The organism is Stenotrophomonas acidaminiphila, assembly GCF_001431595.1.
Taxonomy (GTDB): domain Bacteria; phylum Pseudomonadota; class Gammaproteobacteria; order Xanthomonadales; family Xanthomonadaceae; genus Stenotrophomonas; species Stenotrophomonas acidaminiphila.
On the sequence record NZ_LDJO01000026.1, the window covers coordinates 57672 to 411365 of the forward strand.

Genomic DNA, 353694 nt, shown 5'->3' on the forward strand with positions numbered 1-353694 from the left:
CTCGGCGATCTCCTCGTCGGTCACCCGGTCCTGCACCAGCTTGAAATCCTTGCGCTCGACTTCCTGCGCCGCCGCCAGCTGCTTTTCCAGGTTGGGCAGCAGGCCGTACTGGATCTCGCTCATGCGCGCGAAATCCTGGCGGCGCTGCGCCGCCTCCAGCTCCAGCCGGGCCTGCTCGATCTGTTCCTTGATCCGGGTCGTGCCCTGCAGCGCGGCCTTCTCCGATTTCCAGATCTCGTTGAGGTCGGAGAACTCGCGCTCCAGCCCGTCGATGTCCGCCTCCAGGTCGGCCAGGCGCTTCTGCGATGCCTCGTCCTTCTCCTTCTTCAGCATTTCGCGCTGGATCTTGAGCTGGATCAGGCGGCGCTCGAGGCGGTCCAGTTCCTCGGGCTTGGAGTCGATCTCCATGCGGATGCGCGAGGCGGCCTCGTCCATCAGGTCGATGGCCTTGTCCGGCAGCTGGCGGTCGGCGATGTAACGGTTGGACAGCGTGGCCGCGGCGACGATGGCCGGGTCGGTGATCTCCACGCCGTGGTGCACGGCGTACTTTTCCTTGAGCCCGCGCAGGATGGCGATGGTGTCCTCCACCGAGGGCTCGCCGACGAACACCTTCTGGAAGCGGCGCTCCAGCGCGGCGTCCTTCTCGATGTACTGGCGGTATTCGTCCAGCGTGGTCGCGCCGATGCAGTGCAGCTCGCCGCGCGCCAGCGCCGGCTTGAGCATGTTGCCCGCGTCCATCGCGCCGTCGGCCTTGCCGGCTCCGACCATGGTGTGCAGTTCGTCGATGAACAGGATGATCTGGCCCTCGTTCTTGGCCAGGTCGTTGAGCACGCCCTTGAGCCGCTCCTCGAACTCGCCGCGGAACTTGGCGCCGGCGATCAGCGCGCCCATGTCCAGCGACAGCACGCGCTTGCCGCGCAGGCCCTCGGGCACCTCGTCGTTGACGATGCGCTGGGCCAGGCCCTCGACGATGGCGGTCTTGCCCACGCCGGGTTCGCCGATCAGCACCGGGTTGTTCTTGGTCCGGCGCTGCAGCACCTGGATGGTGCGGCGGATCTCCTCGTCGCGGCCGATCACCGGGTCGAGCTTGCCGCTTTCCGCGCGCGCGGTCAGGTCGATGGTGTACTTCTCCAGCGCCTGGCGCTGCTCCTCGGCGTTCTCGCTCTGCACGGTCTCGCCGCCGCGCAGCTTGTCGATCGCCGCTTCCAGCTTCTTCCTGTCGGCACCGGCCGCGCGCAGCGCCATGCCGGCCGCACCGCCGTCGTCGGTGGCGGCCAGCAGGAACCACTCGCTGGCGATGAACTGGTCGTTGTGCTGCTGGGCCAGCTTGTCGGTGGCGTTGAGCAGGCGGCTGAGGTCGTTGCCCATCGACAGGTTGCCGGCCTGGCCGGAGACCTTGGGCAGCGCGTCCAGCGCCTCGCCCAGGCGCTCCCGCAGCAGCGGCACGTTGACCCCGGCCTGGGCCAGCAGCGGCCGGCTGCTGCCACCGGCCTGGTCGAGCAGCGCGGCCAGCACATGCACCGGCTCGATGATGTTGTGGTCGCGGCCCACGGCCAGCGACTGCGCATCGGCCAGGGCTTTCTGGAAGTTGGAGGTGAGCTTGTCCATCCGCATGGTGGTCATCCCGAATCAGGGGCCGGCGTCGCCGGCGATACTCGTTCAGATGCGGTTGCGGCGGTGTGATTCAAGCCCGCCACCGGCTGCCATTCAGCCGCAATCATCCCGTGTTTCCAGTATCGGACACGGCAGGTGCGACGCCTTTGATCCCGCGCAATCACCTAGCCCCTCCGCAAGCTTCACCCATGCCGCCAAGGCCCCGTCCCCGCACACCCTGCCGCAGCGGAAATCCCTCCGGCGGGCACACCCGTCAGCGGCCCAAGCTGGTCAAGCAGCGGCAGCACCGTCATAATTGATAACGATTCTCAATTGTTATTGACCAACGGATCAGGCCACGCCGCCGGAAGGTGAACAGGCGCCCCAGTCCCACTTCCCGTGAACCTCATGGCGGCCCAATCCGAAACCCTCGTCACGCTCTACCGTGACCACCACGCATGGCTCCGCGGCTGGCTCGCCGGCCGGCTCGGCTGTCGCGAAGTCGCGGCCGACCTCGCGCAGGATACGTTCGCGCGGCTGATGGCCGGGCGCGACCTGCAGGGCGTACTGGAGCCGCGCGCCTACCTGACCACCGTCGCCAAGGGCCTGATGGCCAACTGGTGCCGCCGCCAATCGCTGGAGCGCGCCTATCTGGAAAGCCTGGCGGCACTGCCCGAACCAAGCACGCCCTCGGCCGAGCATCAGGCGCTGGTCCGCGAGGCCCTGCACCTGATCGACGCCATGCTCGACAGCCTGCCCGGCGATGCCCGCCAGGTGTTCCTGCTGGCGCAGTTCGAAGGCATCGGCTACGACGAAATCGCCCGCCGGCTCGGCATCTCCCTGAGTACGGTCAAGCGCCACATGAAGCGCGCCCTCGTCGGCTGCCTGTCCCATGTGCCCTGACACGCCTCACCGGGAAGACCCGCTGGTACAGGCCGCGATGGAGCAGGCCGCGCTGGAGCAGGCCGCCGAGTGGATGCTGCGCCTGCATGACGGGGCCGGCAGCGAGGCCGACCGTCTGGCCTGCGAACACTGGCGCTGCGTATCGCCCGCCAACGCCCGCGCCTGGGCGCGGGTGGAGCGCCTGCAGGACCTTTTCGGCCAGGTACCGCCTGCCATTGCCCTGCCGGTGCTGGGCCGCCCGGCCAACGCGGGGCGCCGCAATGCGATCAAGCACCTGGCGCTGCTGTCGAGCGCCGCCCCCGGCGGCTGGCTGGGCTGGCAACTGTGGCAGCGCGGCGACTGGAGCGCCGACCAGCGCACCGCCACCGGCGAGCGCCGCCAGCTGCGCCTGCCCGATGGCAGCCGGGTCGAACTGGACACCGCCACCGCGCTGGACCTGCGCTTTGACGCCAGCGCGCGCGGCGTGCGCCTGCGCGAAGGCAGGATCCTGGTGGAAGCCGCCGCCGATCCGCTCTCGCCGCCGCGCCCGTTCCGGGTACGCACCGCCTTCGGCAGCCTGCAGGCGCAGGCAACCCGTTTCGAAGTCCGCGCCCTCGGCGACCGCCACCGGGTCATGGTGCTGGAAGGGGCCGTCCGCCTGGGCTTCGGCCTGCCCACCGTGGCAACCCGGATGATCAATGCCGGGCAACTGGCCTGGTTCGACGCCCATGGCTGCAGCGCTTCGCTCGACGCCGACCCTGCGCAGGCGGCCTGGGTAGGCGGCATGCTCGCGGCCGACCGCATGCCGCTGGGCGAGCTGCTCGGGGAACTGGCGCGCTACCGCAGCGGCCGCCTGCGCTGCGACCCCGAGGTGGCCGCACTGGCCGTTTCCGGCGCATTTCCGCTCGACGACATCGAGCGCAGCCTGGCGATGCTCGAAGCCATCTACCCGCTCGCCGTGCGCCGGGGCGCAGGCGGCTGGTGGATCACGGTAGGCCCGCGCGGGGCTTGAACCCTGCCCCTTCCACGCCGCATCCGGCGATGGCCAACGCGTCGGATGCGAAACGCCTGACACTTTCTGCGGTCTCGCGTGGCAGGCATCAGGTACCCCCTTCATCTCGAACATTCCCCATGCGCCGACTGCCCTCCCCGCTCCGCGTCAGCCTGCTCGCGGCCGCCCTCGCAGCAACCCCGCTGTCGCCCTTCGTCCCCGCAGCCGCCGCCCGGTCCGGGACGAACGCCGAGCTGCCGGCCGGTCCGCTCGGCCGCTCGCTGGCCGCCTTCGCCAGCCAGCGCGGCATCGCCCTGGCCTACCAACCGGCGCTGACCACGGGCCTGCAGGCGCCCGCGCTGCGTGGCCCGGTCGGCGACCGTGAAGGGCTGGAACGCCTGCTGGCGGGCTCCGGCCTGCGCCTGATCGCCCTGTCCGACGGCAGCTACACGCTGGAGAGGGCACCGGCCGGCAACGGCACGATCGCGCTGGCACCGCTGCGCATCGGCGCGCAGCGCGCCTTCCCCTATTCGGAAGGTGCCGTGCTGGACCAGGCCTACATCCAGGACACCAACAAGGGCAACGGCGACCTCGCCACCCTGCTGCGCATCAACCCGGCGGTGCAGTCCGGCGAAACCGCGCGCAGCTCGCGCAACGGCGGCGAAATCCGCCCGGCCGACATCAGCATCAACGGCGCGCCGTTCTACCAGAACGCGTTCCTGCTCGACGGCGTCAGCGTCAACAATGACATCGACCCGGCCAACGCCTTCACCTCCGTCGCCGACGTCAACAACATCAACGACGTACCCAGCCAGTCGCAGGGCATCGCCATCGACACCGACATGCTGGAAAGCGTGACCGTCTATGACAGCAACGTGCCCGCCAGTTTCGGCAACTTCACCGGCGGCGTGGTCGATGCACAGACGCGCAAGGCCGGCGACGCACTCCACGGCAAGGTCTGGTTGCGCATGGCGCGCTCGGCCTGGGACGAGGTCATCATTCCACGCGGCCAGGAAACCACCTGGGACCAGTCGGCCACCTTCGCCTACCAGCCCAGCTACGACAAGTACAAGTTCGGGGTGCGCCTGGAAGGCCGCACCGCCGCCGGCATCGGCATGATCGGCACGCTCACCCGCACGCGTTCGGACATCCCGCTGCGCGGTTACAGCGCAGGCAACGCCAGCACGACCGATGCCAACAGCAAGACCCAGACCCGCGAGAACACCGCCGCCACCCTCAATCTGGACTGGAGTAACGGCGAAGGGCTGACACTGGGCGCGAACCTGGTCCATGCGCCCACCGACGACCGCTACTTCATCATGAACGCCAGGGACGCCTGGTTCGACATAAAGCAGGGCGGCCCCGTGCTCAGCCTGCGTGCCAACCTGGAACGCACCGCATGGTCGTTCAACAACACGCTCAGCTACAGCGACCTGGAAAGCTCGCGCCGCAGCCAGGTGGACTACTGGAAGGCCTGGGCCAGATCCGACGCCCACGACTGGGGCGTGAACAACAGCAGCTTCGAGGGCAGCTGGGGCAACATCGACCAGCACGACCGCAAAACCGGCTACCGGTTCGAGGCCGACCGCGCGGCCTTCGACTGGGGAGCCAGCCGTCACACGCTGCAGTTCGGCGCGTCCTACCAGCAGCGCAAGGCCGACTACGAGCGCCTGAACGACCACTTCAGCTACCTGCAGCCCTACGCCACCACCCGTTGCGCCCTCAGCAACGGCAGCGTGGACAGCGATGGCTGCTCGCTGTCTCCGGTGCAGGCCTCCACCGGCACGGTCGCCGCCCCCATCCTGGTGGCCGGCCAGGGCCAGTACTTCCGCCGCCTGACCACCTACCACGCCGGCAGGTTCAGCGTCAGCGGCAACGAATGGGCCGGCTGGGTGCAGGACGACATCAGCATGGGCAACTGGAGCGTGCGTCCCGGCCTGCGCGTGGAGGACGACAACATCTGGAACCGGACCACGCTGTCGCCGCGCCTGGCCACGTCCTGGGACATCCTCGGCAATCGCGAATCGGTGCTGACCGCCGGCGTCAACCGCTACTACGGGCGCAATTTCTTCAGTTACCTGCTGCGCGAAGGCCGCGAACGCCTGACCGAGATCAAGCTGCGCACCAGCAGCAGCACCTCGTGGGACAGCGTGACCGGAACCCTGGCGACCTCGACCAACCGCATCTCCGAGGTGGACATCCCCCACACCGACGAATGGACCCTCGGCTTCGACCAGCACTGGAAGGGCTGGGACGTCAGCCTGAAATACGTCAACCGCGACAACAAGGACGAAGTGCTGCGCCAATCGGTGCGCAGCGGCGACGCCAGCGGCTACTACTCCACCAGCGTCTACCAGTACGTCAACAAGGGCCGCAGCCGGAGCAGCATCCACACCTTGAGCGCCGCCCCGGCGCAGACGCTGGACTGGCGCCGCAGCCATACCAGGCTGCAATTTGCCTTCGACTACACCGACACCAAACGCAACTACACCGACTACCAGACCAGCTGGAGCGATGCCAGCGACGAGCGGGTCCTGTACAAGGGCGAGGCGGTGTGGCTGTACGACCTACCCGCCAGGGACTTTGCGCGCAAGTGGACGGCACGCCTGTCCACCCAGACCCGCCTGCCGCTGGGGCAGGGCGAATTGCTGTGGAGCAATTTCCTGCGCTACCGCGCCGGCTTCCGCGACATCGTCAGGGACGGCAGCGGCAACTACAACGGCGAGAGCCTGGACGCCTACGTCGACCGCGACTACCCGCGCGCCTTCACCTTCGACAGCACCTTCGAATACACCCTGGAGCTGCCACGCGAGCAGCAGGCCTATGCCCGCGTCGAGGTCGCCAACATCCTGAACCGCGCCAACAAGATCAGCGGCACCACCTCCAGCTCGATGTACTACGAGGCCGGCCGCAGCTTCTGGCTGGAACTGGGTTACAGGTTCTGACCGGGAGATGCAGACGATGAGCACGCCCGCCGCGTTGCATGTCCGACCGGCCCGCATCACCGATGCGCGGATGTGGGCAGCGTTGGCGATGGTGGCATTGCAGATCGTGCTGCTGCCCCCGCCGGGCGTGTCCATTGGCACTACGCATGCCCGCAACGTGTTGGCCGGCGGCAGCCTGTTGTTGGCTGTCGCCGGCCTTCTCCCCGGGCGGGTGCCGCTTCCCTTCGCAGACAGTATCCGCTGGCCACTGCGCCAGCCGCTGATTCCAGTCTGGCCGGTGGCGGCACGCCCCTCCATGATCGCCACCGGGTTCTGACTCGAATGCCACGCATCTTTTCTCCATCACGCCTGCTGCCCGCAGTCCTGCTGTTGTGCTCGGTGGGCGGCCTGTACGTCGCCCACGCGCAAACCGGCGCCAATGCGCCGGACGCCGCACCCACGCTGGAGCAATGCCGCCAGCGCATCGCACCGAGCGCGCCGGGCATCGATTTCGATTGCCTGCGCCGCGTCTATGCCCTGCCGGTCGCGCAATGGCCCGCGCCCCACATCGACGAGGGCGTGCAATGGCAGGAGCTGGCGCCGCTGCCGAAACACCCTCCCGAACCGGCCGACAATCCGGGTACCCCGGAAAAAATCGCACTGGGCAGGAGGCTGTTCGAGGATCCACGCCTGTCGCGCTCCGGGCAGATCGCCTGCGCCAGCTGCCACGACCGCCAGTTGGGCTGGGGCGATGGCCGCAAGGTGTCCTTCGGCCACGACCGCCAGGCCGGCAAGCGCAACGCGATGAGCGTGGCGATGGCCGCGTATGCGCATCCCCTGTTCTGGGACGGACGCGCCGCCACGCTGGAAGAACAGGCCGCGTTTCCGATCCAGGATTCCCGGGAAATGGCCTTCACCACCCGGGAACTGGAGCACCGCCTGAACCGCAGCAAGGATTACCCGGCCGAATTCGCCCGCGTGTTCGGCAGCCGCAGGATCAGCGTGCGCGAAGTAGGCCAGGCCATCGCCGCCTATGAGCGCACGCTGGTGCCACGCAACAACCGCTTCGACCGTTTCCTGGAAGGCAACCGCAACCTGCTCGGCGACCAGCAGCTGTGGGGCCTGCACCTGTTCCGCACCCATGCGCGCTGCATGAACTGCCACAGCGGCCCGGCCCTGACCAACAACGGCTTCCACAACCTCGGCCTGCACTTCTACGGCCGTCCGCAACAGGACCTGGGCCGCTACGAAATCACCGGCGACCCCACCGACAGCGGCAAATTCCGCACCCCTTCGCTGCGCAACGTAAGCAGTACCGGACCGTGGATGCATACGGGCGGATTCACCCAGATGCGCGGTATCGTCAACATGTACAACGTCGGCATGCCGCGCCCGCAACCGAAGCCGGGCCAGGCCGACGACCCGTTGTTTCCGCAGCCGGACCCGCTGCTGAAAGTGCTGGACCTGCACAAGACCGAGCTGGAAGCCATCACCGAATTCCTGCAAAGCCTGTAGCCTGCCTTCGCAATTCCCTCATTCTTGCGGCCCGGCCGCACCCGGAGACTCCCATGCCTGACGACACCTCGACCTCCCGCATCCTCCGCTCGGCGCTGACCGGCAGCCTCGCACTGGCCGGCTCCACCTTCGCCGCGCAGGCGCTGGCCGGCGGCTACGCACAGGATGCAGCCGCCAGCCCGCAGGCCGCCCCGGCCGTGGCGAAGAAGGCCCAGGAAGGCAAGTGCGGCGAAGGCAAGTGCGGGGCCCATGCACCCGCTACCGCTGCCACTCCTGCGGCCGCCCCGGCCCCGGCCCCGGCTCCTGCCCCTGCTGCCAACGCCAAGCCCAAGCCCAAGCCGCAGCAGGCACAGCCCGCCACGGATGCGGATGCCTCGCCACGCGCCGGGCGCTGACGTTACGGCCTTCGGCATGCCGGCCCCCGCCTCCTCCCTGCCTGCCGCATCGGCCGGACTCGGCCTGCGGCGGGACCTGCTGGCGGAGCTGGCCGCAGCGCCCGATGGCGCCTTCGATTTCCTCGAATGCGCGCCCGACAACTGGGTCGGCATCGGTGGGCCAGCGGGCGAGGCACTGGCCGCGCTGGCCGCCCGTCATCCGCTGACCTGCCACGGCCTGTCGCTGTCGCTGGGCGGGCCGGAACCGCTGGACCGGGAGTTCCTCGCCCGCACCCGTGCTTTCCTCGACCGCCACCGCGTACGCCACTACAGCGAGCACCTGAGCTACTGCACCGACGAAGGCCACCTGTACGACCTGCTGCCGCTGCCCTTCACCGAAGCGGCGGTGCGCCACGTGGCCGCACGCATCGGCCAGGCCCAGGACCTGCTGGGGCGGCGCATCGCCGTGGAGAACATCGCCTACTACGCCGCCCCTTGGCGCGACATGGACGAGGCCGATTTCATCAATGCGGTGCTCGATGCAGCCGACTGCGACCTGCTTCTGGACGTCAACAACGTGCAGGTCAACGCCGTCAATCACGGCTATGACGCCGCCGGTTTCATCGCGCGCATGCCCTCCCGGCGGGTCGCGGGCTACCACGTCGCCGGGCATCTGGATGTCGCGCCGGATCTGAAGGTAGACACCCACGGCAGCGCGGTGAGCGAGCCGGTCTGGGGGTTGCTGGCGCTGGCCTTCGATCTCCACGGCGTACGCCCCACCCTGCTGGAGCGCGACTTTGGTTTTCCGCCGCTGCCCGAGCTGCTGGACGAAGTGGCGCACATCCGCCGCATCCAGGCCGCCGCCACACCCGGACGGCCGCGATGAACCAGGACACGTTGCGCCGGCAGCAGTTGCAGTTCGCCCACCATCTCCGCGACCCGGACCATGCGCCGCCACCGCCCGGCATCGAGGCGCGCCGGCTGGCGCTGTACCGCGAGCTGGTCCTCGGCAACCTGCAACGCATGCTGGACGCCGCCTTCCCCGTCTGCCGGACCCTGCTCGGGGAAAACGCATGGCAGGGCCGGGTACGCCACTTCCATGCCCGGCACCGCTGCCAGAGCCCGCTGTTCGCCCGCATCCCGTCCGAATTCGTCACCTACCTGCAGACCCCGCAAGCCGAAGCACCTGCCTGGCTGGTCGAACTGGCGCACTACGAAACAGTCGAACTGACCCTGCAGACCGCCGACGACCCGGCGCCGGCGCACCTCGCGGAGGGGGACCTGCAGACCGGCACCCCCGTGCTGTCGCCCTGGCTGCGCGCGCTGGCCTACCGCTGGCCGGTGCATCGCCTCGGCGGAGACCGGCTGCCCGAGGACACGCCCCCGGCCATGCCGACACTGCTGCTGGTGTGGCGTGCGCCAACCGGCGAGGTGTGTTTCGCCGAGCTCAGCCCGGCCAGCTTCCGCCTGCTGGAATGGCTGGCACAGCCACGACCGCCGAGCGCGGCCGAAGCACTTGCCCGGTTGGCCGGTGAAACCGCCGCGCCCGATCCCGCCGCATTCATGGCAACCGGGTACGACCTGCTGCGGCACTGGCGGCAGCAAGGCGTCGTTCTCGGCATCCGGCCCGACCAGGCAGATTGACCGGCGCGGGTTTCGGCGCCGCGGGCGCCTTCGTCATCCGCACGGCAGGGTGAAGCGCAGGAGGTGCCCGCACAGATCCGCCCGGAACGGTCACGACCTGGTGGACAGGCATGCTTGTCGCCGCGGCAACGCTGCGTGCCGCGCTTCAGCGCAGGAAGAACTCCACCGGCACTTCCAGTTCCACCGGGTCGGGCAGCGAAGCCGGCGGCGCTGGCAGCGGCTGCGCGCGATGGAAGGTCTGCAATGCCTCCTCGTCGAGGGACGCATGACCGCTGCTGCGTTGCAATGCCACCGACAACACCCGCCCCTGCCGGTCGATGCGCACGTGCACGTAGGCCACCCCTTGCTGCCGCGCGACCTGTGCCGCGCGCGGATAGTGGCGGAACCGCTCCAGCCGGGCCAGCACATCGCCGGTCCAGTTCGCCTGCGTTCTGCCGGCATGGCGCGGCGCCGGCGGCAGCGAGGGTGCGGGCGGCGCGGCCTGCTGGCTGCGTTCGGCGGTTTCGTCCGGCGACGCGGGCGATGAGGACGGCTCCGGTATCGCCTCGGCAGCCATGTCGGGAAACTGCGCGGCCGCAGGTATGGCTTCGGCCAGCACCCGTTCGGAGGTCGGCGGCGCCAGCGTGGCGGAAGAGCGCGGCGGCGACGCCGTGCTGTCGGGGGTCGGCACCGGTGCCTGCAACTGCGCCACCGGTATCGCCGGGGCCGCGGGCGGCAGCAGGCTCAACTGCACCCGCACGGTCTCCTCCGCAACCTTCGCCGGCACCGGCATCCGTGCCCAGCCCCCCAACACGCCCATCGCTGCGGCCAGGTGCAGCAGCACGGTGCTTGCCGCCGCCAGCCAATGCATGCGCCGCTCATGATCGGCCAGCGTGCGTTTCGTGCGCCTCATGCCGGCCCGGCCGGGCGGCGCGTTCAAGGCAGCCCCTCCCGGGCGCCTCCGGATCGGGAGGATCTCCGCTGTCGCCGGCGCCCCGTAGATCACGCCGGCCATTGTGAACATGATAATCATTCTCAAATTATACCCGGGACACGGGCTCTCCATGCACATGCCCCAGCGCAGGCACCGCACCCTGCCGGCTGTCCGCTGCAACGGATTCCCAGGCTACCCCGCGCGCAGCGATGCCTTGCGAATCAACAGGAAAATCGCGCGCCCCCTGTCGGCAACGCCCACTCCTCATCCGAAGCGAGGCGACAGCCCCGCAACGCCAATGGATGAGTGCCTGCAGTCCCGACTCACGCGTCCGGCCACCTTGCCGGAAACGGGAGCGCCCCTGCCCGCTCCGTACTTCGTTCAATCGCCGCCCCGGATCACCCGGAGCGCGGGGCCTGGCTTATCCCTCTGCCCGGGCGTCCTTGCCCCCTGCTGGCCGGAACGAGCCGAGCAGGGCCAGTACTGCCGCCAGCGCCACGTAGGCACCGGCGAACTGCCAGCTGATGCTCCGCTGCAGCCCCTGCAGTGTCCACGGCAGGTACACGCCGCCGCGCGGATCGACCGAGTGGATCAGGCCGAACAGGGTCAGCAGCGCAGCCACCAGCAACAGCGCCGAGGCGCGCCGGGGCTGCTGCTCGATCATCGCCACCAGCATGGCGATCCACAGCATCGCGGTGATGATGAAGCCGTTGCCCAGGGCGAAGATCACCGCCAGTTCCGGCAGGCCGTGGCCGTCCAGCGTTGTGGTCAGTTCCAGCAGCCGCTCCGGCGCGATCCAGCCCGGGGCCTTGATCGCCAGCAGGTAGGCCACCGAGGGCAGGAAGCCGAGCACCATCGCCGCGGCATGCCGCTTCGGCGTGGCCTCGAACGCCTGGGTGGTGATGTCGATGGCCACGTACACGATGATCGGCGCCAGTACCGCCAGCGGCAGCCACTGCACCAGCCCCGAGATCACCCCGAGCATGCCGCCGATGCCGACGAACAGGCCGGTCAGCAGCGTGTAACCGCTGCGTGCGCCCATGTGCTTGTAGGCCGGCTGGCCGATATACGGAGTGGTCTGGGCGACGCCGCCGCAGAGCCCGGCCACCAGCGTGGCCACGGCCTCCACCAGCAGGATGTCGCGGGTGCGGTAGTCGTCGCCGGCCGCGCGTGCGCTCTCGGACACATTGATGCCGCCGACCACCATCAGCAGGCCGAACGGCAGCAGCAGCGGCAGGTAGTCCAGCGCCGCCGGCAGGCCGTCGATGAAGCCCAGCGTCGGCAGCGGCAGCACCACCTGCGGCGGCGTCCACTGCGGCAGGGCGAAACCCGGTGCCCCCAGCCCCGCCAGTCCCAGCCCGTAGTACAGCGCGGTACCGACGACGAAGGCCACCAGCACCCCCGGCGCGCGTACCGGCAGGCGCCCCTTGGCGACCAGCACGTACAGCAGCAGGCCCAGGGTGACGAAGCCGGCCACCGGCGAGCGCAGGGCCTCCAGCAGCGGCAGCAGTCCCATCAACACCAGCGCGATGCCGGCGATGGAGCCCAGCAGCGCGGCCCGCGGCAGCGCGCGGGTCACCGCCTCGCCGAAGAACGACAGCACCAGCTTGAGCACGCCCATGATCACCAGCGCCGCCATGCCCAGCTGCCAGGTGGCCATCGCCGCGGCGTGCGGTTCCATGCCCTGCTGGCGGAAGCCGGCGAAGGCCGGGCCCAGCACCAGCAGCGCCATGCCGATGCTGGTCGGGGCGTCCAGCCCCAGCGGCATCGCGGTGACATCGTCGCGGCCGCTGCGCGCGGCCAGCCGCCGCGCCATCAGCGTGTACAGCAGGTTGCCCACCAGCACGCCGAAGGCGGTGCCCGGAAACATGCGCCCGAACACCACCTCGGCCGGGAACTGGAAGATGCCCACCAGCGCCATTGCGATGAAGCCGAGGATGGACAGGTTGTCGACCACCAGGCCGAAAAAGCCGTTGAGGTCGCCGGCGACGAACCAGCGCGGGCGCGGGGCTGCGGAGTGGGGAGCCATGGATGGACCAGCGAAAAGAAGGAGGAAAACCACTGCCGGGACGCGGGTGCCACGCCCCGGCCCGGCTCACGCGATGCTCAGAACGAGACGTCCACCGCCTGTCTCGCCCACAGCACCGACTGGTGGCCGGTGGCCTGCTTCCATGCCAGGCGGATCGCCTCGATGTCGTTGCGGCGCTGCGGCGTGTCCTCGTGCAGCACCACCAGCACCTTGGTGCGTAGCCGCTCGGGCCCGGCCGCGCCGCGGAACAGCCACTGGCCGTACGCATCGAACACGGTCAGGCCGTCGGGGAAGCGCGGCGTCACTTCGCCGTCGAGGAACGCGCGCCACTGCGCCTGGCTGATCGAGTCGGTCTGCACGCGGCTGGATTCGCCGTCCTCCCGGCCCACGCCGAAGTACAGCTCGCTGCGTACCCAGTGCGCGCCCTCCGCGGGGCGCGCGGCGTCGCCATGCAGCGCGGCGGTCGCCGCCGGCGGGTCAGCGGGAGGGGCGGCGGCGGCAACCCCGCCCAGGCACAACAGCAGCGGAAACAGGAAAACGGATGACTTCATGGATGACCTCTGGAGGGCCCTGCAAGGATGGCGTACCGGTCGCTGCAGCGGCATATCACGTTTACGGATGAGCTGATGCCACGCGGGGCTTGCACCGGGCAGCGGCATCACGCGAAGATAACATATCGCTCCATCCGGATGAATGTAACAAAGCATCCGGACTCCCTTCCCACGTCACCCCCGGAGTTCCCCCCAATGGCCCGTATTTCCCCGGCACCGCTCGGCCTGGCCGTCGTGCTGGCATTGTCCTCACCCGCCTATGCCCAGGAGGCATCCGGCCCGGCGACCACGCTCGACACCGTGATCGTCACCGGCACCCGCGCCAGCGACCGCACCGTACTGGAATCCACCTCGCCGGTGGACGTGCTCACCGCCGAGGACATCCGCAAGGCCGGCGTGGTCAACGGCGAGCTCGGCAGCGCGTTGCAGGCGCTGCTGCCCTCGTTCAACTTCCCGCGGCAGTCCAACTCCGGCGGTGCCGACCACGTGCGCGCGGCGCAGCTGCGCGGGCTGTCGCCGGACCAGGTGCTGGTGCTGGTCAACGGCAAGCGCCGCCACAACTCGGCGCTGGTCAACACCGACAGCAAGATCGGCAAGGGCACCACGCCGGTGGACTTCAACGCCATCCCGGTCAGCGCCATCAAGCGCATCGAGGTGCTTCGCGACGGCGCCGGCGCGCTGTACGGCTCCGACGCCGTGGCGGGGGTGATCAACGTGATCCTCGACGATGCCCCCGGGGGCGGCGCCATCGAAGCCAGCTTCGGCGCCCACCATACCGACCTCAAGCCGATCGGCCGCACCCTGACCGACGGCCAGACAGGCTTTCTCAGCGCCAAGGTCGGCACCGCGCTGGGCGATGACGGCGGCTTCCTGCGCGTCGGCCTGGAACTGAAGAACCGCGAAGCCACCAACCGCGCCGGGTTCGACCAGATCCCGCCGTGGGAGGCACAGACCCCCGACAACCTGGCCCTGGCCGGCAAGCGCAACTACGCCCTGGGCGACGGCGCCAGCAAGGATCTCAACGCCTGGTTCAACACCGAAATCCCGTTCGGCGCGACCTCCAAGGCCTATGCGTTCGGCACCTACAACCAGCGCGATACCGAAGGCGCCAACTACTTCCGCTATCCCGACGGCGAAGCCAACTGGAAGCAGCTCTACCCGCACGGCTACCGCCCCGTCTCCGAAGGCGAGAACCTCGACGTGCAGCTGGTGGCCGGTGCGCGCGGCCAGTGGGGCGAGTGGAACTACGACGCCAGCCTCGACCACGGCCGCAACGAATTCACCTACCGCCTGCGCGATTCGCTCAACGCCTCGCTCGGCCCGGCCAGCCCCACCCGCTTCAAGACCGGCGATTACGCGTTCGCGCAGACCGTGGCCAACCTCGATGTAGGCCGCATCTTCGTGCGCGCCGACGACAGCCACAGCCTCGGCTTCGGCGTGGAAGCGCGTCACGAACGCTACGAGACCGGCGCCGGCGACCCGGCCAGCTACGCCGCCGGCCCGTACACCGACCGCCCGACCGGCTCGCAGGCCGGTGGCGGCCTGACCCCGCAGGACGAAGCGCACCTCAGCCGCGACGTGGCCAGCGCCTACACCAGCCTGTCCTCGACCTTCGGCGAGAAACTCTCCACCGACATCGCCGCACGCTACGAGCACTACCAGGACTTCGGTGGCGAGCTCACCGGCAAGCTCGGCGCACGCTATGCGTTCGCGCCGGCGTTCGCGCTGCGCGGCGCCATCTCCAACAACTTCCACGCGCCGTCGCTGAGCCAGACCGGTTTCGAATCCACCTCCACCGGCTACACCGCCGGCGGCCAGCTGGTGCAGGGCCGGCTGCTGTCGGTGAACAACCCGATCGCGCGCGCGCTCGGCGCCCGCGACCTGAAGCCGGAGAAGTCGATCAACTACAGCCTCGGCTTCACCAGCCAGATCGGCAGCCACCTGGACCTGTCGCTGGACCTGTTCCAGATCGACATCGACGACCGCATCGCGCTGTCGGAGAGCATCACCGGCGACGCACTGACCGACTTCGTGCAGCAGCGCTTCGGCGTGGGCGGGCTGGAAAGCGCGCACTACTTCGTCAATGCCGCCGACACCCGCACCCGTGGCGCCGAGTTCGTCGCCAACTGGCGGCAGACGCTGGGCGGCGGCGACCTGCTGCTCACCGGCACCTGGAGCTACGCCAGGACCGAGCTGAAGAACGTGCTGGCCACGCCGCCGCAGCTGCTCGCGCTGGATCCGGGCTACGTGCTGTTCGGCGTGGAGGAAAGCAATACCCTCACCGACGCCGCGCCGCGCACCCGCGCACAGCTGGCGGCGAGCTGGACCGACGACCGCTGGTCGCTCAGCAGCCGCCTGAGCCGCCATGGCAGCGCCCGCCGCGTGTTCGATTTCGGCGGCGGCTTCACTCCGACCCAGACCTATGGCGCGGAATGGCAGCTGGATGCGGAAGTGGAATACCGCATCACCCCGGCGTGGAGCGTGGCCGTCGGCGGGCAGAACCTGACCGACAACTACCCGGACCGCTCCAACCAGGACATCCACTATTTCGGCAACCTGCCCTATGACGTGCTGTCGCCGATCGGCAGCAATGGTGCGTACTGGTACGGCCGCGTGCGCTACGCGTTCTGACCCTGTGCTGGAAACCGGGACCCGCGCCCGGTTTCCAGCCGTCCCGCGGCGCTGCGATAACTTTCCGCTCACGCCGTGCATGGCATGGTGGGCGCATGCTCAAAGCGTCCATCAGCCTGCCCCCCGCGCTGGATCCCGCGTGTGCACTGTTCCTCGATGTCGACGGCACACTGGTCGGGTTCGCCGCACAACCTGAAGACGTACGCCTGCCGCCAGGCGTCCGCGACTGGATAGCCCGCATCGGCGAGCGCCTTGATGGCGCCGTGGCACTGGTCAGTGGCCGTCCGCTGGCGCAACTGGACCAGTTGTTCGCCCCCTTGCGGCTGCCCGCCGCCGGCCTGCACGGCACACAACTGCGGCGCGGCGCCGGGGAACCGGCGCAAGCCGGCGAAACCGCGTCCTGGCTGCACGAGCTGCACGTACAGGCGATGCGCTTCGCGCATGCGCACCCCGGCGTGCGCGTGGAAGCCAAGGGCCAGGCCCTGGCCCTGCACTGGCGCAACGCACCGGATGCCGCGCAGGCGGTGGACGCATTCGCGCGCGCACAGCTGCCGCGGCTGCCGGGCGTGCGCCTGCAACCGGGCAACCACGTCGTCGAGCTGGTGTCCGCCAACCACGACAAGGGCGCCGCGGTGACCGCGCTGATGAGCGCGGCGCCATTCGCCGGACGCTACCCGGTATTCGTCGGCGACGACCTCACCGACGAATACGGCTTCGCCGCGGCGACGCGGCTGGGCGGCTACGGAATCCTGGTCGGCGACCGTTCCCCGACCCAGGCCCGCCATGCCCTGCCGGACGTGGCCGCGATGCATGACTGGCTGCGCGCGGGCGCGGCCTGATGCCATGTCGCGCCGCCGGGTCACCGGCGGCGTGCGCGTTTGCACACCCGGGGAGGCCTGGCCTCCCCACCAGCAAGGAGGAAGCGATGCTTCAAGCCAACCTCGAGATGGGCGTCATCGGCAATGGCAGTTTCGGCGCCCTGATCGACCGACATGCACGCGTGGTGTGGAGTTGCCTGCCCGCGTTCGACGGCGACCCGGCGTTCTGCGCGCTGTTGTCGCCGCGCGGGCATGACGGCGGCGACTTCGCCATCGAGCTGGAGGACTACGCCGGCAGCGAGCAGCACTACATCACCAACACCGCGATCCTGCGCACGGTGCTGCGCGACGCCCATGGCGGGCAGGTGGAAGTGATCGACTTCGCCCCGCGCTGGCGCCGCAACGACCGCTTCTACCGTCCGCCGAGCCTGATCCGGCGCATCCGCCCGCTGGCCGGCAACCCGCGCATCCGCGTGCTGGCGCGACCGCTGGCCGACTGGGGCGCACGCGTTCCCGAATGCACCTGGGGCAGCAACCACCTGCGCTGGCTGCTGCCGGGCTTCACCCTGCGCCTGACCACCGACGTGCCGGTGCGCTTCATCCGCGAGGCGCTGCCGTTCGTGCTCGCCCACCCCATGGAACTGGTACTGGGCGTGGACGAGCCGCTGGACCGCTCGCTCGCCAGCTACGCGCAGGAAGCGCAGCAGCGCACCGAGGACTACTGGCGCGAATGGACCCGCTACCTGTCCATCCCGCTGGAATGGCAGGACGCGGTGATCCGCAGCGCCATCACCCTCAAGCTGTGCCAGTACGAGGACAGCGGCGCGATCATCGCCGCGATGACCACCTCCATTCCCGAGGCCCCGGGCAGCGCCCGCAACTGGGATTACCGCTACTGCTGGCTGCGCGATGCCGCTTTCGTGGTGCGTACGCTCAACCGGCTCGGCGCGACCCGGACGATGGAGGACTTCCTGCGCTACATTTTCAACCTGGCCACCACCGACGGCAGCCTGCAGCCGCTGTACGGCATCGGCCTGGAGGAACGGCTCGACGAGCACGAAGTGCCATCGCTGGCCGGCTACCGCGGCATGGGCCCGGTGCGGCGCGGCAACCTGGCCTGGCTGCAGCGGCAGCACGATGTCTACGGTTCGGTGGTACTGGCCTCGACCCAGCTGTTCTTCGACCAGCGCCTGAACGACCCGGGCGACGTGCATACCTTCGCCCGGCTCGAACCGCTTGGCGAACGCGCCTATGCCCTGCACGACGTCCCCGATGCCGGGCTGTGGGAGTTCCGTGGCCGCACCGCGGTGCATACCTATACCGCCGCGATGTGCTGGGCAGCCTGCGACCGCCTGGCCAAGATCGCCGTGCGCCTGGAACTGGGCGAGCGCGCCACGCTGTGGCGCGAACGCGCCGACCACATCCGCGAGCGGGTGCTGGCGCGCGGATGGAACGCGCAGCGGGGCCATTTCACCGACACCCTCGACGGCACCCACCTGGATGCTTCGCTGCTGCTGCTGGCCGACATCGGCTTCATCGACGCGGACGACCCGCGCTATGTCGCCACGGTGGAGGCCATCGGCCACGGCCTGCGCCGCGGCGACGCGCTGTTCCGCTATGTCGCCCCCGATGACTTCGGCGCGCCGGAGACCAGCTTCACCATCTGCACGTTCTGGTACATCGACGCACTGGCCGCGATCGGCCGCATGGACGAGGCCCGCGCCCTGTTCGAAAGCGTGCTGGCACGGCGCAACCACCTCGGGCTGCTGTCCGAGGACCTGGCCTTCAGCAACGGCGAGCAATGGGGCAACTTCCCGCAGACCTACTCGCACGTGGGCCTGATCACGGCCGCGATGCGGCTGTCGCGCAGCTGGCAGGAGGCCTCGTGAGCCGCCTGGTGGTGGTTTCCAACCGGGTCGCGCTGCCCGGCGAGAACCGCGCAGGCGGCCTTGCCGTGGCGCTGCAGGCCGCACTGAAGGAACGCGGCGGCCTGTGGTTCGGCTGGAGCGGGCGCAGCGTGGCCGGGCCCAGCGGGCAACTGCACGAACACAGCGATGGCGCCATCCGCTACGCCACCCTGGACCTGTCCAAGGCCGATCTGGACAACTACTACAACGGCTTCTCCAACCGCGCGCTGTGGCCGCTGCTGCACTTCCGCCTGGACCTGGTGGACTACGACCGCAGCAAGCGCGAGGGCTACTGGCGGGTCAACACGCTGTTCGCCGACCGGCTCGCGCCGATGCTGCGCGACGACGACATCGTGTGGATCCACGACTACCACCTGATCCCGCTGGCGGCGCTGCTGCGCGAGCGCGGCATCGGCTGCCGCATCGGTTTCTTCCTGCACGTGCCGGTGCCTTCGGCGGACCTGGTGCAGGCCTTGCCCGAGCACCACTCGCTGTTCTCGGCGCTGTATGCCTGCGACCTGCTCGGCTTCCAGACCCGGCGCGACATGGACCGCTTCCAGTCGTGGGTGCGCCTGTTCGGCGGCGGCCGCGTCATCGACGAGGCGCACATCCAGGCCCCCGACGGGCGCCGCGTGCGCATCGCCGCGTTCCCGATCAGCATCGACACCGCGCACATCGCGCGGCAGGCGCGCGCGGCCACCGGCAACAGCCCGGTACGCGCGCTGCGGCACAGCCTGCAGGAGCGCAAGCTGGCCATCGGCGTGGACCGCCTGGACTATTCCAAGGGCCTGCCCGAGCGCTTCCATGGCTTCGAGCGCTATCTGGCGCGCTACCCGCAGCAGAAGGGCAGCATGACCTTCCTGCAGATCGCACCGGTCTCGCGCGGCAGCGTGGCCGAGTACCGCACGCTGCGCAGCGAACTGGAGCAGCTGGCCGGGCATATCAACGGCAGCCACGCCGAGGCCGACTGGACGCCGCTGCGCTACGTCAACCAGAACTACGCGCACAGCACCCTGACCGGCTTCTACCGCGAAGCCGCGGTGGGGCTGGTGACGCCGCTGCGCGACGGCATGAACCTGGTGGCCAAGGAGTACGTTGCCTCGCAGGACCCGGACGATCCCGGCGTGCTGGTGCTGTCGCTGCTGGCCGGTGCCGCCGACGAACTCAGGCAGGCATTGCTGGTCAACCCGCACGACCTGGACGGCGTCGCCGACGCCATCGCCACCGCGGCGAACATGCCGCGCGGCGAACGCATCGAGCGCTGGCAGGCGATGATGGAGCACCTGCGCGAGTACGACATCAACCGCTGGCGGCGCGACTACCTGCAGGCCCTGGAGGGCAGCTGAGCGGCGCGGCCGCCGGCAGCGCGGGCATGCACCGGAAACGGCGCCTTTCGCGCACCGCCGCGGTAACGCCCTGCCCGGCCTAATCCAGGAAACGGTGAACCTGCTCCGGCGATGGCAGGTAGCAGCTGCCATGGCGGCCGAACCAGCGGTAGCGGTTGCGCGCCAGCCAGCGGTAACCGCGGTCGCGCAGGGAGCGCGGCAGCAACCGCGCCAGTGCCACCAGCCGCCAGGGGCCACCGAGGCCGGCCAGCACGCGCACGATGGCGTCGGTATCGGTATGCGCGTGCCCGTGCTCGACCAGCAGGAACGACAGCGGATCATCCGGATCGAGGCCATGGGCACGCATCAGCCGGCGCCCGTGCGTGCCCTGCATCGCCGCGAAGCGGTAGCGGCCATGGCGATCGAAACGCAGCAGGAAGCGCACCCAGCGGCTGCACAGCGCGCAGACGCCATCGAACACGATCACCGGCGCAGAACCGGAGGCGGAGTCGGGCGTGCCTTTACCCATGGCCGCGGCCTCCGCCGATGCGGCCGCTGACGGGGACGTCCGGTTCTGCCTCCCGGTTCTCGATCGGCAGCAGCCAGCCTTCGTAGCGGATCAGCGGCCCGATCAGCGGCATCGCCACGTCCACCAGGAACGCATAGCGGTCGCCGTCCGCGCGCTCGCGGCAGCGCATCCGCGCGAACCAGCGGGCGGGCAGCGGCACGATGCCGAAGGCCCAGGCACGCTCGGCGCGCCAGTGGATCTCACCGTCCACGGCTTCCAGCGCGAAGCGGAAGCGCACCGCGCCCAGGCGTTCGCACAGGCGTCCCTGCCGCACCCACAGCCGCGAGGCCATGCGCGCGTCGCCGAACCGGCGGTCCCAGCGCTCGCCGGCGCCATCGACCACGAACTCGACCGTCACCGGCACCGCTTCCGCATCCGGCGGTAGCCGCGCCAGCCAGGCACAGGGCGCCACCAGCCAATGGCGGCCGCGGCGCACGCGTGCCTGGCCGCCCCAGCGCTGCCGGCGCGGCACCGAATGCAGCGCGCGCAGTACCGGCGGCAGCTGCGCGAACGCGGTGCCAAGCACCCGCTCGAACAGCGGCCGGTTCACCGCGCCATCCACACCAGCGTGGCCATGCGTCCACTGCGACGATCGCGGCGGTGCGAGAACCAGCGCGCGGGATCGGCGATGGTGCACTGGTCGCCGCCGTGGATCGCCGCCGCGTCCATGCCCGCGGCCTGCAGCCGTTGCCGCGCCAACGCGTACAGGTCCACCCGCCAGTGGCCGGGCCGGGTGCCGGTGAATGCCGCTTCGGCAGCGGCCGAATGCGCCAGGAAGGCATCGCGCACGTCGGCACCGATCTCGTAGTGGGCCGGCCCGGCGGCGGGGCCGAGCCAGGCGATGACATCGGACGCCGGGGACCGCATCGCTGCGAGCGTGGCCTCCAGCATGCCGTCGGCCAGCCCGCGCCACCCGGCGTGGGCGGCGGCCACTTCGTCGCCCGCGCGGCTGGCGAACACCACCGGCAGGCAGTCGGCGGTGAGGATCGCCAGGACCACGCCGGGCACCGCGGTCACCGCGGCATCGGCCACCGGCTCGCCATCGGCGGCCTGCGCCACGGCAGGCGCGTCAAAGCGCAGTACGCCGGTGCCATGCACCTGGCGCAGCCAGTGCGGCGCCGAGGGCAGGCCTGCCAGCCGCTGCAGGTCATCGCGGTTGCGCTGTACCTGCGGCGGGTCGTCGCCTTCGGCCGAGCTGCGGTTGCCCAGGTTGAAACTGTCGAACGGCGGCTGCGAGCCACCCGCGCCGTGGCGCAGCGTGGTGAACGCGCGTACGCCCGGGGGGGCCGGCCAGGCCGCCGGCAGCAGCGGCAACGCGGCGGCCATGGTTCAGCGCCGCTCGCGTTCGGCGAACAGGATGCTGTCCTCGCGCAGCGCCTTCATCAGCGCCAGCATGTCGACCGGCACCGGCGCGCTGTTGCGGATCGCCTCGCCGGTGATCGGGTGCGTGAATTCCAGCGTCTCGGCGTGCAGCGCCTGGCGCCTGAAGCCGCGCAGCTGCGAAACCAGTTCGTCGGTGGCGCCCTTGGGCAGCTTCAGCGCGCCGCCGTAGAGCGGGTCGCCGATGATCGGGTGCTTCAGGTGCGCCATGTGCACGCGGATCTGGTGGGTACGGCCGGTTTCCAGCCGGCATTCCAGCGCGGTATGGGCGCGGAAGCGCTCGCGCAGGCGGTAATGGGTGACCGCATCGCGGCCGTCCTCGCGCACGGCCATGCGCAGGCGGTCGCGCGGGTGGCGGTCGATCGGCGCATCAGCGGTGCCGCCGGACACCAGCGCCCCGCTCACCACGGCCAGGTACTGGCGGTGCACCTCGCGCGCGGACAACTGCTCCACCAGCGCGGTCTGCGCCTGCAGGGTGCGGGCCACGACCATCACCCCGCTGGTGTCCTTGTCCAGCCGGTGGACCACGCCGGCGCGCGGCACCGACGCCAGCGACGGGTCGCGGAACAGCAGCGCGTTGACCAGGGTACCGGTGGGGTTGCCGGCCCCGGGGTGGACCACCAGCCCGGCCGGCTTGTCGATCACGAAGACATGCTCGTCCTCGTACAGGACCGACAGCGGGATGTCTTCGGGGATGGCGTCGGTCTCGGTGTCCAGCGTCGCGTTCAGGATGGCCAGCTCGCCACCGCGCACCGGGTCGCGCGGACGGGCCGGGACGCCGTCGAGCAGCGCCGCCCCGGACTTGATCCATTCGCTCAGGCGGGAACGGGAGAATTCGGGGAACAGCTCGGCCAGCACCGCGTCGAAACGGCGGCCGGCGGCGGCGTCGGGCACCCGCGCCTGGCGGGAAGGAAGGGAAGCGTTGTCGGACATGGCAGGGGTATCGGCGGAATTCGGGGGGTCCCGGCGACAGGAATCAGTCGCAGGACAGGCCACTAGGCTATCATCGCCCCTTCGTATTCCTGCCGCGTCCCGCCCCGACCCATGATCCGACGCTCCCCGCTGCTGTCCGCTCCCGTCCGCATCACCGCCCTGCTGCTGGTGCTGGTCTTCGCCGCCACCGGCTGCCATCGCGGCGCCAAGGGCAAGAACGCCGACGAGGGCATGCCGGTCGAGACGCTCTACGAAAAGAGCCACAGGTTGATGGAGGGCGGCAACTGGTCCGGCGCCGAAGCCAGCTTCAGGCGGCTGATCGCCCAGTACCCGTACGGCCCGTACACCGAGCAGGCGATGATCGAAAGCGCCTATGCCCAGTACAAGGCCGGCAAGAACGACGACGCGGTATCCAGCATCGACCGCTTCATCCGCACCTACCCGACCCACCGCAACATCGCCTACCTGTACTACCTGCGCGGGCTGGCCAATGGCAACAGCGACACCGTGTTCCTGCGCCGGGTGTGGTCGCTGGACTCCAGCCGCCGCGACCTGTCCACGCCGCGCCAGGCCTACGCCGATTTCAACATCGTCACCGAGCGCTACCCGAACAGCCGCTACGCCGCCGACGCGCGCCAGCGCATGATCGAGCTGCGCGACGTGTTCGCCCAGCACGAGATGGACAACGCCCTGTACTACGCCCGCCGCGGCGCCTGGGTCTCGGCCGCCGGCCGCGCCACCTACCTGCTGGAAACCTACCCGCAGAGCGCCTTCCAGAACGATGCGGTGGCCCTGCTCGGCGAGTCCTACGTCCACCTGGGCAACAAGACCCTGGCCGACGACGCCCGCCGCGTGCTCGAACTCAACGAGCCCAACCATCCGTGGCTGCAGGGCGAATGGCCGAAGTACCCGTGGATCGCGCGCAAGCTCAACCCGTTCGCCGGCGAGAAGTCCGCCGCCACCGGCCAGCGCAACGCGCGGATGAACCGCAAGTAATCCGCGCCGGCCACGGCCGGGTCGCACGCACGACGCCCCGCAAGGGGCGTTTTGCGTTCCTGGGCAAGGCGAATGCCCGCGCCGGCGCCCTCGACGGCACCGGGTGCGCAGGCCGCCAGGGGCGCGCCGGGCAACGCCCGGTGCGCGGTTGCGGAGTCGGGAAAGCGATTGTGAAAGCCCCCGGCACGCTGCGCCACGGGTTGCCGGGCGCGGCCGGCATGGGCTGCGGCGGGCGCCCGGCACCGGGTTCGCGGGGCGGCGCCAGGCCCTGCCTGGCACGCCGCGTCGCGGCGCAGTGCGCCGCAACAGGGTCGGTTACGGCTTGGCGGCAGCCGCGTCGTCGGCCTTGAACACGGTCCTGCAGTCGCGGCGGAACTCCTCGCCGGTGCTGCGCCAGGCGAAGCTGCGGCAGTGGCGGTTGCCTTCCTGGGTATCGGCCACCTTCACCGCGTAGAACGCCTGGAAGAACTCGTCGCGGCTGACCTGGCCGTCGCCGTTCCAGTCCATCTGCTCCTTCTCCACGCCGCGGGTGATGGCGATGCCGGCGTACCAGGCCCAGCCGAGCCAGCCCAGCGCCAGCAGCACCAGCACCAGCAGCGCGCGGCGGCGCGGGGTGAATCTGCCGCGCAGGATCATGACACCCGCCGGATGCGGGCTCCGAGCGCACCGAGCTTTTCCTCGATGTTCTCGTAGCCGCGGTCCAGGTGGTAAATGCGGTCGATGGTGGTATCGCCATCGGCCACCAGCCCGGCGAGGATCAGGCTGGCCGACGCGCGCAGGTCGGTGGCCATCACCGGCGCCCCGCTCAGCCGCTCGACACCGCGGGAGATGGCGGTATGGCCCTCGACCTGGATGTCCGCGCCCAGGCGCAGCAGCTCGTTGACGTGCATGAACCGGTTTTCGAAGATCGTCTCGTTGATCACGCCCACCCCGTCGGCGACGCAGTTGAGTGCCATGAACTGCGCCTGCATGTCGGTCGGGAACGCGGGGTACGGTGCGGTGGTCAGGTTGACCGCCCTGGGCCGCCTGCCCTGCATGTCCAGGGTGATGGTGTCCTCGGTGGTCTCGATCTTCGCGCCGGCCTCGACAAGCTTGGCCAGCACCGCGTCGAGCGTATCCGGGCGGGCGTTGCGCATCACCACGCGGCCGCCGGTCATCGCCGCGGCGACCAGGAAGGTGCCGGTCTCGATGCGGTCCGGCAGCACCGCGTGGCGGCCGCCGTCCAGGCGCTCGACGCCCTCGATCACCAGCCGCGCGGTACCCAGCCCCTCGATCTTCGCGCCCAGCGCGATCAGGCAGTGCGCCAGGTCGGTGACTTCCGGCTCCATCGCCGCGTTTTCCAGCACCGTGGTGCCTTCGGCCAGCACCGCGGCCATCAGCACGTTCTCGGTACCGGTGACACTGACCATGTCGAAGGTGAAGCGACCGCCCTTCAGGCGCTCCGCGCGTGCCTTGATGAAGCCGTTCTCGACGGTGATTTCAGCGCCCAGCGCCTGCAGCCCCTTGATGTGCTGGTCCACCGGGCGCGAACCGATCGCGCAGCCGCCGGGCAGCGACACCTCCGCCGCGCCGTACTTGGCCAGCAGCGGGCCGAGCACCAGGATCGAGGCGCGCATCGTCTTGACCAGTTCATACGGCGCCACGTGCTGGTTGACGCTGCGCGGGTCGACGACGATCGCGCTGCCGCGCGACAGGGTGCCCTGGTCGATGGTGACCTTGGCGCCCAGCTCGCCGAGCAGCTTCACCGTGGTGATCACGTCGTGCAGGTGCGGCACGTTGGTGATCTCCACCGGCGCATCGGCCAGCAGGGTCGCGCAGAGGATCGGCAGGACGGCGTTCTTGGCGCCGGAGACATTGACTTCACCGTTCAGCACGTTGCCGCCGGTGACCACGATTTTCGCCATGTGTATGAGGCCAGTAGGTGGGAGGGGGCCGGCTCAGCCGGCTTCGCCGGGAGTGACGGTTTTCAGGGCCAGCGCATGGATCGCACCGCCCATCAGGTCGCCCAGCGTCGCATAGACCATGCGGTGGCGGGCCAGCGGCAGCTTGCCGGCAAAGGCCTCGCAGACCACGGTGGCCTCGAAGTGCACGCCGTCATCGCCGCTCACCTGGGCGCGGGCGCCCGGCAGGCCGGCTTCGATCAGGTTCTGGATGGTCTCGGCGTCCAAGTCGCTTTCCTAATAAAATGAACGCCCATTCTACTCCCCAAGTGGCGCCCGCATGGCTGCTTCCCCCCTTTCGCCGGACTCGCTGCACGACGCCGACCTGATCGCCAGCGGCCGCCGCGTCTTCGAGATCGAGCGCGCCGAACTGGACCGGGTCGGCGGCCGCATCGGCACCGAGTTCGCCGCCGCCTGCCGGCTGATCCTGGGCTCGAGCGGCCGCGTGGTCGCCACCGGCATGGGCAAATCCGGGCACATCGCGCGCAAGATCGCCGCCACCCTGGCCTCCACCGGCACCCCGGCGTTCTACGTGCACCCGGGCGAGGCCGGCCATGGCGACCTGGGCATGATCACCGCCGACGACGTGGTGCTGGCGCTGTCCTACTCCGGCGAGTCGGACGAAGTGCTGATGCTGCTGCCGGTGCTCAAGCGCCAGGGCAACCCGCTGATCGCCATGACCGGCCGGCCGCAGTCCAGCCTGGCCAGCGCCGCCGACATCCACCTGGACGTGAACGTGGACCACGAGGCCTGCCCGCTGGCGCTGGCGCCGACCTCCAGCACCACCACCTCGCTGGCCATGGGCGACGCCCTGGCCGTGGCCCTGCTCGACGCGCGCGGCTTCACCGCCGACGACTTCGCCCGCTCGCACCCGGCCGGCAGCCTCGGCCGGCGCCTGCTGCTGCACATCACCGACGTGATGCACAGCGGCGCCGACCTGCCCAGCGTGCGCGAGGACGCCAGCCTCAGCGAGGCGCTGATGGAGATGAGCCGCAAGCGGCTGGGCATGACCGCCGTGGTCGACGCCGGTGGCCGCCTGGTCGGCCTGTTCACCGACGGCGACCTGCGCCGCGCCCTGGACACCGACCTGGACGTGCGCACCGCCGGCATCGCCCAGGTGATGACCCGCGCACCGCGTACCATCGGCGCCGACCAGCTGGCGGTGGAAGCGGCGCGCATGCTGGAGCAGTACAAGATCAACGGGCTGATCGTGGTCGACGGCGAAGGCCGCGCCGTCGGCGCCCTGAACATTCATGACCTGTTGCGGGCAAAAGTGGTTTAAAAGCCCGCACAATCACGCTTCCGGGCCCGATGGCCCGCCCCGCCGCAACGGATCGCCCGCACCATGTCCTGGTCTCCCCTCGCCCACTTTCCCGCCGAACTGCATGCCGTCGCCGCCACCATCCGGCTGGCGTGCTTCGACGTGGATGGGACCCTGACCGACGGGCGCCTGTACTACGACCACGCCGGCAACGAGAGCAAGGCGTTCTTCGTGCAGGACGGCCTGGGCCTGAAGCTGCTGCAGAAGCACGGCATCCACCCGGTGCTGATCACCGCGCGCAACAGCCTGTCGGCGCAGCGGCGCGGTGCCGACCTGGGCATCGACACCCAGATCGCGGTCGGCGACAAGCTGGCCAGCGTGCGCGCGCTGTGCGGGCGCTTCGGCATCGGCCTGGAGCAGGTGGCGTTCATGGGCGACGACCTGCCCGACCTGGCCCCGCTGTGCGCGGTCGGGCTGGCGGTCGCGCCAGCCAACGCGCACCCGCTGATCGCCGGGCGCGTGCACTGGCAGACCCGCGCCGAGGGCGGCCGCGGCGCCGCACGCGAACTGTGCGACGTGCTGCTGGCGCTGCAGGGCCGGCTCGACGCGGTCGTGGCGGAGTACGCGCGATGAACTGGCGCATGGTCATCGGCATCGGCCTGCTGCTGGCGGCGCTGGCCAGCGGCTGGTCGGCATGGCGGCAGCGTGGGACCCACGCGCCGTCGGGCGCTTCGCAGGTACGCACCGATTACGTGCTGGGCGATTTCGAGATCGTCACCCTCGACAAGGACGGCAAGGAGGCGGCCACGCTGCGCGCGCCGTCCATGGAGCGCAACGCCGCCGACCAGACCTCGACCATCGTCCGGCCGCTGTTCCTGCTGCCCGACGCCGAGGGCCGGCACTGGCAGCTGCGCGCGGACACCGGCTGGGTCAGCCCCAAGGGCGAGGAGCTGCGCCTGCGCGGCAATGTCGCCGGCGACAGCCCGCAGGACGGCAGCACCCCGCCGACGACGTTCCGTACCACCGCGCTGGACGTGTTCCCCGAACGCAGCCTGGCCCGTACCGCCGAACCCGTCACCATGGCCCGCCCGGGCCTGCGGCAGAGCGGCGTCGGCTTCGAGGCCGACCTGAAATCCCGGCAGTATTCCCTCCTTTCCCAGGTCAAGACCCGTTATGAACCCAATGCTGCCCGCCAGGCTCGCTGAGCTCGCCAAGTTCGCGCCGACCGTCCTGCTCGCCGCCGCGCTCGTTCCCGGCGTGGCCGCGGCCAGGGAATCGGACCGCAACCAGCCCATGGACATCGTCGCCGACAACAGTGGCGGCAACCTGGCCGGCGGCAACGGCAAGTACCGTTTCAGCGGCAACGTGGTCATCGTCCAGGGCACGCTGGAGATCCATGCCGACACCGCCGACGTGATCCAGAAGAACGGCGAGACCGAACGCGTCGTGCTTGCCGGCAAGCAGGCCACGCTCAAGCAGCAGATGGACGATGGCACCTGGATGAACGCCCGCGCCGACAACATGGACTACAACGTCAACAGCGAGGTGATCATCCTGACCGGCAACTACAAGGTCGACTCCGAGCGTGGCTCCAACGCCGGCCAGCGCATGGTCTACAACACCCGCAGCGGCGACATGCAGAGCGGCGGCGATGGTACCCGCGTGCGTACCGTGATCCAGCCCAAGAACAAGGCGCCGGCCGCGGCGGGAGAGAAGAAGTAATGCTCGTCGCCGAAGGCCTGCGCAAGCGCTACAAGAACCGCGAGGTCGTGCGTGAGTTCGGCCTGTCGCTGGATGCCGGCGAGGTGGTCGGCCTGCTCGGCCCCAACGGTGCCGGCAAGACCACCTGCTTCTACATGATCGTGGGGCTGGTCGAGAGCGACGCCGGCCGCATCGTGCTCGACGGCCGCGACATCACCGGCGAGCCGATGTACGCGCGCGCCAAGCTGGGGGTCGGCTACCTGCCGCAGGAACCGTCGGTGTTCCGCAAGCTCAGCGTGGCCGACAACATCCGCCTGGTGCTGGAACTGCGCGAGGACCTGGACGCCGGTGGCCGCGAGCGCGAACTGTCGGCCTTGCTCGACGAACTGCAGATCAGCCACGTCGCCGACCAGGCCGGCGCCAGCCTGTCCGGCGGCGAGCGCCGCCGCTGCGAGATCGCCCGCGCGCTGGCCGCCAAGCCGCGCCTGATCCTGCTTGACGAACCCTTCGCCGGCGTCGACCCGATCTCGGTCGGCGAGATCCAGCGCATCGTCACCCACCTCAAGCAGCGCGGCATCGGCGTGCTGATCACCGACCACAACGTCCGCGAGACCTTGGGAATCTGCGACCGCGCGTATATCCTCAACGAGGGCAGCGTGCTGGCGCAGGGAGCGCCGGACGAACTGCTGTCAAACACCGACGTCCGCCGCGTCTACCTTGGAGACAGCTTCACGCTCTGATCCAGCCGCGGCAGGCCGGTCCTCCTTCTGCCTGGAACCGGGATGAAAGCACGGCTGCAGACATCGCTTGGACAGCAGCTGGTCATGACGCCGCAGCTGCGCCAGGCCATCCGCCTGCTGCAGATGTCCAGCACCGAGCTGGAACTGGAACTTGCCGAGGCGGTGGAGAGCAACCCGCTGCTGGAATGGGCCGACGAGGCCGCCCCGGGCGAGCCGGCCGGCGAAGCGGACGCATCCCCTGCGGCGGCCGATGCCGCCGACGGCCGCGCCGACGAGGGCATGGAATGGCCCGGCGAAGGCGAGCAGTGGAGCGGCGGCCAGGGCGGCTCGTTCGACGACAACGACGGTGACGCCAGCGAGCGCGTCGCCGAAGCCGACACCCTCGCCGACCACCTGCTGTGGCAGCTGCACCTGTCCCACCTGGGCGCACGCGACCGCGCCATCGGCGTCGCCCTGATCGACGCGCTGGACGAGGACGGCTACCTGCGCGAACCGCTGGCATCCATCGCCGAAACGCTGCGCCCGGACATCGCTGCCGGCGAGGACGAGATCCTCACCGTGCTGCACCGGATCCAGCGCTTCGATCCGGCCGGCGTCGGCGCCCGTGGCCTGGGCGAATGCCTGGCGCTGCAGCTCGACACCCTGCCCGCCGCCACGCCGGGCCTGTGCCTGGCCCGGCAGATCGCCGCGGGACCACTGGAACGCCTGCCGCGGGCCGGCATCCCCGGCATCGCCGCCGAACTGCGGCAACCGGCCGAGGCCGTCGAACAGGCGGTGCAGCTGCTGCGCACGCTGGACCCGCGCCCGGGCCGGCAGCTGGGCGAAGTGTCCTCGGACACCTATGTCGTTCCCGACTGCGTGGTCTGGCGCCAGCGCGGCGTCTGGAAGGCCGCCCTTGCCAGCCATGCCGGCCCGCGGGTGGTGATCCACCGCGGCTACGAGCAGCTGATCCGCCGCTGCGGCGATGCCGACGCCAGCTACCTGCGCGGCCAGCTGCAGGAGGCGCGCTGGCTGCTCAAGGGCCTGGAAGCGCGCGGCGAGACCCTGCTGCGCGTAGTCAACAGCCTGCTGCACCACCAGGCCGGGTTCCTCGAGTTCGGCGCCCAGGCGCTGCGACCGCTGACCCTGCGCGAGATCGCCGCCGAGCTGGACCTGCACGAATCCACCATCTCCCGCACCATCGCCCGCAAGCACGTGCGCACGCCGCGCGGCACCCTGCCGCTGCGCGCGTTCTTCGCCTCGGGCATCGATACCGATGGCGGCGGCGAGGCCTCCAGCACCGCGATCCAGTCGATGATCCGGCGCCTGATCGAGTCCGAGAACCCGCGCAAGCCGCTTTCTGACGCCAAGCTGGCCGACATGCTCAAGAGCAGCGGAATACCGGTGGCGCGCCGCACCGTGGCGAAGTATCGTGAAGCCATGAACATCTCCGCCTCCCACGAACGCGTACGCCTTGTCTGAAACGTTCGCGGCGGGCGGCAGGGTTCATTGGCAACCAAAGAACCACAGGAGGCATCCGATGCGTATCGAAACGTTTGGTAAAGACGTGGAAGTCACCCCCGCCCTGAAGGAGTACGTGGAGACCAAGCTGCAACGGCTGGGCAAGCACTTCGACCAGCACTGTGAAGTCAGGGTGACCCTGTCGCTGCAGAAGAACGAGCACCATGTCGATGCCAGCGCCAATCTCCCCGGCCAGACCCTGCACGCCGAGGCCGGTGGCCAGACCATGTACGCGGCGATCGACGTGCTGGCCGACAAGCTGGACAGGCTGGTGATCAAGCACAAGGAAAAGCATCTGCCACACGCCTCCCATGCACTGCGCGACAATGGCTGACATCCGCCACCGTCCGTTGCAGTCATGCCCCTGAATGACCTGATGGCGGCCGTGAGTACCCGGGTACTCGCGGCCGCCGACCGCGACAGCGCCCTGCGCGCCGCCGCCAGCCTGCTTGCCTGCCGCGAAGCCGGCGCCGACAGCATCTTCCGCAGCCTGTGCGACCGCGAGAACGTCGGCAGTACCGCCATCGGCCATGGCATCGCCATCCCGCATGGCCGCTCCCCCACCCTGCAACACCCGCGCGGCGCCTTCCTGCGGCTGCTGCAACCCATCGATTTCGGCGGCGCCGAACCGGTCGACCTGGTGTTCGCCATGGCGGTGCCCGAGCACTACACCCACCAGCACCTGATGCTGCTGTCCGAGCTGGCGGAGATCTTCTCCGACGCCCACGTCCGCGATGCCCTGCGCGCGGCCAACGACGGCAGCGCGCTGAAGCAGATCCTCGACCATCCGCAGCGGATCCGTCCCTCATGAATACCCGCATCACCGCCCGCGAACTGTTCGACCAGCAGCGCGAGAAGCTGGACCTGCGCTGGGCCGCGGGCCAGGCCGGCGGCAACCGCGAACTGGACGCCGGCGACACCGTCGCGCGGCGCCCGTCGCTGGCCGGCTACCTCAACACCATCTACCCGAACAAGGTGCAGATCCTCGGCACCGAGGAACTGGCCTGGCTGGACTCGCTGGACTCGCGCCAGCGCTGGGAAGTGATCGAGCGCATCATCCAGGCGCGGCCACTGGCGCTGGTCATCACCAAGAGCCACGGCTGCCCGGAGGACCTGCGCGCGGCCGCCGACGAATCGCAGACCCCGCTGTGGGTGTCGCCGCGGCGCGGCCACGAGCTGCTCAACCACCTGTCCTACCACCTGGCGCGCACGCTGGCGCCGCGGATCATCCTGCACGGCGTGTTCATGGAGATATATTCCATCGGCGTGCTGATCACCGGCGAGGCCGGCTCGGGCAAGAGCGAACTGGCGCTGGAGCTGCTCAGCCGCGGCCACCGGCTGGTGGCCGACGACGCGCCCGAGTTCACCCAGATCGCGCCGGACGTGCTCGACGGCACCTGCCCGGAACTGCTGCAGGACCTGCTGGAAGTGCGCGGACTGGGCGTGCTCAACGTGCGCCAGATGTTCGGTGACACGTCTGTAAAGAAGAACAAGTACCTTCGGCTCATCGTCCACCTGACCAAACCGATGACCGAACCCGGCAGCTACGGCTACGAACGCCTCACCGGCGACTCCGGCAAGCGCCACGTGCTCGACCTGGACGTGCCGCTGATCACCCTGCCGGTGATGCCCGGCCGCAACCTGGCGGTGCTGACCGAGGCGGCCACGCGCCTGCACATCCTGCGCACCAAGGGCATCGACCCGGCGGCGATGTTCATCGCCCGCCACAGCAACCTGCTGGAGCAACGCACCCCATGAACGCCACGCCGGCCCCGTTGCTGGTCATCGTCAGCGGCCTGTCCGGTTCGGGCAAGTCGGTGGCGCTCAAGACCTTCGAGGACCTGGACTACTACTGTTCGGACAACATCCCGGTGGACCTGCTGCCGGAGTTCGTGCGCGGCGTGCTCGGCGAACGCACCGACGACCGGCCGCGGCGCCTGGCGCTGGGCATCGACGTGCGCGGCCGCAGCGACCTGAGCCAGCTCGCCAACTGGCGGCAGCGGGCGCGCGACCACGACATCGATGCGACCCTGCTGTTCTTCGAGGCCGACGACGACACCCTGCTGGCGCGGTTCGCCGACACCCGGCGGCGGCATCCGCTCAGCCAGCTCGGCCTGTCCCTGCCCGAGGCCATCGTCCGCGAGCGCGAACTGACCGCGCCGCTGCGCCGCGAGGCCAACGCCGTCATCGACACCAGCCGGCTCAACGTGCACCAGCTGCGGCGCAAGCTGATCACAGAATACGCGCTCGGCCACGGCAGTGGCCTGTCGCTGCTGTTCGAGTCCTTCGCCTACAAGCGCGGGGTCCCGGCCGAGGCCGATTTCGTGTTCGACGCCCGGGTGCTGCCCAACCCGCACTGGGACCCGGAACTGCGCTCGCTGACCGGCCGCGACCGCGAGGTCCGCGAATACCTGGACGCGCAGCCGGAGGTGATGCGCTACGCGGCCCAGCTCGAGGACCTGCTCGATACCTGGCTGCCCAAGCTGGGCAACGATACCCGCAGCTACGTGACCGTCGCCTTCGGCTGCACCGGCGGCAAGCACCGCTCGGTGTACCTGGCCGAGCGCCTGGCCCGGCATGCGCGCGCGCAGGGCTGGCCGGACGTGGCCACCTTCCACCGCGAACAGGACTGAATGGTGCGCGCAGGGCGCGATCCAGGCGCTATCGCGGACTGCACCCGACCTGTTAACGTTCAGTAATGACCTGCGGCATTCTTCTCGTGACCCATCCCGGCGTCGGCTCTTCCCTGCTGGAAGTCGCCACCCGCCTGCTGCGCCAGCTTCCACTCGACGCCGAGGCCTTCGAGGTCCCGTTCGACGCGGACCTGGACGCGCAGCTGCCACTGGCGTCGGCGGCCATGCGCCGGGTCGAGGGCCCGGACGGCGTGCTGGTGCTGACCGACCTGTACGGGGCCAGCCCGAGCAACCTGGCAGCGCGGCTGGCGCGGCTGGGGACGCCGGTGCGGCGGGTGTCGGCGCTGAGCCTGCCGATGCTGCTGCGGGTGATGAATTATCCGGAACAGGGACTGGACCAACTGCCCGCCACCGCCGCGGCGGGCGCCCGAAATGGAGCCATCATCGACGATGCTTGAACGCGAACTCACCGTATCCAACCGCCTGGGGCTGCATGCCCGCGCGACCGCCAAGCTGGTGCAGCTGCTGTCCGGCTTCCGCGCCAATGCCACGCTGGTGGCCAAGGGCCGCGAGGTCAACGCCAAGAGCATCATGGGCGTGATGCTGCTGGCCGCCGGCCAGGGCACGCCGGTCACGGTGCGGGTACAGGGCGAGGACGAGGCCGACGCGATGGCGGCGGTCGTGGATCTGTTCGAGCGCCGTTTCGACGAGGACAGCTGATGGCGGCGGACGCGGCGTCGGTTCCCGTCCGCACCACGCCGGGAGGCGTGGCGGCATGACCGCGCTGCGCCTGCATGGCCATGGCGCATCGCGCGGCAGCGCGCTCGGGCGCGCCCGCGTGCGCCTGCCGCATGCGCAGGAAGTCACCGAGAAGCGCATTGCCGCCAGCGCCGTGGAGGCCGAACTGCAGCGCCTGCACCAGGCCATCGAATCGGCCCGCGCGGAAATGCGCGAGCTGCGCCAGCGCCTGCAGGGCGCGCTGCCGGCCGAGGTCGGCGAGTTCCTCGACCTGCACGCCATGCTGCTGGACGACCCCGAACTGCTGCTGGCGCTGGACGAACTCATCCGCAGCCAGCGCTACAGCGCGGCCTATGCCCTGCGCCTGCAGCGCGACACCCTGGCGCAGGTGTTCGAGGGCATGGAGGACGACTACCTGCGCAGCCGGCTGGACGACCTGGACCACGTCATCGGCCGCATCAACGCATTCCTGCACAAGCGCCCGACCGGCATGAAGGGCCTAGCGGGCGAAATCCTGGTGTGCGAGAACGTCGCCCCCTCGGAGCTGGCGCAGCTGCAGTCGCAGGGCGTGGTCGGCATCGTCACCAGCGCCGGCAGCCCGCTGTCGCACAGCGCCATCCTCGCGCGCAGCCTGCACCTGCCGCTGGTGGTCGGGGCCAGCGGCGTGCTGCACCGGATCAACGACGGCGACGTGCTGATCCTGGACGGCGGCAGCGGCGAAGTGGTGCTGGAACCGGCTGCCGACGACCTGCGCCAGTACCGCCAGCGCCTGCGCGAGCTGGCGCGCGAACAGCGCGAGCTCGGCCACCTGCGCTCCAAGCCGAGCCGCACCCTGGACGGGGTGGACATCACCCTGCTGGCCAACGCCGAATCGCGCGAGGACGTGGCCCACGCACACACCCTGGGCGCGCACGGGCTGGGCCTGTACCGCACCGAGTTCCTGTTCCTGCAGCGCAACGGCCTGCCCGACGAGGAGGAACAGTTCCATCACTACCGCGACGCCGTGCTCGGCATGAGCGGCCGGCCGGTGACCATCCGCATCCTCGACCTGGGCGCGGACAAGGCCGATCGCAGCGGGCTGGTGCTGGGCCGCGAGGAAAACCCGGCGCTGGGCCTGCGCGGCATCCGCCTGCTGCTGGCGCATCCGAAGGTCGCCGACACCCAGCTGCGCGCGCTGCTGCGCGCGTCCGGCTACGGGCCGGTGCGCATCCTGGTGCCGATGGTCAGCACCCGCGAGGAGATCCTCGCGCTCAAGCGGCGCATGACCCGGCAGGTGGCGGCGCTGCGCGAGGAAGGCCACGTGCTGGCCGAGCACGTGCCGGTCGGCGCGATGATCGAGGTGCCGGCCGCGGCCATCGCCCTGCCGACCTTCATCGACCAGGTCGATTTCCTCTCGGTCGGCACCAATGACCTGGTGCAGTACCTGCTGGCGGCCGACCGCAACAACGAGGCGGTGGGCGAGCTGTATTCGCCGCTGCACCCGGCAGTGCTGCAGTTGCTGGCGCAGGTGATCGGCACCGCGCGCGCGCATGCCACGCCGCTGTCGGTGTGCGGCGAGATCGCCGGCGACCCGCGCATGACGCCGCTGCTGCTGGCCCTGGGCCTGACCGAGTTCAGCCTGCACCCGGCGACCCTGCTGGAAGTGCGCCGGGCGATCCGCGACTGCAACCATGGCGAACTGCGCGCGCGCGCCGGCAAGCTGCTGCAGGCACGCGACCGCCGCGGCATCGAGCGCTGGCTCGCGGGCGCCTGCCCCCCCTGAACGCTGGCGCCCGGACGCCGCGCATCCACGCAGAGGGTGTGCACTGAAACACCGGCGCGTGATAATGACGCGCCCGACACCTTCCTTGCCGCATCCTGCATCGCGGCCCTCCCGTTCCCGGAGTCCCGATGGCCGAAGCCGTACGCCACGACAAGACCGCGCGCCAGCTGCGCATGCTTTCCGACGCGCTGGACAGTGGCCGGCTGGGGCCGGTGCGGCGGCTGGTCAACACGCTGGCGCCGGCGGAGATCGGCAACCTGCTCGAATCGCTGCCGCCGGGCAAGCGCGAGGTGGTGTGGGGCCTGGTCGACCAGGAAGACGACGGCGAGGTGCTGGTCCACGTCGGCGAGGAAGTGCGTGAAAGCCTGCTGGCCGACATGGACCCGGACGAGATCATCGCCGCGGTCGAAGACCTGGACATCGATGACCTGGCCGACCTGGTCGAGGACCTGCCCGACACGGTCATCGACGAAGTGCTCAAGTCGATGGACCGCGAGAACCGCGAGCGGCTGGAGCAGGTGCTGTCCTACCCGGAGGACACCGCCGGGCGCCTGATGAACCCCGACGTGGTCACCGTGCGCGCGGACGTCAACATCGACGTGGTGCTGCGCTACCTGCGACTGCGCGGCGAACTGCCCGACCACACCGACTACCTGTACGTGGTCAGCCGCCGCCACCAGTACCTGGGCCGGGTGTCGCTGGCCTCGCTGGTCACCCACGAGGACAGCACACCGATCAACCGCCTGGTCGACGACGAACAACCGGCCATCGACGTGGGCGAGAGCGCCGACGAGGTCGCGCGGCAGTTCTCCGACCATGACTGGGTGTCGGCACCGGTGGTGGACGACAACAACATCCTGATCGGGCGCATCACCATCGACGACGTGGTGGACATCATCCGTGCCCAGGCCGAGCACCAGGCGCTGGGCGCGGCCGGCCTGGACGAGGACGAAGACCTGTTCAGCCCGGTCTGGCGCGCCATGCGGCGGCGCCTGGTGTGGCTGTTCGTCAACCTGTGCACGGCGTTCGTCGCCGCCAACGTGGTCGGCCAGTTCGAAGGCACCATCGACAAGCTGGTGGCGCTGGCGGTGCTGATGCCGATGGTCGCCGGCCTCGGCGGCAACGCCGGCACCCAGGTGCTGGCGCTGATGGTGCGCGGCCTGGCGCTGGGCCAGGTGGGCGCCTCCAACGTGAAGGCGCTGCTGTGGAAGGAACTGCGCGTGGCCCTGCTCAACGGCCTGCTGATGGGCGCGGTGCTGGGGCTGATCGTGCTGGTCTGGTTCCACAACCCCGGCTTGTCGCTGGTGATCTTCATCGCCCTGACCTGCAACCTGCTGCTGGCGGCGTCGGCCGGGGTACTGATCCCGATGACGCTCAAGCGGCTGGGGTTCGACCCGGCCCTGGCCAGCGGCATCTTCCTGACCGCCATCACCGACTCGATGGGTTTCTTCACCTTCCTCGGCCTGGCCACCCTGGTGCTGCTGCGCTGAGCCGCGCACCCGCGATCACGGCCGGCACTGCGGCCGGCCCTCACGTGCCCCCTACGCCGGACACCCCCGATGACCACCACCCTCAGCGACTACTACCAGCCCGGATGGCGCGACCATCGCCACACCTGCCCCGCCTGCGAATGGCAGGGCAGCTCCCGGCAGATGGAGCTGGAACTGCACGACGAGCAGAGCGAGTACGCCTGCCCGCAATGCGAGTTCCCGTTGCTGGTGGTGCTGCACCCGGACCTGCCGCAGGTCCAGGCCGCCGCCGCGGCCGGCAATGCCGAGGCCGCCGGACAGCTGGCCATCCTGGCCAGCGCGCCACGCCGCGGATGATGCGGCGCACCGGGCACCGGCCTGCCATCACCGCTACGATGCCGGCATCCCCGGCGCGGAACGTCCCATGGCCTTGCCCCGTCTGCATCACCTTGCCCTGCTCGTGCTGATGGCCGTCGCTGGCGGCTGCGCCTCGCTTGCCGGCAGCGGCGACGGCCGGTTCGTCGCCCGCAGCGTCGAGCTCGATGGCGTGCGCATGCCCTACCAGGTATTCGTCCCGGCGGCGTCGGCGCGCGGGACCGGTGCGCTGCCGGTGGTGCTGTTCCTGCACGGCTCGGGCGAACGCGGCGACGACGGCAGGCGCCAGACCGAAGTCGGGCTGGGCCCCTACCTGCGCGCCCATGCGGCGGATTTCCCCGCGCTGGCGGTGCTGCCGCAGGTGGCCAGGGACGAGGAGTGGAGCGGACGCAACGCGCGCCTGGCGGTCGCTGCGCTCGATGCGGCGATCCGCGAGTTCGGAGCCGACCGCGGGCGCCAGTACCTGACCGGCATGTCGATGGGCGGCTACGGCAGCTGGAACATCGCCCTGGCCGACCCGGGGCGCTTCGCCGCGCTGGTACCGGTATGCGGCGCGGTGCGCCCTCCGCGCGCCGAACGGCCGGGCCTGCGGGTCGAGGCCGTCGCCGCGGAGGCCGACCCCTACCAGGCCATGGCCCTGCGCCTGAAGGACACCCCGGTCTGGATCTTCCATGGCGCGCGCGACGACGTGGTGCGGCCGGACGACGACCGCCGGCTGCATGCAGCCTTCCAGCAGGCCGACGCGCGCGATGTGCGTTACACCGAGTACCCGCAGGGCAACCACAACGCCTGGGACGCCACCTACGCCGACCCGGCGATGTGGCAGTGGCTGTTCGCGCAGCGCCGGTAACGCCAGCCGCGGGCCGGCGCCGCGACGCGCCGCTCAGCCCAGCAGGGTTTCCAGCACCGCCATGCGCACGGCCACGCCGTTGGCGACCTGGCGCAGCACCCACGACTGCGGACCGTCGGCCACTTCGTCGGTGACTTCCACGCCGCGGTTGATCGGGCCCGGATGCAGGACCGCCGCGTCGCTGGCGGCACGCCGCAGGCGCGTGGCGGTGAGGCCGTACTCGGCGTGGTACTGCTCCAGCGACGGCACCAGGCCTTCTTCCATGCGCTCGCGCTGCAGGCGCAGCATCATCAGCGCGTCGGCACCTTCGAGCATGGCATCGAAGTCCTGGCCGACCACGCAGCCGCGCAGCGTGTCTTCGTCCGGCAACAGCGACTGCGGGCCGCAGACGCGGATTTCGCCGACGCCCAGCGTGTGCAGCGCATGCAGGTCGGTGCGCGCCACGCGCGAGTGCTTCACGTCGCCGACGATCAGCACCTTCAGTTTCGAGAAGTCCGGGCCCTTGGCCTGGCGCAGGGTCAGCATGTCCAGCAGGCCCTGGGTCGGATGCGCGCTGCGGCCGTCGCCGGCGTTGACCAGCGCGGTGCCCTCGCCCGCGGCGGCGGCCAGCTCGGCCACCGCGCCGTCGTCGGGATGGCGCACCACGAAGCCGCGCACGCCCATCGCCTCCAGGTTGCGCAGCGTGTCGCAGGCGGTCTCGCCCTTGCGCGTGGACGAGGTGGAGGCGTCGAAGTTCAGCACGTCCGCGCCCAGCCGCTGCGCGGCCAGCTGGAACGAACTGCGGGTGCGGGTGGACGGTTCGAAGAACAGCGTGCACACCGCGGTGCCGGCCAGCACCCCGCGCTTGTTGCCGACACGGCCCACCGCCGCGTCGCGGATCTGCCCGGCGCGGTCCAGCAGCTGCAGCAGGTGTTCGCGCGGCAGCCCCTCCAGGGTCAGCAGGTGGCGCAGGCGTCCGTCGGCATCGAGTTGGGAGGCGGTCATGGCAGGTCTTGGGGGTCAGGAAACGGGAGTGGCGTCGCCGGGGGCGGACAGCCAGCGTTCGATGATGACCGCGGCGGCGACCGCGTCCAGGTTGGCGGCGTCGCGACGGCGCTTGCGGCCCTCGGCGCGCTCGGTGGCGAAGCGTCGCGCGGCCTCCACCGAACTGGAGCGCTCGTCCACCAGCAGCACCGGCAGCCGGTAGCGCTGCAGCAGCTGCCGGGCGAAGGCCTGCGCGCGCTTGCGGTTGGGCTGGTCGTCGCCGTCCAGGGTCAGCGGGTCGCCGACGATCAGGCCATGCGGGCGCCATTCGCGCTGCAGCCGGTCGAGCGCGGGCCAGTCGGGGCCGTCGCCGCGCACCTCGACCACCGCCAGGGCACGTGCGCCCACGCTGTAGGCGCTGCCGATGGCCACGCCGATGCGGCGCGATCCGACGTCGAAGCCCAGCACGGTGCTGTCGGCCGAAAGCGGCGCCGGATCAGGCATGGCCGCTGTACCCGGCCAGGCGGAACAGGTCCACGCCGATGCGCGAGGCGGCCAGTTGCCAGCGCTCGTCCAGCGGCGCGTCGAACAGCACCACCGGGTCGGCCGGCACGGTCAGCCAGCTGTCCTCGGCCAGTTCCTGCTCCAGCTGCCCGGCACCCCAGCCGGCGCAGCCCAGGGTGACCAGCGCATTGCGCGGGCCATCGCCACGGGCCATGGCCTCGAGGATGTCGCGCGAGGTCGTCAGGTACAGGCCCTGGCCCACCGCCAGGCTGGAATCCCAGTCGCGGGCATCGTCGTGGATGACGAAACCGCGCCCGGTGTGCACCGGGCCGCCATTGAGCACCGGCACGGCGCGCAGGCGCTCGTCGCCGGTGTCGATCTCCATCTGCGAGAGCACTTCGCCGAGGGTGTATTCCGAGGGCTGGTTGACCACTACGCCCATGGCGCCGTTGTCGTCGTGCTGGCAGATCAGCGCGACGCTGCGCGCGAATGCCGAATCGGTCAGCGAGGGCAAGGCGACCAGCAGGTGATTGGCCAGATTGTCGAAGTGCGTGGACATGGCCGCATTCTACCGTCAGCCACGCGGCCGCGCCCGGAGCGCGCCGCCGGCGCAGGCATGCACGCCTATACTGGCCCGCCCAGGGTCCATCGCCGCCCATGAGCGCCTATTGCGACATCGCGCCCGGTCATCCGGTCCACGCCCACTACCACGCCCGCGAGTACGGATTCCCGCAGCGTGCGGAGCAGGAACTGTTCGAGCGCCTGCTGCTGGAGATCAACCAGGCCGGGCTGAGCTGGGAAACCATCCTGCGCAAGCGCGAGGGTTTCCGCCGCGCCTACCACGGCTTCGACGTGGATGTCGTGGCGGCCTACGGCGAGGCAGACATCGCCCGCCTGCTGGGTGATGCCGGCATCATCCGCAACCGGCTCAAGGTGCTGGCCGCCATCCACAATGCCGGGGTGATCCGCGCCCTGCGCGACTCGCACGGCGGCTTCGCGCAGTGGCTGGACGCGCACCACCCGCGGCCCAAAGCCGACTGGGTGAAGCTGTTCAAGAGGACGTTCCGCTTCACCGGCGGCGAGATCACCGGCGAATTCCTGATGAGCCTGGGCTACCTGCCCGGCGCGCACCGCGATGACTGCCCGGTGATGGCCGACATCCGCGCGGCGTCGCCGCCGTGGCTGGGCGGCGCCGGCGGCTGATTGCGCCAGGCGCCGGCCGGCGCCGTTCCGCCGTGGCGCCAGGCCCCGGCCCGGGCGCCTGGCGCACACCTGCCGCGCCTGCGCGGCGGCAGGCTCAGTAGCGACCGCTCAGGTTCACGAACCAGCCCTCGTGGTCGTAGTCGAAGTCGGTCAGGTCGTCGCTGAACTCGGTGAAGTTGTAACCGGCGCCGATGCGGAAGTTCCCGCTCAGGTCGCGGTCCACGCCCACCAGGAAGCCCTGCCGGGTGCCCCCGTCCTTGACCTGCAGCTGGCGGTATTCGCCCAGCGCATGCCACTGCGCGCGCAGTTCGTAGCGCGCCTGGATGGCACCGAAGGTGGTGGCCGAATCCAGCCACACGCCGGCCCCGCGACCCATGCGCACCTCGCCTTCGCGGCGGGCCAGCTTGCCGGCGAATTCCCAGTGCTGGTCGTGGCGGTAGACGCCCTCGAACGAGACGATCTGCGAACGCTGGTCGTACTGCGCGCCGCCCAGCTGGCCCATCGACGCCAGGTCGTAGAGGTAGGTGTAGCGGCCGAACAGGCCCCAGCGGGTGCTGTTCCAGGGACGATAGGCGAAGCCGAAATTGCCTTCGACGAAACGGGCGCCCGCGGCGGGATCCAGGCGGTCGTCGGTATCGGCGTAGTTGAAGCGCGCGGCGATGCGCCAACTGTCGTTGATGCGGTGGGTCATGCGTGTGGTGCTGACCCACTGCTCGCGACGCTCGGCACCGCTGTCGCGGCGCCATTCCAGCTTGCTCTGCCAATCGGTATCGGGCGAGGTGCGCCCGCCGGAAATGCTGGCTGCGCGCCGCTCGACCACGCCGCCGCCCGTGCTCTCCAGTTCGCCGTTGGACAGGGTGAAACCGGTGTTCCAGCCCTGCGCCGGGTAGAAATCCATGCCGAAGGTATGCGCCAGCCCGGCCTCGCCGCGCTCCTTCAGGAACTGGCTTTCGTTGAACACGTTGACCTGGCTGGAAACCCGCCAGCGCTGCCCCAGCGTCCAGCCGTTCTGCCCACCCGGATTGAACAGCGGGTCGCGTTCGGTGGTATCGGCCGAATAGGTGTAGCCACCGTAGAAGGCGTGCTCCGGGCTGATGCGGTACTCGGCATTGAGCGTGGCGGCGTTGCCACGGTCGCCGTCGGTCACTTCCGCGCCCACCGACGAGTTGTTGCCGAACAGGTGCTTGGCACCGAGGGTAAAGGCATCGTTGTCGGCGTACTTGCCGCCGTCGTCGTCCACGGTCAGCTGGGCCACGCCGTACAGCTCCATCGTGGCGCCGAAGCGGTGCAGGTACTTGACCGCCGCCAGCGTGCCGACCGCATCGAGGTAGCTGCCCTGCTGATCGACCCTGCGCAGTTCGCCACTGAGGGTCCCCGCGTCGCTGGCCTGCCATTGCAGCGAGGCCTGGGCCTGGGCCAGCGTGTCGGCACCGCGCTCGGCGCGGGTGTAGCGGGTGTACAGGCCCAGGTTCGGGGTGAACTGGCCCAGCATCTCGGCGCCGTATTCGGTCACCGGCAGGCCCGTGTCGTAGCGGGACACGGAATAGCCGGCGTCGGTCTGGCGCCACCATGCACCGGCGGCCCAGTCCTGTTCGGTCCAGCCCAGCTCCCTGAAATTGGCGCGGGCTTCGAGCGAGCGGGCATCGCCCTTGCGGTTCAACGCGGTGTCGTTCTGCTGGATGAAGCTCAGGCCGCCGTTGTCGGAGAAGAACGCCGGCACGCCGAAGGATTCGGTATGCGCGTACTCGGCCTTCAGGTAGGTGCCCTTGCCGGCCTGCAGGGTGAGGTCGGCGCCCTTGAGCGTGTAGTCCTCGCCGGCCCGGTTCTCGTCGACCCAGGTCGCGCCAAGGCCGACGTGGTCGCCGATCCAGTGCTTGCCACGGAAGCCCACGGTCACGTCATCGGCATCGAAGCCGGTCGGCACCCACTCGTAGTCGACCAGCAGGCGCTGTTCGAAGCCGTCCAGCGGCGCATCGCGGGTCAGGGTCGGGCTGTTGTCGCGGGTGATCTGCGCCAAGGGGCGGGTCAGCAGGATGCGGCCCTGCAGTTCGTCGATCTCGTAATCGGCCCCGCGCTGCAGCACCACCCGGTTCTCGGTACGGCCGCTGCTGCGGTCGCGGATCTCCAGGGTCACCACGTCCGAACCGGGCAGCAGGTCGGTATGCCGCAGGTAGTACAGGCTGCCACCGGTGCCGATGAATTCGTTGTGGCCCGGCGCGGTTTCGGCCTGCGAACCGAATACGCGCAGTTCGCTGCCGGCATCACCCCACCGGTTGCTGGCGTTCGAGCGCCAGTTGAGCGCCGCGCCGTACAGCGCGCGCTGGTACTGGCCGAACTCGGTCCCGGTCAGGCCGGTGGCGTAGTTGCCCCACAGCGCCTGGTTCTTGTCCCAGTCCATGCGCAGGTAGAACCGGCCCATCGTGTCCACGTCGCGACGGGTGTTGGAATCGTCGCCGTAGACCGGGTAGTACAGGTCCGGGTCGAGGCGGCGGAAGATGTCCTGCGGATCGGCCTTGCCGAAACCGTTGAACAGCCGGTCCAGGTCGCGCTCGGTGGTATCGGCCTGCGCCGTCACCAGGTACCGGCCGCGCAGCTTGGCCTTGCCGTAGAACGCCAGCCGGCCATCGCTGATGACGTCGTCCCGATAGTTGGCGTCGCCACGGAACGGCTCGTTGGAACCGCTGACCTTGTTCTGCGCGATGGTCACGTCGGCCAGCGCGACGCCGAAGAAGTAGCGCCCGGTGACGTCCACGTCCAGGCGGTGCGCCGGACCACCCTCGCCGCCCACGCCGATGTCGAAACGGTGCGCGCCGACCGGCATCAGGTACTCGGCGACGAACTTGCGCTCCAGGTCCACCGGATAGCTTTCGCCGTTGATGCTCAGCGCCATGCCCGCGGGGATGTTGCGGCCCTGGATGCGGATGCGCGAACCGTACAGCGGGATGTTCTGCTGGCGCAGGCCGCTGCCGGCGAAGACGTCGTCGATCAGGCTCTGGGTCTGCGCCTGCTCGGCGCTCAGGGCATTGCCCAGCCGCTTCTCGGTGCTGTTGCGCAGCGCACTGGCGCCACGTTCGGCATCTTCGGGCGACACCAGCTGCAGCACCCGCGGCGAGGTTTCGTCGAACTGGCCGTTGGCGCCGGTGGCGCGCAGCACGTAGACCAGCTCATCGCCCTTGCGGAAGCGGTACTTGCCCGGCAACACGCCATCCCAGTCGCCATGGCTGACCGCCGCCACGTCCAGCGGCACGGTGGCCACGGGCTCGATCAGGTCGGCGTCGCTGGCGCGGTACAGGCGCACCTCCATCCGTTCGATGAAGGCCGGATAGTTGCCGCGCGCATAGAACTGCACCGGCTTGAGCACGCGCTCGCCATCGAAGGCCACCATCGACGGCGCCGATACCGACAGCTCCGGAGCGCCCAGGGTCGGGTCCTCGGTCGCCCACACCACCCCGCCACCGGGCAGGTCGATGGAGTACTTGCCCATCGCCACGGCCCGGCCCTGTGGTTCGACCGATACCTCGACACGGCGGTCTGGCTGCAGGGCGTCGGAGGACGAACCCGCATGGGTGCCCCGGGTCACCGGGGCGGCATGGCTGCGCGTGCGCAGCTGGAACAGCAGGCCGTCGTCGCCGGTGCAGGCGTCCGCGCCGCAGTCCAGCGCCGCAGGCGCCTGTTCCGGCGCGCCGCCCTGGATGGGTTCGGCAGGCTCGGTGGACCCGCCGGGCGCGCCGCCGTCCAGCTTCGCCGCGGCCGTGGCCAACGGGGTGGTCGCGCCGGCCAGCAGGCACAGCAGGGTGTAGTCCAGTAGCTTCATCTTCATACGCTTGTCCATGACCGGCCCCTTACTTGCGCACGCCAACCGGCACCGCCGGAACGTCCGCGCTGTCCACCCGCAGCCTGCTTCGCGCTTCGGCGCCCAGGCGTTTGCCCAATGCATCGGACACCGCCTTGGCACGCGCCAGGCCCAGGGCCGTGTTGTAGGCGTCGGAGCCGCGCACGTCGGCGTGGCCGACGATGGAGACGCGGCCGCTGCCCAGCCGTTCCAGCGCGGCAGCCACCGTGTCCAGCAACGCTTCGAAGCCAGGCCGGATGGCCGATTTGCCGGTATCGAACAGCACCGTGCCCAGCAGCACGCCCTGGCCGTCGATGCCGGCCACCAGCGGCGCGGTGTCGCCCACCTTGGCCCGGGCGACCACGCTCAAGGTCCTGGCCGTGGCCTCGTCGAGCTGCGCCAGCAGGGCGGCCTTGACCGCCGCCGCGCGTTCGAATGCCAGCGCTTCGTTGTTGGCCGCGGCCTGGATCACCACTTCCATGCCCGGGTGCTCGCGCACCTTCGCGGCCATGGCTTCCACCGCCTGCCGGTAGCGCGGCTGTACCTGGGCGCTGCCGGGCGCAAAGAACACTTCGCCCATTTCCATCTCCACCTGGCGCGCGCCGCCCTCGACCGCCCGTTCCGGCAGCTTCACGCCCCAGTCGAAGCGGACCGGCATGCCCGGGGTGACCCGGCGCAGCAGCGGATTGTCGGTGGTGAACGCCGCACCGGTCGGCAGGGTGGACGGATCGACCTTCAGGATGAAGTTGCGACCGCGCTCCCACGCGCCACCGGGAATGCCGGCCAGGTGATAGCGGCCGTACTGGTCGGTTTCGACCAGCAGCCCTTCCACCGACGCGATGCGCACGCCCGGAATGCCGCGCTCGTCGATGCCGGCATTGCCGATCACGTAATCGACCACGTAATCGTCCGCACCGCGGGCGATGCGCCGCTCGACGGTCGGTGCCGCCGCGTTCATGCCCTTGGCCGCCTCACCGTCCCGATGGACCGTGGTGACGCCCGCGCGGTCCATGCGCACGCTCACGCCCTGGTCGCTGGTCAGCACGAAGTCATCGCTGAAATCCAGTGCCCGCAGGCGCTGGCGGACCACCACCTGGCGCGCATCGGCGGGATCGGCTTCGGACTGGCGTCCGCCGATCGCGCCCACGACGATGCCATGCAGCAGCGGCGCGCTGGCGTCGGCCTGCGGCTGCATGCCGTCGCCACGATCCACCGTGGTGGAATGGGCCACGTAGGCGCCCGGCGCGAATCCGCCCTGCACGGTGACCCCGGTCAGCGCGGCACTGTCCTGCCAGCCATCGCCATCGCGATCGTTGAACACCGTGCCGAACACCAGGCTGTCGTCCAGCAGCGGATCGCCCGCCAGGGTCACCTCGGCGGTGGCCACGTTGGACAACGGTTCGCCCTCCAGCGAGCGCGCCTGCGCCTGGTTGACCAGGGTCCCGGCGCGCACGCCCGCCCCCACCCGCATCAGGTACACCAGCCGCGCCTTGCCGCCGGCGCGCACGTCCAGCCCGTCGAAGCGCAGCGGGCGCTGGCCGGCCACGGTGGCGGCATTGTCGCCATCCTCGACCAGCAGCGAGCCTTCCACGTAGCTGAAGCCCGCCGGCGGGGTATCGATGACGCTGCCCCCCACCAGGCCGACAGTGCCGCTGTTCTCGACGGTCAGCGTGTAGCGCACCAGGTCGCCCAGGCGCACCTCGCGCATGCCGGCGACCTTGGTCACCCGCAGCTGCACCTGGCCGGCGACGATCACGGTCACCGTGGCGGTGACGCAGTTGCCCGGATTCAGCACCTCGCAGATCGTGTACGGGAAGGTGTACGTGCCGGTCGGGATCGCGGTACCGATGCGGATGGTGCCGTCCGGATTCATCTTCAGGCCCGGGTGCGACGGCACGCCGGGCACCAGGGTGACCTCGCCGGGGCGGATCGGACGCCCGCCGAGCGTGTGCTTTTCCAGCACGCTCGGGGTCGTACCGCCGCCGTCGCCGGAAAGCGGCTCGTCACTGTCACCCACCGGCTCGATCGCGGGCGCAGTGACCGTTACCGTCACGCTTGCGTCGGCGCAGTTGCCCGGATGCAGCGCCTCGCAGATGCGGTAACCGATGGTGTAGGTGCCGGCCGGCGTTGCCGATGGCACGCTCACCTCGCCCGTGGCCGGATCCAGCACCGGCACCGGGCCGCCCTTGAGCGGGGTGGCCGGCGTGGTCACGGTGCCGGTGATCTTCGTCGGGTCGACCGGCGCCCCGTCGAGGGTGTCGTTGTCGTAGGCATTGCCCAGCGAGGGCGCGCCGGTGCTGCCATCGGTTGCCGGCGGCACGTCATCCACCGCGACGATCAACCGCAGTGCCACCACCACCGTCACCGTGGCGGTGTCGCACACCGTCGCGTTGGGCGCGGCCAGGCAAACCCGGTAGGAATAGGTGGTGGTACCGGCGAAACCGGGCGCGGGAACGAAGGTGATCGCACCCGTCGCCGGATCGACACTGAGGGTGCCATCCGCCGAGGTCGCCGTCAGCGTCACGCTGGCCGGATCGATCGCGCCGCCGACGTGGGTGTCGTTGCCCAGCACCGGGGTGGTCACCGGCATGCCGGCCTTGGTCGTGGCGCCATCGTCATTGGCGCGGATGGACACCACCGGCGTGCTCAGGATCGTGGTGCAGCGCGGATCGCCGGTGCCGGCCGGGCACAGCGGGCCGCTGGCACGCGCGGTGTTGCGGACCACGCCGGCGTCGGCGTCGGCCTGGGTCACCGTGTAGGTACCCACCAGCTGGCAGACCGCGCCCGGGGCCACGCTGGCGCAGACGATGCTGCGCGGCGTGATCAGGGCATCGCTGAGCTCCACGTTGGCCAGCGTCGCATTGCTCCTGTTGGTGAGTGTCACCGTATAGGTCAGCACGTCGCCCACGGCCGCGTCGCCGCCGGTGCTGTCCGCGGTCACGGCCTTGCTCAGCTCCTGGTCCAGCGCATGAGTGATGGGCGTGCTGGTGCTGCTGCTGCCGGTGACCGCCTTCGGCGCCACGTCGGGGGTGGGTGCAGGCGGCAGGCCACGGGCAGTGGCGCTGTTGACCAGCACGCCGGCATCCACGTCCGCCTGGGTCAGCGTGTACAGGCGCGGGCCACAGGTCATCGACGCACCCACGGCCAGCGTGCTGCCCGGACAGGCCACCGCGCCGCCCAGCAGCGGATCGTTCAACGCCACGCCGGTCAGCGCCACGTTGCCGGCATTGGTCAACACGAAACTGTAGGTCAGGGTTTCGCCGGCACCGTAGCCGGTCGGCACGGTCGCGCTCTTGACCAGGTCAAGCACCGGGTTCTGCGCGACCAGCGCGGTGGTGACCGCGGCACTTGCGCAGGGCGCGCCCACCGGGCACGCCGGGTCGCCCCCGCCTGCCACCCGGGCGGTGTTCACCGCATTGCTGCCATGGATGATCGGCGACACGTTGATGGTGATCATCGCCGTCGCGTTGATCGCGAGGCTGGCCCGGGGCACGGTACAGGTCACCGTCTGGCCGCTGATGGCGCAGCCGGCGGCGGTGTTGATCAGCAGGTCCGCGGGCACCTCGTCGACGACCGTCGCATCGGCGATCGCGTCCGCCGTCCCGGTATTGCTGACGGTGATGACGTAGTCGAACGGGACGCCCACGATCGCGCTTGCCGGACCGCTCTTGGCGATCGCCAGTGCCGGTGCGGTGATCGTGGTCGTCACCGCGTTGCTGGCGCAGCCGGCGGTGCAATCCGGATCGCCACCGCCACTGACGCGCGCGGTGTTCTGCACGCTGCTGGCCGCGGCCGCGGTCGGGGTGACGTTGATGGTGAAGTCCGCCGGGGTCGCGGTCGTCAGACCCGCCGCGACCGTGCAGGTCACGGTCTGCCCGGCGATACCGCAGCCCGGGGCGGTGTTGATGGTCAGGCCGGCCGGCACGTCATCGACGACCGTGGCGACGGCCGTCGTATCCGCCGTGCCGGTGTTGCTCACGGTGAGGGTGTAGTCGAATGCCACGCCGACCACCGCCGTCGCCACCGAGGCGCTCTTGGCGATGGCCAGTGCCGGCGCGGTGATCGTGGTCGTCACCGCGTTGCTGGCGCACCCGGTGGTGCAATCCGGATCGCCGCCACCGCTCACGCTGGCCGTGTTGCTCACGCTGCCCGCGGCCGCAGCCGCGGCCGTCGGCGTCACCGGAATCACGTAGGTCGCGGTGTTGCCGGGCGCCACGTTGGACAGGCCGGCGGCGATCGTGCAGGCCACGGTCTGGCTGCCGGCCGGGTCGAGCGCGCAGCCGGACGGCAGGCTGCCGATGGCCAGGCCCGTCGGTATCACGTCGGTCACCGTCGCGGCGGCGGTCGTCGGCCCGGTGCCGGAGTTGGTCACGACGAGGGTGTAGTTGAATGCCGCGCCAACCACCACGGTCGCCGCCGAGGCGCTCTTGGTGATGGCCAGGTCCGGCCGGCTACCGACCGTCACGATCACCGTATTGCTGCGGCAGGGGCTCGCCACCGGGCAGGCGGTGTCACCGCCGCCGCTCACGGTCGCGGTGTTGCTGGTGCTGCCGGTCGCTGCCGCCGTGGCGGTGACCCGGATGGTACGGGTCACCGTATCGGCGGACGCCAGCGAGGCGATCGTGCAGGACACGACCTGCTGGTTCTGCGTGCAACCGCCGGGCAGCGATGCCGCCACGATCGTCAGTCCCGTCGGAATCGAATCGCTCACCTGCACCGGCGCGGTGGTGGCCAGCGCACCGGTGTTGCTCACCTGGATGACATAGTCGAACGAGGTACCCACCGGCGCGCTCGCCACGGAGGCGCTCTTGCTGACCGCCAGCACCGGGCTGGGGAACTCGATGCGGAACGCGCAGTCGGCCGATACCGGCCCCGTCGTGTAGGTGTACTTGCCGCCGACCGGGCCACTCTGCGTCACCGCGCAGGTATCGGAAACGACGGTCGGCACGCTGCCGGCCACGTTGGGCGTGACCGTGAAGGTGCCGGTCGAGCCCTCCTCCACCGAGGGCTCACCGGTCCAGGTGCCGCCGATGACGGTGGGCGACACCACCCAGGCACGCGCGAAGACCGCGGTGACGTTCCTGTTGGCCGACCCCATGTTCACGTGGCACTCGCTGCCATTGACCGCCGTGCAGTCCCCGGCGGGATCCCATCGCTTGAAGATGCTCCCGGCACCGGCGACCGCCGTCAGGTAAGCGTCTTCGTTCTGGCCCAGCTGCTGCTGGCTGCAGGCCGCCGCCGGAACAGGAGCCGCGGGACAGGCCGCCGCGGCAGGCACGGCATCCACCCGCCCGGAGCCCGCGCCCAGGGTGTTGACGGTCAGGGTGTACTGGGCGGTACTGACCGGGGTGCTCATGCCGGCCGAATCGTTCGCCGCCGCGCTGTCCGTCATGCCCGCCGGAGGCGCCACCGTGACCACGGTGACGACCGGCGTGCCGGCAGCCGCTGCGTTCAACGTGGTGATCGTATAGACCAGGGTCTGGCCCACCGGCAGGTTGCCGGTGGTATCCAGCGCCCCGGTTCCGCTGGCCGCGCCGCAGCTGGCCGTGCCCGGCGCGCTGCAGGTCCAGCTGGCCGCGGCGGCATTGGTCACGCCGCTCAACGTGGTCTGACGGATGAGCGCGCCGGTGACGTCGACCGGGCCGTGGTTGGTCACCGTCACTTCGTACGTGACGGCTCCGCCGGCGAGGTAGGACGGCACGTTGCCGTTGCCGATCGCGATGCCCAGGTCCACCAGGACCGCCGCGCCGGCGGCGATGCGGGTCTTCACCAGCGGCCCGATGAACGGGCTCACGGTGTTGGCGCGGACGTCGTAATCGCCGTTGTTGATGACCGCACCGCTGCCCGAGGTCGCGGCGTCGGCCGGTACGGTGAAGGTGACCGGGAAACTGCCGCCGGCGCCGTTCACCAGGTCGCCCACCGGACAATCGATGTAGTCCGCCCGCGGCGGGATGCCATCGTGGACGCCGGTGCAGGTGTTCGGGTAGCTGCCGGGGACGAACGCCAGGTACTTGCCGTCCGCGGTGACCGGCGCGGCCAGGCGCACCATCGATCCCAGCGCGTAGACGCCACTGTTGTTGACGTAGTTGTAGGTGTAGGTGACCTGTTCGCCGAGCTTGGTGGTGGACGGCCCCGACGCGGCCACGCTCAGGCCCGGCATCTTCGAGCCGAACACGTCCATGTAGACCTGTGCCGTGTGATCGGCGGCGCCTGGCTGGCAGTTGGAGACGAACACCTTCAGCACCACCACGTCACCGGGGTCCAGCCGGCCATTGCCGGGAGCGATGTCGAAGCCCTGCCAGTTGGTGGAGCGGTAGTTGCCGACCCGGGTCCACGGGATGCCGGCCTGTCCGGCGAAGTTGAACGTCTGGAAGAGCTGGGTGTTGCCCTTGGTCTTGTTGACCACTTCCACGAAGAAGAACGGCTGTTCCACCGCGCTGTGCCCGGCGTCGTAGAGCACGGGTGCCATCGCGAAGCGGATATGCACCTTGCCGTCCACGGGATCGACGTCGGCCAGCGTCATCGTGGCCTCCTGCTCGATCGAGGTCGCCTTCCTCGCCTGCCCGTCGTTGCCACCGACCAGGGCCGATGCGGTTCCCGAGAACGGGAACTGCAGGATGCCGTTGGTATTGGCCGCGGTGCCGGGCGAGGTGAGGATCTGCGCGCGGTAGCCGCTGCCGTTGCCGCCGGTCGTCGTCGTCCCGGTGGCCACCAGCCCCAGCTGCGCGGTGGTGGTCGGCGCATCCGTGGCCAGTACGTTCGGGCGGTTGTAGTCGCGCAGCGTCCAGTCGGAAAAGCTCTGGGTCTCGAAACCGCCGTTCCTGATCTGCGCCTGCGCCGCGGGCGCCACCGCCAGCAGGGAGAACAGGCCCAGCGCCGCCAGTGCCGCGCCGATGCGCGGCCGCCAGCCCATGAAGCCGGCGCGCCGGCATTGCAGCCCCTCGCGCATGGAAGGTGCGGTGTTGACGGGGGGATGAGCTGAAGCCTTCATGGGCGGTACCCGTGATTCGAATGCGGCATGTGGATTGGAAGAGCGGCCACCCGGTGGCCGCGGCTCGCGGTGCCCGCGGGACGCGGGGCCGGGGCAGGTGATGTCATTCAATGGGCATGGCCCTGGACGCGCGCCGCATCGTCGGCAACGTTCACCGTGATGCCGTTGGGCAGGAGCATGTCGCCGGCGCGCTGCCCGGCACCGCAGCGCCCCAGCCAACGCCCCTGGAACCGCACCGGGCCGACGTTGTTCTGCGGCGCCTGCGAAAACCTGACGCTGAAGGTGCCGCCATAGACCGACTGCAGGTCGCCCCACAGTTCCATGCGTCCCTGGACGGGGCTTTGGTGGGTGCTGCAGGTCGTGGCGATCTCATGGCCGCCCCCCTGCCCGGTGCGCCGGGTGACGTGCGTGCGGCTGCAGTTTTCCTGCGCCGGCAGCAGCGCCAGCAGCATGACCGGCTCCACGGCGGTGCTGGTGCATTGGCGCACCGTCACCTCGGGCTGCATCGCGCTCCCCGGGCCCTGCGCCGCATGCGCGGCCAGGGTCACCTCCCACAGTCCCGGCTTGCGTGCCGGCAGGCTCGACCCGGGGGCAGGCGAAGTGCCCTTGGCGGCCGGTGCGGCCGCTGCGACACACGGCAGCACGAGCAGCAGCACTGCGCCCAAGGGGCGCCACAGGCGCGCAAGGCGCGGCAAAGGCATACCCGACGGGCACGCGGATGCGGCCCGGGCAGCTTCTTCAAGCACTGGAACCATCAAGCCCCCATTTTCAAAGCACTACCCGCCTGTGCCGCCATCCGTCGCCGGGAAGGACGAAAACCCACCCGCGCACGCACCCGCCGTCGCTGCCGTTCGGCAGCAACGCGTTACATGCAAGACAGAAGCCCCCTTCTCGGAATTGAGCGGTCGCCCGCACTTCAATTCCTACACGGGTCACATTTTCACGTGGATTTCACGAAATTACAACGGCCACGTATCGCCTGCCGTTTGTCTTTCTTCCAAGGGGGCAGACTGCGCGGCATCCCCATCGGCGCAATGCGGGCCAGGCAGGGGATGACCCGCTCAATGCGGCCGGCCCGGCGCTGCCTGCCGACGCACGCACACGCGACACCACGGCAGCGCGCACGCCCCGCCGCTCGCCGGCATCCACCGATGATCATCCCCACGCGCGCGCGCCGGGCGGGCCTCGCATGGCCGCCGCCACGACAATCGGGCAGAGTGGGAAAGGCCAGCCCAGGCCCGCGCTCCTCGGCGGCAGCGGGGCAGCGACAGCCGCTACTGCCCTGCCCGTCCACCGGCAGGGCCATCGGCCGGGCGCAGGTTCAGCGCGTGCCGGCGATCTCCACGCCATCGAGCCCCTGCGAAAGGGTCTTGGCATCGCCGCCCTGCGAGAGCTTGATGCGCAGGCGCACCTCGTTCTGGGAATCGGCATGGCGCAGCGCGTCGTCGTAGCTGATCTCGCCGGCCTGGTACAGCTCGAACAGGCTCTGGTCGAAGGTCTTCATGCCCAGCTGCACCGATTCCTTCATCACTTCCTTGAGCTTGTGGATCTCGCCGTCGCGGATGTAGTCCTGCACCAGCGGCGTGCCCAGCAGGATCTCCATCGCCACCCGGCGCCCCTTGCCATCGGGCGTCGGCACCAGCTGCTGCGCGACCACGCCCTTGAGGTTGAGCGAAAGGTCCATCAGCAGCTGGCTGCGGCGGTCTTCCGGGAAGAAGTTGATGATGCGGTCCATCGCCTGGTTGGCGTTGTTGGCATGCAGCGTCGCCAGCACCAGGTGGCCGGTCTCGGCGAAGGCGATGGCGTGGTCCATGCCTTCGCGGGTGCGGACCTCGCCGATCATGATCACGTCCGGCGCCTGGCGCAGGGTGTTCTTCAGCGCGGCTTCCCAGCTGTCGGTGTCGATGCCCACTTCGCGCTGGGTGATGATGCAGCCTTCGTGCTTGTGCACGAACTCGATCGGGTCCTCGATGGTGATGATGTGCCCGGTCGAATTCTGGTTGCGGTAGCCGATCATCGCCGCCAGCGAGGTCGACTTGCCGGTGCCGGTGGCGCCGACGAACAGGATGATGCCGCGCTTGGTCATCGCCAGCGTCTTGATCACCGGCGGCAGGTTCAGCTCCTCCACCGTCGGGATCCGCGTCTCGATCCGGCGCAGCACCATGCCCACCTGGTTGCGCTGGTAGAAACAGCTGACGCGGAAGCGGCCCACGCCGGACAGGCCGATGGCGAAGTTGCACTCGTGGGTCTTCTCGAACTCCTCGCGCTGCGCCGGCGTCATCACGTTGAGCACCATGTCGCGGCTCTGCTGCGGGGTCAGCGGCGTCTGCGTGATCGGGCTGATCCTGCCATGCACCTTCATCGACGGCGGCATGCCGGCGGTGATGAACAGGTCCGACGCCTTCTGGTGCGCCATCAGCTTGAGGAACGAAGTGAAATCGATGGTGCTCATAACGGGCTCCTGTGGAACCTTGATCTGCAGGCCGGCGCCGCCGCCCTCCCCCGGGGCCGACGGCGTTGCCGGTACCGACTGTACGCCTTCCCCGGCGCAACGGCGACGCGGCTTGCCGCGCCGTCCCGCGCCTTATTCGAACAGGCGCCGGTCCTTGGCGTACTCGCGGGCCTGGTTGCGGGTGATCAGGCTGCGCTTGACCAGGTCCTGCAGGTTCTGGTCGAGGGTCTGCATGCCCGCCTGCTGGCCGGTCTGGATGGCCGAATACATCTGCGCGACCTTGTCCTCGCGGATCAGGTTCCGGATCGCCGGCGTGGCCACCATGATCTCGTGCGAGGCGATGCGGCCACCGCCGACCTTCTTCAGCAGCGCCTGCGAGATCACCGCGCGCAGCGATTCGGACAGCATCGAGCGCACCATCGGCTTCTCGCCGGCCGGGAACACGTCGATGATGCGGTCGATGGTCTTGGCCGCCGAACTGGTATGCAGGGTGCCGAACACCAGGTGGCCGGTCTCCGCGGCGGTCAGCGCCAGGCGGATGGTTTCCAGGTCACGCAGTTCGCCCACCAGGATGTAGTCCGGGTCCTCGCGCAGCGCCTCGTTGAAGCCGTGGGTGTCGCGGTGCACTTCGCGCTGGTTGATCAGGCACTTCTGCGGGGTGTGCACGAATTCGATCGGATCCTCGACGGTGAGGATGTGGCCGTATTCGTTCTTGTTGATGTGGTCCACCATCGCCGCCAGCGTGGTCGACTTGCCCGAACCGGTCGGGCCGGTGACCAGGATCAGTCCCTGCGGCTGCTCGATCAGCTGGCGGAACACCGGCGGGCACGCCAGGTCCTCCAGGGTCAGGACTTCGGAGGGAATGGTGCGGAACACCGCACCGGCACCGCGGTTCTGGTTGAACGCGTTGACACGGAAGCGCGCCAGCGAGGGAATCTCGAAGGAGAAGTCGACCTCGAGGAATTCCTCGTAATCGCGGCGCTGCTTGTCCGACATGATGTCGTACACCAGGGCATGGACCTGCTTGTGGTCCAGTGCCGGGATGTTGATGCGGCGCACGTCGCCGTCGACGCGGATCATCGGCGGCAGGCCGGCGGACAGGTGCAGGTCCGAGGCCTTGTTCTTGACCGAGAACGCCAGAAGTTCAGCGATGTCCATACGCTGTGTTTCCCCGAGGTTGCGGATGGCTGGAAGGTGTTTCCCCTGCCGCGCAGTATAGCCCTCCGGCGTAAGAGGTCGATCCACCGCGGCCGATTGCAGGCAACGCGTCACAGCGGCTGCCGCGCCGGCCGCGCGACGACCGCCGTTGCCGGCGCGGCCGGTGCCCTGGCACCCCCGGGCCGCGGGTCTGGCTACACTGTCCGGCCGGGCGGCGCCTTGTGGCCGACGCCCGGGACACGCCACCCGATCGCTACGAGGCCTGCATGAGCGGCAATCACCCGACGTCTTCCCTTCCCGCCGGCATCGCCTTCGTCGGCGGCGGCAACATGGCCCGCAGCCTGATCGCGGGGGTGACCCGGGCCGGCATGCCGGCCGCCGCGATCGAGGTCGTGGAACCCCAGGACGCCCTGCGCCAGGCCCTGCAGCACGAGCACGGGGTGCGCACCGCCGCCGCCATCGCCTCGGCGGCACTGGACGCACAGGTGCTGGTGCTGGCGGTCAAGCCGCAGGTGATGGCCGCGGTCTGCACCGAACTGGCGCCGCGGCTGCGCGCCGGCACCCTGGTCGTGTCGATCGCCGCCGGCGTCACCCTTGCCGCCCTGCGCGGCTGGCTGGGGGACGCCGCGGTGCTGGTCCGCGCCATGCCCAATACCCCGGCGCTGCTGGGCGCCGGCATGACCGGGCTGTACGCCGGTACCGAGGTCGGCAACGCCGAGCGTCAGCTCGCCCAGTCCATCCTCGCCGGTGCCGGGCAGATCCGCTGGATCGAACGCGAAGCCCTGATGGACGCGGTCACCGCGGTTTCCGGCAGCGGCCCGGCCTATGTCTTCGCCCTCGCCGAGGCAATGGAGGACGCCGCCCGCGCGCAGGGGCTGGCCGATGACGCCGCGCGGCAGATGGTGGTGCAGACCATCCTCGGCGCGGCACGCATGCTCGCCGAGGGCGGGCAGAGTCCCGGCGCCCTGCGCCAGGCCGTCACCTCGCCCAACGGCACCACCCAGGCCGCGCTGGAAACCCTGGCCGGCGGCGGTTTCCACGCCCTGGTGGGCGACGCGGTGGCCGCGGCGGCACGGCGCGGGCAGGAGCTGGCCGGCGCCGGCTGACACCAGCCGTCCACTGGCGGCACGGCCGCCGCGCATCACCGTGGACCGCTCGACCCACCAACACCGAAGCCCACCGGCGCGGATCCGCTCAGCGGTGGTCGGCGCCGTCGTGCATGCGCAGGTCCTGGCGCAGGATGCGGCGTACCTCGAGCACCGCTTCCGGGGTTTCCTGCACGCTGTGCCCGGACAGGATCACCTTCTCCGACAACGCCCCGTCCAGGTGCGCGCTCCAGTACGGCACCAGGCCGTCGTCGGACGCCTCCAGCGGCATGTCCGCCTTGCGCCGGGCAATGACCGAGTGGTACTTGAGCCCGGGCGCCATCGGCAGCGCGGACGAGGCGCTGATGAACGGATCGGTCGCCTTGAGGTTGTCGATGCTGTTGCCGATGCGCGGCGGCTTGGACGTGTCCGCGGACGGCTCGACGTCCTGCATGGCCAGGAACACGTCCTCGAACTTGCCCAGGATGGTCAGCGGCAGCCGCACCAGCTTGCCGATCAGGCGCCCCAGCCGGTTGCCGGCGATATCGGTGCCGCGATGCGGCGAGGCGATGAAGATCGCGCGCCCGACATCGGGCTGCGGCGAGAAGCGCGCCAGCGGGCCGAGCCGGGCCTCGACCCGGCGCAGGCGCTCGCCGCGCAGGTTGAAGCGCTCCACCGCGCCGTTCCACAGGGTGTCGCCCGATTCGCTGAGCATCAGCCGCGCGATCACCCCGCCCATGCTGTGGCCGATGAACACCATGTCGTGCGTCGCCGCCGCGGTGCGCCCCGGGTCGAAGTGGTCCAGGGTCCGGTTGAACGCGTTGCTGACGGTGTAGCGGTTCAGCGCGATCGGCGCGTTGGTCGGGTAGTACACCGACCAGATCTGGTAGTGCCGGCGCATTTCCGGATCGCCCATGATCTCGTTGGCGAGGTTGACCCAGGCCTCCGGGCTGCTGGCCAGGCCGTGCAGCATGAAGATGATGCGCCGGTCCGGGTCGTACGGCTGCATCAGGTAGATATGCGGCTCGCGGATGCCCTCGCCGCGGCCGAACAGGGTGCGCAGCGACTCGGTGGCGAACCCCGACTGCGCCATCCACAGGCCGTAGGCGGCGGTGAAGTTGGCCGCCAGCGGCACCTCCTGGCCTTCCAGCCGGAGACTGGTGGTGGTGTCCGGCGACCATGCCTCCAGGCGGATCTCGCGCGTGGCCAGCACCTCGTCCAGGGTGCCGCCGCCAAAGCGCAGCAGCGCGGTGGCGTTGATCGCCGGCATCTCGCTGAACACCGGCGCCGCGACCGGGCCGGCGCCGTCCACCGGAACCGCCAGCGGCGGCGCTTCCATCACCACCACCAGCTCGGCGCCGAACCCATCGCGGCGATAGGTGCTGCGCAGGCCGGCAAAGCTCACCGAGGCGGCCGACACCAGCTGCCGCGGAACGCCATCGAGCTGCAGCCGGTCGAAATCGGAGCGGATCGTCCAGCGGTCCACCTGTACCGGGCTGCGGTAGTCGGCGCCCTCCAGCACGCGGGCGCGGGTGTGCTGGAACACCACGGCCGCGGTCTGCTCGGCGGCGTAGTTGTAGTAGTCGCGCACCTGCGTGAGCCGGTCCTCCAGGGCGCGCTCGGCCGGCGTACGCCCGCTGAAGAACAGGTAGGCATAGGCGTAACGCGCGGTCTCCAGCCAGGCATCGAGCGCGGCATCGGACAACGGATTCGCCTCACCCACCCGGGCCCGCGGCGTCAGCGCGAGCGCCTGCTGCATCCACAGCTCGGCCAGCGTGGACAGGCGCTGCTCGGCCTGCAGCCCGTCGGTGGTGGCCACGGTCTGCCGGCATGCGGGCAGGTCCCTGGCGCACTGCGCGGCGGTCAGCCCGATCACGCTCAGCGACTCCTGCGACAGCGCGCTCAGGCGCCCGCTGCTGAGGATGTCCTCGCGCTTGAGCATCGCGTAATCGGCCGGCGTGACCTGCTTGACCTTCACCATCGCGCAGCCGCTGGACAGCAGCAGCGCCGCGGCGAACAACGGAGCCAGCCAGTGGCGCATGCGCGCCTGCAGCCCATGCGTCATGGAACATGTTCCTCGGCAATGCCGGGGACGCCTTGGCGGATCCGGCGGGAAAAATCGGCCACGTCGCCCGCCTCGCGGGCGCGCTGGGTGATGCGGCCGCGCTCGCGCAGCGTGGCAAAGGGCACCCCCGGAACCAGCCCACCGACATCGTCGGCGTACTCGGCCAGGTAGCCGGAAAGCAGCAGCCGGTAGTCCAGCGGCAGCGTCGGCACGATCCGGCGCATCAGTTCGTACACGACGGTGGTGCAGTTGCTGGTCAGCGTGTTGTAGAACGCAGGCGCCCGCTCCAGCGCCTGCGCCTGCGCGACGTAGTCGCGCAGCAGCGCGCGCATCCCGTCCTGGTCCAGGCCGTGCAACCGGTAGAGATACACGTCCTCGCCGCGCACGCTGGTGCGCACCTGCACGATGTCGCGTTCGTCGGCGGCCACCAGCACCGCCTCGAACCTGCGGAAGAAGCCGCCCAGCGCCGAGAACGATTCGCCGCGCTCCTTGCGGATCTCCAGCGAGAACACCACCTGCCGGCCGTCGGCGAAACCGAAGGAGACCAGCGTGTGCGCGATCGCCGGTCCCATCCAGTAGGACAGGATCAGGTCGACCGAACGCACCTGCGCCAGGTCGTACTCGCGCCGCTCCCAGTGGACGTCGTAGTCGTCCTCGCCGCGCCAGTGGAAATCGCGCACGTTGTCCAGCAGCAGGCGCCCGCCCTCGATGCGGGCATGCAGCGGCTGGGCGACGTCATCGGCCCATTGCCGGTCCTGGCGCGGCTGGATCGTCGCCCACCAGCCCAGCAGCAGCGCCAGTGCCGCGGCGAACACCGCGAGCGAACGCCAGCGCCGCCGGCACGCAAAGCACGCGCGCAGCGCCCACACCCCGGCAATGCACCAGGGCAGGATGACCACCCCGCGGGCCACGGTACCGCCGGGGAACTGGAACCACAGCGCCAGTGCGCCCCACGCGCCCACCGCCAGGCAGGCGAGCACCAGCCCGGACCGGCCCAATCCACGCAGAACCCGGCCCCGGGTCACCGCCCTAGCTGTCGCCAAGCACGCCCCCACGACCGTCCACCAGGCCTGTACGGCCGTCCCGCCTTCCACACCACCTGGCCGTACCTTCGCCCGCCGCCACGATCGCTCCATCCTGTTCCGTCCTCCGGCGGCGCAACGATAGCGTGCAGTCGGCGGAAAGCCGAGTGAAACCTGTACCTGCCAGGCGGGCCGCAAGCCGGTGCGCAGTGTGCCCGGGCCTGCGCAACATGGGCGGCCAGCGGTGGGCGGCACCGCGCCGGCACCGGCCCGGCGGCACACCGCCTGCGAGCATGGCAGGCCCCTGCCCAAGCACACCCGGGCAGTACGGCCATGGCCGGCTGTAACCGGACTGCAACCGTGGCCGCGGCATGATCCCGCCCTTGCGTGCCGGGGGACGGTGCCGGGGAAGGTCGCGTGTCGCTTTCAATTGAAGAGACGGGGGCAACGGATGCCCTGCTCGACGACAGCGGAAGGACGCGCTGGTTCGTACGCCACATCCTGCCGCACGAACCGGCGCTGCGTGCCTGGCTCGGGCGCCGGCACGGCGCCGGCTTCGACGTGGACGACATCATCCAGGAAAGCTACGCCCTGCTGGCCGAGCGCACGCGGCTGGACGACATCCTCAATCCACGCGCCTATCTGTTCCAGGTCGCGCAGTCGCTGGTGATACGCAACCTGCGCCGCGCGCGGATCGTGCCGATCCAGGCGATGGAGGATTTCGGCCACATCGAGTTCGCCGACGCCGCCGCGACCCCGGAAGAAAGCGCCATCGACCGCGATGAGCTGCGGCAGCTGGCGCAGGCCATCGCCGCCATGCCCGAGCAGACCCGCGAGGCGTTCGTGCTGCGCCGCGTGCACGACCTGCCGCAGCGGGAAATCGCCAGGCGCATGCGGCTGTCCGAAAGTACGGTTGAAAAGCACATCTCGCGTGGCATCCGCTGGCTGGGCGAATGGATCACCGCCAGCCTGGCCCGCACGCCCTCCCCCTCCCCCTCCACGCTGCACACGGAAACGAGATCGACCCATGGACGGACGCGAAAGCAGCGGTGAGATCGCACGGGCCGCCGCGGCCTGGGTGGCACGGATGGATCGGGCACCGCTGTGCGCCGCCGACCAGGCACGGCTGCGCCACTGGCTGGCCGCCGACATCCGCCGCCGCGGTGCGTTGGTGCGGGCGCAGGCACTGTGGCTGAAGGCCGCCGCGGCCGGCAATGCGCTGCCACCGACACGGCTGCCGGAGCGAGCCAACGCCACCGTGCAGACCGCGCCACGCGCCCGCCAGGGCAGCGCCCGCCGGCGCACGCTGCTGCGCTGGTCCGGTGCGGCAGCGGCCTCGTTGATGCTGGCGGCGCTGCTGTTCGTCAGCGTTCCCGTGCCCACCGCCTACGCCACCGCCAAGGGCGAAATGCGCCGGGTGCCGCTGGTCGACGGCTCGACGCTCACGCTCAACACCCAGAGCCGGGTGCGCATCCACCAGGACGATGGTCACCTGCGGGTACAGGTGGTGCGCGGCGAAGTGTTCTTCGAGGCCGCGACCAATGCCACGCCATTACGGGTGGAAGTCGATGGCCGCCGCTTCGACGCGAACGCCGCCGCGTTCGCAGTGCGCCGGCTCGACGGCCAGCCCGCGCAGATCGTGGTGCAGAACGGCAGGCTCGATGCCGTGGACGGCAACGCGGGCGGCGCCGGCATCGGCGCCAACATGCGCCTGTCGATACCGTCCGGGCGCGGCAGGGTCGCGCCCACCCCACTGTCCGCCACCGACCTGCAACAGGAACTGGCATGGCGCGACGGCAAGATCGCCTTTCGCGGCGAGTCGCTCGCGCACGCGGCGCGCAGCTTCTCCCGCTACAGCGACATCCGGATCGTCATCGCCGACCCGGAGCTGGCCAGCGAACCCATCACCGGCCTGTTCGCCGCCAGCAACCCGGTCGGATTCGCGCGCGCCGCGGCCGCGGCGTTCGGCGCCCATGCAAGCCAGGGCGACGGCGTGGTCGTCGTCAGCCGGCAGCACTGAACCACGTCGGCGCGGCACGCCGTCCACGCACATGAATTTTTCGTGACAGATGGAGGAAGCACCCGGTGCCGCAGCTCTATGGAGGGACCCCGTCGGGCACCCCCACACCAAGAGCAGCGAGATGATCCAACCGAAGAAGCTCCTACTGGCCAGCGCCGTGGTATTCGCACTGGCCTCCGCATCGCAGGCGATGGCGCAGCAACGCAACTTCAACGTACCGGCGCAGCCGGCAGCGCACGCGATTCCCGAGTTCGCCAGCCAGGCCGGCGTGCAGATCGTGGCGCCCGCCGGTTCGCTGCAGGATGTCAGCACGCCGGCCATCCGTGGCGAGATGGATGCCCGCGACGCGCTGCGCAAACTGCTGCAGGGCACCGGGCTCGAGATCGGCTCGGACGACGGCAGCATCATCACCCTGCGCAGGAAGCAGGCCGCCGGTGGCATGCCGGCGCAGGGCACCGGCTACATCACCGGCAGCGTGTTCGACCCGGCCACCGGTGGCTTCCTGCGCAATGCTGCGGTGCGCATCGCCACCGCCGCCGGCAGCCGCACCGTGTACTCCGGCGAGCGCGGCGAATTCGCCCTGGCCGAGGTACCGGCCGGCGAGGTCACGATCAGCGTCAGCTATGCCGGCTTCGGCGACGCCGAGAAGACCGTGCGGCTGGACGGCGATGGCCGCCAACGGGTGGACATCGAGCTCTACAGCACGCTTGCCGGGCGTGGCGCGGACACCACCCTGGACACGCTGCAGGTGGTGGGCGCACGCGAAGGCGATGCACGCGCGATCATGGAACAGCGCGCGTCGATGAACATCACCAACACGCTGTCGGCCGACAGCTACGGCGAGATCATCGACGGCAACCCGGGTGAATTCCTGAAGAACATGCCGGGCGTGGATTTCGACGTCACCGCCGACGACGTGCCGCGCAACATCTCGCTGCACGGCCTGCCGCAGCAGTACACCGGAGTGACCATCAACGGCGTCAAGCTGGCCGGCGTCGATGCCAACGACGGCGCCGCGGCCTCGCGCACCTTCAGCTTCGAGCAGTCGGCCCTGACCGGCGTCGATTCGATCACCGTCTACACCACCAGCGGCGCCGACATGGACGCCAACGCCCCGGCCGGCACCATCGACATCCGCACCCGCAAGGCCTTCGACGGCAAGGGCCGGCGCATCACCGTCGACGTCAACGGCGCCACCCACTCGGCGCTGTGGGACGGATACCGCAGCGGCCCGCGCGAAGGCGGCTACGACCAGAAGTTCCTGCCCGGTTTCAAGGCCAGCTACGCCGATGTATTCCTCGATGGACGCCTCGGCGTGGCCGCGGGCATCAGCAACAGCACCAGCCTGGTCGAGCACGTGCAGACCACCGCCAACCGCAATTACATTCCCACCGCGGCCAGCCCCGAACCTTACGCGGTCACTTCGATCGTCGGCACCAACTACGAACGCGAGTACAACCGCCGGGCCGCGTCGCTGGGCGTGGACTTCAAGGCCACCGACCAGTTGATCCTGTCGCTGATGGCGTCGGCCAGCCGCGGCGACATCGAGGCCGCGCAGCCCGCACCCACGTTCACCACCAACGCCCGCTCGCGCGGCGTGCAGGGCGACCCGGTGCTGGATTTCGTCACCCGCTCGGCCGCCACTGCCACCACCCTGAGCACGGCCAGCACCTACAACTACAAGTTCGGCCACAGCCGCAACGTGATCCCCAGCTTCGAGTGGAGCACCGAGAAGTTCCGGCTGGCCGGCAACCTGTTCTACTCCAACTCCGACAGCCAGTACGATTCGACCCGCAAGGGCCAGGTGCAGACCTTCAACCCGGTCACCTCGACCGGCAACTTCAGCGCATCGCGCAGCAGCCAGTACGAGCAGGACTGGAACATCGTCCAGACCAGCGGCCCGGACTGGAGTCTGCCGTCGAGCTATACCTTCAGCGGCCCGGCGACGGTCACCACCCGCAGCGGCAAGACCGCCGAGGCGCGCAACACCGGCGGCAGCCTGGACCTGAGCATCTACCAGGACATCGGCCGCGTGCCGGTGACCTGGAAGACCGGCCTGAAGCTGTCCACCACCCGCTACGCCTACGAGAACACCTCGGCCGCGCACAAGTGGGTCTACACCGGGCCGATGGGCAAGGCCGAACTGCTCGAGTACATCCGCAGCGACAACGCGTTCACCTTCGGCCGCGGCGGCATGACCGTCACCACCTTGAATGGCGGCAGCCTGTACATGCCCAGCCTGACCCGGCTGTACCAGATGATGCAGGCCAACCCCGAGCAGTGGACCAACACGCTGACCGCAGCGAACTGGTACGACGCCTATGTCGCCAACTCACGCCGCCTGGACGAGCAGATCGGTTCGGCCTACCTCATGGCGACGGCCGACTTCAGCCAGCGTCTGAAGGGCCAGTTCGGCGTGCGCTGGGAACAGACCCGCAACACCGGCTACGAGTTCGATCCGCTCAGCGCGCAGGAGCTGGCGGCCGCAGGCCATGCGGTCGATCCCGCCAGCGGCCGCGCCACCACCATCGACGGGCTGAAGTACCAGTACCTCACCCGCGACCGGATCGAACGCCGCAGCCGCTACGACGACTTTTTCCCCAGCGTCTCGCTGAAGTACTCCTTCGACAATGGCCTGGACCTGATCGCCGGCTACAACCGCGCCATCCAGCGGCCCGACGTGGGCATGATCGCCGGCGTGTGGTCGGTGGCCGAGACCGAGGACGGGACCGTGGTGACGGCGCCGAATACCAGCCTGAAGCCCGAGTATTCGGACAACTTCGCGCTGCGCGCGGTGAAGTACTGGGAACCGGTCGGGCTGGTCGCGCTGAACTACTACCACAACCGCATCAGCAACGGCATCGTCGCCCGCAACCTGTCGGCCCAGGAATTCGGCTACACCGGCGACCTGTATGCCGACGCGATCTTCAGCACGTCGGCCAACCAGTCCGACCAGGCCATCAGCGTCGATGCCTGGCAGCTGGAATTCAACCACGCCATGGACTACCTGCCCGGCGTCCTGCGCGGCCTGACCGTGCGTGGCGCGTACATGTACGCCAATCCGTCCGAGCCGCTGCCACGGGTGGCCTCGCAGGTCGCCCAGTTCGGCGTGGGCTGGAAGCACGGCCGCGTGCGGCTGAGCCTGAACAGCGTCTATTCCAACGAGAAAGACCGCGGCCAGACCGGCAACATCACCACGCCGGGCGGGACCATCACCCAATCGCAGCCGTTCATTCCCTATGCCGAAGTCAACCTGTCGGGCAGCTACACCGTCATCCGCAAGACCCGCGACAACGTCATGGGGCTGGAGGCGTATTTCTCGGTGAACAACCTGCTCAGGCGCCACCGCGGCACCTGGTATCCGAACGACGAGATCTGGCCCGGCAGCGCCGGGCATCACAGCCAGATCGACATCTACAGCGGCCAGAAGGCATCGATCGGCATCCGCGCCCGCTTCTGAGCAGGCCGTCCACATCCATCCGGCGCGCGCACCGCAGGGTGCGCCGCCTCCTGCATATCGAGGATGACCATGCGCACGTTTCCCGAACTGAGCCGCCGCAGGTTCCTGCTCGGTGCCAGCTCGCTGGCCCTGTTCGCCGGGCTTGCCCCGGCACGCGGCGTACACGCCGCGCCGAAGCTCGACGGCTACCCCTTCACCCTCGGCGTCGCCTCGGGCGACCCGTGGCCCGATGGTTTCGTCATCTGGACCCGGCTCGCGCCGAGGCCGCTGCACGAGCACGGCGGCATGCCGATGGTCGCGGTACCGGTGAAGTGGCAGGTGGCCGAGGACGCGCACTTCGCGCGCGTCGTACAGAGCGGCGAGTACCTGGCGCGGCCCGAGCTCGGCCACAGCGTGCACGTGGAAGTGGCCGGGCTGCAGCCCGCGCGGCCGTACTGGTACCGCTTCATGATCGACGGCAGCGATGCCAGCACGACCGGCACCGCGCGTACCGCGCCGCGCGCCGGCGATGCCCCGGAACGCCTGCGCATCGCCGTGGCTGGTTGCCAAGCCTACTTCCATGGCTGGTTCGATGCCTACCGCCATCTCAGCGGGGAGCACGACCTCGACGCCCTGTTCCACTACGGCGACTACATCTACGAAGGCAGCGAGGCGGCATCGCGCAAGGCCGGGTACGCGATCCGCGACGCGGCCGGCAACCCGGTCGAGCGCCTGCACCATGGCGACGAGCTGTACACGCTGGACGACTACCGGCGCCGCTACGCGCAGTACAAGAGCGACGCCGACCTGCAGGCCGCGCATGCCGCCGTCGCCTTCATCTGCTCGTTCGACGACCACGAAGTGGACAACGACTGGAACGGCATCTGGGACCAGGACCGCACCCGGCCGGAACTGTTCGCGCTGCGCAGGCTGCACGCGATGCAGGCCTGGTACGAGAACTCGCCGGTGCGCCGCGCCCAGCTGCCGCGCGCGGACGGCGGCACCCGCTATTTCCGGCGCCTGGATTACGGCAACCTGCTGCGCATGCACGTGCTGGACACGCGCAGCCACCGCGGCAACCAGATCTGCCCCAACCCCAGGGCGCTGGCCAAATGCCGCTTCGAGCAGGGCCAGGACTCGAGCATCCTCGGCGCGGAACAGGAAGCCTGGCTGCATGCAGGCCTGGGCGGCGGCAGCCGCTGGAACCTCATCGCGCAGCAGGTATGGGTGATGCCGCTGCAGGGGCGCGACCCCGACGGCCGCCTGCACGGCGCGTATGAGGACAAGTGGGATGGCTTCCCGGATTCGCGGCGACGCCTGGTCCAGGGCATCCACGACCGCAGACTCGGCAACGTGGTCATCGCCACCGGCGATGCGCACATGAATGCCGTGGCCGAAGTGCCGCTGCGCGACGACGAACGCGACGGCCCCGCGGTGGCGACCGAGTTCCTAGCCACCTCGATCTCGTCCAATGGCGACGGCGCGGTCGATTCGCCGAGCGTGCGCCGCTTCGGCCAGGCCGACAACCCGTTCCTGAAGCTGATCGACAACCTGCGCGGTTACCACCTCCACGAGATCAGCGCCACGCAATGGCGCACCGACATCAAGGTGATGGACCAGGTCCAGCGCAAGGGAGGGCGGCTTTCCACCCGGGCCAGCTTCATCGTCGAACCGCACGTGCCGAAGCTGCACCGAGCATGACGGCCACGCCGGCATTTCCACGTCCATGTCCACATCGGCATTCCCGCGGCTGCCGGTCGGCCGCGATGCCCCCCACGAGCCCATGAACACACGCCTCCTGCTCCTCGCCTTGCCGGTGCTGGCCACCAGCGCCTTCGCACAGCCGCCGGAAATCGGCCAGCCGCTGCCGTCCTGGCGCGAAGGCGAACTGGACATCCACCACATCAACACCGGGCGCGGCGACGCCCTGTTCTTCATCCTTCCCGACGGCACCACCCTGCTGGAAGACGCCAGCGGCAAGACGCTGGAGGCTGCGCCGTTCTCGTTGCCGAGCCGCCCCGATGCCTCGCGCCCGCCGGGCGAATGGGTCGCGCGCTACGTACAGCGGGTGATGCCGCCCGGCCACGGCGGCATCGACTACGCGCTGCTCTCGCATTTCCATGGCGACCACATGGGCGCGATTACCGCCGACTCCCCGCTCGCCGCCAACGGCGCCTACCGGCTCAGCGGCATCACCCAGGTCATGGAGTCCGTGCCGATCGCCACGATCCTGGACCGCGGCTGGCCGCATTACGATTTCCCCGGGCGATCCGCAACGCCACGGTCGACAACTACCGCCGGTTCCTCGACTGGCAGATCCGGCACCGTGGCCTGAAGGTGGAGCGCTTCGCACCGGGCCGCAACGACCAGATCGCCCTGCTGCATGCGGCCGGCAACTACCCGGGCTTCGAGATCCGCAACCTATACGGCAACGGCCAGGTCTGGACCGGCAAGGGCAACGGCACGCGCGAACTGTTCCCGCCGCTGCACACCCTGGGCAAGGACCAGCAGCCGATCGAGAACATCCTCAGCAACGCCTTCGTCATCCGCTATGGCAGGTTCGATTACTTCAGCGGCGGCGACCTCAGCGACGAGCGCGTCGCCCTGCCCGATGGCGACGGCGCCTGGCAACAGGTGGAACGGCCGGTGGCCGAAGCCGCCGGCCCGGTCGATGCGATGAAGGCCAACCACCACGGCAGCTGGGATGCCAACAGCGCCGCGTTCCTGGCGGCGCTGCGGCCACGCGTGATCGTGGTGACCACGCGCGCCGAAGGCCACCCGGCGGTGAACACCTGGCACCGGCTCACCTCGAAGGCGCTTTGGCCCGGCGAGCGCGACATCTTCGTCACCCACGTATCCGAGGCCACCGCGCGCACCACCTACGGCATCGAGCGGCAGGCGCGCAGCACCCAGGGCCACGTGGTGATCCGCACCGCCCCGGGCGGCGACAGCTACCGCGTATTCGTGCTCGATGACGGCGACGAGCGGATGCGGGTCAAGGCGGTGTTCGGCCCCTACGCGGCGCAGTGACGGCAACCGGTCGCATCGCGCAACCCGCGGTGCGTCCCGGACGGCGGGCGGTCCAGACCACAGGAGGCAAAACGCAAAAGACCGGCCTGGGGCCGGTCTTCATGCGTTGCAACAATGTCTTGGTGGGCGGTGCAGGGTTCGAACCTGCGACCCTTGCCGTGTGAAGGCAATGCTCTACCGCTGAGCTAACCGCCCGTGTTGCGAGCCGCTAATTATAGGGGGAATCGCGAAGACGTCAACGGATCGATGCAACTTTTTTGCGCGCCCGGTCCGGCACCGCGACGGGCCCGCCAAGGGGCCCGCCTGCACGCGCATCCTGCGCCCTTTGGGGAGCCGGAGGCGCCCACGCCGCCTACATGGTGTGGGTCGGCTTGTCCGAACCGGCGGTGCCGGCCAGCAGGGTCTCGATGCGGCCGCGGATGGCCTCGCCATCGGCACCGTCGGCCAACTGCACGCCGATCCCGGCCTGGCGGTTGCCCTGCGCGCCCAGCGGCGTGACCCAGACCACCTTGCCGGCTACCGGCAGGCGCTCGCTGGAATCGGGCAGGGTCAGCAGCACGAACACTTCGTCGCCCACGAAATAGCGCTTGGGCGTGGGCACGAACACGCCACCGTTCTTCACGAACGGCATGTAGGCGCTGTACAGCGCGGCCTTGTCCTTGACCGCCAGGGAAAGAATGCCCTGGCGCGCGTTCGTCGCACTCATCGATTGTTTCCTTTGGATGGCGGCGGGTTGGCCGCGGCCCAGCCCAGCAGCAGCTCCACCATCGCCAGATCGGCGCGCACCGTGGTGCGCAGCAGGTCGCGGGCGCGGTTGGCGGCATCGAACCAGGCGGCCAGCTTGTGCAATCGGCCCGGATCGGTCAAGCCGTCGGTGGCCCGGCGCAGGGCCAGGTCGGCGGCATGCCGCAGGCGCAGGTCGGCATGCTCGTCGCCGCTCCAGCGCTGGGCCAGCTCCACCGCGCCGACGCGCCCGCCGGCGAGCCTGTCCAGTTCCTCGGCCACCTGCCGGCGCAGCGCCATGCCCTCGCCCTGCAGCCAGCGGTCGGCCAGCCCGGGATGGCCGCGTGCGGCGTCGAGCGCTTCGCGCGCAGCGCCTTCGGCATGCCCCTGGCGCTGCAGCCAGGCCAGCGCCTCCTCGCGCGGCGGCAGCCGGAACTCCAGCCGCTGGCAACGGCTGCGGATGGTCTGCGGCAATCGCGCCGGGTCGGCGCTGACCAGCCACAGATAGCGGCCCGGCGCGGGTTCCTCCAGCGTCTTGAGCAGCGCGTTGCAGGCGGCACGGTTGATCGCATCGGCCGGGTCGACGATCACCACCTGGGCCGCGCCGTACTGCGGCGTCAGCGCCAGCTTCTGCGAGATCTCGCGCACCTGTTCGATCACGATCTCGGTACGCAGCTTGTCGCCGGTCTTGTTGGGGATGAAGGACACCACCTGCAGGTCCGGGTGGGTGCCGGCGGCGATCAGCTGCGCGTTGCGCGTGCGCCCGGCCGCATCCATGCCGGTATCCAGCACGTGGCGGGCCAGCGCCATCGCCACCGCGCGCTTGCCCATGCCGGCCGGCCCGCACAGCAGCAGGCCATGGCCGAGGCGGCCGGCATCCAGCGCCGCCACGGTCTGGTCATGGGCGCGCTGCTGCCAGGGGGCGAAAACGTCGCTCACTGCTGCGCCTCCGCCGCGCGGTTCCCGCGCAGCTGGCGCAGGTAGCGCGCCACGGCCGCGTTGTGTTCGGCGTAGGTCGCCGAGAACACGTGTGCACCGCTGCCGTCGCCGACCGCCACGAAGTACAGCGCGTCGCCCGGTGCCGGGCGCGCGGCTGCGGCCAGCGCATCCTTGCCGGGCATGGCGATCGGCGTGGGCGGCAGGCCGGCCCGGGTATAGGTGTTGTACGGCGTGTCGGTGGTCAGGTGGACCTTGCGGATGTTGCCGTCGTAGGCGCTGCCGATGCCGTAGATCACGGTCGGGTCGGTCTGCAGGCGCATGCCCATTTTCAGGCGGCGCGCGAACACCCCGGCGATCTGCGGCCGCTCGGCGGCCAGGCCGGTTTCCTTCTCCACGATCGAGGCCAGGATCAACAGTTCGTAGGGCGAAGCCAGCGGCAGGTCGTCGCTGCGCGCGGCCCAGGCCGCGGCCAGTTCCTTTTCCATCGCCGCATGGGCGCGCCCGAGCACGTCCAGGTCGCTGTCGCCGCGCTGGTAGACATAGGTTTCCGGCAGGAAACGGCCTTCCGGATGCTGGTCGGGGAAACCCAGGCGGCGCATCAGCTCGGCATCGTCCAGCGCATCGGTTTCGTGCAGCAGCGGCTCGGCCCGCCGCAGCGCGGCGCGCAGCTGGCGGATGTTCCAGCCCTCGACGATGGTCACGCGGTGCTGCAGCACCTTGCCCTGGCGCATGCGCAGCAGCAGTTCGCGCGGGGTGATCGCGTCATCCAGCGCGTACTCGCCCACCTTGAGCTTGCCGGCGGCGTCGAGCTGGCGTGCCAGCAGTTGCCACTGGTAATCGCGGCCTTCGCCGATGCCGGCCTGGCGCAGCTTGCCGAGCACGGCATTGAGTCCGTCGCCGCGGGCGACCACCACGCTGTCCTGGCTCGGCGTGAGCCGCACCTCGGCGAACTGCACCTGCCGGTAGTAGAACCAGCCGCCGATGCCGACGACGATGCCGGCCAGCGTCAGCAGCAGCAACAGCACCGTCAGCAGACAGCCGCGTTTGCCAAGCCCCATGGATTACCTCGAAGTCCGATCCTGCCGCGCAGGATACCGCGCGCCGCGTCGCGGCCGCCAAGCAATCGCCCGGCGCGGCTGCCGGCGTTGATGGCCGGGCAGGCTGACCGCCATGGCGACGGCCGCGGCGCTACAGCGCGCGCAGCAGGCCGCGGGCCTTGGCGCGGGTCTCGTCCAGTTCGCGCGACGGGTCGGAATCGACCACGATGCCGGCGCCGGTGCGGAAACACACGGTATCGCCCTGCACCTCGGCGGTGCGGATCAGGATGTTCAGGTCCATGTCGCCATCGCGGTTGAGCCAGCCGAACGCACCGGTGTAGGCCCCCCGCGCGGTCCGCTCCAGCTCGGCGATGATTTCCATGCAGCGCACCTTGGGGCAGCCGGTGATGGTGCCGCCGGGGAAGGTCGCGGCGATCACCTGCCCCGGGGTCACCTCCGGGCGCAGCCGCGCGCGCACGTTGCTGACGATGTGGTGCACGTGGGCGTAGCTTTCGACCGTCATCAGCTCGTCCACCTCGACGCTGCCCGGCGCCGCGATGCGGCCCAGGTCGTTGCGCTCCAGGTCGATCAGCATCACGTGCTCGGCGCGCTCCTTGGGGTGGCCGACCAGTTCGCGGATGCGCGCGGCATCGTCGTCGCCGTCGAAGCGCGGGCGGGTGCCGGCGATCGGCCGGGTCTGCACCACGTCGCCTTCGACCGACACCAGCCGCTCCGGCGAAGAACTGACCACCGCGCGCCCGGCCGCATCGAACAGCCCGGCGAATGGCGCCGGATTGGCCTGGCGCAGGCGCGCGTACAGCGCCGCCGGCGCCAGCGGTCGCGCGAAGCGCGCCTGCCAGCGGCGCGAGAGATTGACCTGGAACACATCGCCGGCATGCAGGTAGTCGATCACCCGGCGGACACCGTCGATGAACTGCGCGTCGGCGTCCTCGTCCAGCGCCAGCGGCGGCTGCCAGGCCGGCAGGTCCGGTAGTTGCCGCGCCGCGTGCAGGTCCTGCCGCAGCTGCTCGAACACGGCGTCGCGGCCGTCCTCGGCCAGCGCCATGCAGCGCCCGCTGTCGCGGTCGCGCAGCACCGCCGCCGGGCAGCGCAGGGCCAGCGCCGGGGGCAGTCCGTCGCTGCGCTGCGGCAGGCGCAGCACCGGCTCGACCTGCCCGGCCAGCTCGTAATCGAGCAGCAGCGCCCAGCCACCGCGGAACGGAACCCCCGCGGCAGCCGGGTCGCGCGCGGTGCGCAGCGCCTGCCAGTCGCGGTCCAGTGCGTCCAGGAAGCCGCCTTCGACCGGCGTACCGTCTTCGCGCCGCACCGTGCCATCGGCATCAAGCCGCAGTTGGCCGCCATCGGCGACCAGCAGCAGGTCCCAGCGCCCCTGGCGACCGGCGGCGGTGGATTCGAGCAGCAGCGGGTAGCGCTGCGGGGCGAGCCGATGCAGCGCCAGCAGGTCGGTGTCGGCGTGCAGGGGGAAAAGATGCATCGGTGACCCGGAGATCAGGAGGGCGGTGCGTTCCGCCGACAGGAGAGGATTCCCTGCGGGGCGGGTGCGGAAACCGCGGAGCCGGTGCGGGTGGACGCGGCCATGACCCCGTGCGCCCGCGTGCCGCCCCTCTCCCGGCGGGGAGAGGGTACAGCCGCTGGATCAGACGCGCTTGAACACCAGCGTGCCGTTGGTGCCGCCGAAGCCGAAGCCGTTGGACATCACCACGTCGACCTTGGCCTGGCGCGCGACGTTGGGCACGTAGTCCAGGTCGCAGCCTTCGCCCGGCTGGTCCAGGTTGATGGTCGGCGGGATCACGTTGTCGCGCAGCGCCAGCACCGAGAAGATGGCTTCCACGCCGCCGGCGGCGCCGAGCAGGTGGCCGGTCATCGACTTGGTGGAGCTGACCATCATCCGGTAGGCGTGGTCGCCGAAGGCGGTCTTCATCGCCATGGTCTCGCCCACGTCGCCCAGCGGCGTCGAGGTGCCGTGCGCGTTGAGGTAACCGACCTGCTCCGGGGTGACGCCGGCGTCCTTCATCGCCGCGACCATGCAGCGCGCGGCGCCTTCGCCGTTCTCGCTCGGTGCGGTCATGTGGTACGCGTCGGAGCTGGCGCCGAAACCGGCCAGCTCGCAGTAGATCTTCGCGCCGCGCGCCTTGGCGTGCTCGTATTCCTCGAGGATCAGGATGCCGGCGCCGTCGCCCAGCACGAAGCCGTCGCGGTCCTTGTCCCACGGCCGCGAGGCGCGGGTCGGGTCGTCGTTGCGGGTGGACATGGCCTTCATCGCGCAGAAGCCGCCCACGGCGGTCGGCGAGGAGCCGCGCTCGGCGCCGCCGACCACCATCACGTCCGCGTCGCCGTACTGGATCATGCGCATGGCGGTGCCGATGGAATGATTGGACGTGGCGCAGGCCGAAACCGCCGAGAACGACGGCCCCTTCAGGCCGGCGATGATGCTCAGCTGCCCCGGCAGCATGTTGATGATGGTCTTGGGCACGTAGAAGGGCGAGATCTTCTTGCCCTCGTGGAACTCGATGGTCTGTTCCTCGATGCCCAGCAGGCCGCCGATGCCGGCGCCGACGATGGCACCGACCCGCTCGGCGTTGGCTTCGGTGATCTCCAGGCCCGAATCGTGCAGGGCCATGAACGAGGCACCGAGGCCGTAATGGATGAACGGGTCCATCTTCTTGGCATCCTTGCCGCTGACCCGGTATTTGCCGAACTGTTCGTTGTCGGCGGTGATGTCGAAATCCTTGACCTCACCTGCGATCTTGGTGGTGAAGCGTTCCAGGTAGGCGTCGGCGATATGGGTCAGCGGACCGATGCCGGAACGGCCTTCGATGATGCCCTGCCAGCTGCTGGCCAGATCATTGCCCAGGGGCGAGACCATGCCCAGGCCGGTAACGACGACACGACGCTTCATTGCGGTTTCTCCTGACCCGGTGCTCGATGCGGGTATGACGCGGGGGACGCGGATGCACATGGCCGTTCACGGCCGGATTACGGACTGCGTGGACCTGCCGCTGGCGCGGCTTCCACACCAACCGGACGGGACCGCTGCGCGGCCGGCGCCCGAATGGGATGGGGCCGCTGTCGCGGCCCCATGGGCTTGCCGTGCGCGGCGTGCGGAACTGCCGCCGCCGCGCATCAGCCGCCGGTCATCAGGCCTTGACGTGGGCCTTGATGTAATCGATGGCGGCCTGCACGGTGCTGATCTTCTCGGCTTCTTCGTCCGGGATCTCGCACTCGAACTCTTCTTCCAGCGCCATCACCAGTTCGACGGTGTCCAGCGAGTCAGCGCCCAGGTCATCGACGAACGATGCGCTGTTGGTGACTTCCTCTTCCTTGACGCCAAGCTGTTCGACGACGATTTTCTTGACGCGTTCTTCGATGGTGCTCATTGGATATCGCTCCAGATGGAGTAGTGGTTCAAAAGGCGCCATCGGAAGCGATGGCCGTGGGATAGTGTAGTGGAAAGCGCCGGGGCCTTGCATTCTGGGAAAATGCCCCGGCGATCAACCACTTGGGCGCGTTCCCTGCGCCTCACGCTTACGGCATGTACATGCCGCCGTTCACGTGGAGGGTTTCGCCGGTGATGTAGCTGGCCGACGGGCCGGCCAGGAACGCCACCGCGCGCGCGATGTCCGCCGGCTCGCCGAGGCGGCCGAGCGCGATCTGGCCGAGCATCGCGGTCTTGGCGTCCTCGGGCAGATCCTTGGTCATGTCGGTGTCGATGAAGCCCGGTGCCACGACATTCACGGTCACCCCGCGGCTGCCGATTTCCTTGGCCAGCGACTTGGAGAACGCGATGATGCCGGCCTTGGCCGCGGCGTAGTTGGCCTGGCCCGCGTTGCCGGTCACGCCGATCACCGAGGCGATGTTGATGATGCGGCCCTTGCGTGCCTTCATCATGCCGCGCATCACCGCCTTGGAAGTGCGGTACACGCTGGTCAGATTGGTGTCGAGGATCGCCTGCCAGTCCTCGTCCTTCATGCGCATCAGCAGGTTGTCGCGGGTGATGCCGGCGTTGTTGACCAGGATGGTGATGGCACCGAATTCCTTGCCCACCGCGTCGATCAGCGCGTCGACCGCGCCGGGCTCGGTGACGTTCAGCGCGCGGCCGTGGCCGCCCTGCGCGGCCAGGCGTGCGCCGATGGCGGCGGCGCCGGATTCGGTGGTGGCGGTACCGATGACGGTCGCGCCCTGCGCGGCCAGTTCGTCGGCGATGGCCGCGCCGATGCCACGGCTGGCGCCGGTGACGAGCGCGATTTCACCCTGCAATGGCTTGCTCATGCGGTTTCCTCTTGGTGCGCCGCAGGCTGCGGCTGCAGGTCGGGGCCGGGCGCGGACGCCGGCGGCCGTATCGTAGGGGTCAGGCGGCCCACTCTTCCAGCGCGCCGGCGAAATCGGCCGGGGTGGTGAGCGAACGGCCATCGATGCTCTTGTCGATGCGCTTGACCAGGCCGGCCAGCACCTTGCCCGGGCCGCATTCGGCCACGCGGGTCACGCCGCGCGCGGCCAGCGCCTGCACGCAACCGGTCCACTGCACCGGCAGGTACAGCTGGCGCACCAGCGCGTCGCGGATGGCGTCCACGCCCTCATGGACCTGGGCGTCGACGTTCTGCACCACCGGCAGCGACGGCATGCGCCAGTCCAGCCCGGCCATGGCCCCGGCCAGCCGGTTGGCGGCCTCGCGCATCAGCGGCGTATGCGAAGGCACGCTCACGGCCAGCTTGACCGCCTTGCGCACGCCCTTGTCCGCCAGCAGCGCCAGCGCCCGGTCGACCGCCGCGGCGTCGCCGCCGATCACGATCTGGCCCGGGGAGTTGAAATTGGCCGGCACCACCACCTGGCTGCCGCTGGCCTGTTCGCAGATTTCCTGCACCAGCGCATCCTCGGCGCCGAGCACCGCGGCCATGGCGCCAACGCCTGTCGGCGCGGCCTCCTGCATCAGCTGGCCGCGCAGCCGCACCAGGTGCGCGCCATCGCGCAGCGACAGCGCGCCGGCCGCGACCAGCGCGGTGTACTCGCCCAGGCTGTGCCCGGCCAGCACGGCCGGCATGGCGCCGTTGTTCGCACCCCACAGCCGCCACACCGCGATGCCCGCGGCCAGCAGCGCCGGCTGGGTGTATTCGGTGCGGTTGAGCTGCTCTTCCGGGCCACCCTGCGACAGCGCCCACAGATCCACGCCGGCGCCCTCGGAGGCTTCGGCGAAGGTATCGCGGACCTGCGGGTGCAGTTCGGCCAGTTCGGCAAGCATGCCCAGCGACTGGGAACCCTGGCCGGGGAATACGAAAGCGAGTCGGGAGTCAGTCACGCGGTCATCTGCTGCATGAATCGAGGCGGCGCATCATAAGCGTGAATGCCCCCGCCCGTCTGTACTGGCGCGTATGCACGCCGGCACCGCCCGGCTCAGGTGAGCAGCGCCAGCAGGTCCAGTTCGCCGTCGGCAAGCCAGTCCAGACACAGCACCACCAGCGCGGCGCAGGCGAAGCTGGTGGCCGCATGCACGACGAGGATGGCATGGGCCAGCGCCCGCCCGGACCTGCCCGCGCGCCGCAGCACGCGGGCCAGCCGCCGCAGCCGGCCGGTGACTTCGTGGGCATGCTCGACCACCGGCCGGTCCGCCACCTGCATCGCGCCGGCCAGCATCGCCTTGAGCGCCTGCGGGCGGTCCTCGTAGTACCGGGCCACGCCGTAGCCGAACATCAACCAGTCGCGCGCCTGCGCCTGCTCCAGGTCCATGACCTCCAGCGGGTCTTCCTCGAAATCGATGAAGCCCACGCGGCTGCCGTCCCAGGTCATGTTGCGCGGCAGCGGCTGGCCGAAATAGGCGCCACCACGGTGGGCCTCGGCAATGGCATCGATGGCGGCCGCCACCAGGCGGTCGCGCGTGGCCGCGTCGGCTTCGCGCAGGCAGGAATTGAACGAGGCGCCGGTGTGCTCGAGCACCAGCGCGGCCTTGCCATGCCCGATCACCTCGGGAACATTGACGCCCTGCGCCTTGAGCTCGACCAGGCGGCGCGCCTCGACCTCGCGCGCCTGCGCGCCGCCGCGGTGCGGCGGCGGACGCAGCGCGTCGAGCCGGAAACGCCGGGCAACGAAATTCAGCAGCCCCAGGGCCAGCGCCCGGCTGCTTTCACCATAATGCTTGAGCCATGCGCGCTGCCCTTCGATGAGAATGGGTTCAGCCATGACGACACCTCCCGGAAACAGCGGCCCGTCGGGCCGCACCGGGAGCGTCGTGCTCCCGGCCAATCCGGCATATCAATAGCGCAGCAGCGCCGAACCCCAGGTGAAGCCGCCGCCGAAGGCTTCCAGCAGCAGCAGCTGGCCACGCTCGACCTTGCCGGAGCGGATCGCGTGATCCAGCGCCAGCGGCACCGAGCCGGCCGAGGTGTTGCCATGCTTGTCCACGGTCACCACCACCTGGTCCATCGACATCTCCAGGCGCTTGGCCGTGGCTTCGATGATGCGCAGGTTGGCCTGGTGCGGGATCAGCCAGTCCAGGTCGGACTTGTCCAGGCCATTGGCCTGCAGGGTTTCGTCAACCACCGAGTCCAGCGCCTTGACGGCGTACTTGAACACGTCGTTGCCCTTCATCGTCAGCTTGCCGGGCTTGTCCAGGCCGGTCGACACGCCGGCCGGATGCCACAGCAGTTCCTTCTTGCTGCCATCGGCATGCAGGTGGGTGCTGAGGATGCCGGTTTCCTCGTCGGCCTTGAGCACGACGGCGCCGGCACCGTCGCCGAACAGCACGCAGGTGGTGCGGTCGTTCCAGTCGACGATGCGGGTCAGGGTTTCCGCGCCGATCACCAGCACATGCCGGGCATCGCCACTGCGGATGAATTTGTCGGCCACGCTCAGGGCGAACAGGAAGCCCGAACATGCCGCATTGACGTCGAACGCCGCCGCGCCGGCCGCGCCGAGGCGCGCCTGGATCAGGCAGGCGGTGGACGGGAAGATCAGGTCCGGCGTGGTGGTGCCCACGACGATCATGTCAAGCTGCGACGGCTCGATGCCGGCCGCTTCCAGCGCGCGCAGCGCGGCGTTGTAGCCGAGGTCGCCAGTGGTCTGTCCGTCGGCGGCGACGTGCCGCTCGCGGATACCGGTTCGCGACTGGATCCACTCGTCACTGGTGTCGACGATCTTGGTCAGATCCTCATTGGTCAACACCTTCTCGGGCAAATAACTACCGGTGCCCGCGATCCTCGAGTAGATCCGCTTGCTCATGCTGGTTCCTGTTGCGCGGGTCCACCATGCGGCGGGCCCGGAAGAAATCGGTGCGGGGGCCGCCACCTCGCGGTGGCGGCCCGACGCGGATCAATCTTCTTCGACGACCGAGGTCTTGGTCGTGATCACCTTCTTGCCGCGGTAGAAACCATCGGCGGTGATGTGGTGACGCAGGTGCACTTCGCCGGTGGTCGGGTCGGTGGACAGCTGCTTGGCGCTCAGCGAGTCGTGCGAACGGCGCTGGCCGCGGCGGGACGGGGTAACACGGGATTTCTGCACAGCCATGGGATTGCTCCAAACTCGGTTCGTTCGTTTCGTCGTTGCAGTGCGCGTGATGCAGGCATCCGGCACTGGTTTTGCTTTCGCCGCAGCCGCCGACGACAACCGGCTGCTATTGTTTCTTCAGCGCCGCCAATGCCGCGAACGGATTGGCCTTGCCCAGTTCCTCGCTGGTCGCGGAGAAGTCGCGTTCGACCGCCTCGCTTCCCGGCGCCACCGGTACCACCGGCACCGCCATCACCAGTTCGTCCTCCACCAGGTCCAGCGGCCGCAGGTTGCCGTCTTCCGGCACCAGCAGCGCTTCGTAATCCGGCGGAAGCGCCTGTTCCTCGTCCTCGTCGCGTACCAAGCCCAGCCGCTGCACCAGGTGCACCGGCAACAGGAAACGCTGCATGCTGCGCTGGCACACCAGCGGCAGCGCGGCATCGATGGTCAGTTCGACATAGGCGACCCGCAGGATCTCGTCGCGACCGAATTCCAGCGCATAACTGCACTCTCCTTCGGCATCGGCGACCAGTCCCTGCAGGCGTGCCAGTGCGGACAACGGCACCCGGCCTTCGAAGCGCCTGCGCGCTACGACCATCCGCCAAGCATCCAGCAATTCGGGCACGTTCGCGGACATAAGCTGCAGAATGTTAAGGACAGGCCTGCCGGCTGTCAAATCCATCGTGCCGGCATTGCCAGCGCGCCAGCCGCGCCGCAGACTCGGCGCCGCTTCCACGCCGGTATTGTCGCATGCCTGCCCTGATCCTCGCCTCCACTTCCCGCTACCGGGCCGAACTGCTGTCGCGGCTGCGGCTCCCGTTCAGCTGTGCCGCGCCGGCGGTGGACGAGACGCCGCTGCCGGCCGAACCGCCCCTGCAGTTGGCCACCCGGCTCGCGCGGGCGAAAGCCACCGCGGTGGCCGCCACCCACCCCGGCGCGTGGGTCATCGGCTCGGACCAGGTCGCGGAACTGGACGGTGCGCCCCTCGGCAAGCCGGGCACCCGCGAAGCCGCCCGGACGCAGCTGGCCGCGATGTCCGGCCGCCAGGTGCTGTTCCATACCGCGGTCTGCGTGAGTGATGGCGAACGCCACCTGCAGGCGGTCGACCTGACCCGGGTCGGCTTCCGCACCCTGCACGCGGACGAGATCGAACGCTATGTCGACGCGGAACAGCCGCTGGACTGCGCCGGCAGCTTCAAGTGCGAGGGGCTGGGCATCACCCTGTTCGAGGCCATCCACACCCAGGACCCGACCGCACTGGTCGGCCTGCCACTGATCGGCCTGTCAAGGCTGCTGCGCGAAGCCGGCCTGGCGCTGCCCTGAACCCGTTTCAGCGCGCCAGCCCGACCCGGCACCACTGGTACGGGTATCGGCCCTGGCCGATGCGGCTGTCCAGGGTCACGCACGATCCTTCGTCCAGGACCAGGCCGTAGCCGGCCAGCTGCTGCCGTGCCAGTTCACGTGCCTGTACCGAAGCATTCGCCGGTTCCTGCCTGGCGCCGCGACGCGGCCCGAGGCGGCATTGCCCAGGGTCGAGCACCTCGACCTCCGCGCGCAATCCCCGCGCCTTGCCGGCCAGCCAGCGCAGGCGGTCGCAGCCACGCCCCGTGGTCAGGCCAAAGACCTGCGCCCAGCGGTTCAGGCGTGCCCAGCGCGCCCCATCCTGGCGCTGCGCGGCAGGAAGCATCGCGAAGCGCTGTTCCCGCGCCCCGACCATGGCGGCCAGTCGTGCGCGGTAGGCGGGAGACTCGGGGAAATTGGTCGCCACCCCCACATAGCGCGCCTGGCCGGGCAACCACGGCACCCGCCAGGCCTGGGGATCGCTGCCAACCAGCAGCACCACGCTGCGCTCCGGCGCGGGCATCGGCGGCGCCTCCACGCTGAAGCCCTGGCGTGCCCAGCGTTCGTGCCCCCATGTGTTCCAGCCAAGCAGCGAGGCCACCGCCACGATTCCGAGGACCCAGCCGCCCACCTTGGCCGCGCGTCCACCCGGCAGCAGGCGCTGGCACAGGAACCACAGCACCAGGGGCGCCAGCAGTTCCAGCACGACGAGGTAGCGATGGATGCTGAACAGGCCTTGCCAGAGCACGTAACCGATGCCGAAGAACACCAGGACCACCCGCATCGCCGGTGCGAATGCAGGCACCGCCACCGTCCTGCGCACGCACTGGCGCAACAGCAGCGCCAAGGTCGCCACGTACAGCAACGGCCAGATCAGCTGCAGCAACCGGATCTCGCTCACCCGCAGCGGATCGACCGCGAACTGCAGCGGCCAGGTCAGGTGCTCCCACGCGTCGCGCGGCAGCCAGCGGACATCGGCCACCGATATCGGCGCGGCCAGCGGCCCCTGGAACAGCGCGTTGAACTGCGGGAACAGCGGGTTGCCGAATGCCTGCCAGACCTGCAGGTACCACCCGCCGGCCAGTGCCGCGGCCACCACGAGCGCAGCCAGGGTCAGCACGCCCACGCCGGCCAGCCGGCGCCACCATGGGCCGCCCGCGCACACCGCAGCCACTCCCAGCGCCACGGCGTAGATGGCGTTGGTCAGCTTGAGCGCCACGGCGATGCCGAGCACCGCACCCGCCACCGTCCAGGCCAGCAGCTCGGCACGGCGCACGCCCTCGGCCTGGCGTCGTTGCGCCAGCAGCACCATGTACAGCGCCGCGGTCACGAACAGCGCGGTGGTGTTGTCGGCCATGCTGCCGCCGAACTCGGACAGGAAGGCGCTCGTGCACAGCCCCGCCAGGGCCAGCAACGGCGCCAGCCGGGCCCGTCGCGGCTGCCCGCGCAGCGCCAGCCAGGCGATGCCGGCCAGCGGCAGGAACACCAGGCCATGCAGTGCCCCCAGCACGAACCCCGCCAGCGGTGCCGGCAACCGCGCCATCAGCAGGTAATGGAACACATCCAGCAACGGGCTGAAGTAGCTCTGCATCTGCGCCGGCGCCAGGTCCTGCAGCAGCCGGCCATGCAGCAACGCATAACCGTTGTAGAGGTGGTAGTTGCGCAGGTCCCAGTTGGCATCCTGTCCCAGCAGCAGCGAGACGATGCCGCCGACCAGCATGATCGCCGCGGTGGCGCGGCCCACGTTGCCGGGCGTGTCGAAGGCGAACCCGCGCTCAAGCACGGCGGCGATGCGGCGCAGCGGCGCGGAGATCCGTCGCGCGCCAAACACGCGTGCGGCGCTCATTGCCCGTCCCCGCCGGCCCGCACCGGCGCCGGTACCGCCAGGTAGGCCATGTGCTTGGCTTCGATGCGGCCACGGGTCACCGTGTCCAGGATCAGCCCGCAGGCCAGCAGCAGCAAACCCATCAGTGCCAGCGCCGCGCACAGGACAGCGGTCGGGAAGCGCGGCACCAGCCCGGTCTCCAGGTACGTCACCAGCAGCGGCACCGCCAGTACCACCGAGAGCAGCATGCTGGCGATGCAGCCGATGGAGAAGAACAGCAGCGGCCGTTCGCTCTTGAACAGCTTGGCGATGGTGCCCAGGATCCGCCAGCCGTCGCGCCAGGTGCTCAGCTTGCTCTCCGAGCCGTGCGGACGCACGCCATAGGCGGTATCCATTTCGGCCACAGGCATCCGCAACTGCAGCGCATGCACGGCCAGTTCGGTCTCGATCTCGAAACCACGGGCATGGGCCGCGAACGAACGCACGTAGCGCCGCGAAAACACCCGGTAGCCGGACAACATGTCGTCGAAGCTGTTGCCGAACAGCATGCCCGCGCAGCGGGTCAGCAGCACGTTGCCGAGGCGGTGGCCCGGGCGATACGCCGCCTTCTGCTGGTCGCGGCGCGCGCCCACCACCATGTCCAGGCCGTCGTCGAGCAGCCTCTGCACCAGCCGCGGTGCCGCCGCCGCTTCATAGGTATCGTCACCATCGACCAGCACGTAGATGTCGGCATCGATGTCCGCGAATCCCCGCCGCACCACGTTGCCCTTGCCCTGCAGCGGCACCTCGAGCACACGCGCTCCCGCCGCCCTGGCCGCCGCCGCGGTGCCATCGCGGGAGTTGTTGTCCAGCACGACGATGTCCGCCCCGGGCAGATGCCTGGCGAAATCGCCGACCACTTTGGCGACGGTAGCCGCCTCGTTGTAACAGGGCACGAGGACGGCAATGCGGGTTCTATCCATGAATGTCGGTACCGGCGCCAGGCGGCGATCAGGCGGAATGCGGGAACGCGGCCGGGGAGGATACGTCAGTGCGCGACCTGGAATGGCTGCTCCCACCAGTCCTCGACGCTGCCGTCGGTACCGTGCAGGCGCAAGCCGAGCCAGTGGCGGCCGGGCGACAGCGCGCTGACGTCCAGGCGCGCGCGGAAACCGACGCGGGGATGATGGGGATCGGTGGATATCTCCCAGAAGCCGGTGACGTCGTTTTCCAGCCCGTAGTCGGCCCGTGCCGCGACCTGGCCATCGACCAGTATCTCCACCGCCGCCAGACCGACGCCATCCTTGAAGGCCCAGCCCGATACGTCCACCCCATCGCGCAGCTGCGCGTCGGGCAGCGGCGCGTCGACCCACGCCATCGCCGGGGTGACGCAGGCACCGGCCTGCCTTTCGGCGGGCAGCCGGAACAACAGGAAGCGCTGGTAGCCGTGGTCGGTGGACACGACCCGCGGCGGCGGCAGCGGCCCCACCAGGGCGCATACCTGGTGGTAGCGCGCCAGCAGGTCGCGGTAGCGCTGGTCGCCCGGCGCCAGCACCAGCAGCCGCGGGCCGCTGCGGGGCTCCTCCCCGATCAGCTTCCACAACGCCAGCTGCGCGGTACGCCCATGCTTGTCGTTGAGCGGATGCGGCAGCACGTGGATGGACGGGTCGTTGCGCAGGAATCCCAGCTCGGCGCCGACCTTGAAGCTGCCGGCCACCACCCGGGTACCTTCCGGCATGGCCGCCAGTTCCTCGCGTACGGCCTCGGCCAGCGGCTCCCAGCCGGCGAAATTGCGCGGGTAGAACTTGTTGCCGGCAAGCTGCGCGCGCAGCGTGGGCGAAGCCGCCGTCAGGTAGTAACCGAATGCGCCGGCGGCCCCCAGCGCCAGCAGCACCCAGGCAAGCCGGCGCCAGAGACGCGGCCAGCGGCCGAGGACCAGCGGCACCACCACCAGCAGGGCGAAGTAACCCGGCAGCGGCCAGTGGAAACTGATGCGCTCGATGTCGGTGAAGAAGCCGAGCAGGAAGATGGCGAGCGTGGACACCCCGCCCAGGAGCGCGAAGTAGCGCCACTGCACGCGATGCGGACAGGTCGGCAGCGGACGGATGCCGGCCACGCACGCCTGCCATATCGCGATGCACAGCAACGGCGTCACCAGCAGCGGCTGGATCACCAGGAACCACAGTCCGCCGGCCTGGAACGACCAGGGGTGGCGCTCGACCAACTGGAACTTCAGGCCCGCGTCCTGGTTGTCCATGTTCCAGGACAGCAACGGCAACCAGGCGACGATACCGACCGTGAGCGCCATCCATACCCGCGCGTCACGCAGCGTGCGCCGGCCCTCCGGCAGCAGCAGGAGGGCGGCGAAGCCGACCGCGATCACGCCGATGAAGCGGTAGTGGCTCAACGCACCCAGCATCAGCCCCGAGGCCAGCATCAGCGCGCTGCCGGCGTCGACCTGGCGCAGCAGCCGGGCGCCGGCATCAAGGCACAGCAGGGCGGCGAAGGCCATGGGCACGTCCGGCACGGCGAGGATGCCCAGGGTTGCCGAGAGCGGCATCAACAGCGTGAGCGAGCCGGCCTGCCAACCCACCCGCGCGCCGAACCAGCGCGTGGATATACGCGCCACCATCCACGGCAGCAGCGCCCCCATCACCAGGAACGGCAGGCGTATGCCGAACGCGTGGTGGCCGGCCAGCTCCGCGCCGAGCCGGGTCATCCAGGCGGTCAGCCCCGGCAGATCCGAATACGCGGCCGCCAGGTGCCGGCCCTCCTGCCAGTAGAACGCCTCGTCGACGAACAATGGCAGGCGCGCCGCCACGATCGCCTTCAGCACCGTGACCGTCACCCAAAGTACGACGAACGCATTGCGCGCACGCTGACCCACCTGCATTGGCGCTTAAACTCCCTTCGACCCCTGATCCGAGACGACCATGGCTCCGATGCCGTCACCAAGAATGCTAACCGATGTCGCCTTCAAGGCCCTGCAGCAGGCGCAGGAGCAGGTCAACGCCCTGGTGCTAGGCAAGACCGCCGAGGTCAGGCTGGCGTTCGTGGCGCTGCTGTCCGGCGGCCATCTGCTGATCGAGGACCTGCCCGGGCTGGGCAAGACCACACTCGCCCATGCCATGGCATCCACGCTGGGGCTGCAGTTCCAGCGCGTGCAGTTCACCTCGGACCTGCTGCCCGCCGACGTGCTGGGCGTTTCCATCTACGAGGCGGAGAGCCGCGGCTTCCGTTTCCATCCGGGGCCGGTGTTCAGCAACGTGCTGCTGGCCGACGAGATCAACCGCGCGCCGCCGCGCACGCAGAGCGCGCTGCTGGAGGCCATGGCCGAGCAGCAGGTGACCATCGACGGCACCACGCATGCGCTGCCCGACCCGTTTTTCGTGATCGCCACGCAGAACCCGGTGGACATGTCCGGCACCTTCCCGCTGCCGGACTCGCAGCTGGATCGCTTCCTGCTGCGGCTCACCCTCGGCTACCCCGATGCCGGGGCCGAGCGCGCGCTGCTGGCCGGCGCCAGCCGCCGCGAGATGATCGCGCAGACGCTGCCGAGCCTTGCCGAACAGGACATCCGCGACCTGCGCGTGGCGGTCGAGCAGGTCCACGCCAGCGACGCGCTGGTCGACTACGTGCAGCGCCTGCTGGCACGCAGCCGGCAGCAGCCCGGGGTCCGTGTGGGGCTGTCCCCGCGCGCCGGCATCGCCCTGCTGCGCGCGGCCCGGGCGCACGCACTGCTGGCCGGCAGGCAGCACGTACTGCCCGACGACGTGCAGGCGCTGTTCGTGGCCGTGGCCGGGCACCGGCTCGTCGCCGAGGCGGAAGCCTCCTCGGGCACGGCGCTGGCCGGCACCATCCTGCACGGCGTGCAGGTCGACTGAGATGCGTGCCTGGCTGCATGCCCGCCTGCAGGTGCTGCAGCGGCTCGCGCGCCCGCGCCGGCCCGAGCCGCTGCCGGTCACGCTCGACCGCCACCGCATCTATGTGCTGCCCACCGGCTTCGGCCTGTTCCTGGCCGCGCTGCTGGCGGTGATGCTGCTGGGCGCGCTGAACTACAACAACAATCCGGCATTGCTGCTGGCCCTGCTGCTCGCGGCCACGGCGCTGGCCAGCGCACTGCAGGCGCACCTGCAACTGGCCGGGCTGCGCGTGGACGCGGTGTCGGCCGAGCCGGTGGCGGCCGGGCAGCCGCTGCGGCTGCGCCTGGCGCTGGCCCGCGACGACCGCCGCCCGCGCCGCGGACTGCGGGTATCCAGTGGCGCCGCCTTCGCCTTCGCGGACCTTGCCGGCAGCGACCGCACGGAAGTCGACCTGTGCCTGCCCACCACCCGTCGTGGCTGGCTGGAACTGCAGCGGATCCAGGTAGCCACGACCCAGCCGCTGGGACTGGTGCGCGCCTGGAGCTGGGTCTGGCCTGCACCGCCGGTGCTGGTCTACCCCGCTCCGGAACACCCTGCCGTGCCGCTGCCGGACACCGGCAGCGCCTCGACCCGCACCCGCCAGCACCCGCTCGGCGACGAGCTGCAGCAGTTGCGCCCGTATCGCCAGGGCGATGCCCGCCGCAGCATCGCCTGGAAACACTCCGCCCGCCGCGACACGCTGCTGGTACGCGAGTACGAGCGTCCGGCCGGCACCGAGCTGCTGCTGGACTGGCATGCGCTGGGGCCGCTGCCCTACGAACGCCGCATCGCCCGCCTGGCGCGCTGGGTGGACGACGCCGAGCGCGAAGGCCGCCGCTACCGCCTGCTGTTGCCGGGCCAGCCGCCGCTGGGGCCGGCCAGCGGCGACACCCACCGCCACCACTGCCTGCGGGCGCTGGCGCTGATGCCCGCACCATGAAAATACGACCGGACAGCCGTTTCTCGCGGCAAGGCCACCCACGGGTTGGCGCACGGGGACATGCACCATGAAAAAACGACAGGACAGCCGTCTTTCACGACGAAGCCGCCCGAAGGGTGGCGTACAAGGACATGCGCCATGAAAAAACGGCAGGACAGCCGCTTTTCACGGCGAAGCTGCCCGAAGGGTGGCGCACAAGGACATGCGCCATGAAAAAACGGCAGGACAGCCGCTTTTCACGGCGAAGCCGCCCGAAGGGTGGCGCACAGGGATGTGCGCCATGAGCGACCGCGCCCGTCTTCCGCCATTGAATCCGACCGCGCGCAACTGGGCGCTGCTGACGACCGCGCTGGCCTTGTTGCCGCTGCTGCTGCAGCTACCCGGCATGCTGGCCGCGGTCTTCGCCGCCACCGCGCTGCTGGTGGCGCTGCTGGCCTGGCGGCGCTCGGTACCGCTGCCGCTGCGCCTGCTGCTGGTCGCGACCATGCTGCTCGCGATCTACTGGCAGATGGGCGCGTCGCCAGGGCGCGATACCGGCTGCGCATTGCTGGCGGCAATGCTGGCGATCAAGTCCAGCGAGCTGCGCAGCCTGCGTGATGCGCGCAGCCTGCTCGGCTTCGCGCTGTTCGCGCCGTTCGCCGCCTTCCTGCTCGACCAGGGGCCCGGCACCCTGCTGTTGTCGCTGGCCGCGGTCATCTGCGCCCTGCTCGGCCTGCAGCACCTGGCCGACGCCGAGACCGGCGCCGCACCACAAACGGCCGCGCTGCAGCTGCGCACCATCGGCCGGCTGCTGCTGGTCGCGCTGCCGCTGGCGCTGTCCGCCTTCTGGCTGCTGCCGCGATTGCCGACACCGCTGTGGGGCATCCCCGAGCGCGCGATCGGCAAGCCCGGGCTGTCGGACACGATGGCGCCGGGGCAGTGGCTGGACCTGATGGCCGACGACAGCCCCGCACTGCGCGCGCAGTTCGCCGGTGCCGCGCCGCCGCCCGAACAGCGCTACTGGCGCGGCCCGGTGCTCACCCGCTTCGACGGGCGCACCTGGACGCGTCTGGAAAGCCAGCGCCGCCGCCCGCCGCCCGCGATGACCGCCGGCCCGGTGCAGTGGGACTACCAGATCGAGTACGAGGCCACCGAGCGGCGCGAACTGGTGGCGCTGGACCTGCCGCTGGCCGCACCGGACCAAACCGAGCTGGATGCCGACTACACGCTGGTCAGCGCGCGCCCGCTGGCCACGCTCACCCGCTGGCGGCTCCGTTCCGCGCCACCGGCGCGCTTCCAGCCGGCGCTGCCGCCGGACCTGCGCGAAGCCACACTGCAACTACCGCGCGGCTTCAATCCGCGCACGCTGGCACTGGCCCGGCAGTGGCGCCGGGACGCCGGCGATGACGACGCGGCCATCGTCCGCCGCGCGATGCAATGGATCAGCCGCGACTTCAGCTACACCCTGAGCACGCCGCTGCCGGGCCGGCACGGCGCCGACGAGTTCCTGTTCGACTGGAAGGCCGGTTTCTGCGAGCACTTCAGCTCCGCCTTCGTGGTGCTGATGCGCGGCGCCGGCATCCCCGCACGGGTCGTCACCGGCTACGCCGGCGGCACCCGCAACCGCTACGGCGACTATTGGCTGGTACGGCGGATGGACGCCCACGCCTGGGCCGAGGTGTGGCTGCCGCAACGCGGCTGGACCCGCGTCGACCCGACCGCGGCGGTCGCACCGGAACGGATCCGCGACACCCTCGAAGACCGCCTGGCGCGGGGCGACAGCGCCGGCGGCGGGCTGGACATGGGCGCGCGCTGGCTGCAGCTCGCGCAGGCCGGCGACTGGTTGCGCCGCAACTGGAACGGCCTGGTCCTGTCCTTCGATGCACGCCGCCAGCAGCGGCTGCTCAGTCCGTTCGGCATCGAGCGCCTGGAACCGGCGCAACTGGTCGGGCTGCTCGCCGCCTTCGCACTCGTTGCCGTCATCGCCATGGCCTGGCTGCTGGCGCGCGGCGAGCGCGAGCGTGATCCGCTGCTGCGCGCCTGGCGCCGGCTCGACCGTCGCTACGCCCGCCTAGGCCTCGGCCGGCAGGCGCACGAAACCGCCGGCGACTGGGCCGCGCGCGTGGAGGCCCTCCGGCCCGGCAGCGGACTGGTACTGCTCAGCCAGCGTTTCAGCGATGCGCGCTACGCTGGCGCCTCGTCGGACCTCGCTTCATTATTGCGTGACCTGCACAGGCACCGTCCTCAACCCGGAGTACCCACCGGAGCACGAACATGAAGACCCGCATCCTCCTTGCCCTCGCCGCCAGCCTGACGCTGGCCGCCTGTGCCACCGCCCCCAAGCCGCTGCAGGGACAGTTCAGCACGGTGTCCCCGCGTGACAGCATCGCGCAGAAGCAGACCGGCACGCCGGTACGCTGGGGGGGCCGCATCATCGAGACCATTCCCGGCCAGGGCGAGACCTGCTTCCAGATGATCGCGCGCCCGCTCAACGGCAATGGCCGCCCGAGCACCACCTCCGCCGACGCCAGCGACGGCCGCTTCCTCGCCTGCCGCGCCGGCTTCTACGACCCGGCGGTGTTCGAGCCCGGCCGCGACGTGACCTTCATCGGCCGCATCGACGGCTACCAGACCACCAAGATCGGCGAATACGACTACCCACTGCCGAAGATCGCCGCCGACGTGGTGTACCTGTGGCCGGTGCAGCGCGAAGTCGAAGTGGTGCCGGCCTACCCGTACGGTCCGTGGGGACCGGCCTGGGGCCCCGGCTGGGGCTGGGGTTGGCGCGGCGGCTGGTGGTAAGCCCGGCGTCCGCAGCACACCGAAAACGCCGCCTTCGGGCGGCGTTTTCCGTTGCGGCCGCAGGACTCACTCCTGCCTGCGGAGCGTCCAGTCGCCCTGGCGGGCACCGGGCTGCAGCATCCAGCCCGGCGCCAGGTTCAGGACCCAGCCATCGCCCTCCCAGCCTGCGGTCGTCTGCCGCGCCCCGGTGTGGGCCACCGACAGCCGTTTCCAGTCGGTGGACAACAGCCCATCGCCGCGTACCTCCAGCACGCCCCAGGCGGCAGCGGCACGGATCACGCCGTACACCGAACCCTGCGGCGGCAACGGCGTCACCCGGTTCGGATCGAAACTGAAACTGGCACCGTTGACCGGCACGACCAGCACCGGGCCGTCGACCAGCCGCGTGCGCAGGGCAGCCACCACGCCGGCCTGGTGCCGGGCGCGGGCGTCCTCCCCGGCCTCCACCTCGGCCAGACCATGACGTGCGCCCGCGCGCTGGAAGGCGGCATCGCCGGCTTCGGCCTGCACGCCCAGCACGGCGGCAAGCAGCTGCGGCAGGCCGTCCTTCCGGTTCCAGCCGCTGCGCCAGCCCGGTGCGGCGCGATCCAGCAGGACACCGTAGGCCGGCCCGGTGTAGTAGGCGAAGGAGCGGGCATAGGCCGTCACCGCGTCGCCGCGGCGCAGGTGCGCGGCGAGCCGGCTTTCCAGCGCGTCGTCCTGCGCGAGGATGCGGCCGGTGTACTCGGCGATGCCTTCATGGCGCTCCATCGCATCCTCGGCGGCAGCCGCCTCCGGGTACCGCGCCTGCCGCCAGGCACGGAAGGTCATCGCGTCGGCGCTGGCCTGTCGCCGCTGCTCCGCGCTGGTTGCCTCCATCGCCGCCGCCAGGGCACGCAGCTCCAACCGCAACGCGGTGCGTCCCTGCTCGGTCTCCAGCTGGTCCTGGTCGGCATGGGCCGCCGCCAGCCCGATCCCCGCCTGGATGCGGTGCCAGGCCTCGTGCATGAGCAGGATCGAGCGGGCCACCGGGTCTTCCGGCAGCGGCAGCATCAACATGGTCCAGGTGCGCCCGTTCCAGCCCACGGCGGTATTGGCGACCGGCATGCTGTCGGGCAGGCGGCCGCGGAACACCGGGCCGTCGCGTTCCAGTGCGGTATCGGTCCCGTCCATGCTGGCAACGAACTGGCGGCTGGCCGGATCGACCAGCAGCACCGGCCCGCACAGGCTCACGCCCCAGGCCTTGCCGTCATCGGCCACGCACAACTGCTGCATGCGCTGGAAGACCGCGCCCGCCGCCGATGCATCCGGCAGCGCCTGCGCGAACGCCACCGATGGCAGCGCCAGCAGCAACAGGCCGATGCGGTTGCGGAGGCGACCGGACCCGGCCCGCATCGCCGGGCTCCGCGAATGCCGGCTCATGGCGCGCCGAAATGCCCCAGCGGCGCGCCGGCCAGCAGGTGCAGGTGGATATGGAACACCGTCTGCCCGGCGTTCTCGCGGCAGTTCATCACGATGCGGTAGCCATCCTGCGCGAACCCCTCGCGGCGCGCGTATGCGGCGGCGGCCAGCGCCAGCTTGCCGATCAGGTGCGCCTGCGCCGGCTGCAGGTCGTCCAGGGTGGGGATGACCTCGTGCTTGGGAATGAACAGCACATGCACCGGCGCCTGCGGGGCGATGTCCTTGAAGCCCAGCACGTCGTCATCTTCGTAGACGATGCTGGCGGGGATTTCGCGGCGGATGATCTTGCCGAAAATGGTATCGGTCATGCGACGGCTCACTGGCGTTGAACGGCCTACAGCTTACCGTCCCGCAGCGGCCTATTCGCTGATTTCGCTGCGGCTGCCGAAGGCGTGCGAGAGCGTGCCGCGGTCCACGTATTCCAGCTCGCCACCCAGCGGCAGGCCCTGCGCCAGCCGGCTCGGCCGCACCTTGTGGCGGCGCGCCAGCTGCGCCAGGTAATGCGCCGTGGCTTCGCCCTCGACGGTGGAATTGGTGGCGATGATCAGCTCGACCACTTCGCCCTGGGCCAGCCGTGCTTCCAGCTGGTCCAGCCCGAGTTCGCGCGGGCCGATGCCGTCCAGCGGCGACAGCCGGCCCTGCAGCACGTAGTACAGGCCGCGGTAGCTGGTGGCGTGCTCGATGGCCAGGCGATCGGCCGGCGACTCCACCACGCACAGCATCTCCCGCTCGCGGCTGGCGCTGGCGCACAGCGGGCACACCTCGGTTTCGCTGAAATCGCGGCACTGCGCACAGTGTCCGATCCGCTCGATCGCATCGGCCAGCACCTGCGACAACCGCAGGCCGCCGTCGCGCGCGCGCTCGAGCACGTGGTAGGCCATGCGCTGGGCACTCTTCTGGCCGACGCCGGGCAGCACCCGGAAGGCCTCGATCAGTTGTTCCAGCAGCGGCAGGCTCATCGCATCGGGCTCATGGTCGAAACAAACGCGCGAAGCCCATGGGCTTCGCGACGTGGGGTTACGGGCAGCCGGGCGGAGCCGGCGCACCGCGATCAGAACGGCATTTTCATGCCCGGCGGCAGCTTCATGCCGGCGGTGGCCGAGCCCATGCGGGCCTGCGATTCGGCATCGATCTTGTTGGAGGCGTCATTGAACGCCGCGGCGATCAGGTCCTCGACCATTTCCTGGTCGGACAGCACCGACGGATCGATGCGCACCTTGCGGCACTCCTTGGTGCCGGTGAGCGTCACGCTGACCATGCCGCCACCCGCACTGCCGGTGACTTCCAGCTTGGCCAGTTCTTCCTGGGCCTTCTGCAGGTTCTCCTGCATCTTCTGGGCCTGTTGCATCAGTTGGGCGATGTTGCCGCGCATGGTTTCCTACTCTTCAAAGGGACGGATGGAATCGGGCACGACCCGGGCACCCTGCGCAAGCAGGTGCTGCACCTGGGGGTCGGCCATGAAAACGGCTTCGGCCGCATTCTGTCGCTCGCCGCGCTGGCGGTCGGCGCGCTCGTGCAGGGTTTCGGCCTGGGCGTTGCCGGTCTCGATCACGATCTTCGGCGCACTGCCCAGCGCCTGCGCCAGGGTCTGCGCCAGCGCACCCAGCGAGCGCTCGGACTGCAGGTATTCGAAACCCGGCAGCAGCGCCAGCCGCAGCACGCCGTTGCGGTAACCGACGAAAGCGGCGTTGGCGGCCAGCTCGCGCGACGGCCCGGACAGGCCGCTGTCGGCAACCAGGTCCAGCCACTGTTCGGCGTTCTCCAGCGCGCGCGGCGCGGCGCCGGCCGTGGTCGTGGCTGGCGGCGGCGGGGCGATGGCGATGCCTTCGGCACGGAACGGCGATGGCGGCGCCTGGCGGGGTGCCGGCGGCATGGCGTCGGCCGCCTCGTGGTGCGCCTGCGCTGCAGCGGTCTCCTCCATCCATGGCGGCAGGTCGTCGTCCTCGCGCGCCTGCACGGGTTCTGCTGCCGGCGCCGGGGAAAGCGGCGGCGCATCGGCCTGCGGCGCGCGCGCCGCCAGCGGCACGACGTCTTCGCGCTTCGGTGTCGCGTGGGCGGAAACGGGGTCGGCTACCGGCACAGCCGCCACCGGCTGCGCCGCCGGTGCAGCGACGGCAGCCGCGGTCACGGCAGGCGTGGAACCGCCAGCCGACGACGACACCGCGCCCGTTCCCGGACCTTCGCCTTCCGGCACCGCCGGCACCGCGCCCGCCGGGCGGAACGCCAGCATGCGCAGCACGGTCATCTCGAAACCGGCGCGCGGGCTGGGCGCCAGGTGCAGGTCGCGACGGCCGCCCAGCGCCATCTGGTACCACAGCTGCACCACTTCCGGGCGCAGGCGCGAGGCGAACGCCATCGCGTCGACACCGTCGCCGGGCGCCGCCGCGCCCGGCACCAGCTGCTGCACCTGGATGCGGTGCAGGGCCTCGGCCAGCGCGTCGAGCACGCCGCTCCAGTCGGGCGAGAAATCGGCCAGGGTGGCCACGACCTGCAGCAGGCGCGCGCCATCGCCCGACGCCAGCGCGTCGAGCATCGCCGTCACCTGGGTACGGTCGACGGTGCCGAGCATGGCCCGCACCACGTCGTCGCGCAGCGCGCCGCCGGCATAGGCGATGGCCTGGTCCAGCAGCGACAGCCCATCGCGCAGCGAACCATCGGCGCCGCGCGCCAGCTGCGTGATCGCCCCGTCCTCGAACTCGATCTGCTCGGCGCCGAGGATGCGCGTCATCTGCCCGCGGATCTGCTCCTCGTCCAGCCGCTTGAGGTTGAACTGCAGGCAGCGCGACAGCACGGTGACCGGCAGCTTCTGCGGGTCGGTGGTGGCCAGCAGGAACTTCACGTGCTCCGGCGGTTCCTCCAGCGTCTTCAGCAGCGCGTTGAACGCCGCCTTGGACAGCATGTGCACTTCGTCGATCAGGTAGACCTTGTACTTGCCGCGCGACGGCATGTACTGCGCGTTCTCGATCACCTCGCGCACGTCGTCCACACCGGTGTTGGAGGCGGCGTCGATCTCCAGCAGGTCGATGTAGCGACCGGCGTCGATGTCCAGGCATGCCGGGCACTGGCCGCAGGGGTCGGCGCTGGTGCCATGCTCGCAGTTCAGCGACTTGGCGAAGATGCGGGCGATCGTGGTCTTGCCGACACCGCGGGTACCGGTGAACAGGAAGGCATGGTGGACGCGGCCGCTGTCCAGCGCATTGCTCAACGCGCGGACCACGTGTTCCTGGCCCACCAGCTCGGCGAAACGCTTCGGGCGCCACTTGCGGGCGAGGACGAGATAGGACATCAGGCAACCGTCTTCATCTGAACCCACATTGTGCCATGCCCCTGCCCCGCCGGCCCGCCCCGGGCAGGGAGGCGGCGGCGGCTCCTGGATGGACGGCCCATGCCCCGGACCATGGCCTGCGACGCGCCGCCATCCATCACCTGCGCGGACCGGCCAGGACCGCGCGGCCACGCGCGCCGGTGCCGGCAATCGAGCGCGGCCAGCCCCCGGCCCCCGGCAGCGACGCGCGCCGCCGGGGCGGCTCCGGGCAGAGGCGGCGGCGCGGCCGGCCACCGCGCGGATGCCCCAACGCATCGACGCGCACATTCGACTTGTGGCCGCAGCGCCGGCCCTATAGAATCTGCGCCCCTGCAGCGCCTTCGGGTAGCGGCAGGTCACGGAGAGGTGTCCGAGTGGTTGAAGGAGCACGCCTGGAAAGTGTGTAAGCGTCTAAACCGCGCTTCGGGGGTTCGAATCCCCCTCTCTCCGCCAGATAAGTGAAATAAGCCCCTGATTCTCAGGGGCTTTTTTCTTTTCAGGCTTTCTTGGTATGCCACCCAGTATGCCATATGGCGCTGGCTGGGGTTGGGCCGCTTTGTGGTGCACTGTGGATCACGCAGTGCGGCGCTCCTCTCGACCGCGCCTCAAGTACGTCCTACTCGCTGGCCGCCCGAGGCGCTGCGCCAGCTCCCTGGCCTATCCGCTCGCACCGGCGGGCGTGGCTCGGCTGAAATTTCCGGAACTTTTTTCAAGCTACTGCTTGAAATCCGCTCCTTATCAAAAATTTTTGCGTTAGCCGAGGCTGTCCACTGAAGACGGCCCTCCTGGCTGTCCCGATATGAGGACGAGCGCATGCCACAGCGTACAGCTAACAAAATAGCCAAGCAGTTCACCACGGCCTACAAAGCGCCCGCGGATGGCGTCAGAGGCAAGGAGTTGACCAACCCGATCAACACCATAGGTCTGCCGGAGAAGTACCATCCAACGGAGTTCAAGAAGCCGCGCGGCCGGCTCGCAAAAGCCGGACCAGGGCTACCCAGCAGTGACGGAGAGAGCTCGTCATCGTTCGATGGATCCGTCCACTCACTCATAGCCACGATCAGGGGCCGTATCGAGAGGGCGCGGGCATGAAAACACTTCCCTCGCTCACGACCTACCGATCACCTGACCACAACTTTGACATGTTGCCGCCGGTGGCGGCAGCGGCTGCCCGAGCAATCTGCGCCAAGGCCCCAGAGGCCTGCCCTTGCATGGTTCGGACCCACTTGCTGTCGATCCTGTCCTCCGCAGTAGCGCCCCTCTACGTGATGTCGCCGCCAGACTGGACATCCATTCCAATCAGCGTCAATACGTTGTGTATTGCCAATGTAGGAGAGAGCAAGAGCCCAGTTCATGAACACCTGATCCAGCCACTCAAGGAACACACTAAAAACAGCTTCGCTCGCTATCAGGCCGCGCAGACCGAAGCGAATGCCAGCGCAGCCGAACAGCAACTCCACATCAAGATCCTGAAGGCCGAAATTGCACGCTGCCTACGCAAGCAGAAGCCCGCGAAGGAACATCTGGCGACGCTGGCCGAACTGCATCGCAATGTGATGGCCACTCCCAAGCATCGCCCGCGTCTCGCAAGCAATCTCGACCTCGAAAGCATGCTGCGTCAGTTGGATGGCGAGTACGAAGCGATCGACTTCCTTACCGATGAAGGGGACAAGGTCCTGAACTCCAGCCTGATGCGCCATGTGCCCGATCTTGTCGATCTGATCGACGGAAAATCGCTGGAATTCCGGCGAGAGAAGAAGAAGCACCTCTATGCAAGCCACCCGCGTGGCACGTTCGGCTTGATGACACAGTCCGTCGCGATCGAGCCATTCCGCCCACGGTACAAGCACGATGAGTACATCGCGCACAAAGCCGTCAAACTCGGCCTCTTCGCGCGCTTCTTCATCTGCATCGCTCAACCGTCTCCCATGGGCAATCAGTACACCCGCGATGACCAGGCGATCTCAAATCTCCACGAAGCGCTCAGCAATTTCTACGATTTGCACTTGGGCAATCAGGAATCCGGCGGCGTCGCCCCTATCCCGCTCGAGTTCGCACCTGACGCACTGGGCTACTGGGAAGAACTGCGCCGCATCACCAACAATCTCAAGTACGGGCAGCTCGCACATATTGCCGACTTCGTCTCAAAGATGCTCAACCTGACCGCGAGGCTGGCCGCTGTACTGCATGTCTGGGAAAGCAAGACCCACTATGTCTCGACCTCCTGTCTCCAACGTGCATGGAACCTTGTTTCCTGGCACGCAGGCCAGTATGAAATCGCGTTCGTCCCACCTCCCCCCCTGTCTCAGCAAGAGTTCGATGTGACTGCCGTAGTCAAACACTTGAATACGCATCGCTTTTCGACCGACTACAGGCAGGTTCCCACCGAGCCCATCGGCCTGTTGCTGAACATCCCGCCCCGGCGCCTGCGCGCCGCGCTTCTACGCATGGAGCAGCGAGACATGATTGAGCTGTGTGATGGCAAGGCCACGTTTATCGACTGCATGAAGATGTTCTCTCGATCACGCAACATTACTTGGCGATGACCTTCCGCAGTCCATAGATCCGGAGTCACCCGCTACCCAGGTTGCTCTGCCCGCCTGTAGCGACCAGCCGCACCGGCAAGTTCCGTCGCCAACTCCTGTCGCAAATCTTCCGGCTCGATGACCTCCACCCTGCTGCCGAAGCCCAACAGCCACCAGCGCAGGGTTTCATCGCTGTCGAGAGTGGCGGTAAGCGTCGCCCAGCCCTCAGGATCCGGTTCGCTCATTTGCTGATCGATGGAGACAGGTGTGTCGCGCAGGTGCTCGATGGTTTCGGCCTCGAAGCGGGCTACCAACCGAATCTGGCCCTGTGCGTGGTACTTGGAGCCGGTGGTGGCGACGTAGCCGGCGAAGTCGAAGCCTTCCGGTGCCACGGCAGGTTCGTCCAACGTGATTACGGTGCTCAGTCGGTGCAGGGCAAGATGCTTGATGTCCTTGTAGTCGCGCAAGGTGCAGATCAGGTATTGCACCGAACCGCGCACCAGCAAGCCCAGCGGATGAATCTTCATTTCCTTGGCAGCCTTGCCACCCTTGGCGTGGTATGTGCCACGCAGGCAAGTCTTCTTCGCCAATGCCAGATGTACGGCATCCAACACATCGGCTGACACCTTGGGCGGCAGCAGCGACAAGCTTGTGGGCAAGATAGCAGTTCGCTTGTGCCAGTTTTCCCAGCCGGAGTTGGCAAGCTCCTGCTTCGCAAAGTCGAAGAAAGGCACCAACTCGTTCAACAAGATCTTGGGCAGGAACTGGCGCAAATGTTCCTGCGCCAGTAGCAAAGCGACACCCTGTGAAGTGGAAAGGCGTGGCGTGAACTCGATGTTCGCATCCCTCGACCAAGACCAACCATAGGGCTTGCTGGATCCGTCCACCGTCAGAGGGAAACGCGACGAAAGATTTTGCAGGTCGCGCTGGAGTGTACGGCTGTCGGCCGACAAGTTCTGTAACTCAAGCCGCTGCCTGATCTGCGCCACAGTGATCTTGCTCGGCGCACGCGGGAGAAGCCGAAGCATCTCCCACTGGCGTTGAAGGGTATCGAGAGTGTTGGCGCTCATCTTTTGATATCTACGGCTCCGACATATGTCGGAGCCGTAGGTTTTCCCTCAGATGGCGGTGTCGCTGATATCGCGAATGCGCTTTTCGGTGGAAAGCACCAATGCGCCGGATTCGTCCAGAATCGGCGTATCAATCATTGCCTTGACCAGCTGCGCGTACTTCACCGAACGAAACACGGCTTCACGGCTTTCCTGAGAAAATGCACTGAAATCCTCGCCGTGGGCAACGATGACCTTCTCTAGGCTATGCACCGACCTGCGCAATTGCGTGGTCACCTTGCTGAAGGTTTCATTTGCCAGCCGTGTCACGACCTGGATGCTCTGCAATTGCAGCGCTGCCCGCTCGCCTTCCTCATAGTGAGTTCTTGCCTGTTGCAGATTACTGTTGGCATTGGCAAGTGCGGCCTCGGCGCTGTTGCCGACAATATGCCCGAAGATAGCCAGCGCCGGGCCAGCGACGATGCCGCCCAGCACCGCACCGCCCAAGGCCATGCCGCCGCCACCTGCCGCAAGTGAGCCGCCCCCCAGCCAGGCCAACGTGGCATTGGTTGCCGCAGCACCGCTCAGCGCAGAAATGGCGGTTCCCGTACTGGCAGTCGCGAACATCATGGTGCCGCTGTACGCACCGAAAGCCAGTGCAGCACCGCTTCCCAAGCCCGCGCCCAGCCCTAGGCCAGAGTCCATCAACAACTGGTACTCCTTCTGCAACTCGGTCAGCGTCTGCGTGGTGAAATCGCCAACCTGCAACTTTTCCAGCTCCGGCGAGTTGGCAACTTCGACATTCTTCAAGCGACCAAACGTATTGATGAAGTCTGCAACCGGCCCATTGAACGAGCGCAACTTGCGGGAACCGTAATCTTCAATCACGGAGTTCGTAGCTTCGCGCTGTTCATTCACCAGCCGAGTCGCGCGGGAAATCAACGACCGGGCATTGTCGTTGGTGGAACTGGCATCCCGATGGTCAACGACTGCCTTGCCGCCCTTGACAAGGCCATAAAGCGCACTGCCACCCATAATTGCGCCAACAATAATTGGGATCATCAGATTTATCCTATTTATTCGAGAATGATGGAAAGAGCCTTGACGGCTTCATGATTCATACCCTGGGCGCGCTCCAGCAAATCGTCGTAAAGGAACTCCTCGATTTGGAACAAATCGGCAAACTTCCTCAGCAATGCATCTTCCACGCTGGAAATGTCGCCATCAGCCAGCGCAAGCAAGAACAGCTCATACAGCATGACTTTCGGCTCAGCTGGCAGAAATTCAATTTCATCTTCCTCTACCGTTGCATGCAGTTTTTCCAGTACAGAAAATGAAACCGCGATGCGTTCCTCTGGGTCATTCTGCTTTCCCAGAGGGATCGATTTGAGCTTCTTCTTGAAGGCAACCCAGACCTCGTCCATCTCCTCACCAAAGGCAGCTATGGACATACGCTCAACAAACAATCCTCCAATCCACTCGTCAGCATCTTTCCCGCATTCACGAGCAAATTGGGCCAAGACGGCCTTTTCCTGCTCAACCTCTTTCACTGCAACTTTTTGCAGATTGGTATCCCCAGTCAGTTCGGCCTCAGTCTTGCCATCCCACAGCAAGGTGTTGTCGCTGATGCTGACAAGGTGAGCGATCTTGAGGAACAGATCTTGGCAATCGTCGGAAAGAAGGTGTAAAAACATGAAGCCCCCTGGGTGGCGAAGAATTTGGCAGCAGTTACATTCAAAACAACTCTCAGTCGTTGAGAGTCATGCCTTTCATTCGAGAATGATGGAAAGAGTCTTTGCAGATTCCCGACTCATGCATCGAGCGCGCTCCAGCAGATCGTCGTAGAGAAATTCTTCGACCTGGAACAAATCGGCAAACTTCCTCAGCAATGCCTCTTCCACGCTGGAAATGTCGCCATCAGCCAGTGCGGTCATAAATAGCTCGTATAGCATGACCTTCGATTCGGACGGTAAAAATTCGGCCCCATCTTCTTGTTCACGTGCATGCATATCCTCCAATCTTGCGCATGAGGCCTTAATACGCTCCTCCGGGTCATTCTGCTTTCTCAGAGGAAGCGGTTTGAGCTCAGAGATGAACAGCCAATCGACATGTTCACCGGAAAAAAATCCACCGCACTCGCGGTCAAATCTTTCCAGCAATAGATCTTCCTGCTCGACCTCTTTAAATGAAATTTCTTGCAGATTGGTATCCCCGGTCAACTCTTCTTCAGTCTTGCCATCCCACAACAACGGGCTGTCACTGATACTGACAAGGCGGGCAAGCCTGAGGAAAAACCCTTGATTTTTATCGGAAATAAGGTGCAAATACATGGAAATCCCTTGACAAGTTAAATAAGGAAAATAGATTAAAGCCGCAGCGACTCATTGGTGGTCATGAATTGGTCGAACTCCATCTGGCTCTTGAATTGCAGTTGCGCGCCCAGCAAATTCGCGTAGCTATTGATGTCCGCGGTAAATGCGTCAACATCTCCCGCGTCATGTCGAGCGATGCTGGCAAACAACTCCCGCGTTTCCCGTTCCAGCTCAGAAAACTCTTTGCGCATGAAGTCATCCAGCGCAACACGCTGCTTCTCGATTTCGGCGCGGGCCGCGGTTTCGATTTCAATCACGCGAGCAAGATTGGCCTTTGCTGCGGCCACATCACGTGCTGCACCCAGCGCCGCCTGGTAAAACATCGACGAAAGGGTGTAACCAATCATGCTGCCGACCGCAGCACCAACGAACGGGATGGGGATTGCGATTTGCCCCAGCGCGGCGAACATCGCACCGGACAACATGCCCGCGCCCTTTTCGCCGACCTCCCCAAGGAATTGCGCCTCGTCAATTTCACCCTGGACATAGCGGTTGACGCTGACGCCCAATGACAGGACAACCTGTACCGCCAGTGCAGGCGCATTGGTGCGAGCCAGCGCACGGGCATAAGTGCTGCCGGATTGTTGCATTGCGCCCTTGATGGCTGAGCCAGTGAAAGCCGTTGCATAACCGATCCCGCCAGCTTTCACGGTATCCAGTGCCAAGTCTTTCGCGGCATCCCCAAAATGCTTCCCTTCCTGAGCAATGGCAAAGGCATTGGTGATTATCGAAATCGAACCACCGATGACGGCACCGAACTTTGCACCCTCCATACCGGCCCGGTGGCCGGTCTTGGCAATGTCGCGGGCGGTGGCAAGTTTCGGGTGGTTGCGATAGAAAATCGCCTGCTCGGTAGTCAGACCGGAATCAACCACCTGGTCAGCAAGTTGGTCGTAGTTTTCCGCCTGCTCGCGTAGCCGCTGTGCAGCATCGGGTTTGCCATTTTGCTCGGCACGAAGTGCGTTCTGGCGTAATTTTTCTGCTCTTTCCAGACAGAAATCCCGCGCGCCTTCGTACTGCTCGGATGGCAGTTCCAGCTTGACGCCTCGATATCTGGCGAACTTTCCGTCAGGCTTGGTGATGTCGTTGAACAGGTTTTCACGGCTACCAACGAACTTCATCTGGCTTTGTGTGCCTTCGATGATTTCGCCGTTCAGTACCTTGACTCTGTCAATGACCGTGTGGTTCCTGCCGTAGTGCGGCAGATCGTCGCTACGTGAAACGCGCACGTCCGACTTTGCAATGATCGCTTCGGCGTTGTCGCGGCTAGTCGTTGCAACCTCGGCGGAATAGCCAGCCTGCTGTTTGAGGTTTTGCTCGGCAAAGTCAGGATGAACCTTGCCTTCGGCGATACCTTTCAAGCCCTTGGCAAATTTCTGCCCGGTTTCATTGTCAACGCCGGTGTAGCCCTTGATGTACTCGGCATTACCACTGCCATAACGGCTGACCGTTTCGCTGGTAGACAGTGCCGTTGCGGTACGGCGTTTGTCCTCGGCGATCTCGTCACGGCGCTCGTCGCCGCCCTCTCCTTGGCTGGAACTCACTTCCCTACCCCCTGGCATGGAACACTCCTCTTGGCCTCAATATTACCAGTATATGGTGAATACTGAACAAGCCCACGGACCTACGGTTCTCCCAGTAAATTGGGAGAGCCGGGTTGGAGCCAGAAGTCGCCTTCGGCAAGGTCTTGCGGGCGCTGCGCAAGCAGGCAGGCCTGTCGCAAGAGCGTCTTGCCTTGGATGCGGACATCCAGCGGAACTACGTTTCCCTGCTGGAGCGTGGCTTGAACTCGGTCAGCATCAAGGTTCTGTTCAAGCTGGCTGCTCCCCTGAAGACTTCCCCCAGCGAGATGCTGGAGCAGACGGAGCAACTGCGAAAACGGCACCGATGAGGAAGACGTTGCGGCAAAAAAAAGAGTTGCCGCTTGCTTGTGAGAGCCACCGCTCCCCGCAATTGAGCTAGTCGTTGTCTGCCTCGACCCAATCGTTCTTCGACAGGAACGTGCTCAGCCCGTATAGGGCGAAGCCGTACACCAACACACCGCCGATGATCTTGAACATGCGCACGTCTCCTTGCGTGACTTGTCGATGAAAAGAACCATCCATGGCCCTGCTTTCCGTTGCTGACCATCATCCACACCGCTGCGACAGACTGCGTCGCACTACGTTCACTTGAAAAAGAAAGGAGAGCCGAAGCTCTCCCATTCCGTGGAACCAAGTCATGTATGCGCCCAGCCCGCATATGACAAAGCCCTACACGGCAGTACCGCTGACGATCTTCAGCAGAGACCGAGGCTGCACGCCGCTCATGCCGTCTTTCTTTGTGCTGGCAGTTGCACTGCTTTGGCTTCGAGCTTTTCGCGTAGGTCGGTGGTGTTGATGGTTTTATGCTGCGATGCCTGCTCACCTTCCGCTGGCGGATAGAACTCCTCGACGACCGCCGGCACGTCCTCTTCCAGTTCCTCAAACGCCCCGTTGGCGAAGCCTTGCCGTGCAGCTTCATCCAATGCAGCCTGGTCGATACCCGCCGCCTTCCTGACGGCATCCCGCTCAACTGCTTCGGCCACGGCATGCTCCAGCGTCAGGCCTGTCCGCACCACCAGATCGACGTAGTAGATCGCCGAGCGGTAGCTCATCGTCGTGGACTTGCCCCGCAGCTTCAGTTCCAGCGGTAGGCAGGACAGCCGGCCACCGGAGACGGCGTTGAAGTAGTGGAGCCGGGCCGCCAACGTACGGATAGTGTTGTAGGAGGTGGTACGCAGCACGAAGCTGCCCAGGGCATCGTCCTCCCCATCACCGACCACCACGTTCAGGCGTGCATAGGCCTTGCAGTCGCCCTTGGCAAAGGCGCAAGCATCCGGCCCGGGACAGGGCAGGTTCTCCATGCCGTCCATGCCGGTGCGCCGGCAGGTTTCGCCATTGCCCACGCACACAGGCCGACCGTTCTCCCGGTTGAACAGGGAATAGTCGGCCCGCAGGTTCAGCGCTGGGTCGTTGAATAGCAGCCGCACCGGGATCGAACGCAGCTTCTGACCGTCGGAAGTCTTGCGCAGCTTCTCGTCCAGCGGATGCAACAGCCACCCCTCGCGGTTCTGCACTTGGCTGGTCAGAGTGAACTGGTCATCCTTCTCCGGCAGGCGCTTGCCGTTGCGTTCGATGACACGGCCAATGGAAATCCGCCCGACCACGGGCGGGGTGATAGCCAAGCCTTTCAGCATGACGTGATCTCCTTGATCTCGGTATTGATGCGGAACCGGCGGGAGCCGGGCCGGGTGACGGTGTAGGCGGCAACGATGGCCGGGTGGTCAGCGGCCAGCCGTTTGGCATCCAGTGCGGTGCCATCCTTGCTGCGGCGATAGATCACCTCGCCATGATTCCCAAAGCGAGCTACCGAGGCATCGCCCATGGCCTGTTGCAGGGTCTGCTTGAGCAGCTCGGCGTGCTGTTCCTGTCTGGCCAACGCGGCATTGACGGCCACCAATTCGGTGAAGGTTGCCGCCAGCGCTTCGTCCTGGCTGAAATCGACCACGGTGTCCTTGCCGGGGTACAGGCTGCGCAGGGCGCGGGCCGCGGATTCCGAACCATCAGCAGGCGGTTCGATGTCGTTGACGACGTACTCCCAGAAGCGCGCTTCCAGCACGATCAAGCGACTGATGACCTCCTCGTCCCGCTCGATACGGTGGATGCGTAACTCCTGCCCGCACAACAGGACAGCCACATCCGCCGCCGGCTTGCCCGTCACCGCCAACTGGTGCTGGACCTGCAACTGGACGTACTCCGGTACTCCGTCCTTCCACAAACGCGAACCGAACTCGCCCGCGGTCTTGCACTCCAGGATCTGCACGTCCGGCGAGCCGACGACCTCACGGTCGATGTTCGCCAGCATGTAAGGGAAGGAAGGGTGTTGCAGGACAGCGTTGAGCCGCCGCACCCGATGGCCGGTTTGCTCCTGATAGGCCGACGCCACCAGCGGTTCCAGCAGGGTGCCCCAATAGCGGGGATCGTCTTGCCCGGGCGGTGCTTCTTCGACCGGCTTGCGGCCGGTCTTCTCCTGCCAGAGTTCCAGTTGGCTCTTGTAGGAGTTCAGACCCACGGCCGTGGCAGCATCCGAACTGCCAATGCCACCGTTGCGCACTTCCAGCCATTGGTGGCGGTCGAGCGTGCGCGTATCGACCAGACGTAAGGCTGCATGTTTGCTCATGGTGTTCTCCAGACATAAAAAGGCCCGACCGATGCAGTGCATCGGCCGGGCCATGGGGGTGGGTTCAACAACGGGTCACGAACTGGAGCGGTAGTAGATGTCCCAGCCACGACGCTGCAACTGGCGGGCGGCAGCAATGACCTTCTGGGTGTAGGCCAGTTCGCTGCCGGCCAACGTGCTGCCGTCATCCACGACAAAGTGCTCGGTGACGCTGAGCGGGTCGTCGTCCACCTGATCCAGCGCATCCTCCAGTTCTTCGAGCGCGCTGTTGCCGACACGGACGGGGCGGTTGTCGTCGTTGCCTTCTTGCAGGTTGTTGACGAACCAGTAGTGCAACGGCCAGAACGTACGCCAATAGCCCAGACGCACCATCACCGCCGATACCTCCAGCGAGGCGGGATCATTGATGGGCTTGGCCATGGGTGCGACGTATCCGATGGCATCGCTGATGGCTTTGCGAGTGGGGGCCAAGGTGGCATCGCCCGGTGCGACGGAGCACCGGGCTTCCAGGTACATGTCCAATGCCATAGCGACGCCCTCACGCCACCAGGCGCATGACTTCATCCCATGCGCGCTGCTTGATCTGCGCCCCTTGCCCGAACCAGGCGGCATCACGACGGTGGTCGTCGCTGCGGGCACGCCGGTGATGATCGACGTACTCGGTGACGCTGTTGAGCAGCCCCCATGCCGTGCCTCGGCTGGATGCCAACAACGCGCCACGGCCACCGCCCTCGTACAGCGCTCGAACGCTTCCCAGCGCCTGCTCGTTGACCACATCGACCTTGCTGTCCGGCCCTTGGTAGGTGAGCACCCGCCGCAGCACGCCTTCCACCGAATCCGGATCGACCGGGCGGTCGCATAGCGCCTTCATCCGTGCCACGAAGCCATCCCATGCCGAGACGGTGATGCCCAGTTGGCGCTTCACCGCGTCCGGATCGAACTGGCTGCGGTGCGGCACCTTGATGGCCCCTTTCCCCTGGCCCAGGGCGATCTGCAAGGTGTTGTTGCAGACCACACGCACCGAGGTGAACTGCGCGGTGGTGGCGAGCGTGCCGTCGCAGGCGGTCGCCAGCAGCAGGTAGCCATCCACCTTGTCGCGGCCCTTGAGCGAGGTGCTTTGCCCGGTGCGGGCCATCGCCCAGAATTTCTTGCCGCCCTTGAGTACGCCGGCCGTCTCCAGCTCGAAGCCGCTGTACTGGGTGAGGTCGCGGTAGAACTCCAGGATCTCGCCCGGTTGGACGACCTGAAAGCGCTTGGACACCACGGCCAGTGGTGCGCGGGTGTCGGAGCGGTACAGCACCTTCTGCTCCGGGAAGGAGTGGATGGAGCCAATGGTGTTGTTGCCGGAGATGAAGCGGACTTCGGAGTTCTCGATCTCCCAGTCCATGCCGGCCTGCCGCTTCCACACCTCGATGGGTTGTTGCGGCTCCAGCTTGTTGCCAAGGCCGTGCCACGGCTTCTCGCCGGCATAGGCCATCGTTTGTACTAGATGCATGGGAACTCCTTTTTTTGACGGCACAAAAGCAGAAGGCCCGCCAGGAATGGCGGGCCTTCTGGTGCCAGATCACTGGCTTAGGGAATGCGCATGTCGCGCCTGGTCAGCAGGCTCACAACAACTACAGCGGCCAGCGTTACAAGCTGAATAATCGTCTCCTTGGTGTCATCGTGCATAGCTCGATCCTTGCCGTAAGCGCTGGGGACGTAGCGCTCAAACGTGAAGCGAGGATGCCCCGCGCTTCAGATAGGTATTAAGGATCTGAAAAATTTTTGAATCGCGGCAATGTAGTAGTCGCCCAAGCTGCTCTGATGAGCCCGGCGCACTTGAAGGATCCCCCTATCGGAATGGCCCTAACCCACCGGGTGTTGGCTGCCTTGCCGTTAACGATGACGCCCACCGAAACGGCCACTAGAAAGTCGTGGAAGGGGGCCAATGCCGATTAGGGCCGCACACGGCGCGATGCTTGCCGCCCGAATGACCACTATCGGCCACTGCAATCGGTCGCCATGACCGCTGGTCGGCCTCGAATATGACCAGCCTTATATGCCCCCGCAAACAGCGCCTCGCGGTTTTCTCGTGCTGTTCCGTCTGGATGGCCGGAGGGGAGCTATGTGTAGAAAGCGAGCTGATCGAGGGTCAGGATCACCTGCAGGGCTCGCGTCATCGTGTAGCTGTCCTGCGCCGCTGCTCCGTGGCCGACGGCATGACGCGATCCCGCCATGCCAGTCCCTGCCATGGGGTCGAAATTCGCGAACGTATGGGCGGCGAGGTAGCGCCCGAACGCGGCGGGAAGGAAAAGCGTGTCCGGGCCGCCCGTGCGTTGTTCGGCGGATGCCTGTGCGAACGCCAGCAAGTCCCTAATCTTCGCACCTTGACCGTCATGTGTGGCCTTGTGGGCATCGTTCAGGATGCCCTCAATCTCGGTCAGGATGATCTTGATGACCGAAATGGGCTTCTGGCCTGTAAAGGCTTCGACCGCCTCCCTGAGTAGTGCCTCCCTCGCCGCGAAATGCGGTTTTGCCGCCCAGCGCTTAAGGAGATGACCAAGGCGGTCTGCATCGAACGCTGCGATGAGTTTCGGTTCGATCTCGGCGAGGTCAAACCCGGCCTCTGCTTGCTGGGCGAGGTCGCGAAACTCGGAGGTAATGATCTCGACAAACGGGAACCATCCCGCCGCGACCAGTGCGTCGAAGACAGCCGGATTGCTCACCACCTGGTAGAGATGCCGATAGCGCAGCCTCCGATGCAGCGTCCCGAGCATGGTCTGGAAGCCCTCAAGGTCGAGCTTACCTTCAGGGTTGAAGTCAAATGCGAGTCCGAAGCTCCAGCCCTCCCGGAAGAGGCAGAGAACCTTGTCCTGAACGTCGATCTCAACACAAGGAAAGCTCATCCCCGTCACGTCTGCAATGTCGCTCTCGAAAACTACAGTACGCGCCTCAATGGCCCGCTTTACGGTGCAGCGCATCGCGACCGCCGCCGTGTCCACCCACAGCTCGGCGCTACCGTCTGGCCTGAGGACAAAGAGGACCGTGTCGGCCCGTCGCAGGTTGACGCCCACGCCAGCCTTTTCGGCCATGTGGCGGATGACTCCGTCCAGACTGTCAGCTAGCCGGTGAAAGAGCGGTTCGTCCGAAGTCAGGGCGAGCCGTGTCCAAACCTCGACGGTCTGCTGACCAAGCTTTGCCGGTTCAGCAGCGAAGCCGCCCAACAGTTCGACATCCTTGAACCGAAGTGGCTCGCCGCTATTGCGAACGCCCAACGCAGCCGCTGGGATTGCCGATGCATCATCCATCTTATCTACAATGCGGTCATTCCTATCGAGCCACTATGGCACGTGTATTAGCCACGACGCGAGCAGCCTTATGTCATCCGTCGCTCTTTTAGCGCCGAGTTTTGCAAGGCTGCTACGGGTCAGCTAGCACCTACCGACCAAGAGTAGACGCTCGCATCTCCAGAACCAAGCAAAGCTGAGATACCCCTTATGCCCGATAGCTGCCAGGCGCTTCCTTCAATGCGAGCGACGGATTTTTGTAGTCATCCATCACTTTGAACTCATCTGAAAGGCGAACTATCCTGAGTCGGTCTATTATAATTGTGCACGATATATCCGGACGCCGCTGCCAATCAAAACCTTCGTCGGCCACAGCCACTAAATCAAGGGGCATAAAATAATAGGCAGCCCAAGGATGCTGCATCTGCATGTAACCCATATTGGCCGGGGTCGCCTCCAACTGCTTCAGCGACCATTTCTCTGCGGTACATCCACATTGAGCAGCCGCGGCCGGAATACCTATCCGCCCGTCATTTCCCATGGGGTGCCAAGCGACCAAGTCCAAGCCCCCATCACCCGAATTTCTTTTTTTGAACTGTTTTTTACTGAGATTAAATTCAGCACGCCAGTCCTTCGCTAAGGCTTTCAATTTAAAATGAAGATGCCCTTTGTAGCGAGTACTACCTTTGGCACCGAATCGATGGACCTCCCAACCAGGAGGCATTAGCCCTCTAAAAATCTTCGCCGAGATTTCTTCAAAATGCTCAGTAAGTTCGCCCCGACGCCCAAGGCTGATCAGTCTAAGCGAAGAGGACAGCAACAGTTCCAAGTAGAGGTTCTGCGCAGAAGTCCGGTCATCAGCCAACGAGATCTCTTGACCATCGTCGCTTATGACGAAGGGATACGCGGTGCCGAATACTTGGCTTCGCACGGAAAAATGTGAGAAAAGATCCGCTGCGTGTGCTTCACGGCGGTCGTCCACGGGTAGCGCTCTCAGTGCTTCCTCATCCGCTTCATGCCCCTCGTTATCCGCGACTACGCCATCAGCCTCATCGCCCTCATACTCTTCAAGCTCGTCTTCATGCTCGACTCCCTCTGTGAGGATCTCCATTTCCCCGAGTTCGGTCGTGCATTCCAACAAATCACCGCGGGAGAAACGCCTATCAGGACTTGCCAAGCATCGCACTTCGATGTAGTCACACCAAAGATAGAAGTCACTCGAGGTAGGCGGCTTATCCAGCCCCCTGAACAGAATTTCCTTCGGCTTTTTATTGCCAGCCCCTTTCTTCGCCGCTCCCTTCGCGGCCAACTTCTTTCCTACGATCTTTGCGTTCACTGGCTCCTGTGCCGCAGCAGGCGGAGCATTTACGCCACGAGGATCCTTAGGCATCTTCTTCCTCGTCGATTGCATCCTGCAAAGCGACCATGAGTTGCAGGCGAATCATTTTCGCCTGCTTGGAAATCGTCTCGGCCATCTCCACGTGCTGAGCAGTTACTCCAGAGACTTGGGGCACAATCTCCCACAGGCTAGCCAGACGCTTGGTCACCACTCCAAGGGCTTCAGTTAGTGCGACGGCTGGCCCTTTACTAAGCGAGAACGCTTGATCAAGGTTACCGTGCCGGCTCAGATCCTTCACCGCAGAGGGTGAAGCAACAATCGCAGCCAACTTCTTCAGGTTGCGCGATTCACGAACGATACTTTTCCTGGACTCCCCTTTAACAAATGTCCACTCAAAAAGTAACTTCAGATTCTTTCTTTTAACATTATTTTGAGATGCATCAGAAGGCCCATTTATACCAATAAAATCGACGATGTTTGCGTAGCTAAGCGCCGTGGTCAGAATGGAAAAATCGATATCATCCGTCTGTATTTTCAGCTTAAAGAAATTCTCAGCCTCAGCCTTTTCATAAAGGGATAGCGCCGCAAGCACCTGCCCGATATACGCACCTTTACTGCCGGTCTCCTTGGCCAAGGCCCGCAGGCTGGCATCATAGGACAGGTGAGAATAGTATTCTTCGCGGAGCCGCTTGATGTACCTGGCCTTCTGGAGCGCACTCCAAGCCTTTACGCCAGTGATGTGCCTGAAGCCAAGATATCTGAGAATTGCAGTGCGATCAGGAAAGATAAGACACGGCACATCTTTCGTCTGAACAGTTGCGTTTCTTACAGCATTCTCGATCGATATCCTTCCCGACGGCGCTTCGATTTCCCCGCTCAACATTTTGAGCGCAGCAAGGCGCCGATTTCCCTCAAGTACAACGTAGCCACCCAAACCTTTAATGACCAAAAGGGGCTCGCCGACAAAATATCCCTGATTTCCGATTGATTCTATCAGCTCAAGCAGCCGCTCATCCCTGATGAACCTCTCGATCAATACTTCTTCCGCCCCCTGATTGATCTCCGGCGGGAACCGCGGATTTTCAGGATCAAAGATCAGCTCACCGATCGGAATCCTTTTCGGAACCGGCTCCAAGGTGACCTTCTTTTGTGGATGCGCCATATAAATCACCAAATGTTAGGCAAAGAATTCGCCACTGCTTGGAACAAAGGTGGGGGAACCGCGTTCCCCACTACTGTGTAGCGCATATCCAAGGATCCGGGTTTTGTGTCTGGGAAAACCAGATCTCCAAAACCCTGAATTCGCGCCGCTTCTCTATACGAAAAGCGGCGCGCAGGCGCGTCACTTTCGAAGGTCCAGATGTTGTGCTCCTGCTTCAACATTCGAGGACTCATTGGGTGCAACGGCATATGTCTGGGGTTGGCGACAATCGTCTTAGATGCTTCATCCCAACCCCGACGCCTGTCTCGAGACATGTAATACCAGTGGAAGCTCCTGGCGTAGAACTCGCCCTCAGGCCACTCCGGCATGTCACCGATTGCATCCCGTAAAGTTACCCAAGGCCTGTCGGCGAGCTGCCCATGGGTCGGCGAAGGAAATTCGTAGGAAACGTCAAAATCCTTGCGGATCCCAACGATGAAAATCCTCTTCCTCTCTTGGGCTACACCATAGTCTGCGGAGTTCAACACCTCACACTTGATGGAGTATCCAGCACGCCTAAAGATAGCCAACTGATTCTTCAGCAGATGCCGGAAATTTGCTCGAACCATGCCCGAGACATTCTCAACTATGAATGCCTTTGGCTTGATTTCACGTAGCGCTCGCGCAAACTCGAGATAGAGGCGGTTAATTTTACGGCTAGGCTCACGAACGCCCCCTTGGCTGAAACCCTGGCACGGGTAGCAGCCAACCAAAAGGTCGGCGGAGGGGAATGACTCAATCGCTGAGACATCTCCCAATACATAGTCGGTCGAAGCGTGATTGCTCAAGTACACGTCACGGGCGTACGGCAGGATGTCATTAGCCATCAGGACCGAGAAGCCAGCATCTGCTAAACCGGCATCGGACCCCCCACATCCAGTAAAGAGCGATACAGCAGTAGGCATTTGGCCTCAGCAAAGAAGATGCGTAGAAGATGGACTGACCAAGCGCGGACCGTTCACCTGCGTGTCTACATGCCGCCACTCCATGTCGTCCCATCTTAACGCATACAAGTGCCTTGACACTCGAAGTTACCCTTACTTGGTCACGACCCTAGTTGCGAGGTCTTGGCAACCGCTCCATATTTAGGAGAATTTTCGGAATCCAACGCCCTGCCTGAGCATAAGTCATTGATCTCATTGGCGAGCCTGATAAGCGTCGAACCTGTACTGGCCGCCTTAGAAGACTGACTCGATCAAGCCGTCGGGCAACTGCCGAATCCCCTGCGTAGTCAGGCCCTTCCGAGGCATGCATCTGCCCCTCCCATGAGCCACGCAGATGCCCGCTTTAGGTCGGAAGCACTCATCTGCTTATCTAAAATCCCGACTCCTGGCCTCCACACCGTCAAGCAGTTCATCGAGCTTGCTCATGCGCTCAACGATCAGGTGAGCGACACCATCCACCCGCTCCCAGCGCCCTTCGATGCCCAGCAACTGACTCTCGACCAGAGTACGTCGGTAGCGCTGCATCACGTGCTGCCAGACCACGGCGTTGGTCATGCCGTGCTCATCCTCCAGCGTCACGAAGGTCACGCCGCTGGCCGTGCCCGGCGACTGCCGCATGCGCACGATGCCGGCGTGGCGCACGCGACGGCCATGCGGCAGTTGCGCCAACTGCGATGAGCTGAGGTAGCGACTCGCCTGCAACTGCCGGCGCAGGAAGGCCATCGGGTGCCTGCCCAGCGTGGTCTGAGTAGTGGCGTAATCGGCCTGCATGTCCTGCCAGGGTGTGGGCACAGGCAGGGCCGGTGCCGGCTCACTGGTTCCCGGCAAGCCATCGAACAACGGCAGCGGCTTCTCCACGCCCGAGGCCTGCCAGCGGGCGCGGTGGCGGTGACCGGCCAATCCTTTCAACGCACCGGCATCAGCCAGTAGTGCAAGGTGGCGCGGATCAAGCTGCACACGATCGCTGAGGTCGGCCACGTCGGCGAAGGCACGCCGTTCGCGCTGCTGTACCAGCCGCTCGGCCACCGCCGGCTGGAAGCCATCAATCAGACGTAGTCCGAGGCGGATTTCAGGGTTTTCCGACGCCTCGCCGTGGGCAAACTCCAATGTGCAGTCCCAGCGGCTGTAGCGCACGTCCACCGGCCGTACCCGCACGCCATGACGGCGGGCGTCCTGCAAAATCTGGTCGGGGGTGTAGAAGCCCATCGGCTGGCTGTTGATCAGGCTGGCCGCGAACGCCGCCGGCTCATGGCACTTGAGCCAGCAACTGGCATAGGTGACCAATGCGAAGCTGGCGGCATGGCTTTCGGGAAACCCGTAGTCGCCGAAGCCCTTGATCTGGTTGAACAGCCGCTCGGCATAGTCGCGACCGTAGCCGCGTTCGAGCATGCCGGAGGTCAGCTTCTCCCGGTAGGGTTCCAGCCCGCCGCGGCGCTTCCATGCCGCCATCGAGCGACGCAACGCATCGGCCTCACCGGGAGTGAAACCAGCGGCCGACACCGCCAACTGCATCACCTGCTCCTGGAACAGCGGCACGCCCAGCGTGCGCTCGAAGACGTGGTGCAGTTGGTCCGGATATTCGACCGGCTCCTCGCCGTTGCGGCGGCGCAGGTAGGGATGAACCATGTCGCCCTGGATCGGTCCGGGGCGCACGATCGCCACCTCGATGACCAAGTCGTAGAAATTGCGTGGCCGCAGCCGCGGCAGCATCGCCATCTGTGCGCGCGATTCGATCTGGAACACGCCCACGGTGTCGGCCCTGGCGATCATGTCGTAGGTCGCCTTGTCCTCGGCCGGAATCGTGGCCATCGTCAGGTCGTGGCGGTCGTGGGCGCGCAGCATGTCCAAGCACTTGCGCACGGCGGTGAGCATGCCCAGCGCAAGGCAATCGACCTTCATCAGGCCCAGCGTGTCCAGATCGTCCTTGTCCCACTGGATCACGGTGCGCCCGGGCATCGCCGCGTTCTCCACCGGCACCAGCGTATGCAGCGGGTGTTCGGAAATCACGAAGCCGCCTGGGTGCTGGGACAGGTGGCGGGGGAAATCGACCAGCTCGCCGGTCAGCGCCAGCAGTTGCCGCATCACTGGTGCTTCCGGATCGAAGCCGCGCTCGCGCACAGCTTCGGGCAATGGGGTGTCACCGCTCCAGCGGTCGAGCGTGCCCGCCAGTTCGTCGATCTGGTCCGACGGCAAGCCCAGCGCCCGCGCCACGTCACGGATCGCGCTGCGGCCGCGATAGCTGATCGCCACTGCGGTCAGCGCTGCCCGGTCACGACCGTAGCGCTCGAACACGTATTGCAGCACTTCCTCGCGCCGCTCGTGCTCGAAGTCGATGTCGATGTCCGGCGGCTCGTTGCGCTCGCGCGAGATGAAGCGCTCGAACAGCAAGGTCATGCGCGCCGGGTCGATCTCGGTCACGCCCAGCGCGTAGCAGACGATGGAGTTGGCGGCCGAGCCGCGCCCCTGGCAGAGGATGCTGCGGCTGCGGGCGAAGCGCACCAGGTCGTGCACGGTGAGGAAGTAGGACTCGTAGCGCAACTCGGCGATCAGTGACAGCTCGTGCTCAATCTGGCTACGGGCCTTGTCCGGTATGCCGTCAGGCCAGCGCCATGCCGCACCTTGTTCAACCAGGTGCCGCAGCCAACGGGTGGGTGTATGGCCTTCCGGCACCAGTTCGCGTGGATAGGTGTAGCGCAGTTCGTCGAGACTGAAGCGACAGCCCTCGGCAATGCGCAGGCTCTCGGCCAGTGCTTCGGGCGGATAGATCGCTGCCAGCGCCTGCCGAGTACGCAGGTGATGCTCACCATTGGGGAACAGCCGCCAGCCGGCCTCGGCTACGGTACAGTGGTGGCGGATGGCGGTCAGCACGTCCTGCAAGGCGCGGCGGCGGCGCACGTGCATGTGCACGTCGCCGGTAGCCACCAACGGCAGGCCGTGATCGATGGACTGCCGTTGCAGGTCGGCAAGCACCTGTTCGTCGTCCGGGCCACGGTGCAGCTCCAGTGCCAGCCACAGGCGGTCGGGGAATATCTGTTTCAACCAGAGGATGTCGGCCTCACTGGTCGGACTTGTCTGGCAAAGCAGGCAGCAAAGTCCGGCTGCGTTGTCGGGAAAGTCCTCGCGCAGGCATCGGTACTGTCCCTTCTTCGCCCGTCGCCGGGCGGCGGTGATCAGCTGGCACAGGGTCTGGTAGCCGGCCAGCGTCTGGCACAGCAGCACCAGCTTCGGCCCGTCTTCGACCTGCATTTCTGCGCCGACCACCAGCCGCACACCGGTTTCCTTCGCCGCCTCGTGAGCACGCACGATCCCGGCCAGCGAGCATTCGTCGGTGATCGCCAACGCGGCATAGCCCTGTTCCTTGGCCCGTTCGAACAGCTCCTTCGCCGTCGAGGCCCCGCGCTGGAAGGAGAAGGCGGACAGGCAATGCAGCTCCGCATAGGCCGGCGCGTTCATGCAAACCAGCCGTGCAGCATGAACGGGCCATGCTCACCCGGTGCGGTGAAGGCCCAGGCGCGTTGGCCGTCGCGGGTTTGCAGCACGTAGTAGTCACGGCGCACCGGCTCGCCATCCCACCAGCCGCTTTCGATGCGCTCCGGCCCGGCCAGCACCTGCATGCCGAACCCCCGCAGCGCTATCGGCTGCGGCAGCAGCCATGCCGGGCGCAGCGGCAGGTACGGTGGCAGCGTGGATTTCACCGAGGCTGCCGACGCCCGCTCCGGGCGGTGGTCGGCATGCACGCCCAGAGGCTGCACTGCCTCGTCACCGAGGCGAGCACGCAGGCGTTCACGCAGTTGCTCCCAGTCCATCGCCTGCTGCGGCCGGGTATCGAACAGGTCGCGGGCCACCGGCACGAACGGCGGCAGTTCTTCGGCCAGCAGCGACATGCCGCGGGTGCCAGCGGGCAGCTGCAGGTGGTCCAGCCGGCTGCGCGCCAGGTCGAACAACACCGTCGCCTCGCGTTCGGGGGCCAGCAGACCCACCACCAGCTCGCTGTCGGGGTGACGCTCGTGCTCGAAGCGCAATACGAAGCGCTGCACGCCGCCGTCGCGGCTGCACAGGAAGGCGGCAAGGTCGGCGGTCAATCGCCGTAGCGGGAACAGCAGTGCGATGCTGGATTCGACTTCGTACTCGAATTCGATGCGGGCGGCGAAGCGGTCGGGCGGTTGGAAGCAGGCCAATGGCGTGGACTCTCTGCCGCGTATTGCATCCAGGTGTGTCAGCACTTCAGGCGGGAAACGCCGCGTCAGGCTTTCGCGAGCCAGCGCGAACACCGGGCGCAGGGTGTGCAGGCCTGAACGTGCGAGGGTATCGACCGCCGCTGCGGGCAGGCCGCTGCGCTCGATCGGGACCTGCCCCAGCACACGCTCCAACTGTGCCTCGTCCACGCCCAGTCCATCGTGCACACGCGCCAGCACGTGGGCGGCATGCGGGTTGGGTGCGGCGACCAGCCGATGGCGAAAGCCCAGCGCGCTCAGCTCGCTGCGCAGGCGGCGTTCCAGCTCGGGCCATTGCCCGAACAGGGCGCGGCTGGCACCGATCTCCAGCACCAATGCATGCGCAAAGCCGGTGCAGACCTGCGAGCTGAAGCCGTAGGCCCAGCTTGCCAGCAGGGTGAAGGCTTGTTGATCCAACCGTGGGTCATGGGGTTGGGAGACGAAGGCTGCACCCAATGCCTGTGCCGCCGACAAGCGCATGCCATGGCGCAATCCCAGTCGTCGAGCGGCCGGCGAGACTGCATGCAGTATTCGTCGCTGTACCGGGCCACTGATCAGTGCCAGTGGCACCTCCGGCTCTGGCAATTGCCGGAGGGCGGCGTCGATGGCCAGGTGTGGCAGCAGCAGGCAGGCCCAGCGCATCGGAGATCACGCACTGACAGCGAACGGCAGCGGTCGTGCCGGCGGATTGCCGCCGCGGCACTTGAGCACGCGGATCTGGCCGGGGCCGAGCAACAAGCGCAATGCCGCCGGCGACGGGTTGTCGGCATGGCGGGCATCGCGGAAGGCGAAGCCCAGACACTGGCCGGTCTCGGCGGCAACCTGCAAGCGCCGCAGCGCCCGGTCGTCGGCTTTGGTCGGCCAACCCAGCACCGCGCCGCAGGCGGCCGAACGCAGGCACTGCTCCATCGCCCACAAGGCCTCGCGTGGTGCGGCATGGACGATCTGCAACTGCGGCAACGCCACTCCCGCCCGTGCCCAAGCTGGGGCATGTGGTCGATAAGGTGGAGCGACCAGTACCACCCGCGTCCCGGCTCGGGTCAGCCGCGCCAGCGTCGGCCAGACCAGCGACACCTCGCCCACGCCATCGGCCGGCAGCAGGATCTCCGTCAGCGCATGCGCCGGCCAGCCGCCGGCCGGCAGTACCGCATCCAGTGCGTCATGCCCGCTGGGCTGGGGAGCCACCTCCGGCACGCCCGCCGGCTGGCCGCGCCAGACCCGGCCGGTGTGGACCAAGGCATCCAGAGCCACGACCGCGCCCATCACGCCTCCTCCGCAGGGCGGCATCGGCAAAGCGATGGAAGGTGGATCGGCGGCATGCGGGCAGTCTCGGGCCAGGTCGGCTCATGACCTGAGACGGGACATCATAAGTCGTTAGCATTAATACTAACAACCTGACCCGAAAGCCCCTCTAGGCGATAGACCAAAGCAGGCGACTACGTCGCCTACCGGGGCTATCCGAGACCGTGCGTCTAAAGAAGCAGCTTGCTGCTCGTCTATGGAAGAGGGTGTGCCAGAGATCGGCGAAGTCGAAGAGCCGAACCTAGCACCTACTTGGCTTCGTCTGTGCAGCACCATCAGCGCGGAATCGCGACTACTTGGGCCGGATTGTGTCGTCAAGTTGGTTCCTCTTCCGGAGGTACCCCCCTAGATCCGCGCTTAGCTACGAGTCCACCCAGATCCTCGGCCGCAGGAATCCGTTTTCCGCAACTTTTTTCCATTCGGTCCCCGTTTTCCGCTCCTTATACATCGCCCCGGGAGACAGGCATGGTGGTCGCACGCAGGCATAGGGCCTGTCGTTGCACCGAGATCGCGTTATGAGCCTTCACCACAACTGTTCGCCCCAAACGATCCACCCGCAGAACACAGATACCTGGACACGCTCCAAGCGGATCCTGCGCAAGAGGGATCTGGCAAAGAAGCTGGCGTGCTCTGAGAGCACCATCGATAACCGCCTGAACCCATCAAGCCCTTGGTATGACGAGACTTTCCCTCGCCCCATTTCTCTGGGTGCTGGCGGCTCGCGCAGTTCCGCCAAGGGCTGGGTCGAATACACCGTCGATGAGTGGATAGAAAGCCGCATGGAGGATATCCGCCGCGTGTGACGATCTCACCAAGTCAACACAGCAACTCCGCACGAAAAACCACAAACCCCTTGGAGCTTGTGGTTTCTCAAGTGCGGAGAAGCGAGCCCATCTATCAGGAGTGAATTCCGGTTCTTATCTAATAAATAATAAATAAATCACATCAATCACAATCACACAAATCACACTGCCCAATATTAAATTCAATTAATTATCCGCACATCCACCAGGAAGCGCATAACAAGCAATAATTCGCATGAGTGGATTCAACAAATCAAACCCGCACACTCAGACAACCATCTACGATCACGCACCACAAATAGAAGAGATCGCCGACACCACGCCCTCCTTCACGCCCGATTCCACCTCAACACTATTGGCAGAGCAAGAACATTACCTTTTCATACGCAGGACAAGTCAACGCTACGGACGTACATGGGTCGGCCAAGAGCACAATCTCATCAACTGGCTTCGCCAGGCAGAGAAGCTGGCCGACAGCGTCACACTGAGTGACGACCAACCTATTGATGTTACATACAACCGAAAAAAACAGCCTTCCTATCAACTAACCAAGATCGGAAAGATGTTCTATCGCTTATGCAGGAGCTACAACCCATCTCATGCAGAATACTACAAGTACCATCGCTTCAACCCGCCAATTACCATCATTCTGAATGCCATAAACCAATGGTCATCCGAGCTTATGACCAAAAGGAACATTAATGGGGAAATGGTTGTAAATGAGCCTCGAACGCGCGAGATCTTCGAGAGTGCCATTTCCTTCATCCGTGCATCATGTCGAAGCCAGACATACAAGAAAGAGCTCGACAATTACAGGCGCAACGAGGAAAAGAACATCGCCAGTTGTTGCAAATATTTAGCGGCACAATTCCAGCGCCGCTCTCAACTGCTGATCTTACGGATTGATCTCTACTTTCGCCCAACCTTCAAGGATTGGGGCTACACCTGCGAGGCGGACGGCCACCACTCAAGACTCCTACGCGCCCTGCGTGAAAACCGAATAGTTCCCGATGTCCTCGGCTACATCAGTAAACGCGAGGATGGCATTGATCGAGGCATCCATTTCCACATCCTTGTTGTTCTGGATGGCCACAAGCATCGCGACACCGCAAACCTAACCCGCATGATCGGTGAAGACTGGGTCCAACGCTGCGGCCATGGGGAGTACGACGATGGGATAGATGTCGGTGAGAGCGGCAAAAAGGACAAGGCAAGCTACTTCAACTGCTACACCCGACAGGATCAGTACCGCTTCAACTGTCTTGGCCTGATCCACCCAACGGATCCGAACAAACTGCGCGGTTTGCGGTTGGCAATCGAGTACCTCTGCAAGGAGACCACACAACTCAGACCTCCCCTCCTAAAATCCCACGAAAGCCACCAAGACACCGAACTCGCGAACAGGAAAGGGATCCGCAACCTGCGCAAGGGAATCATGCCGCAGGGGCACAGTGGCCGTGGCGCACCGCGAAGCAGTGGACTAGATACTTCGTTCATCGTCCAGGAGCTGCTGAAGATCCACCGCTCCGATTTGAAGCCACCTTCGGCCACAAAAGCCGAAGCCAGCAGCGACCACGGCTGAGCTTCGGAACCGAGGCAGGATCTCAGCGAAAGTGCCCAGAGACGAGGACGGCGTACCGCGTGCCTCCCACGCGGTACACCGTCCGCCCACAATCTAGGAAACTGCCAGAACAGTTGCCTTGGCGTCAGCCACGATCGCCGTGCATGTGCCTGAATTCGCTCTTATATTTATTGCGATGGTACTTCTTTCCCGTAATGAAGAAGATCAAGGCTTGCACCTGATCATTGTCCTCCCGATCAAAGAAGCCAAGACCACACAAGAGTTCCACCAGCTTTTCTCGATCATCTCCAAGCCTTGGCTCCATGGCACCACTCCAACGACAGGCGGCGTATAAGGCTTTTCTGAGCCTGTTGTTGATGAAATCCTGATTGAAGAACCTATCCACCGGAACCTCTTCGGTCTCCGCAGGAAGATCAACCACACTAAGACCGTTTAACGAATACTTGTATGTAGGATTGGCAAGCGTCGCAGCGAAATCATGCCGCCCGTTATTGAATGGCTTCGGATTTTTCCTATAGCCATAGGATTCATTTAACCCTCGAAGCTCGGCCACAAGCGACGGCATATCAACCTCGTTGCGCGCCTTGCCCCGATTCTGGTAAGCCTTGCAAAGGATCTCATAGACTAAAGGTGATGAATTTCCCAGCCCATAGGAATCTTCTGGAAGATCTTCACCAACTGACTCAGTCTCAGCCTTCGATGCCCGCATGCTTTCCAAGGTGTCACTCAGTGCGGATACTTCGACGAAAACATCCTTCAATCTGATTCCGTGGAGAACGTAAGAATATTGACCTCTTCTACGATCTAATATTTTCACAACCACAGGATCACCTGAGTTTGCATCGAACTCAGTTGGCGCGCCATTTGCGGCATTCTCATCGTTGGGCAGCAGGCTCCCTAGCAGCCCCTTTCGATACTTAAAATCGATAGGAAGAAGTCCATCGCTCGCCGCCGCAGACTCAAGACCCCCTTTAATCGGCCCATCTAACGCGATAGGTGGATACTCAATGAGATCACGCATTTGCACTGTAGCAATCTTCAAATACCGAATCTGGCGCTCACTATCGGACTGCTCACGTGCACTTTTGAGTTTCCGGGGCCTTCGATAATGCTCATGCCCGCGAGGAAACGGATCGATAGCAAACGGGTGGGGCTGAAAACCCTTCGGGACCTTGACGTAGAATTTGTCGTATCCGGCGTCGAAGAGCCTATGAACGAACTCAACAAGGTCGTCCCCATCAAGCGCACTAGTTAATGGCCGAACTCGAATACCTTGTGATTCATGCATCACGCAGCAGCCCATCCTTCTTAGGTTCTTTCGTTGGAGAGTGAACAAAGTCGGCCCAAGCCTGCATCATCGGACGACGTTGCTCCAAAAGGTCTGTTCGATGGTACGCCGCCTCGACCTTGTCCTTGACGGTGTGCGCCAGGGCGCGCTCCGCTAGATCACGTGCATAACCTTGTTCGCTGCACCAATCACGGAAGCTCGAGCGGAACCCGTGGGCGGTCGCAATACGTCCTGGGGTGCTGCTTGGTGCATTTACCCTCCGCAACAAGGCCGTGAGCGTCATGTCAGACATGACGGAACGGGCCTGCACAGCAGGAAAGACAAGCTCATCGTGATGGCCCTCTAGTCGCTTGAGAAGCCTGACGGATTGCTCCGACAATGGCACTCGATGAGGCTGTTTAGTCTTCATGCGAGCAGCTGGAATCGTCCACAGCTTCTCGCCAAGATCCACTTCCGCCCAGGTCATCCCACGCACTTCGCCAGAACGACTGGCGTTCAAGATCAGGAACAGCAAAGCATTTCGCGTCACTTCATACTCGCCAGCTCCGGCAAGCTCTGCCTTCACAAACGATGGAAGCTTTGCCCATGGCATTGCTGGCTGATGCTCTTGGCGAACGGACTTGCCAGGTTGCAGCGGAAGTAGGTGTGTCACGACATCTACCGGATTGGCCTGGTTGAATCCATGCGCCCAACCCCATGCCATTACTGCATGCACACGCTGCTTTACGCGACTTGCTGTCTCAGCTTTGTCGAGCCAGATAGGACGGAGGACATCTGCGATGTGGCGAGGCTGCAACTGGTCAATGGGAAGCGAGCCAACTAACGGGAACGCATACTGGGTCAACGTATTGATCCATTGTTGGGCATGCTTGGGATTCTTCCATCCCGGCTTAAGCTCCCCGTGGAGTTGCTCTGCTGCTTCTTGGAAGGTTGGCGTTTTCGGCTTTGCACGCTCAGCCGCCTTGGCCTCTAACGGATCCTGCCCCGAAGCGATCTGCTCACGCATCTCCCGAGCCAACTTGCCTACCAAGGCAATGCCGACCTCAGGATAGGTGCCCAGCCCAGCGTTGCGCCTCTTGCCGGTCACAGGGCTTACATATCTCAGCACCCACTTCCCCTGCCCCTTCTGCGAGGCAGACGGAAGAAGCGTGAGACCAGTCACCCCACCGTGAGGCACTGCCAGAGCACCTGGGGCTACACTGCGCGCCTTAGCGTCCGTGATCAACGCCATATCCCACCTCGGACTCCCTGCTTCCGGTATGCCATCCAGTATGCCATTTGATGTTTGCTGCCCTTGGGTGTGGTTGGGATCGATTGCCACGTGGTTGTAGCTAAGCCGCTGAATGGCGTGCTAAAATTTTCCACATTGAGATCGGCTGGGTTTCGTTGGGCACTGTGGAAGCAGTCCCTCTCTCCGCCAGTTTCATGCGTCCGGTCTTGATCCGGAACAGTGAACCCGGGCCGCGCGATGCGCGGCCCGCGTCTATGGTGGCCCCGTCGGCCCCTCGCGACGCTAGGTCGAAAATCCCGCCAGGGCCGGAAGGCAGCAACGGTATCGATCGACGCGGGCGCCGAGGTCAGCCGGCGGGGCCACCACCTTTTTGGGCGCCCGGCGTGCCCTTGCTCACGCCTGTGCATGCCTGAGCCCGCGCATGCCGCGCGGAGCAGGATTCCCACGCTGCCCGATGGCGGTTCATGCGAGCATGCGGCCGCCGGCGATGCCGGCAGGCAACCCGGTTCAGTCCTGGAACGGCAGCGCCCGCGGCGCGGTGGGTTCGGCCAGCGCCACGCATTGCCCCGGATCGGCCACGCGGTGGCCGCGCGCGCGCAGCGCCTGTCCATCGGCCGCACTGGCGTAGTGGTACAGCACCATGCGCGCCTGCAGCTCCTCCGGATACTCGCGCTCCAGGTCGTCCACGCCGGTATGCGAGGGGTTGCCGTGCAGGCCGCAGTCGTGGGCGACCAGTTCGCCGTCGTCCGCATGGCGGGCCAGCATCTCCGGGATCGGCCGGGTATCGCCGGTCCAGACCAGCGCGCCCTGCAGGCGCAGGCCCCAGGCCGTCTCCGGCCAATGGTGGCGCACCGGGAACGCTTCCAGGCGCATGCCGTCATGCCAGAACGCCTCGCCGACCACGACCAGCTGGAACGCGTCCCAGAAATTGGCGCCGCCTTCGGCCAGCACGTTCGGGTAATCGCCGACGCGCCGGTGCAGCAGCGGCACCACCGGCGCAGGCACATACAGCCGCACCCGCCCGCGCCGTCCCGGATTGAAGTACGCATCGACGAACAGCCGTTCGAAACCGGCCACGTGGTCCAGGTGCACATGGGTGACGAACAGCGCATCGGGCATCGCGCCATAGCGGGCCTGGTAGGCGGTCAACCCTTCGCCGCCGCAGTCGATGGTCAGCCACGGCCGGCCATCGCGCTCGATCACCGCCATCGGCGAACCCAGTTCCACCGCCGAGGCGTTGCCGACGCCGAGGAAGCGCAGTGCCCACTCCATCACACGCCCCGGTTCCAGGCCAGGTCGTAGGCGCGGCGCAGGCGCGCGAAATCCTTCTCCACGTCTTCGCGGCTGCGCTCGCCGCGCAGCTTCAGCAGCGACCGCAACAGGCGCTTGAGGTTGCGCTCGCGCCAGCGCGTGGCGGGAATGCGCAGCACGCCGCGGTCGAAGTCGATCAGCCAGCCATGGCCGCCGGCGTCGAACAGGATGTTGTGCGCGTTGAGGTCGGCGTGGTCCAGCCCCGCGCGGTGGAAGCGCGCGATCAGGCGCCCGGCTTCCTCCCATGGCGCGCCACGCCCGGCCACCAGCGCGCGGTCGGCCAGCGAACGCACGCCATCGAGCCGTTCCATCAGGATCGCGGCGCGGTAGGTTGCGCCCTGGCGCATGTAGAACGCGGCCAGCGGCCGCGGCACCGGCAGCTTCAGTGCGATCAGCTTCCGCATCAGGCGGAACTCGGCGAAGCTGCGGGTACGGTCGGCGCCCTGCCACAGGTAACGATCGCGGCTGAGCCGGGCGGCGACTCCGCCGCGCAGGTAGTGGCGCAGCACGCAATGGCCGAACGGCGCGTCCACGAACCACGCCCCGCCGCGCCCGCCCTCGCCCACCGGCCGCGCCCGGCCACCCCAGTGCGCAGGCGAAAACAAGGTGGTTTCGGCTTGCCGCAGATGTTGGCGGTCGAACAGAATGGCGCCATAGCCGCGGCCTTCGCGGCAAGGCGTCAGCGCTTCAGTGGCGTCGAAAGCGACCATTCACCGCGAGTCTAACAACACCATGCCTTCAGCGTCCTCCCCAATGTGCCTCCTGCGCCTGTCCGCACTCGGGGATGTGACCCACGTGGTCCCGCTGGTGCGCACGCTGCAGCAGGCCCGGCCGGGCGTCGAGCTGCACTGGGTGATCGACAAGGCCGGGCACCGCCTGCTCGAGGGGCTGCCCGGCGTGGTGTTCCACGTCTACGACAAGAAGTCCGGGCTGGCCGGCATGCGCGCGCTGCGGCGCGAACTGCCCGCGGCCGGCTTCGCCGCGCTGCTGCAGATGCAGGTCGCCTTCCGCGCCAACGTGCTGTCGGCCTTCATCCCCGCCCGGCGCCGCATCGGCTACGACCGCTCGCGCTCCAAGGACCTGCACGGGCTGTTCATCAACGAGCGCATCCCCGACCGCCCCGGCATCCACGTGCTCGACGCAATCGGCAGCTTCTGCGAGCCGCTGGGACTGAAGCAGACCACGGTGAGCTGGGACCTGGCCACGCCGGCCGAGGCCCACGACTGGGCGCGCGCGCAATGGGACGACGACGGCCGCCCGGCGCTGATGATCTCGCCCTGCTCCAGCCACGCACGCCGCAACTGGCATGCCGACCGCTACGCGGCGGTTGCCGACCATGCCGCCGCCCGTGGCTGGAGGGTGGTGCTGTGCGGCGGCCGCAGCGAGCTGGAACGGCACACCACCGACGCGATCCTGGCCGCGATGCATGCGCCGGCACTGGACCTGGTCGGCCGCGACACGCTCAAGCAGCTGCCGGCCCTGCTGGCCCGCGCCAACCTGCTGATGACGCCCGATTCGGGGCCCATGCACATCGCCAACGCGGTCGGCACCAAGGTGCTGGGCCTGCATGCGGCCAGCAACCCCGAGCGCAGCGGCCCGTATTCGGACCGCCGTTACTGCGTGGACCGTTACGACGCCGCGGCGCGCCGCTTCCTGCGCAGGCCCGCCGCCGAATTGAAGTGGGGCACGAAGATCGAGTTCGACGGGGTGATGGAGCTGGTCACCGTGGACGACGCCATCGCCGCGTTCGAGCGCTACGTGGCCGACCACGCCGCCTGAGCCGGCCGGGCAGCGCCCGCGACCGGACCCGCAGCGGTTCAGCGCGCGCGGTAGTCCGCGTAGGACTTCTCTTCCACGTAGCCCGACCCCAGCGCCAGGTTGATCGCCTTCTTGATCCGCGCGCGCTCGTCATTCTGGAAGTACACGCTGCGCGCCAGTTCGACGAACCCCGCGTCGAACGCCTGCGCCTTGTCCTTGAGGCGGATGTCGTCCTCGATGTCCCACAGCCGCTCGTTGACCGCCTTCAGTTCCGCGCGCAGGCCATCGATCTCCCGGCTCGCCGCCGGATGCGCGTTCCAGGTGCGCTCCAGCGCGGCCAGTTCGTTGCGCACGTTCGCCAGCTTGGCCGCATCGCTCATGCGCTCGGACTTGATCTGCAGGATCGAGATCTTGTCGAGCAGTTCGCCGAAGGACACGGGCACCAGGATTTCAGACATGACGGACACCAGGGAAACGAGGCGATCAGTGTAGCGGCGGGCACGGCCGCACGTGGTGCCGGCCCGCGGCCCGGAAACGAAAACGGCCCCGTCGGGGGCCGTTTCCAGATCTGGCGGGAAGGGGGGGATTCGAACCCCCGATACGCTATTAACGTATGCCTGATTTCGAGTCAGGTACATTCAACCACTCTGCCACCTTCCCGGTGGTTCCCGGCGTACCGGGCTGCGAATGATACGAGGCCTTGGCAGCGCGGACAAGCGGTTTTTTCGCCGTGCAGCCGCCCGTGCCCCATCGCAGCCCGTCCCGCGCGCCGGCCTGCCGCCCGGCAGGCGCGCCCGCGGCTCTTGCCGTGCACCGGCACGGACGCGATCATGAAACGCCTTTCCACCGGAAATGGCCCACCACGGGCGCCCATGATCGAATTCGGACACCTCAGCCACGTCGGCCTGCGCCGCCAGCTCAACGAGGACACCTATTACGGTGATGGCGAGCTGGGGCTATGGCTGGTCGCCGACGGCATGGGCGGCCATGCCTGCGGCGAAGTCGCCAGCGCGCTGGCGCGCGAGACCATCGTGCGCGAGGTACGCGGCGGCACCGCGCTGCCGCAGGCCATCCGCATCGCCGACGAGGAGATCATCCGCGCCTCGCGCCGACGCAACGACAGCCTGCCCATGGGCACCACCGTGGTCGCCGCGCGGGTGCAGGGCAACCGCTTCGAGGTGGCCTGGGTCGGCGACAGCCGCGCCTACCTGTGGCGCGACGGCAAGCTGGCCCAGCTGAGCCAGGACCACAGTTACGTGCAGGAACTGATCGCCCAGGGCTCGCTGACCGTCGAGCAGGCCCGCGCCCACCCGCACCGCAACGTCGTCACCCAGGCACTGGGCGTCACCGATCCGGCCCACCTCAACGTCGCCACCATGACCGGCGAACTGCGCCCGGGCATGCAGCTGCTGCTGTGCAGCGACGGGCTGACCGAGGAGGTGGACGACCGCAACCTGGCGCAGACCCTGGCCCAGGCCGACTGCAGCGCCCAGGAATGCGTGGACACGCTGGTGGCCGCCGCGCTGGACGGCGGCGGTTCGGACAACATCACCGCACTGCTGGTGCGCTGCCACTGAGCACGGCCCGACGGGCGGCGGTCGTTGCCGCCGTCGGTTACGCGCCGACCACTTCCTCCGGCCTGGCGCCATCCCACCAGGCATGGCCGGCCTTCTTGCGCAGGCGCTCCAGGCGCGCCTGGTGGGCCTGCAGTTCCGAGGCCGTGGCCACTACCCGCGGACGCGGCAGCAGGACCGCGGCATCGAACGCCTGTACCGCGCCCGCCGCGCCCATGACCTCGGACTCCGGCAGGCCGAAGCCGATCTCCTCCTGCCCCGAGGTCAGCGCGATGTAGACGTCGGCCAGGATCTGCGCATCGAGCAGGCCGCCGTGCAGGTGGCGGTGCGAATTGTCCACGCCCAGGCGCTTGCACAATGCGTCCAGCGAGTTGCGCTGGCCGGGGAAGCGCTCGCGCGCCATCGCCAGGGTATCGGTCACCCGCACCCGCTCGGCAAGCGGCCCCCTGCCCAGCAACGCCATCTCGTTCTCGAGGAAGCCCATGTCGAACGCGGCGTTGTGGATGATCAGCTCGGCGCCATCGACGTAGGCCAGGAATTCGTCGACGACCTCCTCGAAGCGCGGCTTGTCCGCCAGGAATTCCAGGCTAAGGCCGGTCACCTCCTGGGCACCGGCCTCGAACTCGCAGTCGGGCTTGAGGTAACGATGGAAGTTGTTGCCGCTGGGCCGGCGCTCGAGCAGTTCGACGCAGCCGATTTCGACCACGCGGTTGCCTTTCTTCCACTCCAGGCCGGTGGTTTCGGTATCAAGGACGATCTGGCGCATGCTCAACCTCGGTTGCCGGCGGCGCCATCGCGCACGCGGATTGCTGCATCGCGGGCCAGCTGGTCCACGCGTTCATTGTCCGGGTCGCCGTTGTGGCCCTTCACCCAGCGCCACTCGATCTGGTGCCGCTGGGTGGCCGCGTGCAGGCGCTCCCACAGGTCGCGGTTCTTCACCGGGTCGCCGCCCGCGGTCTTCCAGTGGCGCCGCACCCAGCCGGGCATCCACTCGGTGATGCCCTGCCGCACGTACTGCGAATCGGTCTGCAGCATGATGGTGCACGGCTCGTTGAGCGCCTCCAACCCGGCGATGGCCGCCATCAGCTCCATCCGGTTGTTGGTGGTATGGGCCTCGCCACCGGACAGTTCGCGCTCGTGCGCCTTGTAGCGCAGCAACGCCGCCCAGCCGCCCGGCCCGGGGTTGCCGAGGCAGGCGCCGTCGGTATGTATCTCGATTGATTTCATGTTGTTCCGTTGTATGGAGCGTCAGGTCGCCACCTGTCCGCCCCAGCCCACGGGGCGGGCGGCTTCGGGGCCGATGAAGGCCGCCGCACGCTTCTCGAATTCCAGTACGCAGACCGCGCGCAATGCCGGCAACGCCTTGCCGCCGGCAGGGCCGGCATCGCTCCACAGCGGCCCGAAATGACGCACCGAGCGCACCCGCAGCCCCTCGCGCTGCAGCCGCAACTGGCACCGCGTGGCCGATGGCGGCCGCGGCCCCTGCCATTGCCAGCGGGCACGGTAGGGACTGTAGCGGTTGAGCAGGGTCATCCACAGCCGGCCCCCGGGCATCAGCACCCGCGCGCACTCGGACAACAGCGGCTCCAGGTCCAGCGCGGCGACGTGCTGCAGGATGATCGCGTTGACCGCCTCCGAGGGCAGCGGCAGCGGCAGGGCACAGCACACGTCCCCGTCCCAGCCGCGTCCATCGGCCGCCCGGTGCAGCCGCACTCCGCGCCCGGCAGGCGCCTCGGCGGGCAGCCAGGTCGCGCAGGGAGACAGCCACAGCCAGGGCTGCGCGGGAAAGCTGCCGACCTGATCGAGCAGGTGGCGCTGCTCCGCGGCCCGCATCGCCGCCGCTCCAGTCTTCTCAAACCAGGCCGAGACTGCAGCTTGACGGGGGAACGGGGCGGCAGGCATGGTCCAATTCTATGCGACTGACCGCCCTGCCTGCATTCCAGGACAACTACATCTGGGCGCTGCAGGCGCCGGATGGAAGCACCATGTTCGTCGATCCGGGCCAGGCGCAACCGGTGCTGGACGCGGCCACGCGGGGCATGCGGCCGACCGCCGTGCTGCTTACCCACCACCACGACGACCACGTCGGCGGAGTCGCGGAACTGCGCGCACGCTGGCCCGACCTGACGGTCTTCGCACCGGAAGATGAACGGATTCACCTGGAATGTGAAAGAGTGGGTGAAGGTGACCGGGTAGAATCGTCCGGTTTCACGTTCTCGGTGCTGTCCGTCCCCGGCCACACCCGGAGCCATATCGCCTTCCATGGCCACGGTCATCTGTTCTGTGGCGACACGTTGTTCAGCCTGGGCTGTGGACGCATGTTCGAAGGTACGCCCGCCCAGATGCTGGCCTCGCTACGGCGACTGGCGGCACTGCCGGCGCAGACGCGGGTCTGCTGCGGGCATGAATACACGCTGGGCAATGCCGTGTTCGCGCGGCATGTCGATCCCACCAACGCGGCATTGCATCGCCGCCAACAGGAAGCCATGGACATGCGCAGCCGCTCCCGCCCTACCGTTCCCTCGCTGCTGGCCAGCGAACTGGAATGCAATCCCTTCCTGCGCACGCATGCCGAACCCGTGCGCCAGGCCATTGCCGCGCGGCTGGGCCGCGCGCCGCTGGACGAAGTGGAAGTGTTCGCCGAATTACGGCGCTGGAAAGACGGTTTCCGCGCGTGAGGCGGCATGGCCTGTCCCTGGCGCTGGGGCTGCTGCTCGGCGCCGGTGCCGGCGTCACCGCCGGCGCGCAGTCGCTGCCGGCCAGTGCCGGCCTGACCCAGAACATCGCCTCGCTCGCGGCCCTGCCCGCCGACCCCGCGGCCCTGCCGGCGCCGCTCACCCGCAATGGCCACCAGATATTCGCCAGCTTCCGCGAGGGCCTGGCGATGGCGCAATGCGATGCGGACGCCACCAGCCCGCGCTGGCGCAGGCAGTTCGCGCACGCACCGTCACGGCTGGGCAATGTCGAGGATGACGCCCTGCCGCTGTTCGGTTATGTGGTGGACGAACTGCGCGCGGCCGGCCTGCCCACCGAGTTCGCGTTGATTCCCTTCGTGGAAAGCGGCTACCGCCCGGGCGCGCGCAATGCCAGCGGCCCGGCCGGGCTGTGGCAGTTCATCGCCACCACCGCGCGCAACCACCGGGTACCGATGGAGAGCGGCTATGACGGCCGGCTGTCGGCGGTCGATTCCACCCGCGCCGCGGTGCGCTACCTGAAAACGCTCTACGGCATGTTCGGCGGCGACTGGCAGTTGGCCGTCATGGCCTACAACGCGGGCGAGTACCGCATCCTGCAGGCGCTGCGCCGCGGCGGCATGAACGCGCAGAACGCGCGTCCGGCCGAGCTGCCGGGCCTGTCGCCGATCACCCATGCCTATGTCGAGAAGCTGCATGCCCTGGCATGCGTGCTCGAACAGGCGGAGAAGGAGCCGGAGCTGATGGCCGCCCTCGACCGCCCGGTACCGGTCCTGCGTGGTCATGCGCTGCCGGCCGGCACCACCCTGGCCGAGTGGTCGGCGCGCAATGCGCTGGACCCGGCGCGCGTGGCCCGGCTCAACCCCGCCGTCAACGGCAAGCGCGCCGGTGTCCGGGTGCTGGCACCGGCACTGCCGGACATGCTCCTGGGCAGCGAAAGCCAGATCGCGGCATCCACCACGCCAGCGGTGTCGCTGCCCGCCCCGGCCCGCGTCGATGTCGCGGGCACCGCCGTGGCCATCGCGAGCACCGCCGGCACGGGACGTGGCCATACGGTCCGCAGCGGCGAATCGGCCTGGACGATCGCACGCCGCTACGGCATTCCGGTCAAGACCCTGCTTTCCCGCAACAACCTTGACGCCAACGCGATCCTCAAGCCCGGCATGGTGCTGCGTTTCGAGGAAAGCCGCTGACCCTTCGGTGCGGTGGCGCGCCAGCAATGGGAAAAAACGCGAAAGCCCGGCTGCGTGCCGGGCTTTCTGCTTCATGGAGCGTGCGGGGCGTTCGCTGCAACGCCCCGGCCGCGCCCCGGGGTCAGAGCTGCGATTCCTGCACCTGCACCTTGAAGCGCTTGCGCAGGCCATCGACGAACGCCTTGGCCGCCGCCGCACCGTCGATCTGGCTCAGCTGCTGCTTCAGCATCGCCAGCTGCGGCTCCGGCACTTCCTTCAGGTCGCCCGGGGTGACCTTGGTCACCGCGAACACCGCATAGCGGCCGTCATCCATCTCCACCTTGCCGTAGCTCGGCTTGCCGTCGGTCGGCGGCACCACGCTGAACACCGCCCGATTGGCGGCGGCCGTCGGCACCGGCGCCGAACGCGGCAGGCCCGGCATCGGCAACAGCTGCAGCTTCTCGCCCTCGGCCAGCGTCTGCAGCGTCTGCCCGCCCTGCAGCTTGGCCAGCAGCGCATCGGCCGCCTTCTTCGCTGCTTCCTCGGTACGGTGCGCACGCACCGCGGCGATCACCTGCTCGCGCGCCTGCGCCAGCGGGATGGCCTGTTCCGGCGTATGCGCGGTCACGCGGATCATCACGTTGTGGTTCGGGCCCAGTTCGATCGGGTCGCTGACCGTGCCGTCCTCCTTCAGCGCGTCGGAGAACGCCGCACGCAGCACCGCCGGGTTGGCGGCGATGCCGCTGGCGGTGGCGCGGGTGAACGGCCCCAGCGTCTGCACCGGCAGGCCCACTTCCTTGGCCGCCGAATCGAGCACGGTCGGATTCTTGTAGACCAGGTCCACCAGGCGCCCGCCCAGTTCGTTGAAGGCGCGCTCGGTATCGGCCTGCAGCTGCTCGGCCGCCAGCTGGTCGCGGACCTCCTCGAACGGACGTCCCTCGCCACCCTTGACCTCGCGCAGCTTCAGCACGTGGTAGCCGAACTCGGTCTTCACCGGGCCACTGATCTCGCCCGGCTGCATGGCGAACAGCGCGTCCTCGAACGGCTTCACCATCACCCCGTGCTCGACCCAGCCCAGGTCGCCGCCTTCGGCCTTGGAGCCCGGATCATCGGAATTGGCCTTGGCCAGCGCGGCGAAGTCGGCACCCGGCTGCCTGGCGTCGGCGGCCAGCTTGGCGGCCTTGGCTTCGGCGGCCTTCTGCGCGGCGGCGTCGCTGCCGGCGCTGATCAGGATGTGCGAGGCAAGGCGCTGCTCCGGCTTGACGAAGCGTGCCTTCTCTTCTTCATAGCGGCGGCGCAGGGCCGCCTCGTCCGCCGGCGTGGCCGCCGGCATGCGCGCCGCATCCAGCTCGACGTACTCGATGGACACGCTTTCCGGCTGCATGAAGTCGCGGGTATGGGTGTCGTACCACTGCTTGATCTGCGCGTCGTCCACCGCCGCGGTGTCGGCCTCCGGCGCCGGCAGCATGGCGAACTCCACGTCGCGCGTCTCGCCCAGCAGCTTCAGCAGGCGCTCGCTTTCGCCCTTGGTGGCAAAACCCGATTGCGCCAACGCGGTCGGGATGATCGACTGCTGCAGGCTGGTGCGGACCACCTGGTCGAACATCGCCGGGGTGCGCGGCGGCTGGCTCTGCGCCAGCACCAGGCGGTACTGCTCGGCATCGAACTTGCCGTCGCGCTGGAACGCCGGGATCGCGGCGATGTAATTGCGCACCGCTTCGTCGCCGATCACGATCCGCGCGTCCTCGGCGGCCAGCCGCACTACCTGCTCGTCGATCAGCTGGTCGAGCACGACCCGCTTGTTCTCGGTGGTCTCGAACTCGCGCGGATCGAAGCTGTCGCCCTGCTGCTGGCGGGCATCCATGCGCGCCTGTTCGAAGCGCGTGCGGAAATCCTCGACACTGATCTCATGGTGGCTCCACAGGAACGACATCGGCCACCACGACGGCGCCGAGCGCCACCACGACGGCGGTGCGGATACCTTGGCGACGTTCTGCGCACCGACACCACCCAGGTAGCTGTTGTCGATCACGAACAGGAACGGAATCATCAGCAGCCCCAGGATCACGGTCACGATCCAGCCCGAGGTCTTGTCGCGGAGTTTCTGCAGCATGGGAAAATCAAGGCCTGATTGGCGAGCCGGGCAGTGTAACCCGCTTCCCGCCTGACTCCCAACCGGCGCCGGCGGCGCGTGCGCTCCCCGTCCACGCACGACGTCGTTGCCGTGGCGGCGGCCAGGGCCGGGGCAGATGGCGAAAAAAAAACCCCGGGCTTTTGCCCGGGGCTTCGAATCAATGGCGGAGCGGACGGGACTCGAACCCGCGACCTCCGGCGTGACAGGCCAGCATTCTAACCAGCTGAACTACCGCTCCGCATATTGCAACCGCTACCGGCCGACTTCGCGACCGGGGTGCCACTGCATGCAGTGGCGGGTGGAACTGGCGGAGCGGACGGGACTCGAACCCGCGACCTCCGGCGTGACAGGCCAGCATTCTAACCAGCTGAACTACCGCTCCGCACTTGATTGTTCGCTTCCAGCACCACTCCAGGAAGAGTGGAGAGAAAGCAAGGCCCCCGATTGCTCAGGGGCCTTCTTGAAACTGGCGGAGCGGACGGGACTCGAACCCGCGACCTCCGGCGTGACAGGCCAGCATTCTAACCAGCTGAACTACCGCTCCACTTTCAATACTGCTCGACGGTGCTTCTTCGTGGTGGGTGCTGAGGGTTTCGAACCCCCGACCCTCTCCTTGTAAGGGAGACGCTCTACCACTGAGCTAAGCACCCCCGGTGAGCCGCTTAGTTTACAGCGTCCTTCAGGGCTTTACCAGCCTTGAAAGCGGGATTTTTCGAAGCGGCGATCTTGATGGTGTCGCCGGTCTTCGGGTTGCGACCGGTGCGCTCGGCACGCTCGCGGACCTGGAAGGTACCGAAACCCACCAGCGTCACGGCGTCGCCCTTCTTCAGCGCCTTGGTGATCTCGGCGACGACGGCATCGACCGCACGGCCGGCTTCGGCCTTGGAGAGGTCAGCAGCAGCGGCAACGCCGTCGATCAATTCGGTCTTGTTCATTATGTAATAACTCCCTATGCGGCAATCCGCGGAATAGATTGGATTGGTCGCCGCCATCACTGCGGCGGCGGCGGCCGTAAGATCCTGCAAACACGTCGCCCGCTCATCGAGCGGGCGCGTGAGTCGCACTTTTATACCAGCGCCCCCCTACCCACGCAAGCCGAAAAGCCAATAACGACGCGGGTTTCAAGGGATTTTGCGTTCATCATCAGTGCTTGACGCGCGCGGCCGGAGCTGCCTTTGCCCGCCCCCGCACCGCCACCCGCTGGCCGTTCTTGCGCACCTTCTTCGGCGCCAGCGGCGTCTCCAGCGCGATGTCCAGCACCTCATCGATCCACTTCACCGGAATGATGTCCAGGTCGCGGGTCACGTTGGCCGGGATGTCGGCCAGGTCCTTGCGGTTCTCCTCCGGGATGACCACGGTGCGGATGCCGCCGCGCAGCGCAGCCAGCAGCTTCTCCTTCAGGCCGCCGATGGCGGTGACGCGGCCGCGCAGGGTGATCTCCCCGGTCATGGCGACATCGGCCTTGACCGGGACCCGGGTCAGCGTCGACACCAGCGAGGTGACCATGGCGATGCCGGCACTGGGGCCATCCTTGGGGGTGGCGCCATCGGGCACGTGCAGGTGCACGTCATGCTTCTGCAGGAAGTCCACGTCGATGCCCAGCGCCTGGGCGCGTGCGCGCACCACCGACAGCGCCGCCGTCGCCGATTCCTTCATCACGTTGCCGAGCTGGCCGGTCAGCGTCACCGCGCCCTTGCCCGGGATCAGCGTCGATTCGATCTGCAGCAGGTCGCCGCCGACCTCGGTCCAGGCCAGGCCGGTGACCAGGCCGACTTCGTTCTCCTCCTCGGCACGGCCGAAGTCGAAGCGGCGCACGCCCAGGTACTTGTCCAGGTTGGCGGCGTCGACCACCACCAGCGCCCTGGGCTTCTTGGCGGCCTTCCGGGCAGTCTTCCTGGCCGGCTGCGGGCCGGCGAGCGCGATCTCCTTGACCACCTTGCGGCAGATCTTGGCGATCTCGCGCTCGAGGTTGCGCACGCCGGACTCGCGCGTGTAGTAGCGCACGATGTCGCGGATCGCGTCCTCGTCGATCGCCAGTTCCTCCGGCTGCAGGCCGTTGGCCTTGAGCTGCTTGGGCACCAGGTAGCGGGTGGCGATGTTGAGCTTCTCGTCCTCGGTGTAGCCCGGGATGCGGATCACCTCCATGCGGTCCAGCAGCGGGCCGGGGATGTTGAGCGAGTTGGAGGTCGCCACGAACATCACTTCGGACAGGTCCAGGTCCACTTCCAGGTAGTGGTCGTTGAAGGCGTTGTTCTGCTCGGGGTCGAGCACTTCCAGCAGCGCCGACGACGGGTCGCCGCGGAAATCCATCGACATCTTGTCGATCTCGTCGAGCACGAACAGCGGGTTCTTGCTGCCCACCTTGTTGAGGTTCTGCACGATGCGCCCGGGCATGGAGCCGACGTAGGTACGGCGGTGGCCGCGGATCTCGGCCTCGTCGCGCACGCCACCCAGGCTCATGCGCACGAACTTGCGGTTGGTGGCCTTGGCGATGGACTGGCCCAGCGAGGTCTTGCCCACGCCCGGCGGCCCGACCAGGCACAGGATCGGGCCCTTCATCTGCTTGACCCGCGACTGCACCGCCAGGTATTCGAGGATGCGGTCCTTGACCTTGTCCAGCCCGTAATGATCGGCGTCGAGCGTGTCCTGGGCGACCTTCAGGTCCTTGCGCACCTTGGTGCGCTTCTTCCACGGCACGCCCAGCAGCCACTCCAGGTAGTTGCGCACGACCGCGGCTTCGGCCGACATCGGCGACATCTGCTTGAGCTTGTTGAGTTCGTTCCTGGCCTTGGCCTCGACTGCCTTGGGCATGCCGGCCTCTGCGATCTTGCGCGCCAGCTCGTCCAGTTCGCCCGGCGCGTCGTCCAGATCGCCCAGCTCCTTCTGGATGGCCTTCATCTGCTCGTTGAGGTAGTACTCGCGCTGGCTCTTCTCCATCTGCGACTTGACCCGGCCGCGGATGCGCTTTTCCAGCTGCTGCACGTCGATCTCGCCATCGACCAGGCCCACCAGCATCTCCAGCCGGTCGCCGACCTGCAGCGTTTCCAGCAGCTTCTGCTTGTCGGCCAGGCGCACGCCGATATGCGCGGCGATGGTGTCGGCCAGCCGCGACGGCTCCTCGATGCCGTTCAGGGTCTGCAGCAGCTCCGGCGGCAGCTTGCGGTTGGTCTTGACGTACTGCTCGAACAGCGACATCAGCGAACGCGCGATCGCATCGATCTCGCGCGACTCGCGCGATTCGTCCGATTCCAGTTCGGTGCCGGCGCCCTGCAGCGCGCCGTCCTGCTCGCGGATCCTGTCCACGGCCACGCGCGCCAGGCCCTCGACCAGCACCTTGATGGTGCCATCAGGCAGTTTCAGCAGCTGCAGCACCTGCGCCAGGGTACCGACGGTGTACAGGTCGGCGGCAGCCGGGTCGTCGGTCTCGGCCGACTTCTGCGCGACCAGCAGGATGCGCTTGTCCGCTTCCATCGCCCGTTCCAGCGCCTGCATGGACTTGTCGCGCCCGACGAACAGCGGGATGACCATGTGCGGGAACACCACCACGTCGCGCAGCGGCAGGACCGGCAGGTCGAGGACTTCGGTTTGGGTCTGGGCCATGGGGGGCTCCACTTGGATTCGGGGGTGGCCATGAAAAAAGCCGATGGCCCCGTTATGGGGCCATCGGCGGGGTGATGCAAGTGGCGTAGGAGGAGCACCTGAACCGGGCTTCATCCGGCCCGGGCAGGATGTCCGAACTGCCTATTCAGTCACCGGATGCAGCCTTGGCCGGCGGCGTCTGGTAGATCACGTACGGCTCGGACTTGTGCTCGATGACCGACTCGTCCACCACCACCTTGCTCACGTTTTCCTGCGACGGCAGGTCGTACATGGTGTCCAGCAGCACCGACTCGACGATGGTGCGCAGGCCGCGCGCGCCGGTCTTGCGCTTGAGCGCCTTCTTGGCGATGGCCGACAGCGCGTCCGGACGGAACTCGAGCTCGACGTTCTCCATCTCGAACAGCTTCTTGAACTGCTTGGTGATGGCGTTCTTCGGTTCGGTCAGGATCCTGACCAGCGCCGTCTCGTCCAGCTCCTCCAGGGTCGCCACCACCGGCAGGCGGCCGACGAACTCCGGGATCAGGCCGAACTTGATCAGGTCCTCGGGCTCGACCTCGGCCAGCACCTTGCCCACTTCCTGCTTGCGCTCGCTGCTCTTGACCTTGGCACCGAAACCGATGCCGCCGGCCTCGCTGGAGCGCTGCTGGATGACCTTGTCCAGGCCGGCGAACGCACCGCCGCAGATGAACAGGATGTTCTTGGTGTCCACCTGCAGGAATTCCTGCTGCGGATGCTTGCGCCCGCCCTGCGGCGGCACGCTGGCCACGGTGCCTTCGATCAGCTTCAGCAGGGCCTGCTGCACGCCTTCGCCGGACACGTCGCGGGTGATCGACGGGTTCTCGCTCTTGCGCGAGATCTTGTCGATCTCGTCGATGTAGACGATGCCCTGCTGCGCCTTCTCGACGTCGTAGTCGCACTTCTGCAGCAGCTTCTGGATGATGTTCTCCACGTCCTCGCCGACATAGCCGGCTTCGGTCAGCGTGGTTGCATCGGCCATGGTGAACGGCACGTTGAGCAGCCGCGCCAGCGTCTCGGCCAGCAGCGTCTTGCCCGAACCGGTCGGGCCGACCAGCAGGATGTTGGACTTGGACAGCTCGACGTCGTCGCTCTTCTGACGGCTCTCGATGCGCTTGTAATGGTTGTACACGGCCACCGCCAGCGTGCGCTTGGCGCGGTTCTGGCCGATCACGTACTGGTCCAGGACCTCGAGGATCTCGCGCGGCTTGGGCAGCGAACTGCGTGCCGACTGCGCCTTTTCCTCAAGTTCCTCGCGGATGATGTCGTTGCACAGCTCCACGCATTCATCGCAGATGAACACGCTCGGACCCGCGATCAGCTTGCGTACTTCATGCTGACTCTTGCCGCAGAACGAGCAGTAAAGGATCTTGCCGCTGTCTCCGGAACGACCTTGCCGGTCTTCGCTCATGCTTCGCTTACCCAGTTGCTCCCCCCGTGAACAGGGGGTTCGATTTCGAGAATAGCACAGGGCCGGATGGACGCCAGTCCACTTCCGACCCTGCAGAAAACGCCGTGTTTTCGGCTACTTAGGCCGGTCACGCCGGCTGGATCGACTCGTCGGGACGCCGCTCCAGGACCTGGTCCACCAGACCATAGGCCTGGGCATCGGCGGCGCTCTTGAAGTTGTCGCGCTCGGTGTCGCGCGCGATGGTCTCCAGCGACTGGCCGGTGTGCTTGGCCAGCACCTCGTTCAGGCGCGCGCGCAGGGTCAGGATCTCGCGGGCGTGGATGTCGATGTCGGTGGCCTGGCCCTGGAAGCCGCCCAGCGGCTGGTGGATCATCACCCGCGAATTGGGCAGCGCGAAGCGCTTGCCGGCCGCGCCCGCCGCCAGCAGCAGCGCGCCCATCGAGGCGGCCTGGCCGACGCAGATGGTGCTCACGTCCGGCTTGATGTACTGCATGGTGTCGTAGATCGCCATGCCGGCGGTGACCACGCCACCGGGCGAGTTGATGTAGATGCTGATGTCCTTTTCCGGGTTTTCCGCTTCCAGGAAAAGCAGCTGCGCCACCACCAGGTTCGCCATGTGGTCGTCGATCGGGCCGACCAGGAAAATCAGGCGCTCCTTCAGCAGGCGCGAATAGATGTCATAGGCGCGCTCGCCGCGGCTGGTCTGTTCGACCACCATTGGAACCAGGTTCAGGGCTTTGGCTCGGTTGTCCATTACGTGGGGCACCTAATCTTGACGGGGAAACATCACCCCGCGCCAGGGCGCGGGGCGGGTGGAGCGACCGCCTTACGGGCGGATCGCTTCCTGGAACGTCAGCACCTGCTCGGTGTGCTGGGCACGCTCGGCGATCCAGTCGATGACCTGCTCTTCCATCACGCGGTTCTGCAGGCCACTCATCAGCTGGGGGTCGTTGCGGTACATCTCAATGACCTGCTCGGGCTCTTCGTAGGTCGAGGCGATCAGGCGCATGGTTTCGTTCAGGCGCTTCGGATCCAGGCGCAGGTCGTTGCGGCGTGCGACTTCGCCGACCAGCAGGCCGACCAGCACGCGCTTGGAGGCGGCGTCCTTGAAGCCCTCGTGGGCGTCGGCCGGCACCTGGCCCGGGTTGCCGCCCTGGCGGCGGATCGCGTCGACCTGCTGCGCCAGCATGGCACGGGCTTCGTTCTCGACCAGGCGCGGCGGCAGCTCGACCGAAGCATAGGCGGCGATCAGCTGCTCGCCCACTTCACGGCGCAGGCGGTTCATCAGCGCGCCCTTGAGCTCGCGCTCCAGGTTGGCGCGGATGTCGGCGCGGAACTGCGCCAGCTCGCCGTTCTTCACGCCGAAGCTCTTGATGAAGGCCGCATCGACCTCCGGCACCACCGGCTCGGACACCTCGGCGGCCTTGACCGTCACCTTGACGTTCTTGCCGGCCAGGGCCGGCACGCGCCAGTCGGCCGGGAACTCGACGTCCAGCGTCTTCTCTTCGCCCTTGGCCAGGCCGACCAGGCCCTGCTCGATCTGCTCGAACATCATGCCCTGGCCGATGATGATGGTGCCCTGCTCGGCGCCTTCGGCCGGCAGCCGCTCGTCACCGGCCTGCGACCAGGTTTCCAGCGCGACCAGGTCGCCTTCCTGCGCGCCACGCGCGACCGCCTTCCAGCTGCGGCGCTGCTGGCGCAGGTTCTCGATCATCTGGTCGATGTCGGCGTCGGTGACTTCGGCGCTGTGGCGCACCACGGTCAGCTTGGTCACGTCGACATCGCCGAAATCCGGCACCAGCTCGACGGTGGCGACGAAATCGAATTCGCCTTCGCCGGCCTTGTCGATGCGCGGATTGCCGGCGATGCGCAGCTCATGCTGGCGCAGCGCGGCGTCGAAGGTCTCGCGCAGCAGGCCGTCCATCGCCTCGGCGCGCACCTGCTGGCCGAAACGCTGCTCGACCACCTTGGCCGGCACCTTGCCCGGACGGAAGCCCTTGATGCGCACGGTGCGCGCGATCTCGCCGAGCCGGCCGTTGATGTGGCTCTGCAGGCGCTCCTCCGGCAGGGAGAAGGTCAGGCGGCGTTCCAGGTTGCCGGTGGATTCGATCGAAGCTTGCATGTGGACTCCTGCCACCGGTGGCGCCCTGGCCCCCGGCACGATGTGGAAGATGAACGGTTTCCGACGGACATGATTCCGCCGCAGCCCTGTAGTTTCGCCGATTCCGGCTGGCGCTTCCAGCCTGCCCCCGGACAGGTGCGCCCGGGGAACATCCGGCAGACACACGGATGGTGCGAAAGGGGGGACTCGAACCCCCACGCCTTGCGGCACTGGAACCTAAATCCAGGGCGTCTACCAATTCCGCCACTTTCGCGTCCGGCCGGCATTGTTGCAGACCTGTGGGCAAAAAAGCTGCCGGATGCGCCTTTCGCACCTGCAGGCGATCGCCCCAGGGGGCGCCGACCGCGGGGACGGCAAGGCCACGGCATCGGAATGCACCGGCCACGCCCGGAAGCAGGCAAAGAAAAGGGCACCCGCCGTAGCGGATGCCCTTGTCTGGTGGGCTGTCAAGGATTCGAACCTTGGACCTATTGATTAAGAGTCAACTGCTCTACCAACTGAGCTAACAGCCCTGAAACATGGGTGCGCACTGCTGCCTGCGACACCGGATTCCTGCAGGAAAACGCAGGACCCTCACTCTGGAGGAAAACAGCCACCCGGCGTGCCAGGTGGCTGTCTTTGTTGGTGGGCCGTCAAGGATTCGAACCTTGGACCAATTGATTAAGAGTCAACTGCTCTACCAACTGAGCTAACGGCCCTGAAAATCAGGGGGCAAATGATACCTGCACCCTTCAGTTCCTTCAACCCCGGAATGCACATTCCGGCGTCTTTCTGTTCAATGGGGTGGCTGAGGGGATTCGAACCCCCGACCACTGGAATCACAATCCAGTACTCTAACCAACTGAGCTACAGCCACCACTGAAAACTACAACCCACCGCTTGCGCCGATTGGCGCGCCCGACAGGAATCGAACCTGTAACCGCCGGCTTAGAAGGCCGGTGCTCTATCCAGTTGAGCTACGGGCGCTCTGACCGGATCGTCGCACTCCAACACGCGCTGGTCGCATCGGATGGTCGGGGTAGAGGGATTCGAACCCCCGACATCCTGCTCCCAAAGCAGGCGCGCTACCAGACTGCGCTATACCCCGGCGGTGAATCTCCCGAGGTTCCCCCCGAAAGGTCGGCTATTGTCGGAACTGTGGAGCAGTCTGTCAACGGCGGATTTCATCGCGACGGCGGTTGGTTATGCTGCCGGCATCCACATCCGACCCGGGAGCCTCACATGCGCAGCGGCAATCCAGCCCTATCCGACTCCACCTTCCTCGATCCCGGCAGCGGTGCGGTGGTCTCACGCGGTACCGGGGCGATGACCCTCAACGGCACCGTCAACAAGACCGGCCTGCTGTTGCTGCTGGCGGTACTCACCGCGGCCTTCGCCTGGAACCAGGCGCTGACCGATACCGGCGAGCTTGCCAGCGGCGCGCGCCTGTACCTGTGGGGCGGACTGATCGGCGGCTTCGTGCTGGCCATGGTCACCATCTTCAAGAAGCGCTGGGCGCCGGTCAGCGCACCGCTCTATGCGCTGCTCGAAGGCCTGTTCCTGGGCACGATCTCGGCGCTCTACGAGGCGCGTTTCGACGGCATCGTGTTCCAGGCGGTGCTGCTGACCTTCGGCACCCTGTTCGCACTGCTGTTCGCCTACCGCAGCGGGCTGATCAAGGCCACAGAGAACTTCAGGCTCGGCGTGGTGGCGGCGACCGGTGGCATCGCCCTGGTGTACCTGGCGACCCTGGTGCTGGGGCTGTTCAACATCAACATTCCCTTCATCCACGATTCGGGCCTTATCGGCATAGGCTTCAGCCTGTTCGTGGTGGTGATCGCCGCGCTGAACCTGGTACTGGATTTCGACTTCATCGAGAGTGGCGTGGAAGCCGGGGCACCGAAGTACATGGAATGGTATGGCGCGTTCGGGCTGATGGTGACGCTGGTATGGCTGTACATCGAGTTCCTGCGTCTGCTGTCCAAGCTGCAGTCGCGCAACTGACCACAGGCCGGCGCCGGGCGGCACGCCGCCGCGCGGGCCTGGCCCGTCACCAGCGCAAGCCGGAACCAGAAAGGGCGCCATCGGCGCCCTTTCTGCTTTCCTCGATGCCGCGCCGCGGTTACAGGCGGCTGGCGATGGCCCGGGCGAAGTCCATGGTGCCGCCGGTACCGCCGAGGTCGCCGGTCAGCGAATCCTTGGCTTCCATGGTGGCGACGATGGCCTTGCGCAGGCGCTCGGCATTCTGCGGCTGGCCGACGTGGTCCAGCATCTGCGCGGCGCCCAGCAGCAGCGCGCACGGGTTGGCGATGCCCTTGCCGGCAATGTCCGGCGCGGTGCCGTGGACGGCTTCGAAAATGGCCGCGCTCTCGCCGATGTTGGCGCCCGGGGCCAGGCCCAGGCCGCCGACCAGGCCGGCGCACAGGTCGGAGATGATGTCGCCGAACAGGTTGGTGGTGACGATCACGTCGAACTGCTCGGGGCGCATCACCAGCTGCATGCAGGCGTTGTCCACGATCATTTCCTGGAACTCGATTTCCGGGTACTTCGCGGCCACTTCGCGGGCGACGTTCAGGAACAGGCCCGAGGTCGACTTGATGATGTTGGCCTTGTGCACGGCGGTGACCTTCTTGCGGCCGGTGCTGCGGGCCAGCTCGAAGGCGTAGCGCACGATGCGCTCGGAACCCTTGCGGGTGATGCGGGTGCCGGAGAACGCCGTCTCGCCGTCAGCCGAGACTTCCTGGCCTTCGGACAGGTAGGCGCCTTCGGTGTTCTCGCGCACGGTGATCAGGTCGACGTTCTCGTAGCGCGACTTGGTGTTCGGGAACGAGATCGCCGGACGCACGTTGGCGTACAGGTCGAACTGGCGGCGCAGGGCAACGTTGATCGAACTGAAGCCACCGCCGACCGGGGTGGTCAGCGGGCTCTTCAGCGCGACCTTGTTCTTCTTGATCGATTCCAGCGTGCTGGCCGGAATCAGCTCACCGTGCTTTTCCAGCGCGGCCAGGCCGGCATCGGCGAACTCGTAGGACAACCCGGTGCCGAGCTTGTCGAGCACGAACAGGGTCGCGTCCATGATTTCCGGGCCGATGCCATCGCCGCGGATGACGGTGATTGTCTGCGTCATGATTTGGGTTCCGAACTGGGAGGGGGAGCGTGCGCCGGCCGGCTGCCCGGGATCAGGCGCATCCAAAAGTTTCAACTGTCAATTATGCCTGATCCGCCCGCCCCGCCCCAACTGGACCAAGGTCGCAGGTTCAGCCGTGGTCGTGCCCGGCCGGCGCCTCGGCGGCCCCGGACTCCAGCTGGTCCAGGAAGTCCACCGCGCGCCGCAGGTGCGGGATCACGATCGAGCCGCCGACCACCAGGCCCACCGAGAAGGTCTCGAAGAACTCCTCGCGGCTGACCCCGGCGTCCTTGCACTGGGCCACGTGGTAACTGATGCAGTCGTCGCAGCGCAGCACCAGCGAGGCCACCAGGCCCAGCAGCTCCTTGGTCTTCACGTCCAGCGCGCCGGCCTGGTAGGTCTGCGTGTCCAGCGCGAAGAAGCGCCGCACGACCTGGTTGGGTTCGGCCAGGATGCGCTGGTTCATGCGCTGGCGGAATTCGGTGAATTCGGCCACGCGGTCCTTGTCGGCGCCGCTCATGCGCCCTGCCCCGCGAACAGCGGCTCCAGCTTGCCGGCACGGTGCAGCGCCATCATGTCGTCGTAACCGCCCACATGGACCTCGCCGACGAAGATCTGCGGCACGCTGGTACGGCGGGTCAGCGCCATCATCTTTTCGCGCTCGGCCGGGTCCAGGTCGATGCGCACCTCGTTCCAGGTGCGGCCCTTGCTCTTGAGGAAATTCTTGGCCGCCACGCAGTAGGGACACACGGCGGTGGAGTAGATGGTGATCTCGGGGGTCTGGGTGCTCACGGGAAACTCCGCGCGGGGAATGGTGTCCCAATATGGTAGCGGTGCGCCGGATCACACCGCCCAACGCTGGAACACTGCGGGTTAACCTGTGCTTCACACCTGCGGCCCGCTTCCCCGTCATTCTCCGCCCAGCCTCACCGGAGCCCCACGCTTGCGAACCCTGCTGCTCGCCACCGCCGTCGCCCTGGCCCTGGCCACTCCCCTGTCCCGGGCCCAGGACAGCAAGCTGCCGGACATCGGCTCGTCCGCCGGTGAACTGCTCACCCCGGCGCGGCAGGCCGAGTATGGCGGCATGATGCTGCGCGAACTGCGCAACTACGGCTACCTGGTGGACGATCCGCTGGTCGACGACTGGCTGCAGTCCATGGGTACCCGGCTCGGCTCCAACAGCGCCCAGCCGCAGCAGAAGTTCACCTTCTTCATGCTCAAGGACCGGCAGATCAACGCCTTCGCCACCCTCGGCGGCTACATCGGCATGAATGCCGGCCTGGTGCTGACCGCCGAGCGCGAGGACGAGGTCGCGGCGGTGCTGTCGCACGAAATATCGCACGTCACCCAGCAGCACGTGCTGCGCAGCGTCGAGAAGGCGCAGCGCGACCAGATACCGATCCTGCTGGGCATGCTCGCGGCGGTGATCGCGGCGCAGCAGGCCGGCGGCAACTCCTCCGGCGACGCCACCATGGCGGCGATCAGCTCGGGCATGGGCCTGATGCAGCAGCTGCAGATCAACTTCACCCGTTCCAACGAATCGGAGGCCGACCGGCTCGGCATCCGTACGCTGGCGCGCAGCGGCTACGACGTCGATGCGATGGCCGGCTTCTTCGAGCGGATGTCGGCGGCCATGCGCGGCAACGAGGGCGGCTACTCGACGCCCGACTTCCTGCGCACCCATCCGGTGAACATCACCCGCATCAGCGAGGCCAAGGCCCGCGCCGAGCAGATCAAGAAGGACACGGTGCTGCTGACCACCACCACCCCCGGCGGCGTGCGCCAGGAGCGGGTGAACCCGGCCGACCCCATTCCCGATCCGGCCAGGGCCAGCGGCAACCCGCTGCTGCCCGGCTCGCTGCAGCTGTCGCTGCCGTCGATCGGACTGCCGCGCGGCGCCAGCGGCCAGTTCGACTGGGCCCGCGAACGCCTGCGCGTGCTCAGCGCCCCGACGCCGTCCGAACTGGTGCGCGAATACGAGGACCTGCGCCGCAGCCAGAAGGATGGCCTGAGCGATCCGCAGCGCTATGGCGTGGCCATCGCCCAACTGCGCGACGGCACCGGCGCGCTGCAGCAGGCATTGCAGGAGCTGCAGCAACTGCAGTCCAAGCACCCCGACAACCTGTGGGTGAACCTGGCGCTGGGCGAAGCCGAGTCGCGCAACGGCCGCCACGCCGACGCCAACCGCCGCTTCGAGGCATTGCTGCAGAAGCTGCCGCAGAGCCGCCCGGTGGCGCTGACCTACGCCCAGGTGCTCAACGAGCAGGGCGGCATGGAGGCCGGCAAGCGCGCCCAGGCCATGTTGCGCCCGCTGCTGGCCCGCGCCGGCGACGACCCGGTGTTCCAGCGCACCTTCGCCCGCGCCTGCGAGCTGGCCGGCGACAACGCGCGCGCCAGCGAGGCCTATGCCGAGGCCGCCTACCTGAACGGGCGTCCGGAACAGGCCCTGCTGCAGTTCCAGGCGCTGCTCAAGCAGCCCGGCCTGGACTACGTGAGCCGCGCCCGGGTGGACGCGCGGATCGAGGCGATCATGCCGACCGTGCTGGAAATGCGCCGGCTGGGCATGCGCGACCCGGACATGCAGCGCCGCTGACCCCACGCGCTGCCGGCGGGAAACCGGGGGGACGGCGCCGCCGGCGATGTCACAAACCGGTCATCAAACCGTAGTCTACTGGGCACATCCGGTCCGATGGGCTTCATGGTAGGCAAGACGTGCAGAAACGCATTCTTATCGTCGATGACGAACCGGCGATCCGCGACATGGTCGCGTTCGCACTGCGCAAGGGAGAATACGAGCCGGTGCACGCCGGCGACGCGCTGGAGGCACAGACCGCCATCGCCGACCGCGTGCCGGACATGATCCTGCTGGACTGGATGCTGCCGGGCACCAGCGGGCTGGAGCTGGCCCGCCGCTGGCGCAAGGAAGCGCTGACCCGCGACGTGCCGATCATCATGCTCACCGCACGGGGCGAGGAAAACGACCGCGTCGGCGGGCTCGAGGCCGGCGTGGACGACTACGTGGTCAAGCCGTTCTCGGCACGCGAACTGCTGGCGCGCATCCGCGCGGTCATGCGCCGCACCCGCGACGACGACGAGGACGGCAGCGTGGCGATCGGCCCGATCCGCATCGACGGCGCCGCGCACCGGGTGTTCGCCGGCGACGCGCCGGTCTCGATCGGCCCCACCGAGTACCGCCTGCTGCATTTCTTCATGACCCATCCCGAGCGCGTCTACACCCGCTCGCAGTTGCTGGACCATGTGTGGGGCGGCAGCGTCTACGTGGAGGAGCGCACCATCGACGTGCACATCCGCCGCCTGCGCAAGACCCTGGAACCGTTCGGCGCCGAAAACATGGTGCAGACCGTGCGCGGCGCCGGCTACCGCTTCTCGGCCTCGGTCTGAGCACGGCGCCGCGGCCGGCGCCCGTGCTTCCTGCTATAACCGGTCACGGTTCCCAAGGTTCCACCCGCACCACCCGAGAGCGCAATGCCCCGCCAATTCCGATCCGCCTGGTTGAAGACGCTGGCCACCCTGGCCGCGCTGCTGTTGTCGGCCCTGCTGATCGGTGCCCTGCTCGGCCATCCGGCACTGGTGCTGGCGCTGGCCGCGCTGGGGATCCTGGCCTGGCACTACTGGCGGCTGCGCCAGGTGCTGCTGCGCCTGACCGCGCGCCAGCGCTGGGAGACCGCCCGCGGCACCGGCGTGTGGAACGAGCTTGACCGCCTGCTGTACCGCAACCAACAGGAAATGCGGGTGCGCAAGCGGCGCCTGATCGACATGCTGCGCAGCTACCGCGCCGCCGCCGCGGCGCTGCCCGACGCGGTGGTGGTGGTGGACCGCAACACCCAGCGCGTGCAGTGGTTCAACGAGGCCGCCACCGCGCTGCTGGGCCTGCAGCACCCGGCCGACATGGATGCGCCGCTGGTCGAGCGCCTGCAGCCGCTGCCGCTGGCGCACTGGCTGGCCGGCGGCCGCAACGCCGAGCCGATCCTCGATGCCAATTCGCCGGTCGATCCGGGCATCCGCCTGCACCTGCGCCTGATTCCGTATTCGGACCACCACTGGCTGCTGGTGGCGCGCGACGTGACCAAGCTGCTGCACCTGGAACAGGTGCGCCGCGACTTCGTCGCCAACGTCTCGCACGAACTGCGCACGCCGCTGACGGTGGTGCATGGCTACCTGGACATGATGGACCCGGAGGATTTCCCGGACACCGGGCCGATGCTGGCGGAGATGCGCAAGCAGTCCCAGCGCATGGCGCAGCTGGTCGAGGACCTGCTCACCCTGTCGCGGCTGGAATCGCAGCAGCAGACCGAGCTGGAAACCGTGGCGATGACCTCGATGCTCGCCTCGCTGCGGCGCGAAGCCGAGGCCCACAGCCAGGGCCGCCACACGATCACCATCGAGGACAGCGCCGGCGTCGACCTGGCCGGCTCCAACAAGGAGCTGCACAGCGCCTTCTCCAACCTGGTCACCAACGCGGTGCGCTACACCCCGGCCGGCGGCCGCATCACCCTGACCTTCGCCCGCGAGGGCGACGGCGCGGTACTGGCGGTGACCGACACCGGCTACGGCATCCCGGCCAGCCACCTGCCGCGCCTGACCGAACGCTTCTACCGCGTGTCCAGCAGCCGTTCGCGCGAAAGCGGCGGCACCGGCCTGGGCCTGTCCATCGTCAAGCACATCCTCGGCCTGCACCAGGCGCGCCTGGACATCCGCAGCGAAGTCGGCCAGGGCAGCACCTTCGCCTGCCATTTCGACGCCGAACACGTCCGCCCGCGCACCGCCCTCCCCTCGCCACCGTCCACGGAAGACTCCCCGGCATGAACGCTCCCGTCCCGTCCCCCGTTGCCACGGCTCCCGGCAACGACCCGCTGCGCGACCCGGCGCTGTACATCAACCGCGAGCTGTCGCAGCTGGATTTCAATTTCCGCGTGCTGGCGCAGGCGATGGACGAGCAGGTACCGCTGCTGGAGCGGCTGCGCTTCCTGTGCATCTCCTGCACCAACCTGGACGAGTTCTTCGAGATCCGCGCCGCGGCGGTGCGCCACGCGCAGGAGTTCGGCCTGCCGCCGGCGCCGGACGGCATGAGCCCGCAGGAAATCCTGACCGCCATCCACGACCGCGCCGCCGAACTGGTCGAACAGCAGTACCGCTGCTGGAACGAAGTACTGCGCCCGGCGCTGCAGGACGCGGGCATCGGCATCCTCTCGCCGTCGACCTGGACCCCGCGCCAGCGGCGCTGGCTGCGCGCCTATTTCCGCAACGAGATCATGCCGGTGCTCTCGCCGCTGGGGCTGGACCCGTCGCATCCGTTCCCGAAGATCCTCAACAAGTCGCTGAACATCGTGGTCGTGCTCAAGGGCACCGACGCCTTCGGCCGCGCCGGCCACCTGGCGCTGGTGCGCGCACCGCGTTCGCTGCCGCGCATCATCCAGTTGCCCAAATCGCTGGGCGGCACCCAGAACTTCGTGCTGCTCTCGGCGGTGCTGTCCACCTTCGTCAACGAACTGTTCCCGGGCATGGACGTGCGCGGCGCCTACCAGTTCCGGGTCACCCGCAACTCAGAGCTGGTGGTGGACGAGGAGGAAGTGGAGAACCTGGCGCTGGCGCTGCGCGACGAACTGGTCGACCGCGGCTACCGCCCGGCGGTAAGGCTGGAGATCGCCCACGACTGCCCGCGCGCGATCGTGCAGACCCTGCTGCAGAACTTCGGCCTGTCCGAGAACGCGGCCTACCGCATCGACGGCTCGGTCAACCTCAACCGCGTCATCCAGGTCTACGACCTGGTGCAGCGGCCGGAGCTGAAGTACCCGCCGATGACGCCACGCGTGCTCAAGACGTCCGAAGGCATCTTCGAGGCGGTGGCGCGCGGGGACTTGCTGCTGCACCACCCGTTCGACTCGTTCAGCACCGTGCTGGAGCTGATCCGCGAAGCGGCGGTGGACCCGAACGTGCTGGCGATCAAGCAGACGCTGTACCGCACCGGCAAGGATTCGGGGATCGTCGAGGCGCTGATCCTGGCCGCGCGCAACGGCAAGGACGTGACCGTGGTGGTCGAACTGCGCGCGCGCTTCGACGAAGAGGCCAACCTCGGCCTGGCCGATCGCCTGCAGGATGCCGGCGTGCAGGTGGTCTATGGCGTGGTCGGCTACAAGACCCATGCCAAGATGCTGCTGATCGTGCGCCGCGAGGGCCGCAAGCTGCGCCGCTACGTGCACCTGGGCACGGGCAATTACCACAGCGGCACCGCGCGCGCCTACACCGACCTGAGCCTGATCACCGCCGATCCGGACATCGGCAACGACGTGCACCAGCTGTTCCAGCAGTTGTCCGGGCTGGCTTCGAAGATGAAGATGGAATACCTGCTGCAGTCGCCGTTCACCCTGCATGCCGGCCTGCTGCAGCGGATCGAGCGCGAGACCCGGCTGGCGCTGGACGGCAAGCCGGGGCGGATCATCGCCAAGATGAACGCGCTCAACGAACCGCAGGTGATCCGTACCCTGTACGCGGCGTCGCAGGCCGGCGTGCAGATCGACCTGATCGTGCGTGGCGCCTGCACCCTGCGCCCCGGGGTGGAGGGGGTCTCGGACAACATCCGGGTGCGCTCGATCGTCGGCCGCTTCCTGGAGCACAGCCGCGTCTACTGGTTCGGCAACAACGGCGCGCCGGAGCTGTACTGCGCCAGCGCCGACTGGCTGGAGCGCAACCTGCTGCGGCGCGTGGAGACCTGCTTCCCGATCCTGGACAGCGACCTGGCCCGGCGGATCTACCGCGAGGTGCTGCAGAACTACCTGGACGACAACCTCAACGCCTGGGAACTGCAGGCCGACGGCCGCTACCGCAAGTGCACGCCGCAGCCCGGGCAGCCGCCGCATTCGGCGCAGCAGGCGCTGCTGGAAGCGCTGTAACCGCGCGCCGCGACCGCCGGAAGGGGCGGCGCCTGCAGGCCCGGACGCGCGTGCGCACGCGCACCGGGCCATGGCGCCGGCTTCCGGATCCGCGCCCAGGGTGACACGCGCCCCCGGCCATCCACTACCATTCCGCCATGCCCCAGTCCTCCCCGACCTTTCCCCCACTGCAGGACGGCGACCTGCTGGCCGCCATCGACCTGGGCTCCAACAGCTTCCACATGGTCATCGCCCGCTACCTGCTCGGCCAGCTGCGGGTGGTCGACCGCCTGCGCGAGACCGTGCGCATGGCCGACGGCCTGGACGGCAAGGGCGGGCTGTCGGCCGAGGCGCGGCAGCGCGCGCTCGAATGCCTGGCCCGTTTCGGCCAGCGCATCCGCAACATCCCGCCGTACCGGGTACGCGCGCTGGCCACCAACACCGTGCGCCAGCTGCGCTCGCCGCTGTCGTTCCTGATGCCCGCCGAAACCGCGCTGGGCCATGCCATCGAAGTGGTCAACGGCCGCGAGGAGGCGCGCCTGATCTACCTGGGCGTGGCCCATGCGCAGCCGCCCAAGCCGGGCCAGCGGCGGCTGGTGATCGACATCGGCGGCGGCTCCACCGAATTCATCATCGGCAGCGGCATGCAGCCGCTGGAGCGCGAGAGCCTGCAGGCCGGCTGCATCGCCAGCACCCGCCGCTTCTTTCCCGGCGGCAAGCTGAGCAAGAAGCGCTGGAAGGACGCGCTGACCGAGATCGGCGCCGAGTTCCAGCCATTTGCCGCCAAGTACCGTGCGCTGGGCTGGGACGAGGCGCTGGGTTCGTCCGGCACCCACAAGGCGATCAGCGAGATCTGCGCGGCAATGAAGCTGAGCAAGGGCGCGATCACCTCCCAGGCATTGCCGCAGCTGCGCGACGAGCTGCTGCGCGCCCGCCACATCAACGACATCAACCTGCCCACCCTGTCCAGCGAGCGGCGCCCGATCATCGCCGGCGGCGTGCTGGTGCTCGAGGCCGCGTTCCAGTCGCTGGGCCTGCAGAAACTGCTGGTCAGCAAGGCGGCGATGCGCGAGGGCATCCTGTACGACATCATGGGCCGCGCCAGCGACAACGACCCGCGCGACGAATCGGTGGCGGCGCTGACCCGCCGCTACGACATCGACGCCGCCCAGGCGCTGCGCGTGGAGGCGACCGCCCAGCGCCTGTTCGAACAGGTCGCCGAGAGCTGGAAGCTGGACTCCGACGACGCGCGCATGCTCGGCTGGGCCGCGCGCCTGCACGAACTCGGGCTGATGATCGCCCACAGCGGCTACCACACCCACGGCAGCTACGTGATCGAGCACTCGGACATCGCCGGCTTCTCGCGCCAGGAGCAGCAGATGCTGGCGGCGCTGATCCGCACCCATCGCCGTGGCGTGCCCAGGACCGCTTTCGACGCACTGCCCGACCGCCTGCTGCTGCCGGCCCGGCGTACCGCCGCGCTGCTGCGGCTGGCGGTGCTGCTGCACCGTTCGCACGAGGACGATCCGATCCCGACCCTGGACCTGAGCGTGGACGGCAACACCCTGTCGCTGGTGCTGGACAAGGTCTTCATCGACGCCCGTCCGCTGCTGCGTGCCGACCTGGTCGGCGAGGCCGAAGGCATGGCCGGGCTGGGCATCTCGTTCCGGCCGTTCGTCGCCTGACCCCCGGGGGGCGCGGAGCCGCCCCCTTCCATGCTGTCGGCCTGTCACATCACTGGCACGCCGCTGACACCCGTCTGCCACGGCGCCAGGCGACCCTTTGCGACAAAAGGGAGGCCGCATGCGCTACGCCATCGTCACCGAGACCTATCCGCCGGAGGTCAACGGCGTCGCCCTCACCGTGCAGGGTCTGGAACGCGGCCTGCGCGCGCGCGGCAACGAGGTGGACGTGGTGCGTCCACACCAGCCGCAGGACCTGGCACAACCGCATGAGCTGCTGGTACGCGGGCTGGCGCTGCCACGTTATCCCGGCCTGCGCTTCGGGCTTCCGGCCCCGCGCCGGCTGGCGCGGCACTGGCGCCTGCAGCGCCCCGATGCGGTCTACATCGCCACCGAGGGTCCATTGGGCTGGTCGGCGCTGCGCACCGCGCGCCGGCTCGGCATCCCGGTCGCCACCGGCCTGCATACCCGCTTCGACACCTATCTGCCCGACTACGGCGCAGCCTGGCTGCAGCCCGTGGCCCTGGGCTGGATGCGCCGCTTCCACAACCAGGGCGATGCCACGCTGGTACCCACCCGCGAGCTGCAGGACTTCCTGGAAGGCAACGGCTTCCACCACCCGCGGCTGCTGGCGCGTGCGGTGGACGCGTCGCAGTTCTCGCCGCGGGAGCGCGACCTGGCGCTGCGCCAGGAATGGGGGCTGGACGCGCGCGGGCTGGCGGTGATCCACGTCGGCCGCATCGCCGCGGAGAAGAACCTCGGGCTGGCGATCCGGGCATTCCGGCGGATCCAGCAGCTGCGCCCGGACGCACGCTTCGTCTGGGTCGGCGACGGGCCATTGCGCGAACGCATCGCGCAGGACAACCCCGACTTCATCTTCTGCGGCATCCAGCGCGGCCAGGCGCTTGCCCGCCACTTCGCCAGCGGCGACGTGTTCCTGTTCCCGAGCCGCAGCGAGACCTTCGGCAACGTGACCCTGGAGGCCATGGCCAGCGGCGTGGCCACGGTCGCCTTCGACTACGGCGCCGCACGCGAACATCTGCAGAGCGGGTACAGCGGCGTGGCCGTGGACAACGACGAGAGCTTCATCAGCGCCGCACTGAACCTGGCCGGCGACCCGGCCCTGCGCGCATCGCTCGGCGGCAACGCCAGCTTGGCGATGCAGCGGCTGCATCCGGACCACGTGGTCGCCGAATTCGAGGCACTGCTGCACGAACTGTCGCAACGGAGACGTGCCCATGCCCTTGCTGCCGCCTGACGGCCTGCTGGCCCGCGAAACCCGCTGGTGCCGGCGCGCCAACCACTACTGCCGCCGGCGCCGCATCCGCACCCTGTTCGCGGTCATCAGCCGCCTCGGCGATGGCGTGTTCTGGTACCTGCTGATGGCCGCGCTGGTACTGGTCGACGGCATGGACGGCCTGCGCGCGTCGGCGCACATGGCCGCCACCGGGGTGGTCGCGCTCACCCTCTACAAGGTCCTCAAGCGCTGGACCCGGCGCCCGCGCCCGTTCGCCGCCGACCTGCGCATCCGCGCCTGGGTGGCGCCGCTGGACGAGTACAGCTTCCCCTCCGGGCATACCCTGCACGCGGTGTCGTTCAGCGTCGTCGCGCTGGCCTACTACCCGTGGCTGGCGCCGGTGCTGCTGCCGTTCACCGCCGGGGTGGCGCTGTCGCGCGTCGTGCTCGGCCTGCACTACCCCAGCGACGTACTGGCCGCCACCGGCATCGCCCTGCTGCTGGGCAGCGCTTCGCTGCAGCTGATGCCGCTGCCGTTCTGAACGGCGGCGCCGTACCCGCACGCAGCGGCGCCCACGGGCCTCCGCGCGGCCATCGGGAGCGTGCCAGCGTTGCCCTACAATGGCGGCCATGACCACGCTGTTCATTTCCGACCTGCACCTGGACCCCAGCCGTCCGGCCATCACCGCACTGTTCCTGGAATTCCTGCGCGGCCAGGCGCGGCAGGCCGAGGCGCTGTACATCCTCGGCGACCTGTTCGAGGCCTGGATCGGCGACGACACCCCATCGACCGCCGCCGATGCGGTCGCCACCGCCTTGCGCGAACTGGCCGATGCCGGGGTGCCGGTGTTCTTCATCCGCGGCAACCGCGACTTCCTGGTCGGCGAGGACTACGCCCGGCGTGCCGGCATGCGCATCCTGCCCGACCCGTGCGTGGTGCCGCTGTACGGCAGGCCGGTGCTGCTGCAGCACGGCGACCTGCTGTGTACCGATGACACCGCCTACCAGGCATTCCGCGCGCAGACCCGCGACCCTGCGTTCATCGCCCAGTTCCTGGCGCAGCCGCTGGAAGCACGCATCGCCTTCGCGCAGAAGGCACGCGCCGCCAGCCAGGCACGCCAGTCGGAGATGAAGCAAGGCGACCGCGCGCAGTTCGAGACCGTCACCGACGTGGCGCCGGACGAAGTCGCCGCCACGTTCCGCCGCTATGGCGTGGACACGATGATCCATGGCCACACCCATCGTCCGGCCGTGCACAGCGTGCAGGTGGACGATGCCACCTGTACCCGCATCGTGCTTGGCGACTGGTACGAGCAGGGCTCGGTGCTGCAGGTGGATGCCAGCGGCTACCGGCTGCAGGCGCTGACCCCGTAGGTCCATGCCAGGGCCGGCGGGCGCCGGAACGCACTACCATCGACGGACCAATCTGATCAGGAGAGTGAGGATGGCACGCGCGGCAGTGTGGGCATGCACGATGATGGCGGCGGTTGCCGCGGCAGGAATGGAAACTGCGCACGCCGGCAATGCCGAACAGCCGGTTCCGTTCAAGACCACCGCGACGGTGTGGCTGGACACGCAGGGCGTTCCGCAGAAGGTTGAAACCCCGGACCGGCTTCCCGCCGCGATCCGCGAAGCCATCGGCGCAAGGGTCAGGGAGTGGCGCTTCGAGCCCGTCATCCTCAATGGCGAAGCAAAGAGCGGCGTCACCCACCTGATGCTCGACGCCTGTGCCGCCGCGGGCGCATCGGGCGAGTTGAATCTGGCGGTGGGCTACGTCTATGGCGGCCCGGTCAACAACCAGGATCCCGCCGGCCTGGTGCCTCCACCCCGCTATCCCGTCGACGCGATCCGCGCGGACGTCCAGGGCACATGGCTGGTGACCTACAAAGTACTGCCCGACGGCACCACCCAATGGGTGTCCGTCGATCCGCAGGGCGACACCCCGCTGAAGCGACTCGGCTATTTCGAACCGACGTTGCGCCAGTGGGTAAACCAGTTGCGCTACACGCCCGAAGAAGTGGATGGCCAGCCGATAAGCACGGTGGTCCGGGTCCCGGTCGACTTCAGTACCCGACCCACGTCCCGGAATGAAGCCGCCCGTACCACCATGGAATGCGTGGCGGCGACGCGGGCCGAGCCATCCAGGCGGACCGTCACCGATACGCGGTTCAAGCTGGTCAGCGGCGGCAGCTGAGCGGGCGCTGCAACGGCGCTGGCGGCTGCTGGCAGCCGGCGCCGTCGCTGCGGGCCCGCGTCATCGTCGAGGTGCCCGCTGACGATGCGGCCGGCTTCGATTCTCCATCGAGCCTGCGTCGTCCCGGCAGCCCGTCTACCGGGGCGACGGCGGCGACGCTGGATCGAACGCGCACCCTTTGGCGGTCGTTTCCCCCAGCCGCCACGACACGCTGAAGGGATAGGTGATGTCGGACATGCCGTCCGAACAGGGCGCGCGGCGCACGTCCAGGCGGAACGGCAGGCCGCCGTCCTCGCCCGCCAGGTGCAGGCCATCGGCATCGATGCCGCGCGTGGCCTGCAGCCGGCGCGGCGCGTCCATCGTTTCCGGCGTGGTGTAGGCCAACGCCTCGCCCTCCACCTTCACGCTCCAGAACGGCTCGACGCCCGCGGCCTGCAGGCTGGCCGGGAACGCTGCCGGGTCCGTGTCTCCCCGCGTGGCGGTCGCTTCGTGCGCGGGCGCACCGGCGTCGGGGACGGCGGGGCTGCAGGCCAGCAACAGGGTCATCGGCAACGCCAGCGACAGGGGGCGGAAGACAGGCATGCGCGGCTCCATGGGGGTACGACAGGGAACCGGCATCGTCGCATGCGCCAGGTAAACGCAATGCGATCCGCGCGGCCGCGGAAGCCGGCCACGCGGTTGCGTCATCCCGCCTGCTCGACCAGGTCCGCGAGCTCGTCGGCGTCGAAACCGGCCAGCAGGCGCGCTTCGAGATTGAACGGCCCGTGCAGGTAACCGCCGGCGTATTCGTGCAGCAGCTGCTTGAACCGCGCGCGCGGTTCCACTCCGGCACGCTCGCAGTACCAGCGGTACCAGCGCGAGCCGGCGGCGACATGCGCCACTTCCTCGCGCAGGATCACTTCCAGCACGTCGGCGGTGGCGTCGTCGCCGAGCGAGCGCAGCCGGGTGATCATCGCTGGGGTCACGTCCAGCCCGCGCGCTTCCAGTACGCGCGGCACCAGCGCCATGCGCGCCAGCCCGTCATGCGCGGTTCTTTCGCACATTTCCCACAGGCCGTTGTGCGCGGGGAAGTCCGCGTAGTCGTGGCCGTGCGCCAACAGCCGCTCGCGCAGCAGCAGGAAGTGGCGCGCCTCGTCGTCGGCGCAGCTCACCCAGTCGGCATGGAAACTGCCCGGCAGGCCGCGGAAGCGGTAGACCGCATCCCATGCCAGGTCGATGGCGTTCAGTTCGATATGGGCGATGGCGTGGATGAAGGCGGCACGGCCTTCCGCGCTGCCAAGGCCACGCCGCGGCAGGTCGCGCGGGTGCACCAGCACCAGGCGCGCGGGGCGGCCGGGCATGCGGATCGGCGCCGGCTCGGGTGCGTGCGCCGGCAGCTTCAGCGTGCCGGCGCGGAACACGCTGGCGCAGTGCCGGGTCAGCGCCACCTTGCGCAGCGGATCGGCCTCGGCCAGGCACAGCTGCGCGGCGTGCAGCAGGTCATCCACCGCCGGCATGCCGCCGGCTTGCGCGGCCCCCGCCTGCATGGCTCAGGCGCGGCGCTTGTTCTTGGCTTCGTCCGAGCGCAGCTGCTGGATGCGCTCGAAGTAACCCGGCTCGATGCCGGTGACGTAGTGGCCGTTGAAGCAGGACGAATCGAACGCCTTCAGCTCCGGATTGCCCTCGCGCACCGCCGCCTCCAGGTCCTCGAGGTCCTGGTAGACCAGCCAGTCGCAGCCCAGGTGCTTCTCGATGTCCTCGACGCTGCGCTCGTGCGCCACCAGTTCCTCGGCGGCCGGCATGTCGATGCCGTAGATGTTGGGGTGGCGCACCGGCGGCGCGGCGCTGGCCAGGTACACCTTGCGCGCGCCGGCGTCGCGCGCCATCTGCACGATCTGCTGGCTGGTGGTGCCGCGCACGATAGAGTCGTCCACCAGCAGCACCACGCGGTTGCGGAACTCCAGGTGGATCGGGTTGAGCTTGCGGCGCACCGACTTCACCCGCTCGCCCTGCCCCGGCATGATGAAGGTGCGGCCGACGTAGCGGTTCTTGACGAAGCCTTCGCGGTACTTCACGCCGAGCACGTTGGAAATTTCCAGCGCCGCGTCGCGCGAGGTGTCCGGGATCGGGATGATGGTGTCGATGTCGTGGTCGGGCCGCAGGCGCAGGATCTTCTCGCCCAGCTTCTGGCCCATGCGCATGCGCGCCTTGTGCACCGAGACGTTGTCGATCATCGAATCCGGGCGTGCGAAGTACACGTATTCGAAGATGCAGGGCGTCTGCTGGGTGGTGGTGGCGCAGACCTCGGCGAACAGTTCGCCGCGCTCGGTGATGACCACCGCCTCGCCCGGGGCGACATCGCGCACGCGCTCGAACCCGAGCACGTCCAGCGCCACCGATTCGGAGGCCACGATGTACTCCTCGCCTTCGGCATGGCTGCGCTTGCCCAGCACCAGCGGGCGGATGCCGTGCGGGTCGCGGAAGGCCACCAGGCCCAGGCCCAGCACCACGCTGACCACCGCATAGCCGCCCTTGCAGCGGCGGTGCACGCCGGCCACGGCGCGGATCGCCGCCTCCGGGGTGAGCATGCGCTGCGCGTCCAGTTCGTAGGCGAACACGTTCAGCAGCACTTCGCTGTCCGAGTCGGTGTTGATGTTGCGGCGGTCGGCCTCGAACACCTGCTGGCGCAGCGCCTCGGTGTTGATCAGGTTGCCGTTGTGCGCCAGGGCGATGCCGTACGGCGAGTTGACGTAGAACGGCTGCGCCTCGTCGGTGCCTTCCGAGCCGGCGGTCGGGTAGCGCACGTGGGCGATGCCGATGCGGCCCCGCAGCAGTGCCATGCGCCGCTCGTCGAACACGTCGCGCACCAGCCCGTTGCCCTTTTCCACCCGCAACCGGGTGCCGTGCGCGGTGGCGATGCCGGCGGCATCCTGGCCGCGGTGCTGGAGGACGGTCAGGCCGTCATAGAGCTGCCCGGCGACGTTCTGGTTGCCGACGATTCCGACGATGCCACACATGTTGCGCGATCTCCGCTGGGCCGTGGCCCGGTTAACGTGAAGGGGGCCGTGCCTGGCCCGATGGCCCGGTCCGCGCCGGACCGGGGTGATCCGGGCGCACCTGCGCCGGATCGATATTGGAAGGCCACGCCTTCGCCGGGTCCTGGCGGCTGCCTCCGGTCGCGGCCGGCCGGGCGTCTTCCGCCCGTTCCGGCATCGCTTGCGGCAGTCCGCTGCCCGCTTCATGTTCGCTGAGTCCGGCATTATCGCCTGCCAGCACCGCCTTGCCCAAGTCCAGCAGCGGGTGCTCCGGCACGGCCGGCAGTTGCGGCAGCCGCGCGCGCAGCCAGTCGGCCGGCGGGCGCAGCCACGACGCCACCTGAGAACGCCGCCACGGCTCACCGTCGGCCACCGGAGTGAAGCCCAGCACCAGCACTGCCAGCACCGCCAGCAGCACGCCGCGCACGATGCCCAGGCCGAAACCGAACAGGCGGTCCGGTCCCTTCAGCAGCACCGTGGAATCGACCACCCCGCGCAGCAGCAGGCCGATGGCCGAAACGACCAGCAGTACGCCGAAGAAGGCAATGGCGTGGCCGGCGGCATATTGGCCCAGGGTCGGCGTCGCACCGCCACTGAGCATCACGCTGGCGTCATGGCCGAAGCGGAACGCGGCCCAGCCGGCCAGCAGCCAGCCGAGCACGCCGAACACGGTGGCCAGCAGGCCGCGCATCAGCCCGAACAGGGCCGATACCACGATCACCCCCAGCAGCAGCAGGTCGATCACCGGTTGGACCGCCCGCGCATCAGGCTGCTTGCCGCATCAGGGGTGCGGCCGGACCATGCCGGCGATGCCGACCTTGGCCGCGACCTGTGCCTTGAGCTGCTCGGCCTCGGCGCGATTGGCCACCGGGCCGACACGGACGCGGTTGAGCACGCCGTTGTCGGTGCGCACCTGTTCGACGAAGGCGCTGAAGCCGGCCGCACGCACCTTGTCGCGCAGCGCATTGGCGTCGGCCGGCTTGCCGAACGCCCCCAGCTGCACGGCGAAGCCGACGCTGCTGGCCGCCGGCGCGGGGGCGACCGCGGCCGGTGCAGGCTTGGACGCGGCAGGCTTGGCGGGCTCCGGCTTCTGTGCGGCCGGCTTGGACGCGTCGCGGACGTCCTGGCGGGCCGCAGCCACAGGCCGGGCGGGCTCGGCGGGCAGTGCTTCGGTGCGCACCGCCGGGGCGGCCGCGGCCGCAGCCGGGGGCGTAGCCGGGGTGGCCGGGGCGGCGGCCTGCGCCGCGGGCTCCTTGTCGGCGTCGAGCACCACCACCTGCGCGTTCACGTCGCCGCGGACCTTGCCGGCCTCCAGCCGGACCAGCTCGGCCTGCGCGCGGTCGGCATACGGACCGATGCGCACGCGCCAGGCCGGACGCCCGTTGATGGTGTCCTGCTGGCGGAAGCCCGGCAGGTTGGATTTCTTCAGGTGGGTGATCACCGCATCGGCATCGGCTTCGGTGGCGTAGGCGCCGAAGTTCACCGCGTAGTTGCCGGCCGCCGCGCTCGGCGGCAGCGCACCGCTGCCGGCATCCGCCGCCGGCGAGGCGGCGTCGGCCACGGGCTGCACGGCCGGCATGCCGGTGGCGCTGCCGGAGGCCGGCGCGCTGGGCGCGACCAGCGGCAGTTCGCGGGTTTCGAACTGGCCGTCGGCAGGCGCGTCGGGCGCGCGCAGCGGGACGTCCTGCACGCCACTGTCCGGCGCCGGGCCTTTGACCAGCATGGGCAGGAAGATCACGGCCAGGGCCACCAGCACGATGGCGCCAATCAATCGCTGTTTCAGGGGAGTATCCACGGCAAGGCGTCTGGGCGGCAGGGCGGAATGTCCGGCGATTATATGCGCGGCCGCCGCCGGCCACGGCCGCGCCAGCTGAACGGTGCTCGGCGCAGGTCAGCGCGCGGGCGCTGCTGCCGGATCCTGCAGCAGCGGCAATGCCTCGGCCACCGTGTGGAACGAGCCGAACACCAGCACCCGGTCGCCGCGGCGTGCCTGCTCCAGTGCCGCGGCCAGCGCCTGGCCGACGTCCGCGCAGGTCACGGCGCCGGCAGCGGCGGTACCGGCCAGCCGCTCGCGCAGCTGCCCGGCGTTCTGGCCGCGCGCGCCGTCGAGCCCGGCCAGGTACCAGCGGTCGATGCGCGCCTGCAGGGCCGCGACCACGCCGGCCGCGTCCTTGTCGGCCAGGGCCGCATACACCGCCAGCGTACGTCCGCTGGCCGGACGTGCCTGCAGCGCGGCGCCGAGGGCGGCGGCGGCCTGCGGGTTGTGGCCGACATCGACCAGCACTTCCACGCCGTCGCGATCGAACCGCTGCAGGCGCCCGGCGACCTGCGCCGCGGCCACGCCGCGCGCCCAGGCCGTACGCGGCAGCGGACGGTCCAGCGCGCGCAGCGCGGCGATGGCGGCGGCCGCGTTCGCCCGCTGCACCGGCGCCCACAGCGCCGGCTGCGGCAACTCGATGCGGAAGGAGACGTCACGCCAGCGCCAGGTCTCGGCGTCGATCGGCTCGGCGAAGAAATCGCTGCCGAAGCGGATCGCGTTGGCGCCCAGCACGTAGGCGCGGCGCAGCACGCTGGACGGCGGGTCGATCTCGCCCAGGATCAGCGGTTTCCAGCCGCGGATGATGCCTGCCTTCTCGGTGCCGATGGCCTCGCGGTCGCTGCCCAGCCAATCGGCATGGTCGATGTCCACGGTGGTGATCACCGCCACGTCGGCATCGACGATGTTGACCGCGTCCAGGCGCCCGCCCAGCCCCACTTCCAGCACCGCCAGGTCCAGGCCGGCGCGCGCGAACGCCCACAACGCACACAGCGTGCCGTATTCGAAGTAGGTCAGCGCGGTGTCGCCACGCGCATCCTCCACGGCGTTGAAGCCCGCCACCAGGGTGGCGTCGTCGACGTCGGTGCCGTCGATGCGCACGCGCTCGTTGTAGGCCAGCAGGTGCGGCGAGGTATAGGCGCCCACCGCCCAGCCGGCGGCACGGGCGATGGCCTCGATGAAGGCCACCGTCGAGCCCTTGCCGTTGGTGCCGCCGACCACGATGCAGCGCTGCGCCGGACGCTCCAGGCCCATGCGCGCGGCCACCTCGCGCACCCGCTCCAGGCCCATGGCGATGGGCTGCGGGTGCTGTCGGTCGATATGGGCGAGCCACTGTTCGAGCGTGGCGGGACGTGCGGAGGACATGCGGGATTCTCGGTGGCACGCGCCGGCGCACGGCGCGGCGGCGCGGATGGGGCGCACATGATACAGCCGTGCCGCCCCGCGCCCGGACGCCGCGCCTAGGGCGTGGCCACTGCGACCACCTGTGGTCGCTGCCTGCCACGGCTGGCGCGCAGCGTGGCCAGCGACTGGCGGCAGGCATCCAGGTCGTTGCCACACAGCACGCTGGTGACCACGAACCGGTGGCGGCCATCGCTGACCCGCCGGTTGCGCACCATCATCGGGCCCTCGAGCTGGAACAGGCTCAGGCCTTCTTCGTCGTGCAGCCAGAAATCCGCCTGCGCGCCATAGCGGCGGAACAGCGCCAGCGGACCGATCGTGGCGACCGCCTCGGGAATCGACAGGAAGCCGATCGGGTACGGATCGGGGATGTAGCCCGGCAGCGTGCCGTCGGCATCCAGCACCGGCATCGGCACGTGTCCGCTGCGGCGCTCGTCGAAGAACGGGTCGCGCAGGCGCTGGCCGGCCTGCGCCGGGATCTCCTCGGGCAGCGGTTCGAACGCGAACGGCAGGCGGTAGCGCGGCTGGCCCCGGTATTCCGGCGGCACGGTCCAGGCACGGGCCGCCGCCAGCGCCGCCGCGTCCAGTACCGCCACGCCGGAGCCCTGCTCGACCCGTGCGGCCTCTACCCGTCCGCAGGCATCGGTGTCGATGATCACGTTGATCACATAGCCGAGCAGGCGCCAAAGTTCCGCCGGCGGGTAGTGCGGCGCGCGGTTGGCCGCCGCTGAAAACGGCGGGCAGCCCCCGGCGGGCTGCGCCAGTGCCGGCAACGACCACAGCGCCAGCAGGGCCGCAGGCAGCCAGCGCGGCGGTAGCCGCAGGCGCGCCATTACAACGCCCGGTGCTTGGCCTCGCCGAAGAACGGGGTGTGGTGCGCGCAATCGTTCAGGCGCACCACTTCCAGGTGCTCCACGTCCGGCCCTTCGAGCAGGTTCAGCGTGGTCGGCGCCTGGCGGAAGGTCCACAGCTTGCCGATCGGCAGGCCCAGCACCTTGCACAGGATCACGCGGTTGACCGCGTCGTGCGCGACCACCAGCAGGGTGTCGTCCGCGCCCAGACCCTCGGCCGCGCGCGCCAGCCCACGCCAGCTGCGGTCCAGCACCTGGCGCAGCGATTCGCCGCCGGGCATCAGCACCGTATCGGGTTCCTCGCGCCAGGCGCGCAGGCGCGCGGGATCCTTGTCGTTGATCTCGCTGGCCAGCAGGCCTTCCCATTCGCCGTGGGCGATTTCCTGCAGGTCCGCATCGGTCTGCAGCATCGAGGCGCGGGCACTGCCCAGCGCGGCACGCGCGGTGCTCTGCGCGCGCGAAAGCGGCGACGCCACCGCGCGGGCGATCTCGATCGACTGCAGGCGCTCGCCCAGTGCCCTGGCCTGTGCTTCGCCTACCGGCGACAGCGGGATGTCGATCTGGCCCTGGTAGCGGCCTTCGGCGTTCCACGGCGTTTCGCCGTGGCGGGCAAGCAGGATGCGCATGCAGTTGGGAGTCCGTGGCGAGGGGCAGGCATCATAGCCTGTCGCCGCCGTGCCGCAGGCGTCGGTTGCCCGCGTTACGAATCCCCGGCGAGCGCACGGCCGCGGCCCGGGCAGACGCCGGCCGGCACGTTGCCGGCCGGCGACAGGCGTTACCATGACGGCCCCGATCCGCTGCACGGTGTGACTCCCACATGAGGGCCAGCAGCTCCAACGCCCGCAAGGTGGCATGAGCAGCGCTTCGCTTTCCCCGCCGTCCGCTCCCCCGCGCTGGACCGAACGCCTGCAACCGTGGGCGGCCGCTTTGGTCAGCGCGCTGCTGCACCTGCTGGTGCTGCTGCTCCTGCTGCATTCCGCGCCACCGGTGGTGACCACGCCGCAGGGTACCGCCGGCGGCGGCCGGGTCAAGGTGGATTTCGTCGGCGAGGCGCCGCCCTCCCCGACCCCTGCCCGCCAGCCGCCGGGACCGAAGCAGGAGGACGCGCACAAGAAGCCCGCCAGGCCCACCGCCCGCCGCCAGGCCGACGCCCGCAAGCCGGTGCCGGAAGCCCGCTACATCGAACCCCCGGCCGAACCGGAACAACGCCAGGCCCGCAGCGAGGAGCCGCCCGCCCCCGAGCCGACGCAGGCCGCGGCCACCCAGCCGCCGGAAAGCGTGCAGCGCCGGCCGCAGACCTGGACCGGGCGCCCGCCGGGCTGGCAGCCGCGCGACACCGCCCCCGACGACGGACGCAGTTCCGGGCCGGTCAACCGCAACGGCTACCGCAACGACATGGCCGCCGGCGAGCCGGCCATGGAAGTGGGCGGTTACCAGATCGTCTACGACCTGCTGGGCGAAGCCCGGCTGCGCAGCTGGATGGAGCAGGGCGTGAAGGAGCTGTCCATTCCGCTGCCCGGGACTACCTACCTGATGGTCTGCCCGGCCGAAGTCGCGCTCAGGCGCGGCTCCAGCAAGTGCCGCCTGCTGCCTCCCGACGCGCCCGAACTGCAGTCCATCGGCGATGCGCGCCAGGTTGTCACGGTGATGTACGTGTACCGGCGCGGCGAACTGGTCTGGCGCGGGCCGGGTCCGTACCGCTGAGACAACCGCGTCCCGGCGCCACTGCACCGCACCCTGCCTGCGCAGCGAGCGCCGTGCACGCGCGGGGACCACCGCGGCGGCCGGAGCGTCCGGGTGGGTCGGCCGCAGCGCGCGGTGCGGATCATGCGCACGGCCGCGGCCGGCGCCACCGGCAACAACCCTGCGCTCCCCCGGCATCGCCGCATGGGCGCGCCGCCAGCCGCGGGGACCATGAAAAAACCCCGGACGGTTTCCCGTCCGGGGCTTTCAGCGAAACCGGGCGCGGCTTACTTCGAGGCCGCTTCCAGTTCCTTCAGCAGCTGCGGTGCCGGCGCCACTTCCTGCATGATCCAGCGCATGTAGCGCTGGTCCACCGAGATCATGCGGGTCATCACCGGGTCGAACACCCAGTTGCTGGCCACCGATTCCCAGATGCCATCGAACGCCAGGCCGACCAGGCGGCCATGCGCGTCCAGCACCGGCGAGCCGGAGTTGCCGCCGGTGATGTCCAGGTCGGACAGGAAGTCCACCGGCACGCTGCCCAGGCGCTTGTCTTCCAGGCCGCCGTAGCGCTTGGCCTTGACCGCATCGAGCAGCGCCTTCGGCGAATCGAACGGATCGACGCCGGTTTCCTTGGCGGCGACGCCTTCGATGGTGGTGAACGGCTGCTGCACCTTGCCGTCCAGGCCGGTGTAGCCCTTCACGTTGCCGAAGGTGATGCGCAGGGACAGGTTGGCATCCGGATAGACGAACTCGCCCTTGCTCTTCTTGTAGTCGGCGATGGCCTGCAGGAACAGCGGACGCGCCACCAGTTCCTCGCCGCGCTTGACCTTGTTCTGGTGCTCGATCTGCAGCAGCGCCGGCATCACCGCCACCGCGTACTGGATGGCCGGGTCGGTGCTGGCCTCGAACGCGGCCTTGTCGGCGCTGAACCACTTCATGCGCTCGGCCAGGTCGCCCAGGCGCGAGCCGTCCAGCCGCGCCAGCGCGGCGTCCACGGCCGCCGCGTCGGTGCCGCCCAGCCAGCGGTCGAAGGCCGGCACGCGCTGGCCGGCGGGCAGGGCCACGTAGCGCTGCAGCCAGTACTGCTGGAACTGCCGGTCCATGGCCGGCACGTAGCGGCGGTCCATCTGCTTCAGGCCGCCCTCGATGGCCGGCAGGTCGCGTTCCTGGTAACCGTCCTCGCGCTGCGCATCGGGCTTGGCCTTCTCGATCGCCAGGCGGTACAGGCGCACCGCGGTGCCCAGGGTGCCGGTGCGGTTGAACATGCCCAGGGTGATGTCACGCTGCTGGGTGCTGCGCGCCTGGGTGCCGAGCGCCTGCAGCTGCGCGTAGGCATCGAGCGCCGGCTTGCCGGCGGCACCCTGCCCGCGCAGCCATTCCAGCACCGCGGCTTCTTCCTTCTGCTTGTGCGCCAGCACGTTGTTGCGCTTGAAGCCGTCCAGCTGGCCGTCGTAGTTCTTGCTGGTGTTGTTCCAGCCGGCCATGCTGGCGGCGTACTTCACCGCGATGTCCTTGTTGTCCTTGCTGGCGGCCTCGACCAGCGCGATCTGGTCCTTGTAGGCCTTGGCAATGGTCGGGTAGGTCCAGTTGGCGGTGTTCTCGAACTCGCTGACCAGCGCGTAGCGGTCGGTACGGCCCGGGTAGCCGGCCACCATCACGAAATCGCCCTCGCCCAGCGGCTGCTCGGCCAGCTTGAGCCAGTGCTTGGGCTGGTACGGCACGTTGTCGGCCGAGAACGCGGCCGGCTTGCCGTCCTTGCCCACATAGGCGCGGTAGAACGAGAAATCGCCGGTGTGGCGCGGCCACATCCAGTTGTCGACGTCGCCGCCGAACTTGCCGACGCTGCCCGGGGGCGCGTACGCCAGGCGCACGTCCTTGATCTCCAGGTTCTTGAACAGCCGGTAGGTGTTGCCGCCGGAGAAGCTGTACAGCGTGCAGCTGTAGCTGTCGTCGGCCTCGCAGTCGGCCACCAGCTTCTTCTCCAGCGCCTCCAGCGCCTCGGTGCGCTTGAGCGGGTCGTTGCCGGCGCCGGCGATGACGGCCCTGGCCTGGGCGGTGACGTCGGTGATGTCGTCCAGCACGTAGATGCGCGCGTTGGGGCCGGCACTCAGCTCATCCTTGAAGGCAGCCGCGCTGAAGCCGTCCTTGATCAGGTTCTTCTCGGCGGTGGAGTTGAGCTGGATGGCGCCGTAGGCGCAGTGGTGGTTGGTCGCCACCAGGCCCTGCGGCGAGACGAAGCTGGCGGTGCAGCCGCCCAGCGCCACCACCGCACCCATCGGGTCGCCGGTCAGGTTGCTCAGCTGCAGCGGGTCCAGCTTCAACCCGGCCTTCATCAGTGGCCCGGCGATCTGCGGCAGCTGCTGCGGCACCCACATGCCTTCGGCGGCGCTGGCCGCCTGCACCAGGCCGAGCCCGGCCACCACGGAAAAAGCGAGAAGATTCAGACGCATGAAGCGGACCCCGAAGATTGGAAACCCCGATTGTAGCGGGTGAAACCGTCGCCGTAGCGCCGCTTCCCGGTACGGGGGGCCACACCCGCACGCATATAATCGGCACTCTTTCCCACTGCGGTTTCCCGGCAATGACACAGAACACGATGCGCGCGCTGGTCAAGCGCGAGGCCACCAAGGGCATCTGGATGGAAGAGGTGCCGGTGCCGGTGCCCGGCCCCAACGAAGTGCTGATCAAGCTCGAGAAGACCGCCATCTGCGGTACCGACCTGCACATCTACCTGTGGGACGAGTGGAGCCAGCGCACCATCAAGCCGGGCCTGACCATCGGCCACGAGTTCGTCGGCCGCATCGCCTCGATCGGCCCCGGCGTGACCGGCTACGAAATCGGCCAGCGCGTGTCGGCCGAAGGCCACATCGTCTGCGGCCACTGCCGCAACTGCCGCGGCGGGCGCCCGCACCTGTGCCCCAATACCGTGGGCATCGGGGTCAACGTCAATGGCGCATTCGCCGAGTACATGGTGATGCCGGCCAGCAACCTGTGGCCGATCCCGGACCAGATCCCGTCCGAACTGGCCGCGTTCTTCGACCCCTACGGCAACGCCGCCCACTGCGCGCTGGAGTTCGACGTGATCGGCGAGGACGTGCTGATCACCGGCGCCGGCCCGATCGGCATCATCGCCGCCGGCATCTGCAAGCACATCGGCGCGCGCAACGTGGTGGTCACCGACGTCAACGACTTCCGCCTGAAACTGGCCGCCGACATGGGCGCCACCCGCGTGGTCAACGTCGCCAACCAGTCGCTGAAGGACGTGATGGCCGACCTGCACATGGAAGGCTTCGACGTGGGCCTGGAGATGAGCGGCAACCCGCGCGCGTTCAACGACATGCTCGACTGCATGTACCACGGCGGCAAGATCGCCATGCTCGGCATCATGCCCAAGGGCGCCGGCTGCGACTGGGACAAGATCATCTTCAAGGGCCTGACCGTGCAGGGCATCTACGGCCGCAAGATGTACGAGACCTGGTACAAGATGACGCAGCTGGTGCTGTCCGGCTTCCCGCTGGGCAAGGTGCTCACCCACCAGCTGCCGGTGGAGCGTTTCCAGGAAGGCTTCGAGCTGATGGAACAGGGCAAGGCCGGCAAGGTCGTGCTGAGCTGGAACTGAGGCCCGGCTGCCGGGCCCGCCCGGTGTCCGCATGGGAAAGGCGCCGCAAGGCGCCTTTTTCATGCGGCGACAGGCGATGCGCCGGAGCAGAAACGTCGTGAACTTCGGCGCCAGGGTGCGGTCACACGACCGTTCCCGCACATGGAGCTATCGCATATGGACACGCTGTTCCTGTTGGCCGCCCTGCTCGTTTCTCCGGCACCGGATGCTTCCGGCGCGTGCCCGCCGGTTCCCTCGCTCCCTTCCCTCGTCTGCGAGGCCACTCCGCACGGCTGGTTTTACGCGGACTCCGCACAGGCGGCCAGGGAGGCCGCCGACGAGGGCGCCGCCACGGCCGCCGCCTTCCAGCGTTACCTGGGGCGCGCTGCTCCCGCCGGCGCCACCGTACTGAGCGCGCGCTTCCCGATGGAGCGGCAGGAGGTCTTCGCTTCGCAACATGCATTGCCCTACCTGCGTGTCTGGATTCCGGCCGAAGCCAAGGCGGCGATGATCGAAGAAAGCCTGCGCAGGAGCATGCCCCATCTGTCCGACGAACAGGTCGGCGCGATCGTGCAGCGTGCCCGCCAGAGCAGCGGCGACATTCTGCGCCATGAACTGGGTCACTCCGTGTACCGGGCCGTGTTCTGGCCACGGCACAGTCCGGACGACGGCCACTATGCGACGCCCGCGCCCGACTGGCTGGACGAAGCCAGCGCCATCCTGATGGAGCCCGAAACAATGCTGGCCGGCCGTCGTGCCCAGTTCCGCCAGTGGCTGCACGAAACGCCGGAGCAGGTCAGCCCGCCCAGTGTGTTCCTATCCCGCCCGCATCCTTTCGCCACCGCGGAACAACGTGCCCGGCTTGCCGCACGGAGCGGAGGCCAGGCCGCCAACGGCACCGTGGCGGCGGTTGTCTCCGGCGATGGCGCCAAGGCCCAGGCGGGCTTCTATCTGCAGAGCCTGGCGATGGCCGATTTCCTCATCGAATGCAGCGGCCGACAGGACCTGCTGGGTGAGATCAGCCAGGCCCTGGCCGACGGGATGGGTTTCGATGCCTGGCTTACGGCAAATGGTCTGCGCCACCAGTTGGGTGCCAACGTCAAGGAACTGGACAGGAACTGGTCGGCCTGGGTGAACGCACAGCGTGAAGCACCGGCGCAATGAGACGCAGCATCCCGAAATGATGAAGGCGCCCTGCGGCGCCTTCATCATTCCGGCATCGTGAGCGGCACTCAGCGCGCGATCTTGACCGCCAGCACCACGCGGTTGTCGGCCAGCTTGCCGAAGTTGTCGCGGCCCTTGCCGTCGGTGCCGTAGTAGCCCAGCGAGACGTTGGCGATGCCGAAGCTGCGGCCCACGCCCACGCTCCAGTCGGTGTAGTCCTGGGCCACGTCGCTGTCGTTGAACACGCTGCGGCCGACGTTGGCGTTGAAGCTGAAGTCGTTCGGCAGGGCCCACTCGCCGCCGACGCCGTAGTACCAGCCGGTGGTGCTGCTGCCCCACACGTCGTTGGTGTAGCTGACGTTGACCTTCCAGTGTTCGGCGATGGTGGTGGTGGTGACCAGCTCGTTGTAGGCCATCTCGCTGGCACCCGGGTAGGTGTAGCGGTTGAGCATCAGGTCGACGTTGACCGCTTCGTTGACGTCGAAGCCGTAGCCGACGAAATAGTCCACCTCGACGTCGGGGCTGCCTTCGCCGAAGTCCACGCCCGAGGCGAAGCTGCCGACATACAGGCCGCTTGCCGTGGTCCAGGTGACGGTGCCCTGCACCGTCGGCTTCTCGTCGGTCTGCGAGGCGCCGCGGAACAGATAGTCGGAAACCGCGCCGACTTCCCAGCTCAGGGGCGCCGCGTCTTCGGCGCAGGCAGCGAAGGGAATGGACAGCAGGGCAGCACAGGCAACGGCTGCAAGGCGCTTGCAGGGAATCATGCAGGTCTCCGGGAGGTGGGGGTGGGCGCCGCCGCGGCGCGCGGTTCACGAATTTTTAACCAAAATGATCCGGCGCGCCAGCACTTCGTGGCGTCGCCGTCCGACCCGGCTCCCTGCTGCGCCCTAGCCCGTGGCAGCGGCGGCGAACACCCCATGGCGCCGCGCCGCCAGCGCAACGACCTGCCCGGCGACGTAGGCCGGCGCGTCCGGCGGCAGTTCGACCTCCACGTCCACCGCGGCCCCGCGCAGCCGCGCCCGCAACCGCGCCCTGGCCCCGCTGCGCTGCACCGCCAGGACGGTCCCCGTCCAGTCGCCGGCATCGTCCACGCGCATGTCTTCCGGGCGCACATAGACGTCCAGCGGGACCTGGTCCGGCAGGCCCTCCGGCCGCGGCCAGCGGGCGCCCGCCACCTCCAGCACCTCGCCATCGGTCCGCGCCGGCAGGCGGTTGGCCTCGCCGACGAAGCCGTAGACGAAGGGCGACACCGGCCGGTCGTAGACCTCGCCCGGGCTGCCGACCTGCTCGATGCGGCCACGGTTGAGGATCGCCACGCGGTCCGCCAGCTCCAGCGCTTCTTCCTGGTCGTGGGTGACGAACACCGTGGTCAGGCCGGTGCGGTCGTGCAGTTCGCGCAGCCAGCGGCGCAGGTCGCGGCGCACCTGCGCATCCAGCGCCCCGAACGGCTCGTCCAGCAGCAGCACGCGCGGTTCGATGGCCAGCGCGCGGGCCAGCGCCACGCGCTGGCGCTGGCCGCCGGACAGCTGCGTCGGATAGCGCCCGCCCAGGCCGTCGAGCTGCACCAGCGCCAGCAGCTCCTCGACGCGCGCGGCGATGCGCGCCCTCGGCCAGCGCCGCTCGCCGCGCCGCACCTCCAGGCCGAAGGCGATGTTGGCGCGCACGTCCATGTGCCGGAACAGCGCATAGTGCTGGAATACGAAGCCGGCGCGACGCGCCTGCACGCTCAGGCCGGTGGCGTCCTCGCCGTCGAACAGGATCCGGCCCTGTTCGGGATGTTCCAGCCCGGCCAGCGCGCGCAGCAGGGTGGTCTTGCCCGAGCCGGAAGGCCCGAGCAGCGCCAGCAGTTCGCCGCTGCGGATGTCCAGGCTGACGCCGTCGAGCGCGGGAAACGCGCCGAAGCGCTTGCCCAGTTGTTGGATGCGGATGTTCATGTCACCTCGGCCGATGCGCGGCGGCCAGCGATTGGCCGTGGCGCCATTCCAGGAAAGTCTTCAGCACCAGGGTCAGCAGCGCGGTGCCGGCCAGCAGCGACGCGCAGGCGAAGGCGGCGCTGTAGGCGTATTCGTTGTAGAGGATCTCCACGTGCAGCGGCAGCGTGTTGGTGCGCCCGCGGATATGCCCGGACACCACCGACACCGCGCCGAACTCGCCCATCGCCCGCGCACTGCACAGCAACACGCCATACAGCAGCCCCCAGCGGATGTTGGGCAGCGTCACCTTCCAGAACATCTGCCAGGCATTGGCGCCCAGGGTGAGCGCGGCCAGTTCCTCGTCGCTGCCCTGCTGCTCCATCAGCGGCATCAGTTCGCGGGCGATGAACGGGAAGGTGACGAAGGTGGTCGCCAGCACGATGCCCGGGATCGCGAACACGATGCGCGGCAACTGCAGCAGCACCTCGCCCGCCACCGGCAGGTGCAGGCGCACGCCGTCCTCGATCAACGGCCACAGCCAGCCATCGCGGCCGAACAACAGGATGAACACCAGCCCGGCGACCACCGGCGACACCGAGAACGGCAGGTCGATCAGCGTCACCAGCCAGCGCTTGCCGGGGAACCGGTGCTTGCTCACCACCCAGGCCGCGGCAACGCCGAACACCAGGTTGAGCGGAATCACGATGGCGGTGACCAGCAGGGTCAGGCGCACGGCCGACAGCGCGTCCGCATCGCTCACCGCGCTCCACAGCGCCTGCACGCCGCCGCGCAGCGCCTCGGCGAACACCAGCAGCAGCGGCAACAGCAGGAACGACAGCAGGAACCCCAGTGCACCGAGCACCAGCAACGCCTGCACCCAGCCCGGTTCGGTGGTGACGCCACGCCGCGTCCTGGTACCGGCAGCGCGCACGGCCGGCACCGGCAGTTCCGACACCATCCCGTTCATCGCCGCTCCCTGCGCTGCAGGCGGGCCTGCAGCGTGTTGACCAGCAACAGTACCGCGAAGGACAGCAGCAGCATCGCCGCGGCGATGGCGGTGGCACCGGCGTAGTCGAACTCCTCCAGGCGGATGGTGATCAGCAGCGGCGCGATCTCGGTCGCGCCAGGCAGGTTGCCGGCGATGAAGATCACCGAGCCGTACTCGCCCACGCCGCGCGCGAACGCCAGCGCGAAGCCGGTCAGCATCGCCGGCCACAGCGCCGGCACGACCACCCGTGCGATGGCCTGGAAACGGCTGGCGCCCAGCGTCGCCGCCGCCTCCTCGAGTTCGCGCTCGGCTTCGGCCAGCACCGGCTGCACGATGCGCACCACGAACGGCAGGCCGACGAACACCAGCGCGACCACGATGCCCAGCGGCGTGTAGGCGACCTTCAGGCCGAGCGGCTCCAGCCAGCGCCCGACCCAGCCCTGGCCGCCATACAGCGCGGTGAGGGCGATGCCGGCCACCGCGGTGGGCAGCGCGAATGGCAGGTCGATCAATGCATCGAACAGGCGCCGGCCCGGGAAGCGGTAGCGCACGAACACCCACGCCACCCACGTGCCCATCAGCGTGTTGAACGCGGCCGCGGCGAAGGCGGTGCCGAAGCTCAGGCGCAGCGCCGCCAGAACGCGCGGTTCGCTCCATATCCGCCAGATGCCTTCCACGCCCAACCCGGCCGCGCGCAGGAACACGCCGGCCAGCGGGATCAGCACGATCAGGCCCAGCCAGAACAGGGTCACGCCCATGCCCAGGCCAAACCCGGGCAGGACCCGCGGATGGCGCCGCAGCGGCGGCAGTGCGGCAGCGTTCGCGGCCACCGCTTACTTGCCCGCCTGGATCTGGTCGAACAGGCCACCGTCGGCGAAGTGCTCGGCCTGTGCCTTTTCCCAGGAGCCGAACGCCTGGCGGAGGGTGACGAGCTGCACCGGCGGGAACCGCGCGATGTCGGCCGGGTCGGCGTACTGCGGATTGCGCGGGCGATAGTAGTGGCGGGCGGCGATGCGCTGTCCTTCGGGCGAGTACAGGTACTGCAGGTAGGCCTGCGCCACTTCGCGGGTGCCATGCCGGTCGACATTGCGGTCCACCAGCGCCACCGACGGCTCGGCCAGGATCGACTGGCGCGGCACCACGATCTCGAACTTGTCCGGGCCCAGCTCTTCCTGCGCCAGGAACGCCTCGTTCTCCCAGGCCAGCAGCACGTCGCCGATGCCGCGCTGGACGAAGGTGGTGGTGGCGCCGCGCGCACCGGTATCCAGCACCGGCACGTTGCGGAACAGCGCGCGCATGTAGTTGAGGATGCGCGCGCGGTCGCCCTTGAAGATGTGCTCGGCGTAGGCCCAGGCGGCCAGGTAGTTCCAGCGTGCGCCGCCGGACGTCTTGGGATTGGGCGTCACCACCGAGATGCCGGCGCGCAGCAGGTCCGGCCAGTCGCGGATCCCCTTGGGGTTGCCCTTGCGCACCAGGAACACGATGGTCGAGGTGTACGGCGCGCTGTTGTCGGGCAGGCGCGACTCCCAGTTGGCCGGCAGCAGCCGCGACTTCTGCGCGATCGCGTCAACGTCATAGGCCAGCGCCAGCGTCACCACGTCGGCCTCGATGCCATCGATCACCGCGCGCGCCTGCTTGCCCGAACCGCCATGCGAGGTCTCGATGCTGACGGTCTCGCCCCGGGTCTGCTTCCAGTGCCTTGCGAACGCGGCGTTGTATTCGCGGTACAGCTCGCGGGTGGGGTCGTAGGAAACATTGAGCAGCTGCAGGTCGCGGGCGAAGGCCGTGCCGGCGCCCAGGGCCAGCACGAAGGCCAGCGTGGCCACGCCGATGCGCGGAAGGAAGAAGTGCTTCACGAAGGCTCTCCGTCAGAAGGAAACTTGCAGGCGCGAGAAAACGGCCTTTTCATCCGCCAGCCTGGTGCTGCCGGCAAAGGCACCGAAGCGGCTCTGCAGGTAGTTGGTGGCCAGCTTCAGGTTCGGCGTCAGGTACCAGTTCGCGCCGACCGTCCACGAGCGGATGCGCGTGGCCGAGGTGTCGGGATCGGCGTAGAACGGGAATGCCGCAGCGTCGACATCCAGCCCGCCATAGCGCGCGGTGAGTTCAAACGCGCCCAGCCCGCCATTGACGCCGAACGGGCGCGACGGCGTCACCCCGCGGTAGCCGGCGTCCTCGCCCGTCAGTACATAGCTGGCCGTTGCCTGCCAGGCACTGTGCTGCAGTTGCCGGCGGCGTGCGTCGCGGGCCACCGCCTGGCGCGAGACGATGTACTCGGCCTGCAAGCCGAAGCCGTTGCGGTAGAACCACCCCTGCGGCGACCAGCGCAGGGTGTCGCCCGCAGCCAGCACCGGGCCGCGGTAACTGAAGAACGTCGCCTGCCCGGGCGAGCGGTAGCGCGGCAGGAAGTTGTTGCCGCTGCCCTGCTTCCGGCCGGCGCTGGCCCCCAGGCCGATGCCCAGCCCTGCCCACGCGCCGTCGCTGCCCTTGAACGGCTCCAGGAACACGCGGCCGGCGTACTCGAAATCGCCGTCCGGGTTGCCGGCCACCGCATCGCGGCCATCGACCGTGCCGTTGAACACGCCCACCGCGTAGCTGAAGCGGCCACTGGCCGCCTCGCCCTGCAGCTGTACGCCGAGGTCACGGTTGGGCGCCAGCTCGCTGGCCAGCGCCCGCTCGACATCCACCAGCGCCGCGGACGACTGCAGGCGTTCCAGGCCGACCGGCGAGGTGAACTTGCCCACCCGCAGCGCATGGCCCGGGGCGAAGCGCAGGTCGGCATAGGCATCGACGATGGTCGCGCCGTCGCCGGCGAACTCCGGGGTGAAGCGATAGGCGACCCGCTTGCCCAGCGAGCCCTCCAGCGTCGGCCGGGCGGTGCGCAGCAGAAAGCCGTCATTCGCGCTGCCGTCGCCGATGAACACGCGGGCATCGCCCTGCAGCAGGCCGCGCAGCTTCAGCTCGTAGTCGCCGTCGCCGGACTTGAACGAAGCGCCTTTCTGGTCGATCGCGATCCTGGGCGCGAGCCTTGCGGCGGCCACGCGTTCGTCTTCCTGCAGTTCCAGGCGACGCTCGAGGATGCGCAGGCGCTGGTCCAGATCGGCCAGCCCGCCGCCTTGGGCCGGTGTTGCGTCCGCCACGCCGGCCAGCCGCTCCAGCCGCTCCAGGCGCTGCCGCAGCTGTTCCACGTCCGGTTGCTGCGCCTGCGCCGGCAGCGCCGTCGCACACGCCAGCACGGCCAGGCACAGCGGCGGCAGCCGGCGGCTCGGCAGGGTCGGCATGGGGCGTGGCGCGGTCATCGACGGCTCCTGGCGGGTGGTAGGCAGGCTGCCGATGCTGCGGGCGCACACGTCCACGGAGAAATGACTTCCAGCGCGGCGCATATAGCCATCGCACATGACGCCCGCCGCGCCCACCCCGCTGCCGCTAAAATCGGACTTCCTTCCCGCCGCAAGACCCTGCCATGACCGCTACCGCGAACACTTCCCCGCTCACCCGGCACTACGCCGAGGAACTGGACGCCATCCGCGCGCAGGGCCTGTTCAAGTCCGAACGCATCATCACCAGCCCGCAGTCGGCGCAGATCACCCTGGACGATGGCCGCAGCGTGCTGAATTTCTGCGCCAACAACTACCTGGGCCTGGCCGATCACCCGGAGCTGATCCAGGCCGCCAAGGACGCGCTGGACAGCCATGGCTTCGGCATGGCCTCGGTGCGTTTCATCTGCGGCACCCAGGACCTGCACAAGCAGCTGGAAAAGCAGATCGCCGATTTCTTCGGCAAGGACGACACCATCCTCTACGCCGCCTGCTTCGACGCCAACGGCGGGCTGTTCGAGCCGCTGCTGGGCGAGAACGACGCGATCATCTCCGACGCGCTCAACCACGCCTCGATCATCGACGGCGTGCGCCTGTGCAAGGCCAGGCGCTTCCGTTACGCCAACTGCGACATGGCCGACCTGGAGGCCCAGCTGCAGGCGGCCGATGCCGCCGGCTGCCGGACCAAGCTGATCACCACCGACGGCGTGTTCTCGATGGACGGCTTCATCGCCCCGCTGGACGAGATCACCGCGCTGGCAGAGAAGTACAACGCACTGGTGCACATCGACGAATGCCACGCCACCGGCTTCCTCGGTGCCACCGGCCGCGGCTCGGCCGAGGTCAAGGGGGTGCTGGACAGGATCGACATCATCACCGGCACCCTGGGCAAGGCCATGGGCGGCGCACTGGGCGGCTTCACCTGCGCCAGCGCCGAAGTGATCGAACTGCTGCGCCAGCGCTCGCGCCCGTACCTGTTCTCCAACTCGCTGCCGCCGCACGTGGTCGCCGCCGGCATCAAGGCCTTCGACATGCTCGACAAGGCCGACGACCTGCGCCGCAAGCTGGCCGAGAACACCGCCTACTTCCGCGAGAAGATGACCGCCGCCGGCTTCGACGTGAAGCCCGGCGTGCACCCGATCAGCCCGGTGATGCTGTACGACGCGCCGCTGGCGCAGAAGTTCGCCGAGCGCCTGCTGGAAGAAGGCATCTACGCGATCGGCTTCTTCTTCCCGGTGGTGCCCAAGGGCCAGGCGCGCATCCGCACGCAGATGAGCGCCGCGCACAGCCGCGAGCACCTGGACCGCGCCATCGACGCCTTCACCCGCATCGGCCGGGAACTGGGCGTCATCAAGGGCTGACCTCCGCCCGCAACGAAACAGGCGCCGCAAGGCGCCTGTTCTTGTTCATGCCCGCGGCCGCCAATGGCCGCACCCCGCCCTGCGGGACCCGCAGCTTTAGCGCTTGGGCTTGGGCTTGGGCGTGGACGCCGCCGATGCCTCGGGCTTGGCCGACGCCGTACCGCCACGGGCGACGCGGATGCCGTTGGCCTTCATCCATGCGTCGAACTGGTCGGCACTCATGTTCTTGCCTGCCTGCTGCATCAGGAAACGGTAGTTGCCCAGTGCGTCCTTCTCCGCCATCGGCGCCTCGACCGTCACCGTGACCGGCTTTTCGGCGGTCGCCGCCACCGGCTTGCCGGACGACGCACAACCGGCCAGGACCACGGCTGCCGCCGCACCCAATGACGACACCGCGATGCGGAAGAAAGCTGACATGGTGGCCCGACCTCACTGAGAACAGACACACAGCCTAACGCTGCACTTCATGAAATCAAGCTATTTCCATGAAATACATGAAGAATTTCATGGATTTTCGGATGATTCGACTGAATGGGCGACCAGCCGTGCCAGTTCATCCTCGCCCAGCATGCGCCACTGCCCCTTGGCCAGTTCGCCGAGCTGGACCGGCCCGATCGCCACCCGCACAAGGCGCAGCACCTCGAATCCCACTACCTGCAGCAGGCGCCGGATGTGCCGGTTGCGGCCCTCGTCCAGCACGATCTCCAGCCATGCGGTGCGCTCGCTCTGGCGCAGCACCGCGACCGAATGCGCGGCCAGGTGTTCGCCGGCGTCCTCGACCCCGTCATGCATGCGCGCCAGCTGCGCCGCGTCGGGCACGCCGTCGATCTGCACGCGATAGGTCTTCAATGGCCCGGTCGCCGGGTCGGTCAGCCGCGCCGCCCACTCCGGGTCGTTGCTGAAGAACAGCAGGCCCTCGCTGGCCTTGTCCAGCCGTCCGACCGGCGCCAGCCACGGCATGCCCGCGCCTTCGAAACACCGGTAGACGGTATCCCGACCCTGCTCGTCGCGGACGCTGGTGACCAGGCCCCGCGGCTTGTTCAGGGCAAGGTAGAGGCGTTGCGCCGCCACGATGGGCTGGCCGTCCATGGTCACCCGCTGGCGCCCGGGGACCACCGGAAATTCCGGGTCGCGCACCACGCGGCCGTCCACGCCGACCCGGCCGGCGAGCACGCGGCGCGCGGCCTCGGCGCGCGAGCACACGCCCGCCTTCGACAGCACGCGTGCCAGGCCATGCCGCGGCGCCGCCTGCGTCGCGCCGGCGTGCTTGGCACGGGGACCGGGGGACGCAGCAAAATGCCCGCCCTGTCTGGCAGGGCGGGCATCAGGGTAATTCCTGCGCGACATCCGGGCGGCTTGCGTTACTTGACCTCGGCCGCCGCCTTGGCTTCGGCCGCACCCTCGGCAGCCGGCGTTGCCGCCGCCTTCACCACGCGCACGCCACGGGCCTTCATCCAGGCATCGAATTCGTCGGCGGTCATGCGCTTGCCGTTCTGGCTCATGTCGAACCGCCACGGCGTGTTGTCGTACTGCGTCTGCGGCTTGTAGGCCGCCGGGTCATTGGGATTGATCGCCGGGCGCGCCGGCATGGCGCTGGCGACGTTGTTGCAGCTTTCCACGCGCAGGCGCATCAGCACGCGCTCCAGCGACTGCTCGCCGCTGGCGTTGGGCGCCAGCACGCCCGACGGCATGCCCAGCTGGCCCGGCCGGGAATACAGCTCCATGGCGACCGGCTCGATCACCGTGGCCGGCAACGGCGGCGGCACGATGCTGCTGGCCGAGCAATCGACGGCTGCGTGGGCGGCGGGAACGAGGACCAGGGCCATGGCGCCGGCCAGTGCGATACGCAGCATCGGTATTTCCATCCGTACAGGGAACGCCGCGAGTGTAGGCATGCCCCGCAGGGCTTTCAACCACCACGACCGGGTTCACGGAATGCGTGTTGCCAGGTTTTGCCGGTGAACGACGCGGCAGGTGCAGGCGTATGCCTGGCGATTCGATGCTGCGCAAAAAAACAAGGCCCGGCTTTCGCCGGGCCCTGTTTCGAATCAACCGATACGTCCGATCAGTTCTGGACGTTCAGCTCGGTGCGACGGTTCTTGGCGCGACCTTCCGGGTTGTCCGAACCATCCGGGTTGGTGTTCGGAGCAATCGGGCGGCTCTCGCCGTAGCCGATCGGGCCCACCAGACGCGAGGCGGCAACACCGTGGCCGGTCAGGTAGTCGTACACGGCCTTGGCGCGACGCTCGGACAGCTTCTGGTTGTAGGCGTCGGTACCCTTCGAGTCGGTGTGACCGGCGACTTCAACGCGCAGTTCCGGGTAACGCTTCAGGATCTCGCTGGCCTCGCTCAGGATCGCGACGGCGTCCGGACGCAGGGTCGACTTGTCGAAGTCGAAGTTCACGCCCTTCAGGTCGATCGACACCGGCACCGGGCAGCCGTCCGGACCAACGATCTGGCCGGCCTGCGAGTTCGGGCACTTGTCGTCGCAGTTGTTGACGCCGTCACCGTCGTCGTCCAGGTCGGCGCAGCTCGGCGCAACCGGAGCCGGCGGCGGCGGAGCCACGGCGGCAGCCGGGGCCGGACCCAGCGGGATCACGACGCCGACCGAAGCCAGCACGTCTCCGAACCAGTCGTTGTCATGACCGGCCAGGCGCGGGTTCACGCTCTGGTCGTCGAAATCGGCACGGTAGGCGACTTCGGCACGCACGGCGACGCGCTTGTCGAAGGTGGTCTGCAGACCGGCGCCGATCTTGGCGGCCAGGTTGCCGTCCTTGCGCTGGGCCGGCGAGTTCGTCGAGTTGATGACGTACTCTTCCTCGGCCTTCTGGTAGCCCAGGCCGAACAGCAGGTACGGGTTCCAGCCGCGACCGTCCTGGATGAAGTGGCGACGCAGGTCCAGCGAAGCGCCGTACTGCGACCAGTTCAGGTCCTGGTTCTTGTCGAAATTCGGGTTCTGGTAGTTCAGCTCACCGTCCAGCGACCAGTTCGGGCTGATGAACTTGCCCAGGCCCAGGGTGACGAACGGAGCGTCGTTGGTACCGCGGTCGTTGTCCTGGAAGTTGAAGCCGGCCGACCCGGTCAGATACCAGCGGTCGTCGAATTCCTGGGCCGACGCAGCCTGGGCAAATGCCAGACCGCCCAGCAGTGCGGCGGTAAGGATCTTCTTGTTCATGAATACAACTCCTTGTTTCGGGGGTATGAAACCGGTAATGGCATGTCCAGCACAGCGATTTCGTTCGTCGCGTCCGAAAGATGGCCGTTTCCGCACGCCAACGGAGTGCACATTATGCGCTGGGCCGTGAAGACCACGTTAACAGCTGCGTAACAAATGGCGGGTCCCCTGGACGTGGGCGACCGCTGGAACGCCACCCTATACAGCTTGATCAAGACGCACAAGATCCCCGCCCTGACTGACGTTCCGGGCCATGCCGGGCCCTGCGCCGGGAGCCGGCCGCGGGCGCCGGCTGGAGCGGCCCTGCCGTCCGATCCCCCGACCCTTGCCTGAACAGTGGCTGGGTATCATGGCCGTCCACCCCTCACCGAACGGAACTTCTGCCATGAAAGCTGTGGGCCTGAGCCACTCCCTGCCGATCGAGGATCCCCGCGCGCTGGAAGACGTCGAACTGCCCCCGCCCGCCGCCCCGCAGGGGCAGGACCTGCTGGTGGGCGTGCAGGCAGTGTCGGTCAACCCGGTCGATACCAAGCTGCGGCGTTCGGGCAAGGGCGAACACACGCCGCCCCGCATCCTCGGTTTCGACGCCGCGGGCACCGTCCTGGCCGTCGGCCCCGAGGTGACCGCGTTCGAGGTGGGGGACGAGGTGTACTACGCCGGCGATGTCACCCGGCCGGGCTGCAACGCACAGATGCACCTGGTGGATGAACGACTGGTGGCGCGCAAGCCGAGCACGCTGGATTTCGCCGAAGCCGCGGCCCTGCCGCTGACCACGCTCACCGCCTGGGAGCTGCTGTTCCAGCGCATGCCCTACCAGCTCGATGGCCGCCGCAACAGCGGCCGGACCCTGCTGGTCATCGGCGGCGCGGGCGGCGTCGGCTCGATGGCGATCCAGCTCGGCCGCCATGCCGGATTCACCGTGGTGGCGACCGCATCGCGCGAGGAAAGCCGCGCCTGGTGCCGGCAACTGGGCGCCGCGCACGTCATCGACCATCGCCAGCCGCTGGCACCGCAACTGCAGGCCCTCGGCATCGACCAGGTGGACGCCGCGCTGAACCTGGCCGACACCGACCGCTACTGGCAGGTGCTGGGTGAACTGCTGGCGCCGCAGGGCCATGTCGGCCTGATCGTGGAGCCTGCCGGCGAGCTGCGCATCGGCGACCCGTACAAGGCCAAGTGCATCGGCATCCACTGGGAATTCATGTTCGCGCGGGCGCGCTTCCGCACCGCCGACATGATCGAACAGCACCGCATCCTCACCCGTGCCGCCAGCCTGATCGATGCCGGCGAACTGCGCACCACGGTGAGCGCGCGGCTGGGTCCGATCAACGCGGCCAACCTGCGCCAGGCGCACCGGCTGCTGGAATCGGGCAGCACCCTGGGCAAGCTGGTGCTCGAAGGCTGGGACTGAGACGGCAGGCGACCGGGGCACGGAACGTGACAGGCGCGCATCCCGGCCCTGCGCCCTCCGCAGGCGACCGGCAGACCGCCCGCCACACCGCCCCCTGACGCACCCGCTGGCGGCAGCACCTGCCAGGGCGGCGCCCAGCCCGTGGCCAACCTTCGGACGACCGGCCTGCAGCGACGGCGACACCGGCCCCGCCGGTGTGCCCGCACAGGGGATGGATCACCGCGCGGCCCCATGACACTGGCCCGCGGTCGCCGCGGGCCGCGGCCCTTGCCGCCGACCCGGTTTCGGGGCAGGCTGACATGCTCCGTACGCAAGCGTATCCATCATGACGCCAGCCACCGACACCGCCTACCCCCATCTGTTCGCACCGCTGGACCTGGGCTTCACCCGGCTCCGCAATCGCATCCTGATGGGCTCGATGCATACCGGCCTCGAGGACCACGTCCGCGACTTCCCGAAGCTGGCAGCCTATTTCGGCGAGCGCGCCGCCGGCGGTGCCGCGCTGCTGGTCACCGGCGGCTTCTCGCCGAACATCGCCGGCTGGCTGGCGCCGTTCGGCAGCAAGCTGTCCTGGCCATGGGAAGTGGGCCGGCACCGGCAGGTCACCGCCGCCGTGCACAGCCACGGCGCCCACATCTGCCTGCAGCTGCTGCATGCCGGCCGCTACGCCTACCACCCCCTGCAGGTGGCGCCCTCCCGGCTCAAGGCGCCGATCAACCCGTTCACCCCGCGCGCACTGTCGGCACGGGGCGTGGAACGCCAGATCGGCAGCTACGCCCGTGCCGCGCGGCTGGCACGCGATGCCGGCTACGACGGCGTCGAGGTGATGGGTTCGGAAGGCTATCTGATCAACGAGTTCATCGCCCCGCGCACCAACACGCGTACCGATGCCTGGGGCGGCGACCCTGCCAGGCGCATGCGTTTCGCCGTGGAGATCGTGCGCCGCATCCGCGAGGCCTGCGGACCGGACTTCATCATCATCTACCGGCTGTCGCTGCTGGACCTGGTGGAGGACGGCAGCAACTGGGAAGAAATCCTGCAGCAGGCGCGGGCCATCGAAGCGGCCGGCGCGACCCTGATCAACTCCGGCATCGGCTGGCACGAGGCACGCGTGCCGACCATCGCCACCTCGGTGCCGCGTGCGGCCTTCACCGCGGTCACCGCCAAGCTGCGCCCGCACGTGGGGGTGCCGGTGATCGCGGTCAACCGCATCAACATGCCCGACGTCGCCGAGCGGGTGCTGGCCGACGGCCAGGCCGACATGGTCTCGCTGGCGCGGCCGCTGCTGGCCGACCCGCAGTGGCCGGCCAAGGCCCGCGCCGGCAGGCCCGAGACCATCAACACCTGCATCGCCTGCAACCAGGCCTGCCTGGACCACATTTTCGTCAACAAGCGCGCCAGTTGCCTGGTCAACCCGCGTGCCGCACACGAGACCGAGCTGGTCTACCGCCCCACGAGCGCGCCCAGGCGGGTGGCGGTGGTCGGTGCCGGCCCGGCCGGGCTGGCCTGCGCGACGGTCGCGGCCGAACGCGGCCACCACGTCACCCTGTTCGACGCGGCCAGCGAGATCGGCGGCCAGTTCAACGTCGCCAAGCGCATTCCCGGCAAGGAGGAGTTCCACGAGACCCTGCGCTACTTCCGCCACCGCCTGGCCGATACCGGCGTGGAACTGCGCCTGGGCGTGCGCGCCGATGCGCCGATGCTGGCCGGCTTCGACGACGTGGTGGTGGCCACCGGCATCTCGCCACGCAAGGTGGACTTCCCCGGGGCCGACCACCCGATGGTGGTCAGCTACCTGGACGTGCTGCAGGGCCGGGTCCGGGCCGCGGACAAGGTGGCCATCATCGGCGCCGGCGGCATCGGCTTCGACGTCGGCGAGTTCCTGGTGCAGGCCGGCCCGTCGCCGTCGCTGGACCCGGTGCGGTGGATGGCCGAATGGGGCGTGGACCCGAGTTTCGAAAGCCGTGGCGCGCTGTCCGCGCCGCAGCCCGAGGCACCGGCGCGCGAGGTCTGGCTGCTGCAGCGCAGCCCCGGCAAGCCGGGCGCCCGCCTGGGCAAGACCACCGGCTGGATCCACCGCGCCACGCTCAAGGCCAAGGGAGTGCGGATGCTGGGTGGCGTGGAGTATCTGGGCGTGGACGACCGCGGACTGCGCATCCGCGTCGATGGCACCGAGCAGTTGCTGGAAGTCGGCACCGTGGTGGTCTGCGCCGGCCAAGAGCCGATGCGCGCCCTGGCCGATGCGCTGGCGGCGACGGGCGTGAACGCCCATGTCATCGGTGGTGCCGACGTAGCCGCCGAACTGGATGCCAAGCGCGCCATCGACCAGGGCAGCCGCCTGGCCGCCGCGCTCTAGGCATCCGCGTCGGCCCCGCCCCCGGGCAGCAGGATTACAGTGTTCGCCCGGTGGAAACGCGCGCCGGCAGACACCTTGCCGGTCCGCTGCCCGCCCGTTTTCGTGACCGGCGACACATCCCATCCGATCGCCGGGCGACGCGCCGCCGCCACATCCACGCCGGATCCGGGACCTGCAACGAAGCTGAATGTCAAGAATGCGCATTCAGGATGAGTTTGGGATTGCCCCCCTACCTTGCGCCAACTTTCCGCTCACCCCCCAGTTCTGGTGAGCACGGCGCAGCCCCCACGATCGGTTGATCGGGGTCTGCCCACGGGGCGGCCCCGATGCCATGGCCGCCTCCCCATGACGCCAAGCCGCTGCCGTCCTGTCCCCTGCTGCACCGGGAACAGGCAGGTTGCCGCCCATACGGAGCAAGGAGACCTATGAAACTGGCCTGGATTCTCTGGCTGTCGCAGTTGTTGCCGCAGCCGGCCGCCGATTCGCTGTGCCTGAGTACCACCGTCTATCTGGAAGCCCGCGACCAGACCCTGCGCGGCCAGCAGGCCGTGGCCGAAGTCGCGCTGCGCCGCCTCGACAGCGGCCTGTGGGGCGACTCGATGTGCCAGGTGGTGACCGCACGCAAGCAGTTCGCGCCCACCCTGGTGGCGCCGGACACCCAGCTGCGCAACAACGATGCCTGGGCCGAGGCCGTGGACGTGGCCTTCGCCGCCGAACGCAACTGGGCCCTGCCAGCCGGCCAGCGCAAGGAGATCGTGCCTGGCGCCAGCCACTTCGCCGCGCATGCGATCGCCAGCCCGAGCTGGCGCAATGCCTACCAGGTCGCCACCATCGGCGGGCACACCTTCTACAAGGTGCAGTCGCTCAAGCCGCGCACGTCCTGAGGCGGCGGCATCGCATGCCGGTCACGCCAGCGAACGCGCCGGCGACGATAACGCGGGGGTCCTTCCACCCCCGAGGTATCCGATGAAGCTCTACACCAAGCCCGGCGCCTGTTCGCTGGCCGACCATATCGCGCTGATCTGGTCCGGCCTGCCGTTCGAGGTCCAGATCGTCGACCATGCCACCATGAAGTCGCCGGCGTACATGGCCATGAACCCGGCCGGTGCGGTGCCGGTGCTCGAGGACGACGGCTGGGTCCTGACCCAGAACGCGGCCATCCTCCACTACATCTGCGACAAGGCGCCGGGTGCCGGCCTGGACGGCGGCAGCGACCCGCGTACCCGTGCCGAGGTCAACCGCTGGCTGTCTTTCGTCAACGCGGACCTGCACCCGCAGTACTACCCGATCTTCGGTTCGACCCGATACCTGGAGGACGAGGCGGTCATCGCCCGCACCCAGCAGAATTCGCGCGACAAGCTCAAGGGCCTGTACCAGCGCCTCAACGACCGCCTGGCGCAGGTCGACTGGCTGGGGGGCACGCCGCGCCCGTCCATCGCCGATGCCTACACCTACGTGACCCTGCGCTGGGCACGTGGCCTCAAGATCGATCTGGCCGGCATGGACGCGCTAGACCGCTTCGAGCAGCGCATGCAGGCCGACCCGGCGGTACAGGCCGCGCTCAAGGCCGAAGGCCTGGGCTGAGTCCACGCTCCAACGCCTGGAAACCGAAGGGCCGCCGGTGGCATGGCCGGCGGCCCTTCGCGTTCTGGTGCCGCTACGCGGCCCCCGGCTTCAACGCACCGACACCGGCATCACCAGCCGCGGCGCGTCGCGATAGAGCGCCGGGTACTGGCGCTTGAGCGCCTCGATCTTGGGCAGGTCGTAGAACCGGATGTACGCCGCGTCCGGATGCAGCGCGAGGTAATTCTGGTGGTAGTCCTCCGCCGGGTAGAAACGCCTGCCGCCCTCGACCCGCGTCACCACCGGCGCGGCGAACACGCCGCTGCGCTGCAGCTGGTCGATATAGGCCAGCGTGGCCGCGCGCTGCGCCGCGTCGTCGGCATGGACCGCCGACCGGTACTGGCTGCCGCGGTCCGGGCCCTGCCGGTCGCGCTGGGTGGGGTCGTGCACCACCGAGAAGAACACCTGCAGCAGCTGCGCAAGGCTGACCCGTGACGGGTCGTAGGTCACCTGCACGGCTTCGGCATGGCCGGTGCCGCCGCTGCTGACGCGCGGATAACGGGCATCGGCAGCGCTGCCGCCGATGTAGCCGGATACGGCGCTGTCCACGCCCTTCACGTGCTGGAACACGCCCTGCACGCCCCAGAAACAGCCGCCGGCAAACACCACCTGCGCGCGGTGCACGCCAGGCTGGCGCAGGTCGGCCGCGCCCGTCGGCACGGGCACATCCACCGATGCCGGCGCCGCATGCACCGGGCGGCCGAGGCCGGACCCGGCCAGTACCAGCAGCCCGGCGACCAGGGCGGCGATGCCGCCGGCCACCCATTTTTCCATGCTCATCGTCATCGCCGGCCTCCGCGGCTCAACCAAAGGTGAAGGCATAGGCGCGCACGCCCGGGTCGAGGAACTCGATCTCGAAACTGCGTTCGCCGACTTCGCCGTCCTGGCGGATCAACTGGTAGAGCCGGTTCTCGTCCACCTGGCCATCGCCGCCGGCGCTCACGTCGGCGCCGGCCATCGCGCCTGGCGCATGCCCATCGATACGCACCCGGAAACGCACCGGCTGGCCGCTGACCTGCGGCGCCAGCACCAGGTGCAGGTCGCGCGCATGGAAACGGAAGGCGATGCGGCCGCCGGCCTGCTGCAGCCGCGCGTCCTCCTCGCCCACCACCCAGCGCCCTGCCAGCGCCCACTGGTTGAGCCGCAGCACGGGCGGAACCGCATAGTCGAAGACGCTGCCCGCGCGCTGCCCGCCCGGCGATGCGAAGTTCTCCGCCCGCGCATGGCCGATGTAGGTTTCCGGCGAGCGCAGATTGCCCATGTCCGGCGCACGCTCGACGGCACCGCGCGCGATGGCCGCCGCCGATGTGTCGCCCGGCAACACGTTGCCCGCCTCGCGCAGCAGCCGGCGGATGATCCGCTCGGATTCCTCGTAATCGCCCTCGCCGAAATGATGGGCGCGGATGCGCCCCTGCGCGTCGATGAAGTAATGCGCGGGCCAGTAGCGGTTGTCGAAGCCGCGCCATATCGCGAAATCGTTGTCGAGCGCGACCGGCCAGCTCACGCCCAGGTCCTCAACCGCCCGCTGCACGTTGCGTACGTCGCGCTCGAACGCGAACTCCGGTGCGTGCACGCCGACAACCACCAGCCCGTGCCCGCGATAGCGCTCGTGCCATTGGCGCACATGCGGCAGCGCGCGCAGGCAGTTGATGCACGAATAGGTCCAGAAATCGACCAGCACCACCTTGCCACGCAGCGCCTGCGCATCCAGTGGCGGGCTGTTGAGCCAGCCGCTGGCGCCGGCCAGCGACGGCAGTTCGCCCTCGACCGGCAGCCCCGGCATCGCGGCCGGGTTGGCGGCCATCATCATCGAGCCGCGCGCCGCCGCGGGGTGCGCGGGCAGCGCGTCCAGCAGCCCCTGCTCGAGCCGCGCGGTGCTCACCGTCGACAGCCGCGTCAGCACGCCGGTATCCCAGCCCATGGCGATGGCCAGCACCGCCAACAGCGCGGCGATGCCCAGGCCACGCCGGATCCATTCGCCCGCACCCAGATGCCGTTTCAGCGCGGCCAGTACCCGGCCCCCGACCCACAGCGCCAGCGCCAGCGACGTCGCCGCGCCCAGCGCGTAGGCCAGCAGCAGGCCGCTGGTACCGGCATTGGCGCCCTGCAGCGCCGCACCGGTGAGGATCAAGCCCAGGATCGGCCCGGCGCAGGGCGCCCACAGCAACCCCGTCGCGATACCGATCAGCAGCGAACTGCCCATGCCCTGCCCTGCGCCGGCCGCCGCATCCAGCCGTCCTCCCAGGCGCTGCAGCGGCGACAGCAGGCGGTTGGCCAGTGCCGGCCACAACAGCGCCAGGGCGAACACCGCCATCACCCCGAGCGCGATCCAGCGTCCGGCCTGGTTGGCCTGCGCCACCCAGTGGCTGCCGACCGCCGCCAGGCTGGCGACCACCGCGAACATCAGCGCCATGCCGGCCAGCAGCGGCAGGCCGCTGCGCAGGAACGGCCGGTCCGAACGCGCGAACACGAACGGCAGCACCGGCAGGATGCACGGGCTGGCAATGGTGAGCGCGCCGCCGAGGTAGGCCAGCAGGAGCAGGAACATGCAGGAGTCCTTTATGCGGTCGATGAGGGGCGGCGCTCACGCCGCGATGAAATCCAGGGCCACGCCGTTGATGCAGTAGCGCAACCCGGTCGGGCGCGGGCCGTCGTCGAACACGTGGCCGAGGTGGCCACCGCAGCGGCGGCAATGCACTTCCACCCGCAACATGCCCAGGGTGCTGTCGCGCATCTCGCCGACCGCGCCGTGCAGCGGTGCCCAGAAGCTCGGCCAGCCGGTGCCGCTGTCGAACTTGGCGGCCGACGAAAACAGCGCCAGCGCACAGCCCGCGCAATGGAAAGTGCCGCGCCGGTGCTCGCCGTTGAGCGGGCTGCTGAAGGCGCGTTCGGTCCCGTGCCCGCGCAACACGTTGTACTGCGCCGGGGCCAGCAGCCGGCGCCACTGGTCGTCGTCGTGCTCGACCTCGAAGGTACCGCGCCTGGCCACGGGCGCCGGTGCGGCGCGACCGCAGGCACCCACCCCGGACAGGCCGGCCGCCGCCAATGCGCCGCCCAGGCCCAGCAGGGTGCGACGGGATAGGGGCATGGCCGGTCTCCGGGCAGGAACGATGGGGCCATGCTGCGCCCGCCGCGGTCAACGAATCCTCACGCGCAGTTAAATTTTCCGTGACACATCGGCGCCGGCTTCCACCGACAATGGGCGCCACCTCCCAGCCGGCCGTACGTACCGATGAACCGCGCCAAGCGCGTCCTGATCGTCGAGGACGATGTCCACATCGCCAACCTGCTGCGCATGCACCTGCGCGACGAAGGCTACGACGTGACCCATGCGGCCACCGGCGACGACGGCCTGCGCCTGCTGGAAAGCGACGACTGGAGCGCACTGGTGCTCGACCTGATGCTGCCCGGCGTCGACGGGCTGGAGATCTGCCGGCGCGCGCGCGCGATGACGCGCTACACGCCCATCATCATCACCAGCGCGCGCGCCAGCGAGGTGCATCGCATCCTCGGCCTGGAGCTGGGTGCGGACGACTACCTGGCCAAGCCGTTCTCGATGCTGGAACTGGTCGCGCGGATCAAGGCGCTGCTGCGCCGGGTCGAGGCGATGGCGCAGAACGCGCGCATCGATGCCGGCGCGATCGACGTGGCTGGCATCCGCATCGACCCGGTCGCGCGCACTGCCCAGGTCGATGGCGATGCCCTGGAGCTGACCCCGCGCGAGTTCGACCTGCTGCATTTCTTCGCCCGCCACCCGGACCAGGTGTACTCGCGCATGGAACTGCTCAACCAGGTGTGGGGCCACCGCCACGAGGGCTACGAACACACCGTCAACACCCACATCAACCGGCTGCGCAACAAGATCGAACGCGACCCGGCCACGCCACGGCGCATCCTCACCGTGTGGGGCCGTGGCTACAAGCTGGCGGGCGGTGGCAACGCACCATGAACCGGCTGGCGCTATGGCAGCGGCTGTCGCTGGTGTTCTGCGCGCTGCTGCTGGTGTGCTGCGGCGCGCTTGCGTGGATCCAGATGCGCAGCACGCGCCTGCACGAACAGGAAACCGTGCAGCGCCTGTCGCGCGGGCTGGCCGAACACATCGCGCGCAGCGGCGAGCTGATGGACGCGCGCGGCATGCGCGACGGCGAGGTGCGCGCGCTGTTCGGCAAGTTGATGGCGGTCAATCCCAGTGTCGAGGTCTACCTGCTCGACGACCAGGGCCGGATCCTCGGCCACGATGCGCCGGACGGCCATCTCAGGCGCGACCGCGTCGACCTGGCGCCTGTGCATGCGCTACTGGGCGGCGCGCCGCTGCCCATCCTCGGCGACGACCCGCGCAGCAGCGCCGGGCGCAAGGTGTTCAACGCCGCACCGCTGCGCGTGCAGGGTCGCCAGGTGGGCTACATCTACGTGGTCCTGGCCGGCGAACAGCGCGAGGCATTGGCGGCGGACGTGGCGGCCAGCGCCAGCGTGCGCACCACGCTGTGGGCGCTGGCCATCGTCGCCGTCGTCGGCCTGCTCGCCGGGGTCATCGCCTTCCGCTGGATCACCCGGCCGCTGCGGCGGCTGGCCCGCGACATCCAGGCGTTCGACGTCGATGCCGCCCCTCCTGCGCTGCCGGCGCCACCGATGCCGCCGCGGCCCGGCGAACGCGACGAACTGGCCATCCTGCAGCACAGCTTCGCGCACATGGCGCAGCGCATCGGCGAGCAATGGCAGCAGCTGCGCCAGCAGGACCTGCAGCGCCGCGAACTGGTGGCCAACATTTCCCACGACCTGCGTACGCCGCTGTCGTCGCTGCACGGTTACCTGGAAACCCTGGCGCTGAAGGACGCCACGCTCGACCCCGCCGAACGCCAGCGCTACCTGTCCATCGCCCTGGCACAGAGCACCAAGGTCGGCCGCCTGGCGCAGGCGCTGTTCGAACTGGCGCGGCTGGAACACGGCGGCGTGGTACTGCAGCCGGAAGCGTTCTCGTTGCCGGACCTGGTACAGGACGTGTTCCAGAAATTCGAACTGGCCGCGCAGGCGCGCCGGCAGGTGCTGGCCGCGGATATCCCGTCGGGCCTGCCGGCGGTCCACGCAGACCTCGGCTTGGTCGAGCGGGTACTGACCAACCTGCTCGACAACGCCATCCGCCATACGCCCGAGGGCGGCCGGATCACGGTCACGCTGCGCGCGGTCGGCGACGATGTGCAGGTACGCATCGCCGATAGCGGTCCGGGCATCGCCCCGGAGCAGCGCGCGCACCTGTTCAACGCACCATCCGCGCTCGCCAGCCGGCGCCCGGACAGCGGCGGGCTCGGGCTGTTGATCGTGCAGCGCATCCTGCAGCTTCACCAGCGCCGGATCGAACTGGCCGACAGTGCGTCCGGCGCGGTGTTCGTGTTCTCGCTGGCGGCGGCCGGCCGCCGCCCGCCACCGCTCCAGGACGGAGGCTGAATCCCGCCACGCCGGCGGATACGCTCAGCCGATCTCGCCGATCACGTTGCCGCGGCCGTCGCGCAGTTGGGTGGGCACCACTTCGACCTGCAGCTTGCCGCCGGGCAACCGGTACACGCCACGCTCGGCGCGGATGCCCGCCAGCATCGCCGCGATGCTCGCGTCGCACAGCACGCAGCGCGCGCTGTCCTCGTCCAGTTGCAGGTCGTCCGCCACGCCCGGCTCGAACCGCCATTGCCGTTCCCTGCCCAGCACCACCAGCGGCCGGTCGTGGTGCAGGCGCAACGGCAGCAGTTCCAGCACGCTCTCCACCTGTCCCGCACCCAGCACCAGGGTGGTGACCACGCCCTCGTCGGACCAGTCCAGCGTCTCCACGAACAACATGCCGGTACTGGAGCCTTCGCGGCGGCTGCCCGCCTCCACCTGTCCGGCCAGTGCCGCATCGGCCAGCAGCGAATCGCGTGCGAGCTCGGTGATCCACGACGGCATCGCCGGTGCCAGCGCCTCCAGCACGCCGGCCGTCGACCAGCGCCTGACCGCCGCCATCTCGTCGTCGGTCAGGCCCACCATCTGCAGGAAATCCAGGCGCCCGTTGGGGGTTTGGATCGCCGGCAACTGCGGATCGGCGACGAACGCCAGGTGGCGCAGCCGGGTACCGCTGTCCAGCGCAATCGGGCCGTTGGCATCGAGATGGTGCCCGGCCTCGAACACGTTGCCGCTGCCGAACACGTAGCGGGCCACGTTCTGCAGCAGGTTCAACGGCCACGTCGGTGGCGTGCCGCTGCCATCCTCGCCGGCTTCGGCGGCGAGACGGAAGGTCAGCTCGAAGCCGAAGCCGCTCGCCTCCGGATCGTCGCTGTGCTTGTCGTACAGCTCGGAGAAACCATAGGTGACGTAATGCCAGTGGGGGCGCGGCAGCGGGCTCCAGTACACGCTGATGCCGTCCAGCGGATCGTCGCCGCCCAGCGTGTACGAGGCTGCCGTGCCGAAGTGCCGTGGCTCCTGCCCCGCGTGCACCGGGCGCAACGCCGCGTTGATGGCGTCCCAGCCCGCGGTGCCCGCCCCGCCACCGTTGTATTGATCCATGCCTGCCGCTCCCTCGGATACCAACCGCGCATGATAGTGCCGGCTACCGGACGGTCGCCGTGATGCCCCGGGGTGGCCGGGGCAGCACGCCGGCAGGCGGGGCCGTCACGCCAGCACCAGGGCCCGGGTTTCCTCCAGCCAGCGGCTGGCGAATGCCGGGCTCTTGGCCTTGCCCAGCGCCGCGGCCACTTCCGGCCACAACTGTTCCAGCCCCACCGCGTTGCGGCTGCGCTCGATCTTGAGCTGGATCAGGTACCCCTTCAGGCCGAGGTGTCGGCGTACCGACTCGGCCATCCAGTCGCGCAGTTGCTGGTAGCGCAGCGGATCGTCGCCCAGCTGCATGGTGACCGGCACCGGCGGCGCGCGCTCCGCGTTGCCTCCCACCACCTCGATGAGTTCCAGCGCCAGCAACTGCTCCAGGACATCCTCCGGCGCCCGCAGCCCCTGCGCCATCTGCTGCAGTTCGCGGCTGTCGCGCTGCCCGTCCACCAGCAGCAGCACCGAGCGCAGCGCCGGCGCCAGGCGCAGGCCCCGGTCCTCGATTTCGCGACGGCCAGCCGCCGTCTTGGCATGGATCAACGCCATTCCCCCTCCCGCATTTGTGCATCGCAACCACGATGCGCGCGACCGGCACCCGGGGCCCCCGCCCCATCCTGCATGCCTGCACCCGCACCGCCCCCTGCGATCGCCGCGCCAGCGGCCTGCGCTATGTCCCCAGCACGCGGCGGATTTCCTCCAGTGCGCCCGGGTCGTCCAGCGTCGACAGGTCACCCGGGTCGCGCCGCTCCGCCAGGGCCTGCAGCGAACGCCGGAGCAGCTTACCCGAACGGGTCTTGGGAAGCGCGTTGACGATATGCACGTGCGCCGGGCGCGCCACCGCCCCGAGCGAGCCGGTGACCTGCTGCATCATCTCCGCCGCAAGTGCCGCGATCTCCTCGGAGGCGGCCGCCTGCTTGAGGGTGACGAACACCAGCGGCACCTGCCCCTTCAGCTCGTCGTGCATGCCGACCACCGCCGCCTCGGCCACGCGCGGGTGGCTGCTGACGGCCTCCTCGATCTCGCGCGTACCCAGCCGGTGGCCAGCCACGTTGATCACGTCATCGGTGCGGCCGAGGATGAAGGTGTAGCCGTCGGCGTCGCGGATGGCCCAGTCCAGCGAGCTGTACAGCAGCTCCTTGAAGTGGCCGAAATAGCTCTTCAGGAAACGCTCGTCGTCGTTCCACACGGTGCTCATGCAGCCCGGCGGCAGCGGCGGCTGGATCACCAGCACGCCCTTCTGCCCGGGCGCGACTTCCGCCCCGGTGCGCTCGTCGATGACCTTCATCCGGTAGCCGAGGTTGGGGAAGCCCGGCGAGCCGAACTTCACCGGCTTCATCTCCAGCCCCGGCAGCAGGGTCAACGCCGGCCAGCCGGTCTCGGTCTGCCAGTAGTTGTCGATCACCGGCTTGCGCAGCGCATCGCCGATCCACTGCGCGGTGGGCTCGTCCAGCGGCTCGCCGGCCAGGAACAGGTACTTCAGTCCGGACAGGTCGTGGCGATGGATGAAGTCAACGTCGTGCTTCTTCAGCACGCGGATCGCGGTGGGCGAGGAGAACATCGTGCGCACCCCGTACTGCTCGCACAGCGCCCACCAGATGCCCGGATCCGGATTCGTCGGCAGGCCTTCGTACAGCAGCGACGTGCAGCCGCCGATCAGCGGCCCGTACACGTTGTAGGAATGCCCCACCGCCCAGCCGACATCGGAGGTGGAGAACATCACCTGGCCCGGCGCGCAATCGAACACCGTGCGCATCGACTGCGCCATCGCCACCGCGTAGCCGCCGACATCGCGCTGCACGCCCTTCGGTTTTCCCGTGGTGCCCGAGGTATACAGCAGGTAGCTGGGCTCGTTGGACTCCAGCCATTCCACCGGCACCTGCGCATCGCCCACCTGTGCGCGCAGCGCGGCGTAATCCTCGTCGCGGCCGTCGATCCGGGGCATGGCCGCATCCAGGCCGCGCGAGACGATCAGCACCTTCGGCGGCGGCGAAGCGGCCTCGGCGCACGCCGCGTCGACCATGGGCTTGTAGGGGATCACCTTGCCGCCACGCATGCCCGCATCGGCGGCGATCAGCAGCTTCGGCCTGGCATCGTCGATGCGCAGCGCCAGGTTGTGCGCGGCGAAACCGCCGAACACCACCGAATGCACCGCGCCGATGCGCGCGCACGCCAGCATCGCGAACACCGCCTCGGCCATGTTCGGCATGTAGATCACCACGCGATCGCCGCGAGCGACGTCCAGCGCCTTGAGCACCGCGGCGAAAGCGTTCACCTCCCGATGCAGTTCGCGGTAGGTGATCTCGCGGGTGACCTGGGTCTCGGTGGAAATGGCGACCAGCGCGAGCTGGTCGGCACGTTCGGCCAGGTGCCGGTCCACCGCGTTGTAGCAGAGGTTGGTTTCGCCGCCGACGAACCAGCGCCGGAACGGCGGATTGGAGTAGTCCAGGATCTGCCGCGGCGGCGTGTGCCAATGGATCGCCCTGGCCTCCTCGGCCCAGAATGCCTCCGGCGCGTCGATGGAACGGCGGTAGGTCTGCTCGTACTGCATGTCACCCTCCGGAACCTGCTGGCCTGCGCCGAGCATAGTCCGGACCGGCGCGCCGCCTCCCTGCGACGATGGTCGTACGACCATCGTTGCAGGGCCGGCGCCGTGCTCAGAACGGGCTGGGTGAAACGAACGTCATCGTTTCCCCGCTCAGCGGGTGCACGAAGTCCAGCCGGCACGCATGCAGCTGTACGCGCGGCGCGGGCCGCGCGCCGTACAGGCCATCGCCGACGATCGGATGGCCGGCACTGGCCATGTGCAGCCGCAGCTGGTGGCTGCGCCCGGTCACCGGTTCCAGTTCCACCCGGGTCCACGCCTGCCCCGCATCGCGCGCCAGCACCCGCCAGCGGGTCAGCGCCGGCTTGCCCCGTTCAAGGTCCACCATCTGCCTGGGCCGGTTCGGCCAGTCGCATATCAACGGCAACGCGATCTCGCCCGCCTCGCCCGCGACCTGCCCCTCCACCACCGCTTCGTAGCGCTTGTGCACCCGCCGCTGCTCGAACTGCATCGACAGGGCCGCCTGCACCTGCTTGCCGCGCGCGTACAGCATCAGCCCCGACGTCACCTGGTCCAGCCGGTGCACGGTCAGCGCGTCCGGATACGACGCCTGCAGGCGTGCCACCAGGCAGTCCTGGTTCTCCGGCAGGCGCCCGGGTACCGAGAGCAGGCCGGCGGGCTTCTCCGCCACCAGCAGCGCCTCGTCGATGTGGTGCAGTCCGATCACCGTTTCCGCCTTTGCACGTCGCCACGGGGAGGGCGACGGCCGCCCCTCGGGACACCGCGCCGCAGCCTTTCCAACAAAAAGGGGGAAGCCGAAGCTTCCCCCCGTCGACCCGGTCGCCCGGCCGCTGCGATCAGAGCAGGTCGGCCACGCCGGCACGCTCTTCCTCGAGCTCGCCCAGGGTGATGTCGATGTACTTCTTGGAGAAGTCGTCGATCGGCAGGTCCTTGACGATGGTGTACTTGCCGTTCTCGGTGATCACCGGGAAGCCGAACACCACGCCCTCGGGAATGCCGTAGGAGCCGTCGGACGGCACGCCCATCGTCACCCACTTGCCGTTGCTGCCCAGCACCCAGTCATGCACGTGGTCGATGGCGGCATTGGCGGCCGAGGCCGCCGAGGACAGGCCACGTGCGGCGATGATGGCCGCGCCGCGCTTGCCGACGGTCGGGATGAAGGTGTTGGCGTTCCATTCCTGGTCGTTGATCAGCTCGGCCACCGAGGCGCCGCCGGTGGTGGCGAAGCGGTAGTCCGGGTACATGGTCGGGCTGTGGTTGCCCCACACCGTGAACTTCTCGAAGCTGTCCACGGCCTTGCCGGTCTTGGCCGACAGCTGGCTCAGGGCGCGGTTGTGGTCCAGGCGCAGCATGGCGGTGAAGTTCTTCGGATCCAGGTCCGGGGCCGACTTCATGGCGATGTAGGCGTTGGTGTTGGCCGGGTTGCCGACCACCAGCACCTTCACGTCGCGCTTGGCCACGGCATTGAGCGCCTTGCCCTGCACGGTGAAGATCTTGGCGTTCTCCAGCAGCAGGTCCTTGCGCTCCATGCCCGGGCCGCGCGGGCGGGCGCCGACCAGCAGGGCCACGTCGACGTCCTTGAACGCCACCAGCGGGTCGGCGGTGGTGACCACGCCGGCCAGCAGCGGGAACGCGCAGTCTTCCAGCTCCATGACCACGCCCTTCAGCGCGGCCTGGGCCTTTTCATTGTCGATCTCGAGCAGCTGCAGGATGACCGGCTGGTCCTTGCCCAGCATTTCGCCGGAGGCGATGCGGAACAGCAGGGCGTAGCCGATATTGCCGGCAGCGCCGGTCACGGCGACACGTACGGGTGCTTTCATGGGGGTTTCCTCTGCTAAGAAAGGTGTCTCGGGACGGCCCCGGCCTCCGCGGCCGCGAAAGCGGGGCTGCAATCGGTGCACATCACGCGAACGGCCACCGTTGCCGGTGGCCGTGGACGGGGATCAGGCGGCGAGGATCTTGTTCCACTCGGCCACGCGCCCGGCCTGGGCGGCCAGCACGGCGTCGGCATCGCCCTCGATGGTGATCTTGTTGATCAGGTCGCCCTGCTTGACCGCGTCGACCACGTCCAGGCCTTCGACCACCTTGCCGAACACGGTGTGCTTGCCGTCCAGCCAGTCGGTCTTGATGTGGGTGATGAAGAACTGGCTGCCGTTGGTGTTGGGGCCGGCATTGGCCATGGACAGCACGCCGCGCTCGTGGCGCACGCCGTTGTTGGTCTCGTCCTCGAAGCGGTAGCCCGGGCCGCCGCGGCCGGAGCCTTCCGGGCAGCCGCCCTGGATCATGAAATCGGCGATCACGCGGTGGAAATTCAGGCCGTCGTAGAACCCGCGCTGGGCCAGGTTGACGAAATTGGCCACGGTCAGCGGCGCCTTGTCGGCGAACAGCTCGACCTTGATCAGGCCGCGGGAGGTGTCGAAATGGGCGGTCAGGGACATGGGAATCCTTGTGGGAGAAGACGTCTATCGCAGACCGCATAGGATACACCCGGCCCCGGCGGGCGACGTCCCCCGCCCTCACCGCGCCCGCCGCCGGCTGAACGCCCGTCCCGGCGGCCTTCACGGCCCCTTTTCGCGAATCGGCCTCATGCCCGTATAATGTTGGACTTCTTTTCCCCATTCACGGCACCGGCTGGCCGTCTTTCGCATGTCCATCGAAAACCTTCGCAACATCGCCATCGTCGCCCACGTCGACCATGGCAAGACCACCCTCGTCGACCAGTTGCTGAAGCAGTCTGGCACCCTGTCCGAGCGCACGGTGCTGGCAGAGCGCGTGATGGACAGCAACGACCAGGAAAAGGAACGCGGCATCACCATCCTGGCCAAGAACACCGCGATCAACTGGCGCGGCAACCGCATCAACATCGTCGACACCCCCGGGCACGCCGACTTCGGCGGCGAAGTGGAGCGCGTGCTGTCGATGGTCGACTCGGTGCTGCTGCTGGTCGACGCGATGGACGGCCCGATGCCGCAGACCCGCTTCGTCACCCAGAAGGCCTTCGCGATGGGCTTCAAGCCGATCGTCGTGGTCAACAAGGTCGACCGCCCGGGCGCGCGCCCGGAATGGGTGATCGACCAGGTGTTCGACCTGTTCGACAAGCTCGGCGCCACCAATGAGCAGCTGGACTTCCCGATCGTCTACGCCTCGGGCCTGAACGGCTACGCCGGCATGGAAGACACCGTGCGCGACGGCGACATGACCCCGCTGTACGAAGCGATCATGAAGTACGTGCCGGCGCCGGAAGTCGAGGCCGAAGGCCCGTTCCAGATGCGCATCAGCCAGCTGGACTACAACAACTTCGTCGGCGTGATCGGCATCGGCCGCATCCAGCGCGGCAAGGTCAGGAAGAACATGCCGGTCAGCATCGTCGACCGCGAAGGCAAGAAGCGCCAGGGCAAGATCCTGCAGGTGCTGGGCTTCATGGGCCTGGAGCGCATCGAGGTCGAGGAGGCCCAGGCCGGCGACATCGTGGCCATCTCCGGCATCCAGGAGCTGACCATCTCCGACACCGTCTGCGCGCTGGACACCCCGGAGGCGCTGCCGGCCCTGACCGTGGACGAGCCGACCATCTCGATGACCTTCCAGGTCAACAACTCGCCGTTCGCCGGCAACAAGGACCTGTCCGGCGGCAAGTTCCTGACCAGCCGCCAGCTCAAGGAGCGCCTGGAGCGCGAGACCGTGCACAACGTGGCGCTGAAGGTCGAGCAGCTGGAAGACGCCGACAAGTTCCTGGTCTCCGGCCGCGGCGAGCTGCACCTGTCGGTGCTGATCGAAACCATGCGCCGCGAAGGCTATGAACTGGCCGTGTCGCGCCCGGAAGTCATCATCAAGGAAATCGACGGCCAGCTGATGGAGCCGATCGAGCAGCTGGTGGTGGACATCGAAGAGCAGCACCAGGGTGGCGTGATGGAGAAGCTGGGCACCCGCAAGGCCCTGCTGGAGAACATGGAATCGGACGGCAAGGGCCGCGTGCGCCTGGACTTCAAGATTCCGGCGCGCGGCCTGATCGGCTTCCAGAACGAGTTCAAGACGCTGACCCAGGGTTCGGGCCTGCTGTTCCACGTGTTCGACCATTACGGCCCGAAGGAACAGGGCGCCATCGCCAAGCGCCTGAACGGCGTGATGATCGCCAATGCCGCCGGCGCCACGCCTGCCTACTCGCTGGGCCCGCTGCAGGAACGCGGCAAGCTGTTCGCCGCCGAAGGCGACAACGTGTACGAAGGCCAGCTGATCGGCATCCACTCCAAGGACAACGACCTGACGGTCAACGCGATCAAGACCAAGCCGCTGACCAACATGCGCGCTTCGGGCAAGGACGACGCGATCCAGCTGACCCCGGCCATCAAGTTCTCGCTGGAGCAGGCCCTGGACTTCATCGATGACGACGAGCTGGTGGAAATCACCCCGAAGGAAATCCGCCTGCGCAAGAAGTTCCTGACCGAGAGCGATCGCAAGCGCGCCTCCCGCGCCGGCTGATCGACTTGTCCGCGCGCAAGCCCTACAACCCGGATCCGCATGCGCATCCGGGACTTGCCGCCATCGCACTGCTGGAAGCGGTCAAGGCCGCATTGGCCTTTCTGGCCGCCGCGGGCCTGGAGTTCTCCGGGCCCGCCCCCCTCCGCACCTTCGTCAACACCCTGATCCGGCACGTCGGCGGCGACCCCGAACACGGCTCGTCCTCGACCCTGCTGGACATGATCACGCCCGACACCGTGCATGTCGGCGCCCTCGCGCTGGTCGCCTACGGCCTGCTCCGATCGCTGGAAGCCTGGGGCCTGTGGCGCGCCCGCGCCTGGGCATCGTGGCTGGGCTGCATTTCCGCCGCGCTGTACCTGCCGCTGGACGTCTACGCCATCATCCGCCACCCCGGCTGGACCTCGTGGCTGCTGCTGGCCGTCAACCTCGTCGTGGTCTGGGTACTGGCCCGCGACATCGGCAAGCGCCGGCCAGCGACCGCGCGCTGAGCCGCGGCACGCCGGAAATCCGCACCGCACCACCGGGTGCACGCGGCCGCCGCGCCCGGCCCCCGACCGCCGCCAGCCGTCGCCGCGGCGGGCCGGCCCACATCGGTTTGCCAACGCCAGTCCGGCCCGATAGCCTGCGCGGCATGCGCGCCCTCCACACCTGTTCCCGACTGCTCCTGTCCCTTCTGGCGACGGCGCTGTGCAGCGCCTGCAATGGCAGCGCCAGCGACACTCCGGCCGGCGAGCCGCCCTTCCCCTACCAGGAAGCGGGCATCGCCGAACTGCAGGCGCGGATGACCGCCGGCGAGCTCGACAGCGTCACCCTCACCGATGCCTACCTGCGGCGCATCGCGCAGCTCGACCGTGCCGGGCCCGCGCTGCGCTCGGTGATCGAGCTCAACCCGGCCGCGCGCCGCGAAGCGGCGCAGCGCGACGCCGAACGCCGTGCCGGGCGCATCCGCGGCCCGTTGCACGGCATGCCGGTCCTGCTCAAGGACAACATCGCCGCCACGCCCATGCACAACACCGCCGGCTCGCTGGCGCTGAAGACGTTCCGCCCGCGGCGCGACGCTTTCCTGGTGCAGCGCCTGCGCGACGCCGGCGCGGTGATCCTGGGCAAGACCAACCTGAGCGAGTGGGCCAATTTCCGCTCCTCCGGTTCGACATCCGGCTGGAGCGCGGTGGGCGGGCAGACCCGCAACCCGTACGCGCTGGACCACAATCCCTGCGGCTCCAGTTCCGGCAGCGCCGTGGCCATCTCCGCCAACCTGGCGGTGGCCGCCATCGGCACCGAAACCGACGGCAGCATCGTCTGCCCGGCCGCGGTCAACGGCATCGTCGGGCTCAAGCCCACCGTAGGCCTGGTCAGCCGCGACGGCATCATCCCGATTTCCTTCAGCCAGGACACCGCCGGACCGATGACCCGCAGCGTCGCCGATGCCGCGCTGCTGCTCGGGGCGATCGCCGGCCGCGACGAATCCGATCCCGCCACCGCTGGGATGCCCGGGCGGGCCGTATACGACTACGGCACCCGCCTGCGCCCCGACGCCCTGCGCGGCGCGCGCATCGGCGTGCTGCGCAACGCGCTCGCCGAGCGCGCGGAGATAAAGCCGGTGCTCGACCAGGCGGTGGCGGCGATGCGCGCCGCCGGTGCCACCGTCGTGGAAACCACGCTGCCCGGCGAAGGCGCTTGGGAAAAGGACGAGCAGACGGTGCTGCTGTATGAATTCAAGAGCGGGCTGAACCGGTATTTCCAGCAGTGGCGGACGCCGGTGGACTCGCTCGCCACCCTGATCGCGTTCAACCAGGCCAACGCCTCGCAGGAACTGCACCTGTTCGGCCAGGAATTGCTGCTGGAGGCCGAACAGTCCGGCACGCTCAAGGACCCGGCCTATATCGCCGCGCGCGGCAACGCCCGCCGGCTTGCCGGCCCCGAAGGCATCGACGCCGCACTGCGTGCCGACCGCCTCGATGCGCTGGTGGCACCTACCACCGGTGCCGCTTGGCGCACCACGCCCGGCCAGGGTGACGCCTACCCCGGCGGCAGCTACGGCGCCGCCGCGGTCGCCGGCTACCCGAGCCTGAGCGTGCCCATGGGCCATGCCGGCGGCCTGCCGCTGGGGCTGCTGTTCATGGGCACCGCCTGGAGCGAGCCACGCCTGCTCGAACTGGGACACGCCTACGAACAACTGACCCGGGCGCGCAAGCCGCCGACCTTCGCGGATACCGCGCAGACCCGTTGACGACCGCGGCGGCGATGCCGCCTACCCCGGCGCGCCATCCTCCGCGCCCGGTGAGCGGATGTCCGCGGGTCCGCCCCCGCGCGCCGGCTGCGGCACCCCGGCCGGATCCGCCATCTCCGCGCGCAGCCGCGGCAGCGCGGCCGGATGCTCGCGCATCAGGAAATCGATCATGCGCTCGCGCACGATGCAGCGCAGGTCGAAGGCATCGCCGGAGTTGCGCGCGCTCACCAGCAGCCGCACCTGGATGGCGTGCTCGCTCGCCTCGGTCACCTGGGTCACGCAGACCCGTCCGTCCCACAACGGCGACTCCCTGCAGATGCGCTCCAGCTCGGCGCGTACCGCCGCAACCGGGGTACGGTAGTCCAGCCACAGGAATGCGGTCCCCAGCAGGTCGGCGCTGCGCCGGGTCCAGTTCTGGAACGGGTTCTCGATGAACCAGGACAACGGCACCACCATGCGCCGCTCGTCCCAGATCCGCACCACCACGTAGGAACTGCCGATCTCCTCGATCCGCCCCCACTCGCCTTCCACGATCACCACGTCGTCCAGCCGGATCGGCTGCGTCAGTGCGATCTGCAGGCCGGCGATCAGGTTGCCGAACACCGGCCTGGCGGCGATGCCGGCCACCAGCCCGACGATGCCCGCCGAGGCCAGCAGGGTCTTGCCGACCTGCCGCGCCTGCGGGAACGCCAGCAAGACCGTCGCCACGCCGAACAGCACGATCACGCCCATCAGCACCCGGCTCAGCACCCGGGTCTGGGTCTGGACGCGACGCGCGGCAAGATTGTCGGCCATCTCGATCGGGTGGTTGCGCAGGATCGCGCGCTCGCCGGCGGCCACCGCCCGTACCAGCAGCCAGGTCAGGCATGCCACCACGCCCACGTGCAGCAGGCGCTGCATCACCTGCAGCGCCTTCCCGTCCAGCGGCGTGGCTCCCAGCGCCATCTCCAGGAACAACAGCGGCAGGAAGAACGCCAGCGGCAGGCTCACCACGCGCACGATGCGCGCGCGCCGGTAGTCACGTCCCTGGGTGCGCCGGAACAGCCACAGCATCAGCGTCCAGACGACGAAGCCAGCGAGAATCGCCGCTCCCAGCGGCAATGCGTAGGTGCGAATGACGGTCCAGTCGGCCATCGATGCGTGTCCTCCTGGGGATACGAAAGGATGTGCCGCCCATGATGCGCCAGAAACCATGATCGCGATGTCATGCCACAGGCCGGGCGCTTGCCGCCGCCCTCACCGTTGTCGCCACGCTGGCTGCCCGCACGGTCGCGCGCAGCGACCGATACGCCATGCCCGCCTCAGGACGCGTCGGGCCCCTGCTGCCGCTTGCGCACGATCGCCATCGCGATTTCCAGCGACTGCTCGTAGTTCAGCCGCGGGTCGACCGTCGAGCGGTACGCACGCTCCAGATCGCGGTCGGTCAGTTCGCGCGCGCCACCGGTGCACTCGGTCACGTCCTCGCCGGTCAGCTCCAGGTGCACGCCGCCCAGGCGCGTGCCGGCCGCCGCATGCAGGTCGAACGACGCCTCGACCTCGGCAAGGACGTTGTCGAAGCGACGGGTCTTGTAGCCGTTGCTGGTGCTCTCCGTGTTGCCGTGCATCGCATCGCAGACCCACAGCACGCGGCGGCCGTCACGCTTGACCGCATCCAGCAGCGGCGGCAGCCTGTCGGCGATCTGCGTCGCGCCCATGCGATGGATGAAGCTCAGGCGGCCCGGCTCGTCATCGGGATTGAGCACGTCGATCAGGCGCAGCAGCTGGTCCGGCTGCACCGACGGCCCCACCTTGATCGCGATCGGGTTGCGCACGCCGCGCAGGTACTCCACGTGCGCGCCCTCCAGCGCCGCGGTACGCATGCCGATCCACGGGTAGTGCGTACTCAGGTTGAACCAGCCGTGCTGGCGCGGCACCTGCCGGGTCAGCGCCTGCTCGTAGGGCAGCAGCAACGCCTCGTGCGACGTATAGAAATCGACCCGGTTGAGGTTGTGCACCCGCGCACCGGCCAGCGTCTCCATGAAGCGCACCGCATCGCCGATGGAGCCCACCATCTTCTGGTACTCGGCCGCCAGCGGCGAACACCCGACCCAGCTCATGTTCCAGTACTCGGGATGGTGCAGGTCGGCGAAGCCGCCATCGATCAGGGCACGCACGAAATTCATCGTCAGCGCCGAACGCGAATGGGCGACGATCATCCGCTGCGGATCGGGCATCCGCGCCGCTTCGGTGAACTCCGGCGCATTGATCACGTCGCCCCGGTAGCTGGGCAGGGTCACCCCGTCGCGGGTCTCGGTGTCGGCCGAACGCGGCTTGGCGTACTGGCCGGCAAAGCGTCCCACCCGGATCACCGGCTTGCGCAGCCCGTGCACCAGCACCAGGCTCATCTGCAGCAGGACCTTGAGCCGGTTGGAGATCGTGCCGGATTCGCAGTCGGCGAAATTCTCCGCACAGTCGCCGCCCTGCAGCAGGAAGCGTTCGCCTTCCTGCGCCTCGGCCAGTTGCTGCTTGAGTGCCAGGATCTCCCACGACGTCACCAGCGGCGGCAACTGGCGCAGCTGCGCCAGCGCCGTCTCCAGCGCCTGCGGATCGGGATAGGTCGGCATCTGCAGCGCCGGGCGCCCACGCCAGCTGTCCGGCGCCCAGTGCGATGCGGTGGCGGCCGGGGACAAGGACGGGGACAGGTTCATGCGATTACCGTAGCGATAGCAGGGGGATACAGCGGAAAACCAAAGGAACTCAGAACAGGCGTGTCCGGCGCGCGCGCAGGCCGGCATACAGCGCCCACGCACCCAGCAGCGCGAACCACACCAGGCTCCACATCGGCATGCTCAAGCCGAGGAAGGTCCAGTCGATGTTGCCGCAGTCGCCGGTGCCGGTAAGCACGGTACGGAACACCTCGAACGGGCCCATGGTCTCGCTCAGGAAACTCAGCGGCGGGCCGCAGCTGCTGCCCAGGTCCTTCGGCAGCAACTGCACGTACACGTGGCGCCCGGCAATGCCGGCGCCCACGGCCGCGGCGATGAACGCCAGCCCCCCGTATACGCCGCGCCCAGTGCGGGTGGATGGCCCGTGCAGCGCGCCCAACAGGAACAGCAGGCCCACCGCGGCGAAGGCGATGCGCTGGAAAATGCACAGCGGACAGGGCTCCAGGCCCATCTCCAGCTGCATCCAGATGGCGAACGCAAGAAGACCCGCGCAGGCCAGGAAGCCCAGCAGGCACTGCGCGCGGAAGCCCCAGCGCAAAGGATTCATCGTGTCGTTCCGGATCAATGATCCAACAAGCGTAACAGGCCGGCGGCCGCACGACAGCATCCACCACGCGGAACGTACCGCAGATGCTCGGCGCCATGCGGCTGCCGGAGCGCACCATGCCATGCACTGCACATCGATCGCGCCCGGGCCGCGGCGAACGGTACCGGCCCCGACGCCGGCGCGTCCGGACGGTGCGCCCGTCCAGCTACGCGGCCGGAAAGTCCGGACTCCGGAAAAGCGAAAAGCCCGGGCGAGGCCGGGCTTTTCGTTTCAGGCTCGTTGCGGAAGGCGCGATTACTCGGCCACTTCCTCGGCAACGGCGGCCGGACGGTCCACCAGCTCGACGTAGGCCATCGGCGCGTTGTCGCCGGCACGGAAGCCGCACTTCAGCAGGCGCAGGTAGCCGCCCGGACGGCTGGCGTAGCGCGGGCCCAGCACGGTGAACAGGTTGCCGACGGCTTCCTTGTCACGCAGGCGGGCGAAAGCCAGGCGGCGGTTGGCGACGGAGTCGACCTTGGCCAGGGTGATCAGCGGCTCGGCGACGCGGCGCAGTTCCTTCGCCTTCGGCAGGGTGGTCTTGATCAGCTCGTGCTTGAACAGCGAGGCGGCCATGTTCTTGAACATCGCTTCGCGGTGGGCGCTGGTGCGGTTGAACTTGCGGCCCGACTTCTGGTGGCGCATGGGTCTATTCCTTGGTCAATGATGGTTCGTTGGACTTCGTTGTCGCCTTCCTGGCGCTGCTGCTGTGGACTGCGGGTGGTCCTGGTCGCCCTGCTCCCTGGACGACCGGCACCGTGGCTTTCAAGCCATCGGCGCGGGTACTGCATGCTGCATTCCCCGCATGGTCACCCATGCGGGGAAACAGGGTTTGCTCAGCCCAGCATGCCGTGGGCGGAGACGCCGGCCGGCGGCCAGTTCTCCAGCTTCATGCCGAGCGACAGGCCACGCTGGGCCAGCACTTCCTTGATCTCGGTCAGCGACTTCTTGCCGAGGTTCGGGGTCTTGAGCAGCTCCACTTCGGTCTTCTGGATCAGATCGCCGATGTAGTAGATGCTTTCGGCCTTCAGGCAGTTGGCCGAACGGACGGTCAGCTCCAGGTCGTCGATCGGGCGCAGCAGCACCGGATCCACGCCGTTGTTGGCCGGCTTGGCCGCACCGCGGTCGCGGTGGGTGAAGTCACCGAACACCGAGAGCTGATCGCTGAGGATGTCGGCCGCGGTGCGGACGGCTTCCTCGGCATCGATCGTGCCGTTGGTTTCGATATCGATGACCAGCTTGTCCAGGTCGGTGCGCTGTTCGACGCGGGCCGCTTCCACGGCGTAGGCGACGCGGCGGACCGGCGAGAACGAGGCGTCCAGGACCAGGCGGCCGATGGCACGGGTTTCTTCGTCCGGACGACGACGCGAAGCCGCCGGCTGGTAGCCGAAGCCACGCTCGACCTTCAGGCGCATGTTGATCGCCGTGTCCTTGGTCAGGTTGCAGATGATCTGCTCGCCGTTGAGGACTTCGACGTTGTGGTCGACCTTGATGTCGGCGGCAGTCACCACACCCGGACCCTGCTTGGACAGGGAGATGGTGGCACTGTCACCGGAATGCATGCGGATGGCCACGTCCTTCAGGTTGAGCAGGACTTCGAGCACGTCCTCCTGCAGCCCTTCGACCGTGGTGTACTCATGCAGCACGCCGTCGATCTCGACTTCCGTGATGGCGAAGCCCGGGATGGACGACAGCAGCACGCGACGCAGGGCATTGCCCAGCGTATGCCCGTAACCCCGCTCCAAGGGCTCGATAACGACCTTGGCGCGGGTGTCGGTAAGGCGTTCGATCTGCGGACCGCGGGGACGCAGAACCTGGTTGGCGGTAACCGTCATGTTGCGGGTTCTCCTAGTGAACCCCCGGCCGTCGCCGAGGGTTCTCCAATGTGAATTACTTCGAGTACAGCTCGACGATCAGCGCTTCGTTGATGTCCGCCGGCAGGTCGGCGCGATCCGGCACGGCCTTGAACACGCCGCTGAACTTCTTCGAATCGACTTCCACCCACGACGGGCTCAGGTCATGCTGTTCGGCGATGGTCAGGGCTTCCTGGACACGCAGCTGCTTGGCAGCCTTTTCCGACAGGGCGATCGCGTCGCCGGCCTTGACCTGGTACGAGGCCAGGTTGACCGACTTGCCGTTCACGGTGACGCCGCGGTGCGAGACCAGCTGGCGCGCGGCCGGACGGGTCACGGCGAAGCCCATGCGGTAGACGACGTTGTCCAAGCGGGTTTCCAGCAGCTGCAGCAGGTTCTCGCCGGTGTTGCCCTTCTTGGTCGAGGCCTTCTTGTAGTAATTGCGGAACTGGCGCTCCAGCAGGCCGTAGATGCGCTTGACCTTCTGCTTCTCGCGCAGCTGGGTGGCGTAGTCGGACAGCTTGCCCTTGCGGGCGGTGGCGCCGTGCTGGCCGGGCTTCTGCTCCAGCTTGCACTTGGAGTCCAGCGCACGGGCCGGGCTCTTCAGCGACAGGTCGGCGCCTTCGCGACGGGCGAGCTTACAGGTAGGACCGATATAACGAGCCATTTCTTATCGCTCCTTTAGACGCGACGCTTCTTCGGCGGACGGCACCCGTTGTGCGGGATCGGCGTCACGTCGATGATGTTGGTGATCTTGTAGCCGACGTTGTTCAGCGAACGCACGGCCGACTCACGGCCCGGACCCGGGCCCTTGATGCGGACTTCCAGCGACTTCACGCCGTAGTCCAGCGCGGCCTTGCCGGCCTTCTCGGCGGCAACCTGCGCAGCGAACGGGGTCGACTTGCGCGAACCGCGGAAGCCGGCACCACCGGAGGTCGCCCAGGACAGTGCATTGCCCTGGCGGTCGGTGATGGTCACGATGGTGTTGTTGAAAGAAGCGTGGACGTGGGCGACGCCGTCGGTGATGACGCGCTTGATCTTCTTCTTGGTCTTAGCAGCAGCGGGCTTAGCCATTTTCTAGGTCCCTTACTTCTTAAGCGCCTTGCGCGGACCCTTGCGGGTGCGTGCGTTGGTCTTGGTGCGCTGACCACGCAGCGGCAGGCCGCGACGGTGACGCAGGCCGCGGTAGCAGCCCAGGTCCATCAGGCGCTTGATGGCGATGCCGACTTCACGACGCAGGTCGCCTTCGACGATGTACTTGCCCACTTCGAGGCGCAGACGGTCGATTTCCGGCTCCGACAGGTCGCGGATCTTGGTGGTCGAAGTAACGCCTGCGGCTTCGCAGACCTTCTTCGAGCGGGTACGGCCGATGCCGTAAATGCTTTGCAACCCGACCCAGACATGCTTCTGGGCTGGCAGGTTGACGCCTGCAATACGCGCCATGACGCGGTTCTCCAGCTGAGTGATGGCCGAATGCGCACCGCATGGCGCGCCATTCCGGCAGGATGGATCAAAAAAGTGAACTAGCGATTCTAACAAGGTCCCGGTTTGCTTGGAAGCCCGTGGAACACAAGGTTCCATGAGCCCGGCGTGGGGAGTGTGCCCATGCTCCGGCGCCGGATGTGCCTGGCAGGGAGATTTCTCTCCAGGCCGCCCGCGCTACTCCCGCGCGGAACTACCACATCACACCCCCACCCGAGACCGCTGCGGGGGCCGCCCTTCTGTCTGGAAGGCCCGCCCGGGGAACCCAGGGCGGCCTTCTCGCTATGAAGCGGAAAGTATAACGGGGGAATCAGCCGCGTGCAAAACCACCGCGGTTGCCACCCTTCAGGTTGGCCTTCTTCAGCAGGCTCTCGTACTGGTGCGACATCAGGTGCGCCTGCACCTGGGCGATGAAGTCCATCACCACCACCACCACGATCAGCAGCGAGGTGCCACCGAAGTAGAACGAGGCATTGAGCTGGGTGCGCATCAGTTCCGGCAGCAGGCACACGATCACCAGGTACAGCGAGCCGGCCGCGGTCAGGCGGGTCAGCACCGCGTCGATGTACTCGGCGGTGGCCTTGCCCGGACGGATGCCCGGGATCAGCGCGCCAGACTTCTTCAGGTTGTCGGCGGTTTCCTGCGAGTTGAACACCAGCGCGGTATAGAAGAACGCGAAACCGGTGATCAGCGCGGCGAACACGATCATGTGCAGCGGCTCGCCCGGACCCAGCGCGTTGGCCACCTTCTGCAGCCAGGTCGCGGAGCTGGCCTGGCCGGACCACATCGCCAGCGTTGCCGGGAAGGCCAGGATGCTGGAAGCGAAGATCGCCGGGATCACGCCCGCCATGTTGAGCTTCAGCGGCAGGAACGAGGTCTGGTTCATGTACGCATTGCGGCCACCCTGGCGCCGTGCGTAGTTGACCGTGATGCGACGCTGGCCGCGCTCGACGAACACCACGAAATAGGTGAACGCCAGCACCACGATGACGATCAGCAGCAGCGAGATGAAGCTCATGTTGCCGTCACGGTAGGCATCCAGCGTGTGGATGACCGCTGCCGGCAGGCCGGCGACGATGCCGGCGAAGATGATCAGCGAGACACCGTTGCCGATACCGCGCTCGGTGACCTGCTCGCCGACCCACATCAGGAAGATGGTGCCGGCAGTCAGCGCGACCACGGCGGTGAGCACGAAGCCCATGCCCGGCGCATAGACGACCGGCGCGCCGCCCGGCGACACCTGGTTCTGCAGCGCCAGGGCGATGCTGCCGCCCTGCACGATGGCCAGGAGCACCGCGCCGATGCGCGAATACTGGGTGATCTTGCGGCGGCCCGACTCGCCTTCCTTCTGCATCGCCTTGAGCGCGGGGAAGATATGGACCGCCAGCTGCATCACGATCGATGCCGAGATGTACGGCATCACGTTCAACGCGAAGATGCTGAAACGGTGCAGGGCGCCGCCCGAGAACATGTTGAACATGTCCACGATACCGCCGCCCTGCGCCTGCATCAGCGCAAGCATGGCATCGGGATTGACGCCCGGCACCGGCACGTAGCAGCCGATGCGATAGACGAGCAATGCCCCGACTACGAACAGAAGACGCTGGCGAAGTTCAGTGAACTTGCCCATTCCGCCCGCGAGGTTACCGATGCCAGCTTGCGCCATGTTCCAGTTACTCCTGTACGCTGCCGCCGGCAGCTTCGATCGCGGCCTTGGCACCGGCCGTGGCGGCGACGCCCTTCAGGGTGAACGCCTTGGTCACGTCGCCCTTGACGACGATCTTGGCCTTCTTGGCGGTGCTCGGAACCAGCTTGGCGGCACGCAGGGCGGCGAAATCGATCTCGCCGGCCGGCAGCTTGTCCAGCTGGTACAGCAGCACTTCAGCGGTGTCCTTGGCGATCGGCGAACGGAAGCCGATCTTCGGCAGACGACGCTGCATGGGGGTCTGGCCGCCTTCGAAGCCAGCCTTGATCTTGCCGCCACCCTTGCGGGCGAACGAACCCTTGTGGCCGCGGCCGGCGGTCTTGCCCAGGCCCGAGCCGATACCACGACCGACGCGGGTGCGCTCGGTGCGGGCGCCCGGAGCCGGGCTCAGTTCATTGAGACGCAGAGTCATGGTCGATTACTCCTCAACCTGGACGAGGTACTGAACCTTGTTGATCAGGCCGCGAACCTGCGGGCTGTCCTTCAGTTCACGCACATCGTTGAGCTTGTTCAGGCCCAGGGCACGCACCGACAGGCGGTGACGCGACTGGGTTCCACGCAGGCCGCGCACCAGGCGCACCTTCACGGTCTTGTTGGACTCATTAGCCATGGTTGAGTTCCTCCACCTTCTTGCCACGCTTGGCCGCGATGCGCGCCGGCGACTGCATGCCGGCCAGGCCCTTCACGGTGGCGCGGACCAGGTTGATCGGGTTGCGCGAACCGGTGGCCTTGGCCAGCACGTTCTTCACGCCAACCGCTTCCAGGACGGCGCGCATGGCACCGCCGGCGATCACGCCGGTACCTTCCGAGGCGGGCTGCATGAACACGCGGGCCGCACCGTGGCCGTCCTTGACCGGATGCCACAGGGTGCCGTTGTTCAGGTCGACGTTGACCAGGTTCTTGCGGGCCTGCTCCATCGACTTCTGGATGGCGACCGGCACTTCGCGCGCCTTGCCATAGCCGAAACCGACCTTGCCTTCGCCGTCGCCGACCACGGTCAGGGCGGTGAAGGTGAACTGGCGGCCACCCTTGACGGTCTTGCTGACGCGGTTGACCGCGACCAGCTTCTCGATCATGCCGTCGTCGATCTTCTCTTCGCGGTTGCGGTCGCGGTCGCGACCCCGCTGCTGACGTTCTTCTGCCATGTTGATTCCTTGGTTGTTGGGTATGTACGGCTCGGGGCCGCTTATGGTTGTGGAATGACGCGTTGTTCCGGTGGGCCGCTGCAGAAGAACGGCGCCGTCCGGCCTCGCTCAGGCCGGCGAGCGGGCGGGCAGGAGCCGACAAGGCCCCTGCCCCATTCCCTTAGAACTGCAGGCCGGCCTCGCGCGCGGCGTCCGCCAGGGCCTTGATGCGGCCGTGGTAGCGGTAGCCCGAACGATCGAAGGCGACCTTCTCGACGCCGGCGGCCTTGGCGCGCTCGGCAACGATGCGGCCCACCTTGGCGGCGGCGTCGGCGTTCTTGCCGTTCTTCAGGCCGTCCTTGACGTCGGCCTGGGTGGTGTTGGCGGCAGCCAGCACCTTCGAGCCGTCGGCGGTGAAGACCTGCGCGTACAGGTGCTGGCCGGTACGCAGCACCGACAGGCGCGGCACGCCCAGGGTGCGGATGTGCGAACGGGTCGACTTGGCGCGACGCAGGCGAGCGATGTTCTTGTTCATGATCTTTATCCTCGAAAGCTGAAAACCTAGGAATTAGGCCTTCTTGGCTTCCTTGCGAATGATGTTCTCACCGGCGTACTTCACACCCTTGCCCTTGTAGGGCTCCGGCGGACGGTAGCCACGGATCTTGGCGGCGACTTCACCGACCACCTGCTTGTCCGCGCCCTGCACGACGATTTCCGTCTGCGTCGGGGTGGCCAGGGTGATGCCTTCCGGCGCCACGAACACGACGGGGTGCGAGAAGCCCAGCGACAGGTTCAGGTCCTTGCCCTGCATGGCAGCGCGGTAACCCACGCCCACCAGCTCCAGCTTCTTCTCGAAGCCTTCGGACACGCCCTTGACCATGTTGGCCAGGATCGAACGCACGGTGCCGGTCAGCGCGTCGAAGGAGATGTCCTTCGGATTCAGCGTGACGACGCCATTGTCGATGGTGATTTCAACGCCAGCGGCCTTGTTCAGCGACAGGGTGCCCTTCGGGCCCTTCACGCTCACGGATTCCGGCTGGATGTTCAGTTCAACGCCCTTGGGCAGGTTGATCGGCTTCTTGGCTACGCGGGACATGTTCTACTCCTTCTCGCTTAGGCCACGAAGCACAGGACTTCGCCGCCGACGCCCTGCTGGCGCGCCTGCGCATCAGTCATGATGCCCTTGGAGGTGGAAATGATGGCAATGCCCAGGCCGTTGAGGACCTTCGGCAGCTCGCTCTTGCCACGGTACTGGCGCAGGCCCGAACGCGAATAGCGCTTCAGGGTCGCGATGACCGGCTTGCCCTCGAAGTACTTCAGGACGATTTCCAGCTCGGACTTGTTGTTGTCCAGCTGGTTGACGCGCAGGTCGGTGATGTAACCCTCGTCCTTCAGGACCTGGGCAATCGCCACCTTGATCTTGGACGACGGCGCTTTCACCGTCTGCTTGCCAACCGCGGCCGCATTCTTGATGCGGACCAGCAGGTCGGCGATGGGATCAGTCATGCTCATGTGTATACCTTTGAGTGCACCGATATCCGCTTTCGCGAAAATCTCGAGTTTTCCCGGGATGGGCCGGGGCCCTTTTCCAACGTCACCCGCAATTTCGGCCGGGCAAGACGCGGGAGTATACGACAAAAAGTCCGACTTGCGTCGGACTTCCTGTCTTGCCGGCAGGTCGCCCTGCCGGCCCGCCGGCCGGACCTTGCGGCCCGGCACGGGGGTTTCTTACCAGCTGGCCTTGCGCAGGCCCGGCACGTCGCCACGCATGGTGGCTTCACGCAGCTTGTTGCGGCCCAGGCCGAACTTGCGGTACACGCCACGCGGGCGGCCCGACAGTTCGCAGCGGTTGCGCTGGCGGCTCGGCGACGAATCGCGCGGCAGCTTGGACAGCTTGGCCGCGGCTTCGATCTTCTCTTCGTAGCTCGCGTCCACCGAGGACACGATCTTCTTCAGAGCAGCACGCTTGTCGGCGTACTTCTTGGCCAGCTTTTCCCGCTTGATGTCGCGGTTGACCATGGAGGTCTTTGCCATTTCGGTTTCCTCGACGGATCAGTTACGGAACGGGAACTTGAACGCTGCCAGCAGCGCCTTCGCTTCCGCATCGGTCTTGGCGGTGGTGGTGATGGCGATATCCATGCCGCGGATCGCATCGACGGCGTCGAAATCGATTTCCGGGAAGATGATCTGTTCCTTCACACCCATGTTGTAGTTGCCGCGACCGTCGAACGAACGACCCGAAACGCCGCGGAAGTCACGCACGCGCGGCAGCGAGATGTTGATCAGTCGATCCAGGAATTCGAACATGGTGTTGCGGCGCAAGGTGACCTTGCAACCGATCGGCCAGCCGTCGCGGATCTTGAACGAGGCCACCGAGACGCGCGACTTGGTGACCACCGGCTTCTGGCCGGTGATCTTGGTCATGTCGGCCACGGCGTTCTCGAGCACCTTCTTGTTGGTCGCGGCTTCGCCGACGCCCATGTTGACGGTGATCTTGACCAGCTTCGGCACTTCCATCGGATTGGTGTAACCGAACTGCTTCATCAGCGCCGGCACCACTTCTTCCTTGTAGATTTTTTCGAGACGGGAAGTCATCAGCTCATTCCTCAGGCGTCAATCGCCTCACCGCTGGAGCGGAACACACGCAGTTTGCGTCCATCCTCCAGCACCTTGAAGCCAACGCGCTCGCCCTTGCCCGAAGCCGGGTTCAGGACATTGACGTTGGAGATATGGATCGAAGCTTCACGCTCGACCACGCCGCCGGCAACGCCTGCCTGCGGGTTCGGCTTGGTGTGGCGCTTGACGATGTTCACGTTGGCGACGACCACGCGGTCGCCGTCGACGCGGACGACTTCGCCCTGCTTGCCCTTGTCCTTGCCGGTGTTGACGACGACCTGGTCGCCCTTCTTGATACGGTTAGCCATGATTATCTCCTGTCGCTCACAGCACTTCGGGAGCGAGCGAGACGATCTTCATGAACTTCTCGGAACGAAGTTCACGGGTCACCGGCCCGAAGATACGGGTGCCGATCGGCTCCTGCTTGTTGTTCAGCAGGACCGCGGCGTTGCCGTCGAAACGGATCAGCGAACCGTCGGCGCGACGCACACCCTTGCGGGTACGCACCACGACGGCGTCGTACACTTCGCCCTTCTTGACCTTGCCGCGCGGAATCGCGTCCTTCACGGTGACCTTGATGATGTCGCCGATGTGGGCATAACGGCGCTTCGAGCCGCCCAACACCTTGATGCACATCACTTCCTTGGCACCGGAGTTGTCAGCGACGTCGAGGTAGCTCTGCATCTGAATCATGATTCAGGCTCCTTATTTCGCTGCGCGGGTGATGACTTCCACCACCCGCCAGTTCTTGGTCTTGGACAGCGGCGCAATCTCGGTCACACGCACGAAATCACCTTCGTTGCAGGTGTTCTCGGCGTCGTGAGCGTGCAGCTTGGTCGAGCGCTTGATGTACTTGCCGTACAGGGCGTGCTTGACCTGGCGCTCCACCAACACGGTGACCGTCTTGTCCATCTTGTTGCTGACCACACGGCCTTCGACCGTGCGCAGCGTCTTGCTTTCAGTATTTTCGCTCATCGCAGCCATCCTTACTTCGTGCTGCCGATCAGGTGCTTGACGCGAGCGATCTCGCGGCGCACCCGGCGGGTTTCGTGGGTCTTCGGCAGCTGGCCGGTGGCGGCCTGCATGCGGAGCGAGAACTGCTCCTTGCGCAGGTCGCCCAGGTGGGCCTTGAGTTCGTCAGCCGACTTCTCGCGGAGTTGTTTGATGTCCATCAGCGCACCGTCCGGGTCACGAAAGTGGTGGTGACCGAGAGCTTGGCCGACGCCAGGCGGAACGCCTCGCGTGCCACTTCCTCGGAAACACCCTCGATTTCATAGATCATGCGGCCCGGCTGGATCTGGGCGACCCAGTACTCCACGCCACCCTTACCGGCACCCATTCGGACTTCGATGGGCTTCTTGGTGATGGGCTTGTCCGGGAAAACGCGGATCCACATCTTGCCGCCACGCTTGACGTAACGGCTGATCGAACGACGGGCCGCTTCGATCTGGCGCGCGGTCAGCTGGCCGTGAGCGGTGGCCTTCAGGCCGTACTCACCGAAGCTGACGGCATTGGCGCTCCAGCTCAGGCCGTCGTTGCGGCCCTTGAACATCTTGCGGTATTTGGTTCGCTTGGGTTGCAACATTGCCGTTACCTCGCTTCACGAGCCGGGCGCGACGGACGGTCGGCACGGTCGCCACGATCGTTGCGATCGCTGCGCGGGCTGTCGTCCTGCTTTTCCTGGCCAACCTGGGAGAAATCGAAGACCTCGCCCTTGTAGATCCAGACCTTGATGCCGATGATGCCGTAGGTGGTGCTGGCCTCAGCGAAACCGTAGTCGATGTCGGCGCGCAGGGTGTGCAGCGGCACGCGGCCTTCGCGGTACCACTCCGAACGGGCGATTTCAGCGCCGTTCAAGCGGCCAGCCACGTTGACCTTGATGCCCAGGGCACCCAGGCGCATCGCGTTGCCGACCGCACGCTTCATCGCGCGGCGGAACATGATGCGACGCTCCAGCTGCTGCGCGATCGACTCGGCGACCAGCTGCGCGTCCAGCTCCGGCTTGCGCACTTCGGTGACGTTGATGTGCGCCGGGACGCCCATCACTTCGCTCACTTCCTTGCGCAGCTTCTCGATGTCCTCACCACGCTTGCCGATCACCACGCCCGGGCGGGCGGTGTGGATCGTCACGCGCGCGGTCTTGGCCGGACGCTCGATCAGGATCTTGGAGATACCGGCCTGCGCCAGCTTCTTGCGAAGCATCTCGCGGACCTTCAGGTCGGCCGCCAGGTAGCTGGCGAACTCGGCCTTGTTGGCGTACCACTTGGAGTTCCAGTCCTTGGCGATGCCCAGGCGGATACCAATCGGATGAACTTTGTGACCCATCGTTATTTGCCCTCGCCCACGACCACGGTGATGTGGCTGGTGCGCTTGAGAATGCGCGTGCCGCGGCCCTTGGCGCGGGCCATGAAGCGCTTCAGGCTCGGACCTTCATCAACCATGATGGTCTTGACCTTCAGCTCATCGACGTCGGCGCCCTGGTTGTTCTCGGCGTTCGCGATGGCCGACTCCACCACCTTCTTGATGAGGGCGGCAGCCTTCTTGTCCGAGAACTTCAGCAGATTGACCGCACGCTCGGCCGGAAGGCCGCGCACCTGGTCAGCGACCAGACGGGCCTTCTGCGGGGAGATGCGCGCGGTGCGCAGGATTGCTTTCGCTTCCATCGTCATCTCTCCTTACTTGCCCGACTTCTTGTCAGCACCATGACCCTTGAAGGTCCGGGTGATGGCGAATTCGCCGAGCTTGTGGCCGACCATGTTCTCGTTGATGAGAACCGGTACGTGGTTCTTGCCGTTATGCACGGCGATGGTGACGCCTACCATTTCCGGCAGGATCATCGAACGGCGCGACCAGGTCTTGATCGGCTTCTTGCTGCCCGCAGCGGCCTCCACCTTCTTGACGAGGTGGTGATCGACGAACGGGCCCTTCTTGAGTGAACGTGCCATGGTCGATTAGCCCCTACGATCGCGGACGATGAACTGCTGGGTGCGCTTGTTATGGCGCGTCTTGTAGCCCTTGGTCGGGACACCCCACGGGGTGACCGGATGCGGGTTACCCTGGCCGGCCTTGGCCTCACCACCACCGTGCGGGTGGTCCACCGGGTTCATGGCGGCACCGCGGACGGTCGGGCGGACACCGCGCCAACGCTTGGCGCCGGCCTTGCCCAGCTTCTCCAGGTTGTGCTCGTCGTTGCCGACTTCGCCGATGGTGGCGCGGCACTCGACCGGCACCTTGCGCATTTCACCCGAGCGCAGGCGCAGGGTGGCGTAGATGCCTTCACGAGCCACCAGCTGCACCGAAGCACCGGCGGCGCGGGCGATCTGGGCGCCCTTGCCCGGCTTCAGCTCGATGCCGTGGATGGTGGTACCGACCGGGATGTTGCGCAGCGGCAGGGTGTTGCCGGTCTTGATCGGCGCATGCGCACCGGAGATGACCTGGTCACCCGCCTTCAGGCCCTTCGGGGCGATGATGTAGCGGCGCTCACCGTCGACGTAGCACAGCAGGGCGATGTGGGCGGTGCGGTTCGGATCGTATTCGATGCGTTCCACGCGCGCCGGAATGCCTTCCTTGTTGCGCTTGAAGTCGATGATGCGGTAGTGCTGCTTGTGGCCACCACCAACGTGACGGGTGGTGATGCGGCCGTGGTGGTTGCGACCACCGGACTTGCTCTGCGACTCCACCAGCGCAGCGTGCGGCGCACCCTTGTGCAGATCGGGCGTGACCACGCGCAGGGCCGAGCGGCGGCCTGCGGAGGTGGGCTTGAATTTCATCAATGGCATGGGATGTACCTCAGGCCTTGGCCGTTACATCGATGGACTGGCCATCGGCCAGGCGCACGTACGCCTTGCGCCAATCGCCGCGGCGGCCAGCGCGGTTACGGAAGGACTTGCTCTTGCCCTTGACGTTGACCACGTTGACGGCCTCGACCTTGACGTCGAACAGCTGCTCGACCGCGGCCTTCACATCGGCCTTGGTTGCTTCGTTCGAGACTTCGAAGACGTACTGGTTGGAGAGTTCCTGCAGGCGCGCGGTCTTTTCGGAGACTCGCGGAGCGCGCAGCACGCTGAAGATTTTTTCGTTGCTGCTCATGCCAGCCACTCCTCGACCTTCTTGACCGCATCGGCGGTGATGACGACCGTGTCGGCACCGACCAGAGCGACCGGATCCAGACCCTGGACGTCACGCACCTGCACGTAGGGCAGGTTGCGGGCCGACAGGTACAGATGCTCGGAAGCCTCTTCGGTGACGATCAGCGGACGCTTGCCCACTTCCAGGCCAGCCAGCTTGCCGATCAGACCCTTGGTGCTGGTCGCTTCCACGTCGAAGGACTCGACGATGGTCAGGCGGCCCTGGCGGTTCAGCTCGGACAGGATGGCGCACATGGCGGCGCGGTACTGCTTGCGGTTGACCTTCTGCTCGAAGCTGCGCGGCTTGGCCGCGAAGGTGACGCCACCGCCGACGAAGATCGGAGCGGTCAGGGCACCGTGGCGAGCGCCACCACCCTTCTGCTTCTTCGACTTCTTGGTGGTGCCGGCCACTTCAGAGCGCGTCTTCTGTGCCTTGGTACCGGCGCGAGCGGCGTTGCGGTAGGCAACGACGACCTGGTGGACCAGATCTTCGCTGAAATCGCGACCGAACACGGCTTCGGAGACCGAGACCTTGTTGTTGCTACCCGTGATAACGAGTTCCATCGTCATCTCTCCTTATGCCTTGCTCGCCGGACGCACGATCACGTCGCCACCGGCAGCACCCGGAACGGCACCACGGACGGCAATCAGACCACGCTCGACGTCGACCTTGACCACTTCCAGGTTCTGCGTGCTCTGCTGCACGGCACCCATGTGGCCGGCCATCTTCTTGCCCGGGAAAACGCGACCCGGGGTCTGGCGCTGGCCCAACGAACCCGGCGCGCGATGCGACAGCGAGTTACCGTGGGTGGCGTCGCCCATGGTGAAGTTGTAGCGCTTGATGGTGCCCTGGAAGCCCTTGCCCTTGGTGACACCCTGGACGTCGACCTTCTGGCCAACGGCAAAGATGTCCGCCTTGACTTCGCCACCGACGGCGTAATCGCCGATCTGGGCGTCCTCGACGCGGAATTCCCACAGGCCACGGCCGGCTTCGACCTTGGCCTTGGCGAAGTGGCCGGCTTCCGGCTTGTTCACCAGGGCGGCGCGACGGGCGCCGACGGTCACCTGCACGGCGCTGTAGCCGTCGGTTTCGACGGTCTTGACCTGCGCGATGCGGTTCGGGGTGGCTTCGATCAGGGTCACCGGGATGGACTGGCCGTCCTCGGTGAAAACGCGGCTCATGCCGGCCTTGCGGCCCACGAAGCCCAACGAATACTTCTTCGTCATGGTCGCAGTCCTCAGGTCAGCTTGATCTGAACGTCGACGCCGGCAGCCAGTTCGAGCTTCATCAGCGCGTCCACGGTCTTGTCGTTGGGGTCGACGATGTCGAGCACGCGCTTGTGCGTGCGGGTTTCGTACTGGTCACGCGCGTCCTTGTCGACGTGCGGGGAAACCAGAACGGTGTAACGTTCGATCTTGGTAGGCAGCGGGATCGGGCCACGCACTTGCGCGCCGGTCCGCTTGGCCGTTTCAACGATCTCGCTGGCCGAGCGGTCGATCAAGCGATGATCGAACGCCTTCAGCCGAATCCGGATCTTTTGGTCCGCCATGACGGTGTTCCTATAGGTCTAAAGAGCGACAGGCCCGGCCTCTTGTGTACCGGACCCCATGAATGCGCGGCGATATCCACCAGGCCGCCGCGCGAATCCCTTCAAAACAGCAAGGCGGCCCGGTTACCCGGCCCGCCCCAGACACAAACAAACGCGCAGAAAGCGCCCCGATGCCCTGGAGCGACCCACGCGACCTGTCCTTAGTCTGGCGAATACGAAGCGCGTCCTGCCCTTCATTTCGCTGGTTGCGGAGCCCATGCAAGCATGAGTCCCGCGAGTGGTCGTGCATTCTGTCAGCATTCCCGGGGCTTTGCAAGTCCCGGGCACCGCCTGCCTCTTGCGCTTCAGCTGCCGGCCATGCTTGGCCGGCGGCGCCGGGGGCCATGCCGGCCCCGGCGCCTCATTCCGGGTCGGCCCCGGCCTGCAGCAGGCTGTTGAACAGCAGCTTGAACGAGCCGTGGGCCTGCGCACGGAAGGTGATGTCGGTGCCGAAGAAGGTCAGGCGCCCGGCGCCGACATCAGCCTCGGCGGCCAGCACCCCGCCCTGCAGGTATTCCTGGCCCCAGGCCCAGCCGCTGCGCAGCGGGGTGGCCGTATCGAAGCGCAACAGCGGGCGGATGTCGGTGCGGCCGGCCGGCAGGTCGAACACCGGCGCATTGTCCCAGCGGCCGTCGGAGAAGTACACATCCAGCCGCTGCGGCAGCCCCCAGGCAAGCGGCCGCGACTTGTCCACCGCGACCTGCAGCACGCTGCCGGGGATGTAGTACTCGCGCTGGCTCAGCGCACGCGGCTGGCCGTCGGCACCGGTCGACTGCAGATGACTGCGCAGCGGCAGACCCAACTGCAGCGCCAGTCCACTGGACGAGCCGGTTGCCACGACATGGCCACCGGCCTGCAGGAAACGGCGCAGTGCGGCGACCGCGGCCTCGCCCTGCAGTTCGCCGAGCAGCGGGTGGAACTCGGCCGGAATGGTGGCCGGATCCGGCGAGGCCGGTACGCGTCCGGCCTTGCCCTCGACCGCCAGCTCCGCCGGCAGCGGCAGCGCGCCGCTGGGCAGGATCAGCACATCGAACCGGCTGCGCAGGTCGTCATCGAGGATCTGCCGCGGATACACCACCTCGTAATCGAAGCCGAAGCTGTCCAGGACCAGCCGGGTCCAACCGGACACCATGGAGCCGCCGTAGTGGTCCCACAGCGCGATCCGCGGCGCCTTCACCGGTACCCCGCCAGTGACGCGCCGGTCGGCGGCAAGCGCCCGCACGCCGGTCCCGCGCAGGGCGGTGGCCAGCGCTTCGGGTGCGGCCGCCGGCACGAAGAAGGCGCCATCGCGGTCCTGCAGGCGCCGCACCGGCACGCCCGCCTTCAGCAGGCGATTGACCGCGATCACGCTGTTGTTGGCACGCGCATCGAGCAGGTAGCCATTGGCCGAACCCGGCACCGGCACATCGGCCGGCACCTGCAGCTGCCCGGCCGGCAGCGCCTCGAACGGGCCGTCGAAGCCCTCCAGCACGCGGTCGAAGGCCACGCCCATCTGGAAGGCCAGCGTCCAGCCGGCCGAGTCGTAGGGCGCGATCGGCGGACCGCCCTCGTACTCGAAATCATGTGGATGGTCCTGCGGCTCGAACATGTCCAGCACGTGCGGCCGGAAGGCCTGGTCGGCCCGGACCACGAACGAGCCGGCCGGGTACCTGCGACCGGCCACCACGAACGGCCGGCTGGCGCGTGATACCTCGACGCCCGCCAGCTGCAGCGCATTGACGAAGGCCGTCGCGGTCGGGAAGTCCGCCTGGTCGGCCGGAATTATGTAGCCGCGCGGGTCACGCTGGTCCGGGCTGCGCAGCAGCGCCTGCACCTGGCCCGCATCGAGCTCCGCGGCGGGCTTGCCGTCCTTGCCGGCGGCCGTGCGGGCCCTAGCCAACGCGCTCGGGCGCGGGGTCCAGGTATCGCGGCTGCCGCGCTCGATGGAATTGCGGCCCATGCGGTAGATGTTCCACAGCAGTTGCTCGCGATTGCGCGAGGCATAGTCCAGCAACGCCCAGTTGGCGGTCAGGCTGTAGTCGATGGACTGGCGGAAATGCCAGGTCTGTGCCGGCACCGGCGCCGGCAGGTTGCTGTCAGGCAGTTGCCGCTCCGGCAGGAACGGGATCTGCATCGGCGTCGGGTTGCCGGTGATCTCGGTCAGCACGCCGAGCATGTTGTGGAAGTACGGCATGGTGCGCAGGCCGCCATTCCACCAGGTGGAATACACGCTGCCGCCCTTGGATACCGCACCGGGCTTGCCTTCCTGCAGGTAACGCAGGTTCATGGCCGACCCCAGCGCCTCCAGCCCGACCGGGATCATCGCGTCGATGTTGTAGTTGTAGGGATCGCGATACGGCGGGATGACGATGACCGTGCCCTTGGGCGAGGTCTGGTGGTGGTTGTAGACGATCTGCGGGTACCAGCGCGTATACATGGCCAGGTTGAGGTTGCGCGTTTCCTGCAGCGCGGCCATGTAGAAATCACGGTTGTTGTCGTGCCCGGCGTACTTCTGGTAGAGGCGCGGCGGCTTGTCGAGCATGCGCCTGGCCGGCACCGGCTCGCGCATGTACCAGTCCGAGTACAGCTCCTGCCCGTCCGGGTTGGCATGGACCAGCAGGATGATGGTGTCGTCGAGGATGCGGCGGGTCTCGGCGTCGTCGCGGCTGGCCAGCTGCCACACGGTCTCGATCAGCTGGTGCGCGCCGACCGTTTCGTTGGCATGCAGGCCACCGTCGATCCACACCACCGCCTTGCCCTGCTCCGCCAGCCCGCGCGCGACCGCGGCGTCGTCGCGTGCCCGCGCCAGCCGCTCGGAGATGGCGCGGTACTCGTCGAGGCGCGCCAGGTTGGCCGGCGCGGAAGCAATCAGCATCAGCTGTGGGCGCCCTTCCGAAGTCCTGCCCAGCTCCACCAGCCGGAAGCGGTCCGACGTGGCCGCGACCTTCCGGAAATAGGCTTCGGTCTGGGTGTAGTTGGCGAGCATGTAGTCGTCGCCGATGGTGAAGCCGAAGTGTTCCTTCGGTGCCGGCGCCGCCGCCTGCGCCACCGCCGCGAACGCCGCCAGCGCCACTGCAAGCGCCCGGCGCCGCCCCTGTCCCACTGCTCGCAACATCCGTCTTCTCCTCGCGTCTGTCCTGCCGGCGGCCGACGCCGCCACATGCGGCACCTTAGGTGCATCCATCGCCGGATTCACGTAGCGAAGGTCATGCCGGCCGTACCGGATTCCGGCGTGCCGTGCGCACCCCATGGATACAAGAGCAGGGAAGCAGGCGTTTTCCGCCATCGGCGAGGGCAAGGCGCGGCAGCCGATGTCGCCGCCGGGGCACGGCCCGACACCTGCCATGCACCCCGCGCCCGCCCGCGCATGCGCCAACCCAGCCAGCCACCAGGACGCGGACTTGGCTGCGGATGCCACGGCCCGGGCATGCGGCAGGGGCGCCTGCCGGCACTGCCATGCGCCCGCTCCGGCAAGACCGCCGGCATCCGGCGGCGACAACGAAAAAGGGCGGCCCGGAGGCCGCCCTTGTCCGACGCTCCCCGCGAACGGGGAAAACGCGATTACTTGGTGATCTTGGCGACGACGCCGGCGCCGACGGTGCGGCCGCCCTCGCGGATGGCGAAGCGCAGGCCTTCGTCCATCGCCACCGGGTTGATCAGCGTGACCGACATCTTCACGTTGTCGCCCGGCATCACCATCTCGACGCCTTCCGGCAGCTGCACGGCGCCGGTGATGTCGGTGGTACGGAAGTAGAACTGCGGACGGTAGCCCTTGAAGAACGGGGTGTGACGGCCACCTTCGTCCTTGGACAGCACGTACACCTCGGCTTCGAACTCGGTGTGCGGGGTGATCGAACCCGGCTTGGCCAGCACCTGGCCGCGCTCCACGTCGTCACGCTTGGTGCCGCGCAGCAGAAGGCCCGCGTTGTCGCCCGCCTGGCCCTGGTCCAGCAGCTTGCGGAACATTTCCACGCCGGTCACGGTGGTCTTCTGGGTCGGACGGATGCCGACGATTTCGATTTCGTCACCCACCTTGATGATGCCGCGCTCGATACGGCCGGTCACCACGGTGCCGCGGCCCGAGATCGAGAACACGTCTTCCACCGGCATCAGGAACGGCTTGTCGATGTCGCGCTCCGGGGTCGGGATCCAGCTGTCCAGGGCATCGACCAGCTTCAGGATCGCCGGCACGCCGATGTCGCTCTGGTCGCCTTCCAGCGCCAGGCGGGCCGAACCGTGCACGATCGGGGTGTCATCGCCCGGGAAGTCGTACTTGCTCAGCAGCTCGCGCACTTCCATCTCGACCAGTTCCAGCAGCTCGGCGTCGTCCACCATGTCGGCCTTGTTCAGGAACACGACGATGTACGGCACGCCAACCTGGCGCGACAGCAGGATGTGCTCGCGGGTCTGCGGCATCGGGCCGTCAGCGGCCGAGCACACCAGGATCGCGCCGTCCATCTGCGCCGCACCGGTGATCATGTTCTTCACGTAGTCGGCGTGGCCCGGGCAGTCCACGTGGGCGTAGTGGCGGGTCGCGGATTCATACTCGACGTGCGCGGTCGAGATCGTGATGCCACGCGCCTTCTCTTCCGGCGCGGCGTCGATCGAGGAGTAGTCCTTGAACTCGCCACCGAAACGCTCGGCACCGATCTTGGTCAGCGCGGCGGTCAGCGTGGTCTTGCCATGGTCGACGTGGCCGATGGTGCCGACGTTGACGTGCGGCTTGGTACGCTCGAACTTACCCTTGGACATTTTGATATTCCTTGATTAGCTGAAAGTTGTGTGGAGAACCTGAGCCCCGCGGGCTCAGGCCTTCTTGATGACGGTTTCGGCGATGTTGTTCGGCGCCGGCTCGTAGTGGTCGAACTCCATCGAGAACGTGGCGCGACCCTGGGTCATCGAGCGCAGCTGGGTGGCGTAACCGAACATTTCGCCCAGCGGGATCATCGCATTGATGACAACGCCCGAAACGCTGGTGTCCGAACCCTGCAGCACGCCGCGGCGACGGCTCACGTCGCCCATCACGTCGCCCTGGTAGTCCTCCGGGGTCACGATCTCGACCTTCATGATCGGCTCCAGCAGCACCGGCTTGGCCTTGGCGAAGCCCTGCTTGAACGCCATCGAGGCAGCCAGCTTGAACGCCATTTCCGAGGAGTCGACGTCGTGGTACGAACCGAACACCAGCTTGACCTTCACGTCCACCACCGGGAAGCCGGCCAGCGGGCCGCTGGTGATGGTCTCGCGCAGGCCCTTTTCGACCGACGGGATGAATTCCTTCGGAATCACGCCACCGGTGATCTCGTTCAGGAACAGGAAGTCGTCCTTGATGTCGGCGCCGTGCTTCTCGCGGTCGGCGGCGGTGATCGGGGACATTTCGATCACGACGTGACCGTACTGGCCCTTACCACCGGACTGCTTGGCGTGCTTGTAGTCCGACTTCACGTCCGCGGCCTGGATGGTTTCGCGGTACGCGACCTGCGGCTTGCCGACGTTGGCTTCGACGTTGAACTCGCGCTTCAGGCGGTCGACGATGATGTCCAGGTGCAGCTCGCCCATGCCCGAGATGATCGTCTGGCCCGACTCTTCGTCGGTCTTGACGCGGAACGACGGGTCTTCCTGCGCCAGACGGCCCAGGGCCATGCCCATCTTTTCCTGGTCGGACTTGGTCTTCGGCTCGACCGCCATGGAGATCACCGGCTCCGGGAACGCCATGCGCTCCAGGACGATCGGGGCGTCGATGGCGCACAGGGTGTCACCGGTGGTGACGTCCTTCAGGCCCACCGCCGCGGCGATGTCGCCGGCCAGCACTTCCTTGATCTCTTCGCGGTTGTTGGAGTGCATCTGCAGCACGCGGCCGATGCGCTCCTTCTTGTTGCGCACCGAGTTCAGCACCTGGTCGCCGGCGTTCAGCACGCCCGAGTAGACGCGGAAGAAGGTCAGCGAACCGACGAACGGGTCGGTCATGATCTTGAACGCCAGCGCCGAGAACGGGGCCTTGTCGCTGGATTCGCGCGACATTTCCTTGGTCTCGTCGTCGATGTCGGTGCCCTTGACCGACGGCACGTCGACCGGCGACGGCAGCAGCTTGATGACGCCGTCGAGCATGGCCTGCACGCCCTTGTTCTTGAACGCCGAGCCGCAGAACATCGGCACGATCTCGGTCGCCAGCGTACGGATACGCAGGGCGTTGTAGATCTCGTCCTCGGTCAGCTCTTCGCCGCCCAGGTACTTCTCCATCAGCTCTTCGCTGGCTTCGGCGGCCGACTCGACCATGAACGCGCGCGCTTCCTCGGCCTGGGCCTGCAGCTCGGCCGGGATGTCGCGGTACTCGAAGCTCATGCCCTGGGACTTCTCGTCCCACGCGATGGCCTTCATCTTCACCAGGTCGACCACGCCTTGGAAGTTGTCCTCGGCACCCACCGGGATCTGCATCGGCACCGGCACCGCGCCCAGGCGGGCCTTCAGCTGGTCACGGACCTTGAAGAAGTTGGCGCCGGTGCGGTCCATCTTGTTGACGAACGCGATGCGCGGCACGTGGTACTTGTTGGCCTGGCGCCACACGGTCTCGGACTGCGGCTGCACGCCACCGACGGCGCACAGCACGAACACCGCGCCGTCGAGCACGCGCAGCGAACGCTCGACTTCGATGGTGAAGTCGACGTGCCCGGGGGTATCGATGATGTTGAAGCGGTGCTCCGGCATGGACTTGTCCATGCCCTTCCAGAACGCGGTGGTGGCAGCGGACTGGATCGTGATGCCACGCTCCTGCTCCTGCTCCATCCAGTCCATGGTGGCGGCGCCATCGTGCACCTCACCCAGCTTGTGGCTCTTGCCGGTGTAGAACAGGATGCGCTCGGACGTGGTGGTCTTGCCGGCATCGATGTGGGCCATGATGCCGAAGTTGCGGTAACGCTCGATGGGAGTGGTGCGGGCCACGGGGAGCCTCTCAGATTTTTCGGATTTCGGAATGGCCGAACGCCGCCTTTCGGCGGCCTTCGGGTTGACGCGGCGATTCTGTCACCGCGAGGTGACACCCAGATGGTGTCACCGGCCTGTGTTCACAAGGCCGTCAAACTCACCAGCGGTAGTGCGCGAACGCCTTGTTCGCTTCCGCCATGCGGTGGGTTTCTTCACGCTTCTTGATGGCGCCGCCACGGTTTTCCGAGGCGTCCAGCAGCTCGGCAGCCAGCTTGCGCGGCATCGAGTTCTCGCCACGCTTGCGGGCCGACTCGATCAGCCAGCGCATCGCCAGGGCCATCTTGCGCGAGGCGCGCACTTCGACCGGCACCTGGTAGGTGGCGCCGCCGACGCGGCGGGACTTCACTTCGACGGCCGGAGCCACGTTGTCCAGTGCCTTCTGCACCAGCTCGACGGCATTCGGATTCTTTTCGCCGATCACGTCCATGGCGCCGTACACGATCTTCTCGGCGACCGACTTCTTGCCGCTCTGCATGACCATGTTGATGAAGCGGGCGATGGTTTCGCTTCCGTGCTTCGGATCGGGCAGGACGGAACGCTGCGGAGTATTACCCTTACGCGACATAGTGCTCTCTCCTTAGGCCTTCGGACGCTTGGCGCCGTACTTGGAACGGGCCTGGCGACGCTTGGCGACGCCGGCGGCGTCGAGCGAGCCACGAACGGTGTGGTAACGCACACCCGGCAGGTCCTTGACGCGACCGCCGCGGATCAGGACCACGGAGTGCTCCTGCAGGTTGTGGCCTTCACCACCGATGTAGGAAATCACCTCTTCCTGGTTGGTCAGGCGGACCTTGGCAACCTTGCGCAGAGCCGAGTTCGGCTTCTTCGGGGTGGTGGTGTAGACACGGGTGCAGACGCCACGGCGCTGCGGGCACTTGTCGAGCGCCGGCGAGGCACTCTTGTAGGTGGTCGCTTGCCGCGGCTTGCGGACCAGCTGGTTGATCGTCGCCATCAGTAGGTTCTTCTGATTGGGGCCGCAAAAACGGCCAGATGCGGAAAATGGAAAGCAGGCCCGAAATTCAGGCCTGCCGAGACAGACGATTGTAGCAACCCGTCCAGAACGCAGTCAAACGCGCTCCTTCCAGGCCAGCCCTGATCCCGGGCCGTTACAGGGGGGCCTCCATGTACCCCGTTCAGGTTGAACTGCCGGCCGGTCCTGGCCGGCAGTTCTTCAAAGCGCCCGGCCAATGGCCGGACCTACCTCATTCCTCGCCGCCTGCAGCCTGTTCAGCTTCAGCCGGTGCAACCTCCGACTCGATCACCGCCGTACCGGCCAGGGTCTCGATCTCCGACTCGGTCAGGCCGGAGGCGCCGCGACGGCGCTTGGTGTGGTACGCAAGGCCGGTACCCGCCGGAATCAGGCGGCCGACGATGACGTTTTCCTTCAGGCCGCGCAGGTTGTCCGCGGTGCCGCGCACGGCCGCCTCGGTCAGCACGCGGGTAGTCTCCTGGAACGACGCGGCCGAGATGAACGACTCGGTCGCCAGCGAGGCCTTGGTGATGCCCAGCAGCACCGGCTCGAAACGCGCCGGCAGTTCGTTGCGGGTCGCCAGCTTGGCATTTTCCTCGATCACGCGCTGGCGCTCGGCCTGCTCGCCATTGAGGAACTTGCTGCTGCCCTGGTCGACGATCTCGACCTTGCGCAGCATCTGGCGCGAGATCACCTCGATGTGCTTGTCGTTGATCTTCACGCCCTGCAGGCGGTACACGTCCTGGATTTCCTTGACCAGGTAGCGCGCCAGTTCCTCCACGCCCTTCAGGCGCAGGATGTCCTGCGGGCTCGGCTCGCCGTCCACGATGGTTTCACCGCGGCTGACGTGCTCGCCTTCGAACACGATGATCTGGCGGTACTTCGGAATCAGCTCCTCGTGCTCGGAACCATCGGTGTCCTTGATGATCAGGCGCTGCTTGCCCTTGGTGTCCTTGCCGAAGCTGATGATGCCCGAACGCTCGGCCAGGATCGCCGGATCCTTCGGCTTGCGCGCCTCGAACAGGTCGGCCACGCGCGGCAGACCACCGGTGATGTCACGGGTCTTGGACGCTTCCTGCGGGATCTTGGCGACCACGTCGCCCACGCCCACCGGGGCGCCATCCTGCAGGTTGACGATCGAGCGCGGCGGTAGCAGGTACTGCGCCGGCAGGTCGGTGCCCGGGATGGTCAGGTCGTTGCCCTTGCCATCGACGATGCGCACCAGCGGACGCAGATCCTTGGCCTGCGAACCACGGCGCTTGGGATCGGTGATCTCGCGCGAGGCCAGGCCGGTCAGCTCGTCGGTCTTCTCGATGACGGTGACGCCGTCGATGAAGTCGATGAAGCGGATGAAGCCGGCCACTTCCGACACGATCGGGTGGTTGTGCGGATCCCAGTTGGCCACGGTCTGGCCAGCCTTGATCTCGGCACCGTCCTTGACCGTGATGGTGGCACCGTACGGCAGCTTGTAGCGCTCGCGCTCGCGGCCGTGGGCGTCGAGCACCGACACTTCGCCCGAACGCGACACCGCCACCAGCGAACCGTTGGCATGGTCGACGTGCTTGAGGTTGTTGAACTTCACCGAACCGGTGGTCTTGACCGTGATGTTGTCCACCGCCGCCGCACGCGACGCCGCGCCACCGATGTGGAACGTACGCATGGTCAGCTGGGTACCCGGCTCGCCGATCGACTGCGCGGCGATGACGCCGACCGCTTCGCCGATGTTGACCAGGTGGCCACGGGCCAGGTCGCGGCCGTAGCAGCGCGAGCACACGCCGAACGAGCTTTCGCAGGTGATGGTCGAGCGCACCTTGATCGACTGGACGCCGGCATCCTCGAGCTTCTGCACCCAGGCTTCGTCGAGCAGCGTGTTGCGGGTGACGATCGGATCCTCGTCGTTGCCCGGCAGGAACACGTCCTCGGCCACGACGCGGCCCAGCACGCGGTCCTTCAGCGGCTCGACCACGTCGCCGCCTTCCACGATCGGGGTCATGGTCAGGCCGTCGACGGTGCCGCAGTCGACTTCGGTGATCACCACGTCCTGCGCCACGTCGACCAGGCGACGGGTCAGGTAACCGGAGTTGGCGGTCTTCAGCGCGGTATCGGCCAGACCCTTACGGGCACCGTGGGTGGAGTTGAAGTACTCCTGCACGTTCAGGCCTTCGCGGAAGTTCGCCTTGATGGGCGTCTCGATGATCGAGCCGTCCGGGCGGGCCATCAGGCCACGCATGCCGGCCAGCTGGCGGATCTGCGCCTGGCTACCACGGGCGCCGGAGTCGGCCATGATGTACAGCGAGTTCATCGACTTCTGGTCGACCAGCTTGCCCTCGCCGTCCTCGACCTTCTCGGTACCGATGGTTTCCATCATCGCCTTGGCGATGCGCTCGTTGGTACGCGACCAGATGTCGACCACCTTGTTGTAGCGCTCGCCGGCGGTGACCAGGCCCGACTGGTACTGTTCCTGGATTTCCAGCACTTCCTGCTCGGCTTCGCCCAGGATGCCCTTCTTCTCGTCCGGGATGAGCATGTCGTCGATGCCGATCGACACGCCGGCGCGGGTCGCGTAGGCGTAGCCGGTGTACATCAGCTTGTCGGCGAACACCACGGTGTCCTTCAGGCCGAGCAGGCGGTAGCTCTGGTTGATCAGGCGCGAGATGTTCTTCTTGGTCATCTCGGTGTTGCACAGCTCGAACGGCAGGCCCTCGGGCATGATCTCGCTCAGCAGCGCACGACCGACGGTGGTGTCCTGGATCGAGGTCTTGCTGACCTTGTTGCCCTGCTCGTCGCGCTCGACCTGGGTGATGCGCACCTTGACCTTGGCGTGCAGCTCGACCACGCGGTTGTCGTAGGCGCGCTTCACTTCGTTGGTGTTGGCGAACACCATGCCCTCGCCCTTCTTGTTGATCAGGGCGCGGCTGAGGTAGTACAGGCCCAACACCACGTCCTGCGACGGCACGATGATCGGCTCGCCGTTGGCCGGCGACAGGATGTTGTTGGTGGACATCATCAGCGCACGCGCTTCCAGCTGAGCTTCCAGCGAAAGCGGCACGTGCACGGCCATCTGGTCACCGTCGAAGTCGGCGTTGAACGCGGTGCAGACCAGCGGGTGCAGCTGGATGGCCTTGCCCTCGATCAGCAGCGGCTCGAACGCCTGGATGCCGAGGCGGTGCAGGGTCGGCGCGCGGTTCAGCAGCACCGGATGCTCGCGGATGACTTCTTCCAGGATGTCCCAGACCTCGCCTTCCTCGCGCTCGACCAGCTTCTTGGCGGCCTTGATGGTGGTGGCCAGGCCGCGACGCTGCAGCTTGGCGAACACGAACGGCTTGAACAGCTCCAGCGCCATCTTCTTCGGCAGGCCGCACTGGTGCAGCTTCAGGTACGGACCCACGGTGATGACCGAACGGCCCGAGTAGTCGACGCGCTTGCCCAGCAGGTTCTGGCGGAAGCGACCCTGCTTGCCCTTGATCATGTCGGCCAGCGACTTGAGCGGGCGCTTGTTGGTGCCGGTGATGGCACGGCCGCGGCGGCCGTTGTCCAACAGGGCGTCAACCGATTCCTGCAGCATGCGCTTTTCGTTGCGCACGATGATGTCCGGAGCGTTGAGCTCCAGCAGGCGGCGCAGGCGGTTGTTGCGGTTGATGACGCGGCGGTACAGGTCGTTCAGGTCGGAGGTCGCGAAGCGGCCGCCGTCCAGCGGAACCAGCGGGCGCAGGTCCGGCGGCAGCACCGGCAGCACGGTCATGACCATCCATTCCGGACGGTTGCCCGACTCCAGGAAGGCCTCGACCAGCTTGATGCGCTTGGTCAGGCGCTTGAGCTTGGTTTCCGAACCGGTGGAGGCGATCTCCTCCTTCAGCTTCACCATCTCGGCCTGCAGGTCGATGGTGCGCAGCAGTTCGTACACGGCCTCGGCGCCCATGGCGGCGTCGAAGTCGTCACCGTGCTCCTGGCGCGCCTGCAGGTACTGCTCTTCGGTCAGCAGCTGGCGGCGTTCCAGGGCGGTCAGGCCCGGCTCGGTCACCACGTACGCTTCGAAGTACAGCACGCGCTCGATGTCGCGCAGGGTCATGTCCAGCATCAGGCCGATGCGCGACGGCAGCGACTTGAGGAACCAGATGTGGGCGACCGGCGAAGCCAGGTCGATATGGCCCATGCGCTCGCGGCGCACCTTGGCCAGGGTCACTTCGGTGCCGCACTTCTCGCACACGACGCCGCGGTGCTTCATGCGCTTGTACTTGCCGCACAGGCACTCGTAGTCCTTCACCGGGCCGAAGATGGCGGCGCAGAACAGGCCGTCGCGTTCCGGCTTGAAGGTACGGTAATTGATGGTTTCCGGCTTCTTCACCTCGCCGAAGGACCAGGAGCGGATCAGGTCCGGCGAAGCCAGGCCGATCTTGATCGCGTCGAAGTCCAGCGTCTGGCGCTGCTGGTTGAAGAGATTGAGCAGGTCTTTCATGGTGTTCTCCGAAAGGAGGAATGCTGTGTCGATGGGCTGTCAGGTGGCTGCCGGCGGCGCCGCCGCATCGCTGCGGCGGCGCCTGCTCGATCAGTTGTCTTCCAGTTCCATGTTGATGGCCAGGGAGCGGATTTCCTTCACCAGCACGTTGAAGGATTCCGGCATGCCCGCGACCATCTCGTGCTCGCCGTCGACGATGTTCTTGTACATCTGGTTGCGGCCCTGCACGTCGTCGGACTTCACCGTCAGCATTTCCTGCAGGGTGTAGGCCGCGCCGTAGGCTTCCAGCGCCCAGACTTCCATCTCACCGAAGCGCTGGCCGCCGAACTGCGCCTTGCCGCCCAGCGGCTGCTGGGTGACGAGCGAGTACGGACCGGTCGAACGGGCGTGCATCTTGTCGTCGACCAGGTGGTTCAGCTTCAGGTAGTGCATGTAACCGACGGTGGTCTTGCGGTCGAACGCCTCGCCGGTGCGGCCGTCGTACAGCTGCATCTGCGTCTTGCTGGCGTTGAAGCCCAGCTGCTCGGTGTCCTTGTCGCCGTCCGGGTATGCCAGGTTCAGCATCTCGCGGATCTCGTCCTCGTGCGCACCGTCGAACACCGGGGTGGCCATCGGCACGCCGTCGGTCAGGTTGCGGGCCAGTGCCACCAGCTCCTCGTCGCTGAACTGCGACAGGTCGACGCGATCACCGGCCAGCTTGCTGTCGTGGTTGTAGATCTTGCCGAGGAACTCGCGCAGCTCGTTCACCGCACGCTGCTGCTCCAGCATCTTCTGGATGCGCCGGCCCAGGCCCTTGGCGGCCCAGCCCAGGTGCACTTCGAGGATCTGGCCGATGTTCATGCGCGACGGCACGCCCAGCGGGTTCAGACAGATGTCCACCGAGGTACCGTCGGCCATGTACGGCATGTCCTCGACCGGCACCACGTTGGAGACCACGCCCTTGTTGCCGTGGCGACCAGCCATCTTGTCGCCCGGCTGGATGCGGCGCTTCACCGCCAGGAACACCTTGACCATCTTCAGCACGCCCGGGGCCAGATCGTCGCCCTGGGTGATCTTGCCGCGCTTGTCGGCAAAGCGGCGCTCGAACTCCTTCTCGTGCGCCTGGATCTGCTTCTGGGCGCGCTCGATCGCCTCGGAAGCGTCCTCGTCCTTCATGCGCAGGGTGAACCAGTCGGCCTTCTTCAGGCCATCCAGGAAGGCGTCGGTGATGGTGTCGCCCTTCTTCAGGCCGGCACCGCCGTTGGCCACCTTGCCCACGATCTGCGAGCGCAGGCGCGCGTAGATCGCCGCTTCCAGGATGCGGAACTGGTCGTCGAAGTCCTTCTTGACGCGCTTGATCTCGTTCTCTTCGATCTGGCGCGCGCGCTTGTCCTTCTCGATGCCGTCGCGGGTGAAGACCTGCACGTCGATGACGGTGCCGTCCATGCCCGGCGGCACGCGCAGCGAGCTGTCCTTAACGTCGGAAGCCTTCTCGCCGAAGATCGCGCGCAGCAGCTTCTCTTCCGGGGTCAGCTGGCTCTCGCCCTTCGGCGTGACCTTGCCCACCAGGATGTCGCCGGCGCGGACTTCCGCACCGATGTACACCACGCCGCTCTCGTCCAGGCGGTTCAGCGCCTGCTCGGAGACGTTCGGGATGTCGGCCGAGATTTCCTCCGGCCCCAACTTGGTGTCGCGCGCGACGCAGGTCAGCTCTTCGATGTGGATCGTGGTGTAGCGATCCTCTTCCACCACGCGCTCGGAGAGCAGGATGGAGTCTTCGAAGTTGTAGCCGTTCCACGGCATGAACGCGATCAGCATGTTCTGGCCCAGGGCCAGCTCGCCGATGTCGGTCGACGGGCCGTCGGCCAGCACGTCGCCGCGGGCGATCACGTCGCCCACCTTCACCAGCGGACGCTGGTTGATGCAGGTGTTCTGGTTCGAGCGGGTGTACTTGATCAGGTTGTAGATGTCGACGCCGGCGTCGGACGCGTCGGTGATCTCGTTCTCGTTGACCTTGACCACGATGCGGCCGGCGTCGATCTGCACGATATCGCCGCCACGACGGGCGTTCACGGTCACGCCCGAGTCACGCGCCACCGCGCGCTCGATGCCGGTGCCCACCAGCGGCTTCTGCGCACGCAGGGTCGGAACGGCCTGGCGCTGCATGTTCGCGCCCATCAGTGCGCGGTTGGCGTCGTCGTGCTCCAGGAACGGCACCAGCGCCGCGGCGACCGACACGGTCTGCATCGGCGAGACGTCCATGAAGTGCACTTCCGCCGGCGGCTTCAGCAGCGACTCACCCTGGTAGCGGCACGGCACGAACTGCTCGGTGAGCATGTTCTTGGCGTCGGTCAGGGCGTTGGCCTGGGCGATGACGTACTCGTTCTCCTCGATCGCCGACAGGTACTCGACGTCGTCGGTGACCTTGCCGTCCACGACCTTGCGGTACGGGGTCTCGAGGAAACCGTACTGGTTGGTGCGGGCGAACACGGCCAGCGAGTTGATCAGGCCGATGTTCGGGCCTTCCGGGGTTTCGATGGTGCAGACGCGGCCGTAATGGGTCGGGTGCACGTCGCGCACTTCGAAGCCGGCGCGCTCGCGGGTCAGACCGCCCGGGCCCAGTGCCGAGACGCGGCGCTTGTGCGTCACTTCCGACAGCGGGTTGTTCTGGTCCATGAACTGCGACAGCTGCGAGGAACCGAAGAATTCCTTGATGGCAGCGGCGACCGGCTTGGCGTTGATCAGCTCCTGCGGGGTCAGGCCCTCGGACTCGGCCATCGACAGGCGCTCCTTGACCGCGCGCTCGACGCGGACCAGGCCCACGCGGAACACGTTCTCGGCCATTTCGCCGACCGAACGCACGCGGCGGTTGCCCAGGTGGTCGATGTCGTCCACCACGCCACGGCCGTTGCGGATCTCGGTCAGGACCTTGATCACGTCCAGGATGTCGGAACCGTCACCGTGGGTGGAGACCAGGCGCTTGGACTCTTCGTCGTTGCGCTCGCCGAAGTACTTGCTGTCGTACAGCACGGCTTCGCCGGTGACTTCCTTGCGGCCGACACGGCGGTTGAACTTCATGCGGCCGACCGTGGACAGGTCGTAGCGCTCGAAGGTGAAGAACAGGTTGTGGAACAGGTTCTGCGCGGCGTCCTTGGTCGGCGGCTCGCCCGGGCGCATCATGCGGTAGATCTCGACCAGGGCCTCGAGCTGGGTCTTGGTCGGGTCGATGCGCAGGGTGTTGGACAGGTACGGGCCACGGTCCAGGTCGTTCACCCACAGGGTGCCGACCGCGTCCACGCCGGCCTTGCGGAAGTTCTGCAGCTGCTCTTCGGTGATCTCGTCGTTGGCCTGGGCCAGCAGTTCGCCGGTGTTGGCGTCGACCACGTCATGCGACAGGATGCGGCCGACCAGGTAGTCGTCCGGCACGGCCAGCGCGGCGATGCCCGAGGCCTGCAGCTGCTTGACGTGGCGCGCGGTGATGCGCTTGCCGGCTTCCACGATGACCTTGTCGCCATCGGCCAGGTCGAAGCCCAGGGTCTCGCCACGCAGGCGTTCGGCCACCAGCTCCAGCTGCACGCCCTCGCCTTCCGGCAGGATGTGGAAGGTGTTGATGTCGAAGAACTCGTTGAGCATTTCTTCGTTGTTGTAGCCGAGCGCGCGCAGCAGGATCGACACCGGCAGCTTGCGGCGGCGGTCGATACGGGTGAACAGCGCGTCCTTCGGGTCGAACTCGAAGTCCAGCCAGGAGCCGCGGTAAGGAATGATGCGGGCGCTGTACAGCAGCTTGCCCGAGCTGTGCGTCTTGCCGCGGTCGTGGTCGAAGAACACGCCCGGCGAACGGTGCAGCTGCGAGACGATGACGCGCTCGGTACCGTTGACGATGAAGGTGCCGTTGTCGGTCATCAGCGGGATTTCGCCGAGGTAGACCTCCTGCTCCTTCACGTACTTGATCGCCTTGGTGGACGATTCCTTGTCGTAGATGACCAGGCGCACGGTCACGCGCAGCGGCGCGCCGTAGCTCATGCCGCGCTGGCGGCACTCGCGTTCGTCGAACACCGGCTCGCCCAGCTTGTAGCCCACGTACTCCAGGGCGGCGTTGCCGCTGTAGCTGGAGATCGGGAACACCGACTTCAGCGCGGCGTGCAGGCCGTGGTCGGAGCGCTTGGCCGGGTCAGTGTTCTCCTGCAGGAACTCGCGGTAGGAGTCGACCTGGATGGCCAGCAGGAACGGCACCTCGAGGATCGAGCGCTGCTTGCCGAAATCCTTGCGGATGCGCTTTTTTTCGGTGTACGAATAGGACGTCATGGGATCTTCCACCTTGTTGTGCGGGCCGTGCGTCCACGACCCGGAAGGGAACTTTTAAATTGTCAGTTGGAAGTCGCTGGTATTGCCGGCACCAGCACGCCTTCTCCCGCTACTTCCAACTGCCAACTCGTCTGCCTGCCACCCTGCCCGCCGCGCGATGCGCTGGCCGGCCTGGCTTGGAACGCAGCCCGTGTTGGGCTTTTCACCGCACCGGGCACCGCCGGGCTCTACAACGACCAAAGGCCGGGGGCTTTAGGCCCCCAGCCCTGGCTGCATCGCCGTGAATCGATGGCGACGCAAGGGAACTGCTTACTTCAGCTCGACGGTGGCGCCGGCGGCTTCCAGTTCCTTCTTGAACTTCTCGGCGTCTTCCTTCGAAGCGCCTTCCTTCACGACGCCACCGGCCTCGGCCAGATCCTTCGCTTCCTTCAGGCCCAGGCCGGTGATGGCGCGGACGGCCTTGATCACTTCGACCTTCTTGGCGCCGGCATCCTTCAGGATGACGTTGAACTCGGTCTGCTCTTCCACGGCAGCGGCCGGGCCGGCAGCGGCGACGGCCATGACCGGGGCAGCGGCGGAAACGCCGAACTTGTCTTCGATGGCCTTGACCAGCTCCATCACTTCCATCAGGGACTTCTCGGCGATGGCGTCGACGATCTGTTCGTTGGTAAGGGACATTTTGATTACCTTTGGAAAATATTCTGGGTTGAGGTTCTATTCAGAACCACGGAAACGTCGAACTCAGGCGGTTTCAGCGGCCGGCTCGGCAGCTTCGACAGCCGCACCACCGTTCTGCTTCTCACCAACAGCCTTGACGGCGCGCGCGAACATGGTGACCGGCTCGGTCAGGACGCGGGCCAGCATGGCCAGGGCCTGATCACGGGTCGGCAGCGATGCCAGCACATCGACGTGGCTCGGCGGGTAGACTTCGCCACCCACTGCCACGATCTTCGCCTGCAGCTTGTCGTTGCCCTTGGCGGCATCCTTGATCAGGCGACCGGCGGCGCCGGGCTCCTCGAGCGAAAACGCATACAGCAGCGGACCGACCATCTGGTCCTTGGCGACTGCGAATTCGGTGCCTTCGACGGCGCGCGCGGCCAGCGTGTTCTTGACAACCTTCAAGAAAACGCCGGTTTCGCGGGCCTGCTTGCGCATCGCGGTCATCTGAGCGACCGTGGTGCCAGCATATTCGGCTGCGATCAAGGAGTGGGCCTTGGCGGCGACGTCTGCCAGTTCGGCGACTACTTCTTGCTTCTGGGACAGATTGAGAGCCATTGCACTCCTCCAATTGAACTCCGCTTACGGCTCCTGCCGTGTGCGGTCCTGTGCGGCATCCATCCTGGACGCCGGGAGCATCGGGGTGACGCTCCGGTGGTGGCCATTCCAGACCTGGAGTGTGCTGGCCCGGGGAATCCCAGACCTGCGTGAACCAGAAAAACTCCAGAAGGGCGGCACCATCTACGCAGGGTGATTCCGGGGAATCGATTAAGCGATCCCGCTATGCCGGCGGCGACTCCTTGCCAGATCGAGCTTCCGTGCCCGTCGCCGGTATGCGCTGACCGCGCCTGCGGTCTTTGACGGCTACCGGGCCGGACGAACCGGCTCGGCGCCTTCAAAATGACGGACGCGGCACAGGGTGCCGCATCCGCTTGAAACGATTACTTCAGGGTCAGCGACGACTGGTCGACGGTGACGCCCGGGCCCATCGTCGAGCTGACCGAAACCTTCTGCAGGTAGGTGCCCTTCGAGGTGGCCGGCTTGGCCTTGATCAGGTCCAGCAGCAGCGCCTGCAGGTTCGACTGCAGCGCGGCGTTGTCGAAGCTGGCCTTGCCGATGGTGCAGTGGATGATGCCGGCCTTGTCGGTGCGGTAACGGACCTGGCCCGACTTGGCGTTCTTCACGGCTTCACCCGGGTTCGGGGAAACGGTGCCGACCTTCGGGTTCGGCATCAGGCCGCGCGGGCCCAGCACGGTGCCCAGCTTGCCGACGACGCGCATGGCGTCCGGGGTCGCGATGACGACGTCGTAGTTCAGGTCGCCGGCCTGCATCTTCTCGGCCAGGTCGTCCATGCCGACGGCTTCGGCGCCAGCGGCCAGGGCTTCGTCAGCCTTGGCACCGGCCGGAGCGAACACGGCGACGCGCACCGACTTGCCGGTACCGGCCGGCAGCACGGTCGAACCGCGCACCTGCTGGTCGGACTTCTTCGCATCCACGCCCAGGCGCACGGCGACGTCGATCGACTCGACGAACTTGGCCTTGGTGGCGGTCTTCAGGATATTGATCGCGTCCTCGAAGGCGTAGCTCTTGCCCGGGACGACGGCGGCCTTGATGGCCTTCTCACGCTTGGTCTGTGCCATCTGATTAACCCTCCACCACCAGGCCCATGGAACGGGCCGAGCCCGCGATCGTACGCACGGCGGCGTCCAGGTCGGCAGCCGTCAGGTCCGGCTCCTTCGCCTTGCAGATTTCTTCAAGCTGCTTGCGGGTGACCTTGCCCACCTTGTCGGTGTTCGGGCGCTTGGAGCCCGAGGTGATGCCCGCCGCCTTCTTGAGCAGCACGGTGGCCGGGGTGCTCTTGGTGATGAAGGTGAAGGTACGGTCCGAATAGGCCGTGATGATCACCGGCACCGGGATACCCGGCTCCAGCTTCTGCGTGGCGGCATTGAACGCCTTGCAGAATTCCATGATGTTCAGGCCGCGCTGACCCAGCGCAGGACCGACCGGCGGCGAGGGGTTGGCCTGACCGGCCTTCACCTGCAGCTTGATGTAACCGACAACTTTCTTTGCCATTTGAGTGCTCTCCGGGTGCTAGCGCCTTGCGACAACAGGCTCCCCATCGGACCGGGAATCACGCGTCCCGGCATCGCGTTTTGAAATCTTGGAATCGCGGCAAAGGCCACCTCGCGGCGGCCTTTGGTCTCAGCCCCTTTCAGGGAGCCGGCAATTCTAGCAGTTTTTGCGCCGCCAACCTGAACAGGCTGGCGGCAGCACGTCAGACCGCCTTCTCGACCTGCCCGAACTCGAGCTCGACCGGGGTGGCGCGACCGAAGATCAGCACCGACACGCGCAGGCGGCTCTTCTCGTAGTTGACTTCCTCGACCACGCCGTTGAAGTCGTTGAACGGGCCGTCGATGACGCGAACCATCTGGCCCGGCTCGAACAGCACCTTCGGACGCGGCTTCTCGACGCCTTCCTGGACGCGATCCAGGATGGCGGCCGCCTCGTCGTCGCGGATCGGCAGCGGGCGATCGGCGGTGCCGCCGATGAAACCCAGCACCTTCGGGGTTTCCTTGACCAGGTGCCAGCTCTCGTTGTCGATGCGCGGGATGCCCGCTTCTTCGTGAGTCTCGATCTGGACCAGCACGTAACCCGGGAAGAACTTGCGCTCGGAACGGCGCTTCTGGCCGGAGCGCATCTCCACCACTTCCTCGGTCGGAACCAGGACGTCGCCGAAACGCTCCTCCATGCCCTCGCGGGCGATGCGGTCACGCAGGGCCTGGGCAACCGACTTCTCGAAGCCCGAATAGGCGTGGACGACGTACCAACGTTTCACTGTTATCTCCTCAACGCCCCAGGAACCACTGGGTCAGCTTCTGGATCACGAAATCGAAGCCACCCAGCAGCAGGCTCAGCACGATCACGACCACGATCACCACCCAGGTCATGCGGATGGCTTCCTGGCGGGTCGGCCATACGACCTTGCGCAGCTCGAACCGGGATTCGGAAAGGAATTCGCGGACCTGGTGACCCTTGGCGGTGAACATGAACAAGGCGCCGCCGGCAGCCAGGCCGACGACAACGGCCAGCGCACGCAGCTGACCCGACCATGCCCCCAGCTGCGCCGCACGCACCGGAGTGGAGAACCAGAACCAGACGAACAAGCCCGCCAGCACCAGCAGGGCGGCGCCAACGTACTTGACCATATCGCCACCGGAGGCGGCGCTCTTGGAATGCTCGATCTTGCTGTTCATCCGACTCTTGCTGCGGGCGCGACCAAGGTCACTGGATAGGTGGCAAGTGGCACGCCAGGAGGGACTCGAACCCCCAACCTGCGGTTTTGGAGACCGCTGCTCTGCCAATTGAGCTACTGGCGTATGACTTGGCTTGTTTCACGTCCCTTAGACGGCGAAGGCGGACCGAGGTTCCCGGCCCGCCATTCGCGTACCAGCGGCAGACTCAACTACCGCCGGGTACTGCAGGCTTACTTGGTGATCTTGGCGACGACGCCGGCACCGACGGTGCGGCCGCCTTCGCGGATCGCGAAGCGCAGGCCTTCGTCCATCGCCACCGGGTTGATCAGCGTGACCGACATCTTCACGTTGTCGCCCGGCATCACCATCTCGACGCCTTCCGGCAGCTGCACGGCGCCGGTGATGTCGGTGGTACGGAAGTAGAACTGCGGACGGTAGCCCTTGAAGAACGGGGTGTGACGGCCACCTTCGTCCTTGGACAGCACGTACACCTCGGCTTCGAACTCGGTGTGCGGGGTGATCGAACCCGGCTTGGCCAGCACCTGGCCGCGCTCCACGTCGTCACGCTTGGTGCCGCGCAGCAGCAGGCCCGCGTTGTCGCCCGCCTGGCCCTGGTCCAGCAGCTTGCGGAACATTTCCACGCCGGTCACGGTGGTCTTCTGGGTCGGACGGATGCCGACGATTTCGATTTCCTCGCCCACCTTGATCACGCCGCGCTCGATACGGCCGGTCACCACGGTGCCGCGGCCCGAGATCGAGAACACGTCTTCCACCGGCATCAGGAACGGCTTGTCGACGTCACGCTCCGGGGTCGGGATCCAGCTGTCCAGCGCATCGACCAGCTTCAGGATCGCCGGCACGCCGATCTCGCTCTGGTCGCCTTCCAGCGCCAGGCGGGCCGAACCGTGCACGATCGGGGTGTCGTCGCCCGGGAAGTCGTACTTGCTCAGCAGCTCGCGCACTTCCATCTCGACCAGCTCGAGCAGCTCAGCGTCGTCCACCATGTCGGCCTTGTTCAGGAACACGACGATGTACGGCACGCCAACCTGGCGCGACAGCAGGATGTGCTCGCGGGTCTGCGGCATCGGGCCGTCAGCGGCCGAGCACACCAGGATCGCGCCGTCCATCTGCGCCGCACCCGTGATCATGTTCTTCACGTAGTCGGCGTGGCCCGGGCAGTCAACGTGGGCGTAGTGGCGGGTCGCGGATTCATACTCGACGTGCGCGGTCGAGATCGTGATGCCACGCGCCTTCTCTTCCGGCGCGGCGTCGATCGAGGAGTAGTCCTTGAACTCGCCACCGAAACGCTCGGCACCGATCTTGGTCAGCGCGGCGGTCAGCGTGGTCTTGCCATGGTCGACGTGGCCGATGGTGCCGACGTTGACGTGCGGCTTGGTACGCTCGAACTTACCCTTGGACATGGCTGCTTCTTCTCGGTAACTGGTTGGTTATGGCGCTTTGAGCAAGATGGTGCTCACGAAAGGAATCGAACCTTCGACCTCCTCCTTACCAAGGAGGTGCTCTACCGACTGAGCTACGTGAGCGAGTTTTCCATTATGACATGTTTTCAATTTCGTTCAATGGAGCGGGAGACGGGAATCGAACCCGCACCATCAGCTTGGAAGGCTGAGGTTCTACCATTGAACTACTCCCGCACCGGGAAAACAGCCACAACATGAAACTGGTGGAGGGAGGTGGATTCGAACCACCGAAGGCGTAAGCCAGCAGATTTACAGTCTGCCCCCGTTGGCCGCTTGGGTATCCCTCCGCTCCACCCCTTTTTTGATGACCTTGGCCTAACCGGTCAGGGGTGGGAGAGCCCGCTATTCTGGTGATGGCACGCGATGCTGTCAACAGAAATTTTCACATTCCGCGAAATTTTCATTGCCGGCATCGGCACCCGCTCACTCGCCCGGCATCTTCAGCTTTTCGTCGGCGAAAATCGCCACGTGCGGCACGCCGTCGGCGCCGATCCAGCCGCGGTACATGCCCTCGGTGTTGAACGGCGTCGCCGCCTTGCCGTCGGCCGACAGCACGATGGCCCCGCCGTCGCCACCCATCGCCGGCAGGCGCTTGACGATGACCTCGTCGCCGGCCTGCGCCGGGGTCTCGCCGAGGTACTTCATGCGCGAGCAGATCTCATGGGCCGCGGCCAGGCGGATGTAGAACTCGCCCCAGCCGGTACCGGACACCGCGCAGTTGTCGCTGGCATAGGTGCCGGCTCCGATGATCGGGGAATCGCCCACCCGCCCGTAGCGCTTGTTGGTCATGCCGCCGGTGGAGGTGCCCGCCGCCAGCTTGCCCTGCGCATCGAGTGCCACCGCGCCGACGGTACCGAAGTGCTTGGCGGTCTCCAGGTCGGCGTGCGCCTGCCCGGCCGCCTCTTCCTTCAGCGCGCGCTGCAGCTGCTGCCAGCGCTTCTCGGTGCGGAAATACGACGGATCCACCTGCTCGATCTTCTGCTCGGCGGCGAACATCTCCGCCCCCTGCCCGATCATCATCACGTGCGGAGAGTGCTCCATCACCGCCCGTGCCAGCAGGATCGGGTTCTTGATGGTATGCACGCCCGCCACCGCGCCGGCACGCAGCGTGGCGCCATCCATCAGCGAGGCATCGAGCTCGTTCTTGCCGTCATGGGTGAACACCGCGCCACGCCCGGCGTTGAAGGTCGGGTCGTTTTCCAGCACGGTGATCGCAGCGGTCACCGCGTCCATTGCCGGCTTGCCGGCAGCGAGCGCCTCGTGGCCCTTGCGCAGTGCCGCTTCAAGCGCGGCGCGCGCGGCGCGCAGTTCTTCCGGATTGAGGTCCTGGCGCTCCACGCCGGCCCCGCCATGGATCACCAGCAGGGGGGAGGCAGGCGCGGCCACGGCCGCCACGGAAGACAACGACGCCAGGCCCAGCAACACCGCGGAAGTCAGCTTCATGTTTCTTCACTCAGGAAAGGTGCCCGATTCTAGGCACGCCTTCACTGCTCTGAACAGTCGCTGTCGGCACGGATCCACCCGTCGATGCCACGGAAAAGCAGAAAGGGGCCGAAGCCCCTTCCGCACCCACCCGCCAACGCAGCTGCCCGGATCAGTCCGGCTGCAGCTCGAGTTCGCCATCCACCACGTTGGCCACGGCGGTGAACGCCGGATTGTCGACCGTGAAACCGTCCAGGTGCAGGCGGCTGCCCGCACCGACCCCGGTCACCGGGATGGAGCTGAATTCCAGCGATTCGCCGCTGCTCAGGCGGTCGGCGGTGCGGTGCGGCATCACCAGCCACGCATAGCCGTCGTCGAGCGAGTAGACGCGGCCGCGGCCGTCGGCCTCGACGCACAGCGCGGTGTCCTCGTCCACGCCGATGCCGACGATGTCGTCCTGCCCCTTCTCCTGGGCGGCGCGGGCGACGAACACGATCAGCCTGCCCAGGCGCTCGCGTTTGGCGAAATGGGTGTCGGTGACCACGTTGGACAGATAGGGCATGGTCAGGAAGTCCTGGTCCATCGTGACCTTGCTGCCCATCGGGTCGCTCAGCGCGGCCGCCGAATTGACGCTGCCGCCGTCCAGCGCACCGTAGCTGTAGCCTCCCAGGATCGCCAGACCGGCACTGGTGCCGCCGATCGGCTTGCCCGCGGCGACGTGTTCGTTGAGGGCCTGGTTGAGTTCGGTGCCCTTCCAGAAGCGGATGTAGCGGGACTGGTCGCCACCGGCGATGAAGATGGCATCGGCGCCGCGCACCACCCGCAGCACGGCCGGGTCATCGGCGGCCTTGCGGTTGTCGAACACCAGGGTCTGCACCGAGGTGACGCCGCCGATGTCGTAGTACAGCTCGTTCTGCAGGTTGTCGTCGCCGGAGGCGCGCAGGATCACCACGCGGCCGTTGCCTGCGCGCTCGACCCACCACTGGAAGGCTTCGGGAACCCAGTCACCGCCCCCCATCAGCATCATCGCCGCCTGGGTCTGGCCCGGGCGCGCGGCATCCAGGTCGCCCACTTCGTAATAGCGGTAGCCCGGATCGGACAGCCCCCTGCTCCCCGCGGCAACCGCGCCGCCCGCCACGCCAAGCGCCGCCAGCACCAGGGCCAACCGCCCGAATCGGGACACCATCCGCCTCATACCGCCCTCCAGGACATCATGTAATCGCTTCCATAGCGTAATGCCAGACTTTCCGGCAGTGGTCAAGCGTGTAAAAAAGGTGTTAGATGATCACGCCCCATTCACGTTTGCCCGGGGCTCCCGGCGCTTGCGCGGGCCGGCCAGACACTTTCCGGAACACTTTCAGCAGAGACCTGATTCATGCGCAAACACGCAATGGTGTGTTCGATCCAGTTGGCCCTGCTTGGCATGGCCGCCTCCGCAACGGCCTTGGCCCAGAGCACCGACAACGATCAAACCAAGCAACTGGATACCGTGCAGGTCACCGGTTCGCGCATCCCGCGCGCGCAGGTGGAAGGCCCCGCGCCGGTCACCGTGGTGACCGCCGAGCAGATCCAATCGGCCGGTTTCACCTCGGTCCCCGACGTCCTGCGCTCGCTCAGCCAGAACAGCGGCACCGTGCAGGGCCAGCAGAACACCACCGGCGCGCAGTCGACTCCCGGCGCACAGGCGGTCGACCTGCGCGGCCTGGGGCCCAACCACACCCTGGTGCTGATCAACGGCCGCCGCATCGCCGATTTCCCGCTGCCGCTCAACGGCAGGAGCAACTTCACCGACGTCGGCAACATCCCGCTGGGCATGATCGACCGCATCGAAGTCCTGACCGGCAGCGCATCGGCGGTCTACGGCTCGGACGCGATGGCCGGCGTGATCAACTTCATCCTCAAGAAGTCCACCGACGGCACCACCATCGACTACCGCTACGGCGACACCAGCCGCGGCGGTGGCGAATCGCACGACCTGACCCTGACGACCGGCTTCGAGCAGGGCAACTTCAGCGGCATCGTCGGCATGGAGCTGCTCAACAAGCGCCCGCTGTGGGGCACCCAGCGCAACGTGCAGGATTCCACCCTCGACGCCCCGACCGAACGCCGCCGCCTGCCGCGCCTGATCGCCCAGATCACCAACTGGGAAGACGACGTCAACATCGCGCCCGCCGATGGCTGCAAGGCGCTTTCGGGCCTGAACGACGGCACCACCCACCTGGCCGAGGACCGCTTCGGCGAGCCCTACTGCGGCAGTGAGCGCGCCATCGCGTACCGCACCATCCAGAACGAGCGCAAGGGCATCAACGCCTACGGCTCGTTCGAATACCGCTTCAACGACGAACTGTCCTGGTTCGCCGACATGCAGATGGGCCACCAGACGGTGCGCCTGCTGACCGGCAGCAACGGCAACGACGTCGTCAGCGACGTCATGGGCTGGGAGTTCCACGACCCGGCGTCGACCAACAACTACCGCAACAAGGTGTTCTACAACGCCGCCACCGACAGCCGCGAGATCTGGTCGCGGCAGTTCTCGCCGGAAGAGATCGGCGGGCTGCGCAACCGCATGAACACCACCACCCAGAAGACGCTGGCGGTGACCACCGGCCTCAAGGGCATCTTCGCCGACGCGTGGAACTGGGAAGCGGCCTGGAACCACTCGCAGTACAAGGCCGACGTGGAGATGCCGCGGATCAACGCCGACGCCGCCAACCGCTTCTTCCTGGGCGAGCGGCTGGGCTACACCGACAGCGGCTACGCGATCTACAACCCGGATCCGACGCGCCTGTTCACCCCGCTGACGCCGGCCGAGTTCGCCTCCATCGCGGCCATGTCCACGTTCCGCCCGGTGGCCAAGAACGACAACGTCAGCTTCACCACCGACAACACCGCGCTGTTCTCGCTGCCGGCCGGCGACGTTGGCTTTGCCGGTGCGATCGAGTACGGCCGCCAGTCCTACCGCATCAACCCCGATCCGCTGGCCCTGACCGAGGACGCCTACACCGGTCCGCGCTACGGCGACGGCAGCGGCAGCCGCAACCACTGGAGCGCCGCGGGCGAACTGCGCATCCCGGTGCTGTCCACGCTGCAGGCCAGCCTGGCCGGCCGCTACGACCGCTACAGCTACGGCGGCAAGCACCCGGGCAAGTTCACCTACAGTGCGGGCCTGGAATGGCGCCCGCTCGACACCCTGCTGGTGCGCAGCTCCTATGGCACCGGCTTCCGCGCGCCGGACATGCACTACCTGTTCGCCGGCGACGACTACTACCGCACCCGCTACGCCACCGACTACTACCAGTGCCGCAGCGAGGAGCCGGGCTTCAGCGACGGTGACTGCTACGACGACGGCAGCTGGGACGTGAGCACCTTCGACGTCTACAAGGGCAACATCGAGCTGGGCGTGGAAACCAGCAAGTCGTTCTCGGCCGGCTTGGTCTGGTCGCCGCTGGACGGCCTCGACCTGGCGGTGGACTACTACCAGATCAAGGTCATGAACCAGGTCCAGGTGCAGGACCGCGAGCGCCTGCGCATCACCGAAGCCAACTGCCGCCTCGGCAAGACCGACACCGGCGTGGCCGTGGACGTCAACTCGCCGACCTGCCAGGACGCGCTTGCCCGCGTGATCCGCGATGCCGATGGCGACATCAGCAGCGTGCGCTTCGCGCCGATCAACATCGCCAAGGAGGAAACCTCCGGCATCGACGTCGCCGCCAGCTACAGGCTGCAGACCCGGGCCGGCGATTTCCGCGTCAACGGCAACTACACCTGGGTTAAGGACCACACCTTCCAGCGCTACCCGGGCGACGCGTCCGAGGACATGCTGCACTACAAGACCTTCAGCCCCGCGCTGCCGCGGGCCAAGGCGAACGTGGGCGTGAACTGGGACAAGGGGGCGTGGGGCGCCAGCCTGTTCGGCAACTATCTCGGCCGCGTTCCGAACTACGACGACGACGCCTGGACCCAGGCCACCTGGCGCTTCAACGCCGGTGCGCGCTACGACATCAGCGACCATCTGCGGGTGTCGCTGTCGGTCAACAACCTGTTCGACAAGATGCCGCCGAAGGACCCGACCTGGGCCAACTACCCGTACTACGACACCGCCTGGTTCGACAGCATGGGACGCAGCTACTTCGTGCAGGTCACCTGGAAGCTGGGCGGCAAGCCGCTGTAATACGCCTCCTTCCACGCAACAACGACAAGGCCCGCATCGCGGGCCTTGTCGTTTTCTGCGCCGGGACAACCGGCTCCGTCGATGCCGCGCGGGCACTGCCGGGTTCTCCACAGCGCATGTGCAGAAGGCAGGGAAAAGCCTGTGGAAAACCCCGGCGCGCGGCGGCGCTGCAGGGGCGGCGCGCACTCTGGCGTATTTTTGTCCAGGGCGGCAGGCGCCGTGGCAACACCCGTCGCGGGCCGCATATGCGAAGGCCCCGCATTGCGGGGCCTTCGTGCTCCGGGCGATGCGCCGCGGATCAGACGTTGAAGCGGAAGTGCAGGACGTCGCCTTCCTTGACGATGTAGTCCTTGCCTTCCAGGCGCAGCCGGCCGGCTTCCTTGGCGCCCTGCTCGCCCTTGAGGTTGATGAAGTCGTCGTAGCCGATGGTCTCGGCACGGATGAAGCCGCGCTCGAAATCGGTATGGATCACGCCCGCGGCCTGCGGCGCGGTGGAACCGGCGCGCAGCTGCCAGGCGCGGACTTCCTTCACGCCCGCGGTGAAATAGGTCTGCAGGCCCAACAGCCGGTAGCCGGCGCGGATGACCCGGTTCAGGCCGGGTTCTTCCAGCCCCAGGTCCTTGAGGAACTCGTCGCGGTCGGCATCATCCAGCTGCGCCAGCTCTTCCTCGATCGCCGCGCACACCGGGACCACCTCGGCACCTTCGGCCTCGGCGCGGGCACGCACCGCATCCAGGTGCGGGTTGTTCTCGAACCCGTCCTCGGCGACGTTGGCGATGTACATCAGCGGCTTGAGCGTGATCAGGAACATGTCGCGGACCAGCGCCTTCTCTTCCGCATCGAGCCCGGCCGAGCGCGCCGAGCGGCCCTGGTCGAGCACCGCGGCGAGCTTCTCGAGCACCGGCTTGCGCGCCAGCGCGTCCTTGTCGTTGGCCTTGGCCGCGCGGTTGGCGCGATCCAGCGCCTTCAGCACCGACTCCAGGTCGGCCAGCGCCAGCTCGGTATCGATGGTTTCGATGTCGGCGATCGGGTCGACCTTGTTGGCGACATGGATGACGTTGCCGTCCTCGAAGCAGCGCACGACATGGGCGATGGCGTCGGTCTCGCGGATGTGCGCCAGGAACTTGTTGCCCAGGCCCTCGCCCTTGGACGCACCGGCGACCAGGCCGGCGATGTCCACGAACTCCATGGTGGTCGGTATCACCCGCTCCGGCTTGACGATGGCCGCCAGCGCCTCGAGCCGCGGATCGGGCACCGGCACGATGCCGGTGTTCGGCTCGATCGTGCAGAACGGGAAATTGGCCGCGGCGATGCCCGCCTTGGTCAGCGCATTGAACAGGGTCGACTTGCCGACGTTGGGCAGGCCGACGATGCCGCATTTGATACCCATGCAACAAACTCCAGGATTCGGGATTCCGGCCTGTGCTCTCCACGGACACCGTCGTCCGCGAAAGCGCAGGCCGCAATCACGGCTTGCCGGTGTGCAGGCGCTTCATGGCCTCGTTGAAGTCGCCGGCGACCGCCAGCGGCAGCACGTCGATGGCGTCGTCGATGGCACGCGCGATCAGTACGTCGTCGTCCCTGGACGGACGACCCAGCACCCACGGCACCACGCGGTCCTTGTGGCCGGGATGGCCGATGCCGATGCGCAGGCGGTGGAACCTGCCATGCCCGAGCAGGCGGATGGTGTCGCGCAGGCCATTCTGGCCACCGTGGCCGCCATCGAACTTCAGGCGCGCCGTGCCCGGCGGCAGGTCCAGCTCGTCGTGCGCGAGCAGGGTCTGTTCCGGTTCGATTTTCCAGAACCGCTGCGCGGCGGTCACCGACTTGCCGGACAGGTTCATGAAGGTGGCGGGCTTGAGCAGCCATACCGGCTGGCCGCCGATGTCGACCCTGGCCACTTCGCCGAACAGCTTGGCGTCGAGCGCCCAGCGCGCGCCCGCCCGTTCGGCCAGGGCCTCAACGAAATGAAACCCGGCGTTGTGCCGGGTCCGGGCGTGTTCGGTTCCGGGATTGCCCAGACCGACGATCAAGCGCAAGCCAGTCATGCGTCCACCGTTGGCTGCGTCCGCCCGTTGCGGGCGGACGCAACCGGCCGATTACTCGGCGGCTTCCTCGGCAGCGCTCGGCGCCTTGGCGATGACCACGGCATCGTCGTGGTCCTTGCCCAGCTTCAGCGCCGGGATTTCCACGCCCGCCGGCAGCTTCAGCTGCGACAGGTAGATGATGTCGCCGGCGGTCAGGCTGGCCAGGTCGACTTCGATCGACTGCGGCAGGTCCTTCGGCAGGCAGGCGATGTGCACTTCCTTCAGTTCGTGGGTGACCAGCACGTCGGCGGTCTTGCCGGCCGGGGAGGTCTCCTCGTTGATGAAGTGCAGCGGCACGGTGGCGTTGAGGACTTCGTTCTCGTTCACGCGCTGGAAATCCAGGTGCATGACCAGCTGCTTGTACGGGTGGCGCTGCATGTCGCGCAGCAGCACCTTGTAGATGCTGCCATCGAGGTTCAGGTCGATGATCGAGGAGTAGAACCACTCGTTCTGCTGGGCCAGCCAGATTTCGTTGTGGTTGAACTCGACCATCGCCGGCTCGCGGTCACCGCCATAGACGATGCCCGGCACCAGGCCGGCGTGACGCAGGCGGCGGCTCGCACCCTTGCCCTGCACGTCGCGACGGGCGACTTTGATTTCGTGGGACTTTGCCATTGTTGACTACTCTTGGTTGTTGCACCGCATGCGGTGCGTGATGAAGGCATCCCCGCGACCAGGGATGCCGCTGCCGGTCCCGGCACGGCGCCGGGAACCGGGATTCTTCAATCCACGTACATCGAGCTGACCGATTCGCCGAAGGCGATGCGGCGCATCGTCTCGGCCAGCATCTCGGCCACGCTGATCTGGCGGATCTTGGTGCAGACACGGGCCACGTCGGACAACGGGATGGTGTCGGTCACCACCAGCTCGTCGAGCTGGGAGTTGTTCAGGTTGTCCACCGCCGGGCCCGAGAGCACGGCGTGGGTGCAGTACGCGGCGACCTTGACCGCACCGCGCGCCTTCAGCGCGGCGGCGGCGGCGCACAGGGTGCCGGCGGTGTCGACGATGTCGTCGACCATCACGCAGGTCTTGCCCTCGACGTCACCGATGATGTTCATCACCGTGGCGACGTTGGCGCGCGGCCGGCGCTTGTCGATGATCGCCAGGTCGGCGTCGTCCAGGCGCTTGGCCACCGCACGGGCGCGCACCACGCCGCCCACGTCCGGGCTGACCACGATCAGGTTGTCGGTGCCGTAGGCGCGCCAGATGTCGGCCAGCAGCAGCGGCGAGGCGTACACGTTGTCCACGGGCATGTCGAAGAAGCCCTGGATCTGGTCGGCATGCAGGTCGACCGTGAGGATCTGGTCGGTATGCACGGCCGAGAACATCTTGGCGGCGACCTTGGCGGTGATCGGCACGCGCGAGGAGCGCATGCGGCGATCCTGGCGGGCGTAGCCGAAGTACGGCACCACCGCGGTGACGGAGGCGGCGCTCGCGCGCTTGAGCGCGTCGATGATCACCAGCAGCTCCATCAGGTTCTCCGCGCTCGGCGCGCAGGTCGGCTGCACCACGAACACGTCCTGCTTGCGCACGTTCTCCTGGATCTCGACCTGCACTTCACCGTCGGAGAACTTGGAGACCAGGGCCTTGCCCGGCTGCACGCCCAGTTCCTTGCAGATGCTCTGCGCAAGGGGTTTGTTGGCATTGCCGGAAAAAACCAGCAGGTTCTGGGCGTCTTGCATGTGGGCTTTCTCGGGCGGCGGCGAAAGAGCGGAGCGGGGAAACATCCTGTGACGACAGCGTCCGGCATCCGCGGCCAGCGCTTTGCTTTCCCGCACTGGAACATGCGGGCTGCCACGGGAAAACCCGGGCAGTGGCAGGGGCGGTAGGATTCGAACCTACGAATGCCAGGATCAAAACCTGGTGCCTTGGGCCTCTTGGCGACGCCCCTGCATCAATCCTTCACTGCTTTGCTTCTAGTGCATCGAGCAATGGCGAGCGCGCTGCGCCCGCAACCACCCATGCCCGCAGCTGGCCCGGCAATTCCGCCATGGCGTGCTCGGCGGCAGCGCGCGTGGCGAATTCGACGAAACAACCGCTTCCCGACCCCGTGAGCCGTGCCCGGCCGACGCGCGAAAGCGCCTGGAACACCGCTTCGACGGCGGGTTCCCGGCATCGCAGCACCGGCTCGAACGCATTCCCGAGGACGGTCCCGGAAGCGAAGTCCGCTATTTTCGCGGGCGCGGCATCCCGCGTCAAATCCGGTGAACGGAACAGGTCGGCGGTGGGCACGTGCACGCCCGGATCGACCAGCAGATACCAGGCCGGCGGCAGGTCCAGTGGCTGCAGCAGTTCGCCGACGCCTTCGGCCCAGGCATTGCGCCCACGCACGAACACCGGCACGTCCGCGCCCAGGCCCAGGCCCAGCGCCGCCATCGCCTCCTCGCCCAGGCCGGTGCCCCACAGCGCGTTGAGCGCGACCAGCACGGTCGCCGCGTCGGACGAGCCACCGCCGAAGCCGCCACCGGCCGGGATACGCTTTTCGACGCTGATATCCACACCTTGCGCGCAATTGGTCGCACTTTTAAGGGAAATTGCAGCACGCACCACCAGATCATCGGCCTCGGCAACGCCGGGAACGGAGTGTCCCTCGCGGCGGACCTGGCCGTCGCCGCGCAGGCGCAGGCCGATGCGATCGCCCCAGTCCAGCAGGCGGAACACGGTCTGCAGTTCGTGGTAGCCATCCGGCCGCCGGCCGGTGATCCGCAGGAACAGGTTCAGCTTGGCCGGCGCCGGCCAGTACGACCAGCCGGCCGCGTCCACGACGGTGTTCATTGCCCGCCCATGCTCCATTCATCGACGATCAGCCGCACCTTGGCGTCGCCGTTGACCGCCTCGATGCGACGCGGCAGGGCCGGCCGCTGGGCGTCCTGCGGGTACCAGTCCAGATAATCGATCCGCCAGCCGTCCTGCTCCAGGACCCGCGGCAGCCCGGCGATGTCGTAGCCCTGGTAGGCCGGCGCGACCGCGTCCGCGGCGCGCATGCCGCGCACCCAGGCGGCCAGCTGCGCCACCGGAATGTCCCAGCCGGTGGCCTGCAGCAGCAGCTCCCCGGCATCGGCGCCGCTGCGCGGACCGCCCTCCAGCCCGTCAAGCCGCACCACCTGCCCGGCACCGCCGCTCAACTGCCAGCTCTGCCGCGTCACCGGCGCGGCCAGGCTGACCTGGTAGGCATCGCCGCGCTGCTGCCAGTCGATGCGCCCATTGCCGCCGTTGCGCCCCTTGCTGATCGCGACCCGACCCTGGAACGACCATGCCGGCACGGTATCGAGCACGGCCAGTCGCGCCGTTTCGACGGCCGGCTCGGTGGTCGAATGCACCGGCGTGGACGGCGACGCCTGCCGCGTCGCCAGGGATCCGCACCCCGCCAGCACACCGGCCAGCAACAGCACCGCCATGCACCGCCACAGCATTTCCGTCATACGCCAAGCGCCTCGATCGCACGCTGCAGCGCGCGGTTGTCCGGTTCCAGTTTGCGCGCCTCGTCGAAGAAGCGGCGCGCCTCGTCCTTCTGGCCGAGCATCCACAGCACCTCGCCGACATGCGCGGCGATCTCCGGGTCCTTGTTCAGGCTCCACGCCCGCCGCAGTTGCACCAGCGCCTCCTGGGTGCGCCCCAGCCGGTACAGGACCCAGCCATAACTGTCGACGATGGCCGCGTTGTCAGGCTCGGCCACGCGCGCGCGGTCGATCAGCTCCAGCGCCTCCTGGTAGCGGGTGGTACGGTCGGCCAGGGTGTAGCCCAGCGCATTGAGCGCGGCCACGTTCTCCGGCTCGGCCACCAGGATCTTGCGCAGGTCGGCCTCGGCGCGCGGGATGTCGTCGCGCCGCTCCCAGGCCAGCGCACGCGCATACAACAGTGCGCCGTCGTCCGGATAGGCCGCCAGGCCGCGGGTGAGGATGCCGACCTCGGCATCGTTGCGCGCGTCGCGCTGCTGCAGCTCGGCTTCCAGCAGATAGGCATCGCGGCGCACGTCGTCGTCCACCGAGGCATCGGCCTGGATCGCATGGACCTCCTCGGCCGCCTGCGCCTTTTCACCCAGTTCGTGCAGCGCGTTGACCGCGCGCAGCCGCGCCTCGCTGCGCTGCGGGCCGCCGGGTACGCCGTGGTACCAGTCCACCGCTTCGCGGTAGCGCTTGAGGTATTCGGCGATCCGGCCCAGCAGCAGGCGCTGGTCCGGATCGGGCTTGCCGGCCCGGGCCGAGATGTCCTGGTACAGCGCCAGCAGCCCGGCGTCGTCCTTCTGCTTGGCCAGCAGCGAGGCGCGCATGCCCCAGGTCTGCACGTCCTGGGTGCCGACCGCGAGCATGCGCTCGGCCGCGCCGGGCTCACCGAACGCGTCGTAGGCGAAGGCCAGCGCGTTGCGCAGTTCCTCGTCGCCGGCAGCCCTGGGCTCGATGCCCTTCAACAGGGCCAGCGCCTCGTCCTTCCTGCCGGCCTGGTTGAGCTGCGAGGCATGCAGCAGGGCCACCCGCGGTTCGTCGGGGAAGCGCCTGACCACCTCGCCGACCATGCGCCGCGCCAGCTCAGGGCGCTCCATCCGCAACGCCAGGCGGCCGAACTCCTGCCAGGCCTCCAGGTCGTTGGGGATCGCGTTGGCGTCGACCAGTTCGTCCAGCACCTTCGCCGGCACCGCCGGATCGCGGCCGCCGGTGGCCAGCGCCAGTACCGCGTAGCGCCAGGCCTGCGGCTCGCGCGAGCGCAATACCGCCAGCAGTTCCCTGCGGGCCAGCCGGGCATCCCCCTGGCGCAGTGCCAGCGAGGCGCGGGTGCCGCGCACCGCCAGCGAGCCGGGGGCACGCTGCGCCCACAGCGCCAGCGCCTCGGCGGCGCGGGCCTCGTCGTCGGCGAGCATGGCAATGCGGGTGGCGCGCTCGGCCAGGCCGACGTCGCCGGCGTCTTCACGCGCGGCCTGCAGGTACCAGCGCGCCGCGTCGGCCAGCTTGCCCGCCTGCAGGGAAAACTCCCCCGCCAGCACCGGCGTCAGCGACGCGGCCTGACCGGTGTCCGCCGGCGGCGGGGCCGCCAGCAGGGGGGCCGACGACAGGAGCAGCAGCGCAACGCTGCCTATACGGGTGAGCCGGGTTGGTCTGGAAATGGGCATCTGCGGCAATCGGGCCGTAAAATGGCGGCCATCAACAGCCAGCAGCTTATCGCAAGCAACTGAACAGAATGACCCTGTGGGTGCTCGGACTGAACCATCAGACCGCGCCGGTGGAACTGCGCGAACGCGCGGCCTTCGGCGGCGATGCGCTGTCGCGCGCGATGGACTCGCTGCGGCAGTCGCCGCAGCTGGCCGAAGCCGTGCTGCTGTCCACCTGCAACCGCACCGAACTGTATGCCGTGGCCGAGGACGGCCAGCACCTGTCGCGCTGGCTGGAAAGCCACGCCGGCGACCTGCAGGGCTATCTGTACGAGCACCGCGACGACGCCGCGGTGCGCCACCTGTTCCGCGTTGCCACCGGGCTGGACTCGATGGTGCTGGGCGAGCCGCAGATCCTGGGCCAGGTCAAGGACGCCTGGGCGCTGGCGCGCGACAACGGCGCCATCGGCCAGCACCTGGACCGGCTGTTCCAGCAGACGTTCTCGGTGGCCAAGCGCGCCCGTACCGATACCCGCGTCGGCGCCAACCCGATTTCGGTGGCCTCGACCGCGGTGCGGCTGGCGCAGGATTCGTTCGCGCGGCTGGAAGATTCGGCCGTGCTGCTGGTCGGTGCCGGCGAGACCATCGAACTGGCCGCCAAACACCTGGGCGAGTCCCGGGTGAAGCGGCTGCTGATCGCCAACCGCACCCTCGCCCACGCGCAGGACCTGGCCAGCCGCCACGGTGGCGTGGCGCTGCCGCTGACCGAACTGGAGCGCCACCTGGCCGAGGCCGACGTGGTGTTTTCGGCCACCGCCGCGCGCGAACCGGTGATCCTGCAGCGGCAGGTCGCCGCCGCGCTGCGCGTGCGCCGGCACAAGCCGATGCTGCTGTTCGACCTGGCGGTGCCGCGCGACATCGAGCCCGGCGTGGGCGAACTGGCCGACGCCTACCTGTACACAGTGGACGACATGGAGCGCGCCGTCGAGGAAAACCGCCGCAGCCGCCGCGAAGCCGCCGCCGAAGCCGAGGCCATCATCGACCTGCAGGTCTCGCGCTACATGGAGAACCTGCGCGCCACCCACCTGCAGGCGCCGCTCAAGCAGCTGCGCGCGTTCGGCGAGGCCACCCGCGCCGAACTGCTGGACAAGGCGCGGCAGCAGCTGGCCCACGGCAAGTCCGCCGACGAGGTGCTCGAGCAGCTCGCCCACGGCCTGACCAACCGCCTGCTGCATCCCCCTACCGCCGCGCTGCGGCAGGCCGCGCTGGAAGGCGACGCCGACCTGACCCGCGCCGCCCAGCGCCTGTTCCCGGCCGCGCCCGGGTATCGACACCCCGTTGCGAGGACCGATGACGCCGACCCTGCGCCGTAAGCTGCTGGCCCTGGCCGAGCGCCGCGAAGAACTGGAACGCCTGCTTGCCGACCCGGACGTGGTCGCCGACAACACGCGCTTCCGCGATTTTTCCCGCGAGTTCGCCCAGCTCGAGCCGGTCGCCAGCGCACTGGCCGCCGAAACCCGCGCCCGCGAGGATCTCGCCGCGGCCGAGGCGATGCGCGCCGATCCCGAACTGCGCGAGCTGGCCGACGAGGAGATCGCCGCGGCGCAGGCGCGCCTGCAGGCGCTGGACGAGGAACTGGCGCTGCTGCTGGTGCCCAGGGACCCGCGCGACGAGGGCAACCTGTTCCTGGAAGTGCGCGCCGGCACCGGCGGCGACGAGGCGGCGATCTTCGCCGGCGACCTGTTCCGGATGTACGCCCGCTATGCCGAACGCCAGGGCTGGAAGGTCGAGATCGAATCGGACAACCCCGGCGAGCATGGCGGCTACAAGGAAGTCGTGGCGCGCGTGGTCGGCCGCGGCGCGTATTCCAGGCTGAAATTCGAGTCGGGCACCCATCGCGTGCAGCGCGTGCCGGCCACCGAGTCGCAGGGCCGCATCCACACCTCGGCCGCCACCGTGGCGATCATTCCCGAGGCCGACGACGTGGAAGACATCGTCATCAACCCGGCGGACCTGAAGGTGGACACGTTCCGCTCTTCCGGCGCCGGCGGCCAGCACGTCAACAAGACCGAATCGGCCATCCGCATCACCCACGTGCCCACCGGGGTGGTGGTCGAGTGCCAGACCGAGCGCAGCCAGCACGCCAACCGCGACAAGGCGATGAAGCGGCTCAAGGCGCAGCTGCTCGACGCCGAGCGCAGCCGCCAGGCGGCCGCGCAGGCCGAGTCGCGGCGCCTGCAGGTCGGCAGCGGCGACCGCAGCCAGCGCATCCGCACCTACAACTTCCCGCAAGGCCGGATCACCGACCACCGGGTCGAGGGCCTGACCCTGTACGACCTGCCGAACGTGATCGAAGGCGACCTGGACGCACTGGTCGGCCGCCTGCTGCACGAGCACCAGGTGGATGAACTGGCGCGCCTGTCCGAAGGCACCTGAGCCGCGCGCGTCGTCGCCGCGGGCCCGGCACCGCGGCAAATGCACGGCAACGCCCGCACAATCGGCACATCGCAAGAGGGTCCAGCCAGCGCATGAATGTCCCGTACGACGAACGCCAGCACCTGCGCACCGCGGTGCAGCGCCAGCCCGCCGACTTCATCGCCTGGGTGATGCTGGCCGACGCCGAGCTGGGCGCAGGCGACCTGGATGCCGGCGAACGGGCCGCGCAGCGGGCGCTGCAACTGCGCCGCGACCACCCTGAAGCACTGGCGCGGCTGGGACGTGCGCGCTGGATGCAGGGCCGCCACGAGGAGGCCGCCAACCTGCTGCGCCACGCCTCGCGACAGGTCCCCCAGCACCCCGGCATCGCGCTGTGGCTGGGCCATGCGCTGGAGGATGCCGGCCAGCCCGAGGCCGCCGCCGATGCCTATCGCCGTGCCCATGCGCTGCTTCCGGACGAAGCCTATGTGGCCGCGCAGCGCCTGAACTGGCAACGGCGGCTGTGCGACTGGCGCGGGCTGGAGGCGTTGTCGCAGCAGGTCCGCGGCGCGGTGGCGCAGGGCAACCCGGCGGTGGAGCCGTTCGCCTTCCTCAGCGAGGACGCCAGCGCCGCCGAGCAACTGGCCTGCGCCCGCCAGCGCGCGCAGGTGATCGCCGCCTCGACCCCGCGGCTGCCGCCGCCGGGGCCGCGTCGACAAGGGCCGCTGCGGGTCGGCTTCCTGTCCAACGGGTTCGGCGCCCATCCCACCGGGCTGCTGACGGTGGCGCTGTTCGAGCAGCTGCGCGCCAACGCCGGGCTGCAGGTGCATCTGTTCGCACTCAACGGCGACGACGGCAGCCGCATCCGCCAGCGTCTGCAGGCCGCGGCGCATGCGCTGCACGCGGTGGCGGGAATGCCGCACGCGGCCATCGCCCGGCGCATCCGCGAAACCGGCATCGACATCCTGTTCGACCTGCGCGGCTGGGGCGGTGGCGGCACCCCCGAGGTGCTGGCGATGCGGCCGGCACCACTGCAGGTCAACTGGCTGGCCTACCCCGGCACGTCGGGCGCGCCATGGATCGACTACGTGCTGGCCGATGCATTCGTGTTGCCGCCGGCGCTGGAACCGGCATTCAGCGAGACCGTGCTGCGGCTGCCACGCGCGTTCCAGCCCTCGGACAACACCCGCGTGGTCGAGGCGCCACCGGCGCGCGGCGAATGCGGCCTGCCCGGGTGCGACGGAAACGGCGGCGGCGTGGTGTTCTGCTGCTTCAACAACAGCTACAAGCTCAACCCGCGCAGCGTCGCGCGCATGCTCGAGGTGCTGCGTGGCGTGCCCGGCAGCGTGCTGTGGCTGCTGTCCGGGCCGGGCCTGGCCGACGAGCGCCTGCGCGAGGTCGCGCGTTCGCAGGGCATCGATCCGTCGCGCCTGGTGTTCATGCCCAAGCTGCCGCACCCGCAGTACCTGGCGCGCTACCGGCATGCCGACCTGTTCCTCGACACCCATCCCTACAACGCCCACACCACCGCCTCGGATGCGCTGTGGGCCGGTTGCCCGGTGCTGACCACGCCCGGCCGCAGCTTCGCCGCGCGCGTGGCCGGCAGCCTCAACCACCACCTCGGGCTGGACGAGATGAACGTCGCCGACGATGCGGCCTTCATCGCCACAGCGGTCCGGCTCGGCAACGACCCGGCCGCACGGGCCGCGCTGCGGGCGCGGCTGGCCAGCGCCCGCGACACGGCGGGCGTGTTCGACATGGCCGGCTTCGCCCGGGACTTCGCCGCCCTGGTGCAGGACCTGGCGGGCCGCCAGGCGCACGCCGGCCAGCACTAGCGCAGGCGCGTGACCCGTCGCCGGTAGTCGCCCACGTTGTCGCCGTCGATGCGGCGCTGCTGGGTGCCCTTCACCTCGCCGACCTTGCGGTCCGAGCCGGTCACCGGCTTGGCCACGATCTCGGTCTCGTGCTCGAAGCCATGCGACTTGTCGGTATTGCGGTAGTACCGGTACAGCGCCCAGTACAGCGCTGCCGCGCCGGCCGGGCCCGCGGCCAGCAACCAGAGTCCACTGTCTTCGCTCATGAGGCAGCCACCAGGAATGCGATTGCGAGGGCTTCGATGACCGTGCCGGCGGTGAGCGCGGCCAGCAGCAGTTTCCACTGTTGCACCGGCACGCTGCCCATGGTCTCGCCGGTGCGGCCGTTGACCGCGATGTAGTGCAGCATGCCGCCGTTGCTGCCGGGCTGGTGGTAGGAGTACAGCCACACCGGCAGGTACATCGACACCCAGCGGGTGCCGTGGACTTCCAGCTGCTCCTGCTCCCAGCGCACGCCGCGGTCGTAGCGCGATACCGAGCGATGCACCTGCGAGCGGGCGATCGACAGCAGCTGGTCCTCCAGCCGCGGGCGCAGCTTCTCGACGTCGAGATCGCGCTTTTCCGAGGTGTAGCCGGCCAGGTAGGAGGCATTCCACTTCAGCGCGTTCTTGGTGTCGAACGGCAGGATGGCGTTGATGATGTTGTTGGTGTTGGCGCGGGTATCGAGGTTGCCGCGCCCGGCCGACGACTCCAGCGGCAGGTCGTCGACGGTGAACTCCACCTGCCGCTCCACCTGGTACACGTCGGCGTCGTAGTAGGTCTGCCGGTTCTTTTCGTTGCCGCGGGTGTATTCGCGGGTCTTGATCTCGCCCCTGCCGGCCACCGCCGCGCTGGCATTGCCGTCGACGATCATGTACGGCAGGTAGACGCCGACCACGTTCTCCGGGGTGAACTGCTCCTTGAACGCCTTGAGCGCGAACAGGCGGCGCTTGTCCACGAACTGGCGGATGCGCGCGACCGCGTCGTCCTTCCTTATGTGGAACGGCAGCACCGCGTCGGGCACCGCGCCGTTGGCGACCTGCTCGTTGACCCCGAACACATGCCGGCACCAGTGGCAGCGCGCGGTCATGGTGCTTTCGGTGTTGACCGTGACCTCGGCGCCGCAGCCGCTGCACTTGAAGCTCATCAGGCTGGAGGTATCGGCATCGATGTCGCGCGCGCCGGAGGCGATGACCGTGCCGCGCAGCTGGTCGATGGCCTCGCCCAGCCCGAACGCCTCTTCCACCCGCGCGCCATGCCATTCGTGGCGGCAGTACAGGCACACCAGCACGTCGCTGCCGGCCCGCGGGCGGATGTCGGTGGCACCGCATTTCGGGCAGCGGTTGAGGCCGTCCTTCAGCTCGGTGGCCGAGGTGTCGAGGGCGACCGGGTCGGGCGCCTGGATCTCGTCGCGGATGGCCTCGGGCAGATCGGCGGTCTCCAGCGGGAAACTGCCGGGCGGAGGCGGGACATCGCGCGGCGAACCCGGCCCGTCCAGCACCGCCGCGGGCACGGGCGGCGGAGGTGGGGCGGATCCGGGCAGTGGCGGCGGGCCGTTTCGGGGATCGGACATGGAGGTCGTGCGTCCCGCTGGTTACAGGCCCAGCGCCTTGGCTTTCAGCGCGTCGTAGTCGGCCTGGGTGATCAGCCCCAGGTCCAGCATTTCCTTGGCCTTCTTCAGCTTGGCCACCGGGTCGTCCGCGGCCGCCGCCACCGGCTGCTGCATGCCGCCGACGCCGAACATGCCCGAGGCCATGCCCACGCCGACCAGGCCGGCCGCACCGCCGTTCTCGCCGGCGGACTGGATGCCCTGGGCGACACTGGCCTGCAGGTTGGAATTGCCGCGCGCGCCGGACAGCGCGTCGGCGCGCTGCACGGTCTTGAGCAGTTCGCGGGTGTTGGCGTCGTACTCGATCGAGACGATGGCGGTCTTGACGATGGCCAGGCCGCGATCGGACTTCCACTGGTAGGCCTGCTCGACCGCATCGGACAGGCTCCTGGCGAAGCCGACCGAGTCCTGCTGGATCCTGGTGATGCGGTTGCCCTTGGCCGGGTCGTTCGTGTACAGGCTGAACGCCGGGGCGAGCGAGCCGACCACTTCGTTGAACAGCTGGCTGGCGGCGGCGTTGTCCAGGTCGGTGAAATCGAACACCTGGCCGGGGCGCAGGTAGCTGGCCGGCACGAAGTTCTTCACGAACAGGATCGGGTCGACGATCTTCAGCGTGTACGTGCCGCGCGTGACCGCGCCGACCTGGGTGTTGAGGAAACCGTCGTCCCAGTAGATCTCGGACTGGGTGCCGAAGCGGTTGTCCGGCAGCTCCTTGAGCGAGACGAAGAACGCCGCCTGCTGCGCGCCCGGCTGGCCGCCGAACTTGAAGCGCTCCCAGCTCTGCCGGATGAAGGTGCTGACCAGGCCGTCGCCGGCGAAGATCGACTGCGAGTTCGGATCGTCCGAACGCCACTCGTAGCCACCCGGCTCGGCGACGAAACCGGTGATGGCGCCGTCCTGGAACAACAGCAGGCCGTAGCCCTCGGGCACGACGATCTTCGAGCCGTTGCTGATGATGTTGGACGAGGCGCTGGTGTTGGACCCGCGGCCGGCGTTGGTCCCGCGCGGTACCGCGGCGAACAGCGCCGCCGTGGCCGGCAGGCCGTCCGGCACCGTGAAGAAGTCCTTCCACTGGTCGGCGAGCACGCCGCCGATCGCACCCTTTGCTGCCTGGACAAGCCCCATCGCACCGCTCCTGATCCATTGCCGGGCACCGCGCCCGACGCTCAGGCAAAACTACATGAAAACCGCAGCCCGGGTAAAAGCCAGGCTGCGGCCGGGAAGGCGCCGGGCACTGCGCCGGCGGTCCGGCAACCCGCCGCTGCGGCGACGGCGCCGCGCGTGGCTGGTTCCCGGCTCCCCGGCTGCGCTAGGCTCGTGCTTCCGGACAGGGAAACCGCCATGGACAAGCTCAAGCGCAAACAGTACGAGCAGTTGCTGGAGCCCATGCAACTGGAACTGACCGCGATGGCGCGCTGGGTCCAGCACTCGGGCCAGCGCCTGCTGGTGCTGTTCGAGGGCCGCGATACGGCCGGCAAGGGCGGCGCCATCCAGGACATCGCCCGCCACCTGAATCCCCGCCAGTGCCGCGTCGTCGCCCTGCCCAAGCCGACCGACCGCGAGTGCACGCAGTGGTACTTCCAGCGCCATGTCGCACACCTGCCGGCAGCCGGCGAGATCGTGCTGATGGACCGCAGCTGGTACAACCGCGCCGGCGTGGAAAAGGTGATGGGGTTCTGCACCGACGCCCAGTACCACGCGTTCCTGGCCCAGGCGCCGGTGTTCGAGCGGCTGCTGGTGGATGACGGCATCCTGCTGTTCAAGTACTGGCTGTGCGTGGACCAGGAGCAGCAGGAAAAGCGCTTCGCCGAGCGCCGCCAGAATCCGCTCAAGGGCTGGAAGCTGTCGCCGGTCGACCTCAGGTCACGCGTGGAATACGCCGCTTACACCCATGCGCGCGAGGCCATGCTGGAGGCGACCCACAGCCACCATGCACCGTGGACGCTGGTGGATTTCAACGACCAGAAGCGCGGCCGCCTGACCCTGATCCGCGACCTGCTCGACCGCCTGCCGGAAACTCGCCTGGACGAGGCGCTGATCGACCTGCCGCCCTTGCCGGACGCGCCGAAGAAGGAAAAGTACGGCATGGTGAAGCCAGTGCCGCCGTTCGCACCCGACTGAGCGCCCCCCGCGCGGAGCGGCGCCCTTGCCGATGGCCCCTCGCCAATGGACCGGGGCGGGCGCCGCCGCGATCAGCCCACCTTGCCGCCGGCCGCGACGATCGCCTGCTCGATCTTGCCGGCATCGACCGGGCCGAGGAACTGGTGGGCGACCTTGCCATCGGGCCCGATCAGGTAGGTCATCGGCAGGCCGCGCGGGGTGGCGAAGTCCTTCGGCGGGTCGTACGGGTCGAGGATGACGATCGGATAGGCCACGGGATGCTTTTCCAGGAAGGCACGCATGTCGTCCGGCTCGATGTCCTCGTAGGCCAGGCCGACCACCTCGACGTTGTCGCGCATGGCGTGCAGTGCCGACAGTTCCGGCATTTCCTGCAGGCATGGCCCGCACCAGGTCGCCCAGAAATTGACCACCACCCATTTCCCGCGATGGCCGGCCAGGTCGTAGTCCTCCCCGGCCACGGTCCTGGCCTGCAGCTGCGGCATGGCCGCGGTCTCCGCCACCACGCCCGGGTTGGCGCCGGCGGCAGGCGCCTCGGCCGGATTCGACGCAGGCACGGCCGCGGGCGGGGGCGGGGTCCCGGCGACGGTGGCGGGCGCGTCGGCGTCGGGCGCGCTGCAGCCGGCCAGTGCCAGCACCAGCAGCGCGAAGGGCAGCAATCGGGGGGTCATCGTTCGTCTCCGGTAATGGCATAGATGTCGCCTACGCGGCGCTTGAGCAGCTCGCGCAGCGGCACGCGCAGTTCGTCCAGCGCGCGGCAGGCCGCCTGGCCCAGCGCGTCCTCGCGGAACGGCAGGTATTCCTCGGCGATCGGAATGCGCAGCTGCGAGCTCTCGTACAGCTCGCGCAGGGTGATGCTGTCCAGGTCGCGCGCCAGCAGCCACTGCCCGCGTTCATCGCGCCGCAGCAGGTTGATCGCCTCCATCTGGCACAGCAGTTCCTGCAGCAGCGAATCGGTGAGCATCGGCTCCAGCGCCAGCAGTTGTTCTTCGTCCAGCCCGCGCCCCTGTTCGCGCGCCTCGCGGAAGCGCCCGAGCAGGCGCAGCAGGCCATACAGCTCGCAGCCCTGCGGCAGGCGCAGCGCGACCGGCTGGTAGCGGAACGCGGCGATCGACGACGCCAGCGAGGCGCCGAGCAGCACCGACACCCATCCCAGGTAGATCCACAGCAGCAGGATCGGCACGAAGGCCACCGTGCCGTACAGCTTCTGGTAGGACTGGAAGCTGCCCAGGTACAGGCCCATGCCCCACTTGACCAGCTCCAGCATCACCACCGCCAGCAGGGCGCCTGGAATGGCGTGGCGCCACTTCACGACGTGGTGCGGCACCACCCGGTAGACCAGCATCACGCAGGCGAATTCGATCAGCACCGGCGCCAGGCGCAGCGCCAGGTCGGCCAGCCAGCGGCCCTCGACGGTACCGAACAGGGGCAGCGCGAACACCTTGGCCGACACCGCCAGCGAAGCGGCGGCCAGCATCGCGCCCAGGGTCAGCACGGTCCAGTACACCAGGAAACGGGTCAGCCGCGGCCGCGCCGAGGCCACCCGCCAGATGCGGTTGAAGATCTGTTCGATGCTGTTGAGGGTGATCAGCAGCGACGCCACCAGCGCGATGAAGCCGGCCGCGGTGAGCTGGCCGACGCTGGCCGAGAACTGCCGCAGGTAGCCTTCCGCCGCGCGCGCGGCCGAGGGCACGAAGTTGGAGAACACGTAGTCGCTGAGCGCCTCGCTCCAGCGGTCGAACATCGGGAACGCCGACAGCACCCCGAACACCACGATCGCCAGCGGCACCAGCGCGAACACGGTGGTGTAGGCCAGCGCGCCCGCCGCCTCGAACAAGCGGTCGTCGAGGAAACGGTGCCACAGGAAACGGGCGAAACTGGCCCGGCGCCCGCTATCACGGACCCGTTCCATCCATAGATTGAGCGAATCCAAGGGTTCCATCCGGCAAGGGTACCCGATGCAAAGCGCGGCCCGCATCGCCGATACTGCCGCCTCCCGTGTGATGAGTGGATGGTGCGATGGCGGAAATCCTGGTGCTGTACTACAGCCGCGGCGGCTCGGTGGCGCGGTTGGCGCGGCAGATCGCCCGCGGCATCGGCGAGGTGCCGGGCATGAGCGCGCGCCTGCGCACGGTGCCACCGGTCGCCGCGGTCACCCAGACCAGCGCCCCGCCGGTGCCCGAGGATGGCGCGCCCTATGTCGAGGTCGCCGACCTGGAGCAGTGCGACGGCATCGTGCTCGGCAGCCCGACCCGCTTCGGCAACATGGCCGCCCCGGTCAAGCATTTCCTCGACGGGCTCGGCGCGCAGTGGGTCAACGGCACCCTGTCCGGCAAGCCGGCGGCGGTGTTCACCTCCACCGCGTCGATGCATGGCGGGCAGGAATCGACCCTGCTGTCGATGCAGTTGCCGCTGCTGCACCACGGTTGCCTGATCGTCGGCATCCCGTTCACCGAACCGGCGCTGAGCCACACCACCGGCGGCGGCACGCCCTATGGCGCCAGCCACGTGGCCGGCGCCCAGGACGACCCCCAGCCCAGCGACGACGAAGCGCACCTGGCGCGCGTGCTGGGCCGGCGCGTGGCCGACATCGCGCGGAGGCTGGCGCGATGAGCACGGCGACGCGACGGCACCCGACCCTGCTGCTGGCGCTGATCGCGCTGGCCGCGCTCTACACCTGGTGGTTCCTGCACGACAAGCACTGGCTGGCGACGCAGCTGGTGTTCACCGGGCCGCCGCTGCTGCTGGCCATCGCCCTGCGCCTGGGCTGGCGGCTGGCGCCGTTCTGGTCGGGCGTATGCGCGCTGGGCTGGTTCAGCCATGGCGTGATGAGCGCCTGGAGCCACCCGGAAACCGCGCTGCTGGCCTGGGTGGAGATCGCGCTGTCGCTGCTGGTGATCGCCCTGGCGAGCCTGCCGGGCCTGCGCGCGCGCTTCGGCAGGAAGTCCACGTAACCGCTGGCGCTGCCCGGCGCATGCGCGGCACCGCCCGCGCCTGCGCCGCCGCGCACCGCCGTTTATCATTGCACCATCACCGTTTGGACCCAGCGCCATGATGGAAGAGCTCCTGATCGTCACCACCGGTGGCACGATCGACAAGATCTATTTCGACGACAAGTCCGACTACCAGATCGGCGACCCGCAGATCGGCATGATCCTGCGCGAACTGGGCGTGACCTTCCGCTTCAACGTGATCCCGATCCTGCGCAAGGATTCGCTGCACATCACCGATGAGGACCGCGAACTGATCCGCGCCACGATCGCCGCGCAGCCCACCCGCCACGTGCTGGTCACCCACGGCACCGATTCCATGGTGGCCACCGGCAAGGTGCTCAAGACCATCCCCGGCAAGACCATCGTGATGACCGGCGCGCTCAGCCCGGCACGCTTCCGCGGCTCGGACGCCGAGTTCAACATCGGCTGTGCGATCGGCGCGGTGCAGTCGCTGCCCGAGGGCGTCTACATCGCCATGAACGGCCGCGTGTGGAATCCGGACAAGGTGCGCAAGAACGTCGAGGCCAACCGCTTCGAGTCGCTCTGAGGTGGCCCGCGGCACCCGCGCCACCGCCGCGCTGGACAAGGCCGGGGTCGGCCACGGGCTGCATGCCTACGACTACGCCGCCGAGGTGGACAGCAAGGGCATGGCCGCCGCGCAGGCGCTGGGCATCGACCCGGCGCGGGTGTTCAAGACGCTGATGGCATGGGTGGACAAGCAGCCGGTGGTCGCGGTGATCCCGTGCGACCAGCGGCTGTCGCTGAAGAAGCTTGCCGCCGCCTGCGACGGCAAGCATGCGCAGATGATGGAAATCGCAGAGGCCGAGCGCCGCAGCGGCTACAGGGTCGGGGGCATCAGCCCGTTCGCGCAGCAGCGCCCGGCCAGCGTGCTGTTCGCCAACGCGGCGCGGCAGCACGCACGCATCTGGATCAACGCCGGCCAGCGCGGCCTGCTGCTGGACATCGCCCCGGCCGACGCGCTGGGATTCCTGCAGGCGCGCTGCGCCGACCTGTGCGAGTAACCCTGCGCCGCGCGCGCGCACCCACGGCGCCGACCGCCGCGTCACGGGTGCCGCATCGCGCGCGCCCATGGTGCCCCGCAAACGCAGAAGCCCCGCCGGAGCGGGGCTTCGTTGCGACCCACAGGCCAGGGGTCAGGCGTCCAGCCGCACCAGCCAGCCGTGGCGGTCCGGCAGGCGACCGTACTGGATGTCGGTCAGCTCCTTGCGCAGCGACATGGTGACCTCGCCGGCCGGCGCGTCCAGGTTGCCGACCGTGAAGCCTTCGCCCTTGAGCTGGCCGATCGGGGTGATGACCGCGGCGGTACCGCAGGCGAACACCTCGGTGATATCGCCCGACGCCACGCCCTGCTTCCACTCGTCGATGGACACCTTGCGCTCCTCCACGGTCATGCCACGGTCGCGCGCCAGCTGCAGGATCGATTCGCGGGTGATGCCTTCCAGGATCGAGCCCGACAGCGCCGGGGTGACCAGGGTGTTGCGCTTGCCGTAGACCAGGAACACGTTCATGCCGCCCAGTTCCTCCAGGTACTTGCCCTCGACCGGATCGAGGAACAGCACCTGCGAGCAGCCCTGCGCCTGCGCCTGCTGCTGCGGCAGCAGCGACGCGGCATAGTTGCCGCCGCACTTGGCCGCGCCGGTGCCGCCCTTGGCCGCACGCGCGTAGTCGGTGGACAGCCAGATCGCGACCGGCGCCACGCCCTTGGCGAAGTACGGGCCGGCCGGGCTGGCGATCACGTAGTAGCTGGCCTTGTGCGCGCCGCGCACGCCGAGGAACGCCTCGTCGCCGATCATGAACGGACGGAAGTACAGGCTGGCCTCGTCGGCGTCGGACACCCAGTCCTTGTCCACCGCGATCATCTGCTTCAGCGATTCGACGAAGATCTCCACCGGCAGCTCGGGCAGCGCCAGGCGCGCGGCCGAACGCTGCAGGCGGCGGCCATTGGCCTCCGGGCGGAAGGTCCACACCGAGCCGTCGGCGTGGCGGTAGGCCTTGATGCCCTCGAAGATCTCCTGGCCGTAGTGCAGCACGGCGGCGGCCGGGTCCAGCGCGATCGGGCCATACGGCATCACCGCCGCGTCATGCCAGCCGGTGTCCTTGTCCCAGCGCACGGCCACCATGTGGTCGGTGAAGTGCAGGCCGAAACCCGGCTTCTCCAGGATCTTGGCGCGCTCGGCGGCGCTGCGCGGGTGGTCCGAACGGGTGACGTGGAAGCTCAGAGACTGGGACACCGGATGTTTCCTTCCAGATTGCGGGTTTTGAAGCCGGCCCGCACCCGGGCCAGCGCGTTGCACACCTTACAGCATGCCCGTTTCGAGCCGTGCCGCCTCGGACATCATGTGCTTGCCCCACGGCGGGTCGAACACCAGCTCGACGTCGGCGGCGGCCACGGTCGGGATCATTTCCAGCTTGCTGCGCACGTCGTCGACCAGGATCTCGCCCATGCCGCAGCCGGGCGCGGTCAGGGTCATGCGCACGTCCACTTCGCGCCGGCCATCGTCCAGGTGCTTGATGTCGACCTCATAGATGAGTCCGAGATCGACGATGTTGAACGGGATTTCCGGGTCGAAGCAGGTACGCAGCTGCTCCCAGACCAGTTTTTCCACGTCCTCGTCGCCGGCGCCCTCGGGCAGCTCCAGCCCGGGCGGCGGCTCCTTGCCGATGGCGTCGCCGTCCTTGCCGGCGATGCGGAACAGGTTGCCTTCGACGAACACGGTATAGCTGCCACCCAGTGCCTGGGTGATATAGCCGTAGCTGCCGGCAGGCAGGGTCACGCTGTCGCCCTGGGGCACCATGACGGCCGGGCAATCGCGTTCGAAATGGACGGGTTCGCTGCTGCGGGAGTACATGTGGATCGATATGGGGACGCGGACGCTACCCGCAAGAAGGCCATTTTAGCCGACTGGGCGCGCCGGCCGCTGAAAGGCTATGCTGCTTGACCTTTTCGGGAATGCCCATGCCACCTGCCCCACCCCCGGCCAGCCGCCCCCAGCATTGGCTCTGGCCCCTGCTGTTGCTGCTGGGAAGCATCACCCTGGCCATCGCCTGGCTGATGGTCGCGCTGGCCACCGGCTCGCAGGCCGGGTGGATGGCGATCGCCGCGGCGGCGGAGGCGGCATGGATGCTGCGCCTGGGCACGCTGGCCGGTGGCAGGACCCGGATCGCCGTGGCGATGCTGGCCACGCTGCTGATCGCGCTGGCCGCCAACTGGGGCATCGCCGCGGCCTACATCGGCGGCCCGATGGGCCTGGCGCCGTGGGAATCGGCGCTGCGCCTGGGCCCGCACCTGGCCTGGACCCTGATCGGGCTGGCCAACGGCACCGCCGAGATCCTGTGGCTGCTGGCCGGGCTGGCGGTGGCGTGGTGGCTGGCGCGGTGACGCGCAGGGCGGGCGACGACGCCCGCGTTGCGCTCAGTGCCCGCCGTCCAGCGCCTTCAGCTCGCTGACCAGCGCGCTCGCCGCCTCGGCACCGTCGCCATACAGCATGCGGGTGTTGTCGGCGTAGAACAGCGCGTTCTCGATGCCGGCGAAGCCGGTGCCCTTGCCGCGCTTGATGACGATGGTGTTCCTGGAATTGACCACGTCCAGGATCGGCATGCCGTAGATCGGGCTGGACGGGTCGGTCTTCGCCACCGGGTTGACCACGTCGTTGGCGCCGATCACCAGCGATACGTCGGTGGTGGCGAACTCCGGGTTGATGTCGTCCATGTCGGCGATCAGGTCGTAGGGCACGCCGGCCTCGGCCAGCAGCACGTTCATGTGCCCGGGCATGCGCCCGGCGACCGGGTGGATGGCGAACTTCACCTTCACCCCGCGCTCGATCAGCCGCTGCGCCAGCTCCCAGATCTTGTGCTGGGCCTGCGCCACGGCCATGCCGTAGCCGGGCACGATCACCACCCGCTCGGCGAAGGCCATCATCGCGGCCACGTCGGCGGCCTCGATCGGCTTCTGGCTGCCGCTGATTTCCGCCGCACCCTGCCCGCCGCCGCCGAAATGGGAGAACAGCACGCCGCTGATCGGCCGGTTCATCGCCTTGGCCATCAGCCGCGTCAGCAGGATGCCGGCCGCGCCGACCATCATGCCGGCGATGATCAGCGCCTCGTTGCCCAGCACGTAGCCTTCGAACGACACCGCCAGGCCGGTGAAGGCGTTGTACAGCGAGATCACCACCGGCATGTCGGCGCCGCCGATGGGCAGGGTCATCAGCACGCCCAGCGCCAGCGCCGCCACGAAGAAGGCGATGATCGCCAGCGGCTGCAGGCTCAACGCCGCCCACACCCCCAGCGCCACCATCGCCACGGCCACCAGCAGGTTGAACACCTGCTGCCCGGGGAAGGTGACGCGCTTGTCCAGGCGCCCGTCGAGCTTGGCCCAGGCGATGACCGAACCGGACAGCGACACCGCGCCGATGGCCGAACCGATGACCGCCAGCGCCAGTACCGTGGTCGACGGCTGCCGCGCCGCGAGCGCGGCAATGGCTTCGGCGCTCCAGTGGCTGGTGTCGCGACCGGCAACGTCGGCAAAGCGCAGCAGTTCCACCGCACCGATGGCCGCGGCCGAGCCGCCGCCCATGCCGTTGTACAGCGCCACCATCTGCGGCATGTCGGTGATGGCGACCTTCTTTGCCGACACCCAGGCCAGGCCGGTGCCCAGCGCCAGCGCCACCAGGATCAGCGCGATGTTGTGCAGTCCCGGCAGGAAGAACGTGGCCACGGTGGCGATCAGCATGCCCGCGCCCGCCCAGTGGATGCCGCTGCGCGCGGTCCTGGGCGAGGCCATGCGCTGCAGGCCCAGCAGGAACAAGGTGGCGGCCACCAGGTAGCTCGCCTTCACCAGCAACGTCATGCTCATGCCGCTCCCTCCAGAACCGTGGTTTGCGCGATGCCGGCGTGGCGGTCGCGGCGATGGTGCTCGCGCATCTCGATCGCCGTCTTCAGCAGTCCGATCATGCCCATCCCGAACGCCACCAGGCCCAGCGACAGCTGCGACAACGCCGCCGTGTCGGCCAGCGCCGCGCCCACCAGCCCCAGCACGATCGGCAGCAGCGCCTCGGCGGTCAGCAGCCAGAGCATCCAACCACCCTTGCGCGGGTCCTCCCAGACCCTGCGCGAGATCCGGTTCTGGGTCCGGGTCGGGTCCTGCAGCGAAGACATGCCGATGCCGACGCCGGCGTAAAGCAGGGCGTTGTTGAGCGCATCGAGCAGGCCATCCATGCCCCTGAACAGGGGTAGCGCGGCATAGCCGAATGCGACCAGCAGGGCCGGATACTGCAGGTAGCTGAGCCACTGGAACAGCTGCCGCACCTCGATCCGCCGCGCCGCTGCCGGGGCTGCCGGTGCGCTCATTTGTCCTGCCCTTGCGGCTTCCTGGAGCTCTTGAACATCTCCAGCATGCGTTCGGTGACCACGTAGCCGCCGGCCGCGTTGCCCGCGCCCAGGGCGACGGCGATGAAGCCGATGGCCTTCTCCAGGGTGGTGTCGGCATGGCCCAGCACCACCATCGCCCCGATCAGCACGATGCCGTGGATGAAGTTGGAACCGGACATCAACGGCGTGTGCAGGATCACCGGCACCCGCGAGATGATCACGTGGCCGGCGATCGCCGCCAGCATGAAGATGTACAACGCCACGAACCCGTCGCTCATTGCTGCCCTCTCCGAGGCCGGAACTGCCCGTCCCGCATCATAACCATGCGATGAACGCCGGCGCGACCATTGCCGTGTCAACCGATCCGGCGGCCGCGCGTTATCGCTGTCAGGACCTGCCGGAACGCTACCCTGTGCTGGTGACAAGCCCACCCCTGACGCCCGTTGCCGCCCCCGCCTCGCTGGACGCCTTCCTGGCTGGCGTCGGGCCGCGTGCGTTCCGCTTCGCCGAGGCCGGCCTGCGCCAGCGCGACGATGCGCTGGACGCGGTGCAGGACGCGATGGAGCGGATGCTCGGTTACCGCGAGCACCCGGCCGAGGAATGGACGCCGCTGTTCTGGAGCATCCTGCGCCGGCGCATCATCGACCTGCAGCGGCGGCGCGGCTTCCGGCTGAAGTTCTGGGCACCGGCGCAGGACGGGGACGGCCCGATCGACTGGGCCGACGACAGCCCCGGCCCGGCACAGCAGCACGAGCAGCGCGAGGAGTACGCGCGGCTGGTGCAGGCGTTGCGGCGGCTGCCGGCACGCCAGCGCGAGGCGTTCAGCCTGCGCGTGCTGCAGGAACTGGACGTGGCGACCACGGCACGGATCATGGGCTGCTCGGAAGGTTCGGTGAAAACCCACCTGTCGCGTGCGCGCGACGCATTGCAGAAACAACTGGAGGTCTCGCGGTGAACCGCCTGCCCACATCCCGGAACGACAACTTCGACCACTCGCTGCGGCAGCTGCAACAGCATGCCGAAGGCGCGCTTTCCCCGGCCACGCTGGCGCACCTGCGCCGGGCCCGCCAGCAGGCCACGGCCAGCGCCGGCGCCTCGCCATGGCGCCGCCGTGGCTGGTGGCTGGCCACCGCCTGCTCGGCGGTACTGGCGGTCACCGTGGCGGTGCAGTTCAACCGCACGCCACCGGTACTGCCGCCCGGCGTGGCGGCCGACGCCGCCGCCGACCTGTCCGACGACGCCCTGCTGTTCGACGAAAGCCCCGAGCTGTACCTGTGGCTGGGTTCGGACACCCTGGCGATGGAGTGAAAGCCATGACGATCCGTCTTTCCCTGCTGTCACTGCTGCTGGTCTGCACCGCGCCGGCATACGCCCAGCAACCGCCCCTTCCCGAATGGGACCAGCTCACCCCGGCCCAGCGCGAAACCCTGATCGCGCCGATGCGCGACCGCTGGAACGCCTCGCCCGGACACCGCCAGCGGATGTACGACCATGCCCGCAGCTGGCAGCAGATGAGCCCCGAGCAGCGCTCGCAGGCACGCCGCGGCATGCACCGCTTCCAGAACATGTCGCCGCAGCAGCAGCGCGAGGCCCGCGCCCTGTTCGCGAAGATGCGCACCATGGACAAGGCCCAGCGCCAGGAACTGCGCGAGCAGTGGCACCGGATGACGCCGGAGCAGCGCCGGCAGTGGCTGGAGGCCAATCCGGCCGATTGAAGGGGGCGGCAAGCACCACGGCTGGCGCCCCTGCAGTTACCGGCGCGCTCCCATCCGGACAGGTTCGCGACATGCCATGGTGCTTGATGGAGCGCGCGGACAGGGCTGAGCGCAACAGCGCCCGGCACCGTGGAAATCCGCAGGGCAATGCCGGGCTTTCTCGTTCAGCCCAACCCGCGTGCCATCATTCATCTGACAAAGGCGGCAGCCGTGTCACCCCGGATACCGACTCGGCATGCAGCAGGACGCGGTTGTCCAGACAGCATTGCGGCGGCGCCTGGGGCCGCCACTCGAACACGCCCGAAACCGTGGCCGCCGCCCGCCGCGCCCGCAACAGGTCACGCGTGCCGAACAGCTCTTCCAGAATCATGGGGGGCCTGCCAGCGTAATGATCCGCACATGCGGATCATCACAGTCATACAAATAGGCACCATGGTGCATGGCCGTCGCGACACAGGCCGGCACCTGCACATGCCTGCCCGCATATTTTTCCGGGCTTTCAGCCAGGTGCCGGCAGGCAACCCGTAACGGCTCGTCGGCGAAGGCAGGCCCACCACCCAGGCCGCTTGCCGCCAACCACGCGACCACCACCCCGGCATGCAACTTCACACCGGCGGGATCTCCCCCGCAGCCGGGCGCTCCGGCCACACCGTCTTTGCCAGCAGTTCGTCGTTCCAGTCGAAGGCCAGCGCGCCGTCCTTGAGGAACAGCGACACGAAGTTGAGCACGTTGCGCGCGTACATCTCGCTGGCATGGATGGCCCCCATGCTGGCCAGGTCGAGCGGGCCGGCCACGGTCACCCCGCCGACGTCAAGGGTTTCGCCCGGCCGCGTCGCTTCGCAGTTGCCGCCTGTCTCGGCGGCCAGGTCGACGATCACGCTGCCCGGGCGCATGCCCGCGACCATCGCCGCGGTCACGATCTTCGGCGCCGGGCGGCCGGGCACCGCGGCGGTGCAGATCACCACGTCCACGCCCTTCAGGTGCTCGGCCAGGCGCCGCTGCTGCTCGGCGCGCTCGGCGTCGGTGAGCTGGCGCGCATACCCGCCCTCGCCGGCGGCACTGACTCCCAGGTCGAGGAACCTGCCACCCAGCGACTCGATCTGTTCGCGGGTCTCCGGGCGCACGTCGAAGCCCTCCACCTGCGCGCCCAGGCGCTTGGCGGTGGCGATCGCCTGCAGGCCGGCCACGCCGGCGCCAACCACCAGCACCTTCGACGGGCGGATGGTGCCGGCAGCGGTGGTCAGCATCGGGAAGAAGCGTGGCGCCAGCTGCGCGGCGATCAGGGTGGCCTTGTAGCCGGCCATGCCGGCCTGCGAGCTGAGTACGTCCATGGCCTGCGCGCGGGTGGTGCGCGGCAGCCGCTCCAGCGGGAAGGTCACCAGTTGCCGCGCCTGCAGCGCGGCGGCACGGGCCGCGTCCGCCTGCGGGTGCAGCGCGCCCACCAGCACCGCACCGGGCTTGAACCGCGCGACCAGCTCCGGCGGTGGCGCCTGCACGCACAGCACCAGGTCGGCAGCGTCCACGGCATCGTCGATCTGCGCGCCGGCATCGCGGTAGGCCTGGTCGGTGAACCCGGCCGCAAGGCCGGCACCGGCCTGCACCTGCACCCTGGCCCCGGCCGCCAGCAGCTTCTTCACCGTCTCCGGCGTGGCAGCCACGCGCCGCTCGCCCGCCGCGGCTTCCTTCAACACCCGTACCTCAACGGCCATGCCCGTCCCCGATGCGCAGTGGAATACGCCGGGGATCGTAGCAAAGCAGGTCGGTCCTCAGTGCACCGTGGACGTCTGCGGGTCGAGCCGGTCGATCACGCCCTGCATGGCGCTGTCGAACGCGCCGTCGTCGACGTGCGGGCGCAGGCGGCCGAGCCGCTCCATCACCACCAGCTCCTCCGGCGAGGCCACGCAGAAACGGATGCCACGGCGGTTGACGAACAGCAGGCGCGAGGAAATCGGGCTGACCCAGGACAGCTTGCCGGCCTGCACCTTGCCGTCCTTGTCGATGAAATCCAGCCAGGTACCGATGTCCATGGCGCGGTAGCGGGCGGCATCGGCATGGTCGACGCTCTCCGGGCGCGCCTCGGCGCCCAGGTCCAGCGCCGCCGATTCCTGCGCCGGCGGCGTCGGCAGGCTGACCTGCGGCAGCTCCGGCAGCGCCCGTTCCAGCTCCGGGCGCGCCTCGGCGATGGCCTGCAGCGTGTCGTGCAGCGCGTCGATCGCGCCGACACTGCCCTCGCCATGCAGGCCGACGCTGGCGAACACCTTGCGCAGGCCCGGCTGGATGGACTGCAGCCACGGCTTGCCGACCACGTGCCGGCGCGCCTCGGCCACTTCCTCGAGCAACACGTCGGCCACTGCCAGCGCTTCGCCGACCGACTCGCCGTCGTCGCCTTCGCGCAGCAGGCTCATGGTCAGGTGGTGGTTCCAGGGCTGGCGCAGGAAGCCTTCGATCGCCGCCGGCAGCGGCGCGCCCTGCAGCCGCCGCTCCAGTTCGGCCAGGGCACGGCCGCGGGCCAGCTCCAGCTTCTCCTGGCCGCGCTGGGTCTCGGTCGCGCGGCGCTCGGCGATCTCGATGCGGCGCCGATGCTGGGCAAGGAACTCGCGGAACTCCTCTTCCAGGGTCAGGAAGATCGCCAGGTTCTCGTTGAACTCGGCGATCAGCCGGTCGATGATCTCCTCGACCTTGCCCATCAGCGCGCGCTCGGCCTGGCTTTCGCCGGCGTTGCCCTCGCAGGCCTCGGCCAGCGAGTTGAGCAGGCGCCGCGCCGGGTGGGTCTTCTGCACGAACATGCGCCGGTCCAGCAGCGCGACCTTGACGAAGGGCACCACCAGGCGGCCGATCAGTTCGCGCGAGCGGCCTTCCAGCTCGCGCTCGTCCAGCATCACGTCGAACAGCATGCCGACCAGGTCGATGGCGTCCTCGTCCTGCGGGTCCAGCCGCGCCTGCCCCGGATCGACGCCGAGGCGGGTGGCGCCGGAAATCACTTCGTTCTTGAGCCGTTGCGCCAGCGACTCGCTCTGGTCGCCCACCGCCGCGCGCAGGGTCGCCGTGGGCGTGGCCTGCAGCAGCGAGAGCACCGACATCATTTCGTGCTGGCTGAGCGGACGTTGCTGGCCGACCGCCACCTGCGCTGCGGCAGTGGCGTCCTCGCGCACATGGCGGGTCTGCGCCAGCAGTTCGTGCAGCGCCTCCAGGATCATGTTCTGGCCGCTCGCCGACGGGTTGCCGTCATAGCCTCCCGGATTGCCGGCCTGCAGTTCGCTGCGGTGCCGGGCCCAGCGCTCGGTGAAGCGTCGCGCCCAGGCCGGGGCATGCTGCGGATCGGACAGGTCCTCGTCGTCGCCATGCGCCATGCCGGCATCGGCTTCCGCCGGCCGAGCCGGGCGCGGCGCGGCGGCAGGTCGCTGCGGTGGCGGCTGCGAGATGGCCGGCATCACCCCGGCCTGCGCCAGGCGCTCGTCGACATCGCGGTAGATGCGCCCCACCTGCACGGCGAACTCGCGTTCGCACAGCTTGATCAGCACCAGCCGCACCTCGGCGGCCAGGTCGCACACGCCGAACGCCTCGTGCACCGCCACGCCGATGTGTTCCGGGCCGATCGGGTTGAGGTCGATGTCGAGCCCGTCCACGCCGCTGATCCAGGCCAGGCGGCGATCCAGCCGTGCCAGCACCGGCTTCCATTCGCGCAATACCACCGCGGCGAAATTGCGCACCGCCAGGCGCGACTCCAGGTCGTGCTCGGATACCAGGCTCAGCCCGGTCTCGCCCTGCCCGGCCTGCGCCAGTGCGGCCTCGGCCGACAGCGGCGCGGCGGCCTCGAGCGCGGCCCACGCCTGTCGCAGGTGGGCGCCGAAGCGCGCGGTGATGTCGTCGCGGCGCCGGCGCAGCTCGCGCATGCCGTCGAGGAAGACCAGCTGCGATGCGCCCGCGGTCTCGGCACGGTCGAACAGGGCATCGTCGAACCCGGCCAGTACGCGCGCGAAGGTGGCCGACAACGGCGGCAGCGCGGCTTCGCGCGCCAGCGACAGCAGGTCCGGATTATGGCCGGGGCGCTCTGGAAGATGCGGCTGGGACATCATGCGCAGTGGCTCCGCACCTTCGCAGGCGCTGCTCCTGTAAGGATCGTATGGAAGAAAGCGGACAGCCCCCCGGTCTCCGCCCACGCATGGTAGGGGGAGAAGCTGAACAGGGCCAGTGATGCAGTCCGCACTTTGTACCTCGCCACCGGCAACCCGACATGTCGCGCCATGCTAAGCGTACCGCTGTGAATTGGCGAGAAATCCGCCAGCAGGCGCCGCCGACGGAGTACTCAGATTCGTCCTGCCCGTGGCCGGCGGGGCGTCCGCACCCCGGCGTCTATAATCCATGGCCGTCTTTCCCGCGAATGTCCCATGTCCGATTCCTGCTTCCTGCAAGCGCTGGACCAGCGCCGCTCGGTCCCGTCCCTGCAACTGGCCGAGCCGGGCCCGGACGACGCCACCGTGCTGGCCATGCTGGCGGCCGCGGTGCGCGTTCCCGACCACGGCAAGCTGGTGCCGTTCCGCGTGCTCCGCCTGCGCGGCGATGCCCGCCACGCGCTGGGCGACTACCTGGCCCGGCGCAGCCGCGAGCGCACCCCGGACGCCTCGCCGGCGGCGGTCGAGAAGGACCGCCAGCGCTTTTCGCACGCGCCGCTGGTGCTGACGGTGGTCGCGCGCCTGCAGGACAACCCCAAGGTGCCCGAGCAGGAACAGCTGCTGACCGCCGGCTGCGTGTGCTTCGCCCTGCTGCAGGCGGCTCAGGGCTTCGGCTTCGGCGCGCAGTGGCTGACCGCGTGGATGGCCTACGACGAAGGCGTGGCGCGCCACCTGGGGCTGGCCGCGAACGAACGCATCGTCGGCTTCATCCATGTCGGCACGCCCCGGATGCGGGCGCCGGAGCGCGCGCGGCCGGACCCGGCCAGCCTGCTGCAGGACTGGCAGCCGTGACCGGCATCCAGGCCAGGCAGCCGCTCTACCTGGTCGACGCCAGCCTGTACGTGTTCCGCGCCTGGCACTCGATGCCCGACAGCTTCCAGGACGCGCAGGGCTGGCCCACCAACGCCGTTCACGGCTTCGCCCGCTTCCTGCTGGACCTGCTGGAGCGCGAGCGCCCGGCGCACATCGCCGTGGCCTTCGACGAGGCGCTGGACAGCTGCTTCCGGCACCGCCTGTATCCGGCCTACAAGGCCAACCGCGAGCCGGCGCCTGAAGCGCTGCGCCGCCAGTTCGCGCACTGCAAGGCGCTGTGCGCGGCGCTGGGGCTGGAAGTGCTGGCCGACCGCGACTACGAGGCCGACGACCTGATCGGCAGCGCGCTGCATGCCGGCCGCGACCATGCGCTGCGCGGGGTGATCGTCTCGGCGGACAAGGACCTGTCGCAACTGCTGCTCGAACACGACGAGCAGTGGGACTACGCGCGCAACCAGCGCTGGGGCGCGGGCGGGGTCAAGGCGCGCCACGGCGTGCATGCCCACCAGATCGCCGACTACCTGGCGCTGTGCGGCGACGCGGTGGACAACATCCCCGGCATCAGCGGCATCGGCGCCAAGTCGGCGGCGGTGCTGCTGGCCCACTTCGGCAGCCTCGACGCGCTGCTGGAGCGGATCGACGAGATCCCGTTCCTGCGCCTGCGCGGCGCCGCGCAGATGGCCACGCGCCTGCGCCAGCAGCGCGAACTGGCGCTGCTGTTCCGGCAACTGACCACCATCGCCGTGGATGCGCCGCTGGCCCCGGCCACGCCCGCCTTCACCCGCGCCGCGGCCGATGCCGACATGCTCGACGGCCTGTGCGGATCGCTGCGCTTCGGCCCGCTCACCCGGCGCCGGCTGCTGGCCGCCGCCGGCCTGGAAACCGCCTTCCCCTCCACCCACGAATCCGCATGAGCCAGAACACCGCAGCCCCCCGCGTCGTCTACGAAGGCCGCTACCAGCGCATGGTGGTGCGCGGCACCTGGGAATACAGCGAACGCACCCACGCCGGCGGCCTGGCCGCGATCATCATCGCCGTCACTCCGGACGACGAGGTGCTGTTCGTCGAACAGTTCCGGGTGCCCCTGCAGGCGCGCACGATCGAAATGCCGGCCGGGCTGGTCGGCGACATCACCGCCGGCGAATCGATCGAGGCCTCGGCGATCCGCGAACTGGAGGAGGAAACCGGCTGGACCGCCGACCACGCCGAGGTGCTGATGATCGGCCCGACCTCCTCCGGCGCCAGCAGCGAGAAGATCGCCTTCGTGCGCGCCACCGGCCTGCGCCGGGTCGGCGAGGGCGGCGGCGACGACAGCGAGGACATCACCGTGCACAGCATCGCGCGCGATCGCGCCGCGGCGTGGCTGGTGGAGAAGATGGGCCAGGGCTACGAGCTGGACGCCAAGCTCTGGGCCGGGCTGTGGATGATCGAGCACCACCTGGACGGCCGGCCACGATGAGCCGGCTCGACAACCCGGCCGAGCTCCTGGCCCCGCCGCTGCTGGGCCCGCAGGACCCGCCGCCGTTCACCGTGCACAACCCGTACGGCCGCTCGCCGTTCCTGCTGCTGGCCGACCACGCCGGGCAGCGGGTTCCAGCCGCACTGGGCGACCTCGGCCTGGCGCCGGCGGAACTGGACCGGCACATCGGCTGGGACATCGGCATCGCCGGCACCACCCGCGAACTGGCGCGGCAACTGGATGCCTTCGCCATCGAGCAGACCTATTCGCGGCTGGTGATCGACTGCAACCGGCCGCTGGCCTCGCCGACGCTGATGCCGGAGACCAGCGACGGCACCGCCATCCCCGGCAATGCCGGGCTGGTCCGCGCGCAACGGGAGCAACGCATCGCCGCCATCCACGCGCCCTACCATGCGCGCATCGCAGCCGAACTGGACCGGCGCCACGATGCCGGCGTGCCGACGCTGCTGGTGATGATGCACAGCTTCACCCCGGTGATGGACGGCGCCGCGCGCCCCTGGCATGCCGGGGTGCTCTACCACCGCGATGCGCGGTTCGCACAGGCGCTGCTGCAGACGCTGCGCGAGGAGGGCGACCTGGTCGTCGGCGACAACCAGCCGTATTCGGTCAGCAGCACCAGCGACTACGCGGTGCCGGTGCATGGCGAAGCCCGCGGGCTGGTGCACGTGGAACTGGAAATCCGCCAGGACCTGATCGCCGATGCCGCCGGGCAACAGGCCTGGGCGGCGCGGCTGGCGCGGATCTTCACCGCCTTGCAGCCGCGGCTGCTGCAGCTCGGCTAGCGCCGGCCGCCACCGGCGCAACGCCGGCACCTCCAGCCTCGAGCAGGGCCTGCAGGACGTCAGCGCAATGTCACGCCGACGGCTGCGCATGCGCGGCCCCACCCGAGGCATGCGCACACCCCGTCGTCATCGTGGCAGGCGGCAAGCACCCGGCAGCACCTGGGCGGGGTCGAGCAGCCCGGTCATGCGTCGCTGGCCAGGCATCCGCGGGCCGCACGGGCTGGCGGCGCCACGCGCAGGCCCAGGGCGATGACCACGCCGAGCAGCGCGAACAACGCCGCGCCGTACTCGGCGCGCACCAGGCCGGCCAGCGCGCTTGGCGAACCGGCCGGGCCGGCACCGGCGTTGGCGACCATCACCAGCACCGCCAGGCCCAGCGCGCCACCGATCTGCTGCGCGGTCGCGGCCATGCCCGAGGCGACACCCTGCTGCGCGGCCGGCACGCCCTGCCCGGCCACGATCCACATCGAAGTCCAGGTCATGCCCTGGCCGATACTCAGCACCACCACCCCGGGCAGCAACGGCCAGAAGTGCGCGCCATGCGGCAGCATCGCCGCCACCCAGGCGATGCCCAGGGCGCCGGCCAGCTGCCCCACGACCAGTACCGTGCGCGCGCTCCAGCGCCGCAGCGTCCACTCGGCCAGCCGGATGCCGACCGTGCACACCGCGGTGGCCGGCAGGAAGGCCAGCCCGGCCTGCAGCGGACTCCAGCCATAGCCATCCTGGAAATACAGCGCCATGAAGTAGTACTGCACGCCATAGCTGCTCATGAAGGCGAAGGTCAGGCCCAGTGCCGCACGCAGGCCGGGCAGGCGCAGCAGCGCGAACTGCATCAGCGGATCGCGGCTGCGCCGTTCGATCCACACGAACACGACCAGCAGCAGCGCCGACAGCAGCAGGCAGCCCAGCGTGGCCGGCGCCGCCCAGCCCCATTCCGGCCCCTGCACCAGGGTGGTCACCAGCAGGCTGCCGCCCAGGGTCACGGCGATGCAGCCGGCAAGGTCGAACGAACGGCCCCGTGCACGCGGGCCATCGACCGGCAGCCAGGCGCCGGCGGCGACGGCGCATGCCGTGGCCAGCGGCACGATCACCGCCAGCACCGCCGGCCAGCCGAAGGCCTGGGTCAGTACGCCGCCGAGCAGCGTGCCCAGCGCCAGACCGGCCGCGCTGGCCATGCTCCAGATCGCCAGCGCGCGGTTGCGCGCCGGGCCTTCGGCGTACAGCGTGTTGATCAGTGCCAGGGTGGCCGGGAACAGCAATGCGGCGCCGATGCCCTGCGCGGCGCGCGCCAGGATCAGCAGCGTGGCATCCGGCGCCAATGCGCCCAGCAGCGAGGCCAGGGCGAACAGCAGCATGCCCAGCCGGTAGAACCGGCGGCGCCCGATCAGGTCGGCGGCACGGCCGCCCAGCAGCAGGCTGCCACCGAAAGCCACCGTATACGCACTGACCACCCACTGCAGCTGCTGCGCGTTGATCTGCAGCGCGCGACCCATGTCATGCAGGGCGACGAAGATGATGGTGGCATCCAGGGCGATGATCAGCTGCGCGGTGGCCAGCAGGGCCAGCGCCCGGCGTGGGTATTTCAGGGAAGGCATCGGCGATGGCACGTCCAGGGGGGGAGCGCAGTCTCTTTGATGCAGCTCGATCAATAAACCCACGAATTACCATATCTGCGATGATCAGACGCATGAATGGATCCGCGATGGACCTCAATGCCGTGCGCATGCTGGTACAGGTGGCCGAAGCGCGCAGCTTCACCGTGGCGGCCGGCCAGCTTGGCCTGAGCCAACCCGGGCTCTCGCGCGCGATCAGCCGGCTGGAGGCCGCACTGGGAGTGAAGCTGCTGCAGCGGAACACGCGCAACGTGGCGCTGACCCCGGATGGCCGCCAGTTCGTCGAGCAGGTCGCCCCGCTGCTGTGCGGCCTGGAGGATGCCGAGCGGCAGCTGGCAGACCGCCCGTGCACGCCTTCGGGCACGCTGAAGATCAGCGCACCGTCGATGTTCGGGCGCAAAGTGCTGGTGCCGCTGCTGGCGCCCTTGCTGGAGCGGCATCCGCAGCTGCAGGTGGAAGCGGTGCTGAGCGACCGCCTGGTCGACCTGGTCGAGGAAGGTTTCGACGCCGCGCTGCGGACCGGCGTCATCGCCGACCAGCGCATCGTGGCCCGCCCGCTGCGGCCGCTGCGCTGGGTGACGGTGGCCAGCCCGGACTACCTCGCCCGGCACGGCAGGCCGGCCGATGTGCAGGCGCTGCGTGCGCATGCGTGCCTGGCGGTGCGCAACCTGCGCAGCGGCCGGCTGGTGGACTGGCAGTTCCTGCAGGAGGGGCAGCTGGGCGAGTTCACGCCGCCGGCGCGGATGGTGTTCGACAGCGGCGACCCGTTGGTGGAAGCGGCCATCGCCGGCATCGGCATCGTGCAGGTGATGGACTTCGCCGTGGCCGACGCCCTGGCCGATGGCCGCCTGCAGCGCGTGCTGCAGCCATTCGAGGGCCGCAGCCGCGAACTGTCGCTGATCTACCCGCCGTCGCGCCAGCGTTCGCCCAAGCTCCAGGCACTGGCCGAGGCCCTGCTGGCCGGGCGCTGGTAGTGCCGGCCGCCGGCCGGCACCGCCGGGCCACCGCCGCGGCGGTGGCGACTCCGATCAACCGGCGAAGCTGTCGGTGGCGCGCACCAGCGCGTCCACGTTCTCCGCCTCGAACGCCGAATGCCCCGAGGCCGGGGTGATGTGCAGCTGCGCTTTCGGCCAGGCCTTGTGCAGGTCCCAGGCGTTGGCCAGCGGGCACACCACGTCGTAGCGGCCATGCACGATCACCCCGGGGATGTCGGCAATGCGGTGCGCGTCGCGCAGCAGCTGGTCCTCGACCTCGAAGAAGCCGCCGTTGACGAAGTAGTGGTTCTCGATGCGGGCGAAGGCCAGCGCGAACTGCGGGTCTTCGTGGCTGTTGATGAAGTCGTCGTCCACGTGCAGGAAGCTGGTGGCGCCTTCCCACACGCTCCATGCCCTGGCCGCGGCCAGCCGGGTGGCTTCGTCATCGCTGGTCAGGCGACGGTGGAAGGCGGAGATCAGGTCGTGCCGCTCCACCGCCGGGATCGCGTTGACGTAGTGGTCCCAGGCGTCGGGGAACAGGCGGCTGGCGCCTTCCTGGTAGAACCATTCCAGCTCCCAGCGGCGCAGCATGAAGATGCCGCGCAGGACCAGCTCGGTCACGCGCTGCGGATGCGCCTGCGCATAGGCCAGCGCCAGGGTCGAGCCCCAGCTGCCGCCGAACACCTGCCAGCGGTCGACCGCAAGGTGCCCGCGCAGCATCTCGATGTCGGCCACCAGGTCCCAGGTGGTGTTGTCCACCAGGTCGGCGTGCGGCGTGGAACGGCCGGCGCCACGCTGGTCGAACAGGATGATCCGGTACTTCGCCGGATCGTGGAACTGGCGCATCTTCGCCGTGCAGCCACCGCCGGGCCCGCCATGCAGCATCACCACCGGCTTGCCGTCAGGGTTGCCGCACTGTTCGTAGTACAGCGTGTGGCGCTCGTCGACCTTGAGCGTACCGGTGTCGTAGGGCGTGATGGCGGGGTAAAGCGTACGCATGCGCTGGCTCACTGGCTGGAAGAACGCCCGATTGTAGAGCGCCGCGCCCGCGCCCGGGTCGCAGCGGGCATGGCCCGCTACGCGGCACAGACCCGGTTGCGGCCCTCGCGCTTGGCACGGTAGAGCTGGCGGTCGGCGGCGGCCAGCAGCGTGCGCGGGGATTCCTGCCCGGGGCGGCACTCGGCCACGCCGATGCTGGCGGTGACTACCAGCCCCGGATCCACCTCGTCCATGCGCGTCCGGGCCAGCGCCAGCCGCAGTGCCTGCAGCCGCTGCAGCGCCTGCTCCAGGGTCAGTCCGCGCAGCACCGCCAGAAACTCTTCGCCGCCATGCCGCGACACGAACTGCTCGCCGTCCAGGTGCAGGCGCAGCAGCTCGGCCACTTCGCGCAGCACCCGGTCGCCGCCGTGGTGGCCGTGGCGGTCGTTGATCTGCTTGAAATGGTCGATGTCGATCAGCGCCACGCACAGGGGCTCACCGCGGTCGCCGGCGCGTTCCAGCGCCTGGCGCAGGTTGAGTTCGGCCGCACGCCGGTTGGGCAGGCCGGTCAGCACGTCGTGCGTGGCCTGGTGCTCCAGCCGCTGCAGCAGCCGGTCGCGCTCGGCGCCGGCCAGTTCCAGCGCGCGGTTCTTGTCGCTCAGCTCCTCGGTGCGCGCGGCGATCACCTCGCTGAGCCGGTGCTGGCTGCGCCGGTAGCTGGCGGTGCGCAGCCAGAACCCCAGCACCACGGCCGCCACCAGCGCCAGGCCGAGCAGCACCTGCGAGGACGTGCGCCTCCATAGCGGCGGCACGACCTCCAGTGCCATCTCCGCCGTCCCCACTTCCGGCTGCCGCGCCCAGTCCAGCGGCAGCGCCATGGCCTGTACTTCCAGCCGGTACTGGCCAGGTGGCAGGTTGGTGTAGACCGCCTCGGTGCCACTGCCCGCCTCCACCCAGCCGGCGTCGAAGCCACGCAGGCGGTAGCGGTAGCGCATCTTGTCAGGCGCTCGGAAATTGAGCGCCGTGTAGGCCACCGCCACCCGCCGCGCGTCCGGCTCCAGCCGCAGCAACGCCGCCGGCGCCCGTGCGACGCCGTCCACCGATACCGCCTCGAACACCACCGGCGATGCCTTGCCGTCGTAACGGCCGGCGATGCGCGGGTCGATCAGGCCCAGCCCGGCCGACGTGGGAAACGCCAGCGCACCATTGCTGGCACGCCACCCGGCGGGCATCGAGGCACCGTTGCCCTGGCTGCCGGGCATGCCGTCGCTGCGATCCATCACGTGCACGGCCAACTGCCGGCGGGTGCCGGCGTCGATCTGGTCCAGCTCCGCGCGGGCGACGCGGAACACGCCGATGTTGCTGGGCAGCCACAGGTTGCCGGCCTGGTCGTCGATGATCCGGAACAGCTTGTCGCGCGGCAGGCCATGGCGGTGGTCGTAGACCCGGAAGCTGCCGTTGCGCATGCGCAGCAGGCCGCGGTCGCTGGCGATCCACAGATCGCCGCCCGGGTCACGCAGGAAGTCGAACACGTATTGCGCGGGCACCTCGCCCTCCGCGCCCCAGGTACGCAATACGTCGTCGGGCCCGAGCGCGGCCATGCCCCCGGTGGTGCCGATCCACAGCGTGCCATCGGGGTCGCGGTACAGCGCCTGCACCACCGCGACGGGCTGTTCCCTGCTGTCCAGGCGCAACCGCAGGCGCCCGTCGCGATAGTGGCTCAGGCCGTGGGTGCCGCCGATCCACAGGCCGCCGTCGGGGTCGGCCAGCAGTGCCCGCACGATCGGCTCGCGCGGGCCACCGAGGCGGATCCGCTGTTTCACCCTGCCCTGCGCATCCAGCGCGAACACCCCCTGGTCGTAGGTACCCGCCCACAACGTGCCGTCGCGCCAGGCCAGTGCCAGCACCGAGGGGTCGCGGCCGCCTGCCGCGCCCAGCCGCACCCGCTGCATGCGCCGCTGGTGCCAGCGGTCCAGGCCATCGGCGTGTCCGATCCACAGCGCCCGGTCGTCGCTCTGCAGGACCACCCGGACATAGTCGCTGCCCAGCCCGTCCTTGCGGGTGAAGCCGACCGCGGCAACCTCCGCCACGCGGTGCAGGCCGTCGGTGCTGCCACTCCAGACCAGTCCCTCGCGGTCGACGAGCAGGGCCGCGCTTACCGGGCCGGCGATATCCAGGCGTTCGTCGCCGTCGCCGGCGTGGCGCAGCAGCTCGCCGCTGGACAGGCTCATCCAGATCGCGCCGACACCGTCGCGCAGGACCGCCTCGACGCGGTCGCCCGGGTGCAGGTGCTCGACCCTGCCGTCGCGATCCTGCCAGTACACGCCATTGACGGTGGCCAGCAGCCAGCCACCGGCGCCATCGCCGGCAATGCCGCGCACCGCATGGGTACCCGCCCAGTCCGCCCAGGGCATGGCGCGCCCGTCCTGCAGCCGGTAGGCGCCGGCATCGGTGGCGACCAGCACGGCGCCGTCACCGCCATCGGCCAGCGCGTTGACCCGCACGCCGGGCAGGCCGGCATCGGCGCCGGCATCGTGGATGCGACCGTGCACATCCATCCGCAGCAGGCGGTTGGCCGAGGCGATCCATAGTTCGCCGCCGGCGCCACGCAGCAGCGCGGTGACCGGCAGGCGGCGGGCGCCGGGCTCGCCCAGACGTTGCCAGCGCCCCCGGTAATGGCGGAACACGCCATCGGCCGCGGTACCGAACAGGACCCCGCCGTCGGGCTCGGCGAGAATGCTGAACACGCCCGACAACTCCGCGCCGGGGGTGTTCTGGCGGTCGAAAACGGTGAACCTGCGGCCGTTGAAACGGACCACGCCTTCCCAGGTCCCGGCCCAGATGAAACCGTCGCGGTCCTGCGCCAGCGCATGCACCAGGTTGTGCGGCAAGCCATCGTCCATGGTCCAGTCGCTGACCATGTAATGGCGTCCATCCGCGGCCCGCGCCGCCGGCAGCCAGGCCAGGCAGGCCAGCACCAGCGCCATGCATCCATACCATGACGCCAGCCATGTGCTGCGCACGCATGGATCCCTGTGCCGGACGCTCTGGCTACTGCGGACCAACAGAACCGTCTCCCTTCGCGGTTTGGCGCGGCCGGCCACCCAGGCCGGCCGCGCCGTTCCAATCTACCACCGCAAAGTTACGGGTATCGGCCGTCAGGACGCGGCGGCTGCACCGTTCAGCTTGCCGCCTCGTCCGGCCGCACCCGGAACCAGGCCGCATACAGCGCCGGCAGGAACACCAGGGTCAGCACCGTGCCGACGATCAACCCGCCCATGATCGAGATCGCCATCGAGCCGTAGAACGCGCTGCGCGAGAGCGGGATCATCGCCAGCACCGCGGCCAGCGCGGTCAGCACGATCGGGCGGAAGCGGCGCACGGTGGCGTCGATGATCGCGTGCCAGCGGTCGTGCCCGGCATCGATGTCCTGCTGGATCTGGTCCACCAGGATCACCGAGTTGCGCATGATCATGCCCGCCAGCGCGATGGTGCCCAGCAGCGCCACGAAGCCGAACGGCACCCGGAAGATCAGCAGGAACAGGGTCGCGCCGATGATGCCCAGCGGCGCGGTGACCAGCACCATCGCCGCACGCGAGAAGCTGCGCAGCTGCAGCATCAGCAGGGTCACCACCACGATCAGGAACAGCGGCATGCCGGCCTTGATCGAGTTCTGCCCGCGCGCCGAATCCTCCACCGTGCCGCCGACTTCCAGCAGATAGCCGTCCGGCAAGGCGGCACGGATGCCGTCCAGGGTCGGCAGGATCTGCCCGGTGACCTCCGGCGGCAGCAGGCCGTCGGCGATGTCCGCGCGCACGGTGACCGTGGGCAGGCGGTTGCGGTGCCAGATGATGCCATCCTCGAACACGTACTCGAGCCGGGCCACCTGCGACAGCGGCACCGCGGTACCACTGGGCGTGGGAATGGCCAGGCTGGCGAGCATGTCGAGCCGCGCGCGCTCGTCGTCCGGGCCGCGCAGCAGCATGCCGATCTGGCGGTTGCCCTCGCGGTAGGTGCTCACCTGCATGCCCGACAGCGAGCTGCTCAGGAAGTGCGCGATCTGCGCGCTGCTAACGCCCAGCGCGCGGGCGCGCTCCTGGTCCACCACCAGCCGCACCACCTTGCTCGGCTCGGACCAGTTGAGGTTGACGTTGGCCACGTGCGGGTTCTGCCGCACCTTGTCGGCGACCTGGCGGGCGATGGCCTGCACCCGGTCGATGTGCTCGCCGGACACGCGGAACTGCACCGGGTAGCCCACCGGCGGCCCGTTCTCCAGCCGGGTCACGCGCAGCTGCACGTCGGTGAACCGCGGCACCACCTCCTTCAGCAGCCAGTCGCGCACCGCCTCGCGGGCATGGATGTCCTGTGCGAGCACCACGAACTGGGCGAAATTGGTCGCCGGCAGCTGCTGGTCCAGCGGCAGGTAGAAGCGCGGCGAACCGCTGCCCACGTAACCGACGTAGTTGGCGATGTCCTGGCGCTGCTTCAGCAGCGCCTCCAGCTTGTGCGCCTGCGCCTGGGTGGCGGCCAGCGACGCGCCTTCGGCCAGCTCGATGTCCACCATCAGCTCCGGCCGGGTCGAATCCGGGAAGAACTGCTGTGGCACGAAGCGGAACATCACCAGCGAGAACACGAACAGGCCGATGGTGGCGAAGATCACCAGCCAGCGGCGCCGCAGGCAGGCGTCGAGGAAACGCCGGAAGCGCTGGTAGAACGCGCTCTTGTACGGGTCGTGGTCGTGTTCCAGCTGCCTGGGCCGGATCAGGTGCGCGAGTGCCGGATTGCGGTCGGCCCAGCGCAGGCGCAGCGCATGCCAGCGTGCGCCCAGGCTGCCCGGGCGCGGCGGCTGCGGGTTGTGCAGGTCCGGCAGCATCTTGTCGCCCAGGTACGGGATGAACAGCACCGCGGCGATCCACGACACCACCAGGGCGATGGTCACCACCTGGAACAGCGAGCGGGTGTACTCGCCGGTGCTGGATGCGGCGGTGGCGATGGGCAGGAAGCCGGCGGCGGTGATCAGCGTGCCGGTCAGCATCGGGAACGCGGTCGACTCCCAGGCGAAGCTGGCCGCGCGCAGGCGGTCGTAGCCCTGCTCCATCTTGGTGGCCATCATTTCCACCGCGATGATCGCGTCGTCCACCAGCAGTCCCAGCGCCAGTACCAGCGCGCCCAGCGAGATCTTGTGCAGGCCGATGTCGAACTGGTGCATGACGAAGAAGGTCATCGCCAGTACCAGCGGGATCGACACCGCCACCACCAGCCCGGTGCGCCAGCCCAGCGAGAAGAAGCTCACCAGCAGCACGATCACCACCGCCTCGGTCAGCACCTTGACGAACTCGCCGACCGAATCCTTCACCGCGTGCGGCTGGTCGGAGACCTTGCGCAGCTCCATGCCCGCCGGCAGCGTCTCCTGCAGCCGCGCGAACTCGTCGTCCAGCGCCTTGCCGAGCTTGAGGATGTCGCCGCCGTTCTTCATCGCCACCGCGATGCCGATGGCGTCCTCGCCCATGAAACGCATCTTCGGCGACGCCGGGTCGGCGAAGCCGCGCCTGACCTGGGCGATGTCGCCCAGGCGCACGGTACGGTCGCCGGCGCGGATCGGGAACGCGGCGATGTCCTCGACCGAATCGAACTGCCCGGTCACCCGCATCTGCACGCGGTCGCTGCCGGTCTCGAACCAGCTGGCGGGGGTGACCGCGTTCTGGTCGGCCAGCGCCTGCTGCACCTGCTGCAGCGACACCCCCAGCGTGGCCAGCTTGGTGTTGGACAGCTCGATCCAGACCTTTTCGTCCTGCAGGCCGAGCAGGTCGACCTTGCCGACGTCGGCCACGCGCTGCAGCTCCAGCTGGATGCGGTCGGCGTAATCGCGCATCAGCGCGTAGTCGAAGCCCTTGCCGGTCAGCGCGTAGATGTTGCCGAAGGTGTCGCCGAATTCGTCGTTGAAGAACGGCCCGACCACCTCGGCCGGCAGCTGCGAACGGATGTCGCCGACCTTCTTGCGCACCTGGTAGAACAGCTCGGGCACGTCCTTGGAGCGCATCGAGTCGCGCGCCATGAAGATCACCTGCGACTCCCCAGGCCGCGAGTACGACTGGATGAACTCGAACTGCCCGGTGTTCATCAGCGCCTTCTCGATCGGCTCGGTCACCTGCCGCGAGACCTGCTCGGCGGTGGCCCCCGGCCATGCCGCCTGCACCACCATCGCCTTGAACGTGAACGGCGGATCCTCGGACTGGCCGAGGTGCTTGTAGGACCACGCGCCGATGACCGCCAGCGCGATCATCATGAACAGCACCAGCGCGCGGTTGCCCAGTGCCCACTCGGAAAGATTGAAGCGGCGCACGCCTCAGTCCTCCTTCCGGGCCGGAGCGGGTGCGGCCAGGACCGGCTTGTTGGCCCGGTCCACCGCCGTCACCGGCTGGCCCTCGCGCAGCAGGTGGCCGCCGGCGGCGACCACCCAGTCACCGGCGGCCAGCCCGGACAACACCGGCACGCGTTCGGCACCGTAGGCACCCAGCGTCACCTGGCGCAGGTGCAGCGTGCCCTTGGCCGGATCCACCACCCACACCCCGGCCTGCTGCTGGGTCCGGCCCGGCTGCACCGCCGCCAGCGGCACGCTCAGCGCGCCACCCTTGCCGTGGGCCACGTAGACGCGTGCGCTCTGCCCCAGCTCGACCGCATCCAGCGCTTCGGCCGCCAGGCTCACGCGCGTGGCATAGGTGCGCGCCTGGGCATCGGCGGCCGGTGCGATCTCGCGGATGGTGCCGGGCCAGCGCTTGCCGGGCCGGTTCCACAATTCCACTTCCACTGCCTGGCCCACCGCGAATTCACGGATGCCGCTCTCCGGCAGGGCGATGGCGACCTCGCGGGCGCCGTCGGCGGCCAGCGTGTAGATGGCCTGGCCGGCGGCGACCACCTGCCCGGCCTCGGCCTGGCGGCTGGCGATCACCCCGTCCGCCGGCGCGCGCAGCTGCGCGTAGGCGGCCTGGTTGCGGGCCACGTCCAGGTTGGACCGGGCCGCATCGGCCTGGCCCTGCGCCGCCTTCAGCGCGGCGGTCTGCGCATCCAGCGCGGAGCGGCTGACCAGTTGCTCGGCGGCCAGCGCGGTGTAGCGCCGGTGTTCGTCGCGGGCGCGCACCAGGTCGGCCTCGGCGGCCGCGTACTGCGCCTGCGCCGCACTCGCCTGCAGCGCGTAATCGGCCACGTCCAGCTCGGCCAGCAGCTGGCCCTTGCGCACCCGCTCGCCGGCATTGACCTCGCGCCGCAGCAGGTTGCCGCCGACACGGAACGACAACACCGTTTCCTCGCGCGCCCGTATTTCGCCGGGGTATGCGGTGATGGCCTGGCCACTGTCCTGGGGGTGTACGACCAGAACCGGTACGGCATGTGCGGGAGCAGGCTCGGACTTGCCGCAGGCGGCCAACAGGGCCACCAGCAGGGAACCGCCAATCCATGGGGCAATGTTCATGGGTAAGGATCGCTGGAAGATGAAAGGGGGAGGGATGGCGGTTCATCGCCATTACTGAACGAGGCGGTATAGTATAAATATCGAACCAGCTGGTCTAGTATTGTCTGATGTCTTCGCATCATCCTTCCCACCCCACCGGCAAGCCGACCCCGCGCGGCACCGGTCCCGGCCGCCCCAAGGACCTGGGCAAGCGCGCCGCGATCCTGGAAACGGCCAAGGAAATGTTCATCGAACAGGGTTTCAACGGCGTGAGCATGGACGGCATCGCCGCCGGCGCCGGCGTTTCCAAACTCACCGTCTACAGCCATTTCGGCGACAAGGAGACCCTGTTTTTCGAGGCGATCCAGGCCAAGTGCGTGGAGATGATGCCCGACGAGCTGTTCGTGACCGACAGCGAAGGCCCGCTGCGCGAGCAGCTGCGCGGGATCGGCCATGCGTTCTTCGCGCTGATCAGCAGCGACGAGGCCATCGCCACCCAGCGCATGATGATGACCCCGGAAACCGACGACCGGATCCGCGAGATGTTCTGGCAGGCCGGCCCCAAGCGCACCGAGAGCGCGTTGGCCGAATTCCTCGAGGCCCGCACGGCCCGCGGCGAACTGGCGATCGACGACCCGCGCCTGGCCGCGCGCCAGTTCTTCTGCCTGATCAAGGGCGAACTGCACGCGCATATGATGTGCGGGCTGTGCGCGGCCCCGGAGCAGCCCGACGCCGAGGCCCACATCGCCACCACGGTCGACTTCTTCATCCGCGCCTATGCGCCCCGCCCCTAACCTGAACGAACCGGAGGTCGTGATGACTTCCGGCACTGCGGACCTGCCGCGGGCACGGCGATGCTTGCCCCGCACTGCCCGCGCCAACCGGTAAAATGGCCGGCCCACTGCGCCGGATTGACGAGACACCATGACGATCGATTACTCCCACGCCCGCGAAATGATGGTCGAACAGCAGGTACGTCCCTGGGACGTGCTGGACCTGCGCGTGCTGGACGTCCTGGCGCGGCTGCCGCGCGAAGCCTTCGTGGCCGAGTCGCACAAGGCGCTGGCCTATGCAGACATCGAACTGCCGCTGGGCCATGGGCAGAAGATGATGAAGCCGGTGGTCGAAGGCCGCATGCTGCAGGCGCTGGACCTGCAGCCGGGCGACGAAGTGCTGGAGATCGGTACCGGCAGCGGCTTCATCAGCGCCTGCCTGGGCGAGCTGGCCCGCGAAGTGCTGAGCCTTGAAATCCAGCCGGAGCTGGCCGAGCGCGCGCGCGCCAACCTGGATGCCGCCAAGCTCGGCTCCAACGTGCGCATCGAGGTCGCCGACGCGCTGCAGTGGCAGACCCAGCGCCACTTCGACGCCATCTGCATCACCGGTGCGGTGGATACCGTGCCGGCACACATCCTGAAGTGGCTGCGCCCCGGTGGCCGCCTGTTCGTCATCCAGGGCCGCTCGCCGGTGATGGAAGCGGCGCTGATCAAGGCCGACGGCAGCGTGCAGTCCCTGTTCGAAACCGATATCGACTATCTGCTGGGTGCCGCGCCGGCCCCGCAGTTCCAACTCTGATCCGCTACATCCAAGGAAGCCGCAATGATCCGCCGATCCCTCGCCCTTGCGCTGGCTGTCGCCCTCTCGCCGCTGGCGGCCAATGCCGCCGACCTGATGCAGGTCTACGAAATGGCCCGCAACGGCGACCCGCAGCTGGCCTCCGCAGAGTCCAACCGGCTGTACACCAAGGAAGGCCAGGTGCAGGCCCGCGCGGCACTGCTGCCGTCGCTGGGCGGCTCGGCGTCGCTGAACCGCACCCGCTCCTCGCTGGATGGCGTCAGCGGCTCGAGCACCTCCACCTCGCGCAAGTACGGCATCTCGGGTGAGCAGACCCTGTTCAACTGGACCCAGTTCGCCAACCTGCGGACCCAGCGCGAGATCAGCAAGGCAGCCGACTTCGACCTGGAATCGGCGAACGACGACCTGATCGTGCGCACCGCCACCACCTACTTCAACGTCCTGGTGGCGATCGAATCGCTCAGCGCCGCGCAGACCAACGAAGCGGCCGCCAAGAAGCAGTTCGACTACGCCGACAAGCGCCTGGAAGTCGGTCTGGCGCCGATCACCGACGTGCACGAAGCCCGCGCCCAGTACGACCAGGCGCGCGCCAACACCATCCTCGCCCGCAACACCCTGGCCGATGCCTACCAGGCGCTGAGCGAACTGACCGGGCAGCCGGTGCAGGGCCTGCGCAGCCTGCCGGAGGACTTCCGTCCGGAACTGCCGGCCAACCGCGGCGACGTCGACAAGCTGGTGGCCGATGCGATCGCGCAGAACCCGGCGCTGAAGGCGCAGGAACTGAAGGTCAACGCCGCCGAGTCCGGCGTCTCGGCCGCCCGCGGCGGCCACTACCCGACCCTGTCGCTGGGCGGCAGCTGGGGCAAGAGCGCCAATTGGGGCGACAGCGTCGGCGGCTCCTCGTTCGGCCCGGACGCGACCACCAACTCGATCGGCCTGACCCTGAACGTGCCGATCTTCTCCGGTGGCGCCACCCAGTCCTACGTGCGCCAGGCCCTGGCCCAGCGCGACATCGCCCAGGACGGCTACGAGCAGCAGAAGCGCGCGCTGGACCGCAACACCCGCAATGCCTACCAGGCCGTGGTGGCGGGCATCAGCGAGGTCGAGGCACGCCGCCTGGCCGTGGTGTCGGCGCAGAGCGCGTACGACGCCTCGCAGGTCGGCCTGGAAGTCGGTACCCGTACCGTGCTGGACGTGGTGCAGAACCAGCGCACCCTGTTCCAGGCCAAGCTGGACTATGCGCAGGCCCGCTACACCTTCCTGCTCAGCCGGCTGCAGCTCAGCCAGGCCATCGGCGCGCTGGACGTGGCCGAGGTGCAGGACATCAACCGCCTGTTGACCCAGGATGCCGAGGCGCAGCTGGCGGCGGGCAGCATGCAGTAAGTCCCGCCGCTTCACCGGCATGGACATGCGAAAGGCGGGCTTTGGCCCGCCTTTCGCGTATGCGCCATCACGTGGCGCGGAAGCCAGACGTCGCGACTGCCTCCTACTCCGGTGCCGGCAACCGCGGCGCGATCAGTTCCAGGGTCCGTTCCAGCGCACCGCGGCCGTTGGCCACCAGCTGGGCGCCGGCCTGGACCATCTGCCGGCGCGCCGACGCATCCCCCAGCAGGCGCAGCAGTTCGTCGCCGAGCTGGGCGGCATCGTCGCGGATGCTCAGCGCCCCGGCTTCGCTCATCCGCCGCGAGATCTCGGCGAAGTTGTGCAGGTGCGGGCCGGTGATCACCGCCGTACCCATCGCCGCCGGCTCCAGCAGGTTGTGCCCGCCGATGGCCTGCAGGCTGCCGCCGACGAAGGCCACCTGCGCGCAGGCGAAGAACGGCATCAGCTCGCCCAGCGTGTTGAGCACGAACACCTGGGTGTCGGCGCCCGGCCACTGCTCGGCGCTGCGCGTGGCCACGCGCCAGCCCTGGGCCCGCACCGACGCCTCGACCTTGGCGAACCGCTCCGGGTGCCGCGGCGCCCACAGCAGCAGCGCATCGGGATACCGCTCCAGCACGCGCGCATGCAGGTCGATGACCGCCTGCTCTTCGCCTTCGTGGGTGCTGGCGGCGATCCAGGTCACGCGCCCGGCCGGCACATGCGCATGGAACGCGGCGAGCAGCGGCGCCGGATCCGGCGGGTGGATGTCGAACTTCAGGTTGCCCAGCGCGCAGACCTGCTCCTGGCGTGCGCCGAGCACGACGAAGCGGCGCGCATCCTCGCTCGACTGCGCGGCCACGCAGGTCACCGTGCGCAGCGCGCGCCCGACCAGCGGCCGCAGCAGGCGATAACCCTTCAGCGAGCGTGCCGACAGGCGCGCATTGAGGATGTAGACCGGGATCCGGCGATCGCGGCAGCCGAACAACAGGTTCGGCCACAACTCGGTTTCCAGGATCAACGCCAGGCTCGGGCGGAAATGGTCGAGGAAACGCCCGGCGCTGCCCGGCACGTCGTAAGGCAGGTAGACGTGGTCCACCGCGTCGCCCCACAGCGCGCGCACCCGCTGCGATCCGGTGGGGGTGATGGTGGTGATGACCCAGCGGATGTCCGGGCGCTGCCGGCGCAGCGCATCCACCACCGGCGCGGCGGCGTTGACCTCGCCCACCGAGACCGCGTGCAGCCACACGCAGGGCCTGCGCCCGCTTTCCGGATACGACGCATAGCGTTCGTCCCAGCGCTTGAAGTATTCGCGCACGCGGAAGCCACGCCATACCAGGTGATAGACGGTGATGGGCAGCAGCAGGTACAGCAAGGCCGAGTACAGGCCCCGCAGCAGCAGTTCGACGGGATCCTTGCGCATCCGGCGAGGATACCTATGCGCGGGGAACTAGTGGATAGGAAACCGGCGGAGCTGCATGCGCGGCCATCGCCCCGGCCGCTTCCGGGTGCCCATCCGCGGGTTCCTCATTAGAATCCCCCCATGTCCGACACCCCCACCTCCGCCACCCGCCCGTCACTGTGGCAGCCACGCCACTGGCCGACGTTCGCCTGGCTGGCGCTGGCCATGCTGGGCGCACGCCTGCCCTGGATGCTGCAGCGCGCGATCGGCCGCGGCATCGGCTGGCTGGCGCTGCACCTGGCCGGTACCCGCCGGCATGCCGCCGAGGTGAACATCCGCCTGTGCTTTCCCGAGCAGGACGAGGCCTGGCGGCGGCAACTGCTGCGCGACAGTTTCGATGCGCTCGGCGTGGGCATCTTCGAGTTCGCCCGCGCCTGGTGGGGCAGCATTGACGCGATCCGCCCGCGGGTGGAGATCCAGGGCCTTGAGCACCTGCAGGCACTGCAGGCGCAGGGCCGCGGCGTGTTGCTGGTGTCAGGACACTTCATGACCCTGGAGATGTGCGGGCGGCTGCTGTGCGACCACGTGCCGCTGGCCGGCATGTACCGGCGCTACCGCAACCCGGTGATGGAATGGGCGGTCAAGCACGGCCGCCTGCGCTACGCCAGCGCGATGTTCGCCAACGAGGACATCCGCGCCACCGTGCGCCACCTGAAGAAAGGCGGCCTGCTCTGGTACGCGCCCGACCAGGACATGCGCGGCAAGGATTCGGTGTTCGTGCCGTTCTTCGGGGTACCCGCTTCCACCATCACCGCCACCCACCAGTTCGCGCGGCTGACCGGCTGCGCCGTGGTGCCCTTCTTCCACCGTCGCGAAGGCGGGCGCTACCTGCTCACGATCGCGCCGCCGCTGCCGGACTTCCCCACCGAGGATGCGGTCGCCGACACCGCGCGCGTCAACGCCGCGATCGAGCAGATGGTGCGCGAAGCGCCGGCCCAGTACCTGTGGATCCACCGCCGCTTCAAGCGGCAGCCGCAAGGACGCAGCCGCTTCTATCAGCGCGATTGATCGCCGCCGGCCGGCGCCGGCGACGGATGGGCAAGCAGGGCGCCGGCGAACAGCGCGGCCAGCAGCAGGGTCGCGCCGCCCCAGAACGCCGAGTAGAACGCCAGGTGGGTATTGAACGGGAACACCGTCACCGCCAGCGCCAGCGTGGCCGGGCGCGCCCGTGCCCGTGCCTCCGCGTCCGCGTAACGCCACGCGCGCCACGCCATGGACGCGCCGGCCAGCCACAGCAGCAGGCCCAGGATGCCGGTTTCGGACAGGATCTCGAGCACCAGCTGGTGGGCATGCAGCGCCGGCCCGGTGCCCCAGGCGGCGTACTGCCCGTGCGCCGGATCGCACTGCGGAAAGGCGTTGCGGAACTCGCGCGTGCCCACCCCGTTGAGCGGATGCGCGCGCACCATGCACGCAGCCGCGCTCCAGATCTGGCTGCGTCCGGACAGCGCCGCATCCACACCGGCCGCATCGCCGGTCAACGCCATCGCGGTGCGCGTCACCCGCTCGCGCACCTGCGGGGACAGCCCGGCCAGCAGCACCGCGCCGAGCACGCCGGACAGCAGCACCAGGGCCATGCCCTTCCGGCCCAGCAGGCGCCAGCCGGAGAACAGCATCACCAGGGCATAGGTGATCCAGGACGCACGCGAACCGGCGAGCACGATCACCACCCCGGTCGGCAGCGCCGCCAGCAGCCAGCCCCAGCGTCCCCAGCGCGCGGCGGCGGCGAACAACAGGAACGGCGTGAGGCTGGCCAGTACCTGCCCGAACTTGAGGTTGCACGGCCCGAACACGCCGCTGAGCCGGTCCGCCTGCGCCACTTCCCCGGCGCTGCACAGGCCGTGCCCGCTGACCAGCCATTTCACCTGGTCCATCGACCAGAACAGCGGGCTGCTGCCGGCCAGTGCCTGCGCCAGCGCATCGGCCACCCACAACGCGACAACCACGCCCAATCCGGTGAAGGTGGCCCGGCGCCGGGCGTCGCTCGCCACGGCGATGGCCACCAGCCACATGAAAGGCAGGTGGCGCAGCCCGGCCGCGACCCGGCCCCACGCACGGCCGGGATCGTCCGCGTCCACAGCCGAGACCAGCTGCGGCAGCCAATAGGCAAGGAACAGCGTGCTGGTCAGCGCCCACGCCGGCACGCTGAGCAGGCGGCGGCCGTCGCCGGTGAAGCGCTGCCACGCCAGGTAGCCCAGCATCACCAGCGCACCCAGCGCCAGCAACGCCTCGGCGATGCCCGGCGCCGGCCACGCCGCGACGCAGGCGATCACCCAGGCCGGGGCCCATTTCAACGGAGGCGCCGGCGACGCCACGGGGGATTCAATCGACGAGTTCGCCATAAACGTCCAGCGTGGCACGCTGCATGGCCCGCAGGGTGAAAGGGATGCGCCGCGGCAGCGGTGGCGGTTGCCGCAGCAGGTCCAGCGCACGCGCCACCAGTGTCGCGGCATCGCCCGGCGGCACCGCGCCGGAGGGCTGCAGCTCGCCCAGCAGTTCGCCGACCCCACCGTGGTCCCAGCCCAGTACCGGGCGGCCCACTGCCAGCGCTTCAAGCACGGTGCGGCCGAACGCCTCGGGCTTGTCCGACAGCTGCAGGACCAGGTCGCTGGCCGCGTAGGCCTGCGCGATCCGGGTGGTGGGTTCGGTGATGGCGACCGCGTCGGCGATGCGCAGCGTGGCGGCCTGCTGCTCCAGTTCGCGCACGTATGCCTCGCGCCCCGGCTCGCGTGCGCCCGGCATCCACAGCCGTGCCAGCACATCGTGCCCGCGCAATGCCGCCAGCAGGTGCAGCGCATGCGCATGGCCCTTGAGGCGGGTGCCGCGACCGGGCAACAGCAACAGCGGCCCGGCGCCGGCCAGCGCCGGATGCAGCGCTTCGACCGCCAGCCGCGGCCGCCGGTCGGCCGGCGCCACGTGCGGGAACTGCGCCAGGTCCACGCCACGCGGGATCACCCGCAGGCGCTGCGGATCGGTGGCCGGGTAATGCGCGAGCAGGTAGTCGCGCACGCTGCGGGACACGCAGATCACCCGCTCGCCACTGGCCATGATGCCGCTGTAGCGACCCGGTGAATTGAGCCCATGCATGGTCGTGACCCAGTGTGGGCGCCGTTCCCGCGGCATGCCGCGCAGCGCGTGCCAGCCCAGCCAGGCCGGCAGCCGCGAACGCGCGTGCACGATATCGGCGCCGGTTTCGGCGAACAGCCTGCGCAGCGACACCACGTGGCGCAGGGTCAGCAGCGACTTGCGGCCGATGTCCAGCGCCAGGTGTTCGGCACCGCTGTCCAGCAGCGGCGGCACCAGACGGCCACCGGCCGAGACCACGATGGCGCGATGCCCGGCCTCCACCAGCGCCTGGGCGATCTCCAGCGTCGAGCGCTCGACGCCGCCGGAGTGCAGCGCCGGCAGCAGCTGCACCACGGTCAGGCGGCGCATGCGGGCGTTCAGTCGACCAGCACGAACACCGCGCCGCAGTACGGGCAGGCGGCTTCGCCGTTGGGCTCGTTCTCGATCGGCAGGTAAACCCGCGGATGCGAATTCCACAGCGCCATCTCCGGCGTCGGGCAGCTCAACGGCAGGTCGGCACGGTGCACGTTGTAGCGCTTCTCGGCGTTGGCGGGCGCGGCGGCGGTATGGCTCATGGCGTCATTCACACAGGAAAACCGGGACCGGGCAATTCTAGCAGCGCCGGCAGGACATGGACTTCGCCGGACATGAGCCGGTGCCATGTCCGGCGACTCCTTCTGCGATGGCCCGCACCCGGCCGCCACCCCATGGCGCCCCGGCAGCCACCGCGTCCAGCGCTACGTCCGCCAGCTCGGGGCCTGCGCATGGAGGAGTTCCCTGACCGCTCCGCCGCGCTGACCACGCACATCCTGGGGGGCAGCAGCGCGACCAACCGCACCCGGGATTCTTCGCCAGGGTGTGTGGTGTTCGATCCGCAGCGGTTCATGCCGCCTGCCGGCCACCTGGATCCGCGCGCTGTCTTCCGCCCTGCGGGTGGTCAATGGCCACCTGCGCATCGAGGACGACGGCAGGCCGACGTCCCGGCTGGCCGCATGCTGGGGGATTCATCGCCAGCCGGCGCCTGCCGGGATCCTGGCACCCGGCAGTGATGCACCTGATGCCCGCCGGCGCCCCGGTACCGGCGGCACCGACACACGCCTGGTTCTCAGACCAGGATGCCCAGCAACCCACCCACGCTGATGCCGACGACGGTACCGACAAAGAGACCGGCAAGGAACTGCATCCGCAGCGAATCGGAGACGCCGCGCCTGACGTCATGGTCCGAGATCTTCTTGAACATGCCCCCATCTCCCGATATGAAAGAACACGGAGGGGCGCGCCAGGCGCGCACGAAGCAGGACCGCTCCCGCCTGCAACCTCCCTGTTCCCTCCGCATGGCATTCCACGCCGGCCGGGACGACGAGCCCATTTTCCCGTCTCCCGCAGGCCCTCCGGCCTGACATGGATTTCACCCGAGATACCCGTTTCCCGTAACTGTCAGAATTGACAGGTCGCGGCGTTCCCATGCGGCGCACACGGCGGCCGCCCGGCCAGCTCGATCCAGCAGGCGAAGGTCGGGTGGCCTTCGATCATCACCGGCGGCGCGGCCCGGTGGACATGGAAACCGGTCCGCCGCAGCAACCGCTCCATCGCCAGCGGCGAGACACTGATGAGTCGCTTCCCGCCCCGGCGTTCCACGTAGTCGGCCGCCAGTTGCAGGATGTCCACCGCCAGCGCCGACGGGCGCTGCGTCGCTCCCCCGGTTCGCGCGCCGCGCAGGTCCATCACCGCGAAGCGCGACAGTTCCCACACCTCCTCCGAACAGGGCGGTGGCAGGCCGTTCATCAACTGCGGGAACATCTCGCCCAGCAGATAGGGGCCGGTAGTCGGCAACAGCCGCGCATAGCCGACGATGGCGTGCTGGTCATCGCGGGCGATCACGTGCACGGTTTCGGGCCGGTCGAACCGGTCGCGCTCGATTCCCGGCGGCGTGTCCAGCTGCCAGCCGAGGGTTTCGATGAATACCCGGTAGCGGTAGCGGCCCAGTGCCCGATTGAGCAGCGGCGACAGGTCGCCTGCCCGGGCGAGGATGAATTCCATGAGCCGCTCCCCTGTTGCTGAAGGACGGGGAGGAGTCTTGCAATGCAGCAAATGCCTGATAACTGTCAGGATTGACAGGTCGGCAGTGTCCACGCGCAGCGGCGCACGCGTCGCGGGCGACGGCTGCAGTGCGCCCGAACCGCCGCCAGTCAGTGCGTCAGCGGAAGCCGATGGCGTCCAGCACCACCGGTTTCCATTCCAGCGTGTCGACCAGTTGCCTGAGGCAGCACGCGGTATGGTCCGGGCCGACGTCCCGGCCGTGTTCATCCACCAGCATCACGTTGCTGCGCGGCGTGTCCCGGCAGGCGGCGGAGACGGGCCGGGCCAGGGTATCGATATGCCAGTCCCAGCCGACCGAGACGGCCGGTACCGAGGTGGTGGCCCATTCTGTATACCCGCTGATGTCCGAGCAGGCCGCCCCCGCTGCAGCGTGGCCATGTTCCTCGTCCAGCCCCGATACCAGGTGCACGAGCCGGATCTGGCCAAGCGCCTGCCGCGATAGGCGGATGTAACCGTCGTCGTCTGTCATTATCATGCAGCCTATGGCAGTGCAGGCGATGGCGGTGCGCCGCGCCGGGCGATGGACTTGACCAATCTAGATGCGCGTTGCGGGTACTGGAAGCTGTCAGTACTGACAGTGCCACCCGGCCGTGATCACGGTTTCATCGAGGGCGGAAATGGAGGCGTGGCGGGAAGACCAACTCAATGCGCTGCTGGCGCCCGATGGACAGAACGACCTGTTCGGGACGATCGCCGGGATGGTACGCGCCCTGGGTTTCGAACACTGCGCCTATGGCGTGCGCGCGCCGCTGCCGCTGGCGCAGCCGGAAATCGTGATGCTCAACGATTACCCGGAGATCTGGCAGAAGCGCTACCAGGACAACAACTACCTGCAGGTCGACCCCACCGTGCGCCAGGGCGCGGCGTCGCTCGATGCCTTCGCCTGGTCCAATGGCGACGATCCGCTGGACCCGGCCGCGGCCTTCTGGGAGGACGCGCGCCTGCATGACATCATCTGCGGCGTATCGCTGCCGGCGCTGGCGGCCAACAGCGTGCGCGGCATGCTGACCCTGACCCGTGGCGGTACGCGCCTGGACCCGCTGGAACTGCGCGCCAGGTGGCCGCAGCTGCTGTGGCTGGGCCAGGTCGCCCACCATGGGTTGGCGCGGGAAATGCTTGCGCGCTGGCGCGCGACCTCGCGCGAGGCGCTGAGCGCGCGCGAGATCGAGATCCTGCGCTGGGTCGCCGAAGGCCATACCAACCGCCAGATCGCCGCCCGCTTCAACATCACCGAGCGCACGGTCAACTTCCACCTCAACAACGCCATGACCAAGCTCGACGTCGGCAACCGCACGGCCGCGGCGGTGCGCGCGGTGGTCCTGGGCATCATCGCCTGACCCGGCGCCGCGCCCGGCGGCAGCCACAGGCACCGAATGGCGCGGATACGACAAGGCCGGCATGCGCCGGCCTTGTGGTGGGTTCCGGGGCGACCCGACTCAGGTGCCGCGCTCGGCTTCCATCTGCTTGCGGATCTGCGCATCGACCGCGGCAATGGCGGTCATGTTCAGCACGCGGCGCGAACTGGCGCTGCTGGTGAGGATGTGAACCGGCTTGGAGATGCCCATCAGGATCGGGCCGATCGCCACGCCGTCGGTGAACACCCGCACCAGGTTGTAGGCGATGTTGGCCGCCTCCAGGTTGGGCAGCACGAACAGGTTGGCGCGGCCCTTGAGCGTGCTGTTGGGCAGCAGCTTCTCGCGCAGCGCCTCGTCCCACGCGGTGTCGCCCTGCATCTCGCCGTCCACGTTCAACCGCGGGTTGCGCTTGAGCAGCTGCTCGCGCACCTGGCGCATCTTCAGCGCATCCTTGGAATCATGGCTGCCGAAGTTGGAGTGCGACAGCAGCGCCACCTTCGGCTCGATGCCGAACAGCTTCATGCGGTAGGCGGCCTGCAGCGTGGACTCGACGATCTGCTCCACGCTCGGGTCTTCCTGCACGTGGGTATCGACGAAGAAGAACACGCCCTGCGAGTTGATCACCCCGGTCATCGCCGAGGTCGAACTGACCCGCGGCTCCAGCGGGATCACGCTGCGCACGTAACCGAGCTTCTTGTGGAAACGGCCGACCACGCCGCTGAGCATGGCGTCGGCCTCGCCGCGCGCCACCATCACCGCGGCGATCAGGGTCGGGCGCGAGCGCAGCAGGTTCTTGGCCGCGGCCACGGTCACGCCACGACGGCCGGTGAGCCCGTGGTAGTACTGCCAGTAGTCGTTGAAGCGCGGATCGTCGTTGATGTTGGTGACTTCGAAATCCACGCCCGGCTTCATGCGCAGGCCCAGCCGCTCGATGCGCGATTCGATCACGTCCGGGCGGCCGATCAGGATCGGGAAGGCCACGCCTTCGTCGATCACGTTCTGCACCGCGCGCAGCACCACTTCCTCCTCGCCTTCGGCATAGACCACGCGCTGCTTGTCGGCACGCGCCTGGTCGTAGACCGGCTTCATGAACAGGCTGGTGCGATAGACGAACTGCGCCAGCTTCTGCCGGTAGGCGGCCATGTCGGCGATCGGGCGCGTGGCCACGCCCGAGTCCATCGCCGCCTGTGCCACCGCCGAGGACAGCTCCACCAGCAGGCGGCGGTCGAACGGGCGCGGGATCAGGTAGTCGCGGCCGAAACTCGGGGTGTCGCCGCCGTAGGCCGCGCCGAGGTCGGACGCCTCCTTGCGGGCCAGCGCGGCGATGGCACGCACGCAGGCGACCTTCATTTCCTCGTTGATGCCGGTGGCGCCGACGTCGAGCGCGCCGCGGAACAGGTACGGGAAGCACAGCGCGTTGTTGACCTGGTTTGGGTAGTCCGAACGGCCGGTGCCGATGATCGCGTCCGGGCGCGCGGCGCGCGCCACTTCCGGCATGATCTCCGGGGTCGGGTTGGCCAGCGCGAAGATCACCGGGTCCGGCGCCATGGTCTTGACCATCTCGGCGGTGAGGATGCCCGGGGCCGACAGGCCCAGGAAGATGTCCGCACCCTCGACGATCTCGGCCAGGGTGCGCTTGTCGGTGTCGCGCGCATAGCGCGCCTTCTCCGGATCCAGCCCTTCGCGGCCGCTGTGGATCACGCCGTCGCGGTCGAACGCCAGCACGTTTTCCGGCTTGACGCCCAGCTCCACCAGCATGTTCACGCAGGAAATGCCGGCCGCGCCCATGCCGGTGGTGGCGACCTTGACCTCGCCGATCTTCTTGCCGGTGATGTCCAGCGCGTTGAGGATGGCCGCACCGACGATGATCGCGGTGCCGTGCTGGTCGTCATGGAACACCGGGATGTTCATGCGCTCGCGCAGCTTGCGCTCGACCACGAAGCACTCCGGTGCCTTGATGTCCTCCAGGTTGATGCCGCCGAAGGTCGGTTCCAGCGAGGCGATGATGTCGACCAGCTTGTCCGGGTCGTTCTCGTCGACCTCGATGTCGAACACGTCGATGCCGGCGAACTTCTGGAACAGCACGCCCTTGCCTTCCATCACCGGCTTGCCGGCCAGCGGGCCGATGTTGCCCAGGCCCAGCACCGCGGTGCCGTTGGAGATCACCGCGACCAGGTTGCCGCGCGCGGTCAGCTCGCTGGCCGCGGCCGGGTCGGCGACGATCGCTTCGCAGGCATAGGCCACGCCCGGCGAGTACGCCAGCGACAGGTCGCGCTGGGTGAGCATCGGCTTGGTGGCGGCGACCCGGATCTTCCCCGGCGGCGACATGCGGTGGTAGTCGAGGGCGGCCTGCTTGAAATCTTCTTTGGACATCGACGGGACTTGCTGTGGCTGAATGCCCGATTCTAGCGACTCGGCGACGACATGAACCGTTTCATCGGGGACTGCATTCAGGACGCGGCACCCGAATCGGCATGCTGCCTTGCAACATTTTACGAAAATATTTTTCATTGCGCCGGTTATCTGCTACATAGACCGCTCTCCAGCGGGGAAGATGGGGGCATCATCAGCGTGATCCGGAATGGATAAAAAACAATTTCAAGCCATGCCAGCCGTGCTCCGTGGCAAGGGCCTGGGCGCCGCCGACGCCGCTCTTTCGACGACCGACGCAGCCCGCCAGGGGTGGTCCATCCTGCGTGAGCAGGTCAGCCTGCCGGCCGCGGTCCTGCTGCGTTCGGCGCTGCTGCACAACCTGGAATGGATGCGCCGCTTCGTCGCCGCCTACGGCGTGCAGCTGGCGCCGCATGGCAAGACCACGATGAGCCCGGAGCTGTTCCGCCTGCAGCTCGATGCCGGCGCCTGGGGCATCACCGTGGCCACCGCGCCACAGGCGCGGGAGGCCTGGCTGGCCGGCGCGCGCCGCATCCTGGTCGCCAACCAACTGGTCGGCCCGGCCAACATGGCGATCATCGCCGAGCTGCTTGAGGCCGGTGGCACCGAGGTGTTCTGCCTGGTCGATTCGGCCGCCAACGCCGACGCGCTGGGCCGCTGGTTCGACGCCCGCGGGCTGTGCCTGGACGTACTGCTGGAGATCGGCGTCAGCGGCGGCCGCACCGGCGTCCGCGACGACGCCCAGGCGCAGGCGGTGGTCGCGGCGGTCGCACGCTGGCCACGGGCGCTGCGGCTGGCCGGCGTGGAAGTCTACGAGGGCGTGGTGGCCGACGAGGCCGGCGTGCGCGCGATCCTGCGCCGCAGCGTGGAGACCTTCCAGCGACTGCGCGCCGGCGCCGCGTTCGGCCGCGTGCCGGCGCTGCTGACCGGTGCCGGCTCGGCCTGGTTCGACGTGGTCGCCGAGGAGTTCGCCGCGTTGTCCGGTGACGCCACGGCCGAGATCGTGCTGCGCCCGGGCTGCTACCTCACCCATGACGTCGGCGCCTACCGCCAGGCCGCCAGCCGCATCCAGGCCGGCAACCCGGTCGCGCGACGGATGGGCACGAGCCTGCGCCCGGCGCTGCGGCTGTGGGCCTACGTGCAGTCACGAGCGGAGCCGGAACGGGCCATCGTCGGGCTGGGCAAGCGCGATGCCGCGTTCGACGCAGGCTTCCCGGTGCCGGCGCTGCATTACCGGCCCGGCGATGCCATGCCCGGCGACGCCGCCGCGCACTGGCAGGTGACGGCGATGATGGACCAGCACGCCTTCCTGCAGGTGCGGGCCGAAGACGACCTGCGCGTGGGCGACATGCTGTGCTTCGACATCTCCCACCCGTGCCTGACCTTCGACAAGTGGCGCCACCTGCTGGTGGTCGACGACGACCACAACGTGGTCGATGCCGTCTCCACGCAGTTCTGAGCCGCCGCCGGACCCGCACGCATGAGCCATGGACACCTGCTGCTGATCTACGCCGTGCTGGCGATCGTCGCGTTGATCGTGCTGATCGCCCGCTACCGGCTCAATCCCTTCATCAGCGTCACCCTGGTCTCGGTGGGGCTGGCGCTGCTGGCCGGCATGCCCGCGCCGGAGATCCTGCCGGCCTACGAGCAGGGCGTCGGAAAGACCCTGGGCCACATCGCGCTGATCGTGGCGCTGGGCACCATGCTCGGCAAGATGATGGCCGAGTCCGGCGGCGCCGAACGCATCGCGCGCACGCTGATCGCGCGCTTCGGCACCGGCAACGTGCACTGGGCGATGATGCTGATCGCCTTCTGCATCGGCCTGCCGATCTTCTTCGAGGTCGGCTTCGTGTTGCTGATCCCGATCGTGCTCAACGTCGCCCGCCGCACCGGCGTGCCGCTGCTGCTGGTCGGGTTGCCGATGGTCGCGGGGTTGTCGGTGGTGCACGGACTGGTGCCGCCGCACCCGGCGGCGATGCTGGCCGTGCATGCCTATGGCGCGGACGTGGGCCGCACCGTGTTCTATGCGCTGCTGGTGGGGCTGCCGACCGCGGCGCTGGCCGGGCCGGTGTTCGCCAGGGTGGTCGCACCCCGGGTGGCGCTGCCGGCGCACAATCCGATGGAAGCCGCGCTGCTGGACGAGGGCCACGGCCGCATTCCCGACGAGCAGCTGCCGGGCTTCGGCATCACCATCGCCACCGTGCTGCTGCCGGTGGCGCTGATGCTGCTGGGCGGCTGGGCCGACCAGATCGCCACGCCCGGCTCGCCGCTCAACCATGGCCTGCGCTTCATCGGCCACTCGGTGGTGGCGCTGCTGCTGGCCACGCTGCTGAGCTTCGTCACCCTGGGGCTGATGCGCGGCTTCAACCGCGAGCAGATCCTGAAATTCTCGCAGGAGTGCCTGGCGCCGACCGCCGCCATCACCCTGCTGGTCGGCGCCGGCGGCGGCCTCAACGGCATCCTCGTGCACACCGGCGTGGCCAGCCAGATCATCGACCTGTCCCGCCAGTTCCAGCTGTCGCCGCTGCTGATGGGCTGGACCATGGCCGCGCTGATGCGCATCGCCACCGGCTCGGCGACGGTGGCCATGACCACCGCGTCGGGCATCGTCGCCCCGATCGCCGCCGCGCTGGGCTACCCGCACCCGGAACTGCTGGTGCTGGCCACCGGCGCCGGCTCGGTGGTGCTGTCGCATGTCAATGACGGCGGCTTCTGGCTGGTCAAGGAATACTTCAACATGTCCGTGGCCCAGACCTTCAAGACCTGGACCGTGCTGGAAACCCTCATCTCCGTCACCGCGCTGGCGCTGGTGGCGGCCCTTGCCGCCGTGCTCTGAACCGAAGAACCCACCATGTTCGACATCGTCTACGAACTGCGCCAACGGCTGCATGAATTCAGTCCGGTCGAGGCCCGCATCGCCAACACCATCCTCGCCGACGTCGATGCCGCCGCCCAGTACGGCGTGACCGAGCTGGCCGAGCGCGCCGAGGTCAGCGCTGCGGCGATCTCGCGCTTCGCCAAGACGCTGGGCTGCGAACACGTGCGCGAACTGCGCGCGCGCCTGGCTTCGGCCAGCGCGGTCGGCAAGCGCTTCCTCGAGCAGCAGAACGCACCACCGGTATCGGCGCTGTTCGCGCAGATCTGCGACGACATCCAGGCCAGCCTGCGCCACAACCTGGCCAACCTGCAGGAAGACGTGGTGCAGCAGCTGGCCGATGCGATCTGCCAGGCGCGGCGCATCCACGTGTTCGGCATCGGCGGCTGTTCCACCGTGTTCTCGCAGGAACTGCAGAACCGGCTGATGCGCTTCGGCCTGCCGATCACCGCCTGCAGCGACGCGGTGGTGATGAAGATGACCGCCGCCATCCTCGGCCCGCAGGACCTCGTGCTGGCGCTGTCGGTCAGCGGCATCACCCCGGAGGTGATCTCGGCGGTGGAGATCGCGCGCACCTATGGCGCGCGGGTCGGCGCCATCACCCGCGCCGGCACGCCGCTGGCCGAGCTGAGCGACTGGCTGCTGCCGATCAGCATCGAGGAGACCGATTTCGTGTTCAAGCCCTCCGCCTCGCGCTACGCGATGATGCTGGCCATCGACGTGCTGGCCACCACCACCGCGCTCAACGGCGCCAGCGAAAACCACGAACACCTGCGCCGCATCAAGCTGGCGCTGGACCGCTACCGGGGCGGCGACTCGCGCCTGCCGCTGGGCGACTGATCGATGCACGACGTACTGATCCGCAACGCGCTGGTGCTCGATGGCAACGACCGCCCCGGCCGCCATGGCGACGTGGCGGTACGCGACGGCCGCATCGTCGCGGTCGGCGCGGTAGACGGCGGCGCCCGCCAGGTGATCGATGCCGGCGGCCGCGCGCTGGCGCCGGGCTTCATCGACGTGCACACCCACGACGACCTTGAAGTGCTGCGCAACCCGGGCATGGCCAGCAAGCTGTCGCAGGGCGTGACCACGGTGGTGGTCGGCAACTGCGGCATCAGCGCCAGCCCGGTGCACATCCGCGGCGAGGTGCCCGACCCGATGAACCTGCTCGGCGAGGCGGGCGATTTCCGCTATGCCGATTTCGCCAGCTACCGCCAGGCCGTGGAAGCGGCACGCCCGGCGGTGAACGTTGCCGCCCTGGTCGGGCATACCGCGCTGCGCCAGAACCACATGGACCGGCTTGACCGCGCCGCCACCGCCGGAGAGATCGAGGCGATGCGCGCGCAGCTGCGCGCCAGCCTGGCGCAGGGCGCGCTGGGCCTGAGCAGCGGGCTGGCATATGGCTCGGCGTTCCATGCGCCATCCGCGGAAGTGGCGGAACTGGCCAGGGAACTACCGCACGGCGGGCTGTACGCCACCCACCTGCGCGATGAATTCGGTGGCATCCTGGCGGCGCTGGACGAGGCGTTCGACGCCGCACGCGCGCCGCAGGCCGCGGTGCGCGTCTCGCACCTGAAATGCGCGGGCATCGACAACTGGGGCCGCAGCCGCGAGGTACTGCACCGGCTGGACGCCGCCTCCGGCAGCCAGGACGTGGCCTGCGACTGCTACCCGTATGCCGCCAGCGCTTCCACCCTGGACCTGAAGCAGGTCACCGATGCCTACGACATCCTGGTCACCTGGTCCGAACCGGAACCGGCGCAGGGCGGCCGCCTGCTGGCCGACATCGCCGCCGACTGGGGGGTGACGCTGCTGCAGGCCGCGGTGCGCCTGCAGCCGGCCGGCGCGGTCTACCACTGCATGGACGAGAACGACGTGCGCCGCATCCTCGCGCACCCGCTGACCATGATCGGCTCGGATGGCCTGCCGCGCGATCCGCGTCCGCATCCACGCCTGTGGGGCACCTTCCCGCGCGTGCTCGGCCATTACGCGCGCGACCAGGCGCTGTTTCCGCTGCACACCGCCGTGCACAAGATGACCGGGCTGCCGGCCTCGCGCTTCGCGCTGGGCGCGCGCGGCGGCATCCACCCCGGCGGCTGTGCCGACCTGGTGCTGTTCGACCCGGCGCGCGTGCGCGACACCGCCAGCTTCCACGATCCGGTGCGCGCGGCCGAGGGCATCGACGCGGTGTGGGTCAACGGACAGCTGGCCTACGACGGCAGCGAAGTGGTCGCACGCGCCGGGCGCTTCATCGCGCCGGGCGGCTGATCGCCCCGCGGCGCCGAACGACCGGCGCATCCGCGCAACCATCCAGGATCACTGCAACAAGGAGCATCCATGAGCGACATCAAGCGTTACGGCGCCGAGGGCGGCGTCGGCCAGGGCCGCCAGCACATGCCGTTCTCGCGCGCGGTCGAAGCCGACGGCTGGCTGTACGTCTCCGGCCAGGTACCGATGCGCGACGGCGAACTGGTCGGCGGCACCGTGACCGAGCAGGCGCACGTGGCCATCGGCAACGTGATGGCGATCCTCGCCGAGGCCGGCTACGGCCCGGAGCATGTGGTGCGCTGCGGCGTATGGCTGGACGACGCCCGCGATTTCTACGCCTTCAACAGCGTGTTCAAGCACTACTTCGGCGAGCACCCGCCGGCGCGCGCCTGCGTGGAGAACCGCATGGTCGTGGACTGCAAGGTGGAAGTGGACTGCGTCGCCTGGAAGCGCCCGCCGCGCTGAACCCGCGCCCGCCCGGCCCGGCTGCGCAACCGCCGGGCCGCACCATCGGCACCTGCCGCGCATAACGGGCGGCTATGGCGCCACGCGCTCTTGCGACTGGCGCTGGAGGCGGCTCCGCGGCTATTGTGCATGCCGCAGCCCCGCTCCACGCATCGTGTTGCGGCGCAGCAGACCGGCCCGCTCGTCATGGAGATTCCCCATGCCTGCCTGCTTGCGCCCATGCCGGCCGCAGCCATCCCCGTCCGGCCCGACTGGCGGAAATACCGCCCTCGGGCATCGAACCTTCTGCCATCCGTTATGCGCACGGGCCGGCTCCGCCGGACTGCACGTGGCTCCGTCCCCTCCCCCGTGCCACGGAGCCCGGCCACACGCGGCAGTCCTTCCACGGCGGCGCCGGCCCTGCGCCGGACACCGCCCCAGATTCCTGCACTGGCAGGGCACGAGGTACTGATTCGATGATCCAACTTGATGCCGTACAGACGATCGCCTTCGGCGGCCTGACCCTGTTCGCCGGCTACGCGCTGTGCCGCGCGATCCCGGTGCTGCGCCGCTACAACCTGCCCGAACCGGTCGTCGGCGGCCTGCTGGTGGCGTTGCTGGTGTGGGCCGCGCATGCGCGCGACACCACCCTGTTCGAACTGGACACCAGCCTCAAGGTACCGCTGATGGTGGCCTTCTTCACCACCCTGGGCATCAACGCCAGCCTGCGCCTGCTGCGGGTCAGCGGGCGCCAGGTGATGATCTTCCTGGTGCTGGCCAGCCTGTTCGCGGTGCTGCAGAACCTGGTCGGCATCGGCGTGGCATGGATGTTCGACCTGCACCCGATGTTCGGCGTGCTCGCCGGCTCGGCCACGCTCACCGGCGGCCCGGCCACCGGCATGGCCTTCGCGCCGCTGTTCGAGGAAGCCGGGCTGCAGGGCGCCGAGACCCTGGCGATCACCGCGGCGATGGCCGGCATCATCTGCGGCGGCCTGATCGGCGGCCCGACCATCACCGTGCTGATGCGGCGGTTCGGCATACGCGGTCCAGCCGGCAACGGCGCCACGGCCGATGGCAGCGCGGTGGACGACGAAAGCGTGCACGTGCATTTCCCCAACGAATCGGCGCGCGAGTTCGACGCGCTCAAGAGCATCGTGGTGCTGCTGATGGCGATGTGGCTGGGCGCATGGGTCAGCCAGGGCTTCGATGGCCTGGGCCTGACCCTGCCCTCCTACATCGGCGCGATGCTGGTGGGCGCGGTGATCCGCAACATCGACGACTACACCGGACTGATCCGGCTGTCGGTGCCGACCACCGACCTGATCGGCAACATCTGCCTGGCACTGTTCCTGGCGGTGGCGCTGATGGACCTGAAACTGTGGGAACTGGCCGGCATGGGCCTGCCGCTGGTGGTCAACCTGGTCATCCAGGTGGCGCTGGTGGCGCTGTTCGCGATTCCGATCTTCTACGTGATGGGCCGCGACTATGACGCGGCGGTGATGGGTGGCGGCTTCATCGGCTTCATGCTCGGCACCACCGCCAACGCCATGGCGGTGATGCGGCGGCTGGTGCAGCGCTACGGCGTGGCGCCGCGCGCGTTCCTGGTGGCACCGCTGGTGGGCGCGTTCTTCATCGACTTCGTCAACGCGCTGATCATCACCGGCTTCCTCAACTTCTGGCCGCACTGACCGCAGCCGGACGTTGCCGCAGCACGATCCCGCAGGGCCGCCGCGATGGCGGCCCTGCTTTTTTTGCAGCTACTGCGCGGCTGCGCCGGCGCCCGGCCGGCGGGGATCGGCCGCGCCCTGGACACCGTCCCCGCCGACCAGCAGCGTCTGCGTGCTGCCGATGGTCTCGTCGCTTTCGATGCGGTGGCCCAGGCCACGCAGCAGGCGCAGCGTGTCGGGGCTGAAGCCCGGTTCGATCTGCAGCATGCCGGTGCCCATGTCCTGGTGGATGCGCGGGCGGTGGGTGGCCTCGGCGATGTTCATGCCGAAATCGACCACGTCCACGATCGTCTGCATCACCGTGCCGGGGATGGTGTTGCCGCCCGGGCTGCCGGTGACCAGCCACGCCTTGCCATCGCGCAGCACCAGCGTCGGCGACATGCTCGAGACCGGGCGGCGGCCGGGCTGCAGCGCGTTGGCGACCACACGCCCCGGCTCCTTGCGCGCGGCAAGCTGCGCGCGCAGCGAGAAATTGCCGATGAGGTTGCCGAGCAGGAAGCCGGTGCCTTCGGCCATCACCCCGGCGCCGAAATCCGAGCCCAGGGTGAAGGTATTGCTGACCGCGTTGCCGTCGGCGTCGACCACCGAGAAATGCGTGGTCTGCGGGCTTTCATGGGGCAGCGGATCGCCCGCCGCCAGCGCGGTGGCATCGAGCGCGCGGTCCGGCGAGAACTGCCGCCAGCGCACGTCGGCATAGGCCTTGGACACCAGCCCGCCCACCGGCGCGTTGACGAACGCCGGGTCGCCGGCGTGGCGTGCGCGGTCGGCCCAGGCAAGCTTGATCGCCTCGGCCATCGCATGCAGCGCCGCGGCCGAACCGGCCCCGTGCGCGGCCAGGTCCTCGTGCTCGAGCAGGTTGAGCATTTCCAGCACGCTGGCGCCGCCGCCACTGGACGGCGGCATGCTCACCACCGGGTGCCCGCGGTAGGTGGTGCGCAGCGGTTCGCGTTCGATGGCGCGGTAGCCGGCCAGGTCGTCGCGGCCGATCAGCCCGCCATGGCGCTGCATGGCCGCCACCAGCCGCTGCGCGATCGGCCCGCGGTAGAACGCATCCTCGCCGTCGCGCGCGATCAGCCGCAGCGACCACGCCAGGTCGGCCTGGCGCAGGCGTTCGCCCGCGCGCAGCGCGCTGCCGTCGGCGTGCAGGAACACGCTGGCGCCGGCCGGGCTGCGCGCCAGCCGGTCGCGTCCCCAGTCCAGCGCGAATGCTTCGTCACGGCTGAGCACCACGCCGTTGTCGGCCAGTTCGATCGCCGGCTGCAGCAACCGTGCCCACGGCAGGCGCCCGTGGCGGCGATGCGCCAGCGCCAGCCCGGCCACCGTGCCCGGCACCCCGGCGGCCTTCCACCCGGCGGTTTCGCCGTCGATCCCCCCGTCGGCGCCGATGAAGCGCTCCAGCGTGGCCGCCGCCGGTGCCATCGAGCGGTAATCGATGGCGACGCTGCGGTTCTCGCCGGCCAGGTGCAGCAGCATGTAGCCGTCGCCGCCGATGTTGCCCGCGCGCGGCAACAGCACCGCCAGCGCGAATGCGGTGGCCACCGCCGCGTCCACCGCGTTGCCACCATCGCGCAGCACCTGCGCGCCGATCTCGCTGGCGCACTGGTTCTGGCTGACCACCATGCCGCGGTCGCCGTGCTCGGGCTTCTGGATCGCCTGGTAGTTGAGCAGTTCGCGCGCGCCGGCCGGCGGCGCCAGGGCCAGCAGGGCACCCAACAGCAGCGCCATGCCACGGCCGGGGAGGGATACGATGAGTCGCAGGGTCATGCCAATCTCCGGTTTGCGGTTCGCGGGCGCATTGCCGGCCGTCCACCCGCGGCAGTGCCGATGGCGGCGGTCGCACTGGCCCATCCCGGAGCATGGCCGGCACCGGCGTGCCTGTCCCCCATCATTGATGGCCGACGGTATAGCTGGCGCGCATGGAAGCCCGCGGCATGCCAGTGCTGCCGGTTGACACCTGCACCGCGATCGTGATCACCCGTGGAGGGCCCGACGGCAATCTGCCGGCCCACCACGCGCCCTCCACCCACAGCCGTTGCCGCGCGCCACTGCTGCTTTGCCTGGCTGTAGCCGGGCCACGGTGTCGGATCGCAGCATCGCGTGGATCAGCGACAGGGTCGCCTTGCCCTCGGCGAGGTCGTCGCCAGGATGCTTGCCCGGCACGGCCTCACCGGCACCTGCCAGCAGCGTGCTGCGACGCGCCCAGCCGCCCGTCGCCGATGGGCCATTTCCCGGAGAACGACATTCCATCCGGATCGACGCCAGTATCGACGACGGGTGGACATGTCGTGTCCGCGCCGGGGAGACCCGCGATTGCGGGCCCTTCTTTCAGTTCAGAGTTCGGCAACCGTGCGTCCGTGCCTGTGCGGCGTGCCCAGGCCGAACCGGAGTGATGCGTCTTCCGGCTCGACACGAATGCCCGAACAGCCGGCTGCTCGGATTGGCGTACGCAGCGTGACACTCGCGATGCCGCGGCACGCGCGGGAACGCTAACGCGCTCCGGACTGTCCGCCGATCCGCTGCAGGATGCGCACCACGTCCGGGTCGATGTGCCTGTAGAACGCATACAGGCCCGAACACAGGTAGTTGAGTCCTGGTTCGCCGTCGTCGGTGCGGATCAGCCGGTTCTTCGGGCACTCGCCGTAACAGAGCTTCAGGTAGTCGCAGTCCATGCACTGGCGCGGCAGGGTGTCGCGCTTGTCCATGCCGAACTTCATCTGTGCCGGCGAGAACGCCAGATTGCCCAGGTGCTGGTGGCGGATGTTGCCGCTGCGGTATTCGGGGTAGACGAAGTGATCGCAGGCGAAGACCTCGCCATCGTGCTCGACGGCCACCGCCTTGCCGCAGAACTCTCCCTGCGTGCACATCTGCGCAGGCAGCCCGGCCGCCTGGGCCACGGCGGTCTCGAACAGGTTGACGTGGACGCGGCCGATGTCGGTACGCATCCATTCGTCCCACACCGCGATCAGGAACTGACCGTAGTCCACCGGGTCCACCGACCACTCGGTGACGATCGCGCCTTCGATGCCCGGACGTGCCCGGCGCTCGTGCTGGCGCGGCGCCTGGTCGTGCGGGAGCTTCGCCGGGGCGACCTGCATGAAACTCACCGGCTCGACCGCGGGGGTGAACTGCACGCGCCAGGTGCCCACCTCGTCCACGAGGAACCGATAGACATCGCGCGCGCGCCTGGCGTTCGTGCGATTGACCACGCACAGGGCGGCGAACGGAATCTCCGCCTCGCGCAGCAGGGCGGCGGCCCGCATCACGTAGTCGAAGGTGGGCTTGTCGTTGCGCGCGCGGCGATAGGTGTCGTGCAGCTCGCGCGGGCCGTCGATCGACAGGCCGACGTGGAAGCGGTGCGCCTTGAGGAAGGCGATCCACTCCGCATCCAGCAGCAGGCCGTTGGTCTGCAGGTCGTTCTCGATCCGCTGGCCGGGCCGGGCGTGGGCCTGCTGGAGCTCGACCACCCGGCGATAGAAGTCCAGGCCCATCAGCGTGGGTTCGCCGCCTTGCCACGAGAACACGACTTCGTCGCCGTCCTGGGCCTCGATGTACTGGCGGATGTGCTGCGCGAGCGTCGCGTCGTCCATGCGCGGGCGCGGGCCCTGGTCGAGCAGCTTCGATTTGTGCAGGTAGAAGCAGTAGTGGCAATCGATGTTGCACTCGGAGCCGGCCGGCTTGACCATCGCGTGGAAGCGGTAGCGTCCACCTTCCAGCAGCCGGGATCGATCCAGTCGCGGGCCGTCTTCCATCGTGGCTCCTGTCGCCGTCATGTGCGTACCTGTCATCGTAAGGGGAACCGGTGCCGGCGTGGCCGGATGCCGCGCCGGCACGGATCCGGAAGCAAAGCGGCCGGCAGCGCCGGCCGCTTCGATCCGGGCAAGCCTACTGCTGGCCCTTCTTCAACGTTTCCTGGATCACATTGGACATGTCGAAGCTGGTGCCGCCCTGCACGGGTGCGTACTGCTGCAACGTCCTGACGTGCTCGCCGATGATCTCGCTGGCCGGCGCCATCAGCCACGACACCTTCTGCATCAGGTGGCCACCGGCATCTTTTCCGTCGTAGCTCTCGAACGGATCGGCGCGCAGATTGTAGACATCGGGGACGGTCTGCGGCACGACGTTGGCGTAGTAGTCCTCCTTGGTGGAGAAGTGGAACTTCCAGGGTCCGATCCGGATCGCCGTCAACTTGTCCTCGTAGTAATAGAGGATCGAGTTGCGGGCCGATTCGGACGATGCGCCGGTCCAGTAGGGGAGGTTGTTGACGCCGTCGATGTACTGCTTCTTCTCCGCCATCATCTTCTTCGCCACGTCCGGCACTCCGGCGGCCGCGGCCAGCGTGGTGAACAGGTCCTGGTGGCCCTGGATTCCGTTGAGGGTCTGGTGCGGGGCGATATGGCCCGGCCACTTGACCAACGCCGGCACCCGCACGCCACCTTCGTAGGTGCTCATCTTCTCGCCACGGAACGGGGTGGTGGCGCCGTGCGGCCAGGAACTGTGCTCGGGACCATTGTCGGTGGTGTAGACCACGATGGTGTTCTCGTCCAGGCCCATCGACTTCAGTTGATCGAGGATCAGGCCGATGTCGTGGTCATGCTGCAGCATGCCGCTGCCGTGCAGGTCGTATTCGCTGGTGTATTTCTCGGCCGCATAGCGCCACTTTTCGTCCAGGCGGGTGTAGAGGTGCATGCGGCTGGTGTTGATCCAGGCGAAGAACGGCTTGCCCGCCTCCTTCGAGCGCTGGATGAAGCTCATCGCCGCCGGGATCATTTCCGCCGAATCGAACTCCTTCATCCGTTCCCGGGTGAGTGGGCCGGTGTCGGTGCAGCGCTGCTTGCCGACCACGCCGAAACGCGGGTCCCTGGTCGCGTCCGCGGTCGACGTGGCATAGCAGTGCAACACGCCGCGGGTGCCGAACTTCGCCTCATAGGCCTCCACCGAACCGGAGTACGCCTTCGCGAAGGCCTGGTAATCGCGCTGCTCGGACTCTTCCTGGGTATTGAGGTGGTAGAGGTTGCCGAAGAACTCGTCGAAACCGTGCACCGTCGGCAACGCGAAGTTGTGGTCGCCCAGATGGTTCTTGCCGAACTGGCCGGTGGCGTAGCCTTGGGTCTTCAGGATTTCGGCCAGAGACGGCGACGCCGCCTTCAGGCCGAGGCTGCCACCGGGCATCGCCACCGTGGTCATGCCCGAGCGGATCGGGTATTGGCCGGTGATGAAGGCTGCGCGTCCCGCCGTGGAGCTTGGTTGCGCATAGTGATCGGTGAACTTGATGCCGTCGTTGGCGATGCTGTCGATGTTCGGCGTGGTGTAACCCATCGTACCCATGCCATAGGCGCTGACGTTCTGCCAGCCGATGTCATCGCCGAATATCACGACGATGTTGGGTGCTTTGCCGGCACTGCCGGTGTCCTGCGCCCATGCGGCACCGCCTGCCGACAGGGAAAACAGGCTCGCGAGCACCGCCGTGGCCATGCGCGACTTGCGATTGTTTGTTGAAGGTTTCAAGGGAGTCTCCTTTCGTAACGGTCGGGTTGACGAGGATTCACAGCATTGGCTGCACATTTCACCGCCGGGTACGCTCGTTGGAGGCACGGCGCCACGGCGTGGACATCCCCCGTGCTCAGCGCACTCGCCCAGGGGGGGGAACAGGGACTTGTGGGTGGGAAAACAGCGGGACAGTCCGCCGGTGTGCGCTCGCGGGCATCGACAGCGGGTCGACGCGACCGGCGCTAGCGGGACTATGCGCATTCACCGTTTCGCGGGATGCGGGCCGCGTCGCTACGGATCCGGCACGACACGGCGTTGCCGTGCATTGGTGATCGAAGACTCAAGTGATGACTCTCCTTGAGACGCGCCGCTGCACCCTGGGGTGTTGTGCCCCATTCTGTCTCTGATGGCACCCACTCCGGGCGCCGTGGTGTCATTGGCGATGAGTGGCCCCAAAACCGGATGGGCTTTGAAGGACGATTGTTTCAAATGTAACCAACATACTCTTATTGTGACGAGATGCCACCCTTTCTCCTGCTCGTTGCGACAGCACGATGGCCCGCGAAGGGCATCCTCGGATGCGCATTTCAAACCGGACGACCGCTCAGGGTCCGGAAGGCCAGGCCTTCGTCGATCCCGTTCCGCACCGCGTGCAGCACCACTTCATCATCGCCCCCGGCGTAGACCGGCTTCATGAACAGGCTGGCGCGATAGACGAACTGCACCAACTTCTGCCGGGAGACCGCCATGTCGGTGATCGGCGCAGGTTCAGGCAGTCGCGGCCGAAGCCGTGAGTTTGCCGCCGTAGTCCGCGCCGGGGTTGGACACCGCCTAGCGGGCCAGCGCGGCCACGGTGCCCGGCACGTCGGCGGCCTTCCACCCGGCGGTTTCGCCGCCGATGTCGCCCGCGCGCGGCAACAGCACCGCCAGCGCGGGTGTGGCGGCGAGTGCTGTGGCCAGCGCCGCGTTCGAGCACCTCGGCACCGGCGTGCCTGTCCCCCATCATTGATGGCCGACGGTATAGCTGGTGCGCATGGAAGCGCGCGGCAGCCGCCGCATGGCGGATGCCGGGCCGCGGCATGCCATAGCTGCCGGTTAACACCTGCACCGCGATTGTGATCCCCGCCATGGCGGGCCCGACGGTAATCTGCCGGCCATGCAGACGCCCGCCCGCCACACGCCCTCCCCCACGGCCGGTGCGTCCGCCGTTGCACTGCGCTGGTGCCGCCTCGGCACGCCCCTGCTGCTGTGCCTGCTGCTGTGCCTGGTGCTTGCCGCGTGCGGCACCGCGCCGGACGCGCGTGCGCCGGCAACCGCCGCCCCTGCCGCACCGCCCTCGCCGGCCATCGTCGTCGCCGCGCACCCACTGGCCGCGCGCGCCGGCGCCGAGGTGCTCGAACGCGGCGGCAGCGCGATGGACGCGGCCATGGCGGTGCAGCTGATGCTGGGACTGGTGGAACCGCAGAGTTCGGGCATCGGCGGCGGCACGGTGCTGTTGGCCTACGACGCCGACAGCGGCCAGGTCAGCGGCTACATCGGCCGCGAACAGGCACCGGCCGCAGCCGCTGCCGGCTGGTTCGACGACGCCGACGGACACCCGCTGGCACGTGGCGACGCCATGCTCTCCGGGCGCGCCACCGGCGTACCCGGCACCATCGCCACCTTCGCCCTGGCGCTGCGCGAGCATGGCCGGCTGCCATGGGCGCGCCTGTTCGACGGCACCATCGCCACCGCCGAGCAGGGCTTCACCATCACCGAGCGGCTGCAGCGGCACATCCACGGCCAGTTCCCACAAGCGGCGACGGACGACGTGCGGCGGTTGTTCGACGACGGCCACGGCGGACGCCTGCGCGCCGGCGACACGCTGCGCAATCCGGCCTACGCGGCGACGCTGCGCACGCTGGCCGCCGGCGGTGCGCAGGCGTTCTACCACGGTGCGCTGGCCCGGGCGATCGTCGCCCGCACCGCCGACGCACCACGCCCGGGGGCCATGACCCTGGATGACCTGGCAGGCTACCGCGCCGAGAAAGTGGCCCCGCTGTGCCGTCCGCTGCGCGGCTACCGGCTGTGCTCGCTGCCGCCGCCGGCCAGTGGCGTCGGCCTGCTGCAGCTGATGGCGCTGCTGGACGGTACCGATATCGACCGTCGCGATGCGGGCGACCCGCAGGCGTGGCTGCTGTTCGCCGAGGCCAGCCGGCTGATGTACGCCGACCGTGACCACTACGTCGGCGATCCGCGCTTCGTCGACGTTCCGGTCGATGGCCTGCTGGCGGCCGACTACGTGGACGCGCGCCGCGCCCTGATCGGCACCCGGGCCGCGCCGCGGCCGCCGCGCCCCGGGGTCCCGGCCGGCGCTCCGGTCATCGCCTCCGACGCCACCGACGAGCCCGGCGGCACCAGCCATTTCGTGGTCGTGGACGGCCACGGCAATGCCGTCTCGGTGACCACCACCGTGGAATCGTTCTTCGGCTCCGGGCGCATGGTCGGCGGCTTCTTCCTCAACAACCAGCTCACCGATTTCGCCTGGGACCGCACCGACGGCCGCCCCGGCATGGCCAATGCCATCGCCGCCGGCAAGCGCCCGCGCTCGTCGATGGCGCCGCTGCTGATGCTCGACGGCGACGGCCGCCTGGCCGGCGCGCTGGGATCGCCCGGCGGCTCGGCCATTCCCGCCTACATCGGCAAGACCCTGGTCGGGCTGCTCTATTGGCGCCTGCCGCTGGACCAGGCAGTGGCGCTGCCCAACCTGGTCGCGCGCGGCGAACGTTTCGATGGCGAGGCCGGCCGCTTCCCGGCACCGGTGCGTACCGCGCTGCGCGAGCACGGCGTGGATATCCGCAGCGGTGCCGGCGAGGATTCCGGCCTGCATGGCGTGTTCCTGCGCGACGGGCGCTGGCAATGGGCCGCCGACCCACGCCGCGACGGCACCGCCGCCTTTCCTGCCCACCGGACCCCCGATGCATCCCGTTGAACCCCGCGGCGAACCCGCACGCGCCGATCTCGTCGTCCTCGGCGCCGGCGTCGTCGGACTCGCCACCGCCTATGCCGCCGCGCGCCGCGGCCTGTCCGTGCTGCTGCTGGACCGCGCCGACGGCCCGGTGCAGGGCACCTCGTTCGCCAACGGTGCGCAGCTGAGCTACGCCTACACCGACGCCATGGCCGGCCCTTCCACCTGGCGCCAGTTGCCGGCCATGCTGTTCGGACGCAACGGCCCGTTCCGCACGCGCTGGTCGGCCGACCCGGATTTCTGGCGCTGGGGCCTGGCGTTCCTGCGCCAGACCGGCAGCGCACGGCTGCGCGCCAACACCCTGGCGACGCTGCAGCTGGCGCTGGAGTCGCGCAGCGCGCTGCACGCTCTGCTGCAGCGCCACCCCATCGCTTTCGACCACGCCGTCTCGGGCAAGCTGCACGTCTACCACGACGCCGCGGCGCTGCATGGCGCGGCGTCGATGATCGCGCTCAAGCAGCCATTCGGGGTCGAGCAGCACCTGCTCGACGCGCGCCAGGCCATTGCCGCCGAACCGGCGCTGGCCGCGATGCCGGGCCTGGCCGGCGCGGTGCATTCGCCGCAGGAGGAAGCCGGCGATCCGTTCCGCTTCGGCGTCGGCCTGCTGCAGGTGCTGCAGCAGCAGTACGGCCTGCAGGCGCGCTTCGGTGTCGATATCCGGCGCGTGGTGCGGCAGGACGACGGCTGGTGCCTGCAGCCGCATGCCGGCGCGGCGCTGCAGGCGCGGCGGCTGGTGGTGTGCAACGGCATCGACGGCGCGGCGCTGCTGCGGCCGCTGGGCGTGCGCATGCCGCTGATGGCGATCAAGGGCTATTCGTTCACCGCGCCGTGTGGCCCGCGTGCGCCCACCGCGAGCATCACCGACACCTCGCGCAAACTGGTGTTCTGCCGCCTCGGCGAGCGCATGCGCGTGGCCGGGCTGGCCGACCTCAACCACTGGGATCCACGCCCTGACCCGGGGCGCATGGCGCAGCTGGTGGCGATGGCGCGGGCCTCGATGCCCGAGGCGGTGGACTACGCGCACATCGAAAGCGACTGGGCCGGCCTGCGCCCGGTCACCCCCTGGTCCTCGCCCGAGATCCGCGCCATTGGCGCCGGGCTGGTGTGCAACCTCGGCCACGGCATGCTCGGCTGGACCCTGGCGATGGGCAGTGGCGAGCGCGCGGTGGCGCTGGCGATGGCGCAGTGATGGCGGCGCCGCGAACGGTCGCCGGCAACGCCCGCATCGACTAGGATCAGGCCATGCGCCTGCGCCAGATTGAAGTCTTCCACGCGGTCTACACCACCGGCTCGATCAGTGCCGCGGCACGATCGCTGCACGTCTCCCAGCCGTCGGTCAGCAAGGTCCTGCACCACACCCAGTACCAGCTGGGTTTCGAGCTTTTCAAGCTGGTGCGCGGGCGGCTGGTCGCCACCGACGAGGCGCACGCGCTGTTCGTCGAGGTCAAGGACATCTACGACCGCCTGCTGTCGCTGCAGAAGGCGGTCACGCACATCCGCGACATCGGCGGTGGGCATATCCGCCTGGCGGTGGTGCCCTCGCTCGGCCAGCACGTGGTGCCGGCGGCGATCACCCAGTACCGGCGCCAGCACCCGGAAGTCACGTTCGACGTGCAGACCCTGCACCACGGCGACCTGTTCCAGGCGCTGTACGAGCGCGAATGCGACATCGCCATCGCCTACAACCCGCCGCAGCATCCGCGCATGCAGCGCCGCGTGCTCGGGCAGGGGCAGCTGATGCTGCTGTTCGACGCCGCGCAATGGCCCGACCCGCCGGCGGCGATCCCGCTGCGCTGGCTGCAGGACCGCGACATGGTCGGCCTGGCCAGCAGCGGCCCCATCGGCGACCTGTTCACCAACGAGCTCAAGCGCCAGGGCGTGAGCATGCGCGAGGTCGTGTCCAACCAGACCTATTCGCTGGCCGCGGCGCTGACCCGCTGCGGCGCCGGCATGAGCGTGCTGGACGAATTCACCGCCTGCGCCAATGCCGGCGGCAACCTGCTGGCGCGCCCGCTGGAACCGGAAATCGGCTTCCGCGTCGAGTGCGTGTACCTGGAGGACCGGCCGCCGTCCAAGGCCGCCACCGAGTTCGTACGGCAGTTCCAGCGCAGCCTGGCCGAAACCCGCGGCGTGCCGCCCGCAGCGTAGCCGCGCCCCTAGCGGGTGCGCGGGAACTTCGGGTTCAACGCGCCCCAGACGCTGTACTGGTCGGCCAGGATGACCCCGGTCCAGGCCTCGATTTCGGCCTGGGTGATCTGCTCCCCGCCCTGGCGCCCGAACAGCACCACCTCGTCGCCGGCCTGCACGCCGGGGATGTCGGTGACGTCCACCATCGTGGTGTTCATGGTGACGCGGCCGAGTACCGGCGCGCGCCGGCCACGGACCAGCACGCTGCCCTTGTTGGAATAGGCGCGGCGGTAGCCGTCGGAATAACCGACCGGGAGATTAGCCAGCAGCGAATCGCGGCGCAGGGTGAAGGTGCGGTCGTAGCTCACCGTGTCGCCGGCGGGAAACGCCTGCACCGACGCGACCCGGGTCTTGAACGCGGCCACGTGCGCGAACGGCGGCTTCGGCGTGCCGCCGTATCCGTACAGCGCACCGCCCGGGCGCACCATGTCCAGCCGCGATTCGGGAACATGCTGCAACGCGAACGAGTTGGCCGCATGCAGCTGCACGTCTCCGCGCCGCAGCGCGGTGTTGGCGAACAGCCAGTCGGCCTGCTCGCGGAACGTGTCCACGCCGGCGCGCACGTCGGCCGGGTCCTCGCTGGGGAAGTGGGTCATCAGGCCGACCACGCGCAGGCCTTCGGCCGCCACCAGCGCCACCGCGTCGTGCCGTCCCTGCCCGGTGGCAAGCTCCAGTCCGTTGCGGCCCATGCCGGCCGAATTCAGCGCCAGGTGCACCGGCAGCGCGCGCCGGCGGCGCCGTGCCAGCGCGGCCAGCGTCTGCGCCACGGCCAGGTTGCCCACCAGTTCTTCGACCCGGTACGGCCAGGCGGCCTCCACCTCGCCCAGCGTCGCCGCGCGCACCCGCAGTACCCGCCCGCGATAGCCGCTGGCACGCACCATGCGCGCCTCCTCGGTGCTGGCGATGCCGACGCAGCCGACGCCCGCGGCGACCAGGCGCGGAATTACCCGGTCGATGCCGGTGCCGTAGGCATCGGCCTTGAGCACCGCGCACAGCTGCGCGTCGCCGGCCAGGGCGCGCACGCGCCGCAGGTTGGCGTCGAACACGTCCAGGTCGATCTCCAGCCAGGCGTTGGCCGCGGCCAGGCGCGCCGTGCCCGGCACGCCCAGCAGCGGCGCGGCGCGCGCGTCGAGCGAGGCGGCCAGTGCCGTGCCCAGGGCCGCGGTGATGAAGCCGCGGCGGCCGCTGGAGGCGATGTCCGTATCCGTCATGGTGGGTCCCGATGCCGCCGGTTGCCCGGCGGCGTTGTTGGCAGGATCAGTTGAAGCGGTACTCGACCTGCAGGTTGAACGAACGCCCGCGCGGATCGGCCACGCGCGGCTCCCAGGCCGCGCCGGAGGCGAAATCGACCTGGTGCGCGGTGAACGGCGGATCGGTGTCGAGCAGGTTGCGCACCGCCAGGGTCAGCCGGGTGTTCTCCATCCCGGTCCAGGTCAGGCTGTAGTTGTAGGTGATGTAGTCATCGACGTCCGGGTTCCAGTTGGCCGGCGTGTAGAAGCCGCCCTCGACGCTGACCGGCTCCTCGTCCTTGTAGCCGGACCGGTAGACCTGGGTGAGCAGGTGCGCCCAGTCGCCGCGGGCCCAGCCGACGCCCAGCGTGTGCTTCCACTTCAGCGGCAGGTTGTAGAAGCGCACGTACTCGCCGACCTTGTTGTCGCCATACGGCTCGTTGGCCAGCGACTTTTCCTTGAAGGTGTCGATGTAGCTGCCGTTGAGATTGACGTGCCAGCGCCCGCCGGCCAGGTCGCCGCTCAGGTTGGCGTCCAGCTCCACGCCGCGGGTCAGGGTGCCGCCGGAGTTGATGTAGCGCTGGTCGATCGCGGTGACTTTGCCGCTGCCGTCGCGGATCCAGTTCTCGGCGAACAGCGCGTAGTTGGCGGTCAGCGTCGCCAGGTTGGGCACGCGGATGGTGTTGGTGCGCTCGATCTCCCACCAGTCCAGGCTCAGGTTGAAGTTGTCGGTCGGCGAGAACACGAAGCCGATGCTCCTCTGCGAGGATTCCTCCGGCTGCAGGTCGGTCTTGCCGCCGGTGATGATCACCGGCTGGATCAGGTCGCACCCCGGTATCGACGAGTTGACCGAGCCGCCTGGGCAGCTGGCCGGGTCGACCAGGTCGCGGCCGAAGTAGTCCAGGCGGTTGACGCCGGCGAACAGCTTGGTGAACTCGGGCACCTTGAAGCCGGTGCTGTAGGCGCCGCGGAACGCCAGCGATTCGATCGGCTGCCACTTGAACGAGTACTTCGGGTTGGTGGTGCCGCCGAAGGTGTCGTAGCGGTCGTGGCGCACCGCCACGGTGACGTCGAGGGTGTCGATGATCGGCAGGTACATCTCGGCATACACCGCGTTGACGTCGCGACGCACCTTGGGCAGGTCGCTGGTCTCGTCGAACGGCGCCTGGTAGATGGTGGTGTAGTTCAACGGCACGCCGTCGAGCACCTGCACGCCGCCGAACTCGAACTCCTCGCGCCGCGCCTCGACGCCGGTGGCCAGCTGCGCCTCGCTGCCCCACAGGCTGAAGCCGAGCCCGCCACTGAAGCTGGCGTCGGCCGTGGTGACGGTGGATTCACCGCCGTACAGGTGCACGCCGCTGGCCGAGGCGCTCTGCAGCGCGGCCATGGCCGCCTCGCTCTGCTGCTGCCCCGGCATCAGGAACGGGTTGAGCAGGCCGCTGCCGAGCGCGGCGCGCAGGCCGCTGGAGAAGTAGTAGCCGCCGCGCAGGACCGATTCGGCCTTGTTCGAGGCGCGCGACAGGCCGATGTCGTAGTCCCAGCTGCCGATGCTGCCCTCCAGGCCGGCCAGCAGGCGGTAGGACTTGGTGGTGGTCTCGATCTGGCGCGGCCCGCAGGCCATGCAGCGCCAGCGGTAGGGAATGGGGTTGCCGTAGGTGAGGTTGGCGGTGCCGAAGTACGCGGCCAGCGCGTTGTACACCTTGTCGTAGGTGTCCTTGGTGTTGGGGTTGAGCGGATACCAGGTGCCGGGGCCCATCACCGAGGTGAGCGATGCGCTGGATGTGAGCTGCAGCGGCTCGTACTCGCGCTCTGACTTCACCCGCGAACCCATCGCCTCGGCGTAGAAGCGGTGGTTGTCGCCGATGCGGATGGTGGCGCGGCCCAGGAACTGCAGGCTGTCCTGCGGCTGCTGCAGCGCCTGCGCGGCCGGGTAGTCCCACGCGCAGGCGTACTTGGAGCTGCCGCTGTCCCACAGCCGGTAGTCGTAGGGCCCCATCGCCGGGCCGCCGTTCTCGCAGCCGGCGCCGCCGGGCAGGTTGAGGATGTTGACGTAGTTCTGCTTGCTGCCGCCGTCGGGGTCGATGAGCGAGCCGTTGATGATGCCGCCGCTGGCGTTGGTCACGGTGGCGAACGGGGTGCCGCGCGTGTCCGGCGACACCCCGCGGTCGGGCTGGAAGCTGTTGGCGAAATCGCGCTGGTAGCTGCGCAGGAACTCGCTGCGCCGCCAGTTGATCGTGCCCCACACGTTCCAGCGGTCGGCATCCAGATCGCCGGTGCCGCCCAGCAGGCTGTAGTTGTAGATGTTGCCGCCGCCGTGCTGGGTCACGTCGAAACCGGCGTTGACGGCGATGCCCTGGTAGTCGGTGCGGGTGATGAAGTTGATCACGCCGCCGATGGCGTCGGTGCCGTACATGGCCGAGGCGCCATCGCGCAGCACTTCCACCCGGTCGATCGCCGCGAACGGGATCGAGTTCAGGTCCACCGCCTGCCCGCGCAGGCCATGGGTGGCGACACGGCGGCCATTGAGCAGTACCAGCGTGGCGTCACTGCCCTGCCCGCGCAGGTTGGCGCCGGACACGCCGGCGGTGCCGCGCAGTTCGCCCAGGTCCATGTCCACCGATGCCGAGACCATGCCGTCGGCGCCATTGCCGGCGATGTTGAGGAAGGACAGCAGCTGCTCGGCCGAGGTGATGCCCTGCGCCTCGATCTCGGCCTTCTGCACGATGGTGACCGGCAGCGCGGCCTCCACGTCCACGCGCTTGATGCGCGAGCCGGTGACGTTGACCTTGTCCAGGGTGGTGGCCGCCGGGGCGGCTTCCTGCGCCATGGCCGGCACGGCCATGGCCGCCAGCAGCGCAATGCACAGGAGGTTGAATCGGGGGTCTGGCTGGCTACGCATGATTTCTCCAGGGGGAACGACGGGGACGGACAACCCAGCAGGTACAGCGGCGGAGCGGGCAGCGCGGTCAGGGCCGCGCCGCTGGAATCTCGTCGAGGAACAGTGCGCCGATCGCCTGCGCGGTCGCATACGGCGTCGGGTCGTTGCGGTTGCTCAGCAGCACCACGGTGAGGTGCTGCTGCGGCCAGCGCACCAGGGTGTTGCGGAACCCGATGCTTTCGCCGTTGTGCCATTGCCGGCCCTCGGCGATACGCCAGCCGAAGCCATACCAGGTCGCTTCCGGCGCGGTGTCCACCGGGACCTGGCGGCCGAGCGCCAGCGCGCGCGTGGCGTCATCGAACAGGCGGCCGTCGTACCAGGCCGCATCCCAGCGCGCCAGGTCGTCGATGCTCGAATAGATGCCGCCATCGCCGAGCACGGCGCTGTAGATGTTCTGGTCGGTGCGCTCCCAGCCCTGCGCGGCCTGGCTGTAGCCCCAGGCGCGATGCGGCACGTCGCGGCCGCCGGCGACGTAGGCCAGGCTGTCGCGCATGCCCAGCGGGGCGAAGATGCGGGCGTGCAGGAACGCGGGGAAATCCATCCCCGAGGCGCGCTCGACCACCAGCGCCAGCAGCGCATAGCCGCTGTTGCTGTAGCGGTAGGTGGTGCCGGGCGGGAAGTACAGCCGGTTCTCGCGTTCCAGCAGCGCCAGCACGCCCGCGTCGCGGATCTGCCCCTGCCAGGACGCACCCATCAGGTCCTCGTAATCGAGTACGCCGGAGGTGTGCGCCAGCAGCTGGCGCAGGCTGATGGCATCGGCCACGGCCGGCAGCGAAGGCAGCCAGCGCTTGACCGGGTCGTCGATGGACAGCGCGCCGTCCTGCGCCAGCAGCAGGATGGCCGCGGCGGTGAATTGTTTGCTCACCGAGGCAAGCCGGTAGTTGGTGTCGGTGCCGGCGGCGATGCCACGCTCCAGGTCGGCGCGCCCGTAGCCGCGCCGGACCAGCGCCCTGCCGTCCTTGAGCACCAGCAGCGAGGCACCGGGAACGTCGCCGTCATAGGGCTGCATCAGGCGGTCGATCGCGGCCTGGCGGTCGTCGGCATCGGCCGCGCTTGCCAGCAACGGCAGCGCCAGCATCAGCAGCAGTGCCGGTCGCCACATGACAGCGATCGACCGCAGGCAAAAACGGTTGCGCATGCGTCCCCCGGACGAAGAAGGCAGGAATGATGGGATGCCACCGATGGCGGGCCAGCGGGCCGGCGGACCGGAACCCCGGCATGCCTGCCTTGCGCCTCCCTGCGCCTGCGCCGGTTCCCCCGGTCCGGCCTCCCCGCCGTACCGCCCGTCGCGTCTTCACCTTGGCGCGTGGCGACCCGCAGCGTCAACGCCGTCCGCAGCCGCCGTGGATGGCCTGCGCCCACGCCCGCAGGCGCTGCCGCAGGCCTGCTTGCCGGCCGCCCGGGCGCGCGCCGTTCCCGGCAAAAACACCTGTCGAATCCGCGGTTTGGCGATGACCACCGACACTCGCACAATGGCGCCGGCCAGCACCGCGCCATGCCCATGCGCAGCCCCGGCCCATAGCCTGCGGCTGTGGGTCACGCAACCAATGCGAGGGCCAGGCCGTTGCATTGGCAACCAATACCTGCGCGCCCGCGCTACTCGCCGATGCGGTCCATGCGGATGCGGTTGGCGAACAGCGAGAACGCCAGGGTGCCGGCCAGCCGGTTGGCGCGCTGCAGCCACGGCGGCAGCCAGCGCGGCGGCGCCAGCACCCCGCTCTCGAACAACGGCGCCAGCGCCTGCGCGTCGCCCAGCGTCATCTTGCCGGCGAACAGCCAGTGGCAGTAACGCAGCTTCTCGTCGCGCAGCATCTGCCGGAAGAACGTATGCACCGACACCAGCCCGCACAGGTACACGGTGTCCTTGGTGAAGGCGCCGCCACCGTACACCGGCACCCCGCGGAACACCCGCTGGGCCGAGGCGAAACTCTCCTCCGCGGCCTGCCCGGCGTCGCGGAAGTAGCGGAACACCTCGATGAAATCGGCACCGCCGCGCGCCATCGCGACCGCCTCGATGCGCAGGCTGATGCGCTTGAGCCGCTGGATGTCGATGCTGCCGGTGATCTGCTCGGCGAACGTCGCCAGCCCCTCCTGGGTGGCGGTGACGCGCGGCGACGACAGCGCCAGGCTCGGCAGCAGCGCCTGCCGGCGTCCGTTGAGCGCGGTCAGCGAATGCACCAGCGCCTCGTGGTGGAACAGCTGCGCGCGGTCGTAGACGCTGAAACAGGCACCGCTGCGCAGGCGGATCTGGGTGGCGCCGGCCGCCGCCTTGGCGATCAGGTCCGGGTCCAGCACCACGTTGATCACGCGCGACTCGAAGAAGCCGTCCAGGTCGTTCTGCAGCTGCAGTTGCAGCGCGGTGGCCGACACCGGCACCTGTTCCTCGGGCGCCAGCAGCTCGTGGTCCAGCTCGTTGGCGATCTGGATGAAATGCCGCGCCGCCTCGCGCACCGTCGGCCCATGGCCGGGCATGGGCTGTTCCGGGGTACCGAACAACTGCGCCGACAGCGCATCCACTTCGCGCGTGCCCAGCGCTTCCAGCAGGCGCGCGGCCAGGTCCCAGCTGGCGACCGAATCACGCAGATAGCGGCCCAGCGGGTGCGCCGGATCGGCGGCCGTGGCGATCACCGCCAGTTCGCGCCGCGCCGCGCTGAAATCGTGCCGCGGGTAGGTCACCTGCGGCAGCTGCGGCGCACCGCGGGCCACACTGTCCAGGAACGGCGCCCGCGTCGACGCCGGCCAGCTGGCCAGGGTAAGCAGGCGGATGCCACGTACCGCCGCGACCAGCCGCGCGTCGAGCGCGGCGTGGTGGGCGATGGCCGGATCGGAAGGGGCGCTGGACAGGCTCATGCGGACACCATAGCAACCCGCTGCGGCCGCGCCGTCACGCGCCGGATCACCGCCGCTTCGGTTTCCCAGCCGGCCGCCACTGCGCGCCGCGGCCGCTGCTCCTGCGCTCGGTGGCCTGCTCGGCCTGGCGCTGGGCCAGCTTGGCCGCGGCCGCGGCCACTTCCTCGCGCAGCTTGAGGTAATTGAGCAGCCGGCTTTCGTCGATTTCGCCGCGTTCGATCGCCTCGCGCACCGCGCAGCCAGGCTCGTGCTGGTGCGAACAGTCGCGGAAGCGGCACTGCGTGGTCAGCGCCTCGATGTCGGCGAAGCCGCCCTCGGCCAGGGTTTCCTCGCCGGTGGGCTTGAGCTCGCGCATGCCCGGCGTATCGATCAGGCAGGCGCCGCCTGGCAGCGGCAGCAGGGCGCGGTGGGTGGTGGTGTGGCGGCCGCGCGAATCGCTGTCGCGCACCGCGCCGGTCTTCATCCGGTCCTCGCCCAGCAGCGTGTTGGTGAGCGTGGACTTGCCGGCGCCGGAGGAGCCGACCAGCACCACGGTGCGGCCCGGCCCCAGCCACGGTGCCAGCGCGGCAACGCTGGCCGGGTCCTTGCCGTTGATCGCCAGCAGCGGGATGTCCTGCGCGGCCAGGTCTTCCAGCACCGCCAGCGCGTCGGCGCCGTACTCGGTCTGGTCGGCCTTGGTCAGCACCACCACCGGCGCCGCGCCACCGCTGCCGGCCAGCATCAGGTAGCGCTCGATCCGGCGCGGATTGAAGTCCGCGTCCAGCCCGCAGACGATGAACACCGTATCGATGTTGGCGGCGATCACCTGCTGGTGGTAGTGCTCGCCCGCCGCGCCGCGCTTGATCGAGGTCCGCCGCGGCAGCAGCGCGACGATGCGCGCCTCCTCCAGCAGCACCCAGTCGCCGACCGCCGCGCGCTCGTGGCTGGGGAAGCGCGGCCGCTGCCACTCCGGCAGCGACTCGGCCTTGAGCGCGGCGTCGGGCGCATCGGCCACCACGTAGCCGGAACGGTGCTGCTCGATCACCCGCGCCGGGCGCGCCAGCGGATGTGCGGCGAAGGCGGCCTGCCATGCCGGGGCTTCGGGCGGGCCCGGCCAGGGCCAGCCGATGGGGCGCAGCGCGCTGAAATCGATGGTGTCGGTCATCGGCCAATTCTAAGCGGCACCGCGGCGCCGGCCGGCCCCGCCGGTGGATTTCGGTTCCGCCCGGAACCATCGCCCCGCATCGCAGCAATTCCGCTACCATGCGGTTTCCCGCCCATGATGGCCCCACGCATGTCAAGCCCTGCCAAGCCGCTGCCCACCCGCGAACGCCTGTCCGAAGTGCGCTACGAGATACGTGGCGAACTGGCCCGGCGAGCCCGTGAGCTGGAGGCCCAGGGCCGCAAGCTGATCAAGCTCAACATCGGCAACCCGGGCAACTTCGGCTTCCGCGCGCCCGAGCACCTGCAGCGCGCCATCGCCGACGACATGGGCCGCACCGACCCCTATACCCACCAGCAGGGGCTGCCGGTGGCGCGCGAGGCCATCGCCGCGGCATATGCGCGGCGCGGCGCGCCCGATGCCCACGCCGACCGCGTGTTCCTCGGCAATGGCGTGTCCGAACTGATCGACCTGTCGCTGCGCGCGCTGCTCAACCCCGGCGATGAAGTGCTGGTGCCCTCGCCCGATTACCCGCTGTGGTCGGCGGCCACCATCCTCAACGACGGCCGCCCGGTGTACTACCGCTGCCGGCCGGAGAACGGCTTCCAGCCCGACCCGGTGGAGATCGAGACGCTGGTGTCCTCGCGGACCCGCGCCATCGTGCTGATCAACCCGAACAATCCCAGCGGCGCCAGCTACCCGCGCGAGCTGCTGGAGAAGATCGTCGCCGTGGCCCGCAGGCACAACCTGCTGCTGCTGGTGGACGAGATCTACGACCAGATCCTCTACGACGGCGCGCAGTTCCAGCCGGTCGCGCCGCTGGCCGGCGACCACCCGTGCCTGACCTTCAGCGGCCTGAGCAAGGTGCACCGCGCCTGCGGCTGGCGCGTGGGCTGGATGCTGCTGTCCGGCGACGCCGCGCGGCTGGGCGAGTTCCGTGCCGCGCTCGACCTGCTCAGCGCGCTGCGGCTGTGCGCCAACGTGCCCGGCCAGTACGCCATCGAGGCGGCGGTCAACGGCCCGGACACCATCTCCGCGCTGTGCGCGCCCGGTGGCCGCCTGTACGAAACCCGCCGCGCGGTGATCGAGGCCTGCGACGCCAGCGAGCACCTGCAGCTGGTGGCGCCGGCCGGTGCGCTGTACGCCTTCCCGGCCGTGGTGGGCCCGGCCGCGCAGGGGTTCGACGACCACGAGTTCGCGCTGGAACTGATGAACGAGGAAGGCGTGCTGGTGGTGCCCGGCTCGAGCTTCAACGTGCCCTACCGCCACCACTTCCGGGTGACCCTGCTGCCCGAGGCCGGGGTCATGCGCGAAGTGTTCGGCCGCATCGACCGGGTGCTGGCGCGCCGCGCCGAGCGGATCACCAAGGTGGTGCCGCTGAAGACGCGCAGCGCGGTTGCCTGAGTCACGGCGATGGGCAGCAGCGAACCGGCCATGGCCAGCAGCGCGCGCTACCTGGCGCTGGGCGATTCCTACACCATTGGCGAAGGCGTGCCCGCCGAGGGCACCTGGCCGTTCCAGCTGGCCGCGGCGCTGCGTGCGCGCGGCATCGCGCTGGCCGACCCGCAGGTCATCGCCACCACCGGCTGGACCACCGACGAACTGGCCGCCGCCATCGACGCGGCCGCGCCACGCGGGCCGTACGCGCTGGCGAGCCTGCTGATCGGCGTCAACAACCAGTACCGCGGGCGGCCGCTCGCCGAGTACCGCCAGCAGTTCGAACAACTGCTGCAACGGGCGCTCGCGCTGGCCGCCGAGGATCCGCGGCGGGTGCTGGTGCTGTCCATTCCCGACTGGGGGGTGACTCCGTACGCGGCCGCGCATGGCCGCGACACCGCCGTCGTCGCGCGCGAGATAGACGACTTCAATGCCGCCGCCCGCGCCTGCTGCGGCGACTATGGCGTGGCCTTCGTCGACATCACCCCGGCCAGCCGCGCGCACGGCGCCGAGGCGGCGATGCTGGTGGACGACGGCCTGCACCCTTCCGCGGCGATGTACCGGCTGTGGATGGAACAGGCGCTGCCGGTGGCGGCGGACCTGCTGACCGACCCGACCGCCGCGTGAGCAGGTCGTCCGGGACCGCGGCCATGGCGGCCCACGATGCCCGGGCCATCGCCCGCGCGTTCGCCCCGCGCCATCCGCTGGGCAACCGCTGGGACTATTGCTACGTGCTGTCCAAGCTGCGCAGCGACCCGCTCTATCCCGGCGTGCTCGAGGCGCTGCGCGGCAGCCAGGCGCCACTGCTGGACATGGGCTGCGGGCTGGGCCTGCTGGCGCATGCGCTGCGCCACGACGGCCAACGGCAGCCCTACCGCGGGGTGGACAACGATGCCGCCAAGATCCGCCGCGCCGATGGCGTCGCCCACCGCGCCGGCCTGGCCGCCAGCCGTTTCGAGGTGATGGACCTGGCCACCACCCTGCCCGAGCACCGCGGCAGCGTGGCCATCCTCGATGTCCTCCAGTACCTGCCGGCCGAGGCGCAATCGGCGCTGCTGCGGCGCGCGGCGGCCATGCTCGATGGCGATGGCCGGCTGGTGCTGCGCATGGCCCTGGCCGACGACAGCCGCCGCGGCCGCATCTCGCGCATCGGCGACCGCGCCGCCAACTGGATCGGCTGGATGCAGTTCCGCCCGCGCCACTACCCCGATGCCGCCAGCCTGCGCACGCTGCTCGAGCAGGCCGGCCTGCGGGTCAGCCTCGCCCCGCTGTACGGCAACACGCCATTCAACAACTGGCTGCTGGTCGCTCACCGCGCCTGAACCACGGCGGCGCCGTTTGCGCGGATAATCGTGGCATTGCGCCGCCCGTCCCGGGCCGGCACCCTGACGAGAGTCCCGTGAGAAGAACCTACCGCCTCGATATCGAAGGCAAGCATCCCGACCGCCTGCTGGAAGCCAGCAAGCACGACATCCGCAAGTACATCAAGCGCGAGCGCGGCAAGGCCCTGCCGGCCGGCGCCGACTTCTGGGATTTCGACAGCAAGGCCGGGGTCGACGAGGCCAGCGCGCAGGCCGTGCCGTTCCCCGAGCTGATCCGCGCGGTGGATGCGCTGGTGGCCGCCGGCAACCGCCAGTTCTACGTGGAAGTGCTGCGCAAGCCCGGCAAGCGCACGCCGCGCCCGGCCGCGGCCGCCGACGTGCCGGCGGAAAGCGACTTCGAGGATTGAGCGCGCCTTCCGGTGCCGGGCCATGCCCGGCGCCGGGCGCGGTTCAACCGGCCGGCGTGCCTGCCGCCGCGGCGCGCAACCGGTCCTTCCGGCTCGGCCGGCGCCCCTTGATGCCGCCGTTGCCATCGCCTGCCGGCGCTGCGGCCGGCACCGCCCCGGTCGGCTCGAAACCCGGCACCACCTCCGGCTCCAGGCGCAGGCCATGGCGCCTGCAGATCAACCGCCAGTGCGCCAGCGCCGCGGCCTCGACCAGGCTCACCGCCAGTCCGGGGCTGCCGGCACGGCCGGTGCGGCCGATGCGGTGCAGGTAATCGGCCGGCGAACGCGGCAACGCATGGTTCACCACCACCGGCAGGCCGGCGATGTCGATGCCGCGCGCGGCCACGTCGGTCGCCACCAGCACCTGCAGCTGGCCCTCCTTGAACGCCTGCAGGGTGCGCACGCGGCGGCCCTGCGACAGGTCGCCATGCAACGCCTGCGCGGCGATGCCCTGCCCGCGCAGCGCGCCGGCCAGACGGTCGCCCTCGCGGATGCTGGCGACGAACACCAGCACCTGCCGCCAGCGCGGATCGCGCAGCAGCGACAGCAGCAGTTCGACGCGGCGCTCGCCATCGACCCGCAGCGCGCGCTGCTCGATCTGCGCGGGCGCCTGCGCATCGACCTGCAGGCGCGCGGGCGCGCGCAGGCCGGCCGCCGCCAATGCCTCGATCTGGTCGGGGAAGGTGGCCGAGAACAACGCCGTCTGCCGCTGCGCGGGCAGTCCTGCAAGGATCCGCCGCACCTCGTCGCCGAAGCCCAGCTCCAGCAGCCGGTCGGCCTCGTCCAGCACCAGCAGCTGCACCTGGCGCAGCGACAGCGCGTTGTGCGCCAACAGATCGAGCAGGCGCCCGGGCGTGGCCACCACCACGTCGGCCCCACCGCGCAGCGCCATCATCTGCGGGTTGATCGACACCCCGCCCACCGCGCACACCACCCGCGGTTGCCGCGGCAGCTCCCGGCCGAGCGTGGCGAACACGTCGGCCACCTGCAGCGCCAGCTCGCGCGTGGGCACCAGTACCAGCTGCCGCAGCTCCCGCGGCCTGCGCGGCGTGGCCATGGCGAACCGCTGCAGCGCCGGCAGCACGTAGGCGGCGGTCTTGCCCGAACCGGTCGGGGCCAGCGCCACCACGTCCCGGCCCTGCAGCAGCACCGGCACCGCCTGCTGCTGGATCGGCGTGGGGGCGCCGTAGCCGGCCTGCCGCAGCGCGCGTGCCAGCGCGGGCAGTACGTAGGGAGACAGGCCGAGTCGGGAAAAGGGCATGCTGTGGTTCCAGGCGCCGCCGGCGTGGCGGGCGGCGAGTCTAAGCGGTTTCCGGCGGCAGGCGCGCCTGCAGCCCGCGGGCCTGCAGTTGCCGCAGCACCGATTCCATGATGGCGACATTGTGGCCGTGCGCCGCACCTTCATGCAGCAGTACCACCGCGCCCGGCACCAGGTCGCGGGCGATGCGCGCCACCACCGTGTCCGGCTGGCAGCGCACGCCGTCGAAGCCGCGCGCGCTCCAGCCGACCCGCGCCAGGCCATGCCGGCGCAGCGCCGCGGCGACGAACGGGTTGGTCATGCCGACCACCGAGCGGTACCAGCGTGGCGGCGTCCCGGCGATCTCCGTCAACACCTGCTGGCAACGGCCGATCTCGGCGGCCATCCGCCGTGGCCCGAGGCGCCAGAACCAGGCCTGCGGATGCGAATGGCTGTGGTTGCCCAGCCCATGGCCGCGGCGCAGCACCTCGCGCACCAGCTCCGGCCGCGCCGCCGCGCGCTGCCCGACCATGAAAAAGGTGGCGCGGGCGTCGTGGCGGTCGAGCAGGTCGAGGATCGCCAGGGTGTCGTCGGACGGGCCATCGTCGATGGTCAGCCATACCGCCGGGCCGGGCAGCGACGACAGTACCGGCGCGTAGAAGCGGCTGTTGGGCAGGAACACCGGCACCACGAACAGCGCATGGCTGGCCAGCAGCAGTGGCAGGCCGGTCGCCCAGCCCAGCCCTCCCCAGGCCAGCGCCACCAGCGCCTGCGACAGCAGCAGCCAGCCGACCCAGCGCCAGGGATGGCGCGGCGTGCGATGCAGGGTTCCCGTGGCGGTCATGTCCCATGATGCCATGGGGCGTAGAATCGGCCCTGTCTTCGACCAACCTCACGAGTTCATGATGTCCCTGGATCCCGCCGTGCGCGAACGCATCGAATCCCTCCTCGGCGCCAACCGCGTCGTCCTGTTCATGAAGGGCCAGCCGTCCATGCCGCAGTGCGGCTTCTCGGCCAAGGCCGTCGGCGCGCTGCAGGACCTCGGCGTGGATTTCGCCCACGTCAACGTGCTGGCCGACGGGGAAATCCGCGAAGGCATCAAGGCCTATGGCGACTGGCCGACCATCCCGCAGCTGTACGTGGACGGCGAACTGGTCGGTGGCAGCGACATCATCCTGCAGATGGCCAACAGCGGCGAACTCAGCACGCTGCTCGGGGTGGCGCCGCCGGACCGCACCCCGCCCTCGATCACCATCACCCCGGCTGCGGTGGAAATGCTCAAGGGCGCGCTGGCCGACGCCCCGGGCGCCGCGCTGCAGCTGAGCATCGACGCGCGCTTCCAGCCGAACTTCCAGCTGGTGCCGCTGGACGCCAACGCCATCGCCGCCGAATCCAACGGCCTGCGCGTGCAGTTCGACGCGGCCAGCGCGCGTCGCGCCAACGGCATCACCATCGACTGGGTGGACGACATCCGCGGCCAGGGCCTGGCCATCGACAACCCCAACGCGCCCCGGCCGGTGCAGGAACTGGACGTGCGCGGCGCCGACGACCAGCTGCGTGCCGGCACCCTGACCGTGGTGGACGTGCGCCCGGCCGACGAACGCGCCATCGCCGCGATCAACGCCCCGTTCGAGACCTTCGACGGCGACAACCGCGCCCGCCTCGAGGCGCTGCCCAAGGACACCGCGCTGGCCTTCCTGTGCCACCGCGGCGGACGCAGCGCGCAGGCGGCCGAGCAGTTCCGCGCGCTGGGCTTCACCCGCGTCTACAACGTCACCGGCGGCATCGATGCCTGGGCGCAGGACGTGGACAACAGCGTGCCGCGCTACTGACCGGGCAGCCCGCACCGCAACCGCATGGACAGGACACCGGCCCCAGGCCGGTGTCTTCGTCTGGGCAGCCGCCCTGGGTACGCGGCGGCACGTTGCCGCGCCGGCCCGCCGCCGTCAGCCGGCGAAACCGCCCTCGGCCAGGAAGTGCAGCTCCTCCGGCGTGGGAATCCGGCCCAGCACGGCGTTGCGGTGCGGGAACCGGCCGAAGCGGCGGATGATGTCGCGGTGCAGCTCGGCGAAACGCAGGTACTCCAGGTCGCCGAGCACCTCGAACATCGCCACCGAGCGCTCCTGGTCCTGCGGGTCTTCCGAGTGTTCGAACGGCAGGTAGATGAAGGCGCGCAGCTGCGGCGTCAGTTCGCGGTCCAGTCCTTCCTCGATGGTGCGCATGGCGTAGTGCCGCGCCAGTCCATCGGTCGCGAAGGAATGGGCGGTGCCACGGAAGCAGTTGCGCGGAAACTGGTCGAGCAGGATCTGCAGCGCCAGCGCGCCATCGGCGCTGTGCAGCCACTCCTCGCAGCCGCGGCGCGCGGCCAGGTAGTGCAGGTCCAGGAAGCGCCGGCGGAACTCCTCGTCGAAGGCGTCGTCGCGCGCGAACCACCGCCGCGGCCCCGCCGAACGCCAGAAATCCACCACTGTCTGTACTGCTTCCATCACTCCAGTCCCTGATCGTTCGGCTGCCCGGGGGCGACGCCGGCCCGCGACCGTGCAGCTTAAGCGGCCGGCACCTGTCTGGATACCACCGCGGCCGCGGCGCCCGATCGCGCCTGCAACCCCGCCAGTCCATGCACTTGGCAAATCCCGGGGCCACGGCTAGCGTGCGGGCACCTTCCACGCCGCCTATGGAGAACCCATGCGACACCGACTGCTGGCCGGGCTCGGCCTGGCGCTGGCCTGCGCGCATCCCGCGCCCGCCGACGCCACCTCGCGCTTCGTGCAGGATCCCTACCCCAGCACCTATCGCCCGCTGCCCGCCGCACCGGTGCTGATCAGCCATGCCACCGTGCTCGACGGCACCGGGCGCCGCCTGGACGACGCCGACGTGCTGCTGGCCGACGGCCGCGTGGTCGCGGTCGGCAACGCACTGCAGGCACCGGCCGACGCGGTGCGCGTGGACGGCCGCGGCAAGTGGGTCACGCCGGGCATCATCGACGTGCATTCGCACCTGGGCGTGTACCCCAGCCCGGGCGTGCAGGCGCATGGCGACGGCAACGAGATGACCGCGCCGGTGACCGCCAACGTCTGGGCCGAGCATTCGGTGTGGCCGCAGGACCCGGGCTTCGCCGCGGCACTGGCCGGCGGCGTGACCGCGATGCAGGTGCTGCCCGGCTCGGCCAACCTGGTCGGCGGCCGCGGGGTGACGCTGAAGAACCTGCCGGCCACCACCTACCAGGCGATGAAATTCCCCGACGCGCCGTGGGGCCTGAAGATGGCCTGCGGCGAGAACCCCAAGCGCGTATACGGCGGCAAGGGCACCGCCCCGGCCACGCGCATGGGCAACGTCGCCGGCTACCGCGCGGCCTTCATCGACGCAAGCGAGTACATCGCCAAGAACAGCGCCGCGCCGGTCAAGCGCAAGCGCCGCTTCGGCGGCGGCGACAACGGCGACAGTTCCGGCGACAGCGGCGGCAAGCGCGACCTCAAGCTGGACACGCTCGCCGGCGCCATCCAGGGCGACATCCGCGTGCACATCCACTGCTACCGCGCCGATGAGATGGCGACCATGCTCGACCTGGCCAAGGAGTTCGGCTTCAAGGTCGCCGCCTTCCACCACGGCGTGGAGGCCTACAAGCTCGCCGACCGGCTCGCCGCCGAAGGCGTGTGCGGCGCGCTGTGGGCCGACTGGTGGGGCTTCAAGATGGAAGCCTTCGACGGCATCCAGGAGAACATCGCGCTGGTCGACCGCCCGGCCAACAGCTGCGCCATCGTCCATTCCGATTCCCCCGAAGGCATCCAGCGGTTGAACCAGGAAGCGGCCAAGGTCATCGCCAGCGCACGCCGCGCCGGCATGGGCGAGATCGCGCCGGAACACGCCATCCGCTGGCTCACCGCCAATGCGGCACGCGCACTGGGCATCGAGCAGCGCACCGGTACCCTGGAGCCGGGCAAGATGGCCGACGTGGTGGTATGGAACGGCAACCCCTTCAGCTCCTACGCGCTGGCCGAGAAGGTCTACGTCGATGGTTTCCAGGCCTACGACCGCGGCAACCGCGCGCAGCAGCCACTGAGTGATTTCATGCTCGGCCAGGAGGTGCGGCCATGAGCGCGTCCATCGTGTTCCTGCGCCGCCTGGCGCTGCTGGCCGCGGCGCTTCCGGGCATCGCCTGCGCCCAGGACGTACTGGTCCGCAACGCCACCGTGCACACCGCCACCGCGCGCGGCACGCTCACCGCCAACGACGTGCTGGTGCAGGGTGGGGTGATCCGCGCCATCGGCCCGGCGCTGGCCGCGCCGGCCGGCGTCGAAGTGATCGATGCCGGCGGCCGCCCGCTGACCCCGGCGCTGTTCGGCGGCATCACCGACATCGGCGTGGAGGAAGTCTCCGGCGAGGCCGCGACCGTGGACAGCGCGGTGAAGCTGGAAGACCAGCCGCAACGCCCCGAGTTCGACGTCACCCTGGCCTACAACCCCGACTCGGTGCTGGTGCCGGTGGCGCGCGTGGAAGGCATCGGCTTCACCGCGCTGGGCGCCAACAGCGGCGGCGGTTTCATCGCCGGCCAGGGCGGCGTGCTGCGCCTGGACGGCAGCGCCGACCCCATCGGCCCGCGCATGCTGTTCGTGCGCATGGGCGCGGCCGGCTCGGAACTGTCCGGCAGCTCGCGCGCCGCGCAATGGATGCTGCTCGACCAGATGGTGGCCGAGGCCCGCGGCCGCATCGCCGCCGACTCGCCGCATGCCTTGCTGACCCCGGCCGGGCGCGCGGTACTGGCGCGCTACCTGGGCGGCAGCGGGCGCTTCGTGGTGCGCGTGGACCGTGCCGCCGACATCCGCCAGCTGCTGCGCTGGGCCGGGCGCGAGCAGGTGCGCGTTGCCATCGCCGGCGGCGCCGAGGCCTGGCGCCTGGCACCGCAGCTGGCCGCAGCCGGCGTGCCGGTGTTCGTCGACGCACTGTCCAACCTGCCGGCCAGCTTCGACCAGATCGGCGCGACCCTGGAGAACGCCGCGCGCCTGCACGCGGCCGGCGTGCCGGTGGCCTTCAGCCAGGACGGCGACGCCTCGCACAACGCACGCAAGATCCGCCAGCTGGCCGGCAACGCGGTCGCCCACGGCCTGCCCTGGGATGCGGCGCTGGCCGGGCTGACCCGGGTGCCGGCACAGGCGTTCGGGGTGGCCGACCGCATCGGCAGCATCGCAGTGGGCCAGCAGGCCGACCTGGTGCTGTGGGAAGGCGACCCGCTGGACGTGGGCCACTATGCCGAGCGCATGTGGCTGGGTGGACGCGCGGTGCCGATGCGCTCGCGCCAGACCGAGCTGCGCGACCGCTACCTGCGCGGCAGCGCGACCCCGCCGGCCTACCGCCGCTGATGTCCCGCCCGCTCCTGGCGCCATGGCCGGGAGCGGGCAGCGCCCCCCGCGGGGCGCGCCACCTGCCGCGGCGACGGTTTTGGGTTAGTGTGACCGCAGCCACACCAACGTACCGGGGGGTTCGACCATGCGCATCGGGATCGTCGTGGATTCGGCCTGCGACCTGCCGGCCGACTTCATCCGCGAACACAGGCTGGTGCTGCTGCCGATCACCGTGCGCATCGGCGAAGCGGTACTGGCCGACCACCGCGAGGAGGACGCCACGCTGAACTTCCTCGACACCCACGTCGCCGAACGCGGCGCCGAGGCCGAGACCATCCCGTTCAGCGTCAACCAGATCCGCGACCTGTTTCTGCAGCACCTGGTGATCGACTACGACCACGTGTTCTGCCTGACCATCACCAAGACCCGCAGCCCGATCCACGACAATGCGCTGCAGGCCAGTTTCGCCATCCTCAACGAGTACCGGCCGATCCGCCAGGCCGCCGGGCACAACTCGCCGTTCGCCCTGCGCGTGCTCGACAGCCAGAACCTGTTCGCCGCGCAGGCGGTGACCGCGGTGGAGGCGGTACGGCTGCGCGATGCCGGCGTCGGCGTGGCGCAGATGCGCGAGCAGCTGGAACAGCTGGCCGGCAACGTGCACGGCTACATGATCACCCGCGACCTGTACTACATGCGTGCGCGCGCCCGCCACAAGGGCGACCGCAGCGTCGGCCTGTTCACCGCCGCGCTGGGCAGCGCGCTGGACATCAAGCCGGTGCTGCACGGCTACCGCGGCGAGACCGCGCCGGTGGCCAAGATCAAGGGCTTCGACAACGCGGTGCAGCGGCTGTTCGACTTCGTCGGCCAGCGCGTGGCGAACGGCCTGCTGACCCCGGTGGTCTGCATGAGCTACGGCGGCCCGCTCGACGAACTGCGCGCCCTGCCCGGCTACGCCACCCTGCGCGAGACCTGCCAGGCGCACGGCGTGACCCTGCTCGAGACGGTGATGAGCCTGACCGGCATGGTCAACGTCGGCAAGGGCGCGGTGACGGTCGGCTTCGCCGACCAGCCGCACGCATTCGACAGCTGATCCGCGCCGGCGTGTACGCGGGCACCACGCCCGCTGCGCCACACTCCCCACCCACCCAAGGAGACCCCGCATGCCCGTGCACTATTCGATTTCGTTGCCCGATCCCTCCGCCGCGCGCGGCAGCGATCCGCGCCTGTCGTTCACCGCCAACGGCGCCGACACGTTCGCCGAGCAGCTGCAGGACGCCCTGCGCACGCCGGCCCTGTTCGAACGCTGGCGCGCCACCCAGGAGGATCCCGACGATGTCGACCCGAGCTGGGGCGTGACCGACCCCGGGGCGACGGTAAGCGGCAGGCAATCGGACCTGCGCATCGACCTGGTCGCCATCACCCGCATTCCCGGCGACGTCCTCAAGCAGCGCCTGCGCTGGCTGGCCGGCAGCCACTGGGAACTGCGCGACGTCTGCTGAGTGGCCACCCCGGTCCTGCTTTCCTGGAGCGGCGGCAAGGATGCCGCCTGGGCGCTGCACGCCCTGCGCCAGCGCCAGGACGTCGAAGTCGTCGCACTGCTGAGCACCCTCACCGAAGGCTACGAGCGCGCGTCGATGCAGGGCGTGCGCGAGGAAGTGCTGCGCCTGCAGGCCCATGCCGCCGGCCTGCCGCTGCTGCGCGCCTGGATCCCGCAGGACTGCGACAATGGCGGCTACCTGCAGCGCATGGGCCAGGCGCTCGAAGCCGCCCGCCTGCGCTGGCCGGCACTGCGCACCCTGGCCTTCGGCGACCTGCTGCTGGAGGACATCCGCCACTGGCGCCAGCAGCAGTACGCCGCGCTGGACTGGGACTGCCTGTTCCCGCTGTTCGGTCGCGATACCGCCACCCTGGCGCGGCAGATGATCGACGGTGGCCTGCGCGCGCGGCTGTGCTGCGTGGATACACGGGTGCTGGACGCGGCGTTCGCCGGCCGCGCCTTCGACCACGCCCTGCTCGACGCGCTGCCGGCCGGCATCGATGCCTGCGGCGAGAACGGCGAGTTCCACACCTGCGTCAGCGCCGGCCCGATGTTCGGCGCGCCGCTGCGCTTACGGCAGGGCGATACCGTATTGCGCGATGCGCGCTACGCCTACACCGACTTCGCGGCGGACGACGGACCGTCATGATCCCGGCCACCGCCACGATGCTGCACATCCACCGCCGCTGATCCGGCCGCATCCCCGCCAGCCTGACCGGGATCTCGGCGCAGGCACCCGTGTAGCGGATCACCGGCTTTACCCGGGTCCCCTGGCTCCTGGTGGAGATCCGGGGGTGTCCCACCTGCGCGGGTCGTTGCGGCCGGCATGAGGGTTCCCTGCGTCCCTCTGGACCGTGCCTGCCTGTACGACAGGGCCAATTCCGCCGCCTGCTTGGTGATCATGCCCATCCAGGGCGACGCCCACACGACCTACGGACACGGGGCGGTAGCACCGCTCGCCTAAGGCCTGCACCCGGCGGCGGCCCGGGACACGCGCCTGACCACGCGCAGCCGGGCGTGCAGACCGTGGCCGGATCGACCTGGACATGCGCCGGTCAACCCGCGCTGGCTGCCGTTGCCGGCCCCCGGCCGGCGTCTTCCCATACCTCCACGCGGTTGCGGCCGGCGCGCTTGGCCGCGTACAGCGCCACGTCCGCGCCAGCCAGCAATGCCTCCGGCGACTGCAGCAACGGCGCCCCCGTGCCCGCCACGCCAACGCTGATGGTCACCATCTGCGGCAGCACGTCGCCCGGGATGGCCTGTATCGCGGCGCGCAGGCGTTCGCCCAGTTCACGCGCGCTGTCCGGATGCGTGGCCGGTGCCACCACCGCGAACTCCTCGCCACCGTAACGGGCCACCAGGTCGCCACCACGCGCCGCGGTCGCCTGCAGGACCGCCGCCACCTGCTGCAGGCAACGATCTCCCGCCGGGTGCCCATGGCGGTCGTTGAACCACTTGAAATGGTCGATGTCGATCAGCAGCAGCGACAGCGCACTGCCCTGTCGGCAGGCGCGGTTCCATTCGGCCTGCAGCACCGCGTCGAACTGCCGGCGGTTGGCGACGCCGGTAAGCCCGTCCAGACGCGACAACGCGTCCAGCGCCGCCTGCCGCTCCAGCAGCCCGATCTGCAGCAGCATGCTGCGCAGTCCGAAGCCCATGATCGCTGCCACGAAGCCGGCCAGTGCCCAGTAGCGCGCGTGGTCCACGACCAGGGTGGCCACCACCAGCAGCAGCAACGGCAGGATCATCGGCCCGCCCGCCTGCACCGCATGCCGCAACCCGCTGCGTTCGACGGGCGGCATCGATTCGTGCGCGCGCGGCGCCAGCACCGCCAGCAACAGGAAGGGCAGATCGATCAACAGGTCGGCGTACTGGCCGAACGGGCTGTACTCGGAAAAATGGTTGATGTAGCCGGCCACCAGCAGATAGGCCAGCGCGTAGATCGCCAACACGCGGAAGAACGCGCGACGGTCCGGCAGGTCCATGCTGGCCCAGCGCAGCAATGCGAACGCCGCGATGCAGGCATTCTGGATATCGAACAACAGGCGCACGCTGTTCATGCCGGCCTCGCCGGCATTGGCGTGGAACCGGGTATGCAGGAAGAACAGCACGCCCAGCAGGGCCGCCAGCAGGGCATCGATCAGGCTGATCGCCCAGCGCTCGCGACGTGCGCGTGCCAGCACGAACACCAGCGGCACGCCGTAGACCACGTACAGCAGCAGGCTGATCTGTGGCGTCCCCGTGGCATCACCGCCCCGCAGCGTATCGACCATGTTCATGGCCATGCCACCGGCCCACAGCAGCATGGCCAGCGCAGTCGCCCGCCAGCCCAGCGCCACCCGCCGCTGCCGTGCCTGCCGCAGGCAGGCCGCAGCGGCCAGCAGCGGCGCGGCGATGAGGAAGCAGAACGAGGCGACGCTGGCCGACCCCGGCAGCAACGCCAGCGCGAGGCCATGGCACAACACGAACAGGACCGCCACCATCACCGGCATGTGTCGCCCCCTTGTCGGCGCCGATGGCCGGACGATAGCAAGCGGTGATGTGCAAGGCGCGACAATGCCGGCGCGCGCCCCCGGGACCCGCGGCCGATCAGGCCAGCGCGCGGGCGTGGTGGGCGATGTGCTCGCCGATGAAGCTGGCGATGAAGTAGTAGCTGTGGTCGTAACCGGGCTGCATCCGCAGCTGAAGCGGATGGCCGGCGGCCGCGCAGGCATCGCGCAGCAGCTGCGGGCGCAGCTGCGGCTCGAGGAATTCGTCGGCGTCGCCCTGGTCGACCAGCAGCGGCAGGCGCTCGCCGGCTCCGGCCACCAGCGCGGTGGCGTCGTACTGCAGCCAGGCATCGCGGTCCTGGCCCAGATAGGCGGCAAACGCCTTCTCGCCCCACGGCACCTGCGACGGCGCCACGATCGGCGAGAACGCCGACACGCTGCGGTAGCGGCCCGGATTGCGCAGCGCGATCACCAGCGCGCCGTGCCCCCCCATCGAATGGCCGCTGATCGCGCGCGCATCGCTGGCCGGGAACCGCGCCTCGACCAGCGCCGGCAGCTCGCCCACGACGTAGTCGTACATGCGGTAGTGCGGCGCCCACGGCGCCTGCGTGGCGTTGAGGTAGAACCCCGCGCCCTTGCCCAGGTCGTAGCCTTCGGCATCGGCCACGTCGTCGCCGCGCGGGCTGGTGTCGGGCGCCACGAGGATGATGCCGTGCTCGGCGGCGTAGCGCTGCGCGCCGGCCTTGGTGATGAAGTTCTGCTCGGTGCAGGTCAGCCCGGACAGCCAGTACAGCACCGGCAGCCGGGCCCCGTCCTGCGCCTGCGGCGGCAGGTAGACGCCCAGCGTCATGTCGCAGCCCAGCACCTGGGAGCGGTGCCGGTACACATCCTGCCAGCCGCCGAAACAGGCGCGGTGTTCGATTCGTTGCATGGTTCTCTCCAGTGACGCGGACACATGGCCGGGGCACGCACCCCGGCCGGCCGTCAGAAGTGGACGACGCTGCGGATCGACTTGCCTTCGTGCATCAGATCGAAGGCATCGTTGATCTGCTCCAGGCCCATGGTGTGGGTGACGAACGGCGCCAGCTCGATATCGCCCTTCATCGCGTCCTCGACCATGCCCGGCAGCTGGCTGCGGCCCTTCACCCCGCCGAAGGCGGTGCCCATCCACCTGCGCCCGGTGACCAGCTGGAACGGGCGGGTGGAAATCTCCTGGCCGGCACCGGCCACGCCGATGATCACGCTCTGGCCCCAGCCGCGGTGCGCGCACTCCAGCGCCGCGCGCATCACGTTGACGTTGCCGATGCATTCGAAGCTGTGGTCCACGCCCCAGCCGGTCATCTCCACGATCACCTGCTGGATCGGCGCATCGTGCTCCTTCGGGTTGACGCAGTCGGTGGCACCGAACTGCCGGGCCAGCTCGAACTTCGAGGGATTGGTGTCGATGGCGATGATGCGCCCGGCCTTGGCCTGGCGTGCGCCCTGGATCACCGCCAGGCCGATGCCGCCGAGGCCGAACACGGCCACGCTGTCGCCTTCGGCCACCTTGGCGGTGTTGTGCACGGCGCCGATGCCGGTGGTGACGCCGCAGCCCAGCAGGCACACGTGCTCCGGGTTGGCCTCCGGGTTGACCTTGGCCAGCGACACTTCGGCCACCACGGTGTACTCGGAGAAGGTCGAGCAGCCCATGTAGTGGTAGATCGGCTCGCCGTTGTAGGAGAAGCGGCTGGTGCCGTCTGGCATCACGCCCTTGCCCTGGGTGGCGCGCACGGCGGTGCACAGGTTGGTCTTGCCGCTCTTGCAGAACAGGCACTGGCCGCACTCGGCGGTGTACAGCGGGATGACGTGGTCGCCCGGCTTCACCGAGGTCACGCCCTCGCCGACCTCGACCACGATGCCCGCGCCTTCATGACCGAGCACGCATGGGAACAGGCCTTCCGGGTCATCGCCGGACAGGGTGAATGCATCGGTATGGCAGACGCCGGTGTGGGTGATCCGTACCAGCACTTCGCCCTGCTTCGGCGGGGCGACGTCGATCTCGACGATCTGCAGCGGCTGGCCGGGGCCGAAAGCGACGGCGGCGCGTGACTTCATGGTTGTCTCCTGTAGCGGTTGTTCGGGTTTGGCGGATTCGAAGCGGGCTGGCGGGAGCGATGCGGTGCTTCGATCCGTGGCGGGCGGCTGCCAGCGGACGGGGGCAAAGGCGCGGCCATCGCGACCGGCATCGCGCCTACTTCAGGTAGGAACGGATCAGGCCGGACATTTCGGCCACGCGCGCGGCACGCTGCGCCGGTGACTGCGCCGGCTGGCCGAACTCCTCGCGCAGGTGCGCTTCCATCACTTCGGACATCAGCCCGTTGACGGCACCGCGGATGGCCGCGATCTGCTGCAGCACCGGCCCGCAGTCGGCGCCGGCCTCCAGCGCGCGCTCCAGTGCATCGCATTGGCCGCGGATGCGCCGCACCCGCGCCAGCACCTTCTTTTTTTCCTCGGGTGAATGCGGCACGCGCCCACTCCTATCCTGTACTGGGGGACAGTATATTGGACGAGCGCCCGGCCGTCAGTGCTCCTACGCGCGCGCCCGGACCGGCCTGACCTGCGTAGCGGGTCTAGCGGGACTGCTCGGAACGGGACCGATGCCGTCCCTGGCGCGCGGAGGGCGCGGACGGGGACTTCGGGCGCCAGCGCGCAGAGGGAGAGGATGCAGCCGCATGGATGGGGTGCATCAGGCCATCGAATCCGCCGCCGGATGCGCTCGTCCGCAGCGCCCGGTCCACGCCTGCCCGCCAGGTGGTGCCGGCGTGAATGAGCGGCCCCGGGTGCTGCATCCGCGTCGGGGGAGGCGGAACGTCCGGGTGCACCGGACAGGACCCGGGGCGGCAATGCGCTCTGGAGTTCCGCGCCGGCGATGACACCTGCGTGCCTGGGTCCGCATGGCTCCGGGCGGCGGCCCCTGCGCCCGGATGGACCGCGGACGGTGGCCGTTTCCAGGGCCGGCCCGACCCCGCCGCAGGGCCGGCAATTCAAATTGAGATATGTGTCACATATCATTCCGCCCACCCGAAATCGGGTGATGCCATCAGGCCGTTTTTCCCGGTTAGAAAGTAGGCCGGTCGCGTTCCCAGCAAGCGTTCTCAAAATCACCAACGGATACCACGCTGATGCCTTCCAATGGCAGCAACACCCCGATTCGCGTCCCCCGCTTCCACCCCCTGCGCTGCACCGTACTGGCCGCCGCGTTGGCGTCCGTCCTCAGCCCCTGCGCGTTCGCGCAGGATGCCGCGCCCACCACGACGGTCGCCACCGTGCATGTCGCCCGCATCGCGGTCGAAGGCGTCGGCGAACACCCGTCCAGCGGCATCGGCCGCGCGGCCATCGATGCAGTCGCCAACCAGGCCCTGCGCGATATCAGCCCCACGCTGCCGGTGGCGCTGAACTTCGAGCAGATCAAACAGATCACCGCACGCATCACCCAGGCCTACCGCGACGCCGGCTTCCTGGTCTCGGTGGCCTACGTGCCGCCGCAGCAGATCGACGACAGCCAGACGCTGACCCTGAAGGTGATGGAAGGCCGGGTTGGCCGGGTGCTGGTGCAAGGCAGCCGGCGCTATCGCGACGACCAGCTCGGCGCCAGCAGCCTGGGCCTGATCGGCCGCCCGCTGCGCCAGACCGAGCTGGAGCGCGCCCTTCTCTACGCGCGTGACCTGCCCGGGGTGTCAGTCACCTCGGTGCTGCAGCCGGGCCAGAACGAAGGCGAGACCGACATCATCCTGGTCGCCCGGGACAGTGATCGTCCCTACGAAATCACCGCCGGCCTGAGCAACCACGGCACCGACAGCACCGGCCGGTATCGCGCCGAGCTGGGCGTGAGTGCCTTCAATGCGCTGGGCATGGGCGACGTGCTCGCCGCCAGCGTCGGCTACGGGCTGGACCCGGCCGACAGCTGGCAGGCAGCGTTGTCACTGAGCGCGCCCCTGGCAAAGGTCGATGGACTGAGCGCCATTGCCGGCGTCAGCCGCAGCGAGATCGAGCTCAACTCCGGGCCGTTCGCCGCCCTCGGCATCAAGGGCCCGACCACGCTCTACTACGCAGGCAGCGACTGGAAGTTCATCCAGCGCCCGGACCTGCAGGTCCAGGCTTCGATGCGCTGGATCCATGAGGAATCCAGGCTTGAAGGGCTGGACATCGAGCTCTCACGCCACACCTTCGACGTGATCGATGCCGGCGTGAGCCTGCGCCACACCGATCGCCGCTGGCGTGGCATGAACCTGGCGCAGCTGTCGGTGCGCAAATCCATCAACGATGACTCCCCTCCCTTCAACTGGCTGTATGCCGCGCACGAGTCCTACTTCTGGGTGGGCCGGCTGTCGCTGGCGCGCCTGCAGGCGCTGCCCGGCAACCAGCGCCTGCTGCTGCGCGGCAGTGCCCAGTTCACCGATGACGCCCTTACCCCGGTGGAGCAGTTCAGCATCGGCGGGCCGACCAGCGTGCGCGCCTATCCGCTGTCAACGGCACTGGGTGACCGTGGCGTGCAGGCGACCTTCGAGTACCAGGTCAGCGCACCGGGCTTTGCCGACACGCCTTCGCCGTTCAATGGCCGCCGCTGGGGCGACCTGGTCGAGCTGAACCTGTTCTACGACTGGGGCCGCACTTCCCCGGCACCGGACAACCGCCGTATCGGCTTCCAGCCCACGACGCTGGAAGGCGCCGGCGTTGCCATCGGCCTGCGGCTGCCATGGAAGCCGGACCTGCGGCTGGACGTGAGCGGCGCCAGGCCTGCTGGCAGCCATCGCGCCGCCGATGGACGCAGCACCCAGTACTGGGCGCGCATCAGCACCACTTTCTGAGGACACCGGCCATGAACCGCATCTATCGTCTTGTGTTCAACCACGCCCTGGGCCAGGTCCAGGTGGCCTCCGAGCTCGGCGCCTCGCCCCGCGCGAAGACCGGGGCCACGCGCCACCTGCCGGCAGGCGTGCGCCTGACCCCGCTGGCGCTGGGCCTGCTGCTGTCCGTCGGCAGCCTCGGCGTGATGGCCCAGTCACTGCCGGGCGGCGGCAGCATCGTTTCCGGCAGTGGCCAGATCGGCGCACCCGACGGCAACCAGCTGATCATCAACCAGGCCAGCGACAAACTGGCGATCAACTGGCAGAGCTTCAATATCGGTGCCGGGCAGAAGGTCACCTTCAACCAGCCCGGCACGAACTCGATTGCGCTCAACCGGGTACTCGGCGTCGATGGTTCCGTGATCATGGGCCAGCTGGACGCCAATGGCCGGGTGTTCCTGGTCAACCCCAACGGCATACTGTTCGGTGCAGGCGCCCAGGTGAACGTCGGCGGCCTGGTCGCCTCCACCCTGGGCATCAGCGACGCCGATTTCATCGCCGGCAACTACCGTTTCAAGGGGAATGGCAGCAACGCCGCGGTGATCAACCACGGCACGCTCAGCACCAGCGCCGGCGGTGCCATTGCGCTGCTCGGCGGCAGGGTCAGCAACCACGGCGTGATCGTCGCCAACCAGGGCAGCGTGGCGCTGGCCGCCGGCGATGCCATGACCCTGGACTTTGCCGGCAACGGCCTGCTCAACCTGCGGGTCGATGAGGGCATGGTCGATGCCCTGGTGGAAAACCACCAGCTGATCAGGGCCGATGGCGGCCAGGTGCTGCTCACCGCCCACGCCGGCGATGCGCTGCTCAGGACCGTGGTCAACAACACCGGGGTGATCGAAGCCCGCACCCTGGGTGAGAAAGACGGCAGGATCCTGCTGCTGGGCGATTTCGACGGCGGCGTGGTGAACGTTGCCGGTACCCTTGATGCCAGCGCCCCGGACGGTGGCAACGGCGGTTTCATCGAGACCAGCGGCGCCCACGTGCGGATCGCCGACGACGTCAAGGTGACCACCCTGGCCGAGCCCGGCAGGGGCAGGACCGGCGAATGGCTGATCGACCCCTACAACGTGACCATTTCCAATGCCGGCAGCACCGGCATGGGCGGGTTCAACGGCAGCGCCAACGACAGCGTGCTCAACGTCCACACCCTGACCAATGCCCTGGCCAGCACCGGGGTGACGGTGACCACCGGCGTCGGTGGCAGCCAGGCCGGCAACATCACCGTGGATGCGCCCATCAACTGGAGCGCCGACACCACCCTGACGCTGAACGCCGCCGGCAGCGTCATCATCAACAAGGACATCACCGCCACCGGCACCAATGCAGGGCTCTCGCTGGTCTACGGCAACGGCTACCGGCTGGGCAGCGGCGCCCGCGTCACCCTGTCGGGCAGCAACGCCAGCCTCAGCCTGGGGGGCACCAGCTACACCCTTATCCATGACCTCGCCGGCCTGCAGGGCGTCGGCGCCAGCGGCAACTACGCCCTGGCCACCGACCTGGACGCCAGCGCCACGCGCACCTGGAACGGCGGCCAGGGCTTCGCGCCGCTGCAGGGGTTCAGCGGCACCTTTACCGGCCTCGGTCACGCCGTGGATGGCCTGACCATCGCCCGTGGCACCGAGAACAACGTGGGCCTGTTCCAGGCCGTCAGCGGGCAGGTGCGCGACCTGACCCTGTCCAACGCCGCCATCACCGGCAACATCACCGTCGGCGCCATCACCGGCTCCCTCAGCGGCTCGCTGTCGGGCATCCACGTCACCGGCGCGGTGCTGGGCAACGGCTCCAACGTCGGCGGCCTGGTCGGCCAGCTCACCAATGGCACGCTGCAGGGGGCATCCTCGAGCGCCAGCGTGACGGGCCTGAGCAACGTTGGCGGCCTGGCCGGCACCGTGCAGAACGGCACCCTGACCGATGCCTATTCCACGGGGTCGGTGACCGGCACCATCAGCAACAGCAGCGCGTTCGCCGGCGGGCTGGTGGGCAATGTCTTCGACTCGGCGACCCTGACCAACACCTATGCCAGCGGCCGGGTCCGGGGCTACACCGCCACCGGCGGACTGATCGGCGGCACCTTCCTGTCCACCATCAGCTTCGCCAACAGCTACTGGGACGTGAACAGCACCGGGCAGCTCAGCAGCGCCAGCGGTGGCACCGCCATCACCTCGGCCAACGCCCGCAGCCAGGCCACCTATGGCGGCTTCGACTTCGCCAACACCTGGGTGATGTTCGAGGGTGACACCCGGCCGATGCTGCGCAGCGAGTACTCCACCACGGTGTACACCCCCCACGCCCTGCAACTGATCGGCATGAACCTGGCCGGCAACTACCGGCTCGGCACCTCCCTCGATCTCGGCGCCGCGCTCGCCACCAATGGCAACGGCTACTACAGCGATGTCTGGGGCGCATCGGGCTTCAAGCCGCTGGGTAGCGACTCCGCCGCCTTCACCGGCAGCTTCAATGGGCAGGGCTTCGGCCTGATCGGCCTGGCCATCAACCGCGCCAGCACCAACTACGTCGGCCTGTTCGGCTATACCTCCGGTGCGACCCTGACCAACGTCAAGCTGGTCGGCGGCAGTGTCACCGGCAGCGACGGCGTCGGTGCACTGGTCGGCTACATGACGGGCGGCACCCTTGGCAGCGCATCGGCCAGCACCACGGTCAGCGGCACCAGCACTGGCGAAGCCAATACCGGCGGGCTGGTGGGCGCCAACGACGGCGGCGCCATCGCCGATGCCTCCGCCAGTGGCAACGTCACCGGCGCCGGCTACCAGGTCGGCGGCCTGGTTGGTTCCAATTTCAACGGCGGCAGCATCACCCGCGCCCATGCCACCGGCAAGGTGACCGGCACCAACCCGAACGCCGGCCTCGGCTATGTCGGCGGGCTGGTCGGCGCCAACGGCTACAGCGGCAACGGCGGTTCCATCAGCCAGTCCTACGCCACCGGCACGGTGACGGCGGCGGCGGGCCCCATCGGCGGCTTCGTCGGCCACAACGAAGGCAGCATCACCGACTCCTACGCCACCGGCGCGGTGATCGGCCAGGGTTCGGCCAGCAACATCGGCGGCTTCGCCGGGGTCAACTTCGTCAACGGCACCATCAGCAACAGCTATTCCACCGGCTACGTCGCCGGCGGCTCCCAGAGAGGCGGCTTCGTCGGCTACAACAACGCTGGCAACAGCGCCATCAGCAACGTCTACTGGGACATCCAGACCAGTGGCCAGGCACTGGGCGCCGCTGGCGGGTTTAGCACTGGAATCACCGGGCGCACCACCGCCCAGTTGCAGGGCAGCCTGCCCGCCGGTTTCGCCTCCTCGATCTGGGGCGTCGGCACCAACCTCTATCCGTATCTGCAATGGCGCTACAGCACCACGCCCCACGCCGTGAGCGGCCGTGTGTTCAGCGACGCCGGCAGCACCGCATTGGCCGGTGCCACCGTCAGTGCCGTGTCCGCTGGCCAGCTGATCGGCAGCGCCTCCAGCGGCGCGAACGGCTACTACTACGTCCTCGGCGAAGCCAGCCGGTTCGACGGCAATGGCACGCTTGCCTACCTGGAGGGCGGTTCCAGCCAGGGCGCCGCGTTCAGTGACCGGGTCGGCTACCTCGGTATCCAGGGCGTGGACATCTATGCCTCGGCCATGCGCCTGGTGACCGGGCAGGGCAGCCTCACGGCGACCCGCAGCCGCTACCTGGCCACCCGCGGCAGCTACGCCGACAGCGACCTGGACTTCCTTGCGTCCTACGACTTCGGCGCCCTCACCGATACCGGCCATGGCCTCTACCTGAGCGCCAGCTCCGCCAGCTACAGCCTGGACACCGACCTCGGTTCCGGCGGCCTGCTGGCCCTGGACGGCGGCGGCCAGTTCAGCCTCAGCGGCAACCGCCAGCTGTCGGCCGGCGGCAACCTCGACGTCGGCGACCGCCTGACCTGGAGCGACAACGCCGCGCTGACCCTCAGCACCAGCAACGGCGGCAACATCGTGCTGGGGGATGGCATCGGCGCCGCCAACGGCAGCCTGACCCTGTCCGCCGCCGGCAGCGTGACCAGCAATGGCGCCGTCAACCTCGGTGTGCTGAATCTCGCCAACGGCACCTGGACCCAGGTGGCGGCCAGCCTGCCCGGCTTCAGCGTCACCGACTTCCGCCTCGGCCCCGGCGCCACCTTCGTGCGGGCCCTGGGCGGCGACGGCAGCGCCGCCACGCCGTACCGCATCGCCGATGTCTATGGCCTGCAGGGCCTGGCCTCCAGCAGCCTGGCGGGCAGCCGCTTCGTCCTGGCCGGCGACATCGACGCCTCCGCCAGCGCGCTGTGGAACAGCGGCGCCGGCTTCCTCTCCATCGGCAGCCAGGCCAACCCCTTCACCGGCCGGCTCGACGGACAGGGGCACCGCATCAGCGGCCTGGCCATCAACCGCCCCGGCAGCACCTACAGCGGCCTGTTCGGCTACAACGCCGGCTACGTCGGCAACCTCAACCTGGTGGGCGGCAGCGTGGCCGGCGGCACCTACGCCGGTGCCCTGGTGGGCTACAACGCCGCCTCCGGGGTGGTCGAGCGGGTCAGCAGCGACACCGGCGTCACCGGCACGGGCAATGTCGGCGCCCTGGTCGGCAGCAACGCCGGGACCCTCAGCGAGTCCCTGGCCACTGGCAGTGCCAGCGGCGGCCTCAATGGCGGCGGCCTGGCGGGCAGCAACACCAGTACCGGCACCATCCGCGACAGCTACGCCACCGGCAGCGCCCAGGGCAGTGCCGCCGTCGGCGGACTGGTCGGATTCAACGAAGGCAGTCTCCAGCGCGTCTATGCCACCGGCAACGCCACCTCCAGCGTCGGCGCGACCGGCGGCCTGGTCGGCAGCAATGCCGGCACCGCCACCGGCAGCTTCTGGAACACCACCAGCAGCGGCATGGCCCAGGGGGTCGGGGCCGGCAACGCCACCGGCGTATCGGGGCAGACCAGCGCACAGCTCAGCCGCCTGGCGCCCTTCATTGCGGCCGGCTGGAGCATCGACGACGCCGGCGGCACGGGCACCACCTGGCGGATGTACGAGGGCCACAGCGCACCACTGCTGCGCAGCTTCATGACGCCCCTCAGCGTCGGTGTCGGCAACGCCAGCAAGACCTATGACGGCAGCGCCACCAGCAGCGCCGGTGCCCTGGTGTTCCCCATCGGGTATGACCCGAGCCTGGTTTCCGGCAGTGCGGTCTACACCGCCAACAGCGCCAACGCTGGTACCTACAGCGGTGCCAACCTGAGCGTGGGCGGGCTGTATTCGAGCCAGTTCGGTTATGACATCAAGACCGTCGCCGGCACCCTGACCATCGGCAAGGCCGGCCTGACCATCACCGCCAACAATGGCAGCAAGTCCTACGGCCAGACGGGGGGTGTCAACGGCTTCACTGCCAGCGGCCTGGTCAACGGCGACACGGTGTCCTCGGTCGCGCTGGCCTCGGCCGGTACCGCCGCCAGCGCCAACGTCGGCAACTACACCATCACCGCCGCCAATGCCGGTGGCACGGGGCTGTCCAACTACGACATCACCTACGTCAACGGCACCCTGACCATCGGCAAGGCCGGCCTGACCATCACCGCCAACAATGGCAGCAAGACCTACGGCCAGACCGGCGGCACCAACGGCTTCACTGCCAGCGGCCTGGTCAACGGCGATACGGTGTCCTCGGTCGCGCTCGCCTCGGCCGGTACCGCCACCACCGCCAACGTCGGTGACTACACCATCACCGCCGCCAATGCCGATGGCACGGGGCTGTCCAACTACGACATCACCTACGTCAACGGCACCCTGACCATCGGCAAGGCCGGCCTGACCATCACCGCCAACAACAACAGCAAGACCTATGGCCAGACGGGCAGCACCAACGGCTTCACTGCCAGCGGCCTGGTCAATGGCGACACGGTGACCACGGTCGACCTGGCCTCGGCCGGTACCGCCGCCAGCGCCAACGTCGGCGACTACACCATCACCGTCGCCAACGCCGATGGGACCGGGCTGTCCAACTACGACATCACCTACGTCAACGGCACCCTGACCATCGGCAAGGCCGGCCTGACCATCACCGCCAACAACGGTGGCAAGACCTACGGCCAGACGGGTGGTGCCAACGGCTTCACTGCCAGTGGCCTGGTCAACGGCGATACGGTGTCCTCGGTCGCGCTGGCCTCGGCCGGTACCGCCGCCACCGCCAACGTCGGCGACTACACCATCACCGCCACCAGCGCCGATGGCACGGGTCTGTCCAACTACGACATCACCTACGTCAACGGCACCCTGACCATCGGCAAGGCCGGCCTGACCATCACCGCCAACAACGCCAGCAAGACCATCGGCCAGCTCTCAGCGCTCAACGGCTACACCGCGGAGGGCCTGGTCAACGGCGA

The 353694-nt window shown here is 68.4% G+C and carries 315 protein-coding genes, 18 tRNA genes, 1 other RNA gene and 1 pseudogene (1 of these 335 cut by a window edge); 119 read left to right on the forward strand and 216 right to left on the reverse strand.

All coding sequences use genetic code 11. The features are described from left to right. Positions 1 to 1614, reverse strand: the 5' portion of a protein-coding gene (clpB, locus tag ABB33_RS08560) for an ATP-dependent chaperone ClpB (protein ID WP_056932009.1). The gene continues 972 nt to the left of window position 1, outside the view; 1614 of the gene's 2586 nt are visible here — the first part of the coding sequence; the start codon lies at positions 1612 to 1614; its stop codon lies beyond the left edge, outside the window. 387 nt (positions 1615 to 2001) lie between these two features. On the opposite strand from clpB, the gene ABB33_RS08565 reads away from it, so the two are divergent. The 8 genes from ABB33_RS08565 to ABB33_RS08600 all read left to right on the forward strand — a co-directional run bounded on the left by ABB33_RS08565 (position 2002) and on the right by ABB33_RS08600 (position 9923). Beyond that, entirely contained in the window at positions 2002 to 2496 is a 495-nt protein-coding gene (locus ABB33_RS08565) for a sigma-70 family RNA polymerase sigma factor (protein WP_056931845.1), read from the forward strand. Next, entirely contained in the window at positions 2486 to 3487 is a 1002-nt protein-coding gene (locus ABB33_RS08570) for a FecR domain-containing protein (RefSeq protein WP_198421457.1), read from the forward strand. Before ABB33_RS08565 ends, ABB33_RS08570 begins: the two co-directional genes overlap by 11 nt. Positions 3488 to 3606: 119 nt before the next feature. Next, positions 3607 to 6411: a TonB-dependent receptor plug domain-containing protein gene (locus ABB33_RS08575; RefSeq protein WP_056931847.1), complete on the forward strand. Its 2805-nt coding sequence runs from the start codon at positions 3607 to 3609 to the stop codon at positions 6409 to 6411. A gap of 16 nt (positions 6412 to 6427) precedes the next feature. After that, on the forward strand, positions 6428 to 6727 hold the full coding sequence (locus tag ABB33_RS08580; RefSeq protein ID WP_056931848.1) for a hypothetical protein: 300 nt from the start codon (positions 6428 to 6430) through the stop codon (positions 6725 to 6727). Positions 6728 to 6732: 5 nt separating this feature from the next. After that, complete coding sequence (locus ABB33_RS08585; protein ID WP_082595041.1) at positions 6733 to 7905, forward strand: cytochrome-c peroxidase; 1173 nt, start codon at positions 6733 to 6735, stop codon at positions 7903 to 7905. 53 nt (positions 7906 to 7958) lie between these two features. Continuing rightward, on the forward strand, positions 7959 to 8300 hold the full coding sequence (locus ABB33_RS08590) for an HvfA family oxazolone/thioamide-modified RiPP metallophore (RefSeq protein WP_056931849.1): 342 nt from the start codon (positions 7959 to 7961) through the stop codon (positions 8298 to 8300). Positions 8301 to 8316: 16 nt separating this feature from the next. After that, positions 8317 to 9165, forward strand: a complete 849-nt coding sequence (locus tag ABB33_RS08595) for an HvfB family MNIO-type RiPP peptide maturase (protein WP_056931850.1) — start codon at positions 8317 to 8319, stop codon at positions 9163 to 9165. Further along, the gene (locus ABB33_RS08600) at positions 9162 to 9923 is read left to right on the forward strand and encodes an HvfC family RiPP maturation protein (protein ID WP_056931851.1); all 762 of its coding nucleotides are present in this window, start codon (positions 9162 to 9164) and stop codon (positions 9921 to 9923) included. The genes ABB33_RS08595 and ABB33_RS08600 overlap by 4 nt, the downstream gene beginning before the upstream one ends. A 145-nt stretch (positions 9924 to 10068) precedes the next feature. Here ABB33_RS08600 and ABB33_RS08605 read toward each other — a convergent pair whose 3' ends face one another. The 3 genes from ABB33_RS08605 to ABB33_RS08615 form a co-directional block, all read right to left on the reverse strand. Next, entirely contained in the window at positions 10069 to 10815 is a 747-nt protein-coding gene (locus tag ABB33_RS08605) for an energy transducer TonB (protein WP_152985019.1), read from the reverse strand. 442 nt (positions 10816 to 11257) lie between these two features. Further along, positions 11258 to 12865: a SulP family inorganic anion transporter gene (locus tag ABB33_RS08610; RefSeq protein ID WP_054663833.1), complete on the reverse strand. Its 1608-nt coding sequence runs from the start codon at positions 12863 to 12865 to the stop codon at positions 11258 to 11260. A gap of 77 nt (positions 12866 to 12942) precedes the next feature. After that, entirely contained in the window at positions 12943 to 13416 is a 474-nt protein-coding gene (locus ABB33_RS08615) for a DUF3574 domain-containing protein (RefSeq protein WP_054663829.1), read from the reverse strand. A 195-nt stretch (positions 13417 to 13611) separates the two neighbouring features. On the opposite strand from ABB33_RS08615, the gene ABB33_RS08620 reads away from it, so the two are divergent. The 4 genes from ABB33_RS08620 to otsA all read left to right on the forward strand — a co-directional run bounded on the left by ABB33_RS08620 (position 13612) and on the right by otsA (position 20118). Continuing rightward, on the forward strand, positions 13612 to 16047 hold the full coding sequence (locus ABB33_RS08620) for a TonB-dependent receptor plug domain-containing protein (protein WP_056931853.1): 2436 nt from the start codon (positions 13612 to 13614) through the stop codon (positions 16045 to 16047). 95 nt (positions 16048 to 16142) lie between these two features. After that, positions 16143 to 16886, forward strand: a complete 744-nt coding sequence (gene otsB / locus ABB33_RS08625; protein WP_056931854.1) for a trehalose-phosphatase — start codon at positions 16143 to 16145, stop codon at positions 16884 to 16886. Between the two features lie 86 nt (positions 16887 to 16972). Beyond that, positions 16973 to 18754 carry a glycoside hydrolase family 15 protein gene (locus ABB33_RS08630; RefSeq protein WP_056931855.1) on the forward strand — a complete coding sequence of 594 codons (1782 nt, stop codon included), beginning with the start codon at positions 16973 to 16975 and terminating at the stop codon, positions 18752 to 18754. Continuing rightward, positions 18751 to 20118, forward strand: coding sequence for an alpha,alpha-trehalose-phosphate synthase (UDP-forming) (otsA, locus tag ABB33_RS08635; protein WP_056931856.1), 1368 nt, complete (start codon positions 18751 to 18753; stop codon positions 20116 to 20118). The genes ABB33_RS08630 and otsA overlap by 4 nt, the downstream gene beginning before the upstream one ends. Before the next feature lie 79 nt (positions 20119 to 20197). Here the strand turns inward: otsA and ABB33_RS08640 are convergent, their stop codons facing one another. From ABB33_RS08640 to rluD, 4 genes and pseudogenes are all read right to left on the reverse strand, one after another. Further along, a complete protein-coding gene (locus tag ABB33_RS08640; protein WP_056931857.1) occupies positions 20198 to 20626 on the reverse strand; it encodes a thiol-disulfide oxidoreductase DCC family protein in 429 nt (142 codons plus the stop codon). Between the two features lie 64 nt (positions 20627 to 20690). Beyond that, positions 20691 to 21215: pseudogene (locus ABB33_RS08645) on the reverse strand (DUF4166 domain-containing protein); the annotation flags it as partial. Further along, on the reverse strand, positions 21212 to 21991 hold the full coding sequence (pgeF, locus tag ABB33_RS08650) for a peptidoglycan editing factor PgeF (protein WP_056931858.1): 780 nt from the start codon (positions 21989 to 21991) through the stop codon (positions 21212 to 21214). The pseudogene ABB33_RS08645 and the gene pgeF, both read right to left, overlap by 4 nt. Positions 21992 to 21994: 3 nt before the next feature. Then, positions 21995 to 22978: a 23S rRNA pseudouridine(1911/1915/1917) synthase RluD gene (gene rluD, locus ABB33_RS08655; protein WP_056931859.1), complete on the reverse strand. Its 984-nt coding sequence runs from the start codon at positions 22976 to 22978 to the stop codon at positions 21995 to 21997. Between the two features lie 111 nt (positions 22979 to 23089). Here rluD and ABB33_RS08660 point away from each other — a divergent pair, with 111 nt between their 5' ends. Next, positions 23090 to 23974 carry an outer membrane protein assembly factor BamD gene (locus ABB33_RS08660; RefSeq protein ID WP_054663804.1) on the forward strand — a complete coding sequence of 295 codons (885 nt, stop codon included), beginning with the start codon at positions 23090 to 23092 and terminating at the stop codon, positions 23972 to 23974. 315 nt (positions 23975 to 24289) lie between these two features. Here ABB33_RS08660 and ABB33_RS08665 read toward each other — a convergent pair whose 3' ends face one another. The 3 genes from ABB33_RS08665 to ABB33_RS08675 are packed head-to-tail and all read right to left on the reverse strand — an operon-like array spanning position 24290 to position 26142. Beyond that, the gene (locus ABB33_RS08665; protein ID WP_054663800.1) at positions 24290 to 24610 is read right to left on the reverse strand and encodes a hypothetical protein; all 321 of its coding nucleotides are present in this window, start codon (positions 24608 to 24610) and stop codon (positions 24290 to 24292) included. Continuing rightward, positions 24607 to 25878 carry a UDP-N-acetylglucosamine 1-carboxyvinyltransferase gene (murA, locus tag ABB33_RS08670; RefSeq protein ID WP_056931860.1) on the reverse strand — a complete coding sequence of 424 codons (1272 nt, stop codon included), beginning with the start codon at positions 25876 to 25878 and terminating at the stop codon, positions 24607 to 24609. The genes ABB33_RS08665 and murA overlap by 4 nt, the downstream gene beginning before the upstream one ends. Positions 25879 to 25911: 33 nt before the next feature. After that, complete coding sequence (locus tag ABB33_RS08675; protein WP_054663793.1) at positions 25912 to 26142, reverse strand: BolA family protein; 231 nt, start codon at positions 26140 to 26142, stop codon at positions 25912 to 25914. 52 nt (positions 26143 to 26194) lie between these two features. Here ABB33_RS08675 and ABB33_RS08680 point away from each other — a divergent pair, with 52 nt between their 5' ends. From ABB33_RS08680 to ABB33_RS08755, 16 genes are all read left to right on the forward strand, one after another. Then, the gene (locus ABB33_RS08680) at positions 26195 to 27196 is read left to right on the forward strand and encodes a KpsF/GutQ family sugar-phosphate isomerase (RefSeq protein WP_056931861.1); all 1002 of its coding nucleotides are present in this window, start codon (positions 26195 to 26197) and stop codon (positions 27194 to 27196) included. Between the two features lie 63 nt (positions 27197 to 27259). Further along, complete coding sequence (locus ABB33_RS08685; protein WP_054663788.1) at positions 27260 to 27808, forward strand: KdsC family phosphatase; 549 nt, start codon at positions 27260 to 27262, stop codon at positions 27806 to 27808. Next, the gene (gene lptC / locus ABB33_RS08690; RefSeq protein ID WP_054663785.1) at positions 27805 to 28380 is read left to right on the forward strand and encodes an LPS export ABC transporter periplasmic protein LptC; all 576 of its coding nucleotides are present in this window, start codon (positions 27805 to 27807) and stop codon (positions 28378 to 28380) included. Before ABB33_RS08685 ends, lptC begins: the two co-directional genes overlap by 4 nt. Continuing rightward, positions 28349 to 28897, forward strand: coding sequence for a lipopolysaccharide transport periplasmic protein LptA (gene lptA / locus ABB33_RS08695; RefSeq protein WP_152985020.1), 549 nt, complete (start codon positions 28349 to 28351; stop codon positions 28895 to 28897). The genes lptC and lptA overlap by 32 nt, the downstream gene beginning before the upstream one ends. After that, complete coding sequence (gene lptB / locus ABB33_RS08700) at positions 28897 to 29616, forward strand: LPS export ABC transporter ATP-binding protein (RefSeq protein WP_056931862.1); 720 nt, start codon at positions 28897 to 28899, stop codon at positions 29614 to 29616. Before lptA ends, lptB begins: the two co-directional genes overlap by 1 nt. A gap of 42 nt (positions 29617 to 29658) precedes the next feature. Further along, positions 29659 to 31077, forward strand: a complete 1419-nt coding sequence (locus ABB33_RS08705) for an RNA polymerase factor sigma-54 (RefSeq protein ID WP_056931863.1) — start codon at positions 29659 to 29661, stop codon at positions 31075 to 31077. 58 nt (positions 31078 to 31135) lie between these two features. Next, positions 31136 to 31450, forward strand: a complete 315-nt coding sequence (gene hpf, locus ABB33_RS08710) for a ribosome hibernation-promoting factor, HPF/YfiA family (RefSeq protein WP_054663771.1) — start codon at positions 31136 to 31138, stop codon at positions 31448 to 31450. A 24-nt stretch (positions 31451 to 31474) separates the two neighbouring features. Beyond that, complete coding sequence (locus ABB33_RS08715; RefSeq protein WP_054663768.1) at positions 31475 to 31927, forward strand: PTS sugar transporter subunit IIA; 453 nt, start codon at positions 31475 to 31477, stop codon at positions 31925 to 31927. Then, positions 31924 to 32874: an HPr(Ser) kinase/phosphatase gene (hprK, locus tag ABB33_RS08720; RefSeq protein ID WP_054663764.1), complete on the forward strand. Its 951-nt coding sequence runs from the start codon at positions 31924 to 31926 to the stop codon at positions 32872 to 32874. Before ABB33_RS08715 ends, hprK begins: the two co-directional genes overlap by 4 nt. Further along, the gene (gene rapZ / locus ABB33_RS08725; RefSeq protein WP_054663761.1) at positions 32871 to 33749 is read left to right on the forward strand and encodes an RNase adapter RapZ; all 879 of its coding nucleotides are present in this window, start codon (positions 32871 to 32873) and stop codon (positions 33747 to 33749) included. Before hprK ends, rapZ begins: the two co-directional genes overlap by 4 nt. Positions 33750 to 33814: 65 nt before the next feature. Next, positions 33815 to 34207: a PTS sugar transporter subunit IIA gene (locus tag ABB33_RS08730; protein WP_054663758.1), complete on the forward strand. Its 393-nt coding sequence runs from the start codon at positions 33815 to 33817 to the stop codon at positions 34205 to 34207. Continuing rightward, complete coding sequence (locus ABB33_RS08735) at positions 34200 to 34469, forward strand: HPr family phosphocarrier protein (RefSeq protein WP_054663755.1); 270 nt, start codon at positions 34200 to 34202, stop codon at positions 34467 to 34469. Before ABB33_RS08730 ends, ABB33_RS08735 begins: the two co-directional genes overlap by 8 nt. A 55-nt stretch (positions 34470 to 34524) precedes the next feature. Continuing rightward, entirely contained in the window at positions 34525 to 36249 is a 1725-nt protein-coding gene (gene ptsP, locus ABB33_RS08740; RefSeq protein WP_056931864.1) for a phosphoenolpyruvate--protein phosphotransferase, read from the forward strand. Positions 36250 to 36377: 128 nt separating this feature from the next. Continuing rightward, on the forward strand, positions 36378 to 37739 hold the full coding sequence (gene mgtE, locus ABB33_RS08745) for a magnesium transporter (protein ID WP_054663749.1): 1362 nt from the start codon (positions 36378 to 36380) through the stop codon (positions 37737 to 37739). Positions 37740 to 37808: 69 nt separating this feature from the next. After that, positions 37809 to 38075: a hypothetical protein gene (locus tag ABB33_RS08750; RefSeq protein ID WP_054663746.1), complete on the forward strand. Its 267-nt coding sequence runs from the start codon at positions 37809 to 37811 to the stop codon at positions 38073 to 38075. 67 nt (positions 38076 to 38142) lie between these two features. Then, positions 38143 to 38943: a carboxylesterase family protein gene (locus ABB33_RS08755; RefSeq protein WP_056931865.1), complete on the forward strand. Its 801-nt coding sequence runs from the start codon at positions 38143 to 38145 to the stop codon at positions 38941 to 38943. Positions 38944 to 38976: 33 nt separating this feature from the next. On the opposite strand, the gene ABB33_RS08760 is transcribed toward ABB33_RS08755, so the two are convergent. Genes ABB33_RS08760 through ABB33_RS08770 form a run of 3 tightly spaced genes read right to left on the reverse strand, consistent with a single transcriptional unit; the run spans position 38977 to position 40969 of the window. Beyond that, positions 38977 to 39927, reverse strand: a complete 951-nt coding sequence (locus tag ABB33_RS08760) for an aspartate carbamoyltransferase catalytic subunit (protein WP_056931866.1) — start codon at positions 39925 to 39927, stop codon at positions 38977 to 38979. A gap of 15 nt (positions 39928 to 39942) precedes the next feature. Beyond that, a complete protein-coding gene (gene ruvX / locus ABB33_RS08765; RefSeq protein ID WP_054663737.1) occupies positions 39943 to 40410 on the reverse strand; it encodes a Holliday junction resolvase RuvX in 468 nt (155 codons plus the stop codon). Next, positions 40403 to 40969, reverse strand: a complete 567-nt coding sequence (locus ABB33_RS08770) for a YqgE/AlgH family protein (RefSeq protein WP_054663734.1) — start codon at positions 40967 to 40969, stop codon at positions 40403 to 40405. Before ABB33_RS08770 ends, ruvX begins: the two co-directional genes overlap by 8 nt. 98 nt (positions 40970 to 41067) lie before the next feature. Between ABB33_RS08770 and ABB33_RS08775 the strand changes: the two genes are divergently transcribed. After that, the gene (locus ABB33_RS08775) at positions 41068 to 41613 is read left to right on the forward strand and encodes a DNA-3-methyladenine glycosylase I (RefSeq protein WP_056931867.1); all 546 of its coding nucleotides are present in this window, start codon (positions 41068 to 41070) and stop codon (positions 41611 to 41613) included. Between the two features lie 94 nt (positions 41614 to 41707). Here ABB33_RS08775 and ABB33_RS08780 read toward each other — a convergent pair whose 3' ends face one another. From ABB33_RS08780 to ABB33_RS08800, 5 genes are all read right to left on the reverse strand, one after another. Beyond that, complete coding sequence (locus ABB33_RS08780; RefSeq protein WP_211260876.1) at positions 41708 to 45445, reverse strand: hypothetical protein; 3738 nt, start codon at positions 45443 to 45445, stop codon at positions 41708 to 41710. A 10-nt stretch (positions 45446 to 45455) separates the two neighbouring features. Next, complete coding sequence (locus tag ABB33_RS08785) at positions 45456 to 52436, reverse strand: DUF7507 domain-containing protein (RefSeq protein ID WP_082595045.1); 6981 nt, start codon at positions 52434 to 52436, stop codon at positions 45456 to 45458. Between the two features lie 107 nt (positions 52437 to 52543). After that, the gene (locus tag ABB33_RS08790; RefSeq protein WP_225546725.1) at positions 52544 to 53092 is read right to left on the reverse strand and encodes a DUF3617 domain-containing protein; all 549 of its coding nucleotides are present in this window, start codon (positions 53090 to 53092) and stop codon (positions 52544 to 52546) included. Positions 53093 to 53757: 665 nt separating this feature from the next. Then, entirely contained in the window at positions 53758 to 54888 is a 1131-nt protein-coding gene (locus ABB33_RS08795) for a PilT/PilU family type 4a pilus ATPase (RefSeq protein WP_054663718.1), read from the reverse strand. A gap of 132 nt (positions 54889 to 55020) precedes the next feature. After that, positions 55021 to 56046, reverse strand: a complete 1026-nt coding sequence (locus ABB33_RS08800) for a type IV pilus twitching motility protein PilT (RefSeq protein WP_056931870.1) — start codon at positions 56044 to 56046, stop codon at positions 55021 to 55023. Positions 56047 to 56312: 266 nt separating this feature from the next. Between ABB33_RS08800 and proC the strand changes: the two genes are divergently transcribed. Then, positions 56313 to 57152 (forward strand): pyrroline-5-carboxylate reductase, encoded by an 840-nt coding sequence (gene proC, locus ABB33_RS08805; protein ID WP_056931871.1) that lies wholly within the window; start codon positions 56313 to 56315, stop codon positions 57150 to 57152. Between the two features lie 88 nt (positions 57153 to 57240). Here proC and ABB33_RS08810 read toward each other — a convergent pair whose 3' ends face one another. Beyond that, positions 57241 to 59196 carry an esterase/lipase family protein gene (locus tag ABB33_RS08810; RefSeq protein WP_054663708.1) on the reverse strand — a complete coding sequence of 652 codons (1956 nt, stop codon included), beginning with the start codon at positions 59194 to 59196 and terminating at the stop codon, positions 57241 to 57243. Next, positions 59193 to 60221, reverse strand: coding sequence for an Lnb N-terminal periplasmic domain-containing protein (locus ABB33_RS08815; protein ID WP_380611109.1), 1029 nt, complete (start codon positions 60219 to 60221; stop codon positions 59193 to 59195). Before ABB33_RS08815 ends, ABB33_RS08810 begins: the two co-directional genes overlap by 4 nt. A 414-nt stretch (positions 60222 to 60635) precedes the next feature. Between ABB33_RS08815 and ABB33_RS08820 the strand changes: the two genes are divergently transcribed. The 6 genes from ABB33_RS08820 to ABB33_RS08845 all read left to right on the forward strand — a co-directional run bounded on the left by ABB33_RS08820 (position 60636) and on the right by ABB33_RS08845 (position 68707). Continuing rightward, positions 60636 to 61271 carry an RNA polymerase sigma factor gene (locus tag ABB33_RS08820; RefSeq protein WP_225546687.1) on the forward strand — a complete coding sequence of 212 codons (636 nt, stop codon included), beginning with the start codon at positions 60636 to 60638 and terminating at the stop codon, positions 61269 to 61271. Then, positions 61246 to 62238: a FecR family protein gene (locus tag ABB33_RS08825; RefSeq protein WP_056931872.1), complete on the forward strand. Its 993-nt coding sequence runs from the start codon at positions 61246 to 61248 to the stop codon at positions 62236 to 62238. The genes ABB33_RS08820 and ABB33_RS08825 overlap by 26 nt, the downstream gene beginning before the upstream one ends. Positions 62239 to 62359: 121 nt before the next feature. Then, entirely contained in the window at positions 62360 to 65698 is a 3339-nt protein-coding gene (locus ABB33_RS08830) for a TonB-dependent receptor domain-containing protein (protein WP_056931873.1), read from the forward strand. A 69-nt stretch (positions 65699 to 65767) separates the two neighbouring features. Next, positions 65768 to 67378, forward strand: coding sequence for an alkaline phosphatase D family protein (locus ABB33_RS08835; protein ID WP_152985022.1), 1611 nt, complete (start codon positions 65768 to 65770; stop codon positions 67376 to 67378). 82 nt (positions 67379 to 67460) lie between these two features. Beyond that, complete coding sequence (locus ABB33_RS08840) at positions 67461 to 68012, forward strand: ComEC/Rec2 family competence protein (protein ID WP_056931875.1); 552 nt, start codon at positions 67461 to 67463, stop codon at positions 68010 to 68012. A 2-nt stretch (positions 68013 to 68014) separates the two neighbouring features. Beyond that, entirely contained in the window at positions 68015 to 68707 is a 693-nt protein-coding gene (locus ABB33_RS08845) for a ComEC/Rec2 family competence protein (RefSeq protein ID WP_056931876.1), read from the forward strand. Between the two features lie 120 nt (positions 68708 to 68827). Here ABB33_RS08845 and ABB33_RS08850 read toward each other — a convergent pair. From ABB33_RS08850 to ABB33_RS08910, 13 genes are all read right to left on the reverse strand, one after another. After that, positions 68828 to 68902, reverse strand: a tRNA-Val gene (locus ABB33_RS08850). 157 nt (positions 68903 to 69059) lie between these two features. Beyond that, on the reverse strand, positions 69060 to 69413 hold the full coding sequence (locus ABB33_RS08855) for a PilZ domain-containing protein (protein WP_054663692.1): 354 nt from the start codon (positions 69411 to 69413) through the stop codon (positions 69060 to 69062). Next, on the reverse strand, positions 69410 to 70369 hold the full coding sequence (locus ABB33_RS08860) for a DNA polymerase III subunit delta' (RefSeq protein ID WP_056931877.1): 960 nt from the start codon (positions 70367 to 70369) through the stop codon (positions 69410 to 69412). Before ABB33_RS08860 ends, ABB33_RS08855 begins: the two co-directional genes overlap by 4 nt. Next, positions 70366 to 71427, reverse strand: coding sequence for an endolytic transglycosylase MltG (gene mltG / locus ABB33_RS08865; RefSeq protein WP_056931878.1), 1062 nt, complete (start codon positions 71425 to 71427; stop codon positions 70366 to 70368). The genes ABB33_RS08860 and mltG overlap by 4 nt, the downstream gene beginning before the upstream one ends. Before the next feature lie 130 nt (positions 71428 to 71557). Then, the gene (locus tag ABB33_RS08870; protein ID WP_056931879.1) at positions 71558 to 72901 is read right to left on the reverse strand and encodes an aminodeoxychorismate synthase component I; all 1344 of its coding nucleotides are present in this window, start codon (positions 72899 to 72901) and stop codon (positions 71558 to 71560) included. 162 nt (positions 72902 to 73063) lie between these two features. Further along, the gene (gene fabF, locus ABB33_RS08875) at positions 73064 to 74326 is read right to left on the reverse strand and encodes a beta-ketoacyl-ACP synthase II (RefSeq protein WP_056931880.1); all 1263 of its coding nucleotides are present in this window, start codon (positions 74324 to 74326) and stop codon (positions 73064 to 73066) included. A gap of 238 nt (positions 74327 to 74564) precedes the next feature. After that, complete coding sequence (acpP, locus tag ABB33_RS08880) at positions 74565 to 74804, reverse strand: acyl carrier protein (RefSeq protein ID WP_005415509.1); 240 nt, start codon at positions 74802 to 74804, stop codon at positions 74565 to 74567. Positions 74805 to 74952: 148 nt separating this feature from the next. Then, positions 74953 to 75696 (reverse strand): 3-oxoacyl-ACP reductase FabG, encoded by a 744-nt coding sequence (gene fabG, locus ABB33_RS08885; protein WP_054663678.1) that lies wholly within the window; start codon positions 75694 to 75696, stop codon positions 74953 to 74955. Positions 75697 to 75775: 79 nt separating this feature from the next. After that, complete coding sequence (fabD, locus tag ABB33_RS08890) at positions 75776 to 76720, reverse strand: ACP S-malonyltransferase (RefSeq protein ID WP_056931881.1); 945 nt, start codon at positions 76718 to 76720, stop codon at positions 75776 to 75778. A 95-nt stretch (positions 76721 to 76815) separates the two neighbouring features. Further along, the gene (locus tag ABB33_RS08895) at positions 76816 to 77598 is read right to left on the reverse strand and encodes a BUD32 family EKC/KEOPS complex subunit (protein WP_056931882.1); all 783 of its coding nucleotides are present in this window, start codon (positions 77596 to 77598) and stop codon (positions 76816 to 76818) included. Positions 77599 to 77670: 72 nt separating this feature from the next. Further along, complete coding sequence (locus ABB33_RS08900; RefSeq protein WP_054663669.1) at positions 77671 to 78636, reverse strand: beta-ketoacyl-ACP synthase III; 966 nt, start codon at positions 78634 to 78636, stop codon at positions 77671 to 77673. Positions 78637 to 78726: 90 nt separating this feature from the next. Next, positions 78727 to 78921, reverse strand: a complete 195-nt coding sequence (gene rpmF, locus ABB33_RS08905) for a 50S ribosomal protein L32 (RefSeq protein ID WP_054663666.1) — start codon at positions 78919 to 78921, stop codon at positions 78727 to 78729. Positions 78922 to 79027: 106 nt separating this feature from the next. After that, complete coding sequence (locus ABB33_RS08910) at positions 79028 to 79537, reverse strand: YceD family protein (protein WP_054663663.1); 510 nt, start codon at positions 79535 to 79537, stop codon at positions 79028 to 79030. A gap of 113 nt (positions 79538 to 79650) precedes the next feature. On the opposite strand from ABB33_RS08910, the gene ABB33_RS08915 reads away from it, so the two are divergent. Then, positions 79651 to 80223: a Maf family protein gene (locus ABB33_RS08915; RefSeq protein ID WP_056931883.1), complete on the forward strand. Its 573-nt coding sequence runs from the start codon at positions 79651 to 79653 to the stop codon at positions 80221 to 80223. A gap of 7 nt (positions 80224 to 80230) precedes the next feature. Here the strand turns inward: ABB33_RS08915 and ABB33_RS08920 are convergent, their stop codons facing one another. From ABB33_RS08920 to ABB33_RS08930, 3 genes are all read right to left on the reverse strand, one after another. Beyond that, positions 80231 to 82087 (reverse strand): hypothetical protein, encoded by a 1857-nt coding sequence (locus ABB33_RS08920; protein WP_225546686.1) that lies wholly within the window; start codon positions 82085 to 82087, stop codon positions 80231 to 80233. Next, positions 82084 to 83028, reverse strand: coding sequence for a glycosyltransferase family 2 protein (locus ABB33_RS08925; RefSeq protein WP_056931884.1), 945 nt, complete (start codon positions 83026 to 83028; stop codon positions 82084 to 82086). The genes ABB33_RS08920 and ABB33_RS08925 overlap by 4 nt, the downstream gene beginning before the upstream one ends. Before the next feature lie 65 nt (positions 83029 to 83093). Further along, positions 83094 to 84938, reverse strand: a complete 1845-nt coding sequence (locus ABB33_RS08930; RefSeq protein WP_054663654.1) for an ArnT family glycosyltransferase — start codon at positions 84936 to 84938, stop codon at positions 83094 to 83096. Positions 84939 to 84978: 40 nt separating this feature from the next. Between ABB33_RS08930 and ABB33_RS08935 the strand changes: the two genes are divergently transcribed. From ABB33_RS08935 to ABB33_RS08950, 4 genes are all read left to right on the forward strand, one after another. Next, a complete protein-coding gene (locus ABB33_RS08935; protein WP_054663652.1) occupies positions 84979 to 85929 on the forward strand; it encodes an AAA family ATPase in 951 nt (316 codons plus the stop codon). 1 nt (position 85930) lies between these two features. Beyond that, a complete protein-coding gene (locus tag ABB33_RS08940) occupies positions 85931 to 86887 on the forward strand; it encodes a DUF58 domain-containing protein (RefSeq protein WP_054663649.1) in 957 nt (318 codons plus the stop codon). A gap of 280 nt (positions 86888 to 87167) precedes the next feature. Then, positions 87168 to 89144 (forward strand): transglutaminase TgpA family protein, encoded by a 1977-nt coding sequence (locus tag ABB33_RS08945; RefSeq protein WP_056932015.1) that lies wholly within the window; start codon positions 87168 to 87170, stop codon positions 89142 to 89144. Further along, on the forward strand, positions 89141 to 89668 hold the full coding sequence (locus tag ABB33_RS08950) for a Slp family lipoprotein (protein ID WP_056931885.1): 528 nt from the start codon (positions 89141 to 89143) through the stop codon (positions 89666 to 89668). Before ABB33_RS08945 ends, ABB33_RS08950 begins: the two co-directional genes overlap by 4 nt. A 66-nt stretch (positions 89669 to 89734) precedes the next feature. Here ABB33_RS08950 and ABB33_RS08955 read toward each other — a convergent pair whose 3' ends face one another. From ABB33_RS08955 to dnaX, 5 genes are all read right to left on the reverse strand, one after another. Further along, positions 89735 to 91042: a hypothetical protein gene (locus ABB33_RS08955; RefSeq protein WP_054663643.1), complete on the reverse strand. Its 1308-nt coding sequence runs from the start codon at positions 91040 to 91042 to the stop codon at positions 89735 to 89737. 23 nt (positions 91043 to 91065) lie between these two features. Next, positions 91066 to 91416 (reverse strand): histidine triad nucleotide-binding protein, encoded by a 351-nt coding sequence (locus tag ABB33_RS08960; protein ID WP_056931886.1) that lies wholly within the window; start codon positions 91414 to 91416, stop codon positions 91066 to 91068. Between the two features lie 51 nt (positions 91417 to 91467). Then, complete coding sequence (recR, locus tag ABB33_RS08965; RefSeq protein WP_056931887.1) at positions 91468 to 92067, reverse strand: recombination mediator RecR; 600 nt, start codon at positions 92065 to 92067, stop codon at positions 91468 to 91470. Between the two features lie 92 nt (positions 92068 to 92159). Further along, positions 92160 to 92480 (reverse strand): YbaB/EbfC family nucleoid-associated protein, encoded by a 321-nt coding sequence (locus tag ABB33_RS08970; RefSeq protein WP_054663634.1) that lies wholly within the window; start codon positions 92478 to 92480, stop codon positions 92160 to 92162. 6 nt (positions 92481 to 92486) lie between these two features. Next, positions 92487 to 94394 (reverse strand): DNA polymerase III subunit gamma/tau, encoded by a 1908-nt coding sequence (gene dnaX, locus ABB33_RS08975; protein WP_054663631.1) that lies wholly within the window; start codon positions 94392 to 94394, stop codon positions 92487 to 92489. 378 nt (positions 94395 to 94772) lie between these two features. Here dnaX and ABB33_RS08980 point away from each other — a divergent pair. Beyond that, positions 94773 to 94865 (forward strand) — tRNA-Ser (locus tag ABB33_RS08980). 635 nt (positions 94866 to 95500) lie between these two features. Next, positions 95501 to 96958, forward strand: coding sequence for a YfjI family protein (locus tag ABB33_RS08985; RefSeq protein WP_056931888.1), 1458 nt, complete (start codon positions 95501 to 95503; stop codon positions 96956 to 96958). A gap of 32 nt (positions 96959 to 96990) precedes the next feature. Here ABB33_RS08985 and ABB33_RS08990 read toward each other — a convergent pair whose 3' ends face one another. The 5 genes from ABB33_RS08990 to ABB33_RS09010 all read right to left on the reverse strand — a co-directional run bounded on the left by ABB33_RS08990 (position 96991) and on the right by ABB33_RS09010 (position 101902). Then, the gene (locus ABB33_RS08990) at positions 96991 to 98007 is read right to left on the reverse strand and encodes a helix-turn-helix transcriptional regulator (RefSeq protein WP_056931889.1); all 1017 of its coding nucleotides are present in this window, start codon (positions 98005 to 98007) and stop codon (positions 96991 to 96993) included. A gap of 48 nt (positions 98008 to 98055) precedes the next feature. After that, the gene (locus tag ABB33_RS08995) at positions 98056 to 99048 is read right to left on the reverse strand and encodes a hypothetical protein (RefSeq protein ID WP_211260877.1); all 993 of its coding nucleotides are present in this window, start codon (positions 99046 to 99048) and stop codon (positions 98056 to 98058) included. Between the two features lie 14 nt (positions 99049 to 99062). Further along, a complete protein-coding gene (locus tag ABB33_RS09000) occupies positions 99063 to 99680 on the reverse strand; it encodes a hypothetical protein (RefSeq protein ID WP_056931891.1) in 618 nt (205 codons plus the stop codon). Positions 99681 to 99755: 75 nt separating this feature from the next. Further along, positions 99756 to 100316 carry a hypothetical protein gene (locus ABB33_RS09005; protein ID WP_056931892.1) on the reverse strand — a complete coding sequence of 187 codons (561 nt, stop codon included), beginning with the start codon at positions 100314 to 100316 and terminating at the stop codon, positions 99756 to 99758. Positions 100317 to 100351: 35 nt separating this feature from the next. Further along, a complete protein-coding gene (locus ABB33_RS09010) occupies positions 100352 to 101902 on the reverse strand; it encodes a hypothetical protein (RefSeq protein WP_211260878.1) in 1551 nt (516 codons plus the stop codon). Between the two features lie 113 nt (positions 101903 to 102015). Here ABB33_RS09010 and ABB33_RS09015 point away from each other — a divergent pair, with 113 nt between their 5' ends. Further along, positions 102016 to 102249, forward strand: a complete 234-nt coding sequence (locus tag ABB33_RS09015; protein WP_056931894.1) for a helix-turn-helix domain-containing protein — start codon at positions 102016 to 102018, stop codon at positions 102247 to 102249. A gap of 414 nt (positions 102250 to 102663) precedes the next feature. On the opposite strand, the gene ABB33_RS09020 is transcribed toward ABB33_RS09015, so the two are convergent. The 11 genes from ABB33_RS09020 to imuA all read right to left on the reverse strand — a co-directional run bounded on the left by ABB33_RS09020 (position 102664) and on the right by imuA (position 116788). Further along, on the reverse strand, positions 102664 to 103575 hold the full coding sequence (locus ABB33_RS09020; protein ID WP_056931895.1) for a recombination directionality factor: 912 nt from the start codon (positions 103573 to 103575) through the stop codon (positions 102664 to 102666). Next, complete coding sequence (locus ABB33_RS09025; protein ID WP_056931896.1) at positions 103569 to 104558, reverse strand: YqaJ viral recombinase family nuclease; 990 nt, start codon at positions 104556 to 104558, stop codon at positions 103569 to 103571. Before ABB33_RS09025 ends, ABB33_RS09020 begins: the two co-directional genes overlap by 7 nt. 75 nt (positions 104559 to 104633) lie before the next feature. Further along, entirely contained in the window at positions 104634 to 104978 is a 345-nt protein-coding gene (locus ABB33_RS09030) for a hypothetical protein (protein ID WP_225546685.1), read from the reverse strand. Positions 104979 to 105096: 118 nt separating this feature from the next. After that, entirely contained in the window at positions 105097 to 106053 is a 957-nt protein-coding gene (locus ABB33_RS09035) for a DUF932 domain-containing protein (protein ID WP_056931897.1), read from the reverse strand. Positions 106054 to 106663: 610 nt separating this feature from the next. Then, the gene (locus ABB33_RS19045) at positions 106664 to 107848 is read right to left on the reverse strand and encodes a hypothetical protein (RefSeq protein WP_225546684.1); all 1185 of its coding nucleotides are present in this window, start codon (positions 107846 to 107848) and stop codon (positions 106664 to 106666) included. A gap of 187 nt (positions 107849 to 108035) precedes the next feature. Then, positions 108036 to 109163 carry a hypothetical protein gene (locus ABB33_RS18575; protein ID WP_152985023.1) on the reverse strand — a complete coding sequence of 376 codons (1128 nt, stop codon included), beginning with the start codon at positions 109161 to 109163 and terminating at the stop codon, positions 108036 to 108038. 46 nt (positions 109164 to 109209) lie between these two features. After that, the gene (locus ABB33_RS18580) at positions 109210 to 110328 is read right to left on the reverse strand and encodes a ParB N-terminal domain-containing protein (protein ID WP_152985024.1); all 1119 of its coding nucleotides are present in this window, start codon (positions 110326 to 110328) and stop codon (positions 109210 to 109212) included. Between the two features lie 5 nt (positions 110329 to 110333). Beyond that, a complete protein-coding gene (locus tag ABB33_RS18195; protein WP_082595049.1) occupies positions 110334 to 111272 on the reverse strand; it encodes a DNA cytosine methyltransferase in 939 nt (312 codons plus the stop codon). Between the two features lie 405 nt (positions 111273 to 111677). Next, the gene (locus ABB33_RS09045) at positions 111678 to 114764 is read right to left on the reverse strand and encodes an error-prone DNA polymerase (RefSeq protein WP_056931899.1); all 3087 of its coding nucleotides are present in this window, start codon (positions 114762 to 114764) and stop codon (positions 111678 to 111680) included. Next, positions 114761 to 116167: a Y-family DNA polymerase gene (locus ABB33_RS09050; protein ID WP_056931900.1), complete on the reverse strand. Its 1407-nt coding sequence runs from the start codon at positions 116165 to 116167 to the stop codon at positions 114761 to 114763. Before ABB33_RS09050 ends, ABB33_RS09045 begins: the two co-directional genes overlap by 4 nt. 6 nt (positions 116168 to 116173) lie before the next feature. After that, on the reverse strand, positions 116174 to 116788 hold the full coding sequence (imuA, locus tag ABB33_RS09055) for a translesion DNA synthesis-associated protein ImuA (protein WP_056931901.1): 615 nt from the start codon (positions 116786 to 116788) through the stop codon (positions 116174 to 116176). A gap of 554 nt (positions 116789 to 117342) precedes the next feature. On the opposite strand from imuA, the gene ABB33_RS09060 reads away from it, so the two are divergent. Next, the gene (locus ABB33_RS09060) at positions 117343 to 117630 is read left to right on the forward strand and encodes a helix-turn-helix transcriptional regulator (RefSeq protein WP_054663554.1); all 288 of its coding nucleotides are present in this window, start codon (positions 117343 to 117345) and stop codon (positions 117628 to 117630) included. Between the two features lie 235 nt (positions 117631 to 117865). Beyond that, positions 117866 to 119212 (forward strand): YagK/YfjJ domain-containing protein, encoded by a 1347-nt coding sequence (locus tag ABB33_RS09065; RefSeq protein WP_082595050.1) that lies wholly within the window; start codon positions 117866 to 117868, stop codon positions 119210 to 119212. Positions 119213 to 119336: 124 nt separating this feature from the next. On the opposite strand, the gene ABB33_RS09070 is transcribed toward ABB33_RS09065, so the two are convergent. Continuing rightward, on the reverse strand, positions 119337 to 120500 hold the full coding sequence (locus tag ABB33_RS09070; protein ID WP_225546683.1) for a hypothetical protein: 1164 nt from the start codon (positions 120498 to 120500) through the stop codon (positions 119337 to 119339). Next, on the reverse strand, positions 120493 to 121731 hold the full coding sequence (locus tag ABB33_RS09075; protein WP_056931903.1) for a tyrosine-type recombinase/integrase: 1239 nt from the start codon (positions 121729 to 121731) through the stop codon (positions 120493 to 120495). The genes ABB33_RS09070 and ABB33_RS09075 overlap by 8 nt, the downstream gene beginning before the upstream one ends. 263 nt (positions 121732 to 121994) lie before the next feature. On the opposite strand from ABB33_RS09075, the gene ffs reads away from it, so the two are divergent. Beyond that, positions 121995 to 122091: signal recognition particle sRNA small type (gene ffs / locus ABB33_RS18200), an RNA gene on the forward strand. 147 nt (positions 122092 to 122238) lie between these two features. Here ffs and ABB33_RS09080 read toward each other — a convergent pair. Both ABB33_RS09080 and ABB33_RS09085 read right to left on the reverse strand, forming a co-directional pair. Further along, positions 122239 to 123003: an MBL fold metallo-hydrolase gene (locus ABB33_RS09080; protein WP_056931904.1), complete on the reverse strand. Its 765-nt coding sequence runs from the start codon at positions 123001 to 123003 to the stop codon at positions 122239 to 122241. Next, a complete protein-coding gene (locus ABB33_RS09085) occupies positions 123003 to 123752 on the reverse strand; it encodes a 3-deoxy-D-manno-octulosonic acid kinase (RefSeq protein WP_054663539.1) in 750 nt (249 codons plus the stop codon). Before ABB33_RS09085 ends, ABB33_RS09080 begins: the two co-directional genes overlap by 1 nt. A gap of 22 nt (positions 123753 to 123774) precedes the next feature. On the opposite strand from ABB33_RS09085, the gene ABB33_RS09090 reads away from it, so the two are divergent. Next, on the forward strand, positions 123775 to 124821 hold the full coding sequence (locus tag ABB33_RS09090; RefSeq protein ID WP_056931905.1) for a glycosyltransferase family 9 protein: 1047 nt from the start codon (positions 123775 to 123777) through the stop codon (positions 124819 to 124821). A 38-nt stretch (positions 124822 to 124859) separates the two neighbouring features. Here the strand turns inward: ABB33_RS09090 and ABB33_RS09095 are convergent, their stop codons facing one another. Beyond that, positions 124860 to 125258, reverse strand: a complete 399-nt coding sequence (locus tag ABB33_RS09095) for a DUF6165 family protein (protein ID WP_054663533.1) — start codon at positions 125256 to 125258, stop codon at positions 124860 to 124862. 111 nt (positions 125259 to 125369) lie between these two features. Then, positions 125370 to 125460 (reverse strand) — tRNA-Ser (locus ABB33_RS09100). A gap of 212 nt (positions 125461 to 125672) precedes the next feature. Between ABB33_RS09100 and ABB33_RS09105 the strand changes: the two genes are divergently transcribed. Then, a complete protein-coding gene (locus ABB33_RS09105) occupies positions 125673 to 126377 on the forward strand; it encodes a PP2C family protein-serine/threonine phosphatase (RefSeq protein ID WP_054663530.1) in 705 nt (234 codons plus the stop codon). Between the two features lie 37 nt (positions 126378 to 126414). Here the strand turns inward: ABB33_RS09105 and dnaQ are convergent, their stop codons facing one another. From dnaQ to ABB33_RS09120, 3 genes are read right to left on the reverse strand one after another with little or no spacing between them, the layout of a single operon-like run. After that, complete coding sequence (gene dnaQ / locus ABB33_RS09110) at positions 126415 to 127140, reverse strand: DNA polymerase III subunit epsilon (RefSeq protein WP_056931906.1); 726 nt, start codon at positions 127138 to 127140, stop codon at positions 126415 to 126417. A 2-nt stretch (positions 127141 to 127142) separates the two neighbouring features. Then, a complete protein-coding gene (gene rnhA, locus ABB33_RS09115; protein ID WP_054663524.1) occupies positions 127143 to 127601 on the reverse strand; it encodes a ribonuclease HI in 459 nt (152 codons plus the stop codon). Positions 127602 to 127622: 21 nt separating this feature from the next. Then, the gene (locus tag ABB33_RS09120) at positions 127623 to 128207 is read right to left on the reverse strand and encodes a class I SAM-dependent methyltransferase (protein WP_056931907.1); all 585 of its coding nucleotides are present in this window, start codon (positions 128205 to 128207) and stop codon (positions 127623 to 127625) included. Between the two features lie 80 nt (positions 128208 to 128287). Between ABB33_RS09120 and gloB the strand changes: the two genes are divergently transcribed. Both gloB and ABB33_RS09130 read left to right on the forward strand, forming a co-directional pair. Beyond that, positions 128288 to 129052, forward strand: a complete 765-nt coding sequence (gloB, locus tag ABB33_RS09125) for a hydroxyacylglutathione hydrolase (protein WP_056931908.1) — start codon at positions 128288 to 128290, stop codon at positions 129050 to 129052. Beyond that, positions 129049 to 130260, forward strand: a complete 1212-nt coding sequence (locus tag ABB33_RS09130) for a lytic transglycosylase domain-containing protein (protein ID WP_056931909.1) — start codon at positions 129049 to 129051, stop codon at positions 130258 to 130260. The genes gloB and ABB33_RS09130 overlap by 4 nt, the downstream gene beginning before the upstream one ends. A gap of 121 nt (positions 130261 to 130381) precedes the next feature. On the opposite strand, the gene ABB33_RS09135 is transcribed toward ABB33_RS09130, so the two are convergent. From ABB33_RS09135 to ABB33_RS09210, 16 genes are all read right to left on the reverse strand, one after another. After that, a complete protein-coding gene (locus ABB33_RS09135) occupies positions 130382 to 132352 on the reverse strand; it encodes a peptidyl-prolyl cis-trans isomerase (protein WP_056931910.1) in 1971 nt (656 codons plus the stop codon). Positions 132353 to 132534: 182 nt separating this feature from the next. After that, positions 132535 to 132611, reverse strand: a tRNA-Asp gene (locus ABB33_RS09140). 67 nt (positions 132612 to 132678) lie between these two features. Continuing rightward, a tRNA-Asp gene (locus ABB33_RS09145) sits at positions 132679 to 132755 on the reverse strand. 85 nt (positions 132756 to 132840) lie between these two features. After that, positions 132841 to 132917 (reverse strand) — tRNA-Asp (locus tag ABB33_RS09150). 31 nt (positions 132918 to 132948) lie between these two features. Continuing rightward, positions 132949 to 133023: transfer RNA gene (locus ABB33_RS09155), tRNA-Val, on the reverse strand. A gap of 12 nt (positions 133024 to 133035) precedes the next feature. After that, complete coding sequence (locus ABB33_RS09160) at positions 133036 to 133308, reverse strand: HU family DNA-binding protein (protein ID WP_054663508.1); 273 nt, start codon at positions 133306 to 133308, stop codon at positions 133036 to 133038. Positions 133309 to 133516: 208 nt separating this feature from the next. Beyond that, positions 133517 to 135973 (reverse strand): endopeptidase La, encoded by a 2457-nt coding sequence (gene lon / locus ABB33_RS09165; protein ID WP_054663505.1) that lies wholly within the window; start codon positions 135971 to 135973, stop codon positions 133517 to 133519. 145 nt (positions 135974 to 136118) lie between these two features. Next, positions 136119 to 137399, reverse strand: coding sequence for an ATP-dependent Clp protease ATP-binding subunit ClpX (gene clpX, locus ABB33_RS09170; RefSeq protein ID WP_054663502.1), 1281 nt, complete (start codon positions 137397 to 137399; stop codon positions 136119 to 136121). A gap of 127 nt (positions 137400 to 137526) precedes the next feature. Then, positions 137527 to 138153, reverse strand: coding sequence for an ATP-dependent Clp endopeptidase proteolytic subunit ClpP (gene clpP, locus ABB33_RS09175; protein WP_054663499.1), 627 nt, complete (start codon positions 138151 to 138153; stop codon positions 137527 to 137529). A gap of 72 nt (positions 138154 to 138225) precedes the next feature. Beyond that, positions 138226 to 139521, reverse strand: coding sequence for a trigger factor (gene tig, locus ABB33_RS09180; protein ID WP_056931911.1), 1296 nt, complete (start codon positions 139519 to 139521; stop codon positions 138226 to 138228). A gap of 168 nt (positions 139522 to 139689) precedes the next feature. Further along, a tRNA-Leu gene (locus ABB33_RS09185) sits at positions 139690 to 139774 on the reverse strand. Positions 139775 to 139957: 183 nt separating this feature from the next. Continuing rightward, a tRNA-Lys gene (locus ABB33_RS09190) sits at positions 139958 to 140033 on the reverse strand. A 110-nt stretch (positions 140034 to 140143) separates the two neighbouring features. After that, a tRNA-Lys gene (locus tag ABB33_RS09195) sits at positions 140144 to 140219 on the reverse strand. Positions 140220 to 140300: 81 nt separating this feature from the next. Then, positions 140301 to 140377, reverse strand: a tRNA-His gene (locus ABB33_RS09200). 33 nt (positions 140378 to 140410) lie between these two features. Then, a tRNA-Arg gene (locus tag ABB33_RS09205) sits at positions 140411 to 140487 on the reverse strand. Between the two features lie 44 nt (positions 140488 to 140531). Continuing rightward, positions 140532 to 140608: transfer RNA gene (locus ABB33_RS09210), tRNA-Pro, on the reverse strand. 134 nt (positions 140609 to 140742) lie between these two features. Between ABB33_RS09210 and ABB33_RS09215 the strand changes: the two genes are divergently transcribed. After that, the gene (locus ABB33_RS09215; protein ID WP_056931912.1) at positions 140743 to 141504 is read left to right on the forward strand and encodes a Bax inhibitor-1/YccA family protein; all 762 of its coding nucleotides are present in this window, start codon (positions 140743 to 140745) and stop codon (positions 141502 to 141504) included. Between the two features lie 118 nt (positions 141505 to 141622). On the opposite strand, the gene ABB33_RS09220 is transcribed toward ABB33_RS09215, so the two are convergent. From ABB33_RS09220 to grxC, 3 genes are all read right to left on the reverse strand, one after another. Next, positions 141623 to 142627: an isocitrate dehydrogenase gene (locus ABB33_RS09220; RefSeq protein ID WP_054668603.1), complete on the reverse strand. Its 1005-nt coding sequence runs from the start codon at positions 142625 to 142627 to the stop codon at positions 141623 to 141625. A 130-nt stretch (positions 142628 to 142757) separates the two neighbouring features. Next, on the reverse strand, positions 142758 to 143147 hold the full coding sequence (locus tag ABB33_RS09225; protein ID WP_054663491.1) for a carboxymuconolactone decarboxylase family protein: 390 nt from the start codon (positions 143145 to 143147) through the stop codon (positions 142758 to 142760). Continuing rightward, positions 143144 to 143419, reverse strand: a complete 276-nt coding sequence (gene grxC, locus ABB33_RS09230) for a glutaredoxin 3 (RefSeq protein ID WP_054663488.1) — start codon at positions 143417 to 143419, stop codon at positions 143144 to 143146. Before grxC ends, ABB33_RS09225 begins: the two co-directional genes overlap by 4 nt. A gap of 151 nt (positions 143420 to 143570) precedes the next feature. On the opposite strand from grxC, the gene ABB33_RS09235 reads away from it, so the two are divergent. The 9 genes from ABB33_RS09235 (at position 143571) to ABB33_RS09275 (ending at position 154629) form a co-directional block, all read left to right on the forward strand. Then, positions 143571 to 145220 carry a M48 family metalloprotease gene (locus ABB33_RS09235; RefSeq protein WP_056931913.1) on the forward strand — a complete coding sequence of 550 codons (1650 nt, stop codon included), beginning with the start codon at positions 143571 to 143573 and terminating at the stop codon, positions 145218 to 145220. Between the two features lie 119 nt (positions 145221 to 145339). Next, positions 145340 to 146029 carry a phosphate regulon transcriptional regulator PhoB gene (gene phoB / locus ABB33_RS09240; RefSeq protein ID WP_054663482.1) on the forward strand — a complete coding sequence of 230 codons (690 nt, stop codon included), beginning with the start codon at positions 145340 to 145342 and terminating at the stop codon, positions 146027 to 146029. Positions 146030 to 146113: 84 nt separating this feature from the next. Then, on the forward strand, positions 146114 to 147454 hold the full coding sequence (gene phoR, locus ABB33_RS09245; protein ID WP_054663479.1) for a phosphate regulon sensor histidine kinase PhoR: 1341 nt from the start codon (positions 146114 to 146116) through the stop codon (positions 147452 to 147454). Further along, entirely contained in the window at positions 147451 to 149538 is a 2088-nt protein-coding gene (ppk1, locus tag ABB33_RS09250) for a polyphosphate kinase 1 (RefSeq protein ID WP_056931914.1), read from the forward strand. Before phoR ends, ppk1 begins: the two co-directional genes overlap by 4 nt. Before the next feature lie 137 nt (positions 149539 to 149675). Continuing rightward, positions 149676 to 151202, forward strand: a complete 1527-nt coding sequence (ppx, locus tag ABB33_RS09255; RefSeq protein WP_056931915.1) for an exopolyphosphatase — start codon at positions 149676 to 149678, stop codon at positions 151200 to 151202. A gap of 118 nt (positions 151203 to 151320) precedes the next feature. Then, positions 151321 to 152457, forward strand: coding sequence for a glycosyltransferase family 4 protein (locus ABB33_RS09260; RefSeq protein WP_056931916.1), 1137 nt, complete (start codon positions 151321 to 151323; stop codon positions 152455 to 152457). Next, positions 152438 to 152977: a phosphatase PAP2 family protein gene (locus ABB33_RS09265; protein ID WP_056931917.1), complete on the forward strand. Its 540-nt coding sequence runs from the start codon at positions 152438 to 152440 to the stop codon at positions 152975 to 152977. Before ABB33_RS09260 ends, ABB33_RS09265 begins: the two co-directional genes overlap by 20 nt. A gap of 88 nt (positions 152978 to 153065) precedes the next feature. Next, the gene (gene lpxH, locus ABB33_RS09270) at positions 153066 to 153809 is read left to right on the forward strand and encodes a UDP-2,3-diacylglucosamine diphosphatase (protein WP_054668601.1); all 744 of its coding nucleotides are present in this window, start codon (positions 153066 to 153068) and stop codon (positions 153807 to 153809) included. A gap of 70 nt (positions 153810 to 153879) precedes the next feature. Then, positions 153880 to 154629 (forward strand): energy transducer TonB, encoded by a 750-nt coding sequence (locus tag ABB33_RS09275; protein ID WP_161809416.1) that lies wholly within the window; start codon positions 153880 to 153882, stop codon positions 154627 to 154629. A 135-nt stretch (positions 154630 to 154764) separates the two neighbouring features. Here ABB33_RS09275 and ABB33_RS09280 read toward each other — a convergent pair whose 3' ends face one another. From ABB33_RS09280 to ABB33_RS09315, 8 genes are all read right to left on the reverse strand, one after another. Beyond that, positions 154765 to 155211, reverse strand: a complete 447-nt coding sequence (locus ABB33_RS09280; RefSeq protein ID WP_152985026.1) for a COG3650 family protein — start codon at positions 155209 to 155211, stop codon at positions 154765 to 154767. A gap of 101 nt (positions 155212 to 155312) precedes the next feature. Further along, positions 155313 to 156125: a ferritin-like domain-containing protein gene (locus ABB33_RS09285; RefSeq protein WP_056931920.1), complete on the reverse strand. Its 813-nt coding sequence runs from the start codon at positions 156123 to 156125 to the stop codon at positions 155313 to 155315. 33 nt (positions 156126 to 156158) lie between these two features. Beyond that, on the reverse strand, positions 156159 to 157625 hold the full coding sequence (purF, locus tag ABB33_RS09290) for an amidophosphoribosyltransferase (RefSeq protein ID WP_054663460.1): 1467 nt from the start codon (positions 157623 to 157625) through the stop codon (positions 156159 to 156161). A 31-nt stretch (positions 157626 to 157656) separates the two neighbouring features. Then, entirely contained in the window at positions 157657 to 158388 is a 732-nt protein-coding gene (locus ABB33_RS09295; RefSeq protein WP_056931921.1) for a CvpA family protein, read from the reverse strand. Between the two features lie 36 nt (positions 158389 to 158424). Continuing rightward, positions 158425 to 159438 carry an SPOR domain-containing protein gene (locus ABB33_RS09300; RefSeq protein ID WP_054663455.1) on the reverse strand — a complete coding sequence of 338 codons (1014 nt, stop codon included), beginning with the start codon at positions 159436 to 159438 and terminating at the stop codon, positions 158425 to 158427. 96 nt (positions 159439 to 159534) lie between these two features. Beyond that, positions 159535 to 160824 carry a bifunctional tetrahydrofolate synthase/dihydrofolate synthase gene (gene folC / locus ABB33_RS09305; protein ID WP_056931922.1) on the reverse strand — a complete coding sequence of 430 codons (1290 nt, stop codon included), beginning with the start codon at positions 160822 to 160824 and terminating at the stop codon, positions 159535 to 159537. 95 nt (positions 160825 to 160919) lie between these two features. Then, a complete protein-coding gene (locus ABB33_RS09310) occupies positions 160920 to 161693 on the reverse strand; it encodes a TonB family protein (RefSeq protein WP_056931923.1) in 774 nt (257 codons plus the stop codon). After that, positions 161693 to 162337, reverse strand: a complete 645-nt coding sequence (locus ABB33_RS09315; protein ID WP_054663450.1) for a histidine phosphatase family protein — start codon at positions 162335 to 162337, stop codon at positions 161693 to 161695. Before ABB33_RS09315 ends, ABB33_RS09310 begins: the two co-directional genes overlap by 1 nt. Before the next feature lie 226 nt (positions 162338 to 162563). On the opposite strand from ABB33_RS09315, the gene ABB33_RS09320 reads away from it, so the two are divergent. Next, complete coding sequence (locus tag ABB33_RS09320) at positions 162564 to 163415, forward strand: hypothetical protein (protein ID WP_056931924.1); 852 nt, start codon at positions 162564 to 162566, stop codon at positions 163413 to 163415. A gap of 266 nt (positions 163416 to 163681) precedes the next feature. Here ABB33_RS09320 and ABB33_RS09325 read toward each other — a convergent pair whose 3' ends face one another. Then, entirely contained in the window at positions 163682 to 165847 is a 2166-nt protein-coding gene (locus ABB33_RS09325) for a S46 family peptidase (RefSeq protein ID WP_056931925.1), read from the reverse strand. A 146-nt stretch (positions 165848 to 165993) separates the two neighbouring features. On the opposite strand from ABB33_RS09325, the gene tdh reads away from it, so the two are divergent. Beyond that, positions 165994 to 167016 (forward strand): L-threonine 3-dehydrogenase, encoded by a 1023-nt coding sequence (tdh, locus tag ABB33_RS09330; RefSeq protein WP_152985033.1) that lies wholly within the window; start codon positions 165994 to 165996, stop codon positions 167014 to 167016. Between the two features lie 156 nt (positions 167017 to 167172). Next, a complete protein-coding gene (locus ABB33_RS09335; RefSeq protein WP_056931926.1) occupies positions 167173 to 168159 on the forward strand; it encodes a hypothetical protein in 987 nt (328 codons plus the stop codon). Positions 168160 to 168227: 68 nt separating this feature from the next. On the opposite strand, the gene ABB33_RS09340 is transcribed toward ABB33_RS09335, so the two are convergent. From ABB33_RS09340 to ABB33_RS09365, 6 genes are all read right to left on the reverse strand, one after another. Continuing rightward, positions 168228 to 168923 carry a TorF family putative porin gene (locus ABB33_RS09340; protein WP_056931927.1) on the reverse strand — a complete coding sequence of 232 codons (696 nt, stop codon included), beginning with the start codon at positions 168921 to 168923 and terminating at the stop codon, positions 168228 to 168230. Positions 168924 to 169046: 123 nt separating this feature from the next. Beyond that, the gene (locus ABB33_RS09345) at positions 169047 to 170093 is read right to left on the reverse strand and encodes a sulfate/molybdate ABC transporter ATP-binding protein (RefSeq protein ID WP_054663438.1); all 1047 of its coding nucleotides are present in this window, start codon (positions 170091 to 170093) and stop codon (positions 169047 to 169049) included. 1 nt (position 170094) lies between these two features. Further along, positions 170095 to 171039, reverse strand: coding sequence for a sulfate ABC transporter permease subunit CysW (gene cysW / locus ABB33_RS09350; protein ID WP_056931928.1), 945 nt, complete (start codon positions 171037 to 171039; stop codon positions 170095 to 170097). Further along, positions 171036 to 171890 (reverse strand): sulfate ABC transporter permease subunit CysT, encoded by an 855-nt coding sequence (cysT, locus tag ABB33_RS09355; protein ID WP_275452950.1) that lies wholly within the window; start codon positions 171888 to 171890, stop codon positions 171036 to 171038. The genes cysW and cysT overlap by 4 nt, the downstream gene beginning before the upstream one ends. 3 nt (positions 171891 to 171893) lie before the next feature. Beyond that, entirely contained in the window at positions 171894 to 172916 is a 1023-nt protein-coding gene (locus ABB33_RS09360; RefSeq protein ID WP_082595053.1) for a sulfate ABC transporter substrate-binding protein, read from the reverse strand. 12 nt (positions 172917 to 172928) lie between these two features. Further along, positions 172929 to 174356, reverse strand: coding sequence for an OprO/OprP family phosphate-selective porin (locus ABB33_RS09365; protein ID WP_232522543.1), 1428 nt, complete (start codon positions 174354 to 174356; stop codon positions 172929 to 172931). Positions 174357 to 174520: 164 nt separating this feature from the next. On the opposite strand from ABB33_RS09365, the gene kbl reads away from it, so the two are divergent. Next, entirely contained in the window at positions 174521 to 175735 is a 1215-nt protein-coding gene (gene kbl / locus ABB33_RS09370; RefSeq protein WP_054663432.1) for a glycine C-acetyltransferase, read from the forward strand. A 96-nt stretch (positions 175736 to 175831) separates the two neighbouring features. On the opposite strand, the gene ABB33_RS18855 is transcribed toward kbl, so the two are convergent. The 4 genes from ABB33_RS18855 to ABB33_RS09390 all read right to left on the reverse strand — a co-directional run bounded on the left by ABB33_RS18855 (position 175832) and on the right by ABB33_RS09390 (position 178910). Then, the gene (locus ABB33_RS18855; RefSeq protein ID WP_152985028.1) at positions 175832 to 176152 is read right to left on the reverse strand and encodes a hypothetical protein; all 321 of its coding nucleotides are present in this window, start codon (positions 176150 to 176152) and stop codon (positions 175832 to 175834) included. A gap of 87 nt (positions 176153 to 176239) precedes the next feature. Continuing rightward, positions 176240 to 177082, reverse strand: a complete 843-nt coding sequence (locus tag ABB33_RS09380; RefSeq protein ID WP_056931930.1) for a pseudouridine synthase — start codon at positions 177080 to 177082, stop codon at positions 176240 to 176242. A 14-nt stretch (positions 177083 to 177096) separates the two neighbouring features. Further along, positions 177097 to 177588 carry a hypothetical protein gene (locus ABB33_RS09385; protein ID WP_056932018.1) on the reverse strand — a complete coding sequence of 164 codons (492 nt, stop codon included), beginning with the start codon at positions 177586 to 177588 and terminating at the stop codon, positions 177097 to 177099. 212 nt (positions 177589 to 177800) lie between these two features. Further along, complete coding sequence (locus ABB33_RS09390; protein WP_056931931.1) at positions 177801 to 178910, reverse strand: OmpA family protein; 1110 nt, start codon at positions 178908 to 178910, stop codon at positions 177801 to 177803. Between the two features lie 385 nt (positions 178911 to 179295). Between ABB33_RS09390 and ABB33_RS09395 the strand changes: the two genes are divergently transcribed. The 4 genes from ABB33_RS09395 (at position 179296) to ABB33_RS09410 (ending at position 184261) form a co-directional block, all read left to right on the forward strand. Then, on the forward strand, positions 179296 to 180321 hold the full coding sequence (locus ABB33_RS09395; protein WP_056931932.1) for a zinc-binding alcohol dehydrogenase family protein: 1026 nt from the start codon (positions 179296 to 179298) through the stop codon (positions 180319 to 180321). Between the two features lie 325 nt (positions 180322 to 180646). Next, positions 180647 to 182677, forward strand: coding sequence for an NADPH-dependent 2,4-dienoyl-CoA reductase (locus ABB33_RS09400; protein WP_056931933.1), 2031 nt, complete (start codon positions 180647 to 180649; stop codon positions 182675 to 182677). A 425-nt stretch (positions 182678 to 183102) separates the two neighbouring features. Then, positions 183103 to 183561, forward strand: a complete 459-nt coding sequence (locus ABB33_RS09405) for a cell wall hydrolase (RefSeq protein ID WP_054663411.1) — start codon at positions 183103 to 183105, stop codon at positions 183559 to 183561. 82 nt (positions 183562 to 183643) lie between these two features. After that, complete coding sequence (locus tag ABB33_RS09410) at positions 183644 to 184261, forward strand: glutathione S-transferase family protein (RefSeq protein ID WP_056931934.1); 618 nt, start codon at positions 183644 to 183646, stop codon at positions 184259 to 184261. Positions 184262 to 184351: 90 nt separating this feature from the next. Here ABB33_RS09410 and msrA read toward each other — a convergent pair whose 3' ends face one another. From msrA to msrB, 3 genes are read right to left on the reverse strand one after another with little or no spacing between them, the layout of a single operon-like run. Then, positions 184352 to 185086 carry a peptide-methionine (S)-S-oxide reductase MsrA gene (gene msrA, locus ABB33_RS09415; protein ID WP_056931935.1) on the reverse strand — a complete coding sequence of 245 codons (735 nt, stop codon included), beginning with the start codon at positions 185084 to 185086 and terminating at the stop codon, positions 184352 to 184354. Between the two features lie 16 nt (positions 185087 to 185102). After that, positions 185103 to 186848 (reverse strand): cytochrome c biogenesis protein DipZ, encoded by a 1746-nt coding sequence (locus ABB33_RS09420; protein WP_056931936.1) that lies wholly within the window; start codon positions 186846 to 186848, stop codon positions 185103 to 185105. Positions 186849 to 186884: 36 nt separating this feature from the next. Beyond that, the gene (msrB, locus tag ABB33_RS09425) at positions 186885 to 187388 is read right to left on the reverse strand and encodes a peptide-methionine (R)-S-oxide reductase MsrB (protein WP_056931937.1); all 504 of its coding nucleotides are present in this window, start codon (positions 187386 to 187388) and stop codon (positions 186885 to 186887) included. A 144-nt stretch (positions 187389 to 187532) separates the two neighbouring features. Between msrB and ABB33_RS09430 the strand changes: the two genes are divergently transcribed. Beyond that, a complete protein-coding gene (locus ABB33_RS09430; RefSeq protein ID WP_054663396.1) occupies positions 187533 to 188249 on the forward strand; it encodes a response regulator transcription factor in 717 nt (238 codons plus the stop codon). Next, entirely contained in the window at positions 188246 to 189742 is a 1497-nt protein-coding gene (locus tag ABB33_RS09435) for a sensor histidine kinase (RefSeq protein ID WP_056931938.1), read from the forward strand. Before ABB33_RS09430 ends, ABB33_RS09435 begins: the two co-directional genes overlap by 4 nt. 24 nt (positions 189743 to 189766) lie before the next feature. On the opposite strand, the gene ABB33_RS09440 is transcribed toward ABB33_RS09435, so the two are convergent. From ABB33_RS09440 to ABB33_RS09465, 6 genes are all read right to left on the reverse strand, one after another. Further along, positions 189767 to 190828 (reverse strand): suppressor of fused domain protein, encoded by a 1062-nt coding sequence (locus tag ABB33_RS09440; protein WP_056931939.1) that lies wholly within the window; start codon positions 190826 to 190828, stop codon positions 189767 to 189769. A gap of 105 nt (positions 190829 to 190933) precedes the next feature. Then, positions 190934 to 191413 (reverse strand): hypothetical protein, encoded by a 480-nt coding sequence (locus tag ABB33_RS09445; RefSeq protein WP_054663387.1) that lies wholly within the window; start codon positions 191411 to 191413, stop codon positions 190934 to 190936. 121 nt (positions 191414 to 191534) lie between these two features. Beyond that, a complete protein-coding gene (prpE, locus tag ABB33_RS09450; RefSeq protein ID WP_056932019.1) occupies positions 191535 to 193415 on the reverse strand; it encodes a propionate--CoA ligase in 1881 nt (626 codons plus the stop codon). A gap of 106 nt (positions 193416 to 193521) precedes the next feature. Beyond that, on the reverse strand, positions 193522 to 194136 hold the full coding sequence (locus ABB33_RS09455) for an RluA family pseudouridine synthase (RefSeq protein WP_056931940.1): 615 nt from the start codon (positions 194134 to 194136) through the stop codon (positions 193522 to 193524). A gap of 130 nt (positions 194137 to 194266) precedes the next feature. Then, positions 194267 to 195250: a malate dehydrogenase gene (locus ABB33_RS09460; RefSeq protein ID WP_054663379.1), complete on the reverse strand. Its 984-nt coding sequence runs from the start codon at positions 195248 to 195250 to the stop codon at positions 194267 to 194269. 123 nt (positions 195251 to 195373) lie between these two features. Beyond that, the gene (locus ABB33_RS09465; protein ID WP_056931941.1) at positions 195374 to 195868 is read right to left on the reverse strand and encodes a peptidylprolyl isomerase; all 495 of its coding nucleotides are present in this window, start codon (positions 195866 to 195868) and stop codon (positions 195374 to 195376) included. Positions 195869 to 196076: 208 nt separating this feature from the next. Here ABB33_RS09465 and typA point away from each other — a divergent pair, with 208 nt between their 5' ends. The 3 genes from typA (at position 196077) to ABB33_RS09480 (ending at position 200136) form a co-directional block, all read left to right on the forward strand. Continuing rightward, positions 196077 to 197906, forward strand: coding sequence for a translational GTPase TypA (typA, locus tag ABB33_RS09470; protein ID WP_054663375.1), 1830 nt, complete (start codon positions 196077 to 196079; stop codon positions 197904 to 197906). Positions 197907 to 197911: 5 nt separating this feature from the next. Next, positions 197912 to 198394 carry a DUF2127 domain-containing protein gene (locus ABB33_RS09475; RefSeq protein ID WP_056931942.1) on the forward strand — a complete coding sequence of 161 codons (483 nt, stop codon included), beginning with the start codon at positions 197912 to 197914 and terminating at the stop codon, positions 198392 to 198394. A gap of 143 nt (positions 198395 to 198537) precedes the next feature. Next, on the forward strand, positions 198538 to 200136 hold the full coding sequence (locus ABB33_RS09480; RefSeq protein WP_054663371.1) for an amidase: 1599 nt from the start codon (positions 198538 to 198540) through the stop codon (positions 200134 to 200136). A 21-nt stretch (positions 200137 to 200157) separates the two neighbouring features. Here ABB33_RS09480 and ABB33_RS09485 read toward each other — a convergent pair whose 3' ends face one another. The 50 genes from ABB33_RS09485 to ABB33_RS09730 all read right to left on the reverse strand — a co-directional run bounded on the left by ABB33_RS09485 (position 200158) and on the right by ABB33_RS09730 (position 242647). Beyond that, positions 200158 to 201270: a mechanosensitive ion channel family protein gene (locus tag ABB33_RS09485; protein ID WP_056931943.1), complete on the reverse strand. Its 1113-nt coding sequence runs from the start codon at positions 201268 to 201270 to the stop codon at positions 200158 to 200160. A 167-nt stretch (positions 201271 to 201437) separates the two neighbouring features. Continuing rightward, the gene (locus tag ABB33_RS09490) at positions 201438 to 202823 is read right to left on the reverse strand and encodes a class II 3-deoxy-7-phosphoheptulonate synthase (protein ID WP_056931944.1); all 1386 of its coding nucleotides are present in this window, start codon (positions 202821 to 202823) and stop codon (positions 201438 to 201440) included. 49 nt (positions 202824 to 202872) lie between these two features. After that, on the reverse strand, positions 202873 to 203388 hold the full coding sequence (locus ABB33_RS09495) for a disulfide bond formation protein B (protein WP_054663363.1): 516 nt from the start codon (positions 203386 to 203388) through the stop codon (positions 202873 to 202875). Positions 203389 to 203682: 294 nt separating this feature from the next. Continuing rightward, positions 203683 to 204069 carry a 50S ribosomal protein L17 gene (gene rplQ, locus ABB33_RS09500; protein WP_054663360.1) on the reverse strand — a complete coding sequence of 129 codons (387 nt, stop codon included), beginning with the start codon at positions 204067 to 204069 and terminating at the stop codon, positions 203683 to 203685. Between the two features lie 191 nt (positions 204070 to 204260). Beyond that, complete coding sequence (locus ABB33_RS09505) at positions 204261 to 205259, reverse strand: DNA-directed RNA polymerase subunit alpha (protein WP_054663357.1); 999 nt, start codon at positions 205257 to 205259, stop codon at positions 204261 to 204263. Between the two features lie 55 nt (positions 205260 to 205314). Further along, positions 205315 to 205944 (reverse strand): 30S ribosomal protein S4, encoded by a 630-nt coding sequence (rpsD, locus tag ABB33_RS09510; RefSeq protein WP_054663355.1) that lies wholly within the window; start codon positions 205942 to 205944, stop codon positions 205315 to 205317. 14 nt (positions 205945 to 205958) lie between these two features. Next, entirely contained in the window at positions 205959 to 206351 is a 393-nt protein-coding gene (gene rpsK, locus ABB33_RS09515) for a 30S ribosomal protein S11 (protein ID WP_054663352.1), read from the reverse strand. 12 nt (positions 206352 to 206363) lie between these two features. Continuing rightward, positions 206364 to 206720 carry a 30S ribosomal protein S13 gene (gene rpsM / locus ABB33_RS09520; RefSeq protein ID WP_054663350.1) on the reverse strand — a complete coding sequence of 119 codons (357 nt, stop codon included), beginning with the start codon at positions 206718 to 206720 and terminating at the stop codon, positions 206364 to 206366. Between the two features lie 349 nt (positions 206721 to 207069). Beyond that, positions 207070 to 208425 carry a preprotein translocase subunit SecY gene (gene secY / locus ABB33_RS09525; RefSeq protein WP_054663347.1) on the reverse strand — a complete coding sequence of 452 codons (1356 nt, stop codon included), beginning with the start codon at positions 208423 to 208425 and terminating at the stop codon, positions 207070 to 207072. Positions 208426 to 208432: 7 nt separating this feature from the next. Beyond that, on the reverse strand, positions 208433 to 208876 hold the full coding sequence (rplO, locus tag ABB33_RS09530; RefSeq protein ID WP_056931945.1) for a 50S ribosomal protein L15: 444 nt from the start codon (positions 208874 to 208876) through the stop codon (positions 208433 to 208435). Positions 208877 to 208882: 6 nt separating this feature from the next. Next, the gene (gene rpmD / locus ABB33_RS09535) at positions 208883 to 209074 is read right to left on the reverse strand and encodes a 50S ribosomal protein L30 (protein WP_005408214.1); all 192 of its coding nucleotides are present in this window, start codon (positions 209072 to 209074) and stop codon (positions 208883 to 208885) included. Next, a complete protein-coding gene (gene rpsE, locus ABB33_RS09540; protein WP_054663341.1) occupies positions 209067 to 209609 on the reverse strand; it encodes a 30S ribosomal protein S5 in 543 nt (180 codons plus the stop codon). Before rpsE ends, rpmD begins: the two co-directional genes overlap by 8 nt. A 160-nt stretch (positions 209610 to 209769) precedes the next feature. Further along, the gene (gene rplR, locus ABB33_RS09545) at positions 209770 to 210123 is read right to left on the reverse strand and encodes a 50S ribosomal protein L18 (protein WP_054663339.1); all 354 of its coding nucleotides are present in this window, start codon (positions 210121 to 210123) and stop codon (positions 209770 to 209772) included. 33 nt (positions 210124 to 210156) lie between these two features. Further along, positions 210157 to 210684, reverse strand: a complete 528-nt coding sequence (gene rplF, locus ABB33_RS09550; protein WP_054663337.1) for a 50S ribosomal protein L6 — start codon at positions 210682 to 210684, stop codon at positions 210157 to 210159. 17 nt (positions 210685 to 210701) lie between these two features. Then, positions 210702 to 211100, reverse strand: coding sequence for a 30S ribosomal protein S8 (rpsH, locus tag ABB33_RS09555; protein WP_054663335.1), 399 nt, complete (start codon positions 211098 to 211100; stop codon positions 210702 to 210704). 216 nt (positions 211101 to 211316) lie between these two features. Further along, on the reverse strand, positions 211317 to 211622 hold the full coding sequence (gene rpsN / locus ABB33_RS09560) for a 30S ribosomal protein S14 (protein ID WP_054663332.1): 306 nt from the start codon (positions 211620 to 211622) through the stop codon (positions 211317 to 211319). Positions 211623 to 211640: 18 nt separating this feature from the next. Next, entirely contained in the window at positions 211641 to 212183 is a 543-nt protein-coding gene (gene rplE / locus ABB33_RS09565) for a 50S ribosomal protein L5 (protein ID WP_054663329.1), read from the reverse strand. Between the two features lie 11 nt (positions 212184 to 212194). Beyond that, complete coding sequence (gene rplX / locus ABB33_RS09570; RefSeq protein ID WP_054663326.1) at positions 212195 to 212512, reverse strand: 50S ribosomal protein L24; 318 nt, start codon at positions 212510 to 212512, stop codon at positions 212195 to 212197. A gap of 16 nt (positions 212513 to 212528) precedes the next feature. Next, on the reverse strand, positions 212529 to 212897 hold the full coding sequence (gene rplN, locus ABB33_RS09575) for a 50S ribosomal protein L14 (protein WP_003479595.1): 369 nt from the start codon (positions 212895 to 212897) through the stop codon (positions 212529 to 212531). A 12-nt stretch (positions 212898 to 212909) separates the two neighbouring features. Then, entirely contained in the window at positions 212910 to 213179 is a 270-nt protein-coding gene (gene rpsQ, locus ABB33_RS09580; RefSeq protein ID WP_054663323.1) for a 30S ribosomal protein S17, read from the reverse strand. An 11-nt stretch (positions 213180 to 213190) separates the two neighbouring features. Continuing rightward, positions 213191 to 213376 (reverse strand): 50S ribosomal protein L29, encoded by a 186-nt coding sequence (gene rpmC, locus ABB33_RS09585; RefSeq protein WP_054663321.1) that lies wholly within the window; start codon positions 213374 to 213376, stop codon positions 213191 to 213193. Beyond that, positions 213376 to 213789 carry a 50S ribosomal protein L16 gene (rplP, locus tag ABB33_RS09590; protein WP_054663318.1) on the reverse strand — a complete coding sequence of 138 codons (414 nt, stop codon included), beginning with the start codon at positions 213787 to 213789 and terminating at the stop codon, positions 213376 to 213378. The genes rpmC and rplP overlap by 1 nt, the downstream gene beginning before the upstream one ends. 5 nt (positions 213790 to 213794) lie before the next feature. Then, positions 213795 to 214529: a 30S ribosomal protein S3 gene (rpsC, locus tag ABB33_RS09595; RefSeq protein WP_054663315.1), complete on the reverse strand. Its 735-nt coding sequence runs from the start codon at positions 214527 to 214529 to the stop codon at positions 213795 to 213797. 2 nt (positions 214530 to 214531) lie between these two features. Next, complete coding sequence (rplV, locus tag ABB33_RS09600; protein WP_054668596.1) at positions 214532 to 214867, reverse strand: 50S ribosomal protein L22; 336 nt, start codon at positions 214865 to 214867, stop codon at positions 214532 to 214534. 12 nt (positions 214868 to 214879) lie between these two features. After that, positions 214880 to 215149, reverse strand: a complete 270-nt coding sequence (gene rpsS, locus ABB33_RS09605) for a 30S ribosomal protein S19 (protein ID WP_054663313.1) — start codon at positions 215147 to 215149, stop codon at positions 214880 to 214882. A gap of 6 nt (positions 215150 to 215155) precedes the next feature. Beyond that, entirely contained in the window at positions 215156 to 215983 is an 828-nt protein-coding gene (rplB, locus tag ABB33_RS09610) for a 50S ribosomal protein L2 (RefSeq protein ID WP_056931946.1), read from the reverse strand. Between the two features lie 10 nt (positions 215984 to 215993). Then, a complete protein-coding gene (gene rplW, locus ABB33_RS09615) occupies positions 215994 to 216293 on the reverse strand; it encodes a 50S ribosomal protein L23 (protein WP_054663307.1) in 300 nt (99 codons plus the stop codon). Continuing rightward, positions 216290 to 216895 (reverse strand): 50S ribosomal protein L4, encoded by a 606-nt coding sequence (gene rplD, locus ABB33_RS09620; protein ID WP_054668595.1) that lies wholly within the window; start codon positions 216893 to 216895, stop codon positions 216290 to 216292. Before rplD ends, rplW begins: the two co-directional genes overlap by 4 nt. Positions 216896 to 216907: 12 nt before the next feature. Continuing rightward, complete coding sequence (gene rplC, locus ABB33_RS09625; RefSeq protein WP_054663304.1) at positions 216908 to 217558, reverse strand: 50S ribosomal protein L3; 651 nt, start codon at positions 217556 to 217558, stop codon at positions 216908 to 216910. 11 nt (positions 217559 to 217569) lie between these two features. Then, positions 217570 to 217881 carry a 30S ribosomal protein S10 gene (gene rpsJ, locus ABB33_RS09630; protein ID WP_005408208.1) on the reverse strand — a complete coding sequence of 104 codons (312 nt, stop codon included), beginning with the start codon at positions 217879 to 217881 and terminating at the stop codon, positions 217570 to 217572. A gap of 400 nt (positions 217882 to 218281) precedes the next feature. Next, entirely contained in the window at positions 218282 to 221014 is a 2733-nt protein-coding gene (locus tag ABB33_RS09635) for a M14 family metallopeptidase (protein WP_056931947.1), read from the reverse strand. A gap of 446 nt (positions 221015 to 221460) precedes the next feature. Further along, entirely contained in the window at positions 221461 to 222651 is a 1191-nt protein-coding gene (gene tuf / locus ABB33_RS09640; protein ID WP_056931948.1) for an elongation factor Tu, read from the reverse strand. Between the two features lie 54 nt (positions 222652 to 222705). Beyond that, on the reverse strand, positions 222706 to 224835 hold the full coding sequence (gene fusA, locus ABB33_RS09645) for an elongation factor G (RefSeq protein WP_056931949.1): 2130 nt from the start codon (positions 224833 to 224835) through the stop codon (positions 222706 to 222708). A 139-nt stretch (positions 224836 to 224974) separates the two neighbouring features. Beyond that, the gene (rpsG, locus tag ABB33_RS09650; protein ID WP_054663297.1) at positions 224975 to 225442 is read right to left on the reverse strand and encodes a 30S ribosomal protein S7; all 468 of its coding nucleotides are present in this window, start codon (positions 225440 to 225442) and stop codon (positions 224975 to 224977) included. A 12-nt stretch (positions 225443 to 225454) separates the two neighbouring features. Continuing rightward, positions 225455 to 225829: a 30S ribosomal protein S12 gene (gene rpsL / locus ABB33_RS09655; RefSeq protein WP_004145320.1), complete on the reverse strand. Its 375-nt coding sequence runs from the start codon at positions 225827 to 225829 to the stop codon at positions 225455 to 225457. Between the two features lie 250 nt (positions 225830 to 226079). Beyond that, entirely contained in the window at positions 226080 to 230303 is a 4224-nt protein-coding gene (rpoC, locus tag ABB33_RS09660; protein ID WP_054663294.1) for a DNA-directed RNA polymerase subunit beta', read from the reverse strand. A gap of 90 nt (positions 230304 to 230393) precedes the next feature. Continuing rightward, a complete protein-coding gene (gene rpoB, locus ABB33_RS09665; protein ID WP_056932020.1) occupies positions 230394 to 234587 on the reverse strand; it encodes a DNA-directed RNA polymerase subunit beta in 4194 nt (1397 codons plus the stop codon). Positions 234588 to 234896: 309 nt separating this feature from the next. Continuing rightward, positions 234897 to 235265, reverse strand: coding sequence for a 50S ribosomal protein L7/L12 (gene rplL, locus ABB33_RS09670; protein ID WP_054663288.1), 369 nt, complete (start codon positions 235263 to 235265; stop codon positions 234897 to 234899). A gap of 63 nt (positions 235266 to 235328) precedes the next feature. Continuing rightward, on the reverse strand, positions 235329 to 235862 hold the full coding sequence (gene rplJ, locus ABB33_RS09675; protein ID WP_054663285.1) for a 50S ribosomal protein L10: 534 nt from the start codon (positions 235860 to 235862) through the stop codon (positions 235329 to 235331). 383 nt (positions 235863 to 236245) lie between these two features. Next, complete coding sequence (gene rplA / locus ABB33_RS09680; RefSeq protein WP_054663283.1) at positions 236246 to 236944, reverse strand: 50S ribosomal protein L1; 699 nt, start codon at positions 236942 to 236944, stop codon at positions 236246 to 236248. Positions 236945 to 236948: 4 nt separating this feature from the next. Then, positions 236949 to 237377, reverse strand: coding sequence for a 50S ribosomal protein L11 (gene rplK / locus ABB33_RS09685; protein WP_054663281.1), 429 nt, complete (start codon positions 237375 to 237377; stop codon positions 236949 to 236951). A gap of 202 nt (positions 237378 to 237579) precedes the next feature. Continuing rightward, the gene (nusG, locus tag ABB33_RS09690) at positions 237580 to 238140 is read right to left on the reverse strand and encodes a transcription termination/antitermination protein NusG (protein ID WP_056931950.1); all 561 of its coding nucleotides are present in this window, start codon (positions 238138 to 238140) and stop codon (positions 237580 to 237582) included. Positions 238141 to 238150: 10 nt separating this feature from the next. After that, a complete protein-coding gene (secE, locus tag ABB33_RS09695; protein ID WP_054663276.1) occupies positions 238151 to 238558 on the reverse strand; it encodes a preprotein translocase subunit SecE in 408 nt (135 codons plus the stop codon). 47 nt (positions 238559 to 238605) lie between these two features. Further along, positions 238606 to 238681: transfer RNA gene (locus ABB33_RS09700), tRNA-Trp, on the reverse strand. Positions 238682 to 238788: 107 nt separating this feature from the next. Further along, positions 238789 to 239979 carry an elongation factor Tu gene (gene tuf, locus ABB33_RS09705; RefSeq protein ID WP_054663274.1) on the reverse strand — a complete coding sequence of 397 codons (1191 nt, stop codon included), beginning with the start codon at positions 239977 to 239979 and terminating at the stop codon, positions 238789 to 238791. A 47-nt stretch (positions 239980 to 240026) separates the two neighbouring features. Beyond that, positions 240027 to 240102, reverse strand: a tRNA-Thr gene (locus ABB33_RS09710). A gap of 37 nt (positions 240103 to 240139) precedes the next feature. Next, positions 240140 to 240213: transfer RNA gene (locus ABB33_RS09715), tRNA-Gly, on the reverse strand. Positions 240214 to 240240: 27 nt separating this feature from the next. Next, positions 240241 to 240326, reverse strand: a tRNA-Tyr gene (locus ABB33_RS09720). A gap of 136 nt (positions 240327 to 240462) precedes the next feature. Further along, positions 240463 to 241482 (reverse strand): isoaspartyl peptidase/L-asparaginase family protein, encoded by a 1020-nt coding sequence (locus ABB33_RS09725; RefSeq protein WP_056931951.1) that lies wholly within the window; start codon positions 241480 to 241482, stop codon positions 240463 to 240465. Positions 241483 to 241633: 151 nt separating this feature from the next. After that, positions 241634 to 242647, reverse strand: coding sequence for a cyanophycinase (locus ABB33_RS09730; RefSeq protein ID WP_182212525.1), 1014 nt, complete (start codon positions 242645 to 242647; stop codon positions 241634 to 241636). 189 nt (positions 242648 to 242836) lie between these two features. Here ABB33_RS09730 and ABB33_RS09735 point away from each other — a divergent pair, with 189 nt between their 5' ends. Continuing rightward, complete coding sequence (locus tag ABB33_RS09735) at positions 242837 to 245632, forward strand: TonB-dependent receptor (protein WP_056931952.1); 2796 nt, start codon at positions 242837 to 242839, stop codon at positions 245630 to 245632. A 298-nt stretch (positions 245633 to 245930) separates the two neighbouring features. On the opposite strand, the gene ychF is transcribed toward ABB33_RS09735, so the two are convergent. From ychF to ABB33_RS09775, 8 genes are all read right to left on the reverse strand, one after another. Next, the gene (gene ychF / locus ABB33_RS09740) at positions 245931 to 247022 is read right to left on the reverse strand and encodes a redox-regulated ATPase YchF (protein WP_056931953.1); all 1092 of its coding nucleotides are present in this window, start codon (positions 247020 to 247022) and stop codon (positions 245931 to 245933) included. Positions 247023 to 247098: 76 nt separating this feature from the next. Continuing rightward, on the reverse strand, positions 247099 to 247680 hold the full coding sequence (gene pth / locus ABB33_RS09745; RefSeq protein WP_054663259.1) for an aminoacyl-tRNA hydrolase: 582 nt from the start codon (positions 247678 to 247680) through the stop codon (positions 247099 to 247101). 51 nt (positions 247681 to 247731) lie between these two features. After that, entirely contained in the window at positions 247732 to 248334 is a 603-nt protein-coding gene (locus ABB33_RS09750; RefSeq protein WP_054663257.1) for a 50S ribosomal protein L25/general stress protein Ctc, read from the reverse strand. A gap of 107 nt (positions 248335 to 248441) precedes the next feature. Continuing rightward, entirely contained in the window at positions 248442 to 249401 is a 960-nt protein-coding gene (locus ABB33_RS09755; protein ID WP_056931954.1) for a ribose-phosphate diphosphokinase, read from the reverse strand. A 132-nt stretch (positions 249402 to 249533) separates the two neighbouring features. Then, positions 249534 to 249610 (reverse strand) — tRNA-Gln (locus ABB33_RS09760). 11 nt (positions 249611 to 249621) lie between these two features. Continuing rightward, positions 249622 to 250494, reverse strand: a complete 873-nt coding sequence (gene ispE, locus ABB33_RS09765) for a 4-(cytidine 5'-diphospho)-2-C-methyl-D-erythritol kinase (protein ID WP_056931955.1) — start codon at positions 250492 to 250494, stop codon at positions 249622 to 249624. Continuing rightward, positions 250491 to 251141 carry a lipoprotein insertase outer membrane protein LolB gene (lolB, locus tag ABB33_RS09770; RefSeq protein WP_056931956.1) on the reverse strand — a complete coding sequence of 217 codons (651 nt, stop codon included), beginning with the start codon at positions 251139 to 251141 and terminating at the stop codon, positions 250491 to 250493. Before lolB ends, ispE begins: the two co-directional genes overlap by 4 nt. Then, positions 251138 to 252823 carry a tetratricopeptide repeat protein gene (locus tag ABB33_RS09775; protein WP_054663246.1) on the reverse strand — a complete coding sequence of 562 codons (1686 nt, stop codon included), beginning with the start codon at positions 252821 to 252823 and terminating at the stop codon, positions 251138 to 251140. The genes lolB and ABB33_RS09775 overlap by 4 nt, the downstream gene beginning before the upstream one ends. Before the next feature lie 68 nt (positions 252824 to 252891). Between ABB33_RS09775 and hemA the strand changes: the two genes are divergently transcribed. The 3 genes from hemA (at position 252892) to ABB33_RS09790 (ending at position 257052) form a co-directional block, all read left to right on the forward strand. Then, positions 252892 to 254175 (forward strand): glutamyl-tRNA reductase, encoded by a 1284-nt coding sequence (hemA, locus tag ABB33_RS09780; protein WP_056931957.1) that lies wholly within the window; start codon positions 252892 to 252894, stop codon positions 254173 to 254175. Then, positions 254153 to 255238 (forward strand): peptide chain release factor 1, encoded by a 1086-nt coding sequence (prfA, locus tag ABB33_RS09785; RefSeq protein WP_056931958.1) that lies wholly within the window; start codon positions 254153 to 254155, stop codon positions 255236 to 255238. Before hemA ends, prfA begins: the two co-directional genes overlap by 23 nt. A gap of 92 nt (positions 255239 to 255330) precedes the next feature. Further along, positions 255331 to 257052, forward strand: coding sequence for an O-linked N-acetylglucosamine transferase, SPINDLY family protein (locus ABB33_RS09790; protein WP_056931959.1), 1722 nt, complete (start codon positions 255331 to 255333; stop codon positions 257050 to 257052). Here the strand turns inward: ABB33_RS09790 and ABB33_RS09795 are convergent. Genes ABB33_RS09795 through ABB33_RS09805 form a run of 3 tightly spaced genes read right to left on the reverse strand, consistent with a single transcriptional unit; the run spans position 257049 to position 259804 of the window. After that, positions 257049 to 257297, reverse strand: coding sequence for a hypothetical protein (locus tag ABB33_RS09795; RefSeq protein ID WP_054663234.1), 249 nt, complete (start codon positions 257295 to 257297; stop codon positions 257049 to 257051). The genes ABB33_RS09790 and ABB33_RS09795 overlap by 4 nt on opposite strands. Next, positions 257294 to 258643 carry a hypothetical protein gene (locus ABB33_RS09800; RefSeq protein ID WP_056931960.1) on the reverse strand — a complete coding sequence of 450 codons (1350 nt, stop codon included), beginning with the start codon at positions 258641 to 258643 and terminating at the stop codon, positions 257294 to 257296. Before ABB33_RS09800 ends, ABB33_RS09795 begins: the two co-directional genes overlap by 4 nt. Positions 258644 to 258664: 21 nt before the next feature. Then, the gene (locus ABB33_RS09805; protein WP_056931961.1) at positions 258665 to 259804 is read right to left on the reverse strand and encodes an SPFH domain-containing protein; all 1140 of its coding nucleotides are present in this window, start codon (positions 259802 to 259804) and stop codon (positions 258665 to 258667) included. A gap of 216 nt (positions 259805 to 260020) precedes the next feature. Here ABB33_RS09805 and ppk2 point away from each other — a divergent pair, with 216 nt between their 5' ends. Continuing rightward, entirely contained in the window at positions 260021 to 260800 is a 780-nt protein-coding gene (ppk2, locus tag ABB33_RS09810) for a polyphosphate kinase 2 (protein ID WP_056931962.1), read from the forward strand. 71 nt (positions 260801 to 260871) lie between these two features. Here the strand turns inward: ppk2 and ABB33_RS09815 are convergent, their stop codons facing one another. Both ABB33_RS09815 and ABB33_RS09820 read right to left on the reverse strand, forming a co-directional pair. Beyond that, positions 260872 to 261468 (reverse strand): TlpA family protein disulfide reductase, encoded by a 597-nt coding sequence (locus ABB33_RS09815; RefSeq protein ID WP_056931963.1) that lies wholly within the window; start codon positions 261466 to 261468, stop codon positions 260872 to 260874. Beyond that, positions 261465 to 262739 carry a YihY family inner membrane protein gene (locus tag ABB33_RS09820; RefSeq protein ID WP_056931964.1) on the reverse strand — a complete coding sequence of 425 codons (1275 nt, stop codon included), beginning with the start codon at positions 262737 to 262739 and terminating at the stop codon, positions 261465 to 261467. The genes ABB33_RS09815 and ABB33_RS09820 overlap by 4 nt, the downstream gene beginning before the upstream one ends. 77 nt (positions 262740 to 262816) lie before the next feature. On the opposite strand from ABB33_RS09820, the gene wrbA reads away from it, so the two are divergent. The 4 genes from wrbA to ybaK all read left to right on the forward strand — a co-directional run bounded on the left by wrbA (position 262817) and on the right by ybaK (position 264812). After that, positions 262817 to 263410 (forward strand): NAD(P)H:quinone oxidoreductase, encoded by a 594-nt coding sequence (gene wrbA, locus ABB33_RS09825; RefSeq protein WP_054663217.1) that lies wholly within the window; start codon positions 262817 to 262819, stop codon positions 263408 to 263410. Continuing rightward, entirely contained in the window at positions 263407 to 263751 is a 345-nt protein-coding gene (locus ABB33_RS09830) for a DUF2069 domain-containing protein (RefSeq protein WP_056931965.1), read from the forward strand. Before wrbA ends, ABB33_RS09830 begins: the two co-directional genes overlap by 4 nt. 100 nt (positions 263752 to 263851) lie before the next feature. After that, on the forward strand, positions 263852 to 264337 hold the full coding sequence (locus tag ABB33_RS09835; protein WP_054668594.1) for an asparaginase domain-containing protein: 486 nt from the start codon (positions 263852 to 263854) through the stop codon (positions 264335 to 264337). 1 nt (position 264338) lies between these two features. Beyond that, positions 264339 to 264812 carry a Cys-tRNA(Pro) deacylase gene (gene ybaK / locus ABB33_RS09840; protein ID WP_056931966.1) on the forward strand — a complete coding sequence of 158 codons (474 nt, stop codon included), beginning with the start codon at positions 264339 to 264341 and terminating at the stop codon, positions 264810 to 264812. A 132-nt stretch (positions 264813 to 264944) separates the two neighbouring features. On the opposite strand, the gene ABB33_RS09845 is transcribed toward ybaK, so the two are convergent. Together ABB33_RS09845 and sufT are read right to left on the reverse strand one after the other, a co-directional pair. Further along, positions 264945 to 266042 carry a branched-chain amino acid aminotransferase gene (locus tag ABB33_RS09845; protein WP_054663213.1) on the reverse strand — a complete coding sequence of 366 codons (1098 nt, stop codon included), beginning with the start codon at positions 266040 to 266042 and terminating at the stop codon, positions 264945 to 264947. A gap of 66 nt (positions 266043 to 266108) precedes the next feature. Further along, a complete protein-coding gene (gene sufT / locus ABB33_RS09850; protein WP_056931967.1) occupies positions 266109 to 266660 on the reverse strand; it encodes a putative Fe-S cluster assembly protein SufT in 552 nt (183 codons plus the stop codon). A 107-nt stretch (positions 266661 to 266767) separates the two neighbouring features. Here sufT and ABB33_RS09855 point away from each other — a divergent pair, with 107 nt between their 5' ends. Next, positions 266768 to 267190, forward strand: coding sequence for a hypothetical protein (locus tag ABB33_RS09855; RefSeq protein ID WP_056931968.1), 423 nt, complete (start codon positions 266768 to 266770; stop codon positions 267188 to 267190). A gap of 33 nt (positions 267191 to 267223) precedes the next feature. Here the strand turns inward: ABB33_RS09855 and ABB33_RS09860 are convergent, their stop codons facing one another. The 3 genes from ABB33_RS09860 to ABB33_RS09870 are packed head-to-tail and all read right to left on the reverse strand — an operon-like array spanning position 267224 to position 269456. Then, positions 267224 to 268663, reverse strand: a complete 1440-nt coding sequence (locus tag ABB33_RS09860) for an NAD(P)(+) transhydrogenase (Re/Si-specific) subunit beta (RefSeq protein WP_054663207.1) — start codon at positions 268661 to 268663, stop codon at positions 267224 to 267226. Beyond that, positions 268660 to 269157 carry a hypothetical protein gene (locus ABB33_RS09865; RefSeq protein WP_054663205.1) on the reverse strand — a complete coding sequence of 166 codons (498 nt, stop codon included), beginning with the start codon at positions 269155 to 269157 and terminating at the stop codon, positions 268660 to 268662. Before ABB33_RS09865 ends, ABB33_RS09860 begins: the two co-directional genes overlap by 4 nt. Continuing rightward, complete coding sequence (locus tag ABB33_RS09870) at positions 269154 to 269456, reverse strand: NAD(P) transhydrogenase subunit alpha part 2 (RefSeq protein ID WP_054663202.1); 303 nt, start codon at positions 269454 to 269456, stop codon at positions 269154 to 269156. Before ABB33_RS09870 ends, ABB33_RS09865 begins: the two co-directional genes overlap by 4 nt. A 134-nt stretch (positions 269457 to 269590) precedes the next feature. On the opposite strand from ABB33_RS09870, the gene ABB33_RS09875 reads away from it, so the two are divergent. From ABB33_RS09875 to ABB33_RS09885, 3 genes are read left to right on the forward strand one after another with little or no spacing between them, the layout of a single operon-like run. Beyond that, on the forward strand, positions 269591 to 270133 hold the full coding sequence (locus ABB33_RS09875; protein ID WP_054668592.1) for an RNA polymerase sigma factor: 543 nt from the start codon (positions 269591 to 269593) through the stop codon (positions 270131 to 270133). After that, positions 270130 to 270486: a hypothetical protein gene (locus ABB33_RS09880; protein ID WP_056931969.1), complete on the forward strand. Its 357-nt coding sequence runs from the start codon at positions 270130 to 270132 to the stop codon at positions 270484 to 270486. The genes ABB33_RS09875 and ABB33_RS09880 overlap by 4 nt, the downstream gene beginning before the upstream one ends. Before the next feature lie 5 nt (positions 270487 to 270491). Then, the gene (locus tag ABB33_RS09885) at positions 270492 to 270893 is read left to right on the forward strand and encodes a DUF3106 domain-containing protein (protein WP_056931970.1); all 402 of its coding nucleotides are present in this window, start codon (positions 270492 to 270494) and stop codon (positions 270891 to 270893) included. Between the two features lie 184 nt (positions 270894 to 271077). On the opposite strand, the gene ABB33_RS09890 is transcribed toward ABB33_RS09885, so the two are convergent. Genes ABB33_RS09890 through ABB33_RS09900 form a run of 4 tightly spaced genes read right to left on the reverse strand, consistent with a single transcriptional unit; the run spans position 271078 to position 274969 of the window. Next, positions 271078 to 271263, reverse strand: a complete 186-nt coding sequence (locus ABB33_RS09890; RefSeq protein WP_056931971.1) for a hypothetical protein — start codon at positions 271261 to 271263, stop codon at positions 271078 to 271080. Further along, positions 271260 to 271502, reverse strand: coding sequence for a hypothetical protein (locus ABB33_RS18585; protein WP_152985029.1), 243 nt, complete (start codon positions 271500 to 271502; stop codon positions 271260 to 271262). Before ABB33_RS18585 ends, ABB33_RS09890 begins: the two co-directional genes overlap by 4 nt. After that, entirely contained in the window at positions 271499 to 272602 is a 1104-nt protein-coding gene (locus ABB33_RS09895) for an NAD(P) transhydrogenase subunit alpha (RefSeq protein ID WP_056931972.1), read from the reverse strand. The genes ABB33_RS18585 and ABB33_RS09895 overlap by 4 nt, the downstream gene beginning before the upstream one ends. A gap of 57 nt (positions 272603 to 272659) precedes the next feature. Next, on the reverse strand, positions 272660 to 274969 hold the full coding sequence (locus tag ABB33_RS09900; protein WP_056931973.1) for a DUF1631 domain-containing protein: 2310 nt from the start codon (positions 274967 to 274969) through the stop codon (positions 272660 to 272662). Positions 274970 to 275281: 312 nt separating this feature from the next. Here ABB33_RS09900 and ABB33_RS19050 point away from each other — a divergent pair, with 312 nt between their 5' ends. From ABB33_RS19050 to ABB33_RS09920, 4 genes are read left to right on the forward strand one after another with little or no spacing between them, the layout of a single operon-like run. Further along, positions 275282 to 275857: a nitroreductase family protein gene (locus tag ABB33_RS19050; RefSeq protein ID WP_056931974.1), complete on the forward strand. Its 576-nt coding sequence runs from the start codon at positions 275282 to 275284 to the stop codon at positions 275855 to 275857. Further along, positions 275845 to 276792, forward strand: a complete 948-nt coding sequence (locus ABB33_RS09910; protein WP_054668591.1) for a 5'-3' exonuclease — start codon at positions 275845 to 275847, stop codon at positions 276790 to 276792. Before ABB33_RS19050 ends, ABB33_RS09910 begins: the two co-directional genes overlap by 13 nt. Continuing rightward, a complete protein-coding gene (locus ABB33_RS09915) occupies positions 276789 to 277337 on the forward strand; it encodes an NUDIX hydrolase (RefSeq protein WP_054663184.1) in 549 nt (182 codons plus the stop codon). Before ABB33_RS09910 ends, ABB33_RS09915 begins: the two co-directional genes overlap by 4 nt. Next, positions 277334 to 278140: an N-formylglutamate amidohydrolase gene (locus tag ABB33_RS09920; protein ID WP_056931975.1), complete on the forward strand. Its 807-nt coding sequence runs from the start codon at positions 277334 to 277336 to the stop codon at positions 278138 to 278140. The genes ABB33_RS09915 and ABB33_RS09920 overlap by 4 nt, the downstream gene beginning before the upstream one ends. A 182-nt stretch (positions 278141 to 278322) precedes the next feature. Here the strand turns inward: ABB33_RS09920 and ABB33_RS09925 are convergent, their stop codons facing one another. Beyond that, entirely contained in the window at positions 278323 to 279735 is a 1413-nt protein-coding gene (locus ABB33_RS09925; RefSeq protein ID WP_056931976.1) for an MFS transporter, read from the reverse strand. 107 nt (positions 279736 to 279842) lie between these two features. Between ABB33_RS09925 and ABB33_RS09930 the strand changes: the two genes are divergently transcribed. After that, complete coding sequence (locus tag ABB33_RS09930) at positions 279843 to 280727, forward strand: LysR family transcriptional regulator (protein ID WP_056931977.1); 885 nt, start codon at positions 279843 to 279845, stop codon at positions 280725 to 280727. Between the two features lie 54 nt (positions 280728 to 280781). Here ABB33_RS09930 and pip read toward each other — a convergent pair whose 3' ends face one another. The 4 genes from pip to ABB33_RS09950 all read right to left on the reverse strand — a co-directional run bounded on the left by pip (position 280782) and on the right by ABB33_RS09950 (position 289173). Next, the gene (gene pip, locus ABB33_RS09935; protein ID WP_056931978.1) at positions 280782 to 281726 is read right to left on the reverse strand and encodes a prolyl aminopeptidase; all 945 of its coding nucleotides are present in this window, start codon (positions 281724 to 281726) and stop codon (positions 280782 to 280784) included. A gap of 77 nt (positions 281727 to 281803) precedes the next feature. After that, complete coding sequence (locus ABB33_RS09940; protein WP_082595055.1) at positions 281804 to 284692, reverse strand: ligand-binding sensor domain-containing protein; 2889 nt, start codon at positions 284690 to 284692, stop codon at positions 281804 to 281806. A 194-nt stretch (positions 284693 to 284886) separates the two neighbouring features. Then, a complete protein-coding gene (locus ABB33_RS09945) occupies positions 284887 to 288048 on the reverse strand; it encodes an efflux RND transporter permease subunit (protein WP_054663166.1) in 3162 nt (1053 codons plus the stop codon). 3 nt (positions 288049 to 288051) lie between these two features. Beyond that, positions 288052 to 289173, reverse strand: coding sequence for an efflux RND transporter periplasmic adaptor subunit (locus tag ABB33_RS09950; protein ID WP_056931979.1), 1122 nt, complete (start codon positions 289171 to 289173; stop codon positions 288052 to 288054). Between the two features lie 107 nt (positions 289174 to 289280). Here ABB33_RS09950 and ABB33_RS09955 point away from each other — a divergent pair, with 107 nt between their 5' ends. The 3 genes from ABB33_RS09955 (at position 289281) to ABB33_RS09965 (ending at position 292107) form a co-directional block, all read left to right on the forward strand. Further along, positions 289281 to 289946 carry a TetR/AcrR family transcriptional regulator gene (locus ABB33_RS09955; RefSeq protein ID WP_056931980.1) on the forward strand — a complete coding sequence of 222 codons (666 nt, stop codon included), beginning with the start codon at positions 289281 to 289283 and terminating at the stop codon, positions 289944 to 289946. A 130-nt stretch (positions 289947 to 290076) separates the two neighbouring features. After that, a complete protein-coding gene (locus ABB33_RS09960) occupies positions 290077 to 290724 on the forward strand; it encodes a protein-L-isoaspartate O-methyltransferase family protein (protein ID WP_054663156.1) in 648 nt (215 codons plus the stop codon). A 24-nt stretch (positions 290725 to 290748) separates the two neighbouring features. Beyond that, positions 290749 to 292107, forward strand: coding sequence for a TolC family outer membrane protein (locus ABB33_RS09965; RefSeq protein ID WP_056931981.1), 1359 nt, complete (start codon positions 290749 to 290751; stop codon positions 292105 to 292107). Between the two features lie 103 nt (positions 292108 to 292210). On the opposite strand, the gene waaA is transcribed toward ABB33_RS09965, so the two are convergent. Further along, positions 292211 to 293506 carry a lipid IV(A) 3-deoxy-D-manno-octulosonic acid transferase gene (waaA, locus tag ABB33_RS09970; protein ID WP_056931982.1) on the reverse strand — a complete coding sequence of 432 codons (1296 nt, stop codon included), beginning with the start codon at positions 293504 to 293506 and terminating at the stop codon, positions 292211 to 292213. A gap of 120 nt (positions 293507 to 293626) precedes the next feature. Here waaA and ABB33_RS09975 point away from each other — a divergent pair, with 120 nt between their 5' ends. After that, a complete protein-coding gene (locus ABB33_RS09975) occupies positions 293627 to 294553 on the forward strand; it encodes an LpxL/LpxP family Kdo(2)-lipid IV(A) lauroyl/palmitoleoyl acyltransferase (protein WP_056931983.1) in 927 nt (308 codons plus the stop codon). Here ABB33_RS09975 and ABB33_RS09980 read toward each other — a convergent pair. The 6 genes from ABB33_RS09980 to ABB33_RS10000 all read right to left on the reverse strand — a co-directional run bounded on the left by ABB33_RS09980 (position 294541) and on the right by ABB33_RS10000 (position 299177). Continuing rightward, a complete protein-coding gene (locus ABB33_RS09980; protein WP_056931984.1) occupies positions 294541 to 295884 on the reverse strand; it encodes an O-antigen ligase family protein in 1344 nt (447 codons plus the stop codon). The genes ABB33_RS09975 and ABB33_RS09980 overlap by 13 nt on opposite strands. Further along, the gene (locus ABB33_RS09985; RefSeq protein ID WP_056931985.1) at positions 295865 to 296977 is read right to left on the reverse strand and encodes a glycosyltransferase; all 1113 of its coding nucleotides are present in this window, start codon (positions 296975 to 296977) and stop codon (positions 295865 to 295867) included. Before ABB33_RS09985 ends, ABB33_RS09980 begins: the two co-directional genes overlap by 20 nt. Positions 296978 to 296985: 8 nt before the next feature. After that, the gene (locus tag ABB33_RS09990) at positions 296986 to 297183 is read right to left on the reverse strand and encodes a zinc-finger domain-containing protein (protein ID WP_054663138.1); all 198 of its coding nucleotides are present in this window, start codon (positions 297181 to 297183) and stop codon (positions 296986 to 296988) included. Between the two features lie 530 nt (positions 297184 to 297713). Continuing rightward, the gene (locus tag ABB33_RS19190; RefSeq protein ID WP_263863280.1) at positions 297714 to 297848 is read right to left on the reverse strand and encodes a hypothetical protein; all 135 of its coding nucleotides are present in this window, start codon (positions 297846 to 297848) and stop codon (positions 297714 to 297716) included. A 197-nt stretch (positions 297849 to 298045) separates the two neighbouring features. Continuing rightward, complete coding sequence (locus ABB33_RS09995) at positions 298046 to 298648, reverse strand: acyl-homoserine-lactone synthase (RefSeq protein WP_056931986.1); 603 nt, start codon at positions 298646 to 298648, stop codon at positions 298046 to 298048. 157 nt (positions 298649 to 298805) lie between these two features. Further along, positions 298806 to 299177, reverse strand: coding sequence for a DUF4902 domain-containing protein (locus tag ABB33_RS10000; protein ID WP_054663131.1), 372 nt, complete (start codon positions 299175 to 299177; stop codon positions 298806 to 298808). Between the two features lie 148 nt (positions 299178 to 299325). On the opposite strand from ABB33_RS10000, the gene ABB33_RS10005 reads away from it, so the two are divergent. Then, on the forward strand, positions 299326 to 300045 hold the full coding sequence (locus ABB33_RS10005) for an autoinducer binding domain-containing protein (RefSeq protein ID WP_056931987.1): 720 nt from the start codon (positions 299326 to 299328) through the stop codon (positions 300043 to 300045). Positions 300046 to 300144: 99 nt separating this feature from the next. Here the strand turns inward: ABB33_RS10005 and ABB33_RS10010 are convergent, their stop codons facing one another. Further along, entirely contained in the window at positions 300145 to 302436 is a 2292-nt protein-coding gene (locus ABB33_RS10010) for an NADP-dependent malic enzyme (RefSeq protein WP_054663125.1), read from the reverse strand. Between the two features lie 232 nt (positions 302437 to 302668). On the opposite strand from ABB33_RS10010, the gene ABB33_RS10015 reads away from it, so the two are divergent. The 6 genes from ABB33_RS10015 (at position 302669) to gltS (ending at position 309729) form a co-directional block, all read left to right on the forward strand. Beyond that, entirely contained in the window at positions 302669 to 303913 is a 1245-nt protein-coding gene (locus ABB33_RS10015) for an amino acid deaminase (RefSeq protein ID WP_198421459.1), read from the forward strand. A 21-nt stretch (positions 303914 to 303934) separates the two neighbouring features. Further along, positions 303935 to 305290, forward strand: a complete 1356-nt coding sequence (locus tag ABB33_RS10020; protein WP_056931989.1) for a GntT/GntP/DsdX family permease — start codon at positions 303935 to 303937, stop codon at positions 305288 to 305290. Between the two features lie 15 nt (positions 305291 to 305305). Next, a complete protein-coding gene (locus tag ABB33_RS10025; RefSeq protein WP_056931990.1) occupies positions 305306 to 306169 on the forward strand; it encodes a MurR/RpiR family transcriptional regulator in 864 nt (287 codons plus the stop codon). Positions 306170 to 306172: 3 nt separating this feature from the next. After that, positions 306173 to 307597, forward strand: coding sequence for an N-acyl-D-amino-acid deacylase family protein (locus ABB33_RS10030; protein WP_056931991.1), 1425 nt, complete (start codon positions 306173 to 306175; stop codon positions 307595 to 307597). 69 nt (positions 307598 to 307666) lie between these two features. Continuing rightward, a complete protein-coding gene (locus ABB33_RS10035; RefSeq protein ID WP_054663108.1) occupies positions 307667 to 308062 on the forward strand; it encodes a RidA family protein in 396 nt (131 codons plus the stop codon). A gap of 455 nt (positions 308063 to 308517) precedes the next feature. Continuing rightward, entirely contained in the window at positions 308518 to 309729 is a 1212-nt protein-coding gene (gene gltS / locus ABB33_RS10040) for a sodium/glutamate symporter (RefSeq protein ID WP_054663105.1), read from the forward strand. Between the two features lie 69 nt (positions 309730 to 309798). Here gltS and ggt read toward each other — a convergent pair whose 3' ends face one another. From ggt to ABB33_RS18775, 5 genes are all read right to left on the reverse strand, one after another. Further along, positions 309799 to 311532, reverse strand: a complete 1734-nt coding sequence (gene ggt, locus ABB33_RS10045) for a gamma-glutamyltransferase (protein WP_054668589.1) — start codon at positions 311530 to 311532, stop codon at positions 309799 to 309801. 722 nt (positions 311533 to 312254) lie between these two features. Beyond that, on the reverse strand, positions 312255 to 313538 hold the full coding sequence (locus tag ABB33_RS10050) for an anaerobic sulfatase maturase (RefSeq protein WP_082393837.1): 1284 nt from the start codon (positions 313536 to 313538) through the stop codon (positions 312255 to 312257). A gap of 112 nt (positions 313539 to 313650) precedes the next feature. Continuing rightward, on the reverse strand, positions 313651 to 315273 hold the full coding sequence (locus ABB33_RS10055; RefSeq protein WP_198421460.1) for an arylsulfatase: 1623 nt from the start codon (positions 315271 to 315273) through the stop codon (positions 313651 to 313653). A 569-nt stretch (positions 315274 to 315842) separates the two neighbouring features. Then, the gene (locus ABB33_RS19295; RefSeq protein ID WP_161809417.1) at positions 315843 to 316004 is read right to left on the reverse strand and encodes a hypothetical protein; all 162 of its coding nucleotides are present in this window, start codon (positions 316002 to 316004) and stop codon (positions 315843 to 315845) included. An 82-nt stretch (positions 316005 to 316086) separates the two neighbouring features. Then, on the reverse strand, positions 316087 to 316239 hold the full coding sequence (locus tag ABB33_RS18775; RefSeq protein WP_161809418.1) for a hypothetical protein: 153 nt from the start codon (positions 316237 to 316239) through the stop codon (positions 316087 to 316089). Positions 316240 to 316411: 172 nt separating this feature from the next. On the opposite strand from ABB33_RS18775, the gene ABB33_RS10060 reads away from it, so the two are divergent. From ABB33_RS10060 to ABB33_RS10070, 3 genes are read left to right on the forward strand one after another with little or no spacing between them, the layout of a single operon-like run. Beyond that, entirely contained in the window at positions 316412 to 318226 is a 1815-nt protein-coding gene (locus ABB33_RS10060) for a gamma-glutamyltransferase family protein (protein WP_082595057.1), read from the forward strand. Next, positions 318213 to 319451, forward strand: a complete 1239-nt coding sequence (locus ABB33_RS10065; protein ID WP_056931992.1) for an FAD-dependent oxidoreductase — start codon at positions 318213 to 318215, stop codon at positions 319449 to 319451. Before ABB33_RS10060 ends, ABB33_RS10065 begins: the two co-directional genes overlap by 14 nt. A 53-nt stretch (positions 319452 to 319504) precedes the next feature. Next, the gene (locus ABB33_RS10070) at positions 319505 to 320410 is read left to right on the forward strand and encodes a LysR family transcriptional regulator (protein ID WP_056931993.1); all 906 of its coding nucleotides are present in this window, start codon (positions 319505 to 319507) and stop codon (positions 320408 to 320410) included. A gap of 8 nt (positions 320411 to 320418) precedes the next feature. Here ABB33_RS10070 and alr read toward each other — a convergent pair whose 3' ends face one another. From alr to rsgA, 5 genes are all read right to left on the reverse strand, one after another. Further along, entirely contained in the window at positions 320419 to 321660 is a 1242-nt protein-coding gene (gene alr, locus ABB33_RS10075) for an alanine racemase (RefSeq protein WP_056931994.1), read from the reverse strand. Between the two features lie 46 nt (positions 321661 to 321706). Then, entirely contained in the window at positions 321707 to 324577 is a 2871-nt protein-coding gene (locus ABB33_RS10080) for a TonB-dependent receptor domain-containing protein (protein ID WP_082595058.1), read from the reverse strand. Between the two features lie 67 nt (positions 324578 to 324644). Next, positions 324645 to 325718, reverse strand: a complete 1074-nt coding sequence (locus ABB33_RS10085) for a serine hydrolase domain-containing protein (RefSeq protein ID WP_054663089.1) — start codon at positions 325716 to 325718, stop codon at positions 324645 to 324647. Between the two features lie 494 nt (positions 325719 to 326212). After that, positions 326213 to 327466 carry a flavohemoglobin expression-modulating QEGLA motif protein gene (locus ABB33_RS10090; RefSeq protein ID WP_056931996.1) on the reverse strand — a complete coding sequence of 418 codons (1254 nt, stop codon included), beginning with the start codon at positions 327464 to 327466 and terminating at the stop codon, positions 326213 to 326215. A 46-nt stretch (positions 327467 to 327512) separates the two neighbouring features. After that, positions 327513 to 328610, reverse strand: a complete 1098-nt coding sequence (rsgA, locus tag ABB33_RS10095) for a ribosome small subunit-dependent GTPase A (protein WP_054663083.1) — start codon at positions 328608 to 328610, stop codon at positions 327513 to 327515. A gap of 129 nt (positions 328611 to 328739) precedes the next feature. Here rsgA and ABB33_RS10100 point away from each other — a divergent pair, with 129 nt between their 5' ends. From ABB33_RS10100 to ABB33_RS10115, 4 genes are all read left to right on the forward strand, one after another. Continuing rightward, positions 328740 to 330011 carry a pyridoxal phosphate-dependent aminotransferase gene (locus ABB33_RS10100; protein WP_054668585.1) on the forward strand — a complete coding sequence of 424 codons (1272 nt, stop codon included), beginning with the start codon at positions 328740 to 328742 and terminating at the stop codon, positions 330009 to 330011. 9 nt (positions 330012 to 330020) lie between these two features. Then, positions 330021 to 330671: an SGNH/GDSL hydrolase family protein gene (locus tag ABB33_RS10105; RefSeq protein ID WP_054663080.1), complete on the forward strand. Its 651-nt coding sequence runs from the start codon at positions 330021 to 330023 to the stop codon at positions 330669 to 330671. Between the two features lie 23 nt (positions 330672 to 330694). After that, positions 330695 to 331366 carry a class I SAM-dependent methyltransferase gene (locus ABB33_RS10110; protein WP_054663077.1) on the forward strand — a complete coding sequence of 224 codons (672 nt, stop codon included), beginning with the start codon at positions 330695 to 330697 and terminating at the stop codon, positions 331364 to 331366. A gap of 77 nt (positions 331367 to 331443) precedes the next feature. Next, a complete protein-coding gene (locus ABB33_RS10115) occupies positions 331444 to 331773 on the forward strand; it encodes a DUF6172 family protein (RefSeq protein WP_054663074.1) in 330 nt (109 codons plus the stop codon). A 43-nt stretch (positions 331774 to 331816) separates the two neighbouring features. Here ABB33_RS10115 and ABB33_RS10120 read toward each other — a convergent pair whose 3' ends face one another. Further along, the gene (locus ABB33_RS10120) at positions 331817 to 333073 is read right to left on the reverse strand and encodes a DEAD/DEAH box helicase (protein ID WP_056931997.1); all 1257 of its coding nucleotides are present in this window, start codon (positions 333071 to 333073) and stop codon (positions 331817 to 331819) included. A gap of 40 nt (positions 333074 to 333113) precedes the next feature. After that, complete coding sequence (locus tag ABB33_RS10125; protein ID WP_182212529.1) at positions 333114 to 333908, reverse strand: polysaccharide deacetylase family protein; 795 nt, start codon at positions 333906 to 333908, stop codon at positions 333114 to 333116. Positions 333909 to 333954: 46 nt separating this feature from the next. Here ABB33_RS10125 and grxD point away from each other — a divergent pair, with 46 nt between their 5' ends. Continuing rightward, positions 333955 to 334881 (forward strand): Grx4 family monothiol glutaredoxin, encoded by a 927-nt coding sequence (gene grxD / locus ABB33_RS10130; RefSeq protein ID WP_054668584.1) that lies wholly within the window; start codon positions 333955 to 333957, stop codon positions 334879 to 334881. 114 nt (positions 334882 to 334995) lie between these two features. Here grxD and ABB33_RS10135 read toward each other — a convergent pair whose 3' ends face one another. Beyond that, entirely contained in the window at positions 334996 to 335535 is a 540-nt protein-coding gene (locus ABB33_RS10135; protein WP_056931999.1) for a DUF924 family protein, read from the reverse strand. A gap of 199 nt (positions 335536 to 335734) precedes the next feature. Between ABB33_RS10135 and ABB33_RS10140 the strand changes: the two genes are divergently transcribed. From ABB33_RS10140 to ABB33_RS10160, 5 genes are all read left to right on the forward strand, one after another. Beyond that, positions 335735 to 337144, forward strand: a complete 1410-nt coding sequence (locus ABB33_RS10140; protein WP_056932000.1) for an amidohydrolase — start codon at positions 335735 to 335737, stop codon at positions 337142 to 337144. Continuing rightward, the gene (locus ABB33_RS10145; protein WP_056932001.1) at positions 337141 to 338406 is read left to right on the forward strand and encodes an amidohydrolase family protein; all 1266 of its coding nucleotides are present in this window, start codon (positions 337141 to 337143) and stop codon (positions 338404 to 338406) included. The genes ABB33_RS10140 and ABB33_RS10145 overlap by 4 nt, the downstream gene beginning before the upstream one ends. 127 nt (positions 338407 to 338533) lie before the next feature. Then, complete coding sequence (locus ABB33_RS10150) at positions 338534 to 339478, forward strand: DegV family protein (RefSeq protein ID WP_054663057.1); 945 nt, start codon at positions 338534 to 338536, stop codon at positions 339476 to 339478. A gap of 70 nt (positions 339479 to 339548) precedes the next feature. Next, positions 339549 to 339887 carry a hypothetical protein gene (locus tag ABB33_RS10155; protein ID WP_056932002.1) on the forward strand — a complete coding sequence of 113 codons (339 nt, stop codon included), beginning with the start codon at positions 339549 to 339551 and terminating at the stop codon, positions 339885 to 339887. After that, positions 339888 to 340574 (forward strand): Dph6-related ATP pyrophosphatase, encoded by a 687-nt coding sequence (locus tag ABB33_RS10160; protein WP_056932003.1) that lies wholly within the window; start codon positions 339888 to 339890, stop codon positions 340572 to 340574. 406 nt (positions 340575 to 340980) lie between these two features. On the opposite strand, the gene ABB33_RS10165 is transcribed toward ABB33_RS10160, so the two are convergent. The 4 genes from ABB33_RS10165 to ABB33_RS10180 all read right to left on the reverse strand — a co-directional run bounded on the left by ABB33_RS10165 (position 340981) and on the right by ABB33_RS10180 (position 344920). After that, on the reverse strand, positions 340981 to 342417 hold the full coding sequence (locus ABB33_RS10165; RefSeq protein WP_056932004.1) for a GGDEF domain-containing protein: 1437 nt from the start codon (positions 342415 to 342417) through the stop codon (positions 340981 to 340983). A 97-nt stretch (positions 342418 to 342514) separates the two neighbouring features. Continuing rightward, positions 342515 to 343345 (reverse strand): S-formylglutathione hydrolase, encoded by an 831-nt coding sequence (gene fghA, locus ABB33_RS10170; protein WP_054663045.1) that lies wholly within the window; start codon positions 343343 to 343345, stop codon positions 342515 to 342517. Between the two features lie 53 nt (positions 343346 to 343398). Beyond that, on the reverse strand, positions 343399 to 344508 hold the full coding sequence (locus tag ABB33_RS10175) for an S-(hydroxymethyl)glutathione dehydrogenase/class III alcohol dehydrogenase (RefSeq protein WP_054663042.1): 1110 nt from the start codon (positions 344506 to 344508) through the stop codon (positions 343399 to 343401). 136 nt (positions 344509 to 344644) lie between these two features. Then, positions 344645 to 344920, reverse strand: a complete 276-nt coding sequence (locus tag ABB33_RS10180; RefSeq protein ID WP_054663039.1) for a metal/formaldehyde-sensitive transcriptional repressor — start codon at positions 344918 to 344920, stop codon at positions 344645 to 344647. 655 nt (positions 344921 to 345575) lie between these two features. Between ABB33_RS10180 and ABB33_RS10185 the strand changes: the two genes are divergently transcribed. Together ABB33_RS10185 and ABB33_RS10190 are read left to right on the forward strand one after the other, a co-directional pair. Beyond that, the gene (locus ABB33_RS10185) at positions 345576 to 347261 is read left to right on the forward strand and encodes a ShlB/FhaC/HecB family hemolysin secretion/activation protein (RefSeq protein WP_056932005.1); all 1686 of its coding nucleotides are present in this window, start codon (positions 345576 to 345578) and stop codon (positions 347259 to 347261) included. 11 nt (positions 347262 to 347272) lie between these two features. Continuing rightward, positions 347273 to 353694 (forward strand): MBG domain-containing protein (locus ABB33_RS10190; RefSeq protein WP_056932006.1); only part of this gene is annotated, 6422 nt, incomplete at its 3' end.

What these genes read in the sequence shown, in the direction of transcription:
- rsgA (WP_054663083.1), bottom strand. Translation starts at nt 328,610, where the DNA reads ATGACCGACACCATCGATTTCAGCGCGCTGCGCCCCATCGGCTGGCCC.
- ABB33_RS09385 (WP_056932018.1), bottom strand. Translation starts at nt 177,588, where the DNA reads ATGCTGCGTATCGCACTGGCCGGCGCCATGGCCCTGGTCCTCGTTCCC.
- ABB33_RS09000 (WP_056931891.1), bottom strand. Translation starts at nt 99,680, where the DNA reads ATGTTTTTACACCTTCTTTCCGACGATTGCCAAGATCTGTTCCTCAAG.
- ABB33_RS08760 (WP_056931866.1), bottom strand. Translation starts at nt 39,927, where the DNA reads ATGACCGCCTCCCAACTCGATGCCGACGGACGCCTGCGCCACCTGCTG.
- ABB33_RS08665 (WP_054663800.1), bottom strand. Translation starts at nt 24,610, where the DNA reads ATGATCCTGCGCGGCAGATTCACCCCGCGCCGCCGCGCGCTGCTGGTG.
- rplC (WP_054663304.1), bottom strand. Translation starts at nt 217,558, where the DNA reads ATGACGAAGAAGTATTCGTTGGGCTTCGTGGGCCGCAAGGCCGGCATG.
- ABB33_RS08855 (WP_054663692.1), bottom strand. Translation starts at nt 69,413, where the DNA reads ATGAGTGCGACGAACGCGCGCCAGGGCATTCTTTCCCTGGCGGTCAAG.
- ggt (WP_054668589.1), bottom strand. Translation starts at nt 311,532, where the DNA reads ATGACCCTGCGACTCATCGTATCCCTCCCCGGCCGTGGCATGGCGCTG.
- ABB33_RS08920 (WP_225546686.1), bottom strand. Translation starts at nt 82,087, where the DNA reads ATGAGCGCCGCACGCGTGTTTGGCGCGCGACGGATCTCCGCGCCGCTG.
- ABB33_RS10185 (WP_056932005.1), top strand. Translation starts at nt 345,576, where the DNA reads ATGCCTTCCAATGGCAGCAACACCCCGATTCGCGTCCCCCGCTTCCAC.
- ABB33_RS09915 (WP_054663184.1), top strand. Translation starts at nt 276,789, where the DNA reads ATGAGCCAGAACACCGCAGCCCCCCGCGTCGTCTACGAAGGCCGCTAC.
- rplB (WP_056931946.1), bottom strand. Translation starts at nt 215,983, where the DNA reads ATGCCATTGATGAAATTCAAGCCCACCTCCGCAGGCCGCCGCTCGGCC.
- ABB33_RS08680 (WP_056931861.1), top strand. Translation starts at nt 26,195, where the DNA reads ATGGCTGCTTCCCCCCTTTCGCCGGACTCGCTGCACGACGCCGACCTG.
- ABB33_RS08825 (WP_056931872.1), top strand. Translation starts at nt 61,246, where the DNA reads ATGGACGGACGCGAAAGCAGCGGTGAGATCGCACGGGCCGCCGCGGCC.
- ABB33_RS09835 (WP_054668594.1), top strand. Translation starts at nt 263,852, where the DNA reads ATGGAAGAGCTCCTGATCGTCACCACCGGTGGCACGATCGACAAGATC.
- ABB33_RS09085 (WP_054663539.1), bottom strand. Translation starts at nt 123,752, where the DNA reads ATGGTCGCTTTCGACGCCACTGAAGCGCTGACGCCTTGCCGCGAAGGC.
- ABB33_RS10085 (WP_054663089.1), bottom strand. Translation starts at nt 325,718, where the DNA reads ATGTGGCGACCGGCACTGCTGCTGATGCTGGCGCTGCCGTTGCTGGCA.
- tuf (WP_056931948.1), bottom strand. Translation starts at nt 222,651, where the DNA reads ATGTCCAAGGGTAAGTTCGAGCGTACCAAGCCGCACGTCAACGTCGGC.
- ABB33_RS08940 (WP_054663649.1), top strand. Translation starts at nt 85,931, where the DNA reads ATGCGTGCCTGGCTGCATGCCCGCCTGCAGGTGCTGCAGCGGCTCGCG.
- mgtE (WP_054663749.1), top strand. Translation starts at nt 36,378, where the DNA reads ATGGCCGAAGCCGTACGCCACGACAAGACCGCGCGCCAGCTGCGCATG.
- ABB33_RS08840 (WP_056931875.1), top strand. Translation starts at nt 67,461, where the DNA reads ATGAACACACGCCTCCTGCTCCTCGCCTTGCCGGTGCTGGCCACCAGC.
- ABB33_RS09925 (WP_056931976.1), bottom strand. Translation starts at nt 279,735, where the DNA reads ATGCCTTCCCTGAAATACCCACGCCGGGCGCTGGCCCTGCTGGCCACC.
- rplD (WP_054668595.1), bottom strand. Translation starts at nt 216,895, where the DNA reads ATGGAACTCGTTATCACGGGTAGCAACAACAAGGTCTCGGTCTCCGAA.
- grxD (WP_054668584.1), top strand. Translation starts at nt 333,955, where the DNA reads ATGTCCCTGGATCCCGCCGTGCGCGAACGCATCGAATCCCTCCTCGGC.
- clpX (WP_054663502.1), bottom strand. Translation starts at nt 137,399, where the DNA reads ATGAGCGAAGACCGGCAAGGTCGTTCCGGAGACAGCGGCAAGATCCTT.
- rplO (WP_056931945.1), bottom strand. Translation starts at nt 208,876, where the DNA reads ATGACTCTGCGTCTCAATGAACTGAGCCCGGCTCCGGGCGCCCGCACC.
- fghA (WP_054663045.1), bottom strand. Translation starts at nt 343,345, where the DNA reads ATGCAACGAATCGAACACCGCGCCTGTTTCGGCGGCTGGCAGGATGTG.
- acpP (WP_005415509.1), bottom strand. Translation starts at nt 74,804, where the DNA reads ATGAGCACCATCGAAGAACGCGTCAAGAAAATCGTCGTCGAACAGCTT.
- ABB33_RS08990 (WP_056931889.1), bottom strand. Translation starts at nt 98,007, where the DNA reads ATGAGCGCCAACACTCTCGATACCCTTCAACGCCAGTGGGAGATGCTT.
- ABB33_RS09005 (WP_056931892.1), bottom strand. Translation starts at nt 100,316, where the DNA reads ATGTATTTGCACCTTATTTCCGATAAAAATCAAGGGTTTTTCCTCAGG.
- ABB33_RS08995 (WP_211260877.1), bottom strand. Translation starts at nt 99,048, where the DNA reads ATGATCCCAATTATTGTTGGCGCAATTATGGGTGGCAGTGCGCTTTAT.
- ABB33_RS08915 (WP_056931883.1), top strand. Translation starts at nt 79,651, where the DNA reads ATGCCTGCCCTGATCCTCGCCTCCACTTCCCGCTACCGGGCCGAACTG.
- pip (WP_056931978.1), bottom strand. Translation starts at nt 281,726, where the DNA reads ATGCGTACGCTTTACCCCGCCATCACGCCCTACGACACCGGTACGCTC.
- gloB (WP_056931908.1), top strand. Translation starts at nt 128,288, where the DNA reads ATGCGACTGACCGCCCTGCCTGCATTCCAGGACAACTACATCTGGGCG.
- rpsD (WP_054663355.1), bottom strand. Translation starts at nt 205,944, where the DNA reads ATGGCTCGTTATATCGGTCCTACCTGTAAGCTCGCCCGTCGCGAAGGC.
- ABB33_RS08910 (WP_054663663.1), bottom strand. Translation starts at nt 79,537, where the DNA reads ATGTCCGCGAACGTGCCCGAATTGCTGGATGCTTGGCGGATGGTCGTA.
- ABB33_RS09090 (WP_056931905.1), top strand. Translation starts at nt 123,775, where the DNA reads ATGCCTTCAGCGTCCTCCCCAATGTGCCTCCTGCGCCTGTCCGCACTC.
- rpsL (WP_004145320.1), bottom strand. Translation starts at nt 225,829, where the DNA reads ATGGCGACGATCAACCAGCTGGTCCGCAAGCCGCGGCAAGCGACCACC.
- msrB (WP_056931937.1), bottom strand. Translation starts at nt 187,388, where the DNA reads ATGCCCCTATCCCGTCGCACCCTGCTGGGCCTGGGCGGCGCATTGGCG.
- dnaX (WP_054663631.1), bottom strand. Translation starts at nt 94,394, where the DNA reads ATGTCCTATCTCGTCCTCGCCCGCAAGTGGCGCCCGAAGCGTTTCGCC.
- ABB33_RS10030 (WP_056931991.1), top strand. Translation starts at nt 306,173, where the DNA reads ATGCACGACGTACTGATCCGCAACGCGCTGGTGCTCGATGGCAACGAC.
- ABB33_RS08925 (WP_056931884.1), bottom strand. Translation starts at nt 83,028, where the DNA reads ATGGATAGAACCCGCATTGCCGTCCTCGTGCCCTGTTACAACGAGGCG.
- ABB33_RS09380 (WP_056931930.1), bottom strand. Translation starts at nt 177,082, where the DNA reads ATGTCGCGCAGGAATTACCCTGATGCCCGCCCTGCCAGACAGGGCGGG.
- ABB33_RS09465 (WP_056931941.1), bottom strand. Translation starts at nt 195,868, where the DNA reads ATGTCCCTGACCGCCCATTTCGACACCTCCCGCGGCCTGATCAAGGTC.
- ispE (WP_056931955.1), bottom strand. Translation starts at nt 250,494, where the DNA reads ATGAACACCGTCGTGGACGCGGCCGGCTGGTCGTACTGGCCGGCGCCG.
- ppk1 (WP_056931914.1), top strand. Translation starts at nt 147,451, where the DNA reads ATGAACGCTCCCGTCCCGTCCCCCGTTGCCACGGCTCCCGGCAACGAC.
- ABB33_RS08575 (WP_056931847.1), top strand. Translation starts at nt 3,607, where the DNA reads ATGCGCCGACTGCCCTCCCCGCTCCGCGTCAGCCTGCTCGCGGCCGCC.
- ABB33_RS08930 (WP_054663654.1), bottom strand. Translation starts at nt 84,938, where the DNA reads ATGCAGGTGGGTCAGCGTGCGCGCAATGCGTTCGTCGTACTTTGGGTG.
- ABB33_RS09120 (WP_056931907.1), bottom strand. Translation starts at nt 128,207, where the DNA reads ATGCGGGCCGCGGAGCAGCGCCACCTGCTCGATCAGGTCGGCAGCTTT.
- ABB33_RS08870 (WP_056931879.1), bottom strand. Translation starts at nt 72,901, where the DNA reads ATGCATCTTTTCCCCCTGCACGCCGACACCGACCTGCTGGCGCTGCAT.
- ruvX (WP_054663737.1), bottom strand. Translation starts at nt 40,410, where the DNA reads ATGCCTGATCCGGCGCCGCTTTCGGCCGACAGCACCGTGCTGGGCTTC.
- ABB33_RS09885 (WP_056931970.1), top strand. Translation starts at nt 270,492, where the DNA reads ATGACGATCCGTCTTTCCCTGCTGTCACTGCTGCTGGTCTGCACCGCG.
- gltS (WP_054663105.1), top strand. Translation starts at nt 308,518, where the DNA reads ATGATCCAACTTGATGCCGTACAGACGATCGCCTTCGGCGGCCTGACC.
- ABB33_RS09390 (WP_056931931.1), bottom strand. Translation starts at nt 178,910, where the DNA reads ATGAACAAGAAGATCCTTACCGCCGCACTGCTGGGCGGTCTGGCATTT.
- ABB33_RS09750 (WP_054663257.1), bottom strand. Translation starts at nt 248,334, where the DNA reads ATGGCAAAGTCCCACGAAATCAAAGTCGCCCGTCGCGACGTGCAGGGC.
- dnaQ (WP_056931906.1), bottom strand. Translation starts at nt 127,140, where the DNA reads ATGCGCCAGATCGTCCTTGATACCGAAACCACCGGCCTGGAGTGGAAG.
- rpsH (WP_054663335.1), bottom strand. Translation starts at nt 211,100, where the DNA reads ATGAGCATGACTGATCCCATCGCCGACCTGCTGGTCCGCATCAAGAAT.
- ABB33_RS09955 (WP_056931980.1), top strand. Translation starts at nt 289,281, where the DNA reads ATGTCTTCGCATCATCCTTCCCACCCCACCGGCAAGCCGACCCCGCGC.
- ABB33_RS09460 (WP_054663379.1), bottom strand. Translation starts at nt 195,250, where the DNA reads ATGAAAGCACCCGTACGTGTCGCCGTGACCGGCGCTGCCGGCAATATC.
- rpmF (WP_054663666.1), bottom strand. Translation starts at nt 78,921, where the DNA reads ATGGCTGTGCAGAAATCCCGTGTTACCCCGTCCCGCCGCGGCCAGCGC.
- ABB33_RS09495 (WP_054663363.1), bottom strand. Translation starts at nt 203,388, where the DNA reads ATGAATCCTTTGCGCTGGGGCTTCCGCGCGCAGTGCCTGCTGGGCTTC.
- ABB33_RS09960 (WP_054663156.1), top strand. Translation starts at nt 290,077, where the DNA reads ATGACGATCGATTACTCCCACGCCCGCGAAATGATGGTCGAACAGCAG.
- rpoB (WP_056932020.1), bottom strand. Translation starts at nt 234,587, where the DNA reads ATGACGTCCTATTCGTACACCGAAAAAAAGCGCATCCGCAAGGATTTC.
- ABB33_RS09895 (WP_056931972.1), bottom strand. Translation starts at nt 272,602, where the DNA reads ATGGCCGTTGAGGTACGGGTGTTGAAGGAAGCCGCGGCGGGCGAGCGG.
- ABB33_RS18195 (WP_082595049.1), bottom strand. Translation starts at nt 111,272, where the DNA reads ATGCCTACTGCTGTATCGCTCTTTACTGGATGTGGGGGGTCCGATGCC.
- ABB33_RS10150 (WP_054663057.1), top strand. Translation starts at nt 338,534, where the DNA reads ATGCGCATCGGGATCGTCGTGGATTCGGCCTGCGACCTGCCGGCCGAC.
- ABB33_RS09365 (WP_232522543.1), bottom strand. Translation starts at nt 174,356, where the DNA reads ATGACCGCGCCACGCCCCATGCCGACCCTGCCGAGCCGCCGGCTGCCG.
- ABB33_RS09275 (WP_161809416.1), top strand. Translation starts at nt 153,880, where the DNA reads ATGGCACGCGCGGCAGTGTGGGCATGCACGATGATGGCGGCGGTTGCC.
- ABB33_RS08685 (WP_054663788.1), top strand. Translation starts at nt 27,260, where the DNA reads ATGTCCTGGTCTCCCCTCGCCCACTTTCCCGCCGAACTGCATGCCGTC.
- prfA (WP_056931958.1), top strand. Translation starts at nt 254,153, where the DNA reads ATGACGCCGACCCTGCGCCGTAAGCTGCTGGCCCTGGCCGAGCGCCGC.
- lptA (WP_152985020.1), top strand. Translation starts at nt 28,349, where the DNA reads ATGAACCCAATGCTGCCCGCCAGGCTCGCTGAGCTCGCCAAGTTCGCG.
- ABB33_RS09800 (WP_056931960.1), bottom strand. Translation starts at nt 258,643, where the DNA reads ATGTCCGATCCCCGAAACGGCCCGCCGCCACTGCCCGGATCCGCCCCA.
- ABB33_RS09995 (WP_056931986.1), bottom strand. Translation starts at nt 298,648, where the DNA reads ATGGAATTCATCCTCGCCCGGGCAGGCGACCTGTCGCCGCTGCTCAAT.
- hemA (WP_056931957.1), top strand. Translation starts at nt 252,892, where the DNA reads ATGACCCTGTGGGTGCTCGGACTGAACCATCAGACCGCGCCGGTGGAA.
- ABB33_RS09280 (WP_152985026.1), bottom strand. Translation starts at nt 155,211, where the DNA reads ATGCCTGTCTTCCGCCCCCTGTCGCTGGCGTTGCCGATGACCCTGTTG.
- ABB33_RS08620 (WP_056931853.1), top strand. Translation starts at nt 13,612, where the DNA reads ATGGCCCGTATTTCCCCGGCACCGCTCGGCCTGGCCGTCGTGCTGGCA.
- typA (WP_054663375.1), top strand. Translation starts at nt 196,077, where the DNA reads ATGTCCATCGAAAACCTTCGCAACATCGCCATCGTCGCCCACGTCGAC.
- rluD (WP_056931859.1), bottom strand. Translation starts at nt 22,978, where the DNA reads ATGTCCGACAACGCTTCCCTTCCTTCCCGCCAGGCGCGGGTGCCCGAC.
- ABB33_RS08580 (WP_056931848.1), top strand. Translation starts at nt 6,428, where the DNA reads ATGAGCACGCCCGCCGCGTTGCATGTCCGACCGGCCCGCATCACCGAT.
- ABB33_RS09430 (WP_054663396.1), top strand. Translation starts at nt 187,533, where the DNA reads ATGAACCGCGCCAAGCGCGTCCTGATCGTCGAGGACGATGTCCACATC.
- ABB33_RS10110 (WP_054663077.1), top strand. Translation starts at nt 330,695, where the DNA reads ATGGCGGCCCACGATGCCCGGGCCATCGCCCGCGCGTTCGCCCCGCGC.
- ABB33_RS09045 (WP_056931899.1), bottom strand. Translation starts at nt 114,764, where the DNA reads ATGAACGCGCCGGCCTATGCGGAGCTGCATTGCCTGTCCGCCTTCTCC.
- rnhA (WP_054663524.1), bottom strand. Translation starts at nt 127,601, where the DNA reads ATGAAATCAATCGAGATACATACCGACGGCGCCTGCCTCGGCAACCCC.
- proC (WP_056931871.1), top strand. Translation starts at nt 56,313, where the DNA reads ATGAGCGGCAATCACCCGACGTCTTCCCTTCCCGCCGGCATCGCCTTC.
- ABB33_RS09490 (WP_056931944.1), bottom strand. Translation starts at nt 202,823, where the DNA reads ATGAACCTGTCCCCGTCCTTGTCCCCGGCCGCCACCGCATCGCACTGG.
- tuf (WP_054663274.1), bottom strand. Translation starts at nt 239,979, where the DNA reads ATGTCCAAGGGTAAGTTCGAGCGTACCAAGCCGCACGTCAACGTCGGC.
- ABB33_RS10060 (WP_082595057.1), top strand. Translation starts at nt 316,412, where the DNA reads ATGCAGACGCCCGCCCGCCACACGCCCTCCCCCACGGCCGGTGCGTCC.
- ABB33_RS08785 (WP_082595045.1), bottom strand. Translation starts at nt 52,436, where the DNA reads ATGAAGGCTTCAGCTCATCCCCCCGTCAACACCGCACCTTCCATGCGC.
- recR (WP_056931887.1), bottom strand. Translation starts at nt 92,067, where the DNA reads ATGAGCCTGCCGCTGCTGGAACAACTGATCGAGGCCTTCCGGGTGCTG.
- ABB33_RS09480 (WP_054663371.1), top strand. Translation starts at nt 198,538, where the DNA reads ATGCGCGCCCTCCACACCTGTTCCCGACTGCTCCTGTCCCTTCTGGCG.
- ABB33_RS09920 (WP_056931975.1), top strand. Translation starts at nt 277,334, where the DNA reads ATGAGCCGGCTCGACAACCCGGCCGAGCTCCTGGCCCCGCCGCTGCTG.
- ABB33_RS10125 (WP_182212529.1), bottom strand. Translation starts at nt 333,908, where the DNA reads ATGGCATCATGGGACATGACCGCCACGGGAACCCTGCATCGCACGCCG.
- ABB33_RS08800 (WP_056931870.1), bottom strand. Translation starts at nt 56,046, where the DNA reads ATGGACATCGCTGAACTTCTGGCGTTCTCGGTCAAGAACAAGGCCTCG.
- alr (WP_056931994.1), bottom strand. Translation starts at nt 321,660, where the DNA reads ATGACGGATACGGACATCGCCTCCAGCGGCCGCCGCGGCTTCATCACC.
- ABB33_RS08660 (WP_054663804.1), top strand. Translation starts at nt 23,090, where the DNA reads ATGATCCGACGCTCCCCGCTGCTGTCCGCTCCCGTCCGCATCACCGCC.
- ABB33_RS09725 (WP_056931951.1), bottom strand. Translation starts at nt 241,482, where the DNA reads ATGAAGCTGACTTCCGCGGTGTTGCTGGGCCTGGCGTCGTTGTCTTCC.
- ABB33_RS10165 (WP_056932004.1), bottom strand. Translation starts at nt 342,417, where the DNA reads ATGCCGGTGATGGTGGCGGTCCTGTTCGTGTTGTGCCATGGCCTCGCG.
- otsB (WP_056931854.1), top strand. Translation starts at nt 16,143, where the DNA reads ATGCTCAAAGCGTCCATCAGCCTGCCCCCCGCGCTGGATCCCGCGTGT.
- kbl (WP_054663432.1), top strand. Translation starts at nt 174,521, where the DNA reads ATGACCGCTACCGCGAACACTTCCCCGCTCACCCGGCACTACGCCGAG.
- ABB33_RS09310 (WP_056931923.1), bottom strand. Translation starts at nt 161,693, where the DNA reads ATGGCGCGCCTGCGGCTACCGCCGCGCTGGCTGCCTGCGGCCCTGCTG.
- ABB33_RS08985 (WP_056931888.1), top strand. Translation starts at nt 95,501, where the DNA reads ATGAAAACACTTCCCTCGCTCACGACCTACCGATCACCTGACCACAAC.
- msrA (WP_056931935.1), bottom strand. Translation starts at nt 185,086, where the DNA reads ATGACGATGAGCATGGAAAAATGGGTGGCCGGCGGCATCGCCGCCCTG.
- ABB33_RS09315 (WP_054663450.1), bottom strand. Translation starts at nt 162,337, where the DNA reads ATGCGCATCCTGCTTGCCCGCCACGGCGAAACGCCGTGGAACGCCGAA.
- ABB33_RS10100 (WP_054668585.1), top strand. Translation starts at nt 328,740, where the DNA reads ATGTCAAGCCCTGCCAAGCCGCTGCCCACCCGCGAACGCCTGTCCGAA.
- ABB33_RS10080 (WP_082595058.1), bottom strand. Translation starts at nt 324,577, where the DNA reads ATGCGTAGCCAGCCAGACCCCCGATTCAACCTCCTGTGCATTGCGCTG.
- rplR (WP_054663339.1), bottom strand. Translation starts at nt 210,123, where the DNA reads ATGAACAAGAACATCGCTCGCCTGCGTCGCGCCAAGTCGACCCGTTCG.
- ABB33_RS09400 (WP_056931933.1), top strand. Translation starts at nt 180,647, where the DNA reads ATGACGCCAGCCACCGACACCGCCTACCCCCATCTGTTCGCACCGCTG.
- ABB33_RS19050 (WP_056931974.1), top strand. Translation starts at nt 275,282, where the DNA reads ATGTCCGATTCCTGCTTCCTGCAAGCGCTGGACCAGCGCCGCTCGGTC.
- ABB33_RS08570 (WP_198421457.1), top strand. Translation starts at nt 2,486, where the DNA reads ATGTGCCCTGACACGCCTCACCGGGAAGACCCGCTGGTACAGGCCGCG.
- rplN (WP_003479595.1), bottom strand. Translation starts at nt 212,897, where the DNA reads ATGATTCAGATGCAGAGCTACCTCGACGTCGCTGACAACTCCGGTGCC.
- ABB33_RS10120 (WP_056931997.1), bottom strand. Translation starts at nt 333,073, where the DNA reads ATGCCCTTTTCCCGACTCGGCCTGTCTCCCTACGTACTGCCCGCGCTG.
- ABB33_RS08610 (WP_054663833.1), bottom strand. Translation starts at nt 12,865, where the DNA reads ATGGCTCCCCACTCCGCAGCCCCGCGCCCGCGCTGGTTCGTCGCCGGC.
- ABB33_RS10145 (WP_056932001.1), top strand. Translation starts at nt 337,141, where the DNA reads ATGAGCGCGTCCATCGTGTTCCTGCGCCGCCTGGCGCTGCTGGCCGCG.
- rplE (WP_054663329.1), bottom strand. Translation starts at nt 212,183, where the DNA reads ATGACTTCCCGTCTCGAAAAAATCTACAAGGAAGAAGTGGTGCCGGCG.
- ABB33_RS09865 (WP_054663205.1), bottom strand. Translation starts at nt 269,157, where the DNA reads ATGAGCGCACCGGCAGCCCCGGCAGCGGCGCGGCGGATCGAGGTGCGG.
- rpsN (WP_054663332.1), bottom strand. Translation starts at nt 211,622, where the DNA reads ATGGCAAAGACCTCCATGGTCAACCGCGACATCAAGCGGGAAAAGCTG.
- ABB33_RS09735 (WP_056931952.1), top strand. Translation starts at nt 242,837, where the DNA reads ATGCGCAAACACGCAATGGTGTGTTCGATCCAGTTGGCCCTGCTTGGC.
- ABB33_RS08955 (WP_054663643.1), bottom strand. Translation starts at nt 91,042, where the DNA reads ATGCGGGCCGGGTCCGGTCGCCTCCGCAACCGCATCGGCCTGTTGCTG.
- rpsK (WP_054663352.1), bottom strand. Translation starts at nt 206,351, where the DNA reads ATGGCTAAGCCCGCTGCTGCTAAGACCAAGAAGAAGATCAAGCGCGTC.
- rpsS (WP_054663313.1), bottom strand. Translation starts at nt 215,149, where the DNA reads ATGGCACGTTCACTCAAGAAGGGCCCGTTCGTCGATCACCACCTCGTC.
- ABB33_RS08950 (WP_056931885.1), top strand. Translation starts at nt 89,141, where the DNA reads ATGAAGACCCGCATCCTCCTTGCCCTCGCCGCCAGCCTGACGCTGGCC.
- ABB33_RS08935 (WP_054663652.1), top strand. Translation starts at nt 84,979, where the DNA reads ATGGCTCCGATGCCGTCACCAAGAATGCTAACCGATGTCGCCTTCAAG.
- ABB33_RS09105 (WP_054663530.1), top strand. Translation starts at nt 125,673, where the DNA reads ATGATCGAATTCGGACACCTCAGCCACGTCGGCCTGCGCCGCCAGCTC.
- wrbA (WP_054663217.1), top strand. Translation starts at nt 262,817, where the DNA reads ATGGCGGAAATCCTGGTGCTGTACTACAGCCGCGGCGGCTCGGTGGCG.
- rplJ (WP_054663285.1), bottom strand. Translation starts at nt 235,862, where the DNA reads ATGGCTCTCAATCTGTCCCAGAAGCAAGAAGTAGTCGCCGAACTGGCA.
- ppx (WP_056931915.1), top strand. Translation starts at nt 149,676, where the DNA reads ATGCCCCAGTCCTCCCCGACCTTTCCCCCACTGCAGGACGGCGACCTG.
- ABB33_RS09225 (WP_054663491.1), bottom strand. Translation starts at nt 143,147, where the DNA reads ATGAGCGGCGCCGACAAGGACCGCGTGGCCGAATTCACCGAATTCCGC.
- sufT (WP_056931967.1), bottom strand. Translation starts at nt 266,660, where the DNA reads ATGTACTCCCGCAGCAGCGAACCCGTCCATTTCGAACGCGATTGCCCG.
- ABB33_RS09755 (WP_056931954.1), bottom strand. Translation starts at nt 249,401, where the DNA reads ATGCAAGACGCCCAGAACCTGCTGGTTTTTTCCGGCAATGCCAACAAA.
- ABB33_RS09815 (WP_056931963.1), bottom strand. Translation starts at nt 261,468, where the DNA reads ATGACCCCCCGATTGCTGCCCTTCGCGCTGCTGGTGCTGGCACTGGCC.
- ABB33_RS09070 (WP_225546683.1), bottom strand. Translation starts at nt 120,500, where the DNA reads ATGCATGAATCACAAGGTATTCGAGTTCGGCCATTAACTAGTGCGCTT.
- ABB33_RS09890 (WP_056931971.1), bottom strand. Translation starts at nt 271,263, where the DNA reads ATGATTCTGGAAGAGCTGTTCGGCACGCGTGACCTGTTGCGGGCGCGG.
- secY (WP_054663347.1), bottom strand. Translation starts at nt 208,425, where the DNA reads ATGGCGCAAGCTGGCATCGGTAACCTCGCGGGCGGAATGGGCAAGTTC.
- ABB33_RS10005 (WP_056931987.1), top strand. Translation starts at nt 299,326, where the DNA reads ATGGAGGCGTGGCGGGAAGACCAACTCAATGCGCTGCTGGCGCCCGAT.
- ABB33_RS08945 (WP_056932015.1), top strand. Translation starts at nt 87,168, where the DNA reads ATGAGCGACCGCGCCCGTCTTCCGCCATTGAATCCGACCGCGCGCAAC.
- fabG (WP_054663678.1), bottom strand. Translation starts at nt 75,696, where the DNA reads ATGAGCAAGCCATTGCAGGGTGAAATCGCGCTCGTCACCGGCGCCAGC.
- ABB33_RS09020 (WP_056931895.1), bottom strand. Translation starts at nt 103,575, where the DNA reads ATGCTGAAAGGCTTGGCTATCACCCCGCCCGTGGTCGGGCGGATTTCC.
- ABB33_RS09340 (WP_056931927.1), bottom strand. Translation starts at nt 168,923, where the DNA reads ATGATTCCCTGCAAGCGCCTTGCAGCCGTTGCCTGTGCTGCCCTGCTG.
- ABB33_RS08595 (WP_056931850.1), top strand. Translation starts at nt 8,317, where the DNA reads ATGCCGGCCCCCGCCTCCTCCCTGCCTGCCGCATCGGCCGGACTCGGC.
- ABB33_RS10070 (WP_056931993.1), top strand. Translation starts at nt 319,505, where the DNA reads ATGCGCCTGCGCCAGATTGAAGTCTTCCACGCGGTCTACACCACCGGC.
- ABB33_RS10020 (WP_056931989.1), top strand. Translation starts at nt 303,935, where the DNA reads ATGAGCCATGGACACCTGCTGCTGATCTACGCCGTGCTGGCGATCGTC.
- ABB33_RS08810 (WP_054663708.1), bottom strand. Translation starts at nt 59,196, where the DNA reads ATGACGCATGGGCTGCAGGCGCGCATGCGCCACTGGCTGGCTCCGTTG.
- ABB33_RS09830 (WP_056931965.1), top strand. Translation starts at nt 263,407, where the DNA reads ATGAGCACGGCGACGCGACGGCACCCGACCCTGCTGCTGGCGCTGATC.
- ABB33_RS19295 (WP_161809417.1), bottom strand. Translation starts at nt 316,004, where the DNA reads ATGGCGGTCTCCCGGCAGAAGTTGGTGCAGTTCGTCTATCGCGCCAGC.
- ABB33_RS10175 (WP_054663042.1), bottom strand. Translation starts at nt 344,508, where the DNA reads ATGAAGTCACGCGCCGCCGTCGCTTTCGGCCCCGGCCAGCCGCTGCAG.
- rplX (WP_054663326.1), bottom strand. Translation starts at nt 212,512, where the DNA reads ATGGCTAACCGTATCAAGAAGGGCGACCAGGTCGTCGTCAACACCGGC.
- ABB33_RS09260 (WP_056931916.1), top strand. Translation starts at nt 151,321, where the DNA reads ATGCGCTACGCCATCGTCACCGAGACCTATCCGCCGGAGGTCAACGGC.
- rpsE (WP_054663341.1), bottom strand. Translation starts at nt 209,609, where the DNA reads ATGGCAGAAGAACGTCAGCAGCGGGGTCGCGACCGCGACCGCAACCGC.
- ABB33_RS08735 (WP_054663755.1), top strand. Translation starts at nt 34,200, where the DNA reads ATGCTTGAACGCGAACTCACCGTATCCAACCGCCTGGGGCTGCATGCC.
- ABB33_RS08770 (WP_054663734.1), bottom strand. Translation starts at nt 40,969, where the DNA reads ATGTCCACGCACTTCGACAATCTGGCCAATCACCTGCTGGTCGCCTTG.
- murA (WP_056931860.1), bottom strand. Translation starts at nt 25,878, where the DNA reads ATGGCGAAAATCGTGGTCACCGGCGGCAACGTGCTGAACGGTGAAGTC.
- ABB33_RS09985 (WP_056931985.1), bottom strand. Translation starts at nt 296,977, where the DNA reads ATGCGCCGCCTGACCGTGGTGCAGCTGCTGCCGGCGCTGCACTCCGGC.
- ABB33_RS09435 (WP_056931938.1), top strand. Translation starts at nt 188,246, where the DNA reads ATGAACCGGCTGGCGCTATGGCAGCGGCTGTCGCTGGTGTTCTGCGCG.
- ABB33_RS09485 (WP_056931943.1), bottom strand. Translation starts at nt 201,270, where the DNA reads ATGGCCGACTGGACCGTCATTCGCACCTACGCATTGCCGCTGGGAGCG.
- ABB33_RS09405 (WP_054663411.1), top strand. Translation starts at nt 183,103, where the DNA reads ATGAAACTGGCCTGGATTCTCTGGCTGTCGCAGTTGTTGCCGCAGCCG.
- ABB33_RS18855 (WP_152985028.1), bottom strand. Translation starts at nt 176,152, where the DNA reads ATGTCAGCTTTCTTCCGCATCGCGGTGTCGTCATTGGGTGCGGCGGCA.
- ABB33_RS10010 (WP_054663125.1), bottom strand. Translation starts at nt 302,436, where the DNA reads ATGTCCAAAGAAGATTTCAAGCAGGCCGCCCTCGACTACCACCGCATG.
- ABB33_RS09065 (WP_082595050.1), top strand. Translation starts at nt 117,866, where the DNA reads ATGAGTGGATTCAACAAATCAAACCCGCACACTCAGACAACCATCTAC.
- ABB33_RS09965 (WP_056931981.1), top strand. Translation starts at nt 290,749, where the DNA reads ATGATCCGCCGATCCCTCGCCCTTGCGCTGGCTGTCGCCCTCTCGCCG.
- ABB33_RS08835 (WP_152985022.1), top strand. Translation starts at nt 65,768, where the DNA reads ATGCGCACGTTTCCCGAACTGAGCCGCCGCAGGTTCCTGCTCGGTGCC.
- lptB (WP_056931862.1), top strand. Translation starts at nt 28,897, where the DNA reads ATGCTCGTCGCCGAAGGCCTGCGCAAGCGCTACAAGAACCGCGAGGTC.
- ABB33_RS09790 (WP_056931959.1), top strand. Translation starts at nt 255,331, where the DNA reads ATGAATGTCCCGTACGACGAACGCCAGCACCTGCGCACCGCGGTGCAG.
- rpsC (WP_054663315.1), bottom strand. Translation starts at nt 214,529, where the DNA reads ATGGGTCACAAAGTTCATCCGATTGGTATCCGCCTGGGCATCGCCAAG.
- rpsM (WP_054663350.1), bottom strand. Translation starts at nt 206,720, where the DNA reads ATGGCGCGTATTGCAGGCGTCAACCTGCCAGCCCAGAAGCATGTCTGG.
- fabF (WP_056931880.1), bottom strand. Translation starts at nt 74,326, where the DNA reads ATGAAGCGTCGTGTCGTCGTTACCGGCCTGGGCATGGTCTCGCCCCTG.
- imuA (WP_056931901.1), bottom strand. Translation starts at nt 116,788, where the DNA reads ATGGGCGCGGTCGTGGCTCTGGATGCCTTGGTCCACACCGGCCGGGTC.
- ABB33_RS09975 (WP_056931983.1), top strand. Translation starts at nt 293,627, where the DNA reads ATGTCCGACACCCCCACCTCCGCCACCCGCCCGTCACTGTGGCAGCCA.
- ABB33_RS09320 (WP_056931924.1), top strand. Translation starts at nt 162,564, where the DNA reads ATGAGCAGCGCTTCGCTTTCCCCGCCGTCCGCTCCCCCGCGCTGGACC.
- ABB33_RS08705 (WP_056931863.1), top strand. Translation starts at nt 29,659, where the DNA reads ATGAAAGCACGGCTGCAGACATCGCTTGGACAGCAGCTGGTCATGACG.
- ppk2 (WP_056931962.1), top strand. Translation starts at nt 260,021, where the DNA reads ATGGACAAGCTCAAGCGCAAACAGTACGAGCAGTTGCTGGAGCCCATG.
- ABB33_RS08895 (WP_056931882.1), bottom strand. Translation starts at nt 77,598, where the DNA reads ATGGCTGAACCCATTCTCATCGAAGGGCAGCGCGCATGGCTCAAGCAT.
- ABB33_RS08615 (WP_054663829.1), bottom strand. Translation starts at nt 13,416, where the DNA reads ATGAAGTCATCCGTTTTCCTGTTTCCGCTGCTGTTGTGCCTGGGCGGG.
- lpxH (WP_054668601.1), top strand. Translation starts at nt 153,066, where the DNA reads ATGACCACGCTGTTCATTTCCGACCTGCACCTGGACCCCAGCCGTCCG.
- ABB33_RS09135 (WP_056931910.1), bottom strand. Translation starts at nt 132,352, where the DNA reads ATGCTGCAGAAACTCCGCGACAAGACCTCGGGCTGGATCGTGACCGTG.
- hpf (WP_054663771.1), top strand. Translation starts at nt 31,136, where the DNA reads ATGCGTATCGAAACGTTTGGTAAAGACGTGGAAGTCACCCCCGCCCTG.
- ABB33_RS08585 (WP_082595041.1), top strand. Translation starts at nt 6,733, where the DNA reads ATGCCACGCATCTTTTCTCCATCACGCCTGCTGCCCGCAGTCCTGCTG.
- ABB33_RS08750 (WP_054663746.1), top strand. Translation starts at nt 37,809, where the DNA reads ATGACCACCACCCTCAGCGACTACTACCAGCCCGGATGGCGCGACCAT.
- lolB (WP_056931956.1), bottom strand. Translation starts at nt 251,141, where the DNA reads ATGACGGAAATGCTGTGGCGGTGCATGGCGGTGCTGTTGCTGGCCGGT.
- ABB33_RS08900 (WP_054663669.1), bottom strand. Translation starts at nt 78,636, where the DNA reads ATGAGCAAGCGGATCTACTCGAGGATCGCGGGCACCGGTAGTTATTTG.
- ABB33_RS08640 (WP_056931857.1), bottom strand. Translation starts at nt 20,626, where the DNA reads ATGGGTAAAGGCACGCCCGACTCCGCCTCCGGTTCTGCGCCGGTGATC.
- rpsG (WP_054663297.1), bottom strand. Translation starts at nt 225,442, where the DNA reads ATGTCGCGTAAGGGTAATACTCCGCAGCGTTCCGTCCTGCCCGATCCG.
- rplA (WP_054663283.1), bottom strand. Translation starts at nt 236,944, where the DNA reads ATGGCACAGACCAAGCGTGAGAAGGCCATCAAGGCCGCCGTCGTCCCG.
- ABB33_RS09505 (WP_054663357.1), bottom strand. Translation starts at nt 205,259, where the DNA reads ATGACGGTTACCGCCAACCAGGTTCTGCGTCCCCGCGGTCCGCAGATC.
- ABB33_RS08605 (WP_152985019.1), bottom strand. Translation starts at nt 10,815, where the DNA reads ATGAGGCGCACGAAACGCACGCTGGCCGATCATGAGCGGCGCATGCAT.
- ABB33_RS08755 (WP_056931865.1), top strand. Translation starts at nt 38,143, where the DNA reads ATGGCCTTGCCCCGTCTGCATCACCTTGCCCTGCTCGTGCTGATGGCC.
- ABB33_RS08565 (WP_056931845.1), top strand. Translation starts at nt 2,002, where the DNA reads ATGGCGGCCCAATCCGAAACCCTCGTCACGCTCTACCGTGACCACCAC.
- ABB33_RS10065 (WP_056931992.1), top strand. Translation starts at nt 318,213, where the DNA reads ATGCATCCCGTTGAACCCCGCGGCGAACCCGCACGCGCCGATCTCGTC.
- ABB33_RS09855 (WP_056931968.1), top strand. Translation starts at nt 266,768, where the DNA reads ATGCCACCTGCCCCACCCCCGGCCAGCCGCCCCCAGCATTGGCTCTGG.
- ABB33_RS08795 (WP_054663718.1), bottom strand. Translation starts at nt 54,888, where the DNA reads ATGAGCACCATCGATTTCACTTCGTTCCTCAAGCTGATGGCGCACCAG.
- ABB33_RS09220 (WP_054668603.1), bottom strand. Translation starts at nt 142,627, where the DNA reads ATGACGCAGACAATCACCGTCATCCGCGGCGATGGCATCGGCCCGGAA.
- ABB33_RS09940 (WP_082595055.1), bottom strand. Translation starts at nt 284,692, where the DNA reads ATGGCGCTGGTGCTGGCCTGCCTGGCCTGGCTGCCGGCGGCGCGGGCC.
- ABB33_RS08970 (WP_054663634.1), bottom strand. Translation starts at nt 92,480, where the DNA reads ATGCGCGGCAACATCGCCCAACTGATGCAACAGGCCCAGAAGATGCAG.
- ABB33_RS09440 (WP_056931939.1), bottom strand. Translation starts at nt 190,828, where the DNA reads ATGGATCAATACAACGGTGGCGGGGCGGGCACCGCGGGCTGGGACGCC.
- rplK (WP_054663281.1), bottom strand. Translation starts at nt 237,377, where the DNA reads ATGGCAAAGAAAGTTGTCGGTTACATCAAGCTGCAGGTGAAGGCCGGT.
- ABB33_RS09950 (WP_056931979.1), bottom strand. Translation starts at nt 289,173, where the DNA reads ATGAACATTGCCCCATGGATTGGCGGTTCCCTGCTGGTGGCCCTGTTG.
- ABB33_RS09030 (WP_225546685.1), bottom strand. Translation starts at nt 104,978, where the DNA reads ATGGCCAAGCCCATCAATGATCCCGCCTCGCTGGAGGTATCGGCGGTG.
- ABB33_RS09820 (WP_056931964.1), bottom strand. Translation starts at nt 262,739, where the DNA reads ATGGAACCCTTGGATTCGCTCAATCTATGGATGGAACGGGTCCGTGAT.
- rplL (WP_054663288.1), bottom strand. Translation starts at nt 235,265, where the DNA reads ATGTCCCTTACCAACGAACAGATCGTCGACGCCATCGCCGAGAAGTCC.
- ABB33_RS10025 (WP_056931990.1), top strand. Translation starts at nt 305,306, where the DNA reads ATGTTCGACATCGTCTACGAACTGCGCCAACGGCTGCATGAATTCAGT.
- ptsP (WP_056931864.1), top strand. Translation starts at nt 34,525, where the DNA reads ATGACCGCGCTGCGCCTGCATGGCCATGGCGCATCGCGCGGCAGCGCG.
- ABB33_RS09635 (WP_056931947.1), bottom strand. Translation starts at nt 221,014, where the DNA reads ATGTTGCGAGCAGTGGGACAGGGGCGGCGCCGGGCGCTTGCAGTGGCG.
- ABB33_RS09050 (WP_056931900.1), bottom strand. Translation starts at nt 116,167, where the DNA reads ATGCGCTGGGCCTGCCTGCTGCTGCCACACCTGGCCATCGACGCCGCC.
- ABB33_RS09795 (WP_054663234.1), bottom strand. Translation starts at nt 257,297, where the DNA reads ATGAGCGAAGACAGTGGACTCTGGTTGCTGGCCGCGGGCCCGGCCGGC.
- ABB33_RS10015 (WP_198421459.1), top strand. Translation starts at nt 302,669, where the DNA reads ATGCCAGCCGTGCTCCGTGGCAAGGGCCTGGGCGCCGCCGACGCCGCT.
- ABB33_RS08600 (WP_056931851.1), top strand. Translation starts at nt 9,162, where the DNA reads ATGAACCAGGACACGTTGCGCCGGCAGCAGTTGCAGTTCGCCCACCAT.
- pgeF (WP_056931858.1), bottom strand. Translation starts at nt 21,991, where the DNA reads ATGGCCGCCGCGTTGCCGCTGCTGCCGGCGGCCTGGCCGGCCCCCCCG.
- rplQ (WP_054663360.1), bottom strand. Translation starts at nt 204,069, where the DNA reads ATGCGCCACCAGAAGTCGGGCCGCAAGTTCAACCGCACCAGCGCCCAC.
- secE (WP_054663276.1), bottom strand. Translation starts at nt 238,558, where the DNA reads ATGAACAGCAAGATCGAGCATTCCAAGAGCGCCGCCTCCGGTGGCGAT.
- lptC (WP_054663785.1), top strand. Translation starts at nt 27,805, where the DNA reads ATGAACTGGCGCATGGTCATCGGCATCGGCCTGCTGCTGGCGGCGCTG.
- clpP (WP_054663499.1), bottom strand. Translation starts at nt 138,153, where the DNA reads ATGGACAACCGAGCCAAAGCCCTGAACCTGGTTCCAATGGTGGTCGAA.
- ABB33_RS09285 (WP_056931920.1), bottom strand. Translation starts at nt 156,125, where the DNA reads ATGCCGGCGGTGGATGACCTGCTGCACGCCGCGCAGCTGTGCCTGGCC.
- ABB33_RS10035 (WP_054663108.1), top strand. Translation starts at nt 307,667, where the DNA reads ATGAGCGACATCAAGCGTTACGGCGCCGAGGGCGGCGTCGGCCAGGGC.
- ABB33_RS09345 (WP_054663438.1), bottom strand. Translation starts at nt 170,093, where the DNA reads ATGAACATCCGCATCCAACAACTGGGCAAGCGCTTCGGCGCGTTTCCC.
- ABB33_RS10155 (WP_056932002.1), top strand. Translation starts at nt 339,549, where the DNA reads ATGCCCGTGCACTATTCGATTTCGTTGCCCGATCCCTCCGCCGCGCGC.
- waaA (WP_056931982.1), bottom strand. Translation starts at nt 293,506, where the DNA reads ATGCGCAAGGATCCCGTCGAACTGCTGCTGCGGGGCCTGTACTCGGCC.
- rpmC (WP_054663321.1), bottom strand. Translation starts at nt 213,376, where the DNA reads ATGGACATCAAACAACTCCGCGAGAAGTCGGCTGACGAACTCAAGGCC.
- rplV (WP_054668596.1), bottom strand. Translation starts at nt 214,867, where the DNA reads ATGGAAGCGAAAGCAATCCTGCGCACCGCGCGCATCTCCCCGCAGAAG.
- ABB33_RS09445 (WP_054663387.1), bottom strand. Translation starts at nt 191,413, where the DNA reads ATGGCGTTGATCCATGCCAAGACGGCGGCTGGCCGTCGCGAAATCGAG.
- ABB33_RS09035 (WP_056931897.1), bottom strand. Translation starts at nt 106,053, where the DNA reads ATGCATCTAGTACAAACGATGGCCTATGCCGGCGAGAAGCCGTGGCAC.
- ABB33_RS10000 (WP_054663131.1), bottom strand. Translation starts at nt 299,177, where the DNA reads ATGACAGACGACGACGGTTACATCCGCCTATCGCGGCAGGCGCTTGGC.
- rpsQ (WP_054663323.1), bottom strand. Translation starts at nt 213,179, where the DNA reads ATGAGCGAAAATACTGAAAGCAAGACGCTGCGCACGGTCGAAGGCCGT.
- rplF (WP_054663337.1), bottom strand. Translation starts at nt 210,684, where the DNA reads ATGTCCCGCGTAGCCAAGAAGCCGATCAACCTGCCCAAGGGCGTTGAA.
- rpsJ (WP_005408208.1), bottom strand. Translation starts at nt 217,881, where the DNA reads ATGGCGGACCAAAAGATCCGGATTCGGCTGAAGGCGTTCGATCATCGC.
- pth (WP_054663259.1), bottom strand. Translation starts at nt 247,680, where the DNA reads ATGACTGGCTTGCGCTTGATCGTCGGTCTGGGCAATCCCGGAACCGAA.
- ABB33_RS09805 (WP_056931961.1), bottom strand. Translation starts at nt 259,804, where the DNA reads ATGGGGCTTGTCCAGGCAGCAAAGGGTGCGATCGGCGGCGTGCTCGCC.
- lon (WP_054663505.1), bottom strand. Translation starts at nt 135,973, where the DNA reads ATGGCCCAGACCCAAACCGAAGTCCTCGACCTGCCGGTCCTGCCGCTG.
- ychF (WP_056931953.1), bottom strand. Translation starts at nt 247,022, where the DNA reads ATGGGTATCAAATGCGGCATCGTCGGCCTGCCCAACGTCGGCAAGTCG.
- ABB33_RS09900 (WP_056931973.1), bottom strand. Translation starts at nt 274,969, where the DNA reads ATGATGTCCCAGCCGCATCTTCCAGAGCGCCCCGGCCATAATCCGGAC.
- ABB33_RS09775 (WP_054663246.1), bottom strand. Translation starts at nt 252,823, where the DNA reads ATGCCCATTTCCAGACCAACCCGGCTCACCCGTATAGGCAGCGTTGCG.
- purF (WP_054663460.1), bottom strand. Translation starts at nt 157,625, where the DNA reads ATGTGTGGCATCGTCGGAATCGTCGGCAACCAGAACGTCGCCGGGCAG.
- ABB33_RS09395 (WP_056931932.1), top strand. Translation starts at nt 179,296, where the DNA reads ATGAAAGCTGTGGGCCTGAGCCACTCCCTGCCGATCGAGGATCCCCGC.
- ABB33_RS09420 (WP_056931936.1), bottom strand. Translation starts at nt 186,848, where the DNA reads ATGTTCCTGCTCCTGCTGGCCTACCTCGGCGGCGCGCTCACCATTGCC.
- ABB33_RS09730 (WP_182212525.1), bottom strand. Translation starts at nt 242,647, where the DNA reads ATGGTGTCCCGATTCGGGCGGTTGGCCCTGGTGCTGGCGGCGCTTGGC.
- rplP (WP_054663318.1), bottom strand. Translation starts at nt 213,789, where the DNA reads ATGTTGCAACCCAAGCGAACCAAATACCGCAAGATGTTCAAGGGCCGC.
- rpoC (WP_054663294.1), bottom strand. Translation starts at nt 230,303, where the DNA reads ATGAAAGACCTGCTCAATCTCTTCAACCAGCAGCGCCAGACGCTGGAC.
- ABB33_RS09025 (WP_056931896.1), bottom strand. Translation starts at nt 104,558, where the DNA reads ATGAGCAAACATGCAGCCTTACGTCTGGTCGATACGCGCACGCTCGAC.
- rpmD (WP_005408214.1), bottom strand. Translation starts at nt 209,074, where the DNA reads ATGGCTAATGAGTCCAACAAGACCGTGAAGGTGCGCCTGGTGCGCGGC.
- ABB33_RS08730 (WP_054663758.1), top strand. Translation starts at nt 33,815, where the DNA reads ATGACCTGCGGCATTCTTCTCGTGACCCATCCCGGCGTCGGCTCTTCC.
- hprK (WP_054663764.1), top strand. Translation starts at nt 31,924, where the DNA reads ATGAATACCCGCATCACCGCCCGCGAACTGTTCGACCAGCAGCGCGAG.
- ABB33_RS09325 (WP_056931925.1), bottom strand. Translation starts at nt 165,847, where the DNA reads ATGCGTCTGAATCTTCTCGCTTTTTCCGTGGTGGCCGGGCTCGGCCTG.
- ABB33_RS09860 (WP_054663207.1), bottom strand. Translation starts at nt 268,663, where the DNA reads ATGAGCATGACGTTGCTGGTGAAGGCGAGCTACCTGGTGGCCGCCACC.
- ABB33_RS09095 (WP_054663533.1), bottom strand. Translation starts at nt 125,258, where the DNA reads ATGTCTGAAATCCTGGTGCCCGTGTCCTTCGGCGAACTGCTCGACAAG.
- mltG (WP_056931878.1), bottom strand. Translation starts at nt 71,427, where the DNA reads ATGGGGCTTGGCAAACGCGGCTGTCTGCTGACGGTGCTGTTGCTGCTG.
- ABB33_RS08830 (WP_056931873.1), top strand. Translation starts at nt 62,360, where the DNA reads ATGATCCAACCGAAGAAGCTCCTACTGGCCAGCGCCGTGGTATTCGCA.
- ABB33_RS08780 (WP_211260876.1), bottom strand. Translation starts at nt 45,445, where the DNA reads ATGGACAAGCGTATGAAGATGAAGCTACTGGACTACACCCTGCTGTGC.
- ABB33_RS09265 (WP_056931917.1), top strand. Translation starts at nt 152,438, where the DNA reads ATGCCCTTGCTGCCGCCTGACGGCCTGCTGGCCCGCGAAACCCGCTGG.
- rapZ (WP_054663761.1), top strand. Translation starts at nt 32,871, where the DNA reads ATGAACGCCACGCCGGCCCCGTTGCTGGTCATCGTCAGCGGCCTGTCC.
- ABB33_RS09980 (WP_056931984.1), bottom strand. Translation starts at nt 295,884, where the DNA reads ATGGCGAACTCGTCGATTGAATCCCCCGTGGCGTCGCCGGCGCCTCCG.
- ABB33_RS08590 (WP_056931849.1), top strand. Translation starts at nt 7,959, where the DNA reads ATGCCTGACGACACCTCGACCTCCCGCATCCTCCGCTCGGCGCTGACC.
- ABB33_RS19190 (WP_263863280.1), bottom strand. Translation starts at nt 297,848, where the DNA reads ATGTTCAAGAAGATCTCGGACCATGACGTCAGGCGCGGCGTCTCCGAT.
- rplW (WP_054663307.1), bottom strand. Translation starts at nt 216,293, where the DNA reads ATGAGCAGCAACGAAAAAATCTTCAGCGTGCTGCGCGCTCCGCGAGTC.
- prpE (WP_056932019.1), bottom strand. Translation starts at nt 193,415, where the DNA reads ATGCAGTACGAGCAGACCTACCGCCGTTCCATCGACGCGCCGGAGGCA.
- ABB33_RS08630 (WP_056931855.1), top strand. Translation starts at nt 16,973, where the DNA reads ATGCTTCAAGCCAACCTCGAGATGGGCGTCATCGGCAATGGCAGTTTC.
- ABB33_RS10090 (WP_056931996.1), bottom strand. Translation starts at nt 327,466, where the DNA reads ATGAGCCTGTCCAGCGCCCCTTCCGATCCGGCCATCGCCCACCACGCC.
- ABB33_RS09080 (WP_056931904.1), bottom strand. Translation starts at nt 123,003, where the DNA reads ATGGAGTGGGCACTGCGCTTCCTCGGCGTCGGCAACGCCTCGGCGGTG.
- ABB33_RS10105 (WP_054663080.1), top strand. Translation starts at nt 330,021, where the DNA reads ATGGGCAGCAGCGAACCGGCCATGGCCAGCAGCGCGCGCTACCTGGCG.
- ABB33_RS09930 (WP_056931977.1), top strand. Translation starts at nt 279,843, where the DNA reads ATGGACCTCAATGCCGTGCGCATGCTGGTACAGGTGGCCGAAGCGCGC.
- ABB33_RS10050 (WP_082393837.1), bottom strand. Translation starts at nt 313,538, where the DNA reads ATGACGGCGACAGGAGCCACGATGGAAGACGGCCCGCGACTGGATCGA.
- ABB33_RS09215 (WP_056931912.1), top strand. Translation starts at nt 140,743, where the DNA reads ATGCGCAGCGGCAATCCAGCCCTATCCGACTCCACCTTCCTCGATCCC.
- phoR (WP_054663479.1), top strand. Translation starts at nt 146,114, where the DNA reads ATGCCCCGCCAATTCCGATCCGCCTGGTTGAAGACGCTGGCCACCCTG.
- ABB33_RS09870 (WP_054663202.1), bottom strand. Translation starts at nt 269,456, where the DNA reads ATGAGCGACGGGTTCGTGGCGTTGTACATCTTCATGCTGGCGGCGATC.
- ABB33_RS10135 (WP_056931999.1), bottom strand. Translation starts at nt 335,535, where the DNA reads ATGGAAGCAGTACAGACAGTGGTGGATTTCTGGCGTTCGGCGGGGCCG.
- tig (WP_056931911.1), bottom strand. Translation starts at nt 139,521, where the DNA reads ATGCAAGCTTCGATCGAATCCACCGGCAACCTGGAACGCCGCCTGACC.
- ABB33_RS09410 (WP_056931934.1), top strand. Translation starts at nt 183,644, where the DNA reads ATGAAGCTCTACACCAAGCCCGGCGCCTGTTCGCTGGCCGACCATATC.
- ABB33_RS10140 (WP_056932000.1), top strand. Translation starts at nt 335,735, where the DNA reads ATGCGACACCGACTGCTGGCCGGGCTCGGCCTGGCGCTGGCCTGCGCG.
- ABB33_RS09160 (WP_054663508.1), bottom strand. Translation starts at nt 133,308, where the DNA reads ATGAACAAGACCGAATTGATCGACGGCGTTGCCGCTGCTGCTGACCTC.
- ABB33_RS08715 (WP_054663768.1), top strand. Translation starts at nt 31,475, where the DNA reads ATGCCCCTGAATGACCTGATGGCGGCCGTGAGTACCCGGGTACTCGCG.
- cysW (WP_056931928.1), bottom strand. Translation starts at nt 171,039, where the DNA reads ATGAACGGGATGGTGTCGGAACTGCCGGTGCCGGCCGTGCGCGCTGCC.
- tdh (WP_152985033.1), top strand. Translation starts at nt 165,994, where the DNA reads ATGCGCGCGCTGGTCAAGCGCGAGGCCACCAAGGGCATCTGGATGGAA.
- folC (WP_056931922.1), bottom strand. Translation starts at nt 160,824, where the DNA reads ATGTCCTCCGCACGTCCCGCCACGCTCGAACAGTGGCTCGCCCATATC.
- ABB33_RS08775 (WP_056931867.1), top strand. Translation starts at nt 41,068, where the DNA reads ATGAGCGCCTATTGCGACATCGCGCCCGGTCATCCGGTCCACGCCCAC.
- ABB33_RS09075 (WP_056931903.1), bottom strand. Translation starts at nt 121,731, where the DNA reads ATGGCGTTGATCACGGACGCTAAGGCGCGCAGTGTAGCCCCAGGTGCT.
- ABB33_RS09335 (WP_056931926.1), top strand. Translation starts at nt 167,173, where the DNA reads ATGGACACGCTGTTCCTGTTGGCCGCCCTGCTCGTTTCTCCGGCACCG.
- ABB33_RS09060 (WP_054663554.1), top strand. Translation starts at nt 117,343, where the DNA reads ATGAGCCTTCACCACAACTGTTCGCCCCAAACGATCCACCCGCAGAAC.
- ABB33_RS19045 (WP_225546684.1), bottom strand. Translation starts at nt 107,848, where the DNA reads ATGGATGATGCATCGGCAATCCCAGCGGCTGCGTTGGGCGTTCGCAAT.
- ABB33_RS08960 (WP_056931886.1), bottom strand. Translation starts at nt 91,416, where the DNA reads ATGACCGATACCATTTTCGGCAAGATCATCCGCCGCGAAATCCCCGCC.
- ABB33_RS09990 (WP_054663138.1), bottom strand. Translation starts at nt 297,183, where the DNA reads ATGAGCCATACCGCCGCCGCGCCCGCCAACGCCGAGAAGCGCTACAAC.
- ABB33_RS18580 (WP_152985024.1), bottom strand. Translation starts at nt 110,328, where the DNA reads ATGGCGCATCCACAAAAGAAGGTCACCTTGGAGCCGGTTCCGAAAAGG.